The 461,373-nt window shown below is 46.5% G+C and carries 420 protein-coding genes, 3 tRNA genes, 1 other RNA gene, 2 pseudogenes and 1 riboswitch (1 of these 427 running past the window's edge); of the genes and pseudogenes, 84 read left to right on the top strand and 342 right to left on the bottom strand.

Features of this window, described 5'->3' with window-relative positions; all coding sequences use genetic code 11:
• The 103 genes from M1D71_RS10885 to M1D71_RS10375 all read right to left on the bottom strand — a co-directional run.
• Positions 1-902, bottom strand: the 5' portion of a protein-coding gene (locus M1D71_RS10885; RefSeq protein ID WP_458127219.1) for an oxidoreductase. 118 nt of this gene lie to the left of the window's left edge; the window shows 902 of its 1,020 coding nt (coding positions 1-902); it begins with the start codon at positions 900-902; its stop codon lies beyond the left edge, outside the window.
• Positions 903-1,012: 110 nt separating this feature from the next.
• Positions 1,013-1,660 (bottom strand): hypothetical protein, encoded by a 648-nt coding sequence (locus M1D71_RS10880; RefSeq protein WP_458126429.1) that lies wholly within the window; start codon positions 1,658-1,660, stop codon positions 1,013-1,015.
• Positions 1,661-2,025: 365 nt separating this feature from the next.
• Positions 2,026-3,480: a nicotinate phosphoribosyltransferase gene (locus M1D71_RS10875; RefSeq protein ID WP_458126428.1), complete on the bottom strand. Its 1,455-nt coding sequence runs from the start codon at positions 3,478-3,480 to the stop codon at positions 2,026-2,028.
• A 182-nt stretch (positions 3,481-3,662) separates the two neighbouring features.
• Positions 3,663-4,220: a cysteine hydrolase family protein gene (locus M1D71_RS10870; protein ID WP_458126427.1), complete on the bottom strand. Its 558-nt coding sequence runs from the start codon at positions 4,218-4,220 to the stop codon at positions 3,663-3,665.
• Between the two features lie 67 nt (positions 4,221-4,287).
• Complete coding sequence (locus M1D71_RS10865; protein WP_062833857.1) at positions 4,288-5,091, bottom strand: NUDIX hydrolase; 804 nt, start codon at positions 5,089-5,091, stop codon at positions 4,288-4,290.
• Positions 5,092-5,169: 78 nt separating this feature from the next.
• Entirely contained in the window at positions 5,170-5,574 is a 405-nt protein-coding gene (locus M1D71_RS10860; protein ID WP_458126426.1) for a PaaI family thioesterase, read from the bottom strand.
• A gap of 211 nt (positions 5,575-5,785) precedes the next feature.
• Positions 5,786-6,199, bottom strand: coding sequence for a RicAFT regulatory complex protein RicA family protein (locus tag M1D71_RS10855; RefSeq protein WP_458127218.1), 414 nt, complete (start codon positions 6,197-6,199; stop codon positions 5,786-5,788).
• Positions 6,200-6,503: 304 nt separating this feature from the next.
• Positions 6,504-8,060 (bottom strand): tRNA (N6-isopentenyl adenosine(37)-C2)-methylthiotransferase MiaB, encoded by a 1,557-nt coding sequence (gene miaB / locus M1D71_RS10850; protein ID WP_458126425.1) that lies wholly within the window; start codon positions 8,058-8,060, stop codon positions 6,504-6,506.
• 315 nt (positions 8,061-8,375) lie between these two features.
• Positions 8,376-8,948: a phosphate propanoyltransferase gene (gene pduL, locus M1D71_RS10845; RefSeq protein WP_017689107.1), complete on the bottom strand. Its 573-nt coding sequence runs from the start codon at positions 8,946-8,948 to the stop codon at positions 8,376-8,378.
• A 194-nt stretch (positions 8,949-9,142) separates the two neighbouring features.
• On the bottom strand, positions 9,143-10,144 hold the full coding sequence (locus M1D71_RS10840) for a dipeptidase (protein WP_458126424.1): 1,002 nt from the start codon (positions 10,142-10,144) through the stop codon (positions 9,143-9,145).
• Positions 10,145-10,230: 86 nt separating this feature from the next.
• Positions 10,231-10,491 carry a stage V sporulation protein S gene (locus M1D71_RS10835; protein ID WP_007430104.1) on the bottom strand — a complete coding sequence of 87 codons (261 nt, stop codon included), beginning with the start codon at positions 10,489-10,491 and terminating at the stop codon, positions 10,231-10,233.
• Between the two features lie 117 nt (positions 10,492-10,608).
• Positions 10,609-11,403, bottom strand: a complete 795-nt coding sequence (locus tag M1D71_RS10830; RefSeq protein ID WP_062833853.1) for a TIGR00282 family metallophosphoesterase — start codon at positions 11,401-11,403, stop codon at positions 10,609-10,611.
• Positions 11,404-11,565: 162 nt separating this feature from the next.
• A complete protein-coding gene (gene rny, locus M1D71_RS10825; RefSeq protein WP_458126423.1) occupies positions 11,566-13,107 on the bottom strand; it encodes a ribonuclease Y in 1,542 nt (513 codons plus the stop codon).
• Positions 13,108-13,418: 311 nt separating this feature from the next.
• Positions 13,419-14,156, bottom strand: a complete 738-nt coding sequence (locus M1D71_RS10820) for a regulatory protein RecX (RefSeq protein WP_458126422.1) — start codon at positions 14,154-14,156, stop codon at positions 13,419-13,421.
• 285 nt (positions 14,157-14,441) lie between these two features.
• On the bottom strand, positions 14,442-15,506 hold the full coding sequence (gene recA, locus M1D71_RS10815) for a recombinase RecA (protein ID WP_458126421.1): 1,065 nt from the start codon (positions 15,504-15,506) through the stop codon (positions 14,442-14,444).
• 242 nt (positions 15,507-15,748) lie between these two features.
• Positions 15,749-17,005, bottom strand: coding sequence for a competence/damage-inducible protein A (locus tag M1D71_RS10810; RefSeq protein WP_458126420.1), 1,257 nt, complete (start codon positions 17,003-17,005; stop codon positions 15,749-15,751).
• 106 nt (positions 17,006-17,111) lie between these two features.
• Complete coding sequence (gene pgsA, locus M1D71_RS10805; RefSeq protein ID WP_145318782.1) at positions 17,112-17,699, bottom strand: CDP-diacylglycerol--glycerol-3-phosphate 3-phosphatidyltransferase; 588 nt, start codon at positions 17,697-17,699, stop codon at positions 17,112-17,114.
• A gap of 321 nt (positions 17,700-18,020) precedes the next feature.
• Positions 18,021-18,512, bottom strand: coding sequence for a YajQ family cyclic di-GMP-binding protein (locus M1D71_RS10800; RefSeq protein WP_458126419.1), 492 nt, complete (start codon positions 18,510-18,512; stop codon positions 18,021-18,023).
• Between the two features lie 153 nt (positions 18,513-18,665).
• Positions 18,666-18,836, bottom strand: coding sequence for a hypothetical protein (locus M1D71_RS10795; protein ID WP_458127385.1), 171 nt, complete (start codon positions 18,834-18,836; stop codon positions 18,666-18,668).
• A 92-nt stretch (positions 18,837-18,928) separates the two neighbouring features.
• Positions 18,929-19,984: a helix-turn-helix domain-containing protein gene (locus tag M1D71_RS10790; RefSeq protein WP_458126418.1), complete on the bottom strand. Its 1,056-nt coding sequence runs from the start codon at positions 19,982-19,984 to the stop codon at positions 18,929-18,931.
• 66 nt (positions 19,985-20,050) lie between these two features.
• Positions 20,051-20,818, bottom strand: coding sequence for a DUF3388 domain-containing protein (locus M1D71_RS10785; RefSeq protein ID WP_145318788.1), 768 nt, complete (start codon positions 20,816-20,818; stop codon positions 20,051-20,053).
• Between the two features lie 197 nt (positions 20,819-21,015).
• Positions 21,016-21,279, bottom strand: a complete 264-nt coding sequence (locus tag M1D71_RS10780) for a DUF3243 domain-containing protein (RefSeq protein ID WP_145318791.1) — start codon at positions 21,277-21,279, stop codon at positions 21,016-21,018.
• Between the two features lie 120 nt (positions 21,280-21,399).
• Entirely contained in the window at positions 21,400-22,170 is a 771-nt protein-coding gene (gene ymfI / locus M1D71_RS10775; protein ID WP_026081137.1) for an elongation factor P 5-aminopentanone reductase, read from the bottom strand.
• Between the two features lies 1 nt (position 22,171).
• A complete protein-coding gene (gene yfmH / locus M1D71_RS10770; protein ID WP_458126417.1) occupies positions 22,172-23,452 on the bottom strand; it encodes an EF-P 5-aminopentanol modification-associated protein YfmH in 1,281 nt (426 codons plus the stop codon).
• Between the two features lie 3 nt (positions 23,453-23,455).
• The gene (gene yfmF / locus M1D71_RS10765; protein ID WP_074094590.1) at positions 23,456-24,736 is read right to left on the bottom strand and encodes an EF-P 5-aminopentanol modification-associated protein YfmF; all 1,281 of its coding nucleotides are present in this window, start codon (positions 24,734-24,736) and stop codon (positions 23,456-23,458) included.
• A gap of 128 nt (positions 24,737-24,864) precedes the next feature.
• The gene (gene sleB, locus M1D71_RS10760; protein ID WP_458126416.1) at positions 24,865-25,698 is read right to left on the bottom strand and encodes a spore cortex-lytic enzyme; all 834 of its coding nucleotides are present in this window, start codon (positions 25,696-25,698) and stop codon (positions 24,865-24,867) included.
• Positions 25,699-25,889: 191 nt separating this feature from the next.
• Positions 25,890-28,628, bottom strand: coding sequence for a DNA translocase FtsK (locus tag M1D71_RS10755; protein WP_458126415.1), 2,739 nt, complete (start codon positions 28,626-28,628; stop codon positions 25,890-25,892).
• 89 nt (positions 28,629-28,717) lie between these two features.
• Entirely contained in the window at positions 28,718-28,948 is a 231-nt protein-coding gene (locus M1D71_RS10750; RefSeq protein WP_458126414.1) for a YlzJ-like family protein, read from the bottom strand.
• Positions 28,945-29,718 carry a ClpP family protease gene (locus tag M1D71_RS10745; RefSeq protein WP_458126413.1) on the bottom strand — a complete coding sequence of 258 codons (774 nt, stop codon included), beginning with the start codon at positions 29,716-29,718 and terminating at the stop codon, positions 28,945-28,947. The genes M1D71_RS10750 and M1D71_RS10745 overlap by 4 nt, the downstream gene beginning before the upstream one ends.
• A gap of 214 nt (positions 29,719-29,932) precedes the next feature.
• A complete protein-coding gene (locus M1D71_RS10740; RefSeq protein WP_076208870.1) occupies positions 29,933-31,612 on the bottom strand; it encodes a ribonuclease J in 1,680 nt (559 codons plus the stop codon).
• A 474-nt stretch (positions 31,613-32,086) separates the two neighbouring features.
• Positions 32,087-32,965: a 4-hydroxy-tetrahydrodipicolinate synthase gene (gene dapA, locus M1D71_RS10735; protein ID WP_458126412.1), complete on the bottom strand. Its 879-nt coding sequence runs from the start codon at positions 32,963-32,965 to the stop codon at positions 32,087-32,089.
• A gap of 47 nt (positions 32,966-33,012) precedes the next feature.
• A complete protein-coding gene (dapG, locus tag M1D71_RS10730) occupies positions 33,013-34,230 on the bottom strand; it encodes an aspartate kinase (protein WP_458126411.1) in 1,218 nt (405 codons plus the stop codon).
• 381 nt (positions 34,231-34,611) lie between these two features.
• The gene (locus M1D71_RS10725) at positions 34,612-35,208 is read right to left on the bottom strand and encodes a dipicolinate synthase subunit B (RefSeq protein ID WP_458126410.1); all 597 of its coding nucleotides are present in this window, start codon (positions 35,206-35,208) and stop codon (positions 34,612-34,614) included.
• Positions 35,205-36,104, bottom strand: a complete 900-nt coding sequence (dpsA, locus tag M1D71_RS10720; RefSeq protein ID WP_458126409.1) for a dipicolinate synthase subunit DpsA — start codon at positions 36,102-36,104, stop codon at positions 35,205-35,207. The genes M1D71_RS10725 and dpsA overlap by 4 nt, the downstream gene beginning before the upstream one ends.
• 155 nt (positions 36,105-36,259) lie before the next feature.
• Complete coding sequence (gene dut, locus M1D71_RS10715) at positions 36,260-36,706, bottom strand: dUTP diphosphatase (protein WP_186327706.1); 447 nt, start codon at positions 36,704-36,706, stop codon at positions 36,260-36,262.
• Positions 36,666-37,949, bottom strand: a complete 1,284-nt coding sequence (locus M1D71_RS10710; RefSeq protein ID WP_458126408.1) for a M16 family metallopeptidase — start codon at positions 37,947-37,949, stop codon at positions 36,666-36,668. Before M1D71_RS10710 ends, dut begins: the two co-directional genes overlap by 41 nt.
• A gap of 97 nt (positions 37,950-38,046) precedes the next feature.
• Positions 38,047-39,042 (bottom strand): polysaccharide deacetylase family protein, encoded by a 996-nt coding sequence (locus tag M1D71_RS10705; RefSeq protein WP_458126407.1) that lies wholly within the window; start codon positions 39,040-39,042, stop codon positions 38,047-38,049.
• A gap of 163 nt (positions 39,043-39,205) precedes the next feature.
• On the bottom strand, positions 39,206-41,308 hold the full coding sequence (pnp, locus tag M1D71_RS10700; RefSeq protein ID WP_458126406.1) for a polyribonucleotide nucleotidyltransferase: 2,103 nt from the start codon (positions 41,306-41,308) through the stop codon (positions 39,206-39,208).
• A 257-nt stretch (positions 41,309-41,565) separates the two neighbouring features.
• Complete coding sequence (rpsO, locus tag M1D71_RS10695; protein ID WP_056700672.1) at positions 41,566-41,835, bottom strand: 30S ribosomal protein S15; 270 nt, start codon at positions 41,833-41,835, stop codon at positions 41,566-41,568.
• 158 nt (positions 41,836-41,993) lie between these two features.
• Positions 41,994-42,932 (bottom strand): bifunctional riboflavin kinase/FAD synthetase, encoded by a 939-nt coding sequence (locus tag M1D71_RS10690; protein WP_458126405.1) that lies wholly within the window; start codon positions 42,930-42,932, stop codon positions 41,994-41,996.
• A gap of 70 nt (positions 42,933-43,002) precedes the next feature.
• Positions 43,003-43,926, bottom strand: a complete 924-nt coding sequence (gene truB / locus M1D71_RS10685) for a tRNA pseudouridine(55) synthase TruB (protein ID WP_458126404.1) — start codon at positions 43,924-43,926, stop codon at positions 43,003-43,005.
• Entirely contained in the window at positions 43,920-44,897 is a 978-nt protein-coding gene (locus M1D71_RS10680; protein ID WP_458126403.1) for a DHH family phosphoesterase, read from the bottom strand. Before M1D71_RS10680 ends, truB begins: the two co-directional genes overlap by 7 nt.
• Before the next feature lie 19 nt (positions 44,898-44,916).
• Entirely contained in the window at positions 44,917-45,276 is a 360-nt protein-coding gene (gene rbfA / locus M1D71_RS10675) for a 30S ribosome-binding factor RbfA (protein ID WP_458126402.1), read from the bottom strand.
• A gap of 25 nt (positions 45,277-45,301) precedes the next feature.
• Positions 45,302-47,887, bottom strand: a complete 2,586-nt coding sequence (infB, locus tag M1D71_RS10670; RefSeq protein WP_458126401.1) for a translation initiation factor IF-2 — start codon at positions 47,885-47,887, stop codon at positions 45,302-45,304.
• Complete coding sequence (locus M1D71_RS10665; protein WP_017689142.1) at positions 47,880-48,209, bottom strand: L7Ae/L30e/S12e/Gadd45 family ribosomal protein; 330 nt, start codon at positions 48,207-48,209, stop codon at positions 47,880-47,882. The genes infB and M1D71_RS10665 overlap by 8 nt, the downstream gene beginning before the upstream one ends.
• Positions 48,202-48,507 carry an RNase P modulator RnpM gene (gene rnpM, locus M1D71_RS10660; RefSeq protein ID WP_036609307.1) on the bottom strand — a complete coding sequence of 102 codons (306 nt, stop codon included), beginning with the start codon at positions 48,505-48,507 and terminating at the stop codon, positions 48,202-48,204. Before rnpM ends, M1D71_RS10665 begins: the two co-directional genes overlap by 8 nt.
• Positions 48,508-48,532: 25 nt before the next feature.
• Positions 48,533-49,630 carry a transcription termination factor NusA gene (gene nusA, locus M1D71_RS10655; protein ID WP_458126400.1) on the bottom strand — a complete coding sequence of 366 codons (1,098 nt, stop codon included), beginning with the start codon at positions 49,628-49,630 and terminating at the stop codon, positions 48,533-48,535.
• A gap of 123 nt (positions 49,631-49,753) precedes the next feature.
• The gene (gene rimP / locus M1D71_RS10650) at positions 49,754-50,215 is read right to left on the bottom strand and encodes a ribosome maturation factor RimP (protein WP_458126399.1); all 462 of its coding nucleotides are present in this window, start codon (positions 50,213-50,215) and stop codon (positions 49,754-49,756) included.
• A gap of 257 nt (positions 50,216-50,472) precedes the next feature.
• Entirely contained in the window at positions 50,473-54,792 is a 4,320-nt protein-coding gene (locus M1D71_RS10645; protein WP_458126398.1) for a PolC-type DNA polymerase III, read from the bottom strand.
• Between the two features lie 382 nt (positions 54,793-55,174).
• Positions 55,175-56,629, bottom strand: a complete 1,455-nt coding sequence (proS, locus tag M1D71_RS10640; protein WP_458126397.1) for a proline--tRNA ligase — start codon at positions 56,627-56,629, stop codon at positions 55,175-55,177.
• 62 nt (positions 56,630-56,691) lie between these two features.
• The gene (rseP, locus tag M1D71_RS10635) at positions 56,692-57,963 is read right to left on the bottom strand and encodes an RIP metalloprotease RseP (RefSeq protein ID WP_145318845.1); all 1,272 of its coding nucleotides are present in this window, start codon (positions 57,961-57,963) and stop codon (positions 56,692-56,694) included.
• Between the two features lie 113 nt (positions 57,964-58,076).
• Positions 58,077-59,216 (bottom strand): 1-deoxy-D-xylulose-5-phosphate reductoisomerase, encoded by a 1,140-nt coding sequence (locus M1D71_RS10630; RefSeq protein ID WP_458126396.1) that lies wholly within the window; start codon positions 59,214-59,216, stop codon positions 58,077-58,079.
• Between the two features lie 69 nt (positions 59,217-59,285).
• Complete coding sequence (locus M1D71_RS10625; protein WP_458126395.1) at positions 59,286-60,080, bottom strand: phosphatidate cytidylyltransferase; 795 nt, start codon at positions 60,078-60,080, stop codon at positions 59,286-59,288.
• Positions 60,081-60,096: 16 nt separating this feature from the next.
• Entirely contained in the window at positions 60,097-60,864 is a 768-nt protein-coding gene (locus tag M1D71_RS10620; protein ID WP_237175950.1) for an isoprenyl transferase, read from the bottom strand.
• An 89-nt stretch (positions 60,865-60,953) separates the two neighbouring features.
• A complete protein-coding gene (frr, locus tag M1D71_RS10615) occupies positions 60,954-61,508 on the bottom strand; it encodes a ribosome recycling factor (protein ID WP_017689152.1) in 555 nt (184 codons plus the stop codon).
• The gene (gene pyrH, locus M1D71_RS10610; protein ID WP_017689153.1) at positions 61,508-62,236 is read right to left on the bottom strand and encodes a UMP kinase; all 729 of its coding nucleotides are present in this window, start codon (positions 62,234-62,236) and stop codon (positions 61,508-61,510) included. The genes frr and pyrH overlap by 1 nt, the downstream gene beginning before the upstream one ends.
• A gap of 233 nt (positions 62,237-62,469) precedes the next feature.
• Positions 62,470-63,120, bottom strand: a complete 651-nt coding sequence (gene tsf, locus M1D71_RS10605; protein WP_062833819.1) for a translation elongation factor Ts — start codon at positions 63,118-63,120, stop codon at positions 62,470-62,472.
• Between the two features lie 115 nt (positions 63,121-63,235).
• Positions 63,236-63,934, bottom strand: coding sequence for a 30S ribosomal protein S2 (rpsB, locus tag M1D71_RS10600; RefSeq protein ID WP_017689155.1), 699 nt, complete (start codon positions 63,932-63,934; stop codon positions 63,236-63,238).
• Positions 63,935-64,229: 295 nt separating this feature from the next.
• Positions 64,230-64,856: a hypothetical protein gene (locus tag M1D71_RS10595; protein WP_458126394.1), complete on the bottom strand. Its 627-nt coding sequence runs from the start codon at positions 64,854-64,856 to the stop codon at positions 64,230-64,232.
• Positions 64,857-64,859: 3 nt separating this feature from the next.
• Positions 64,860-65,444: a DUF6115 domain-containing protein gene (locus M1D71_RS10590; protein ID WP_458126393.1), complete on the bottom strand. Its 585-nt coding sequence runs from the start codon at positions 65,442-65,444 to the stop codon at positions 64,860-64,862.
• Between the two features lie 63 nt (positions 65,445-65,507).
• Complete coding sequence (locus M1D71_RS10585; protein ID WP_458126392.1) at positions 65,508-65,822, bottom strand: hypothetical protein; 315 nt, start codon at positions 65,820-65,822, stop codon at positions 65,508-65,510.
• Between the two features lie 52 nt (positions 65,823-65,874).
• Positions 65,875-67,284 carry a DUF342 domain-containing protein gene (locus M1D71_RS10580; protein WP_458126391.1) on the bottom strand — a complete coding sequence of 470 codons (1,410 nt, stop codon included), beginning with the start codon at positions 67,282-67,284 and terminating at the stop codon, positions 65,875-65,877.
• Positions 67,285-67,347: 63 nt separating this feature from the next.
• On the bottom strand, positions 67,348-68,136 hold the full coding sequence (locus M1D71_RS10575) for a FliA/WhiG family RNA polymerase sigma factor (RefSeq protein ID WP_145318858.1): 789 nt from the start codon (positions 68,134-68,136) through the stop codon (positions 67,348-67,350).
• 15 nt (positions 68,137-68,151) lie between these two features.
• Entirely contained in the window at positions 68,152-68,595 is a 444-nt protein-coding gene (locus tag M1D71_RS10570) for a hypothetical protein (RefSeq protein WP_336764922.1), read from the bottom strand.
• Positions 68,596-68,599: 4 nt separating this feature from the next.
• Positions 68,600-69,097 (bottom strand): chemotaxis protein CheD, encoded by a 498-nt coding sequence (locus tag M1D71_RS10565; RefSeq protein ID WP_145318862.1) that lies wholly within the window; start codon positions 69,095-69,097, stop codon positions 68,600-68,602.
• Positions 69,090-69,710 (bottom strand): chemotaxis protein CheC, encoded by a 621-nt coding sequence (locus M1D71_RS10560; protein ID WP_458127217.1) that lies wholly within the window; start codon positions 69,708-69,710, stop codon positions 69,090-69,092. Before M1D71_RS10560 ends, M1D71_RS10565 begins: the two co-directional genes overlap by 8 nt.
• A 10-nt stretch (positions 69,711-69,720) precedes the next feature.
• On the bottom strand, positions 69,721-70,182 hold the full coding sequence (locus M1D71_RS10555; RefSeq protein WP_145318865.1) for a chemotaxis protein CheW: 462 nt from the start codon (positions 70,180-70,182) through the stop codon (positions 69,721-69,723).
• 41 nt (positions 70,183-70,223) lie between these two features.
• Positions 70,224-72,296 carry a chemotaxis protein CheW gene (locus tag M1D71_RS10550; RefSeq protein WP_458126390.1) on the bottom strand — a complete coding sequence of 691 codons (2,073 nt, stop codon included), beginning with the start codon at positions 72,294-72,296 and terminating at the stop codon, positions 70,224-70,226.
• Positions 72,297-72,328: 32 nt separating this feature from the next.
• Positions 72,329-73,771 carry a chemotaxis-specific protein-glutamate methyltransferase CheB gene (gene cheB, locus M1D71_RS10545; protein WP_458126389.1) on the bottom strand — a complete coding sequence of 481 codons (1,443 nt, stop codon included), beginning with the start codon at positions 73,769-73,771 and terminating at the stop codon, positions 72,329-72,331.
• A 32-nt stretch (positions 73,772-73,803) separates the two neighbouring features.
• The gene (locus tag M1D71_RS10540; protein ID WP_458126388.1) at positions 73,804-74,691 is read right to left on the bottom strand and encodes a MinD/ParA family protein; all 888 of its coding nucleotides are present in this window, start codon (positions 74,689-74,691) and stop codon (positions 73,804-73,806) included.
• Positions 74,688-76,040, bottom strand: coding sequence for a flagellar biosynthesis protein FlhF (flhF, locus tag M1D71_RS10535; RefSeq protein ID WP_458126387.1), 1,353 nt, complete (start codon positions 76,038-76,040; stop codon positions 74,688-74,690). The genes M1D71_RS10540 and flhF overlap by 4 nt, the downstream gene beginning before the upstream one ends.
• Positions 76,037-78,070: a flagellar biosynthesis protein FlhA gene (flhA, locus tag M1D71_RS10530; RefSeq protein ID WP_458126386.1), complete on the bottom strand. Its 2,034-nt coding sequence runs from the start codon at positions 78,068-78,070 to the stop codon at positions 76,037-76,039. The genes flhF and flhA overlap by 4 nt, the downstream gene beginning before the upstream one ends.
• 25 nt (positions 78,071-78,095) lie before the next feature.
• A complete protein-coding gene (flhB, locus tag M1D71_RS10525) occupies positions 78,096-79,178 on the bottom strand; it encodes a flagellar biosynthesis protein FlhB (protein ID WP_458126385.1) in 1,083 nt (360 codons plus the stop codon).
• Positions 79,179-79,201: 23 nt separating this feature from the next.
• Positions 79,202-79,990, bottom strand: coding sequence for a flagellar biosynthetic protein FliR (fliR, locus tag M1D71_RS10520; RefSeq protein ID WP_458126384.1), 789 nt, complete (start codon positions 79,988-79,990; stop codon positions 79,202-79,204).
• A gap of 10 nt (positions 79,991-80,000) precedes the next feature.
• Positions 80,001-80,270: a flagellar biosynthesis protein FliQ gene (gene fliQ, locus M1D71_RS10515; protein WP_076330675.1), complete on the bottom strand. Its 270-nt coding sequence runs from the start codon at positions 80,268-80,270 to the stop codon at positions 80,001-80,003.
• 25 nt (positions 80,271-80,295) lie between these two features.
• Positions 80,296-81,051, bottom strand: coding sequence for a flagellar type III secretion system pore protein FliP (fliP, locus tag M1D71_RS10510; RefSeq protein ID WP_458126383.1), 756 nt, complete (start codon positions 81,049-81,051; stop codon positions 80,296-80,298).
• On the bottom strand, positions 81,048-81,584 hold the full coding sequence (locus M1D71_RS10505; protein ID WP_458127216.1) for a flagellar biosynthetic protein FliO: 537 nt from the start codon (positions 81,582-81,584) through the stop codon (positions 81,048-81,050). The genes fliP and M1D71_RS10505 overlap by 4 nt, the downstream gene beginning before the upstream one ends.
• Before the next feature lie 11 nt (positions 81,585-81,595).
• The gene (locus tag M1D71_RS10500) at positions 81,596-81,961 is read right to left on the bottom strand and encodes a response regulator (RefSeq protein WP_017689175.1); all 366 of its coding nucleotides are present in this window, start codon (positions 81,959-81,961) and stop codon (positions 81,596-81,598) included.
• Positions 81,962-81,989: 28 nt separating this feature from the next.
• Positions 81,990-83,261: a flagellar motor switch phosphatase FliY gene (fliY, locus tag M1D71_RS10495; RefSeq protein WP_458126382.1), complete on the bottom strand. Its 1,272-nt coding sequence runs from the start codon at positions 83,259-83,261 to the stop codon at positions 81,990-81,992.
• Entirely contained in the window at positions 83,251-84,249 is a 999-nt protein-coding gene (gene fliM / locus M1D71_RS10490; protein ID WP_145318898.1) for a flagellar motor switch protein FliM, read from the bottom strand. Before fliM ends, fliY begins: the two co-directional genes overlap by 11 nt.
• Before the next feature lie 40 nt (positions 84,250-84,289).
• A complete protein-coding gene (locus tag M1D71_RS10485) occupies positions 84,290-84,739 on the bottom strand; it encodes a flagellar basal body-associated FliL family protein (protein WP_458126381.1) in 450 nt (149 codons plus the stop codon).
• The gene (locus M1D71_RS10480) at positions 84,739-84,960 is read right to left on the bottom strand and encodes a flagellar FlbD family protein (protein WP_024630220.1); all 222 of its coding nucleotides are present in this window, start codon (positions 84,958-84,960) and stop codon (positions 84,739-84,741) included. Before M1D71_RS10480 ends, M1D71_RS10485 begins: the two co-directional genes overlap by 1 nt.
• Positions 84,961-85,026: 66 nt before the next feature.
• On the bottom strand, positions 85,027-85,842 hold the full coding sequence (flgG, locus tag M1D71_RS10475) for a flagellar basal body rod protein FlgG (RefSeq protein ID WP_458126380.1): 816 nt from the start codon (positions 85,840-85,842) through the stop codon (positions 85,027-85,029).
• A gap of 81 nt (positions 85,843-85,923) precedes the next feature.
• Positions 85,924-86,253 carry a TIGR02530 family flagellar biosynthesis protein gene (locus M1D71_RS10470; protein ID WP_458127215.1) on the bottom strand — a complete coding sequence of 110 codons (330 nt, stop codon included), beginning with the start codon at positions 86,251-86,253 and terminating at the stop codon, positions 85,924-85,926.
• A 50-nt stretch (positions 86,254-86,303) separates the two neighbouring features.
• Positions 86,304-86,861 carry a flagellar hook capping FlgD N-terminal domain-containing protein gene (locus M1D71_RS10465; protein WP_458126379.1) on the bottom strand — a complete coding sequence of 186 codons (558 nt, stop codon included), beginning with the start codon at positions 86,859-86,861 and terminating at the stop codon, positions 86,304-86,306.
• Between the two features lie 19 nt (positions 86,862-86,880).
• Positions 86,881-88,269, bottom strand: a complete 1,389-nt coding sequence (locus tag M1D71_RS10460; RefSeq protein WP_458126378.1) for a flagellar hook-length control protein FliK — start codon at positions 88,267-88,269, stop codon at positions 86,881-86,883.
• Between the two features lie 38 nt (positions 88,270-88,307).
• Positions 88,308-89,249 carry a MotE family protein gene (locus M1D71_RS10455; protein ID WP_458126377.1) on the bottom strand — a complete coding sequence of 314 codons (942 nt, stop codon included), beginning with the start codon at positions 89,247-89,249 and terminating at the stop codon, positions 88,308-88,310.
• Between the two features lie 43 nt (positions 89,250-89,292).
• Positions 89,293-89,745: a flagellar export protein FliJ gene (gene fliJ, locus M1D71_RS10450; RefSeq protein ID WP_307413693.1), complete on the bottom strand. Its 453-nt coding sequence runs from the start codon at positions 89,743-89,745 to the stop codon at positions 89,293-89,295.
• An 11-nt stretch (positions 89,746-89,756) separates the two neighbouring features.
• Positions 89,757-91,076: a flagellar protein export ATPase FliI gene (gene fliI, locus M1D71_RS10445; protein WP_036609365.1), complete on the bottom strand. Its 1,320-nt coding sequence runs from the start codon at positions 91,074-91,076 to the stop codon at positions 89,757-89,759.
• Entirely contained in the window at positions 91,063-91,926 is an 864-nt protein-coding gene (locus tag M1D71_RS10440; protein ID WP_458126376.1) for a FliH/SctL family protein, read from the bottom strand. Before M1D71_RS10440 ends, fliI begins: the two co-directional genes overlap by 14 nt.
• A complete protein-coding gene (gene fliG / locus M1D71_RS10435) occupies positions 91,919-92,935 on the bottom strand; it encodes a flagellar motor switch protein FliG (RefSeq protein WP_047842476.1) in 1,017 nt (338 codons plus the stop codon). The genes M1D71_RS10440 and fliG overlap by 8 nt, the downstream gene beginning before the upstream one ends.
• Before the next feature lie 11 nt (positions 92,936-92,946).
• Positions 92,947-94,533, bottom strand: coding sequence for a flagellar basal-body MS-ring/collar protein FliF (fliF, locus tag M1D71_RS10430; RefSeq protein ID WP_458126375.1), 1,587 nt, complete (start codon positions 94,531-94,533; stop codon positions 92,947-92,949).
• Between the two features lie 136 nt (positions 94,534-94,669).
• A complete protein-coding gene (gene fliE / locus M1D71_RS10425; protein WP_458126374.1) occupies positions 94,670-94,981 on the bottom strand; it encodes a flagellar hook-basal body complex protein FliE in 312 nt (103 codons plus the stop codon).
• Positions 94,982-95,040: 59 nt separating this feature from the next.
• Positions 95,041-95,490 carry a flagellar basal body rod protein FlgC gene (gene flgC, locus M1D71_RS10420; RefSeq protein ID WP_458126373.1) on the bottom strand — a complete coding sequence of 150 codons (450 nt, stop codon included), beginning with the start codon at positions 95,488-95,490 and terminating at the stop codon, positions 95,041-95,043.
• A 5-nt stretch (positions 95,491-95,495) separates the two neighbouring features.
• The gene (gene flgB, locus M1D71_RS10415; RefSeq protein ID WP_458126372.1) at positions 95,496-95,903 is read right to left on the bottom strand and encodes a flagellar basal body rod protein FlgB; all 408 of its coding nucleotides are present in this window, start codon (positions 95,901-95,903) and stop codon (positions 95,496-95,498) included.
• A gap of 987 nt (positions 95,904-96,890) precedes the next feature.
• Positions 96,891-98,291 (bottom strand): ATP-dependent protease ATPase subunit HslU, encoded by a 1,401-nt coding sequence (gene hslU / locus M1D71_RS10410; protein ID WP_062833787.1) that lies wholly within the window; start codon positions 98,289-98,291, stop codon positions 96,891-96,893.
• Between the two features lie 116 nt (positions 98,292-98,407).
• Entirely contained in the window at positions 98,408-98,950 is a 543-nt protein-coding gene (gene hslV, locus M1D71_RS10405; RefSeq protein ID WP_062326042.1) for an ATP-dependent protease subunit HslV, read from the bottom strand.
• Positions 98,951-98,976: 26 nt separating this feature from the next.
• Positions 98,977-100,314 (bottom strand): FADH(2)-oxidizing methylenetetrahydrofolate--tRNA-(uracil(54)-C(5))-methyltransferase TrmFO, encoded by a 1,338-nt coding sequence (trmFO, locus tag M1D71_RS10400; protein WP_145318937.1) that lies wholly within the window; start codon positions 100,312-100,314, stop codon positions 98,977-98,979.
• A gap of 57 nt (positions 100,315-100,371) precedes the next feature.
• Positions 100,372-102,471 (bottom strand): type I DNA topoisomerase, encoded by a 2,100-nt coding sequence (gene topA / locus M1D71_RS10395; protein WP_458126371.1) that lies wholly within the window; start codon positions 102,469-102,471, stop codon positions 100,372-100,374.
• Between the two features lie 116 nt (positions 102,472-102,587).
• Entirely contained in the window at positions 102,588-103,718 is a 1,131-nt protein-coding gene (dprA, locus tag M1D71_RS10390) for a DNA-processing protein DprA (RefSeq protein ID WP_458126370.1), read from the bottom strand.
• Between the two features lie 244 nt (positions 103,719-103,962).
• Positions 103,963-104,892 (bottom strand): succinate--CoA ligase subunit alpha, encoded by a 930-nt coding sequence (sucD, locus tag M1D71_RS10385; protein ID WP_074094556.1) that lies wholly within the window; start codon positions 104,890-104,892, stop codon positions 103,963-103,965.
• Between the two features lie 63 nt (positions 104,893-104,955).
• Entirely contained in the window at positions 104,956-106,116 is a 1,161-nt protein-coding gene (sucC, locus tag M1D71_RS10380) for an ADP-forming succinate--CoA ligase subunit beta (protein WP_433752748.1), read from the bottom strand.
• A 244-nt stretch (positions 106,117-106,360) separates the two neighbouring features.
• A complete protein-coding gene (locus M1D71_RS10375) occupies positions 106,361-106,816 on the bottom strand; it encodes a MarR family winged helix-turn-helix transcriptional regulator (RefSeq protein ID WP_145318947.1) in 456 nt (151 codons plus the stop codon).
• Between the two features lie 478 nt (positions 106,817-107,294).
• Here M1D71_RS10375 and M1D71_RS10370 point away from each other — a divergent pair, with 478 nt between their 5' ends.
• Entirely contained in the window at positions 107,295-108,902 is a 1,608-nt protein-coding gene (locus M1D71_RS10370; protein WP_458126369.1) for a YifB family Mg chelatase-like AAA ATPase, read from the top strand.
• A gap of 235 nt (positions 108,903-109,137) precedes the next feature.
• On the opposite strand, the gene M1D71_RS10365 is transcribed toward M1D71_RS10370, so the two are convergent.
• From M1D71_RS10365 to rplS, 11 genes are all read right to left on the bottom strand, one after another.
• On the bottom strand, positions 109,138-109,689 hold the full coding sequence (locus M1D71_RS10365) for a nitroreductase family protein (RefSeq protein ID WP_458126368.1): 552 nt from the start codon (positions 109,687-109,689) through the stop codon (positions 109,138-109,140).
• A 291-nt stretch (positions 109,690-109,980) separates the two neighbouring features.
• A complete protein-coding gene (locus tag M1D71_RS10360) occupies positions 109,981-111,201 on the bottom strand; it encodes a carboxypeptidase-like regulatory domain-containing protein (protein ID WP_458126367.1) in 1,221 nt (406 codons plus the stop codon).
• A gap of 842 nt (positions 111,202-112,043) precedes the next feature.
• The gene (locus M1D71_RS10355; protein ID WP_458126366.1) at positions 112,044-113,234 is read right to left on the bottom strand and encodes a carboxypeptidase-like regulatory domain-containing protein; all 1,191 of its coding nucleotides are present in this window, start codon (positions 113,232-113,234) and stop codon (positions 112,044-112,046) included.
• Positions 113,235-113,285: 51 nt separating this feature from the next.
• The gene (locus M1D71_RS10350) at positions 113,286-113,387 is read right to left on the bottom strand and encodes a hypothetical protein (protein WP_458126365.1); all 102 of its coding nucleotides are present in this window, start codon (positions 113,385-113,387) and stop codon (positions 113,286-113,288) included.
• A gap of 341 nt (positions 113,388-113,728) precedes the next feature.
• Positions 113,729-114,127, bottom strand: a complete 399-nt coding sequence (locus tag M1D71_RS10345) for a YraN family protein (protein ID WP_458126364.1) — start codon at positions 114,125-114,127, stop codon at positions 113,729-113,731.
• Entirely contained in the window at positions 114,121-114,432 is a 312-nt protein-coding gene (locus M1D71_RS10340; protein WP_336764998.1) for an EscU/YscU/HrcU family type III secretion system export apparatus switch protein, read from the bottom strand. The genes M1D71_RS10345 and M1D71_RS10340 overlap by 7 nt, the downstream gene beginning before the upstream one ends.
• Complete coding sequence (locus tag M1D71_RS10335; RefSeq protein WP_458126363.1) at positions 114,429-116,486, bottom strand: DNA ligase; 2,058 nt, start codon at positions 116,484-116,486, stop codon at positions 114,429-114,431. The genes M1D71_RS10340 and M1D71_RS10335 overlap by 4 nt, the downstream gene beginning before the upstream one ends.
• A 30-nt stretch (positions 116,487-116,516) precedes the next feature.
• Positions 116,517-117,170, bottom strand: a complete 654-nt coding sequence (locus tag M1D71_RS10330) for a ribonuclease HII (RefSeq protein ID WP_458127214.1) — start codon at positions 117,168-117,170, stop codon at positions 116,517-116,519.
• A gap of 475 nt (positions 117,171-117,645) precedes the next feature.
• Positions 117,646-118,509 carry a ribosome biogenesis GTPase YlqF gene (gene ylqF / locus M1D71_RS10325; protein ID WP_458126362.1) on the bottom strand — a complete coding sequence of 288 codons (864 nt, stop codon included), beginning with the start codon at positions 118,507-118,509 and terminating at the stop codon, positions 117,646-117,648.
• A 30-nt stretch (positions 118,510-118,539) separates the two neighbouring features.
• Positions 118,540-119,160 carry a signal peptidase I gene (gene lepB, locus M1D71_RS10320; protein ID WP_336765000.1) on the bottom strand — a complete coding sequence of 207 codons (621 nt, stop codon included), beginning with the start codon at positions 119,158-119,160 and terminating at the stop codon, positions 118,540-118,542.
• A 357-nt stretch (positions 119,161-119,517) separates the two neighbouring features.
• Positions 119,518-119,859, bottom strand: a complete 342-nt coding sequence (rplS, locus tag M1D71_RS10315) for a 50S ribosomal protein L19 (RefSeq protein ID WP_024630190.1) — start codon at positions 119,857-119,859, stop codon at positions 119,518-119,520.
• Between the two features lie 314 nt (positions 119,860-120,173).
• Between rplS and M1D71_RS10310 the strand changes: the two genes are divergently transcribed.
• A complete protein-coding gene (locus M1D71_RS10310; RefSeq protein WP_458126361.1) occupies positions 120,174-121,139 on the top strand; it encodes a polysaccharide deacetylase family protein in 966 nt (321 codons plus the stop codon).
• Positions 121,140-121,149: 10 nt separating this feature from the next.
• Here the strand turns inward: M1D71_RS10310 and M1D71_RS10305 are convergent, their stop codons facing one another.
• From M1D71_RS10305 to M1D71_RS10205, 21 genes are all read right to left on the bottom strand, one after another.
• Positions 121,150-122,391, bottom strand: a complete 1,242-nt coding sequence (locus tag M1D71_RS10305) for a hypothetical protein (RefSeq protein WP_458126360.1) — start codon at positions 122,389-122,391, stop codon at positions 121,150-121,152.
• Positions 122,392-122,547: 156 nt separating this feature from the next.
• Positions 122,548-122,922, bottom strand: a complete 375-nt coding sequence (locus tag M1D71_RS10300; protein WP_458126359.1) for a VOC family protein — start codon at positions 122,920-122,922, stop codon at positions 122,548-122,550.
• Positions 122,923-123,108: 186 nt separating this feature from the next.
• Entirely contained in the window at positions 123,109-123,876 is a 768-nt protein-coding gene (trmD, locus tag M1D71_RS10295) for a tRNA (guanosine(37)-N1)-methyltransferase TrmD (protein WP_458126358.1), read from the bottom strand.
• A 1-nt stretch (position 123,877) separates the two neighbouring features.
• Positions 123,878-124,390 (bottom strand): ribosome maturation factor RimM, encoded by a 513-nt coding sequence (gene rimM / locus M1D71_RS10290; RefSeq protein ID WP_458126357.1) that lies wholly within the window; start codon positions 124,388-124,390, stop codon positions 123,878-123,880.
• A gap of 265 nt (positions 124,391-124,655) precedes the next feature.
• Positions 124,656-124,886 carry a KH domain-containing protein gene (locus tag M1D71_RS10285; RefSeq protein WP_017689218.1) on the bottom strand — a complete coding sequence of 77 codons (231 nt, stop codon included), beginning with the start codon at positions 124,884-124,886 and terminating at the stop codon, positions 124,656-124,658.
• Between the two features lie 23 nt (positions 124,887-124,909).
• Complete coding sequence (gene rpsP, locus M1D71_RS10280) at positions 124,910-125,182, bottom strand: 30S ribosomal protein S16 (protein ID WP_017689219.1); 273 nt, start codon at positions 125,180-125,182, stop codon at positions 124,910-124,912.
• 53 nt (positions 125,183-125,235) lie between these two features.
• Positions 125,236-126,612 (bottom strand): signal recognition particle protein, encoded by a 1,377-nt coding sequence (gene ffh / locus M1D71_RS10275; RefSeq protein ID WP_062833767.1) that lies wholly within the window; start codon positions 126,610-126,612, stop codon positions 125,236-125,238.
• 63 nt (positions 126,613-126,675) lie between these two features.
• On the bottom strand, positions 126,676-127,026 hold the full coding sequence (locus M1D71_RS10270; RefSeq protein ID WP_458126356.1) for a putative DNA-binding protein: 351 nt from the start codon (positions 127,024-127,026) through the stop codon (positions 126,676-126,678).
• Between the two features lie 260 nt (positions 127,027-127,286).
• On the bottom strand, positions 127,287-127,934 hold the full coding sequence (gene trhA / locus M1D71_RS10265; protein WP_458126355.1) for a PAQR family membrane homeostasis protein TrhA: 648 nt from the start codon (positions 127,932-127,934) through the stop codon (positions 127,287-127,289).
• Positions 127,935-128,080: 146 nt separating this feature from the next.
• Complete coding sequence (ftsY, locus tag M1D71_RS10260) at positions 128,081-129,094, bottom strand: signal recognition particle-docking protein FtsY (RefSeq protein ID WP_458126354.1); 1,014 nt, start codon at positions 129,092-129,094, stop codon at positions 128,081-128,083.
• 107 nt (positions 129,095-129,201) lie between these two features.
• A complete protein-coding gene (gene smc / locus M1D71_RS10255; protein WP_458126353.1) occupies positions 129,202-132,771 on the bottom strand; it encodes a chromosome segregation protein SMC in 3,570 nt (1,189 codons plus the stop codon).
• A 224-nt stretch (positions 132,772-132,995) separates the two neighbouring features.
• Complete coding sequence (rnc, locus tag M1D71_RS10250; protein WP_145318996.1) at positions 132,996-133,694, bottom strand: ribonuclease III; 699 nt, start codon at positions 133,692-133,694, stop codon at positions 132,996-132,998.
• A gap of 13 nt (positions 133,695-133,707) precedes the next feature.
• Positions 133,708-134,946 (bottom strand): beta-ketoacyl-ACP synthase II, encoded by a 1,239-nt coding sequence (gene fabF, locus M1D71_RS10245; RefSeq protein ID WP_145318998.1) that lies wholly within the window; start codon positions 134,944-134,946, stop codon positions 133,708-133,710.
• Positions 134,947-135,126: 180 nt separating this feature from the next.
• Complete coding sequence (gene acpP / locus M1D71_RS10240) at positions 135,127-135,360, bottom strand: acyl carrier protein (RefSeq protein WP_024630176.1); 234 nt, start codon at positions 135,358-135,360, stop codon at positions 135,127-135,129.
• A gap of 152 nt (positions 135,361-135,512) precedes the next feature.
• Positions 135,513-136,262, bottom strand: coding sequence for a 3-oxoacyl-[acyl-carrier-protein] reductase (gene fabG / locus M1D71_RS10235; RefSeq protein ID WP_458126352.1), 750 nt, complete (start codon positions 136,260-136,262; stop codon positions 135,513-135,515).
• A gap of 37 nt (positions 136,263-136,299) precedes the next feature.
• Entirely contained in the window at positions 136,300-137,232 is a 933-nt protein-coding gene (gene fabD, locus M1D71_RS10230; protein ID WP_458126351.1) for an ACP S-malonyltransferase, read from the bottom strand.
• Between the two features lie 25 nt (positions 137,233-137,257).
• Positions 137,258-138,247: a beta-ketoacyl-ACP synthase III gene (locus M1D71_RS10225; RefSeq protein ID WP_458126350.1), complete on the bottom strand. Its 990-nt coding sequence runs from the start codon at positions 138,245-138,247 to the stop codon at positions 137,258-137,260.
• A gap of 8 nt (positions 138,248-138,255) precedes the next feature.
• Complete coding sequence (plsX, locus tag M1D71_RS10220) at positions 138,256-139,251, bottom strand: phosphate acyltransferase PlsX (protein WP_336761209.1); 996 nt, start codon at positions 139,249-139,251, stop codon at positions 138,256-138,258.
• Positions 139,248-139,796 (bottom strand): transcription factor FapR, encoded by a 549-nt coding sequence (gene fapR / locus M1D71_RS10215; protein ID WP_062833760.1) that lies wholly within the window; start codon positions 139,794-139,796, stop codon positions 139,248-139,250. The genes plsX and fapR overlap by 4 nt, the downstream gene beginning before the upstream one ends.
• Positions 139,797-140,168: 372 nt before the next feature.
• Complete coding sequence (rpmF, locus tag M1D71_RS10210; RefSeq protein ID WP_017689233.1) at positions 140,169-140,342, bottom strand: 50S ribosomal protein L32; 174 nt, start codon at positions 140,340-140,342, stop codon at positions 140,169-140,171.
• A gap of 188 nt (positions 140,343-140,530) precedes the next feature.
• Positions 140,531-141,037, bottom strand: a complete 507-nt coding sequence (locus M1D71_RS10205) for a YceD family protein (protein ID WP_145319011.1) — start codon at positions 141,035-141,037, stop codon at positions 140,531-140,533.
• Positions 141,038-141,501: 464 nt separating this feature from the next.
• On the opposite strand from M1D71_RS10205, the gene hmpA reads away from it, so the two are divergent.
• Together hmpA and M1D71_RS10195 are read left to right on the top strand one after the other, a co-directional pair.
• Positions 141,502-142,737, top strand: coding sequence for an NO-inducible flavohemoprotein (gene hmpA, locus M1D71_RS10200; RefSeq protein ID WP_458126349.1), 1,236 nt, complete (start codon positions 141,502-141,504; stop codon positions 142,735-142,737).
• 174 nt (positions 142,738-142,911) lie between these two features.
• Positions 142,912-144,144, top strand: a complete 1,233-nt coding sequence (locus M1D71_RS10195; protein WP_458126348.1) for a nucleotidyltransferase — start codon at positions 142,912-142,914, stop codon at positions 144,142-144,144.
• A gap of 118 nt (positions 144,145-144,262) precedes the next feature.
• Here M1D71_RS10195 and M1D71_RS10190 read toward each other — a convergent pair whose 3' ends face one another.
• Entirely contained in the window at positions 144,263-145,303 is a 1,041-nt protein-coding gene (locus M1D71_RS10190) for a SepM family pheromone-processing serine protease (protein WP_458126347.1), read from the bottom strand.
• 323 nt (positions 145,304-145,626) lie between these two features.
• Here M1D71_RS10190 and M1D71_RS10185 point away from each other — a divergent pair, with 323 nt between their 5' ends.
• Positions 145,627-146,964, top strand: a complete 1,338-nt coding sequence (locus M1D71_RS10185; RefSeq protein WP_458126346.1) for a nucleoside recognition domain-containing protein — start codon at positions 145,627-145,629, stop codon at positions 146,962-146,964.
• On the opposite strand, the gene coaD is transcribed toward M1D71_RS10185, so the two are convergent.
• The 15 genes from coaD to M1D71_RS10110 all read right to left on the bottom strand — a co-directional run bounded on the left by coaD (position 146,942) and on the right by M1D71_RS10110 (position 166,454).
• Positions 146,942-147,448, bottom strand: a complete 507-nt coding sequence (gene coaD / locus M1D71_RS10180) for a pantetheine-phosphate adenylyltransferase (protein ID WP_458127213.1) — start codon at positions 147,446-147,448, stop codon at positions 146,942-146,944. The two genes, M1D71_RS10185 and coaD, sit on opposite strands and share 23 nt — an antisense overlap.
• Before the next feature lies 1 nt (position 147,449).
• A complete protein-coding gene (gene rsmD, locus M1D71_RS10175; protein WP_458126345.1) occupies positions 147,450-148,058 on the bottom strand; it encodes a 16S rRNA (guanine(966)-N(2))-methyltransferase RsmD in 609 nt (202 codons plus the stop codon).
• A 422-nt stretch (positions 148,059-148,480) separates the two neighbouring features.
• On the bottom strand, positions 148,481-148,753 hold the full coding sequence (locus M1D71_RS10170) for a hypothetical protein (protein ID WP_458126344.1): 273 nt from the start codon (positions 148,751-148,753) through the stop codon (positions 148,481-148,483).
• Between the two features lie 117 nt (positions 148,754-148,870).
• Positions 148,871-149,176: a hypothetical protein gene (locus M1D71_RS10165; protein ID WP_458126343.1), complete on the bottom strand. Its 306-nt coding sequence runs from the start codon at positions 149,174-149,176 to the stop codon at positions 148,871-148,873.
• Positions 149,177-149,332: 156 nt separating this feature from the next.
• Positions 149,333-152,380, bottom strand: a complete 3,048-nt coding sequence (locus M1D71_RS10160) for a glycoside hydrolase family 2 TIM barrel-domain containing protein (RefSeq protein ID WP_458126342.1) — start codon at positions 152,378-152,380, stop codon at positions 149,333-149,335.
• A gap of 158 nt (positions 152,381-152,538) precedes the next feature.
• A complete protein-coding gene (locus M1D71_RS10155) occupies positions 152,539-153,369 on the bottom strand; it encodes a carbohydrate ABC transporter permease (RefSeq protein WP_458126341.1) in 831 nt (276 codons plus the stop codon).
• Positions 153,362-154,252, bottom strand: coding sequence for a carbohydrate ABC transporter permease (locus M1D71_RS10150; protein ID WP_062835980.1), 891 nt, complete (start codon positions 154,250-154,252; stop codon positions 153,362-153,364). Before M1D71_RS10150 ends, M1D71_RS10155 begins: the two co-directional genes overlap by 8 nt.
• 141 nt (positions 154,253-154,393) lie before the next feature.
• Positions 154,394-155,677 (bottom strand): extracellular solute-binding protein, encoded by a 1,284-nt coding sequence (locus M1D71_RS10145; protein WP_458127212.1) that lies wholly within the window; start codon positions 155,675-155,677, stop codon positions 154,394-154,396.
• Between the two features lie 351 nt (positions 155,678-156,028).
• A complete protein-coding gene (locus tag M1D71_RS10140; RefSeq protein WP_458126340.1) occupies positions 156,029-157,798 on the bottom strand; it encodes a cache domain-containing sensor histidine kinase in 1,770 nt (589 codons plus the stop codon).
• A gap of 18 nt (positions 157,799-157,816) precedes the next feature.
• A complete protein-coding gene (locus tag M1D71_RS10135) occupies positions 157,817-159,364 on the bottom strand; it encodes a response regulator transcription factor (protein ID WP_458126339.1) in 1,548 nt (515 codons plus the stop codon).
• A gap of 274 nt (positions 159,365-159,638) precedes the next feature.
• Entirely contained in the window at positions 159,639-162,722 is a 3,084-nt protein-coding gene (locus M1D71_RS10130) for a X2-like carbohydrate binding domain-containing protein (RefSeq protein WP_458126338.1), read from the bottom strand.
• Between the two features lie 324 nt (positions 162,723-163,046).
• Positions 163,047-163,928, bottom strand: coding sequence for an SMP-30/gluconolactonase/LRE family protein (locus M1D71_RS10125; protein ID WP_458126337.1), 882 nt, complete (start codon positions 163,926-163,928; stop codon positions 163,047-163,049).
• A gap of 15 nt (positions 163,929-163,943) precedes the next feature.
• Positions 163,944-164,606, bottom strand: coding sequence for an SGNH/GDSL hydrolase family protein (locus tag M1D71_RS10120; protein ID WP_458126336.1), 663 nt, complete (start codon positions 164,604-164,606; stop codon positions 163,944-163,946).
• Positions 164,607-164,690: 84 nt separating this feature from the next.
• Positions 164,691-165,479, bottom strand: a complete 789-nt coding sequence (locus M1D71_RS10115; RefSeq protein WP_145319057.1) for an alpha/beta hydrolase — start codon at positions 165,477-165,479, stop codon at positions 164,691-164,693.
• Between the two features lie 141 nt (positions 165,480-165,620).
• Complete coding sequence (locus M1D71_RS10110) at positions 165,621-166,454, bottom strand: AraC family transcriptional regulator (protein ID WP_458126335.1); 834 nt, start codon at positions 166,452-166,454, stop codon at positions 165,621-165,623.
• A gap of 128 nt (positions 166,455-166,582) precedes the next feature.
• Here M1D71_RS10110 and M1D71_RS10105 point away from each other — a divergent pair, with 128 nt between their 5' ends.
• The 3 genes from M1D71_RS10105 (at position 166,583) to M1D71_RS10095 (ending at position 170,693) form a co-directional block, all read left to right on the top strand.
• On the top strand, positions 166,583-168,610 hold the full coding sequence (locus M1D71_RS10105) for a beta-galactosidase (RefSeq protein WP_458126334.1): 2,028 nt from the start codon (positions 166,583-166,585) through the stop codon (positions 168,608-168,610).
• Between the two features lie 405 nt (positions 168,611-169,015).
• Positions 169,016-169,972 carry a helix-turn-helix transcriptional regulator gene (locus M1D71_RS10100; RefSeq protein ID WP_458126333.1) on the top strand — a complete coding sequence of 319 codons (957 nt, stop codon included), beginning with the start codon at positions 169,016-169,018 and terminating at the stop codon, positions 169,970-169,972.
• Between the two features lie 34 nt (positions 169,973-170,006).
• Positions 170,007-170,693 carry an AlkZ-related protein gene (locus tag M1D71_RS10095; protein ID WP_458126332.1) on the top strand — a complete coding sequence of 229 codons (687 nt, stop codon included), beginning with the start codon at positions 170,007-170,009 and terminating at the stop codon, positions 170,691-170,693.
• 96 nt (positions 170,694-170,789) lie between these two features.
• Here the strand turns inward: M1D71_RS10095 and M1D71_RS10090 are convergent, their stop codons facing one another.
• The gene (locus M1D71_RS10090) at positions 170,790-172,304 is read right to left on the bottom strand and encodes a UxaA family hydrolase (protein ID WP_458126331.1); all 1,515 of its coding nucleotides are present in this window, start codon (positions 172,302-172,304) and stop codon (positions 170,790-170,792) included.
• On the bottom strand, positions 172,301-173,818 hold the full coding sequence (locus M1D71_RS10085) for a tagaturonate reductase (RefSeq protein WP_458126330.1): 1,518 nt from the start codon (positions 173,816-173,818) through the stop codon (positions 172,301-172,303). Before M1D71_RS10085 ends, M1D71_RS10090 begins: the two co-directional genes overlap by 4 nt.
• Before the next feature lie 191 nt (positions 173,819-174,009).
• Here M1D71_RS10085 and M1D71_RS10080 point away from each other — a divergent pair, with 191 nt between their 5' ends.
• The 3 genes from M1D71_RS10080 (at position 174,010) to M1D71_RS10070 (ending at position 177,709) form a co-directional block, all read left to right on the top strand.
• On the top strand, positions 174,010-174,885 hold the full coding sequence (locus M1D71_RS10080; RefSeq protein ID WP_458126329.1) for a helix-turn-helix domain-containing protein: 876 nt from the start codon (positions 174,010-174,012) through the stop codon (positions 174,883-174,885).
• Positions 174,886-175,028: 143 nt separating this feature from the next.
• A complete protein-coding gene (locus M1D71_RS10075; RefSeq protein WP_458126328.1) occupies positions 175,029-177,017 on the top strand; it encodes a GTP-binding protein in 1,989 nt (662 codons plus the stop codon).
• A 14-nt stretch (positions 177,018-177,031) separates the two neighbouring features.
• Complete coding sequence (locus tag M1D71_RS10070) at positions 177,032-177,709, top strand: tetratricopeptide repeat protein (protein ID WP_458126327.1); 678 nt, start codon at positions 177,032-177,034, stop codon at positions 177,707-177,709.
• A gap of 111 nt (positions 177,710-177,820) precedes the next feature.
• Here the strand turns inward: M1D71_RS10070 and M1D71_RS10065 are convergent, their stop codons facing one another.
• From M1D71_RS10065 to rpiA, 14 genes are all read right to left on the bottom strand, one after another.
• Positions 177,821-178,879: a phosphotransferase gene (locus M1D71_RS10065; RefSeq protein ID WP_458126326.1), complete on the bottom strand. Its 1,059-nt coding sequence runs from the start codon at positions 178,877-178,879 to the stop codon at positions 177,821-177,823.
• Positions 178,880-178,987: 108 nt separating this feature from the next.
• The gene (locus M1D71_RS10060; protein WP_458126325.1) at positions 178,988-179,614 is read right to left on the bottom strand and encodes a GDSL-type esterase/lipase family protein; all 627 of its coding nucleotides are present in this window, start codon (positions 179,612-179,614) and stop codon (positions 178,988-178,990) included.
• A 203-nt stretch (positions 179,615-179,817) separates the two neighbouring features.
• Positions 179,818-182,985: an MMPL family transporter gene (locus M1D71_RS10055; RefSeq protein WP_458126324.1), complete on the bottom strand. Its 3,168-nt coding sequence runs from the start codon at positions 182,983-182,985 to the stop codon at positions 179,818-179,820.
• A complete protein-coding gene (locus M1D71_RS10050) occupies positions 182,982-183,440 on the bottom strand; it encodes a MarR family winged helix-turn-helix transcriptional regulator (RefSeq protein ID WP_458126323.1) in 459 nt (152 codons plus the stop codon). The genes M1D71_RS10055 and M1D71_RS10050 overlap by 4 nt, the downstream gene beginning before the upstream one ends.
• A 218-nt stretch (positions 183,441-183,658) precedes the next feature.
• Entirely contained in the window at positions 183,659-184,096 is a 438-nt protein-coding gene (locus M1D71_RS10045) for a GNAT family N-acetyltransferase (RefSeq protein WP_458126322.1), read from the bottom strand.
• A 63-nt stretch (positions 184,097-184,159) separates the two neighbouring features.
• Entirely contained in the window at positions 184,160-185,146 is a 987-nt protein-coding gene (locus M1D71_RS10040) for an N-acetylglucosamine kinase (RefSeq protein ID WP_458126321.1), read from the bottom strand.
• A 68-nt stretch (positions 185,147-185,214) separates the two neighbouring features.
• Positions 185,215-185,928 carry a class I SAM-dependent methyltransferase gene (locus tag M1D71_RS10035; RefSeq protein ID WP_458126320.1) on the bottom strand — a complete coding sequence of 238 codons (714 nt, stop codon included), beginning with the start codon at positions 185,926-185,928 and terminating at the stop codon, positions 185,215-185,217.
• Between the two features lie 129 nt (positions 185,929-186,057).
• Positions 186,058-187,035 carry an alpha/beta hydrolase gene (locus M1D71_RS10030; protein WP_458126319.1) on the bottom strand — a complete coding sequence of 326 codons (978 nt, stop codon included), beginning with the start codon at positions 187,033-187,035 and terminating at the stop codon, positions 186,058-186,060.
• A 37-nt stretch (positions 187,036-187,072) separates the two neighbouring features.
• Positions 187,073-188,047, bottom strand: coding sequence for a response regulator (locus M1D71_RS10025; RefSeq protein ID WP_458126318.1), 975 nt, complete (start codon positions 188,045-188,047; stop codon positions 187,073-187,075).
• The gene (locus tag M1D71_RS10020) at positions 187,972-188,787 is read right to left on the bottom strand and encodes a sensor histidine kinase (RefSeq protein WP_458126317.1); all 816 of its coding nucleotides are present in this window, start codon (positions 188,785-188,787) and stop codon (positions 187,972-187,974) included. The genes M1D71_RS10025 and M1D71_RS10020 overlap by 76 nt, the downstream gene beginning before the upstream one ends.
• Positions 188,788-188,799: 12 nt before the next feature.
• Positions 188,800-189,888: a cobalamin B12-binding domain-containing protein gene (locus tag M1D71_RS10015; RefSeq protein ID WP_458126316.1), complete on the bottom strand. Its 1,089-nt coding sequence runs from the start codon at positions 189,886-189,888 to the stop codon at positions 188,800-188,802.
• A 261-nt stretch (positions 189,889-190,149) separates the two neighbouring features.
• A complete protein-coding gene (locus M1D71_RS10010; RefSeq protein WP_336761151.1) occupies positions 190,150-190,611 on the bottom strand; it encodes a MarR family winged helix-turn-helix transcriptional regulator in 462 nt (153 codons plus the stop codon).
• A gap of 15 nt (positions 190,612-190,626) precedes the next feature.
• Positions 190,627-191,208: a GNAT family N-acetyltransferase gene (locus tag M1D71_RS10005; RefSeq protein WP_458126315.1), complete on the bottom strand. Its 582-nt coding sequence runs from the start codon at positions 191,206-191,208 to the stop codon at positions 190,627-190,629.
• Between the two features lie 44 nt (positions 191,209-191,252).
• Positions 191,253-191,924, bottom strand: a complete 672-nt coding sequence (gene rpiA, locus M1D71_RS10000; RefSeq protein WP_458126314.1) for a ribose-5-phosphate isomerase RpiA — start codon at positions 191,922-191,924, stop codon at positions 191,253-191,255.
• Between the two features lie 508 nt (positions 191,925-192,432).
• Here rpiA and M1D71_RS09995 point away from each other — a divergent pair.
• Positions 192,433-194,175: a methyl-accepting chemotaxis protein gene (locus tag M1D71_RS09995; protein ID WP_458127211.1), complete on the top strand. Its 1,743-nt coding sequence runs from the start codon at positions 192,433-192,435 to the stop codon at positions 194,173-194,175.
• A 79-nt stretch (positions 194,176-194,254) separates the two neighbouring features.
• A complete protein-coding gene (locus tag M1D71_RS09990) occupies positions 194,255-197,929 on the top strand; it encodes a non-ribosomal peptide synthetase family protein (RefSeq protein ID WP_458127210.1) in 3,675 nt (1,224 codons plus the stop codon).
• Positions 197,930-198,052: 123 nt separating this feature from the next.
• Here M1D71_RS09990 and M1D71_RS09985 read toward each other — a convergent pair whose 3' ends face one another.
• Complete coding sequence (locus tag M1D71_RS09985) at positions 198,053-198,673, bottom strand: TraX family protein (RefSeq protein ID WP_458126313.1); 621 nt, start codon at positions 198,671-198,673, stop codon at positions 198,053-198,055.
• Positions 198,674-198,750: 77 nt separating this feature from the next.
• A complete protein-coding gene (locus tag M1D71_RS09980; RefSeq protein WP_458126312.1) occupies positions 198,751-199,251 on the bottom strand; it encodes an N-acetyltransferase family protein in 501 nt (166 codons plus the stop codon).
• A 241-nt stretch (positions 199,252-199,492) separates the two neighbouring features.
• On the opposite strand from M1D71_RS09980, the gene M1D71_RS09975 reads away from it, so the two are divergent.
• From M1D71_RS09975 to M1D71_RS09960, 4 genes are read left to right on the top strand one after another with little or no spacing between them, the layout of a single operon-like run.
• Positions 199,493-200,938 (top strand): spore germination protein, encoded by a 1,446-nt coding sequence (locus M1D71_RS09975; RefSeq protein WP_458126311.1) that lies wholly within the window; start codon positions 199,493-199,495, stop codon positions 200,936-200,938.
• Positions 200,935-202,083 (top strand): Ger(x)C family spore germination protein, encoded by a 1,149-nt coding sequence (locus M1D71_RS09970; RefSeq protein WP_458126310.1) that lies wholly within the window; start codon positions 200,935-200,937, stop codon positions 202,081-202,083. The genes M1D71_RS09975 and M1D71_RS09970 overlap by 4 nt, the downstream gene beginning before the upstream one ends.
• A 47-nt stretch (positions 202,084-202,130) precedes the next feature.
• Positions 202,131-202,337, top strand: coding sequence for a hypothetical protein (locus M1D71_RS09965; RefSeq protein WP_458126309.1), 207 nt, complete (start codon positions 202,131-202,133; stop codon positions 202,335-202,337).
• 15 nt (positions 202,338-202,352) lie between these two features.
• Complete coding sequence (locus tag M1D71_RS09960; RefSeq protein ID WP_458126308.1) at positions 202,353-203,471, top strand: GerAB/ArcD/ProY family transporter; 1,119 nt, start codon at positions 202,353-202,355, stop codon at positions 203,469-203,471.
• Positions 203,472-203,475: 4 nt separating this feature from the next.
• Here M1D71_RS09960 and M1D71_RS09955 read toward each other — a convergent pair whose 3' ends face one another.
• Complete coding sequence (locus tag M1D71_RS09955) at positions 203,476-203,949, bottom strand: RbsD/FucU family protein (protein WP_458126307.1); 474 nt, start codon at positions 203,947-203,949, stop codon at positions 203,476-203,478.
• 257 nt (positions 203,950-204,206) lie between these two features.
• Here M1D71_RS09955 and M1D71_RS09950 point away from each other — a divergent pair, with 257 nt between their 5' ends.
• Positions 204,207-204,629 (top strand): MarR family winged helix-turn-helix transcriptional regulator, encoded by a 423-nt coding sequence (locus M1D71_RS09950; protein WP_458126306.1) that lies wholly within the window; start codon positions 204,207-204,209, stop codon positions 204,627-204,629.
• A gap of 30 nt (positions 204,630-204,659) precedes the next feature.
• Positions 204,660-205,973: an MFS transporter gene (locus tag M1D71_RS09945; RefSeq protein WP_458126305.1), complete on the top strand. Its 1,314-nt coding sequence runs from the start codon at positions 204,660-204,662 to the stop codon at positions 205,971-205,973.
• A gap of 159 nt (positions 205,974-206,132) precedes the next feature.
• Here M1D71_RS09945 and M1D71_RS09940 read toward each other — a convergent pair whose 3' ends face one another.
• From M1D71_RS09940 to yicI, 5 genes are all read right to left on the bottom strand, one after another.
• Positions 206,133-207,434, bottom strand: a complete 1,302-nt coding sequence (locus M1D71_RS09940; protein ID WP_458126304.1) for an MFS transporter — start codon at positions 207,432-207,434, stop codon at positions 206,133-206,135.
• Between the two features lie 155 nt (positions 207,435-207,589).
• Entirely contained in the window at positions 207,590-208,534 is a 945-nt protein-coding gene (locus M1D71_RS09935; protein ID WP_458126303.1) for a glycoside hydrolase family 3 C-terminal domain-containing protein, read from the bottom strand.
• Positions 208,501-208,866 carry a hypothetical protein gene (locus tag M1D71_RS09930; RefSeq protein WP_458126302.1) on the bottom strand — a complete coding sequence of 122 codons (366 nt, stop codon included), beginning with the start codon at positions 208,864-208,866 and terminating at the stop codon, positions 208,501-208,503. Before M1D71_RS09930 ends, M1D71_RS09935 begins: the two co-directional genes overlap by 34 nt.
• A 19-nt stretch (positions 208,867-208,885) precedes the next feature.
• The gene (locus tag M1D71_RS09925) at positions 208,886-209,896 is read right to left on the bottom strand and encodes a phosphotransferase family protein (protein WP_458126301.1); all 1,011 of its coding nucleotides are present in this window, start codon (positions 209,894-209,896) and stop codon (positions 208,886-208,888) included.
• Positions 209,897-209,970: 74 nt separating this feature from the next.
• The gene (yicI, locus tag M1D71_RS09920; RefSeq protein WP_458126300.1) at positions 209,971-212,289 is read right to left on the bottom strand and encodes an alpha-xylosidase; all 2,319 of its coding nucleotides are present in this window, start codon (positions 212,287-212,289) and stop codon (positions 209,971-209,973) included.
• A gap of 172 nt (positions 212,290-212,461) precedes the next feature.
• On the opposite strand from yicI, the gene M1D71_RS09915 reads away from it, so the two are divergent.
• Entirely contained in the window at positions 212,462-213,376 is a 915-nt protein-coding gene (locus M1D71_RS09915) for an AraC family transcriptional regulator (RefSeq protein ID WP_458126299.1), read from the top strand.
• Positions 213,377-213,622: 246 nt separating this feature from the next.
• On the opposite strand, the gene M1D71_RS09910 is transcribed toward M1D71_RS09915, so the two are convergent.
• The 21 genes from M1D71_RS09910 to M1D71_RS09810 form a co-directional block, all read right to left on the bottom strand.
• Positions 213,623-214,543 carry a hypothetical protein gene (locus M1D71_RS09910; RefSeq protein ID WP_458126298.1) on the bottom strand — a complete coding sequence of 307 codons (921 nt, stop codon included), beginning with the start codon at positions 214,541-214,543 and terminating at the stop codon, positions 213,623-213,625.
• Positions 214,544-214,927: 384 nt separating this feature from the next.
• Positions 214,928-216,787 (bottom strand): adenine deaminase, encoded by a 1,860-nt coding sequence (locus tag M1D71_RS09905; protein WP_458126297.1) that lies wholly within the window; start codon positions 216,785-216,787, stop codon positions 214,928-214,930.
• Positions 216,788-217,097: 310 nt separating this feature from the next.
• Positions 217,098-219,473: an RNA polymerase recycling motor HelD gene (gene helD, locus M1D71_RS09900; RefSeq protein WP_458126296.1), complete on the bottom strand. Its 2,376-nt coding sequence runs from the start codon at positions 219,471-219,473 to the stop codon at positions 217,098-217,100.
• A 247-nt stretch (positions 219,474-219,720) separates the two neighbouring features.
• Positions 219,721-220,212, bottom strand: a complete 492-nt coding sequence (locus M1D71_RS09895; RefSeq protein ID WP_458126295.1) for a pyridoxamine 5'-phosphate oxidase family protein — start codon at positions 220,210-220,212, stop codon at positions 219,721-219,723.
• Positions 220,213-220,327: 115 nt separating this feature from the next.
• Positions 220,328-221,395 carry an FUSC family protein gene (locus tag M1D71_RS09890; RefSeq protein WP_264929488.1) on the bottom strand — a complete coding sequence of 356 codons (1,068 nt, stop codon included), beginning with the start codon at positions 221,393-221,395 and terminating at the stop codon, positions 220,328-220,330.
• Positions 221,396-221,766: 371 nt separating this feature from the next.
• The gene (locus M1D71_RS09885) at positions 221,767-222,492 is read right to left on the bottom strand and encodes an HD domain-containing protein (protein ID WP_458126294.1); all 726 of its coding nucleotides are present in this window, start codon (positions 222,490-222,492) and stop codon (positions 221,767-221,769) included.
• 1 nt (position 222,493) lies between these two features.
• Entirely contained in the window at positions 222,494-223,933 is a 1,440-nt protein-coding gene (locus M1D71_RS09880; protein WP_336761119.1) for an NAD-dependent malic enzyme, read from the bottom strand.
• A 189-nt stretch (positions 223,934-224,122) separates the two neighbouring features.
• On the bottom strand, positions 224,123-225,451 hold the full coding sequence (locus M1D71_RS09875; protein WP_458126293.1) for an IS3 family transposase: 1,329 nt from the start codon (positions 225,449-225,451) through the stop codon (positions 224,123-224,125).
• Positions 225,452-225,611: 160 nt separating this feature from the next.
• Positions 225,612-227,684, bottom strand: coding sequence for a beta-galactosidase (locus tag M1D71_RS09870; RefSeq protein WP_458126292.1), 2,073 nt, complete (start codon positions 227,682-227,684; stop codon positions 225,612-225,614).
• 52 nt (positions 227,685-227,736) lie between these two features.
• A complete protein-coding gene (locus M1D71_RS09865) occupies positions 227,737-228,822 on the bottom strand; it encodes a glycoside hydrolase family 53 protein (protein WP_458126291.1) in 1,086 nt (361 codons plus the stop codon).
• A 33-nt stretch (positions 228,823-228,855) separates the two neighbouring features.
• Positions 228,856-229,734 carry a carbohydrate ABC transporter permease gene (locus tag M1D71_RS09860; RefSeq protein WP_440388161.1) on the bottom strand — a complete coding sequence of 293 codons (879 nt, stop codon included), beginning with the start codon at positions 229,732-229,734 and terminating at the stop codon, positions 228,856-228,858.
• A 29-nt stretch (positions 229,735-229,763) separates the two neighbouring features.
• A complete protein-coding gene (locus tag M1D71_RS09855) occupies positions 229,764-230,654 on the bottom strand; it encodes an ABC transporter permease (RefSeq protein ID WP_458126290.1) in 891 nt (296 codons plus the stop codon).
• Between the two features lie 191 nt (positions 230,655-230,845).
• Positions 230,846-232,531: a sugar ABC transporter gene (locus M1D71_RS09850; RefSeq protein WP_458126289.1), complete on the bottom strand. Its 1,686-nt coding sequence runs from the start codon at positions 232,529-232,531 to the stop codon at positions 230,846-230,848.
• Between the two features lie 123 nt (positions 232,532-232,654).
• Positions 232,655-234,283: a response regulator transcription factor gene (locus M1D71_RS09845; RefSeq protein ID WP_458126288.1), complete on the bottom strand. Its 1,629-nt coding sequence runs from the start codon at positions 234,281-234,283 to the stop codon at positions 232,655-232,657.
• Positions 234,284-234,355: 72 nt separating this feature from the next.
• Positions 234,356-236,110, bottom strand: coding sequence for a sensor histidine kinase (locus M1D71_RS09840; RefSeq protein ID WP_458126287.1), 1,755 nt, complete (start codon positions 236,108-236,110; stop codon positions 234,356-234,358).
• A 299-nt stretch (positions 236,111-236,409) separates the two neighbouring features.
• Complete coding sequence (locus tag M1D71_RS09835) at positions 236,410-237,108, bottom strand: hypothetical protein (RefSeq protein WP_458126286.1); 699 nt, start codon at positions 237,106-237,108, stop codon at positions 236,410-236,412.
• Positions 237,109-237,236: 128 nt separating this feature from the next.
• Positions 237,237-238,766, bottom strand: coding sequence for an ABC transporter substrate-binding protein (locus M1D71_RS09830; RefSeq protein WP_458126285.1), 1,530 nt, complete (start codon positions 238,764-238,766; stop codon positions 237,237-237,239).
• A gap of 132 nt (positions 238,767-238,898) precedes the next feature.
• Positions 238,899-239,807 carry a carbohydrate ABC transporter permease gene (locus M1D71_RS09825; protein WP_458126284.1) on the bottom strand — a complete coding sequence of 303 codons (909 nt, stop codon included), beginning with the start codon at positions 239,805-239,807 and terminating at the stop codon, positions 238,899-238,901.
• 17 nt (positions 239,808-239,824) lie between these two features.
• Positions 239,825-240,811 carry an ABC transporter permease gene (locus M1D71_RS09820; RefSeq protein ID WP_458126283.1) on the bottom strand — a complete coding sequence of 329 codons (987 nt, stop codon included), beginning with the start codon at positions 240,809-240,811 and terminating at the stop codon, positions 239,825-239,827.
• A 192-nt stretch (positions 240,812-241,003) separates the two neighbouring features.
• The gene (locus M1D71_RS09815) at positions 241,004-242,617 is read right to left on the bottom strand and encodes a response regulator transcription factor (protein WP_458126282.1); all 1,614 of its coding nucleotides are present in this window, start codon (positions 242,615-242,617) and stop codon (positions 241,004-241,006) included.
• The gene (locus tag M1D71_RS09810; protein WP_458126281.1) at positions 242,592-244,391 is read right to left on the bottom strand and encodes a sensor histidine kinase; all 1,800 of its coding nucleotides are present in this window, start codon (positions 244,389-244,391) and stop codon (positions 242,592-242,594) included. The genes M1D71_RS09815 and M1D71_RS09810 overlap by 26 nt, the downstream gene beginning before the upstream one ends.
• 354 nt (positions 244,392-244,745) lie before the next feature.
• Here M1D71_RS09810 and M1D71_RS09805 point away from each other — a divergent pair, with 354 nt between their 5' ends.
• Complete coding sequence (locus M1D71_RS09805; RefSeq protein WP_458126280.1) at positions 244,746-246,155, top strand: hypothetical protein; 1,410 nt, start codon at positions 244,746-244,748, stop codon at positions 246,153-246,155.
• 236 nt (positions 246,156-246,391) lie between these two features.
• On the opposite strand, the gene M1D71_RS09800 is transcribed toward M1D71_RS09805, so the two are convergent.
• The 5 genes and pseudogenes from M1D71_RS09800 to M1D71_RS09780 form a co-directional block, all read right to left on the bottom strand.
• Positions 246,392-246,991 (bottom strand): DUF4269 domain-containing protein, encoded by a 600-nt coding sequence (locus M1D71_RS09800; RefSeq protein WP_458126279.1) that lies wholly within the window; start codon positions 246,989-246,991, stop codon positions 246,392-246,394.
• A 2-nt stretch (positions 246,992-246,993) separates the two neighbouring features.
• Positions 246,994-247,200, bottom strand: a complete 207-nt coding sequence (locus tag M1D71_RS09795; RefSeq protein WP_026081155.1) for a YwbE family protein — start codon at positions 247,198-247,200, stop codon at positions 246,994-246,996.
• 223 nt (positions 247,201-247,423) lie between these two features.
• A complete protein-coding gene (locus M1D71_RS09790) occupies positions 247,424-248,212 on the bottom strand; it encodes a polysaccharide deacetylase family protein (RefSeq protein ID WP_458126278.1) in 789 nt (262 codons plus the stop codon).
• A gap of 66 nt (positions 248,213-248,278) precedes the next feature.
• Positions 248,279-248,443, bottom strand: a pseudogene (locus tag M1D71_RS09785) (aldo/keto reductase); the annotation flags it as partial.
• 132 nt (positions 248,444-248,575) lie between these two features.
• Positions 248,576-250,600 (bottom strand): Na+/H+ antiporter, encoded by a 2,025-nt coding sequence (locus M1D71_RS09780; protein WP_458126277.1) that lies wholly within the window; start codon positions 250,598-250,600, stop codon positions 248,576-248,578.
• A gap of 423 nt (positions 250,601-251,023) precedes the next feature.
• On the opposite strand from M1D71_RS09780, the gene M1D71_RS09775 reads away from it, so the two are divergent.
• The gene (locus tag M1D71_RS09775; RefSeq protein ID WP_458126276.1) at positions 251,024-251,323 is read left to right on the top strand and encodes a hypothetical protein; all 300 of its coding nucleotides are present in this window, start codon (positions 251,024-251,026) and stop codon (positions 251,321-251,323) included.
• Positions 251,324-251,420: 97 nt separating this feature from the next.
• Here M1D71_RS09775 and M1D71_RS09770 read toward each other — a convergent pair whose 3' ends face one another.
• Positions 251,421-251,903: a MarR family winged helix-turn-helix transcriptional regulator gene (locus M1D71_RS09770; protein WP_458126275.1), complete on the bottom strand. Its 483-nt coding sequence runs from the start codon at positions 251,901-251,903 to the stop codon at positions 251,421-251,423.
• Between the two features lie 270 nt (positions 251,904-252,173).
• On the opposite strand from M1D71_RS09770, the gene M1D71_RS09765 reads away from it, so the two are divergent.
• Positions 252,174-253,289, top strand: a complete 1,116-nt coding sequence (locus tag M1D71_RS09765; protein WP_458126274.1) for an FAD-dependent monooxygenase — start codon at positions 252,174-252,176, stop codon at positions 253,287-253,289.
• A 116-nt stretch (positions 253,290-253,405) separates the two neighbouring features.
• On the opposite strand, the gene M1D71_RS09760 is transcribed toward M1D71_RS09765, so the two are convergent.
• The 8 genes from M1D71_RS09760 to M1D71_RS09725 form a co-directional block, all read right to left on the bottom strand.
• Positions 253,406-253,636 carry a hypothetical protein gene (locus M1D71_RS09760; protein WP_458126273.1) on the bottom strand — a complete coding sequence of 77 codons (231 nt, stop codon included), beginning with the start codon at positions 253,634-253,636 and terminating at the stop codon, positions 253,406-253,408.
• A 203-nt stretch (positions 253,637-253,839) separates the two neighbouring features.
• Entirely contained in the window at positions 253,840-256,416 is a 2,577-nt protein-coding gene (locus M1D71_RS09755) for a beta-mannosidase (RefSeq protein ID WP_458126272.1), read from the bottom strand.
• 90 nt (positions 256,417-256,506) lie between these two features.
• Positions 256,507-258,090, bottom strand: a complete 1,584-nt coding sequence (locus M1D71_RS09750; RefSeq protein WP_458126271.1) for a helix-turn-helix domain-containing protein — start codon at positions 258,088-258,090, stop codon at positions 256,507-256,509.
• On the bottom strand, positions 258,087-259,865 hold the full coding sequence (locus tag M1D71_RS09745; protein WP_458126270.1) for a cache domain-containing sensor histidine kinase: 1,779 nt from the start codon (positions 259,863-259,865) through the stop codon (positions 258,087-258,089). The genes M1D71_RS09750 and M1D71_RS09745 overlap by 4 nt, the downstream gene beginning before the upstream one ends.
• A 30-nt stretch (positions 259,866-259,895) precedes the next feature.
• Positions 259,896-260,771: a carbohydrate ABC transporter permease gene (locus M1D71_RS09740; RefSeq protein ID WP_458126269.1), complete on the bottom strand. Its 876-nt coding sequence runs from the start codon at positions 260,769-260,771 to the stop codon at positions 259,896-259,898.
• Between the two features lie 15 nt (positions 260,772-260,786).
• Positions 260,787-261,668 carry a carbohydrate ABC transporter permease gene (locus M1D71_RS09735; RefSeq protein WP_062833683.1) on the bottom strand — a complete coding sequence of 294 codons (882 nt, stop codon included), beginning with the start codon at positions 261,666-261,668 and terminating at the stop codon, positions 260,787-260,789.
• A 185-nt stretch (positions 261,669-261,853) separates the two neighbouring features.
• Entirely contained in the window at positions 261,854-263,167 is a 1,314-nt protein-coding gene (locus M1D71_RS09730; protein WP_458126268.1) for an extracellular solute-binding protein, read from the bottom strand.
• Between the two features lie 261 nt (positions 263,168-263,428).
• Positions 263,429-265,513: an acyltransferase family protein gene (locus tag M1D71_RS09725; protein WP_458126267.1), complete on the bottom strand. Its 2,085-nt coding sequence runs from the start codon at positions 265,511-265,513 to the stop codon at positions 263,429-263,431.
• A gap of 712 nt (positions 265,514-266,225) precedes the next feature.
• Here M1D71_RS09725 and catA point away from each other — a divergent pair.
• Positions 266,226-266,873, top strand: a complete 648-nt coding sequence (catA, locus tag M1D71_RS09720; protein ID WP_458126266.1) for a type A chloramphenicol O-acetyltransferase — start codon at positions 266,226-266,228, stop codon at positions 266,871-266,873.
• Between the two features lie 82 nt (positions 266,874-266,955).
• On the opposite strand, the gene M1D71_RS09715 is transcribed toward catA, so the two are convergent.
• Positions 266,956-270,699: an LAGLIDADG family homing endonuclease gene (locus tag M1D71_RS09715; RefSeq protein ID WP_458126265.1), complete on the bottom strand. Its 3,744-nt coding sequence runs from the start codon at positions 270,697-270,699 to the stop codon at positions 266,956-266,958.
• 383 nt (positions 270,700-271,082) lie between these two features.
• On the opposite strand from M1D71_RS09715, the gene M1D71_RS09710 reads away from it, so the two are divergent.
• From M1D71_RS09710 to M1D71_RS09700, 3 genes are all read left to right on the top strand, one after another.
• Positions 271,083-272,843, top strand: coding sequence for a DEAD/DEAH box helicase (locus tag M1D71_RS09710; protein WP_458126264.1), 1,761 nt, complete (start codon positions 271,083-271,085; stop codon positions 272,841-272,843).
• A gap of 3 nt (positions 272,844-272,846) precedes the next feature.
• Positions 272,847-274,040, top strand: coding sequence for a YqhG family protein (locus M1D71_RS09705; RefSeq protein WP_458126263.1), 1,194 nt, complete (start codon positions 272,847-272,849; stop codon positions 274,038-274,040).
• 152 nt (positions 274,041-274,192) lie between these two features.
• Positions 274,193-275,200 (top strand): hypothetical protein, encoded by a 1,008-nt coding sequence (locus tag M1D71_RS09700; RefSeq protein WP_458126262.1) that lies wholly within the window; start codon positions 274,193-274,195, stop codon positions 275,198-275,200.
• 73 nt (positions 275,201-275,273) lie between these two features.
• Here the strand turns inward: M1D71_RS09700 and M1D71_RS09695 are convergent, their stop codons facing one another.
• A complete protein-coding gene (locus M1D71_RS09695) occupies positions 275,274-275,501 on the bottom strand; it encodes a YqzE family protein (RefSeq protein WP_458126261.1) in 228 nt (75 codons plus the stop codon).
• A gap of 194 nt (positions 275,502-275,695) precedes the next feature.
• On the opposite strand from M1D71_RS09695, the gene M1D71_RS09690 reads away from it, so the two are divergent.
• Entirely contained in the window at positions 275,696-276,481 is a 786-nt protein-coding gene (locus M1D71_RS09690; protein WP_458126260.1) for an N-acetylmuramoyl-L-alanine amidase, read from the top strand.
• Here the strand turns inward: M1D71_RS09690 and M1D71_RS09685 are convergent.
• From M1D71_RS09685 to pelA, 3 genes are all read right to left on the bottom strand, one after another.
• A complete protein-coding gene (locus tag M1D71_RS09685) occupies positions 276,456-277,334 on the bottom strand; it encodes a divergent polysaccharide deacetylase family protein (protein WP_458126259.1) in 879 nt (292 codons plus the stop codon). The genes M1D71_RS09690 and M1D71_RS09685 overlap by 26 nt on opposite strands.
• Before the next feature lie 200 nt (positions 277,335-277,534).
• Positions 277,535-277,618: transfer RNA gene (locus M1D71_RS09680), tRNA-Leu, on the bottom strand.
• Positions 277,619-277,793: 175 nt separating this feature from the next.
• Positions 277,794-278,756, bottom strand: coding sequence for a pectate lyase (gene pelA, locus M1D71_RS09675; protein WP_458126258.1), 963 nt, complete (start codon positions 278,754-278,756; stop codon positions 277,794-277,796).
• Positions 278,757-279,174: 418 nt separating this feature from the next.
• Positions 279,175-279,306: riboswitch (cyclic di-AMP (ydaO/yuaA leader) on the top strand.
• A gap of 5 nt (positions 279,307-279,311) precedes the next feature.
• Between pelA and M1D71_RS09670 the strand changes: the two genes are divergently transcribed.
• Positions 279,312-279,776 (top strand): C40 family peptidase, encoded by a 465-nt coding sequence (locus M1D71_RS09670; RefSeq protein ID WP_458126257.1) that lies wholly within the window; start codon positions 279,312-279,314, stop codon positions 279,774-279,776.
• A 74-nt stretch (positions 279,777-279,850) separates the two neighbouring features.
• On the opposite strand, the gene M1D71_RS09665 is transcribed toward M1D71_RS09670, so the two are convergent.
• The 4 genes from M1D71_RS09665 to M1D71_RS09650 all read right to left on the bottom strand — a co-directional run bounded on the left by M1D71_RS09665 (position 279,851) and on the right by M1D71_RS09650 (position 281,663).
• Entirely contained in the window at positions 279,851-280,180 is a 330-nt protein-coding gene (locus tag M1D71_RS09665; protein WP_017689352.1) for a carboxymuconolactone decarboxylase family protein, read from the bottom strand.
• 135 nt (positions 280,181-280,315) lie between these two features.
• The gene (locus tag M1D71_RS09660) at positions 280,316-280,534 is read right to left on the bottom strand and encodes a hypothetical protein (RefSeq protein ID WP_458126256.1); all 219 of its coding nucleotides are present in this window, start codon (positions 280,532-280,534) and stop codon (positions 280,316-280,318) included.
• A gap of 120 nt (positions 280,535-280,654) precedes the next feature.
• Complete coding sequence (locus tag M1D71_RS09655) at positions 280,655-280,984, bottom strand: hypothetical protein (RefSeq protein WP_024629266.1); 330 nt, start codon at positions 280,982-280,984, stop codon at positions 280,655-280,657.
• A 97-nt stretch (positions 280,985-281,081) separates the two neighbouring features.
• On the bottom strand, positions 281,082-281,663 hold the full coding sequence (locus tag M1D71_RS09650) for a xanthine phosphoribosyltransferase (protein ID WP_145319258.1): 582 nt from the start codon (positions 281,661-281,663) through the stop codon (positions 281,082-281,084).
• Between the two features lie 205 nt (positions 281,664-281,868).
• Between M1D71_RS09650 and M1D71_RS09645 the strand changes: the two genes are divergently transcribed.
• Complete coding sequence (locus tag M1D71_RS09645) at positions 281,869-282,924, top strand: YkvI family membrane protein (protein WP_458126255.1); 1,056 nt, start codon at positions 281,869-281,871, stop codon at positions 282,922-282,924.
• Between the two features lie 135 nt (positions 282,925-283,059).
• Here M1D71_RS09645 and M1D71_RS09640 read toward each other — a convergent pair whose 3' ends face one another.
• The 6 genes from M1D71_RS09640 to M1D71_RS09615 form a co-directional block, all read right to left on the bottom strand.
• The gene (locus M1D71_RS09640; protein WP_458126254.1) at positions 283,060-284,190 is read right to left on the bottom strand and encodes a glycosyltransferase family 4 protein; all 1,131 of its coding nucleotides are present in this window, start codon (positions 284,188-284,190) and stop codon (positions 283,060-283,062) included.
• A 394-nt stretch (positions 284,191-284,584) separates the two neighbouring features.
• Positions 284,585-285,133 carry a GNAT family N-acetyltransferase gene (locus tag M1D71_RS09635; RefSeq protein ID WP_458127209.1) on the bottom strand — a complete coding sequence of 183 codons (549 nt, stop codon included), beginning with the start codon at positions 285,131-285,133 and terminating at the stop codon, positions 284,585-284,587.
• A 107-nt stretch (positions 285,134-285,240) separates the two neighbouring features.
• Positions 285,241-286,281, bottom strand: coding sequence for a hypothetical protein (locus tag M1D71_RS09630; RefSeq protein ID WP_458126253.1), 1,041 nt, complete (start codon positions 286,279-286,281; stop codon positions 285,241-285,243).
• Positions 286,282-286,387: 106 nt separating this feature from the next.
• Positions 286,388-287,191, bottom strand: coding sequence for a Cof-type HAD-IIB family hydrolase (locus M1D71_RS09625; RefSeq protein WP_458126252.1), 804 nt, complete (start codon positions 287,189-287,191; stop codon positions 286,388-286,390).
• Positions 287,192-287,537: 346 nt separating this feature from the next.
• Complete coding sequence (locus M1D71_RS09620) at positions 287,538-288,284, bottom strand: pseudouridine synthase (RefSeq protein ID WP_458126251.1); 747 nt, start codon at positions 288,282-288,284, stop codon at positions 287,538-287,540.
• Positions 288,281-289,978 carry an RsmB/NOP family class I SAM-dependent RNA methyltransferase gene (locus tag M1D71_RS09615; RefSeq protein WP_458126250.1) on the bottom strand — a complete coding sequence of 566 codons (1,698 nt, stop codon included), beginning with the start codon at positions 289,976-289,978 and terminating at the stop codon, positions 288,281-288,283. Before M1D71_RS09615 ends, M1D71_RS09620 begins: the two co-directional genes overlap by 4 nt.
• A gap of 221 nt (positions 289,979-290,199) precedes the next feature.
• Between M1D71_RS09615 and M1D71_RS09610 the strand changes: the two genes are divergently transcribed.
• Positions 290,200-290,748: a thioredoxin family protein gene (locus M1D71_RS09610; protein WP_458126249.1), complete on the top strand. Its 549-nt coding sequence runs from the start codon at positions 290,200-290,202 to the stop codon at positions 290,746-290,748.
• 216 nt (positions 290,749-290,964) lie between these two features.
• On the opposite strand, the gene M1D71_RS09605 is transcribed toward M1D71_RS09610, so the two are convergent.
• The 3 genes from M1D71_RS09605 to M1D71_RS09595 form a co-directional block, all read right to left on the bottom strand.
• The gene (locus M1D71_RS09605) at positions 290,965-291,447 is read right to left on the bottom strand and encodes a DUF309 domain-containing protein (protein WP_458126248.1); all 483 of its coding nucleotides are present in this window, start codon (positions 291,445-291,447) and stop codon (positions 290,965-290,967) included.
• Complete coding sequence (locus M1D71_RS09600; protein WP_458126247.1) at positions 291,434-292,249, bottom strand: GTP pyrophosphokinase; 816 nt, start codon at positions 292,247-292,249, stop codon at positions 291,434-291,436. Before M1D71_RS09600 ends, M1D71_RS09605 begins: the two co-directional genes overlap by 14 nt.
• A gap of 134 nt (positions 292,250-292,383) precedes the next feature.
• On the bottom strand, positions 292,384-293,481 hold the full coding sequence (locus M1D71_RS09595; protein WP_458126246.1) for a quinone-dependent dihydroorotate dehydrogenase: 1,098 nt from the start codon (positions 293,479-293,481) through the stop codon (positions 292,384-292,386).
• 254 nt (positions 293,482-293,735) lie between these two features.
• Between M1D71_RS09595 and M1D71_RS09590 the strand changes: the two genes are divergently transcribed.
• Positions 293,736-293,873, top strand: a complete 138-nt coding sequence (locus M1D71_RS09590; protein ID WP_017689367.1) for a hypothetical protein — start codon at positions 293,736-293,738, stop codon at positions 293,871-293,873.
• A 42-nt stretch (positions 293,874-293,915) separates the two neighbouring features.
• Here M1D71_RS09590 and M1D71_RS09585 read toward each other — a convergent pair whose 3' ends face one another.
• From M1D71_RS09585 to M1D71_RS09575, 3 genes are all read right to left on the bottom strand, one after another.
• The gene (locus M1D71_RS09585; protein ID WP_458126245.1) at positions 293,916-295,358 is read right to left on the bottom strand and encodes a L,D-transpeptidase family protein; all 1,443 of its coding nucleotides are present in this window, start codon (positions 295,356-295,358) and stop codon (positions 293,916-293,918) included.
• Between the two features lie 182 nt (positions 295,359-295,540).
• Entirely contained in the window at positions 295,541-295,783 is a 243-nt protein-coding gene (locus M1D71_RS09580; protein WP_017689369.1) for a ferredoxin, read from the bottom strand.
• A gap of 117 nt (positions 295,784-295,900) precedes the next feature.
• Positions 295,901-297,202, bottom strand: a complete 1,302-nt coding sequence (locus M1D71_RS09575) for a DNA polymerase IV (protein WP_458127208.1) — start codon at positions 297,200-297,202, stop codon at positions 295,901-295,903.
• Positions 297,203-297,733: 531 nt separating this feature from the next.
• Here M1D71_RS09575 and cimA point away from each other — a divergent pair.
• Positions 297,734-299,353 carry a citramalate synthase gene (gene cimA, locus M1D71_RS09570; protein ID WP_458126244.1) on the top strand — a complete coding sequence of 540 codons (1,620 nt, stop codon included), beginning with the start codon at positions 297,734-297,736 and terminating at the stop codon, positions 299,351-299,353.
• A gap of 123 nt (positions 299,354-299,476) precedes the next feature.
• Here cimA and M1D71_RS09565 read toward each other — a convergent pair whose 3' ends face one another.
• Positions 299,477-300,028 (bottom strand): TlpA family protein disulfide reductase, encoded by a 552-nt coding sequence (locus tag M1D71_RS09565; protein ID WP_458126243.1) that lies wholly within the window; start codon positions 300,026-300,028, stop codon positions 299,477-299,479.
• 225 nt (positions 300,029-300,253) lie between these two features.
• Between M1D71_RS09565 and M1D71_RS09560 the strand changes: the two genes are divergently transcribed.
• Positions 300,254-300,745: a M67 family metallopeptidase gene (locus M1D71_RS09560; protein WP_458126242.1), complete on the top strand. Its 492-nt coding sequence runs from the start codon at positions 300,254-300,256 to the stop codon at positions 300,743-300,745.
• Here M1D71_RS09560 and M1D71_RS09555 read toward each other — a convergent pair.
• From M1D71_RS09555 to M1D71_RS09545, 3 genes are read right to left on the bottom strand one after another with little or no spacing between them, the layout of a single operon-like run.
• Complete coding sequence (locus M1D71_RS09555) at positions 300,731-301,468, bottom strand: exonuclease domain-containing protein (protein WP_458126241.1); 738 nt, start codon at positions 301,466-301,468, stop codon at positions 300,731-300,733. The genes M1D71_RS09560 and M1D71_RS09555 overlap by 15 nt on opposite strands.
• The gene (locus M1D71_RS09550; protein ID WP_458127207.1) at positions 301,465-302,550 is read right to left on the bottom strand and encodes a DUF294 nucleotidyltransferase-like domain-containing protein; all 1,086 of its coding nucleotides are present in this window, start codon (positions 302,548-302,550) and stop codon (positions 301,465-301,467) included. The genes M1D71_RS09555 and M1D71_RS09550 overlap by 4 nt, the downstream gene beginning before the upstream one ends.
• 41 nt (positions 302,551-302,591) lie before the next feature.
• Positions 302,592-303,992 carry an ammonium transporter gene (locus M1D71_RS09545; RefSeq protein WP_062833649.1) on the bottom strand — a complete coding sequence of 467 codons (1,401 nt, stop codon included), beginning with the start codon at positions 303,990-303,992 and terminating at the stop codon, positions 302,592-302,594.
• Between the two features lie 349 nt (positions 303,993-304,341).
• Between M1D71_RS09545 and M1D71_RS09540 the strand changes: the two genes are divergently transcribed.
• Together M1D71_RS09540 and M1D71_RS09535 are read left to right on the top strand one after the other, a co-directional pair.
• On the top strand, positions 304,342-304,770 hold the full coding sequence (locus tag M1D71_RS09540) for a MerR family transcriptional regulator (protein WP_458126240.1): 429 nt from the start codon (positions 304,342-304,344) through the stop codon (positions 304,768-304,770).
• A gap of 28 nt (positions 304,771-304,798) precedes the next feature.
• Entirely contained in the window at positions 304,799-305,479 is a 681-nt protein-coding gene (locus M1D71_RS09535; RefSeq protein WP_076330476.1) for a zinc metallopeptidase, read from the top strand.
• A 36-nt stretch (positions 305,480-305,515) separates the two neighbouring features.
• On the opposite strand, the gene M1D71_RS09530 is transcribed toward M1D71_RS09535, so the two are convergent.
• On the bottom strand, positions 305,516-306,427 hold the full coding sequence (locus M1D71_RS09530; RefSeq protein WP_062833647.1) for a LysR family transcriptional regulator: 912 nt from the start codon (positions 306,425-306,427) through the stop codon (positions 305,516-305,518).
• A 69-nt stretch (positions 306,428-306,496) separates the two neighbouring features.
• Positions 306,497-307,123 (bottom strand): rhomboid family intramembrane serine protease, encoded by a 627-nt coding sequence (locus tag M1D71_RS09525; RefSeq protein ID WP_458126239.1) that lies wholly within the window; start codon positions 307,121-307,123, stop codon positions 306,497-306,499.
• A gap of 148 nt (positions 307,124-307,271) precedes the next feature.
• On the opposite strand from M1D71_RS09525, the gene tpx reads away from it, so the two are divergent.
• Positions 307,272-307,790 carry a thiol peroxidase gene (gene tpx / locus M1D71_RS09520; RefSeq protein ID WP_145319309.1) on the top strand — a complete coding sequence of 173 codons (519 nt, stop codon included), beginning with the start codon at positions 307,272-307,274 and terminating at the stop codon, positions 307,788-307,790.
• Positions 307,791-307,862: 72 nt separating this feature from the next.
• On the opposite strand, the gene M1D71_RS09515 is transcribed toward tpx, so the two are convergent.
• The 4 genes from M1D71_RS09515 to M1D71_RS09500 form a co-directional block, all read right to left on the bottom strand.
• Complete coding sequence (locus M1D71_RS09515) at positions 307,863-308,255, bottom strand: DUF1499 domain-containing protein (RefSeq protein ID WP_017689382.1); 393 nt, start codon at positions 308,253-308,255, stop codon at positions 307,863-307,865.
• A 180-nt stretch (positions 308,256-308,435) separates the two neighbouring features.
• Positions 308,436-308,627: non-coding RNA, 6S RNA (gene ssrS / locus M1D71_RS09510), on the bottom strand.
• A gap of 51 nt (positions 308,628-308,678) precedes the next feature.
• A complete protein-coding gene (locus M1D71_RS09505; RefSeq protein WP_458126238.1) occupies positions 308,679-309,491 on the bottom strand; it encodes a YesL family protein in 813 nt (270 codons plus the stop codon).
• Between the two features lie 208 nt (positions 309,492-309,699).
• Positions 309,700-311,295, bottom strand: coding sequence for a DEAD/DEAH box helicase (locus M1D71_RS09500; protein WP_076209022.1), 1,596 nt, complete (start codon positions 311,293-311,295; stop codon positions 309,700-309,702).
• 305 nt (positions 311,296-311,600) lie between these two features.
• Between M1D71_RS09500 and M1D71_RS09495 the strand changes: the two genes are divergently transcribed.
• From M1D71_RS09495 to M1D71_RS09480, 4 genes are all read left to right on the top strand, one after another.
• Positions 311,601-312,422 carry a YitT family protein gene (locus M1D71_RS09495; RefSeq protein ID WP_458126237.1) on the top strand — a complete coding sequence of 274 codons (822 nt, stop codon included), beginning with the start codon at positions 311,601-311,603 and terminating at the stop codon, positions 312,420-312,422.
• 174 nt (positions 312,423-312,596) lie between these two features.
• On the top strand, positions 312,597-312,785 hold the full coding sequence (locus M1D71_RS09490; protein ID WP_029880762.1) for a hypothetical protein: 189 nt from the start codon (positions 312,597-312,599) through the stop codon (positions 312,783-312,785).
• Positions 312,786-312,947: 162 nt separating this feature from the next.
• Positions 312,948-314,129 (top strand): putative glycoside hydrolase, encoded by a 1,182-nt coding sequence (locus M1D71_RS09485; protein WP_458126236.1) that lies wholly within the window; start codon positions 312,948-312,950, stop codon positions 314,127-314,129.
• 204 nt (positions 314,130-314,333) lie between these two features.
• Positions 314,334-315,686 carry an MATE family efflux transporter gene (locus M1D71_RS09480; protein ID WP_458127206.1) on the top strand — a complete coding sequence of 451 codons (1,353 nt, stop codon included), beginning with the start codon at positions 314,334-314,336 and terminating at the stop codon, positions 315,684-315,686.
• Positions 315,687-315,783: 97 nt separating this feature from the next.
• On the opposite strand, the gene pfkA is transcribed toward M1D71_RS09480, so the two are convergent.
• A complete protein-coding gene (gene pfkA / locus M1D71_RS09475; protein WP_458126235.1) occupies positions 315,784-316,755 on the bottom strand; it encodes a 6-phosphofructokinase in 972 nt (323 codons plus the stop codon).
• Between the two features lie 53 nt (positions 316,756-316,808).
• Positions 316,809-317,888: a tetraprenyl-beta-curcumene synthase family protein gene (locus M1D71_RS09470; protein ID WP_458126234.1), complete on the bottom strand. Its 1,080-nt coding sequence runs from the start codon at positions 317,886-317,888 to the stop codon at positions 316,809-316,811.
• A gap of 179 nt (positions 317,889-318,067) precedes the next feature.
• Between M1D71_RS09470 and M1D71_RS09465 the strand changes: the two genes are divergently transcribed.
• Both M1D71_RS09465 and M1D71_RS09460 read left to right on the top strand, forming a co-directional pair.
• The gene (locus tag M1D71_RS09465) at positions 318,068-319,408 is read left to right on the top strand and encodes a multi antimicrobial extrusion protein MatE (protein ID WP_458126233.1); all 1,341 of its coding nucleotides are present in this window, start codon (positions 318,068-318,070) and stop codon (positions 319,406-319,408) included.
• A 40-nt stretch (positions 319,409-319,448) separates the two neighbouring features.
• Positions 319,449-320,621 carry an MFS transporter gene (locus M1D71_RS09460; protein WP_458126232.1) on the top strand — a complete coding sequence of 391 codons (1,173 nt, stop codon included), beginning with the start codon at positions 319,449-319,451 and terminating at the stop codon, positions 320,619-320,621.
• Between the two features lie 102 nt (positions 320,622-320,723).
• Here M1D71_RS09460 and M1D71_RS09455 read toward each other — a convergent pair whose 3' ends face one another.
• The gene (locus tag M1D71_RS09455) at positions 320,724-320,921 is read right to left on the bottom strand and encodes a cold shock domain-containing protein (RefSeq protein ID WP_017689394.1); all 198 of its coding nucleotides are present in this window, start codon (positions 320,919-320,921) and stop codon (positions 320,724-320,726) included.
• 162 nt (positions 320,922-321,083) lie between these two features.
• Here M1D71_RS09455 and M1D71_RS09450 point away from each other — a divergent pair, with 162 nt between their 5' ends.
• The 5 genes from M1D71_RS09450 to M1D71_RS09430 all read left to right on the top strand — a co-directional run bounded on the left by M1D71_RS09450 (position 321,084) and on the right by M1D71_RS09430 (position 325,180).
• Positions 321,084-321,317 carry a hypothetical protein gene (locus M1D71_RS09450; RefSeq protein WP_458126231.1) on the top strand — a complete coding sequence of 78 codons (234 nt, stop codon included), beginning with the start codon at positions 321,084-321,086 and terminating at the stop codon, positions 321,315-321,317.
• Positions 321,318-321,320: 3 nt separating this feature from the next.
• Positions 321,321-321,506, top strand: coding sequence for a hypothetical protein (locus M1D71_RS09445; RefSeq protein ID WP_036609669.1), 186 nt, complete (start codon positions 321,321-321,323; stop codon positions 321,504-321,506).
• A gap of 214 nt (positions 321,507-321,720) precedes the next feature.
• Positions 321,721-323,511 (top strand): oligoendopeptidase F, encoded by a 1,791-nt coding sequence (gene pepF / locus M1D71_RS09440; protein WP_458126230.1) that lies wholly within the window; start codon positions 321,721-321,723, stop codon positions 323,509-323,511.
• Positions 323,512-323,643: 132 nt separating this feature from the next.
• Positions 323,644-324,024 (top strand): LapA family protein, encoded by a 381-nt coding sequence (locus M1D71_RS09435; RefSeq protein WP_458126229.1) that lies wholly within the window; start codon positions 323,644-323,646, stop codon positions 324,022-324,024.
• Between the two features lie 115 nt (positions 324,025-324,139).
• A complete protein-coding gene (locus tag M1D71_RS09430) occupies positions 324,140-325,180 on the top strand; it encodes a M42 family metallopeptidase (RefSeq protein ID WP_458126228.1) in 1,041 nt (346 codons plus the stop codon).
• Positions 325,181-325,303: 123 nt separating this feature from the next.
• Here M1D71_RS09430 and M1D71_RS09425 read toward each other — a convergent pair whose 3' ends face one another.
• The 9 genes from M1D71_RS09425 to M1D71_RS09385 form a co-directional block, all read right to left on the bottom strand.
• On the bottom strand, positions 325,304-326,242 hold the full coding sequence (locus M1D71_RS09425; RefSeq protein WP_458126227.1) for a hypothetical protein: 939 nt from the start codon (positions 326,240-326,242) through the stop codon (positions 325,304-325,306).
• A 164-nt stretch (positions 326,243-326,406) separates the two neighbouring features.
• A complete protein-coding gene (locus tag M1D71_RS09420) occupies positions 326,407-328,338 on the bottom strand; it encodes an ABC-F family ATP-binding cassette domain-containing protein (RefSeq protein WP_458126226.1) in 1,932 nt (643 codons plus the stop codon).
• A 59-nt stretch (positions 328,339-328,397) separates the two neighbouring features.
• A complete protein-coding gene (locus M1D71_RS09415; RefSeq protein WP_221823344.1) occupies positions 328,398-328,976 on the bottom strand; it encodes a TetR/AcrR family transcriptional regulator in 579 nt (192 codons plus the stop codon).
• Positions 328,977-328,988: 12 nt separating this feature from the next.
• Positions 328,989-329,798, bottom strand: a complete 810-nt coding sequence (locus M1D71_RS09410) for a DUF92 domain-containing protein (protein WP_458126225.1) — start codon at positions 329,796-329,798, stop codon at positions 328,989-328,991.
• Positions 329,799-330,025: 227 nt separating this feature from the next.
• Positions 330,026-330,799, bottom strand: a complete 774-nt coding sequence (locus tag M1D71_RS09405) for an ABC transporter permease (protein WP_145319349.1) — start codon at positions 330,797-330,799, stop codon at positions 330,026-330,028.
• A gap of 17 nt (positions 330,800-330,816) precedes the next feature.
• Complete coding sequence (locus M1D71_RS09400) at positions 330,817-331,593, bottom strand: ABC transporter ATP-binding protein (protein WP_458126224.1); 777 nt, start codon at positions 331,591-331,593, stop codon at positions 330,817-330,819.
• Positions 331,594-331,620: 27 nt separating this feature from the next.
• On the bottom strand, positions 331,621-332,649 hold the full coding sequence (locus M1D71_RS09395) for an ABC transporter substrate-binding protein (protein WP_458126223.1): 1,029 nt from the start codon (positions 332,647-332,649) through the stop codon (positions 331,621-331,623).
• A gap of 39 nt (positions 332,650-332,688) precedes the next feature.
• Positions 332,689-334,137 (bottom strand): aryl-sulfate sulfotransferase, encoded by a 1,449-nt coding sequence (locus M1D71_RS09390; protein WP_458126222.1) that lies wholly within the window; start codon positions 334,135-334,137, stop codon positions 332,689-332,691.
• A gap of 58 nt (positions 334,138-334,195) precedes the next feature.
• Entirely contained in the window at positions 334,196-334,753 is a 558-nt protein-coding gene (locus M1D71_RS09385) for a MarR family winged helix-turn-helix transcriptional regulator (RefSeq protein WP_458126221.1), read from the bottom strand.
• Positions 334,754-335,127: 374 nt separating this feature from the next.
• On the opposite strand from M1D71_RS09385, the gene M1D71_RS09380 reads away from it, so the two are divergent.
• The gene (locus M1D71_RS09380; protein ID WP_458126220.1) at positions 335,128-335,535 is read left to right on the top strand and encodes a hypothetical protein; all 408 of its coding nucleotides are present in this window, start codon (positions 335,128-335,130) and stop codon (positions 335,533-335,535) included.
• Positions 335,536-335,655: 120 nt separating this feature from the next.
• Here the strand turns inward: M1D71_RS09380 and M1D71_RS09375 are convergent, their stop codons facing one another.
• From M1D71_RS09375 to hemE, 6 genes are all read right to left on the bottom strand, one after another.
• Positions 335,656-336,288, bottom strand: coding sequence for a fumarylacetoacetate hydrolase family protein (locus M1D71_RS09375; protein WP_458126219.1), 633 nt, complete (start codon positions 336,286-336,288; stop codon positions 335,656-335,658).
• A gap of 46 nt (positions 336,289-336,334) precedes the next feature.
• A complete protein-coding gene (locus tag M1D71_RS09370) occupies positions 336,335-337,087 on the bottom strand; it encodes a glycerophosphodiester phosphodiesterase (RefSeq protein ID WP_458126218.1) in 753 nt (250 codons plus the stop codon).
• Between the two features lie 25 nt (positions 337,088-337,112).
• Entirely contained in the window at positions 337,113-338,525 is a 1,413-nt protein-coding gene (locus M1D71_RS09365) for a CapA family protein (protein ID WP_458126217.1), read from the bottom strand.
• Positions 338,526-338,710: 185 nt separating this feature from the next.
• Positions 338,711-340,135 carry a protoporphyrinogen oxidase gene (gene hemY, locus M1D71_RS09360; protein WP_458126216.1) on the bottom strand — a complete coding sequence of 475 codons (1,425 nt, stop codon included), beginning with the start codon at positions 340,133-340,135 and terminating at the stop codon, positions 338,711-338,713.
• A complete protein-coding gene (gene hemH, locus M1D71_RS09355; RefSeq protein WP_458126215.1) occupies positions 340,135-341,085 on the bottom strand; it encodes a ferrochelatase in 951 nt (316 codons plus the stop codon). The genes hemY and hemH overlap by 1 nt, the downstream gene beginning before the upstream one ends.
• On the bottom strand, positions 341,078-342,142 hold the full coding sequence (gene hemE, locus M1D71_RS09350) for a uroporphyrinogen decarboxylase (RefSeq protein ID WP_458126214.1): 1,065 nt from the start codon (positions 342,140-342,142) through the stop codon (positions 341,078-341,080). Before hemE ends, hemH begins: the two co-directional genes overlap by 8 nt.
• A gap of 183 nt (positions 342,143-342,325) precedes the next feature.
• On the opposite strand from hemE, the gene M1D71_RS09345 reads away from it, so the two are divergent.
• Positions 342,326-343,558, top strand: coding sequence for an MFS transporter (locus M1D71_RS09345; protein ID WP_458127205.1), 1,233 nt, complete (start codon positions 342,326-342,328; stop codon positions 343,556-343,558).
• 106 nt (positions 343,559-343,664) lie between these two features.
• Here the strand turns inward: M1D71_RS09345 and M1D71_RS09340 are convergent, their stop codons facing one another.
• Positions 343,665-344,858 (bottom strand): cytochrome P450, encoded by a 1,194-nt coding sequence (locus tag M1D71_RS09340; protein ID WP_458126213.1) that lies wholly within the window; start codon positions 344,856-344,858, stop codon positions 343,665-343,667.
• Positions 344,859-345,406: 548 nt separating this feature from the next.
• Here M1D71_RS09340 and M1D71_RS09335 point away from each other — a divergent pair.
• Positions 345,407-346,618: an asparaginase gene (locus M1D71_RS09335; protein ID WP_458126212.1), complete on the top strand. Its 1,212-nt coding sequence runs from the start codon at positions 345,407-345,409 to the stop codon at positions 346,616-346,618.
• Between the two features lie 152 nt (positions 346,619-346,770).
• On the opposite strand, the gene M1D71_RS09330 is transcribed toward M1D71_RS09335, so the two are convergent.
• Positions 346,771-347,628 carry a hypothetical protein gene (locus M1D71_RS09330; RefSeq protein ID WP_458126211.1) on the bottom strand — a complete coding sequence of 286 codons (858 nt, stop codon included), beginning with the start codon at positions 347,626-347,628 and terminating at the stop codon, positions 346,771-346,773.
• 483 nt (positions 347,629-348,111) lie between these two features.
• A complete protein-coding gene (locus tag M1D71_RS09325) occupies positions 348,112-348,744 on the bottom strand; it encodes an O-methyltransferase (RefSeq protein ID WP_458126210.1) in 633 nt (210 codons plus the stop codon).
• A gap of 238 nt (positions 348,745-348,982) precedes the next feature.
• Between M1D71_RS09325 and M1D71_RS09320 the strand changes: the two genes are divergently transcribed.
• The 4 genes from M1D71_RS09320 (at position 348,983) to M1D71_RS09305 (ending at position 353,659) form a co-directional block, all read left to right on the top strand.
• Positions 348,983-350,137 (top strand): THUMP domain-containing class I SAM-dependent RNA methyltransferase, encoded by a 1,155-nt coding sequence (locus tag M1D71_RS09320; RefSeq protein ID WP_458126209.1) that lies wholly within the window; start codon positions 348,983-348,985, stop codon positions 350,135-350,137.
• 216 nt (positions 350,138-350,353) lie between these two features.
• Complete coding sequence (locus M1D71_RS09315) at positions 350,354-352,354, top strand: LTA synthase family protein (protein ID WP_458126208.1); 2,001 nt, start codon at positions 350,354-350,356, stop codon at positions 352,352-352,354.
• A 59-nt stretch (positions 352,355-352,413) separates the two neighbouring features.
• Positions 352,414-352,839 carry a cytidine deaminase gene (locus tag M1D71_RS09310; RefSeq protein ID WP_458126207.1) on the top strand — a complete coding sequence of 142 codons (426 nt, stop codon included), beginning with the start codon at positions 352,414-352,416 and terminating at the stop codon, positions 352,837-352,839.
• A gap of 85 nt (positions 352,840-352,924) precedes the next feature.
• Positions 352,925-353,659, top strand: a complete 735-nt coding sequence (locus M1D71_RS09305; protein ID WP_458126206.1) for a DsbA family oxidoreductase — start codon at positions 352,925-352,927, stop codon at positions 353,657-353,659.
• A 284-nt stretch (positions 353,660-353,943) separates the two neighbouring features.
• Here M1D71_RS09305 and M1D71_RS09300 read toward each other — a convergent pair whose 3' ends face one another.
• Both M1D71_RS09300 and M1D71_RS09295 read right to left on the bottom strand, forming a co-directional pair.
• The gene (locus tag M1D71_RS09300) at positions 353,944-354,774 is read right to left on the bottom strand and encodes an aldo/keto reductase (RefSeq protein ID WP_458126205.1); all 831 of its coding nucleotides are present in this window, start codon (positions 354,772-354,774) and stop codon (positions 353,944-353,946) included.
• A gap of 175 nt (positions 354,775-354,949) precedes the next feature.
• Complete coding sequence (locus M1D71_RS09295; protein ID WP_458126204.1) at positions 354,950-355,231, bottom strand: hypothetical protein; 282 nt, start codon at positions 355,229-355,231, stop codon at positions 354,950-354,952.
• A 149-nt stretch (positions 355,232-355,380) separates the two neighbouring features.
• On the opposite strand from M1D71_RS09295, the gene M1D71_RS09290 reads away from it, so the two are divergent.
• Positions 355,381-355,779: a hypothetical protein gene (locus M1D71_RS09290; protein WP_458126203.1), complete on the top strand. Its 399-nt coding sequence runs from the start codon at positions 355,381-355,383 to the stop codon at positions 355,777-355,779.
• 99 nt (positions 355,780-355,878) lie between these two features.
• Here M1D71_RS09290 and M1D71_RS09285 read toward each other — a convergent pair whose 3' ends face one another.
• The 10 genes from M1D71_RS09285 to M1D71_RS09240 all read right to left on the bottom strand — a co-directional run bounded on the left by M1D71_RS09285 (position 355,879) and on the right by M1D71_RS09240 (position 362,575).
• Positions 355,879-356,100, bottom strand: coding sequence for a YuzB family protein (locus tag M1D71_RS09285; RefSeq protein ID WP_017689421.1), 222 nt, complete (start codon positions 356,098-356,100; stop codon positions 355,879-355,881).
• Positions 356,101-356,121: 21 nt separating this feature from the next.
• Positions 356,122-356,424, bottom strand: a complete 303-nt coding sequence (locus tag M1D71_RS09280; protein ID WP_036609727.1) for a heme biosynthesis protein HemY — start codon at positions 356,422-356,424, stop codon at positions 356,122-356,124.
• A gap of 141 nt (positions 356,425-356,565) precedes the next feature.
• The gene (locus M1D71_RS09275) at positions 356,566-356,823 is read right to left on the bottom strand and encodes a hypothetical protein (RefSeq protein ID WP_017689423.1); all 258 of its coding nucleotides are present in this window, start codon (positions 356,821-356,823) and stop codon (positions 356,566-356,568) included.
• A 194-nt stretch (positions 356,824-357,017) separates the two neighbouring features.
• On the bottom strand, positions 357,018-358,229 hold the full coding sequence (locus M1D71_RS09270; protein ID WP_458126202.1) for a M14 family metallopeptidase: 1,212 nt from the start codon (positions 358,227-358,229) through the stop codon (positions 357,018-357,020).
• 227 nt (positions 358,230-358,456) lie between these two features.
• A complete protein-coding gene (gene racE, locus M1D71_RS09265; protein WP_458127204.1) occupies positions 358,457-359,266 on the bottom strand; it encodes a glutamate racemase in 810 nt (269 codons plus the stop codon).
• 223 nt (positions 359,267-359,489) lie between these two features.
• Positions 359,490-359,867 carry a YtxH domain-containing protein gene (locus M1D71_RS09260; protein ID WP_458126201.1) on the bottom strand — a complete coding sequence of 126 codons (378 nt, stop codon included), beginning with the start codon at positions 359,865-359,867 and terminating at the stop codon, positions 359,490-359,492.
• Between the two features lie 178 nt (positions 359,868-360,045).
• Positions 360,046-360,960 (bottom strand): DUF4261 domain-containing protein, encoded by a 915-nt coding sequence (locus tag M1D71_RS09255; RefSeq protein WP_458126200.1) that lies wholly within the window; start codon positions 360,958-360,960, stop codon positions 360,046-360,048.
• A 10-nt stretch (positions 360,961-360,970) separates the two neighbouring features.
• Positions 360,971-361,432, bottom strand: coding sequence for a DUF86 domain-containing protein (locus tag M1D71_RS09250; protein WP_458126199.1), 462 nt, complete (start codon positions 361,430-361,432; stop codon positions 360,971-360,973).
• 176 nt (positions 361,433-361,608) lie between these two features.
• Positions 361,609-361,896, bottom strand: a complete 288-nt coding sequence (locus tag M1D71_RS09245) for a Dabb family protein (protein WP_458126198.1) — start codon at positions 361,894-361,896, stop codon at positions 361,609-361,611.
• 211 nt (positions 361,897-362,107) lie between these two features.
• Entirely contained in the window at positions 362,108-362,575 is a 468-nt protein-coding gene (locus M1D71_RS09240) for a phage holin family protein (RefSeq protein ID WP_458126197.1), read from the bottom strand.
• Between the two features lie 439 nt (positions 362,576-363,014).
• On the opposite strand from M1D71_RS09240, the gene M1D71_RS09235 reads away from it, so the two are divergent.
• A complete protein-coding gene (locus M1D71_RS09235) occupies positions 363,015-363,611 on the top strand; it encodes a helix-turn-helix domain-containing protein (RefSeq protein ID WP_017689431.1) in 597 nt (198 codons plus the stop codon).
• 228 nt (positions 363,612-363,839) lie between these two features.
• Here M1D71_RS09235 and M1D71_RS09230 read toward each other — a convergent pair whose 3' ends face one another.
• Positions 363,840-364,988 carry a sn-glycerol-1-phosphate dehydrogenase gene (locus M1D71_RS09230; protein ID WP_458126196.1) on the bottom strand — a complete coding sequence of 383 codons (1,149 nt, stop codon included), beginning with the start codon at positions 364,986-364,988 and terminating at the stop codon, positions 363,840-363,842.
• A 159-nt stretch (positions 364,989-365,147) separates the two neighbouring features.
• Between M1D71_RS09230 and M1D71_RS09225 the strand changes: the two genes are divergently transcribed.
• Positions 365,148-365,333 (top strand): hypothetical protein, encoded by a 186-nt coding sequence (locus M1D71_RS09225; protein ID WP_458126195.1) that lies wholly within the window; start codon positions 365,148-365,150, stop codon positions 365,331-365,333.
• A gap of 101 nt (positions 365,334-365,434) precedes the next feature.
• On the opposite strand, the gene M1D71_RS09220 is transcribed toward M1D71_RS09225, so the two are convergent.
• A tRNA-Leu gene (locus M1D71_RS09220) sits at positions 365,435-365,518 on the bottom strand.
• A 225-nt stretch (positions 365,519-365,743) separates the two neighbouring features.
• Here M1D71_RS09220 and M1D71_RS09215 point away from each other — a divergent pair.
• On the top strand, positions 365,744-366,736 hold the full coding sequence (locus tag M1D71_RS09215; RefSeq protein ID WP_458126194.1) for a Gfo/Idh/MocA family protein: 993 nt from the start codon (positions 365,744-365,746) through the stop codon (positions 366,734-366,736).
• A 72-nt stretch (positions 366,737-366,808) separates the two neighbouring features.
• On the opposite strand, the gene M1D71_RS09210 is transcribed toward M1D71_RS09215, so the two are convergent.
• From M1D71_RS09210 to M1D71_RS09190, 5 genes are all read right to left on the bottom strand, one after another.
• Entirely contained in the window at positions 366,809-368,425 is a 1,617-nt protein-coding gene (locus M1D71_RS09210) for a sensor domain-containing diguanylate cyclase (protein WP_458126193.1), read from the bottom strand.
• Between the two features lie 71 nt (positions 368,426-368,496).
• Complete coding sequence (locus M1D71_RS09205; RefSeq protein WP_458126192.1) at positions 368,497-369,240, bottom strand: spermidine synthase; 744 nt, start codon at positions 369,238-369,240, stop codon at positions 368,497-368,499.
• A gap of 164 nt (positions 369,241-369,404) precedes the next feature.
• Positions 369,405-370,307: a LysR family transcriptional regulator gene (locus M1D71_RS09200; protein WP_458126191.1), complete on the bottom strand. Its 903-nt coding sequence runs from the start codon at positions 370,305-370,307 to the stop codon at positions 369,405-369,407.
• A 59-nt stretch (positions 370,308-370,366) separates the two neighbouring features.
• Positions 370,367-371,104, bottom strand: coding sequence for an SDR family oxidoreductase (locus M1D71_RS09195; RefSeq protein WP_458126190.1), 738 nt, complete (start codon positions 371,102-371,104; stop codon positions 370,367-370,369).
• Positions 371,105-371,120: 16 nt separating this feature from the next.
• Positions 371,121-371,402 carry an Atu4866 domain-containing protein gene (locus M1D71_RS09190; protein ID WP_458126189.1) on the bottom strand — a complete coding sequence of 94 codons (282 nt, stop codon included), beginning with the start codon at positions 371,400-371,402 and terminating at the stop codon, positions 371,121-371,123.
• A 161-nt stretch (positions 371,403-371,563) separates the two neighbouring features.
• Between M1D71_RS09190 and M1D71_RS09185 the strand changes: the two genes are divergently transcribed.
• Complete coding sequence (locus M1D71_RS09185; RefSeq protein ID WP_458126188.1) at positions 371,564-372,499, top strand: AraC family transcriptional regulator; 936 nt, start codon at positions 371,564-371,566, stop codon at positions 372,497-372,499.
• A 61-nt stretch (positions 372,500-372,560) separates the two neighbouring features.
• Here the strand turns inward: M1D71_RS09185 and M1D71_RS09180 are convergent, their stop codons facing one another.
• On the bottom strand, positions 372,561-372,998 hold the full coding sequence (locus M1D71_RS09180) for a MerR family transcriptional regulator (protein WP_458126187.1): 438 nt from the start codon (positions 372,996-372,998) through the stop codon (positions 372,561-372,563).
• Positions 372,999-373,167: 169 nt separating this feature from the next.
• Here M1D71_RS09180 and M1D71_RS09175 point away from each other — a divergent pair, with 169 nt between their 5' ends.
• The 3 genes and pseudogenes from M1D71_RS09175 to M1D71_RS09165 all read left to right on the top strand — a co-directional run bounded on the left by M1D71_RS09175 (position 373,168) and on the right by M1D71_RS09165 (position 375,512).
• Positions 373,168-374,037, top strand: coding sequence for an SDR family NAD(P)-dependent oxidoreductase (locus M1D71_RS09175; protein WP_458126186.1), 870 nt, complete (start codon positions 373,168-373,170; stop codon positions 374,035-374,037).
• Between the two features lie 2 nt (positions 374,038-374,039).
• Positions 374,040-374,295 (top strand): annotated as a pseudogene (locus M1D71_RS09170) (cupin domain-containing protein); the annotation flags it as partial.
• Positions 374,296-374,372: 77 nt separating this feature from the next.
• Positions 374,373-375,512 (top strand): zinc-dependent alcohol dehydrogenase, encoded by a 1,140-nt coding sequence (locus M1D71_RS09165; RefSeq protein WP_458126185.1) that lies wholly within the window; start codon positions 374,373-374,375, stop codon positions 375,510-375,512.
• 77 nt (positions 375,513-375,589) lie between these two features.
• Here the strand turns inward: M1D71_RS09165 and M1D71_RS09160 are convergent, their stop codons facing one another.
• From M1D71_RS09160 to M1D71_RS09105, 12 genes are all read right to left on the bottom strand, one after another.
• Positions 375,590-376,378, bottom strand: coding sequence for a class I SAM-dependent methyltransferase (locus M1D71_RS09160; protein ID WP_458126184.1), 789 nt, complete (start codon positions 376,376-376,378; stop codon positions 375,590-375,592).
• A 177-nt stretch (positions 376,379-376,555) separates the two neighbouring features.
• A complete protein-coding gene (locus tag M1D71_RS09155) occupies positions 376,556-378,523 on the bottom strand; it encodes a PTS fructose transporter subunit IIABC (protein ID WP_458126183.1) in 1,968 nt (655 codons plus the stop codon).
• An 84-nt stretch (positions 378,524-378,607) separates the two neighbouring features.
• Positions 378,608-379,519 carry a 1-phosphofructokinase gene (pfkB, locus tag M1D71_RS09150; protein ID WP_458126182.1) on the bottom strand — a complete coding sequence of 304 codons (912 nt, stop codon included), beginning with the start codon at positions 379,517-379,519 and terminating at the stop codon, positions 378,608-378,610.
• A 2-nt stretch (positions 379,520-379,521) separates the two neighbouring features.
• The gene (locus M1D71_RS09145; protein ID WP_458126181.1) at positions 379,522-380,268 is read right to left on the bottom strand and encodes a DeoR/GlpR family DNA-binding transcription regulator; all 747 of its coding nucleotides are present in this window, start codon (positions 380,266-380,268) and stop codon (positions 379,522-379,524) included.
• A 238-nt stretch (positions 380,269-380,506) separates the two neighbouring features.
• Positions 380,507-380,992, bottom strand: coding sequence for a hypothetical protein (locus tag M1D71_RS09140; protein WP_458126180.1), 486 nt, complete (start codon positions 380,990-380,992; stop codon positions 380,507-380,509).
• 136 nt (positions 380,993-381,128) lie between these two features.
• Entirely contained in the window at positions 381,129-382,556 is a 1,428-nt protein-coding gene (locus tag M1D71_RS09135) for an NAD(P)-binding domain-containing protein (RefSeq protein WP_458126179.1), read from the bottom strand.
• A 329-nt stretch (positions 382,557-382,885) separates the two neighbouring features.
• A complete protein-coding gene (locus M1D71_RS09130) occupies positions 382,886-383,125 on the bottom strand; it encodes a DUF896 domain-containing protein (RefSeq protein WP_036670038.1) in 240 nt (79 codons plus the stop codon).
• 235 nt (positions 383,126-383,360) lie between these two features.
• Positions 383,361-384,314, bottom strand: coding sequence for an NAD-dependent epimerase/dehydratase family protein (locus tag M1D71_RS09125; protein WP_458126178.1), 954 nt, complete (start codon positions 384,312-384,314; stop codon positions 383,361-383,363).
• A gap of 118 nt (positions 384,315-384,432) precedes the next feature.
• Positions 384,433-384,954, bottom strand: a complete 522-nt coding sequence (locus M1D71_RS09120; protein ID WP_458126177.1) for a TetR/AcrR family transcriptional regulator — start codon at positions 384,952-384,954, stop codon at positions 384,433-384,435.
• 235 nt (positions 384,955-385,189) lie between these two features.
• A complete protein-coding gene (locus M1D71_RS09115; protein WP_458126176.1) occupies positions 385,190-386,008 on the bottom strand; it encodes a hypothetical protein in 819 nt (272 codons plus the stop codon).
• The gene (locus M1D71_RS09110) at positions 386,009-386,989 is read right to left on the bottom strand and encodes an ABC transporter substrate-binding protein (RefSeq protein WP_458126175.1); all 981 of its coding nucleotides are present in this window, start codon (positions 386,987-386,989) and stop codon (positions 386,009-386,011) included.
• A gap of 108 nt (positions 386,990-387,097) precedes the next feature.
• On the bottom strand, positions 387,098-388,699 hold the full coding sequence (locus tag M1D71_RS09105) for an AraC family transcriptional regulator (protein ID WP_458126174.1): 1,602 nt from the start codon (positions 388,697-388,699) through the stop codon (positions 387,098-387,100).
• A gap of 587 nt (positions 388,700-389,286) precedes the next feature.
• Here M1D71_RS09105 and M1D71_RS09100 point away from each other — a divergent pair.
• The 3 genes from M1D71_RS09100 (at position 389,287) to M1D71_RS09090 (ending at position 390,774) form a co-directional block, all read left to right on the top strand.
• Positions 389,287-389,706, top strand: coding sequence for a MarR family winged helix-turn-helix transcriptional regulator (locus M1D71_RS09100; protein ID WP_458126173.1), 420 nt, complete (start codon positions 389,287-389,289; stop codon positions 389,704-389,706).
• Positions 389,707-389,732: 26 nt separating this feature from the next.
• Positions 389,733-390,383, top strand: coding sequence for a nitroreductase family protein (locus M1D71_RS09095; RefSeq protein WP_458126172.1), 651 nt, complete (start codon positions 389,733-389,735; stop codon positions 390,381-390,383).
• Positions 390,384-390,477: 94 nt separating this feature from the next.
• Entirely contained in the window at positions 390,478-390,774 is a 297-nt protein-coding gene (locus tag M1D71_RS09090; protein ID WP_169478680.1) for a putative quinol monooxygenase, read from the top strand.
• Positions 390,775-390,990: 216 nt separating this feature from the next.
• Here the strand turns inward: M1D71_RS09090 and M1D71_RS09085 are convergent, their stop codons facing one another.
• The 5 genes from M1D71_RS09085 to nrdR form a co-directional block, all read right to left on the bottom strand.
• Positions 390,991-391,911 (bottom strand): NAD(P)-dependent alcohol dehydrogenase, encoded by a 921-nt coding sequence (locus tag M1D71_RS09085; RefSeq protein WP_458126171.1) that lies wholly within the window; start codon positions 391,909-391,911, stop codon positions 390,991-390,993.
• Positions 391,912-392,003: 92 nt separating this feature from the next.
• Positions 392,004-394,691, bottom strand: coding sequence for a LuxR C-terminal-related transcriptional regulator (locus M1D71_RS09080; RefSeq protein ID WP_458126170.1), 2,688 nt, complete (start codon positions 394,689-394,691; stop codon positions 392,004-392,006).
• A 185-nt stretch (positions 394,692-394,876) separates the two neighbouring features.
• The gene (locus M1D71_RS09075) at positions 394,877-396,226 is read right to left on the bottom strand and encodes an FAD-binding oxidoreductase (protein ID WP_458126169.1); all 1,350 of its coding nucleotides are present in this window, start codon (positions 396,224-396,226) and stop codon (positions 394,877-394,879) included.
• Positions 396,227-396,691: 465 nt separating this feature from the next.
• A tRNA-Ala gene (locus M1D71_RS09070) sits at positions 396,692-396,764 on the bottom strand.
• Positions 396,765-396,950: 186 nt separating this feature from the next.
• Positions 396,951-397,418, bottom strand: a complete 468-nt coding sequence (nrdR, locus tag M1D71_RS09065) for a transcriptional regulator NrdR (protein ID WP_062833564.1) — start codon at positions 397,416-397,418, stop codon at positions 396,951-396,953.
• 116 nt (positions 397,419-397,534) lie between these two features.
• On the opposite strand from nrdR, the gene M1D71_RS09060 reads away from it, so the two are divergent.
• Entirely contained in the window at positions 397,535-397,756 is a 222-nt protein-coding gene (locus M1D71_RS09060) for a small, acid-soluble spore protein, alpha/beta type (RefSeq protein WP_458126168.1), read from the top strand.
• Positions 397,757-397,836: 80 nt separating this feature from the next.
• Here the strand turns inward: M1D71_RS09060 and M1D71_RS09055 are convergent, their stop codons facing one another.
• The 12 genes from M1D71_RS09055 to M1D71_RS09000 all read right to left on the bottom strand — a co-directional run bounded on the left by M1D71_RS09055 (position 397,837) and on the right by M1D71_RS09000 (position 411,017).
• Positions 397,837-398,400 carry a lytic transglycosylase domain-containing protein gene (locus M1D71_RS09055; protein ID WP_458126167.1) on the bottom strand — a complete coding sequence of 188 codons (564 nt, stop codon included), beginning with the start codon at positions 398,398-398,400 and terminating at the stop codon, positions 397,837-397,839.
• Positions 398,397-398,993 (bottom strand): dephospho-CoA kinase, encoded by a 597-nt coding sequence (gene coaE, locus M1D71_RS09050; RefSeq protein ID WP_458126166.1) that lies wholly within the window; start codon positions 398,991-398,993, stop codon positions 398,397-398,399. Before coaE ends, M1D71_RS09055 begins: the two co-directional genes overlap by 4 nt.
• Before the next feature lie 9 nt (positions 398,994-399,002).
• A complete protein-coding gene (locus tag M1D71_RS09045; protein WP_458126165.1) occupies positions 399,003-399,776 on the bottom strand; it encodes a manganese efflux pump in 774 nt (257 codons plus the stop codon).
• A gap of 132 nt (positions 399,777-399,908) precedes the next feature.
• On the bottom strand, positions 399,909-400,745 hold the full coding sequence (mutM, locus tag M1D71_RS09040) for a DNA-formamidopyrimidine glycosylase (RefSeq protein ID WP_458126164.1): 837 nt from the start codon (positions 400,743-400,745) through the stop codon (positions 399,909-399,911).
• Between the two features lie 118 nt (positions 400,746-400,863).
• On the bottom strand, positions 400,864-403,518 hold the full coding sequence (gene polA, locus M1D71_RS09035) for a DNA polymerase I (RefSeq protein WP_458126163.1): 2,655 nt from the start codon (positions 403,516-403,518) through the stop codon (positions 400,864-400,866).
• 235 nt (positions 403,519-403,753) lie between these two features.
• Positions 403,754-404,413 (bottom strand): phosphate signaling complex protein PhoU, encoded by a 660-nt coding sequence (gene phoU, locus M1D71_RS09030; RefSeq protein ID WP_145319518.1) that lies wholly within the window; start codon positions 404,411-404,413, stop codon positions 403,754-403,756.
• A gap of 63 nt (positions 404,414-404,476) precedes the next feature.
• The gene (gene pstB, locus M1D71_RS09025) at positions 404,477-405,232 is read right to left on the bottom strand and encodes a phosphate ABC transporter ATP-binding protein PstB (RefSeq protein WP_036609821.1); all 756 of its coding nucleotides are present in this window, start codon (positions 405,230-405,232) and stop codon (positions 404,477-404,479) included.
• A gap of 229 nt (positions 405,233-405,461) precedes the next feature.
• Positions 405,462-406,643, bottom strand: a complete 1,182-nt coding sequence (locus M1D71_RS09020; protein WP_458126162.1) for a methyl-accepting chemotaxis protein — start codon at positions 406,641-406,643, stop codon at positions 405,462-405,464.
• A 152-nt stretch (positions 406,644-406,795) separates the two neighbouring features.
• A complete protein-coding gene (locus tag M1D71_RS09015; protein ID WP_145319524.1) occupies positions 406,796-407,524 on the bottom strand; it encodes a response regulator transcription factor in 729 nt (242 codons plus the stop codon).
• A gap of 116 nt (positions 407,525-407,640) precedes the next feature.
• Positions 407,641-409,464, bottom strand: coding sequence for a two-component system histidine kinase PnpS (gene pnpS / locus M1D71_RS09010; RefSeq protein ID WP_458126161.1), 1,824 nt, complete (start codon positions 409,462-409,464; stop codon positions 407,641-407,643).
• Between the two features lie 43 nt (positions 409,465-409,507).
• On the bottom strand, positions 409,508-409,855 hold the full coding sequence (locus M1D71_RS09005) for a cupin domain-containing protein (protein WP_458126160.1): 348 nt from the start codon (positions 409,853-409,855) through the stop codon (positions 409,508-409,510).
• Between the two features lie 292 nt (positions 409,856-410,147).
• The gene (locus M1D71_RS09000) at positions 410,148-411,017 is read right to left on the bottom strand and encodes an SDR family oxidoreductase (protein ID WP_458126159.1); all 870 of its coding nucleotides are present in this window, start codon (positions 411,015-411,017) and stop codon (positions 410,148-410,150) included.
• Between the two features lie 389 nt (positions 411,018-411,406).
• On the opposite strand from M1D71_RS09000, the gene M1D71_RS08995 reads away from it, so the two are divergent.
• Both M1D71_RS08995 and M1D71_RS08990 read left to right on the top strand, forming a co-directional pair.
• Positions 411,407-412,291, top strand: a complete 885-nt coding sequence (locus M1D71_RS08995; protein ID WP_458126158.1) for a histidine kinase N-terminal 7TM domain-containing protein — start codon at positions 411,407-411,409, stop codon at positions 412,289-412,291.
• Between the two features lie 12 nt (positions 412,292-412,303).
• Positions 412,304-412,966: a GGDEF domain-containing protein gene (locus tag M1D71_RS08990; protein WP_458126157.1), complete on the top strand. Its 663-nt coding sequence runs from the start codon at positions 412,304-412,306 to the stop codon at positions 412,964-412,966.
• A gap of 222 nt (positions 412,967-413,188) precedes the next feature.
• Here M1D71_RS08990 and M1D71_RS08985 read toward each other — a convergent pair whose 3' ends face one another.
• From M1D71_RS08985 to citZ, 4 genes are all read right to left on the bottom strand, one after another.
• Entirely contained in the window at positions 413,189-413,614 is a 426-nt protein-coding gene (locus tag M1D71_RS08985) for a hypothetical protein (protein WP_458126156.1), read from the bottom strand.
• Positions 413,615-413,748: 134 nt separating this feature from the next.
• Entirely contained in the window at positions 413,749-414,690 is a 942-nt protein-coding gene (gene mdh / locus M1D71_RS08980) for a malate dehydrogenase (RefSeq protein ID WP_336760852.1), read from the bottom strand.
• 15 nt (positions 414,691-414,705) lie between these two features.
• Positions 414,706-415,998 (bottom strand): NADP-dependent isocitrate dehydrogenase, encoded by a 1,293-nt coding sequence (gene icd, locus M1D71_RS08975; protein WP_145319541.1) that lies wholly within the window; start codon positions 415,996-415,998, stop codon positions 414,706-414,708.
• Positions 415,999-416,145: 147 nt separating this feature from the next.
• On the bottom strand, positions 416,146-417,258 hold the full coding sequence (gene citZ, locus M1D71_RS08970; protein WP_458126155.1) for a citrate synthase: 1,113 nt from the start codon (positions 417,256-417,258) through the stop codon (positions 416,146-416,148).
• A gap of 528 nt (positions 417,259-417,786) precedes the next feature.
• On the opposite strand from citZ, the gene ytvI reads away from it, so the two are divergent.
• Positions 417,787-418,905, top strand: coding sequence for a sporulation integral membrane protein YtvI (gene ytvI / locus M1D71_RS08965; protein ID WP_458126154.1), 1,119 nt, complete (start codon positions 417,787-417,789; stop codon positions 418,903-418,905).
• A gap of 92 nt (positions 418,906-418,997) precedes the next feature.
• Here ytvI and M1D71_RS08960 read toward each other — a convergent pair whose 3' ends face one another.
• From M1D71_RS08960 to M1D71_RS08925, 8 genes are all read right to left on the bottom strand, one after another.
• A complete protein-coding gene (locus tag M1D71_RS08960) occupies positions 418,998-419,396 on the bottom strand; it encodes an FxsA family protein (RefSeq protein WP_458126153.1) in 399 nt (132 codons plus the stop codon).
• Between the two features lie 7 nt (positions 419,397-419,403).
• Positions 419,404-419,940: an acyl-CoA thioesterase gene (locus M1D71_RS08955; RefSeq protein WP_458126152.1), complete on the bottom strand. Its 537-nt coding sequence runs from the start codon at positions 419,938-419,940 to the stop codon at positions 419,404-419,406.
• Positions 419,941-420,042: 102 nt separating this feature from the next.
• Positions 420,043-421,470: a pyruvate kinase gene (gene pyk, locus M1D71_RS08950; RefSeq protein WP_405131857.1), complete on the bottom strand. Its 1,428-nt coding sequence runs from the start codon at positions 421,468-421,470 to the stop codon at positions 420,043-420,045.
• Between the two features lie 105 nt (positions 421,471-421,575).
• The gene (locus tag M1D71_RS08945) at positions 421,576-422,607 is read right to left on the bottom strand and encodes an acetyl-CoA carboxylase carboxyltransferase subunit alpha (protein ID WP_458126151.1); all 1,032 of its coding nucleotides are present in this window, start codon (positions 422,605-422,607) and stop codon (positions 421,576-421,578) included.
• Positions 422,608-423,501, bottom strand: a complete 894-nt coding sequence (accD, locus tag M1D71_RS08940) for an acetyl-CoA carboxylase, carboxyltransferase subunit beta (RefSeq protein WP_145319560.1) — start codon at positions 423,499-423,501, stop codon at positions 422,608-422,610.
• Positions 423,502-423,907: 406 nt separating this feature from the next.
• Positions 423,908-424,096, bottom strand: coding sequence for a hypothetical protein (locus M1D71_RS08935; protein WP_017689496.1), 189 nt, complete (start codon positions 424,094-424,096; stop codon positions 423,908-423,910).
• A gap of 283 nt (positions 424,097-424,379) precedes the next feature.
• On the bottom strand, positions 424,380-424,871 hold the full coding sequence (locus tag M1D71_RS08930) for a phosphatidylglycerophosphatase A family protein (RefSeq protein ID WP_458126150.1): 492 nt from the start codon (positions 424,869-424,871) through the stop codon (positions 424,380-424,382).
• Positions 424,872-425,055: 184 nt separating this feature from the next.
• Complete coding sequence (locus M1D71_RS08925; protein WP_458126149.1) at positions 425,056-429,093, bottom strand: DNA polymerase III subunit alpha; 4,038 nt, start codon at positions 429,091-429,093, stop codon at positions 425,056-425,058.
• Positions 429,094-429,338: 245 nt separating this feature from the next.
• On the opposite strand from M1D71_RS08925, the gene M1D71_RS08920 reads away from it, so the two are divergent.
• The 3 genes from M1D71_RS08920 to M1D71_RS08910 all read left to right on the top strand — a co-directional run bounded on the left by M1D71_RS08920 (position 429,339) and on the right by M1D71_RS08910 (position 430,614).
• Positions 429,339-429,668: a YtrH family sporulation protein gene (locus tag M1D71_RS08920; protein WP_026081169.1), complete on the top strand. Its 330-nt coding sequence runs from the start codon at positions 429,339-429,341 to the stop codon at positions 429,666-429,668.
• A 21-nt stretch (positions 429,669-429,689) separates the two neighbouring features.
• A complete protein-coding gene (locus tag M1D71_RS08915) occupies positions 429,690-430,178 on the top strand; it encodes a DUF334 domain-containing protein (protein ID WP_145319569.1) in 489 nt (162 codons plus the stop codon).
• 94 nt (positions 430,179-430,272) lie between these two features.
• The gene (locus tag M1D71_RS08910) at positions 430,273-430,614 is read left to right on the top strand and encodes a YtpI family protein (RefSeq protein ID WP_458126148.1); all 342 of its coding nucleotides are present in this window, start codon (positions 430,273-430,275) and stop codon (positions 430,612-430,614) included.
• A gap of 143 nt (positions 430,615-430,757) precedes the next feature.
• On the opposite strand, the gene M1D71_RS08905 is transcribed toward M1D71_RS08910, so the two are convergent.
• From M1D71_RS08905 to M1D71_RS08895, 3 genes are all read right to left on the bottom strand, one after another.
• Positions 430,758-432,092 carry a DRTGG domain-containing protein gene (locus M1D71_RS08905; protein WP_458126147.1) on the bottom strand — a complete coding sequence of 445 codons (1,335 nt, stop codon included), beginning with the start codon at positions 432,090-432,092 and terminating at the stop codon, positions 430,758-430,760.
• A gap of 243 nt (positions 432,093-432,335) precedes the next feature.
• Positions 432,336-432,623 carry a hypothetical protein gene (locus tag M1D71_RS08900; protein WP_458126146.1) on the bottom strand — a complete coding sequence of 96 codons (288 nt, stop codon included), beginning with the start codon at positions 432,621-432,623 and terminating at the stop codon, positions 432,336-432,338.
• Between the two features lie 96 nt (positions 432,624-432,719).
• Positions 432,720-433,067: a YlbF family regulator gene (locus M1D71_RS08895; protein WP_169478704.1), complete on the bottom strand. Its 348-nt coding sequence runs from the start codon at positions 433,065-433,067 to the stop codon at positions 432,720-432,722.
• Between the two features lie 236 nt (positions 433,068-433,303).
• On the opposite strand from M1D71_RS08895, the gene M1D71_RS08890 reads away from it, so the two are divergent.
• The 5 genes from M1D71_RS08890 to M1D71_RS08870 are packed head-to-tail and all read left to right on the top strand — an operon-like array spanning position 433,304 to position 439,649.
• Positions 433,304-434,671, top strand: coding sequence for a YheC/YheD family endospore coat-associated protein (locus M1D71_RS08890; RefSeq protein ID WP_458126145.1), 1,368 nt, complete (start codon positions 433,304-433,306; stop codon positions 434,669-434,671).
• 32 nt (positions 434,672-434,703) lie between these two features.
• On the top strand, positions 434,704-435,894 hold the full coding sequence (locus M1D71_RS08885; protein WP_458126144.1) for a YheC/YheD family endospore coat-associated protein: 1,191 nt from the start codon (positions 434,704-434,706) through the stop codon (positions 435,892-435,894).
• Between the two features lie 60 nt (positions 435,895-435,954).
• Entirely contained in the window at positions 435,955-437,328 is a 1,374-nt protein-coding gene (locus M1D71_RS08880) for a YheC/YheD family endospore coat-associated protein (protein ID WP_458126143.1), read from the top strand.
• Positions 437,328-438,434 (top strand): YheC/YheD family endospore coat-associated protein, encoded by a 1,107-nt coding sequence (locus tag M1D71_RS08875; RefSeq protein WP_458126142.1) that lies wholly within the window; start codon positions 437,328-437,330, stop codon positions 438,432-438,434. Before M1D71_RS08880 ends, M1D71_RS08875 begins: the two co-directional genes overlap by 1 nt.
• A 36-nt stretch (positions 438,435-438,470) precedes the next feature.
• Positions 438,471-439,649, top strand: a complete 1,179-nt coding sequence (locus M1D71_RS08870; protein ID WP_458126141.1) for a YheC/YheD family endospore coat-associated protein — start codon at positions 438,471-438,473, stop codon at positions 439,647-439,649.
• Positions 439,650-439,746: 97 nt separating this feature from the next.
• Here the strand turns inward: M1D71_RS08870 and M1D71_RS08865 are convergent, their stop codons facing one another.
• On the bottom strand, positions 439,747-440,433 hold the full coding sequence (locus tag M1D71_RS08865) for an HAD family hydrolase (protein ID WP_458126140.1): 687 nt from the start codon (positions 440,431-440,433) through the stop codon (positions 439,747-439,749).
• Between the two features lie 323 nt (positions 440,434-440,756).
• Positions 440,757-441,728 carry a Gfo/Idh/MocA family protein gene (locus M1D71_RS08860; RefSeq protein WP_458126139.1) on the bottom strand — a complete coding sequence of 324 codons (972 nt, stop codon included), beginning with the start codon at positions 441,726-441,728 and terminating at the stop codon, positions 440,757-440,759.
• Positions 441,729-442,137: 409 nt separating this feature from the next.
• On the opposite strand from M1D71_RS08860, the gene M1D71_RS08855 reads away from it, so the two are divergent.
• The 4 genes from M1D71_RS08855 to M1D71_RS08840 all read left to right on the top strand — a co-directional run bounded on the left by M1D71_RS08855 (position 442,138) and on the right by M1D71_RS08840 (position 445,734).
• Entirely contained in the window at positions 442,138-443,769 is a 1,632-nt protein-coding gene (locus M1D71_RS08855; protein ID WP_458126138.1) for a thiamine pyrophosphate-binding protein, read from the top strand.
• Positions 443,770-443,781: 12 nt separating this feature from the next.
• Positions 443,782-444,150 (top strand): carboxymuconolactone decarboxylase family protein, encoded by a 369-nt coding sequence (locus tag M1D71_RS08850; protein ID WP_017689521.1) that lies wholly within the window; start codon positions 443,782-443,784, stop codon positions 444,148-444,150.
• Between the two features lie 186 nt (positions 444,151-444,336).
• On the top strand, positions 444,337-444,687 hold the full coding sequence (locus M1D71_RS08845; protein WP_145319603.1) for a hypothetical protein: 351 nt from the start codon (positions 444,337-444,339) through the stop codon (positions 444,685-444,687).
• Between the two features lie 54 nt (positions 444,688-444,741).
• Positions 444,742-445,734: a 3-oxoacyl-[acyl-carrier-protein] synthase III C-terminal domain-containing protein gene (locus M1D71_RS08840; protein WP_458126137.1), complete on the top strand. Its 993-nt coding sequence runs from the start codon at positions 444,742-444,744 to the stop codon at positions 445,732-445,734.
• Positions 445,735-445,897: 163 nt separating this feature from the next.
• Here M1D71_RS08840 and M1D71_RS08835 read toward each other — a convergent pair whose 3' ends face one another.
• From M1D71_RS08835 to M1D71_RS08805, 7 genes are all read right to left on the bottom strand, one after another.
• A complete protein-coding gene (locus M1D71_RS08835) occupies positions 445,898-446,467 on the bottom strand; it encodes a manganese catalase family protein (protein ID WP_145319609.1) in 570 nt (189 codons plus the stop codon).
• A gap of 22 nt (positions 446,468-446,489) precedes the next feature.
• Positions 446,490-446,765, bottom strand: a complete 276-nt coding sequence (locus M1D71_RS08830) for a spore coat protein CotJB (protein ID WP_076209123.1) — start codon at positions 446,763-446,765, stop codon at positions 446,490-446,492.
• On the bottom strand, positions 446,755-446,994 hold the full coding sequence (locus M1D71_RS08825) for a spore coat associated protein CotJA (protein WP_458126136.1): 240 nt from the start codon (positions 446,992-446,994) through the stop codon (positions 446,755-446,757). Before M1D71_RS08825 ends, M1D71_RS08830 begins: the two co-directional genes overlap by 11 nt.
• A 266-nt stretch (positions 446,995-447,260) precedes the next feature.
• Complete coding sequence (locus M1D71_RS08820) at positions 447,261-448,613, bottom strand: hemolysin family protein (protein WP_458126135.1); 1,353 nt, start codon at positions 448,611-448,613, stop codon at positions 447,261-447,263.
• Between the two features lie 46 nt (positions 448,614-448,659).
• Positions 448,660-449,796, bottom strand: a complete 1,137-nt coding sequence (gene yfkAB, locus M1D71_RS08815; RefSeq protein WP_458126134.1) for a radical SAM/CxCxxxxC motif protein YfkAB — start codon at positions 449,794-449,796, stop codon at positions 448,660-448,662.
• A 221-nt stretch (positions 449,797-450,017) separates the two neighbouring features.
• Positions 450,018-451,139, bottom strand: a complete 1,122-nt coding sequence (locus tag M1D71_RS08810) for an HD-GYP domain-containing protein (RefSeq protein WP_458126133.1) — start codon at positions 451,137-451,139, stop codon at positions 450,018-450,020.
• A 67-nt stretch (positions 451,140-451,206) separates the two neighbouring features.
• Positions 451,207-452,640 carry a bifunctional metallophosphatase/5'-nucleotidase gene (locus tag M1D71_RS08805; protein WP_458126132.1) on the bottom strand — a complete coding sequence of 478 codons (1,434 nt, stop codon included), beginning with the start codon at positions 452,638-452,640 and terminating at the stop codon, positions 451,207-451,209.
• A gap of 119 nt (positions 452,641-452,759) precedes the next feature.
• Here M1D71_RS08805 and M1D71_RS08800 point away from each other — a divergent pair, with 119 nt between their 5' ends.
• Both M1D71_RS08800 and M1D71_RS08795 read left to right on the top strand, forming a co-directional pair.
• Entirely contained in the window at positions 452,760-453,506 is a 747-nt protein-coding gene (locus M1D71_RS08800) for a molybdenum cofactor biosynthesis protein (protein WP_458126131.1), read from the top strand.
• Positions 453,507-453,629: 123 nt separating this feature from the next.
• Complete coding sequence (locus M1D71_RS08795; RefSeq protein WP_145319625.1) at positions 453,630-454,679, top strand: HD-GYP domain-containing protein; 1,050 nt, start codon at positions 453,630-453,632, stop codon at positions 454,677-454,679.
• Positions 454,680-454,746: 67 nt separating this feature from the next.
• Here M1D71_RS08795 and M1D71_RS08790 read toward each other — a convergent pair whose 3' ends face one another.
• From M1D71_RS08790 to sufC, 7 genes are all read right to left on the bottom strand, one after another.
• The gene (locus M1D71_RS08790; RefSeq protein WP_222125181.1) at positions 454,747-454,878 is read right to left on the bottom strand and encodes a YjcZ family sporulation protein; all 132 of its coding nucleotides are present in this window, start codon (positions 454,876-454,878) and stop codon (positions 454,747-454,749) included.
• A 156-nt stretch (positions 454,879-455,034) separates the two neighbouring features.
• On the bottom strand, positions 455,035-455,754 hold the full coding sequence (locus M1D71_RS08785) for a M23 family metallopeptidase (RefSeq protein ID WP_458126130.1): 720 nt from the start codon (positions 455,752-455,754) through the stop codon (positions 455,035-455,037).
• A gap of 340 nt (positions 455,755-456,094) precedes the next feature.
• Positions 456,095-457,492, bottom strand: a complete 1,398-nt coding sequence (gene sufB / locus M1D71_RS08780; protein ID WP_036669904.1) for a Fe-S cluster assembly protein SufB — start codon at positions 457,490-457,492, stop codon at positions 456,095-456,097.
• A 20-nt stretch (positions 457,493-457,512) separates the two neighbouring features.
• The gene (sufU, locus tag M1D71_RS08775; RefSeq protein WP_017689537.1) at positions 457,513-457,944 is read right to left on the bottom strand and encodes a Fe-S cluster assembly sulfur transfer protein SufU; all 432 of its coding nucleotides are present in this window, start codon (positions 457,942-457,944) and stop codon (positions 457,513-457,515) included.
• A complete protein-coding gene (locus M1D71_RS08770) occupies positions 457,934-459,154 on the bottom strand; it encodes a cysteine desulfurase (protein WP_458126129.1) in 1,221 nt (406 codons plus the stop codon). Before M1D71_RS08770 ends, sufU begins: the two co-directional genes overlap by 11 nt.
• On the bottom strand, positions 459,151-460,455 hold the full coding sequence (gene sufD, locus M1D71_RS08765; RefSeq protein ID WP_458126128.1) for a Fe-S cluster assembly protein SufD: 1,305 nt from the start codon (positions 460,453-460,455) through the stop codon (positions 459,151-459,153). Before sufD ends, M1D71_RS08770 begins: the two co-directional genes overlap by 4 nt.
• A gap of 25 nt (positions 460,456-460,480) precedes the next feature.
• On the bottom strand, positions 460,481-461,263 hold the full coding sequence (sufC, locus tag M1D71_RS08760; protein WP_017689540.1) for a Fe-S cluster assembly ATPase SufC: 783 nt from the start codon (positions 461,261-461,263) through the stop codon (positions 460,481-460,483).
• Between the last annotated feature and the right edge of the window lie 110 nt (positions 461,264-461,373).

The raw sequence follows: 461,373 nt of genomic DNA, 5'->3' as shown, positions 1-461,373 counted from the left end.
TCCAGCGCACGCTCTGGTTTCCATTCACCGCCGAGCAGTTTCCACAATCGTTCCCGACGTTCCATTGGACAATATACAGAGTCTATACCAATAAGCTGGATGCCACGCAATATAAACGGAAGTACCGTGGATTCAAAAGCTGTGCCTCCAGTTAATCCGGATACCGCAACCGCGCCTCCGTATTGAATCTGTTTCAGTCGCTCCGCGAGTGCCGGGCCTCCTGTCGGATCAACCACTCCCGCCCATAGCTGTTTCCCCATGGCTCCTCTAGCTGGAGCATCGGCTTCTTCGCGAGTAATAACTTCTGAGGCCCCCAAGTTTCGAAGCAATGGCTCTTCCTGCTCCTTCTTACCTGTGCTGGCTGTTACTTCGAAGCCAAGCTTCGCCAGAATCGCAACTGCCATACTGCCAACGCCACCCGTTGCACCCGTAACCAGAACCTTGCCCATCTCCGGTGTAACTCCAGCCTGGAACAGCGCATCTATCGAAAGTGCAGCGGTGAATCCTGCGGTCCCAATCGCCATGGCTTCTTTTTCACTGAGACCCGGTGGCAGAGGTACCAGCCATTCACTGCGTAGACGAGCATACTCGCTGTAACCCCCATAGTGGGATACGCCAGGTTCAAACCCTGTACTGATCACACGATCTCCCGGTGCAAAACGTCCGCTTACCGATTCCTCTACCGTTCCTGCCAGATCGATTCCAGGGACCATTGGGTATTCACGAACTACACCGCCTTTCTCAAGGGTTGCAAGCCCGTCTTTATAATTGACACTCGAATATTGCACCTGTACCGTTACATCTCCATTTGGCAGATCTTCCTTCTTCAGTTGCTCTATAGCTGCTTTTACTCCGCCCTGGTCTTCTTTGCGGACAACATATGCGTTAAAATGATTCTTCATCATTATTCACTCCTTAATAATCTTTAATATTTTTCCATTAAGCACATGAATTATTCGCATCCAGGCTTAACAGCTACCTATTGATTCTTTCCTAATACTCCTGTTCAAGCTCAATGTCTCCTAAGCGTCAACAGATAGATTAGCGGGCCCACAATGGGGATAATCCCTGCCGCAACCCAAGCAGATGAACGTCGACTTGCTACAGCATCCCTGTATATCGCAATCATGGAAAGTAAGGTCAGCAGAACAAAATCAATCGTCATGATATGTACAAATGAAGATTGCTTGAACGCTTCCATATATACATCCGGATGACCTTGCTTCACTGCATAGAATGCTGTCCCCAGCGTCAACAGCAATAGAATTACATGCGTCAGCTTATGGGCTGCTACCCGTCCAATACCCGACTCCCGCTGGCGACCAAAATGCAAGCTTGCGTAGCCCGAAGATCTATACGCGGATGATGACCATGCATAATAGGGAAGCAGGGCAAAAGCACCCAGTCCGAAAGAAAGTACAACAAAAGGCCAAGCGGGTACACGACCACTTCGCTCTTTTGCAGATGTTCTTAACAGCATACAGGCATAAACTGCCGGGAAAATACCTAACCACGAAAATGCAGTAAGTAACCAAGGTTCTTTGCTTTGCAGTGTGATCAGTTCTTTGATTAGAGGGTCACTTCCAGGTGACTGCCCCGGTGCCAACAACAATGCATAGGCTATAAAAGCGACCCAGACCAGTCCTAATATCCATCTCATGTCTGCACCTCCTCTTACTTTCATCCCCTGCGACAATGGTATTGAAACAATACCAGGACACTCCATCGGCATTAAAGGAGCTCCCCTAAAATGTTGAAGCTAATTTAAATTGGTGAAAGATGCAGAATTTGGCGTCTCCTGCGCTTTCCCGAGAAATAATGACTGCATTTCCCCTTTAAATACGTGTTCAAAAAGGATGGAATTTCAGCAAAACTCAACAAGCTAAATTCCAGTATAGCCTGTTACCCAGGCAGTCTGTCCATGAGATTTCTTACATCCCTGGTCCAGATCATCGAATCCATATTAAAAAGGCATAAGCCAGTATTCTTCACTGGTTATGCCTCTCTGTTATGGTTATGTGTGAACTACTCTTCTGTGGATTTCACATGTTCCGCAATGAGCTTTTGCTTCATATTCCAAGCCGCCGGGCTGATATTCACACGGTAGATCTCCGGGTTGAGTTTCCGTTGGTATTCAGGCCAGAAAAGGTCCATCTGTTCCCGATGATACGCACGAATCTCATCCAAATTAGGCAGGTCATACACTTTGCGTCCGTTCACAAAGATCGGCTCCAGCATATTTACCGCTTCGTAGCGGGTAACGGTCTTTTTCAGATAAGGGTGTAGCGGGTTGAACAGCTTGAGCGGTCCGCCTTGTAGCGGCTGCTCTTCCCCTGGGTAGCAGATATAATCTGCAATCGCTTTGCCATGCTTCGGATCAATGATCCGGAACACTTCCTTTTTACCTGGTGTAGACACTTTTTCAGGATTGGCAGATATCTTGATCGTAGGCAGCATAGTACCGTCCACTTCACGCTCCACCAATTTGTATACTCCACCCAAAGATGGCTGGTCAGAAGCGGTAATTAACTGTGTACCGACACCCCATGTATCAATCCGTGCTCCTTGAGCCTTCAGGTTGAAAATCGTATTCTCATCGAGATCATTGGATGCAACAATTTTCACATAATCCAAACCAGCCGCATCCAGCATCTGACGTGCCTGAATCGATAAGTACGCAAGGTCACCACTGTCGAGACGAATGGCATTCATCTTTTTACCCTGGCTCTCCAACTTCTTGGCTGTCTTGATGGCGTGAGGTACCCCACTGTTCAACGTGTCAAAGGTATCAACCAGTAGCGTAACCTGATCAGGCAACACTTTGGCATACACGTCAAACGCCTCCTGCTCGCTCATAAAGCTCTGTACCCAGGAATGGGCATGTGTACCTGCTGTTGGGATCCCGAAGCGCTCTCCGGCCAGCATATTGGACGTTGCATGGAAGCCTGCCACATACGAAGCACGTGCGCCCCAGATGGCGGCATCAGCTTCCTGTGCACGCCGTGTACCAAATTCGAGTAAAGTATCCTGTTGTGCCACCTGTTTGATCCGCGAAGCCTTGGTTGCAATCAACGTCTGATAGTTCATGAAGTTAAGTATCGCCGTCTCCACCAATTGTGTCTCCATAATGGAGCCTTCTACCCGAATGAGCGGTTCGTCAGGGAAAACAATTGCGCCTTCCTTCATGGAATGAATTGTCCCCTGAAATGAAAACTGGAGCAACTCTTCCAGAAAGACCGGATCGTAATTTTCCTCTTGTTTGGATAAAAATTTGATGTCGTCCATCGTGAACCGAAGCTGACTGATATAGTTCACAATCCGTTCCAATCCGGCAAATACCGCATATCCATTGCCAAATGGAAGCTTACGGAAATAGGCTTCAAATACAGCCTTTCGTTTGTGAGTACCATTCACCCAATGGGCGTACATCATATTGATCTGATATTTATCCGTATGTAAAGCCAGGCTAGTTGTCTGCATTTGTCTCATCCTCTCTGACTTCCGCTCGTGCCCGCCGATTTCACCTGTGAGCACGGGTTAACATATGGAGACTTATTCTTCATGATTCTGTTCATCCGTATTAACAAACAAGTCTCCCGTACAAACTCTATACACCATTCACCACATTCATCCGGTTCAGACAGACATGATTGTCGAGTAAATTAAGCCAGGACTGTCTCGCTCGCCTTAACCACCGTAGCACCAAGGCTGGAACGAAAATGTCCAAGTGCCCACTCATGTCCTGCCGGATTGAAGCTTGCAACGGCATCTTCATATACTGTAATATGAAAACCTTTATTGTAAGCATCCACTGCAGTATGCAGTACGCAAATGTCCGTGCATACCCCAATGAGCGCAATATCTGTAATGCCACGTGCACGCAGTCTGAGTTCCAGGTCTGTACCACAAAATGCGCTGTACCTTGTCTTATCCATCCACCGAATATCCGCTTTCCGTTCTTCCATCACTTGGGCAAGACGACCATATAACTGCCTTCCTTCCGTATTCCGGATGTTATGAGGCGGGAAAAGGGCTGTTTCCGGATGATACGGATCATTCTCTTCGTGCAGATCCACAGCCATAATCACTTCATGTTTATGATTACAGTAAGCTTCCGTTACAGCTGCGATCGTCTCTTCGATCTCAACCGCAGGCTGACCTACAGGCAAAGAACCTGTCACAAAATCTTTTGTAAAATCAATGACAATCAGTGCTTTCATCGTCAACACTCCCCTGGCCCAGAATGGTTTGATCCTGATTCAATTCAGATTGACACCCTACACATTATTACGTATAGATTGACAGTCTTGGTACGAGTTCTGTAAAACGATATAGCTGCGCCGGACGCTGTGAATACTGATTGGAACTCACAAGGTTACCCTCTTCATCCCGCACTTCTTCCACAATGCCTTTGCGACTGCGGGTAGATGTAATCTTGCGAATGAAGTTTGGTTCTTCAAAATCCGGTACAACACTTTGAATAACCTGATATAATTCACTTAACGTAAAGTCTCGTGGCAGAAACTGCCTAGCAATCGTCGTTTCCAACATCTGCTGCTGAATACGTCGATATGCATCTTCAATGATTGTCCTGTGATCAAAGGCCAGTTCCAGTTCTTGCAGCGCCTCCTGAATGGTGAACAACCCAACATCCTCAGCATCATCAGCTGCTTGGCGTTGATCCAGCATCCATTCTTCCACAAGCGCGAAAAATGCATGAGAGATAATCCACCCTCTCGGGTCACGACCCGGCTGACTGTATACATTCAAGTACTCCAGATGTCCACCGTCTACACCTGTCTCTTCCATCAGCTCACGCTTTGCTGCACCGTAGATGGATTCATTCTCCTGACAAAATCCACCGGGTAATGCCCATCTACCTGCAAAAGGCCAGCCTTTACGCTTAATCAGCATCACTTTAAGTTCCCGAATGGGAAGTGTCTTGGTCACCGTCTTGCGCTCTCGCTTGGTCAAGGTGAACATAACGATATCCGCAGGAACACCATCGGGTGTACGATATTTTTTGGAACTATAGGCACGTGCTGCTTGTTCATCGCTCTCTGCATTGAAGTGTTCGTAGTTTTCGCTCATGGGCACCACCGACTATTTTCATTTTGATAATTTCATTATGACATAATAATATCTTTTGTCAACAGCGGGATTCCTGTTTTACGTTCTTGGACGTGCTATGCGGAATGTCGCCGTAGCCATGCATCCCAATGTACCCGATGCATCACGTACTTCCGAATGAGTCGTAACACTGCGTCCAGCCTGATGCATTACCGTAGCTGTCACCGTCAACTCTCCTTGTTTCATCGGTGAGAGAAAATGTACGTTCAGATTCGTTGTCACACAGCCGTCTACTTCCATTGCTGCTGTGGCAACCATACCCATCGCCTGATCCATCAGTGAAGTCAATACCCCACCATGAATAATCCCCATGGAATTGGTATGATGTTCGCCAGCCGTCAGCGCGATCTGCACTTCTTTTCCGTCTCCTTTTATATAACGACAGCCGAGAAATCCCCAGAACCGTCCATCTCCGTCTTCCACCATTTTGTCCAAAATGCTCATTATTCATTTCTCCTTTATTGCACTGTACGTATCAAGCTCTTGATGTCATGTGCCTTATTAATTAAAAAAAACGTCGCACCACACAAAATAACCCCACAGTGTGGAGCTTTGCTTGGAAGTATATTCCGAGTACTGGCTATAGCCACCCCATGTTAACGATCATAATGTAATGTCAAATAAGGCGCGGACTGCGTCCGCACCCTTCCGTCATTTAACCGCAATTGGTCGGAGGTGAATCCGTTCCAGCCTCCACGTTCACTTTTTCGGAAACCGTATCTCGGATTACAGAGATTACAAGCTGAAGCAAGTAATTGATATCGCTCTGGCTCTGCTGGAATTCCGTAACCAATGGAATACTGTCCAGTTCGCTTTGCAGATCGTCAATTTCATGTTCAATTTTGCTGACCATCTCAACATTTTTGAAGCTTTCAAAAGCAACGATCTCTTTTTGTTTCTTCTTGATGGTTGCAATCAACTGCTGGATGCGCTCATGATCACGAATTTTGGTTTCAGCCTGTTGAAACTGTCTAACTTCCTCACTCGTTCCGAGCATATCAGCCAATTCTTTGGCTTTTCCCATAATGTCGTCGCGTATGACCAGATTGCGCGTATCGTAGGTAGGCATTCCATAATGATTATACTGCACTTCTTCCTGCGCCACTGAAATCGCTCCATTCTATGAGATGATATAAGATGAGAACCTGGGCTCAAATGAGTTCAAACGTCTGCTCCATGACCGCTGCGGGTACGGATCGTTCTTTTGATCGCTGTTGTCTCTGGATTTTTCTGATTACAATTGTTCAAGGTTAAAATCCGGAGACAAAGGCGAACGCTTCGCTTCTACAGACCGATTCCGTCCCCTCCGCTACTTGCGCGAATGTCCGAACCTGATATTGAACCCCAAAATTCTCATCTTATTGGTGTTTGTATTACTGATTGGCAGCTACCGGCTCAGAGACCAGATTGCCCCGAATATAAAAAGTCATCGGATCGGTGATTTCCACTTGTACGAAAGTACCGATCAATTCTTTGGGTCCTTCAAAATGCACCAGCTTGTTGCTGCGGGTACGTCCTGCCAGAACTTCGGAATTCCGCTTGCTCTCACCTTCAACGAGCACCTCAACGACTTTACCGCGTTGCCCTTCATTGCTCCGGTGGCTATATTCGTTGATGGTTTCATTCAAGCGTTTCAAGCGTTCCTTCTTCACTTCCATCGGTACGTTATCCTCCATCACCGCAGCAGGCGTACCTTCACGCGGGGAATAGATAAAGGTATAGGCAAAATCATACCCTACTTCACGGACAAGGGAAAGTGTATCTTCAAATTGTTCTTCCGTTTCCCCAGGGAAACCAACAATAATGTCCGTTGTCAACACGACTTCCGGAATAGCCGTTTTAATTTTGCCAGCCAGGTTCAGATAGTGTTCCCGGCTATACTTACGGCTCATACGCTTGAGTACTTCTGAACTGCCAGATTGCACTGGAAGATGGATATGCTCCACCAGGTTTCCGCCCTTCGCCAGCACTTCAATCAAGCGATCATCAAAGTCACGTGGGTGACTGGTTGTAAAGCGTACTCGCGGAATATCGATTTGGCGAATGGCATCCATCAAGTCTCCAAAACTGTAGTTCAGGTCGGTGAAGTCCTTGCCGTACGCATTGACATTTTGACCAAGCAGGGTGATTTCCTTGAAGCCCTGTCGTGCCAAATCCCGTACTTCGGCAATGACATCTTCCGGACGACGGCTACGTTCTTTGCCCCGTGTGAACGGAACGATGCAATATGTACAGAACTTGTCGCAGCCATACATAATGTTCACCCAGCCGCGCATACCCTCACGTTTCTTCGGCAGGTTTTCAATGATGTCGCCTTCCTTGGACCACACTTCAACAACCATTTCTTTGCTGAGCAGCGCTTCCTGAATCAGATGTGGCAACCGGTGCACATTATGTGTACCAAAGATCATATCCACAAAGCCATGCTTCTGCATGATTCGGTTGACGACGCCTTCCTCTTGAGACATACACCCGCATACGCCAAGCAATAATCCTGGACGTTCGAGTTTTAGCGTTTTCAGGTGACCAAGCTCACCAAACACCTTATCTTCCGCATTTTCCCGTATGGCACACGTATTGAGCAGGATAACATCAGCCTCTTTGCGATCCTCTGTAGCCTGATATCCCATAGACTCAAGTAGTCCTTTGATGGTCTCCGAGTCATGCTCGTTCATCTGACATCCATACGTATATACAATATAGTGTTTGCCGTTTCCTATGTTTTTCAGTTCATCGGGAACGGCATTTTCGTAAAGCACCTGAACGTCTTCCTTGCCCCGCTGTTTCTCCTGACGATGATTGGGTTCTGATTTGATGTTAATCTCACGGCCCCGGATTCTTATCTTTTTGCTGAATTCATCTTGCGAAATTACTTTGGCATCGGAAAAATCAAAATATTGGGAGTAATCCTTTTTTGAGTCTTTAGCCATTTCCTTCGGTCACTCCTTACAGCCTCAATTAATAAAAAAATCGTTCATTCATCCCTGTTCCACGTGAATTTCTCGCTTGGAACAGTAAAAGAGCATTACAGCAAATTATAGCATGAATTGGGCTGAAGTTCCACATCCAAACAACCTGCCCCTTCGTCTAATCCGAAACATACAAGGCTCAGAAGAATGCTCCGAAAACAAATAAAAACCTGAGCCTTGCCATCAGGGTTGGGATTAACCGACCTTGTTGGCTGTGCTCAGGTTTATATGTTATTCAGCCCGCCTTATTTAGTGGCTGAAGGCTATTTCATGTAATTAGTCGATGATTTCAGCAGTGTCGCCATTACGAGCGCCAGCAGCGTTAGCTTCATCTGTATCAATATGCATGTCCAGTGCGAAAGAATCGGATACACGAGCCAGTACATTTTCCAGTACAAGACCACGATCCCCGCCCAGGCGTACTTTCAGCATTTGTTTGTCCTCGATACCCCATTTAGCAGCATCAGAAGTATGGAAGTGGATGTGACGAGCAGCAACGATAACACCTTTATCAATCGTAACTTCGCCAGCAGGACCTTTAATCGTGATTCCCGGTGTACCTTCAATGCTTCCGGACTCACGTACAGGTGCTTTAACACCAATAGCAAATGAATCTGTCATGGAGATCTCCAGTTGCGTTTCAGGGCGAACAGGTCCAAGGATACGCACTTTATCAAACTGTCCTTTCGAACCAATAACCGCTACGGTTTCGTTAGCAGCGTATTGGCCAGGCTGAGACAGAGGTTTAAATTCAGTCAGTTCATAACCTTTACCAAACAAAATTTCAACGTGCTCTTGGGATACATGAATGTGACGGGCAGATACGCCCACAGGTACTGTTTTACTCATCGTAAATTTCACTCCTTGTTTATCTATGGCCTGTACTCAGGCTCTTAACAATCCAATGGTATTATACCCCTTTTTCGAGTGAAATGAAAACGAACTGGTGAAAATTCATGAAATACACTTATTTCGCCATCATTCCTCTCCTTTATTTGGAAAACCAGTTTTAATTCAACACATTCAACGCACACGCAACTTCACTATTTCACGGAAGTCCCCTTCATCTTCATCTTCGGATTGCTCTCTGGCAAGTGTTCCCCCAGATAACTCGTCGCATTCCCCCATAACCAACCGCGCACCAAATGTTCATCATAATGCTTGAGCAGCACCTCCATCAGTCTTGGGTAATGTCCTGCATTCTCGAGTCCTTGAATATACGTCGAAATTCCATCAAAATCGGACCCCATCATCAGATGATGCTGCCCGCCAAGAGAACAGATCTGCTCGATATGAGGCAGCAGGTCCTCTATACGGACTTCCCCCTCCTGTTTAACAAACCAAGGGACAAACGTCAGTCCGATCCGTCCTTCCCGGGCAATGATGGCCTGAATCTGATCATCTTTCAGATTGCGCACATGGGGACATACGCTATAACTGTTAGAATGAGAGGCGATAAATGGACGCTTGCTTAAGTCAGCCAGTTCCCAGAAACCTTTCTCCGCCAAATGAGACACATCTAACAGCATGCCGACTTCATTACATAGGCGCACCAGTTCTTTTCCCTTCTCCGTAAGTCCCGCTCCGCGCTTCTCCATGATTCCGTCAGCCGCCCAATTGGCGTAGTTCCAGGTAAGTCCAACAATTCGAACACCCATCTGATAACATAACTCCAGATAGAACAGGTTGCCCTCCAGGCCATCCACACCCTCCAGTGTGATTAATCCCCACGGACCCTCTGTTTGCCCCACCTGAGCCACCTGTTCACGCCACAACAACGTCTGTGTGCCGCCAGCACGCTCCCTGCTTCTCTCTACGCGCTTACGATAAATATCTAACTGCCCCATCACATGTTCAAATTTGCCTCTGCCTAGTACTTCGGGCAAATAGATGGCGAACGCCTGCAAACCTACTCTCCCCTCTTTCAAACGTCGCATATTCACATCGAGTTGTGGAGCATCTTCGAATGAAAGTGTCGGCTGCATCAATATTTTGCTCAGTGCGTCACAGTGAAAATCGGCTACACACCAATCAGACATGGACATCGTTAACCCTCCTTCTATAAATTACTACAAAAAAACGCAAAAAAACCTGTCTACATCGTAAACAGGTTCAATGCATAACACATGTATTATCTGGGCTCCACAATCAGCTTAATGGCCGTTCGGTCCTCGCCGTCGATCACAATGTCTGTAAAAGCTGGAATACAAATCAGGTCAACTCCGCTTGGTGCTACAAATCCCCGGGCTATCGCTACCGCTTTAATGGCTTGGTTCAGTGCTCCCGCTCCAATTGCCTGCAGTTCAGCATTTCCACGTTCACGAAGAACCCCTGCAAGAGCGCCGGCTACAGAATTAGGATTGGACTTTGCTGAAACTTTTAATACATCCATGGTAAGTACCTCCCTGGGAATGTTGAAAGTTTGTTTCCACTTACTAGATGTTATTCGCGGGAGGCAAAAAAATTCCTTCTTTTTAGACGGGTTTCCCTGCAAAATGGGACAATACCCCTATTCCATGCGCCACTCGTCTTCCATCAGACGAATTTTTTCGATGCGTGTTGCAGCGCCTGTGGCTTCATCAATCTCCACTAGGACACCATGGAAATGCCATTTGCCATCATCAACAACGAATCGCACGGGTAGCTGGGTGTAGAACTTGCGCAACACGGCCTCACGCTCCATGCCCAATATGCCGTCACGCGGCCCTACCATGCCTGCATCCGTTAAGTAAGCCGTTCCTCCAGGCAAGATCCGGTCATCATTACTCTGTACATGCGTATGTGTGCCTACAACGAGCGAAGCACGTCCATCCAGATGCCATCCCATGGCAATCTTCTCAGAAGTCGCTTCAGCATGCATATCGACCAGAATACATTTGTAATCCTGGCGCAGCTCATCTACAATCTCATCAGCTACACGGAATGGACAATCCAGGGCAGGCAGGAACGTTCTTCCTTGCAGATTGACAATGGCCAGCTCCTTGCCTTCGCCTTTGACAACCGTATATCCTCGTCCTGGTGTTCCTGGTGGAAAGTTAGCTGGTCGAATCATGCGCGGTTCATCATCTATAAAATCAAAAATATCCTTATTGTCCCAAGTATGATTACCAAGTGTAATGCCATGTACACCCCAGTTGAAAAACTCATTCGCGATTGCACCTGTAATGCCGCGACCTGCCGCTGCATTTTCACCATTGACAATCACCACATGTGGCTTATACTTCGATTTCAGGTACGGTAAATTTTCCTTTAATGCCTTACGTCCCACATTGCCTACTATGTCACCAATAAACAAAACTTTCATTGATTACTGCCTCCTCAATCCCTGCAAAGTCCCTTTACTTCAAATGTTGAACCTTGCAGGACTCTATCTCATGCTTTATGATGTGTAATTTCACTAAATACCTTATAACAGGCTATCAACAGGAAAAGTGGCCCACTACTGCGGCCACTTTTCCATAATACTCTATTTTGCGTATTCAACCGCACGGGTTTCCCGGATGACAGTGACTTTGATGTGACCCGGATAGTCGAGTTCATTCTCAATCATCTTCGTGATGTCACGGGCTAGGCGGAAGGCTTCAGCATCATCGATCTTCTCAGGTTGTACCATAACGCGAACTTCGCGTCCGGCCTGAATGGCGTACGATTTCTCGACACCTTCGAAGGATTCTGAAATCTCTTCCAGCTTCTCCAGTCGTTTGATATACGTTTCCAGCGTTTCGCGGCGTGCGCCTGGTCTTGCTGCGGAGAGCGCATCTGCTGCGCCAACCAACATGGCAATGACCGAAGTCGCTTCGCAATCTCCGTGATGGGACGCGATACTGTTGATTACAACCGGATGTTCTTTGTATTTCTTCGCCAGTTCCACGCCAATTTCGACGTGTGATCCTTCCACTTCGTGATCCAGCGCTTTACCGATGTCATGCAATAGACCTGCACGTCTTGCCAAAGTTACGTCTTCTCCGAGTTCGCCAGCCATCAGTCCAGCCAGATAAGCGACTTCCATCGAATGTTTCAAGACGTTCTGACCGTAACTTGTACGGAACTTCAACCGGCCCAGGATTTTGATTAGATCCGGATGCAGACCATGCACGCCCACTTCAAAGGTAGCTTGCTCACCGTATTCACGGATGCGCTCATCCACTTCTTTGCGGGATTTCTCAACCATCTCTTCAATCCGTGCCGGGTGAATACGTCCATCAGCCACCAGTTTCTCCAGGGCAGTACGGGCGATTTCTCGGCGAATCGGGTCAAAGCCCGACAGAATAACAGCTTCTGGCGTATCATCGATAATGAGGTCAATCCCTGTAAGGGTTTCAAGCGCACGGATGTTACGTCCTTCACGACCGATAATCCGGCCTTTCATTTCTTCATTTGGCAGGGTAACAACAGATACCGTTGTTTCCGCTACGTGGTCAGCCGCGCAACGTTGGATGGCGAGCGTAATAATCTCGCGGGACTTTTTGTCCGCTTCTTCCTTCGCTTGTTGTTCAATGTCCTTGATCATTTGAGCCGTCTCATGACGAACTTCCTGTTCTACGTTGGACAGTATGATACTGCGTGCGTCTTCCATAGTGAGGTTGGATATACGTTCCAGTTCCGTCACCTGGTTTTTGTAGATCATTTCGATCTGCTGCTGTGTCTCATCAATTCGTTTCTCTTTGTTAGCCACTTGCTCTTCTTTACGTTCGAGTGATTCCAATTTTTTATCCAGCGACTCTTCTTTTTGCAACAATCGTCTTTCTTGTCGTTGAATTTCGTTCCGACGTTCACGAGTGTCTTTTTCAGCTTCAGCACGAATGCGATGGATTTCATCCTTCGCCTCCAGCACCGTTTCTTTCTTCAGTGCTTCTGCCTCTTTTTTCGCGTTCTCCACGATTTGTACGGCAGCTTGTTCCGCACTAGAGATTTTAGCCTCTGCAAGAGATTTGCGAATAAAATATCCTACTCCGAACCCAATGATTAGCGCGGCCACAACGAGAACGATCATGATTGCAGGTTCCATACTGTTCACCTCCTCGTTGGTTCCTCCAAGGCATTCCTTGGGTTAATTTGCAGTTTTCAAAACCTTACATATGTTTGGGAATAACGAATACTCACGGCGATCCCCCGCCGATTTTCATTTCACATGTACATGTCTCCATGTACTATTCACTGTTTCCAGCGAACCCATAATTAAGAATGGTATAAATCTTAAGAAACCGAAACCGCTTTTTTGGAAGGAAAAAGGGTTGTCCATTTCTTACAGACTCATGTCCATTTTAGTATTTGACGAAAGAAATTGTCAAGAGAATGCAGTATAGAGACTCTAGTCGGCTAATCCCATAACAACGCCTCGTCATCTTCAGGGTCCCCAGCCTCATCTTCTTCCATTAAACAATTCACAACTCGGCGCACCATATCCATTGAAAAACCACGTCTCATTAGGAAGGGAAGCGTTTTATGTTTCTTCTCTTTCACGTCCCCTTTGACCTGATTCCACTTTTTGCGTCCGGCGCTCAGAGCAGTCTCAAATTCCGCATCTGTACTGATACCTTCGAGTGCCTCAACAATGAGATCATTGGCAATTCCCTTTTGACGCAGCTCTTGCCTTATCCACAGTTTTCCCTTCCGCTTGCCCTCCATACGCTGTCTTGTCCATTCCTTCGCAAATAGATCGTCATCCACCAGCTTCTCTCGCTCAAGCCGATCCAGCGCCTCTTCAATCAATGATGCATCAAACTCTTTCTGACGAAGTTTCTGACTTAACTCATGCCGTGTACGAGGTTTATGCTCCAAGAAACGCAGAGACTGTGCGTAGGTCCGCTGTCGCTCGTCAGCTACGATGATTTCTTCCAGATCCTTCTTCATAAACGTGTTGCCCTGCGTCATCCTGTATTTAATCATCACGTCTTCAAGGACCGTAATGGAGTGTATGCCAAAAGTGATGCGGTAACGAGCTTGTCTGCTTTTCGTTCGTTCTACCCGTGTAATGGTAAGTTCTTCGTTGTCCGGAAATTGGGAGAGGCCATCCCCTTCTGCTTCTTCATATAAATCCTCGTCATGTTGATCCATTCAGGTCTCCCCTTTCATAACTCTTTCCATCTGAGCTCTACGCCAAGCGTTCATTCACCGAAGATCGTTAACGCTAATACAAAAAGCCGGGAACTCAGCCCGGCCTTTTCTCTCACAGTCATTGTACTAACAGCCCCTGTCCATTGGGACAGGGGCTGTTAGCACACCGAGAACACTCCCACCACAATTCCTTATCCAAATCGAGCAAAGCTCAATCAGACAGGGTTACGGAGTTCAAAGGGCGGCGCCCTCTGGATCCTCCCTACAAGGGAGGATTTAGGAAGATTACTCGTTGATTTCGAATAATTCTTGTTCTTCTTCTGCTTCTTTTTGTTGATCTTCACTAGTTGGCGCAGGAACTGCAGTAGTCAAGTTACTAGCTACACGAATTTTTTGTTCAATGATTTCAGCAATGTCCTTATGCTCTTTCATGAACTGCTTCGCGTTCTCACGGCCTTGTCCTAAACGCTCACCTTCGTATGAGTACCATGCACCACTCTTGTTAACGATGTCCAGCTCTGTACCAATGTCAATGATACTGCCTTCTCTTGAGATCCCCTCACCGTACATGATATCCACTTCCGCTTGTTTGAACGGAGGTGCGACTTTGTTTTTCACCACTTTAATACGAGTACGGTTACCAATCATGTCATTCCCTGATTTGATACTCTCAATACGACGTACATCCAGACGTACCGTGGAATAAAACTTCAGGGCTCGACCACCAGGTGTTGTTTCCGGGTTACCAAACATAACGCCGACTTTCTCACGAAGCTGGTTAATGAAAATTGCGATTGTTTTGGATTTGCTGATTGCACCAGACAATTTACGTAGAGCTTGAGACATCAAACGCGCCTGTAAACCGACGTGTGAATCACCCATTTCGCCTTCAATCTCTGCTTTTGGAACCAATGCAGCTACAGAGTCAATAACGACGATATCTACTGCACCACTGCGCACAAGAGCTTCTGCAATTTCCAGCCCTTGCTCACCCGTATCTGGCTGAGATAGAAGCAATTCATCAATGTTAACACCCAATTTGCTTGCATATTGAGGATCAAGAGCATGCTCGGCATCGATAAATGCTGCTTGTCCACCAACGCGTTGTACTTCAGCGATCGCATGTAATGCGACAGTTGTTTTACCTGAAGACTCAGGTCCATATATTTCAACAATACGGCCTTTAGGCAAGCCGCCTGTTCCTAATGCAATATCCAAAGCCAAGGAACCACTGGGAATAATTTCCACGTTCATATGAGTGGACTCACCCAGTTTCATGATGGATCCTTTACCAAATTGCTTCTCTATTTGACGGAGCGCCATATCAAGCGCGGCACGACGGTCTGACAATAAGCTCACACCCTTTACTGTTTATAAGATAATGATACCTTGTTTTAACACGTTTGCCAAGCTTTTTTTCGAACATACATTCGTTTTTTTGTGAAGGCCGAGGCGCCTCTTCCTCTAAGAAACTTTCCATTAAACAGAAAAAAGAACCGTAAACAAGGCTGTTACGCCTAATTCTACGGTTCTTCCGTCTTCCTTAATTATACTTGCTTGGAACTCTAAATGCAATCCAAGCTGTTAACTAATCAACCCATCGCCACAAGTTTTTGCCATAAGCGATAGAGAATTGCTTTGGCCGAGCGAATGCGAACAGTCTCGCGATTACCATTGATGCGCAGTTCATGAATCTCGGTTTCTTTTCCACGTTCAGCAAGAGCGATAAAGACAAGTCCAGGTGGCTTGCGTTCCGAATATCCCGGTCCCGCTACACCCGTAACGGCCAGACCAAAATCAGCATCGCCAATCATTCGGATCTGCTCAGCAAGCACTTTTGCGACTTCCGGACTTACCGCCCCTGGCGCCTCTTCACCTTCCAGATAATCATGAGGCACATTCAGCAGCTTTTCTTTAATTTCATTAGAGTAACAAACAATTCCACCCTTAAGCATCGATGCACTTCCAGGTACAGATGTCAGACTTTGCATGACAAGCCCTCCTGTGCAGCTCTCAGCAGCACTAAGCGTCAGACCCATATCAGACATCATGGTTACAATTGTGTACTCTATAGGCACATCCTCGTTCGCGTAGAGATGTTCTGTCAACCGCTCACGAATCCGGACTTCCATCGCATCCAGCTTCAGCATCGCCTCCCCCTCACTTGCGGCCTTTGTGGAGACACGTACTGTAACTTCACCCTCACTCGCATAAGGAGCGATCGTAGGGTCTGTCTGCGCATCAATCAGATCCAGAAGTCGATCTTCCAGAGCAGACTCACCAATACCTGCGAATTTAAGCATTCGGGAATAGATCGGCATTTCTTCTGTAAGTACATGCTGGAACAGCCAAGGCTTGACTTCCTGTTCAAACATTGGAATCAACTCTTTAGGTGGTCCAGGCATCACAACATAATATTTATCATTGTCAGAAATCGCATTTCCTGCAGCTAGACCGGTTTCATTGGCGAGAGGTGTCCCACCATCAATTACGATCGCTTGACGTCGGTTATTCTCTGTCATTTTCACATTACGATCTCTGAAAAAGCTCTCAATCTTGTCCATGGCTATTCGATCTATATGGAGTTTACGGTTAAGAACTGCTGCCAGCGCATCCTTGGTCAGATCATCTTGCGTAGGCCCTATACCCCCGGAAAATAAAATAACGTCTGCGCGGCCCTGTGCAATACGAATGGCTTCACTGAGTCGAGTCAGGTTATCACCAACTACCGTTTGGAAATATACATCGATCCCGATCGCAGCCAATTCACGAGATAGGTATCTGGCATTGGTATTGACGATTTGTCCAAGCAGCAACTCTGTGCCAACTGCAATGATTTCTGCCTTCATTAAGCATCCTCCTGTACACGTGTTGGGTTATCAAAGGGCAATAGGATATTTTCCTATTGCCCCTGACCCAATGCTTCTTTCATGTTACCCAGTTTAACGCCAACTGTTATGCTTTCGTTAAATGAAGCAAATTTTTGTTTTTGATAAAGTAATCGATACCCGACCAGATGGTAATAAGCGCTGCTGCCCATACTGCGATAATATCGACGTGAATACCTGTGTATGAAAACGGGAAATTGTTCAACAGCAACAAGACAATCGCCACAATCTGCACTACAGTCTTCAGCTTGCCCCAGTTACTGGCGGCGACAACTGAACCATCCAGCAACGCAATTTGACGCAAGCCGGTAACTGCAAATTCACGACTAATAATAACGACTGCAATCCAGGAATCCAGCTTGCCCATCTCTACAAGCGAGATCAAAACTGCAGTAACCAACAGCTTGTCTGCAAGTGGATCGAGCAGTTTTCCCAGATTGGTAACCATGTTATTTTTCCGCGCAAGGTACCCGTCAATTCCATCTGTGCTTGCAGCGATGATAAAAATAACAGCAGCAATCAGTTGATTATACGGAAGCGAAAGGCTTCCAAGTTGCAACGGCTCTGGATAAAATGGAAAATCCACGAGCAGGAACACCATCAAAAAAGGGATTAAGCAAATTCGTGCAAGCGTAATCCGGTTGGGTAAATTCACAAGACGCCCTCCCTCATATCCTCCATTACTCCAAACATTCATCTTAATCCCGTTATCATCATCCGGAACATGAAATGTACAATTTCAATGTCAATCCATATTAACATGATCCCACTATGTAGAAACGCAAAAAATAAAGTCAACCGCTCAAAAGCAAAACCGCTTTAAACGTTCCGGTGACTTCCAGAAGTGTACTGCTTTTCACAAAGTCAGCAAACGATGAGGACTGGACTTGATGCATGACTGCCAGCAATGCACACTTAGTATAATATACGCCCCAATACAGTGTCAAAAAACACTTCTGCTACAAAAAAGGCCATATTACTTGAAATTTGTATATTGCAAATCCAGAGGCAGGTTAGCACCGTTTAGCATCTGCATTACCGCTTGCAAATCATTTTTACTCTTACCTGTTACCCGGAGCTGGTCTCCCTGAATCTGACTCTTCACCTTCATCTTGGAGTCCCGAATCAGGATATTAATTTTTTTGGCGATATCCTGGTCAATGCCCTGTTTGAAATTCAAACGCTGGCGGACTGTTCCAGAAGAAGCCGGCTCTACTTTGGCGTAATCAATGTTCTTCAATGGTAGACCACGCTTCGCCATTTTGGATTGCAGCACATCAATGACAGCCTTGAGTTTGGTCTCATCATCAGATACGATCGTTAACGCATCCTTATCCAGTTTCAGACTGCTCTTGCTGCCCTTGAAGTCATAACGAGTGCCAATTTCCTTCTCGGTTTGTGTAACGGCATTTGTCAGTTCTTGCAAGTCCATTTTGGACACGATATCAAATGAATTTTCTGAACTCAAACCAGTCACCCTTTCAGTTAATCGTATGTTCTGTAACATTATAGAGGATACCTTAAGTAAAAGTCTAATTTCAAAGGGTTTTCTTCAAAGAAAAAAGCATTTTTGGCTTCCACCCAGGTGGTTACCAAAAATGCTTGCTGGTCCAGCTTCCAACTAAGAGCGGCTCCGGTTGGGTTGTCTGAACATATCGAGCACACCCAGAAGGACATGCGCAAGTCCAAATCCCAATATTCCGTAACCCCAAGCACTTGGAGTCAGGTAATAACCCAGGAGGCTGACAATAATTCCTAAACCCGTTACGATCCAGCTAACTGTCACAGCCATCCACCTCGCCTTCACCAAAAGTTAATTGCAAGTTAAGACACCGTTATTGTCTCCTGCAGTAAACTCGGTTATTCGCTACCAGTGGTGATCCCTTAATTGGTACCTTCTGTACCGTCCGTTGATCCATTTTCAACGCCTGTGGATGAAGCTGTACTACCACTGTCTTCACCAAGCTTCAGACGGATCCGATTGGTTGCCTTGCCATCCGTTACAACTTGCCCACCAACCTCAATCGTGGTCGCTGCAGCGTAACCGGACTTAATATACATTCCTGCACTATCCAGTTCAAAGGTAAAGCTGTCGCCTTCGGCTGTATTGCCATACTCCAGCTTCTCTCCACTGGAATTCTCGCCCTTGTACACTTCCAGCCAACTATGACCTGTTGCTTTAATCGTAACCGTTACAGGCTGGCCTGCACTCCCGTTAACTTTAAAGTTCGTAATATTTCCTGATTTTCCGTCTTCTGCAACCGTTACAGTAGACGGTGAGTTATCGGCAGGTGGTTCTTCCTCAGTTCCTTCTATCTGTCCATCCGTTTGGCCATCTGTCTGTCCATCCGTTTGACCATCTGTTTGACTGTCGGGCTGTCCTTCAGTGTCTGTACCGCCACCGTTGCCTCCCGCGTCGCCCTCAGCGCCTTTGTCCGTCGCAGGCGGGTTGCCTTCTTGTCCGTTATCGGCTGGTTGATCCGGTTTATCCTCAGGTTGTTGCTGACTGTCTGTAATTTTGACCGAGTCCAGCCCCTGATTATCTTCAGGATCATCCTTGTTCAATACGACGTAAGCATACAACAAAACAACAATCAGAATCGGGAAGGTCCACATCAGTGCGACAGACATCCATCGATTACTACGTTCAACTGGACGGCTGGAACGCTTCTGAATAACCGGTTCCATCGTTGCTTCCGCCTCTTCTGCCGGTACGTCTTTTTTGTGTCCCTCCAGCAGCTCATCAGGGTTCAGTCCCACGGTCTCCGCATAGGTTTTAATGAAAGCACGCACATAGAAGCTGCCCGGAAGCACTTTGTAGTCTCCTGCTTCTATGGCCTCCAGATACCTCTTGCGAATTTTTGTCATTTCCTGTACATCGTCAAGACTCATCCCTTTTTGCAGCCGGGCCTCTCTTAACTGCTGACCCAGTTCAGACATGCCATCTCCCCCTTATGTTTATCTCTTGAGTTGTTGCTAATCTATTCCATGATTCCGTACGGTTCCTTACAATTCGTCGGTGTAGCTAGCCGTAAACGTATCATAAATAATTTCTTCATTCGGATTGTTGCGAAGTTCAATAATAATATCAAAATTATTAAAATCATATTCGGATTCCTGTACAAAAATATCCGGATGTTCAATAACCTTGGTACTAGGCATGGTCATAATATCCTGCAACAAATTGTAATGACGCTCACTGGAGCGAATGGTACTAACAATACCGTCAATAATGAACACATTGTTTGGGTTCAATTCGTCCTCGGAGAGTTGGCTCCTTATGGTCTGACGAAGAAGTGTGGAGGAAACAAATGTCCATCGCTTCATTGCACATACGCTACCCGCAATAATGGACTCCGTTTTGCCAACACGAGGCATTCCACGCAAACCGATGACCTGATTGCCTTCCCTCTTAAATACTTCACCCAAAAAGTCCACAAGTAACCCAAGTTCATCTCGTGTAAAACGAAATGTCTTGCGATCATCCGAGTCACGGTCAATATATCTGCCATGACGTACGGCCAGAATATCCACCAATTTAGGTTGACGCAAAGCCGATACGGTGATGCTGTTTACCTTGGCAAGCATCTCACCAAGCAAACGGATTTTCTCATCGTCATCCGATTCAAGCAGCATGCCTCGGGTTTTGCCTTCCACACCGTTAATGGTCAATATATTCACTTCAAGCATCCCCAGCATAGAGGCTATATCGCCTAACAAACCGGGTCTGTTCTTATGTATTTTATATTCCATATACCATTGTTTAGATTCCATTTCAACACCCCGTAATGCATTATTCCACATTATTCGACAGCAACAGAACGTGTCCGCTGGACAACAATCTGAGACATCTTCTAAAAATGGGTCACGTTAATGATATATAAAATGAAAATGAATTACAAGAACAGCTCTGTAATCCGTTTGTAATCATTAGAGAAAAGCCCCCTTGCGGGAGCTCTTCATCTGTAATCTTATGCGTTTTGTTTGGCCAATTTGACCATCAGGGTCGCAATCGTACGACGCTCATCAGCATCGCCGACATCCCATAATTCTTTCAATGCCCGGTTGGAATGGTTCGCTGGATCGACTTTCTCATCGAGGAAATCGCCGATTTCATACGCAAGTTTGTTGATGGTATCTTCACTCATTCCCATCTTCTCTGCTTGCAGTACGCGGTCACCCAAGAACTTCTTCCATGTGTCAAAACTGGAGAGCACTGTTTTTTCTGTTGACATGATAAATCCTCCTTAGCTGTCGCATGAGATTTAAAATCAACCAGTTGTAATATGTGCTTTCGAGACATTTTATATACGAGCATTTTGAAAATATTAGAGACGGCTGCTTTCCAACAACCTTCACGTTAACCAACCGCCATTTGGACTAATAATCTGCCCATTGATATAACCCGATTCAGGGAGCGCCAGAAAATAAACCAGTGATGAGATTTCATCAGGTTGGGCAAGTCTACCTGCCGGAATCTCCTCTTCCAGCATTTTCAGTTCACTTTGATCGAGATGGTTCAACATGGATGTCTGAACTGCGCCAGGTGCCACAGCATTTACGGTTACTCCGGATGGCGCGAGTTCTTTCGCGAGCGCTTTGGTGAATGCATTCACCCCGCCCTTGGTTGTGGAATACAGCACCTCACAAGAGGCGCCTGACAATCCCCAAATCGACGACACATTAATAATTCGGCCATACCTTTGGGAGATCATGTGAGGCATCATTTCCTGTGTACACATAAATGTACCTTTCAAATTGATTGCCATCACTTCATCCCAGATCTCCTCTGTAACATCAGACAACATTCCATAGTGCGAGATCCCTGCGTTGTTCACAAGGATATCTGGCATGAGATTGTGTGACTCCAGCTTCTCACGCATACGCTCGATCTGTTCACGGCTGCGAAGATCCGCAGACACGGTCATGATCTTGCCACTGCCCTGTTCCATGCATCGTCTGGCCGCTTCATTCGCTGCTTCATGCGATTTCATATAGTGTATAACGACATTCATTCCCACTCTGGCGAAACGTTCTGCGATAGCCGCTCCGATACCACCGCTTGCTCCAGTAACCAGTACAGTCATTTCCCCAATTGCCTTCAATTGTCCTGTTCCCCTCTCCATATCAAGGACTCACGACTAGCGATACAGCCAGTTGATCCCAGCGAATATGCTCTCTCAGTCTGAGATTCACATCTTCCAGTGTAATCGATTCATAAAGTGGGAGCATATTGAAGAAATCACCGCCACGGAATTGCTGACGTGTGAATTCATGTGCAATGTTCTCCGGAGAATTGAGCATACGCAAATATCCGCCTATTTTCTTTTTGCGTGCACGTTCAAAGTCCGTGGATTCAAACCCTTTCTCCACAATAGCATCCACTTCTTCACGTATACGCGCGAGTAGTTGATCCGGGTCTTTCGTATCACCACCTATGGCCGAAAACGCATATTGCGGCGAACTGTTATACTCATATCCAAAGCTATCGGAGATCAGATCCTCGTCATAAAGCTTCTGAAATAACTGTGTGCTTGAGCCGAACAGAAGATCCATCATTAACTGCGTTGTCATATCTCGTCGCAACAATTGTTCTCCAGTGAGTCCAACGTCCGTCTCTTTGAATCCAAACAAACATTTGGGCAGTGAAACAGCCAGCTTCGCTTCCCTTCTGGCTTCGCCTACCTGCTCAGGCTCTTGTTCGAAGAAGCGTTGAATACTCCCCTGGGGCTTGTAATCTTTCTGTTTCTGGTTCGAACGAACCATATCAATGACTTCCTGTGGATCTACACCACCCACGACGAACAAGAGCATATTACTCGGGTGATAGAAGGAGTTATAGCACTCATATAACATCTCTTTCGTAATCGTACGGATGGACTCCACCGTTCCTGCAATATCGATATGCACCGGATGTTTCTGATACATGGCTTCGATTAATCCAAAATAAACACGCCAATCCGGATTATCAGCATACATGTCAATTTCCTGTCCGATGATGCCTTTTTCCTTTTCCACATTTTGATCCGTGAAGTAAGGGTTTTGCACAAAGTCGACTAATGTTTGTATATTTTCCTTCACATGTTCGGTCGCTGAAAACAAATAAACCGTCTGATCAAAGCTCGTAAAAGCGTTAGCTGAGGCACCATGAGATGCAAACGTGGCAAAAATATCACCCGTTGGTTCTTCAAACATTTTATGCTCCAGGAAATGGGCGATCCCATCCGGAATCTTCACTTCTTCCTGCCCTTCAACCTGAAAGTGATTATCCACTGACCCATACTTCGTTGCAAACGTAGCATACGTTTTCTGGAATCCCGGTTTAGGCAAAATATAGACATGCAGTCCGTTATCCATTACTTCGTAATATAGTGTTTCCTGCAAATGCTCATACCGAATGCTCTCCACCGATTATTCCTCCTTCTCGTCCCGCAAGAAATAAATCGTATCCAGACGGAATTGTTCTGCCGCCTCACGAACATCTTCCTTGCTGATATGTTCTACCTGTGCCAACAGTTCTTCAGCCGTTCTCTCTTTGCCTGACAACTGCCGATTGAAGTCATAAGCGATCATCTCAAAGGCGGAATCCTGCATTTCTTTAAGCAGGTTACGAATCATCGCTTTGGTTTGGGACATTTCGAGATCACTGATCGTTCCACTTTTCATTTCTTCCAGCTGTTGTTTGATGATGGTTACGGCCTTTTCATAATTGGGGATTTCAATCCCGGATTGAATCGTTGCAATGCCTTTATGTCCGTCATATCGCGAAGACGCGTAATACGCCAAGCTTTCTTTTTCACGTACATTCACAAATAGCTTGGAATGCGGATATCCGCCAAGAATACCGTTGTACATTAATGCTGCTGCATATTGAGGATCTCCATAGGTGATCGATGTGCGGAGTCCCATATTGAGTTTTCCCTGACTCACATTAAGTCGCTCAACAACGGTTTCCACTTCCTTATCTCCTCGCACTGCTGCCTGTGTCTGGTAATCGGAGGAAGACGTTCGATCTACATTGAAATGACGCTGAACGAGGTTCTCAACCTCCTCCAATGTCGTGTCACCCACCACATACAGATCCATACTCGCCTGTTGCAGCCATTCCTGATAAGATGCAGTTAGTGTGTCGGGTTCAATCCCAGGCAGATCCTTTCGCTCACCCAGTGGATGAAGACGGTATGGTTCGTTCTTGCACATTTCCTCGATACTGCGTTCAGCGGCATAGCGCATTTTATCATTCACGATGGACTCCAGCTTTTTCCGAACCGTCTCTCGCTCTGCTTGTACATAAGACGTCCTGAAATGTCCATTCTCTTGTGCAGGTCGGGTAAGAACCTCTCCAAGGAAGGCAAATGAACGATCCAGTAGCTGCTCATCTCCACCAACAAAGGAATCATTAATGGTATCCATTCGGAACTGTACAATCTGGTAATCTCCGCGTTTATAAACGTCAAAACCAAAACCCGCTCCATACAGATGTTCCAATTGTTCACGAAATTGCGTTGTTTCCGGATAAGACTCCGTGCCGCGCCGGAGAACAAAAGGTGTCAGTGCTACTTTGGTTACCGTATCTTCCCGCAAAGGAACTCCTGCATATAGCGATATCGCGAACGTTTTGAAACGTTTGGTCGGAAGCACATGTATACGAAACTCTCTCTTGCTGCCTCGTTCGAATCCTGATGTATTCAAATGTCAAAACCCCTTTACGGCGTCATTTATCGTGCACTCATCTTGAAGCTTAAACGTAACAACCATTTTAACCCAATCAAAAGGCAAGAAGCAACCGAAGTCACGCCTTCTGGTTGCTTCCAACATCATCACATACAAAAAATATGCTGCCCGATTGTTTTCACCTGTGGGCGGGTCCAGATCCATTTGGATGTTGCTGTCTTCGGATTAAAATAATAGAGGCATCCACCGGATGGATCCCAACCATTCAATGCCTGTTCAACTGCCTTTTTGGCTTGTGCGTTCGGTTCCAGATATATCTGTCCGTCTGCTACAGCCGTAAATGCACCTGGCTGAAAGATTACGCCAGAAGGCGTATTTGGAAAACTTGGTGAATTTACGCGATTCAGAATTACTGCTGCGACTGCGACTTGACCTTCAAACGGTTCCCCCCGGGCCTCGCCATATACTGCGTTAGCCATAATTTTGAGTTCATTCTCCGAGAGACCGAGTGCATTGGCAGACCCCATATTATCTTGCTCTTTGTCTGCTGTGTTGTTGTTGCCGCCTCCCCCATCCCCACCTGCGGAATCCTTGTGCAATGGTGGTTCTGTTGGCGACCATTTGGTTGAAGCGTTATACAGCTTTAGCTTGGTTTCAGCACCAACCACACCGTCTGCTTTCATCCCAAACTCGGATTGAAACCATTTGACGGATTTCAGCGTGCTGCTGCCAAAATTACTATCGATTTTACCATTGTAAAATCCCAGGTACTTCAGACGACCCTGAAGCTCATATACATCCTGACCGTAACTTCCATATTTCACTGTATTGCTGCTAAACGTAGGCAAGGCCTTTTCTTCTACCTGCGGTGTACGCTCGGCGGAACTTTCAGTTGCTGCATTCCCAGGAAGCAAATAACGAATTCCCAATGCGGATATCAGCAAAATAGCAGTGAAAAGCCAAAGATTCATTTTTCGCATCGACTGTGCTCTACCTTTCTCTTGTGGGATTAACAGAATCGCTAAGGTTATTATGACAAGCCTGCTTGCTTCCTATGCACCAAAACATCCGATCTTTGGAGTAGATGGCAAAACTTCAGTTCGATGGGCAAGCAAAAGCCCTCAACCAATTAGGTTGAGGGCTTAAACGATCATTATATCTAGCCTATATACTACGAGCTTATTTTATTTTGTTGATACTGTTCAAGTGAAACCAGTACTTCCCTTGGTTTACTACCCTCGTAAGGACCAATTACACCCCGGGCTTCCATGGAGTCAATCAAACGCGCTGCACGTGTATAACCCACCCGCATACGACGTTGTAGCAGGGATACTGAAGCTTGTTTTGCCTCCAATATAATCTGTACAGCCTGCTCATATAACTCATCCTGTACTTCGTCTGCCGCCTGAACGGAGTCATCCACCTCAGGTACGATGGACTCATCATACTGCGCTTCACCTTGACCACGTACATAATTAACAATATTCTCGACTTCTTCGTCGCTCATGAAGGCACCCTGTACACGCACCGGTTTTGATGCGCCCATTGGCATGAACAGCATGTCTCCACGGCCCAACAGCTTCTCAGCCCCACCCATATCCAGAATCGTCCGTGAATCCACTTGAGAAGATACCCCGAAGGCAATTCGGGATGGAATGTTGGCCTTGATTACCCCGGTAATAACGTCAACGGAAGGACGTTGCGTCGCAATAATCAGATGAATCCCGGCTGCACGAGCCATCTGGGCCAATCGTGCAATTGCATCTTCCACATCTCCGGCTGCAACCATCATGAGATCTGCTAGCTCGTCCACAATGACAACGATATAAGGCAGAACCGCTGCAGGATTATCTTTCATCAGATTATTATAGCCTTCAACGTTCCGCGTACCTGATTTGGAGAACAGTTCATATCTCTTCTCCATCTCGACCACGATCTTTTTGAGAGCAAGTGACGCTCGTTTAGGATCTGTTACTACCGGTGCCATGAGATGGGGAATTCCGTTATATACGTTTAACTCAACCATCTTGGGATCGACCATCAGAAACTTCACTTCATCCGGCTTCGCTTTGTACAATATGCTGGTAATTATTCCGTTAATACATACCGACTTACCGGAACCTGTAGCACCCGCAACCAGCAAATGGGGCATACGAGCCAAGTTACCAATGATCGTCTGTCCGGAGATGTCACGGCCGAATGCAATGGTCACTTTGGATTCTGCATCCTGGAACGTTGCCGTCTCCATCACTTCACGCATTGTTACAACTGACACCTCGCCATTAGGTACTTCGATACCTATAGCGGACTTTCCGGGAATCGGTGCTTCCATCCGGATATCCTTTGCCGCCAGGGCCAACGCGATATCATCAGTCAGACTGACAATCCTGCTAACCTTGACACCAATATCGGGTTGAATTTCGTACCTTGTAACGGCAGGACCCCGAACCACTTCAAGCACTTTGGCGCGAACACCAAAGCTCTCCAGTGTGGCTTCCAGCTTGCGTGCTGTCTGCATATAATCCTTCTGGTCACCCGCCTTGCCGCCATTGTTCGGCTTGGCAAGGAGACGGAATGACGGCAACTTGTAAGGTTTCGGAGGTGGAGGCGGTGGTTTGATTGGTTGTGCGTCCTGCCCCTCAAGAACTGGACTATCTGTTCCCGGCGTTGCATCGCTTGGCACTTCTTCTCCACTCTGAATGTTATCCACAGCATTCGGCACATTCGTTCCCGCATCGGATGCAGACCACTCAGTCTCTACCAGTTCATCCGTTATTTTAATAGCACGCTCGCCATCTTGAGCTGAGTTGGAATCAGTGAGATCATCCGGGAAAGGATATGCATCGTCCAGATCATCTTCGATGCTTGCATCTTCCGTTCTGACATGCTCGAAGAAGTCTCGAATGATCGGTGCAGAGTTAGGTTTAGCTTGTACAGGAACAGATGACGAGACAACGTTGTTCGCTACGTCTCCCGCTTCTTCCTGCCATGCTTCCGAATCGTGATTCTGAACGGCCCGGTATACAATCTGTTCCGCTTCCGCTGAATCCACCTGATTCAATTCACGTTCTGACTTCGCACGTTCGCGATCAGCTCCCCATTTTCCAAACAGTTGGAAAAATATTGGCGCTTTTCGTTTTGGCAGATGCTGTTCCTCTAATTCATCCTCATATTCGTCTTCATCATCATCAACAGGGACAGGTACCACTTTACGAGCGTTCCCTTTCTTCCTGCCACCAGGAGCTGAAGCAGAACGTGCAGAGGGCCTCGACTCCAGCTTCTTGTACATCGTACTCCCCGCATCCCAGATCTTGGTTCGAAATATTCGAATCAGATCCACATAAGAAAGACTCGTAATCAGCATAAAGCTGATCACAAACATTACGATCATGATGAGCCTTGCCCCAAGGCTGCCGAATAGCCACAAGAACAGAGCAAATTGCCCAGCTCCAATATAACCACCGCTGATATCCTTGTTAAGCATGGAGTCCCTCTCACCTGGTGCAGCAGGGGTTAGCAACTCGGTTTGCATATCATTATGTACCTGTGTAATGACAGCACCAGGCTCAAGCGCACCAACCGGAATGAGTTTCTGGTGCATCGCAGAGACGGTACTCATCAAGGTTAAAGCAAAGACCAGCAATACCAGTCCTGTCTTGCGCGTGGTCCAACCACTAGGCCATTTCCGATGAATCATCACCATGAGACCATAATATATACCAACAAGTGGAATCGCAAAATAAAACTTACCAAGCATCAGTCCGAACATCTTGGAAAGCGAACGTCCAACGGTGGCTTCACCCGATAATGCAATAACAGCAAGGGTTATAAGCACAATCCCGTATATCTCATATTTTAAAACGCCACTAAAACCAGCGCCCTTTTTTTTCCTCTTTTTTCTTCTGGCCAAAATCAGGTCACCCCCAGAAGAATATTATACCATACAAATATAATCCGTACATATGTTCTTTTCTGCTCAATTTGTCTGAATTCGTCGTGTTATGCTGACCCCGAGTTACCAGAAAGCGGGATGGTTGAACCCGGCATATTGGCAGGATTGAGATAGGCTTCAAGTGGACAATCCAGCAATCGTACAATAACGGCTTCATTATCATTCACTGGCCTTACCTGCATTAATAATCCATTCATCTTGATCTCTCTCGTATCTTCACTCTCTCTCCACATGCCTGACCATAGTTGTTCAGGGGGCATCACAGTGTATAGTGTCATTGGGTATAACCTCCCGCTTGCAGGGTCTGTCTGTTGTCTCCTATGAGCTGATTTAACCGCGCAATGGCCTGACCAATACCACCAACTGCATCCATTAGTCCATATTTCACTGCATCTGCGCTTCCCACAGCTGTACCAATATCCCGGTTCAACTCACCGGTCTTAAACATCAGTTCCTTGAACATCTCTTCAGATATATTTGAATGTGAAGTGACGAATCGAACAACCCGTTCCTGCATTTTCTCCATGTACTCAAATGTCTGAGGTACACCAATGACAAGGCCGTTCATGCGAATGGGATGGATCGTCATCGTCGCACTTCCAGCAATGAGAGAATACGTCGAAGCTACAGCGATCGGAACTCCAATGCTATGCCCGCCTCCAATGACCACAGTAACCGTAGGTTTGCTCAGAGAAGCAATCATCTCTGCAATAGCCAGACCCGCCTCTACATCTCCACCTACCGTGTTCAGAATGATCAGAATACCTTCAATACGCTGATTCTGTTCTGCAGCGACAAGCTGTGGAATAATATGCTCGTACTTTGTTGTTTTATTTTGTGGTGGCAAAATTAAATGACCTTCCACCTGTCCGATAATGGTCATACAGAAGATATTCGATTCTCCTGCTGGCGACTGTGTCTGCCCAAATTGCTGAATAGTCTCCGTCACGGGAGAGATGTCCTTCTCCCCCCTGATCGGCATTTCCGGTGCTTCAACCTCCGGCTGATTGGATTTTGACGCCTGCTTGTCATTCATACGTTCATTCATTTCGTTAATCCCCTTCTCCAGAAACATTTAATGTATTTCCTTAGTATGGGGAATTTTCCAACCCACTTATACCCGCTACATCAAATTGCTTCACATTGTGGCGATCTCCTTGAAAAACGCAAAAAAGCCCCTTCTCTACGAGGAACCGTCCAATATTACTCGTAGAGAAGGGGCGACTGTGTGCCTGAATATATGTTTTTTTGTTTAGCCTATTTTAAACTTCCATAATGATTGGCAAAATCATCGGTCTGCGACGAGTTTGCTCATACAGGAAGCGTCCCAGTGCATCTTTGACATTCGTTTTGAGTGAAGCCCACTCGTTAACGTTCTCACTCATCAACTTCTGCAATGTGCTGCTTACGATCCGGTTAGCCTCATCCAGTAGGCCTTCCGATTCGCGTACATACACAAATCCGCGGGAGATGATGTCAGGACCGGAAACAATTTTTCCATCCTGTTTGCTCAGTGTTACTACGACAACAAGGATACCATCTTGTGACAACAATTTGCGATCACGAAGTACAATGTTACCCACGTCACCTACACCCAAGCCGTCGATTAACACGTTACCTGCAGTAACTTTACCTGCTCTACGTGCTGCTCCACCTTGAATTTCAATCACTTCACCAATATCCGTGATGAAAATGTTTTCCGGCTCAACACCTACAGATTCCGCAAGAACTGCGTGACGGCGCTGCATACGGAATTCACCGTGAATTGGCAAGAAGAATTTCGGTTTCATCAGGTTGAGCATCAGTTTCAGCTCTTCCTGGCTACCGTGACCAGATACGTGAACGCCACTGTTAGCACCGCTGTAATGCACGTTAGCACCCAGACGGAACAGTTCATCAATCGTACGGCCTACATATTTTTCATTACCTGGAACCGGTGTTGCAGCGATAATCACGGTGTCGCCTGGCAGGATGTCCACTTTACGGTGCGTGGAACGAGCCATGCGTGTCAATGCTGACATTGGCTCGCCTTGGCTTCCTGTGCAAAGAATCACGACACGATCAGCAGCCATCTTGCCTACTTCTTCGGGTTCAATGATCATGCCATCCGGAATCTCAAGGTAACCCAGCTCAGAAGCAATACCGACCACATTAACCATGCTGCGTCCGATAACTGCAACTTTACGTCCAGTTACTTCTGCTGCGTTGATTACCTGTTGGATACGGTGTACGTTGGAAGCAAATGTAGCTACAACAACGCGTTGGCTTGCTTTACGGAAGATATCTTCCAGAACGATACCCACATTTTTCTCCGATGGTGTGAATCCAGGTTTCTCAGCGTTCGTACTATCGGACAAAAGCGCAAGCACGCCATTGGTTCCGATCTGCGCCATACGCTGAAGATCTGCATATTGACCATTGACTGGAGTGTGGTCAAATTTGAAGTCACCTGTATGAACTACTGCACCTTCTGGTGTTTCGACACATACACCAACGGAATCCGGAATACTATGGTTAGTAGCGAAGAACGATGCTTTCAGTACAGATCCAAGTTGGATCTCGGAATCAGCATCAATCAGAATACGTTTTGTTTCACCCAGCAAGTTCGCTTCTTTCAACTTGTTTTCTACAAGTCCAAGCGTAAGTCTTGTTCCGTATACAGGAACATTCAGATGTTTGAGAACATATGGCAGACCACCAATGTGATCCTCATGTCCGTGAGTAAGAATAATTCCTCTTACTTTATCACGGTTCTCAGTCAGGTAAGAAATGTCAGGAATGACAATATCAATACCAAGCATATCTTCTTCAGGGAATTTAAGACCAGCATCTACGACTACAATGTCGTTAGCGTATTGGATGACGTACATATTTTTACCAATCTCGCCTACGCCGCCCAATGCAAAAATCATCAGTTTATCGTTATTATTTTTCTTAGACAAATGAATCTAAACCTCCTATGGTAGTTGGACGTCGTACCTTATTATTTATTGTAAGTTAAGAAAAGTAGTCCATGCATTACATGCCCACCTACCGGGATGAATGCAAAAGAACACCTTTATTCACGATATCTGGAAGAAGTTCTTTGAAGTTATTCCCTTATACCAACAAGTTGGATTGAAATGCCCTCTTAGCCGTTCCTTCCTTTTTCACCGCAAAGCCACACCACGAAACGATGTCGCTTTCAATTTCAAAAAAATACCGCACCCAGTCACTTGACATCATTATACATGATTAAAAACAAAAAAAACAAGTCACTCTCTCGTTAACCTGTAGGTTTCCCCTTAGCAATGAAAAAGAAACCTCACTTTTACGCATCAAAAAAAGAACCGCAACCTCGAATAAGAGGAGCGGTTCTTTTGCTGATTTGATGGATATCCCATAATTAATAAAATAGTTCCAAATACAACTACTGATTACAAATTAAGCAGACCTTTGATATACACCTGCTCCTCTTCCGTTGGAGGAATAAGAGGCAAACGTACAGACCCAACGTTTAAACCACGCAATGTCAGCGCATATTTCACCGCTACTGGGTTCGGTAAGGGTTGTGGACACTCAAACAGACCTTTGAATACCGGGAACAGCTGCTGATGAATCTGAGCAGCTTGAAGAGGCTCCCCTCCGTAGAAGGCATCAATCATTTTCTTCATCTCTGCACCTACGACATGACTCGCCACACTGACGATCCCATGAGCACCAACCGAAATCGCTGGCAAGCCTGAAGCGTCATCACCGGAATAGACTCTGAAATGCTCCGGAGCACTTGCTGCGATCAACGTCACCTGCTCCATAGACGCACATTCCTTCGTAGCGACGATGTTAGGAATCTGCGCAAGACGAAGCGTTGTTGCAGCTGACAGGCTGGTTACTGTACGCCCAGGCACGTTGTAAAGCATAATGGGCAGCTTGGTAGAGCCCGCAATCGCTTCAAAATGTTTGAACAAACCTTCCTGGCTCGGTTTGTTGTAATACGGAACAACCAGCAATATGCCATCCACCCCGGCACGTTCAGCTTCCTGTGTCAAATGGATGGAGTGTGCCGTGTTGTTGCTTCCCGTACCGGCTATAATTTTGCACCGACCGGCCGCATGTTTCACTGCAAATTCGAATAATTGAACTTTCTCAGTATCACTAAGTGTTGGAGACTCCCCTGTTGTTCCAGAAACCACGAGTGTCTCCGACTTTTGATCTACAATCAGATAGTCGATGAGACGTGCCGTTTCCTCCCAATGAATCTCTCCTTGTTCATTGAACGGAGTGACCATTGCTGTAATCAATCTTCCAAAGTCCAATTCGATTCCTCCTTCAAAACAGGTTTGGCTCTTCTAACTTCAGTTAATTACAAATGAAGTTCGAATGAGGCGTGAAGTGCCCTCAGGGCCTGAACCATATCTTCTTTTTTTACGAGTACCCAGATCGTTGTATTCGAATCTGCTGATTGCAGGATCTGGATGTCTGCCAGTGTTAGGGACTCCACGATACGAGCCATAATTCCAGGTACACCATTAATGCCTCCGCCAATGACGGAAACTTTGGCACAACCGGACAGGCTTTGTGGCTTGAGGCCTTCCTCCTGCAATACATGTATGGCTTTCTCGGAATCACTGTCAAAAACCGTATAGACAACACCAGAGGGGGTAACATTAATAAAATCAACGCTGATCGAATTCTCAGCCATGGTTTTGAATACTTTCAATTGCAATCGATCTGCACCACCAGGCACATCCACCGTAATTTGCGTTACATTGCTTACATAGGCAATCCCTGTTACATAACGGTCAACAATGCCTGTCTGCACATCCTGAAATCCTTCCGGATGCGTAACCAGCGTTCCTTCCGTATCTGCAAAAGTAGATCTTACTCGCACTGGAATCTGTGATTGCATGGCAATTTCGACCGCACGTGGATGGATTACCTTGGCGCCGTGGTGGGCCATGTTACAGATCTCTGCATAACTCACAACAGTCAGTGGACGCGCATCCTCAACAATCCGTGGATCTGCGGTGAGTATACCGTTCACATCCGTGTAGATATCTACCATTTCGGCACGTAATGCTGCACCGAGAGCAGTTGCCGACGTATCACTTCCCCCACGACCCAATGTCGTGAAGTCTCCATTCTCCGTCTGGCCTTGGAATCCGGTTACAATAACGACCCGTCCAAGCTGAAGCTGCTCCAACACACGAACAGGACGGACATCCAATATCCGGGCATTCCCGAAATTGTCGTCCGTCACAAAACCTGCTTGTGCACCGGTCAGCACTGTAGTTGGAATGCCTTCATGTTCGAGCAAACTGCTCAAAGTTGTAGCAGATATGATTTCACCACAGCACAGCAGTAAATCCTTTTCGCGTGCGGATAGTGCGTTTCCGTTCTGTGCAGCCCAGTCCAGCAACGTATCAGTCGCATATGGCTCGCCGCGGCGCCCCATCGCAGACACCACGATGACCAGACTCAATCCTGCCTCAAGTTCACGTTTAACGTGACGGAGCACATGCTCTCTCGCCTGAACAGTGGAGAGAGACGTGCCTCCGAATTTCTGTACCATGATACGCATCTTTTATTCCTCCATTTGTGTACGCAAGAAGATTGGACACGGGTCAAATCAACAAATGGATCACCCTAGGGAGCGTTCTGATGCGATAATTTCAGCAATTTATACGGCATTCCATGCCGCTCCTCGTTTTTTTGTAATTGTCTGGGACAATCGCAAATCAAAGGTCGCGGTTGTTATCGAGATCAAGACGCATACATTCACACTAGACCTCTCCCGCTTGCTTAACCTTGATACCGGCAAGCAGGAATGCCCTTATAGACAGGAACGTGGACACAAGTAGCTATTCAAGCCAGCTTATCGTCCCCCATGATTTTCTTTGTCTCTCAAACCCTTTATTCATTTCTCCAAGCGCATAAACGTTGTCACCCAGTCATTATTCCATCAAGCCTGTGAAGAACGCTGCACAATCATCGGCTGTAGCTGTTTGCCCTCAAGCGCACTCCAGCAAGCCTCTGGAATCAATTCCATTTTGGCGACTAACGAGTTTGGTTTTTTCACTGGATCGTCTTGCCCAAATGGCACAAAATACAAATATTTGGCCACGAGAAGTTTGGCGATATTCGCAGCATTCAAGCCCAGACCGTCATTCGTGGAAATAGCGAGCACAAGCGGACGCTGATTACGCATCTGTGCTTTGGCTGCCATTAGCACTGGACTGTCGGTCATTGCATTAGCCAGCTTGCTTGTTGTATTGCCTGTGCATGGAGCAATGACCAGCACATCAAGCAGCTTGGAAGGCCCTAATGGCTCCGCTTCAACAATTGTAGAAATGATATCATTACCTGTTATATCTTTCAACTGTTTATGCCAATTTTGCGCCGTACCGAAGCGTGTATCCGTCGTCAGAACCGAATTCGAAATAATCGGAATGACATTGGCACCTTCAGCCACGAAGCGGCTAATTACCGGCATAACCTCTTCAAACGTACAATGAGAACCCGTAATTGCATAACCTACCGTTTTTCCCTGCCAGTTCATGATTTAACCTCCCGTGCGTTCTGTTCTTCCAAAAGCAAACGGATCAACGCGTCGGCAATAATGCCGCCAGCCGTTTTGGGAGCAACAATGCCGGGGAGGCCAGGTGCAAGTAGCGCTTTGATACCGCGTTTGTCGGCAAACCTGAAATCACAGCCGCCAGGAGCGGATGCGAGGTCAATAATGACAGCCTTTTGCGGCATTCTGGACAGGATTTGTGCTGTGATTATCATAGTCGGTATCGTATTAAAAAGCAAGTCAACTTCCCCGGTTTGAGCGGCCAAATCCGTTGTCATGAAAGGCTTCCAGCCCATTATAGTAGCGCGGGCAGCATCCTCTTCCCGCCTGATTCCTACCCGTACATTTGCTCCAAGTCCCTGCAGTGTTTTGGCCATTGTGAACCCTGTTCGACCGATACCAAGCACGATGCATTCCGAACCGTGGATTGTGAAGTCCGTCTCCCGAATAGCTATGGCGATGGCTCCCTCAGCCGTTGGAATAGAGTTGTAAAGTGCAATATCATCACGATCAAGTACTTCGACAAGTCGCAACCCGTTATCTAGACAAAGTTCACGCAAGAATGGTTTTGCCATACCCGTGAACACAATGCAATGCTCCGGCAATGCTGCGATATGTTCCTTCTTCAAATAGATCGGTGTTTCACTGAACGAAGTACTTACCTTTCCCTGATCATCGCAACCGACGACAGGTAGCACCAGTACATCTGCCGAAGCAAACACTTCGTCCTCCAGTTCCTGGTGTTCGATACCTGGAATGGAACGCTCCAGTTTGTCGAAACCCACCACACTTACCGTTGCATCCAGCTCAGCGCACTTTTGAATGACTTCAAGCTGCCGCGCATCTCCGCCCAGGACTACAATCCGGACTCCGGTCAGCATCGGGACGTCACTCCTTTCACCACATGTATGCCTTATCGTATGCAGAGGCCCACAGGGGGGTGAAAACAATAATGCATTCGACTACCCGCATCTTGAACACAAAAAGAGCCGCCCCTGTCAGGGACGACTCCAAAGAATGGGAACACTCACGCTGTTTATTTCCCGGTATGACCAAATCCGCCTTCGCCACGTACCGTTTCCGAAAGTTCATCTACTTCCGTCAATTCAACTGTAGGCACGGTCTGGAAGACGATCTGTGCGATGCGCTCTCCCCGTACAATCGTGAACGGTTCCTGACCCAGATTAATCAACAGCACTTTAACTTCTCCGCGATAATCCGCATCAATGGTACCCGGTGTGTTGAGGCAGGTAATTCCATGTTTGAAAGCCAGTCCGCTCCGAGGACGGATCTGTGCTTCTAATCCAGCAGGCATTGCCATCGCAAGACCCGTTGGAATCAGTGTACGCTGACCCGGCTGCAGAACAACCTCTTCCTGAAGTGCAGCCACTACATCAAAACCGGATGCCAGTTCCGACATTTTTTGTGGCAATTTAATATCTTCATTGCCCGGCAGTTTCTGTATTTGAACGTAATGCAACAAAATCATCCCTTCTCAATCCAGCGATCGTCTTATCAGAAGCACCAACCATAGCAAGCGCAAACGGCTCGGCGAACATCAGATCGAGTACCGCGTTAATATCGTCCATTGTTACTTGCTCAATTTTGGTGATCATCTCATCCAGCGTATGGTGTCTGCCCAGCATCAGCTCGTTTTTGCCCAGACGATTCATACGACTGCCTGTGCTTTCCAAGCTAAGAATCAGACTGCCCTTCAGTTGCTCTTTCCCTTTACGAAGTTCATCTTCGGACAAGCCGTTTACAGCCAGGTCACGCAGAACCTCTTTGGTCAGGTCAAGCACCTCTTTTGTCTGTTTCGGTGCTGTACCCGCGTATATTGTGAAAAGTCCACTGTCCGCATGAGAGCTATGATAGGAATACACGGAGTACGCAAGACCCCGTTTCTCACGAATTTCCTGGAACAATCTGGAGCTCATGCCTCCACCAATAGCGTTATTCAGAACAACCATAGCGAATTGCAGCGGATCCCCGATTTTACAACCCGGGAACGAGATACAAATATGGTTCTGTTCCGTTTTCTTTTTGTGAAAGAGCTGTCCGCTCTGGAATGCCGGCATTGTGACTGCTTCAGTTACTCCGTTTACATCAAAAGCACCAAAATGTTTCTCCATCAGATCGATTACACTATCATCAATATTACCCGCGATACTAATGACCGTGTTCTCTATTGTGTAATGCTCCTTCATATATGCACGCAGATGGCTGGAATCCATCGCTTTAAGACGTTCTTCCGTACCCAGAATAGGGTAAGCAAGCGGGTGCTCACCATATGCGGCCAAGGCCATCAGATCATGAACCATATCATCTGGCGTATCTTCATACATTGAGATTTCTTCCAGAATGACGTTTTTCTCCTTGATCAACTCACCATCATCCATTTTGGAGCGGAAGAACATATCAGACAACACATCAACCGCAATCGGCAAATGTTCATCCAACACTTTAGCGTAATAACATGTGTATTCTTTGGAAGTGAACGCATTCACATTACCACCGATCGCATCGAATTGCTCCGCAATCGCCTTGGCATCATACCGATCCGTCCCTTTGAACAACATGTGTTCAATAAAATGTGATACTCCGTTACTTGCAGGTTGCTCATTGCGCGAACCTGTCTTGACCCATATTCCGAAAGACACAGAACGACAGGTCGGTATCTGTTCCATCACAATTCTGAGGCCATTGCCCAGCTGAATTTTTTTCATGGTTGGCCCTCCTACATCTCTATAATTGCCTTGATCTCAATCGAAATTGAAATCGACATTTGGTTCCAACTTTTTGATATTAACAAAAAAAACACGTTCACTCAACCGCGGACGCATTTACGCGTTCCGAAGACAACGTCTCACTTACCGTTCCAAGCACGAGACCTTTAGCCCGTATGGACTGAATCATCCCCTTCAAAGCCCCGGAAGAAGAAGCTGTTGGGTGCATTAGAATTAACGTGCCGGCCTCGGTATTTTTTGCAATTTTGGCAACAACGGACTCTGGGCTTGGCTTACGCCAATCCACAGTATCTACAGTCCATAACACAGTTTGCAGTCCCATGGATGAAGCAATATCTACAGTCTTTTGATTAAAGTCACCGGAAGGCGGAGCAAACCAGCGATTTTCCACACCGAGTGATTTATGGAGCAAATCCTGGGTTTTGCTAATTTCTAGCCTGGCCCGTTCTGCGCTCAATCGACTCATGTTAGGGTGAGAATATGCATGATTGGATAACTCATGCCCACGCTTCTGAATCTCCTTGGCCAGCTCAACGTTTTTGCTTAACCAGCTTCCATCCAGAAAAAAAGTCGCCTTCACTTTCTCGGCATCGAGCGTATCCAGCATCGGTATAATATATTCGTTCCCCCAGGCCACATTAATCATAAAAGAAACCATCGGTTTGCTCGCATTCCCCCGATAGATCGGATGTGCACCCAAATCCTTAAGCTGAATTTCCGGTTGAATCTGACGATAGATATACGCTATCTTGGTATTCAACGTTCCACTCAATGCCTTACGGTATGTCGCTTCCACATCAATTTCCATGCCATTATAGCCAGGAATGGCTTTCCATACCCGATCCACTCTGGCATTCACCGGAGCAATTCTCGTTTCAGCCGCTTTATCCCGAATTGCCGACAACAGGGCATCTTCTCCGGTCGCTTCTTTGAACATATCAAACGCATTCTGCGTACCTGGCCCATCACGGATCTCCGTAATGTATGTACGTACACTGCCAACTTGTCCGATCAATATGACCGCAGTCACACCCGCCAGAACAGCCGCCAGTTTTTTGGATTGGTTTCCCACAGCTCCATCCTCCCGCCGTCTTTGTCCCCATCATATGAGGACAAGGGCAAGAATATGAATACAAAGCCATGGTTAACATATTTAAGCGTTAAAAAAAGAGCCAGAAATTCACATTCTGTCTCTTCATTCAATCTATCCATTTATAACCTGCCGCTTCGGTATCCTAGGATTGAGCCGGAGCTTCAGCAGTCAAAACTGCTTTACGGGACAAGTTGATTCGGCCTTGTGGGTCAATTTCCGTTACTTTCACCGTAATGGAATCTCCAATGGCTACAACATCTTCAACTTTGGCAACACGTTCAGTTGACAGTTGTGAGATGTGTACCAGACCTTCTTTGTTCGGAAGTACTTCAACGAATGCACCGAATTTCTCAACGCGTTTTACTTTGCCGACATAAATCTCGCCGACCAATACTTCGCGCACAATACCTTCGATAATCGCTTTGGCTTTATCATTCATCTCCTGGTTGGAAGAAGCGATAAAGACACGTCCATCCTGTTCAATATCAATTTTAACACCGGTTTCTTCGATGATTTTATTAATAATTTTACCACCTGCACCGATAACATCACGGATTTTGTCCGGATTGATATGCATAGTCGTAATTTTAGGCGCATATTGTGATAACTGCTCACGTGGAGTATTCATCACTTCAGTCATTTTGCTCAAGATATGCAAACGACCTTCTTTGGCTTGAGCCAATGCTTCAGACAAAATTTGACGATCAATCCCATCAATTTTGATGTCCATTTGAATTGCAGTTACACCTTCAGGAGTTCCGGCTACTTTGAAGTCCATGTCACCCAGGTGATCTTCCATACCTTGAATATCACTCAGAATGGATACATGATCTCCATCTTTGATCAGACCCATAGCTACACCCGCAACTGGAGCTTTGATTGGTACACCTGCATCCATCATAGCTAGTGTGCTGGCACAGATACTTGCCTGGGAAGTTGAACCGTTGGATTCCAGAACTTCGGATACCAGACGAATCGTGTATGGGAAGTCTGTTTCGGAAGGGATTACTTTGGAAAGCGCACGCTCACCCAGAGCACCATGTCCGATTTCGCGACGGCCTGGAGCACGCAATGGACGAGCTTCACCTACGCTGAATGGCGGGAAGTTATAGTGATGCATGAAACGTTTCGTTTCTTCAAGGCTGATTCCGTCCAAAATCTGAACATCACCCAGTGCACCAAGTGTACATATGCTAAGTGCTTGTGTTTGACCACGTGTGAACAAGCCTGAACCATGCGTACGTGGCAGCAGGGAAGTATCACATTCGATTGGACGAATCTCAGCAAGTCCACGTCCATCCGGACGAACTTTATCATGCGTGATCAGACGACGCACTTCTTCTTTAACGATATCGTGCAGGACTTCCTTCACGTCTTTGAGCAATTCAGGACTTTCAATATATTTCTCTTCAAAGTGAGCAACGGTTTCGTCATTCACTAGATCGATTGCATCTTGACGAGCATGTTTCTCGGCAATTTTAACCGCTTCAACCAGACGAGCGCTTGCGAAATCACGCACACTGCTGTTGACTTCAGCATTAACGGCATGCAGCTTAACAGCCATTTTTTCTTTACCGGCAACTTGCACGAGTTTTTCGATTACGCCAACAATGTTTTTGATCTCGTCATGTCCGAACATGATTGCTTCGAGCATCACTTCTTCCGGTAATTCGTTAGCTTCAGCCTCAACCATCATGATGGCATCCTTGGTTCCTGCAACTACCAGCTCAAGTTCACTGACTTCAAGCTGTGCAATCGTTGGATTAATGATGAACTCACCATTAATACGTCCAACTTTCACGCCACCAATAGGTCCGCTGAATGGAACATCCGAGATGCTCAGTGCAGCTGATGTACCGATCATTGCAGCGATTTGCGGTTCACAGTCTTGATCCACACTCATAACGATATTCAGAACTTGTACATCATTCCGGAAGCCTTCCGGGAACAATGGACGAATTGGACGGTCTGTCAGACGGCTTGAAAGAATTGCTTTCTCACTCGGTCTTCCTTCACGTTTAATAAATCCACCCGGAATTTTACCTACGGCGTACAATCTTTCTTCATAGTTCACCGTTAATGGGAAAAAGTCCAAATCTTTCGGCTCACTTGATGCTGTCACGGTACACAATACAACGGTATCCCCGTATGTCACCTTAACGGCAGCATTAGCCTGCTTGGCCAAACGCCCGGTTTCAAACGTAAGCTTTCTTCCGCCAAGCTGCATTTCAACACGCTGTTCCATGAAATTCCTCCTTTTATTCGTCCTAACTCAATGGATTCTGCATATTCACAGTATTTCCTGCTTGTCCTGCATTCATTAGCTATGTATAACCTTGCAACATGCTAATCTGCACAACAAAAGCTCCTCACGGAGCCCCATCTACAAATATATGGCAACATGTTCATCTACAAAACAACCCGGCTGTAAGTTCCGCTTGTCCTTTTAGACAAAAGAATGACGGATAACAGCCAGGTTGGTTTTGAAAACATGTACGATAATTAACGACGCAATCCGAGTTTTTCGATCAGTGCGCTGTAACGTTTAACATCTTTGTTTTTCACGTAAGCCAAAAGCTTACGACGTTGACCTACCATTTTCAAAAGTCCACGACGTGAGTGGTGGTCTTTCTTATGCGTACGCAAGTGGTCTGTCAAACTTCTGATGTTTTCCGTAAGGATAGCAACTTGCACCTCTGGAGATCCTGTATCGGACTCGTGAGTTTTGTGCTCGTCGATCAGTTGTTGTTTACGTTCTTGAGTCAATGCCATCCTGTTCACCTCCTTCAATATAATCGCCATTAGCCTCGTCACCGCCGGTGAGAGCAAGTAACCAAGCCAAGGTTATTGTTGTCCTAAACGACAACGTAGTACAGTATATCATAATTGCCCAGTCAAAGTAAATGTAAACATGCATTAATTCCTAAACCTTAAGATAACAGGCGACCAGCAGTTAATGCATCTTCCCGAATCTGACTAATCAATGCATCAATGGAGTCAAACTTTCGTTCTGCGCGGATATAGTGAACAAGATCAACCTTTAATTCCTGGTCATATAATTGTCCATCAAAATCCAGCAAGTGTACTTCAAATGTAGGTTTCATCCCACTTTCGTGAAACGTAGGTTTCACACCGAGATTCATCACACCATTCAGTTCTTGTTCACCATGCTGCACCCGAACAGCGTAAACACCCTTCGACGGTGTAACGTAATGATCCGTGAGTTCAAGGTTCGCTGTTGGAAATCCAATGGTTCGTCCACGCTTCTCCCCGTGAATGACAGTTCCTCTGATGCTATAAGGTCGACCAAGCCATTGACTGGCCTCATCCATCTCCCCGCGTTTCAACAGGCCACGAATGAGAGAACTGCTCACTTTTTCACCATTTAACAGGAAGGCAGAGACGGTCTCCACCGTCATTTTCCCTTCTCCCAATGTTCGAAGAAGCTGTTCATCTCCTGCTCCCTTGTGACCAAAACGGAAGTCAAAACCAACCACCGCTGTTCGTGTCTGAAGAGGGATCAACAGATCATGTACGAATTGCTGCGGTGTCAGCTGTGAGAATTCTTCATTGAATTCCACCACATAGAGCACATCAACGCCCATTCCTGCCAAGATGTCTTCTTTATCTCTCAAGGGAGTTAAACTACCCTCGTAATCCCCTTTGCGCATAACTTCCTTCGGATGTGGATGAAAGGTCATGACCGCTGCCTGCATGCCCGTTTCGCGCGCAATGCGGACAGCTGATAAAATGACACTTGCATGTCCGAGATGCAGCCCGTCGAATTGACCGATCGCGAGCACTTGGGGAAGTGTGCTCAGCTCAGTCGAATGTAACGTCTGCGGATAGGTTAGCATTACGGTTTTCACAATCATTCACCTGCATTTCACTTGATAGGCCAAGCTTGATCATCACCATGACTCCAAGCCCGAGACCTCTTTATTCCGGCAAAAAGACTTTAACTGCCTTCACCGTTGGTTTTAGTTCATCCCGTTCAAATATCCCCAGAAACGTACCATCCTGAGCGTACAACCGTAATAAACCAGGTTGCTCTACAGGCGGTTCCAGAAGACGTGCAGCCAGTTTCTGACCTTGGAGTGCTCCTTTGGTCTGTTCTTCTCCAACCTTGTGGGCTGGAATAGAAGCAATTGCCTCGTCAACAGGAATCAGCGCATCTGCCAAAGTTCCATCGGCCATAAGTTGTTCCACTTCTTCAATCCGAAGACAACGATCTGCAGAGATACCCGCTGATATCGTACGCTCCAGTCGAACCATGGTTGATGGATATCCGAGTTGTCGGCCGATGTCTACACACAACGTCCGAATATACGTACCTTTTGAACATAAGGCCCGGAAGGATATATCGATGGTATCGCCCTGAGTCTCAATCCCTGTAAGCTCAAGCTCATAGATTGTGACCTCACGGCTCTTACGCTCTACCGTTTTCCCTTCACGAGCAAGTTCATAGAGACGTTTGCCGTCTACCTTTACCGCAGAATACATGGGTGGCACCTGAGAGATCGTGCCCAGGAACTGCTCAAGTACCTGTTGAACCTGTTCCTCTGTTACTGTTACAGTCGTTTCAGATCGTTCAATAACTTCCCCAGTCATGTCCTCTGTGTCTGTAGACAGACCCAATCTGAGCGTTGCCAAGTATTCCTTCGGGAGCTCCTGCATATACTCCACCACGCGTGTTGCCCTTCCGAGACAGAGCGGCAGAACACCAGTAACCTGTGGGTCCAGTGTGCCTGTATGACCAATGCGTTTCATTTTGAGAATACGACGCATTTTGGCCACGACATCATGAGACGTAAATCCCGCCGGTTTATACACCGGAAGTACACCTTCAAATGGTTTTACCATTGTGAATTCACCTGCTTCAGCACTTTTGCCACAATTTCTTCAAGATTGCCTTCCAGGCGACATCCGGCTGCGAGAACATGCCCGCCTCCACCAAAGGTCTGTGCTAACGCAGCAACATCAATTTTGCCAGCCGAACGAAGAGAAACCTTTACGGCATTCTCATTGATGACTTTGAAAAAGATACCAACTTCCACGCCTTGAATATTGCGCGGATAGTTCACTACTCCTTCGAGATCTTCATTAGCTGCTCCGCAAGCCACCATATCACCTGGTGTAATAACGACCCAGGCAATCTTGCCATCATCTGTCATCTGCAGGCTTGATAGTGCTTGATTCAAAATCCGAACTTGTGGAAGAGTCACCTGCTCCAGCAAGGTCTGGGCGAGATAAGGTCCATCCACGCCATGTTCTAGCAATCTGGAAGCTGTTGTCATTACATTTGGACTGGTATTGGCATAGCGGAACCCACCTGTATCCGTAAGCAATCCGGTATAAACTGCCGTGGCGACATCTTTATCCCATGCCACTTGGAACAGATTAAGAAAATCGAATAAAATTTCAGCCGTTGCAGCAGCATCGGACTTAATGATGTTGACTGTACCATACGCGTCATTCGTAGGGTGATGATCAATATTCAAAATAACAGCATCTTCTTCGAGATAATGACGCGTCAAACCTACTCTGGCAAAGTCTGCACAATCCACACAGATAACAGCTTTATATTTTCGCTGCGGTGGTTGTTCGGTCATGTTCACAATGTTGCCGGCTTCCCACAAAAAATGCATGCGCTGCGGGATTTCACCTTCATTAATCATCGTGAATGTCTTGCCCAGACATGACAGCAGCCAGCCCACCGTTACCGTCGAGCTGACTGCGTCACCGTCCGGCTGTACATGCGACACGACCAGGTAATCATCATGCTCCAGCAGAAATTGCTTTCCGGCCTGGAGCGCCTGTTCATAAGTGTGCATTGCCGTCTCCTCTATTCTGTTACTGGGATTCGTTCTTGTCGGAACCAATATCGCCAAGCAGCTTCTCAATTCGGCTACCATAAGCGATCGATTCGTCGATCTTGAATATCAACTCGGGAACATGACGGAATCGAATACGTTTGCCCAGCTCGGAACGCAAAAATCCATTTGCTTTTACCAGTGCTTTGAGCGAGTTATCTTTTTGTTCCTGTTCACCGAAGACACTCAGATAAACTTTGGCTTGCGACAAGTCCCCTGTCACTTCGACTCCCGTTACGGTAATAAAACCGATACGTGGATCTTTCAGTTCAGACTGGATGAGCAGACTCAATTCTTTCTTGATCTGCTCGCCCACTCTACCTGTACGAATCTTAGCCATTGTTGTTCACCTCATGCTTCCTTGCTTATCGTTGTACTGTCTCCATAATGAAGGCTTCAATAACGTCGCCCTCTTTGAGATCATTATATTTATCCAGCGTGATACCACACTCGTAACCTTGGGCTACTTCTTTGGCATCATCTTTGTAACGTTTCAGGGAATCAAGCTTGCCTTCGTAAAGGACGATGCCATCACGAATCAGGCGTGCTTCTGCGGAACGCGTAATTTTACCCGAGGTAACCATACATCCAGCAATGGTACCCACTTTACTGATCGAGAACGTGCTCCGAACTTCAGCATGACCGATAACTTTTTCTTTGTAGATCGGATCAAGCATCCCTTTCATCGCTTGTTCAATTTCTTCGATAACACTGTAGATTACGCGATGCAGACGAATATCTACTTGCTCTTGATCTGCTGTTGCTTTCGCCTGGTTTTCAGGACGTACGTTGAAACCAATCACAATGGCATTGGATGCTGCAGCCAAAATGATGTCGGACTCAGTGATTGCACCAGCGCCGCTATGAATGATCTTCACGCGTACACCTTCAACTTCGATCTTCGCAAGAGAACCTTTCAATGCTTCAACCGAACCTTGTACGTCACCTTTGATAATTACGTTCAGATCTTTGATCTCGCCATCTTTGATGTGCTGGAACAGATCATCCAATGTTACACGAGTATGCGTACCCAGATCGGATTCACGTTGCGTGATCGCACGTTTGTCAGCGATGGAACGCGCTTTGCGCTCATCTTCGAACACCATGAATGGATCTCCCGCACCTGGAACTTCAGTCAGACCTGTGATTTCTACAGGTGTCGAAGGTCCAGCTTCTTTCAAACGGCGTCCTTTGTCATTAACCATCGCGCGAACACGACCGAAGCAGTTACCTGCTACGAAAGCATCTCCGACTTTCAAAGTACCGTGCTGTACGAGGATACGGGCAACTGGGCCACGTCCTTTATCCAGCTCAGCTTCAATCACAGTACCACGGGCACGTTTGTCCGGGTTCGCTTTGTATTCGTTCACTTCTGCAACGAGCAGAATCATTTCAAGCAGACCTTCCAGACCCATTCTTTGTTTCGCTGACACGTTAACAAAGATGGTATCTCCGCCCCACTCTTCCGGAACGAGTTCATAGTTGGTCAATTCTTGTTTCACTTTATCCGGATCGGCACCCGGTTTGTCAATTTTATTGACTGCAACGATAATTGGAAGTCCAGCAGCTTTGGCATGGTTAATGGCCTCAATGGTTTGTGGCATAACACCGTCATCTGCTGCTACGACAATAATCGTCATATCTGTAACCTGTGCACCACGTGCACGCATTGCTGTAAACGCTTCGTGACCCGGAGTATCCAAGAACGTGATCTTTTTGCTGTTGATTTCGACTTGGTATGCACCGATATGTTGCGTGATACCGCCTGCTTCGCCGCCTGTTACATTTGTGGAACGAATAGCATCCAGCAAAGTAGTTTTACCATGGTCAACATGACCCATGATCGTAACTACTGGTGGACGAGCCTGCAAGTCAGCAGCATCATCATTCTCTTCCAGCGTCTCGAAACGGTCATCTTCAAGCACAATCTTCACTTCAACCTCAACACCGAATTCACCTGAAAGCAGAAGGATCGTTTCGATATCAAGCTCTTGGTTGATTGTTGCCATAACACCCATAGCGATGAGCTTTTTGATAACTTCGGAAGCATCCTTATGGAGCAACTTCGCCGTTTCGCCTACAGTCATATCACCACGAACGATGATTTTTTTAGGTGTGTTATCAATTTTCTCACGTTGTTGGTACTGTTGTTGATTTCTGTTGCGGTTGTTCTTACCACCACGGTTCCCACGGAAGTTACCGCCACGATTGTCATCATAACGACGTCCACCGCCACCGCTGTTCGAACGGTTGCCACTGTTATTGTTGTTGCCAGTTGTGCCACCTGGGCCGCTTCTACGTTGGCCTTGTCCTTGGCTCTGACCTTGGCCACCGCTGCGGTTGCCGCCAGTACCTGTATTACCACCGCTGTTAGGTCCTGAAGGTCTTACTTGACCGCCACCACTGTTAGTCGGACGTTGACCCGATCCTTGCGGACGGGACGCTGTACTGCTTTGTCCACCTTGAGCCGGTCTTGGACGGTTAGTTGATTGTCCTCCTTGGCTTGAGCCTTGGGAAGAGTTCGTTCTGTTGCGGCTGTCTTGGCCGCTGGGTCTTTGGGTGCCATTGTTATTGTTGGAATTTGGTCTATTGTTCATACCTACCTGCTTTTCCTGTTGTATTTTTGTTTGTACGGGACTACCGGATGGGTTACTGCTATTCGGCGTGTTCACTCCGCCGGCCGGCTTGTTGCTGTCCACTGTTTTGTCACTGCGTACTGCCGAAGTAGCAACTTGTTTTGCTTCGTTGCCTTGTTTGGAAGCAGCAGTGGATTTTATATCTTTAAAAAATTGTTCCACCTTACCGACTGATCCATTCTCCATGACACTCATATGATTGTTTACGGGAATTTCCAGCTTTTTAAGAATGGTTATAATTTCTTTACTACTCATATTTAGGGACTTCGCATATTCATAAACTCGCAATTTATCCTTGTTTTCCTGTTTACTCAATATACTCCACCTCCGACATTATACCGACTTGCTTGGAGATCATTTTTGCAAACCCTCGATCCGTTACTGCAAGAACAACACGCGTGTCTTTACCGATACTTGAACCTAAACTATCCCGGTCAAATCCGATTAACAGAGGAACCTTATAAGTTCCACATTTATCGCGAAATTTCTTTTGTGTATTGGCTGAGGCGTCGCCCGCAACAATAACCATCTTAGCTTCGGAAGAACGGATCGCTTTAAGTACAATTTCTTCACCTGTTACAAGTTTACCTGCACGCATAGAGAGTCCCAGATAAGACAGCGTTTTAATATTAGTCATGTTCACGCTCCTGTGCTGCTATGAATTCATCCTCAACCGCGATGAAGTCAGCTGCTAATTGCTCGTAAATTTCAGGTGAGACTTTGCCTTTTAACGCCCGATCCAAAGCCCGGTTTTTGAGTGCGAGCTTAAAACAGGACTCTTTGCCGCATAAATAGGCACCACGTCCGGATTTTTTGCCAGTCAAATCGATCAGCACTTCATCCTCTGGCGTTTTAACGATGCGGATCAGCTGCTTTTTGGGCATCATTTCCTGGCATGCCACACATTTGCGCAGCGGCACTTTTTTTGGTTTCATACGTCAGCGCCCCCCGTACTTTACTTTAGTCGACGGAGACGGAATCCTGATGCATTTCAGAAGAAGAATCTTTTTCTCTGCCGAATTCCTGTTCCGCCTGGCTCTCGCTCTTAATGTCGATTTTCCAGCCGGTTAATTTGGCTGCCAATCTGGCATTTTGGCCTTTGATACCAATTGCGAGCGACAGTTGATAGTCCGGAACGATAACCCGAGCCATCTTTTCTTCCTCAAATACATGAACTTCCAATACTTTGGAAGGACTCAGTGCATTAGCAACATATTCGTCTACCTGATCGGAGAAACGAACGATGTCGATTTTTTCACCGCGCAGCTCACCCACAATGGTCTGCACGCGGATTCCCTTAGGACCTACACAAGATCCAACTGGATCAACTTCCTCGTTGCGGGAATGAACCGCAATCTTGGAGCGGAACCCTGCTTCGCGAGCGACGGAGCGAATCTCAACTACACCGTCGAAGATCTCAGGCACTTCCAGTTCAAAGAGACGTTTCAAGAGGCCCGGATGAGTACGGGACAATATGATTTGCGGCCCTTTCGTCGTATTCTCGACCTTGGTGATATACGCCTTAATACGGTCACCATGAACAAACTTCTCGTTCGGCATCAATTCGGTCAGCGGTAAAGCCGCTTCGATTTTGCCCAGATCGATGTAGATATTGCGCAAATCCTGACGCTGCACCACTCCCGTAACGATATCCTCTTCCTTGTCTACGAAAGCGTTGTAGATCAGGCCGCGTTCGGCTTCACGAATCCGCTGGGTCACCACCTGTTTGGCAGTTTGTGCGGCGATACGTCCGAAATCGCGCGGCGTAACTTCAATCTCCGCAATATCTTCCAGCTGGAAGTGTGGGTTGATTTCTCGTGCAGCAGGCAATGAAATTTCGGTACGTGAATCCAGGACTTCTTCCACGATCAATTTACGGGCATACACCCGGATAACTCCCGTATTACGGTTCATATCAACACGCACATTCTGGGCCGTGTTGAAATTCCGCTTGTAGCTGGAAATTAGTGCAGCCTCGATCGCTTCAAACAGCACATCCTTGCTGATCCCTTTTTCCCGTTCCAATTCATTCATTGCTTCAATAAAATCCATACTCATGAATGTTGATCCCCCTTTCAAACATGGCATCTCATACGTAAAACGGCGAAAGGCTCTGAACTCCTGAGCACCTTGCCGTTATCGTGAGATGTGTCTTTTTCATTAATAAAGTGAACAAGGCACTTAAAACAAAATAGCTAGGCGCGCACTGGCAACCTTATCATAGAAAATGGCATGCTGTTTCTTGCCTGCCTCGATCACGAGTTCCCCGTCATCAAAAGAAAGCAGCTTGCCTTCAAATTCCTTCAATCCGTTCACCGGCTCGTAGGTTGTAACAAAAACATTTTTGCCTACGGCTTTGGTAACATCCTCAGGTTTTTTCAGTGGACGCTCCGCACCGGGAGAAGACACTTCAAGGAAATAGATGGTTGGAATCGGATCGTTCTCATCCAGCTTGGCGCTCAGCTTTTCGCTGATCAAGACGCAATCGTCGATGTCGATGCCACCCTCTTTGTCGACATACACCCGCAAAAACCAGTTGCTGCCTTCTTTGACGTATTCGATGTCAACCAGCTCGAAGCCTTGTTCGTTCAAGTAGGGTTGGATCATTTCTTCCACGGTAGATTTAATGTTCGTTGTGCTCAAAACCAATAACCTCCAACTTAGGTTACACCAGCAAAAAAGCACTGGCAGATTATTAAATACCCAAGATTCTTGTATACCAAAGACTAAAGAGTGGGTTTCCCCACTCTTTAGAAATTCGTACTATCTCGTTCACTTCAAAAATTATAACATAGTCTGGTAATAGTGACAAGTAAGCGATGATTCAGACAGTTTACTTACTAATGAAGGAAAAATTACGCATCCCCCACCAATCACTTGTCCATGATTCAAATCTAATACTAGAACAGGGAAAGCTGGTTGCTCTCTGGTAAACCGCGGAAACACCCCATATTCGACAGGAGTTCAACAATCGTCTTACTCGCTTTCGACTTCTGCTGAAAATCTTCCACCGACAGGAATTCACCATGTTCTCTTGCCGCAGCAATATTACGTGCAGCATTGTCTCCGATTCCTGCCAACGCAGAAAACGGAGGGATTAGTGTTTTCCCGTCAACGATAAACTTCGTAGCTTCCGAACGATATAAGTCAATCGGTTTAAGTGAGAATCCGCGCGCTGCCATTTCCAAACCCATTTCAAGGACAGGTAACATGTTTTTCTCTTTCGGAGGTGCCTGGAAACCTAATTGCTCGATCTCTACAATTTTGCGGTAGATCGCCTCATATCCCTGACACATGAGTTCGATATCAATCTCATCCGCTCGAACGGTAAAGTAAGTTGCGTAATATTCAATGGGATGATACAGCTTGAAGAACGCAGTACGTACTGCCGATATAACATAAGCGGCCGCGTGGGCCTTCGGGAACATGTACTGGATTTTGAGACATGAATCGATGTACCATTGAGGCACTTTACAATTCTTCATCTCATCGATCCATTCCTGAGGCAGACCACGCCCTTTACGAACACTCTCCGTAATTTTAAAGGCCAGACTCGCGTCCATACCTGCCTTATAAATCAGGAACAACATGATGTCATCCCGACAACCAATTACCGTCTTGATGTTACATGTTCCATTCTTTATCAGATCCTGAGCATTCCCAAGCCATACACCTGTACCATGGGACAATCCCGAAATCTGAAGTAAATCGGCAAAAGATGTAGGCTGTGACTCAATAAGCATCTGACGAACGAATTTCGTCCCCATCTCCGGTACGCCAAATGTCGCAACAGGGGAGCGAATCTGTTCAGGTGTAACACCCAAAGCCTCGGTTGAGTTAAACATGCTCATGACTTTTGGATCATTCATCGGAATGCTCGTTGGATCAACACCTGTCAAATCCTGCAACATCCGCATCATAGTCGGATCATCGTGCCCCAGAATATCAAGTTTCAGCAAGTTTTCCTCAAAAGCATGATAATCAAAGTGTGTTGTTTTCCACTCCGCATTAACGTCATCTGCCGGGAACTGAACGGGTGTAACATCTTCGACCTCAATATAATCGGGTACCACGACAATACCGCCAGGGTGCTGTCCAGTGCTCCGTTTTACCCCAGTACACCCAGAAGCCAAACGATTCAATTCGGCTCCGCGCCATTTTTTGTGATGTTCTTCCTCATACTTCTTGGCAAAACCAAATGCTGTTTTCTCAGCCACTGTACCAATGGTCCCCGCACGAAAAACACTTTTTTCACTAAACAGTACTTTCGTATAGTTATGAGCATGAGGCTGGTAATCACCAGAGAAGTTCAAGTCAATATCGGGAACTTTATCTCCTTTAAATCCAAGGAAGGTCTCAAACGGTATATCCTGGCCTTCTCCTTTAAGCGTGCCACCACAATCCGGGCATTCTTTCTCGGGAAGGTCAAATCCACTCCGAACACTACCGTCTAGGAACCACTCACTGTGCTTGCATTCTGAATTCACACAAATATAGTGAGCGGGCAATGGATTAACTTCGGATATACCTAGGAATGTAGCCACGACAGAGGAGCCGACCGATCCCCGCGAACCTACAAGATAACCATCCTGATTCGATTTTTTAACCAACCGTTCCGAGATCAGATAGTTGGCAGAGAAACCATATTTAATAATTGGAATCAGTTCTTTCTCTAATCGTGCCACGATTACTTCAGGCAATTCCTCACCATAGATGGACTTGGCAGTGTCATAGCAGGTATTACGAATTTCATCGTCGGCACCTTCCAGAATCGGAGTAAACAGTTTGTCCGGAAACAGCTTAATTTCTTCAAATCGGTCAGACAATTCCACCGTATTCGTAACCACGACTTCGTAAGCTTTATCTTGGCCCAGGAACTGGAACTCTTCCAGCATTTCCTCCGTCGTTCTGAAATGTGCATCCGGTTTCCGTTGATCTTTCAGTGGACTAAATCCTGTAATGCCGTGAATGGTGATATCCCGATATAGTTTGTCACGAGGTTCTAAATAGTGCACATTGCCTGTCGCTATAACCGGCTTACCCAATTTCGACCCGATATCAATGACTTTACGGATCGCTGTTTTGATTTCTTCGGGTGTAGCCACCAACCCTTTATCCACCAAATGCATATACATTGTAAGTGGTTGGATCTCCAATATGTCATAGAACTCGGCGATCTCTTCCGCTTCTTCGAGCGATTTGTTAAGCACCGCTTCAAAGAACTCACCTTTTTCACAACCCGATATAATAACGAGTCCTTCACGCAAATTAATCAGTTTCGACTTGGGAATGCAAGGTACCCGCTTGAAATGTTCCGTATGAGAGAGAGATACCAGTTTATAGAGATTTTTCTTGCCGACTTCATTCAGTGCATAGATTCCGCAATGGAAAGGTCTTGTATTCGACAAGTCGACACCTACATAATCGTTCAGGCGATCAAGCCTCGTTATTCCTTTCATCTGGGCAGCATCATTTAGTAATCCGATCAGTATACCTGCAAGAGCAACCGTATCATCAATGGCCCGGTGATGACTTTCAAGTCCAACTTTATATTTATCCGCCATCGTATTCAGACGGTGGTTCTTATTTTTTGGAAATAATAATCGTGCCAGTTCCAACGTGTCAAGGACAGGGTTAGGAAGCTCTGGCATTCCAATCTGCTTCAGAGAAGCTTGAATAAAGCCCATATCAAAACGTGCATTATGCGCAACAAGTACACCATCTCCGGCAAACTGTACAAACTCTCGGATAACTGGCTCCAGTTCAGGCGCGTCTTTTACCATGTCATCATTAATATTAGTCAATTGCTGAATATTGTAGGGAATGCGTTCATGCGGATTCACAAAAGTCGCATACCGGTCGATTTCTTTACCATCTTGCATCTTAACAGCAGCGATCTCAATAATTTTGTTCTGTGTAACTGAAAGACCTGTAGTCTCGATATCAAATACGATGTATGTCGCTGTTTGGAGATCCAATGGCTGCGGAGCCATTACGACTGCAACGGAGTCATTCACTACATTGGCCTCAAGGCCGTAGATCATTTTAATCCCATTTTTCTTGGCAGCCTTGGAAGCCTCGGGATATACCTGTACACCACCATGATCACTGACAGCAATCGCCTTATGTCCCCACTCAGCTGCCATTTTCACGTATTTGTCGATCGAAGTTACAGCGTCCATCGTACTCATCGTAGAGTGCAAATGGAACTCCACCCGTTTCTCTGGTGCATTATCCTTGCGAGACGGCGGTGCTTTGACTTCAATCAGATCTGAAGGAATCATGGCGAGTTCAGGAATCTGCATAAACCGGTCATACTCTACACGGCCACGCACTTTCACCCATTTACCGTTAGCCAGCAAACTGAGAATTTTAACATCCTCTTTTGTTTTGGCAAACATCTTCATTTGCATGGAGTCCGTGAAGTCAGTCAGATAGAAGGTAAACAACGTATTTCCGTTTCGCAGTTCTTTGCGATCCAGACCAAACACCGAACCTTGAAGGGTGACCTTTTTCTCTTCATCCTGGATTTCCTGCATGGGCACTGCTGGCTCCTTGATATCGTAACCCATCTGCAAACGCAGATCGCCCTGCTCCTCATCCACCGGGATTTCTGTGTCCACTTCACTCATCATCTTCTCGATGACCTCAAGTTCCTCTACACGTTTTTGGGCCTGGAACTGTTCCATCGCCTCTTTATTGCTTGCCACTTCCCCTACTTGCATCTTGATACGAAGAGGTAGATGAAAGTACTTGTCATAGAATTTCGTAATAGCCTGATCAATCTGTTTCTTACGAGCCAATTCCATCGACGTTGCATCACTCATTGTCAGTTGCAGGAGATCCTCTTCACATTCAAAGGTTGTCCGGTTCATCCAACCATTTACAGATGGAATCTCACGTGTAACCCACTCCAGAAACAGATTCCAATATTCACTGACGATATCACCATTTTGTACCTTGTCCGTATATTTGAAGCCAAATGAGATTTTGGCGATATGATTCATCTTCTCCTGAATATGCAGACAAAATGTGCGATAAATTGGAGCGGGTACCAACGTATCCTTCGCAATCAGGATATTCCACTCCCGATTACTGCGATTGGTCTCTACTTGTTCAATCCATCCATCCAAAAAATAGGGCTCTAACAGACCAGCTGGAAGCTCTGCCTGTTTCATCAACAACTCAAACCGTTTTCTCTTCTCTTCGAATCCGCTCATCGTGTTCCTCCTTGTACCCCCTTAAAGCATGAAAAGCCCCTGCATTCAAAAATGTCACCGATCCGAACTCGCACCGACTCATTTTATCCGACAGAAGCTCTCCATTCATTACTCTTACAGTCCGTACGTGCCGTTATATAAATTGAACAAAAAGATATTTACATTTACCACTCCGATAACAGAACAACCTTCCGATCGCTGTTATCCCCAGATTTTTTGATTCCCTTTTACAAAGGGGAAAATCCGGGGATAAAGGCGCAGCGTATGCTTCCGATGTAGCTTTCTTTCAGAAAGCTTTTAGCTCCGCTTCTTCAGGTTATTTCTGTTCTCTACGTTCTCATGTAAATGTTTAGTTCAATGTATATAGTCAGGTTATCCTGACTTAATACGCTCTTGCAAAAACTACCGTGTGTTTTGCCTGTTCACCACAAGCCAGGCACGTATGCTTTTCTTCCGCAGGCTGGAACGGGATGTTCCGGCTTGTTGCACCTGTGACTTCTCTTACTTTATCTTCGCAAGCTTCTGAACCGCACCATCCAGCCAGTGTAAACCCGCGTTTATTTTCCATTAGTTCTTTCATCTCATCAAGTGTATCCACAGAGTAGAAGTTATCCGACATAAATGTCCGAGCACGTTCCAACATATCTACCTGGATCTGTGTCAACATAGACTGAATTTCTTCTACCAGGTTCGCTTGTTCTACCACTTTCTTCTCACCTGTGATGCGTGATACGAGTACACAAACGCCATTTTCCATATCACGTGGACCAATCTCCAGACGGATCGGAACGCCGCGCATCTCGTATTCATTGAATTTCCAACCTGGGCGAACATCACTGCGATCATCCATTTTCACACGGACTCCAGCTTTTTTCAACTCAGTGAACAACTCATCTGCACGTCCCACAACAGCATCACGCGTTTTCGGAGGTCCAATTGGAATCATGACCACTTGCGTCGGTGCTACTTTAGGAGGAAGTACGAGACCACGGTCATCTCCGTGAACCATAATTAAGGCACCGATCAAACGTGTACTTACCCCCCATGAAGTGGTGTAAGCCAGTTCCAGCACATTGTTTCGGCTAAGATACTGGATTTCAAACGCTTTTGCAAAGTTCGTTCCCATGTAGTGTGATGTACCTGCTTGTACAGCACGTCCATCTTTCATCATGGCTTCGATCGAGTACGTATCCACTGCACCCGCAAACTTCTCGGATTTGGTTTTCTGACCCACAATTACAGGGATAGCCAAATACTCTTCAACTACTTCACGATAAATTTCAAGCATTTTCATCGTTTCTTCGCGCGCTTCTTCTTCAGTCTCATGTGCCGTGTGACCTTCTTGCCACAGGAACTCACTTGTGCGAAGGAAAGGCAACGTTCTTTTTTCCCAACGGACCACGTTAGCCCACTGATTGATCAGTACCGGTAGATCCCGATAAGACTGAATCCACTTGGAATACATGTGACCAATAATCGTTTCAGATGTAGGACGGATCGCCAGACGTTCTTCCAGCTTCTCTCCGCCAGCTTCCGTAACCCATGGTAGTTCAGGGTTAAAGCCTTCCACATGCTCTTTTTCCTTTTGGAAGAAACTCTCAGGGATGAACATCGGGAAATACGCATTGCGATGACCCGTTTCCCGGAAACGACGATCTAACTCATCTTTGATATGCTCCCAGATTTCAAATCCGTCTGGTTTGAACACAATACAACCACGTACGGGTGCATAATCCATGAGATCCGCTTTTTTGATAACATCAATATACCAGCGCGAGAAATCCTCACCCTGTGGTGTAATTTCAGTCACGAATTGTTTATCATTTTCCTTTGACATAAGACTCCAGCGTCCTCCCATAACGACTAGCTCTGAATGCTCAGAGCGTAGTCCAACCGTAATTATCCGTTAATTAAACGTAATATATCATTGTATGTTACTGCCAGCATCAAGACAAACAACATCGCAAATCCGATGAAATGTACCATGCCTTCGCGGTTTGGATCAACAGGTCTGCCTCTCAGCGCTTCAATCCCCAAAAATACAAGACGGCTACCGTCAAGTGCAGGTATTGGCAACAGGTTGAAAATTCCAAGATACAGACTCAAAATAGCTGCCCATCTCGTTAACTGCTCAATTCCTTGTTTTGCAATCTGTCCTGTCACTTCAAATGTACGAACCGGACCACCAATATCGTCCATGTTAAATTGATTGATTAAATGTTTGAAACCTTCAAATATCACTTTGGTTGTATCAACCATTGCTACGCCGGATACTGTAAATGTTTCTACAAATCCAACAGATCGGGTAGGTAACGTAGGAACAATTCCCACTTTCCCGCCCTCTTGTCCTTCTACGGTACGTGGAGTAATCGTAATATTAAACGTTTCACTGCCTCGTCGCAGCGTCCACTCCATCGGCTTGTCTTTGGAATCAGCGATCATTGTCACCATTTTTTGTGAATCCGTACCAATAGCAGTACCGTTGATGGTTTCAATAATATCGCCCTTTTGCAGGTTCGCCTGATCGGCTGCCCCACCTTCAAGCACTTCACCAATTTCAAGATTTTTCGGGTTTTCCACCGGAACTCCTGCCATCTGCGCATATACAGCAAACAGCACAAAGGCCAAGATAAAGTTCATCAGGGGTCCCGCAAAAATAGCCAATGCACGCTGCCCAACGGTTTTGCTGCCGAATTGGCGATCTTTCGGTGCAATCTGTGTTTGTTTGCCACGACTCACCAACATGGCTTGGGGGTGTATGCGATACTCCTGGATCTCACCATCTACATCCAGTTGAAGCTTCAGAGCCCTCTCCATATCAATGGAGATGACTTCACCACGTATTACATTTTTACGGTTATCCAACTGATCCAGATAAATCATTTTCACCTGGTCGTCTGCAGATCTTACCGCAATGGTCTGACCTTCCTGGATCTCTACCAGTTCCGGGTCTTCCCCTGCCATCCGTGCATATCCGCCAAAAGGCAACAAACGCAATGTAAACTGGGTCTCGTTTCTTTTATATGAGAACAATTTGGGACCAAAACCGATCGCAAATTCCCGTACAAGAATACCGGCGCGTTTGGCAAAGTAATAATGCCCCCATTCATGAACCGTCACGATGACAAAGAACATGAGCACCGTTAGAAATACCACTTGTATGGTTTCCAATCCCTATCCATCCTCCTTCACGGCACATACCGCAGTCTGTCCCTCTAGATTATCATTATTCTCTGATGTCGCACAAGAGAATCACTTCTTCCATTTTGTTATGAAAAAAGAGATTACAGACTGGATGCGAGCTTACGGCTCTCCAGATCACATCGGGCGATCTCCTGCAGATCAGGCTCGTCCACATTGTGGTGCGCTTCCAGCACAGAAGCAATAATATCTTCTATTTTAAGGAACGAAATCTCTTTACGCAAGAAACGGGCTACAGCAACCTCGTTGGCTGCATTAAATGCCGTTGTTGCGGTTCCTCCCATTTTACCACACTCATACGCCATTCTTAAACATGGGAAGCGTTCCATATCCATCTCGCGGAAATGTAATTTCCCAGCCTGAGCAAGAGACAGACGCTGTGCTGGTGAAGGCAAACGGTCAGGGTAAGTCAATGCATATTGAATGGGAACTCGCATATCCGGATTTCCCAGTTGAGCAATGATGCTGGTGTCATTAAATTCCACATAGGAATGAATTACACTCTCCGGGTGAAGCAATACATCAATCTGATCATAACGAAGACCAAATAACCAATGTGCTTCAATAACCTCAAGTCCTTTGTTCACCATCGTTGCGGAGTCTATCGTTATTTTGGAGCCCATTGACCAATTGGGATGTTTAAGCGCATCCTCTATCGTCACGTTTTTCAACTGTTCACGGGTAAGATCACGAAATGAACCGCCTGAAGCGGTGAGCGTGATCCCTGTCAAACGTTCTCTGTTTTCACCATTTAAGCATTGGTATATAGCAGAGTGTTCACTATCGATGGGCAGTAAAGAAACGCCTTTCGCAGCAGCTCTTGTAGTAACAATATGCCCGGCCGTAACCAGTGTCTCCTTGTTGGCAAGTCCGATATGTTTACCAGCGTCAATAGCTGCAAGCGTTGACTCAAGTCCAACACTCCCTACCACCGCCGTTACAACCGTATCCGCTTCTGTTCCTGCGGCAACTTCTACCAGTCCTTCTGTGCCGTAAAACAGTTGCGTACCTGCAGGCAGATATGGAGCTACCTTCTCCGCCAGTTCTTTAGAGCCCACCGATACTTTCTTCGGTCGGTAACGTTTGGTTTGCTCGATCAGCAGGTCTGTATTGCCTCCCGCAGCCAATCCCTCCACTTGAAAAAGTTCTGGATGCATGTCTACTACATCAAGTGTCTGAGTTCCAACGGAACCAGTCGACCCGAGAATCGCAATTTTTTTCATGCTGCACCTCATCTTTAATTATCCAATGCTACAGTGAACAATGCTGTTATCTCAGACTCATGTTCTTCTTTAGTAGGGCAATAGCATTAGTATATGTACGAATGGAAAAACAACAATCCAGCTGTCGCACCGATCAAGAATGCCTCCATGCCCCGGGAGAAGACTGCCTGAATCCTTGATATTATATACACGTTTGTAAGCAGACTGGATCAAGTCCCCCATCTGACCTACAACTGCGCAGGCAATTCCGATCACGATTGCTCTCTGCCAAGAAAGCAAACCATCTGACACTAACGCAAAAACAACAGAAGTGATAATTGCTATTACAATGCCACCCAATGCACCCTCTACAGTCTTGTTTGGACTGATGGAAGGCCAGAGTTTGTTTTTACCAATCCATTTCCCTACAAAATAAGCCCCTGCATCACTTGCCCATATGGAGCCAAGCAAGAGGAACGTCCAGAACAATCCATGATGCAGGTGTCTGGATTCTGCAATGTAATAGAAACCGATCCCTATATACAGCACGCCAAGAAATAGCATGGCTACTGTATTCACGGGAACCTTATTCTTAGTGACAACCGAAGCTGTCATTAATACAAGCATTACAATCCAGATGACCTGAAATAAGGATAGCGGTCTTGCTTCCCAAAGCATTTCCCAAGGAAACACAATGGCAAAAACACCGGCATATCCAATCAGGGCCACACCTGAAAAAGGCATCACCCCGGTCATTTTTACAAATTCATAATAACCGATGAGAGCCATAAGCAATACCAAACCATGGTACCAGGGTCCGCCCAGCATGCAAAAACCTAAAAACAACACACCTGCTATGATTCCTGTCGTTAATCGCTGTTTCAACGGCTTCATCCTCCATCTATTTCAAACCGCCGTAACGCCTTGTTCTGCGCTGATATTCGGCTATTGCTTCAAGCAAATGCTTTTTGCCAAATTCGGGCCAGTATATATCCGTAAACCATAATTCACTATATGCAAGTTGCCAGAGCATGAAGTTACTCAATCTCAACTCCCCGCTCGTCCGGATCAGCAGATCCGGATCAGGCATGTCAACCGTCAGCATATGTCTATCAATGAGTTCAGGTGTTATATCCTCTGCCGATAGTTCCCCCGATTTCACCTGCAGAGCGATCTGTTTAACACAATCCGTCATCTCGCGACGACTTCCATAGTTCATTGCAAAGTTCAAAACGAGACCAGTATTATGTTCCGTAAGACGAATGGCTTCCCGCAAGGCATTGATGGTATGAGAAGGTAAATGTTCCTCTTGGCCCATCATGCGAATGCGCACATTTTTTTCTATAAGTTCATCCAGCTCAATGGCCAGAAATTCTTGCGGAAGTCGCATCAGAAAATCCACTTCTTCTTTTGGACGCGTCCAGTTTTCTGTCGAAAAAGCGTACATCGTCAGATATTTGATGCCCAGTTCATCCGCCGCGATGGTCGCACGTTTGACCGCCTTCATGCCATTTTGGTGCCCGGCTATACGCGGGAGTCCCAAACGTTTGGCCCATCGTCCATTGCCGTCCATGATAATGGCGACGTGCTGCGGGATATTGTCCTCGGATATAGTCAGCGTTTCCTGCTTGTCAGCCCCATTCCACCACGACCGAACCCGTTTGATCATTCCTGTTCCTCCAAAATCCCTGAAGTTTCTTTATCTGAAGCTTGGAAAAAGAGACAAAACCCCACCGTATTGGAGGGGCTGCGCTTGTCTTACACTTCCATAATTTCTTTTTCTTTGGCAGCAAGTACCTTATCGACTTCAGCAATAAACTTGTCGGTCGATTTTTGGATATCGTCCTGATGTCTCCGGGATTCATCCTCGGAAATGTCTGACTTCTCCATTTTCTTGATGTCATCATTCGCGTCACGGCGAATGTTACGAATCGCTACTTTACCTTCTTCACCGAACTTCTTCGTCAGCTTCACAAGTTCCGCTCTGCGCTCTTCCGTTAATGCCGGAATAGACAGACGGATCATGCTACCATCATTCGCTGGAGTAAGACCCAGATCCGATTTCATGATGGCACGCTCGATATCACCCATGGAAGATTTGTCCCACGGCTGAATCATCAGTGTACGGGAATCCGGAGTACTGATATTAGCGAGTTGATTCAATGGCGTCATTGCTCCATAATACTCTACCTGAATTCGGTCCAGAAGAGCTGGAGTTGCACGGCCTGCACGTAAAGTAGCCAGGTCACGACGCAATGCTTGAATTGCTTTTTCCATACGCTCTTCGGCATGTTGTTTAACCGCTTGTGGCATTAATCTACACTCCCTTTAACGATTGTTCCGATACGTTCGCCCAGAACAACACGTTTGATGTTACCTTGTTCCGTAATGGCAAATACGATCAACGGGATGTTGTTGTCCTTACAAAGCGAGGATGCCGTCGAATCCATTACACCAAGGTCTTTGTTAAGAATATCCATGTAAGTCAACTGATCAAATTTCACAGCTGTACTGTCCTTAAACGGATCTGCTGAGTATACACCATCGACTTTATTCTTGGCCATCAAGATAACTTCTGCTTCAATCTCCGCTGCGCGTAGTGCTGCTGTTGTATCAGTGGAAAAGAACGGGTTACCTGTACCTGCTGCAAAAATAACGACCCGGCCTTTCTCCAGATGACGAATAGCTCTACGACGAATATAAGGCTCTGCAATTTGCTGCATTGCAATAGATGTCTGTACACGTGTAGGTACTTCAATCTGTTCCAAAGCATCCTGCAGTGCCAGCGAGTTCATTACCGTCGCCAGCATACCCATATAATCAGCAGTTGCACGATCGATGCCGTTCTCGCTACCAGCTATTCCACGCCAGATGTTTCCGCCGCCACATACAATAGCAACCTGTACACCAAGTGCAACAACCTCTTTTACCTGTTGGGCAATCGACGAGATCGTGTCTGCATCAATACCGTAGCCGTTTTGACCGGAAAGTGACTCTCCGCTGACCTTTAAGACAACACGTTTAAATACTGGCTGTTCCAATTATTCACCCTCCACTTTGAATTGAACACGCTCGGTGTTCAACCAACAAAACTTCTCGCGCATGGCCTCCTGCTTAAAAAGAAAGGAACACAGTTGTGTTCCGCTCTTTTAGGAAAAACGTTCAACCGGTAAGGCAATGTTTTCCTGAGATATAAGGGAGTTTACGCTTCGAAGTTTTATCATTCTTATATCTTCGAAAAATCAATCTTGCTTGCCGGTTTAGAAAAAACGTCTTATTTGTTTACTTGGGACATTACTTCTTCTACGAAGTTGTCTACTTTTTTCTCAAGACCTTCACCCAGTTCGTAACGAACGAAACGACGGATGGAGATGTTTTCACCGATTTGGCTGATTTTTTCATTCAGCAATTGGGAAATCGTTTTGTCTGGATCTTTAACGAAAGTTTGTTCCATCAGGCAATATTCTTCGTAGTATTTACCGATACGGCCTTCAACCATTTTTTCAATGATTTTCTCTGGTTTGCCTTCGTTAAGAGCTTGAGCTTTCAAAATTTCTTTTTCCTTTTCCAGCTCTTCTGTAGGAACTTCTTCGCGTGTAACGAATTTAGGATTAGCTGCAGCGATTTGCATAGCTACATCTTTAACGAAATCCTTAAATTGATCCGTTTTACCAACGAAGTCTGTTTCACAGTTAACTTCAACCAGAACGCCAATACGTCCACCAGCGTGGATGTAAGATTCTACAACGCCTTCAGTTGCTGCACGGCCTGCTTTGCTTGCTGCTGCAGAAAGACCTTTCTCACGCAACAATTCAGCTGCTTTCGTTACATCGCCGTTTGCTTCTTCCAGTGCTTTTTTGCAATCGAGCATACCAGCGCCCGTTCTTTCGCGAAGTTCTTTTACTGCACTCGCATTAACTGCCATTATAAATTCCCTCCAAAATTAAGTATTGTACGTACACTCTAAAAAAAGGGCAGTGAGAGGTTATCCACCTGCCAACCACCCTTTTCATTTAGTTTATTGCATATGTTCGAATCTATTAAGCAGAAGTTTCTTCGCCTTGGTTAGCTTCGATTACAGCATCAGCCATTTTACCTGTCAGCAATTTAACAGCGCGGATCGCGTCGTCATTACCCGGGATAACATAATCGATCTCGTCCGGATCGCAGTTAGTATCAACGATACCTACAATTGGGATACCCAATTTGCGAGCTTCCGCAACAGCGATACGCTCTTTGCGTGGATCGATGATGAACAGGGCGCTTGGCAGGCCTTTCATATTTTTAATACCGCCCAAGAATTTCTCAAGACGATCTTTTTCTTTGCGAAGCAAGATTACTTCTTTTTTAGGCAATACAGCGAATGTACCGTCTTCTTCCCAAGCTTCCAATTGTTTCAAACGATCAATACGTTTTTGAATGGTTTGGAAGTTAGTCAGGGTACCGCCGAGCCAGCGTTGGTTAATGTAGAATTGACCAGCACGTTCAGCTTCTTCTTTAACGGAATCTTGAGCTTGTTTCTTAGTACCCACGAAAAGAATTTTACCATTCTCTCCTGCGATTCCTTTAACGAAGTTGTAAGCCTCTTCGACTTTTTTCACCGTCTTTTGCAAGTCGATGATGTAAATTCCGTTTCTTTCAGTGAAGATATAACGATCCATTTTTGGGTTCCAACGACGAGTTTGGTGACCGAAGTGTACCCCAGCTTCGAGAAGCTGCTTCATGGAGATTACTGCCATCTTCACACACCTCCTAATATGGTTTTTATTGTGTCCTCCGCCGGCATCATTTTTCGCCAAGACTCTCCATAAGGAAAGCACCCTCAACAAAATTAGCACATGCGTGTGTTTTAACACCGTTATCTAATATAGCATAATTGACCGCCTGATGCAACAGTCTTTGAAACTAAAATCTCCTTTATACTTTTGTTACTAACGAAGCCATTCAACCGAGTTCTTGTACTTATCACTATTTATTAATAAAGCTTTCAAAAAACACGACTAAATACACAAAAACCGTCCTGTCCGAGCACGCTCAGCTTGACGGTTCTTTCGTAATTTTTGCGATAATGGATTTGAAGCTTTCACCTTTTTCAAGTGCATAGGTACCTACTTGAATTTTAGTGTTGATTCGCTCAGCCTTGCCAGCCTTGATAAACGCTTGAGCATCATCAACGATTCCAGCTGTTTTCAGGTTTGCTGCAACAATCGCCAGACTATTGCCTGAACGTACTTTGAATGAAACTGTCGCGCCTTTTGGATTACTCGGCGTTGAAGGTTCAATGGTCTTCGGCTCCGTTATTTCTTTCTGCTCTTCACCTTCACTTGTAGCAGGCTCTTGTGGCTTTTCAGGTTCGGCAGGTGTTTCTGTAGTGGATGCTGTCGCAGGCGGTGTTGCTGTATCTCCCTGCAGTTCGCTGCTCTCCTGTTTTTTCTTCTCCACCCACTCTGCTTCTGTGTAAAGTTCCTCCTCAGAATCTATCAACTTCATGTCCAAACTTCTCGCGGCCGTTTCAAGTTGTTCTTTGGTCATATTGGCGGTCTTCTCGGGGTCAAGGTTACTATCCGATAATGCATTCTGTCCCACTGTTGCCAGTTGAAGCAAAACTGCACCAACGATCATGCCGCTCCCCAATCCAATCCATAAGGATCGCTTGTCCATGACTCAGCTCTCCTCCCGTTCGGCAAGTTGCAGTATTAATTGTACTTCCCCGCGTTGAATGCCTGTTTGCTTGGAGATGGCATCCATTGACTTACCCTCAGCATGTAAATTAAAAAGTTCTGCATATCGATCTTTAATCGATTCACGTTGAGGATTGGATTCTGTCTTGCTACTCTGAAGGTCTGCTTCTTGGGCCTGCTGGGCCGCTTCTGCTTGCACACTTTTCACGAGCGCTTGTGCTTGCAAACCTTCGGAAGTTGGTACAGGCATATTACCTGGATGTTGAACTGGTGATGCAACGGGTTCGTTCATTTTGCTCTGTTCCAACTGATCCAACCGCTGCTGTAATTCCTGTAGTTGCAATTGCATACGTTGATCGGCTGCTGTCGCTTCTCCTTTCATTTCAGCTACACGCTGAATGAGAGCGTCATTATCATTTTCAATCTCGGTCATGTAATGTTCAAGCGTAGATTCCATCTCTTGCACCAGTTGATGCCCCGGCTCCTGCGCCTTATTTTTCCGGGGCATGATATATGCGTAGGCAATGGCGCAGGCCCCTAATATGACAATAATGATCCATGGTGACAAATTCGGTTCTCTCCTTCTGATTCAACCATCGGTGCGCAAAACTGCATTCCATCAAATCATGTATTACAGAGACAGATCAATGTGTTTTCCTTTATAAGGGTGCTCGGCAGGTTTGATGTTTTCCTGAACTTGAGCCGTTTCCTGTCCATCTGAGCCACTCTGCTGATGTCCATCATTCGTATGACCATCACGCACCGAAGTTTGTGAAGTTTCATCCATTGCTTCACTACGTTGCCTTGCTTCATTTGCTTCTTTCGACGTTTGCTCTGCCAATAGATTCTGATCCGTAATCGGTCTTTGCTGGGCTTCACTTTGATAGCGCCCCGCCTCGCTCGTTCGTGGTACCGCAATCTGCAACTCCACTGCTTTGAAACTCATACGCTCACCTCACGGTTTCGAATGGATTTCTTCATGTGCCTGAATGCTGTACTTAAACGTATGGAACCATCGTAATATCGCCATCGTGATAATAAAATGAAATTCGACTGACTGGATCTTTAATAAATTTCGTGTATCTGCCGATAACTATTTTAGAGCCTCCATAAACCATCTTCAGAATATCAACACGAGCCTTGCTTGTATCTTCAAGTGCCTTTTCAATTTCAAAGATGCGCATTTTCGTTTCTTCACTTACACGAAGAGCAGATTTCTGTGTAGCACTCAGCTTGATTCGCATCGACATCTTATCCGGAGTTAATTGTCCTGCGGCAGCTAGCTGATCCAGCAATGTCAAAGCTTTCTTCGTTTTGTCCAAGGAATCCATCTGCTCTCTGACTTCCTTGCGCAAATCATTAAGTTCGTTACGAAGCCTCGGTAGCACACCAACTTCAATGGCAGTGACAGTGGACGTACTGTTGCCTACAACACGCGCTGAGACGTTCTGACCAGCCTGGATTGAGCCTCCAACGATAAGACCTTTGGTTCCTGCACAGATGACACGATGGCCAGCACGAATATTGGAATGCATAATGCTTTGGGAAACCAGAACATCTTCACCGGCATCCACGTTGCCTTCTTGAATAAACGTACATTTAACATTATGGCCTGCTTGTACCAGTCCTTTGTTGTAACCAATAATGCCACCGGTAATTTCGATTGAGCCACCTGCTTCCAGTTCCGCTCCTTCGACACCTCCGACGACACGAATGTCACCTGCTGCTTTTACTTTAAATCCGGTAAGCACATTGCCGCGTATAACAACAGTTCCTACAAAATCAATGTTGCCTTTGTTGTAGTCAACGTCTCCATTAACTTCATAGACCGGAAATACATTTAGTTTATTACCATCTGTTTTGGTAACCAGCCCATCCAGCGCTGCATACATGGCAGATCCATCCGGGTTAATCACTACGTTTTTCCCAACTTTAAACCGGGCTTCTTTACCAGGACGATAAGGAATTTCCTCACCTGTTACTGCCCTGCCTGGTATGCCATCGACAGGAGCAATTCGCTCTGCAATGATCTGTCCACTACGAACATTGTTTAACCGGGTCACTTCTTTGTAATCGACAGTTCCATCTTCCGATTCAAGAGGTCGTCGTTCATTCGTATCGTCCATCCCTACCAGGATCTTGATGAATCCATCTGTTCCCTGAATGGGAGCGACACCTTCTGCAATCTTGTATTTATCTTTCAAATAGATTTCAGGGTTACTCACCAAAAGTAACAATGCCTCTCGCAATACACCTTGTTTGATGCCCTTGTTCGCCACAAATTGTTCAAGTTCATCAATCGTGCAGGCAAAGCCTTCTTCCTCTTTGGAAAATTCAAGGTAGGCTGTGCATTTGTCGTCCGATAAAACAATGTTTAAACATTGTTCCAAAGCAGTCCGCTGTGTCACCGCAATTCTTCCTCCTTTTAGGCTTTCCACTCCCCAAACTCCAATATATATTACTTTTCTCTTTTAATCCTTACGCATCAACAAATCTTTCTGTTTGTCCAACGTGCCGCGTAGTCGTAATATTGCCTTGGAATGTAACTGGGATATACGAGACGGAGAAAGAGACATGACCTCCGCAATTTCACTAAGAGATAGATCTTCGTAATACAAGAGTGAAACGACTGTTCGCTCTTTTACCGTCAACTTGTCAAGCCCTTGCACCAATGCTTCCTTCAAATAAAACTCATTCACTTTATAATCCGGATTTTTGGCTTTTTCATCTACCATCAAAGACAGACGTGTCTCAGACTCTTCTTCACGAATCGGGTCTTCCAGCGAGCATAGTGACATAACTGCCACTTCCTGAAGCATATGTTGAAAATCTTTGGTCGACACATCCAGATACTGACTCATTTCCTCATCACTAACGGATCTGAGATAGCTTTGTTCCAGCTGCTGGTAGGCGTCCTCAATCCGCTTGGCTTTCTCCCTAACAGAACGCGGAACCCAATCACCTTGACGCAGACCGTCAAGTATGGCTCCGCGAACCCTCCATGATGCATAGGTTTCAAATTGCAAACCACGTTCATAGTCGAACTTCTCCAATGCATCAATCAACCCCATAACTCCATTGCTCTCCAAGTCATCTTTGGGAACATTTTTAGGCAAACCGACAGCCAGGCGACCCGACACATAATTTACAATGTGAAGATACTTTTCAATCAAATTTTTCTTGGCTTCAAGATCTCCATGTTCTTTCCACTTTTCCCACAGATCAGAATGGTTCAAATGTGAAGCTTTACGCTCGTTCAATTGCTTTCACCCTCCTTATTTGTCTGTCAGGTGACGAACGGCCTGCGCCAATTCCTCCGGATCCTTGGTCCGGACAAGTTTAGGCGGATCCAAAGGGGCGAATCCCGTTGGAGCTTTCGTCTCAGATGGCGGAATGTTATCCCCAGAGGAGGCGTTCTGTCCACTCTTGAGCAAGTCATTCAGCTCTTGTCCATCATCTTCGAGTTTGATGTCCACCTGTGAACCTCTTTGATCTTGAGCACTTGGTGAATCATAACCATACCCATTTCCCTCGGCCTGAGGGTTCAATAGCAATCCCAATCCCCAGCGTAAGCCATATGCAAGGACAAACCAGGCTACGAATCCAATCAATCCGCGAATTAAACTGGTCATCAACACATTGCTGCTGAATGCTACAAAAAAAGTAAGAATAAATCCAACGATGCCTGCTCCAAGATTAATGCGGTAGTTTCCTATCATAGTCTTATAGTTCCTTTACACCCATTTGGACACTGCGAATAGTCAAAAGTCCAGTTTCACAATCCATTTCAATCGTTCGTCCATAATTGCCACCCGTATCTTCTGCCAGAAGTGGGATCTTGAGTTTCTGTAGCCACTCTCGACAAGAATCTGCGTTTCTTGGGCCAATCCGCATCGTATCCCCGGCACCAGCAAAGGCAAACATCTGAGAGCCTCCGGCCATTTTAGAAACGATACGTGAGTGAGAAGCGCCTAGTTTTATCATTCTTTCCAAAAGCTCAGGCAACGCCGTATCCGCATATTTGGCTGTGTTCAATTTCCCTTCACGGGCAATCTCTGAAGTAGGAAGCATGACATGCGCCATTCCAGCCAGTTTCAAATGTGGGTCATACATTGTTAATCCCACACAAGAGCCCAAGCCAGTTGTACGGATTACACCAGGAAGATGAGCGATGTTTAAATCCGCCATACCGACTTTAACGACGCTTTTGTCCTCAATCATGGCTCAGTGGCACCCCTAGCGATTCAAATATCTTTGCGAATGATGGTGGATCCGGAATCAGGAAAAACTGACCTTCAACCTGATCTTCACCTTCAAAGAAAGAGGTGTCAATCAACAATGCATCATCACCCATCTCGCCAAATTGCAGCAAGCCGTAGCTCAGAATGGCACCTGCCATGTCAATGGCAAGTCCAGGAACGGTTGGGTACATGGACAACTTCGTGAAATCTGCCAGAGAAGAAAGATATGATCCAGCCAAGATATTTCCAATTTCGGAAAGCGCTGATTGCTCCATATCCGAGAAAGCGAGTCCTTCTTTCAGATCAAACCCAGCAAGTCTATTCAACAACATTTTAGCAGCCTCGGGTGTCATCATAAAGAAAAGATTTCCCGGTGCTTCCCCTTCTACACGAAGAAATACGGTAACAACGATGCGTTCATCTCCGCCCACTTTTTCAGCGACTTCTTCAAAAGGGAGCATTTGTACTGTAGGTACACCCATGTCAATCGGTCTGTTGAGGAGTTGAGACAACGCCGTTGCGGCGTTGCCTGCTCCAATGTTACCGACCTCTTTGAGCACATCCATCTGGAATACCTCAAATCGGTTGAACATCTCCACGGTACTAGCCCTCAACACTTTCCAGCTGTACAATCTCGCTTTTATTTAATACTTCGTTCAAGTTGAGCATGATCAGCAAGCGTGAATCCTCCAATTTGGCTACACCACGCAGGTATCTAGCTTTGACGCCGCCAACCACTTCTGGTGGGCTATCGATGGCACTGCTTTTGATATCAATAACATCATTGGCAGAATCTACGATAAAGCCAACTTGCATGTCATCTACACCAACGATAACAATACGAGTCTGATCCGTGTACTCCGATTCCGGAAGGGAGAAACGACCGCGTAGATCAATGACCGGAATTACAACACCACGTAGATTAATTACTCCTTTTACAAAGGAAAGTGTTTTGGGAACACGGGTAATTGGCATCATGCGCTCGATCGTCTGAACCTTGTCTACCTCAATACCATACTCTTCGGAACCCAATTTAAAGACGATGACTTTCAACTCTTCTTCCACGTAAAAAACCTCCCTATTAAATGTAAGACTTAGCTATATGCTTATTTAATAAATGCATTAGGATCAAGAATCAGGGCTACTTGTCCATCTCCGAGAATGGTTGCTCCAGAGATTCCTTCAATAGCAGGGAGATAGGTTCCCATTGATTTGAGAACAATCTCACTCTGTCCAATAAATTCTTCAACAGCTACGGCTGCAAGACGGTCACCTTTGCGAATCACAACAATTTCGGTTTCCTGCTCATCAGCATCATTGAAATCGGGTACGGAGAAAACTTCGCTCAAGGACAAGTATGGAATAAGTGATTCACGGAACGTGATCATTTTATTGCCATGGATATTACGAACCTGTCCACGCTGTACAATTGCTGTCTCTACAATGGAGGACAATGGAACAGCGTATTTCTCTGAACCGAGTCTTACAAGCATTGCAGCAATAATGGAAAGAGTCAACGGAAGCTGAACAGAGAAATTCGTGCCCTTCCCTGGAGTCGAATGAATCGTTACATTACCGCCAAGCGATGTGATTTTAGATTTTACTACATCCAGACCTACGCCCCGACCAGAGATATCCGAGATAATATCGGCAGTACTAAAACCAGGTGCGAACAACAGCTGATTCACTTCATCATCGCTCATCTTGGCACCTTGTTCTTCGGTTACAACCCCACGTTTGATTGCGGTTTGCAAAAGCTTGTCGCGATAGATGCCTTTACCATCATCTTCAATCTCGATAAATACGTGATTTCCACTATGGAAAGCGCGCAGGTTTACTGTACCCATCTCTGGTTTACCTGCAGCAACACGTTCTGCAATGGATTCCACACCATGGTCAACCGCGTTACGCAGCAAATGCACGAGTGGATCACCAATCTCATCGATTACCGTACGATCGAGTTCCGTTTCAGCACCTGTAATCACAAGATCAATTTTTTTATCAAGTGTCTTAGCCAGATCACGGATCATGCGCGGGAATCGATTAAATACGGTATCTACCGGGACCATCCGCAATTTCAATACAATGTTTTGCAAATCTGTGCTAACTCTGCTTAAATGCGCTACCGTATCAGACAAATCATTATTGCCTGTCTCGCTGGCCAGTTGCTCCAGACGTGAACGGTCAATCAACAATTCACTGAACAGGTTCATCAGTACATCGAGGCGCTCAATATCTACACGAATGGTACGTGAAGGTGCAGCAGCTTGCTTCGGCGCAGCTGCTTTGGCTGGTGCCGACTTGGCTTCTTCTTTGGATGAAACATTTTTATCCGGCGAAGTAACCTCAGCTACAGCGGTTGGAGCGGGTGGTGCTTCAACTGTAGCCGCGACCTGATTGGCCATCTGCTGAAGAGTCTCCTGATCCAGCTGAATAAGCTTCGCACTTTCAATTTCGGAGATACTCATGATGCCTTCTTCCAGTTCGTGCGCCTCTTTAGTTGTTATATAATACAACGAGAAACTGCGCTCAAACTTCTCCTGCTCAATATCCTGAACGGATGGGTAAGCCTTAACGACTTCACCTGAACGCTCGAGCATATCAAAGACCATATACGCCCGAACACCTTTTAACTGACTATGCTCACTAACAAGCACATCGATATAGAATACACGGTGACCTTCGGCAATCGACTGATCAAGCACTGAATATTGGAATTCATCCAGCTCCACAGCCGAAGATATTGAAGCATTAGCTTGCTTGTTTTTATCAGTTGCAGGAGCATCTCCGTTTGTAATCTCACCATTTTCAATTGCCTGAAGTGAGGCTACGATAGAGGACACATCCGCTTTACCTTGTCCACCCGCGGTAATATCCTGAACCATAGTTTCCAAGGCATCCAGACTCTTGAACAGAGTATCAAAAATGTAATCTTGCATCTTCAACTTCTCATTCCGCACAAGGTCCAGCACATTTTCCATTTTGTGTGTCAGTGATGCCAAATCTTCGAAGCCCATTGTTGCCGCCATACCCTTCAGGGTATGAGCTGAACGGAATATAACCTGAACTATTCCCAGATCTTCCGGATTGCCTTCAAGTTGAAGCATGTTTTCGTTAAGGGATTGCAGATGATCATTAGACTCATCAATAAACATGGATAGATATTGGTTCATGTCCATTGTGAGGCACCTCCTCCGTGAGTTACACTCCGTTATTTCACTGCTTGAACAAGTTTAGATGCAATCTCCTGCAGTGGCAGAAGATGACGAACGCATTGCAGCTCTACAGCAGAACGCGGCATACCATATACAACACATGTTTCTTCATTCTCGGCAAAGGTTGATGTAACTCCAGCTTCGTATAATTTCTTCATCATACGAGCTCCATCACTTCCCATTCCTGTCAGCAAAACAAGATGCCTTTGTAAAGATGTAAACGGCAGTAGCGACTCAAACATCGTATCCACCGAAGGTCTATGCCCATTCACTGGTTGATCCTCAGTCAGCTTCAGGATAAACTTCCCGTCTGCTGTTTTGTTAACTTTCACATGGAATCCGCCGGGTGCTATATAGGCAGTCCCTTTCTTCAGGACCATGCCCTCTTCAGCTTCAACCACATGCAGTGGACTGAACGTATTCAATCGTTGAGCCAACGAACGGGTAAAATTGGGCGGCATATGCTGCACAATTATGACTGGTGCTGGCAAATCAGCGGGCAGCTGCTCAAGTAATGTCTTGAGAGCCCTAGGTCCACCCGTAGAACAACCTATCGCTACAAGCTTGTTGAATGATCCTTCCGGGCTCCCAGCACCTTTTGGAACAGCATTAGACTTGGCTAAATCCTTGGTTTTTGCAGAGGCAGAAGTTGCTGCTATTTGATCGGCTGCCATTCGAGCTGCATTAGGTAGTCGAATTTCCTTTGGAGTCTGTAGTGGATTAGCTGACCTCACTGCTTTTTCTACATTCGTCCCCGAATTACGCTCTGCCTTCGGCAAAGGCTCCATTTTATTCTCTACTCGGCCTGGTTTCGAAGGTGATAATGGCGCAATTGGCTTCTTTGATTTGGCCTGAAATTCTTCAGTCTGCTCTCGTACAGCACGTTGAGCTGTCTGGATAGGATCGATCGTTTTTTTCACAGGCTCCGTTCGATCCCTGACTGGCATTTCTTTCTGCACTGGCTGAGTTGGGGGAGCAACTGTTCCTCGCAACATGTCTCTATTTTTCATGGATAAATCACGATCAGCTTTTCGTTTGATCTCATTCATCGCAGCACGCATGCGTTCAACCAAAGCTTTACCGACTTGGGCAATATCCTGATCATGTACGATGGATGGTTTACGAATGAAGTCAAATGCCCCGGCTTCAAGCGCCATAATGGTTTCTTTCATGCCTTGTTCGTTGATACCAGAGAGCATAATCACAGGAACGAAGGATTCCTTCATAATTGATTTTAGTGCGTCCAACCCATTCATTTCGGGCATCTCAACGTCCATTGTGATAATATCGGGTTTCAATTCTAGCGATTTTTGAATCGCTTCTCTACCGTTTGAAGCCGTTGCTGTGACCTTGAATTCCGGATCCGATTGAATTAAATCCGTAACAATTTTACGCATAAAAGCGGAATCATCAACAACCAATACTTGATACACCGCCATGTTATATCACCCCTATTTCCTTTATTCAGAAATCATGTTGTCCGCTTAAGCCACTTTTTCATAAATCCCCTGATTCCTGTCAAGGTTCCGGATTCCGAAGTTGCAGGTACAGCCAAATAACGGAGAGCAAGTTTCTCTATATCTTTGGAGGCTCTGCTATTTGGATAAGCCAGGCTATAGGGCATTTGTCTTTTAACTGCCTTAACTACCTGAGCGTCTTCTGATATATACCCAAGTAGCGGAATATCCGTCTGCAAAAACCGCCTTGCCACTCCTGCTATTTTATCTGCCACCCGTTCCGCTTCCCGTTCGTCTTCAACCCGGTTAACGATCATCCTAAAGGGTGTAGCATTTTCCTGGCCGTGCATAACTTTGACTAAAGCATAAGCATCGGTTATTGAAGTCGGTTCAGGTGTGGTTATAATCAGGCATTCATCGGCAGCACCGATAAATCTCATGTTCTCTCTGGAAAGCCCTGCCCCGGTGTCAAAGATCACATAATCCATTTCCTGAGCGATATCTTCCACTTGACTGGCGAAGAACTCCAGATCACGATCAGACAACGAGAACAACTCTTTCATGCCCGACCCTCCAGCAATGTAAGGCAAGCCGCTAGCACCCAGTTGTATGATCTCCCTTATGGACTTTTGTCGGTATAACAGGTGGTACAGATTATAGGATGAGGACGTACCCATAAGAACATCGATGTTAGCCATTCCAATATCGGCATCAAACACAAGCACTTTTTGCCCCAAAGCCTGTAATGCCAATGCAAAGTTCAGTGTAAAATTGGATTTCCCAACACCTCCCTTACCACTCGCCACAGTGATGATTTTGGAGGACCGAATATCTCGGTCAATGCCTTCCATTTCCAGTGGCGCGGAGACCATACTTCGAAGTGAGGCTGCCTGATCCTTCATTGTATCCATTCTCCCAGCAACTGTTTAGACAATGAACCTGCTTCCGGTTTTAACAAATCGTCTGGAACATTTTGTCCATTTGCCACATATGCAAGCTTGAGCGGAAAACGATGCAACAGGTTAAATAGCGGACCACAGCTTCCGGTCTCATCCATTTTGGTGAAAATCACCTTGTCCAGGCCATATTTACTGAAATGTTCTGTGATCTGAACCATATCAGCACTTTTGGAAGTCATACTCATGACCAGAAAAGTTTCACTATTCTCCACAGGAGCAAGCAAACTTTGCAGTTCCGAGACAAGTAGTTCATTTCTGTAATTTCTACCTGCAGTATCCATAAAGATTAAGTCACAATTCTCTAATCGAGAAATTGCACGCTGTGTATCACCGGGCGATTGTACCACTTCAAGTGGTACATTCAGAATGGATGCATACGTTCTAAGCTGTTCTACTGCCGAGATCCGATACGTATCTGATGTAATAAATCCAACTTTACGCTGTTTTTTGAACATCTGTTCAGCAGCCAATTTCGCAATTGTCGTGGTTTTTCCTACACCGGTTGGTCCAGCTACGTAGACGATTCGAGTGGTAGGAAGAATGCCTTCTTCGATACGTTGTTCCAAAAAGTGCATGACCTCAAGCTTTACCGCTTGTTCTGCTTCCTGTTCATTCAATCCATCCTCAGACAATTTTGCTTGGATCGAATCGAACCAGGATTCCCACACTTCAGGCCAAACATCTTGTTCTGTCAAACGTTCTCTGATTGCGTGCAATGCTTCAGGCACAGGGTCCGTAGAAATACCTTGCTTCGAAAGCTTGGTCACCATCTGTTTAAGATCCTGCAATTCAGTCATTAACTTATCCTGTTGCAGATCTGAGCCCGTTTGCTTCGTGGCAGTTGTTGAACCCGAAAAATCCGCCCCTTGCGGTCGCGGTTTATGATCAGTGCTCGAAGAACCTGAGCCGCCGTCTATGTTTGAACCGATATTGCTCGATTCAAACATAGACGACGCAGCCGCAGATTTTTCCTGAGCATTCTGATCAGCTGTATTCGTTGTAGCCGACTCATCAGAAGCCGCAACAAACGAACGAGCTGTTTGCCGATAGGCCTCAGGTACAAATGCACGAGGTACAGGTGTAAATTGATTTTGCACTGGCTTCGTCGTTTGCTTGTTTTCTTCTTTATCCACTGCAGCTACAACTTCGATCCGTTTTTTGCGGAACATTCCCATCACACCGCCCACCTTAATCTCTTTGGTGGACAGAATGACGGCATCACTTCCCAGGTCTTTGCGAATTTGAAGCATAGCTTCGGGCATGGTCTCAACAACGTATTGTTTTACTCTCATAAGTTCACCACCCCGATACTTTGAATTTCAACATTCGGCTCCAACTCGCTGTAGGAAAGTACAGGAATATCCTGCATTGTACGTTCAATAACCTGACGCAGATACATCCGAATGGTTGGAGAAGTTAATACAACAGGTTGCTGACCCGATTGAATCAAACGGTTCACTTGTTCACTTAGCTTCTGATACACACTCTGTGTTGATACAGGGTCTAGCGCAAGATAGCTGCCTTGATCCGTTTGTTGCACACTTTCAGCAATTTTCTTCTCAAGACCAGGTCCAACCGTGATCACGCGAAGTGTCTCACCTTTTTGTGAGAACTGCTGAGTAATCTGACGTGAGAGGGATTGTCTGACATATTCAGTAAGCACGTCAGGGTCCTTTGTATACGTTCCATAGTCAGCCAGTGTCTCAAAGATGGTTACCATGTCACGGATGGATACTTTCTCACGCAATAATTTCGCGAGCACTTTCTGCACATCACCAATGGAGAGAAGAGAAGGAATAAGTTCATCCACCAGCGCAGAATAGTTTTCTCTGAGATTATCCACAAGCGCTTTGGTCTCTTGTCTTCCAAGTAACTCATGCGCATGCTTCTTAATCAGCTCTGTCAGATGTGTAGCCACAACGGAAGGCGGATCTACGACTGTGTACCCTGCAAGTTCCGCTCTGTCCTTAGTTACTTCATCAATCCACAGTGCCGGAAGACCAAACGCTGGCTCTGTTGTTTCAATCCCCGTCACAGACTCCTCTTCATAACCAGGACTCATGGCAAGGTAATGATTCAACAACAGTTCTCCGCCGCCTACCACATTGCCCTTGATTTTAATAACATACTCATTGGGTCTGAGCTGGATGTTATCCCGAATCCGAATCACCGGAACGACCAAGCCCAGTTCAAGAGCACACTGTCTACGAATCATAATGATCCGATCCAATAAGTCCCCACCCTGCTGGTTATCAGCAAGCGGGATCAAACCATAACCAAATTCAAACTCAATAGGGTCAACCTGAAGCAGGTTAATTACACTTTCAGGACTTCTGACCTCTTCAATCTGCTGTTCTTCTTCCAACTGTTCTTCCGCTTCCTGTTTCAAGTTCAGATTATTCTGCATTCGCCAAGCGGCAAATGCCAAGACACCTGCCAACGGAAGCGTAGTAGTAACATGAATTGGTGTAAAGAAACCCAGCATGGCAATAACGAAAGCTACAATGTAAATGAGGATCGGGTATGTAAACAGTTGCCCCGTAATATCATCTGCCAAGTTTCCTTCTGATGACGCTCTGGTGACGATAAGTCCTGCTGCTGTGGAAATAAGGAGAGCAGGGATTTGGCTTACCAATCCATCTCCAATGGTTAATACAGAGTAAGTTGACATTGCATCTGTAAAAGCCATCCCATGCACAGTCATACCGATAATAAATCCACCAATGAGATTGATTAAGAGAATGATGATACTCGCAATTGCATCGCCTTTGACAAATTTACTTGCTCCGTCCATTGCTCCATAGAAATCGGCCTCGCGTTCTATTTTGGAACGACGCTCACGAGCTTGTTGCTCGTTGATCAGACCCGCATTCAGATCGGCATCAATACTCATTTGTTTACCTGGCATCGCATCGAGGGTGAATCGGGCAGCAACTTCAGCTACACGCTCCGAACCCTTGGTAATAACGATAAACTGAACAACAACGAGGATCAAAAACACGATAAATCCAATCGCAATTTGCCCTCCAGCAATCCAGCTACCAAAGGTAGCAACGACGGCTCCGGCATCGCCTTCACCAAGGATTAGCTTGGTTGTTGAAATGTTCAATGCCAGTCGGAACAGTGTGGTGATCAGCAGCAAAGCAGGAAAAATGGAAAACTGCAATGCTTCTTTGCTGTTCATGGCAACAAGGAGTATCATCAGTGCAATTGATATATTGACGACCAGCAACAAGTCCAACAGCCAGGGCGGGATCGGGAGAATCATCATTAACACAATGCCAATGATACCCGCAAGGACAGCTATATCTTTAATTTTCAATGAATGTACGGCCTCCGATCCCCTTTTATTTCGTTCTGCCCTTTAGTTTATATACATAAGCCAGCACTTCGGCTACCGCTTGAAACAAATCGGCCGGTATGGCGTCACCAATCTCGGCTCTCTGGAACAATGCCCGTGCCAGCGGCTTGTTTTCCATCGTAATAACCCCGTGCTCTTTGGCAATTTCCTTAATACGCAAGGCGACATAGTCCTGACCTTTGGCAATAATCTGCGGAGCCTCCATCTCGGAACCTTCATACTTTAGCGCAATGGCAAAGTGGGTCGGGTTCGTGATGATTACATCCGCATTCGGTACTTCCTGCATCATACGCTGCATAGCCATGCGACGCTGACGTTCCCGAATCTTACCTTTGATCAGCGGATCACCTTCCATTTTCTTATACTCGTCCTTGATATCTTGCTTGGACATGCGGATTTTTTTCTCATGATCGTACTTCTGGTACATGTAATCAAATATAGCAAGTATCATCAGCGCAACAGCAATCTTGACCCCCAGACTCAAAGTAATTGAAGCAGCAAAATGTAAGATAGCATCCAATGAAAAATGAGAAAGTGAAGCAATATCGGATTGATAACTTACAATTGTGCTGTATACAAGGTAGCCAATGATTGACATTTTGAGAACGGATTTCGCAAATTCAACCAATGAACGAAGAGAAAAAATATTTTTAAACCCTTTAATCGGATCCAACTTCTCGAGTTTCGGCTTCAAGCCTTCACCCACAAGTAGAAAACCAACCTGCATATAGTTGACAATTAATGCAACTAAGACTGCTCCTAACAAAATAGGAGCGAGCAACAACATCACTTCAATGCCATAGCGCATCAATAGTGTCATTACATTTTCACCGTTGATGTCCATGCTCAGGCGATTGATGAAAATATCTGTAAAAAGTCTAACTGTACGTACCTTGTAGAATTCACTGAAAACCATCATGATCAAGAATGAGAACAGGAGAATTGAAGCACCCGATAGCTCCATGCTTTTGACAACCTGTCCCTTTTTACGTGTATCCTGTCTCTTTTTCGGGGTAGCTTTCTCCGTCTTCTCCCCTGCAAACAACTGGAGGTCGAGTTGAAGTTTCATCCGAATCATATCCTCCGTTTCACTCACCCCGGCCTTTGTCCAATGGTTCCAAGCAATTTTTCCATGGATCTAAATATCGCCTCGAACAATTGACTGAATACAAAAGCGAAGCTGGGAACCAGTAAAAGCATAATAGCAAGCCCGACGAGTACTTTAAGCGGCATTCCGACTGCAAACACATTAAATTGAGGAGCTGTTTTAGCTAAAAAACCCAATCCTACATCCGTCAAAAATAAAGCTACTACAATCGGAGCAGACATTTGAAAAGCAAGCATAAATGATTGACCTAATGTACGAACTAAAAATTCAGCAAGACTTCCGTCTGCCAACCGTAGGAAAAACACATTGGATAAAGGCACCCAACGGTAACTATAGACAATCGCATCCAGTAAATAATGATGTCCGTTCATCGTTAGAAACAGAAGCATAGCAAATGCATACTTAAAGTTACCTGTAAGTGGAGCTGAAGCACCAGTCATGGGATCATATACATTAGCCATACCAAAACCGATTTGAAGGTCAATAAAGGTTCCTGCAGTCTGTACAGCTGTCATCAACAGATAGGCAACAAATCCTAAAAGCAGGCCAATCAAAATCTCTCTAATGATGAGTAATATATAGCTCAGATCTGTCGGCACGGTCTGGTTTATGCCATATATCATATATACAGTCAATGTGACAAAAGCTGACAGACCAATTTTGATTGAGGTCGGTACATTTCGAGCCGAAAAGACCGGCGCTGTTACAAAAAATGATGTAATTCGACAAAAGATAAGCAGAGCAACAGGTAAACTTTGCAATAATGTCTCCATCTGCTAAAGCCTATCCTATGTATCTGTATAGATTATCGAGGATGTTGTACGTAAAATCGACTAATATATTCAATATCCACGGTCCAAACAAAAGTACCGCCAGAAGTACGGCAACAATCTTGGGCACAAAAGCTAATGTTTGTTCCTGAATTTGAGTTGTCGCTTGAAAAATACTGATTGCAAGTCCTACAACCAGAGCTAGTATAAGCATGGGTGCACTGGCCAGCAATGACGTGTATACCGCTTTCCCGGCCAGACCGATAATAAATTCCGAAGTCACGACCGTCCTCCTTTAACCTTCCGGCTCAAGTGTTAAAACTCAGCAACAGTGACTTGACAACCAGATACCACCCGTCCACAAGGACAAAGAGTAGTATTTTAAAAGGTAATGAGATCATGACCGGCGGAAGCATCATCATACCCATCGCCATGAGTGTACTCGCGACAACAATATCTATAACCAGAAACGGAATGAAAATCATAAACCCCATCTGGAATGCTGTCTTCAACTCACTGATTACATATGCCGGTACCATAACTGTAATTGGAATATCCTGATACGTTTCCGGCTTTTCGGTCTGATTGTACTTCATAAACAGCAACAGATCTTTTTCTCTGGTGTGAGAAAACATAAATTTCTTTATGGGATCCGCTGCTTTTTCAAGTGCTTCGGTTTGGTTAATGTCTCCCTGAAGATAAGGCTGGAGTGCTACCTGATTAATGGAAGACAACGTTGGTGACATGATGAAAAGTGTCATAAAAAGTGCCAAACCGACAAGCACCTGATTGGGTGGCATTTGCTGTGTACCCAAAGAGGTACGTACAAAACCTAGAACAATCACAATCCGAGTAAAACTGGTCATCAGCACCAGCATTGCTGGTGCAATACTAAGCACCGTGATCAACAGGATAATGGACAGTGAACTCGTGCTTGGTGTTCCCCCATCACCGTTTCCGATTTGAATATCGATATTCGGAATGGGCTCGGCAAAAGCAACCGTGACCGATGCCAGACTGATAAGTCCCATCAAACAACAAGCTAACCAAATCTTTTTCTTCATGAATCCCTCGACCGATCTGTAGTATTGTCTTTATCCAGGAGCTTCTCCATCTTCTCTTTGCGGTTAGGGATCTGCCGAAGTTTGGATTCAAACATTTCGTGAAAAGAAGTTGTGTCCTCCAGTTCCATTTCCCGCGGCGGTTCATCTTTACGGAAGCGTTTTGCGAGCTTGGTAATGAGAGGCGAGAGATTCCCTTGTTGAGCAGCAGCATCTCGTTCGAATGATTCAATGATTCTTTGCGCCTCTTCCAGATCGGAAACTTTATCCACCAACTGGATGTCTTCACCTACACCAAGCAGATATACACTTCCACCAATTTCGATAATTTGCAGCGACTTGTTTTGTCCCAGTCCGACCCCGCCCAGAGTACGAATCGTGCCGTGACGGGACCACTGCTGATTCCGTTTGTTTAAAAACCGGATCAGATAGACAATAAGGGCCAGGATGACGGCCAGGACAACAATCACCCATATAAGCTGTAAATAATAATTGGCTCCTACGCCAGTTCCTCCTGGAATATCACCCTGAGCCATCATCATGTCTCTTAAACGCCCAGTGTCTTGCTAATTGCTTCGATAACCCGGTCAGATTGGAAAGGTTTAACGATAAAGTCTTTGGCACCCGCTTGAATGGCGTCGATTACCATCGCTTGTTGACCCATCGCAGAGCACATAATCACTTTTGCGTTAGCATCAATCTTCTTGATCTCTTTCAAAGCTGCAATGCCATCCATCTCAGGCATAGTAATATCCATTGTGATCAGATCCGGGCGAAGCTCTTTAAATTTCTCAATTGCTTGTGAGCCATCCTGTGCCTCACCAACAACCTCATATCCATTTTTGGACAAAATGTCCCGGATCATCATTCTCATAAATGCAGCGTCGTCTACGACTAAAATTCGGTTTGCCATCTTGATTCAAGTCCTCCCTAAATTGTGCTTATTGTAATTTCTGAATTCGGTCCCATTGGCTAACGATATCTATGACACGAACACCAAAGTTTTCGTCAATAACGACAACTTCTCCCTTGGCAATCAGTTTGTTATTCACCAAAATATCGACAGGTTCACCGGCCAACTTATCCAGTTCGACAATTGATCCCTGTGACAGTTCCAATATATCTTTAATTTGCTTCTGGGTCCTTCCTAATTCTACGGTGACTTTAAGGGGAATGTCCATCAATAAATTCAAATTGTTTTCGTCTACCTGACCATACGCTCCATTTTGCAAATTAGCGAATTGAACGGGCTGTACGTTAACATTCCTATTTGGCATTCCACCGTAATGTTGAGGTGTACCATAAGGTTGCTGCGGCGGCATGCCATAAGGTTGCTGTGGCGGCATACCTTGCGGCATCCCCATTGGAGCCTGTCCATATCCGTTGTGTTCCTGAGCAGGCTGTTGTGGAGCCTGTGGAACCTGTTGCTGAACGGGTGGTTGCTCCGCAACCGGTGGTGGCGTTGCTGGTACTACAGCTGGTGCGGGTTCAGGTGTTGATGCCACTGGTACGCTGGCAGTTGACTCCTGAGCACCTCCAATCAGCATATCAACCATGTTTTTGGCAAAATGCACGGGAAGCAACTGCATCAGATTGGAATCAATCAGGTCTCCGATTAACAAACGGAATGAAACTTGAATCAGGGTCTCATCTTCTGGAAGATTACTTACACCCTCGCCACTCTCCAAATTAAGAATATCGATTCCCGGAGGGGAGATATTCACAAAACGATTGAAGATCGTGGACATGGAAGTAGCGGAGGAACCCATCATCTGGTTCATCGCTTCCTGTACGGCACTAATATGGATTTCATTCAGTTCTTCATCAACCGGATTTCCTTCCCCACCCAACATCAGATCAGCGATGACTTGAGCATCTCTCTTCTTGATGACCAACGAGTTAATGCCTTCGAATCCATCCACGTAATTCACATGAACGGCAACATGCGGCTTGGGAAACGCTTCTTCAAACTGCGTTCGACTAATGATGGAAACCTTAGGTGTTGTAATATCTACTTTTAGGCCCAATAGCGTGGATAAAGCTGTTGCCGCGCTACCAAATGTAATGTTACCAATCTCCCCCAAGGCATCCTGTTCCAGCTCAGTCAAATAATCATCAACCGTTTTCTCTGCTGGCTCTGAACTGTTCATCGATTCCGATTGCCTGAGCAAAGCATCGATTTCTTCCTGGGATAAATAATCCTTACTCGTCAAATTCTTCAACTCCTTCGGTGACAATCTCGTCTATTTGCACAGCCACACGGTCCTTGATTGTTCCCGGACTGCCCATGTACTTCAGTTTGTCACCCACTTTAATGGAAAGCCCCTCATCAACTGGTTTGTTCAATGTAATGACATCACCAACAGACAGACCCAAAAATTCGGCAATTGAAATTCTGGATTCTCCCAATTCCGCTACGACGGGTAATTTGGCTTTGTTCACACGCTCTCGTAGAGCTTCATATTCTTCTGGAGCTCTCGTTTTCTTCTCCGAAACAAACCACTGATGAGTTGACAACCGTGACATAATAGGTTCAAGAACGACATGCGGTATACATAGATTGATCATGCCTGTCGTGTCACCAATTTTGGTACTGAGCGAGATCAGAGCAATGGTCTCATTGGGAGATACAATCTGCATAAATTGCGGATTCGTCTCCAGCGCTTCCATCCTCGGGGAAATATCCAGCACGGTCTTCCATGCTTCCTGCAAACTTTCAAATGCACGGCTGAATATCCGCTCCATGATGGTCGTCTCAATCTCCGTCATCGATGCGATCTTGGTCGGAGCACTTCCTGTTCCACCAAGCAGGCGATCCAACATCGCATATCCCACATTGGGATGGACTTCCATCACCATTCGCCCCTGTAGTGGCTCCGCTTCAAAAATGTTCAATATCGTCATCTTAGGAATAGAACGGATAAACTCATCATAAGGCAACTGTTCGACCTGAACGACATTGATTTGAACGAACGTCCGCAGTTGGGCTGAAAAATAAGTGGTGAGAAAGCGTGCAAAGTTTTCGTGAATACGAGTCAAGCTTCGAATATGGTCTTTGGAAAAACGCACTGCCCGCTTAAAATCGTACGATCTAATTTTCTTTTGAGTTTCTTCCTTCTTCAATTCTTCTGCGTCCATTTCACCAGAAGAAAGGGCAGCTAATAGGGCGTCAATCTCATTTTGTGATAATACATCCACCATGTTCTCACCCCCTTACAGGTCTACAGCATGTTCTGTTCATTTACATCGTTGCTATCACAATGGATGAAAAGCTCGTACTACTTAAATTACCTTCTGGTAAAGCTTCATTAATAAGACCGGTTAATTTCTCGTTAAATAGTATCCGGCCCTTCGCTGTAGCCAGTTCCTCAGACTTTGTATCTGCAAGAGTCTGAATGATAATCGGTTTCACTACAATTTCTTTAATTTTCTCAAAATCTTCCTTGGCTTTTACGTCAGACAACTTGAATGAGAAACTGACGACTACAACATGATCTGTATCAGCCAAATTGGTTTTAATCTCTCCAAGCTCTGAGGAAACTTCTACAATCTCATCGGCAGTCATCTTCTTGGGTTCAGAAGCTGCAGCAGTATGTGTGTCATTCTGTCCTTGCATAAATACAAACACAACCACCACAATGAGTGTTATTGCAAGCAACATTGTTGCAAGCCAGGGCATCATCTTTTTCATCAGGATTCCTCCGTTTGCTGCACTTTGATAGTGGCTGCCTGAACCCCGATTTCACGGTTGTAATCTTTAATTTTGGAAATAACTTCATCGGCTTTCTCAAGCACAATCAGTCTCTTTCCAGTTACCAGAGTAATATACGTGTCCGGTGTCTCTTCGACAATTTCAACCATCAGCGCATTTAACCACATGGGAGAACCATTTAACCGCGTAACCGAAATCATGCTAAGCCCCCTCGATCAGTGTGGGAGGAGCAAGCTCCCCCACGTTTTTAATTCACTAATCAGCTATTAACGTTTCAGGTTAACAACTTCCTGAAGCACTTCATCCGACGTTGTAATGATCCGGGAGTTTGCCTGGAATCCACGTTGAGCTACGATCATCTCTGTAAATTCACTAGTCAGATCCACGTTTGACATCTCGAGCTGTCCAGCAATGACGGCACCTGTTCCAAACTCAGTACTATTAGCAGTTACAATATCGAATGCGCCCTCTGCGTTAGCATTGGCTGTTATGCGATACAAGTTACCACCGATTTTTTCGAGACCCTCAGGGTTTGTTACCTTACCTATACCCAATTGAGCACCAGCTTCAGTTGTTCCGTCATCCATCGTCTGATTGATGAAGCCATCCTGTCCGATTGTAAATGATACGACAGCTTCATCAAGTGTGATAGGTTCCCCACCACCATCAACAACGAACAAACCATCCGAAGTAACCAGGTTACGGTTAGCATCCACATGAAAATCTCCTGCACGAGTCAAAAAGGGGACTTCCTGCTCACCACCAAGTGTTACGAGGAAAAATCCATCACCATTAAGACGCAGATCGGTCGGATTATTAGTCGTCATTGGACTACCCGCTAAATGCAAGGTATCGATCGAACCTACAGAAACACCCAGTCCGATCTGCTTCGCATTCACACCACCGTTTTCATCTCCAGGGGCAGTAACACCTGCAGTTGTTTGGCTCATAATATCTTTGAACATAACCCGACTGCCTTTGAAGCCAACCGTGTTTACGTTCGCAATATTGTTACCAATTACATCGAGTTTGGTTTGAAAACCCCGCATCCCGGAAACGCCTGAGTACATTGATTTCAACATTTTTAAAAATCCTCCCAGTCTTCATTTGGTTACCGCATCAGTCGGTCAGCGGCATTCCGGCTCCCGAGAAGGGCCAACCGGTCAAGAAATGATTACGGCACTATCAATCTGAGTGAACACATTATCCTTCATGCTTTCACTATCCATAGCTGTAACCACTGTACGATTTTTGACATTGACGATAAAAGCCATATCCTGCATCAAAATCAGAGACTCTTTGGCTCCTTTGGCAGCAGCTTTGTCCAAAGCAGAACCAATCTGTTCCATCTGCTCCGTTTTGAGTTCAATACCACGCTGTTCCAAACGTTTGGCAGCATGATTGCTCAATTTTAGAAGATTATCTTCCAGCACCTTTGCAAAAGGTTTGTCGGGTGTTGCTGAGGCTTCTCCCGCTTTGGGTCTTTGAAGCATATTTGGCGTAATCGAGCCGGCATATAATTGTCCAACCGTTATGCGATCACTCATACCGTTTTCCCGCTATCTTCCGTATCACCTGTTTCAGGAGCTGATTCAGCTTCCTGGCTCTCGTTCGATTCAGGGGTTACATCCTGAATGTTCTGTACTGGAGTTTGATTCTCTTCTGCCTGTTTTGGATAATTCACCTGAATAATCTCATCCAGCTTAATCTCGTCATTGCCCACTTTCGCGTATTGAACACTATCTCTTACAATGATGGAATCCACAATACCCTGACGAAGAGTTCCGTTGTCCGCTTTATTAGAAGAAAGCCAGCTTACCTCCATGCCAATCATACCGGATACAGCACCAAGTGACTGATTCAACGTTTTAAGTTGAGTCGAAATATTGACCAGTTGTTCCACTGAGCTGAACTGTGCCATTTGGGCTATAAATTCTTTATCCTCCATCGGCTGCATCGGATCTTGGTTCTGTAGTTGGGTAATCAGGATTTTTAGAAACTGATCTTTGCCTAATTCTTTTGTTGCAGCACTTGTTGTAGCTTTATTAGCAGCGGAATAGTTCGGCCAAGTATTATTCGTTGAAACAATTTCAGTAGCCATTTGCTCACCTCATTTCTGTTTAAGCCTCTGCACTAAATGTATCTCTCTGTAATTCGTTTCCTTCTACCTGCTCGCTACGCCAATTACGCAATTCTTCCTGAATGCCTGCGGTAGCTATAGCATCATCCGATTGTTCCTCACGTTCACGTGAACGACGCTGTTGCTGAGAGTTACTTCCCGATTGACGGCCTCCATCTTGATACATCTGTGATCCGATTGAACTGTTCTGCGTAACCTCAAGTCGTTCCACTTGAATCCCCTGAGCTTGAAGTGAAGAACGCAGCTGCATCATTTGTTGTTCAAGCATGTCTTTGGCCATCATATGCTCTGTCATAAACCGTGCAACCAATTGCCCGTTCTGCAAGGTGATTTGTACATCCAATTTACCTAAATGCTCCGGACGAAGTGAGATGGTTGCCTCGGAAAAACCTTTTTGTTGTACAATATCCAGCTTGCTAACAACAAACTGTGTCATTTCTTTGGCAAATTGTGATGTTTGCATTACAGGTTCAGCCGGTTTCCCTGCTGTCGTACCTGATGTACGCAAAGACAGTTCCCCCGCCGTAATGATGGTTGAGTGATCCAGTTCTCCACCTGCGTTTGAAGCAGATGTGGTATCTGTATCGCCTTTTACCTGAATTCCAGCATTTGTAGCTGCTGCAACAAGAACTTGAGGTGCGACCAAATCCTGTTTGGACGATTGAAGTGAAGTAGTTGGAGCGACCTGTACAGCCTGATCCTTAACAACAGTCAATGTATCCAGTATGGATTTCAGTTCAGTCCATCCCTTGTTACTCGTGGTATCCATTCCAGCCTCTTGAAGTTGCGTCTGTAGAGATTGCAGCAAATGCTTGAATTCGGGAGCGTTCTTCGCAACAGTACTTTCTGCCTCATTCATCGCAGCTACTAACTGTGTAAGCATATCTTGCAAAACAAAGCGTACTGCTGCCGGATGCTGCGACAGTTCAATCGCAGGTACTACACTAGCGCTTCCCGCTCCATCCGAAGACTCATCAGAACCTTCTGCCTTAGTGCCTGAAGTATCATTTAATTGTGCATACATCTGTTGAATCAGAGTCTGCAAACTTGCGAGTAAAGCTGGATCATTTTCCAACGCCTCGTCAAGTGAATCCAGGTCCGAAAACAATGAATTCAGAATGTCCGTGATGGAGGTCGCTTCTCCGTCTTCACTTGGAGCAAAGGAAAACACCAGCGGATTAGCAGTTAAACTTCCCGTAGCGCTTGAACTATCCCCTTCTGTGTTACCTCCAGATAACGATTGTGCAAGAGTTTGCAGAAATTCACCACTAGCACCTGTAGCTGAACCTTTCGATTGTGCTCCAGTCGTCTTCCCTGTCCCTGTGGCCTTTGCAGTTGCTGTGGATGTCATTTGATATACGATCGACATTTATTTTCACCTCCTCTCAGATATCACATGAATCAGGTCTACTTGTTGCCCATTAACCTGTTCAGTATTTTTGCAGTTTCAACCGAATCCTCTGAAGACATATTTTCAAGCAATTGAGAGCGTGTTGCATCATCTACCGAGTTCAGGATGGTCAACGTTTTGTCTGGACTCAACTTATATGTTTCCAATAGTAGCTTGGCACCACTTGAAGCAGACATCGAAGCAAACGTTTGGCTAAGCTGGTTTTTATCCAGGTTTTTGCTCGTGGTTGTTGCTGTCGTTGATGTTGCTTCGGTTTCTTTCTTCAATCTGGATTGCAGTGCATCCAGTGCCAGATCTCCGGAAGGTTTGGCATCCTTCATCATCATGGTGACATCGGCTGCTGTTTTCGGGTCCATCTTTTCAAGCACTTTCGTCCGAGCAGATGATTGCATGGCATTCAACAACAGGACCATTTCCTCATTCGTCATATTTTGCAAAATTGGTGCAGCTTTGCTCGGACTCATGTCAGCATACATTTTAGCTAAATCTTTTATTTGCTTTTGATAATCGGATTCCGTTTCCGGCGTTGCCGCTGTAGCCGTCTCAGCAGCTTTCTCTGCATCATCCAACTTCTTCTGAAGGTCTGTTGCTTTCTTCGCCTCAGTTGTTGTCGCTTCCTGTGCTGCCTTAAGTTCTGTTTCTTTTGCCGTAACTTGGGACTTCAGCTTTTCGATTGTCGCTTCAGCACTTTCAACCTGCTGCTCACTCTTCTCCAGCTTATCTTTCTCAGGGTCCAGCACAGGATCAGGTACCCATTCCTTAACTACCGGAATCTTGTTAGCAAATTCAAACAAATTATTACGAATATCTACATTGAAAAGCGTAAGCAATACGCCCAGCAATACTACAGTGAATACAATCGGGATGGAAATCATGAGAAATTTTTCCCATCCGCCTCCCGATTCTTTTTCCATATCGCTATCGTCTTTAACAGCCATCGTTCATTCCTCCTTCACGAGACAACTTCGCGTCCGGCTCACATCAATTCGCGCGCCCGGCTTTGGCAGCGAAGCGTACAGTAGCCATCTCGTCCAGATCGTTCTGTTCCCGGAGGAGCATCTCCTGCTGAAATTTGATCTTGGCCTTGTCTCTCGCTCCAAGCCATACTTTTTCATCAACCATCTTACCGTTCAGAAACGTCTGATTCCGTTGCACATTGACCTGAGCATGTTTAACATCATTGTTTTTACGTGAAATGCACTCGTCAAGATGATGTACATATCGCTGCATCTCCTGCAGACTGTTTACAGACGCTGTATTTTCCGTAGCAGATTGGATAATCCCGACCAGATTATTTCTATCGTTCAGAAGTTGTATCAGATGCTCTTCCTCCGTCTGAAGCTTTCCGATCGCTGTGGATAACATCCACTCTGCCTGTGTTTTTTCATTACTCTTCAGGTCAACAACCTTCTGGAAATGATACCGAAATTTCATCGCTTAACCATTCATCTCCTTGCAAATTCAAGAATCAAACGTTCCTGTACTTCACTTAAGGTGACTTTCTCGTCGACTTTCTGCTTTGTAAAGTTCCATATGCTATCAATCTGGTCTATTGATTCATCAATCGCTGCATTTGAGCCTCGCTGATAAGCTCCAATATTGATCAAATCCTCCGACTCTTTGTACACAGCCATCAAACGCTTCATATTATTAACAGCTTCCAGCTGCTCTTCGGGAGCAATATCCTTCATGACACGACTTATACTGGCTAGTACATCGATTGCCGGAAAATGACCTTTATTCGCAATGGATCGGTTTAACACAATGTGGCCATCCAATATACCCCTCACCGCATCCGCGATCGGTTCGTTCATGTCATCCCCATCAACCAGAACGGTGTAAAAGGCTGTAATCGAACCCGTAGGCCCTGTGCCTGCCCGTTCAAGCAGTTTGGGCAAACTCGCAAATACCGATGGAGTATATCCTCTCATTGCCGGAGGTTCACCGACAGCCAGACCGACTTCCCTTTGAGCCATCGCATATCGAGTAACCGAATCCATCATGAGCATCACGTTCATTCCACGATCTCGGAAGTACTCTGCAATAGTGGTTGCGATAACCGCTCCTTTGATACGAATCAGGGCAGGCTGATCTGACGTTGCAACAATAACTACGGAACGTTCCAATCCTTCTGGCCCCAGATCCCGTTCGATAAAGTCGCGAACCTCACGTCCCCGTTCACCCACAAGCGCGATGACATTGACATCTGCTGCTGTATTGCGAGCAATCATGCCCATCAATGTACTCTTACCAACACCAGAACCGGCAAAAATACCTACACGCTGTCCCTTACCTACGGTCAACAATCCGTCGATAGCTCTTACACCAACACCCATAGTTTCAAGTACACGCGGACGATCCATTGGATTAACTGGTGTATTGGAGGTAGAGTACATCGGCATTCTGGATGGGAGAAGGGAACCGTCCAGCGGCTGCCCAAGTCCGTCCAGCACTTTACCGAGCAATTCGGAGCCTACCTGAACTCCGAGTGGTTTACCAGTACCTACTACATCGCAACCCGGACCGATGGATTGAAGTTCACCCAGTGGCATAAGCAGCACTTTGTTATCTCGAAACCCAACGACTTCGGCCTGTAGAGGCTTGGCCGATTTACCAGGGTAGATGTAACATACGTCACCGATACTTGCATCTGGCCCTTCTGACTCAACCATAAGACCAATGACCTGAGTAACTTTGCCGTTAATGCGAACGGGATCAAATTGCCGCAAATGTTCCATATATCGCTGTGAACTAAGAACCTTCATGTTGATTTCTTCGCTCCTCATCCTCAAGTGCTATGCGGACCAGTTCTTTTTTGATTTCAGCAAGCTGTGTATCAATTCTCGCATCTACACTTCCGAACGAAGAACGGATAACACATCCTTTGTCTTTGACCGTGGAATCAGGCAAAATCTGCAATTCTGCTTGAGAGTCAATGGACAGGGATAATTCTTCGCGAGCTGCCTGTACAAATGCAAATTGATCAGGAGCCACACAAAGTGTGATCAAACCCTGCTCCCGTTTACGTGACAAACTTTGACGAATCAGTTCCAAGGTATGATCCGGTTCAATGGTAAGTTGCTTATCAATGACTTTCTCAGCAATCCCACAAGCGAGATCCACAAGGAACGGCTCCGCTTCCTGAATGATCTGATCTTTTGCTACATAAGCTTCCTGGAGAACTTCCTGGGCTTCATTCATCATCTTTTCGATCTGCATTTGGAGATCCAGTTCTGCTTGTACTTTGCCTTCTTCAAAACCCTGTTGGAAACCTTGTGAACGTAGTGCTTCGATCAGATGTTCATCCTGTTGTCGTTGTTCCTGCCACCAGCTATCGATCTGTTCACGGGCTTCTTGAAGCATGCGCTCTGCTTCTTCCGAAGCTTCACGTACTTGCTTTTCTGCAAACTCCTTGGCATCTTCCAGCATCTCTGCGGTGAGACGTTGTGTTTCTTCGTCCACGCGTGCTTGAAGCGTTTCAGCTTCAGAACCTTCAGCACTCACACCATTTAATTCCGTTTCAGACTCCTCGGCACCCCCATAATGATGATGGTTCTCAAGTCTTTTACGGTCATCAACCGGTACATACTGGAAAGATTTAATCAAATTAGACAATGATATCATCTCCTCCACCGCGTGCGATAATGATTTCACCGGCTTCTTCCAATCTGCGTATCGTTCCTACGATACGTGTCTGAGCTTCCTCAACATCACGCAATCGCACAGGTCCCATGAATTCCATCTCTTCTTTGAATGTCTCGGACATCCGTTTCGACATATTCCGGAACACGGCATCCCGAACTTCTTCGCTTGCCACTTTGAGTGCCAGCTGCAAATCTGCGTTGTCGATATCCCGAATAATGCGCTGAATCGAACGATCATCCACATTGACGATATCTTCGAATACAAACATGCGTTTTTTGATTTCCTCTGCAAGCTCCGGATCCTGAATCTCGAGCGAGTCCAAAATGGTACGCTCTGTCCCGCGATCGACTCCGTTCAAAATCTGAACGATTGATTCAATACCACCCGCATTCGTGTAATCCTGCGTTACGGTAGAAGATAGTTTCTGTTCCAGAACCCGCTCCACTTGAGAGATGACTTCCGGCGAAGTACTATCCATAACAGCCACCCGGCGAGCGACATCTGCCTGTTTCTCTTGTGGCAAGGATGATAGAATCGCTGCTGCCTGTTCGAATTGCAGGTAAGACAGAACCAGGGCAATCGTTTGCGGGCTTTCATTCTGAATAAAGTTCAAAATTTGATTCGGATCTGCTTTGCGCGCAAAGTCAAATGGTCTAACTTGCAGCGTAGCTGTCAAACGATTAATGACTTCAAGTGCTTTGGATGAACCCAGAGCTTTCTCCAGGATTTCTCTGGCGTAATTGATACCGCCCTGAGAGATATATTCCTGCGCAAGACAGATCTGGTGAAACTCGGCCATGATCATGTCCTTCTCAGAAGAATCAACCTTGCGAACGTTGGCAATCTCCAACGTAAGTTGTTCGATCTCCTCGTCACGCAGATGTTTGAAAATCTGAGCCGATACTTCCGGACCTAATGTAATCAACAATATTGCTGCTTTTTGTCTGCCAGTCAAACCTTGACTGCTTGCCTTTGCCAATGCGCTCACCTCTATTCGTCAGCCAGCCATGTGCGCAGCAGATTGACGAATTCGTCTGGCTTTTTCTTGGCCAAACTCTCCAATTGTTTGCGCACCTGACTTTCGTTCGTTACACTGTCCAGCGTAATGGACGGGAACTCTGTTGCTATTGGAAGAGGAATCTCTTCTTCTTCTTCTTCTTCGTTTTGTTTGCGGCGACGGCGTACTAACAAAATAACAACCGCTGCGATCAATGCTGCAATGAGTGCTCCTCCGCCCCACATCATCGTTGAGGAAAGCTGGAAACCCGTATTGTCTGCAGAGGCAGTCTGGAACCCTTGTGACATAACTGAAACTTTCTTTGTCAGATCGGCGTCACTTATTACAGTGCCTGAGTCTGCCAGTGAAGCACGAACAATGTTAACCAAAATGTTCTCAATTGCGTCCTGAACCGGTCCCTGTAATTCTGTTTCTCCATTCGGTGGTTCAACTGCCACGTTAATGGTTAAATCTTTTACAGTATACGGACTAGAAATAATATCCTTGGCGATTCGATTAACATCGTAGTTGACCGTACTTGATGATTCTTCCGAAGTTGAGTTCCCTGCTGCATCAGCAGATGGATAACCCGGAACTTCCTCTTGCCCTGTGCCTGCAACACCACCTGTTGGGTTGCTTGCGCCGGTGTAACTCTTCTGAATCTCCTGCACACTAATTTCGATGCCTTTCATGTTCTCTACATCAACGGGTGTGACTAGATTTTCTTTACGTGTTTCTTTGTCAAAATTAAGCTTGGAGGCTACCAAAACATTGACTTTGTCTTCGCCTACAATCTGAGAAAGAAATTGCTTCACGTTATTACGGACATCGTTTTCGAACTTTTTCTGTAATGCCATGTTCTCTTGAACATCTGAAGACAACCCGCCACTACCACCTCGGGCAGTCGGAATCAGTTCTGCTTCATCCGTGTTTGTTATTGTGATGTTCTCAACAGGCAGATTAGGAATTGCGGTCTTAACCAAATTAAAATATCCATCTACGGCTGCCTGATTTGGGTGATAACCCGGTTTAAACTGGAGTGCTACCGATGCAGATGCTTTATCCTGTTCTTCTAAGCCAGCAAAAATATTATCCTTCGGCATATTGACCAGCACTTTAGCGTCCTGTATCCCTTGCATCCGCTGAAGCAACTGTTCAACTTCCCCGTTTAAAGCATTGTTGTACTTTACATCAAACTCTTTATCCGTCATCCCGATCGGAGATGATGATTCCTCAAATGACTTATATCCCAGTGAACCATTCTGAATAATCCCTTGTGATCCAACATTCACTTTTGCAATGGCAACACTCGTGCTTGGTACGGATATCGTCTTGCCATCTGAACTTAATTTGTATGGAATGCTAGATGAATCGAGATAACTGATAACGCCTGCTGAATCACTTGCATTCAAGTCTGTGAACGCAACCTCATATTCCGTCTTGGACAATTGCATTGTGAGTACAACTGCAGCCAAAATCAGAAACAGGAAGGTGGATAAAAATAATACTTTTTGCTTTTTACTGAAACTATTCCAATACTGGGACCCCTTGTCCCTGTACTGGGCGATTCTCTCATTCACTCTGTCACCCCATCCGAAACTTTGCTTAGTCTGTCCTTACGCAACCCTAGCCGTTCCATAGGTCTACGATCAGAAGCAGCATCGCAGCTGCTTGTTGTAATGATCAGCGCTATTGCCTGAGCGCAAGTAGATTATTCTATAACTGGATTCGCATAATTTCCTGATACGCTTCGACCACTTTGTTTCGGACTTGAGACGTGAGCTGCAGGCTTAACAATGCCTGCTCGGAAGCGATCATCACCTGATCTACGTTCGCTTTTCCCACCAAAAATTGATTCGACATTTCATGCGATTGAGTCTCCTGTGCAGCGACGGATCCTAATGCGTTCTGTAAGTATGTACCGAAGCTCTGAATGGTTTCGGCTGGTGTAGAAGGCTTGCTTTCGATTGCACTCTTCATCTGTAGCGGTTGTACGCCCTGTGTGCTAAACATGTTGTTCTGAATCATTAATGTCCCTCCCCTTCATCTCTCGTTTACATATTTCTTGTTTTTAATTTCAGAGCAGATTATCTTCCAATCTCCAAAGCTTTGGAGATCATTGATTTGGTTGAATTCAATGCTGTTACATTTGCCTCATAGGAACGCGAAGCAGAGATCATGTCGACCATTTCTTTCGCAATGTCCACGTTAGGCATAAATACATATCCTTCTGCGTTGGCATCCGGATGAGAAGGATCGTAGACAGGCTTCAATGGTGACTGATCCTCGCGAATCTCAGTTACTCTGACACCATCTCCCGTACTGCCACCTCGCATTTGATTTTGGAGCATTGTACCAAATGACGTTTTGTTCGGTTCAAGCACAACCATTTTGCGTTTGTAAGGAACAGCTTCACCATTGGATACGCTCGCGCGCGTCGTCTCTGCGTTGGCAATGTTGGAAGATATAACGTCCATCCGCAACCGTTGGGCCGTCAGAGCTGATGCACTGATACTAAAACTATTACTAATGTTCAATTAGGTTATCTCCCTTCCACGCCAATACGCATGATTTTAATTTGTTCGTTCACTTGTTGAATATAAGCGTTGTAACGCAACTGATTCTCCGCCAGAAGACTCATTTCTCTGTCTATATCGACATTGTTTCCGTTGTTATTCATGGACGTTGACTGGTCCATATTAACTACTGGCGTTGGTACAGAAGAGGAAGGACCTATGACAAAATGCCTTGCATCAGTTACTTTACCTCTAAGAACAGGCATTTCTCCATTCATTTGCCCCTGTAACATCTCTTCAAAAGAAACGTCTGAGCGCTTGAAATACGGGGTATCGGCGTTCGCGATGTTGTCAGCAATCGTTCGCTGTCTGATGTTGGACGCATCGAGTGCACCTTGTAATCTTTTAAAGCTAATATCGTTTAAAAGATTCACAATCTCCCTCCTCTCTTTAGAAGTTATGGAAAAAGATTGAATCTTCTTCCTTGAAAATCCTTATGTTTTTTCGACAAAAACATTCGTTTTTACACGGTTTTCTAGGACTTAAGTAGAATTAACTCTGATGTTGTCGTATAACATAAGTTTCTTCGAGTTTGGGATATATTACAATAAGAAAAAAGCCCTATCTTTTCTTAAAGACAGGGCTTTTTGTGTATTTTCTGCAAATTATGAATTTTTTCGTAAATGTTCAGGCCCAAAACAAAAGTATGTTAATACTCTCCTTGATTGTTCTTAAACATTCTTAAAATAAAAAAAACCTTTCTCGTCTCGACAGGACTGTATAATGCCCGTAATTATGTATATTTCAGAAATATTCATCGTTGATAATGTTAGAATTTTTTGCCGTTAGATTAAGGGTTTAGTGGCTATATGATAGGTATACATACGAAGCTGTGTATTAATCAATTGACAAGTTATCTTTCACGAATTAAGATTTCTCACCATTTCCACACAACACTTTCTTAACAATTAAGTAGGGTTTACGTATTTTAATCCCCAGAAAACATTTGGTGACTTCACGCTTTTCTACAAATTATGTTTTTGCGCATTTACGCAACATTTACCAATCTGTCAACTAAACCGATGCCCAGACTTGGAATAAGAAACACTCTTTTAATGGGAATGACTGGATATAAAAATTAGAAATAACTACCACTCCGATAGGTTTTAACACACTTTACATGCGGCACAAGTCCTAGGTTTTGTCGATCCAGATAACAACCCCACAACTTTTATCGGTTATCTCATCTAAATCCTTTAGATAGAAGCAAAAATAAACGATATGTCACCGGTCGGAGAGAGAATCTTTTGCGATTCGTCTAAGGAATGACTATCCTTCGTCGATCTCGTAAGTGTTCTCTACTGTCCAGTGCATATCGTTCATTCATACGACCTTTTAGCGATTACATTGTCAGCCCTATGTTACAGAATATACTGACTCAAATCACGATCAAGTGCAATATCATTCAATTTTTCACGGACATACTCAGGAGTAATTACCATACGTTCCAATGTAAGCTCAGGTGCCTCAAAGGATAAATCCTCCAAAAGCTTTTCGAGAATCGTATGCAATCGACGTGCGCCTATATTTTCTGTATTCTGATTGACGGATTCAGCCAATTTGGCTATTTCACGAATGGCGTCATCCGAGAACTCGATTTCAATATTTTCGGTGCGCAGCAGATCAACGTACTGCTTCGTCAGTGCATTTTGAGGCTCAGTCAGAATGGATACAAACTCTTCCAGCGTAAGACTACTTAGTTCCACACGAATTGGGAAGCGCCCCTGAAGCTCAGGAATCAGATCAGAGGGTTTGGCGACGTGGAATGCGCCAGCTGCCATAAACAGAATATAATCCGTTTTGACAGGACCATACTTCGTCATTACTGTAGAGCCCTCTACGATAGGCAGAATGTCACGTTGCACACCCTCACGGGATACATCAGGACCACTACCGCGCCCTTGACTGGCGACCTTGTCAATTTCATCTATGAAAATGATACCTGTCTGCTCTGCTCGACGAATGGACTCTTGTGTAACATCATCCATATCGATCAATTTGCCTGCTTCTTCCTGGATCAACACTTTGCGCGCTTCTTTGATGGCGAGCTTACGCTTTTTCGTACGACGAGGTAAGAGGCTGCCAAACATCTCCTGCATGTTCATGCCCATCTGATCATTACCTTGTCCAGCAAACATGTCCATCATGTTAGGCGCAGTGTCCTCCACATCAATTTCAATAATGTCATCCTCCAACTTGCCGGACAACAGATCGAACTTGATCTTACGGCGGCGTTCAGCAACCCCAGTATCCGGTTCTGGCTCATCCTGTTCCTGAACGTTGTTGCCATTATTACCAAAGATCATCTCAAAGGGATTCCGCTGATTCTTGGACTTGGACTGTGAGGGAGCCAGAATATGTACAATTCGTTCATTGGCAGCTTCTTCAGCTTTGTCCTTCACTTTTTCAGTCCGCTCCAGTTTTACCATCCGCAGTGATGTTTCAATCAGATCACGCACCATCGATTCAACGTCACGGCCAACATAGCCTACTTCAGTGAATTTGGTTGCTTCCACTTTTACGAATGGTGCTCCTACCAGTTTAGCAAGGCGACGGGCAATTTCCGTTTTACCTACACCGGTAGGTCCAATCATTAGAATATTTTTAGGTACAATATCGTCCTGCGTATGCTCAGGCAAAAGACTACGCCGATAACGATTGCGAAGGGCTACCGCTACCGATTTTTTGGCTTTCTTTTGACCTACAATATACTTGTCAAGCTCTGCAACAATCTGTCTCGGTGTTAACGCTTGAGTATTCATATTGCTTCCCTCCTACCAGTATGCTGAAGTTATTTTACCGTACAAGGACAAAGAATCCCCTAGACGTCCTGGAGCAGATTGCATAATCATGCTCCACTACGGGAGATTTCTTCGGCCTATAACTCTTCTACAATAATATTGTTGTTGGTATACACACAAAGCTCCGAGGCAATCTGAAGCGATTCGCGCGCAATGTCCTTCGCTTCGAGATTCACCGCATGACGTTTCAATGCACGTGCAGCAGATAAGGCAAAGTTGCCACCTGATCCGATAGCGATAACGTCATCATCAGGCTCAATAATTTCGCCGCCACCTGAGATGAGCAGCATGCCTGTTTTGTCCATCACAATCAATAGCGCCTCAAGCTTGCGCAAGATCCGATCCTGACGCCAATCCTTGGCAAGCTCTACAGCAGCACGCTGCAGGTTACCATGGTGCTCCTCCAGCTTGCCTTCGAATTTCTCAAACAAGGTAATGGCATCCGCCACAGAACCGGCAAATCCGGCAACAACCTGTCCACGGTACAATCGTCTTACCTTCTTGGCTGTATTCTTCATCACGACGCTCTGCCCCATGGTCACCTGACCATCTCCAGCAATTGCCGCCTTACCATTATGACGAACAGCACAGATCGTTGTAGCATGAAATGACATATCCATGATATCAGCCTCCTCCCACGAATAATTTATACGCGTTCCGGAACAGTTAGACCTTCTGCCGCAGCAAAACTAGTGATACCATCCAGTGCACGCTGTGCAAGAGCTTCATTTTTTTCCTTTTTGTTACGGATTTTCGTTTCCAGCTTCGGCAACAAACCAAAGTTTGCGTTCATTGGCTGGAAGTGTTTGAAGTCAGCTGTTGTAATATACTGAGCCATACTGCCCAGTGTTGTTTCAACCGGTAATACTACCAGCTCTTGCCCAAGAGCTGCTTTGGCTGCGTTCATACCGGCAATAAGCCCCGATGCAGCAGATTCTACATATCCTTCAACACCCGTCATCTGACCTGCAAAGAACAGGTTTGGACGCTCTTTAAACTGATACGTCGGACGAAGCAGTTTAGGGGAATTAATAAATGTATTACGGTGCATTACGCCATAACGAACGAACTCTGCATTTTCAAGTCCAGGAATAAGGGAAAAGACTCGTTTCTGTTCTCCCCATTTCAGATGCGTCTGGAAGCCAACCAGGTTATACAAGGTTCCCGCTGCGTTGTCCTGTCTAAGCTGTACAACAGCATGTGGCAACTCTCCTGTATGCGGGTTAACCAGACCTACCGGTTTCATAGGACCAAACAGAGCCGTCTGTTTCCCACGTTTCATCATCACTTCGATTGGCATACAGCCTTCAAAGTAGATTTCTTTCTCAAACTCTTTTAATTGAGCAACCTCAGCAGTAATGAGAGCTTCATAAAAGACATCAAACTCTTCTTCTGTCATCGGACAGTTCAGATATGCTGCTTCGCCCTTGTCATAACGGGAGGCCAGATATACCTTGTTCATATCAATTGAATCTTTTTCAATGATCGGTGCTGCTGCATCATAGAAGTAGAAATATTCTTCACCCATTAGTGCCTTGATTTGCTCAGACAATGCCGGTGAAGTCAGCGGACCCGTTGCCACAACAACGATGCCATCTTCCGGCAGGGAAGTCAGTTCTTCATTCACCACTTCGATGAGTGGATGCTGGTGCAACGTAGACGTAATCTCACCTGAGAAGCCATCCCGGTCCACAGCAAGTGCTCCACCTGCTGGAACTGCATGCTTGTCTGCTGCAGACAGTACGAGAGAATTGAGCATCCTCATTTCTTCTTTTAACACACCTACTGCATTCGTCAACCCGTTCGCACGCAACGAGTTGCTACATACCAGTTCAGCAAATTTATCTGTATGATGAGCTGGTGTTTTCACCACAGGTCTCATCTCATATAATTTAACGCGTACGCCGCGACTTGCGATCTGCCAGGCAGCTTCTGTCCCTGCCAGCCCGGCACCAATAACCGTTACTTGTTGTTCATTTGTCAAAATCTTTTACCTCCATAAAACAATTTCATAACTCACTAAAATTGATTCACATATATACTATTCCGCTGATTCGTCATCCGGTTCATCCACCGGCTCCTGATGATCACATGATGTACACTGCAATCGTGCTCCCTTTTTGTTCCGCTTCTCAATCATTAAAGATCCGCAACTAGGACATGGTTTGGCTGAAGGTCTGTCCCATGAGACAAAATCACATTCAGGATATTTGTCACAACCGTAGAAAATACGTCCTTTTTTGCTGCGACGCTCAACAACATGACCTTCCTTACACTTCGGACAAGTTACGCCAATATCCTTGATAATCGGTTTGGTATTCCGGCAATCAGGGAAGCCAGAGCAAGCAAGAAACTTGCCAAAACGTCCGAGTTTATAAACAAGCGGTTTGCCGCACTTCTCACAGATCTCATCCGATACTTCGTCTTCAATCTCGATTTCTTTCATTTCTTCTTCCGCAAACTCAAGGCGTTTCTCAAAAGATTCATAGAATTCTGCGAGTACTTTGACCCAATCCTCCGAACCTTCCTCCACATGGTCAAGATCACCTTCCATGTTCGCGGTAAACTCTACATTCAGGATTTCCGGGAAAAACTCTTCCATCTGTTCGATGACCAGTTCACCCAGCTCGGTCGGCATGAATTTCTTTTCCTCAATTGCAACATATCCGCGCTTCTGAATAGTCTCCAGTGTTGGCGCATATGTACTCGGACGCCCTATACCCAGTTCCTCAAGTGTCTTAACCAGCCTAGCCTCCGTATATCGTGGTGGCGGTTGGGTAAAATGCTGTTTCGGCTCGATCTCCTGCTTATCAAGCACATCTCCACTTTTCAGCGGAGGCAGCAGGCGATCTTCTTCGGTTGTACCATCGTCGTTTCCTTCAACGTACACCTTCATGAAACCTTGGAATCGAACCTTCGAACCTGCTGCACGGAAAATCGTGTCCCCCGCAGCAATATCTACAGAGAGCGTATCCAGGATAGCTGAAGACATTTGGCTCGCTACAAAACGTTCCCATATCAGTTTATACAACCGGAACTGATCGCGACTCATGAATGATTTGATTGAATCAGGATCACGCAGGATTGAAGTCGGACGAATCGCTTCATGCGCATCCTGAGCATTAGTTGCTTTTTTGGAATAGTTTCGTGGTGTCTCGGGTGCAAATGGCTCACCATACTTACCAACGATATATTCTTTGGCTTCCTCTTGTGCAGATGCCGCAATTCGTGTGGAGTCTGTACGCATATACGTGATGAGACCTACTGTGCCTTCTTTTCCAAGGTCTACACCTTCGTACAGTTGTTGTGCGACCGACATCGTCTTGGAAGCTCTGAAATTCAATTTACGTGCTGCTTCCTGTTGCAAAGAACTTGTCGTAAACGGTGCGGAAGGGTTCCGACTCCGTTCCTTCTCTTTGACTTCCTTGATCGTAAAGTCCGCATCTTCGATCTGTTTCAGGATCGCTTGTACTTCGGCTTCACTGCCCAGTTCTGTTTTGGCACCGTTCAGTTTATGAAACTTGGCTTCAAACGGATTGCCGTCTGCTGTCAGTTTCGCGGTAATGCTCCAGTATTCTTCCGGTTCAAAATCATCAATTTCATTTTCACGATCTATAATGATTTTGACAGCCACGGATTGAACCCGGCCTGCCGACAAGCCTTTTTTCACTTTTTTCCATAATAATGGACTAATCTTATATCCAACGAGTCGATCCAGAATACGTCTTGCCTGCTGCGCGTTGACCAAATCCATATTGATTTTCCGCGGCGTTTTGAACGCATCTTTGACCGCCTGTTTTGTAATTTCATTAAATACAACCCGGCAATCTGCCGTATCGTCCAATTCAAGGGCATGGGCCAAATGCCATGCGATAGCCTCGCCTTCGCGATCCGGGTCAGCTGCGAGATACACTTTTTTCACTTTCTTTCGTGCATCCTTCAGTTCTTTCAAAATTGAACCTTTGCCGCGGATCGTAATATATTTCGGATTAAAATCATTCTCCACCTCAACGCCGATCTGACTCTTTGGCAAATCGCGAACATGTCCCATCGAAGCTTTCACGATGAACTTGCTGCCTAAATATTTGCCTATCGTCTTCGCCTTTGAGGGCGACTCCACGATTACGAGTGCATCCGCCATAGGTTCATCCTCCTCTCAGTCATGAAACTGTCATGAAACTGTTTCTGTAAGCTTATGCATAGTTAATAACTTCTGCTAATTATATATTTCCACACACTGCGTAGGTTGAAGCATCGTCATACCCTCGCGTATTTAGTGCCTGGTAATTGGCTAATCTGCTTTTTTATGATTAAAGATAACAGAACTGAATGCAAATGTCCAAAATCCCAACCAAGCAGTTCAACCAGTTGATCCAATGATTGTTCTCCCTGTTCCAACAGATAAATCACGCGTTGTTCATCTGGAGAGAGCTTCACCTCAGTGAATATCCCTCGCCCGGAAGGTTCAGGTGTTTCTGTCGAACGTCCTCTATTGTAAGGAAGTTGTTCTGCATTTGGCAAGTCCAAACGATACTCTTCCAAAATGTCTGCTCCACAAGTCACCAATTTGGCACCTTGACGGATAAGGTTGTGTGCTCCCCGACTCTTCGGCGATGTAATAGGTCCAGGGACGGCAAATACATCCCTGCCTGCTTCAAGAGCAGCATCTGCTGTAATGAGTGAACCACTGCGAATGTCAGCCTCTACGACCAATGTTCCCAACGTTAGGCCGGCAATAATTCGATTCCGTTCCGGAAATAGTCCTTGACGGGCACGCGTACCGGGTGGATATTCCGATAAAAGCAAACCCGTCTCAGCGATTCTCTCGGCAAGGCTAGTATTTTCGGGTGGGTATATATTATCGATCCCTGTTCCGAATACGGCAATGGTTTTTCCTTTGGCACGTAATACTGCCTCATGACATACACTATCAATACCTCGGGCTAGCCCACTTACGATCGTCAGTCCTGCACTGCATAATTGCTCTGCAAGCTTCTCTCCAACTTTGCGCCCATACACGGTCGGCATACGAGTTCCCACCATTGCAATAGACGAGTTGTGTAGCAAACTAACATCCCCGCGAGCATACATTACCCAAGGAGGTTGAACGGTTTCCTTCATTAATATGGGATAATTCTGATCCAGATAAGTAATAACCTTTATCCCCTGATTGTAAACGTGTTCTCTTTTACTCTCTATCCAGTCGATAGTAAAATGACTAGTCAAACGTGCAGCCTGATCTTTGCGCAAGCCTGCTGCGACCCAGTCGCCTTCCCCATAATTCAAGAGATCGGGCAATTCATGTTGTCCCAGAATCAGTTTCGAGATTGTTTTCTTGCCAATACCCTCCATCTCATGCAAACCAAACAAGATCCATCTTTCTTCCATACCATATGCCTCCCAGAGCGGGAAGATATCTTCCCTCATATTGTGTGTTAAGTGACCACGGAATGCAAGCGTTTACGCAGATGAGGAACAATTCCTCTCCCTTTTCACGTTAAAAAAACGCAAAAAAGCAACCCTTCGCCCTGTTTAAGGACAAAAGGTTGCTTACCTTTTCCGTAACCATAATAGTCGGTCTACCAGAAATAGATCATTTCCGAGCCGTTTCTTCTATTATAACGAAAAAGAATTAATGTGTCGTGCACAAATTCAAAATACCACGTTCCTCAAGTACACTCACCAAAGTCGAACCCATCTCAGCAGGCGTTGGTGCAACTTTGATTCCACATGATTCCAGCTTCGCAATTTTCTCTTTGGCTGTACCTTTACCGCCAGAGATAATAGCGCCAGCATGGCCCATCCGTTTGCCTGGAGGCGCTGTAACGCCACCGATAAAGCCAACAACCGGTTTGGTCATGTTCTCACGTACCCAATCTGCAGCATCCTCTTCAGCAGTACCACCGATCTCACCAATCATAATGACCGCATGAGTCTGTGGGTCTTCATTGAACCGCTTCAGGATATCAATGAATTCGGAACCTTTTACAGGGTCTCCCCCGATTCCAACTGCAGAAGATTGTCCAATGCCACGAGTTGTCAGTTGATGAACGGCTTCATACGTTAGTGTACCACTACGCGAAACAACGCCCACATGCCCTGCCATATGGATATAACCAGGCATGATACCAATTTTACATTCGCCTGGTGTAATGACACCTGGACAGTTCGGTCCGATCAGGACGGTATCTTTACCTTCCATGAAGCGGTCAACCTTGATCATGTCTAGAACCGGAATACCTTCTGTAATACAGATTACGAGGTCCAGCTCTGCGTCAACAGCTTCCATAATGGAATCTGCTGCAAATGCCGGAGGAACGTAAATGACGCTCGCTGTTGCGCCTGTAGCTTCCTTCGCTTCCTGCACAGTGTTGAACACCGGCAGGCTGGCTACTGTACCGTCTTCCAGCGTGATATCCACATTGGTTCCGCCTTTACCCGGTGTAACTCCGCCTACCATCTGGGTTCCGTAGTCCAATGCGCCCTTCGTGTGGAACATTCCCGTTGAACCCGTAATGCCTTGCGTAATGACTTTTGTATTTTTATCAATCAAAATACTCACGTTGCTTCACATCCTTACGGTTATTTTTCAGTTCCCGGACAGCTCCGGTACTAAGGAATGAACTTATTTTACGAGGGCAACAATTTTCTGTGCACCATCGGCCATGGAATCGGCAGGAACAATATTCAGGCCAGATTCACCCAGAATACGTTTACCAAGCTCCACGTTAGTTCCTTCAAGACGAACAACCAGCGGTTTGGTCAGACCAAGCTGCTTCGCTGCTTCAACAACACCGTTGGCGATAACATCACAGCGCATAATGCCACCGAAAATGTTAACAAAGATCCCGGCTACTTTAGCATCAGACAAAATGATCTTAAATGCTTCAGTCACCTTCTCCGTTGTTGCACCGCCCCCTACGTCAAGGAAGTTGGCGGGGTCTCCACCGTAGTATTTGATAATGTCCATCGTCGCCATCGCAAGTCCCGCACCATTGACCATACAGCCGATGTTGCCATCAAGTGCTATGTAGCTGAGGTCGTATTTGGAAGCTTCGATTTCTTTTTCATCCTCTTCATCCAGGTCACGCAGTTCCAAAATGTCTTTGTGACGGAACAGGGCGTTGGAGTCAAAGTTCAACTTCGCGTCCAGTGCGATAACGTTTCCATCTCCGGTAACAACGAGAGGATTGATCTCGGCAATGGAGCAATCTTTTTCGACAAAAGCTGTGTACAACGCGAGCATGAACTTAACAGCTTTATTCACCAGTTCGTTAGGAATCTGAATGCTGTAAGCCAGTTTACGCGCCTGGAACACTTGCAACCCAATAGCAGGGTCAATGATTTCTTTGAAAATTTTCTCAGGTGTAGCTTCAGCTACTTCTTCAATCTCAGTACCGCCTTCTTCGGAAGCCATCATAACTACACGGCCTGTGGCACGGTCCACAACAACACCCACATAATACTCTTTGCGGATATCGCATCCTTCTTCAATCAGAAGACGTTTCACTTCTTTACCTTCTGGTCCAGTCTGGTGTGTCACCAATACTTTACCGAGAATTTCGGAAGCATAGGCACGAACTTCTTCCGTGCTCTTCGCCACTTTTACACCGCCGGCTTTACCCCGGCCACCTGCGTGAATTTGCGCTTTAACTACAGTCACCGGACTGCCCAGTGCCTCTGCGGCCGCAACCGCTTCATCGACTGTATAAGCAACCTTTCCATTTGGAACGGTAACTCCATACTGTTTCAGTACTTCTTTTCCTTGATATTCATGGATATTCATTCTCGAATCCTCCTATCAACATGACTGCAACAAGGCGGGTTGGTAGACTAACAAAAGACAAATGTTGACTATTTTCACTTAAACCCAATTCATTGTAACACGTTTTTAAAACGCTTTCCTTAAAAAATTAATGGTTAATAGACAGTATTTTGATATGAGTATGATCCCATATTGTGAATGTTTGGGTATATATGGAAAAAACCTCAGCTAAAAGCCAAGGTTTCTACGATGCAAAGTTACATTATTATTTTTTGGCAGCGTTAGTATTAGTTTCGTGGACTTTTTCCAGTAATCCTTTGAACTGACCCAGCAAAGCTTCAAACTCGGTGCTATTCAAACACGCGTCTCCCTGGATGGATGCAGGTATGGACAATGCCTTATTTCGCAGCTCACGACCGGAGTCGGTTAGTGTAATTAATACTTTTCGTTCATCCTGAGCCGAGCGTTCGCGATTAATATGTCCTGCTGACTGCAAACGTTTGAGAAGTGGTGTCAATGTTCCCGAATCAAGGTATAGCGCCTCCCCGATCTCCTTAACCGTGCATTCTTCACGTTCCCACAATACCATCAGAACCAGATACTGTGAATACGTTACGCCGAGCACCTCCAGATAAGGCTGGTACATCTTCGTAATCTCACGTGAACAAGCATATATGGCAAAGCATAATTGGTTATCCAGCTTCAAACTGTCAGTCTGCATATGTCTTTCTCACCTGCCTATTGTGCATTCTATTCCTTATAACACAGGAACTATAAATCTATATTATCACAAAATAGAAAAAAAACAGAATAATTGAGCACAAATGATTTTACCTTTCTATTTAATTATGTTAAATTAGATTGTATACAATACATTTTGGTACGGATAGACATTACTACTTACTCAGGATGCAATAGCAATAATCAAAAGATCCATTGAATAGATTTACGCTTCACATGTCAAAATCTCTTAACCATAATGCAAGTTTATACGATGCCATTCTCACAAAAGTTACTAACTGATTTCCTTTATTAAAATAAAAATTCAGGGATCATACATAATTTCTACATCGATAATGACAGGTTGACTGCATGATTCCTTTTATATAAAATGCTTATTAGAAGCTGAGGAAGCACCTTAATTCGTAGACTGGCCCGTATTATGCGGAGTCAAGAATCGAGTGAGGTGTTTCTTTGTTATGTACGGGAAATTGCACAGTGCGTGTTTGTATGGAATTGATGGCGTTCTAATCGAGGTGGAAACGGATCTATCCAATGGTCTGCCACAGACGTCTATCATCGGGTTACCGGATTCAGCCATTCGTGAGGCCGTAGAACGTGTTCGTGCTGCTATTAAAAACTGTGGATATCAGTATCCTTTACAGCGGATTACAATCAACCTGGCCCCCGCTGATCTGCGCAAGGAGGGATCTTCCTTTGATCTCGCCATTGCCATTGGATTACTTATGACAAGCGGCCAGCTTGTACTTCCTCCCCATGAACGGACATTAGTGGTTGGCGAACTGGCATTGGACGGTTCGATCAGGTCAGTGCCAGGCATTTTATCCATGGTGGATTTGGCCAAACGACAAGGCTTTACGTCCGTTCTCCTTCCTTTGGATAACGTAGAGGAAGCGTCTCTGATTCGAGGTATTCAGGTATTTGGTGTTCGTCATTTACAGGATATCGCGCCGGAAAATTCAGATCAATCTACTCTGGTTGGAATATCAAATAAAGCCAATGCAGGACCAATTGTGTTAAAAGACTATGCTCACCTCACTGCTTCTATAACAGATAGGTCACAGAGGATGCAAGATAAAAGGCCAGGACAGACTTCGTTATTTACAGATGACTACAGTGATGTTCTCGGGCAGCACCATGTAAAACGCGCGCTTATGATTGCTGCAGCTGGCATGCATAATATATTGCTCGTTGGGCCACCGGGCACGGGTAAAACGATGTTAATCAAACGATTGCCTACCATCCTTCCCCCTTTGTCAGAAGATGAAGCGCTGGAAGTAACCAAAGTATTAAGTGCTGCAGGCAAATTGAAAGAAGCGCCACAAGGCCTGATTGCAGACAGACCTTTTCGCTCCCCGCATCACACGATATCTACCTCTGGTCTGATTGGAGGCGGCGGTATCCCGAAACCGGGTGAAGTGAGTCTTGCTCACCGAGGCATACTCTTTCTGGATGAATTACCTGAGTTCCAGCGCCAAGTGCTGGAGGTATTAAGACAGCCATTAGAGGATCGTACAGTGACGATTAGCCGGGCGCGGGCCGCATTCACCTTCCCCGCCCAGTTCATGCTGGCATGTTCCATGAATCCCTGTCCCTGCGGGTATCTGTCTGCTCATTCAGAGGAGCAGCGCTGCATATGTAGCCCTGCTCGTGTTGCAGCGTATCGAGCCAAAATTTCAGGACCATTACTGGACCGTATCGATCTTCAGGTTGAGGTTCCTCCGCCAGGCGAGTGGCGCAAGTCTGCAGCTTCACCTTCCTCTGCGGAAATGCAGAGAAAAGTCATTCATGCTCATCAAATTCAGGCTGCACGTTATGCTCAAAGTTCGGTTCGTTGGAATAGCCAGCTTTCGGGCAAGCTTTTGCGACGTTCAATCCAACTCCCTCAAGAGGCAGAGCAACTGTTAGAGCAAACACTGCAAACGTTGAACCTGAGCATGCGTGCACATGATCGCATTATCAAGATGGCACAGACGATTGCCGATCTGGATCATGATGGTGAAATCGTGACAGCTCATGTAGCTGAAGCTATACAGTATCGTCAACTGGATCTTAATTTATTTTGAAGCTGGAGGAAGAACAGTCCAGCTTGCCGAAAGGCAGTGAAATACGCACAAACCTGTAGACATCAGATTAAAAGTCGAGAAGGATGTAAGGATATTTCATGCAGATTCTACAGACATACACACCAACATGGCAAAAAAAACGTACAAGCCCTTCTCTTCTGTGAAGAAAGGTACTTGTACGTAGATTTTCCTGAAACATATAGAACTCTTGTGCAGCTGCATTTTACAATATTTATTATTCGAAAAGAGTGAGTTTGTCCTTGGCTGGTGTGCGTTCTTTGGCAGAAGGAATAACATCGGGGTATCCCATATAAATCATGCCTACAATCTTCTCACCCGCCTCTATTCCAAGAGGTTTGCGGAATTTGGGAGCGTACAAGAATGGCTTGGTCACCCAGAACGTCCCTATGTCTTCACTCCACGCTGCAAGCATAAAGTTCTGAACCAACGCACTTACCGCAGCGAAGTCTTCGTCCCATACATTCTGTCTTGGATCTTCCTCCAGAACAACAAGCATAACGGATGGAACCTGCAAAATATTGGCTGAGAATTTGTTGTCTTCTCCCATTTCTGCATCAATAGCCTCGGCCAGTTTCTTCCGCCCATTCCCGCTAAACAACAAAAATCTCCATGGTTCGCGCAATTTATGGTTAGGAGCCCAGACTGCTGTATCCAGCAACTCTATAATCTGCTGTGTAGGAACAGCTTCTTTTTTGAATTTTTTCACCGTGCGACGATTTTGAATCGCATTTCTGACTTCATTCGTTGTTTTCGTAGCTTTACTCATCGGCCGTACCTCCCTAGTTATAAAATCATTTGCAACCGCATTAGTGATTCGTGGCCTAGTACAATGTATTGGTAATAAATCAAAAGACACAACGATTACATTCTTGATTATACACTCTTCTGTTCAGAAGATTCAAAGACAGGATAATTGCTGATAACACTTCAGTCGTATGTATATAGGAAAATCGGAAAAACGACTCCGATACCTGATTCACCAAGGGCGATCACCCAGTCGGAGCCGTCTAATTAAATTAGAATCTTATAAAATACAGAATATCACATCAATGATGAATCAATATGAACCTGCTCCTTCAAATGTACCTTTAACAAAGTCCATTTTATTGTACTTCTCCTGGTTACCTGCAACATCTGTACTAAAGTATTCAACTAACTTGACATCAGGGGCATAAAACTTGACGGGTCCTTCATAGTTATTCCATTTCCCCCCATTGATTCGATATTCTGTTACCTTTATGCCTGACCCGTTTACTTCGTCCGAAGCCTGAAGTATGAATGTAAACCCTTTAATGTATGTCTTTCCATTTAAGGTGTCTGTAATCGGAACTAATCTGTACTTGGTTACTGGTGGGGTTCTGTCGGTATCACTAATAAGTACGATATCATATGAATTTCGATCTCCATGAACCAAATCGACACTCAAGTTATACTTGATATATCCCGTAGCTTCAGCGCTGAGAGTTCTGTTCGTTGTAGATACACGCTTAATAAAATAATTGCCCTGAGCGTCTGTTATTGCCGAACCTCCGACATTAACTTTAGCTCCAATTACTGGATTGCCTGCCTCATCTACAACCTTTCCCCGTACGTGTGCTGCTTCTGTCAAAACAACATCCCATTTTATGGTTTCTCCCGCCCAAAGTTCTAACCGATCTTGTTCATAAATCATATAATCTGCAGAATCTACCTTGATTGCAATGTTTGGATATTCAAAATCAATGCCTGTTACCATATATATGCCTCTTTGATTTGTTTTTACGGGCTTGCCGTACAAAGCGGTTACTGAAACTAACGCGTCAGCCACAGGCTTTCCTTCCTTATCTGTGACTGTGCCCACAATTGTTGATGGTTCATAAATATAAAAATTAATGGTTCTTACTTTGTCCGCTTCTAAAGACTCACTACCTCTATGATTGTATAACAGATAACCTTCTGCCTCTACAGTAAAATCCATTGTGAAATAATCTTTTGAGTTGGGGAGTACCACGTCAATACGATAATTTCCATTTTCATCACTTACTACACTCCCAGACTGTTGTTCAGCACCATCACCATAATGATGTAATTCATACGATATCTTTGCATTTTTCACATTCATTCCTTCACTTATAACTTTTCCTACAAAACCAGAGGGCCGACTCTGGTCACGACTCGATAACTTAAAAGTATCGTTTTCTTTGGCTGCACTGACAGTTCCAGTGTGCATTACACTAAACAAAACAGAAACTAAAAAAAACACTATAAAACGAGCTATCCATGGGGAACGAATAGACATAACTAAAACCTCTCCTCATCCAAATTAGTTAGTAAGATTGTTTAATTCTTTAATTCGTTCTTTTTCTAGCTCACAAGTAATTCAAGCTTCCAAAATTATCCATCCCAAACATATTGCCAAATACCCTGCCCACCATTCATGTTCTGGCTAACATCCAGTACTTCCATCCGAGGACACTCCCAGACTCTTACTGTGTTGTTCGAAGTATTCTGAAGCTCTTCCATACATCCCACCAACCTCTCTTTAATTTTTCTACGTTCTTATTTTATTATAAATGATACAATTTGTATCTTAAATTCTGAAATAGACTGATTTTATTTTGTTGCTATATGATTAGTTTTGTGCTTTCTTTAGTTGAATCAAAAAAAAAGCCGCCGTTCCTGTGTAGAGAGGAACGGCGGCTTTAGATCCGACTGCTTACAAAACAAAATTGGATGCATGAAAAAACACAATTAAACTTGTACTTTGAGAAGAGCTATAGAGTCACACCGAAAAGATACGTTTCGTAACTTTCAATACATTAAAAATTTTAGCGTACACCTTAAAATGCATTAACAATATGATTTACCGAGACAATCTCTCCCGCTTGATCAAGCATCACGGCAATTACATCAAAACGGATCTGAAATTCCTTTATGAAATAAAAAAATAAATTCCAGTTTACCTTCTTGATTATACACCCATCTGATCACGAGATTCAAAGGGGCGGCAGAGGTCATTACCGTTAAGGTCATTACGAATAGAAAAGACGACTCTGAATCTTGATTCACCACGAGGGATCATCAAGCCAGAGCCGTCTTTTATTCTCATGTTATACATTCACATATCATATCAACGAGTAATCAATCATCGTAACTATCCCCTTCAAACGTGCCATTCCCTTCAAATGTGCCATTAACAAAGTCCATTTTATTGTACTTCTCCTGGTTACCTGCAACATCTGTACTATAGTACTCTACCACCTTGACATCAGGGGCATAAAACTTGACGGGCCCTTCATACATCTTCCATGCTCCCCCATTAATTCGATATTGTGTTGTCTTCACACCTGAACCTTTAAGTTCGTCTGTTGCCTGGAGTCTGAATGTAAATCCCTTGATGTATAGCTTCCCATTAACTGTATCTGTTATAGGAACTAATCTGTATTTGGTTACAGGTGGGGTAATGTCCGCATCCGTCTTAAGTACGATATTAAACGTATTATGATCTCCTTGTACGAGAGTAACGCTCAGGCTCGATTTTAAATACCCTGCTGCTTCCCCCGTTATCGTTCTGGCCCCTGTTGGTACGCGCTTTATAAAATAATCGCCTTGAGCATCTGTCGTTGCCGAACCGCCAGCATAAACTTTAGCACCAGTTATCGAATTGCCCGCTTCATCTATTACTTTTCCCCGCACGTGTGCCGCCTCTGCCAAAACAACATCCTTTCTCAAGGTTCCCCCCTCCCGGACACCCAAGCGATCCTGTTCATATAGCATATAATCATCGGCATCTACCCATATTGCAATGTTCGGATTATAGGCGTAATCAATTCCTGTAACCGCATATCGACCTTGCTGATCAGTTTTCACTATACGATCAAAGACACTTGTTACTTTTATACGAGCATCTGGAACAGGTCTGCCTGCCTGATCTTTGACTGTTCCTACAATCGTGGAAGGTTCATAAATATGAAAATCAAGCTGTTTTTGCTCTCCACCCCTTAAACTATAGTAAGTGTGATGTCGATACGGCACATACCCCTCTGCTTCAACTGAAAAGGTAAATACAGTATAGTTCTCAACGGATTCAATAATACGATAATTCCCACTCTCATCTGTCTCCACGCTGTGTTCCTTTTTCCCATAATCAAGCCAATACTTGACTGTGGCGTCCTTGACAGGCAATCCCTGACGATCAATCACTTTACCTGACACACTAACCGCATTGTCAGATTCAGCAGCATAAGAAACTCCAGAATACATGATTCCATACAAAATGAAACATAAAGATAGTGCACTTAGTCGAATCATCCATTTGATACTTGTATGCATCTTCTCACTACACCTCACCATTTATTTTTTTAATGGATCAAATCCCCCTCTTTAACTGACCATAAGTTCAAGCTTCCAGAAATCCCCGTCCCAGACATATTGCCAAATTCCCTGCCCGCCGTTCATGGTCTGGCTGATATCCAGTACTTCCATCCGAGGACACTCCCATACTCTTTTCACTGCGTTGTTCGAAGTAGTATTCTGAAGCTCTTCCATACATCCCACCAACCTCTCTTTTTATTTCAACATTTTTATTTTAATACAAATGATACATTTTGTATCTAATATTTTTTTTGAAATATGATGACATAGATATTAACTTATCCTTTTTGTGTTTGAACTCTATTTTCCCTAAACAAAAAAACCGCATATCCTTTGAACAAAGGAAGTGCGGCTTCAATTACACCTATTTACAAACAAAAAGGATTCTCTGAAACATATAAGATACATTTTGTATCTTTAATTACTCGAAGTTGACAGCCATGATGTAGATCTCAAAAAGCATTGACAATGTGATCCACTGAGACAACATCACCTGTTTGATTAAGCATCACGGCGATTACATCAAAACGGATCTGAAGGTCTGCCTCTCCCGTCATTTGCAAATATACGGATGCGGTTGAACGTACCTGCTGCATTTTACGCATATCGACCGATTCCTGAGGTGTACCGTACTGAGCGGCTCCACTTCTGCTTCTTACTTCTACAAAGACAATCAGGCCCTCGCAGGAAGCAATGATATCAATCTCACCGCTACGGCAACGCCAGTTCTGTCTAATGATCCGATAATCATTCTCTCGTAGCCAACGACAGGCAGCCTCTTCACCTAATCGACCTTTCTGCTGTCGTGTGAGCTTCATTCCAGGTTCCTGGCCCACTCTACGTTCTACCATGACTCATCTTCCCCACGTCCCGAAGCCAGTCGATCTGCACGATAGACATACGTTAGAACCTCTGCCACCAGTTGGTACAGTTCTGCCGGAATCTGTTCATCCAGATCCAACTTGGAGAGCACTTCCACAAGAGCTGCATCCTCCTGAACAGCCACTCCGTTTTCCTTGGCTTTATCCAGAATGGCTTCTGCCACTTTGCCGCGGCCTTTGGCTACAACAACGGGTGCTTCACTCTCTCCAGGGACATATTTTAGGGCAACCGCTTTTTTGGAGAGCAGATCCGGTTGTGACGACTCGTCTTTCATACTTTCAAGTCCACCCCTTTGTATCGTTCAGGACTATAGTCCGAGGCTGACATTTTGCGTTCCGCGCCCGGTTCCTGGCCCACTGGCCACGGCTCCGCCTTGAAGGTGAGCAATTGATACCCCAACTTGTCCAAAGCCTGATGGATGACCTCTCGGCCACTTTCCAGAAGCGGCCCCATCCCTTCGCGATCATTCAAGACACGCAGACTGACAATGTTGTTAACCACATGTACATCAACCAGCGTAGGTCCGAGACTTTTCATGTCGAGATCAAACCAAAGACGGCAATTGGATGCATCCAGCTCCCCGCGTTGACCCCGGCGTGACTGGATCTGAACAGAAGCTGTTTCTTCCCCGTCTGGTCCCGTGATTGGAATAAACCAGTGCATCTGTGCAAACGTAGCACTGCGATCGGTCGTTAACAATAACTGCTGACCTGTCAGATATTGCACCGCTTGTCCGGCGGCATCCTTGAGTGCCGCCGGCGCACCGTCGCTGCTGGCAAGTTGCAGCAGCAAGCCCTTCAGCGTGTCCGCATTCGCCGGACTCGCCACATCTCCCACGCGCGGCTGCGCAGCCGCGCCATGAACGGCCTGCTGCTCGTGCTCCGCACCGAGCAGCTTCAGCACGCGCCCCACCCACGGGTCTCCCTCGTGGGTGACAGGCGCGGTCACTGCCGCAGCTCCCGCAGGTGCTGCGGCACTACCACCAGCCGGCGGCGCATCAGCACCGGCTGGCAACGGCTGCGGCACGCCTCCGGCAGCCGCAGCCGCCTGGCCGCCCTGCGATGCAGGGGCGGCCTGTGCTGCCGCACCAGGCTGTGCCGGTGTGGCAGTGGACGCGCTGCGCAGGGCGGCCAGCAGCGCCAGCAGCTTGGGCGCCAGCTGCGCTGCCGTAGGCGCTGCAGGCGCCGCCTGGCCTGCTGCGGACGGAGTCCCCGCAGCAGCAGGTGTTTCAGCGCGGCCGTCAGTCCGCACGGCCGCGCCTGCCTCAGGCTGGCCTGCATTTACGCGGCCAGCCACAGATTCTGCAGCCGCCCCTGATGTACCCGGGCGGCTCCCGGCTTGCCCCGCGTCAGTTCCGCGCGCGCTCTCTCCAGGTATTCCCGTTCCTGACAGAATACCCGTGCCACCTTTGCCAGCCGTTTCAACATTACTGGCAACTGCCTTTGTTCCGGCTTCAGCATTTACTGTGCCTCCGCCGGTCTGCAGGTTTCCTTTGACCGCAGTACTCGCATCCTCTGCCCCACCATCAGCCATTGAGATAGCTCCTGCCAATGCTGCCTGTCCTTGCTGTCCTGACAAAGCAGGTGTTCCCGCTCCAGGTACCTGACGACCATTGCTTGATGCAATCAATCCTTCTTCCACCTGTGCTCCATTCAGCACGACAGGTACACCAGCCACAATACCCGGTTTCATCGCGGCAGATTGTTCTCCATTCATTACTGGTTTACCTGTTGTTTGTGCCAGCATCGTTTCCAGCTGATCAGCCAACCCGCTTAACAACTGATGCAGAGGGGGGCCAAACACCGTCTGATGTAATCCTTTTACCGTCTCCGCCGTAACCGGAAGACCACGCTGAAAAGCAATTCCTGTCGCCTGCACCCATTCCTCAACTGGCACCTGTGCGGGTTTGGCTGTCATCATATTTTGAACCATAGCCACGTTATCCTTCGTTAGCGGCAATCCGCTACGTTGCATGGCAAGTAACAGTTCCCGGTTCCCTTTCGTATCTGGCAGCCCTACATCCTTAAGCAGGTTGTTCAGCGAAGCTTGTGGCAGCTCATCAAGTGTACCCGCCATAGGTTTCATTACCGTTATGCCATTTTCACCTGGCGGCTGCACTTGAAGCAATGTGGTCTCACCCGGACGGAGTGGAGTTTCCAACTTGGCGCGCACCTGCACACCTTGAATCTGCAGAACCGCATCCCCACCATCATCGGATACACTTACCACGGAACCGCGAACTACCTGACCTTCCTTTAATTCAAGCGGCTTGGCATTGCCGGGCTTACTATCTCCCATTAACCCCTTTATCATGGAACCAATATTCAAATCTCTCCCCCTCCTTCCTTCAACCCCGTGTTAAAACAATGAATGCTGCTCCCCAAGCAGATTGCCCAGAAAACTGCGCCGATGCATCGGGGTTGCTCCCAACGCCATAATCTGCTCCCGATGAACTTTTGTTGCATATCCCTTATGTATCGACAGACCATATTCCGGATATAACGTATCCCATTCCTCCTTACAGAGTCGATCTCGCGTTACCTTCGCAATAATAGAAGCTGCTGCAATCGACTGACTATTGGCATCACCTTTAATAATGGACAGTTGTGGCACATTCACATCGACTTTCTCGGCATCTACCAACATATAATCAGGAACTTCTCCCAATGCTTCAACAGCACGTTTCATCGCGAGTCTCGCAGCCTGCTTGATGTTAAGCCGATCAATCGTCTCTGCATCCGCGTACCCTACACCCACCGCCAGCGCCTTTTCCATAATGACATCATATAATGCATCACGTTTTTTCTCCGTTAATTTCTTGGAGTCATTCACGCCTTCCAGAATAAGATCCTTCGGTAAAATAACCGCCGCTGCAACTACATCCCCAAACAAACAACCTCGTCCTACCTCATCAATGCCAGCAATGCGTTCAAACCCACTGTCCCAATACTCCCGCTCGTAGAGCAACAAGTCTCGAGGTTCACTGGCTTCTTTCTTTTTCTTCGTTCCCATCGGGGTATCCAGCAGATTCAACCCGATCTCTTCATTATGTTCAACCATAACGCTCATCTCCTCTACCCACACTTCTCCAGCATGTGTATCACTTTCAACTTTTTTATAATATAGACGTAGATCCGCAGTCTTTGTTCTGTACAACCGGTGTCTCTCAGCAAATATTTTCCTTGAGGCATACAATAATAAAGATAGTGATGTCTTCATTTATCGGTATTTAATGGTTTAAATTGAATATATCAGACCTTGTCTAATCTAAATTGCACCACCATTCATCATAGCACGATTTTGACGCACCTGATATATAGGTCAGCCAATTCCATTAAGCGTACTGTTCTTCAATCCTCTTCCATTTTTATCGTTTTGAACGCGAAAACGACCGTTCCCGGTAATCCGGTAACGGCCGCTTCTTTCGGCACTTGTTTATAGGAAATGAACAGATGAAGATAGAATCTTCATCGTGTAGAGTCCATTTTTAGTAGGGGGCTTCCATAGAGAAACGTCCCATTTTACCTGCTCGCAGCTCTCGCAGAAATGCCCGCGATGCCTTTTCCAGATCAATGCGCCCACCGCTTACAACACAACCGCGTATACGGCCGACTTGTTCCATAATCGCAATAACACTGTCTGAATCATCTGCATCTTTGGAGAACTCCTGAAGTCCGTATCTCTCTTCCAGGGCGTCCCAGTAGTAACGCATCAAGTAACTGATTCCAAAAAAGGCAATATCCTCAGCATTCAAGATTTCCTCTTTGATCGCACCTGTTACGGCAAGACGGTAACCTACATTCTGATCTTCGAACTTGGGCCAAAGGATACCCGGAGTATCCAATAGCTCCATTTCTTTGCCTACCTTGATCCACTGTTGCCCCTTCGTCACACCAGGACGATCTCCTGTTAACGCAATACTCCGTCCAGCCAGTCGGTTAATCAGCGTGGATTTACCGACATTGGGAATCCCCACAATCAACCCGCGAACCGCACGAGGATTAATCCCTTTGGCAATTTGACGGTCAATTTTTTCTTTAAGAAGAAGCTTCGCCTGTACCGGAATGTCTTTAACATTAGTGCCTGTCGAAGCATCTACAGGAAAAGCAGTAATTCCTTCTTTTTTGAAATATTCAATCCATTCTTGCGTCACTTTGGCATCTGCCAAATCCGATTTGTTCAACAAAATCATCCGGGGTTTACCCAGCAATATTTCGTCAATCATCGGATTACGGCTGGAGACAGGCAGACGGGCATCCAACAGTTCGATGACCACGTCGATGAGCTTTAACTTATCCTGAATCTGGCGTCTGGCTCGAGTCATATGACCTGGAAACCATTGTATCGTCAACTTGTCTTCACCTCATTATTTACTTCGATTTTAATGGTTAATCCACTTAATTTCACCGATCGGCCAGAAAATCACATCTGCACGACCAATAATATCTTTTAACGAAACATAACCAATCATACGGCTGTCGGTACTATTTGGACGATTGTCCCCCATGACAAACACATGACCTGCCGGCACTTTGCCATCAGGGAACTGCTCATTCGGGAAATCCTTCACGTTATATGTTCCACCATTCGCTTCCGCTGCATCAATGGCTCCTTGAATATACGTTTCATCGACTTTCTTGCCGTTAACCATCACGGTATCATCCTGCACCTCAACCGTATCACCTTCTACCGCAATAACACGTTTGATGAAATCCCGACCTTCGGATGGTACGTGGAAGACGATAACTTCACCGCGCTTCGGTTCTCTGATATCATATAGGATTTCGTTGACGATCACACGTTCACCCGTTTCAAAGTTCGGCTGCATGGACGGTCCGTCCACAACAAATGGTTTGAAGAGCAACCACCGAATCAGAATGACGAGAACTAATGCGATGACGATGGCTTTAAGCCATTCAACAATCTCATTTTTAGCTTTTTTGGATCGGCTGTCTTTCTCTTCGGCAGGATTGCCCCGGTCCTGTTGAACTTCTTGTTCCATTCAAGATCTTCCTCTCTTCACAGTACATGTTTATAGCAGTACACACATCCAGCATTCTGTATCGTTCCAATAACTCAATGGATGGATACAAAATATTCACATCAGTTATGTAATCTTACACCAAGCATTACAGTACATTTAATCCACAATTCAAATGCCTTCAAGAGGTTGTTCAAAAAGTCGGTACTGAAACCGGTCTTTTGAACACGCACTTCAATAACTGATTTCACAAGCCTCCCGGACTATTCGCCGCATGTGTTGCCATACCATTTTACTCGGAAGTGTACCTCCGGTTCAACTTTTCCCGGACAAAAACGAAAAGGGCTTGTCTCCAAGCCCTTCCCGGTATCCGTTATATTAACGAATTTCTTTAATTCTCGCTGCTTTACCGCGTAGTTCACGAAGATAATAAAGCTTCGCACGACGCACTTTACCACGGCGAGCCACTTCGATTCTATCGATTTTTGGGGAATGAAGCGGGAAAGCTCTTTCCACACCTACACCGTAAGAAATTTTACGAACTGTAAAAGTCTCACTGATTCCACCACCACGGCGTTTAATCACAACACCTTCGAACAATTGGATACGCTCACGAGTTCCCTCGATTACCTTAACGTGCACTTTCAAAGTGTCACCAGGACGAAAACTCGGAATATCCTTACGAAGTTGTTCTTGTGTAATCGCTTGAACGATATTCATCTATGACTCCCTCCTTCCGTACAGGCGTTCATACTTCTTCCAGAGATCACCTTGTCTCCTTCATTATCCATAGAGGACCGCCGTATTCCACATAACAGATTTATTGTATCACGCAGCATATCAAAACACAAGAGAAATTAAACAAAGTGCCTATTGTTCAATCAGCAATACTAAAACTCATTACGATCTGAACTAACTTAACGCTCTCTTCTACAAGTCAACCTGATACTGGAAAAAATACTGTAACCTCCCGTTAAGAAATATCGTCTATGATATAACGTATTGACCACTTTAAAAGGAGAACCATAAGACTTATGACATATTGGAAAAAAATCACGCTTGTCGTACTCACCATGCTCACATGCTCAATTACACTATATGCATATGCTGTAACTCATCCAACGAATGCCATGTCACACAAAGCCTGTACATCCTGGGATATAGTCAAACGCAAAGCATTCCAGCTGTCACATTCTGACTTTTCTAGCCAATCTGCGCTGGATCGTTCTACATTCAAGGTTGAACAAGGTACAGCTACAGAAGTTCCCGTACTGATGTATCATTACATAGAGCCCAAGCTTAACAATCACGAGACAGGTAATAAATCCATCATTAATCTGGAGGATTTCGAGCAAAATATGAAATACTTGCATGATGCAGGTTACACGACGATTACACTGGATCAGCTTGAGCAATATGTTAACGGGAAGATATCCCTACCACAGAAATCAATTGTAATTACCTTTGATGACGGATACCAGAACAATTATACATTAGCTTACCCCGTGCTTCAGAAATATAATTTTCATGCCTCCCTGTTTGTTATAGGCAGTAAAATTCAGGATAAACCTTCGGCATTTGATCCCGCCATCAACAGTTTCATCTCCAAACCAGAGATGCAGGCGGCAACCGACGTCTTTGAATTTAACAGCCATACCTATAACCTGCATCACAAGGGATTTATGCGCTGTGGGAACAGCGTACCTGTCGGTCTGGACACCAGTCTTCTGGATAATGATATCCAGCAAATGAAGGAAACCGGAATAGACACACCTTATTTGGCCTATCCTTTTGGTTATACCAGTACACAGATGATCTACAAGTTACAGCAACATGGATATCGCATGGCTTTTACCGTAAAGTCCGGATTTGTGCATCCAGGAGATCATCCCATGAAGCTACCTCGTTTGACGGTTACAACAGGTGCTGACCTGGCAGCCTTGCTTCAATCCGAATCCAGTCCGCAGAACGGGCCGCCTGCATCGGAGAATAACCAGTGAATACTGGACTTTAAACTTCCCCGCCCGGATAGAGAGTCAAGCTATACAGCCTTTTGAGCTGTGGCTTGGCTCTTTTTGCATCGGTAAGTGATAATTTCATTGGAGAACTGGAGTAAATTACCGCATCCTGTGCGTCATAGATGATGATCTGTTCTAGCCCAGTTTGGATCAGGTCTGCATGCACCGCATATCCATCTTTCGGGAATTCAGTAACCGTTTTCATATCTCCATCTACCAAAGAAGGCAATACATCTCCACCTCGGCGATAGGCCAAAATATAATCGAGCCCACTCTCATCCCAGTTACTTACAGGCTCTATAATCGTTAACCATCCACGAGTCATACGATTTTCTTTCCATATTTCTCTCCCTGCGTTATCCAGCATGAACATTCCATCCTTACCATTCTCGTCACCCCGAATAATTCGGTCCAACCCTGCGATCTGTAAACCTTCCATTCCAGTACAAAAATAGCCCAGCGCAATATGCTGTGATTCAATCGAATCTTCATAACGCCATTTCTCATTACCGTAGCGGTCCATCATGACCGTGACACTGCCACCGATCACAACCTCCACTTCCCCATCACCATCAACGTCGCCAAACCATATACAGTCGGCATGGTCATCAAGATTCTGACAAGACCATAACAGCGTCCCATCATGATCCAGCATGTCATATCCAGCCATCACTTCATCCTTCCCATCTCCATCGATATCGTATACCCATGGAAAATGCCCAGGATTCCCTTCATGCTTCCATAATAAATTGAAATCATGGTCCAATGCCCATAACGTCTTATAGCGGTCTTTCAGTATAATGTCCATTTTTTGCTGATTACCAGTCAGGTTGGCGAGTATAATGCAGTCATGTGCTTCATCACCTGGCAGTTCATGTGTTTCTTTAATCTCACCGGTCCCGCCATCCAACACGAGAAATTGTTTGTCCATGACACACAATACTTCATTATGGCCGTCACCATCCCAATCTGCGATCTGAGCGGGATAGTCTGAGCCCGGACCTCCTGCGTTCGGATCAGGAGTTCCCACCTGCCATAGTAATGTCCCTTCCAGATCAAACGCAGTCAAGCAGCATACCTGATGCGGGACATACCGATCGTCTATGCCCCCATCTGCTTGCACCAGCAACATCTCAAGTCTGCCGTCCCCATTCAGATCTCCCAAAAGCATTTTGCACCGTTCTCCGGCTTCGGTAATATCAACTCTGGCGATTTCATAAGGCTGATTGCTCATCATCTTCCTCCTCAGCGTATCGTTAACATTTCATTACAGCTGAGTTCAACATAAAGAAAACCCCTGCTTTTTACAACCCTATGCTGAACTCATGCAAAAATATTCAAAGCTGCAAAAAAGTGTCTACATCAATAATAAACAATTTAAACGTATGATTTACAGCCATTCTAGAAACTCAAGACGATTGCCAAACGGATCATTTATATAGAAACGCCTTACACATTCATCTATCCTTGCTTCGTCCTCAACAATATGAATATGGTTATGATTCAGATGATCACGTAAATGATCCAAATGTTGTACATGAAATGCCGGATGAGCTTTTGTAGCGGGAATAAAATCTTTTTGTACACCAATATGAACTTGGTGTCTGCCACACTCAAACCATACACCACCCCGTTTTCTTAGGGCTTCTGGTTTAGGAATCTCCGTCCAGCCCAACACTTTATTGAAAAAATGACGCGCCTCCGCTTCACAACCTTCTGGTGCTGCGAGCTGAATATGATCAAGACCAATAATATTGTAAGTCATTCATACACCACTTTTAGTTTCATTTAGTGAAACTTAGTTTTAAAATATATCTCCATTTTATAGAATAACCCAATGAATATCCAGCTTTCTTTACAAAACACACAAAAAAAGCCAACCTTTGGTATCCAGGTTGGCTTTTTCGAACTCTCTAAAAAGATATATTTACGTGTTCAACGATACATATTCTTACTCTGTACTATTTTCACGGTTTGAGCGTATCTTTTTTAACCAAATTCGCTCTTTGTCCGTCAAGTCCGCCGCTTCCAACATCTCCGGTCTACGCTCTAACGTACGAAGCAAAGACTGCTCTCTGCGCCAAGCCTCAATGTTCAGATGATGTCCTGACAGCAACATATCCGGTACTTTCATGCCCCTAAATTCGGGTGGACGTGTGTAGTGTGGGTATTCCAGAAGTCCAGTACTGAAGGAATCCGTCACGGCACTTGTCTCATTGCCAAGCACTCCGGGGATAAGACGTACGATGCTGTCGATCGCAACCATAGCAGGCAACTCCCCACCAGTGAGTACGTAATCACCAATAGATAGTTCATCCGTCACGAGAAATTCGCGAATTCGCTCATCGTAACCTTCATAATGCCCACATATAAAAATCAGATGATCTTCCTGTACAAGTTCTTCTGCCTTTTTCTGTGTAAACGTCTCACCTTGCGGACACATTAGAATGACACGTGGAGGTTTCATGGTTGCCGCGGCTTCTCCGCGTTGCTCCAGCACATCTTCAACAGCAGCAAAGATCGGATCTGGTTTCAGCACCATGCCTCCGCCTCCGCCGTATGGAGCATCATCGACCGTGTTGTGTTTATTGGTCGCATAATTACGGAAGTTGGTTGCACCGAGGGATACCAGACCCTTCGTTTGGGCTTTTCCCAGAATGCTTGCTCCGAACACACCGTCAAACATTTCCGGGAATAGTGTTAATACATCCACTTTCATGTTACAGCAGCCCTTCCATCAGGTGAATCTTCACTTGCTGCTGTTCGATGTCCACATCAAGCACTACATCATCAATAACCGGAATTAATACTTCTTTGCCTGCTGGCGTTTTAACAACCCACACATCATTGGCACCAGGAGTCAAAATTTCAGAGATGGTTCCGAGCGTTTCACCCTCTTCGGTGATGACCGAACACCCAACGATTTGATGGAAGTAGTATTCACCTTCCTCCAGCTCAGCCAAGTTCTCTTTTAACACTTTGGCCATGCCGCCTTTAAACTTCTCTACCTCATTAATATTGTCATACTCTTTGAGACGAAGAATATACATATTCTTATGCAAACGTGCCGATTCCACGTTAACCATGACGGGATGATTATCAGGTGTAAAGAAAAACAGCTCTGCATTTTTCGCGAAACGCACTTCCGGGAAATCAGTTAAAGGCATGATTCTTACCTCGCCGCGAATTCCATGCGTATTGACGATTTTACCTACATTCATAAACTCTGCCATACGTTCCTCCTACGAAATTAAATCAAACTAAACAGATACTTCGACTCTCGTTCGGTCGTTCCGGCGACGGTTCGTTCTTTCGATCGCTGTTACCCCCTCATTTTTCGAACTTACTACGCTTCTCCAGAATCGATCCCGTCCCCTGCACTGCTCCGAAGTCACTCATACCCAAAAATATTTTAATTCAATATCTAATCCAACCTATTAAGTTCAGCATGCACGAAAAGGGGCTAGGACATGCATCCTAACCCCCTTTCGTATATCTTTAAGATATGATATCAACGGTAACCCGTTTATCCATCTTAACTGCTGCTGATGTGACGACCGTGCGAAGAGATTTTGCGATTCGCCCTTGTTTACCAATTACCTTCCCGACATCGTCAGGATGAACGGTTAACTCATAAACGACAAGCCGGTCTTTCTCAACCGTCCGAACCGTCACATCTTCCGGATGATCGACTAAAGCCTTAGCAATTATGCTTACTAATTCTTCCATAGATGACCCTCCGAATCAGCACTTTATTTAGATAATTTAGACTCGTGGAACTTCTTCATCACGCCCGCTTTGCTAAGCAAGTTGCGGACAGTGTCAGATGCTTGTGCACCGTTTTGAAGCCATGCCAATGCTTTATCTTCATCGATCTTAACAACAGCCGGTTGTTCAACCGGGTTGTAGTAACCGATCTCCTCGATAAAACGACCGTCACGTGGGGAACGGGAATCCGATACCACTACGCGGTAGAAAGGAGCTTTGTGAGCACCCATACGTTTCAGACGAATACGAACTGCCATTTGAAAATTCACCTCCTTCAATGAAATCTGTATATGATTTAGCTTTGCTTAAATCAACGGAAAGGAAACTTCATTCCTTTACCCATACCTTTAAGCTGCTTCATAGCTTTATTTTTACCGCCTTTAGGTCCCATCATATCTGAGAACTGTTTCATCATGCGGCGCATCTCATCAAACTGCTTGATCAGACGATTTACTTCGGCCAGAGATGTTCCGCTACCCGTAGCAATACGCTTCCGGCGACTATGGTTGATCATATCAGGGTTACGTTTCTCTTCCGTCGTCATAGAGTAGACGATCGCTTCGATCCGGCCCATCTGTTTATCATCAACCTTCAGGTCCTTAGCTTGTTTCATCTTGCCCATGCCGGGGATCATATCCATGATCTGGTCGATTGGTCCCAGCTTTTTAACCTGATCCATCTGCTCCAGGAAATCTTCAAACGTGAATTCTGCATTACGCATCTTCCGTTCCATTTCCTTGGCTTTATCGGTATCAATGTTTAATTGTGCTTTCTCAATCAAAGATAACATATCACCCATACCGAGAATCCGTGAAGCCATACGTTCTGGATGGAATGGCTCCAAAGCGTCAAGTTTCTCTCCAAGAGAAGCAAACTTGATTGGACAACCCGTAACTGCTTTGACAGAAAGCGCCGCACCACCACGTGTATCGCCATCCAGCTTAGTCAGGACAACCCCGGTCAGGTTAAGTTGCTGGTTAAAGTGTTCTGCTACGTTAACCGCATCCTGACCTGTCATGCTGTCTACGACAAGCAACACTTCATCCGGATTCACTACGCTGTGAATCTGGCGAAGCTCTTCCATCAGCTCTTCATCGACATGCAGACGTCCAGCCGTATCGATAATGACATAGTCATTACCGTTATCTTTGGCATGCTGAAGACCTTGACGTGCGATCTCCACAGGGCTTGTCTGATCTCCCAGTGTGAATACCGGCGCTTTGATCTGCTCGCCAAGTACTTGCAACTGTTTGATCGCTGCCGGACGATAAATATCGCCTGCAACAAGCAATGGTCTGCTGTTTTGCTTTTGCAGCATTTTAGCCAGTTTACCGGATGTGGTTGTTTTACCAGCACCCTGCAAACCAACCATCATGAGCACCGTTGGCGGTTTGTTCGCTTTAGCCAGTTTCGCCTGGCTTCCACCCATCAAATCCGTGAGTTCCTTGTTAACGATGTCGATGATGACCATTCCTGGCGTGAAGCTCTCCATCACTTCTTTGCCGACAGCCTTCTCTTTCACCTTGGCGATGAATTCCTTGACCACTTTGAAGTTTACATCCGCTTCGAGCAATGCCAGACGTACCTCGCGCATAGCCTCGGCTACATCTTCATCAGACACCTTGCCTTTGCCGCGCAGCTTGCTGAACACATTCTGTAATCGGGTCGTTAATCCTTCAAATGCCATGATCCCACCTCCTTAAGCTTTAATACTGTTTTCAAGACCGATACGTTCCACTCAGCCAACTTTTCATTCACTAAGCTGGGCAACGATATCGTGTATTTGTTTGTTGTTATCAATGGAGACGCCTGCGCGTTCCAATGCATTTTGCAATTCTTCAAGATTGCGATTACGCCGTTCATGCTTTTCCAGCAAGCCCAACTTGCTTTCGTAATTTTCCAGCACTTGTTCGGCACGCTTGATATGCTCGTATACCGCCTGGCGGCTGATCTCAAACTCGGCTGCAATTTCACCAAGTGAAAAATCGTCATGAAAGTAATACTTTAGAAAAGTCTGCTGTTTCTCAGTAAGTAACAATTCATAAAAAGCAAACAGCAAGTTAATCCGGTTTGTCTTCTCAAGCCGGTTTTCTTGACTCACATCGGGGCACTCCCTTCGTCAAGGAAAAACACTTTACACTCTTGCAACGTTCCTAATAATACCTAAAACAAATCAGGTTGTCAAGCAAAAATACTTGTCACAATAAAAACAGCTCTGATGACGTCCCATTTCGATACTAAACAGGCGATTTCTGCCCTTTTTCATCAATAAACCCCCGATCTGTACCTCTACGTTCCACCTCTATGTAGAAGAAAAACGAATGCGTCTCAGCGAGTGGAGATGCATTCGTTTAAGATGATCTAGCGAAGTGGTGTCAGGTACAGCAGTACCATAAAGAAATGAAGAATACTGCCTGCTAGCACAAAGAGATGCCAAATCGCGTGGTGGTATGGAAATCCACGCCACATATAAAAAAGCGTGCCCAATGTATACATTAGTCCGCCAGCAACCAGCAACACGATTCCACCTGTAGGAATGGCAGCCATAAGCGGTTGCCAGGCAATAACGATGAGCCAGCCCATCGCAATATAGAAAATGGTGGACATGAATAGGAACTTTTTCGTGAAAAACGCCTTAAAGATCACGCCGAATAATGCGATTCCCCAGATTATACCGAACAGGGTCCATCCAAGTGTACCGCGAACAGCAATAAACAAAAGCGGAGTATATGATCCCGCTATAAATAAATAAATGGAAGAATGGTCGAAAATCTCAAATAAATCTTTCACTTTTCCATCTTTCCATGCATGCACGAGTGTGGAGCTCGTATAGAGCAGGAGCATGGTGATCCCGTAGATCGTGAAACTGACCACATGTAACGCCGTGCCTTTCATACTTGAAAATACAATCAATATCACCAGTGCAGCTACACTGAGTGCAGCGCCGATTCCATGTGTCACCGCATTGGCGACTTCTTCACGGCGGGAATAGGTATAGGTATTGGCCATTTCAACCGTCCTTTCTAGCCCTTTAGCATTGCCTGCTTTATTCCTCCATTATACACGTATTGCCAGTGACATTACACGTGACACTTATCACGTCTATCACTGGCAATACATGTAACGCTATTAATTCATCCTATTTATTAATGGTTCTAGGAATTAGCTTCCTCTTCTTCAGCACCTTCAGCTGGCTGTTCCTGGATCAATCCGGCGAACAGGGCGTGCACGAATTGCTCCGAGTCAAACGGCTGCAGATCATCAATCTTCTCACCCAGTCCTACGAGCTTCACTGGCAAGTCCAGCTCCTGACGAATCGCAACAACGATTCCCCCTTTGGCTGTACCATCCAGTTTCGTCAGTACCAGACCAGTCACACCGCTTTTCTCACCGAAAAGTTTGGCCTGATTTAAAGCGTTTTGGCCTGTTGTTGCATCCAGTACCATCAGTACTTCATGCGGAGCATCCGGAATTTCACGCTGAATGACACGATAGATCTTGTTAAGCTCGTCCATCAGGTTGGATTTATTTTGCAGACGACCTGCTGTATCACAGAGCAGAACATCCGCGCCCCGTTGCTTCGCTGCCTGCACCGCATCATACATAACGGCCGCTGGATCAGAACCGGATTGCTGCTTGATCACGTCGACACCAGCACGTTGTCCCCATACTTCCAGCTGTTCGATGGCTCCGGCACGGAACGTATCTCCAGCTGCCATAATGACTTTTTTACCTTGTTGTTTAAAGCGATGCGCCAGCTTGCCAATCGTTGTTGTTTTACCCACACCGTTAACGCCCACGAACAAAATAACGGTAATGCCATCCGGATTCATTTTCAGTTCGTTATTCTGTTCACCGCGAAGAAGATCCGTCAGTTTCTCAGACAATACAGGCTGCAGTTCAGCCGCGTCCTCAATTTTACGTTTCTTCACCTCAACACGCAGATCTTCGATCAGCTTCATAACGGTATTGACGCCAACGTCTGCTCCAATCAGAATCTCTTCCAATTCTTCATAGAACTCTTCATCGATTTTTTTGCGGCGGATAACGAGATCCGACACTTTTTCCACAAGCCCTTTACGTGTCTTTTCCAATCCATCCTTGAACTGTTTGGTGACCGACTCCGTTTTGCTTGCAATGCTGTCTCTAAGCTTCTTAAAAAAACTCATAAAGCCCCTCCATCGTGTACATAATCTGAGCGTTTTGCTAAGATGCTCAATCTAAATCAAATTTACATGATTACAATGAGTTCACTGTCTTGCGGGTTGGATTCAGATCAGGCAATTACAGCTTCCTCATCTTCCAGTTTAACCGAAACGAGCTTGGATACTCCGCCCTCTTCCATGGTAACACCGTACAGCACATCTGCTTCTTCCATCGTACCTTTACGATGGGTAACGACGATGAACTGGGTTTGTTCGGAAAACTCACGTAAATACTGGGCAAAACGTACCACGTTGGCCTCGTCCAAAGCTGCCTCAACTTCATCCAGTACGCAGAATGGTACAGGTTTGACATGCAGAATAGCAAATAATAAAGCCATCGCGGTCAAAGCCCGCTCCCCGCCGGATAACAACTGTAGGTTTTGCAGTTTTTTGCCTGGTGGCTGAGCCACAATATCTATTCCCGTGTCGAGCAAGCGCTCCGGGTCCATCAGAACAAGGTCAGCACGCCCCCCGCCAAACAGCTTGGAAAACACAGTACCGAACTCACGGCGGATCGCATCAAACGTGATCTTGAATCGCTTCGCCATCTCGTCTTCCATTTCCCCAATAACCTGATACAACGTTGTTTTAGCCTCCACCAGGTCATTCTTCTGTTCACTCAGGAACTCATAACGCTCATTAACCCGCTGGAACTCCTCAATCGCTCCCAGGTTAACATCACCCAGAGCAGATATGCTGCGCTTCAGCTTCTGTACCTCTGCCTGTGTATGTTCCACATCTTCGGGCACAGGATAACGCTCTTTGGCCAGTTCATAGCCCAGTTCGTATTCATCCGTCAGCTTCCGCAGTATATTTTCCAATTCAACGTCCAGCCGGTTCACGGAAATTTCTGTTTGTCGCATCTGCTCTTCCACAGCTTTCAATTGTGTGCGCTGTTCCTTCGTTTCGCTCTCGGCCAGTTCAAGCTTCTTCGATAACTCAGTTCGGGCAGCACGTTTGAAGTCCAACTCCTGGGAAGCCTCCGTTTTTTTCAGCTTGTACTGGTTCAGATCTTCAATCTGTTTGACACTCTCAGTCTGTGTTTTCTTAAGATCTGCTTCCATTGAAGCCAGCAACGTGCGATTCTGACGAAGATCTTTTACCAGCGACTCCACTTCCCGCTCCAGACGTCGCAATTGTTCCCCATTGGAGAATCGCTCCTGATCGAGCTTGCCTTCCCGTACTTTCAATTCGGTGAGCTGGCTCTGCAATTCTTCCTTCGCGGATTCATTCGCTTTACGAGCAAACTCAGCTGCATGAATGGCACGATGAGTCGCTTTTTCTTCCTCTTCAAGCTGCTCCAGCTTCTTCACAGCAACGATGCGAGCCGTATCCAGCTCTTTAATCTCTTCGGTAAATCCGCTCTTCTCCTGTCCGGCAACAGCAACCTGTTCCAGCACGTGGCGAAGCTCATGCTCTACCTGCTTCATCTCCATCGAAGCCTGTTGTTCCGCATTTCGGGTATCGTCACCAGACTGACGAAGCTCGTCCAGTTTGTCCTGACACTGCTCCAGTTGAACTTTTACATCATCCACACTGCGATGCAGTTTGACGATCTGATTTTCCGTATCCAAAATATCCTGGTCGAGCTGATCCAGCTGCCGTTTCCGACTGAGCAGACTCACATTTTTCTTATGCTGGCTACCACCCGTCATGGAACCACCCGCATTGACCACGTCGCCTTCAAGTGTCACGACCCGGAACCGATACTGACAACGAGCCGCAATTTTATTGGCGACCTCTAACGTTTCGGCAATAATAACGTTCCCGAGCAAACTGCCGATGATCGAAGCGTACTTGGATTCGAATTGTACAAGATCAGCACCGATCCCTACAAAGCCCTCCATGCCTTCGATCATGGAACGTTCAGCTGCCCCAATGGCACGTGGACGAATGACATCCAGAGGCAGGAACGTAGCACGCCCCAATTGACGTTGCTTCAGAAAAGCGATCGCCTGTCTGGAAACTGATTCATTTTCCATGACCACATGCTGCAAGGATGCACCCATCGCTGTCTCTACGGCAAGTTCGATCTTCTCTGGAACTTTGACGAGTTCAGCTACAGCCCCATGAACACCGTTTAATGTGCCTTTGCGTGAAGCCTTGAGAACCTCTTTGACACCCAGCATGAATCCGTCAAAATCATCCTGCATCTCTTTCATCGTATCGCGGCGGGAGACCTGAGCTTCACGCTTCTGTTCCCATTTACGGACTGTGCCCCGACTTTCTTCCAACAGCTTCTGCAGCGACTGGAGTCGTTCGCTTTCCGTAATATAACCACCACGTAGATCACTGATTTCTTTGCCCAAACGAACAACTTTTTTCTCAATGTCCGCTTTGCGACTTTCCAGTGTCTCTTTCTGATCTTCCCATTTGCCCGATTCCTCAGCCGCGCGATTCATCCTGCGCTCCAACGTTTCTTTTTGTTGGTCCACGTAACGAATTTCATTTCGTGTCTGAGCCATCTGATTCATTAGTTCCAGCAAGTTGCCTTTGAGGCTTTCCTCTTGCTGTTGACTAATGCCTCCTGTGACACCGATGAGTTTGGCTTCTTCCTGAGACAGCTGATTTCTCACATCATTCAGTTCATGCTCAAGTTTGCCAAACTTCTCACGCAGTGCAAGCAACTCGGTTTCCCGTTCGCGATGTCTCTCTTCACTGGCGGCAAGCGTTACTTTGAGCTGCTCCTGATTCGTTTGCAGATGATGCGAGCGCTCCTTGAGCAATTCCCCAAGCCCTTCGCTTTTTTCTGTCGCTTCACTGAATTGCAATAAAGCGGCTTGCAGTTGCTCTGTCTCAGTTTCCAGGATACGCAGTGCATTCCGATCATTTTCCAGCTTGGCATCATGCGTAGATACAATCGCTGCGAGTCCAACCTCTTCCTGCTTCAGCGATTGCAGTCGCTCATTCGCCTTGCTCCAGGACGCATGAATCTGTTCGATCTGGTACACATACATCGAGATCTCCTGCGATTTGAGCTGTGAACGAAGTTCCTTATAGTGGATCGCTTTCTCCGATTGTTCCTTTAAGGGACCAATCTGATCTTCCAGCTCAGTCACGAGATCATGAATCCGCAGCAAATTCTGTTCTGTCTCATCCAGTTTGCGCGTAGCATCCCGCTTGCGGGATTTATATTTAACAATACCTGAAGCCTCTTCAAAGATGCCCCTGCGATCCTCTGAACGGGTACTCAGAATCTCTTCGATCCGACCCTGTCCAATAATCGAGTAGGCTTCTTTACCAATGCCGGTATCCATAAACAACTCCGTTATATCCTTCAAACGACAAGATTGTTTGTTGATAAAATATTCACTATCTCCGCTGCGATGTACACGACGAGTCACCGTCACTTCACCAAAATCCAATGCAAGTGCATGATCTTCGTTATCAAGCGTTAACGAAACTTCACCGAAATTGACGGCCTTCCGTGCATCACTGCCTGCAAAGATAATATCTTCCATCTTTCCACCACGTAGCGACTTGGCACTTTGTTCCCCCAAAACCCAGCGAATCCCGTCCGATATATTACTCTTTCCACTTCCGTTCGGACCTACAACAGCCGTAATGCCACGAACGAATTCCATCTCCGTTTTGTCGGCGAATGACTTGAATCCACCCAATTCAATCCGTTTTAAAAACATAGGGTTTCTCGTCACCTCCTATTGCAAATTTCAAGTATTGCATTCAAGCGCCTAAATAAAATGAACTAAAAAAAGGTTCGCTTATTTAGTTAACGATCAGGTCACCTTCTCCTGAACCTCTTTACAAAAAAAAGAGCAAAAAGCAGTCCGGCCGATTACTTCCGCCGGGGCGGACCCGCGGGCTGCTCTTTGCTCTTCGTTTGTCTATGCGCTATCGGTTAAGCTCAGGCTTCCGGAAGCTTCAGTCGATCAAGTGCTGCAGATGCAGCCTGTTGTTCCGCTTCCTTTTTGGAACGCCCTGTACCTCTGCCAAGCCGTTCTTGACCCATATGGACCTCTGAGACAAACTCACGTTCATGGGCAGGTCCCCGTTCCTCAACGATACGGTATTCCAAAGCTCCCATATTGTGATGCTGAGTGAGTTCCTGCAGTTCCGTTTTATAATCGCTCATTTGCAGCTTGCTGCCCAGAACAATTAACGGAAAGACATGCTGGTCGAGAAATGTCCGGACAGGCGCAAGCCCTTGATCCAGATACAATGCACCAATGAAAGATTCAAACACATCCGCCAGCAGAGCCGGCCGTGTCCGTCCTCCAGTCAGTTCCTCACCTTTACCAAGAAGTACATACTGCCCAAAACCCAACGCTTCAGCAAATTTGACGAGGGAAGGCTCACAGACAATGGATGCCCGCAGCTTAGTTAATTCACCTTCCGGACGGTTAGGATACAAATGATACAAGTATTCCGATACAGTCAGTTCCAGCACGGCGTCGCCCAGAAACTCCAGACGCTCGTTGTCCTGATGCTGACTGAACCGGTGTTCGTTTACATAAGAAGCATGGGTAAACGCTTGTTTTAAAAGCTGCCTGTTGTCAAATTTGATTTGAAGTTTGTGTTGTAACTGCTTCAGATCTTCACTCAAACGAACTAGCCCCTTATGCTTCAAATTTTTTGAGAATAATGGTGGCATTGTGACCGCCGAATCCAAATGAATTGGACATGGCAATATTGACTTTGGTTTGACGTGGAACATTTGGTACATAATCCAGATCACATTCTGGATCTTGATTTTCCAGGTTGATCGTTGGAGCCAGTGTCTGATGTGTCAGTGACAATCCGCAGATAACCGCTTCTACACCACCAGCAGCGCCAAGCATGTGGCCCGTCATGGATTTAGTGGAACTCACTGCGAGCTTGTACGCATGGTCACCAAACGCCTTTTTGATCGCGAGCGTTTCAGATCTGTCGCCTACAGGCGTCGAAGTTCCGTGTGCATTGATGTAATCCACTTCTTCAGGCTCAATGCCCGCATTGCGAAGTGCCATCTTCATGCAACGTGCTGCTCCGTCCGGATCTGGTTCTGTCATATGATGTGCATCGCCAGTCAGGCCGTAACCGATCACTTCGCCATAGATACGTGCACCACGTTTTTGAGCATGCTCCAGGGATTCCAGAATCAGAACGCCAGCGCCTTCGCCCATAACAAAACCATCACGTCCCGTATCAAAAGGACGACTTGACTTCGCAGGATCATCATTACGTGTAGACATTGCGCGCATAGCACAGAACCCTGCAAGACCTGTTGGTCTGATTGTTGCTTCCGCACCACCACAGATCATGGCATCTGCATCACCATTGGCAATCAGCTTGAAGGAATCTCCGATGGAGTGTGTACCAGTTGCACAAGCGGTAACAACGTTAATGTTAGGCCCTTTGGCACCAAGAGAAATGGACATTTGGCCTGAAGCCATGTTGGAGATCATCATGGGAATGAAGAATGGGCTTACGCGTTTTGGACCTTTTTGCAGCAATGCATTATGCTGGTCTTCCCAAGTACCCAATCCACCAATACCTGATCCAATGGATACACCGAAGCGCTCTGCATCAATGTTTTCGTTGATTTTGAGACCACTGTCTTCAACAGCTTTGAAACCAGCTGCCACAGCGAACTGAACAAAACGGTCCATTTTACGAGCATCTTTGCGATCCATGTATTCTTCCGGGTTGAAATCCTTGATTTCGGCTGCAATCTGTGTCGTATATTCACTCACATCGAACGCTTCAATCTGAGAGATTCCGGACTTTCCTGCCATTAAACTGCCCCAGAACGTTTCCAAATCTTTTCCGAGCGATGTCATTACACCCATTCCGGTAATTACTACTCTTTGTTTCAAACCGAATCACCTCTATATCGACTGCATTACGCAAGTATTTTGTGGGAATATCCGCAAACAGGCATCTATGCAACCAAGATCGGAAGACCTGGTTGAGTAGGGCTGCTTGCGGAATGAGAAAAACCAATGAATGATGAGAAGTCCCGCCTGTTCGAAAACATGTGCGGGACTAAAATGACTTTAGGTATGAGATTGTATGTAGTTTACAACTTCACCTACGGTCGTGATTTTTTCTGCATCTTCATCAGAGATTTCCAAATCAAATTCATCTTCCAATTCCATGACCAATTCCACTACATCCAAAGAATCAGCACCCAAATCTTCTTTGAAAGATGCTTCAAGTGTAACTTCAGCTTCGTCTGCGCCCAAGCGGTCGACGACGATGCGTTTTACACGCTCCAATACATCGGACATCCGGTTCACCTCCTTCTTTGGTATTATACGAGAATCGCAGGCAAAATGCCATAGAAGACATATGCGGCTCCCGGCCGGGGAACCCAGCCTTTTTCCGGCATTTCGGATCGTCCAGCGCCTGTTCCCCGACTATTGTTCAAGTCCGGGAAGAATTACATGTACATGCCACCATCGACATGCAGCGTCTGCCCTGTCATATAAGATGAAGCCTGTGAAGCCAGGAAAGTGACTACACCAGCAATTTCATCCGGCTGACCCAAACGGGACAACGGAATACCACTTAGCATACCGTCCACCAGCTCCTGAGACAACTCTTTTGTCATATCCGTCTCGATGAAACCTGGTGCAACACAGTTGACTGTGATTCCGCGAGAAGCCAGTTCACGAGCGGATGCCTTTGTTAGACCAATGACTCCTGCCTTGGCAGCAACATAGTTCGCTTGTCCAGCATTGCCAAGCACACCTACAACCGAGGAGATATTGATAATTCTTCCCGACCGTTGTTTCATCATTGGACGTGTAACCGCCTTAAGGCAGTTAAACACACCTTTGAGATTGGTTTCAATAACTTGATCGAATTCTTCTTCTTTCATACGCATGATCAGATTATCACGGGTAATACCGGCATTGTTCACCAGAATGTCAACGTTGCCCCATGCTTCTAGTGTAGCTTTGACCATTTGTTCAGCTTCATCCATCAGGCCCACATTGGCTTGAAGTGTAATTGCCTTGACTCCTTTGGCACGAATCGCTTCCGCCACTTCCTCAGCTGCCGCTTGACTCCCCGCATAATTCACGGCTACGTTCGCTCCAGCCTGAGCCAGTGCCAGTGCAATACTGCGCCCAATACCCCGGGAAGCCCCGGTAACGAGTGCATTTTTACCTTCTAATGGTTTAGACATAATCATTCCTCCTTTCCCCAAATCTAATCCCTGCTAATCACTTCAACGCACTTGCCGTTGCTTCGAGCGTATCAAGACTGTTCACATTGTACAGTTTTACGGTTTTATCTGTTTTTTTAATCAAACCGGTCAATACACTGCCAGATCCAATCTCGATGAACGTATCCACGCCTTGCTCAATAAGCCATGTCACACTGTCTTCCCATAATACAGGAGAATAGACCTGAGCCGTTAACAAATCCTGAACTTGTCCATTCTCTGCAGGTCTTGCAGTCACATTAGCGACTACAGGGACCGCTGCCGGTGAGAACGTAACGGTTTTCAGTTTCTCTCCCAGCTTCTCAGCTGCACCTTTCATCAGTGAAGAGTGGAACGGTCCACTTACTTCAAGTAGAATGGCGCGTTTACCGCCCGCTTCTTTCACTCGTTCCGAAACTGCAGCTACGCCTTCCTTCACACCAGAAATGACGATTTGTCCCGGACAATTAATGTTCGCAAGTTCAACCGCATGACCACTTTCAGATACGTCACGGCAAAGCACCCCCAGCGCTTCCCGATCCGCACCCAATACAGCAGCCATCGCTCCTTGTCCATCCGGTACAGCCTGTTCCATATACTGACCACGTGTCCGTACAATGCTCACTGCATCAGCAAACGAAAGAACGCCCGCCGCCACCAGTGCACTGTATTCTCCCAGACTGTGTCCAGCCGTATAGTCAGGCTGAATTCCTTTTTCCTTGAAAGCTTCAAGCAAAGCAATACTTGCTGTCAACAGAGCCGGTTGTGTATTTGATGTCTGTTTCAACTCGGTCTCCGGTCCTTCAAATATTAAGTTGCTCAGCGAAAAACCCAGCGCTTCATCTGCTGTGCGAAAAATCTCGGTTGCTGCAGGCACGGACTCATACGCGTCCTTGGCCATGCCTACAGCCTGTGATCCCTGTCCGGGAAATACAAATGCTATCTTACCCATCCCATTCATCTCCCAGCTGTCAATTTTACCAAACGAGTACGGATGCACCCCATGTCAGACCACCACCGAACCCAACCATCAGGACGGTATCTCCGGCTTTCATGCGACCTTCCTCTGCTGCTTCTACCAGAGCAAGCGGAATGGAAGCCGCCGATGTGTTTGCATACTTATCCACGTTAACAACAACTTTCTCTTCAGGAAGTTCAAGTCGCTGCATCGCAGATTGAATAATCCGAATATTCGCTTGGTGAGGAACAAACAGATCCACATCCGTGCGCTCCATACCAGCCTTGCGCAATACCTCAATGGTAGCCGTCCCCATGACACGCACCGCAAATTTGAATACTTCACGACCGTTCATGTAGATGTAATGCTTTTTATTTTCAACGGTCTCTGCGGTAGCAGGCAAACGGGAACCGCCGCCTTCCATCTGAAGAAGACCACCGCCAGCACCTTCGGCGCCGAGATCGAATGCTTTGAATCCGCGGCCTTCTGGAACTTCACCAACGACCACTGCGCCTGCTCCATCACCAAAGAGGACACATGTGTTACGGTCTGTATAATCCGTAATACGAGACAAGCAGTCCGCACCAATAACAAGTGCATTGTTGTACATGCCACTTTGGATGAAGCTTGTAGCACTCGCCAAACCGTATACAAATCCGGAACAAGCAGCTGACAAATCGAATGCCGCCGCACCTTTTGCACCCAGTTTGTCCTGCAAGATGCAGGCTGTCGATGGGAACGAAGAATCCGGGGTAATGGTTGCAACGATAATCAGATCAAGATCACTGCCAGTCATGCCTGCAGATTCAAGGGCTTTAATAGCCGCTTCGTATGCCAGATCGGAAGTTGCCTGATCGGGTGCAGCGATATGACGCTCTTTGATTCCTGTACGACTGACGATCCACTCGTCATTGGTATCGACCATTTTCTCCAGGTCACTATTCGTCAAAATTTTCTCAGGCACATATTTCCCTGTACCAATAATCCCTACTGGGCGCAAATTATTCATGTCGTCACTCACTTCCCGCTAATTTCCTTAGATATGCTCTCTACCAGCTGATTCTGCACTGCAATCCGAGCTTGGCGCACAGCATTTTTGATGGCATTGCCATCAGCAGATCCATGACTTTTCACAACCAGTCTGCTCAAACCGAGGAGCGGTGCTCCGCCATGCTCCGTATAGTCCAGCTTCCGTTTCAATCCACGCAGCTCAGGCATCAGTACAGCCGCAGCCAGTTTACTTTTGAGGGAAGAGGAGAATTGTTCCTTAAGCAAGGCGAAAATGGCACCTGCTGTGCCTTCTAGCGATTTCAGCAGTATATTCCCTGCAAAACCGTCACATACAAGCACATCACAAGCACCCGTCAGCACATCACGTGCCTCTACATTACCGACAAACCGAATGGGGAGTTGCTCCAGTAAAGGATACGCATGTTTGGTTAACTCATTTCCCTTACCTGGCTCTGTTCCTACATTGAGCAAGCCCACTCTTGGGGATTCTATGCCCTGTACTTTCTGTCGATACAAACTGCCCATCAGGCCATATTGTGCAAGATGCTCCGGTTTGGCATCCATATTCGCTCCGAGATCAAGCGCAAGTACACCCACATCATCAATCGTTGGAATCATGGGCGCAAGCGCCGGACGTTCAATACCTTCCATGCGACCTACAACAAGCAAACCAGCTGTCATCAATGCTCCAGTATTGCCTGCAGAGATCATCGCATCCGCTTCGCCCTCTTTCAGCATGCGGCCTGCTACCACCATGGAGGCATCCTTCTTGCGACGCACCGCTCGTACCGGCTCATCATCCGAACCAATAACTTCGGAAGCATGCCGGACCGTCAGATTGGCAGGTCTCACACCTGACTGACTCAAAAGAGGTTCCAGCTTGGCTTCATCGCCGATCAGGACGATCTGTGTATCCGCCCATTCCGTGGCTGCGGCAATCGCACCTTCTACCGTTGATGCAGGTGCATTGTCGCCTCCCATGGCATCAATGACGATTTTCATTCCAAATGACCTCCTTCTCCGCTGTCTTCTCCACCTGAATGGTAGATTACAAAGTTGCCTTGAAACACCATTTCCTCACCTACATAAGTGAATACTTCCACTTTGGCTTTGCCCTTTTGACCCGGAATCGATCTCACATAAGCCTTCGCAATACATTTCTCTCCCAAATGAACCGAACGGACAAAACGAATGTCTGCTGATGCAGTCAACGCGATCTCGTCATTAATGATCGCTACAGCCAAAGAGTTAGCCTGTGCAAAGACATAGTGTCCACGTGCAATGCCTGTTCTTGAAAACACATGTTCTTCCTTAATCTCAAACAGGGAAATCCCGCTCTTGTCCAGCTGCAAGTCCACAATATCACCGATGATCTCATGCAGGGGCAGCGAGCGTACCTGATCATACGAGCGCTCTGCCATCAGTTTCATCCGCTCCCGAAGTTCGGGTATTCCAAGTTCCAGCCTGTCAAGACGAATCGTCTGAATACTCACCTTCAATTGGCGCGTAAGTTCCTGATCCGTCACAAACGGGTTTTCTTCTATCATTTTGGTTAACTGCTGTTGCCTCTGTCTCTTCGGTACACGTTCGATGCCTGACACCCCCCGCTGTATCGTTTACGGAACCGTCCCATCCGGCCAGTTCAACCATTCTATCCTGTTGCTTCTATAGTTGCATCCCTGGTCACCAGGGTCGTTCTCAAACAGATCATGGTTCATTTATATGTAACGCCAAATCTTAGAACCTGGTACTAAACTATAGTATATCTCATCCCGTGTCAAAAAGAAAGGCTGGCCTAACAAAAACAATCCACCCATGTGAAGCACGGATTTCATGCCTGCCAACTCACTCTATCGACACCCTCTAATTCAAAAAAAATAGCACCTCATCGAAATGAAGTGCTACTTAATGTCCAACTATTATTGAGAGATGATCTCTCTTGCTTTGTACGTTCCGCACACTTTGCACACGTGGTGACTAAGTTTAAGTTCGCCACATTGTTCACATTTCACCATGCCCGGTACAGCCAATTTAAAGTGAGTGCGACGTTTGTCGCGACGCGTCTTGGACGTTCTCCGTTGAGGTACTGCCATTATTCCCACCTCCTTATCAAAATCAACCTTTGCAGGTAGTTAGTATTTTGCATAATTCGATCTATACGCTTACGGAACAAAATATGGACGAACTGAACCATTTCGATCCAATGTTTTGCTGATTGAAAGTCGCTCTTTTGATTTATGCAAAATACCGCGTTGTTACAATGTTCGATTTTCAATCATGCTCATTTAAAAAAATCCTTGAGCCCTGCAAGCCGCGGATCGATAACCTGGTTATCACAACCGCAGTCACCTTCGTTCAGCTCATGGCCACACTTGGGGCATAACCCTTTGCATGTATCGCTGCATAGCGGTATAAACGGAAGATCCAGCAGAAAAGCTTCCTCGGCATAACCCTTCAGATCAACGCTATCTCCATCCACATAGAGCGTATCATCGTCTTCGTGTAAGTCCTCTGGCTGTTTTCCCTGCTTGAATTGCTCATGAAAATCAATATGAAAATGTTCATTGATCGGCTTGAGACAACGGGAGCACAACATGTCCACTCCTACGGTCAGCTTGCCATGAACATCCACAACGTCACCTTCTCTGAATTCTGCAGATAAATCCGCAGTCAGCGGGGTAACGGCTGTGATATCTTGTCGGTTAGAAACCAGTTCCTTGATATCCCACTGTTCGTTAAACTTCAGCGGACCATCACTGGTAGCCACTTTGCGAAATGGCATTAACATTTCCATCACTCCAAACGAAACCAATTTCATAATTCATGTCAAACGTATCACGACAGTTATACAGGTCAAGCCAGCTTTTGTAAAGCAGTAAATCCTGACTGTATGTATTCTGACGCTTTAGCGTTAAAAGTATTATGAAATTGACTTAACAAACAAAAATCATTATACCGATTTTTCAAGACGTTTGTCAACACTTTTAACTTTACACCCTTTTTAAAAACACTGACCACATAGCCATTTACTCCATCTGGTCTATTATAGACTCACTTCAAGATAAACTACAAGTCGTCATTTTAGTTGTAATTGCTTGCAAACACCGGTCACATTTCGTTAACGTTTAGTGTGATCTATATCACACTGACCTTCTTGGCCCCTATCTATACTTGCTATAAACCGAAGCACGATCAGCTCCATGACCGTTTTATTATTCAACTATTTCATTATCTTATCGGGAGGGAATATGCATGTTAAGCGAACACACAATTACCGTCATTAAATCTACAGTTCCCGTACTTGAAGTTCATGGCGAAGCGATCACACGCCATTTCTACGAAACGATGTTCACAGCTCATCCGGAACTGCTGAATATTTTCAATCATGCAAACCAGAAACAGGGACGTCAGCAAGCCGCCCTCGCCAATATGGTGTACACCGCCGCCCTTCATATCGACAATCTGTCCTCCATCCTGCCTGCCGTCCGGCAAGTTGCACATAAACATCGCAGCCTGGGTATCGTTCCCGAGCAATATGCGATTGTCGGCACCTATCTGTTACAAGCTATCAAAGATGTGCTTGGAGACGCGGCTACCGATGAGATCATCACGGCGTGGGGCGAAGCCTACAATGTCATTGCAGACGCCTTTATCGGGATCGAACAGGACATGTATACGGAAGCGGAGAACCAGACAGGTGGCTGGGAAGGATTCCGGACCTTCAAAGTTGCCAAGAAAGTGCAGGAAAGCGAAGTCATCACGTCCTTTTATCTCGTTCCAGACGATGGTAAGCCTATTGCCAGCTATGAACCAGGACAATACATCAGCATCAAAATTCAGCCAGAGGCACAGTCATTTACCCAGATTCGTCAGTATAGCCTTTCAGAGGCCCCGGGTAAACCATACTATCGCATTTCCGTTAAGCGTGAGCGAGGTGTGTCAGAGCGGCCTGACGGAGTTATCTCGACGTATTTACACGATCACATTGAAGAAGGCAGTCAGGTGGAACTATCCGCTCCTGCTGGCGACTTCACGCTGAATGCAGAGGATAAACGTCCTGTTGTGCTGCTTAGTGGCGGTGTTGGATTAACGCCAATAATCAGCATGTTAAATACGCTGGTTCAGTTGAACGATAACCGTGCAATTACATTTTTGCATGCAAGTCCGAATGGTCAATCTCATGCTTTCCGTGATCATGTGAACAGTCTGGTCGAGCGTAATCAGGGCGTTAAAGCTTATTATTGTTATACACAACCCGAGGATTCTGATCGTACGAGCAATCATTTTCATAAGGAAGGTTATATGGATGCGGCCTGGCTTCGCCAAGTCATTGATGAACTGGATTCCACTTATTATCTGTGTGGGCCGATTTCGTTCATGCGCGCAATGTATACGGAGCTTCTGGCGCTTGGTGTTCCAGCGGACAACATTCATTATGAATTTTTCGGACCCAAAGCTAGTCTTTCCCCCACGCCGGAGAGTGTCTAAGCGTTCTGAATATAAGGCACGGTCTGACATCTGCTGATGTTGGATTTGTGCCTTTTTTCATTAGTCCGACAGACTCCGTGATTTGATCTAATCGAGGTCATCACCTATGATGGAATGAACTATAACAGCAAGCATACATACCCATTATCTCATTTGAGAGGAGTACGTCTAATCATGAGAGCCGTAGGCGTCATTGTTGAATATAACCCCTTGCACAACGGGCATGTCTATCATTTGCAGGAAGCTCGGCGGCTAAGCGGGGCAGACGCCGTTGTTGCGGTCATGAGCGGCCCTTTTCTCCAGCGTGGCGAACCCGCCATCGTGGGTAAAAGGGCGCGCACCGAGATGGCGCTGCACGCAGGCGCCGATCTGGTGCTTGAACTGCCGGTGGCCTACGCGGTCCAACCGGCGGAATGGTTTGCCTTCGGTGCGGTATCGCTGCTGCACCGCACCGGCGTTGTGGACTCGCTCTGCTTCGGCAGCGAGTCCGGCGACCTGGACAGCCTGCAGCGCATTGCGCGCGTGCTGGCTGTGGAGCCCGCAGGGATGCGCGAGGACATCGCGCGCCGCCTGCGGGAAGGCGCCAGCTACCCCGCCGCGTACGCAGGCGCGGCGGCAGCGCTGGCGCCCGGCGGCGTCGATGCTCACGACGCCGCTGCACTGCTGGAGCAGCCCAACAATTCGCTTGGGCTGCACTACCTGATCGCGCTGCAACGACTCGGCAGCGCGATCCAGCCCTTGACGGCGGCGCGTACCGGTGCCGCGTATCATGAGGCGACGCCCGGGCCGGGGGCGATCGCCAGTGCCACAGCCGTCCGCCGCCTGCTGATGGCGGACGGACCCGATGCCGCCGCGCCATACGTGCCGGCGGCAACCCTTGCCATTCTGCATCGCGAATGGCAGGAAGGGCGCGCTCCCATACACTGGGAGCGCTTTGCGCAGCCGCTGTTGCACCTTGCGGCCACCCGCCGTGTCTACGAGCTGGAACGCATCGCCGAAGTCACGGAAGGCCTGGAACACCGGCTGAGCCGTACACTGGCTCAGCTCCCGGAGCCTTCAGTCGAGGCACTCCTGAATGCACTAAAGACCAAACGTTACACACGCACGAAGCTCCAGCGTATGCTCGCCCACCTGCTCCTGAATCACACCAAAGCCGAGTGTTCACCAGAGCAAATGGCTGACGGACCCGGATATCTCCGAGTCCTCGGATTTAATGCTCAAGGGCAGAGCCTGCTTAAACAGATGAAAAAGACTGCTTCGCTGCCTGTTGTGCTAAAACCGTCCACATTCACACACAATCAACTGGAACTGGATATTCAAGCTCAGGTGGCGTATGGGCTCGCTTGCGAGCATGGTGATACACGCAGAATGTTCAGTGATTACTATGAGTCACCTGTGAGGCTGTAAACCACTTTTGACCATAAGTTTTTACAAGAAAAAACCCCTTTGCTGCGCGCCACTCAGGCATATCGCAACAAGGGGATTCTCTTATTAACATCCTTATTTCTCTATCTTTTGATACTCTTCATTCCTTCACAGACAATGTTTTCAGGTAAGCCAGCGCATCATCCACCGTGCTCACAGGCACAAGTTTCATTTTGGTGCCAATCTGTTCAGCCTTGGCTGCCGCTTCATTATAATTATCTTTTGGCACGAAGAAAATCTCCGCCTCTTTCCGGTCAGCGGCTACAATCTTGTGCACTACACCACCAATTGCACCCACCACACCATCCTTGGTAATGGTACCTGTACCCGCAATTCGATGACCCTTGGTCAGATCTCCAGGTGTTAACTGGTTATAGATCTCCAACGTAAACATCAACCCGGCAGATGGACCACCAACCTGCGTATCAGTGAAGGAAATCTGTTTTTCCGGATCTTCAGCTTTCACCTTCTGAACCGCACCAATCATTACGCCGAGTCCCGGGCGGGCTTCACCCGTCTTGCTGTCTTTTACTTGAATCAGTTTCACGTCCCGGCTAATAGTCTCTCCACCACGATCCAGTTGCATTTCGACCGTATCTCCGACCTTTTTATCTTTTAACTGGGCAGAAAGCACCGTATTATCCGGCGTAGCTGTTCCGTCCACTCCCAAAATAATATCTCCCGGAGCAATATCTCCTTCCGGTTTCGGATCTTCGGACAGTCCAAATACAAAGATATGTTCAGGTACAATGGAGTACGCCACACCAGCCTGCTCATAAGCAGCCTCCATTGCGGAGGATTGCGAGTCACTCATGAACCATACTTGTTCGGCGGAATATTCCGCTTCGCTTTTGCCGCGCAGCCGGTCTTCCTTTTTATCCACTTGAGCATTCCGATTGAACAGAGAGGTTCCTAGCAAAAACACATTGGCATAGGTTGCCGATACGGTCGTCATCATGAACACACCGCGTTCTTCCTGGTCTCCGCCTTTAACCGTTACCATGGGTTTTACTTCGTCTGCACTGCCAGGCATATATATGATATACGGTGTTGGCATGTACACGGCAACATAGACGAACAGAGCCACCACGATCACAAAGATCGAAGCTCTGAATCCGCCAGATTTCCGAATCCGATTCATCGCATGAGCCTCCGTTCTTTGTATCTCTATACATGATGAACCTGTATTCCACATTATTCCAGCGATCAAAATACCACCTTTTGAATACTTCCATTCTCCGGTTAAGTTTCACGCTCTTTGTAATGCAAATACTCAGCTCATCTGATTTAATCGTTTATTTCCAAGTCTAACACTCTGGTCCTTGTGCATACAATGGTACAGGCCGGATAGGCCGCTGTATACCATAGCCTGTCCGGTCAAGGCCGAACCGCCCTTCGGGCGCCATTCGGCCGTCCATAATGATTCAGATGCCGAACCGGCGTTATTTGATATGAGGTGAAACGATGACAATACAGAGCGAGGTTAGAGACTCTGGCCCGTTACGAACGATACTTCTAAGTACTGGCGCTTTAGCACTGGTCGTTGCAGTAGTTGCTTCTCCCAAAGAAGCGTTTGATGCCTCAATTCAAGGTCTGGACATATGGTGGAAAATCATCTTTCCTGCCATGCTCCCATTCCTCATGTTATCCCAAATGCTCACTGCGTTTGGCTTCACTCACGCGATAGGTGCCCTACTCGGACCGTTGATGCAACGCTGGTTCAGACTTCCAGGCAGCGCGGGGCTGGCTATTGCTGTTGGCATGTGCGGCGGATTCCCCGCAGGAGCGGATGCGGTATCCCGTTTATTTCAGGATAGACAAATTACCGCCAAGCAGGCGGTTGTCCTTGCAGCAGCAGCTCATTTTGCCAATCCGATGATGATCATCCTGGTCGTTGGTGCTGCTTTTCTTCACCAGCCTGCCGCCGGATATTTCCTCTTAGTGGTTCACTGGATCAGCGGCTGGATCGCTGCCATCCTTGCGGTACGTCTCCTGCCTGCACCGGGTAAACGTAAAAATCCAGATGGCTCAGCAGCCGTCCAGGCAGAAAGCAGCTCTCTTGGTTCTCACCCTGTAATTCCTGCAAGTTCCACCAGTCACTCATCGATCCCTCACCACACTATGTTGAAACGACGCAATAAATGGTCTGAGATGACGCTGGCAGCCAGGGAGGCTCATCGTCGTGATGGAAGAGGATTTGGCAAACTTCTGGGTGACACCGTATCCCAAGCTGTGCAGACTCTGATGATGACCGGAGGTTACATGATCGGTTTCGCCGTATTTATCCGACTACTCTCCCTTTATCTGACTCCCGGGTCTTCTGCTGCACTGTGGCCGGCCTTTTTGGAGATTCATTTGGGTACCTACCATTTGAGCCAAACTTCACTTACACCTGCCCTGCTGATGTCCCTGCTTGCAGCTGTTCTGGGATGGGGCGGTCTATGCTCCCATCTGCAAGTCTCTGCTGTCCTGAAGACAACTGCACCCGACAGCAAATCCATGTTGTACTTTGCCGGAGTTCGTCTGACTCATGGGATCATCGCCTTTTTGATCAGTCTGTTCCTCTGGATGCCGTTCAGCAAATACAGCACACAAGCCTGGACCACATTACAGACGAATGCAGGCCAGGACCTGTCAACACCATTCAGTTGGCTACTCATACATCATCCAGACAACACATATACAATGAACACCATATGGAGCGCTTTTCCTGCTGCATGCATGGTTCTAGTGTTACTTCTTGCAGTCATGATTAGTCTATCGGGTCTTACCTTCTGGTTTAACCGCCGGTTTTCTCGCTGATTTTCTGACGTAGTGCAACTTCCACTTCAGGTGATACAAGATCTGTTACATCTCCATGATAATGAGCGATTTCTTTCACGATGCTGGAACTTAGATACGAATATTTCGGATTCGTCATCATAAATATCGTTTCCGCATCCGGGTTCAACTTGCTGTTGGTCGATGCCAACTGCAACTCATATTCAAAATCAGTTACCGAGCGTATACCGCGGACGATGACCTGAGCTTCCTTTTGCCGGACGTAATTGGCCGTCAGATCGCGGAAACTGTCCACCTCGACATTCGGTAGATGACGGGTTACTTCTGTGATCAAATCCTTGCGTTCCTCCACCGTAAACAGCGGATTTTTGCTCATATTGTTCAACACAGCCACAATGACACGATCAAATTGCTTCGAGGCTCTAGCGATAATATCCAGATGCCCCATCGTTACGGGATCAAAACTCCCAGGATATACGGCGATCCGTTCCTGTCGATGTATCATTTCAGTCATGAGGAGCCTCCTCTTCCGGTGTAATGGATTCTCCATCTTCAACTGCTTCGGGCGCATAATAATAGATGGATACTGCCGTCTCCCCATACAAAGCCTTGCGCGTTTGTTCAAACGGGCCGAATTGCTCAGGGTAAGCATGTTTGGATTCATATTCAAGTACAATGGTTGCTTCGGGTTCCAGAAGTTCCAGTTCGTGCATGGTCAGCATCAACTCGTGCCCATTCTTCATGCGATATGGCGGGTCGAGAAATACCAGATCGAACGTTGTGCCTCGCTTGGCGAGTGCCTTCAATGCACGACCTGCATCATTACGGTATACAGCCGCCTGATCTTCCAGCTTGGTCGCCTTCAGATTCGTGCGGATGACTTCAATACTTTTCGTTTCCAAATCAACAAAAACAGCCTTGTCCATGCCGCGGCTCAGCGCCTCAATACCGAGACCCCCACTGCCTGCAAACAGATCCAATGCTGTGCCGCCCTCAAAATAAGGACCAACCATGCTAAATAACGCTTCCTTCACCTTGTCGGTGGTCGGCCGCGTACCTGTGCCAGGGACAGCCTTCAGCGGTCTGCCTTTCGCACTCCCAGATACCACTCTCACTGACGAGTCACCTTTTCTCTATGTAAGTTTATTGATACGGCTATCGTACCACATTCGAGTTCGGTTTGAAAAATGCTCGGTCTTCATTTGCCTTGGAAAATTGTTGACGAATTGTTGACGCATATGTATAAAAAGAAAACAATCGGGCGATTCTATAATTATCGACATCACAAGTGTCGTAGACAACCGCGGAGAAGACTTACGTTTCCCCATAAGCTCTTCGTCCGGTTTCTCCTCTCCCATGAAAAAGAAGCTCTCGAAAGAGGGCTTCTTTTTGTTGTTTATGTTTTCAATTATTTTGTTAGATATATTTTTCTTCAAATTCACTTATTTCGGCTTCTTCTTCGGTCTGCAACCATCCAATCTCTTTCTGCTTTATCAAAAACAGACTGCAACTCATCCGAAAGATTGGCAAGACCATACTAATTCAGCTCTCGATGTTTCCGATTGGAAAGTCGCAAATTGATTAATGGAATGATAAGTAAAACAACCGGCAAGAGAAGATTCATGGAACCTGTCTTAATCATCATGAAGGTAATAAACAGCACGGCGAGCCAGGTCATAATCTCCATCACTTCATATTTGGTTAACGTAAGCTTGAATGCTTTTCTCGAAATGAAACGAATTAAGAAATATCCGATCAGACTATAGAACAGGATCATTCCCAACATTGCAACCAGAATTATTAGGTACATATCCACCTTAACAATCTCACCCGACCCTTATGTCATTTCCTTAATTTTACCATATAAGCAATAGGGTGTCATTCCAAATTCCACACCAGCGCTTCTTCAAGACTGGCACTTTACGCTTTACTTCTCTTCAACAACAATCGTTGCATTATAGATCACAACACGTTTTCCATTGAGATCGAATAATACTTTATTCCCGTATTCCGTATCTTCAACGTCAATTTTGCCATCGTAGGTCTGAATCAATTCACCGGAATCACTGTACACTTTAACGACCCGCTCCAGGCCGCCCGAGTTATTGGATCTCATCGTTTTGAGTGCACGTTCACCCGAAGCCGTATTGAAATACCAAATGAAACACCCAACAATGATACCCAAGAAGACTAACACCGTCACCCATATACCTGTCTTTGCTTTTCTACTCATCTTGAACCCCCTCTTATGATTCCTATCTCGTACATTACGAGACCAGAACGAGAACGGTTTCATACGTGCAACCCAAGCTGTTCATTAACATAACAAAACAGAGGCCTCCGACAAGCGAAGACCTCTGTTCTTTAATCCAAATATGCTTTTAATTAATTACAGTGCACGAATGACGAATTCGAATGTCAGCTCGCCGTCCGAAGGGATCAGGTATTCCGGATGAACCGGAGCACCCCAGCTGTCATCACCGCCAACACCCATTTGTTTACCCGCTACAGTAACGACCGTATAGTGCACTGGAGGCAGTTCGTACGCATGCTGTGCGTTCTCCAGCTCAAATGCCGTATATGGTGAGACATTCAGCTCAACCGGAGCTGCAGAAGCTTCGATTTTGAAGCCGCGTCCTGCGTTGTCCGTCAATTTCGCCCAACGCACGCCCGTGCGGTTGCCAGACTCCTGTGGTACCAGATATGGCGCCATCGTATCCGCTACTTTGCTGCTGTGGATACCGAGACGTGCGCCGAATGCGCGGTCCACATAGTTTTCTTCGGGTCCCATCGCCAACCATTCCACGTTTTCGAAGTCAGGTGATGTTCTGAAGGAAAGTGCATGAATTGGCAAGTTCGGCAATCCAGCTGTTCCTTTGTACGTATTATGCACATGAACACTTCCATCTGCATGAACGGTATATACGACTTTCACTTGTACATCTTCCGAAATGTTGAGTTTGTAGGTGAACTCGATCCGGTATTGGTCCGGTTTCTGTTCTGCTTTCCACTCTACACAACGTGGCATCAGGCTTGCAGCATACCAGGCACCCAGTTCGAAGCCCATCGCCATACCTTTGTCATTATCCGTCATTGCACGCCAGAAGAGCGGTGCAGGTGGTACGGCAATGGTCTCACGACCAGACAATTTAAGGGAAACCAATGTCCCGAACTGTTTGGAGAACAGCGCATGCGTCTTGCCAGCACGAACACCGATGTTAACGTCACCTTCAATAACCTGTACATCACTTACAAGGTTCAGGTCCGTCTCGGCTGTATCATTCACCTGATCCTGTGTGAAAATAAACTGTCCAAACGCCACTTCTTCGCCTTTGTCAGCCCACAGTGTAGCTTCTTTTAACACAAGTGCAGTGTTCACAGCATACTCGCCGCCTGCCAAAGAGGCTGCATTCAATGGAAGCTTCACAACCGTCTCGCTTTGTGCATCTACGTTGATTTCCAATGTTCCACGTAGAACTTCATGTCCCTCACGATCCAGGCTGTAAACCAGTTCAAGCGCAGATGTATCTGCAAACAGATTACCGTTCACGATCTTAACACCTTCACGATCTGGGAACAGCTTGATGTTCTGGTACAGGAATTTGACCTCCTGCATTTTCGCAGTTACTTTACGATCAGCATGAACGATCCCGTTACCACAGAAGGAATAGTCTGATGGACGATCACCAAAATCTCCGCCATAAGCGAGGAACTCTTTGCCGTAACGATCTTTTTTGTAAATGGATTGGTCGATGTAATCCCAGATGAATCCACCTTGATACATCGGGTATTTGTCTTCCAACTCCGTATATTTGTGCATACCGCCAATGGAGTTACCCATGGCATGCATGTACTCACAGCTGATATAAGGCTTGGTCGGATTTGCATTCAGGAATTCCTCAATGTCCGCCGGTTTGGCATACATGCGAGTCTCCATATCACTTGTCTCATCGAAACGGCGATCATGGAATACACCTTCATAATGCACCAGACGTGTTGGATCAGCCGATTTGAAATATTGGGATACCTTGTAGATGACTTCACCACCATGTGATTCGTTACCACAAGACCAGATCAGAATGGACGGATGGTTTTTGTCCCGTTCCACCATGGATACAGCGCGGTCCATAACGATATCATGCCATTCCGGTTTGTCACCTGGAATAACCCATGAAGGCTCAACGGCGCCAAGTTTCTGCCAAGATCCGTGTGTCTCCAGGTTCATTTCATCAATAACATACAGTCCATATTCATCACACAGCTCATACCAGAGACTTTGGTTTGGATAGTGTGACGTACGTACAGCATTCATATTATTCTGTTTGATCGTACGAACATCCCACAGCATGTCTTCCTTCGTAACCGCACGTCCACGACGCGGGTTGAACTCATGGCGATTCACACCTTTGAATACGATACGTTTACCGTTGATGTGCATTACTTTGTCAATCATTTCGAATGTACGGAAACCAACGGCTTGGGGAACAACCTCAACCAGTGCACCCGCAGCATCATATACACGAATATAGAGACGGTACAAGTATGGAATCTCTGCGCTCCACAGGTTCACTGTACCGATATCTTCACGAAGACTTACTTGTCCATCGTTCACTTTGGATTCAAATGTTTTAACGGAATTGCCTTCACGATCACGAAGTTCAGCCTCTACTCGCGCTCCTGCAACAGCTTTTCCTTCCAGCTTCAGATCCAGTTGCAATGTACCGTTGGTGTATGACTTGTCCAGATCTGTGCGAACATGAACATCACGAACGTGTGCAGCCGGAACAGTGTACAGATATACATCTCTGAAAATGCCTGAGAAACGCCAGAAATCCTGATCTTCCAGCCAGCTTCCTGTGCTGCGTTGATACACCTCAACAGCGAGTTTGTTCTCTCCATCCTGAAGGAATGGCGTCAAGTCAAAGTCAGACGGCGTGAAGCTGTCCTCTCCATATCCTACAAATTGTCCGTTAAGCCATACGTAGAATGCAGACTCTACGCCCTGGAAAGAAATATATACCGGGTTCGACTCCCAACCTGTAGGCAGGTGGAATGTGCGAATGTAACTACCCACGGGATTTTTGTCCTGTGGCAGTGCCGGTGGACGAATGTCATTCAATCCATCCCAAGGATATTGTGTGTTGACATATTGAATCTGTCCGTATCCCTGAAGCTGGATGTGTCCAGGAACTTCAATATCATCCCAGCCTTCACTGGAGAAATCGGATGTATAGAAGAATTCAGAACGGCTGTCCGGACGAATGGCATAATTGAATTTCCAAGTACCATTCAGATCATAACGCATGGACATCGGACCTGAACTTACAGCCTCATCCATCGTTTGGTAATAACGGTGATCGGAATAGGCATGAAGACGGTTCACCTCAAATACACTTACGTCTCCCAACCAGTTGATATCTGCCTTTGTTGCTTTCATCGGCTCTCTCTCCCTTTAAAACGTTATAGTTTGACTTATTCAAGGTTTACTCTGGATTTCCTTTTTGCTTTAGATAAACAAAAAAGACAGAGGTACGCTATAACAGCGCCCTCTCTTCTTTCCTGCACCCGTCATTTGCACGGATTATGCTGTTTTCATTACTTCACGGAACCTACCATACCTGCAACAAAATGTTTCTGCATGATGAAGAAAACGATTGCTGTAGGTAGTGTTGCAATAACGATCGCTGTCATGATTACTCCGTAATCCGGAGAGTAACCAGCACCGAGGTTCGAGATCAACAGTGGAATCGTTTGTTGGTCAGGTGTTTGCAATACAATGAGTGGCCACAAATAGTTGTTCCAGCTACTCATGAAGGTAATAATTGCTGCCGCTGCATATGTTGTTTTCATGGTTGGCATATAGATTTTCAGGAAGATCCCGAGTTCACTCAAACCATCAATACGTCCAGCTTCCAGCAAGTCTTTCGGGAACATTTTGGTGTTCTGACGGAAGAAAAAGATCAGGAACGCTGTTGCGATGGTTGGCAAGATTACTGCTGCCATCGTGTTGATTCCGATTACTGGTGCAACTCCCGAGATTGTTGCGAACATGCGATACAGGGGTACCATGATCGCTGCAAACGGGATCATCATGGATAACAACAGGATATTAAACACGACATCACGGGACTTCGTGCGATATACCTCGAAGCCATAACCTGCCATGGAACCAATAAACAGTGCCAAGAGAGTGGAGATTACAGAGATAATCGCCGAGTTTCCGAGAGCCTGTACCAGATTCGTCGAATCAATCAGTTTGTTGAAGTTATCAATGAAGGCTGAACCCGGCAGCAGTCTACCCTTGGTTACATCTACTGATGCATTTGTTGAACTGACCAGCATCCAGAAGAAAGGGAAAATGGATACAAAGGCGACGATGGATAGGAACACATACGTGAAAATCCGTTTTGCTTTAGCTTTAGCCATTTTTATTATCACCTGCCACTTTAAACTGGATGATGGACAATACAATAATCAAGATTACGATGGAATATGACACTGTTGCTGCATAACCGAAGTCCGGTGAATACTTGAACGAAAGGTTGTAGATGTATTGTGAAATCGACATGGTCGCATTACCTGGACCACCTTTGGTAATATTCATGATCTCATCGAAGATTTGCAATGTACCAATCGTTGATGTGATGGACGTGAAGAGGATAATCGGTTTAAGCAAAGGTACTGTGATTTTGAAGAATTGTGTAAAAGCATTCGCTCCGTCAATTCTTGCAGCTTCATAGATCGATTGATCGATGTTTTGCAGAGATGACAGATAGAAAATCATGTTATATCCAGTCCAACGCCAAGTAACGGCGATTATGATCGTAATTTTAGCCCAGAACGGGTCTGTGATCCATTGAATTGGATCGCCAATAATGTGCAAGCCCATCAGGAATTGATTCACCATTCCATCTGGTGCGAACAAATATTTGAATACAACAGAGTACGCTACCAATGAAGTTACACAAGGCAAGAAAATCGCTGTACGGAAGAAGCTCCGGAAGCGTAGTGTGCTGTCATTCAGCAAAACGGAAATAAACAAACCGAGAATAATCATTACAGGCACTTGAATAATCAAGTAGATAAATGTATTCGATAATGCTGTACGGAACGTTGTATCCACTAACAATCTTTTGTAGTTAGAAAGGCCCGTAAATTCAAGATTGGCTCCTACACCAGACTTGAACGATAAGAGCAGCGCTTGGATCATCGGGTAGAAGTAAAATGCAACAATCCCGACAACAGCCAGCAAAACAAAAGCCCATCCAGTCAAATTATTTTTCTTTTGGAGACTGTCTCCTGTATTCATGGCTTTCACAGTATGGCTCCTCTCTCTCCATGGAACATGGGTAGAACCCACGGAGCCTCTCGCCATATCCGGTTCGACTTGCGCCGGACATGGGAGACGGCTCCGATGTTTCCTAGGGTTCTATAAGTTACCTTGGGTATCTTAGTTTAATTGTGCTTCAGCTTGTTTTTGTGCATCAGCCAGAACGTCATCGATTGATTTACCGTTCAGGAATGCTTGCATTTCTACAACCAGAATATCTTCAATGGCATATGTGTTGATACCATAGTTTACGCTTGGAATTTCTTTCGTCCAATTCGCAAAGTCTGTGAAGATTTTTTGTCCGCCGAAGTACTCGTCTGCTTTGGCATAAGCTTCGCCATCAACTGCCGGTTTGTACGTACCAATTGCGCCGATGTTGTTCAACAGATCTTGATACAATTGTTTGTCAGAACCAAATGTTTTTGCTACAAAATCAGCTGCTTGATCTGCACCAGGAACGTTGTTCATAACATACCAAGAGCTACCACCCAGGTTGGATGCGTGAACAGAGTTTGGTTGACCAGCCATTTTCGGCATTGGAGCTACAGCCCATTGGCCAGATTGGGAAGCTTCTTGACGTACAGATGGTGAGAACCAGTTACCTGTAGGAATTGTTGCTACGCTACCGTTATTGGCGTTGGCAACGAATTGACTCCAGTCAGAGTGCAATTTAACAATGTTGGCATCCATCATCGCTTTGTATGTGATGAAAGCTTCTTTCAGTGCAGCATTAGTAGCAATGTCAGGTGTTTTACCATCTTCTGCGGAATACCATTTACCTGCTGTTTGGATCATCATACGAATCAAACCAAGGTCATTCGGGTCAAGAGAAAGAAGCTCTTTACCTGTTTTAGCTTTTACGTCTTTACCAATTTGGATGTAGTCATCCCAAGTGATGTCTTGCAGGTCAGCTGCTTTGTAGCCAGCTTGCTCCAGCAGATCTGTTCTGTAGTACAAACCAGCAACGCCGGAGTCAAATGGCACCCCATATTGTTTGCCATCAAACGCTGTTGGTCCGAGTTTGTAATCTGCAAAGTCGGAAGCCGTGACGTTGGAAGACAGATCTTTGAACGCATCTGGATATGCATTCAGGAAGCTTTGTGAACGATAGTCTTCAATCAGAACTACGTTTGGAAGACCGCTGGCAGTTCCGGAGTTAAGACCTGTGTTCAGTTTTTGAATAATATCAGCTTGAGCGTATTCAATGATGTTAATTTTCACATCAGGATTTGCTTTTTGATATGCTTCTTTTGCTGTTTCCATTGCAGCAACGTTAAAAGCTTTGTCCCAAGCCCAGACCGTAATTTCGTTTGTTTTTTCATCTCCACCACTAGCGGAATTACCTCCACCACCGGATGAACATGCAGACAACAGCAGTACTGTAACGAGCATCAATACCCACATTTTTTTCAAAACATTCAACTCCCCTTTAACCTCTTTGTGTGTAATTTGTTTGCGTTTTCTGAAAGCGGTTGCTTTCGATGTAATCATCTTATCATTCCCATATCGCCATTCGTTAGTAATAATTTTGTATGGATTTGTCATCTTATTGCCATAATGAAAACCTTTACAGAAACCGCTTGCATTAAATTTGTTTTTTTGTAATTTCTTTTGATTTTGTAATTTCTTGATCTTGAAATAGTACAAATAAGTATTTTGATTTTTCCTCTGACACTTAAAAATCCCCCGTCTCTGTAGAAACACAGAAGCGAGGGATCTCAATTTCGGGTGTATTCAGTTGGATTAGGTTGCAACTCAACTCGTGATCAAAGGCAGTGTTACGGTCACTCTCGTCCCTTCACCGACGTTGCTCATAATCGTGACACCGTAAGGTGAACCATATAATAGCTCAATGCGGTCATGCACGTTGCGAATTCCGATGCCGCTGAATAGTTGACGATTGTTTTTCGGATTAGGCAATGTTTCTCCCATGACGAGTCCTTCAATCCCATCACCATTATCCATGATCTCACAGATGAGCGATTCACCCGCTCTGGAAACCATAACATGAATTGTGCCTGTCTCTTTTTTGATAAATCCATGGAAAAATGCGTTCTCGATAAACGGCTGTATTACCAGCTTCGGTACATGATAATGTGTACAATCCGGAGCGACGTAGAAAGCTGCTTTAATCCGGCCTCCATATCTGACGTGATTAATGAAGACATAATTTTTCAAATTCTCGACTTCTTGTTCAACTGTAACGGTCTGACTCACATCACTAATCGTATTCTGTAGCAATCCGATCAGCGCATTAATGGTCTCCGCTGCCCTGTCCTTGTTACCTTGTTGCACCAAAACTTTGACAGAAGCAAGTGTGTTGTACAAGAAGTGAGGATTAATCTGACTCTGTAAAGCTGCAAGTTCTGCGTTACGTTGTTCATGCTGGGTCTGCACTAACTGATCCACATAATCATGCAGTTCATCAAGCATGTAATTGTAAGCATGTCCCAGCTGCCTGCTCTCGTAGCTTCCGCTCACCGGGATATAGTTGTCCAGATCACTTTTCGTAATATTGGACATCTGCTTCACAAGTCTGCGCAGGGACTTGGTAATCTGGCTGGTGATGAGAAATACCAGAATAAGAGCCCCTACAACGATAGCTGCACAGATCAGGGCAACCGTCTTCATGTCAATGAGTTGACCCATCGCCAGATCCTTATCCACGACATTGACAATGTAAAACCGATAGAACGGTAAATACTCCGATAGAACAACGCTATCCTGATCCATCACACGAGCATTGATGCTTCTCGGAGACGTTTTGTTCATTTCTCGGGCATATGACAGCAAATCCAGCTGAGTTGTCCCGATCCAGTCTTCACGATTCGAAGATACAATCTCACCTTTTTCGTTCATAATGACCACGTCATTGCCTCGACTTGTAAAGCTGGCATAGAACTGCCGGAACGCCTCTTCTCTCATGGTGACATAGAGCGTACCATATAGTCGGCTGCGGGTTCGATCCGTCAGTGCTTTCGTGGCAGAGATCATCTGCTGACTTCCGACCGTTGCATCGTTTTGGTAATCATCAAAGATAAGACGACTCGGCGTCTCAGCGGCTTCCACCGTGATCGGTTCCTCTTTCAATTCATCCACTGACATCTCAAGGTGAGCACGATTGGTGGAATAACTGCGCCCATTGATACCGATAATCGTTATCCCTACTTCGTAGGATTCCGTTATGGATTGAATTCGGTCCATCGTCTCCCGCATATTATAGAAGGATTTGGCCATGGTGAGGGAATCTGCATCTCCTTCAGACAGGAATCCTCGAATCGCTCCACTCTGAGTCACATTATTGGATACGGCAGCAATGGCCTCGTTAAACGATTCAAAATTCGTTTTGATCTGATTAAGTACCTTCGAGTTCGTGATACTGAACGTCTCGGTGAACAGATTGGTTGACATGTGAATGGTCGTCCACAAGATGAGTACAGAGACGAGAACAATACTGACAACCATAACCAGGAACAACTTGGGAAATAATCCGAGACGAGATAATCTGTTCATCCATTTCTTCATGATCTTATCCTTCTGACTTTATGCCCAGAATTTACGCCGGTATCGGCTTGGTGATAGTCCGGTGAATTTTTTGAACACTTTGCAAAAGTAACTATGATCGGAATAGCCTACCATGCTGCTGATCTCCGAGATCGTTACATCATCGGACCGAAGCAATTCCTCGGCTTTTTCAATCCGAATTTTATTCAAGTATTCATTGAATCCTTCTTTTTTATGAGATGAGAAATAGCTGGATAAGTACGATGGATTAAAATGAAAGTGCTTGGCTACTTCAGCAAGCCCGAGTGGCTGGTCAAAGTGCTCATGCATGTAATCCAGCAGCATATTCATATTCGGATCACTTCGTTTTCCACCTGTACCAACCGTGCATTCCTGAACTTCCGTCATGAATTGATCAAGCACAGCCATGACTTCACTCAGACTTGAAGCCCCATCCACATTTTTAAAATACGTATATTTGCTCTCTTCAAGCCCGGCAGACTGAACATCCATATCCGCGAGGGTAATCGTTACATTGAAGATCAGGTTACCAAGAAAAGATTTGATCTCAAATACATCGGCAATATAATCGCGTCCAAGTGTTGTCGCATGGTCCTGCAAATACTCTCTTGCCGCTTCGACCCGGTTACGCTTCACGTGCTGCAAAAACATGTTCACATTGAACTGGTAACCTGCCGGATGCATCGGCGGAAGTTCACCATACACCAGAATTGGCCGATCCTTATAATAGAAGCGATACTCCATTAGCTTGATTAAGCGTTCACGGTATACGATGCCCATCTTTTCAAATGAAGTAAAGCTGTCACTAAGGACCCAACCAGGGTTACCCTGTCCTGCTGCATTTTCATTAGCCAGCTGTCTAATGCGTTCAACCATCCATTCATCTCTCGCAGGATCGACATTAAGAAGCATGATGGGAAGTGCGCCCTCTGCCGGAACCATTGCACATTCCACTTCAGGCAGATCACTGCGGAGCCTGTTTTCGAGCTGTTCCTGATCCAGCTTCAGTGGATTCCCCTCAGCATTCATGGGTTTGTACACAAGCAAACGAAAGGATTCATGCGGAAAGGTGTCTCGAATCATCGGCATATCGCTATCTTCGTCCACAATAAATCCTGACAGCATCTTCTCCATCAGTTGTCCGAGTCTCCAGCCATCGTGCGAGGGCTCAAACTGTAACTCCGGAATTTTACCTGCTGTGCGTTGAAGGACCTGCAATAATTCATTCGTACCCAGCTTGGGTTTTAGGATGTAATCTGCTGCCCCGTGCTGAAGCGTCGAACGTACATACTCAAATTCACTGAAGCTGCTAAGTACAATCACTTCAATCTGTGGATTACTGGCTTTTAGTGTGCGGACAAAAGTCTCGCCATCCATAACAGGCATGACAATGTCGGTAATCACAATATCCGGTTTTAACAGGTCCACCTGCTGTAATCCTTCTTCACCGTTAGATGCTTCACCCACAATGATAAATCCTTCGGCTTCCCAGTTCATATGGTGCTTTATGCCCTGTCTTACCAGAAACTCATCGTCAACAATCAGCACCTTGCACAACCGGTTCATGATCGCGACCCCCTTGTCTAATCTTTCCTCTATATCTGTACAGGTTATACCAACTATTATAGATCGGTTATAAACGCTTTCCAGTGTTAGCGGTTACATTAATTTTAAAAAATAATTGTACATCTTTTTATATCCTAAAACGATCGTATAAGCAATGGTAACTCTCTATAGTTTACACTATAATTCGACAAAATAAGAAGCCCTGAATCGCCTTTAATCGTTTGGCGACTCAGAACTCCCTTTTTCATTCATTTATTGTGTTTGATCGGAGGGCCTAAGGTTCGATTCCCCATTGAAGACTTCCCGCTATATACCCAGTCACTTTGGACCATTCCGCATAGGAAGTCTGGCTACCTGCAAAAGAGTAGTCATCCGTTTGGGTATAGTTGGTCCAGTTGTTCTTGGAGAAACGAGTCTGGATCTCTGTACTTTGCCCTGCACTCAATGTTCCAGCGGAAGATTTGAATCCGATCTCAAGCACGTGGTCAGCACCCGTCCGAACCGGATTGAGTGCACTGAATGTGCCTGTTACATTATCACTTCCGGCAGTCGCCCAGTCAGAGAAGAAGTTCTGAGGCTGATCGCCATTCATGGTGTAATAGTATCTGATTTTCACATCGGACAGATTTAGTGCTGTAGTCCCCGTATTTGTCAGTTTGAATTTGGGATTAATGGAACTGCCCGTCGCTGAAGTGCTGCCATTAAACATCTCAATGCGTATCGTTCCAGCAGGTGCAGCTGTCGTATCTTTGATGAGCAGATTCAAGGTCGCAGCATTACCAGCGCTAAATTGAAAAGTTAGTGCTACGGCGTCATTTGGCAGTGAATCCAAGTAGTTTTTGCTCAATACAACCTCATTACCTGTCAACGTGTAATCTGTACCTGAAACCAGCGTTGTATTCCCGTTACGAATGGATACAAGTGTATTCCCGTTCAGTGTTAACGTGACCGGAATATCAGCCTGATTACCAGCTTTACGATCATATTCGGCTGATACCGGTGTAATCACCGAGTTGGTCACTGGGGTTGTACCCCCGCCATCCCCTCCGCCATTGTTACCTCCCACACGATCAGCATACAGAATTCCGCGACCATTCGTTCCAAGATATACTCTTCCATACAGACGCGGATCACCCGTAATCGTTGTTACACGAGCATACTGATGCTGATCATCGTTGATCCGTACCCAATTGGCTCCGCCGTCATCGGAACGGAAAAATCCACGTGTACCATCGATCTGTGCAACCGTGTATAACGCGACAACGCTCTGTCCAGGAGCAGCTTTACCAAATCCGATACTGTCTGCTTCCTCTACATTGGCAAGCTTCGTGAATGTCGCTCCCGAATCCGTGGAATGCCACAATCCGTAAGGGCCTTCTTCCTCACTACCGCCTGCAAACCAAAGTTCTCCTTCAACCCCCGGAACGGCATCCAGATCTGCATTTCCTTCAATCGGAAGTCCGGTCGCAGGCGATGCCGTGAAGGAAGCACCACCATTTACACTCACATAGACCTTTCCTGCCGAAAATCCATAAAATTTGTTAGGATTAACGCGATCGGATATCACTTTCGCCTGTGCAGGTATCCCCGTACTTGCTGTCCAGGAATTGCCACCCGTTGAATAATGTACACCCTTGTCTGACGTGCTCCACACCAGTCGATTGCCATTCGCAGAGATGGCTACAGTGCCGCCTCCTGTTGTGCCGGCAGGCTCTGCATTGGCTTTATACCACGTTGTACCTCCATCACTGGACAAACCTATGGATTTCGCATTTGGATCAGCAGCATAATCCGCTTTACCTACACGAACCATCGTATTCGGACTTAACTCGGCAAAATCCAGACTTTCTGTGGAAGAATAGTTCGGGCTCGTAAATATGGTAGATGGGGCCTGATCCAGATTGTTATGACGGAATCCGGAGACATCCCCCACCCCGCTTAACAAATGTGCACCACTTGGTGGGCTGATTAGATCCAGTACGGCAATCTCCTCAACACCCTTCGCCATCACTGAAATATTGATTTTTTTATCGTCATCCCAGTCCGTCAGGTTTTTCGTTCCATAGATCGTAGCACCCGTTCCATACATCATGCGATCCGAATCAAACGGATCAATCTCCAGGTCACCGATCATCCAGCCCAGTTTTGGAGATGGTTCGGGTGGGGCAGGAGTGATACCAAAGGTGAGCCATGGCGCTGCCGAAATATCCTGTGTATAACGTAATTTTCGGTTCGGGTATCCGTCAAATTCCCATATGCGCGTCCAATTCGCTCCACCATCAGTGCTGCGAAACAAAGTAGCATCCGGCCACCATGAATTCAATGTAGCAACCATCAAAGTACCGGGATTCTGTGCATCGACTGCCAACCCGCCATATCCAAAATAATTATCCGTGCTGCTGCTTGGAATCGGGCTGATATTGGTCCAGACACCTGTTGAGGTGTTCAGCTTCCACACATCGCCTTTCTCCCCATCGTAAGGACCTACACCATCGCTGTAGGTAATATAAAGACTGCCATCAGCATCCAGCACACCATGATGTGGAATATAACCTGTAGGTTGTCCAGCGACAGCTGACCAAGTCAAGCCACCATTCGTACTGCGATATACGCTTTGCGCTTTATCAGCAACACCCACATAGATCGTCTGGGTTGCCTGCCCTGCAGAACCTGTTGTTTTGTCAAACGTAATCCATGCCAGACCTACGATGTCACTTGTGTATTCATTCGAAGGGTCTTGCACATAGTTCCCCGGATTCGGGAAGCTTGTGACTTCGTTCCATGTCACACCATAATCGGTACTTTTCCAAAGCCCATGACCGCTTCGCGCACCAAAATACAGGATGCTGTTATCATTCGGGTCCACAGTCAGACGCTCTCCCATTGAACGCCCTGGCATATTGCCGCCAACTTTGAACGGGAGTGTTGTCGTCTGCCATGTATCTCCCCGGTCCGTAGAGCGCAAGATGGAGCCATTATTTTTGTCCCACGAATTCGTATACGTCCCAACTGCCATATACACCCGATCGGGATCAACCGGGTCCGTAGCCAGTGCGTCCACACCGTTTTTGTTCCAGTCATCCCAGCCGACAAAATCCGTTAACGGTATCCAGCTCTCGTCAGTCGCATTCCAGCGATAAGCTCCCCCGATATCCGTACGGGCATAGATCAGATCCTTTTCCGACTCGTTGAAAATAATACCCGGTACAAACCCGCCTCCTGCACCAGTCACCACATTTTTCCACTCATAGGCTTCACTCGGTGCCGCTGCTGTAGTCCCAGTAAGTCCTCCCAGCGAAGCCGTTACCACAGCAACCGTCAGGCTCATCATTCGCAATTTCCCCATAAACGTTCTCATATCAACTTATCCTCCTCTTTAACTTCGTTACTGCATTTTGGTCTATCCCCGCTGTCTCATCATGCTGATGATGGCGTGCCAGACGAATCAATGCATCCATTTATACAAGAAGCATCACCCCCTTTCAGTCATGATGTTAAGCGCTTACATAATTGTTCTTATTTCGCGGTTATCTGGATAATACTTTCAATAAATAACATTCGATGGCAATCTCTAAACCCCTCTGTCGAAATTCTGATTTTTGTATAATATTTTCAGTGTTTGATCTTTTTTTACACAACAAAAAAAGATGCTGTCAGAACAGCATCTTTCGACTTTCATATGTTACTTCAGGCTACCATAAGCGTGAGTCTCCTGGCCTTTAACCCCAGGTCTGATGACAAAAAGCGAGCCAGCCTCCGGTGTCTCCTTCAGACGTTCTTCCTTAATGCCAGTACGTGCTGTTGTAATGTACAAATCTTCGAGCTCCGGTCCACCAAAACAGCAGGATGTGACCTGATCTGCCGGCACCTCGATCTGTTGCAACAGTTCTGATGTATCCGGGTTCCAGCGAGTGACTCTTCCTCCGCCCCAATGGGCAACCCACAGCATACCCTCACCATCGACTGTCATCCCATCCGGAAAACCGAATTCCTCCGGTATGTTGATGACGCTTGTCCGATTCTGTATCGTACCTGCTGCGAGATCAAAATCAAACCGGTCAATGGAACGAGTCGGGGTATCAATGTAATACATGATCTGCCGATCCGGACTCCAGCCCAAGCCGTTGGATGTGGATACACCTTGTACCATTGTGCGAACGGGTTGCCCTTGCTCCAAACAGTACAGAGATCCGGCTTTGCTTTCATTATTCAAGCTCATCGTACCTGCCCAGAAGCGGCCTTGTGCATCACATTTGCCATCATTAAAACGATTGGTATCCTTATCTTGTTCAGGGTCCTCAATGGCATGCAGCTCACCCGTGAGCAGGTGATATGTATGGAATCCACTGCGTAAAGCAACCAGAACTTCGTCACCACGATATGGAACAACAGCGCCGACATGTTCACCGACATCATAAGCTTGATCCTGCCCTGTAGCCGGATCATACACATGCACCTTGAAACTTTCAATATCCACCCACAATAATCGATTGTTCTCTGCATCCCAGCTCGGGCCTTCCCCCAGCAATGCCGGGATGTGTACTGCTACGGTTACGTTGCTCATGCCATCACGTCCTTTTTAAGATTTGATGCCGCCTGACCATTCGAACCCGATGGCATCCAGAAATGCTTTGGACAGTACCATATGGCCTGTTGCATCTGGATGTACACGGTCATAAGTCAGCACAGACGTATAGAAATGATCCCAAAATGGAGCAAATGCAGCCTGTGTATCCACATACACTGCATCATACTCACGCGCTACCCTGCGAACTGCTTCTCCGTATATATCCATCGTTGCCCGCATAGGGTCTTCCGGGTTGGCCTCCAGATAGTAAGGAGACATCAATACCAGACCCTTCAGGTTTGGACGAACGGATGCTACCAGTTCACGCAATGTGGATTCATATTCTTCAAGAAACACATGCGAGTCTGTTGACAACGGGTTATCAAACTGACGCCATACATCGTTAATACCGATCATGATCGTCAGCCAATCCGGTTTAAGGTCCAGCACATCACGATCCCAGCGCTGTTTCAGATCACGGATCGTATTTCCACCATTACCCACATTTTGGATACGCAACATCAATTCCGGATAGATAGACCGCAATAGTGCATAGACTTGTGCAACATAACCATGGCCCAGACCTGAACTGCCTTCACCTATAGGATGTTCCCGACCACAATCCGTAATTGAATCTCCGATAAACAAAAGCTTGTCGTTTTTTTGCAATTTCATCGTTATTTTCTCCTTCGCTTCAAAGCGCTAATATACGGATTACTCGATTGGTTAGGACCGTTCACTTGATACCAGCCAGAAAAATTACCAGCCTTGATTCTTGAGCCATGTGAGACAAAGATCCGACCATACCCGAATCGCGTGGTTATCCTCAGCCAATCCCAGACCATGTGAACCTTTCTCAAAAACGTGCAAGTCATAGGGAATCCCATGCTCGCCCAATGCAAGTGCGTAACGCAAGCTATTCTCCACAGGTACTGCCTGGTCATCGCTGGTATGCCAGATGAATGCTTCTGGAGCATCCGCTCTCACCTGTTGTTCCGCACTGAATGCCTTGATCTGCTCGGCAGACGCATTTGATCCAAGCAAATTTTCACGGGAACCGGCATGTCCATAAGACTCCATCGTAATGACCGGATAACACAAAATAACCCGGTCCGGGCGTGAACTTTGGCGTTCAATTAGATCCTCATGATCTGGCTGCCCCTCGTCGTACAGCGTTCCCAGTGTTGCAGTAAGATGTCCGCCTGCAGAGAAACCAAGTACCGCGATCTTGGAAGGATTGATGCCATACTGCTCGGCATGAGCACGAACATAACGTATGGCACGCTGGCCATCTGTAATCGGTGCAGGATGCTGATGAGGTGCTACGCGATATTTCAGGACAAATGCGCTTATTCCCGCACGATTCAACAGTTCGGCTATTGGAGCACCTTCATGATCCGCCAAAAATCCATAGCCACCCCCTGGGCACACAATGACAGCGCTCTCGGAACCGGGCTGAATAAATGGAATCAAATGCGGCATTTCGTCTTCATGGCCCTGGGCTGCATAAGGTGCAGCATGATCCCATAAGGGTATAGTTGTTGTCATCTTCGATCATCCTCTCTAAGTACAACGGACATAGATCCGTTTAATCGTTTTCGAATCTCAGGAATCGATACCATCATAACGGCAATGACCCTACGGCATCAATACCTTCCTGGCATCACTTTTTGTTCAAATAGGTACAGGTTAGTATAAATTCCGGAATTGTTCAGGCGTGACTCCCTCTATCCTGCGAAAGGTTGCTACAAAATGGCTTGCATCTCGAAACCCTACCCTGACTGCTGTTTCCCTGATCGTGGGTCCATGGTCTGCGGTCATGATTTCCTTGGCTTTGCGAATGCGTAGCAGAATGAAATAACTATAAGCGGTCATGCCAAAGGATTGTTTAAACAAGGTGTTCAGATGTCTGGATGAGATCCCCGTGAGGTCAGCCATATGTTGGAGACCAATCTCGGGATTCGCGTAATGCTGTTCCATGAATGCAATGAGCGGAGCGAGCCTTTCCACGGCATGTGAGATCGAAGAACGATTGCCCGTCATGCCATGTTTTTTGAGTAAAATCAGAAATCGGTATATATCCGCTGATGCTTCGAGTCCTGACAAATCCTGATCACTGCTGATCGAATCCAGCACTTCCTGACCGTAATTGTTGAACGCGCTGCCCTGCTCCCACTGATGGAACGCCGCTTCACCCAATCCAAGCGACTCCATGATTGCCGGACACTGTGAACCCCCAAATGTAATGTAAAATGTCTCCCACTCCCCTTGGGACCGCACATATTCATGTGGCTCATTAGGTGGCAGCAAAATACCGGATGCTTCCCCCAGCACTACCGTAGATCCGGCAAACTTGAATTCTCCGGCTCCTTTCACAGTCTGAAGCCAGTGGTAACACGGATACCCTACAGGTCTGGATACCTTCTCCTGATTGCCGTTATAACCAAGGCTCTCAATAAAAAGGGGCAGCGGCTGATCACGTGATGTCATGAAATATCGTTGATGTCGGGGTGAGATAAACACGGGATACCTCCTTCGATACAAGCCCTAATATACTTCCATATTCTTATATAGGCCATTACTTTTATTATATTTTAAAAGTCATATGTATCATATAATATAGGATTATTCTTATACAAGAGGTGAACACATTGATTAGCAGCAAACTACCCAAAATGTTCTACGGGGGCGATTATAACCCGGAACAGTGGGATCACGAAACCCACCTTGAAGACCTGCGCATGTTCCAATTGGCCGGCATTGATATCGCGACAATCAACGTATTTTCATGGGCATTGATTCAGCCTGATGAAGTTACTTATCAATTTGAAGAACTCGACCAGCTGATTAATCGTCTTTATGAGAGTGGCGTCTATATATGCCTTGCAACGAGCACGGCTGCTCATCCGGCATGGATGGCGAAGAAATATCCGGATGTGCTTCGTGTAGATGCCGATGGACGCAAACGCAAATTTGGTGGGCGGCATAATTCCTGTCCCAACAGCCCCACCTATCGTAAATACTCCGAGAAGATTGCGGATAAACTGGCCGAACGATACAAGGATCACCCCGCAGTTCTCGTATGGCATATTTCCAATGAATATGGCGGTGACTGTTACTGTGACAACTGTGAGAAAGCATTCCGCGTATATCTGAAAGAGCGCTACCAGACTCTGGAACAGGTCAACAAAGCATGGAACACTAATTTCTGGGGACATACCTTCTACGATTGGGATGAGATTGTATTACCAAGCAACTTGAGCGAACACTGGGGTAACAATAATTCAACATTCCAGGGAATCTCGCTGGACTACTCCCGATTCAACTCCGACAGCATGTTGGATTGTTACCGCCTGGAATACGATGCGATCAAAAAACATATTCCGGACTCCGTCGTTACAACCAATTTGATGGGATTCTTCAAGCAACTGGACTATTTCAAATGGGCAAAATACATGGATATTGTCTCCTGGGACAGCTATCCCGGTCTCGCTACACCCGTCAGTTTCACAGCAATGGCCCATGATCTAATGCGCGGACTGAAGGATGGTCAACCGTTCATGCTTATGGAACAGACACCAAGTCAGCAGAACTGGCAGCCGTATAATTCATTGAAACGTCCTGGCGTCATGCGTCTATGGAGTTATCAGTCTGTTGCACATGGAGCCGACACCATCATGTTCTTCCAGCTCCGCCGTTCCATCGGTGCCTGTGAGAAATATCATGGTGCAGTTATTGAGCATGCCGGTCACGAGAATACACGTGTATTCCGCGAAGTTGCTGAGCTGGGCAAGGAGTTGCAGATCCTTGGCGACACGACGCTGGACGCTACTGTTGAATCCAAAGTAGCGATTGTGTTCGATTGGGATAACTGGTGGGCCATCGAAAAATCAAGCGGACCTACGGTTGCCCTCAACTATGTAGATCAGATCCATAAATACTATGCAGCGTTCTTCCGTCGTAACATCCAGGTGGATATCGTCAGTGTAGATACGGATATTAGCAAATACGACATCGTTCTTGCACCTGTCCTCTACATGGTTAAACCAGGATTTGCCGCCAAACTGGAGAAGTATGTTGCAGCAGGTGGAACATTCCTGACGACCTTCTTCAGTGGTATTGTCAATGAGAACGATCTCGTGACAACCGGTGGTTACCCGGGAGAACTCCGTAAGTTGCTCGGAATCTGGGTGGAAGAGATTGATGCCCTGCTGCCTGAGCAAAAGAACCGCATTGTCCTCAAAGAAGCCTACGGCGATCTTCAAGGAGAATATGACTGCGGCATGCTGTGTGACCTGCTGCACAGTGAAGGAGCTGAAGTCATCGCGGAGTATGGAGACGACTTTTATAAAGGCATGCCTGTTGTGACACGTAACACCTTTGGTCAAGGTGAAGCCTGGTACGTTGCATCCGACCCTGATGAACGTTTCCTGGATGGTTTGCTGGGACAGCTTGCAGCAGCCAAGAATGTAGAGTCCCTGCTGGAGACACCAGAAGGTGTTGAAGTAAGCGCACGAACCAAAGACGGCAAACCCTACCTGTTCGTCATGAATCATAATGCTTCCACGCAATCCTATAATCTGGGTACAACCAAGGCGCATGATCTGCTTACTGATCGCGAGCTTTCGGGAAGTATTGAGATTGAAGCCCGCGGAGTGCAACTGCTCGAAATGAAATAAGTTATTCGGTATATACCGTGATACAAAGTGTCACATATTCTTTTCTTATATACTTGTTATTGTCTTCATTGAGGACATTGGTATAGATTTCAGACCTTTATCGTCTTCTTTCTGCCAAAAGCTGCTACTTCCCGTATCCGTCTACATCGGATACGGGTTTTTGGCATTATCTGTAGTATTTTTGATAGAAGGAAATATCAGTATGCAAAGCGAATTGGACGAGAAACACATTTTAACGAAGCCCGCCGGAACTTGCTTGTGTGAACCATGCAGCTGATCAATTGCAGAATAAGGATACAGCTGAAATATTGGTGACACTCATGATGTCACTTATAGGCTGTTACAATAGAAATATACTACGACATCACATTCCGGCGGCGCAAAGATCGAAACGGAGTGGCTGACATGAACAGAACAAATCGGCTTGCCGCCATCGTTATGGCATTACAGCATGGTCACGAAACGGCACACTCATTGGGCGAGAAATTTGAAGTTTCCCGTCGCACCATTCTCCGGGATATCCAGTCCCTCTCCGAGATGAATGTACCCATTATTGCCATTTCCGGGCCGGGGGGCGGCTTCAGACTTATGGAGGGTTACGTATTGCCCCCATTACAGTTGGACCCGGTAGAAGCAGCGACGCTCATATTTGCTCTTGAGGGCCTGAGCCGCTATTCGGATACGCCCTTTCATGAGAAACGCTGGACACTAATGAACAAAGTTAAAGCCATCATTCCGGATGATATCATGGCCCGAATGGATCCCATGCTCAAACAACTGAATCATCACATCCCAGACCGCAATTACATCCTGCATCACCTCGACCCGCTGCTAGCCTGCATACCTGAACAAGGATGGCTGATTGTGCTGTATCGCTCCGCATCTCGTCAGAGGTGGTTACATATCTGTCCTACACGGGTCTATGCTTCCTCAGGCTTCTGGTACTGTGAAGCGTATTCCATCGAACACGGTGAACCACGTCTGTTCCGGGTCGACCGAATTATCGATGTCAAGGCGATCGAGCCACAGGAAGCACAGTCGCTAAACGAACAGGCACAGCAACAGCGGAGCAAGCCGCAACCTCCAGAACAGCCGCCCACCTTGGTTAAGGTGCAACTGAGTTATCGGGGAATGATTGAAGCCGAACAGGACGAGCATATTGGTGAAAAGATGACTGAAATTTCCCCGGATCTCTGGGAATTATCATTCCTTTGTCCATCAGGGGAATGGGAGTGGGCCGTACGATTCTTTTACCGATTAGGACGTGAGGCTGAGGTCATCGAACCCCTCAAACTTCGCAACGAGATTCGCCTGCATGCCGAGGAAGTGAGCCGAAAATACCTTGATTCAATCAAGTCGTAGCCTGACTACACACGAAAAGGAGCCTGCTGATATCATGACATATGAACCTGTAGTAACGTACGAAGAAGCAGTACAGCGAATCCAGTCTATTGGACTGCTCCCACTGGCCCCTCTATTTGCCGAATATCCTTCGCTGTCATCGTTAACACCCAAAGAACACTGGCACAAGGATGATGCACTCGATCCCTGGTTATGGCGCTCACGCCTGGCTGAAGAGGGCATTGCTGCATATGGAAAGTTCGTCAAAAAGAAAGCGCTTCTCGTCTCGCGCGAATACTTCCCTTGGGTACACCGACTACTTGCCGATTCCAGAAGCATTGAGGAACAGTATGAAGCGGGTCTACTATCACGAGAAGCATCCAAACTCTATTCTTTGGTTGAAGAACAGGAAGGCATCGATGGACGGGCCTTGCGATCACAGGCCGGTTATGGGGCAAAAGAGGACAAAAAGACATTTGACCGCGGTCTTCTGGACCTTCAGGGCTGTGCAGCCATTGTGATTAGTGGAACCAAAGAAAAAGAAGGTCTGGCAGAAGGTAAAGTCGCTTGGAACAGCTCTGCATATGAGACTGCTGGTCAGTGGATGAAACGTCATGGCATTGAGCCATTTGAAGGCGGCGTCGCAGAAGCTCGTGAACTGCTGGTTGCCCAACTGCAGCAACATGCTTCGCCAGTCGCATTATCAAGCATCGCGAGATCACTTGGCATCCCTGGAATCTAAATAAAGCCAATCCCGGTTGTCACAGATGCAACCGGGACTAGCTGCGTTTCACGTTATGATGCATCCCGGATGATAACGACTCCACCCATACTGGATTTAGAGAATCACGCCATCCTTGAATATGGCAATCTCCCGGAATCCATGCTGCTCACTGAGTGTGTGTGACCGTCCTGAAGCAATATCAATCAGCTGGCTGAACATCTGTACTTTTACCTCATCCATCGTCCGCCCCTCCAACAACTGGCCAGCATTGAAGTCAATCCAGTGTTTTTTGCGATTCGCAAGATCGGATTGGGTCGCAATCTTAACGGTAGGCACCGGGCCTCCAAATGGAGTTCCCCGCCCTGTTGTGAAGAGCACTATATGTGCACCGGCCGCAGATAGTGCGGTAACAGACACCAGATCATTACCGGGTGCTTCCACAATATTGAGACCGGTTTGAGTCACACGTTTGCCATAACGCAGAACGTCGACTACCGAAGAACGTCCTCCCTTTTGCGTACATCCAAGTGACTTTTCCTCCAGTGTCGTGATGCCTCCAGCCTTGTTCCCAGGTGAAGGATTCTCATAAATGTTCTGGCCATGGTTCACAAAATATTGCTTGAAGCCATTAACCAAATCCACCAAATCTTGAAATACCTGCTCATTGGCAGCCCGGTTCATTAAGATCGTCTCTGCACCAAACATCTCAGGAACTTCAGTCAGAATGGCCGTTCCCCCGGCAGCAACCAGCATATCCGCAACGGAACCAACCAGCGGATTAGCTGTAATGCCGGATAACCCGTCAGAGCCGCCACACTTCAAGCCAATTTTGAGTTTGCTGAGCGGAAGCGGCTGACGTTGTTCATGTTCAGCGATCTCCACAAGTTCTTCCATCAGTCGAAGCCCTTCCTCAAGCTCATCATCTGTTTCCTGTGCTTTGAGAAACCGTACTTTGCCTCGGTATTCCGGAGCAATACATTCACGGAACTCATCGACTTGATTGTTCTCACAGCCCAGACCGATAACCAGCACACCTCCTGCATTCGGATGCTCCACCAAGGAAGCCAGTAACTGTTGTGTGTACTTCAGATCATCGCCAAGCTGTGAACACCCGAACGGATGCGGAAAGTGATATACACCATCTACCCGACTTCCAAATTGTGACTGCCCCATACGCGCCAACGCTTCACACACTTTATTGATACACCCGACCGTATTCACAATCCAGATTTCGTTACGTATGCCTGCCTCACCGTTAGGCCGCAAATATCCATCGAATGAACGCAGATGTTCGGGAGGCAGGTCCGTCTGAACCTGAGTTGTCGGTTGGTACTCATATTCAAGCAATCCATGCAGACCTGTCTTCAGATTGTGACTATGAATCCAGCTTCCCTGCTCGATCTGCTCCTTGGCAATACCGATGGAGAAACCATACTTCATCACATCATCACCTGGCGCCAGGGTGTGCACAGCAATCTTATGCCCTTTTGGCACGTCATCCAGCAGTGTAAAGGAAACACCATCCGGCAATGTAATACGCTCTCCTTTGGCATAATCCCGAAGCGCTATAATGACATCATCCTGTGGTTGTATGGCAATCCAGTCATTGATTGTACTTGTTGTGTTCATTTCCCTTCACCTTCCAACAAACCGATTTCACGAACAACTGCTGCACGCAGCCCTTCTCTTGCATCCAGATTTTCGCCCCAGATCAGGGTATCCGACAACACGGCCGCCACTCGGTTGCTCAGTTGCTCCTGATTCCTATGAAGTGAGTCATAACCCTCCCAATGTGTAGCTAAAGCAGCTAGAACATCCGGGTCATCCCGTAACGGTACAGCTTCCCCATTCAGTCGTTGTCCCTTGTAGCCTTCAGGCGTATTTACAGGACGATAAAGACACAATAATCCGGCAAATCCCTGGATTAAACGTTCCGGCCAGCTTCCCTGATTTTGCTCGTAGGCCAAAAGAGTAGGCAACACACGAACTTTGAATTTCCCAATCGTATTTAATGCAATATCCTGCAATTTGTGATCAATATACGGGTTAAGAAAACGTTCGAATACTTCTTCCGCATACTGTTCCAGATGATGATCAGGCATATCCAGAGCAGGTACGATCTCCTGATGTACAGCTTCTCTAATCCATGGGCCAAAATGTGGATCTTCCATCGTTTCTCTCACATATTGCTTGCCTTGCAGAATACCAAGAGAAGACATCAGCGTGTGTGCACCGTTCAGAATCCGAACCTTGCGTACCTGAAAAGGCTTCAGATCTTTCACCCAGTGTACATTGAGGCCCGCCTGCTTGAGTGGCAGTTTTTTGTCCAGTGATTCATCACCCTGAATGGCCCAGAAATGATATGGCTCTGCCGTATTAATCAATTGATCTTCGTACCCCCAGCGATTCGTCAAGGCATCGGCTTCCTCCCGGGTCGGCGCACCTGTGACAATTCGATCTACCAGATTGTTCAGGAAGTCATTATGATTCTCAATCCATGAACGGAAGCCATCCGAATACCCATAATCTTCACTGTGACGGAGGACACAACTGCGCAGCACATCACCATTGCCTTCGAGCAACTCACATGGCAGATGAATCAAACCTCTGGATGGGTCTCCATTAAATTTCAAGTATCTCTGATGCAGGAAAACCGTTAATTTCCCCGGAAATGATTGAACGGGTTCACTCTCGATATAGTCTGCATACGTATATTTCAATCCTGATTCGGTTGTATTGGAGATGACAAACTCAAGTGAAGGCAGTTCCGCCAGGTTCAGAAAAGCCTCCCATTCTTCGTATGGATTGATACACTGTGAGAAAATAGATATCAACTCTGTCCGCTCAACCGGCTTGCCTTGAGACAGTCCACGCGTAATCATCGTATATAAGCCATCCTGATCGCGAATCTGCTCCAGCTTGGCTTTGCCTCCTGGCCGTGGTTGAGTAACAGCTACACTTCCATGGAATTTGCCTTGTCTGGCACTCTCATGGAGCATCCAGTCTGCAAACCCCCGTAAGAAATTACCTTCTCCGATCTGCAAAACTTTCACAGGACGCTCCATAATCTCCTTGCACTTGCGCTGACCATCGCTTCCGAGCAGATTCAGCTTCAACCTGGGACGTTTCGTGCTTGCCGACATGGACACTCACCTCATCGATTATTTGTACACTCTGAATGCCGCCCGACGGCTTGCACCCTTATATTGTAAACGCTTTAAATCCATTGTATCATCAATAAAAGGAAATTAAATTGCTTATATTGCGGTAAATATACTCTCTCATGACTAGGTATAATATCTCGTTGAAGACGCGCGTTTGGAAAGGAGCCTCTATGGAGCGTTCACCTGTTCGTACGACCATTCAAGCAGAATCAGGTATCCCCTTTCGCTTGGTGTATAGTGACACAAAATCACCCCAGAACGAATTGCCGGATCACCTTCACGACTGGCATGAAATTATCTATGTATATCGAGGTCAGGGAAGCATTTTTATTGATACGGGTCTTGAGAATATGCAGGAAGGAGATCTGTTTATCATTCCAGGTAGCACGGTACACCGTGCCTTGCCGGATGCAGGCAACCCGGTCACATCTTCCGCAATATTCTTCAGTCCGGGATTACTGGCATCGACCGCCGGAGGCGCTGCTTCTTCCTTACTGGGCCTGTTTGAACGTTGTCGCAAACTACGGGTATATAAGAGACATCTGAACGAAGAGGAGCAAACCAAGGTGGCCTCGCTTATTGATGACATTCAGGCAGAATTTCAGCTTGGACATCACCTGAGTGCCCATGCGGCCCTGTTAAGACTGCAACTGCTGCTCGTTTTTTTGGAACGTCTGGAAGCCGCGGGACCCGCGAATTCAGGGAAGTCCGCTTCGGGTCCATCATGGCTCTCTTCCACGATCTGTCATATTGATGACAACCTTCGGAATGGCCTCTCCCTGCATGAACTGGCCCAGTATGCCGCGGTATCCCCTGCCCATTTCAGTCGTGCCTTCAAAAGGTACACGGGGATGACTCTGACGGATTACGCATTAGCGCGACGGGTCATTATGGCCAAAGAACATCTGGTGCAAGGGGATGAGACGATGGCCGCCGTAGCGGATGCTTGCGGATTTGACAGTCTGCCCCATTTTTATCGTCAATTCAAAAAATTAACCGGCACTACACCCGCAGCCTACCGCAGAACCATGAACAGTTCTCGTTAAAATAGAAACCTTCTGGAACACAGGTCCATGGCTCTAATCATATATATCCACATATTCTTCCATATGGCAGATGTGGTATGATAATCTGTAATTATTACTTGTCGGAAACATTGCGTTCCGTTGTCAGAGGAGCTTAACATCTTATGTTAAACGAATTAAATCGCAGGAATATTGGCATCTTCGCCCATGTAGATGCGGGGAAAACCACCACAACCGAGCATATGTTATACGAAAGTGGTGTCGTCCGCAGTCCCGGACGTGTGGATGACGGAACAACAGCCACAGACTCGCTGGACATTGAGAAAGAACGGGGCATATCCGTTCAGGCGGCCATGACCTCTCTCATCTGGAAGAATACCAACATTGACCTTATTGATACGCCTGGGCATATTGATTTCAGCTCCGAAGTAGAGCGAACGCTGCGCGTGATGGATGGTGCTATTCTGATTCTTTCAGCAGTGGAGGGAATTCAGTCCCAGAGCGAAGCCATCTGGCATGCCCTTCGTTCACTTCGCATCCCTACCATTATCTATATTAATAAAGTGGATCGGATTGGCGCGTCTGCCTCAGTGGTAATGGAGCAGATTCGTTCCACCCTGTCCCCTTTCGCATGCGAAATCCAAACATGCCATATCCATGAAGATTCATTTCATGGCATCGACTCCCTCTGGAATCCGAATCAAGATGCTCTGTCAGATTGCCCCCCTTCCATTCCAGGTCTGGTCGAGATCCTTGCCGAACTGGACGAAGAGGTCATGGAAGCTTACATTCAGGAGACTCCGTTATCTCAAAAAGATCTGAATGAAGTGTTCCTGCGGCATGTGCATCAGGGTGAGATGTTCCCTGTGTGTTATGGTGCTTCTGGCAAAGGAATCGGCGTCACGGCATTGCTGGATGCGGTCCTTGCATTTCTGCCTCCACCTGCACAGCCTGTGGACTCTCCGGTATCTGGTGTTGTGTTCAAAATTGAACGCGACCGCTCGATGGGACGCACAGCCTATGTCCGCATGTATGGTGGTAGCCTGCACAATCGGGATACCATTCATAATTCGACGCGGGAACTTGAAGAAAAAGTCACTCAGATTCGCCGCATGGACGGACGGAAATGGTCGGATACCGGTTCCGTTCACGCAGGACAGATTGCTGCACTCTACGGACTGAGCGACACGCATGTGGGTGACATTATTGGTAGTCCCGAGGGTGTACCTCCTCTGCCACAGATGGCTGTGCCGTTGTTGACGGTGCAAGTACATGGCAAAGACCCGGCACGTTACCCCGATCTTGTGGCAGCATTGCAGGAGTTGACGGATGAAGATCCCTTGCTCGACCTGCAATGGTTGCCAGAGGAACGAGAATTGCATCTCAAGGTCATGGGCACCATTCAGCTTGAGATTTTATCCAGCTTGTTACTGAGTCGTTTCGGACTGGATGTCGTGTTCGATCCGCCATCCGTTATCTACAAGGAGACACCCCGTGCAGCCGGAGAAGGTTACATTGCCTATACGATGCCAAAGCCCTGCTGGGCCATCCTCCGCTTCAGGATCGAACCTTTGCCTCGTGGAAGCGGTCTGATCTATACCTCGACCGTAAGGGCCGATCACCTGCTGGTACGTTATCAGAACGAAGTCGAACGACGGATACCCGAAGCCTTGTCTCAAGGCATGCTCGGTTGGGAAGTCACCGATTTGCGCATCACACTTGTGGAAGGGGAACATCATGTCTGGCATACCCACCCGCTTGATTTTGTCGTAGCCACACCGATGGGAATCATGGATGGATTGGCGAGAACAGGTACCACCTTGTTGGAACCACTCCTTCAGTTCAGGCTGACGGTCCCGGAGGAATACGGTGGCAAGGCCCTCAGCGACCTGGTACATATGCGGGCAACCTTCGAGGCTCCCGTCATCGGTGGTGGACGTTGTATTATTGAAGGGCTCATGCCTCTGGCAACCTCAATGGATTATCCGGTGAAGCTGCGTTCAGAGACTGGCGGCCGCGGGGTACTCACGACTTCGTTTGCCGGATACCAGGACTGTCCTGCGGATGTGACTCATGCTCGCAAACGGAGAGGGGTTAATCCGCTGGATCAATCGAAGTATATTTTAAGTGTACGAAACGCGATTACATCATAAATGGAGTTGACCTTGTGCTAATTAAATTTCTTATCTTTGGCCTTCTGTGGCGGATTATAGGTAATCCGTTCATTGCCATTCTGATCTTACTCGTTATATTGTATTTCCTGGATCGTCGTTACGTTGGCGTATTCCCAAGCTTCACGAAACCCCTCAAGCGTATGCGTAACATCTCCCGGCTTCGGCAACAACTTGCGATGAGCCCCAATGAAGTATCATCCAAGCTGGAGCTGGCTCGCCTGCTGATTGAGCGCAAACGTTACAGTGAGGCACATGCTTTATTGCTTGAACTGGAACGCCCATACGAACAATCGGCTGAGTATTGGGAGGCACTGGGGACGACTGAGCTGCATTTGGGTAATATCGAAAAAGGCGAACGCCATATTTTGCAAGCCCTTGGTATCAACCCTAGAGTCAAGTACGGACGCCCATATCTAACCCTTGCTGGAGCCTTCAAAGAAACACATCGGGACAAAGCGCTGAATTACGTGCATCAGTTTCAGGAGATTCATTCTTCATCCAGTGAAGCTTATTATCTGCTCGGCTCGGTACATCGTTCACTCGGAAACAATGCAGATGCTAAGCAGGCTTATGAGCAATCCTTAAACGTTTATCGCTCGTTGCCCAAATACAAGAAACGCCAGGAGCGCCGCTGGGCTGTCCGCAGTTGGTTCCGCAAGCGTGGATTGTAATGTCATCCGCTATACGCTGTAATATTCATATATAACTCTTCTAACCAATAAAAGTGCACTGATCTCTGCCCTTGTAGCAGAATTCAGTGCACTTTATTCATTGAAAACCGCTTAATATACCAATATTTCACGCAATCGTTCTTCATTCAGCCGCATCCAATCGATCCGCTGTTTGAGCTTCACAATCTGCTGTACAGCCACTTCCGGTTCATCTGTCATCTCGAACATGCGACTGATGAAATGCATGACCACATCCAGACTACGTAGCAGAATCAATCGCGGTATCGCTAACAGCTCTTCTGGTTCCAAGCTGACGTGTGCCCGAAATCCCTTAATCAAGCCCTCTTGTGCTTGCCACATCCAATCTTCACTCTTGTCCATAGTCAGAAGATCAGACATCGGAACAGCCAATTCCATTACCCGCAGATCCCAAGTGGCAAATTCAAAATCCAATATGGCACAGATTTCACCCTGCTCATCTGCCAACACATTAGAAGCATTCACATCCCCATGAACCAGTTGATGCGGCAGATGTTCCATTCCACGCAGTGCTTCAAACAAATCTGGTAGTGTAACCCTAAGTTGCTTCAGTTCATTCGCACATGCGGCCAATTGCACTGGCGGCGATGTGCATAGCTGTAATAATCGTTCGGGTGAACAGAGCGGATACGCATCCTGAATTCGATAATAAGGCGGGTAAACAGGTTCAAGGGGTATGTCCAGCGTAGCCATAACAGAAGACAGAGCACCTGCTGCTTGACCAAGCCCAAACAATTGAACTGGCGTATGCCAGATCGGATTGACGCCTTCCCGATAATGAAACAGAGTGACGATTTTGGTGTGACCTGTGAGGCTATCTTTGATAGCAAGGAATGTACCTCCCTCACCAGATAACCGTCTTACAGGTGAAGGCGTATCAAGCTTAAAGTTCGAACGTTTGAGGGCCTCCAGCACCTCGTGTTCAAAGGCGATTTTCATCGAATCATTATGTGTTTCATATTGTCTCAGTACGTAACTAGTCCCGTCTACATGGAGCATGTAGGTAGAATTATTCATTCCACCTTTTCCACGCTCACCTTTCCAGTCCGATGTGAAACCATATAAGGCCAACACTTCGGATATACGTTGCTGCTCTGAATGATGGAGGGAACCGGAATCGATGTTTTGCACCAAATATTAACCCCTTTATCTCACAAAATGGAACTGTCATCTATTTATCTTAAAGGAACTCCACTGCTTGGTCTAGTTCTGTTCCAACGTAATCCATGCTTCTCTAGTTCAAGAGAACGGATAATATCTGATCCGATTCAGCTGTTCTGCAATGACACGATATCCTCTTGCATTAGGGTGCACCTTGTCCCAGAATAACAGTTCACGTTCACGACCTTCAAACCTGTCATAGACCTGAGCACACGCATAGTTTCCTGATCCCGCTCCATTCAGAAATGAATTATATTGGCGCACCCAGTACGCAGCTTCCGTCACTTGTGGATACGGGTTGTACAATCCGATGGATCGGACCATATACTCACTGTTACCCTTCAACTGCCGAATGTGCCGCATGATCTGGGATACATTACTGCGGGTTTCTCCGAGCACCTGTGTCATTTTGCTGGCATTCGGAATGCCACCACTTGCTTTAAACGTGCGAATCAGATCATTCCCACCAATGGATAATGTAATAATATCCGCTTCACGCAGCGATTGCCGTACTCGGGGATGCGATGAGATCATCTGTAACATTTCTCCCGAAGTCAGTCCATTGACGCCCATATTTTCCATGGATACAAACGCACGGACATTCATTTCCGCCATTCGTCGATATAAAGGAACAAAGCCGGTGCCCAGCAACGCTCCTGTACCTACCGTTAATGAATCGCCTATAGCCACATATCGATATACCATCCCGTCGCCCCTCTCTGCTGTGATTTCTCTGAACAATAATGAACTGCTCTATATCTTATGATGAGTGGGACGACAAGGCGCGGGATGGTGTCCTTAGGCATCAACCTTTCTTTTGCACAAGGCAGTAGTTTTCTTTTAGAGGTGAAAAAATAGAAAAAAGGCCCTGCCGCATAACGCGGCAGAGCCTAATCCATTGCAAAGTATTACATGCCTATGGTCCGATCCGAATCAGCGGAATCCGCCTGTTCCTTGTTAGGGAATGGCCACCAGTTGGCCCGGCCAAACATCTTCACCATCACTGGAACGAAGAATGGTAAGAACAGCAAAGAGTACAAGATCAGTCCGCTAAGGACGACCGTAGCAATCTGCATCATCGAGAGAACACCGGATGGATACATGGCAGCAAATGTACCGCTCAGAATGACCGCTGCCGAGAGGATAACGGTCCCCATGTTCTTCATCGCGTACAACATGGCATCCTGTACTTTCATGCCTTTGTTCTCATTGAAACGGTCCATCAGGAAGATGCTATAATCCACACCGAGTGCAATCAGCATGACAAATCCGAAGAACGGAGTAACCCAGCTGATGCCTGCGAATCCGAGGATATTAACAAAGATCACTTCCGTTAACGCCATCGATGTGAAATATGCCAGTAATAAGGAAACGATCAGATACAGCGGCATAATGATCGAGCGGAGCAGCACAACCAAAATAATAAATGTGCCTGCCAGCATCAGCATTACAGTCCGTGTATAGTCGTTATTCGAGATCTCCTGCAGATCTGCAAACGTACTGGTAACTCCGCCTATGGCGATGTCTGCTTTTTCAAGCGTACTGCCTTGTACCGCACGATGCACAGCAGCCTCAATGTCAGGGACACGATCAATGGCTTCTGTTCCGTATGGATTTTCGGCGAAAATAACGTCGATAGTCATCGTCTTCCGGTCTTGGGACAGATACGTATCGAATACCTGTGTGAAGTCTTTGTTGCTCAGTGCTTCTTCAGGAACGTACCAGCCTGCCAGATCCGAATCCGGTGAATTTTGCAATTGTGTCAGATAGTCTTGAGCTGAATCCAGTCCCCCGGATACCTGTTTAATACCATCGACACTTTGATTCAAGCCATCCGTTAGTTGTGTCAGTTGACCACTCAGATCTGAGAAGCCTTGCTGAATTTTCTCCTGTCCACCCTGAAGCTGACCAAGTCCGGTCTGAATGGAAGGTATCTCCTTAATGACTTTCCCTTGACCATCAGCGGCCTGTTTCAGACCTCTCTCAAGCTGACTGATTCCCGTTACAATCTGGCCAAGACCATCGGCAAGTGCTTTTTGTCCGGCTGCTGCGGAGGCAAAACCTTCATTGGCCTGATTAATTCCAGCTGCGGCTTCCCCAAGTTTGGTCTTAATCTGACCCAAACCTTGAGCAAGCTGCGCTGTGCCAGAACCCGTTTCACCTATCGTGCCTTTGATACGCTGGTAGTCAGCATCCTGCTGTAATTCAGGATAACGTTCTTCAAGTGCTGTGAAGGATTCGGACAGACTGGTTAGAGCCGTTGAAACCCCGTTCAGCTGCTGCTCCAGCTCACGGGTTCCATCCCCCAGTGCAGCGACACCAGCTCCTGCCTGACGATAGGCTTCAAGTAACTGATTGTTCGCCTGCGCAAGTTGATCTGCGCTCGTTTTGGCTTGCTGGAGCCCTGCTTTCAGATCCCCTGCACCTGCAGAACCATCTCGAATGCCTTTTTCAATCTGCCCAAGTCCCTCACTTAGCTGCGTGATACCCGATTGCAACTGGGTGGTTCCTTTGGTAAGTTCACCCGCTCCATCAGCAGCTTCTTTTAACTGTGGTTCATTTTTACTTAGCTGACTGCTGGCTTCACTCAGACCATCACGGATTTTGTCCAGCCCCGTCTTGCCTTCACCCAGTCCATCAGATAATGTTCCCACTTGCTGTGTAACTTCAAAATCTTTAATCTCATCACCCGTAGGTCGTGTCATACTGCGGACACCAGAGACTCCGGCTACTTTCTCTACTTCCCGGCTAATTTTCTCTGCAACGGCCATATACTTCGCATTATCCATCGCTTCATCGTTCTGAATGACGATCTGACCCGGCAGCGATTCACCCGGACCGAAGCTGTCAGAGATAATGTTGAATGCTTTTACTGAATCATATTTCTCGCCAATCTCATCGAGACTGTTAAACGACAGTTTACCATCGTAGGTTGCCAGAAGAGGCACACAGACAGCTGCAACGATAAGCAGCGCAGCCCATGGACGTTTCAGCGAGAAGCGACCAGCGGCACCATAAATTTTGCTCTCGGCATGCTCAAGTGAACCCTTCGACGGCCAGAATAGCTTCTTGCCCAGCACCGCCATGAAAAATGGTACGATGGTCACCAAGGCCAGCATCATCACAGCAATACCTACAGCTACGGCAACCGCAGAACGGTACAACATAAACTGGGCAAAGCCGATGGCAATGAATCCAACCAGCACGGCAAGAGCCGAGAAGAGTACCGTTTTACCCGCAGTACGATAGGTGGCAATGATGGCATCCCACGTATTCTCATGATGAGCCAGTTCTTCCTTGAACCGACTGATTAACAGGATACAATAATCCGTACCAATCCCGAACATGACGGCGACCATAAAGATCTGTGTAAACGTGGATATCGGGAAGTCAACTCCATCCACGAGGAATGCAACAATCTGTTGCGATACAATGTAACTGATCCCCACCGTCAGCAGTGGTACAAACGGAGCTACAAACGAACGGAAGACCAGGAACAGAATAAGTAAAATAAAGACAACTGTAATATATTCCGATTTCTTGAGCCCCTCTTGGGAACTTTCGATGGTATCCTCGTCAATCAGACCTTTACCGGTTATGTAGTGCTCCACATTGACGGACTTCAATGATTCATTCAGGTCTTCTCGCATTTCCTTGACCGTGCGATCTCCCTGATCGATGGATAGTGACGTTAGAATGGTTTTGCCATCAGCTGAGATCATCTTCTCGGACAACTCAGGCTGAGAAAAAGGTTCCAGAATGGACAGAATGCCCAACTTCTCCTTATCGGCCTCCAAGTTCTTAATGGCCTGCTCTGCCTCTTGTGTTCCCGTGGTACCCAGACCATCCGGGTTATAAAACACAAGCGCGATCTGGCTACCCTGTTGCTCTCCTTTTTGTGCTGCAGCTTCATTCAAAATCGCTGCTGCCTGGGTGGAAGAGTACCCTTCAGGAACCGAAAACTGCCCCTTCTCCCGAATGAGTTCACTCATGTTAGGGGCAGTAAACATCAAAACGGCAGCTACAACAACCCATAGCCCCATTAACCACCATCTTGCTTTCAATATCGCTCTCATTCGTTCTCCTGTCCTCCTTCATGCGTTAGCAAAGCTGCAAGCTTCTCAAAAGATTCAATGAAAATTCGAACCTCTTCCGGTTTAAAATGAACCAGATACGGCTCCAGAATCTGCTGTATTTCCTGTTCTGTTTCCCTGTATACCTGTCGTCCGGTATCCGTCAGTGTCAGATATACAACGCGGCGGTCGCGTTCATCCCCGGCCCGATGGACCAGATCGCGATCCACCAGCTTGTTGATCAAAGCGGTAATGCTGCTCTTACCTATGCACAGAAGCTCTGCCAGATCAGAGGGTGTGCAGGAAGGTTTCTCTTCAATCAGACGAAGTGCGCAAAACTGATCGGTCGTTATGGTCTGCCCCACTTGTTCACGTATCCGCGTATCGAACCGCTTATTGACCAGAAAGGAAGCATCCAAATAGCGGTTCACCAAACTTTTCGCATCCGGTGTATTCATTCTTCATTCTCCTTTCCCGAATCTATATAGTTCGCTTGGCGAACTATTCTCTTGTGAAACTATTCTATAATGAAACAATCTCTTATAGCAATACTTTTTTCCTGGTTTTATGATAAAAAAACAAAAAAACAGGACGTCCGACTCAGCTAATTGCCAAATCCAACATCCTGTAATGATTATGATCCATATACTTCATAAAGTAATAAAATTTCTCTGTGTTACTCTTCCTCTGTATCTTCCTCTTTTTCAAGCACACAACGGAATCGCTCCACACCTGGGTATAATTCACCCAGACTATACACCACGAACCCCGTATTCCGATAAAACTCGACGGCTTCCAGTTCGGTCTCAGCGATCAGTCTATCGGGATTGTATGTTGCCAACAGTTGTGAGATCATACCGCGTCCATAATTTTTGAAGCGGTTTTCAGGCAAAACCGCGATATGATGAATGGTAATCTCACTTGTTCCTGTCTTCTCATATCCAATCAGACCGATCAACTGTCCTTCATCTTCGTAACCGGCCATTTGCAGCTCGTCCTTCTCTACATATTGTTGCAACGCACGGTTCAAGTGATCCGGATCAGGAAAGACCGAATAGGACAACAGTTCCTGCACTTCCGGCTCCTGTATGCGTGATTTCAAATTAATTAACACCTTGATTCCTCCTATACCTTGCTTGTTTCCGTTATCGTATTGTAGTCGTTAGCCTCTAAAAGTTCAAGTCGTGTGCCGATTCAGCTCCGATTGAAGCACAGCCGAGACGTCGTCTGGTACCTTGATCACCGCCAAATGATATGCATCCAACAATGCACCTCCAACTGCTGGCAGATGGCTAGTCATGTATTGAATTGTTTTTCCATTGGGTTGATAGGCAGCATCCAGCCCTTTCTGAACAGCTTCCACCATAAATGGCGAACTCAGACAACTTCCGGTAAGATTCAAGGACACTGTTGGATGTTCAAAACAGGATGCAAGCATCAAGATGCCCACAACGGCCGTGTCAGCAGCCGAGTCACATACCCTAACAGCGAGGGGAATATTGCGAGCAGCAGCTTCAGTCACCATAGACGCCATCTGACCAAATTTCCGGTTGGTCGCCTGTTTATTTTCGGCAAAACCGGCTACCCCCAGCGCAGCGAGCTCTCGGACTGAGGTAACATTCCAATATGCCAACACCTGCTCAATCCAAGCTTGATCCTGCGGCCCATAACGTCCTGCAAGAATGGAATGCACTGTGTCGTAAGCCAAAAAACGTGCTGCTGTCGGCGCATAATGACCGAACTGATCATTGCGGATCCAAGAACCCTGTTCCGTTCTGCCAAGGATTAAAGAGCCCGTCCCTCCAATAGCGACAATGCCTGGCTCACCGTCGAAGGCCGCTGTATGTGCGATGTGCGTATCGTTTACTGCACTGATCCTGCCTGTAATCCCCGTACGAGCGAGTAATGCCTCAGCCCAAACTGTATCTTCAGGCTGATTCAAGCCTGCCATCCCTGCCTGAATGGAGGCGATCTGACTCGGCTTGAGCCCGGCTTGAGTTATCGCTTCGGCGATAGCTTCCAGCACATTTTGCTCAGCATTAGTATCGTGATAGCGGTTGCAACCACTCTTTTGCACATAGGATAAAAGCTTCCCGTTCTGATCGGCGACAGCCACACGCGTATGGCTCCCTCCTCCATCCATCCCTATTACATATGTATTCATCCTTGACTATCTCCCTTCAGACTACACATTAAGAGTGCCGGGTCCATTGTCAGATCCCGGCGGAGAGTTTATTGCTTTTGTACAGCAAAACGAAGCAGTTCACAACGAAACTGTGTCGGTTCATTATACTTTTCCTCTTCAATCGTCTGTGTAACATGTTCTTGAAGTAGAATATTCCAACCTTCGTAGGCATCCTCCAGCAAAGCGATCGCTTCAACGGTCGACAAGTTCAGTTCAATTAATGGTTCAATCTCCTTACCTGTATTGATTTCTTTCTCCTCCACATTGGTGCTCATCGTAATACAATGAATGCCCCCTGTACGAGTTCCGGCCTGTAACCGGTCTATCGCTTCCATGAAGGCTTGCTTGTTCGAGACATGTTCCAGACAAGAACAAGCAGCTATATAATCAAAATAGTTTGGCTCCACAGCATAATGTTCAACATCGGCTTTCACCGCCTGCACGATATGATCAACCTGATATTCTTTCGCATACTTGCGAAGTCCGTTTACTGCCTCATCGAGTAAATCCACACCGATGACTTCACTGTTGGTCTGGGCAAGACGCTGTGCAATCGGTATCGTATGTCTCCCGACTCCGCATCCCAGATCAAGAACACGCAGTTCCTCCTTGTGAGCAAGGAGACGTTCCAGCATATCCATCACCATAGGCATGGGCCTCGACATCCAGGTACCAGAGGCGAATAATTCATTATTCTGATAGAAATTGGAATGATAACCTGCCTCTGCTTTTCGCGCAGCCTCAAATTGTTCGTTTCCCATCAAGATACCCCCATCAATTAGAAAATGATTTTGCATCTTCTACTTAATACCCAGATTGCCACACAAAAATCAATTAAATGCCCAGCCCCTTTATTCATCGGCATGCCTACAAGCACAAGGTCATCGCCTTTACTTGGCCTCTGAACTTACAGGCACGAAGCACGAAGGCGATAGATTCTTTTTCATAAAGGATTCCAGTGCTGCCTCATATCGGATGCGATCCACTTGAAACGCTGTGCCATGGCCCGCCCGGGGAATTGTGAGCAATTCTTTCTCGGTCGGACAAGCTTCGTATAACCTGTACACCATTTCTGTTGGTACGAACGTATCAGCTTCACCGTGGATGAACAGCACAGGCACGTTGACTTTGGCAAGTTGATTCAGCGCGGATGCCTCCCTGAAAGAGTATCCTGCCTTCCATCTGGAGAGCAGACTTGTGACGGGTATGAACGGAAATGCAGGAAGTTTGTATAATTGCTTCAATTGGAACTTCAGTTCTTCTTCCACGGAGGTATACGCGCAATCAGAGACAATCGCTTTAACTTGGCTTGGCAGAGCTTCACCACCTGTCATCAGTACGGTTGCTCCTCCCATGGATATGCCGTGCAATAGGATTTCCCCTTGTGTACCCACCTTTTCCAGCACCCAGTTGGTCCACTGGACATAATCCTTCCGATCTAACCAGCCAAAACCGATGATATGCCCTTCGCTCTGTCCATGACCTCGATCATCTGGCATGAGTACGTTATAGCCGTGCTTTTCAGCATAAAACCTGGCGAATCCAGCCATTTCTCTGCCTCTCCCCGAATAACCATGTGCCAGAATAACCGTCTGATCTGACCCACTATTGGAACCGAGCCATGTACCATACAGTTTTAATCCATCATGCGATTGAATAGATATCTCTTCTGTAGGCTGAGCATCAAGCCACTTCAGATCGGAAGCACTGCTGATGATTTCATTGTCCGGTTCAGGCATCAGATTCGGATTATCCACCAAAAACGTTTTGGGCGTACGTCGAATGGCAGTTTTGAAAAAATAAAGCCCTCCTGCCCATAGAAGAGCAAGAACGATCAGAATCAGTGCCCCAAGTCCGTAGAATAACATGAACGTGACCTACCTTTCCTTCCTAATTACAATGTGTTCAATTCTTACTTACTCGTTGCAGGGCCGCACATGCTTCTTGAAAAGCAGGCAGCAAAGTATCTAGCAACGGTTCTGCTTTACGCGATTGGCCTTCCTTGGAGAACTGCTCTACCTGGGCAAACAAAGTCGATAGATAACGAATCCCCAGACTCAAACTACCTGATTTCAGATCATGGGCTACCCCTGTTGCAGCTGCATGGTCTCCCAAAACAATATGTCTACGCAGCACTTCGATCTTGCCAGGTGTTTCGGTACGATACATGTCCAATAACATACCCAGAAGTGAGCCATCGCCATCGGTGTTTAATTCCGCAATCTCATGCACGATACTCATATTCAGTACCTCTGTCGATTCAGAAGGTTGCTGCCACTTCTGGATCATCGTACTAAGGATCTCCAACGTGAACGGTTTACCGATGAAGTCATTCATTCCGGCTTCCCTACACTTGTCTTTCTCTCCTTGCATAACATTACCTGTCATCGCAATGATTGGGGTGGCATGACGCATTTCATCCATTTCTATCGCGCGAATTTTGCGTGTTGCTTCCAAGCCGTCCATTAATGGCATCATATAATCCATTAGAATCAAACTGTATTTTTTGCTGAGAAAAGCAGCTACTGCTTCCTCCCCATTCAAGACAGCGTCCACTTGGGTGATTCCCAGCTTTTTGAGTTGCAACATAACAAGCTGCCGGTTGATCACGTTATCATCGGCCAACAAGACAGATACGGAAGAAGCTTCATCCCCCACAGCCTGGGCTTGAATCTGCTCAGACAACGGTGGGCCGGACTCGGGAGCGGACGGGTTACCTTGTTTCTTGTTAAGCCCAAGTTCGAACCAGAATGTTGATCCTTCACCCTCTTTGCTGTCTACTCCGATCTGACCTTCCATCAGTGTTACGAGCGATCTGCAGATCGATAATCCAAGACCCGTTCCTTCATACTCGCTCGAACGGCCTCGTTCTGTCTGCATATAGGGTTGAAATAATTGGTTCTGATCTTCTTCCGAGATACCAATCCCTGTGTCTTCACTTCAAATCGGATCATTTGAGTAATCTCATCATTCTTAATAAGGGTAACTCGTATCCGTACCGTACCTTCTGATGTGAATTTGTTTGCATTCTGAATTAGATTGATGAGCACTTGCGTAATTCTCGTTGAATCCCCTTCCAGAAGAGTTGATATTCTGGAATCAAAGTCTACCGATAACTGATTGCCGTTCTTTCTGACTTGAGGTTCAAGCAAACGAACAATATAATGTATCGTTTCTTGCAGATCCACATCCCCCAGTTCAAGTCGCATCTGCCCCGCCTCAAGTTTGGACAAATCCAGAAGATCCTGAATCAGCTTAAGCAGCAGTCTGGCAGCATCCTGTATAACAGAAACAGAATTCTCCTGTTCTTCAGACAAAGGAGACAGCCGCAGCATCTCAGCCATCCCCAATATTCCATTTAATGGCGTACGAAAATCATGACTGATTCCTGCAATAAATGCGCTTTTAGATTCACCTGCATCTACTGCTTTCTGACGTGCGGCTTCAAGACTAATATTGTTCTTCGCAAGCAGACGCTGGAGTGTGACCAGTTCATTATTCATATCCGAGAATTCCGCAAGCGTCCGTTCCTCCTGCTCTCTGCTACGGATCATCTGATCCGATAACTGCTCAATCGTTCTGCGCAGCCTCTGTATCTCTCCGTTCTCATCAGGCACCACATCACCCCTCTCCTAATCCCTAACCATATCATGATGATCACATGAAACTGGCTGAGCCAGTAATTGTTCTGCGACGACAACTGCTTCATTAGCTCCTGAAGCATAACCGTCAGCTCCTATCGTTCTCCACAGCTCCTGATCAATATTAAAGGGATATCCCCCAACCATAATCTTCACATGTGCCGTTGCCGGATGATGACGTATTAGATGGATGAGCTCTTTGGCCAGATGAAGATGATACGTCATCGTAACTGAAATCGCAACAACATCGCCCTGATGGCGCTCTATGGCCTCTACTACACTTCCATTGGGAACATTCGCTCCCAGATAGTACGCATTCCAACCTTCCATCTCGAACACATCTGTGAGCATGCGTAGTCCGATCTCATGTTGTTCACTGCCTACACAGGTGGCAACCAGCTTTTTATCCTGACCGTTATCCATCAACCAGCGTGAGTAGAGACGTGAGATGAATGACTGGGTCGCTGCCGTACAAAAGTGTTCCTGTCCTACACTGATCCGATTGCATTGCCACAATCGCCCTATTTCGTACTGGCTAGGCTGAAAGATATATCGATAAATATCACGAATCGTCGCCCCGGCTTCTAACTGAACTTCAATGATCTCAAAGGCTTCTTTTCGTTTATTATCAAGCAAACACTGCAAGTACGATTGAGCAGCCTCTCCATAAGGCATGGATTCATTAATGTAACCTGCATGTGACTCCGTTTGTGTTGTTCTATATATTCCCATCTCCAGATAATCGAGCAGAAGCGCCTTTGACGGATGGTCAAATTCCTCTTCCAATGTCTCTTTAATCAGATTGAGATTAATCGCCAGGTCTTCTGCCGATACCTTGTAACCCTCAAGTAGAACTTTCAGCCACGCAATATAATGCGTAAAGAGTTGAGGACTCTGTGCGAGCGCACTTTCGGCCAAATAGTTCAAGCTATACTCAGAATCCTGTTTGGTTCGCATTTTTCCATTCTCGCCAAATCTCTCAAGTAAATCGGGCTGTCTGAGATACTGTTTCTCCGTTATTTTATCAGCCAAGTTACTGGCTTGTTGGAGTAAGTGTTCTCCTGCTTCTCGATGACTCATGGACGCATCCCTCCTCTACTCGGGAATGAGATCGACGTTAGCTAACTTGCAGTTTGGGATAGGTTCATCTACGTGATCTTTAATGCTGTTATCCATCCATTCCGCTCTCCATATGTCTGTTCCATTATACATGAACTTTTGATAAGCATGCGTTTGCGCTATCAATGTATAGAATAATTTTCCTATATTATGTAGAACCATGCAAGTTACTCAGCCAGTATCTGCTATACTTTTCGTGCTCCACAAAAAAACTGACCTGCGTTATGAACGCAAGTCAGTTTTCCCTTCTGCAGCCAAGCCCAGCTTCTTCAACATCCGTATCGCATCCACTTTCTCTGAAGGGTCCAGTCCTTCCAAAGCATCAATGATAACCTGGTGATGTTGAGGAAATATCTCTGTGAACAATTGTCTTCCTTCCTCGGTTAATTCAGCGTAAATCACACGCCGATCTTCCTTGGATGGCCGACGAAACAGCAGATTTTTATTTTGTAACTTATCTACAACATACGTAATATTACCACTGGACATCAGTACCTTTTCACCGATCTTTTGCAACGCCTGTGGTCCCTTATGATATAACAAGTCAAGCACGCCAAATTCTGTCGTATTCAGTCCATGACTCTGGATGTCCCGATTGGAACGTGAGGTCACAGAATTGTAGGCCCGTACAAGAACCACAAATAATTGTAAAGATAGTTCCCGGTTGTCCTCCGTGTTCAGCATTTCAATAATCCTCCATCAGTTGTTTACATTTCCGCTCGCATTAGACGAAAGCTTCTGCTCCCACTCCTCGCGAAGCATTCCCATACGAATTGAATCATAGTATTCCCCGCGAACGATACGACACTTCCGCATTCGCCCTTCCACCTGCAACCCGGCTTTTGCAGCCGCACGCATCATTCGTTCATTGCCGGACCATGTGGTCAATCCCACCCGAACCAGAGGTAGATGTTCAAACAAATGACTTGACCACATCACAAGTGACCGCGTACCAATTCCGCTTCCCCATCGGGCAGATCTGTATATCACAATCCCAATTTCCAGCCACATGGATAACTCATCTTCTATATAATAGCTGATCGTACCCACGATTTGTCCGTCAAATTCTATGATACGGATCGACACAGGTTTGGACTCGCTTTGATCAACGTTCATACGTTTGAGCATCCCTTGTTCAAAACTTTCATAGCTTTCGTGTTCGAGAGGATAATAGGGTGCATCCCACTGCTTCCATTCCGGAATGTCATCACTATAAATCAATTCATAGAGTTCGCGCAGATCCTTCTTCTCCACACACCGGAGAACAAGTTCACCATCCACTAGGGGTAGTTCTTTTATACCTATAGGAAGCACCCTCTTTCAAATTAAGAACGATGAAGCTCTTCGATACTACCGTCCGCATGGGCAAGAATGACTGTGCTCGCCATATCCACAAATAGTCCGTTATCAACAACACCCGGTAGCATGTTCAATTGAACAGTAAGGTCCGCAGCATGATCGATCACTTCCATGTGGCAATCCGCGATCAGGTTTCCGTTGTCTGTCAGATAACGCTCCTGTCCATCCATCCGCCATTGTGGGTGACACCCCAGTTTTTCGAGAGCCTGGAAGGTCCACTCTGAAGCAAACGGAACCACCTCAACCGGTAGCGGGAATTTTCCCAACTTTTGTACGGCTTTGCTGCCATCTGCTACAATAATCAATTTGTCACTATTGGCAGCCACGATTTTCTCACGCAAAAGAGCCCCGCCGCCACCTTTGATCAGGTTAAATTCGGGATCTACTTCATCTGCGCCATCAATGGTCAGATCCAGACGTCCAATCTGGTCAAAGGGAACAATGGGGATACCCCATTCCCGGGCGAGCTTGTCCGAAGCTTCCGAAGTGGCCACCGCTTGAATATTCAATCCATCACGTACCCGCTCACCGATTCTGCAGATCGCATAATAAGCTGTTGAACCTGTCCCTAATCCAACCTTCATTCCATCTTCAACATATTCTGCCGCACGCTCTGCTGCTATCTGTTTAAGATTCATCTATAAACCCCCGCCTGCTCATAATTTGAGAAATGCATATGTAGTTATTATAGATAAAACCGCTTCCGATGTATATCCGTGCCTTCTGTTGCATCTTTACCAATCTTTTTTCCAATGTTTGAGGATGTATTTTTACCCACCATGTTATAGAATACAGAATGAAGCTAAAAAATGGGAAATTTTAAAATAAACAGTTCTAAATACCTATATTTCGTCTGATATGTCCATAAATACGTAAAATATTTAAAAATTTTTAACAGAACTATTCAATTTAACGACATTTTATACGACATATTAATTATAGATGTGTTTTAATAATTAGACACCTATGGTTCATACGGTACATAAGTCTCTACGATAGCGACTGTTAAACCAAGACCATTGTCGCATAAATTTCCTTTGGAGGGGATCACGAGATGATCTAGTTCACTGTACCAAGGCAACCTTAAGTTTCTTAATTTAAAGAAGATCAGGAGTGGAATTTGTGAAATCATTAAGTTGGAAAAGTATGTCGTTTTTCTCCAAAAATCTGTTACTCTCATTTACCAATATCATTATCATCGGGGTAGCACTGATTGCAAGCAGTTACTATTTTCAGAAAACAGTTCTTGTTGATCAGCTGCATGGACAGGTGGAACAAATCACCAAGAAATGGGCTGAAGATATCAACCCCACCGAAGTACAAGCTGCTATTGCGGAAGGCAGCTATGATGGAACAACACAAACGAAATTACGAGCGTATTTCGATGAAATGCAAGAATATTATCCTAACATTGCACAAGCCTACCTCTTCGGTGTTGAGCTCGGTGGCGACAACAATAGATTAACGTCACTTGTAGCGATGCCGACCAACCTGAGAGAGGCTTTTCAAAGTGAGAGCGTAAATATCGGTGACATGTATGAGCAGCCCGTCGTTGTAGCCAATGCGCTGAAAGAAATGCTCAATACGGATCGCCCAACGTTTACAACGTTCTATTCCGATGATTTTGGAACCTGGACAACCATTGCTTATCCAATTAAAGATAGCAACGGCAAGATTTTCTCTTATTTCGCCGTTGATGCAGATGCATCAGCCGTACCCGCAGGACTGAACTCATTGCTCAAGAACGGAATCATTATCCTGGTAGCCTTCTTGCTATTATTCCTGATTATCCAATACCTTGTGGTTAAAAACACACTTTCCCCTATCCGTCACTTGATTAAAGGAATTGATGACGTAAGTCGGGGTAATTTGAATGTCAACATTCCAACAGGCAAGGACGATCTGGGACTGGTTAACGAGAAGTTCAACACCATGGTTCGCAAAATCAACGATACGATCGTTAAAGTGCAACTCACATCTCAAGAAGTAAATCAGTCTGCCAAAGAACTATATGAAGTTTCCGAAAGAAACAGCGAGAACGCGGATTCCATTAATAACAATGTTACACAAATCACTTCCAACATTCGTTCACAGGAGCAGGCAACCCGGGATAGTGCACGTGCCATGTCCGAGATGGCTACCGTGATTCAGACGATTGCCAGCAGCTCCGCAAGTGTAGCGGATGAAGCGTATGAAATGGAACGCCGCTCACAACAAGGGAACAGCGTTGTCCGTCAAGTGTCCGAACAAATGAATCTGATTACGGAATCGGTTAAGAATACCGCTTCTGCCATTGAGGTCCTGGAGAGTCGTTCACAGGAAATCGGCGATATTCTCAATATCATCTCTGGAATCTCCAGCCAGACCAACTTGCTTGCCCTCAATGCATCCATCGAAGCAGCACGTGTCGGTGAGGAAGGAAGAGGATTTGCAGTTGTCGCAGGTGAAGTACGTAAACTTGCCGAGCAGTCTGAACAAGCGACCAGTCAGGTTGGCGTATTGATCCAGGAGATTCAGGCTGGAATTAAACAAGCGGTTCGTGCCATGGAGCAAGGTACATCCGAAGTAGATACAGGGCTCAGTGTAGCCGATCAAACGGGACAATTGTTCGAAGATATCCTCGAAGCAGCGAAAAAAGTTTCGAATCAGATTCAGGAAGTTTCAAGCGCTACGGAAGAAATTTCTGCAGGTACTGAAGAAATGACCGCTACAGCAGATGATTTATCTTCAAGCGTAAGCAAGACAGCAGACAGCAGTGAACAAATCTCCTCATCAGTAGATGAGCAAAAAGCATCTTTGATTACATTGGTAGACTCTTCCACACGCCTTACCAGCATGTCAGAGGAACTCCAAGAACTGATCTCTCATTTCAATGTAAGCAAACAATAATTCAAATCCACCAACATTCGGTTTGAACCAAGGAGGAATAACTGAAGTGATTGAAAACCAATCATCATTTTCCCATTCTATGGAGTCTGGCCTGCCGGTTCTTCAGATTCCACTGGATTTTGGGCGACGTCAACAATCATTCTCTTATCAATCTGCTCAATTAACATTACATGCTTCTCTAAGTCGTGAACTTAAACAGAAGTTTGGAGAACAGATGGTGTACCCGGTACTCCTCTCAGCTTATGCAGCCTTGTTATTCCGATTGTCAGCTGAACAGGACCTTGCCATAGGGGTACTTGCTCCCGATCAGGCAGCTTCCTATCTTTCGTTACAGATTCAGGGAAAATTAACTTTTAGCGAACTATGTCATCAGATCTCAGAACAGCTCAAGATTGAATACACGCTGCAAACTGGTGGATACCCTGAAACGTTTTTTATGCTGAATAGCGTTCAGTTGCCGCAAGCTCCTCAAGTCATGAATTGGAACGTTCGAGATGATCAGAGCATGCTCATTCTCGATCTGTTCTATGACAGTTCACTTTTGAAAGAGTCTACTGTACTGAGATATGCAGAATACTATCAGACTCTTCTACTTGCCCTTGTGCGTGACAGTGACAAAGCAATCGGTGCAGTGGATATCCTTTCCGCCTCAGACCGATTGCTGTACCGTGAAATGAATGATACTGCCGTTCTCGAACCAGCGAATCAGACCATTCACGCCTGGTTCGAAGCAACTGCAGCAGCATATCCGGATTCACCGGCGATTACATCGCCATCCGCACGATATACGTACAGAGAATTAAACGAACGAGCCAATCAGGTTGCACGTGTTCTGATATCCAATGGATTGCAAAAAGGGGAATTCGTCAGTATCTTTATGAATCGAAGTCTGGAGACCATCATCTCCCTGCTCGGTATTCTCAAGGCAGGTGGTGCATATGTTCCGATCGACCCTGAGCATCCCCAAGAACGTAACAGCTATATTGTGGAAGATACGGCTTCACCATTCGTTCTGACAACAGAAGCTTCTTATGCCCAAGCATCCAGCCTATTCTCCAGTATAGCTACCGTTCGCCAGATTCTGGCTGTGGATGGTCGTCTAGCCGGGTTTGCAGCAAGCAACCCTAACTTGGATATTCACCCAGACGATCTTGCGTATATCATCTATACGTCAGGATCTACCGGTAAGCCCAAAGGTGCACTGATTGCCCATCGGGGTGTCACTAATCTTGGTAGTGTGGTGCAGCGTGATTGTGACATTCAACCAGGTGATGTATTAACCCAGTTTGCTACATACAGCTTCGATGCATCCGTGTGGGATACGATTGGCGCCTTGTTCTATGGAGCAGAATTATATCTGTTGTCTGCGGAAGAACGTGTATCCGTTGAAGAATTCGCAAGTGCAATTGAACGTACAGGAACAACCATTATTACGATACTGCCTACGATCTTCTTCAATCAGCTTGCAACCTATTTATCAGAAGAAGGTTTCCACAAGCTAGCCAAAGTCAGAATCATCACCGTAGCCGGAGAAGCACTCTATGGCGAACAGGTTCGTGCCTTCCAGCGCAAATTTGGCAACCAGATTGACATTGTGAATGTGTACGGACCTACCGAATGTACGGTAGCCACAGCCACGCATCGCATCAGTGAGCAGGTTCCCGAACATGTGGTGAACATCCCTATCGGTAAACCGATTCATAACTACAAAGTATACATCGTGAATGAAGAACAACAGCTCTGTCCGGTAGGCGTGCCTGGTGAGGTATATATCGCTACTCCTGCACTGGCCAAAGGTTATCTGAATCAGCCAGAACGTACAGAGCAATCATTCATTGAGAATCCGTTTGCGATAGGTGAGAAAATCTACAAGTCTGGCGATATTGCCAAATTGCTGGATACCGGGTTGCTGGAGTATGTCGGTCGTAGTGACTCACAGCTAAAAATTCGTGGTCACCGCATTGAGATCGGGGAGATTGAAGATCACTTTGCCCGACTTGAACAGATCCAGAACGTTGCCGTCATTCCGAAGAAAGAATCGGACGGACAAAATATGCTGGTTGGGTATTTTACATCGAAAGATGGCCGTACCCTTTCTGTTTCGGACATCAAAGCAGAACTGGCGGAGAAACTCCCTTCTTATTTTGTACCGAAGTGGATCTGTCAGCTGGATGAAATGCCGATAGCACCGACTGGGAAAATCAATCGCAAAGCGATGGTATCCCTACCTCATGTGGAACGACACGAAGATCGCCCTGACCTGGTCATGCCCGAGACGGAGACGGAATCCATTATCCTGGATGCGTGGAAAGAAATTCTTCAGCATGACGACTTTGGTGTCGAAGACAGCTTCTTCAATATCGGCGGTGATTCTCTCCGGGTTATTCATGTATTGGTCATTCTGAAGCCGCATTATCCTCAGCTGAAAATTGCCGACTTTTTTGCCGAGAGAACCGTCCGGGCTCTTGCTCGTCGTGTAGAAGTACTGTCTCACAGTGCAGTAGAAGTTACAGATTCAGTGGTGACTGATGGGTTGATCACGCAATTATCCGAACATCCTGTAGAACTGGCATCCCAGTTGGGATATCCGGTCATTCGTGAACCTGAGCATGTGTTACTTACCGGAGCGACTGGATATCTGGGTTCCCATGTACTGCAACAGTTAATTCTGAATTCAAGTACACGAATCTACGCGCTTGTTCGTCGCCCGACCAATGGAATAACTGCGATGGAACGTTTGACTAAAGTGCTGGAAGGATATTTCGGTAAACAACTGACTGATCAACTTGCAACCCGCGTGGAGATTATTGAAGGGGATCTTGAACAACCTCATCTCGGTCTTTCAACTGAACAAACTGCCTATGTTAAGGAACGAATTGACCGTGTCATCCACTGTGCTGCAGATGTACGTCATTTTGGGGATGCAGAGCAGTTCGCCAAAACGAACGTAGCAGGCACGGTCGCTTTGCTGGATCTGATTCGCAGCAAACCTGGGGCTTCCTTCCACCATGTATCCACGATGGGTATTCCGGAGGATCTGGCACTCAGCGGACAGTGGGAATCCTCATTGCAATATGATCGTTTCCCGGCCGACTTGCATGTGGACAACCTGTATTCGGACAGCAAGCTTGAAGCCGAGAAAGTGCTCATGATTGCCGCCGAGGAGGGTGTACCTGTCAGTATCTATCGTGCAGGTAATCTCACTTGCCACTCTGAAACTGGACGCTTCCAGTCCAATATTGATAGCAACGCCTTCTATCGTATGATCAAAGCGATGTTATTGCTCGGCAAAGCTCCTGCCGCAGACTGGATGGTTGATTTCACACCGATCAACTATGCGAGTGAAGCTATTGTTCATCTGGCCTTACGTCAGGATACAGCTGGTCGTGTATTCCACATCTGTAATCCGGAGCCAATCCGTTATGATGAACTGATCCGTTCAGTGAATCGAGCTGGTTATGAAGTCGAAACGCTACCTTTCGCGGATTACACACGTTGGTTGTTCGATGCCAGCATCAGCAAGGAGCCTGAAGCTCTACAGTTGGCCATTGCTCAGCTTGAAGGCGACGGTGCAAAGGATTCAGCTTATGTCTACGCCTGCCCTGTCACAACTGCTTATGTGGAACCTGCCGGAATCTCATGTGCGAAAACAGATGATCGCTTCATCTCCGCCATGTTAGACTACGCCGTTCAGATTGGATATTTCCCAGCTGCAATCCGGCCGCATTATGGCACTTCTACAGCAATGGAGTAAATGAGTACATTCAATCTATCATCAACATTTAATAAAATTGGAATACCAAGGAAGCCACATTCTCGTCATTGACTGACGAAAATGTGGCTTCTTGGCTTCACTTCGCATTGCTGGATCATTCTTTTACACCCATCGGATCATTGCAATGATGGCGAGATGAGCTGGATAGAAATAGCGCCAAACCCAACGTGGCCCCTTCATGCGGAAACCTGCTTGATAATATTGAGCCATGGCAATACCTGCAGTTGCCAGTATACTATACATTTGAACAGAGCTGTTGTGCAGCAGAAGATATAGTGCATTTAACACGACATGTGCTACTACAAGTAGAGGACCCTGGAAATAACGGAATAACAGGACCAATATTAACCCATACATCCCGTAATCCATCTGACTAATTTCCATGAACCAACCTGCTCCAATTACGATCGGAATGCCCAGTAGGCGGGATGGCAGTTTATCGATAGCTAACAGGACCAAAAGAGCTGACCACAACGTCCATACCACATTCAATGAGTAATGATTAAACGCAGCCATGAACGGCACCTGTGATATCATCGCAATCCAGAACAGCCGCCATATGTATTTTTGTACGTCTCGTGTATGTTTATAGCCGATATACACTGCAAAGGCATAGATTGGAAAAGCTATACGACCTATGATCCTCAGTTCTATCATATGTGGAAAAAAGACAGCTCCTATATGATCAATTAACATCGTGATCATAGCAATCCACTGCATCATATCGCGACTTCCCTCCCTCATTCCCGACTTGACGGGTCTGCCCTTCATTTATATAGTGCGTCTTTTTGAGCAACCTCTTATACATTAAGTTCATAATACATGAATTTGGTATCTTGTGCATATCCTTCGGATTCATATAGAACTTGTGCTTGCTTGTTACTTAACTCAGTCGAGAGTGATATACGAAGAACTCCACGCTCAGATGCCAATCGCTTGGCTGCTTGCAGCAGCTTCCTTGCAATGCTTTGCTGACGATAATCCGGATGCACATATAGATCATTAAGCACCCAGATCGGCCCCATCGATACCGAACTGAAACTGGGATAAAGTTGAACGAATCCGGTACAAATTAAGCCATTCAAGAGTAGTAAGTCGTTGCTTCCATTTGCCCCACAATCACTGTTCACATCTGTTTCTGCTACCAAAACTACCGATTCATCACGTTCCATTCGTTCTCTAATATATTGACGTGCTCCCTCAAGGTCAGCATTTTGGTTGTAGAACATTCTGTACTCATTAAATAACCGTCCCACTGCATCCATATCCGCAAGACTTGCCTGTCTGATTCGGTGCTGCAATTCTTTCAACTCCTTAAGAAATGAGATCATCGTTTCATATGTGTGCCTTCTATTTTAAAACAATCCCCTCGCTTTCCCCATTCATCATCTGTATCAAAGTTTGTAGTATCCATGAACATTTCTCTAGATATGTCGAACATTCAGCGTTCGGAGTATATTTCAGTCGAAGCGTTGCACACTATAGTATCGCTTATAGCTTGTAGAGAACCGAACCATTCATTGCTTTAGGAGGAAGGGATCTATGAAAGAAAGCATTCTGATACAGGTTCAATCACGTCTAATCGGCGTGGCAGATATGATCTATCAGCCCCTTCAGATCGGGCCGCTCCATTGCACTTTGCTCTATATTCAATCCATTGTCGACACACAGATCATGCGTGAAGCTATTGTGAAGCCTTTGCTTGAAGAGGCTGCACGGAACGAAGTCGGTCCCGATTTTATTACGCAAGTCGTGAGTGGTACCTTTTTTTCTCTCGAAAACCAGCACAGGGATTCAGCAGAAACGTTGGTAGATGATATCGTAACCGGTAATGCAGCACTCTATATCGAAGGCATGTCCGGCATGATCATTTTTTCAATTCAACATTATCAGAAGCGCTCCGTACCTGAATCAACAAATGAAGTCGTCGTCGTGGGCCCCCAGGAAGCGTTTATCGAGGATATTAATGTAAATATGTCTCTGCTGCGACACAAAATTAAACATCCCGATTTTAAAATGATCAAATTTACCATCGGCAAATATACCAAAACCGAAGTTTTTGTCATTTATATTCAAGGATTATGCAAACCTGATATTTTGGAAAATGTATTAACCAGTCTGGGTGAGATTGATATGGACAGCAGTCTGGGTGTCAGCTATCTATCAGAATTTCTGGAAGATCATCCGCTTTCTCCTTTTCCACAGTATCAATATACCGAACGACCAGATGCCGTTGCAGCTGCTCTCGTAGAAGGACGGATCGGGGTCATGCAGGATGGAACACCCTTCTCGCTGCTCATTCCAGTCACATTTTTCTCTTTGATGCAATCGTCCGAGGACTATTATCAGCGGTTCCATTCAGCTTCATTTATCCGAATTATCCGTTTGCTGTTTGCCATCATTGCTTTCCTGTTGCCTTCCGTATATGTAGCAGTCACTACATTTCATCCCGAGATCATTCCAACGAACCTGCTCATTACAATTGCATCCGCAAGAGAGAACATTCCTTTTCCGGCATTGATTGAAGCCTTCATCATGGAGATTACCTTCGAAGGATTACGTGAAGCCGGAATACGTATTCCCAAGCCGCTCGGACAGACGGTTTCTATTATTGGCGGTATTGTCATTGGACAAGCAGCTGTACAGGCAGGTATTGTCTCTGCTCCTCTGGTTATTGTTGTGTCCATTACAGGGATTGCAGCCTTTATTATTCCGCATTTCGAGTTGGGACTGGCCTTCCGACTGCTCCGCTTTCCTGTTCTGCTGATGGGTGGAACACTGGGTCTGTTCGGTGTCGTCATTTCTATCTATCTGTTGTACTGGTATATGGTCAGCATGCGTTCATTTGGTGTTCCGTACATGCAGCCTTTTGCCCCACTCGTACTACGTGATTTTAAGGATACGTTTATTCGGGTGCCTTGGTTCATGATGAAAAAACGAACCAAAGCCTATGCGACCGATAATGAAAGGAGGCAGGATACACCATGATATTTCGAAGGCCTCCCCTTCAACTTGTGGTCATCATTATTTGTTGTCTGTTATGCACCGGATGCTGGTCCAAAGTCGAGATTAACGAGCGCACCTTCATTACAGCCATGTACGTGGACAAAGCGGATACCCCTGGAGAGATCGAAGTCACGCTTAGCATGCCACTCCCCAATCGTCTTTCTCCAGAAGGTGGTAGTACAGGCAAAGACCCCTATGCAGCTGTTTCGGCAACGGCACCGACAATTGCGGATGCGATAGAGCGAATCCAGACAGACCTGACACGTAAAATATCTTGGGGACATACGCGAGTGATTGTCTTTGGCCAAGCCTATGCACGTGAGGGGATTGAAGACACGATGGAATGGATTGCACGTCAACCCCTTTTCCACCTGAGCAGCTACGTGATGGTTGCGAATGGCAGAGCCAAGGACGTTTCTGATCTGACTCCGGTATTCGAAGAAACTCCAAGTGACGTGCTGCGGGAATTCTCCACCGAGGAAAACCTGCTAAAAACCCAGGTGTTAAGTGTATTTACATCCGATAAAATGAATCAGGGATTTGCCTCATCGATGTTAGGCAGCAAAAAAACCAACATGGTCAGTGAAGAGGGAGAATCCAAAAAGTGGGTCAGTCAAATCGGCGGCTCCATATTCAGACAGATGCGGATGGTTGGAACACTCTCGGCCGATGAAGCGCGCGCTGTTGCCTGGGCAGGACAAAACCTGGATTCGATGACCATTTCCGTTAAATCCAAAAAGCAAAAAGCAAGCATGAAGTTATACCGCATGCAATCGGATATACATGTAAAGCTCCAGAATGGTGAACCACATTTTGTTATCAACCTGACAGGAAGAGCTGAGTTGAATTCGGTCATTCCTGTCCTGAAAGCTGAAGACATTGTTGGGATTAAGGACATCGAACAAGCAGCCAATGAAAAAGTAAGTGCTCATCTTACTCGTGCCATCCAAACCGCAAAACACCAAGGCTCAGATATACTCATGCTTGGATACCGACTCGAATGGAGACACCCGAAGGTATGGAAGAAACTGCGACCCACATGGATCAACTATGTTAAGAACGATCTTCAGTTTACCGTCAACACGAATATCAATATCCAATTTGTCGGTTCGGAGTCAAGCTTCTAGTTATCGGGGATTGCCGTTTTGGTGGACTTAAAAAGGAGGTTACATACGTGTTAGCCGTCTTGGTATTTGCGGGACTCTACTTGCTGGATTGGTCATCTGTAAAAACAAGCAAGAAATCGATCAGGCGGGCTTATTTTATGTTGCTCGCTCTTTTTCTCGTATGGAACACGCTCGCTGTAAGCTGGTCTGCATGGCCTAACCCCAATGATCTGATCCAACTGGTCTTTGGCTGGGCTGATCACATGATTAAATAAGAAAGGAGATTGACGATGAACCATCTGACTGCAGGACAGGCGTACCGCTTCATGTTTGTTTACCTATATTCCGAACCCGTTGCCTTTCTTTTGCAGCGCTTATTCAAAATGAGCGGCTATCAAGGATGGTTATCTACCATTGGCGGCTTTCTGATCAGTCTGGTCTTTCTGCTCTTTACATACCGTTTAGGTTCCATTAATCCCGACAAACCTTGGATCTCCTATGGAGAGGATATCGTAGGCAAAGTTGTGCATCGCTTTTATATTGGGTTAATTGTACTGTTATGTATCTACTTGTTATCCATTGATGTGGAGAATTTTATTATCTTCCTGCAATCGATGTATCTGCCACAGACTCCGATTTGGTTAACATCAACCCTAACTTTGCTGTGCATCTGCCTGACTGCGCGTTCAGGTTTGGTTACCATTGTATTTATGTCGGAAGGTATTTTTCTGGTGCAGCTTTTCACTTCCAGCTTACTTATTCCAGCGGTTGGGGGCGGAGGCAATCCTGGCATACTGCTTGCGATGGCAACTCATCATGATCTGCGTGAAATCCTGATGGGGTCTCTGTCCACCATGCCATGGTTCTCCGAATGGATGATGTTCCTATTCCTCGCACCTGTCGTTGCGTTCAGGCGTCCTATGCTGAAAAGCATGTTATTTGCCGGCATCACCGTTGTTATATTCATCGTTGTGTTCTGGATGTTCACTCTGATGAATTTTGGTCCGTATGTTGCCGCCGGACTACGCTATCCTTTACTTGAAATGGTACGCTTTGCGCGATACGGAGATTTCCTGGATAATCTGGATCCTGTTCTGATCGCAATTTGGTCAACAACGATGTTCACTCGCAGCTCATTTCTGTTGTATGTCGCTTCCGTCTGTCTCTCCAAACTGAGCGGGATCAGGCAGCAAAAATCTGTCGTTTATCTGATTGGGGGAACTGCTGCCGCTATAGTCCTTCAATATGCCAAAGATGCCGCCTCATACGAGCTGGCTATCCGTTCTTACGCTGTACCTCTGTATACCGTACTTATCGAATCCATGCCAATACTCTACGTTATCGTATACTGGATTCGGAATGGCAAAAATAAAAAGACGACCAAAGCATCCGCTGCTCCGTCGCCTTGACTATTCAGTTCGAATTAGTATTCTGGTGCTGCTGACATGAATCAGAATCAGGAAAAATGACGCCTTTCTTCAAAATCAGATTGGCATATTGCGCACGCTCACCAGTTGCAACAATGACATAGGCACGCGAAGCACGTTCATAAAATTCAAATCGTTCTTCATGATCCAAAGCATCCGTGATGCCTTCGTATTCTTCAATTAATCGGCGGTACTCTTCCCATATGATCGGGATCACCGGATCCCCTTTTACAACCTGCATGACCGCAGCTGGACGCTCGGCATAGATATCCAGTGGATATAATTGCAGGATGGCTTCCAGCAGTTCGACGACTCCCAGTGCATCACAACGTACCAGGCGCTTGGCATGACTGGCTGCCGGGAAATTGCCATCTGCCAGAACCAGCTCATCTCCATGCCCCATTTCAGACATGATTTTGAGCAACTCCGGAGGGATTATGGCGGGAATGTTCTTCAGCATATACAGCTCTCCTTGGTCATCTCCAACATCGGTTAGAGTGAATTGATATTCACCAATCTTGAAATACTCTGGACATTCATTTACATAGAAGCGATTTCATTCCCATTCTATCAGGATTATTTGATGTTTGCATAGCGCGGGCTGTGGCTTGTATGTGAATATTTCATTTTGACAAAATTACTTGTTTGCCATATAGTTGTTATGACAACTAATTAATTTGGAACTTTTTATGATGGAAAGAGAGGCTGTACAATTACATGGACTATACACTGGAACAATCAGTCGGATTCATGCTGGGTTTCACGCATCGCAGAGCAGTAGCCTTACTCGCAACGCGGTTCAAACCTTATGATATTACAACAGAGCAATTCTCTGTCTTATTTAATGTTGACCGAGGTGAAGGTGTCAATCAGAAAGAATTGGCCGCGCGTGTCTTCAAAGACCAACCCACCACTGCCCGGATTATTGATCTGGTGGAGAAAAAAGGCTGGGTAGAACGCCGGACCAGCGAACAAGATCGCAGAGCCTACCTGTTATATCTCACCAAGGAAGGCAAAGCATTAATCGATATTCTTGTTCCAATTGAAAGAGAAATGAATAAAGAACTTGCTGAAGGTATACCCGAAGACCAGATGGAAGCATTTAAACATACTCTTTCCCTCATAAATCGCAATCTGTAATGAATTACAACTCAGGGGGAATACGTCATCATGAAAGAACAATCTACACAAGTTAGGCTATGGACTACAGATTTTATTTTGTTAATGTTATGTAACTTTTTGTTATTCTTGCAATTGCACATGATCGTCTCACCGCTTCCGTCCTATGTCCAGGAACGATTTCACGCCAATGCGTTTGTAGTGAGTTTATTTACCTGTCTGTTTGCGCTCAGCGCCATTGCAGCCCGACTCTATTCTGCGAAAGCACTGGAGAAGGGTCTTCGTAATGCCATGATCTACATTGGACTGTCGATAGCCCTGCTCGCAACGCTCGGTTATTATTTTGCTGCAGGTACAGCTGTGCTGTTATTGCTGAGAATGTTGTTTGGTATCGGGTTTGGTATGAGCAGCACTGCTTTTCCAACAATGGCTTCGGACATTGTACCCGTCAAACGAATGGGTGAAGGAATGGGTTACTTTGGGCTATCTACGAGCTTGGCTATGTCCATGGGACCTATCATCGGTGTTACATTACTCCAGGGTGCAGGATTTGTAACCCTGATGTTATGTACTGCTGGTGTTATCGCAGTCATCTATCCACTGAGTTATACGCTGACACGCAAAAAAGCAGCAAGAACCGTTAGCAGTGCGGACCTCAACGCCCAGGCAACAGCAACCGCTTCGGTATCGAGCACGAAACAGAAAACGCCTTTCAACCGCAAGCTGATCCTGCCTAGTGTGCTGAATTGCCTGTTATCCATCACGTATGGCGGGCTTGTCGGATTCATTGTCTTGTACGGTAAGGAAGCCAATCTGGCTAATCCAGCACTTTTCTTCTTGTTCAACGCACTTGCTGTGTTGTTGGTCAGACCATTTGCGGGGCGGATCTATGACAGCAAGGGTCCAAAAGCATTGCTCATCCCAGGAGCCATATTCATTGCTGGAGGACTCATTCTCCTCTCCTACGCAACTTCAATGTCCCTGCTGTTCATTGCAGCCTTTATCTACGGGATTGGGTATGGTTCCATGCAATCATCTCTGCAGACCTGGATGATTCAGGTTGTATCTCCTGCTCAACGGGGAATGGCGAACGGCATGTTTCTGAACTCGTTGGATCTGGGTATTGCGACAGGTGCACTGCTACTTGGTGCGATTGCATCGATAACCAGTTACACCGATATGTATCGTTATTCCGTCATGTTCATGATTCTATTCCTGCTTATCTATCTGATTCAGGGAAAACGAAGTGGAAGCTTCTCCATAGAAGCTCATCCTCTGCTTGTTCATACCCATATACCTGCAAGAAATACAGATCAGCCCAAGGATTTGGAACATCATACGCGAGATACCATAAATAAGGAATAAACCCGTCAATAAATGGACTCGATTACGTTGTTCGTTCCTATGTTCAAGAAAACGCGTGTACACCGAGGAAGCACATGCTTTCTCAGGCGTAAACGCGTTTTTTATGTGTACATCGTGTTCAATTAAAATGAGAATGAATTGTCGGCTAACACCATCCATCTAGAGTGGACTTTTCTTGCGCCGTATAGGTGCATAACCTCGACTCGTCTCAATCCGATCGATGTGCCGTTCATCCTGTTTACGTCCGCTTCCTGAAGTAGGTTCGTCTCCCTTATCCGGTTTGACTGCAAACAATGTGAGCAATCCCCCCACGGCTCCAGATGCCGCAAGCACACCAAAAAGCCAAAAATGTTGTGTGCCAATCAACAGGGACACAATAGGAGGACCAAGCGATACACCGATGAATCGCATGCTGCTGAACAAACCTGTAATTGTACCACGCTGTTTCTTATCCACACCTTCAGTAATAAGAGCATCCAGACATGGTAAGGTTGCTCCTAATCCGGCACTTCCTAATGTGAACAATCCCACCACAACGAAGATATTATCGAAAATCCCAATAACACCCAGCGAAACGGTTACAAGAACAAGTCCTGCGAATCCGAGCCATTTCATGCGAGGCTTACTCTTTCCAATCCACTTTCCTCCAAAAAAGGAAAAAAGACACAGGGATGCCAACGGAATCGCAAGTACGAGACCTTTTACGACCCCTTTCATGGCGAACTCGCTCTCTAACGTCTCGGATAGATAATAAAGCACACCAAAAAGAATAAACATGCAAATTCCACCGATTGCAAACAAGGCGTACAACCATCGTCCTTTTTCTTTCAATACGTCCCGAATGGAAGACACAAATTCCGTAAAGGTGGGCGGCTTTTCTTTTTTCTTGGGTGTCTTCACCAAGAAAATAACCAGAATCACCGAGATTAAACATAATAGAGGAATAGCCATGAATGGTAAAAACCACAACCAAACAGCCAGTGCTGCACCCAGAATCGGACTTAACACTTTACCAAACGTATTCGAGGTTTCAATGATTCCCAGGCTTTTGCTAACCTGATCTTCATCATTGAACATGTCCCCAACCAATGGAATGACAATAGGGAATGCGCCGGCTGCTCCAACCCCCTGCAATAACCTGCCACCCAAAATGGTCCAGTAAGCTACATTTCCATCCAAAATCCATGCAGCCACACCAGCTACAGCACCCCCAACGGCTGCAATAATAAGGCTGGGAATAATGACTGCTTTTCTGCCAAAACGATCAGACAAATACCCTGCGATTGGAATAAGCAGGATGGCAACTACAGCGTAGACTGTAATAAGCATACTGACCTTGAATGCAGATACCTTCAATTCACGTTCAATCTGTGGCAAGATCGGTATAAGCATGGAGTTACCCAAGGTCATAATTAAAGGGATGGAAGCAAGTGCGACGAGGTCCCACTTTTTATCATTCATACCACAACCACCTTTACAGATTCTACACACAACAGCATTATTGTGGTTGTTTTCGAGCGTGATTATTCAGACGTATGGAATGTATCACTAGTCAGCATGAAGAAGCTGTCTTCACGTATTCGTGCAAGACAGCTTCTTCGGTTCAATGCCCACAACTACATCAACATAAAATGACGTAAAGCTGCTCCGCCTTTGAAAACAATATACAGCTCATTCACCTTATTTGGCGCCTCAAGGGGACACTGGACAGTAGTCCACCGAATATCCTTCCCATTCACACTGCCTCCAGGTCCGGGTACTTCACACACACCGAGTAGATCGCCCTCCGGTCCTCCGGAACGAATCTCCAGTCTGCCCCCTTCTCCAAAGGCTGCCACTCTGGCTTGGAATCCTTGCAGTTTCTGAACAGCATTATGGTTGAAAGAGATCCAGGACGATTGATTATCTTGATATAAAGGGTTCTTCCCGAGTAATTGCCCGTACTGCCGAACGCCCTTCCAGACATTCATCCAACAGAACACCTGCACTGGCATCGCCCAAGTGGCTGTCTCCAGGCAATATCGATCCCGCGTAACATCCCACAATGCCAGCTTCTGAACAGGGACTTCGAAACGGATCATAACACTCGTCCCTGCTTTCACATGGATGCGACGGAAAGCAAGCAGTTGCTTCTGAGCGCGTTTCACTCGCGAGGTATGTGCAGTTCCATAGATCTGAACAACTTCATCACTGTCGCGTTCTCCTTTATTGTGTACCTCCACTTCAATCTTCAAATGATCTCGATCGGCCTCTGTAGCACGACTTACATGAATCGCTCCGTACTCGAATTCCGAGTAGGTTAAACCATGACCAAAAGCATATTGAACCGGTCCTTCATGATACATATAGGTCATGCCCCGCTGGATGATGTCATAGTCCATCATGTCAGGAAGCTGGGATTCATCTTCATACCAAGTCATATTCAACCTGCCTGCCGGGGCATAATAACCTAACAGCACATCCGCAAGTGCATTCCCCAATTCCTGACCTGCATGTGTCATATAAACGATGGCTGGGGCAATATCTTTTAACTCCTGCAAGGCAAATGGATAACTGCCCACAATGTCAATCCATGAACTTCAGGATCACGGTGATGGTATGCCCTCGCTTCATCGCCAATGACAGAACCAATCTCCTGCATAAGTCTCGTATTCCAGGTACTCGATAGACCGAGAGGTTGCGGAAATACCGTCGCCTCCCCTTTCCATGCAACCCCATGGGCAGCTTCACCACCGACGTTATAGCCTGGAATACCCAGTCTTGGCACAGCTGCTTCGCGCGTAGGAATCAGACGAATTTTTTCCTCCGTTGTCAATCTTGCAATCAGGTCATCCAAACGTTCCTCAAGTGAAAGTGACGCGTCCCACATCGGGTACTGATGATATTCCTTCATCCTTCATTCCTCCTACAAGTTAGTTGTATTCCAGTTGCTTCCATTGCTCCATTAAGTCCAGTGTACGCTGGCGATACTTCTGACCATCTTCAAGTTGATTGACCTGATGTTCGTGGACATACGCATTAAAATAGGAAGAAAGTATTCGGTAGGCAAGCCTGCGTGCCTGTCCTTCAGCAGATGAGTCCAGAGGACGATCATATCCTTCATGGAAAGCCACCGACTCTGTCGACAATATGGCTTCAAACTCTCTGTCGGCAAACATGGATCGGTCCCCGTCAATGATTGCCGCAATGTTTAGCTCACCTAGTTTCTCGTGGACAAGTACATTGGCTTCCCACAGGTCATTATGAACGAGTACCGGACGGGTCACCTGATCAAATAAGTCTTTATTTTTCATGAATATGGCTGCGATCTCTTCCCCAACACCTGGCATATACTCGGCTTGTACCGCTTTATGTGCCGTTTCTTCTGCAAATGAGTACAGCACCTCAGACCAATGATCCGAGCCTTTAATCGTCCCATCCCCCTGCGGCCAGCCAAACGATGTGCCTTCAATCTGATGCATGATTCCGGTATAAACGCCAAGTTGCTGGTACAATCGTTCTTTATCTGTTTCCGTAATCGATGAATGATCCAACTGCTTGCTTGGGATAAATTCCATAAACATGTACGTTCTCGGAATGATAGATCCGCTGTCATCACAGGCAATAATGTTTGGAGCAGCAATGCCTGCCTTACGATAATATTCATACACGGCCGGTTCAGCCACCATCATCGTACGCTCAAACGAAAAAAGCGGATCAAGGACAGAAATATCCGAATGCTCTGCCCGCTCGGGGGCCAAACGTAAAATTACATCCGTATATGATGCATGCTCAAGTTGAATCCGATAGGTTGTATTAAACAGACCCCCTTGCAGGAGACCAAACCCCTTCACTTTGGTATCGCTTCCATAACTTTTCTCCACCAGATGATGCAGCATCTCTGATGATATCGTGCGGTGTAAATCCGAATTCGTTGTACTCATTTCATTCGATCTCCTATCTTCGTAGACAAACAGACGGCACCTTTCGGTACCGTCCTTTCGTCTACTATATCATGTTACAGTTGAATTGTAAGCGCAGTTGCACCTGTTGCTGCCGCAATGACAACACCATTGGCACCAGACACTTGGGAACCACCTTCAACGCTGGATACACTCTCAATCCCGCGAAGCACGATGTTCCATGGTTTACCTGCGCCTTCAGCACGAACGCCCAGCACTGATCCATTACGTGTAACGTTAACTGTCAGTTCCTGTTCAGCACCTTGGTTCACAACGACAGCTTGGGCCGTTTGACCGTCAGCCAGTTCGAACAAGTGCAAAGACACATCATTCGCAAAGTCATAATCCGGTTTGCTATCCACAGCACCGACAGCGATCAGGCTGTTTGGCTTAACCATCATTGGCAGTGTCTTGAAGTCATGGTTTTCACTGATCCAGCGTCCACCTTGTACTTTAGCTCCAGTCAGATAGTTCGTCCATGTTCCTTCAGGCAGATAGTAACGGACATCGCCTTCCTTGTTGAAGATTGGAGCCACCAGGATTGAATCACCAAACATATATTGAGTATCCAGGTTGTAAGTTGTTGGATCCTCTGGGAAGTCCAGCAGCATAGCGCGCATCATCGGAATACCTCTTACCGTCGACTCTACCGCAGAATTGTACAGATAAGGCATCAGGCTGATTTTGAGTTTGGTAAAGTCACGAACAACGTCCACAGATTCCTCGTCAAACAACCAAGGCACACGATACGAAGTGCTTCCGTGTAGGCGGCTGTGAGAAGATAAAAGTCCGAATTGTACCCAGCGTTTGTAAACGTCAGGGCTTGCCGTGCTTTCAAAACCACTGATATCATGGCTCCAGAATCCGAAACCGGAAAGACCAAGCGACAAGCCGCCCCGAAGGGATTCAGCCATGGATTCATACGTAGAAGAGCAGTCTCCGCCCCAGTGAACCGGGAACTGTTGACCGCCTGCTGTTGCAGAGCGTGCAAACAGGGCAGCTTCGTTTTTGCCAATCTTCTCTTCAAGCAATTCAAATACAGCTTTGTTATAGAGCTGTGTATAGTAGTTGTGCATTTTAACCGGGTCAGAGCCATCGAAGTACACGACATCTGTCGGAATTCTTTCACCGAAGTCGGTCTTGAAGGAATCCACACCTTGATCAAGCAAGACTTCCAGCTTACTCTTATACCAATTCACAGCATCCGGATTCGTGAAATCAACCAGAGCCATACCTGCTTGCCACATATCCCATTGCCATACACTGCCATCCGCTGTTTTTACCAGATAACCGTTCTCCATACCTTCATCGAACAAGTAGGATTTTTCTGCAATATACGGGTTGATCCAAGCACAGATTTTAAGACCCTTGTCTTTCAGACGTGCAAGCATGCCTTCCGGATCCGGGAACATCGCTTCATCCCATACGAAATCAGACCATTGGTATTCCTTCATCCAGAAGCAGTCAAAATGGAATACAGAAAGCGGAAGATCACGTTCAGCCATACCATCTACGAAATGGTTAACCGTTGCTTCATCGTAATCTGTTGTGAATGATGTTGTCAGCCACAGACCAAATGTCCATGCTGGTGGAAGCGCTGGTTTACCTGTTAATTTCGTATAATTATCAAGTACATCCTTAGGATTGTCACCACCGATAATGAAGTACTCCAGCGTCTCTCCTTCTACGCTGAACTGCACTTTAGATACGTTCTCAGATGCAATCTCATACGATACACGTTCAGGATGATTTACAAATACACCATATCCTTTATTGGACAAATAGAACGGAATGTTCTTATATGACTGCTCACTGCTTGTACCGCCGTCCTCATTCCAGGTATCTACGATTTGGCCATTCTTAACAAACGGTGTGAAGCGCTCACCCAGTCCGTAAACATATTCACCAATACCGAGATCAAGCTGCTCGCGGAAGTATGCTTCCTTGCTCGGCCCTGTAATATAACCAGCCGCTCTTTGACCGCTACCTGTAATCCGTTTCCCACCATACAGGAAGTTGACGTCCCATCCGTTCGTTTTGTCGATTTGAACTTCCAGGTTGCCGCTTTTCAAAATAGCACCTTGTTCATTTTTCGAGATGTCCACGTTCGCATCTTGCGTGTTAAGCTCAAATTCAGGCCCTTTTTTCACTCCACCCTTATGGTGATTCAAGGTTACACGAATAACGTTAGGCATAGGTGAGCTGTACGTTGCTTTAAGCAAAGTTCCGTTCAACGTGTCGCCTTTGGTGCGAATATATTTAGTTGCCGCATATACGGTCAAAGAATCCCCTTTTTGCACAATATCACGAATGTCAGTCGGGTTTTGAATGTGGTACCCTTCACGAGTCATCCAGAATCCATCAGTAAATTTCATGTTTTCTTTCCCCCTTTGGTTATACTATAATAATATTGATATTAATAATGAATTTCTTCTGATATTTTGACCAAATATATCACGATTTTGATATTAAGCATCCGATTCTTGAACAACAACACCAAACTATGGAAACGATTACATTAATAATGAAATAAAAGGAGTCGTTGATATGGAACGTGAACGATTACGGGAAGACCGAATACACGGCAATGCCATGTATCCTGTCAGTGTATACCCTGATATTCAACAATTAAATGGCGACAGCATTCTGGATTGCCACTGGCATGATGAGATGGAGTTCACCATGGTGACCGAAGGCTGCGCCGTTTTTCAGATTGATATGAACACTGTTGAGGTGAAGGCCGGAGAGGCAATCTTTATTAATCGAGGCGAGATTCATGCGGGCTATCTGAAGGGTGAAGTTCCCTGCGTATTCTCTTCCATTGTGTTTAATCCGGAGCTGCTCGGCAGCCGTACTTTCGATACGGTACAGGAGAAATTCATCGGTCCACTGATACGTAAAACGGTGATTCCCCCTTTTCATATCCAGGCAGATGAGGATTGGGGGCAAGAAATTCTGGATCACCTGAAACGTATATTTGCGGATCATGCTACCAGAACAGAAACGTGTGAGATGTCAACAAAAGCGTACCTGTACCTCATATTTGCCCGAATGTTCGAACACATGAGATCTGCTCCGCTCAAAGGCACCGTGACTACAGGAAGTCACGACAAGATCGAGCGCCTGAAATCCGTGCTCGGCTATATCCACAAACGTTATCCCGAACCATTGAAGCTGAAAGAACTGGCCGATGAGGCCAATATGAGTGAAGGACACTTCTGCCGTTTCTTCAAACAAATGGTGCAGAAAACCCCCGTTGATTACATTAACTATTACCGTGTTCAACAGGCCTGCGTTCAGCTTGAGAATACGGATCACAAGATTGTTGATATCGCCATGGATGTGGGTTTTGAGCATCTGAGCTACTTCATCACCACCTTTAAAAAGCATAAAGCCACTACGCCTTCACAGTATCGCAAACTGTTCTATGAGAACGTAGCCACAGCTTCCGCCCTGGTCTAGGAAATACGACACTCTGGAAGAGCGGTCAGATAGCGTACTTGAGCATAAAATCGCCCTGTGTCGCTACAATTCAGCAACAAAACTAAAGAAGGTGCTCGCAGCTAACAGGCTGCAAACACCTTCTTTATCTACTTCCCTCGAAAGAAAGAAAGAACGAACGAAATTATCTAATAAGACATGACGTCTCAGTTAAAACCTCATTACCTTCGCTGCTGCTCACCGTGCACTAAGGAGCTTAATAGAGGCTCACTTTCTCATTGTCTTCCATGAAGTGTACTCATGTACGGAGAACCCGTTAAAGGATGCATGTGCTGAAGCCATTTTTTCGACCAACTCCAATTGTGCTTCCATATAAGCAGAACCTTCTTCATAGAAGGTGATGAAGTCACCTTCCTTGCTTTGCTTCGTTTCCACAGCGATGGAGATCGTCTTGCCGAGCAGAGCCGCTTCCGCAAGCTCATCCTTGGCTACACTATAGATTGCAGCAGCTGTATCGCGGTAAGCCATGATGGTGATGGAGTCAAACTTGCGGATCATCCAGCTGCTAACGGCCATCGTTGAACCCGGAATTTTGTAGTTATCCAGCCAGAAAGGCAGATCAGCCGCAACTGGTATCTTCATTCGTGATGCTCGCTCAACAATATACTCGACATTTCCTTGCCACTGCGTAATCACACTGGCCTGATTGATTTTCCACTGTGGATGCACATGTGGCTCAATATCCAGATGAATACCGGCAAACTTTTCATTGGGCAAAGCCTCAGCCTGATACGCTTCGATCCAGTCCAGGAAGGAAGCAATCTGTTCCCGACTTTCCGTCAGTCCCCAGGCTGATCTCCCATCCATGACGTCCACCGCAATGTTCTTCGCTCTGGCCTGGCTGATAAAGCTTTTATAATCCGGAATCTTCACATCCCGGTTCATCTGCAGATAGATCGTATTGATCTTGTTCGTTGTCGCAAAATTCAATACCTCTTGTGGATTGCTTCTGATCTGGGTTGTATCCCACACCCACGTTGCTCTCACTGGCACATCAAGCTTCCCATGAATCGTTTCATAGCTATCAACAGACCCAATGGCAACGGCTTTCGAAGTATAGGCTGTACTTGCACACAGGATCAGACAACTAAGCAATAAGATAAAACGGTAACCCCTTTTGTTTTTCATATTTGTACACTCCCTCTGAAGTTATCAGCTCTAACGTGCAGATCCGGATGAAATTGTGTCGTTTCATATTCATTTTATGAAGCTTATTTCATTACGACGAATTAAGATTGCTTCTATATGCAATATCATCTCTAAGACTTACGACGAAAGAATCATATAACTTTATTTCGGGAATTCACAGTTCTGTATGTATAGTTCTAAAGTCACAATTATCATTGACTTTCTAAATTACCTCTTATTTCATCACGACTTGGTCATTTTTTCCATATCAATACCAAGCCCCAGAAGACCTATAAAGCGTTTTCTTCAGAAAAGCACAAAAAACCGCCCTAAGGCGGCTTTGCAATTATCGTAGGTTAATGATGCTCTACTCGAAATTTCCGTTTATTCATTACCCACTGGAGCTACCGGTGTACCGTCAACCACTTCATCGAAAAGGGACACCAGTTCAATGCCGTCTGCCGAGATCCGGACAAGCCCCTTGTCAGACAATCGCAGTTCTGGAATCACAACCAGCGCTAACAGCGAAAGTGTCATGAACGCATTATTTAACGTACATCCTGCGGACTGTAAGGCTTCACTGACTGCTGCCGATTGGGCTGCAACCACTTCGAAAGATTCGGTTGACATCAAACCTGCAATCCGCAGCGGGAATTCAGTTACACCTGCTGCTGTTACCACAGCTACCCCACCTTGCATGCGAATAACGCGGTTACCGGCTTCAGCCATTAGCGCATCATCATTACCGATAATCAACAGGTTATGACTGTCATGAGCAACTGTCATCGCAATCGCTGCCGGCGATGTGAAGCCGATACCTCCAACCAGCGCCACCGCCCGATTACCGGTTTGTTTGTGACGCTCCAATACCGCGATTTTGCATATCTCCCCTGAAGTTGAAACCACTACCTTGCCATTCTGCACCGCTACAGGCAGGTGTTTCTCCTTCGTATCCACATGGTTCTCTGTCACATGAATGATTTTGGCACCAATAGCCCCCTCTGCAATCGGCGCTACCAGTTCCAGCTCCTCTGGTTGTATATTGGCTTCCAACTTCACCGTGTTCAGTGCTTCCTCGGGATACGTGAAGCTGTCCCAGGCTGCCGTCATTTTCCCGTTCTCGGCCACAACTTGCCCGGCAGCAATCGTCATGCCTACACGTACATCCGCCAGACGGCCATCCAGCAGAATGATGTCCGCTATATTACCCGGTATCACCGCACCAATGTCGCGTGCAACACCGAATCGCTCAGCCGTGTTAATCGTTGCCATCTGGAAAGCCGTGACGGGCTTCACGCCTTGGGAGATCGCTAGACGAACCACAAAGTCCATATGTCCTTCTTTAAGCAGCGACTCAGAGCTTCGATCATCTGTAACCAGCATCATCCGGCGTGTATCCAGTCCAAGCTCGGTGCAGGCTTTGATCGTCTCTGCCACGTCATGCCATGCGGAACCCTGGCGCATCTTTGCATACATCCCGAGACGCAGACGTTCCACCACATCTTCCATGGTCACACATTCATGATCCCCTGTAACCCCACTTGCCGCGTAAGCTGGCAGACGCCAGTCATCTGCTGCCCAGGTAAAATGACCGTCTGCCACTTTGCCAGCACGGAGGGTCGCCTGTATCTCACCGATCATTGTCTCGTTCCCGTATACGACTCCAGGGAAGTTCATGACTTCCCCAAGGCCAATCATGTCCGGGCCCCACGAAAGGGCTTCAGCGACCTCTTCAGGTCCTATGTAAGCACCCGTCGTCTCCAGTCCGGGGTGAGTTGAAGGCACACAGGAAGCAACCTGCATATAAGCAGCCATCGGTGTGGTCCGCGCTTCATCCAGCATCAGTCTCAGACCTTTGAGTCCGAGTATGTTCGAGATCTCATGCGGGTCAAAGAAACCCCCGGTTGTGCCTGAAGGCAGCACCGCTCTCGCAAATTCGGTTACTTTCATCTGTGTACTTTCGATATGGCAGTGCCCATCGAGCAGACCAGGAGCGATATATTTGCCGTTTGCTTCAATAATCCGGGTGTGTTCTCCGATAGTGTGGCTTACATCTTTACCGACATAAGCGATTCGAGCTCCCTGCACGGCTATGGACATTTCAGGTAAAATTTCACCCGATATCACATTCACCAGCGTACCTCCCCGAATGACCAACGTCGCCGGCAAATCTCCCCGTGCTGTAGCAACCAGATCCGGTACACAATCGGCCATAAGCGGCCGTTCAAAAGATGGTTTGTTCATGTTGCTGCCTCCTTCATTAATAAACGATCCAAAAAAATATATTGTTTCGATTATATGAGTCCCGACCTCATGTGTAAAGAAAAATCACATCCATTGTGCCTGATTACAAATTACGAAGTCATATTTATCGATGAAATCCAATCCTTACGAACTCACGTCAGGAATTATTCAATATGTTCCCCTGTATCTGGGCTACAACATCCTTCCCCTTGGTATGCCGATTATTTCCTGTTATATGTATCATACACAGAAAGACTCCCGTTCCAATGAACGGAAGTCTTCTGACTACCTATAAACAGTGAGTATTAGGTCAGTCTACTTGAGCAGCAGACACCTTGCCAAGATCATACCATTCTTCCGACTGGGAGGTAATGAACGGGCTCGGTGTACCCACACAATAGACATGCAGCAGATGCATCGCTCGCGTACAAGCCGTGTAGAACAATTTGCGTTCATGCTCCTGTGCATACTGCTCTGCAGAACCATCATAGATTAGAACAGCGTCAAATTCTACGCCTTTGGCCAGATAAGCTGGAATGACATGAACACCCTGCTCAAAAGCCAGTGTCGTTTTCTTGATTAACTTCGGTGCTGTTGGCAGTTGCTTGCTCAATGCAGCATGTACTTCTTTGCTCTCTTCCGCAGTCTTGCAGATGACTGCAACCGATTCATACCCCTCCTTAATCAAGTGCTTGAGGTCAGTCGTAATGACATTCATATGACGCTCTGAATCAGAAGAAACGATAACTTTTGGCTTCTCGCCACTACGATTAAATGGAATGATCTCTTCCCCGCCAGGTACCATGCCGCGGGTAAATTCTACGATCTCCCGGGTAGATCGGTAGCTCCTGGTCAGCTCAATGACTTCCGTATTGTCTGGTCCGTACAGGTTAGTTAATGGTCCTGTTCCACTTAGCACTGAAGAGTGGGCATAGATGGCCTGGTTAAAGTCTCCGAGTGCTGTGATCTTCGCCCGTGGGAACAATCTTTTCATAAAGGCCAGCTGAAACGCAGAATAGTCCTGGGCCTCATCAATAATGACATGACGAATATTGGAGTTAATATGGAATCCAAGCATAAGCTCGCGCAGATACAAGTATGGCGTAATATCTTCATATGCCAACTCCTGAAGCTTCAATCTGCGTAAAGTCATCTTACAGATTTCTTCCCATTGGGCAGGTAGCGCTTCTTCACCCAGCAGTCGCACCATCTGAGCCTGATCGTTGAACAGATGCGCATATAATTGTCGTATATCGACAAATCGTAATGACTTGATCCATTTTCTCAGCGGTTTGAGTCGGTCACTGACCACCATACGTGCCAGAATTTCTCTTTCCTGCTCAAAGTCATTAAACGTATGGGTCTTTCCTTTTTGCTTGCGCTTCAAGCGCTGATAGGCACGTTGCAGATCCTCCGGCTCCATCAGATCAAGCTGCTGATCGACCCAAGGCGCATCCAGTTCACCTTTACCAAAGGCAGACAGTTCTTTCAGCATCCAGTCCCGCAGCATCTCCAGTCGACTCACCAGCTTGACGGATGACTCAAAACTGTAGAACTTCTCAGCCATAGCCTCTGACGTGACAATCGCTCGGCCCTGGAAGCGAACCGGCTTGAATTTCATACCACCTGACAGCATGCTTTCCTTATAACGCGTAATGACCCTCAGAAAAGATTCAGATGACTTGAATTTAATGCTGGACATGCGAATATCGTAATCAGGATCTTCCGTGCCCGTTAACACATATTCGAGCTGAATGAACGGATCTTCCAGTTGATATTCCCGACCCAAACGGCGTTCCAGATACTCCTGGAAGGTCGTTTGCAACATGTTTTCCTCCCCAAGCTCAGGCAGTACCGTGGAGACATAACTGTTGAACATTGGATTCGGCGAAAAAAGAACCATCTGATCCGCTTGCAGATGCTCGCGGTATTTATAGAGAAGATAAGCTACCCGCTGGAGCGCCGCGGATGTTTTGCCACTGCCTGCTGCGCCTTGCACAATGAGCATGCGTGTCCGGTCATTGCGGATAATTCGATTCTGCTCCTTCTGGATGGTCGCTACAATACTCTTCATCTGTGCATCCGAAGTTCGACTGAGCACGGCCTGCAACAACTCATCGCCAATCGTTACCCCTGTGTCAAACATGAAGCGGATACGTCCGTCCCGAATGACGAACTGCCGCTTCATCTCTATATCCCCGCTGATCTCCCCGCTTGGTGTATGATACGTGATTGGACCCGGCGCTCCGTCATAATACAGATTGGAGATTGGCGCACGCCAGTCATAGACCAAAAAGGATTCCTCCTTCTCATCCAGCAACGATGCAATGCCCAAGTAAATGCGTTCTGCATTTGGATATCCATCTTCTTTGAAATCAATCCGGCCAAAATACGGTGAATGATGCAGTCGTTTCATTTTGTCCAACGCAGCCGCTGTATTCAGATGGCTGCGCTCCCGATCGGACAGGACCTGTGACTGCTGCCGCATGCTGGTAGAAGTCTCCCCGACATCATCCGCTTCACTGAAGTTCATCGTGACTTCGTCCCAGAAGTCTTTTCTCATACCGACCACTTCGTCACGGAAGGAACCAACTTCATCTTCCAGCGTTGTGATCTTGCGTTCAATCTGATCGGTCACGGTGTTGACCCGTTGTTGTTCCTCATTCCATTGCTGATCTGTACTCATATGTTAATAGCCCCTCTTTCCCCGGATTGTGTCCTCAAAATCCCATTTGACAAGCCCGAAAAGGCAATGGTATAATTATTAGAAAGTAAACATTTTGGTTTTATGTTAATTAGTTCTAATTTTCTGAAAACCATTTTTTATTCTACCAGTGACAGCGTCCCGATGCAAGCGGAGGCGTTTTTTGTTGTTTTCTTCTTCATTATTATTACCCAATCACTGGGTCCTCAACGGATCAAGCTACCAATCCCTACTTACGTAATTCTTCAATCGTCTCTTGCCAGCGTGTTATCGCTCCAAGTTCATCTTTTAATTGAAAAGTTATTCCTGAAGTAATCTCCGCATACGGCGCATGATCCACACGTACATCAAGTACTTGAGCTTCAAAGCGATCTCTCGGATGAATGGCCTCCTTCATCTCAGGCAGAAGTTTTACTTCTATACGGATATGCAACAATCGTTGTCCTTGAACCGCAATCAAGGTAGCCTTGCCTGTTTTGCTCATGTTCATACTGGTCTGTGTACCCTGCCATAAAGCCAGTCTAAGCTGATGCGGATTGATCGCAATCACTTCCCCCATACTGATCATCGCCTGATGCGGCCACTGATCCTCAGATACGGTCAGGAGTTGCAATGCTTCATGCTGTTTATGCTCCAGATTAGTCCCATTCAACCATTCCATTAATTCAGCATCCAATTGATCTATGATCATATCTCTATCCCTCAGTTCGTTAAATTTCATTCCATATTCCTTCAGGCCATTCAGCCGTATGTATGACAAACAACCCGGACACGGTTGTCCGGGCAATGTTGTCATTCCATTGTATATGATCGCGAAGCAGGTGTGCAATTTGTTCTTAAGGCCACTTAAGCCAGTTCAAGATTTTGTCCTGTGATTCTTTGTCTTCACTGGAGCTATGCACATGTTCGGCAAGTCGATTCAGACGTTCCAGCTGATATCCGTAGTCATAGATCGCAGCAGCCACGATGGATAATCGTAACATCCCGTCCTTGTCGATATCAAACTCAGTGATCGCCTGCTCCATGAAACGATCATTATCTAATACAAACTGCGCGGCCTCTTCTCCATTCGGTTTCAGTTTATCCTCGAACTTGAGAAGTGCGTGCTCATGGAACTTGATAACCAGTTCCAAATGGGAGTCAAAAAACTGGTCCATGGCTGGTGTCCGCGGTGCCTGAAAATAGTGGCGTTCCACCGAATCCAGCACCTCGTATCCTTTTTGCAGACTCAGCAGCATCTGTTTATAGACCACCATCTGCCGGGTTTCGCTGAATTTCGAACGCTTCATCTTCTTCTGTTCCTCTTCGAACAAGTTATACTTATCGGACAGAGATTTAATGGAGCCGCCCAGATTGTTTTTCTCCTCCCGGAATACAACTTCCTTAATCTCATCCGAGATAGAAGTTCGCAATAGTAACGACATACCGCTGAAAACACTCTGAATTTGCTTGACGAACTGAACCTTTGGTTTGGGAGGGAATACTGTGATGTTAATGAGAAATGCCGATACAATACCCACCAAAGTCAGCAGAAACCGATTGAGTGCAAAGTGCCAGTCACCCGAAGCTTCCATAATCGATACGACCGTGACCAGTGTCAGTCCAACCGTCTCACCCATATTCAATTTAAGACAGATCATGATGACAAGTACAATAATTAATCCAACAGCAATTGGCTCATTGGACAACACCATGCCCCCCACCAGGGCCACAATGGCTCCGAGTGTGGTCGTTTGCAGCTGATCCAGGAAGTACTTCCAGGAACGATAGATGGAAGGCTGCATGGCAAATATAGCCGCGATTGCGGCAGGCACGGGAGATTGCGGGTTCAAGAACAGGCTGCTAAGGTACAAGGCAAGCGTAACCGCGATCCCCGTCTTAAGTACACGTGCACCAAATGACATGGTGAGCCCCCCTCCTTACCGAACCTGAATTTTTACATTTGATGATCATCTTCATTATTACCCCATATTTCTTTTTTTGCCTGAATTCTTTCAGGAGAACGATTTATTGTACCATGGAAGATCTTCCGTTGCCATGTCATAAGTCAGAAAGTGACCATTCATAGCGAGAGAGCGCAACCAAAAGCTATGCAAACCTTATTTTATTCCATTTCATAAATCACTAAAAATAGAGTATTGATTCATTTATGTATGTTAATACACATTATTAACCCAAAAAGAAGCAAATCTTCAAAATGGATGTTCGCCACTTCAAAGATTCGCCTCTGTTACTTATTATACCTCTGTGGAATCAGCCTGCTGATCATGCCTGCCTACCGATCCGTACCCTCCCACTCTCTTTTGAACTGCTCCACGAACTGCACCATATAATCATGACGCTGCTCCGCCAGCTCCTTGCCATAGGACGTATTCATCAGATCCTTGAGCTTGAACAATTTTTCGTAAAAGTGGTTTATCGTTGTGCTGCGCCCATTGCGATATTCCTCACGGGTCATCTGCTCCCGTGGGGGAAGGGACGGATCGTACATCTCGCGCCCTCTCGCTCCTGAAAAGGCAAAGGTGCGCGCGATCCCAATCGCACCCAGTGCATCCAGACGATCCGCATCTTGTACAACTTGTGCTTCAAGCGAACTGACCGCAGGACGCTGGCCCCCTGCATACGAGATGGTGCTAATAATACCCACAACCGCTTCACGTGTATCCGAATCCAGCGGCTGAGTATCCAGCCAGTCATTCAGTTTCGCCATCCCGGCTTCCATGCTTTCATTCAACTTCTCATCCGGCACATCATGTAATAAGGCAGCCAGTTCACAGATGAATGGATCTGCCCCCATTTGGTGAGCGAGTTCCACTGCAAGTGCAGTGACCCGTTCGATGTGCGGCCAGTCATGACCATCCGTATGCTTGGATGAGTCCCCTAGAACAAAAGATCGAGCAGCTCGCAGAACAGCCTCCCCTTCGGTTGTTCCGTCCACATTTTGCATGTGTCCTGATCCTTGCACGCTCGCGCTGGATGGTTGAAGAGGGTTCTCTTGCATCCTACGATTCCCCGCCTTCACGGGCCTGTTCACGCGGTATACGCCGCGCCACTCCTGTCTTAACAGCTGCTTCAATCACGCGATTGCGCATCGATTTGACGACTTTATCATTGAACACACTCGGAATAATGTAATAGCGTGTACGCTCTTCGTCCGTAATGGCCGAAGCAATGGCTTGAGCGGCCGCCAATTTCATTTCTTCATTAATTTCAGTAGCACGGCAATCCAGAACTGCTCTGAACATGCCCGGGAAACATAACACGTTGTTGATCTGATTCGGATAATCGGATCGCCCTGTCGCCATAACGGCCACAATGTCTTCCACCAAGGCAGGCATAATCTCAGGTACAGGGTTAGCCATCGCAAATACAATTGGGTCTTCGGCCATGGTCTGCACGTCTTCACGAGTTAACAGATTGCCTCGTGACAAGCCAATGAACACATCGGCTCCACGAATGACTTCACGCAGCGAACCCGTTTCCAGTTCCGGGTTGGTACGGGCTGCATAGTCACTCCAGACTTCATTCTCATAGGTTTGTGTCCGTACAATCGCCCCCTCACGATCAACACCAATAAGTCGACTGGCACCAGCAGACAATAATATGTTGCTGCAAGCTACACCTGCTGCTCCAATACCGCAAACCACGATCTTCACATCACGAATGGACTTGCCTACCAGTTTGAGCGCATTGATCAGACCGGCATACAACACAACCGCTGTACCATGCTGATCATCATGAAATACTGGAATATCAAGTTCCTCGTTCAGACGACGTTCAATCTCGAAACAACGTGGTGATGAAATATCCTCGAGATTAATACCGCCAAAACCAGGTGATATCGCTTTCACAGTACGAATGATTTCCTCGGTATCCTGTGTGTCCAGACAGATGGGGAAGGCGTCCACGCCTGCAAACTGTTTGAATAACATCGCTTTACCTTCCATGACCGGCATCGCTGCGCGGGGACCAATGTTGCCCAGTCCAAGCACCGCACTGCCATCGGATACCACGGCTACTGTGTTCCGCTTAATTGTCAGCGAGAATGCTTTCCCCGGTTCTTCCGCAATCGCTGAACATACCCGGGCTACATCCGGAGTGTACACACGCGACAGGTCTTCCCGATTCTGAATCGGGGTCTTTGGAGTCACTTCGATCTTGCCGCCCAAATGCAGCAGGAACGTGCGATCCGATACGTTAATGATGGATACACCTTTGAGTTGGCGAACACCTTCTATAATTTTGCTGTTATCCTGTGCATCTGTTACCGCGACGGTCAAATCGCGCACACTGACATCCTGATTGGTCGAAATGACGTCAATGGCAATGATGTCTCCACCAGCTTCCGAGATGGCCGAAGCCACTTCACCAAACTTGATATCTTTAGTTGTCATTTCCAGCCGAATAATAATGCTGTTGCCGTCCAGATTTCTCTGATTCATTTCAATTCCTCCCAGACTGTAAGTCTTGAGTTACAAGTTACCTGTTTGTCTTCGCTGCGCGGACACGTTTATCCTTTATCTTGTCCAGAAAAAGTCGTTCAACAGCAATTACATAAAATAAAAAAGACACCCTGAACACCTTTAACTAATCTGGACCCTCTGTCAAGGACACTTTGAAAAAAAAGAGGATTAGGCCACACTTAAAAGGTGATTCCTGTACTGTACAGGAGTCATCTTTTTTAGTCCCCATTGATATCGGTGATAATTGTAATAACGAATATAGCGGTTAATTTCTTGTTGCAATTCGGCCAATGTTGTACAATTGCGACTGCTAACATGATCTTTCATATGACCGAAGAAGGACTCCTGTGGAGCATTGTCCCAGCAGTTACCTCTCCGTGACATTGATTGTCCAAGACCATTTTGCTTCAACAATGTTTGGTAGATTGGGCTCGTGTAGTGGCTTCCTTGGTCAGAATGAATGAAGGCCTCTTTATGGAGTTTCAAGCGTTTTTGTCTTTTTAGTGATGTAATGGTGTTTGTAGCTAACGATAGATGTAGAGACTCCGAGAGGTTATGAGCAAGCAGTTCCCCTGTGGAGGCATCCAGAATGGTTGAAAAATAAGCCGTCTGCGAATTGCCGTACGAAAGATAAGTAATGTCGGTAAGCAACACGAGGCCTGGGATGCCTTTCTTGAAGTCCCTCTGCAACGTATTGGGTAACGTACGGTGTTCTTGTGTAGCTTTAGCCATACGCCGATAGGGATTAGCTTTTCGATGTGGACATACGAGGTTGAGTTTTTTCATAAGCCTCCGAATACGCTTCAGGTTGTAACAAGTTTTATATTCGTTCTCCAACGTCATCTTAATCGATCTGGAGCCCTTTTTGTAGCCTCTTCGGTTGAATGCTTTCTTAATGAGTATACCTGCTTGCTCATCCATCTGTACACGCTTCTGGCGACTGTCTGTGGAGCTCAAATAGTTGTAATACCCTGAACGAGACACGTTTAACAGTTGACAAAAATACCGTGTCATTCGCCCGAAGCCTTGTTGAACCATCTCTTGAATCAGTTTAAAACATTCACTCTGGTTTAGGTTTTCGCTGTTTGCTAACAGCCCCCTTTCGTTCCTGTCTGACTTTTTTACGTATTCAAGCTGAGCCTCCAGAAGCTTAATCTTTGCTTCTTGTCTGGTAATGATCTCGTCAGAGGACAAGTCTCGTTTTGAAGGACGTAGCACGGCTTCTTTACGGGAGTCCGCAAGCCCAATAATTCCATCTTTCTCATACGCTTTCTTCCAGCGATCTGCACACTGTTCGATGCGCTTCATCCCGAGGACCTCCACATGAAACCCACTTGATTCGAAGATCTCTCTTGGTGTTCTCCCTAACAAGTACTGATCGATGAACAAACGCTTGAATTCATCTGCGTAGGTTAGTGATTTTTCACTGACACGTATGACATACGGATGGTTAGATAACTGTTCTTGCTCAACTTGACTAAAGTATTTTTTACTCATATGCTCGCCTCCACTGTTCATTTCAGTATACAAAAAGGTACCCATACACTAAACACTTCTTTTTCAAAGTGTCCAGTGTATGGGTACCAGATTAAACAGGCGCTCAGGGCAATCTTTTCTTAATCCTAACTCCGTTTATTCGTAACGTATTGAATGGATATTATTTCCGGGTAACCGCTCTACGCAGGACACGAATGTCATATGGTTGCAAGCTGAGACTGGCTTCCACAGCATCACCACTGAGCAGATCCGTATAGGACTGTCCATCTAATTCAACCCACTTCTCATCTGGTGTGTAGTTCTGTACAAACACATAATCAGCCGTACCATCTGTACGCGTATGTGCCGTAGTTCCGGCAGGAAGCTCCGTTTCAAGTCCACGTTCAATGTTCAGGTCAGCAATTAGCTGAGCATAGAAATCATCATAGAATGGCGCTTTCAAACGTGTCGCCACGTAATATGCTTTTCCTGAACCCAACTGATTAACCGTCAATGCCGGACGTCCGGCATAAAAGTCAGAACGGTACGTAGCCAGTGACTTCGCGCCTTCCAGATGGATCAGATCACACAGTTCAATGGCATCATACGCTGTATTGAGCTGAAGCTCATTGCCCTTCTCAGGAATGATTCCGTTCAGATCACGATCATGTAGTCCGTCAATTTCTTCGGACCAGATGCCAAGCGTCTTGCGCAGTGGGCCTGGGAACCCACCCAGGAAGCACAGATCATTTTCGTCGACAATACCGGACCAGTAGGTCGCTACAAACGTACCGCCTTGCTCCACAAACTTCTCGATGCGTTCGCCGACACCTTCACGCACCAGATAGAGCATTGGAGCGATCAGCAACTTGTACTTGGACAGATCTGCATCCATATCGATGACGTCTACAGAGACTCCCTTTTTCCAAAATGCTTCGTAATGCTCTTCCACCGTCTGCTCATACTTCACACCGATATTGCGCGGACCCTGGGAATCATTAACGGCCCAGCGGTTTTCCCAATCGAATATGATCGCAACTTCTGCCGGAACCGCTGTTCCTACAATGGCTTTCATGCCTTCAAGAGCTGTACCTACGTCCGTCACATCCTGGAACACTCGAGTGTGTTCCGTTCCAACATGGTCTACCACCGCACCATGAAGCTTCTCACTGGACCCCCGGCTCTTTCTCCACTGGAAGTACTGCACACTATCGGAACCGTGTGCCACAGCCTGGAGAGAAGAGAGCAGATGCATGCCAGGTTTTTTCAGCTTGCTAACCTCTTGCCAGTTGGTTGAACTTGGCGTGCTTTCCATCAGCAGAAACGGCTGCCCACCTTTGATGGAACGAACGATGTCATGCATCATTGCGATCCGGGATGCCTGTTTCGCGTCGTCATCTGCATCGTGCCAAGTCGGATAACTGTCCCATGACAGGAAATCCAGAATATCAGCGAACTTCCAATAGTTCAGACCGCCATAGAATTCCATCAGGTTCGTTGTGACTGGCAGATCCGGATTCTGAGCTTTCAATGGTTTCGTTTCGTGCACGATGAAATCAGCTGTCTGATCCGTAACGAAACGACGCCAATCCAGATTCATTGCATGTACTTGTGTCTCACCGTGCGGAGCTGGTGACTCGACTTGACTCCAGTCCGTAACGGTGTGACTCCAGAATGTGGTCCACCACGAGTGATTCAGTTCATCAAGTGTCTTATACTTTTTCTGAACCCAGCCACGGAAAGCTTCCTGACAGTAATCACAATGACAGTCTCCACCGAACTCGTTGGAGATGTGCCAGCCGATTATAGCTGGATGATCCGAATAACGTTCTGCCAGTTTCGTATTGATCGCAGTAACCTTCTCACGGTATACCGGGGAAGTATAACAATGGTTGTGACGGAAACCGTGGAGATTACGGACACGTTTCTCAGAGACACGGAGTACTTCCGGGTACTTGGCGGACATCCACGCTGGTCTCGCACCACTTGGTGTAGCCAGGAACGCATAGATGCCATTAGCTGCAAAACGATCCAACACCTGATCCAGCCATTCAAACGTATATACGCCTTCTTCCGGCTCAAGCGATACCCAAGAGAAGATACCAATGGACATCACGTTACACTTGGCAAGCTTCATCAAGCGAATATCTTCTTCCAGAATTTCAGGATAGCGGAGCCACTGCTCCGGGTTATAGTCTGCGCCATGCAACATGTGCGGGGCTTTGGAACTTACAGGTGGATATTTGTATGTCATAAGGACAACTCCCTTGCTTATTAAAATTCATATTGGGTATTGTTACGCACGATTACACGTATGTCTCTGCATCTGATTCTTCTACAGCAGGAAGCGCTGTAAACGATTCCAACTTACGACCTTTAAAATCAAACATCGTGAGGTTACCCCAGTTATTCGGATGTCCGACGGACCATTCTTCCTTACTTGGTATCCAGGCAGGTTCCCAATAATAGAATCCATGACCCAAACCACCAGGAACATCACGGATAATCTGCAACAGATCCTTCAGATAGTTGGTCTGCCCCTCTACACTTGCAGGGTATCCTGGCAACAACAATTCTTCCTGATTCAAAATCCATTCCATACCTTCCGGCTGTTCCAGCGTCCACGGATAAGCGGTTTCAACCACATTGACGGGTTTGCCATAACGCTCAGCCAGATCATGCAGATTGTCACGCAAGGCATCGAGTGTGCCATGCCACCAAGGATAATACGAGAGCCCAATGATATCGAACTCCACACCCAGTGCTTTGAAGCGATCATAAAACTTGCGGCTCTCGGCGTTATCTCCACCACGATCAATATGTATCATAATCTGAATATCCGCGTCAACGGATTTGACCGCCGCAATTCCGTACTTCACAAGGCCTGCAAAACGCTCCCACTGTTCATCCGTGTCATGTTCTTCTCCACCGACACGTCCTTCATTCCATAACATGCCTGGTGTAATCTCGTTTCCGACCTGCACCATGTCTGGAAGAGCACCATGTTCCTTCAACGTTCTCAGAACATCGGCGGTATACGTACAAACCGCACGTTGAAGTTCCTCATACGAGAGATTCTCCCACGCCTTTGGTTTCCACTGATTGGCTGGATCGGCCCACCGATCAGAATAATGGAAATCAAGCAAAAACTGCAGGCCCTGTTCCTTGATCCGTTTGGCTACCGCCACCGTCCGCTCCAGATTGCAGAACCCACCTACAGGATCATTCCAGATCCGCAGCCGAATCGCGTTAGCATCATTGAGCTTCAGGATGGACAGCAAGTCTTGATCCTTGCCGTCCGCATCACTGTATGTCCCACCATGCTGTTCGATCTCATCCATAAATGATACATCCATTCCCAGAACGAATGTCTTTTCTCCCAAGTTACTCACTGTATCAGCCTCCATTTAATTAGTGATACAGGCTCAGCCTTTAACTGAGCCCAACGTCATACCTTTGACAAAGAAACGTTGCAGGAAAGGATATACGATCAAGATTGGTGCACTTCCGATGAAGATCTGGGCGGCTCTTACCGTCGTTTGAGATAGAGATTCCATTTCTTTTGGATTCATGCTCATGCTACTCATGTCACGTCCAATAATGACTGTTTGCATAAAGGTAGCCAGTGGATAATCCTTGGCATTATTCATATAGAGCAATCCATCAAACCAGGAATTCCAGTGAAACACCATGCTGAACAACGCAATGGTTGCAATCGACGGCAAGGAGATCGGCAGGAAGATACTGAACAGCGTTCTGAAATGGTTGGCTCCATCCATCAGCGCAGCTTCCTCCAGCTCTTTTGGAATACCGCGGAAGAAGTTTAGCATCAGGATAACAAGGAATGTATTCACTGCCCCTGGGAGTACCAGTACCCAGAAAGAGTCCATCAACCCGATCTTCTGGATAACCATATAGAATGGAACCAATCCTCCATTGAAAATCATGCTGAATACGAAAATCCAGGAGTAGATCGTTCTGCCTTTGAACTCACTATTTTCTTTGGACAACGGATACGCTGCCAGGAATGTAATCAGCAAGGTGATGGCTGTACCAATCACTGTCCGTAGAAGTGAAATCCAGAGTGAGTTCAAGAAGATCGGATTATTCATCGTCTTTTTGTAGGCCTCAAGTGAAAAACCTACAGGCCAGAGATTGACCAGATTGGCATCGGCAGCAGCCTTGGTACTAAAGGATACAGCCAGTACGTGAACCATCGGTATGATACACATGATGGCGACCAGAATCAGAAAGCAGGTATTAACTATATTAAACACGCGATATGGCAATGATTTATGATACATCGTGGTCCCTTCTTTCTCTGTTCATTCGATTAGAATATGCGGTATCCAGCGTATTTTTTGGCTAAGCTGTAAGATACGAGAATCAAGATCATACTAATGACTGATTTGAACAATCCGATCGCTGTTGCGAAGCCCATCTCACCATTTTGCATCGCAGAACGATATACGAATGTATCAATGATGTCACCCGTTTGATATACGAGCGGGTTGTACAGGTTGAAAATCTGGTCAAATCCGGCATTCAGTACGTTACCTAGTGCCAGTGTTCCTACAACCATCAGCATCGGCACAAGCGATGGAATCGTAATGTGCAGTGTCTGTTTCCAACGTCCTGCTCCGTCAATTTCAGCTGCTTCGTACAACGCTGGATTAATTCCGGCAAGTGCAGCCAGAAAGACAATCATGTTATAGCCAAATTCCTTCCACACATCTGTCAGAATGACCGTAGAACGGAAGTAACTGTTATCTCCGAGGAAGAAGTAAGGTCCCAGTCCGAAGGTCCCCAGAACCCGGTTCACCAACCCTCCGGTTGACAGAAGATCTATCAAAATCCCGCCCAGAATGACCCAGGACAAGAAGTGAGGTAAATAGACAAGTGTCTGAATGGTGCGTTGTATCGCCATCTTGCGAATCTCATTCAACAGAATGGCAAAAACAAATGGGACAAATAAGTTAAAAATCAGTTTAAGTACAGCAATAATCAATGTGTTCCAGATGACCTGTAAGCTGTCTTCACGTTCAAACAAATATCTAAAGTTGTCCAGCCCGACCCATTCAGAGCCGCTAATCCCAAGCCATGGCTTGTAATTCTGAAATGCCATAATAATCCCGCCCATAGGCACATAACTGAAGATAATCAGAAAGATAATGGCTGGCAACAGCATAACGTGGAATGGCCAAGTGCGTTTCAAAGTTCTCATGATTGCTCCCCCTGTATTTCTTCCTACTCAAGTACTCCCTGAGTGGCTTATAATGCGATTATATCAACCTTTTACGGGGTCCAAACAGCACATAAAAGCAATATAAATGGCACAAAATCAACCACTTTGCTTCAGCTTGAATAAACCAAAAAAAAGCGCCCAGACGACGATCGTCTGAGCGCTGCTTAAAACTATTTTTTCACACTGTCATACCACTCGTTGACCTCTTGTGTGATCTGATCACCGCCACCGGATTTCCACGTTTGAACAAAGGTATCAAATGCATCAATCGGGTTTTTACCATAGATAATTTCGTTAAATGCCTGATTCTCGATTTTGTTCAGATAGTCCAACTTGGATTTCATTGTTGCTGTTGTTGGACCTGTGAACATGTTTTTGAAGGAAATTTCTTCTTGACTCAGTAACACTTTCGCTGCTGCGGGTGTTTCTGGCCCATAGTTTACGGCTACATCTTTTTCCAGCTTGCTTTCAGGCTCTTTGCCATCAGCTAGACTAAGCAGGGCTTTCATCTGTGCATCAGGGATACGCGCACCATCACGAACTAACAGATAACGCACAACATTGACATATCCACCATCAATTTCATCTGGTTTTTTCTGTTTTCCATTTGCGTCCAATTGGTAGTCATATCCATCAAATAAACCGTTGTCATAAGGACTGCCTGGTGCTGGATCAGCATAATTGTCGAACAGGTAGTTCTGATACGTAAAGAAGGCTTCCGGGTGTTCCATATCTGCCTTGATCAACGTAACACCATTTACAAATTGTGTTCCATGACGCATCGCCTTACCTTCAGGGCCAGTTGGAATCTCAATTGGTTTCCATACTGCACTAGGTGCGTTCTTCACCGTGTCAGTTAATGGCCATCCGCTCATCCAGTAAGGACCCGGGATAATACCTGCTGTCCCTGCAACTGCAGGTTCTGCTGTTTTGTTCTCATCCCATAGAGCAGCTTCCTGTGGAATGTAACCTTTGGTCAACCATTCACTTAATTTACCCAGTCCTTCTTTCATGCCTGGATTAATGGAGCCATACTCCAGCTTACCATCTGCTCCCACATTCCATTGGAACGGCAATGTTCCGTATGCGCCGAAGATCCAGGATGGGTCTCCCATCCATGTATTCATGGATGTTTTGAAACCAATGCTGAGCGGGATGACCTTATCCGGAGACAATCCATCCGGGTTTTGGTTTTTGAATGCATCCATTACGGTTTCAAGCTCATCAATCGTTTTTGGAGCTTCCAGCTTCAGCTTATCCAGCCAGTCCTGGCGAATCCAGAGCAAGTAATCATTGTTGTATGCATAGTCCAGAACAGGAATACCCATTCTTTTGCCATCACGACTATATTGGTTCCATACGTTAGGATCTTGCTCCATTGCTTTTTTCCATGTGTCTGAAGCATATTTGTCGAATAGTGGACCAACTTCCTGATACATGCCGGAATCAATCAGATCCTGAGCAAGCAAGTTGTCACCCACTGTTACAATATCAGGCATATCTTGACCAGAAGACATCGCCAGACGAAGTTTGGTTGCGAATGCACCATTTGTATCCGTTACAGACCATAGTGAATTGATATTAATACCGAATTGATCCTTGGCCCACTTGGTTGCCACGTTATTTTCCATGGATTCGCCATTTTTAAACTTCAGCTCAGGATCGATTCCCCATGCCGTTGTAATGGTTACTTCCGGATCATACTTTTCTTTGTATTCGTTTTGAGTTCCAGATGTACTTGGTGTTGCACTATCTCCGCCCCCACTGCCTCCTGAACATCCTGCAAGAACGACAGTTAGACACAGCGTTGTAGCGAGAAGCGTCAAGAATCTCTTTTTCGTTGATTGCGCTCTCATGTTGTTCCCCCTTAAATCGTTTTGGTTACCCTTTCATTATAGGCTGACCAGGCCTTTGAGCCTATGATACGAAATCAAGATTTCTGCACCTTTGCCAACCTATATTCTGGAATGTTGTTGTAATTATGCCTGATCCCGAAATTCATTGGGTGTCATGCCATAATGCTTTTTGAACATTTTGCTGAAATATTGCGGATTTTGATAACCGAGCTCACTCGTAATCTCGTATATTTTTTTGTTGCTATTCTTGAGCAGATACAGAGCACGCTCCATACGCATACGAATCATGTAATCGCCAAGTCCTTCCCCCGTCTCTGCCTTGTATATCTTCGATAGATATACGGGGTGCAGATATACCTTGTCTGCAATCATTTTCACCGACAGATCCTGTCCTGTATCTCTTGTCACGAGTTCCTGAACCTGCTTGATCACATGTCTGCGGCTCTGCACACCTTCCTGATCCGACAATTCCTCCTGCAGTTTTGACAGCATCTCAGTGGCCCAGCGCCGCACCTTCTCGGGTGATTGAATCAACTGATGAGCAAGGAGCAGATCGAATCCCGCATGATCAATCTCATGCACCAAGTGCCCCTGCTTATGGGCAATATACATGAATGCATTCGTTACAGATAGATACATCTCATACACATGTTCCCTGGACAACCGTACCTGTTCTGCCGCGTCAAAAACCATGTTCAGCTTGCGTGCTGCCGCTTCCCATTGCTTGGTCTCAAGTAATTGCGGAAGTACAGGTGGTTTGTACAGCTCTTCAAGCGCCTGCGCGGCATCATTCTCCGGGCGTTTACTAAGTGCCTTATCCAGGTCCATATATATAATCTTGTGTTCTTCCGGCCCAGAAAGAACAAGTGAGCCCAGACTTTTTCGATAAGCTGCGGTCAACTCATTAAAGGGAAATGATGGTGTAACCACCATCGACAGATCTCCCTGCAAATACCGAATGACATGCTCACGGAAGGTTTCAGCGGATACTCTCAACGTATCCAAATTCATCTGCGAGGCTTCGACCTGTCCCTGATTTTGCAGAAACATAACCAGACACTCATGCGGCCCACGACCAAACCACACGTTAAATTGCTCTCCGAGCACTTCTTCTGCAATATTACCTACCGCAAAATCCATCAAATCCAGCGATTGCTGGTCCATCGACGAGAAGCGTCCTGTGAGGCGAATCAGCATCATCACAGCGGATTGTTCCGGGTTAATGTGAATCTCGTATTGTTCCAGTTGTTCACGAAGTGCCCGCGCCGTGATCTCACGCCCCAGCAGCAGATCATGCATGAGATTTTCCCGTAAAATTTTATAGTCAGACTTCCGACTGTATAAGAGCCGGTGATATTTATCGAATTCATCCCATTGATCTCGAAGAGATGTAATGGCTGCTGAGACCGATCCCATGAACTCATCATCGTTTACGGGTTTGAGGATATAATCAGCGGCCTGTAATTGTATGGCTTTCTTGGCGTAATCAAAATCACTGTGACCGGTTAGCAAAATACAGCGAATATGAGACCAGCGTTTGCTTACCTCTGCAATGAGATCCAATCCCGACATGCCAGGCATTCGAATATCAGTGACTACGATGTCTACTGCATTTTCCTCCATAATCTCCAACGCTTCCTTACCGGATGCGGCACGTAGCACGGTCGTTACCCCAAGTTCTCCCCAGGGTATAGTCAATTCCAGACTTTCTGTTACGTACGTTTCATCATCTACCAGCAGTATATCTATCAAGCAAGTCACTCCCTATCTCGTTCATTCTGCAATTCATTCCATTATTCATCATGCTCTAGACATTTCCGAGGCTCATCCTTCGTTCTCCAATAGTAGCTCCTGCTCGGCTGGCCACGACAGCGTAACGCGTAATCCGCCAAGTTCCGATTCAGTTATATCGATCCCTGCCTGATCCCCATATCGGAGTTGAAGTCTCTGATTCACATTCCACAGGCCACAGCCCATCTCCTGATCCATCGTTCCTCTAAGCTTGTTCAGGAGCGCCTCACGTGCCTTTTGTGTCATGCCTTGTCCATCATCTTCTACCACAAGAACCATGACATCGCCACGTTTCTCCCCGGTTACTCTGATTTCTCCGGCTTCCGCATCCGCTTCAATCCCGTGAATCACGGCATTCTCCACCAGTGGCTGCACAATCAACGGCGGCACTTCCTGTCTCAGCATCTCATCGGACAGATCAAGCTTGTAATGAATGCGATCCATACGCATCCGTTGGATCTCCAGATAACAGCTGACGAATTCAATTTCCTCTGTCAACGGTACCAAATCCCGTTCCTGCCTTGTCGTATACCGATAATATCGCGAGAGATTATGTGACATCGCTACAACAGCGTCCATGCGCTTCAGCTTCGCCATGCTCGTAATGAAGGAGAAACAATTATAGAAGAAGTGCGGGTTAATCTGCGATTGCAGCTGCTTCAACCGGGCTTCACGCACATGAATCTGTTCCAGATAGACGTGTTCAAACAACTGCTGGATCTGCTCCACCATCAAGTTGAAACGTTCGGACAGGAAACTGAATTCATTGCGGCCCTTCGGCTTAATCCTCACCGAATAATCTTCCTGCTTCAATCGCTGGAAGCCTCGAATGAGTTGTTTCACAGGCACCTGCACCTGAACATATAACAAGTACGCCACACCAAAACTCATCAATAACAAACAAATCATGGATGAATAGAACAGCATATTCGATTGATGAATGGGCTTCAAAATATCGGATAAAGGCATATAGTCTACCAGATACCAGCCTGTCGTACTGGATTTGACCGTGTTAACCATGTAAGGCTCATTCCCAATTACAACGGTTCGATTATCGACGTCCTGTAGATTATGGATGGACAGTTCTTCCATCAGCTGGTTCGTTAGGGAACGATCTGAAGTCCGGTTATAGATGACCCCCGATTCTTCACGGAAATAGAAAGGGTCGTGCCTGCCATCGTCCTTGAATTTGTCGAGCATGTCTCGAATATTGTCACTATCAAACTCCAGTTTAATAATCGTTTCCGCATTATCCGCCGGGTCTTTAATACCATATGGAGATACTGTAATCCAGCTAAACATGAACCGATCATCTTCCCCATCCTGGATTTTGCGTACATCCCAGCCGGAAATTATATTCTCCCTTAGCGTTTGCTTATCGTAAGAACGTGCGTCCCTTTCGGAAACTACTCTGCCTAGCGAAGGAGAGTACAGATATAACTTTGTGGCCCAATTGGATGAACTTTCCTGAATACTTAGTTTATTTTGAATACGCTTAACCAAATTAATGGCATCGAGGTCAAAATATTTACTGTCCGCATAGATTCGCCGAAAGCTGGCAATATCAGGATCATGTATGAGCAGATTCGGCCATGAGGACAACAGCTCAATGTGTGTGTTCACCTGATTTTGGAAAAATTCAAGCTGGTTGCTATTCGATCGATTCAACTCATCTCTGAGAACGACAGTCGTTTTGTGATTGGAGTACCAGTACAGGAGCACAACTGGAACTAGCATAATCAGAATTAGAATGACCATTTTGGAAAACAGGTTTGTCCGATATGACATCTTTTCATCTCACCTTGTCTTAATTTGTCGTGACATTAATTGTAATGATGTAAGCGGTAAAGACAAACTATTTTTTTTGAGACAAACCGATTCATTATCTAAGCGTAAGCGTTACCAATTGTAGGGGGAAGGCGATAAAACCAATATTTCTGCACTAATTGCAACTTCCATGCACAAAAAAGAGCCAGCATTTAGCCAGCCCCTGTCTGATCCGTATATGTTTTTGTCTTTCTAATGATAATCAAATCTTATTCTACTTCTGTTTATGTAATCATTCTTTTTTTCTATTCAAATATCAACTAATGAATATTGTAATCAAACACCGTGTTCGCTCCCTCCACGCCTACATCGAGCACAATATCAATAAGTTTTCCACTGACGTGCAGAGGAGATTCCGCTTTCCCGTAGAACTCCAACGTGCCCACAAACGTTCCGTGGCGTTCAAGCTCAATGTGTGCTGGCCTTAATTGGACAGACTTCAAAGCCTCAAGTAATGGGTCGTCCTTAAGCTTGTAACTGCGGCCGAGATCAGGCAATAACACGGCTGCTACGGACTCTCTGCCGTAATTTTTGAGTTTCAGATCGCAGGTTGCTCGGGTCTCGCCCGTCATAAGAACGTTAAATGTACAAGAACTTTTGTTTTGAACATAGGATATGCCGTCAATACCACTTGCTCCCCACTTGGCTACATACATGAATTTATCCGTCATGGACGAATAACTAAGAACGATAGCCAGAACTACGATCCATAACCCTTTTCCAAGACCGGGGGACCATTTTACAATTTCTTTGCGTGTAAGATAGAAGCCACAGGCGAAGAACCCCATTCCCAGAAAAATTGTGATATGTACACCACTTAAATAAGATGTAGTATACGGTGATATACCTATTGCTGACAGCATTGTATCTCCAACAGAAAAACCAAGATGGTGGTTAAATGTAAAGATGATAGCAAATAGCAATAAAGCCACGGAGAACACAAGTCTGGCTCTCGACACACGAACACCCCCAATCAACCACCTGATTATATCATATTTTTCCTAATTATGATTAACAATCCATATCAAAATAAGAACAAAAAAAGAACGCCTTCGGTTGTTTACCGAAAACGTCCTCAATCTTTTAATTATCTCTCAGACAGGAATGCATCGAGCTGTTCCTGTTTGGCAGCAATAATTTTATCAATGCCCGCTGCTTTCAGTTTCTCCAGATATTTCGGGATCATCTCATTCGGATCAACGGCACCCGATGTCATACCCGGCTTGAACTGTTTGTTCACGTTGTTGACCGCAGCAATTTCATTTTTGACAGATTGGCTATTGAACGTAAAGCCCAATGCTGGTGACTTGACACCTTTGGCGTTAAACTCCTTGAACTTTTCCCATTTCTGCGGATCTTCATTATCCCAGAGGAAGTTCAGGAACTGGTTACCCAGCTGCCATTGTGCACCTGGATTGTAGGTACGACTGTTGGCATCAACACCTTCAGGGAGAGCAATGATATTATCCTGTCCGTCTTTTTTCACATAATGTGTACCTTCAATTCCGAAATTCAACAGGTTGTTAATTTCCTTGTCGGAATGTAACAGGTTAATGACCTGCATGGCTTTCTCCGGTTGCTCCGAAGAGCGGGAGATCGCGAGCATCGCTCCAGATGCATCACCGGTCGTAATTGTCGGCTGTGTCATCTCAATCTGAGTCAGCGGGAAACCCACGTACCCCTCTTCTTCTTTATCCTTGCCTGGCTTCATGCCATCCGTCCAGAGAAACGCTTTTCCAGCCTTCGCCTGGTCTTTCGGGAACACATTGGATGTAGCAGCATCACTGTTGATATATCCCGCTTGATACCACTTGCGAGCGAGTTCAGCCGCTTCCTTGAATTCAGGAGTCTCCACTTCGTTCAGAACCGTTGTTCCGCCTGCTGTTTTGGAGATTACTCCAGGTACGGAAGCATCACCGAGATAATCCCAATCCAGATTCTCCAACAGACCGTTACCATTGGTATTAGACATATAGAACGGTGTGATGGCCGGCTCGTTTTCCTTAATGGTTTTGAGCAGAGGCTCCAGATCAGCCCATGTCTTAACTGCTGTCAGGTCCAGGTTATACTTGTCGGCCAGATCTTTGCGTACCAGCACGCCACGTGTGGCAGCGAGTTCCTTATTCGTAGGAACACCATAGTTCACGCCGTCTACCTGGGAACCTTCCAGAAAGGCAGGGTCCAGGTTTTTCTTGATATCTTGACCATGTGCATCAAGCAGATCATTCAGTGGCAAGAATGCGCCTTTGGCTACATTCACCGTGTAGTTCTGCCAAGCTGCTGTGAAGATAATGTCTGATTTTTCACCCGAAGAGATCATGAGATTCAGCTTGTTATCCCACTGTCCCCAGTCAATCGCATTGATCTTGAGCGTGGCCCCAATCTTCGGTTCCATCTTCTTGTTAATCTCAGCTTCCACCAGAGCAACATCCTTCTGAGGTGTCCCCGGGTAGAATAGCGTCACTTCGTAGGGTTTACCCCCACCCTCACTTACTCCTCCGCCTTCTGCTCCAGGTGTTGCTGTTCCACCTTTGTCTGATGAGCAAGCTGCCAGCACCAGGCTCAGCGTCATCACCGTTGCCATCATGCGTGACCATACCTTTAATGATCTAACCAATTGAACCCCTCCTGTCATGTGTTGAACCGTACAGCCAATTGCCCCAATTCACAATAAAACCCATAGCAACTTCTATATATGCCCTTTCAGTCCATCTTCATTTCCCATGCCCACTCCGCTAACCGGCCAGAGTTATCCCTTCACAGCGCCAACCGTAAGACCTTTAATGAAATATCGCTGGAAGAATGGATATGCCAGTACAATTGGACCAATACCGACCACAGCCATCGCCATTTGCAGTGTTTTGTTCGGCAGATTCAGCAATCCACCCTGTGACGAAATCTGTGAAGAGACATTAGAGTTGGTTGTTAAATATTGAATATCGAGCAGCGTCCGGTACATAAGATACTGAAGGCTGATCGTCCGGTTATCCGATATAAAAATCATGCTAAGGTACCAGTCATTCCAGTAATTCAGTGTACTGAACAACGCCACGGTTGCCATTACCGGAAGGGAGAGCGGGAGCACGATACGTGTAAACGTTCTCAACTCTCCTGCACCATCAATCCGGGCCGATTCCAGAATGGATACCGGAATGGAGTTCGCGAAGAATGTACGCATGACCAGTACAAAGAATGGGGATAGCAGTAGCGGCATGATGAGTGCCAGTAAGGAGTTTTTCAGATCCAATACGTTGACATAGACCAGGTACCAAGGTACCAGACCCCCATTGAACAACATCGTGAAGAAGATGAAAAAGGCGAACCACCCACGATAAGGCAAATCTCTCCGTGAGAGCGGATACGCATACAGTGCAGTCAATGCTACACTTGTAATGGTACCTACAACGGTAACGATAAAGGATATACCGTATGAATGAAGGATTTGGTCCATATCCCTGAACAGGAACTCATAGGCCGTTAGGCTGAACTTCTCTGGAATAAGCTTATACCCATTCGCAATAACTGTTGTCTCGTCCGAGAATGAGATGGCGAAGACAAGCAGGATCGGCACGATACAGGCAATGGCGTAGAATAGAAACATCGCATGAATAACAGATGCGGAACGCTTCGATACGGCTAGTGGATCACGTGATTTCACAGCTGACTTGCCTCCTCTCAAAATAATGCATTATCTTTGTCCATACGCCTAACGATGGTATTGGATACAAGAACCAGTACGAATCCGACAATCGCCTGATACAGACCCGCTGCGGATGACATTCCGATGTCTCCACCGATAAGGAACGTTCGATATACATAGGTATCCAGTACATTCGTTACAGGGAACAGCGCTCCTGATTCCAGTGGAACCTGGTAGAACAGACTGAAGTCTGCATAGAATATACGGCCTATTTGTAATAACGTCATAATGACGATCAACGGAACGAGAAAAGGAACCGTGATGAAGCGTATCTGGTGCCATTTGGTTGCTCCATCGAGCACAGCAGCTTCATAATATTCTTCGTCGATACCCACGACAGCTGCCAGATAGATGACCGCATAATATCCGATATTCTTCCATGTGTTCACCAGTGGCAAGATATAAGGCCAATATTTCGGCTCGGAATACCAGTCGATCGGCTGACCGCCAAACATCTGTAGAATGGTTGAGTTCATGAAGCCTGAATCCTTACCCAGGAAAGCAAGTACCAGGTAACTGACCACAATCATGGACAGGAAATACGGCAATAGCATAAGCGATTGATACAACTTGGACATCGCCTTGTTCTTCACTTCATTAAGCAGAATAGCAAGCCCGACACCTACAAAGAGATTGAGTGCAATAAACACGGTGTTGTACGCAAGTGTATTCCGGGTAATTTCCCATGCATCACTGGTGGAGAACAAATATTTAAAATTGTCCCATCCACTCCATGGACTCCCCCAGATACCATCAGCATAGTTTACATTTTTGAATGCGATCAGAACGCCGAACATCGGCATATAGTTATTCACCAGCAGAAACAGGACCCCTGGCAAGAACATGAGATACAGCACCTTGAATTTGCCAAGATTGTGCCACACAGACTTGCGTTTAGGAAATGTTCCTCCCGATATTTCCGATATCCGTACTCCCTTACCCGCCTGGGGTTGTGTCTTCATAACTTGTTCTCCCTCACTCCTCTTGAATTCTTCCTCAGGATGAAGCTCCGTTGCGGCTCCTGTGGTTCAAGTATACGGCGGGGCGAGTAAGACCTCTATCTGCTGTGGTGACCTGTTGACTTATCAAATTATGACTTTAGTGACAAAAAAAACAAAAACAAAAACAAAAGACGCAGCATGCTGCGTCCTAAGCTATACTGTGCGTGACTGTTTGCGGAACTCCTGCGGCGTAATACCTGTGCACTTTTTGAACATTTTGGTAAAATGCGAGTAATTGTAGTACCCCACTTTGCCAGCGATATCCGTCACCTTGACGGTGGACTGGGACAGCAATGTCTTCGCTTTGGCTACTCTGCCTTGCAGGATAAACTCGGACAAGGACATCCCCTTCTCCTTCCGAAACAAACGGGACAGGTAGGCTGGATTGAATCCGGCAAAAGCTGCAAGTTCCTCTCGCATGAGTTCTTCGCCAATATGAGTTTCAATATAAACGCACAACTGATCCACAATGGTCATGGGGCTGTGATCGTCCGGGTACAACACCGGGATAACACGATCAATCAGATCAGATGTCCACTGCTTCAACTGCGGCAACGACCTTGTCACCACACTTTCTTCCGGCTCCCGTTCACCTGGATACAGGGTGCGTATGGACACATTTTTCTGATGAAGCAACGGATAGACCACATGCAGCATCGCATGATAGTAGAGACGCAGCATTTCAGGAGACAACCCCTCCTGCGCAGCGAGTAACTCGAAAATCTCATCCACACGTTCGCGCAAATCCCCAACTTTACCCGTCTCAAACAGTATGGATAATTCTGAAAACCACGGAATAGGCAAAAAGCGATCTTCCTGATCTCTCCCCTGCTCATTATAGACAAAGACTTCTTCAAGCTCCTTAATATTGCGCCGCTCCATGTCCATCAGTTCATTCAACATGCCCTGTAGTTCAGTCACAGCAACCGGAGCTCCAACGTAACAGGACAGACGACAATAGAAATACGTGCCACATTCCCGAATATACCCCTGACAACGTTGTGCCACTTCGCTCGCACTTGGTACGATGCCGTCTTGCTCGTAAGCAAGCACAATGTTTAATCCACTATGATCCTGAAACACCTCACCCGGCTTGTCGCCCAGCAACACTTCTCTCGCTGCATTACGAAGGGCATACTCCAATACCTCTTCGTCACGCAAATCAAATTCTCGCACCCATTCCTCTACCGAAATCACAATAGGTAGTACACGAGCCTGCGGATCAATCTCGGCACCATACAATTCTGCAAGCTCCTGCAGTCGTTGCTTGGTTAACGTGATACGTTGAGAGATGGCATCCTTCCAGAAACGTTCTGTAAGGAGTGGTTTGTGGGTTTTCCACCGTTTGTATACGGTCTCATAAACTTCGTTGGTACGGGTACGCTGCTCTCCATCCTTGATCTTCTCTACCGCTTGGGTTACTACCTTAATCAATTGATCCGCCGGAGCCGGCTTCAATACATAATCAAAGCTGTTGAGCTTAATTGCGGTCTGAGCATAATCAAACAAAGCATGGCCTGTCAGGAAAATGGTCAACATGCCTGGATCATGCTTCAATACCCAGCTCTGCAGGTCAAGCCCTGTTTCACCAGGCATCTCAATATCACAGATCATGATATCGATAGCACTTGCCTTCAGGACCTTTCTTGCTTCCTCAGCATCACAAGCACTGAACACCTGATCAATGCCAGCTGCGCGCCAGTCAACGCCTTCCACCATCGCTTGTAATGCATACACTTCATCATCCACGATCAACAGGTTCCGCATGGGCTCCCCCTTCTTCCTCTTCGGTCTGAGCGGGTAAATCAATGATAACTGCAGCGCCGTTATCCGCCTCATTTCTGAACTGCAAACTGGCTTGGTCACCATATTTCACTAACAGCCGGTGAGCTACGTTCCATATCCCGATATGCTGTCCACCCGGGTCTTCAGCGTATTGTCCCTGCTGCAGACGCTCCAGCAGTTCCTCATCAAATCCGACACCATTATCCACAATCATAAGCTGAAGCACCTTCTCATCGACTTGACCCGATAACTTCTTCCCATGGCACGCCACGATCCGAATGACAAAGGCTTGAGTCCGGCGCTGAAATCCGTGAATAATGGCATTTTCCACAAAGGGCTGAATCGTTAATGGCGGAATCACATACTGTCCCAGATCCGGTTCGATATCCAGTTCAAAATCCAATCGGCTTGGAAACCTCAGCTTTTGAATCTCTAAGTAATGACGAATGTGCTCCAGCTCTTCATCCAGACGAATAACACGTTTGCCTGCACGCAGGCTGAATCTGAAATAATCTGCCAGATGTCCAGCCATCTGCTGCACCAGCTCATGCTTTTGCAAGGAAGCCAGACTATGAATTATATTGAGTGAATTCAGGTAAAAGTGAGGATTGATTTGCATCTGCAGTTGTTTGAACTCCGCCTCTCGGGTCCGCAATTGTTCCTCATACACATCAATCTTCAGATGCCGAATCTCACTGGTCATCTGATTGAAACTTCGTGTCATAAATTCAAGTTCCGAGGAAGAGGGCGGCTCCAGCTTCACATCGAGATCTCCGCGACTCACCCTTCTCATGCCTCGGATCAGTGAGTTCATCGGGCGGAATAACAGATGACGCAGAAAGATCAGTGCAGTAACGAGAATTACTGCCGCACCAATGGGAAGCAGACGAATGATCTGCTGGAAGAACGGGAGGTTACGCATCATGTCTTCCTCAGGCAGCAGCACGATATAATTCATCGCAGACATGGCCGAGGCCATCCCCAACATCAAATATTGACGTGCTTCTCCCTTGTTCACAACTTCAGAGATAACCTGATACGGATTCTTCAGACCGGGAAGATGAGCTGCAGCAAGCTGAATCTGTGCAGCATTCAATGTGGAATCCGATAATGCCCCACCGTCTGTTCCAACAATGACTGCGCCTGCCCTGTCACCGGATTCTGTGAACTGCTGTGTGTGATTCAGTGCATTCATATCAACAAGCGCACCCGCATAGAACTGCTGATTGATTCGCACCGTTTTCACCAGCGCATTCCACGTCCCCCCACGCACGATACTCCATTCGGGCTTTTGGATATCCCCTTCCAATTGCTGCATCTGGACCGGCATACTCTCCTGCACAACCGACTTCTTGACATCATAATTGCCCGAAGTGGCGAGCAGCAGATCATCATTCACAGCATCATATAGAAAAAAGGAATCAATCAGATTATAGAAACCAATATCTGTCATGAATTTATTCATAATGCGTTGCTTCGCAATGATATAATCGCCACTGCCGTATTCCAGAAAAAACAGAGAGATAATATCCGGGTCCCGCTCGCCCAGACTGTATAGATACCGATTTGTCTCCTGCAATATACGTTCATTCTGCTCCACACTCTTGGCGAGATGATTCATATTGGTGAGAGATACCTTGTCACGTACGACTTTCATGGCGTAAACGTTGTTGTAATAGAGCAGCATGAATAATGGCAGCATGATCAGTGTAAGACCCACAATAAATTTAAAACGAAGTGAACGGATCACATTCATGGATTAAGGATTCCCGCCCTTTTCATTTAACATAGCGTACTTTTTTCTAATTTCTTCCTTATGATGGCATGTTTAGTTTATTGTAGTCACCCCTGCTTGCCATTGTCTATGCGGTCTAGTGACCTGCATCCATCACTTCTGGTGACTTCCATCCGCTCCAAATTCGGATAACTTACATACTTCTGTTGTAATAAATTCTCCAGTTGTAAAAAAAATCCTTCATTTATAGTTCAGAAGCCTCTCCCTAAAATAAATGCTGCGGCAAGCCCTGGACTCCACGAACGCCCGATCTTGACATGCATACGATATATCACTCCTCGGGTATATCACCGGGGATGTAGGGAGGCCTGTTCGATGAATATTCAACTTACTGCGTTACACTATGTCTATCTGGCATTTATTATCTTAATCATCGCCGTAATGATCCGGCGCAGGGACACCACCATCATCTGTGTCGCGGGTATTATGACCATTGGACTTCTGGCAACGGAAACCTTAAGCGGGTCTGTCTCTGGAATCTTCAGCAGTTTCATCTATGCTACAAAAGAATTACTCAGCACGATCTTCATCATCTCTATAATTGTGGCGATGAGCCGTGTTCTGATCAGAACGGGCATTAATGAGGTTATGGTGACACCTGTCACCCGGTTTATCCGTTCTCCTCAGGTCGCATATTGGGGAATTGGATTGATTATGATGATTGTATCGCTCTTTTTCTGGCCGTCTCCGGCTGTAGCTCTGGTTGGTGCTGTACTCCTTCCAGTAGCGGTGCGTGTGGGGCTCCCTCCAATTGGGGCTGCCATTGCCATGAACCTGTTCGGACATGGAATTGCACTGTCGGGAGATTATATCATTCAGGGGGCTCCCAAACTTACGGCTGATGCGGCTGGTATACCCGTTACTTCCGTCATGGCGGCCAGCATTCCTCTGGTCATTGTCATGGGAACGGTATCTACACTTACAGCCTTCTGGATGCTGCGCAAAGAGATGAAATCAGGCACAGTGGGCACGGAACCTTTATCCTCATCAGAGGCTGTGTCTACCTCTCCACCCACCAATCTGCCTATTCAACGTCAAGCCATGTCACCCCGTCTGCAAAAAGCATTCGCTCTGCTTATCCCTTTGTTATTTGCAGTTGATGTGATTCTGATGTTTGTATTGAAACTGCAAGGTGGTGACGCAACGGCTCTGATTGGCGGGACCGCTGTGGTTATACTGATCGCTGTTACCCTTGCCGCCCACCGTCACGCCGGACCGGAGGAAACGACCAACTATTTAATAGAAGGATTTCAGTTCGGTTTCAAAGTATTCGGCCCGGTTATTCCGATAGCCGCGTTCTTTTATCTGGGGGATGCTGCGATTACGGAGTTGTTCCACAATCCTCTTCCTGAAGGTTCACACGGGATTGTGAATGATCTCGGGGTTGCACTTGCTGGACTGGTGCCACTAAATGATACGGTGGGAGCCATTACGATGACGGTGACCGGAGCGGTCACGGGGATGGATGGTTCAGGATTCTCGGGGATTTCCCTGGTTGGCTCGATTGCGTCCATGTTCGCAGGTGCGGCAGATTCAGCTCCTGTGCTGACAGCACTCGGTCAGGTTGCAGCCATATGGGTAGGTGGCGGAACCTTGATTCCATGGGCATTGATTCCTGCTGCTGCGATCTGCGGAGTCAGTCCTTTTGAACTGGCAAGACGCAACCTGAAGCCTGTACTGCTGGGACTCGCGGTAACGACGATTGTAGCCATTTTTTTGATCTGACAAATGACAGAAGAACCTTCCAATCGCTGTTATTCCCAGATTTTTCGATTCCCTTTCTCAAGGGAAAATCCGGTAATAGCGTATGCTTCCGATGCAGCTTTCTTTCAGAAAGCTTTTAGGCGAAGTGTATGCTTTCGAAGTAGCTTTCTTGCAGAAAGCTTGTAGCTTCGCTTTTTCAGGTTTTTTCTGTCCTCTCCGTTATCGTGTAAATGATTAGTTCATCTCAAATAGACATTTTATAAAGACGTGCGTGAACGTACCCAGTTCCAGAGATCTTCACGCTTCATCTCTGCTAATTGCAGCATGTCCACATATGGATCTCCCTGTAGCCCAAGTACAGAAGCGAAGGCAGGCTCCGTCTTCCACCCGGCCCGTTTCAGTCTGCGAATCTCACGGTGTCCGGCGTCTCCCCACAGTTGTAACAATTTCCACTCCACGAGCATATGTAGGTATGCATTCTGTCTATTGATCGGCACGGATTGGGCAAAAATCTCCACAGGCCAATGTCCCACCTGCAGATTACAAGTCACATAAGGACGTTGGTCTGGAAGATCCCCACCACGAACACATTGAAACTCAGCAACGGCTCCGATCCGATTGTGTATCTCGGCTTCAAAAGCATCCAGATCCTCTGCATAACACAGCAGATCCAGATCGCTGCCCGGAATATCAATATCAATGGGTACCGTTCCCGCCGGATATGGGTGGTAGTCAGCTAATATATCGATCAGTCCACTGCTCTGTAACACGCGGTATGCATCCTGTTGACGTTCATTACCCGTAGCCAGATGTTCTATAACCTCTGCGGTAGTACTCATCTCTCCGCCTTGGACCACAGTTAGTTCGAGCCTCCTGTAATGACCTGTTTCACACGTCCCACTTGGCCGCTCGTCAGTCTTACTTTGATTCCATGTGGATGTGTAGGTGACTTAGTTAATAGATCCTTCACAATGCCACGTGTCAGCTTACCTGTAGCCTGATCCTGCTTCAGCACAATGTCCACTTCCAGACCTGGCTTAATATTTACACGTTGTTGTCCATTCATTATGTTCACTCTCCTCTATGTCGAAATTCATACCATGTATACGATTTAACCCTTAATCACAAAGCTCAAAGCTCCATCTATTGTAGACGTTTTGGTTTCAAAACAAAAGGGATACGGGCAACAACCTCATACTTTCTGGTTCCATGTTTTATATAAGACCAGGATAAAGAACCGCAGGTCTCTTCATACTGAGACCTGCGGCTTTTAATTGGATTGCCATGTTTTAGGGCTGTACGTGCTTCAAAATAGACGAAGGCGTAGTTCCGTCCTTCGTAGCTTCGCGCGCCTTTACAGCAAGCAGCTCGGACACTGTTACGAACCGATATCCCTGCTTTTGCAGCTTCGGCAGGATCGTTTTGAGTGCTGCTACCGTATGGGACTTGCCTTCTACCTTATCGTGAAAAAGTACAATATCCCCATTACGTACGTTGTTCAGCACCTTGTTAACGATGGCCAATACACCTGGAGAAGCCCAGTCTCGTGTATCCTGATGCCAGGACCAGAGTACAATGGTATACCCTTTTTGTTTGGCAGCCTGAATGACCATGTCATTGTAATAGCCGCCTGGTGGTCTGAACAACAAGGGACGCTCCGCGCCCGCTTCAATAATGGTACTTTCCGCTGCGTTCATATCTTTCATGTACTTGTCCGCAGCTGTTGATCGAACTGCATACGTATGAGCATACGTATGATTGGCAATTTCATGCCCTTCGAGCTGTTCCTGCCTAATCAGTTCAGGAAATTTCTCTGCCCATTTGCCAAGTACAAAAAAGGTTCCTTTGGCTTGATATTGCTGAAGCAACGCCAAAATCTGCGGGGTCTGAATCGGATCCGGTCCATCATCAAAGGTCAGGGCGATGAGTTTATCCTGTGTGGGAACCTCCCACACGATCTCTCCTCGTTCCTCATAATACTGACGGTTCTTCTGAACAGGCTTCGCATAGGCAGAACTGCTACCCAGCAAGATAATTAGCGTGAACAATCCGATCAATCGGGCTGCCTTCAGGTTCATGTTGTGTCCTCACTTTGTCTTCATATGTAAACTCCCTGTTAGCATTTCCCGATTCACCCGAACTAATTAACGAAAGATCTGGTCCACAACGGCAATTTCCTCAACGGTTAGCTCTACATTCAATGTCAATGCATCAATGGAAGGCTGAGTCAGGTACCAGGCCAGAACCAGATGAGCGACCTCAACATCCTTGGATTGTGCGATACTGCGCAACTGCTCCACTTTATCCAGAATTTTGAATGAACGGTTGCAGGCGGTTCAACGCTTTATCTACAGCTGTTTTCAGGAAAGCAGGTGAATCATCCATGACGATCTTCACTGATCGAATAAGTACAATTTGGTCGTGACGTCTTTCTTGCCACATTAGGTATTTTTCAACGCGGTCGCTTCCACGTCGTTGATAAACCGGCGCAGCTTGGCAGCCACATCACGGGTGATTTCGCCGTTTTCATACAGTTGCTGAACCGTATTGCGCTGTTCCTGAATGGCCACCATCTGCAACTCCAGTTTTTCCTGATTAAACGGATCTTCCGTTTTACCCTGGTTCCAGGTGCGCAATTTCGCAATAACTCGCTCATACTTGGCAATGACCGACAGTGTAACGACTCGATTACCATCATTCATATGGGAACGAATGGCCTTAATTGCTGCTTCTGAGGTGCGCAGCTTCACCTGACGGAACAGTTCTGCATTTTCAAGCATGAAGGGTTGACTCGGCTTCGGGGAACGATTGGTGAAGAGATGTCCTAACACACGCCCGATCTCGCTGATCGAAGTCATGAACTGAGTGTTTGTGCGATTCGCCAGCATCATTTCCTTGCGATCGAGCCAGCTGTCACATTTGAATGCAGCATCGGAAGCAATTGCATTTTCGTCCAGCATCGCTTCAATTTCTTTACGCTCCGCACGGGTGGCAATCAGATTGATGGCCGTTTCTTGTTTTTGAATGTCTTTACGTTTACCTGCGGTAAGCTGACCTGCGGCCTGCCTGATGTATTTGGACAGATCTGAGACGACCGCCAGTGCTGCGGCTCTGTTCTCATCGTTCATTTCGGATTTGACGGCTCGTATTGCCGCGTTCAGCATAATATCATGTGCTTTCCGTTCTGACTTCTGCGGTGTTTCTTCTGTGGATTTACCATCATCCTTGGCCAGAACGGGAAGAAACACGCTCGCGGCAATTAGGGAGAAGAGAATCACTCCTGCCGCCAGGAAAATGATCAGATCCCTTTCAGGGAAAGGCGATCCATCCTGAAGCACGTAGGGAATGGAGAAGGCACCTGCCAGCGTCACAGCCCCCCGCACCCCAGAGAGGGAAATGATCGTAATATCCTTGAACCGCGGTCTGCCAATGGGAGATTTGGTCCGCAGCAATTCATTGCCCTGCCAAAACAGATAGACCCACAGAAAGCGCAGAATCAGCAGAAGCAGGGAGATTAGCCCCACATACCCCAAGACTTGCAAGTTATTAATTGAAACATTCTCAAAAATGGTACTCAGCACATCCGGGACCTGTACACCCAGAATCACGAACACCAGACCATTTAGTATAAATATAATGACTGACCATGTGCTTGCAGATACCACCTGCATTTTCAACTGAACCGATTCAGCGCGGTCACGCTCAATGGCGTGAATGATCCCACCTGCAACGACCGCCAAAATGCCCGACACCCCAATCTCTTCACTCACCAGATAGATGATAAATGGAGTCAGGATTTGCAGCAGCATATGAATCGTCACATCTTCCATGCCCAGTCTACGAATCCACACCCCAAGCCTGATTAACAGAAACGATAACAATGCACCGACGAGAAGTCCGCCAATTGCAATCAGAATAAAACTGAAGGTTGCCTGCGCCAGGGAAAATACACCTGTAACCGTGGCTGCAATGGCGAATTTGAAGGCCACCAGGCCGGATGCATCATTCATCAATGCTTCACCCTCAAGAAGCCTATGTATGCCTTTCGGAAGATGTACCCGGCCTGCCATGGCGCCAACGGCCACTGCATCTGTCGGGGACAATATGGCTGCAAGAGCAAAAGCAGCAGGTAACGGGATCGAAGGAATCAACCAATGAATGGCATACCCCGCCACGACTACTGTCACGAATACAAGTCCTAGTGCAAGCAAAAGTATCGGTGCACGCAGATTCCATAATTCATTCCTTGGTGTTCGCTTACCATCGTTGTATAACAAAGGTGCGATGAAGAGCACAAAAAACAATTCCGGGTTCAAGGGCAGGTGAACACCTGCGGGAAGCAAAGCTATGGCTACACCAAGCACGATTTGAATAAGCGGAATGGGAATAAAGGGTACAAACCGGTTTAAAATATTGGATAAACCGATCAGGACCAGTAACACAAGTACGGCAATAAATATCTCCATGATGACATCCCTTTCCGCTATAGAAGTGGTGAAACCTTTGTTGTATAGGTTTATTTTAACATAATCCAGACTTTGTTATAAAAATGTTGTCATATTCATATACCCATTCAACTGGTCTCAGACCAGTCTATATAAGTTGGAACTATTCATTTACACGTTAACGGAGAGGACAAAGCGTTCGCCTAAAAGCTTTCTGAAAGAAAGCTGCATCGGAAGCATACGCTATCCCCGGATTTTCCCCTTTGGAAAAGGGAATCAAAAAATCTGGGGATAACAGCGATTGGAAGGTTATTCTGTCATCGTAGTGTCAGTGTAAATAATCTTTAGTTCAACTTATATAGATTGAAGATTTCTGATGGATTCTGTATATAAGATGTTACAATATGCTTAGGACAATACCCGGTTGGAAAGGAACTTGCATCTATGGCATTTGGAATTAAACGACAGGAGCTTGCTGCGTGGAAGGAACAAGTAGCTCGTGGTGAGATTGCCTACCTCACTCATTTCTGGATCGACAATCGATTTCCCGGTATCACCAGCGTCACCAAAGTCGGCTGCGCAGATCTGGAGCGTCTGGACCGCTGGTGTAACGATCATGGACTGGACCCGCGATACATTCATCGGCGGCAGCCATTTCCCCACTTCGACCTAATGGGCAGCAAGCAAAAGGAGATCTTGATCCAGGAAGGTATGACCGATCATGTGGTTCGCTTTCATATGTAAACCAACTCAAAAACGCCAGTCTTCAAGGTTCATCCCCCCGCAACTAGGGACGAACTCATGAGGACTGACGTCTTTAAGTGATCAAGTCATATATGGACTACCGATGAATCTGCTCAAATGACTTCATGTTCTCCAACAGTTTCAACTCAATTTTCTTCAGCATACCGAACATCTGCTGTTGCTCTTCCTCGGAAAGTGCTTGCAACAATTCCCACGTCATTCGGCCGCGATTCGCATTAAGTGTCTTGGCAAGCTGTGTTCCCTCATCTGTTAAGGACAGCCACACAATTCTTCGATCTTCTTCACTGCGCACACGCTGGATCAACCCTTCTGTTTCCAGTTGATTCAGTACAATGGTGGTTGCGCCGGAAGACAAACTGAGTTGTCTGGCCACATCAACCGCCATGCAGCGTTTTTCGCGTAAAATCATGCTCAATATATGACTTTTTGTCGGATTCAGTTTGCAGTTGGTTTCGGTCTTCTGCTGCTGATCCAATACTTTATTTTTATATCTGAAGAAGGCCTCCAACAATTGATCTACATTTGCCAATTGAGAGTTTCGCTCCGTATCCGGGCTCATAAACGTTCCTCCTGCCTTTCATCATAACCTGCCTTTTATTGTAACATATTTACACTATTTTGTTTGTGAAATATACGCTTGTATTGGACACCCTTTATTTGACGGAAAGACCTGTGTTTTATTATGGCATACATCTATTGCTTTCTTGCGATGGGTTTGATTATAATAATCTATATCTTTGAGTTACTTTTAGTTACTTAATGATTTTAATAAATTTGTTGTTATAAAGTAAATGAAGCGTCATCATTATAATTCAAGGGACTTATGCACATGAATCAGAATATTCAATCTCAACTTAAAACAGATGTTTGCATCGTCGGTGCGGGTCCTGGCGGTGCTTTGCTTTCTTATCTACTGAATCAAAAAGAAATCTCCACGATTCTCATCGAGCGGCAACCCCACCTGCACAAGTCGTTTCGCGGAGAGCTGCTCAATGTGGACGGCGAAGCGATTTTGAATAAATATGGCCTCTATTCGCTCATTCAGGAAAGAGGAGCCCTGCTCTTGGAACAGATTCAGTATTGGGAAGATGGGCAGATTATTCATACCGTTTCGCCAGGAAATGGAGAATCTCATGTTGGTATTCATGTACCTCAAGATCATCTCCTGGAAGCCATCGTATCGCATGCTCGGCAGCCCAATTCTAATGAACAAGTGCTGTTTAATACCATCATGACTGGCTTTCTACGAGACAAAAACGGCCAGACCGTTGGTATTAACATTCGCCAGAACGGCGTTCCTGCTTCCATCGAATCATCTGTTATTGTCGGTGCAGATGGCAGATACTCTGCTGTACGCAAACATTCCGGCTTGACCCCCGAGATTCGCAAGCACGGGTATGACCTGTTATGGGCACGTATTCCGGCACCTTCAGGATGGGAACCGGCTGTTCGGATGGCAAGCATGGATGGACAACAGCTCGCATTGTTCTCACAATTCGGCGGTTATGTTCAGATTGGCTGGAACATCCCTGAGGGGGCATATGCCAAGTTGCGCGAGCAACCGATTGCTCCTTTTGTAGATAAACTTGTATCTGCCTTTCCTTGTCTGGCTGATTCTGTGGCTGCCCACATTCAGAGCTGGAGTGATTTTGTTCTATTATCTGTCGAAAGCAGCTATTGTCAATCATGGACAAAGGACAATGTTGTGCTCATCGGTGATGCCGCCCATACCATGACACCAACTGGTGCGTTTGGACTTAATGCGGCGCTGGAAGATGCGGACGCACTCTCGGATCTGCTTATTCGGATGGCCGCAGATCAATTCCAATCCACTGAACTGCTTCAGGAACTTCAGACGATTCGCGGAGCAAAGGTACAGCAGCAACTTGCACGGCAAGTAGCGATGGAGTCCTCTTTCCAGCAGCGCTATGAATCCTTTCTCTAAACCCAGTTAATTCTGGTATCTGCCAAAATGCCCAAAACAGCCGATCACTTCCTCATGGAGAAGAATCGGCTGTTCTACTTTATTGGTTATCTATTTTATGTAATCCGTATCCTTATTCATCTTCGTTTGCGTGGAGCAAATGAGTCTTCTCGGGATGCCCCTTCTTGTTCAGTATCAACGTCCTTCGGATAGGACGACATGCCTTCTTTTTCATATATCGCTTTCTCCAGATTACTTAGGCGGCGCAGTACTTGTTTGCTTTTACGAACAATATATACAATACCAATAATCAGCAGGATCAACATCAAAGTGAATATAATCACCTCGGGGAAAAAGACAAATGACATGAATCCACCTCCTTTTGAAAACGATTTCTTTCTATCATTCTAACCCGAATGTCCCAAGATGTGAACCCTGACTGGAAGTTATCGTTGATGAAATAGGGGAAAAAGTCTGCTCCGGCGACATTGTCTCACCTAGTCCAAAAGCAAAAAAAAGGCGGCATCCCTGATCAGGAGTACCACCTCGATTAAGAATCGAAGTCTTTATCTCATCCTTCTCTGCCGTTCATTGCACTGACCCGAAGTTCAGTCAGAGGCAGAGACGACTGCTCCGGATGACGAAGTCTTACCGTCCGGCTCTCACCGGGGAGCAGATCGAAATAGTTATCACTGAATCGGACACGTCCAAGGGGAAGCTCCAGCTTCACCAATCGTGCAATTGCACCACTGGCCGTAACCGTTACAGACTGCTCCTCTTCGTTCACATGCACGCTCAATTGAGACTTCGGCAATGTCACATTCTTCGGATCACGCAAGAAGTATCGATTGCTCGGTGCCGCAAACCCTTCGGATACCAACTCAACCATGACTTCCTCCGCACGTCTACCCTGTAGCACCTCTACTTCATTTAATTCGGCAATACACAGCGAGGATTGGGATATCACTTCAACAGCATGTGTGCTGGAATAGATCTTCCCTCCATGCAATTCATAGACATTGAGTCGAAGCTCGCCTTTCAAGACGTCCTGAGTATCATTCACGACCCACAACGCAAGTGGCTCACCCGATTCATGCTCCAATGACAACAGGACAGGATGAAAGAATATTTTCCCGTAATAAAAGGATGCCTTCGGCAGCAGTTCATAGTCGATCATGGACCAGCTTGTTCCTGGCCAACTATCGTTCAATTGCCACACAAGCGCTCCGCTGTTACGGTGATTGATGCGCCGGAAATGTTCAATTCCATATCGCAACCCTTCTGCTTGAGTGAGCATGGAGTAGTTCATATACTCTTCTATATCTTGCGGAATGCCTGTATAACCCTCCATTAGCAGAATACCTTTTTGATGATTGGTATCCTTGTTACGGTAGGCCATCTCCGGACCGCCCCAGTAAAACTGACCTGCGGGCATATTTTTCTCCAGCGTGTAGCGATTGGCCGAGGCGTGCATACCGAATTCACTGCTGAACAGCGCATGATCCTTTTTATAATTTTTGAACGTTACACCTTCAATACTGTAGTCCAGCAGCGGTGGCTCTCCGTGTTTCCTTGGATAGACAGAGCCGTGCCATACCTGCCAGTTGTGGCGATCCCCCACATCCGGGTCATTCGCATCCTGACCATTGCTGTCCCCGAACGGCGAAGAAGGCCAGTACGGACGAGACAGATCCAAGCGCTCCAGCACTTCAGGGATCAGCTCATGATAGATCAGTTCGCCGTAGAACGGACTGGTAATATCTCCACTTGCCGACTTCATATCATAGAGCCAATCTATTTCATTATTGCCACACCAGAGGGCAAGCGAGGCACGATTGCGTAGGCGCAGTACATTGTTTTCTACCTCTTGCCGTACGTTGTCCATGAAATCACGATTGAAATCCGGGAACAATGCATTCGCGAATGCAAAATCCTGCCACACCAACACCCCTTGCCGATCACACTCATCGTAGAAGACATCTTTCTCATATATACCACCGGCCCAGACGCGCAGCATGTTCATATGCCCTTCCACCGACAGCTCGACAAGCTCACGATATCGGGAGTTCGGGATGGCGCCGATCAGATGATCAGCCGGAATCCAGTTGGCTCCCTTGGCGTAGATCTTGACTCCGTTCAGGATAAAAGCAAATGCATCCTCCCCCCGTTCATTGTGAAGAGCCAGTTCAATCGTTCGTATCCCATAAGGTTCGCTATAACGATCCACCTCAACGCCATCTGCGTACAATGTAACCTCCAGTGTGTACAGATAAGGGTCACCCAGATCATGAGTCCACCATAACTGAGGTGAGGTAACGTTCAATGTGATATTTGCTTTACCACCTTCTACAGGCAGTTCAGTGGCATCTGCTACCTCGTTTCCGCTTCGATCCAGCAGACGAACATGACAGGACATAACCACAGCTTGCTCCCGTTTCTGCCTGTTACGGAAAGACAAGACGGACTTCACATCCGCCTTGACATGCAAGACAGCCAGCTCTGTACTCACTGATTCCGTTCGAGCATACACACTTTCTAGCTTGGCAATGGTTCGTTTTTCCAGCCGCACTGCACCCCAGATGCCTACCGTAACCATGCGTGGACCCCAATCCCAGCCAAAGTTCATTGCCGCCTTGCGTAACCACGGCCGTTCCTTCGTATACGAGGACCAGTCGAAGGTTTCTTTGTCCCGGTGATGCAGGTGAAGCGGGTCGAACTTGACAGCAATCGCATTCCAGCCGTTACGCACCAGAGATGTGACATTAAACGTATGTGACATGAGCATATTGGCCGTTTTTCCAACTTCATGGCCGTTGACGTAGACCGTTGCAAACGTATCCAATCCTTCGAACACCAGTTCAAAATGCTCCTCCGTCTCTGCATCTCTCACGAGATTGAAGGTTGTACGGTACCACCATTCCTTTTGCTCAATCCAGCGACTTTTGGCATCATTATGTCCGTAATAGGGTGGATCAATGATACTACGCTCAACCAGTGCAGCGTGTACATCTCCGGGTACTTCAGCCCCAATCCAGAAGCGATCATCCAGTGCAGCAGCTGCCACATCCATTGCCCGCTTCTCCCCAACTTCAAAATGCTGTATCTTCCATTGTCCTGATAAATCCTGATTTGAACTAAGGTTCTTCATTATTACGCCCTCGCTCCCCAAGACCCCTGAGTTATGCCGCATCGAAAACGTTTGCAGAAATACAAAACATGCTTCGTAATCTGCTCGCTTCTAACTTCCGGAGGGCTTGAATGACATTGCCTCCTCGCGATATTCACTCGGGGTCTTGCCCGTATGTTTTTTGAACAACCTGCTAAAATATTTCACGTCTTCATAGCCACTGATGGCAGCGACTTCACTGACCTTCGCTGGAGACACCGCCAGCATATCCATTGCTCTTCGTATACGCGTGTCGATGACAAAATCACCGAAAGTCACACCCATTTCTTTTTTAAACAACTCACTGAGGTGGCCCGGATGCAAATGAACATGTCCAGCTACCTGCTGCAGATTAATATCCTGAGCCAATGAAGACTCAATATAACCTATCGCTTTTTGCACATGTGCAGCCTGCCCCTGACCCATGCGACTATGATAGGCATGCATCACACCATACAGATGATGGAACAGCATATCCCCAAGTTCCACAGCATCTGCATCCGGTTCCGGCAACCAGGGTTCCAGCCTTGCGGATTCTTCACGTCCTATAGCTCGCATCGTACGAGTCAGCCAGCGATGACCTGCAATAACGGCAGATTGAAGACAGGCACCGAACGATTCTGGTGTGACTTCCGGTTCTGCTATCAGATTGGCCACAAGTTCTCGTGTCCATGTCGTTAACGTGACCGAATCATTATCCAGCAGCAATGTGCCGAGTACGGTCTCCTCTTCTTGCGTAAGTACGGTTTTGCCACCTTGACGGTCCTGAATGTGCTTATAATGCCATATTTTATAATCAATCAAACTCCGATATCGGAATGCCGCTGAAGCGGTTCTATAGCTCTCGTGCAGATCTGCAGATCTATGAACTGGCAGACCTATTGCTGCACGCAAGGTGCACTTCAATAATTGTTTCACCCGACATAATGCACTCTCCAGCCTGAATGCATATTCCTGTTCCACCAGCGGCCATGAGACAACACAGACAATTAGCTGCTTCTCTACATGCGCAATGGCTCCTGGCAGCAGATCCTCCAGTGTGTTTTGCACCGCAAATCGTAATAGTGCATCCGAGGAACGATCCCAGCCCTCTGCTCGAAGAACCATGACTTGTCTGAGAATCTGTTCATCATTCAAACCATCGACCGCTTCCTTCTGTACACCAGACTGCAAGAACGATGGACAAGGACCAGAAGAGATATCACCATCAATAATCCATCCGGCAAACAACCGCTCCCGATTCTCCCGCATGAGTTGTCCTTCTCTGGACTTCTCTGCCCAACGTTCTGTTATTCGCTGTTTGGCCTGTAACACGGTCTTGATAATCTCTTCCGGCTTGCTTGTTTTGAGCAAATAATCGGTAACACCTTGGCGAATCGCCTGCTGTGCATAAGAAAAGTCATCGTATCCGGATAAAATAATAACCTCCAGCTCAGGTAGCAATCGCAGTCCCTCTTCTGCCAGTTCCAGACCCGATCTGCCTGTCATCCGAATATCCGTCATCAGAATATGTGGACGTTCCTCCGCCATGCGCATTAACGCCTCCTCTGCCGAGGCAGCAGGTTGAAGTAATTCAATCCCAAGTTCATGCCAAGCGATCACACTGGCAAGTCCTGTACGAATAATGACTTCATCATCAACAATTAATAGTCTCATGGCGCTCCCTCCAGGATTGGAATGGAAAACGAAATGCGGGTACCACCACCGACCCTGCTATCCACTTCGAGCTGTGCTTCCGGTCCATAATGAAGCAGCAGTCTCTCGTTCACATTACAGAGCCCATAACCGCCTTGGGTTAGTTGCTTTTCCGTCTGTTTTCCCGTCTGAACAATGCTTATCCTTAATTGCTCCAGCTTGCTCGGCTCCATGCCGACACCATCATCCAGCACCAACACATTCATCTGTTCATTCTCTGGATCCTTGCGAATCATAATGGTGATGGTTCCTATGGCCGCTTTGGGCTGAATCCCGTGAATCATGGCATTCTCGACAAGCGGTTGCAGGAGCAACTTCAGCATCATAAGCTGCTCTAATGCCGGATCTACGATATAATGCAAGATAAATTGATCCGGGAAACGAATCGACTGCACACGCACATAATGACGAATATGAGCAATCTCCTGTTCCACAGGGCAGTAATCCTGACCATTGTTCAAGCTGATACGCAGAAAATCACTCAAGCCCTCCACCATATCCGCGATCCTCTTCTCTTCAGACATTAAGGCAATCCAGTGAATCGAAGAGAGCGTGTTATAGAGAAAGTGCGGGTTAATCTGCGCCTGAAGCACTCGAAGATCCGCTTCTTTTTTGCGGGCTTCACCACGAATAACCTCTTCCTTCAACAACTGAATATGTGCACCGAGCAGATTGTAACTCTCCCCAAGCCTGCCGATCTCGTCATCACTTTCAGACCGAAACAAAGGAAGCGGGCGTTCGGGATCAATTCGAGACAGATGCCGGGTAAGTACACGAAGCGGCCTCGTCACACGCTGCACGGTAAACCAGACCAATCCAGCACTAATCGCAGCAGACATCGCAACGGCACACCCGGTTAGAATAAGGATATACCGATTCTCCGACTTGTACTGGTCATAAGGAACCGTTCCAACCAACGTCCAACCGGTCAGTTCTTCCGGATAATAGAGCAATGTCCGTTTATCCTCACCACTGCCATATGTGGTTGTTCCGTTACCGCCACCCTGAATTAACGTTGTGACTCCTGGTTCGACCTGCTCCAGCTTAAGTCCAAGCCGGGATTTGTCCATGGAAGACAAGATCTCTCCCGAACTGCCGATGAGTTCCAGTCTGCCTTGCCCTCTGCCTAATCCCAGAGCAGCCCATCCCTGGGATATGGCCTTCTCATCCAGACTGATTGCCAGCCAGCCGATGGGTCGATAATCATGAATACTGCGGATCGGTCGAACCAATGTGATCACATTTTGTATACCCGCATAATTCTGAACTGGGTATACCCCCGTCCATTTTTTTACCGCTTCTCCGCTCGGTACAGGAGGATAAGATAAGCTTGAATTGTTGGATTCATACCAGGTAGCCGTAGACAATGTGGCATCGAAGCGGCTTGGATATATGGCGATATTCGCAATATATTTTTTGGAAGCCGCCAGATTGGTCATCCTGCCCAGGATATCCACCCGGTCTAGCTCATGATCTTCATTGTGGCTAAGATACTGCTGGATGTCCCGTTCTCCAATCAGGAAAATGGACAGGTTCTCGGCATCCTGCAGCATATAACGAAGATTTGCTTCGACCTGTTTCAGCGTATCCATGCCGGACAGCTTTGTTTTTTGCTCTGTGATGCGGGAAGAGATCAGAAAGGCGAACAGGCCCAAGGCCAGCAAAGGCACAATCATTGAAGCCGTCACAACGACGGATAGCTTCCTTTGTAACGAAGATGTGAGCCAGCGTGCCAAACGTTTCTCCTCCTCTGGATGCGCTTTCGCTTAGCCTTTGACAGCTCCTGCTGTCATGCCTTTCATAACCTGTTCCTGGAATATAAGATACAGAATAATGGTTGGAATGACCGACAGGGTCATGGCAGCAAGCGTTAATCCGTAATCCGTCTGATATCCATCCGCAAAGTTCGCAATCGCCAGCGGTAACGTTTTCAATCCGGTTTTGTTGATGAACACAAGCGCAAATGAAAAGTCATTCCACGCATGCAGGAAACTCAGGATCGTCACCGTGGACAACGCAGGGACGGACATCGGCAGCATAATTCGGGTAAACAGTCCCCACAGACCTGTTCCATCAATAAAAGCCGCCTCTTCAATGTCACGTGGAACACTTGTCAGATAAGCTGTAAGCACGAAAATAGCCGTAGGCAATGCAAAGGCCGTGTACGGTAAGATTAATGCCCAGTACGTATTCAGGAATGACATTTGTTTCATCAGAATGAATAAAGGGACAAGTGTACTATGAATCGGAATGAGCATGCCTACGACAAAGAAGGTCATGATTAACCCTTTCCAGCGAAACTGGAAGCGGGCCAGGATGAATGAAGCCAGCGCTGCAATAAACAGCGTCAGAATTAATGATCCGACCGATACAATGAGTGAATTGCCAAAAGCGGTCCCCAGCTTGGAGCTTTCCCATGCATTGCTGAAATTGGCTACGTTCCAGTTTTCCGGCAGACCGAAAGGCCTGCTATAGAAATCTTCATTCGTTTTGAACGCACTAATTACGAGCCAGTAGAACGGATACAATGTTAAAATACCATAGACCGTCAGCAGCGTCCAAACAATTCCGCTGCGAAGACGTCGAATCGGATGACCCGAGCCACTTCGTGGTGATGGCATGGATACAGGTGTCACGCGCATTATAGCTCCCCCTCTCTAATGGTTCTCTTTTCGTTTGCGACTGGTTACCCACTGGCTTGTTCCGATCAGAAGTAACGAGATCAGTACGATGGTCGTCGAGATGGCACTTCCGAAGCCATAACGGTATGTGGTAAAAGTGGAATTGTACATATACGTAGCGAGTAGTTCTGTGGCATGTGCCGGACCACCCTTGGTCATGATGTAGACCAGATCGAATGATTTGAGGCTACCCGAAATACATAGAATGATGGCAACCTGAACTGTTCCCCAGATCATGGGCAAAGAGACCGATACCAGCTTCCGGATTCCTGAAGCACCGTCTATTTTGGCAGCATCGTGAATCTCGCCGGGAATATTTTGCAGCGCCGAGATGAATATAATCAGATACAACCCGACAAAGCTCCACAGTAGCGGCGGTACCAATGAGAAAATTGCAATCTTGTCATCGGACAGCCATTGCAGCTTCCAACTCTCCAGCCCCAGTGCATCCAGTAGAAAGTTCAATATCCCGATCTGTGGATGATAGATATACTGCCAAATCATTCCGATAACAACAGTGGATAACACCATCGGCAGAAATACCGCTGAACGGAGAAACCGCTGCAATGGATTGCTTTTGTGTAATATGACCGCCAACATCAGCGCTAACGGAATTTGTCCAAATACAGATGCCAGCACGAAGATAACGTTGTTTTTCAGTGCCCGCCAAAATACAGGATCATGCCAGATCTCAATGTAATTATCCACACCAATATATTTGGATGCCCCAATGCCAGACCAGTTAAAGAAACCATAGTACGCTGACCACACGACCGGTACAAATACAAACAATGCATAAATGATGACTGCCGGGGCCAGCCCCAGCATAATAAAACGCCGACTTCGCAGTGCGTTCATCTGTTCACTTCCCCTCCTTGAATGCCTTTCCCAACTTGCAACTGACTATCTCAGCCATACTTAAAACCCCTCCCCTGCCGGGAAGGGGTTCTAACGGATAACCAGCTAGTATGTGATGTGATGAGTTCATTGGTTCTTCATCGTCAAGCTGTACGATCGCAATCGCTGTCTAGTTTGAAGAATCGTTACTGACTAACGGCATTGGCTTGAGCCGCCTGAATCTTAGCTGCAATGTCTTCGGCCTTGCCGCCCATAAGCAATTCTTGCAACGCATTATTAATAACCTCAACCGTTGCCGATCCCAACTTGGAATCGTATACTGGCGTGATCTTCACTTCCTGCATCAGATCATATAATTCAACGAACAATGGATGCGCCTTGGTTTTGTCCAGATCAATTTTGTAACTCACCAATGTACTGCTATCCAATGTGGCCTTCTGACCGTCAGGTCCTGCCAGTGCGTAGAACAATTCCATCGCTGCCTCTTTTTGGGCACCGCTCAGCTTCTTACTTACACCCAACCCGGTTCCCACAACACCGGATGTTGTTCTTGGTTCACCCTGACCTCCGTCCACTGGAGGAAGAATTGTAATATGCGTGTTGTTCAATACCTCTTCAGGTGCATTGTTCACCAGATTTGCCAAGGCCCATCCACCGTTCATGACCATCGCTGCCTTACCTTGGAAATATAGCTGCATCATCTGCGTCTCATCGATACTGTTGAATCCATCCTGGAATGCTTTGGTGTTGCCTAGCTCCTGCATCTTGTTCAGGGCTTCAATAAATTGTGGATCGGTAAAGCTTGCACCCTCTTGTGCTGCCGCTTTCAGGAACCAGTCTGTACCGGTAATCCGGTCAGCCAGTGTACTGAATATCGTTGATTGAGCTACCCAGTTGGCCTTGTTGCCAAGTGCCATGGGAATGACTTTATTTTGATTAAAAGTAGCAATTGCCTGTTCCAATTCCGCCCACGTCTCAGGCACTTTCACGTTGTACTGTTTGAAAAGAGCCTCATTGTAATAAATGAAGGAACTTGGCGCCAGATTCATGGGCACGGAGTAGATATTTCCGTCCACGGTGTATCCATCCAGTGCATTCGGGATAAAGTTGTCTTTCCACTCCGGCTTCGCGTCCAGCTCTGCATTAATGGGCTGTAACAGGTCACCTTTCACAAATTCCTTGGTCATGGCATCCGGCCACATCACGAATAGGTCTGGCATCTCGTTGGCAGCTGCCACCGTGCGAAGCCGGGTTTTGAGACCATCTGTTGGCAAGCCTTCATCCACAACTTCAATATCTGGATGCGCCGCACGGAAATCTTCAATAATTTGGCGCATCGCAACCGCCTTCGCATCCTGTCCGGTCCAGTTGTGCCAGAGTGTGACGGTTACTTTGTCATTGCCGCTGCCTCCTTCTGAAGTGTCCCCGCTAGCACAGCCAGCAAGAATAATGGAGAACATCGCTATTGCCAGGAAACCCGAAAGCCATTTTTTCAACATCTCTATATTCCCCCTCGGCGATTTGAATACACTTATTGTAAATGGTAACGCTATCATACCGTAAGGTGACGATCCACGGATGCAGGGGTGAAAAATATCGGTTACCCTCTTCCGAGCCGTACTTTGCTGAACCATTGTTAACAACATATAAAAAGAGCTCTCATTATGAGAGCTCTTTCTTGTACCCGCCACTGGTAGCTTAACCCAAGCTATATATTAGGAATGAATAAGTGCTAAATCTTATTACATATGGATTGAGTATTATTTGATACTGTTTTTCACCAGTTCTGCAAAAGCTTCCGATCCTTCCGTAGTGAGATGAACACCATCTTTTTCAAAATATTCATCATGTCCTTCACTTGCACTATTCCAGTCAATCAACGAGACATTGCTATAGCTGGATGCTGCCTCATTCAATGCCCTGTTAACCGTTCGTTCCCATGGGCGAGGTACACGCACAGTAACCAGATATACCTGATCCTCATCCTTTAGGTAATCAAGCACAGCATTCAAGTTTTTGGAGTTAAATGAACCATTCGTCCCAAGCTCCAGCACCACTTTGCTGCCCATTTGGTTGTTTCGCTTCAAGCCTTCCAATACATCGGCTGCTTGCCACATCTGACGGCCGACATGTCCGTCCACGTACACTCCTGATATACTTTGTTCCAGATACGGTTTGGCATCCAAAATTACCGAATCTCCAATGATGGAATAATGAATCTTACCATCTTGGGCAGGAGGCGCTGTTTCTTCATTTTCCTGAGATGCATCAGGTGTATCATCCGTAACATCGGATGATTTCGCTTCAGCGTCGCCCGCAGCATCATTCTCGGAGGTCACGGAGTCATCAGCCGGCTTATCTTCAGACTGATCATCCTTGCGAGTATCCACTGAAGTATCCTGATCGCCTGGTATGGAGTCTGGGGCAGATTCTCCTGTCGACTTCTCATTTTTATCCGGCTCATGCTTGGGGCCAGGTTCCGGTTGATGACGATGAGAATCGTTCGTTTGACCAGAGCCTGACGTTGCTGTTGTAGCTGGCACAACATCCTGTCCCTGTTCCTCCGCTACGGAATTCTCTCCATTCAATATATTGGACATCGACACTGCATGGGAGTCCGAATTTGCTGCATGCGAGACCATCATCTGAGATACCGTATAGGTTAGAAGCAGAATCGTCATCAATAGACCCGCCCGCTTCCACCATACGTTTCGTATGCTGATTGATGCTCGTCCTCTTCCCCATAACCGGGACCAAGAATCACGGAATCCATTGTACCGAATCGGATTTTCAATATATTTAAGGGACAATGAAGCGAGTACAACCGTTGCAGCAACCTGTAAAATAATTCGCACAGGATGCGCTCCTCCCGTATCCACCGCGGGACTGGTTAGTATAATAACGGGATAATGCCACAGATATAATCCATAGGATCGCTCTCCGATCCAGCGTAGTGGCTTCGCTCCAATGATGCGGGCCAGGGAAGACGAGGGATGCGCTAGCACCGCTACCAGCAACGTCGTTGCAATGGCCTGAAGCACCATTCCTCCTTGATACAGAAACGGATCATATTCACTGCTATTCAGCATCATATAGATCAACCATGCAAGTGCAGCGAGTCCTGACACGTCGAGCACAAGTCGGTTCATGCCAGGCAGAGAGTTCGACAGCTTGCGACTAGGCCACACCACAGCAAGAGCAGCACCTGCTAACAGGGCAAATGCCCGCGTGTCTGTTCCATAATATACACGGCTCGGGTCCAGATCGGGATTATACATGATCGCCATTGCCCCAGCAGACAATTCAGCTGCAACGACAATGAACACGACCAGCCATCCCTTTCTCTTAAACACTACGATTGCTGCGATCAGCAGAAGAGGCCATATGAGATAAAATTGCTCTTCCACAGCCAGCGACCAGAAATGTCCAAACGGTGATGGCGGGCCAAAACTTTCGAAATAGGAAACGTTGTGAAAGATATACCACCAATTACTTATGTATAATACGCCCGATACGATATCGCCACGAAGCGCAGCAAGTCGGGATGGATCTGTGCAGACCAGCCAGATCATCACTACAGCTGTCATGGTCAACATGCCTGGAAGCAGCCGTCTTACCCGCCTTACCCAGAAATCACCGAGTGATATCCGTCCATGTTCCTGCCACTGTGACACGAGAATATCTGTAATTAAGTATCCTGAGAGAACAAAGAACATACCTACACCGAGCAGTCCGCCCGGAATAAAATCCAAATTCAGATGATATGCGATTACCGCAAGTACAGCGATGGCTCGCAAGCCATCCAGTCCGTTCATATGTCGCTTGTTATTAGATAATTGTGACATGCATGCCCCTCCTTGTTACTGTGAGTCAACAACATCGGTGTTTGGGGCAAAAAGGAACTCCTGATCGTTCTGGTTGTCATTAACATACGTATTGCACCTTCCATCTTTCATCTACAACATAAGAAAAGCTTCTGATCGAAGCACGATCCGATGATGCTACATTCTTGGGTTATTTTATTTTTAATGAAGACATACTGCCTTAAGTTCTAATCATTACGATATTCTTTATATTCATCGCGGGTTCACGTTTAGCATTATACGCCCAAAATAAGCCTCATCATTTACAGGAATAGTTACTAACCATTAAACCGATGTAACCTTTCCTGCCAGCTCATACAGCTGTAAAATCATACTCTAGTTTTGTCGTTAAATATAGTACTTTTCATCGAGTGGCTAAAATTACCTGACCCGCTTGCGCAAACCGGCATACCCACGCACACGTCCATTGAAACAATTGAATTCGTAGCAAAAGGCTGCCGACTTGCACAGCAGCCACTATCCATTATAAACCTATGTCATACCGGATTGAAAGTTTTGCTCATAATTGCTTCTTCTTGCCTAGGACCATAGAGGTGGAACAATGAGTCTCATGTTATAATGAGATGATCAATGTCTAAAAATACGATACTGGGAATGTGATAGGATATGGTTAAATCAGTGAAATACACCTCCTAGATGAAGGAATCATTCAAATTTAGGAGGTTATAATGATATGTTTAATTCAATTGTGTTAGATCAGTGGGACCGAAAACCATACTTCGAGCATTATTTGCATCAGGTCAGATGTACCTACAGTGTAACTGCCAATCTGGATATCACTCTATTGATTGCTGAACTTAAGCTTAAGGGCATGAAGTCCTATCCAGCTCTTATTCATATGATCTCTACGGTCGTCAATGCACACAGGGAATTCCGAACCTGTTTTGATGCTGAGGGAAGATTGGGCTACTGGGACGAGATGTCTCCGAGCTATACCATATTTCACGAGGATGACAAGAGTTTCTCAACGATGTGGACAGCGTTCCATGAAGATTTCAAAACGTTCCATAGTCGTTATCACGCAGATATGGATCAATACAAAAACAATAAACAGTTTGCCGCCAAACCCAATGAACCACAGAATACGTTTCCGGTTTCCAGTATTCCCTGGGTGAACTTTACAGGATTTAATCTGAACATCTACAATGAGGGAACCTACCTGTTGCCCATTTTCACAATGGGGAAATATGTTCAACAAGAAGATAAAATCTATCTTCCCTTATCCGTTCAGCTACATCACGCCGTGTGTGACGGCTATCACTCTGGCGTTCTATTTAACGAATTGCAAGTACTTGCAGATCGCTGCCATGAATGGTGTTAGTTAACTAAATGACGAAAAGGCATTCCTGACTTCATGATGGAGTCACGGAATGCCTTTTCTCTTTCATTTTTTCAAATACGATTTAATTGCACTTACTGTACCCACAGTTACTGCATGTTTTGCATCCTTCCACATTCATCAGAGATGCCGAGCCGCATGAAGGACATAAATCTCTCGATTCGCTAAAAGTTTTCTGATCCTCCACTTTTGGATATGCGCTCTCCATTTGGTTCTGTTCTTCTAATGTTCCAGTTTCGTTCTCCTGCACATTGCTCTGTATATGACTTTCCAATGCTTTGGCAACCGCATCTGCAATGGACTCCACACGATTGGCTCCAAATCCAATTGCTCCCGAACCGCCGATTCCCTTAAGATGTTTAATCAGAAGTTGAACCTTGTGGCCATGATCTCCGTATCGCAGGAACAGGGAGCATACCCGACCGAGTGCCTCAGCCATGGCGAACACATCCGATCCCGCTTTGCCCACGTTCAAAAAGATCTCACCTGGTGTTCCCTCCAGATCATTGATTGTGATGTAGGCCATACCGAATGGCGTATTGATTTTGTATGTCGCACCTCGCAGTACCTGCGGACGGCTTCTATATTGTTTGTCGAGCACTGTAGCAGAGGAATGGCTTTCTTCAGGCGTTCCAACACCTGCCTGCACTTCCGCATTATTCGTCAATTCACTAACCGATACATCAGGAGGTGTCTCCAAGATAGTATTTGATGCGGAGTCTACATGTTCGGACTTGGCACTTTCCTTTTTCGAAGTGGACAACACCTGCACATCCCTGCTACCATCGCGGTATATCGTTACTCCCTTGCAGCCCAGGTCGAAGGCCAGTTCGTACAGCTCAGCCGTATCCTCCACCGTAAAATCTGCCGGACAATTGGCCGTCTTCGAGATCGAACTATCGACCCATTGCTGAATTGCAGCCTGCACCCGGATGTGATTCTCAGCTGACAGATCCATCGCAGTCACATAATAGTCCGGCAAAGCTTCACCCGGATGCTCATCAAGCCAATCTTGTGCAATCGGTACGAACTGTTCATCATAACCCAGACGGCTTTGACGGAAATACTTGAAGGCGAAATACGGCTCAATGCCTGTCGAGGTGCCCACCATCGTACCTGTACTTCCCGTCGGCGCCTGTGTAATGAGTGTGACATTTCGAATACCCTGTTTACGAATGGCTTCTCCCACTTCAGGGTAGGTCGCAACCATGTTTTTCATGAATCCACTCTGTAAATAAGGTTCAGCTTCAAAAGCCGGGAAAGCCCCCTTCTCTGCTGCAATCTCTGCCGATGCCAGATAGGCCTCTTTTGCCATGAATCCATACAGTTTATCCAGAAATTCAAGGGATTCCGGGCTGCCATATCGAATACGTAGCTTGATCATGAGCTCTGCCAGTCCCATCGTGCCAAGTCCAACTCGGCGTTCACGTTGTTGATTCAGTCTGTTTTCCTCAAAATGATAAGGTGTTGCATCGATGACATTGTCCAAAAACCTCGCCGAGATGCGAGTGGTTTCCGCCAGTTCGTCCCATGCCACATCATGATTCGTTTCATCGTAGAATTTGGACAGATTGATCGCTGACAGATTACATACACCCCAGCCAGGCAAGCCCTGTTCTCCGCAGTTATGAGCAACAACTCCACCAGCGATCAGGGAGTGAGTCACAGGCTCAGTTATGTCATATACAGTAACTTTCTCTCCCTTTTCTATTGTTTTTACTTTCGACATAAACTTTTCCGATTTTCTAGAAGGTCTGGCGATTCGTTCTAAAGCATGCTGTTTTCTTGTTACATATTTAAACCCAATCTTCTCTTTAAACGAGAGTAAGTTGTTCCCTGACACGACCAATTCATAGAAGCCATTACTTGAATATGTTCTGTGATTTCCATCTTTTGTTATATATTTAAACATGGCTTGTGATGACTTTGGACGTGCGTAAATAGAGCTGTTGATTCCATAGTTCAGCAAAAGTAGCTGAACGCCTTGTAATAATTTCTTGGAAGATGAAGTCAATCTTGCAGTACGATGCATCTCATCTCTTTCGTATACAGTACCATCAGCACTAAATAAAGCCTGTAAAAAAGCCGTAATGGTTTTTTTAGATGAAGTAAATATCATTTCTGGAACTTCCTTCTCAGGTCCCTTAACTGCCTTCACACCTAATCTTACAATTTCTTCACTCAGCTTTTTGCGCCACCAATACACTTCTTTTGTTCCATTCGTTCTTTGATATACTTTTGCTCTTACGCCTGATATCTTTTCTCCAGCATCAATCAACCGTGGAATAACTTCCTCATCCTCTGCACCAAAAACCATACCAACCTCACCACGCTTAGAGACCCAGCCATCTCCAGTTAACCATCCCAGGAAAAGTCCCCATTCCTCTCCTAGCTGATCTTCCTTGGCAAAAGCTCCTTCGGCTGATTGGATATAAATATAGTCTTCCGAGGTCAAGTCTTTAGCTTGTTTCCAACCAGAATTAGTATATAACTGATGATCGGATGTCACGCTAATTTCCAATCCATTTTGTAGGTGAACTGTCAACGTCTCTTTTATTCCGGTTGGATAAACGCGTGCTGTTCTCATATGCAATCCTGGAATTTCATATGATCTGCCACCTACAATCTTTGCCTGCTCAACAAGACGATGATCTGTTCCAACTAGAAATGATTTGCCTGCTGTCTGATTATATAGGTCTTCTATTGTTATAAGGCCGTATTCAGTTGTAATTCTGGTCTTTGGATGAAAACACGGATTAGTACAAATGATCGGATTGAAGTACCAGCTATTGGACATCTGGTTATAATACTCCATGAATACAACACCGGGCTCTGCCGACTTCCATGCTGATTCAATAATGGTATGCCAGATTTCACGCGCCTTCAGCGTACGATAGTGCACCACCGAATGACCTGCGGCTTTCCACTGCTGCATATCCCCATTCCACTCAGTGTCATAGTCCGGATCGTTCGTATCGGGGAAAACCAGATCCCAATCTCCGTCCTGCTTGACAGCCTCCATAAATGCGTTGCTCACACATACAGAGAGATTGGCATTCGTCACCTGCCCCATGGTTTGTTTTACGGTAATAAAATCAAGCACATCCGGATGCCAGTCATTCATCATCAGCATGAGTGCACCCCTGCGACTTCCGCCCTGTTCAATCAATCCGGTCGTATAACTGAACAAGCCACCCCAGGATACAGAACCGCTGGATGATCCATTAACACCTTTGACCACCGCCTGGCGAGGACGTAAAGAGGACAGATTAATACCTACACCTCCCCCGCGTGCCATAATTTCGGTCATCTCGGTCAGGGTTCTCATGATGCCACCTCGACTATCCTGCGGAGACGGAATGACATAACAATTGAAGAGAGTCAGCTCATCGCTTGCACCCGCACCCGCAGCAATGCGGCCACCGGGCACTAATTTCCAGTCTTCCAACACGGAGCGGAACTTGGACTCCCACGTTGCCTGCTGATCCGCTGTGGATTCGATAGAAGCCATTGCTTTGGCAAGACGGTCCCACATCTCTTCCGGTGTTTTTTCTATATTGAGTGTCAATTTCTCTACGTTCGTCTCGATGATCTCTCCACTTCGAGTCCTTACTTGTACAAGCTGACCCTGACGTTCTATAATTTCGCCCACTTCCTTGGTTGGGAACTTGGGATCATCCTTCGTTAATACCAATACAACATCCCCGACCTTGGCATGATTCGAGTCTGCGTCCTTCCAAGCGTATCGGTCCAGAAATATTTTTTCGCTAAGTCCTTCTAATTTGTAAGATCGTTGGCTCGTTTTCATCGTCACGTTCAACCTCCCGGAATAACAGCTACATGGTTCACTATACGAATAAAATATGATTGAATACTACATATAGTGATATAATTTAAGTATAATACACCATATATTGATTTTCCATGCGACTTTTATCACAGACCTGCTTTACAGACTCCCCTGCTCGGACAAGCTTCTTCACACACCCTCATACGCACGCATACGACATCTGTGAATTTTTCGGGACAGAAAAAAACTGGGGATAACAGCGATTGGAAGGTTGTTCTGTCATCGTAGTGTCCATGTAAATAAACTGTAGTTCAACTTATACAGTTATGAACTGCCTCTCATTCGTCCATACTATTACCTACGAATAGAACGTCATCACGTATGGCAGGGGAGGAAGCACCATGAACCGGAAAAACCCGCACCGCACGAATCAACCTGTAGCCGAACTGCCCGTTCCGTTGGAATTCGATCGGAGCTGGATTAGTCAATTGGAATCACGACTGGATAAAGGAGGTCCTTGGGGGGATTACAGACTCTTCCAACTTGGCATTCAGGCCGAAGAAACCAACCTGATTCCCAATTTTGACGAGATCCAATGTTTGAAGCATCTACAAGGCCTTACTCCACTCCCTCACCAGATGGACACTGCACGCAGAGTATTATTTGAAATGTCAGGCCGGGCCATTCTCGCCGACGAGGTGGGGCTTGGCAAAACCATTGAAGCCGGTCTCATTCTGAAAGAATATATGGTTCGAGGTCTCGTATCCAAGGTGCTTATTCTCGTGCCTGCCTCACTTGTGTTGCAATGGGTACGAGAGTTGAATTCAAAATTTGGCATCCCTGCTATTGCCCAGAAAAAGGCTTATTCCTGGCAGAATGAAGTGGTTGTTGCTTCCATGGATACAGCCAAACGTGACCCGCATAAAGATATGCTGCTGAATACCGATTACGACATGATCATTATTGATGAGGCCCATAAGCTCAAAAACAAGAAAACAACCAACTATCAATTCATGTTGAAATTGCGCAAAAAGTATTGTCTACTGCTTACAGCTACACCTGTGCAGAACGATATGAGTGAGCTGTTCAATCTGATCAACTTGCTGAAGCCCGGTCAACTGGGTCGGCAGGGTGATTTTGCAGCCAACTTTGTCGTCGACAAACGTGTTCCGAAAAATCAGGAACAGCTCAAAAACGAACTATCCAAAGTCATGATCCGAAATCGACGCGGCGAAGGCCCCGTTCAATTTACCAAACGGAACGTCTCTAACGTGAATCTGCAACTATCGCCCGAAGAACAGGCGTTATACGATGGCGTGACTTCCTTTGTTAAGGACCAATACCAGGAAGCTGGCGGCAACCTGAGCAGCATGCTCTCCCTTGTCACATTGCAACGTGAAGTGTGCAGCAGTCGGGATGCTGTATTCGTAACACTCGTTAATCTGTCGAAGAAACTTCCGCTGGACTCTCCCCTTCGGGACAAGATATGGGAACTCGTGGCCCATATTAAAGCGATCAAGGAGAATACCAAAGCCGAGAAAACGATGGAACTGGTGCGGAACATGAATGAAAAAGTAATTATCTTCACCGAGTACCGGGCAACGCAGGAGTATCTGCTGAACTATTTCCGCAACAACGGGCTTACGGCTGTCCCCTATCGGGGTGGCATGAATCGGGGCAAAAAAGACTGGATGATGGATCTCTTCCGCGGGCGTGTGCAGGCCATGATTGCAACCGAAGCGGGTGGCGAGGGCATTAATCTGCAATTTTGTCACCATATGATTAACTTCGACCTGCCCTGGAACCCTATGCGGGTGGAGCAGCGGATTGGTCGGGTACATCGGCTGGGACAGCAGAATGACGTGAACATTTTCAACCTGTCCACAACCGGAACCATCGAGGAACACATTCTGAATCTGCTGCATGAGAAGATTAATATGTTCGAGATGGTGATCGGCGGACTGGATGTCATTCTGGAACGACTGGAGAAGAAAGAATCTATTGAGAAAAGTTTGTACAAAATCATGCTGGAATCACAAAATGAAGAAGATATTCGTCGCAAAATGGATTCTCTTGGACAATCGCTGAACTCCATTCAGCGTGAGGTTGCAGATGAAGTGCCTCCCTTGTCCAGCTTGGATCTTCGTAAAGGAGGTAGCTGACCGATGACCATGTCTCCCCATGAAGTGCAAGCTTATGTTCTCACCTACCTGGAAGCACTCGATTGTCAGATCATGGAGCGATCTCCTGCCCATGTGACGGTCAAACTCTCGCCTGAGGCGGACAAAGCGTTGACGAACCGGCCCTATTATTGGGGGTTTGTGGAGCGAACTGGCGCGCCCGCTGAGACGATGTCTTTTACATTTATATTCGATCCCGACAGCTATCAACAAGCCATGGAAGCCGCAGAAGCCAAAGCTGCACAGGCTGCACCTCAGGTTGCACCTGATTCTGCCGGAACCAATGGTATCACTAACGGGAGTCCCCAAGGTGAGCCACCGAAAGAAACCATTCTGGGCCGATACTTCGGCATTACTCCATCCATGCCACTGCTGGGACCCGGACGAATATTGCGTGAGGATGTCGTGTACGGAAGCCGCAGATTACAACAGATTTTTGGCGCAGCCCGTGAAGGCGGTGCCTTCGTGAACCTGTTTGAACAGGCAGCCAAAAGGCAATTACGTGCTACAACACCAGCCGTATATGAGCCTTGGCTCGGTGTCTGTTTCAAGGTGGAATTTGCCTGTGACTTGAAACGGGAGGAACTGCATTTTCTTGGCATCTCCCTTCGTTCGGGTGAAATTATAGAGAAGTTCGGGACCAAGCTGAATCGACGCGATCTCAGTCCGAGACTCGCGGAGAACATGCATGTGCAGGCAGCTAAAGTTTCGTTATCCGATGCCGGAGCTGCTTTGGAATCTCATCTGACGAACCGCTTGCTGGAACTTGATTATAGCTGGGCAGAGAAAGCCCAAGAGCGACTTGATCTGGAGCTGGACGTGTTGGACACATACTATGAAGCTGTACTTCGGGAGGATACGCCTGAGGTAGAATCAACGGACAACTTGGCATCAGGCACGGAGAATGTCCAATCTAATCGCACGTCACCTGTACCATTGAAGCCACTTATTGGTATAACTAACGCTGAACCCATTGGAGCCGATGTAGAACTGGCGGCAGAGGCCACAGTACAGGTCGAATCCGAGACAGATGCCGAGGAAGAGAAAGCAAAACAGGCGGTAATGGACCGCGAGGCCATGAAACTGCAATACGAGACACGCCGAACGGAGATGATCTGGCAATATGAGCCTAAAGTGAAAGTAACTGCCATTAGTAGCGGCATGTTTCACTTGAGATAGACGAAGACACTACTTTTCCTGCAAATGCTGGCAAAAGTAGTGTTTATTCATGATCAGCCGCCCGACAGGTTGCAGCATTCTTTGCATAGCCTGTCCCCTAGAATGAAATTAGAACCGATTAGGTAACGGATACTTGGAAAGAAGGTGTTTAATTGAAACAATTCCTTCATTTAAGGTGGAATAGTGTTCGAAGAACAACATGCATGACCTTGGGCTTGCTCAGTTGTGTTGCCCTGTTCTCCTTCTCGTCGATTGCAAATGCAGAAGATAAGGCACTCTCTTCACCAACGCTTGCACGATCAACAGAGTATAGTTCTGAAACTCATACAGCTCAGAATAATAAGTTAGCTCCCGTTGCAGTACAGCAGTTTGCACAGCAACAAGCAGCTGCACTCGGCACAGCTAACGCCGAATCCAATTGGAAGAACGCCGATCTGGACTTCTACCCTCTTGGCCCTGGCACACATAGCTGGCTCGTACAAGCTGCATTTGAAGGAAAACACATCGGATATATGATTATTACAGCCACAGAACAGGGACAGATGAAGCTTAGTGAATATGGTCAAGGAGAACAGTCACCGTACAACAGTGAACTTCTTGGACAAGCATTGAATAGACAACTTGTGAATCTTGATGCGTTACTTGCTAGCGGGGGAGAGCTTCATGCTCGTTATGCTCTTCCTCTGCTGGCGTACTGGAAATTGGATCGACCTAATCAACCTGCACTTTATATTGATGCTACGAACGGAGATTTACTACCATCGGAGTTCTTGAGTCGACTGGAGGCTAACTCCAACCAGATCTCAGGCAACATAACTGATTTATCCACTACTTCACCTTTATCAGTTGATCCCCTTCATCTGCGACCAGCCTTCAATCCGGCGGACAATCTGTTGTGGATAACATCCAAGCCAGTTGCTGCCAATCGGGCAAAAGATGTGATAAAACACGGGGAGAATCAAGAGATTGTCTTCTCAGCGGATAATCGTAACGTCGTATACGGCGGACCTCTCCCGGTTAGCGGTTATCAACTATGGCATACAGATCAGGAAGAAGAGTCCATTCTGTATGTAGCGCTAGGCGGAAAACCATCTATTCAACGCTTTGTCCCATTAAGCACATTGCAACAAGATGGTCAATTTTACATTGCGAAGCCTTGACCACAACAAATAAGACGCCTTCCCATGTTTTAAAAGGGATTGCGTCTTTTGGTTTTATATTAGCGGTATTAGGTTAACGGTAGTCACCCTTGCCCGAAGAACTTTGTTTATGAGACTCTGTGTCCAAATTTTTTTCCTTTTTTCCTACCCACAGGGATACAGCGAATGGAATCATACCGAACCATTTTATTGACCAAGGCTCTTTCTTTTTGGCGCGACTTTTCCGCTCATCCTTCGGTGTATCGATATAATGAACTACTCGCTGCGTAATGTATTTTACCAATTCATCACTTTTGGCCATAACCTCTGCCCCCTTTGCTCCTGCACATTCGCGGAGCTTACGATAGTTCTAGTGTGTGCAAGATGTGCCGTAGTTAAACATTTTTTTTGAAAGGCGTATGAAAACCCTCAGAATGCACAGTCTAATGCCAAAGGTATCCATACAGTCATTAATCTGCATCCCGATACCTATTTCATGAAGGAGTGTGTATTCCCATGTATAAGCTGCTGACCGCTTCGTTAGCCCTGCTGTTCAGCTTCCAGTTCCTCCCCATCCTGCCACAGATCGCTCATGGAAAAGCAGCCTATCTTGATTTTTCCATATCTCAAAGTTCAGATCATTCCACTCCGTCTCAGAACAGTCCATCCATGCTGCCATTGACCGATGGAGATGCTTATCGCTCAAGTCATCATGCCTTTGCGGCACCTGTCATCCTGCTCGACGTGGGCCATGGCGGTGTTGACGGTGGTACATCAGCCCAAGGTGTGCTGGAGAAAGATATTAACCTCGCCATTAGCCAAAAGGTGTATCTCCTGCTTCGTAGCAAAGGTTACGCCGTCATCATTAACCGACTTGGTGATTATGCACTTAGTGATGAGAACCGCTGGCTGAACAGCCGCTCCCGTCATACCAGAGATCTTGCCCAACGTAAAAGCCTCAGCGAAGAAGTGAGTACTGATATCGTAGTCAGCATCCATGCGAACTGGAGTCCAAGATCCGCTACACACGGTCCAGTGGTACTGCACCAGAAGGAGGGCAGGAGCTATCTGCTGGCCCAATCCATTCAGGATGCGATGAACGAGTTGTGCGGTACTGAGCGTGGAGTTGTGTGGGGCAGGCCCTTCTATATGTTGAATTACGTGAAGCAACCTGCTGTCATCGTCGAAACCGGCTTTTTGAGCAATGCCGAAGATCGAGCCAGAATGAGTGATCCAACGGAGCAAAAACGAATCGCCCAATCCATCGCTAATGGCATTATTTATTACCTGTCGGTAGTGTAGGGGCAGCATGCCAGTTCCACACTTCGCGCACCAGATCACCGATACCTACAAACTCAATCTGACCCTGAAAACGAGAGATCGATTCACGAACCACAGCCGATGTGTTCAACCCCGTATGGCCGACATGACCAATGACGACACATATCTTCTTGTCAATCGCACGTTGAGCTGCCAGATCCATTTGCTTGCGAATGTGCTGCTTTGAGTTTTGATCATCCAGGAAAATGTCATTACCTACAGGTGGCATATTTTTGGATATCGCGAGTTCACCCACTACGGAGCGAAAATTCGTACGGCTGTCCACAAAGAAGAGGCCTCGTTCCTTGCATACGTCGAGCACAATCGACATGATGCGTTTATCGGAAGTGATTTTGGAGCCCATATGATTGTTCATTCCAATCGCGTGGGGCACATCATCTATCGCTTTCTCTACGCGTTCGCGGACTTCTTCATCCGTAAGATTGGATGTGATTGCACCCGGGCCCAGCCACTCAGGTTTTCCTTTCTTGGGTTCCATGGGCATGTGCACAATCACATCCATTCCCTTCTCATGTGCTGCAATCGCATCTTTCTTCGTTGTTGGCAGAAAAGGCATTACGGCTACCGTCAGTTTGACTGGCATCGCCAGAATCTCATCCGTTCCCTTCATGTCGTTACCTACATCATCGATGATAATTGCCATTCGCTTCAGCGTACCCTTTGAATTGATGTCGGTCATCGCTGCTGTGGCCAAGTCCGCGCGGCTCAGTGAACAAACCAAAACAAAAATTCCAAGAATCCCTATAACCATCATTCTGAACATAATGATTCTGGATTCCCGATTGGATTTCAATCCTTTTCTCACCGTTCTCAAAATTAAACCCCTCCTTTTATCCGTGTCCTCATTGTTTCATAATGTAGGCATGAATATGTACGTGGAAGGTAAATGATACAGCGGTAAAAAATTGATTTACACTAATCCACCAGAATACGTTGAGGCATTACTGTGAAATCAAGGCATTAAAAAAGGCCTGTATATTGCTCCAAGAGCAACATACAAGCCTTTTCTTCTGATGCGGTCGAGAGGACTCGAACCTCCACGGGGGTTAGCCCACACGGACCTGAACCGTGCGCGTCTGCCAATTCCGCCACGACCGCATATTATATCTCCGTAAGAAATCTCGGCGACAAGAAATAATATATCATGTGTAATCTATCATGTCAACACTGAAAATAATAACAAGTAAAGCCCGAGTCAGACGTCCATGTCTGATTCGGGCTTTACTTACAGTTACAAGGAGTTAACGCTATGAAACCTGAGGCTCGTCACTCATTACAGCTTGGAAGGCCAGTTGCCATACCATGCATAACCGCCTCTTCTTTCTTTATCAATATCACTTAATTTGTATCTAACTACCCCGTCGCGACCAATAAAGATCGGTTTATCCGTTCCCACTTCGTAGAAGCGAGCCCAGATCGGTGCAGCTTTGGAATCAGCGATAATTTTGCTGTCTCCGTTCGCTCTTTCATACTTGTAACCCGTAATCTTCACTTTGTTAAACCACGCCTCGGCTCCTTTAATGGATGCCGTAATTTTGGCGTTAGCAGGTCTGGTTTTCAGGAATTTAACAATCGTTACACTCTCTGCAGCCGTCAGCGATGGTACTTCATAGATTCTTGCGCTTGCCGGTTTAAGGGAACTGGAATCATGTTGTTGTCCCCATGCTGTCAGCTTACCGCCTGAAACGACCTGTGTATTCAGAATCGCTTCTACACCTTTAGCAACTGAGTTCTTACTGCGATTGGCAAGGGCACTGTCGATAAACGAGAAGTCACCTTTACGCGTTGCTACTTCATCCAGCATGTACATGACGTTAATCATGGCATCATCATTATAAGTGATGTGTTTGTGATATCCGGAGCTTTGGTACACTTGCGGCCATCCACCGTTTGAATACTGCATATTAATCAAAAAATTGATTCCTTTAATTGCAGCCGCTGAGTAGCGCGGATCATTCGTCTTTTTGAATTCCTTCGCCAATCTTCTAATCTCTGAGTATGTAGCCTTGTTGTCAATCGTGGACTTCGCCCATTCTCCACTGGTTTGTTTATAATCCTTTCTCCAACCTCCATCTGGCAGCTGGTTCTTCAAAACATCGGAAATACTTGCTGTTGTACCTGATGCATCGGCAGCAGATACCGTTGCTACAGGGAGAAAAGCCATTCCAACGGCTGAGAATACCATGGTACATGCTAGAACAAAAGTAACTATTTTTTTTGCTTTCAAAGATAACACTCTCCTAAGTTCGTTTTAATAAATCTCCCACTTCTACCTAACTTAAGATTCGAACCCCAAACCTCCTTTATTTGAATTCATCGCACAATAAAATCAAATTCCATCCAATATGTGGATTGGATAAAACGATAATATGCAAAAAATCGATTTTTGTCAATATATGCAACTTAATCAATATAATCTCTTTAATTCTACATAACGGAATAGTTCTTTTAACTCATGACAAACTTATTTATTTGTCCAAAATCACCTTCAACGAATCAATAGTGACGTTTTTGTCATGAATGATACCCAAACTTGATCCCCTCTTTCATATAAAAACCGTAATTCCGATAACATTGGGGTAAAATGAAGGGTTTTAAATGGGTTTGACAATTACGCATTTATGCAATATAGTTTCAAATAGTTACAAAAACTTAATTATTAATTGCCGAGTTTCATGTTTGAAAACGGGGGAACCAATTTGGGTGAATTATTCTTATACATAGGAAATATAGGGAACCTTCTACCGAACCCTTAGCTAACTCCGTAGGCATCGAAGGGAGAACATTTATTTTGAAAAAACTGATTATCTCCATTTTTGGAGCAGCTGTACTATTTACATCCGGAGCAACAAGCACAGAGGCAAGCAGTATTAACTCCGTAGTGAACAACATGACAGGCATACCTTACAAGTGGGGTGGCACAACGCTGGCTGGCTTTGACTGTTCCGGGTTTATGAGATATCTTTTCAACAAATACAGCATTGTATTGCCACGTACTTCGCAGCAGCAAGCCAAAGCAGGTACTCCGGTATCCAAAAGTAACATTCGCACAGGTGATCTGGTGTTCTTCAATACGATGGGCAAAGGCATTTCACATACAGGTGTATATATCGGCGGCGGACAATTCGCTCATGCTTCCAGCAGTAAAGGTGTAAGCATCACCAAGTTGTCCAATCCTTATTTTAATGATCGTTACGTAACAGCACGTCGGGTAACTGGACAGTTTATGTATGATAAAATGTTAGGGAAAATGTAATTCACACACAAAAAGGCACCGGATTTTAAACCGATGCCTTTTTGTGTACTTAAAAATGTGCATTGTATTGCTAACTAATGCAACGCCTTCTGCACTCGCATTGCGCCTTGAGACAGAGCATGTCCGCCACCGACAGCTCCAGCCACCGCAACGGTCTCCATGATCTCCTGATCTGTAGCACCCTTCGCACGAGCTTCTTCCACATGATAGAAGGTACATACCTCATTGTTAGCAAATAGTCCAATTCCGAGCGCAATGAGCTGTTTCGTCTTCGCATCAATCACGCCAGGCTGAAAACATTCTCCGGTAAACTCATGATACGACTTCACCACACCTGGCAGCACGTCGCTTAATGCTCCAATCTGATCCTTGTAGGCATGAACTTTATCATTCATCAATGTCATTTGCAGCACATCCTCTCGGCTATAGTTACAGATTTCCTCACTGTACCTATCTTCTCACCCGAGTGAGTCATTTATGCCAAGAAATCATGGTAATTGCAAACAATTAAACGTTCATGTTCTAGCCAAATTATACGGTTACTCACTAAGTAAACTTTGGCGCGGCTCGCTGAACAACTGATATCGGTAATTGCGATCCAGCTTAACAACACGTCGATTCCGACGACGGATAAGTACCTGCTCACCATCCCAGGCAACCACAATCCCGGTTACATCGTTAGTTTCCAGCTCGTCCCTCACTACTCTTACTTTCTCACCTGACAGACGCAGAGCGTCCAGTTCTGTATCACTGATCATGTTCATGGCTCCTATATTCCAAATTTATTTACAAAAAGAGACCTAAAATGAAATGTCATTTAGGTCTCACGTGACTGTATTGGACTGTCATGTCATTCGAAATTATGTCCCGACTGAAAGTTACCGCTGCGCGTGCTCTTTGCTGTCGTTCTTCTCGAACCAAAAATCAAGCACTTTGGCGGACATCACACGTTCTTCAAGGTACTCCACTTGATGCGGTGTAAATTGTTCTTTCCAAGAGAAGGACAACTCTTCGCACAAGCCTACAATCGTCAGTAATTCTGACCAGGCAACATAGCGTTTGTACCAGAAAAATTGAGGATGTTCAATCATATAGGGATAAAGGTCATCGAATTCCGTATGTTTACAATCCAGGGCACGTTCAAAATGAACTTTCGATTCCGCCAGCTTATCAATAAAAAATTGTTCTGTTGCCGGTTGGTTCCCCATGGTGTTGCCTCCTCTCCCTAACATAACCCCATTATAAATGAAATCCGCGGTCATGCAAAGGCATAGTTCTAAAAATAGGCCCTATTCCTTTAAAATGTCACATTTCGTTATCGTCAAATTGTACCGTTCCATCGTTCAGGGAACGAATGCGTACCAAGGCTTCCACCGGAATTCCCTGTTCACGAATCGTGCGGGCCCCCGCCTGAAAACATTTCTCGACCACAACGCCGAATCCGACGAGTTCCGCACCGGAACGTTCAATAATTTTGATCACTCCACGAGCGGCATCTCCATTAGCAATGATATCATCAATGAACAAAATGCGGTCATTCTCATGAATGAACTCGCGGGAAACCATTATGTCCGTTACGATTCCTTTGGTAAAGGACGGTACGCGTTCACAGTAAGCATCAGGATCAGCCAGAAGCGTTTTTTTACGACGAGCGAATACGAGCGGTACCCCAAGTTCATGGGCTGCGGCAAAAGCAACCGGAATTCCTGAGGACTCTACCGTGATTACCCGAGTCACTCCACTTTCACGAAAACGGGCAGCAAACTCCCGTCCCATCTCCATTGTTAGTGCAGGATCAATCTGGTGGTTCAACAGACCATCCAGCTTCAACACCTGGTCCGAGATGACAACACCTTCTTGTAAAATTCGTTGTTTCAATACTTCCATGATTTGACCTCCCAAGCCTATCCTATGAGGTAAAAGTATCATATATCTATCTATAAGTTCAAGCGAAATTGCCAGGGTGCTGTCCTTAAGGTACTATTCAAGCCAGAGCTTGCTATCCATTTGTCATGACTTTCGTGGGTCAAGCATACCTTGTACCATGGCACCCGCATGTCCAAACTATTTAGGGGCCTGAGAGGGGAAACACATGAAACAGGCATTTCGGGTGCTGCAGATCGCATTTACATACATTGGAACGGTGGTCGGAGCCGGCTTTGCAACAGGGCAGGAAATTTTGCAGTTTTTTACCCAGTATGGCAAATGGGCCACCATCACCATAGGCTTATCCACCATGCTCTTTGTCTGGTTAGGTACCAAAATGATGCTCATTGCTCACGATACCGGTTCCCGCTCTTATGAGGATTTGAACAAACATTTATTTGGCCACAAAGCGGGCAAATGGATCACATGGGTGACCCTTCTCATTCTCATCGGCGTGAACAGTGTCATGCTTGCCGGAGCAGGTTCCGTTTTTGTTGAACATCTGGGTTTGCATTATCAGACCGGTCTGATCGTCACACTTGTAGGTTCATATCTGCTTCTCGGTCGTGGCATTCAGGCTATTCTTCAGATGAATAGCATCGTCGTGCCCATGATGCTCCTGTTATCTCTGCTCATGATAACTAGCACCCTGCATCATCCAGGTGCATCCCGATTCATAACGCTGACGACAGACTCAAGCCCTTTTCAGGTGTGGCTGTCTCCACTGCTGTATACTTCGTTTAATCTGGTGTTGGCCCAGGCCGTTCTAGTACCCTTGGGTAACCAGATTCGCAGTCGGAATGTCCTCAAATGGGGCGGAGTACTCGGCGGAATTGGTGTAGGTTTCATGTTGATGGCAGCTCACTTCGCCATGTCAGCGCAGATGCCAGGCATCATTCAATTCGAAATTCCGATGGGCAGCATAGCCTTTCATCTTGGATGGGCAGTGCAATCTGTATATGTATCCCTTATTTTCATGGAAATATTTAGTACATTTGTAGCAGACATCTATGGAATGACTCTGCAACTCAGACAACACATACGAGTGCATCCCCGTTTCATTACATTAACCATTATGCTGTTATGTTACTCACTCAGTCAGTTTGGATTCAGTTCCCTGCTATCTATCCTTTACCCTATCTTTGGAAGTATGGCAGTGATCTGGGCTGCCAAATTAGTGCTAAACCGTTGGGGCACCTTTCGTGAGCGAAACAATACATAAACTTCACAGTCATATATATCATTATGTTGATAAATATCCAATTGCTTGATGACCCTAGGTCACTCGCGTACTCTCCTTGAGGATAACAAAAGCCGCTGTTTCGCACAGCGGCTTGCACTTCTTTGCTCTCTTTTTCTAGGCTTGACTGGGAAACTGCAAGTACATTTTTTTCAGCTCATTCACCGACCTGCCGAGAGAGTAATGTGTTTTAGCTTTTTCACACGCCGAACGGGCAAGTTCATAACGGTAAGCCGGGTCCAGCATTACCTTTTCGAGCGCTTCAGCCAGCGCAGAAGGATCTTCTGCGGGTACAAGCAACCCATTGCTACCATTCTCGATCTGTTCGGGTATACCACCTACATCCGTGCCGACAAGAGCCAGGCAACTCAGAGCCGCTTCTGCAAAGACAGAACCAAATGCTTCTGCCCGTGAAGGCAATACAAAAATATCGAAGAATGGCATGAATTCCTCAGGGTGAAGTGTATAACCATAGAAAATGGTCTCATTATAAATGCCCAACCGCTGCGCTAATTCTTCCAGGTCAGGACGAATCGGCCCGTCTCCAATAATATGTAACACATAATCATGACCTCGGCCCTTCAGTTCTGCACAAGCCTTGAAAAGAATATCCAATCCTTTCGCTGGAACAAGCCGACATACCGTGACCAGCTGTGGTATTGCATTATCATGGGGAATTGGCTTAAACCGCTTCTCATCGAATCCATTGGGGATCACTCCAATGACATCAGGGTCCTTCACGTAGGGGGCCAGATAACGACGGAACGAATCCGAGACCGTTAAGAGGCGTTCTGCCTGATGCTCCAGCTCACCGTATATCGCAAGCAGAAATCGATGCTCTGGCCCATCCGTTTCAATACGTCCATTCAGAATTAATTCGCGTTCATAACTGGAGTGAATCGTCTGGATGAGGGGTGTATCCGGGAAAACCGTTTTCATTGCAAGTCCCGCAATCGGGTGGTGAGCATGAATCAGATCATAGGGCTTCTGAATACGCAGTTTGGTCCACCATAGGTAATCACGATAGGTTTGAATATATTTTTGGACAACAGGACTGTCCTGATATTCGGTCCAATCGAATGTTTCGAACTGAACCTCCTCTCTGCCCTTGTTGCGAATACGTTTCGGCAACGAGAACAGATCCATTTCCCACCTCGGGGTTGTAAATCTCTCCTGCATATACGGAATCATAGAGGATACACCTCCGGGCTGCTCCGGAGGAAAGAAAAGCGCCTGCAGCAATTTCACCGTTAGTTTCCCCCTTTCTAGCTTACGTTCTTTCAATGCATATACATTCATGATATATCAGAACATATGTTCAGTAAAGATGAAAAATGAGAATCCCTCTCAATTATTCATCCTTGAATGGATGCACATCTTCTTTCTTGTCTGCGTATTGCTCTACTGTCCATTATGACATAGGGGAGCCAGAACATCTATATTACATTAGACGCCGCAAGCCTCCAGTGAAGATGACTTGTTTGCACTGCTCTTCTTATTCAGGTTAAACTGACCCAGCTAGTTGTTCACCAAGTCGTATATACAACATATTCACGAACTGTGCCCCTCAGAAGTAAAAGCCAACGATCCTTCAATCAATTTCTGATGGTTGTCACAACGCGTTCGTTAGATAGCCCAATTTTCAGCTGAGCAGCTCCACGGGCTTCTCATATGTACTGTAACCATCTGTCTCTCCCAAAAAGGTATACCCATTTCGCGCATAAAAAGCATTCAACGTCACATTGCTCGCTCCGCAGTCCAACCGAACCGTATGTTTGCCCTCAAACTGAATGCCACTGCTGGACCATTGCAATATCGACCGCCCCAGACCGCTCTGAGCATATTTTCGTCGAATTGCCAAACGATGCAGATAGATTGCGCCATCCTCGGCGTGAGCTTTGGTACCCCAGAGATGAATATCCCATGGGCTTGGCTGAACCATAAGGATAACCATTCCCGCTACGTCCGCACCTTTTTTGAAAACAAAAACATCCCCACGCCGAATTGCCCCTGCCGTATCATGTGAATCTTCACCTTTAAGCAAAGCGTTCCATTGGGAAGAACCTTGGCTTTGTAACCATTCGGCTGTCTCCACCAGCAGCGACATCACATCCTCCGTATCTTCCGGCTTCGCCTGAACCGCTTGAAAACCATCGTTAATTAATTCGCTGCTGATTCTGAATGAGTGCATCATTGGTATCCTCCGCTTCCTGATCTCTATTAAACTAATGGTACTATACCGGGAAATGAATTTTTCGTCAAAATGAGAACAAAAAAAAGGTAAAAGGCAGCTGCCTTTTACCCGTCTATTCTGGCTTCATCAATAATCTGGTTTCGATATAACATCGTCAGGTGCAGAGTATCAAACTCCATTTCCTTGTCCAACTCCTGCATTAGCACTTCGACCAGACTCTTTCGCTGCATGCTGGTTCCAGGAACCTCGTATTCAATGTATCCCGTCAGATCAGAATGAGAAGTGTCTATGGTTGCTGTACCCACAGGCAATCCACCTCGCTCCTGAAGAAACAGCTCATATACCCTGAACTCCCGATCCTTACGCTTCAGCATGACATAACAAGTTTCTTCGGCAACTTCCAACTCATCCAAATCCGATTCATCGTTATCCTCATACTCCTCGGAAAAATCGCGATGTATCCACTCTAGTGTCTCAAGTTCGTTGCCCTGATGCCACATGCGGATTGTAATCGTATCAATGATGTCCTCATCCAGCTCCCTGACCAGCAACTCTGCCGCGGCTTCCAATTGATTCTCATCAGGCTCATCGTACCAGTGTATTTCGCCTTGTGCATCAGCACCATATTGTTTTAAGGAAGCTTCCGCAAGTCCCTGTCCATCGACATCATTAAATAGATATGTTGAGATGCTGCGTCCTGCGCTTATCATTTCCATCTCCAGGACATGATCCCGATCTTCATATGTAAACGATTCGGCTTGTGCACCAGGAATGACCTTCGTTTCAACACTGTCTTTATCGTCATCGCTCTCTTCATCATAAATGATATCTTCGGATGACCAAAACGACTCTGACTCAGGCATGTGCAGAACCGAATGTAATGAGCCACAACTGACCAGCACTTCATAATATGCAGCTTCCAACGCGTCCGCGAGGGATCGGACATAGGCATGCACTTTTTCCACAATACGTTCTTCTACATCATCTGGAAGAGACTCCTCATCGATCTGAAGACTACCGGATAAGCGATCCCCTTCTCTGTATACCACAAAAAGTGACCCGGCATATTGTCCATTGACCATTACATCCTGTACTTCACCACCTGATGTACGCAGGTCTGCAACCAACTCCACCTCATGTTTCATAACCTGTCCTCCATTCTTAACGTTATTCTCTTAGGATGCCCCTGAGGACGGTAGATTATGAGGCAGACATTCATTTCAGAACTAAGATCAGAACTAGACAGAACGGTTAGACGGATAACACATATTTTTGGATTGCGTGTGCCACTCCCTGCTCATTATTGGAGAGTGTCACCTCGTCTGCGGCAGCTTTCACCTCATCCGGTGAGTTATCCATGGCAATGCCTTTGCCTGCAAAGGTCAGCATCGTAATATCATTGAAGTAGTTACCGATCGCCATGATCTCCGAAGGCAAGATTCCCTTCGATTCGGCAAGCCTTTTGAGCGCAGCGCCTTTGGACGCTTCGGGATGCATCAAGTCAATAAAAAAGTCACCACTCCGTGTCATATAATAAGGCAGATTCCAGGTAGACCACTCCTGCAGTACAGCATCCATCTGTTCAATAGGACCAAATGCAGTGAATTTGGCCAGCGGCTCTGTCATGTCAACCCACTTGGGTAGCTTCATAGGCTCTGCCATGAAGTTGTAGTACATCTCACGCACTTGCAACCCCAAACCTTCCGGTTGATCGACATACAGGCCAAAAGCCGTATTGATGTCAAAATGCACTCCATTGGTCCGGCAGTAGGTGATGATGCGCTCAAGCCCCTGTCCATCTAATGCAAAATGATGAACCACTTCACGCGTATCCACCTGTGCTGTTACGGCGCCATTATGTGTAATGACATATCCATCCAGTCCCATCTGTTCCATAAAAGGAATCGTGTTGGCCGGACCTCTACCCGAACACAGAACGATCTCCGCTCCCTGACGGAAAGCTTGGATCAAGGTCTCTTGAGTCCATTCAGTAAGTTCATGATGATCATTGAGCAGTGTTCCATCTACATCAAGTGCAATTAATTTAATGGTCATTTTTGGTTTCATCCTCATCTGTTTAGTAGTCGCACCCACCCAAACCCTCCCTTCCGAGGGAGGGCCCCAGAGGGCTCTGCCCTCTGGACTCCCGTCTTGCTCACCGGCGGGAGGTCGGGTCTTGCTATGTGACGGTTGCCGTAGGAACGCTTGTTGCCGGGCACACCGCTGGTCAGCGGCGGTCCCTCCCAAGCTTAACCGGGACCATTACGGGCAGGGCTTTGCTTTCTGCCCGGCTCCCTGCTCCGCTTCGCGAAGGGCGGGAGCTTTCTCGCCTGCGGCGCCTAGTTTCGGGGCTTCGCTCCCCTTCACGACTCCCTGCTCCGCTTCGCGAAGGACGGGAGCTTTACTTCCGCAGAAGGTTCAACTCTTCTGCGGTTAGTTCACGATAGCTTCCGATAGCAAGATCGGAAGCCAGTTCCAGGTCACCCATGGCTACGCGTTTCAGATAAATCACACGTTTGCCTACCGCCTGAAACATGCGTTTTACCTGATGAAATTTCCCTTCGTGAATAACAAGCGAGATCAACGATACCGTGCCTTCTTCCGTCTCTTCCTGACCAAGGATTGTCAGCTCGGCAGGTAATGTCTCGTATCCATCATCCAGCTGAATCCCGGCTTTGAAACGTTGCACATCCTCTTCATCCACATTCCCCAGTACACGGGCTTCATAGGTTTTGGGTACATGCTTGCGTGGAGATAACAGATCATGCGCAAGTGGACCATCATTGGTAAGAATGAGTAGTCCTTCCGTATCCTTATCCAGTCGTCCAACAGGAAACGGATTGAAGACCCGATCCTCTTTCTGGAGCAAGTCCAGCACCGTCTTATCTCTGTTATCCTCCGTAGCAGACACGACACCTGGAGGTTTATGCAGCATCAGATAGATCATCTCCCGATACATAATCCGCTCTCCATCAGCTTCAATGACGTTAACCTCCGGATTCACCTGCACACCGCTGTCCTTCACCGCTTTGCCATCTACATGGATTCTGCCTTGCTTCACCATCTTTTTGAGTTCACTCCGTGTTCCCACACCCATATGACTCAATATCTTATCCAGACGCAACGTTTGTTTGCCTTTTCCACTCATACCGATGTCCACCTCCAGCCTGCCGGATATTCATTCTTCAGTACACCATCCAACCATTTTCCCCAGCCAGCAGCATAACCATCTACACATACAAGAACGTACCCTTTGGCAACCGTATCCGCCTTGAGCACCACTCGTTCTTCTTCAATATTCAACGTTTCCCCCTTGAGGTACCTCACGGCTTCGCCATCAGCGGATGACAGACTCACACTTCGCCGTGCCTCCGATGCATTCAGAGCACACGCAAGCGGGTGCGACGGAACAAATCGACCATTCTTGATCGTGCCCATAAACCAGCCTGGACGAATGACTTTCAGTCCCTCCAACCGGGCTGCCCCCACTGGCGATTGATACACACGATCTCCGTAACATACCGTTTCTCCGACGAGCTCAACCTCCAGTTGTTCTTTCATAAACTGAGTGTAGATCTCAACCGGGTCAATACTCGCCTGATCCGCTCCGCGTCCCTTACCCCGGTCCGACTTTCGACCACCGTGATCTTTGCCTTTCTTGCCATGCCTACCCGGATTCTTACCGTCACCGGTCTGTCTGTCATGGGACGCTCTGGATTCGATTCGCATCAAACGCTCTTTTTTACGATCAGCCTTGGTCATAGCAATTGAAGAAGCAGCAATAGAGTGACCCTGGTTCCCCTCTGCTTCAATCCTGGACACATCCGCGACCTGTCCACACTCCATTGCTCCTTCTTTAACTACTCCCGGTTGATCTTTTACTGATCCTTGACCTGCACGATGCTGCAATACAGCGACATAATGCCCTTCCCCTTCCAAAAGGTGAGGCCACAATCTTGTGGTACCACGCGTTTGATCCAGCACAGCTTTCGTCTCTTCTGCCTTCTCAGGCATCATCTGACGCACCCATTCTGGACGTCCTGGAGCGAATCCTGTCTCTTCTGGAATGTCCACTATAACGAAATCACGGTTTACATTCAGGAACTCTGCAATCATCGCTTCATTTTCCTCCGGCGCAAAGGTACATGTGGAATATACGATTGTTCCTCCCGGGGCCAGCAATCGTGCCGCAGTTTCGAGAATATCGCGCTGCATTATCACACATTTATCCACCGAATGATGTTCCCACGATTTCACCATGTCTTCATCTTTGCGGAACATACCTTCACCTGAACAAGGTGCATCAATTAATACTTTGTCAAAATAATGAGGAAACGCATTCGCGATCCGCTCGGGCGACTCATTCAGTACAACGGCATTTCGCACCCCGTACAATTCCACATTCTTGGCCAACGCTTTGGTACGTTCAGCATGGATATCGTTCGTGACAAGTACACCCTTGCCTTGCAGCTTTGCTGCAATTTGTGTCGTCTTTCCTCCCGGAGCTGCACACAGATCAAGCACACGATCTCCAGGTTCCACTTGCAATAATTCAACGGGAGCCATAGCACTTGGTTCCTGTATATAGTACAGGCCAGCATGATAATAGGGATGCAGACCTGGTTTAACACCATGAGGTACATAGAACCCGGTCTCACACCACGGAATAGCTCTTAGATCAAACGGAGCAATCTCATCGAATTGTTCCATCGATATTTTCAATGTATTCACTCTCAGTCCCGCATGCGGAGACTGCTCATAAGATTTCATAAATTGTTCAAACTCATCGCCAAGCAAACTTTTCATTCGCTCGGCAAATATCAAAGGTAGCTTTACACCCATATTCCCACTCATCCTGTCTTGGTAAGATTGCATTATCGTTTTATATTATCATATCCAGACTGTGCTTTCCTATCATATCGTTTCTATTCCACTACAGCGTGTAATGTAGTATAATGGCAAGTAGATTGATTTCTGAGCAAAAATTCGGGTGTTTATGCATATTATCCCAACCTCTATTTTTGCCAAAACTATTTTTCGATATGATCGATGGGGGATGTCCAATGAAATCCAAGAAGAAAAAGAAAAGTGCTGCGATCCTTATTTTCCTGGGTATTTTAATCATTATGATTGCAGCATTGGTTGTCGTAGACCAGCAATCCAAGAAACAGATGGATACGGTAGAGAATGCTTATGGCATCGCTGCCTCCAAGCTTAATCCAGCTACAAGGGAGCTGCTTAGCGATCCCAACTATCAACAAATTATTGTGCCCGCTGATCTCAAAGCAAAAATCGATAACAAAGATAGCTTCTTTGTTTACTTCTTCGCTTCCGACTGCTCACACTGCCGTGCCACTACACCACAGTTGATGCCGCTGGTTGACAGTGAAGGCATCGAGCTTCCGCAGTTTAATCTGCGCGAATTCGAAGCTGGATGGACGGATTACAACATCGAATTCACGCCTACACTCGTATACTATGAGGCTGGTGTCGAGAAGGACCGTATGGTTGGCGGACTGCAAGAGAATGGCAGTGACCAAGGCTATACGCTGGACGATTACAAACAATTTTTCCAAAAATATAAAGGCAGTGCCACTCCTTCGGCAAGCTAACGGATAGTTCAATATCGACACTAACCGCAGTAAGATACTGGTGTCACCCGATATTACTCCCATAAAGGACAGGTATACCATCTGCAATGATCTGAATATGACGCAATATTCAAAAAACACCCCGATCTTTCCCTTTACAGGAATCATCGGGGTGTTTCATATACATAGTAATTCATGTCCAAGGAATGCTCATTTTGACGCTAACGTTAATTATGTTCAACTTTTGCCCTGATCCATCGCCTTCATCTTCTCTTCGTAAATTCGTCCTCTAGTGGGACTCCGGCGCTGTGGAATATTAGGCTTCAGCTCAAGCGATCTCCTAAGTATCTCCTGTTCCAGTGCCTCATCAACAATCCGTATGGACAAATCCCTGTAAGTCACAGACTGAGCGTCGGATTCAGACAGTTCCTTCACGAGTTTCTTTACTTCCTGTACCAAAACCCCAAGATCAATGCCCAGAGTTGTATCAGGATAAGGTTCCAGAAGATCAACTGAACTCTGTAACATCATTATGCCTCCGCGGAGATTGCCATTCCTGAAGTGGTACAAACCAACAGCAATCTGCAACAATCCCTTATAGAGAGAATCGCGGTCCCGTTCAAGCCACAATTCTTCCAGCACCTCATGGCACTCGAAATAATCCTGATCCCGATTGAAGTAAATTAAGTAGTCAATGTACAGTGACTCATAGATGCTCATCCGGATTTTCGCCCTTTCTGGCGTTGTTCAGAAGTTCTTTCACGTCATCCAGCAAGTCTTTGAGTCCTTCCATGTCATGTTGTTCCCAGCAATCGTTAAAGCGCTTCTGTGCCTCAATCGCTTCACTGACAAGATGGTAGAAGTATAATTGATGAATAATATTCAATGTTCTTGACACGATATTGGAATCATCCTCAAAGGCCTTCTGTGCCTCCAGGATCTGCAAACGAATCGCTGACATCTCGTTATCCAGTACAAAAGCGGCCTCAGCCGTCTTTTTCAGCCTGGCGCGCATGTCATCCGGTAAACCCTCCCGAAACTTGTAACTCAGAGAATGTTCAATGGTAGCCCAGAAATTCATGGCAAGCGTTCGAATCTGTATCTCTGCCAATACTTTCTTTTGTCCCAGAGCCGTCTGAACGGGATACTCAATAATCATATGGAAGCTGCGATAGCCGCTCTCTTTGAAATTCGTAATATAATCTTTCTCAATTAAAACCGTGAGATCCTTGCGGCCCCGAATGTACTCGGCAACCCGACGGATATCATCCACGAACTGGCACATGATGCGGATACCTGCAATATCCTCAATCCCTGTTTCCACGTCATCAAGCGACACATTCAGTCGTCTGGATTTCTCCAAAATACTGGATATTTTTTTGACACGACCGGTAACAAATTCAATCGGGGCATACTCTTCCCGTTTCTTCAGCTCCGCCCGCATTGTCTTAAACTTGACTTTCAATTCCTCTACCGCTTGTTCATAAGGAAGTAAAAATGTACCCCAGTCTCTACCGTCCATGCTTATGCCTCCTGTCTCTATAGCGTCCCCTGTTCTATTCCATTATACATGATGTTTGGTGGGGGGAAGAGTCCCGAACCATTTTACGCTCTTCCATGCTTCTATGTTTTCATTCCGGGGATGCACAATCCTTCTCAACGGTGCTCCGCACCAACTGCTTCAGAGATATGACGATAACCGTCCTTGCGCAGTAACTCACGTAGTCCGGCATGAATACGCCGATTCACCTCAGGTCCTTCATAGATCAATGCTGTATATATTTCGACCAGACTTGCTCCAGCTTTAATTTTCTCGTATGCATCCTCACTTGTGAAAATGCCACCTGAACCGATAATCGGAAGTTTCCCTTCGGTCTGACGATAGATCTGGCGAATAATTTCCGTTGAACGCTCACGCAGAGGTTTACCGCTCAGACCCCCAGTTTCCTTCGCATGTTGGTGAGAAAGTCCTGTGCGGCTGATCGTTGTGTTCGTTGCAATAATGCCTGCAACGCCACTATCTGCAATCGTGCGAACCATATATTCAAGCTCCTGATCGTTCACATCCGGTGCGATTTTCACCAGTACCGATTTGATCGCCCCACCCGCTCGTGCATGCTGCACGTTCATCTCGTTCATGACCGCAGCGAGCAGTTCCTTCAATTCATTCCCATGTTGCAGATTACGCAAATCCGGTGTATTTGGTGAACTAATATTGACCACGAATAGATCCGCATAATCGTATAGCGCCTGAATGCACTTCGAATAGTCCAGGTGAGCTTCCTCATTAGACGTTGCCTTATTCTTGCCGATGTTAACCGCCACTGGAATGCGACGATCCTGAAGACGTGCCAACTCGCCTGCCATAGCTTTCGCACCGAGATTGTTGAAGCCCATCCGGTTCACCAAAGCCTCATCTGGAGGCAAGCGGAACAGCCGTGGCTGATCGTTACCTGGCTGTGCAAGTGGCGTCACGGTACCCACTTCCATGAATCCAAATCCAATGGAAGAAAAGCCCGTTACAGCCTGTCCGTTTTTGTCCAGGCCCGCAGCCAGCCCCACAGGTGTAGGGAAATGACAACCGAACATGTCAACAGCCAGATCCGACGTTTCACGAACACCATACATCACACGCAGTCCGGAAGGAACTGGACGGATGCTGCCCATGCCACTAAGGCCGCCAATAATCAGATGATGGGCCTGTTCAGGGTCCATTTTGAATAACAAAGGTTTAGCAAGACTTCTGTATAACAAATCACTCACTCCGTTCTGGTCCGGTACGCCAAAGAGCCGTTTGCCGTCTTTTCATATGTAAAAAAACACTCTACACTCAAGTCTATCCGTTTCTTATTAAAAAGGAAAGTAGTTTGCGCATAGACAGCACAAATCGAATAATACAAAATGCTCACAAGAAATCCACCCGCCTACTGGAAATGGCGAGTTGAATTCTTTACAATGAGAGCATGGTTACTCTACACCAGTCCTATTCCAATAAGGAGGAATAACTCATGGCTCCCAAACGTAAACCACCTGCGCTACAGCAAAAGAAAGAAGAAGTGAATCGCAAAGCCATTGCATGGACAGCAGCCAGTGTAGGCGGCTTGATCATCATCATTGGAGCTCTTATCATTATTGCCAACATGTAGATGATTCAGGCTAATTGCATCTGATTCTACATATCAAGCAGGTCAGTTCAGCCAGTGATACGTTTTGTTCGGATTATTTTGTTTCGGAACAAGTGTATGTTGATAACGCTGTTTCGCTTCTGGAACAAGCGTTAGATCTGGCAGCACATCTTCTCCGATGCGTACTGGAGTGCCTTGCGGAGCAAGGGCGAATAACTCTTCTACATCTCCTGTGCGCATTCTCACACATCCAAGGGACTCATCCAGTCCGATACTGTCCGGCTCGTTGGTCCCATGGATGGCATAATTCGTATCCGAGAGCTGCATGCCCCTGCTTCCGAACTCACCGTTCGAGTGACCATTTGGATTGACCACTTTATCTGTAATAACAAATGCTCCCTCCGGTGTTCGATTACCACCAAGTCCCACGTCATACATACGAACTATGGTGTTCCCACTGATCAAAGCAAGTTTATGTTTATCCTTATCAATGACAATCTCAAGCGGTTCCTGCAAAAAAGGCTTACCCCCAAGCGTATCCGCAAAAGCGGCATTTTTGCCTTGAGGGGAATTTGAAGTTGTCGGACCGCTCTCTTTCCCACTCGGATCGCCCTCTCCTTCCTGTGCCTTTCCTTGATGCACGGCTAACAGCTTTGGAAACATCTCTGTCATACCCGGTGCAGTCTCTCCCAAAATATTATTCGGAAATGGCTGGGCCAATTGCGTTACGCTCTTGGGCCAGGCGCCCTTTTGTTTGCGATAGGCAACGATTGAGCTCGATAATGATGCAGCGGCTTCTTGCTTGGCGGTCCACGCCAAGGCCATCTTTTTGATTTTCGGCATCACTTCAGGAGGTTCACAGTTACACTGCTCGGCATCATAACTCTGTGCAGTTAATTTCCCGCTTGTATTGGTCTGCACAATGTATTTCACAGGCATATTTCGCTTCCATAAAGACCAATCATCCGAAGCTTGCATCCCCAGTACAGCCGAAGTCTCTACTTTCGGACCAGACCCCGACCAGGCAGCTGCGAGCGCAGCCTCGCCATGGTTGCCTCCACCAAATGCTGCAGCAGTGAACACATTACTTGGCGGAATGGCTGCAGTCCCATCTTGCTGATCCGCTGCTACAGGGTCAGGCATGTCATCCGTGGATTCCAGTGCAGATGACAGTGTATCGACTGCTTCACGACTGAAACCCGGAGCATCCGCAGGTGGCAGACCTGCCAGAACAAGCAGCATTAACAACGTAAGCCACATTTTGCGTCTACGTAGTTTTTTCTCCTTTTGCTCAGACATCTCCACCAATTTCTCCTGATAGTCCACCCAGATGTCAGCAGGAGCTTTACTACGTTCAAATGCTTCGTAAACCTCGCCCGCTTGCTGAAAACAATAGTTGGCTTTAGCCTCCTGCCCTTCGCCCAAGTACTCCTTTCCAAGTAGATACCAGGCCATTTTATTGTCGGGATGTTTCTTGACATATGTTCTTAGATGAGTATTTTGCATCCGATCCTCCACTATTTCGCCTTTTTCCGTATAACATTATATATCGGCATAACCAGTCGATGAATCCATAGGACTTCAGTACCCGGTGGGAAAAGGGTTTTCGACAATAATCGGAGACAAAAAAAGCACCTTCCCTTGTCGTAAAGACAAAAGAAAGTGCTCTGTGTTCATGTGAGAAATACTTAGCCCTCTTTATTGAAAGGCTCGTCCGCTACTTTGATGGAATCTGTAGGGCAGCCGTCGCATGCATCCTGCATATCGTCAAACAAGTCGTCTGGAATAGCTTTAACACCATGGTTAGCATCGCCGTCAAAGATAACTTCTGCCAAACCTTCATCATCGTAATCGTAGATGTCAGGAGCCGTTGCTCCACAAGCACCACATGCGATGCATGTGTCTTTTTCAACCCAAGTATATTTACTCATTTACATTCTCTCCTCCTAAAATTCGAAACGTACAGTGTTTTTATCTAGAAACATATTAAACCAAAGCAAGAATAATTACAAATCATTTTGCAACCACAAGTCTCTATTATCCCCTATTCAATCAAGACTTTGCAAATTATCTTTTTGCAGGGAAGTCCCCCGCACTTTATGATTGCGAAGCAGCACGGAAGGATCGTCCCCAAGCATACCTGCGGTCACAACGGCATTCTCACCAAACTTATCGCGTAACTGATCCATAATTCGAATCAGATTGTCCTTCTTGGGCTTCTTCTCATATTCGAACAAGTCCATCTGTACAGCGGATTCTTCTCTTGGAATCAAATTTTGAAGCGTCACACCCAGCATGCGTACAGGTTTGCCACTACCCCAATGCTTCTCAAATAGTTTACAGGCTTCACGATAGATGACCGTTGCATCCTCCGTAGGAACTTCCATTAGACGTGATCGGGTGATCGTTTTCATATCTGGTGTCCGAATGGTAATCTGAATACCCTGGCTGAGCATTTCGTGCTTGCGCAATCTTCTGGCTACCTGGTCACTTATATTGAGGAAAACACGATGTATATCGTTCATATCCGCTACATCCGCTGGTAAAGTGGTCGTATGTCCAATGGATTTATTGGCTTCCCGTTCAGCGTGAACCGCGGAATGGTTAATGCCGTTTGCAGAATTTTTGAGCCATGCTCCATTGACTCCGAATAGTTCGGTCAACATGTTCTCATCCGATTTAGCCAATTGACCAATCGTCTCGATGCCCAGTTTTTTCAGCTTCTCAGCCGTCTTTTTACCAATGCCAAACATCTCGTTACATGGCCTGTGCCAGAGAATCCGGGGTACATCCCTCATACGCAAAATGGAGATACCATTTGGTTTTTTCAGATCTGAAGCCATTTTCGCCAATAGTTTGTTGGGTGCAATGCCAATGGAACAAGGCAGCCCCAATTCATCCTTGATTCTACGCTGAATGCTCTCCGCAATCTCCATCGGATTCCCGAATTGCCTTGAGCCTGTAATATCAAGATAACACTCATCAATGGACGTCGCCTCAAGTTGAGGCGTATAACTATACGCAATTTGCATGAATTCTCTTGAATATTTGCGATAGAGATGAAAATCAGGACGAATCACGATGAGATCAGGGCACTTTTTCATCGCTTGGTGCACAACCATACCTGTTGAGATGCCCCGGTTACGAGCGGCATATGAGCAGGTTACGATTACACCCTTGCGCAGTTCACTGCTACCCGCAACGGCCGTTGCTTTTCCTTTATATAGATCCGGTTCCTCGGCTTCATGTACAGAGCAGTAGAATGCATTCATATCCACATGCAGAATCACCCGTCCGGCTGTAGGGTAATATTGATCCACATTCGCTGGAGGATTGCCGTCTGAAGACATCATGAACTCCCGCCCTTTCATGCACACTATTTAATGAAACGAATTTCTTTCTTCTATAGTATATCAAAACCACTATGTAAATTCAGTCACGTGATTTTATTTTCTGTGAGATCTGATCAGAGACCGAATAATCAGCCAACCTACACTTACAACAAGAATCAAAGTGATCAGGGTAATAATCGTATTTTCCCATAAAAAAGTCAAAATCAACCCTCCTTTTCTTCCATTTATTTCAATTAAGCCTTAATAATAGATTATAACACACATTCGAATTATGAATGACTTCCCCTTTTTCGCTCTAAAATCCGATAATTGTTACATGAAACTGCGATTTCTATGTAGCATTTGGCTATAATGGTGCTATAATAATTAATTATACAAATTGACGACTTTAGGACAAATCAGCGCATCGAGTTTAACACAGTGTAGCGTTGCTGAATCGAAGGATTCGTCCACTAACGTACTTAACAGCTTTTCTTAACTAACAATCCAAACTTTTAAAAAAGCGCTTTATCTCAAAGGAGGATCTTCATGTCAAAGGCCATTTCCATCTTCGATACGACTTTACGTGACGGCACACAAGGGGAGGGTGTCAGCTTATCGGCAGACGACAAACTCAAAATTGCCAAGAAGCTTGATGACCTGGGTGTCCATTATATTGAAGGCGGAATTCCCGGCAGCAACACCAAGGACATTGAGTTTTTCAAAAGAGTCAAGGAATTGAACCTGAACGCAAAGGTTGTTGCTTTTGGTAGCACACGCCGTAAAGGCAGCATCGCTAGTGAAGACGCCAACCTGAAGCGCATGATCGAATCTGGTGCACAGGCTGCTACCTTGGTCGGTAAATCATGGGACTTCCATGTGCATACCGCTTTGCAGACTACACTGGAAGAGAATTTGTCCATGATCTATGATTCCATTGCCTATCTGAAACAGAATGGTATGGAAGTGATCTTCGATGCAGAGCACTTCTTTGACGGATTCAAACATAACCCGGAGTATGCTCAAGCGGTTTTGACCAAGGCTCACGAGGCCGGAGCGGACTGGCTCGTCATGTGTGATACGAACGGTGGAACCATGCCGAACGAGGTACACGAGATCGTGTCTGCACTGCACAGAAGCCTGCCTCATGCACATCTCGGTATCCATACACATAATGATTGCGAACTAGCTGTTGCCAATACACTAAGCGCTGTACAAGCAGGAGCCCGTCAGGTTCAAGGAACGATGAACGGTTATGGAGAGCGTTGCGGTAACGCAAATCTTGCGTCCATCATTCCGAACTTGCAGCTCAAGCTTGGCTATGAATGTGTTACGGAAGATTCCATGAGACAACTTACGAACGTGGCCAGATATGTCAGCGAGATTGCCAATGTAAATATGCCGATTAATCAGCCATATGTCGGTAATGCTGCTTTTGCTCACAAAGGCGGTATTCACGTCTCTGCGATCCTGCGGGATTCACGCACCTACGAACATATTGTGCCTGAACTCGTCGGTAACAAACAGCGTGTGCTGGTCTCGGAGCTTGCTGGACAGAGTAACATTGTGTCCAAAGCACAGGAATTGGGTCTTGAGTTCGATCCAAACAGTGCCAATTCACGTCAGATTATTGAGAAAATCAAAGACTTGGAGCATCAGGGTTACCAGTTCGAAGGCGCAGATGCCTCGCTCGAATTGTTGATTCGTGAAGCAAACGGTGACATGAAAGAATTGTTCACTTTTGAATCATTCAAAATGCTTGTGGAGAAAACGGCGGGGAAATCCGTTGTTTCTGAAGCCTTTGTCAAGCTTAACGTGGCTGGAACAAGTGTCTATACCGCTGCTGAAGGAAACGGTCCGGTCAACGCACTCGATAACGCGCTTCGGAAAGCGTTGGTCCAATACTTCCCTTCACTTGCCAACATGCACCTCTCAGACTACAAAGTACGTGTACTGGATGAGAAGGATGCCACAGCTGCCAAAGTTCGTGTATTGATCGAATCCAAGAACACCCAAAACACATGGAACACCGTTGGTGTATCCGAGAACGTGATTGAAGCAAGTTGGGAAGCTCTTGTGCACAGTTTCCGCTATGCGTTGCTTCAGGAAAAATTGCAAGATGAGCCAGGCATACTTCCTATTCCTGCTCACGGGTTAAGCAACCACTAAAGTGCATGTTCAAAGAAAGTGGAATTTTTTGAACAACCTCTTAACGCTTATTTCCCGGAAAATAAAAAGGAAGCCTTCGTACCCATGATTCATGGATGCAGAGGCTTCCTTTTTTAGTGAACATTAATTTGCTACAAGCTCTTTAATCTTACGTTCCAACTCTTTTTCGGGCAAAATTCCCAAGATAATCTCCTGTATAACTCCTCTGGAGTCAATCAGAACATTCGTCGGAAAAGCCACCCCATTGTATTGGGCATACACTGTCCCCTTCTCGTCCAAGGGGATAGGGAACGTCAGTTGGTACTCATCCACAAAAGCTTTGGCATCTTTGAGTTTATCGTAAGATGTTACATTAACCCCATACAGATCAAGCTTATCCTTGTATTTCGCCGCCATTTTATTCAGCTCGGGAGCTTCCTGTTTACACGGCTCACACCAGGATGCCCAGAAACTGACGAACGTGGCCTTATCTTTCTCGCCCCCGACACTGTACGTCTTCCCATCCATTGCTGTCAGAGAAAAAGCAGGCGCCAGAAGACCCGCACGCGGTCCCGTCTCTGTAGGCATTGGTTCTTCCTGCTTAAATACGGCAGCAATACCGTCACCCGCATTCTGGGCCAGTGCAATACCAACCAGCAAGACAACACCAAGGAGTATGTATATGTTTCGTTTCATAACCCGCCACCCTTTTATATAATTAGCATATTGAAACTGAAACCGTAATTTTTGTGCATGCTAAATGTTAATCACTCTAAATAACAGTTCACCAGAACATGATTCCAAATGTTCTCTTTAATATTGTACCCTTTTCCTTTAAAATTTTACAATCCGGATCACACAAAATAAAATGAAAAAGGACTCCTGCCTAAGCAGGAGCCAAAGAGAGAGGGGTGAATACAAATGGCAGCACTTCACGGGCAGCAAAACGTCTTCTACATCCCTTCTTCCGTAGAACAAGAGATGTCAAAGCACATGTTCCTTTCGCTGCCGCAAGAAGCCTGCGGGGTTATGCTGGGTGAAACCGCAGCGGGCGGCATACGAATCAGTCGGTTTCAGCCCATTCGTAACGTAGCACCTGACCCGCTGCACCATTTTGCACTGGACGATGCCGAATGGATTCGGTGCATATTCTCCGAACCCAAGCTCATTGGCATCTTCCATTCTCATCCGCATACAAAGCCTGTTCCTTCCTTAGAGGACATGCAAGCTCTTCCGGCCTTCGCCGGTTTGCTTCAGATGTACCTCATCGGCTCACCTGACCTTGCAACCGGATTGAGATCTCACATGCAACTGAACGGTTATCAGATTGAATCCTCGAAGGTACAACACAACCAGTCTCAAGAGATTGTTCCTTCGTACAATTTGCTTCCCGTTCCATTATGCGTGACTTAACTGGGTATACAGATCACCCAAAGTTTCCACATTTATACGAGTCATGTCCTCCAGATAGCAAGACCATAACTGTGCAGTCATTTTTGAATCTTCCAACGCATGATGACGTCCATAGATCGGAATACCTCTGGATTCCAGTAATTCATCCAGACCATACCCCGGCCTGCTTGGTTCAAGCCAGCGGGCCAACATCATCGTATCGATTAGACGATGCGTCAGCCTTACTTTTGAAGTCCGCCAAAGAGCTGCATTCAGAAAGGCTCGGTCATGCGCACTCGCGTGTGCAATCAGAACATTTCCGCCTACAAAAGACATGAAATCATGCAATCCCTCCAGCAACGTTGGTGCATCCAGCGTCATCTGCTGTGTAATACCTGTAAGTTCAGTAATATGTTCCGGAACCGCAGTCTTGGACTGCACCACCGTATAGAACTGTTCTCCTTCCAGCACTACACCACCATGTATACGAACTGCACCAAATGAGATAATCTCATCCCCATGCTGAGGAGAGAAGCCCGTCGTTTCCAGATCAAATACAACGGCATCCAGCTCATTCAAGGGAGTATGCAGCACCTCGGGTCTGCGCTGCTCCCTCATCATGGAACGGATAAACGCCATGTGTTGCGCCGTAGGGGCTCCCATGATGGAAGCGATGGCGGAAGGAACCCCTCCCTGACGCAGCGAATTCCAGAATCCTGTATTGCCCCTTACCGGCTCTCTCATGGACGTCTCCTTTCTGCAAAACGCAACTGTCTTTGCAAAGCACGATGTACTCGTCGGACCAACCCAAGCGTATCCCTGAGCTCATAATGTATCTGCTTCTGTTTCATCTGTTTCTCATCCAGGAATCCACTGCTCTGCTGCAAGCCCTGCTGGATGGCAACCGGCGTACTTCTCCGAAGCTTCAGAGCGGCTGTGAAGGCCCGCTGACAGGCATCCAGTACTGTAAACGGAACAGCTTCAAGCGAAGTCAGTCTCTCCATTCTTTTTAACGTAGATGACTCCTTGATCCCATGTTGCAAAGCCAAATAACGGGCACTGTTCACCAGCGGAATGTACAAACCATACTTGACATCAAATCCGCCTGCATGTTCACCGAATCGCTCTGTAACCACTCGTCCAAGTACATTTAATGTAGCTTTATGTTTAACCGTATTGCGAAGAACTGCATCCGAAAGTTCAGGAACCAGTCTAAATTGGTCATAAAAACTCGTGATCCATTCCTCTGCCAGACTACGCTCCCCTGCAACAAAACGCATGTCTGAAGCGATGATCAGATTACGAACTGGCTCCCAATTCAGATCCGAGCTCCAATCTGCTAATTGTTGCTTCCATGATTCCAGCGTTTTTCTCCAAAGTGGCTCCGAGCACATCACTTTGCCTTCACACTTGGCATAACCAACTTCTTCCAATATATCCGTTATTCGCTGTCCAAGCTCGGCAAAATACGCCTCTTTGCCTTCATGCGGAGTATCGCTAATAATCATGCCATTATCCTGATCGCTCCACAACGTTGCTTCTTCCCTGCCGGAACTGCCATATACGATAAAGGCATAGGGGACGGGAGGTTGGCCGAAGCCTTCCTCAACCATCCCCTGAATGCATAACTCTACTGCTTTCCGTGCAATCCGGTCATGCAGTTCATTTACCGTTTGGTACCACTCGATCGGCGACAAGGAAGCGGACAACAATTCCTGGAGCTCGTTCTGTAATATCACACGTGCCTGGCGCAGTCCTTGAGAAGACATCGCGCCATCGATTCCCTCATGAGACCAGGAATAGTTTGTATACGAGATGGGTTCCATCATGTCCAGCCTCCTTGAAGCATGTTTCAGCATTATTCACCTCAGGAGCTGAACGTACCACCATTGGATTTAGAATCTACATTTTTCATTTGTTCAGGGTATCCGTAAGTACCGTGCTCACTGATATCCAGACCCATTGTTTCTTCTTCTTCAGTAACACGGATGCCCATGATCGCTTTCATTCCGCCCAGAATAATGAAGGACATTACCAGTACGAAGGCAAAGGCACCTGCCAGACCGAGAAGCTGTACGCCCAATTGGTGGAATCCACCGCCATAGAACAGACCCGCTTGACCTACACCCGCATGTTCAGCCAGTTCTGGTGTAGCGAACAAACCTGTGGAAATTGCTCCCCACATACCAGCAACACCGTGTACGGAGAAAGCGTAGATTGGATCGTCAATTCCTTTACGATCGAAGTACTGTGCTGTGAAGAATGTGATAACACCAGCCAAAGCACCGATAACCAGAGCTGCCCAAGGTTCAACGAAGGCACAAGCACCTGTAATTGCAACGAGCGCCGCAAGCACACCGTTCAACATGCTAGGAATATCGGACTTGCCAAGAACTGCCCATGAAATCAACAGTGCAGCAACACCACCAGCTGCAGCAGCTACGTTAGTAGTCAATGCAACATAACCAAAGAATCCATCGTCCAAAGCAGTTAAAGTACTACCTGGGTTGAATCCGAACCAACCAATCCAGAGGATAATTACCCCGAGTACGGAATACACTTGGTTGTGACCTGGAATGATGTTAGGTTTGCCGTCTTTGTTGTATTTACCAATACGTGGTTTCAACAAGATGGTAGCTACCAGTGCTGCAGTCGCACCAGTCAAGTGAACAACTGTCGATCCTGCAAAATCTTGCATTCCCAGCTCAGCCAACCAGCCGCCGCCCCATACCCAGTGAGCAACAACCGGATACATTATAATGGTATAAAGTGTACCGAATACAATATATACGCTCATTTTTGCACGTTCAGCCATACCACCGCAGGCAATGGCCAGAGATACCGCCGCAAAAGCGAGGTGGAATACGAATTTAACAGTCAGAGGAACATCGGAGAAAGCCAATGATTCGAAGGAAGCAGCCATTTTGTCACCGCTCAGGAAGAATCCTGTTGTTCCAAAGAAGCTGTTACCATTACCGAAACCAAGACCGAAGCCCAAAGCCCAGAAGGCAATAACTGAAATTCCCAATGTCAGGATGGTCTTACCCGCAATGTGTCCTGCATTCTTCATTCGTGTTGAACCCGCTTCAAGTAAAGCAAATCCCCCTTGCATCAAGAACACTAGCACTACAGCCAGAAACGTAAAGGCTGAGTTCAATCCACTTTGAAGTTCAATGTTAGTTGGCCCCTCCGCAGCTGCGAATGCACTGACCGGAAAAGCGAACAAAGTAAGCATTACTAACACCGAAACTAACCATTTCTTTCTCATGTACCCCACTCCCTCTTATGTTAAGTTTCTTCACATATCGTGAAACTCTTAATGTCATTATAAGCAGAAGAGAGGAAAGTTGACAAGAGTATTTTCATCAAAACTGAAAAATATTTCTGGGAATAAAGTCATACGTCTTTTTCTTGCACTTAAGTACATATTCACATTCTATGAGCACATAGATATAGAAATGAAACACGTCGATTACCAAAGCATAACGTTTGACTGTACGGTTAAAGATCATGTATCATACTTATTAGTAAGAAAAATTGGGCGTAGTATATACATTCGTTGGAAACTACAATTCCCTACATTTGAACTTGCAAGCGAGGTGAATATCATTGGGGATATGAAACTTTTTCGGATTGGCGAACTTGCCAAGACCGCTGGTGTTAGTGAACGGACGATTGATTATTACACGAAGCTTGGACTGATCTTTCCCGAAGAACGTACACAAAAAAATTATCGTCTCTATAGTAATGAAACTTTAACCAGGCTTGAACGTATTGTACAGATGAAACAAGAGAAGTATAGTCTCGACGAGATTAAGCAATCTCTTGAGAAGTGGCGTCTGGTTAGCACGGAAGAACAAGTTGCCAGCAAATTGACAACATTGGAGCTTCATGTGCAACAACTTGAGCGAGAGGTTAACGAACTCAAACCGCTACTTGGGGAGATGAAACCTGTACAAGCACGCAAGATGATGGCAGGACTACTCACCAAAAGTGCCGGGACAATGGAGGCACTGAAAATCTTGCTTGAGAACACCATGATGTAGCTTATTATTAGAAAGCGGAGGAATGAAAATGAGTTTTAATAACGGTATGTTCGTATTGATCATTATCGCCTTTTTGCTCTCTTTATGGGCGCAATTTCGCGTTAAAGGTACTTTCAGACGTTGGTCGGAGGTACCGAACCAGAATGGAATCACCGGCTACGATGCCGCTCGCCAGATGCTCGACGCTAACGGTCTGCATGATGTTCCAATTGAGCCTGTACGCGGCACACTCTCTGATCACTATGATCCGATCAATCGGGTTGTACGCTTATCGGAACCAGTATATTACGAAAACTCAATCTCAGCTGTTTCGGTAGCGTGTCACGAAGTTGGCCACGCCATTCAGCATAAAGAAAGTTATCCCATGCTGGCACTGCGTCACCGGATCTTCCCAATTGTGAACTTTGCATCCGGATTGGCTCCGTTCCTGTTGATTGCAGGATTCCTCTTCAATGCAATGAACCTTGTAGGTATCGGTATCATCTTCTTCTCCGTAACTGTTGCGTTCCAACTCATAACATTACCGGTTGAGTTCAACGCCAGCAATCGCGCAAGAGAGATTATGGTATCCGAAGGTTACATCCGTAATGAAGAAGAAAAAGGTGTTGCTAAAGTTCTGAATGCCGCAGCCTTGACTTACGTCGCTGCAGCGCTGATCTCACTGCTTGAACTGATTCGTTACATCGGAATCTTCAACAGCCGCGATTAATTGTAAAACTAATCATACAAAAACAATACCCCACCGTTAATCGGATGGGGTATTGTTTTGTTGTAAACCGAAGTAATGAAGCAAAAATGAACGAAAGGACTGGGCAACCAGCGGCAGTTTGTCATCCGCGCGGTGAATTAACCCGATGGTGCGTGTTACTTTGGGATGAGAGATGGCCACATGTGCCGGTTGCAACGGGTTGGTCTGGAATAACGCCATCTCAGGCAACAGACTGACCCCCATGCCCGCAGCGACCAACCCCCGGATGGTATCGGTCTCTTCACCTTCAAAAGCGATCTTGGGTGTAAAGCCAGCTTCCAGACAGGCATGCCACACAATAGGACGAAGAGAATATCCTTTACTGAACAACACGAACTTGTCATCCTTGAGTTGTTCGAGCGCAATCGTCTCCTCACCAGCTAACGGATGATTCGGAGGAAGGATGGCATGTAACTCTTCCGTGAGTACAATATCGCCATCCACTTGATCGTGTTTCTCCGGAAAAGGAGAAATGAATGCCAAATCCACCTCTCCTGATAACACATCACGAATGAGTGTAGGAAACATCCCCTGTTTGAATCTAAATTTCACGTTGGGGTAGCGTTGACGGAAAGCAGCCACAACGGAAGGAATGAGATGAATCCCCAGGCTATGCGGAAATCCAATTCGAATCTCCCCATGCTCCGGGTCAAGAAACTCATGAACTTCCCCCACTGCCTTGTCCAGATCTTTCAATATGCCTTCAATTCGTTTACAAAAAAGCTGTCCCACTGCAGTCAACTGCAGGTTTCGTCCCTTTTGCATAAAAAGGTCCACGCCCAGTTCTTCTTCCAACTGATGAATCTGACGACTCACCGCTGACTGTGCCACATGCAACTCTTCAGCTGCTTGTGTTACATGTTCCTTCTGTGCCACTTTCAAAAAGTAATGCAACTGTCTTAATTCCACTCGCCTGATCGCTCCAATCTGTTATACCCTACTTATCCTTGATTGCATTCCATCTTGAGAACGTTCTGACTACCGTTTTAAGCTGCGGGGTTTCCACAATCTGATTAACAGTCCATAAATAAAGAATCCACCCAACAATCCGCCGAGATGAGCCATCCAGTTGATACCCGACATGGCGAAGGAGAATACAATCCCGAACACCAGCAAAGTGTACATCGTTTTGCGCGAAGCCTCATCCATCATGGTGCGCTGGAACAGGGCTACATACAGGAAGGCACCGTAGACGGCATATATCGCTCCTGAAGCACCCACCGAGATGGTAATGCTGCCAACCGAGTTATACCACGCAACAGCAAGAATATTACCCAACACGCCACCGCCCAGGTACAATACACCATATCTTACCGACCCGAGCAACCGTTCCATCGGTGGTGCAAATACGATTAACGCAAAGCTGTTAAACAATAAATGACTGAAGCCCGCATGCAGGAAGATGGATGTAATGTAGCGCCACCACTCCGAAGCGAACAGTTCATAATTCGTAAGTGCCCCGAATTTCAGCAGCACCATATTGTTCGTTGAACCACCATTTACCGTTAACACAATAAACATCACTACATTGGCAATTAAAAAAATCGACGTCAAAGGGAAATACTTCAAATAACCTTTCCAGTTCTCATAGCGAATAAATATCATAAATTTCTTCTTTCACTCCACCCTGTTCAGATCGGAATTACATCTCTGATCCATCGTAATGGTACATGTCCGAATTGGACAATGCCTTTCATAAAAGATTATAATGGATTTTGGCACGGATCACCAATTTATAAGGAGGAACATTATTATGGCACAAGAACGTACAGGCGCAGCCACTTTTAAAGGTAACCCTATTACATTGATCGGACCCGAACTGAAGGTGGGCGATCAAGCACCCGATTTCACACTTAGCAAGAACCTGGTTGAAGATGCATCCTTGAAAGACTTCGCAGGCAAAATCAAATTAATCAGCGTTGTTCCTTCCCTGGATACTGGCGTATGCGATGCGCAAACTCGTCGTTTCAATGTTGAAGCCGGAGAGCTCGGAGACAATGTTGTTGTCTTGACAGTAAGCGTTGACCTTCCGTTCGCTCAAGCACGTTGGTGCGGAGCAGCCGGTGTTGACCGCGTAGTAACATTGTCAGATTACAAAACACGTTCTTTCGGTGAAGACTACGGCGTTCTGATCAAAGAATTCCAGTTGGATATGCGCTCCATTTTTGTTTTGGATGCCGAAGACCGGATTACATATGTGGAGTATCTGCCTGAAATGACAGACTCCCCTAACTTCGAACAAGCGATTGCTGCTGTCAAAGCATTGCTGTAGAAGTCATCACACGTTCAGAACAAAAGCGAGGAAGGTTAACCTTCACTCGCTTTTTGTAATTCATCATCTATTTCAATCATTTGCTTTATACTTGCTTAGCTTCTTATCCAGTACAGAGAATAAGTTCATGATCGTGCGATAGTTAGAGCCCAAGTCTCCAAGGGAACCACGGGAAGCTGAATACATATCCACTGCACTACGAACAGGACTTACCGAGATAATGGAAACTGTAATATCCATCGTCCGTCCAAAGGTAGTCCGCTTCTCCAGTATAACTTCTCCAACAGAAGGCACTTCGTGCAGCACTTTATAACCCGGTATCTTTTTGAGTGTCGAAGAAACCTCTTCCCAGGCTCTGTCTTTGGACAAGTTATAATACCGTGTTTTTAATTTGGGATCCTTGGCTCGATCGCTGGTCCCCTCCATGCTGCGGATGATACCGACGAGCGTTCTCTTTAAGGTCAAGACCCTTCCTCCTTTGAATGTAACCGTTCCATTTATGTATCTTAGTGTAACATTGTTCAAGTAGTAACAAAAGGGTAAGCATCATATTTATCGCAAAACCAATCAAATACTCACTACAACATAAAAACACCCTGAAATTCCTTCAAAAGAGGAAAAGTCAGGGTGCTGTACATGAAAAATTAGGAACCCGCCTATGCCGTCCGGCTACATTGTCTTATGAACCTGCTTGGCAGGTGGGTGACCGCAAAAATGCTTTTTGAAGTCCCCATGTCGTATAGACAGGGCTTTTCAGCAACATTCTGTGTTGATCTCCCGAAGACGTCATCATTGGTTCAAAACAACGAATAACCGAAACGTACATCGCAGGATGTACAATTATTATATCCCTAACTGTGTAAAAAGTAAATGGCGATCCATGATGTTTTATTTTTGCAGTGTAATGTTTTTGTCGTCTGATGGTTCAGATGCTTCACCGTTCTCTGCTGATTTCTCAGCCAGCGCAGCAGCTTCCTCCTCTTCCTTCTTCAACTGCATCTTCTCCATCTGCTCCTGCATTTTGTTGAAGGTTGCATAGAAGTTAAAGAAAGCAAACCAGGCGATGATACTGATGATGAAGAAGATGAACAAGACCGGATAACGGAAACCAATGTAGAACAGCAATCCGCTTCCCAGCAATGTGGAGAATACACGGAAAGGTCTGATCAGCGTAAGCAATACCGCGTTTTTGATAATGAGTCCGATGGACATATGATAGTGTACAACCATTGAGAAAAAGTTAAAGAGCGATACAAATAACAAGAGAAGCAGTACTAGCATGATGATTCCCACGAGCTGCATATTACGGAACTGCGTCATGTACACCGTATAATCCAGATACATAATCGCGAACAGCAGTGTGTAAAAAATGCCCCCAATCAAACTTTGCTTGTAGTTTTCCTTGTAACCTACAAAGAAAGTACGGAAGATCGGTACATCCGTATCGCCCATATTCCATTTACGAACAACCGTAAACAGCGCCGAAGTCGCCGGGAACAGTGTAAGCGGTGCCACAATGGCTATAGCCCAGTTCATTTGCAATGATTCGTTTGCGAGGTTCTGCTGCATTACGAGCAGTTTCATAATCAAGAAAAACAAGAACGGAGACGAACAAATAGCCCACAACAGATTGGTTGCGGCCAGTCTCGTGATCCACTCTGTAAGCCGGTAGATCCCACCCATAGCTCCTTTAAATTCCAAACATTTCTCCTCCTCCGCAGCCTTGCGTATTACCTGAAGTCTAATATTAATATACCTTATTATAGATAGGAAAAGCCAGTACTTCCCGAAAAGAGATCAGCATTGTCCTTACTAGCGCGTTTGGCAGTGAACAAAAATTGGCGCAGTAATTTTGAAAATAAAAAAATGGAGCAGTCGCCCGCTCCATTTTCCAGTTCACACGTTTATATTACTCGAAAGAAGAATCTTTCGCTGGACGACGTCCTTCGTTGCTGCTTGGACGCGGTTTGCGGTCACGGTTGTAACCACCTTCTCTGCTTCCACCGCCAGTGCTGCTGCCGCTGTTACGATCACGGTTGTAGCCACCACGTCCGCCACCACTGCTGTTGCGATCGCGGTTGTAACCACCACCACTGCCGCCGCTACCACTTGTGCGGTTACCGCTGTAACCCGATGGTTTACGTCCGCCAGAGCGAACATCCGGTTTACGACGTTTCGCACGGATCGGATCTTCAGGAGTCAGATCAACTTGAGCATCTTTTTTGTCACCTGTCAGGAGCTTCAGTGCAGCCGACAACAGTTGAACAGAATCATATTGCTCAAGCATTTGAATCGCAATACCTTTGTATTCATTCAGTTCGCCTGATTGTACGATTTCCAGCAAGCGCTCTGCTGTCAAACGTTGTTTGCCTTCAACCGCTTCTGCCATTGTTGGCAGTGGTTTACGTGGAATACGGTGACGTGTTACACGCTCGATGAAGTGCAAGTGGTCGATCTCACGCGGTGTAACGAAGGACCAAGCAGCACCCTCTTTACCCGCACGACCTGTACGACCGATACGGTGAACATAGCTCTCCGGATCTTGCGGAAGGTCAAAGTTCACTACGTGAGTTACGCCAGATACGTCGAGACCACGTGCAGCCACGTCTGTTGCAACGAGTACGTCAATGCTGCCGTCACGGAACTTACGCATTACCGCATCACGTTGATTCTGGGACAAGTCACCATGAAGACCGTCTGCAGAATATCCACGTTTTTGCAAAGCTTCAGCCAATTCGTCAACACGACGTTTTGTACGTCCGAATACGATCGCCAGTTCAGGAGATTCCATATCCAACAAACGGCTCAACGCTTCGAATTTTTGACGCTCAGGTACTTCAATATAGGATTGGTCAATCAATGGTGCACTAACATGTTTCGGAATCACAGAAATGTGCTCAGGATTGTTCAAGAATTGTTGTGCCAATTTTTGAATGTTAGGAGGCATTGTTGCTGAGAACAGCATTGTTTGGCGCTCGTCTGGAACTTGTTTCAGGATGGATTGAATATCCTCCATGAAACCCATGTCGAGCATTTCATCTGCTTCATCCAACACAACAGTTTGTACATCATCAAGTTTGATTGTTTTGCGGTTGATGTGGTCAAGGAGACGTCCAGGTGTACCAATGATGATCTGTGGTTTTCTTTTCAGTGCACGGATTTGACGAACGATATCTTGTCCGCCGTAGATTGGCAGGGAGCGCAGACCTTTGAAGCGAGTGAGTTTTTCGATCTCTTCAGCAACTTGAATTGCAAGTTCACGTGTAGGTGCCATAATGAGGGCGCGGATTTTTTCGTCACTTTTAGAGATTTTGCTGATCAACGGAATACCGAATGCAGCTGTTTTGCCCGTACCTGTTTGAGCTTGACCAATCAAGTCTCTGCCTTCGAGTGCCAAAGGAATCGCTTTGGATTGGATCGGTGTTGCTTCTTCAAACCCGAGCTCAGTGATGGCTTGCAGCACCAGTGGTTCAAGATTGAAATCTGTGAAATTTAAATTTGTCAAAATTATTCATGCTCCTTTTATATGGTGGACATGGTGGACAATCCACTTTGTTGTCTGTATTCTTAAGTAGCGTTAATATTTATAGGGTGTCCCAACTGGCCGAATTATTTTCATGAATGATTATAATTCGATGAATGTGTCCCCAACATAAGACTAAAACTACATACATGTGTTTGAAACATTTCAAATTTTTATTGTTCCATTTAGGAAAAGTTTCCTACTCAAGAATATCCACAAATTATTATATCACAAAACAATTCAAGATTACCAGCAATCTGGTTTTAAATATAAATGAGGTGATTAAATTGCCCAAAATAATTTGGCACTCTTTAGTGATCATTTTGGGTGCTGCAGCTATTGCCTGCGGCTTTAACTGGTTTTTGGTTCCCCATCAGCTTTTAAGCGGCGGGGTATCCGGTATTTCAATGCTTCTGGGTTATTTTACGACTTTGAATCTTAGTATAATGTATTTTGTTCTCAACATTCCCCTGCTTATTGCAGGTTGGTTTATTCTTGGACGACGCTTCATTACATTAAGTATTCTCTCGGTAGCAGCCACTTCCTGGTTCATTGCGCTTCTGCCGGTTTTTGCTGTGGCTACAGATCCTTTGTTAAGCTCAGTATTCGGTGGTGTCCTTATTGGGCTTGGCACTGGTGTCTCCTTCAGAGTCGGCGGCTCCACAGGGGGGCTGGACATTGTCGGTTCCATTTTCACGCGTAAGCGGGATTTCCCAATTGGTACGGTGATGGCCGGCATGAACGGTTCGATCATTATGCTCGCCGGGTACCTGAGTGATAACTGGAATACAGCCCTGGCCTCCATGGTATCCATCTATATTACAGGCAAAGTGCTTGACCTGATCCACATCAGTCATGTCAAAGTAACCCTGTACATTATTACAAACGAAACCGAATCCATGTTGAAGAAGTTGCTCGTTCGGCCTCGCGGAGTTACAAAGATCAAGACTCAAGGGGCTTACACGGATATTGAAAAGGACATGTTAATGACCGTTACCACCCGTTACGAGCTGGTTGAAATCAAACGTATTATCAAGGAGACCGATCCAAACGCTTTTGTTAACATCGTGGAAACGGTTGGAGTTATGGGCTCATTCCGCAGAAGTTGAGTCACCTGTACGGTTAACAATTCATAACATTGTGGTATAATAACGGTGTACGGCTCCTAAATATGTTGTATAGCAGGTTCAACCCTTCAATTTCACAGACCATAAGCTTTCCCGAATCGCGCCGAATGACTTACCATTTTGGAATTCGAGTAGGAAAGGGTGATTAATGTGGATATGGAAACGGTAAAACTGTTTGAGATTGTCAACAGATGGTGCCCGGAAATGCTCCCTTTCTTGAAACCGAATGAACTCGACTCGCTGATTGTCCTCCGGGATGGGCTGGGCATCCTGGAACAGGGAGATGCAATGGAAATCATTCAGTACAGTATTTGTGAGCATCAAAATGAGATTTACATTCAATAATTTTTTTTAGATTGATCACGCCGCTTCTTGCAGGGGATTTCCTCCGCAGGAAGCGGTTTTCGTTTTTTTCCATGTGTTTCATCACTTGATTAATATGGTTAAAAGCCCGGAGGCTTTAATGTATAATTCATACATGGAATGCACATAAGGGAGTGGAAATGAATGAACATGTTTTGGGCTTTACTGGCTATGGCCTTTGGAAGCTTTGGTGGTACCCCGGCAGTGGCAGATCAGGGAAATCCTCAGTTTCAATCGTTAACCAACAGTTTTAACACCGCAATTATCCAATCTCAAAAAGAACAGGTTGTTATTGATGCCGATAATCCACCTGCTAAAATTGACCCACAACCTGATGCCCCCGTGGTCAAAGGTATCTATGTAACGGCCTACAGTGCCGGCGGCGCACGCATGAAAGAATTACTTGATCTGACAGACAATACGGAACTGAATGCCATGGTCATTGATATCAAAGACGATCTCGGATACATAACTTATCCCACAGAAAACAAAGCACTGCAGAAAATGGGCAAGTCCCAGCCTTTTATTCGGGATATCGATGCCTTGATGAAACGATTGCAAAAACACGACGTCTACCCGATCGCACGTGTCGTTGTATTTAAAGACACGATTCTTGCGAAGAAGAATCCGGAGCTTTCCTTCCGCAACAAGGATGGATCGGTTTGGTCCAATGGCAAAGGCGACAGCTTCGTGAATCCCTACAGCAAGGAAGTATGGGACTATAATATTGAGATTGCCAAGGAAGCGGCCAAACTTGGATTCAAAGAGATTCAATTTGACTACGTTCGTTTCCCGGAAGGCTTCGAAACTCGTGCCAATGTGCTGAAATATACCAAATCTGAAAAGTCCCGTGTCGATGTTGTCGCTGAATTCGTGCAATATGCACGCAAGGAACTGGCACCTTTAGGTGTGCGTGTCTCGGTTGATATTTTCGGTTATGCAGCTTCCGTACCTGCGGCTGAAGGCATTGGACAGGATTTTGTTAAAATATCCGAAAATGTGGATGTCATCTCACCGATGGTATACCCTAGTCACTATTCAACTGGCTGGTATGGGGTGAAGGACCCTGACAAAGATCCTTACACGACCATCAAGGGCTCGATGGTAGACACGCATAAGAAACTGGACTCCACTAAGGAGCTTAAACCTGTCATTCGCCCGTGGATCCAGGATTTCACAGCAAGTTGGCTGGGCAGTGGACATTATATCAAGTATGGCAAGAAACAAGTGGAAGACCAGATCAGAGCGATGAAGGACATGGATGTGCATGAATATCTGCTCTGGAATGCCTCCAACCGATATACGTCAGGTGTACAATATAAGTAATCCGCACTCTTGCATATTTTGTATTCATCCAACCTCGTTCCGCTTGAAGCGGAGCGAGGTTTTTTGGGTGCTCATTTTTCTCGGTGTGCCTCCCCTCTGGTTCTGTCCCTATTCAAAACACACAAAATCCACTACAATGTATAGCTGTCCATATATGACACTTGGATGACATCTCTTAAGAATAGCGAGGCACTGCCAGTGAACATGAACACAACAAGCTCTTCACAGAAAGTGAAGCAATTCCTGATTATATTTTTGCCCATCTTCACCACTCAAATCGCCCTCTCTGCCATGTCGTTCTTCGACACAAATATGTCAGGCAAGTTTTCACCAGCCGACCTTGCAGGAGTCGCGATCGGTACAAGTCTGTGGATGCCAGTTCAAACTGGACTAAGCGGGATTCTGATCGGTATAACACCTGTCGTTTCCCATCTGCTAGGTTCCAAACGTAATGACCAGATCGGATATAACGTCATACAGGCATTGTATCTCGGGATTGCGGTCAGCCTCGTCGTTATCGGAGCCGGGGCGTTATTACTAGGCCCTATACTGAACGCTATGCCACTGGAACCCCGGGTTGCCCAAGTCGCCTTCTATTTTTTGTGCGCACTCGCTTTTGGCATTATCCCGCTCTTCGGATATACGGTGCTGCGCAGCTTCATGGATGCACTTGGCCAGACACGGACTACCATGTTCATTACGTTGGTTTCCCTCCCCATTAACATCTTACTGAATTATCTGCTGATATTCGGCCGCTGGGGTTTTCCCCAATTGGGCGGTGTCGGTGCCGGTGTCGCTACAGCATGTACATACTGGCTGATCTTTCTCATTAGTCTCTTTTTTGTCCACAGGGTCGAACCTTTCGCCCAATATGGCATTTTCCGTCAGTGGACCCGTGTATCCTTGGCCAAGTGGAAAGAGTTACTCAAAATCGGGGTACCCATCGGATTCGCGACTTTTTTCGAAACATCCATCTTTGCCGCTGTGACTTTAATGATGAGCCGTTTTGACACTACAACGATTGCCGCCCATCAGGCGGCGCTGAATTTCGCTTCTACGCTCTACATGTTGCCTGTGAGCATATGTATGGCTCTTACCATCCTTGTGGGCTTTGAGGCAGGTGCAGGACGTCTGAAAGACGCTAAACAATACAGCCTGCTTGGAATTGGTGGCGCCATCGGGCTCTCACTGCTTACAGCCATCGTGTTAATTGTGTTTGGAGAACAGATTGCAGGCGTATATTCTAACGATCGGGAGGTCATTGCACTTACGCAGCATTTCCTCATCTATGCCATCTTCTTTCAGATCTCGGATGCAATTGCCACACCAACCCAAGGAGCACTGCGTGGCTACAAAGATGTTAATCCGGCACTGATCATTACGTTCGTAGCCTATTGGATCATCGGTTTGCCTGTAGGTTATCTCACAGCTACGTATACTTCACTCGGCGCCTTTGGATATTGGATCGGACTTATTGCCGGCCTTGCTGTAGGAGCAACAGCGCTTCTCTGGAGACTCTTCCTGGTACAAAAACAAGCTGCACTCGGTAAGGCGTAGTATCGATATAACACACACTTACTTTGGAAAATAATAAAAAGAGCACAATCCTCGTCAATGCGGGATTGTGCTCTTTGTTTATAAAATCGAAATCGAATTATTGGGACAAACGTTGTGCAAGCTCGTACGTTTCCATATCGAAATCTTTTTTCGTGTTAACCACTTTATCAATATCCGTCAGGGTAAGTTCACCCTTAATAAAGCCACAACCTTTGTCTGTCTCGCCTGCAATCAGGCTACGAACCGCGAAGTCGCCCAGACGACTTGCCAGGTTACGGTCGAAAGGTGTCGGCGTACCCCCACGCTGAATGTGACCCAGAACGGTTACACGCGGCTCATACGTCGGGCAACGTTCCATCAGTTCTTTCGCTACATCCTCACCCTTGCCCACGCCTTCAGCAACAATGATAATGCTGTGACGTTTGCCGTGTGCAAAGTTAGCTTTCATACGGTCTGCCACTTCGTCCATGTCAAACGGAACTTCCGGCACAAGAATTGTTTCAGCACCTGAAGCAAGTCCGGCATGCAGAGCGATATCCCCACAGTGACGACCCATAACTTCAACGATGGAAGAGCGTTCATGTGAAGACATCGTGTCACGCAATTTGTTCACCGCATCCACCACTACGCTTACAGCCGTATCAAATCCGATGGTATAGTCAGTGAATGAAATGTCGTTATCAATGGTTCCTGGCAGACCCATAGTATTAATGCCGAGCTTGCTCAGTTTGTTCGCTCCGTTGTAGGAACCATCCCCACCGATAACAACCAGACCGTCAATGCCACGCGCACGCAGAATGTCCGCACCTTTTTGCTGACCTTCAGCGGTGTAGAACTCCTTGCATCGTGCCGATTGAAGAACCGTTCCCCCACGTTGAATAATATCCCCTACACTGCGCAAATCCATTGGGAAAATATCATTATTCAAAAGACCCTGGTATCCACGTTGGACTCCGTATACTTCGAGACCGTGGAACAGTCCACTGCGAACAACCGAACGAACAGCCGCGTTCATCCCCTGTGAATCACCACCGCTCGTTAATACTGCGATTTTCTTTACTGCTGTCATGATGTTTCTTCCTCCTCTAGTTTCACTTCAGGCTCCGCAACAATACACCTGACTTACATAGTCTTCCTTACCCAGCGGCTGAAAATGAAGAAAAATATTCTAGTCATCGGACTATTCTTCATCAGACGTTTGGACACTACGCGAACTTCCTGCTGTTCGCTGACTTTGGGATCAGACAGGTAAATGGCAATCAGTCCTTCGATGATCATCCGGTGAAAGGAGCTTCCCGGGATCTTCTGCACATCACTGCGTGCCATTTCCACAATAAAAGCAATTCGGTCCAGCATTGTCTCTACATTCTCATAATAGTTGCAGAAGTTGAGATCTCCCCCGATGCGGTCCTCATCCTGATCAATTAAATAATCGAGCATAATGTGCAATGCGCATACATGTGGGAAATAGGCCGTGTGGATCGAGGCCGCTTGCTCTTCAGTCAACTGATCGTCACTCGCAGCCAGAAACAGCATGAAAACGCCCAGTGTAGAGCCAGTTGCAGCAGCAAATTCGTTCCAACGAAACTGAGGTGTGCGATGACGATGCTCCGACCACCATTCGAGCAGTGCCGTTTCTCTCAGTTCCGGCTTGATATGCTTATATACCTGCAGGTCCGTGTATAGGCCTGCCAGATCCTGAATTTGGGGCTTGGCGGACGCATAGCCTGGTAACTGACGGGTCAGTTCCTGACATGTGGTCACCAGATTCCGCAGATATCCACCGTCATCCTGCTCCTCACGGAGGGCATAATAGTTGACGGGAGTTGCTTCGGGATCTACCGCATCAAGCATAGATTGATGGAGAAGACGAAAGTCATTCGGGTCCATCGAGGTGCTGCGGTCACACAGATTGTCCAAATAATCACTAATAGTTTGATATGAAACGATCAGAGGAATCAGAATGTGCCTGTTGGGCAAATCAGCTAAAGCGTAGACGGTTCCACCTTCACAGTGAAACTGCTTATCCCTCAGACTGGCAAGTGCTTGCGTACGCAATTCCTCATTCGGAATCACCTCAGCTTGTGCACGCCATCCACTCAGTGCCTTCCGTGTTTCCGGAATGGTGTATTTGTACACCCCTCTCATCAATGCCAGCGGTCCACGCGGATATTGATGACGTTTTCGATTTGATTGGCTCAAAATAAATGTGCCTCCACTTGGTTGAATACGTATTAGAGCGATTTTTAACCATTCCTATTATAATATGATCCCCTTAATTGTACAAATGATCTACCGCATATTCCGCACAAAAAATCGCATCCGCAGCCAAAGCTTTGTGATATACTAGGCGTATTTCATCCATTAAAGGAGTCGTTGACATGTCGTCAAGTGAATCACTTTCGTGGAGACGGTTATTTTCTTTTTTTGTGCCACTTGGCATTTCCGCCTCTCTCGTCACCATCTCTCACGTCATCATAAACAGCACGTTAGCACGTTCCGCTCATCCCGAGACGGTCATCGCCAGCTATGCCATCGCCGGTAGCTTGCTGACCCTGACGGAACGCCCCTCCACCCTGCTGCGGCAAACCTGTTCCGCACTGGTTCGCGATCGCCTTTCTTTTCAGGCCCTCACGTTTGTGACCAAAATATTTCTTGCCTGTGTGCTTCTCATCGGTTTTCTCATCGTTTATTCTCCCGTGGGTACCGGGGTATTCAAATACCTGTTTGGTGTAAGTCCAGATCTGCTGAACAAAGTCATCGACGTATATGAAATTCTCATGTATGTGAGTATATTTTCAGTGATCCGCAACATCTATCAGGGAATCATCATTACGAATAACCGAACCAAGTGGTTAACCATCGGTATGGTATTCCGTTTAGCCGGCATGTATGGACTATCCCTGTATTTCATATATACAGACAGCATTGACAGTGGACGTGTAGGCGCTATCATTTTTGCTGCGGGCATGATGATTGAAGCGCTGGTCAGCTTTTTGGAAGGAAATAGCATCAAGCGCAAGATGCCAGCCAAACTTGAACATCATCCCGTCGAGAGCAAGGGAGACGTATTTCGCTTTTATAAGCCGCTGCTGTTATCCAGCTTTGTAGCGCTGTTTATAGGACCGGTCATTAACATCGTACTTGGCAAAACGACCGGGATCGCACTAGCCATTTCTTCCTTTGCCATAGCAAGCAGTCTGATGCAGTTGATGCTAAGCTTCTTTACATACATCCATCAGATCGTGCTTAATTTTTACCTTGTAGACGCCAAACTGGTACGAAAATTTGCGCTTGTCACCGGATTTATTCCGTTTGCGATGACGGTGTCGATTGCCTATACCCCCTTGGGACCATGGGTATTCGAGAATGTCATGAGCGTTCAGGGCGAACTGTTGGAACAAAGTTTATGGACACTGCGTGCGTTCGTCTTATTTCCGCTGATCTTCCCTTTTCTGGATTTTAGCAATGGTATCATTTTGCTTCGCGGTCAGACGAAAACGATGTTTCGTTCGCAAACCGCGAATGCAATCTGCACGGTAATCGTGCTGCTTATACTTGTTAGTATTTTCCCTGCGTGGAACGGCATGATCGGAGCTGTAGCCCAATCCCTTGGTCTGCTCGCCGAACTTATCATAGTCTGGCTCGTCATCCGGCGCACGCAGCAAGAACCTACGATGTCCGTGCCGAAAGCCGGTAAATCACCATCCCTGAAAGGGTAATAAATTCACTGAACTGTTATCAAGATTGGAGTATCTCATCATGAAATTAAGTAACAACGCCCGCCCGGATCAGAACTGGCTGCGGGCTCTCATGTTCACCATCTTCGGTTCCACCGTTCTGGTGGTATCCTACTTCCAACTTTACTTTAGTCATCTGGGCTTTAGCCGGGCGGAGATCGGTTACCTTTACGGGATCGGCCCCCTCATCTCCGTGTTCTCCAATATGTTCTGGAGCATGGCCAGCGACCGCTACCAGACGGTACGCAAAGTGATGATCATTCTGCTTGGTGGTCAATTGATCACAGGTATCATGCTCGCCAATGCAACGACTTTCGGTCAGGTATTTGTACTCGTGACCCTGTTTTACTTTTTCTATTATCCGGTCTATCCGCTCTCTGATACGATGGCCATTACAACGGCCAGCAAGTACGGCCGAAACTTCACTTCCATTCGAGTCTTCGGATCGATCGGGTATGCCTTCTTCGCTTTAAGTATCGGGTATTTCCTCGGATCTTTTGGTCCAGGATGGACGATCTGGCTTTGCGTCGGTCTTGCTGCCACTACATTATTGATCAGTTTTCAATTAAAAGATCAGCCTTCGGGGAGTAGTAGCAAAATGGATCTATCGGGGCTATGGGCTATTTTGAAACGCAGAGATGTACTCACCTTTTTTGGTTGTGTATTTTTGCTTGCCATGGGACATCGGATGAACGAAGCGTTTCTTACCATCACGCTGAAGGAGCTGGGTGCCAGTGAGGGGCTAATTGGCTGGTCTTTGCTGATTTCTTCTGTAAGTGAAATTCCCATATTCCTGCTGCTTAGCAAGTATGGAAACCGTTATAAAGAACTGCCGCTAATTGCTTTTGCTGCACTGATGTATACGGTTCGTTTGCTTCTCATGTCCATATCCGATACACCTGCAGCAGTCGTTGCAATTCAGACGATGCATAGCGTTACCTTCGGTATTTTCTACGTTACGGCGGTCCGCTATATCATTCGACTTGTTCCAGACAGTTACAGAGCTACTGGTATGGCTTTATTCACCATCGTGTGGTCCAGTGCTTCAGGGCTGCTTAGTGGAACGTTGGGCGGACTGCTTCTGGAACATGCAGGCAGACAAACCTTCTATCTCACCGCGATGGCTTTTTCCCTTGCTGCCCTGATCGGTTTCGGTTTGAAGTTATGGTCCCCGATATTACACCGGGAAATATAAGAATCAAAAAAGCACAGCCACCCTTGAAGGGGACTGTGCTTGGGTTCTTGTATTCAGCTATAAATTTATCATGTATAAGAAATCCGTTGACCGGAACAATTCTTACAGTTTGTTTACGTTAGCTGCTTGAGGACCACGGTTTCCATCAGTGATTTCGAATTCTACCGCTTGACCTTCTTCCAATGTTTTGAAGCCGTCTCCTTGAATTGCGGAGAAATGTACGAATACGTCCTCGCCGCCTTCAACTGAAATAAAGCCATAGCCTTTTTCTGCGTTAAACCATTTAACTGTACCTTTCAAATGAAAAACCTCCTAAAAATATCGCCATCTATGGCGAATACCCTTATTATACTGTATGGGCTTCCATTTTGCAATTTATCTTTCCATAAATGTCGAAAAAATTTGCTTTGAATCGTAGGGTACGGTATCATTTTACCAAAACCGTTAGTTTGGAGACTACCTATGATAAAAAAACATGAAATATACAAAACAGACAAGTGGAATATGATGACCGTAGAAGTTCAAGGCAAATATCTCGTACTGCGAGAAATTTCGGAAGAGTGGGGCGAAGAATGCCATACTTTCCTTAGCCGTCCTGCATTAATGCACTGGGCTGAACGCCGTTTCCCAAAAGCAGATTTTGAGAACCGTGAGGAAGAATGGCGACAATTGATGGCTGCCTTCAAAGGGGTCTAACCCATGCAGCTTGACTCAAGCAATGTCGTCATCTTTATCATCCTTGCCTTCTCCCTTGGAATTGTGCTTATTCTGGGGCGCAATTCCATCCCGGATCGATTGAGACGGGGAATGGCCCTTATTGCCACCCTGCTCATTTGTTTCGCCTTTTTCCTGATCGTTTATTTCCTGTATAACATGGGAGCGTAATCACAAGGGACACTGATTCTCAAATATTTCAAAGTGCCTAAGGTCATACTATACGAGATTATTCGTATCGTAAGGAGGAAGGCCGTTGAAATATCAGAAATCGCTATCTGTTATCCTGGTACTTAGTCTGATTCCTTCGTCCCTCTCCGCACAGGCGAGCGCGACGAAGGCAGCTTTGTCCATACATTCATCAGATGATCAAAGGAGGATTTCCATGAGTCAATTATTGAAACGTTCCGAGGTGCCAGCCGAGCATAGCTGGAAACTGGAAGATTTATTTGTCGATCAGAAAGCCTGGGATCAAGAATATGAAGAAGTATCGTCTTTGACCAAGAAGGCCTCCGAATTTCAAGGCAAACTGGGTCAACCTGATGTACTCAAATCTTGCTTCGAATTCGAAGATGAGATCAGCCTCAAAATAGAACGCCTCTTTGTGTACGCACGTATGCATCAAGATGAAGACACAGCTAATCCTACATATCAAAACCTGTCCCAAAAAGCCCAGAAATTAGGCGTACGGGTTGGTGAAGCACTTTCTTTTGTTACACCGGAGATTCTCTCCCTGCCAGATGACCAGTTGGACGCATTCATTGCTAACGAGAAACTCTCTGCTTATACATTTACGCTGGAAGAGATGAAGCGGGAAAAAGCGCATGTTCTTAGCCAAACGGAAGAAGCTCTGCTTGCACAAGTTGGCAACCTTTCACAAGCACCACAGACGATCTTTAGCATGCTGAATAACGCTGATCTCAAGTTCCCTCGAATCAAGGATGAACACGGGAACGAAGTCGAGCTGACACATGGCAGCTACATTCAGTTCCTGGAGAACCCTAATCGTGAAGTTCGCGAACGTGCCTTCAAAGCCGTATACGAAACCTATGCCAAACAGAAGAACACAATTGCGGCTGCACTGAATGCTAATGTAACCAAAAATATGTTCTATGCTAATGTTCGTAAATATCCTTCCGTGATGGAAATGTCTCTCTATGGAGATAACATCCCAACGGATGTGTATACGAATCTGGTTGATACCATTCACGAGAGCCTTCCGTTGTTGCATCGTTATATGGACCTCCGCAAAAAGTTGCTTGGTGTGGATCAATTGCACATGTACGATCTGTTCGCTCCACTCGTAGATGAGTACAAAATGGATATTACTTATGAAGAAGCCAAACAAACCGTCAAAGAAGGCCTGAAGCCTCTCGGCAAAGACTATGCGGACGCATTGCAAACAGGATATGATAACCGCTGGATCGATATATATGAGAACGAAAATAAACGTTCAGGTGCATACGCCTGGGGCGCTTACGGCACTCACCCATATGTCTTGTTGAATCACAAAGATAACCTGAACAGTATGTTCACACTGGCACATGAAATGGGTCACGCTCTGCATTCACATTATTCGGATACAACACTTCCTTATCGTGATGCACAGTACACCATCTTCCTGGCTGAGGTTGCATCCACAACCAATGAAGCGTTGCTGATGGATTATCTGCTTAACAAATCAACAGATCCAAAGGAAAAATTGTATCTGTTGACCTATTATGCCGATCAATTCCGTACTACCGTATTCCGTCAAACCATGTTTGCTGAATTCGAGAAAATTATTCATGAGCGTGCAGAACAAGGTGACGCATTAACACCACAATTGTTATCCGAGATCTATTATGATCTGAACGTGAAATATCACGGAGAAGGCATGGCTGTCGACAAAGATATTGAGATGGAATGGGCTCGTATTCCCCACTTCTACAACAGCTTCTACGTTTACAAATATGCTACAGGCTTCTCTGCAGCGACAAGCTTCTCCAAGCAAATCCTGGAAGAAGGCCAACCGGCTGTTGACCGTTATCTTGGTTTCCTGAAGAGCGGTGGCAGTGATTACTCCATCAACATCCTGAAAAAAGCCGGTGTGGATATGTCTACACCACAGCCAATTCGTGAAGCTATGAGTGTGTTCAAGGAATTGATTGAACAGATGGAGCAACTAACCAAATAAAGTTGTCTTTCCATGTGATCTGCATCCCTTGCCCGTTTGGGCAGGGGATTTTATCATCATTGCAAGATGCAATATACCCGAATAGGGGTAATGCATATCTAGTTCTCAATTGTTCAACAAGGAGGCAACACCATGAAAATGCAATGGGCACTCATAGCAGGTCTTGTTTTTGCACTGCTCACGGGAATCTTTGCGGTTATTAATGTGGATTCCGTACAAGTCAACCTGTTATTTAACACGGTACAAATCCCGCTGATCTTGCTGATTCTCGGTTGTACCCTGATCGGTGGCATTATTGTAGGTTCATATGGCATCTTTCGCCAATACAGACTGCAACGCGAGAACAAGCAATTGAAATTGCGTGTATCTGAATTGGAAAGTTCCGCGACAAGCAAATCTACGTTGGATTCTTTCAAAACGATGGATTCGCTTGACTCAAATGAACCTGACAGCCTATTGGAGAATGATTCGATCCAGAGTCAGCGCAAAGGAAATCCTACGGGAACACTGTAACCAATCAGAAACAGCTTGCTGGCGAGTCAGGAATGGTAGTATCACATTCTCTCCCCCAGACAGGCTGTATTTTGTTTTTTAACACCATACCCACGATCCAAGGAGGAATTACATAATGAGTTTTACAATTGATGAATCATACGTTCTGTCTTTTCTGAAAAAATTGCTGGATACACCAAGCCCAAGTGGTTACACACATCACATTATCGAGATGATCCGCAAGGAAGCAACAGCACTGGGCATCGCTTGTGAGCTGAACAACAAGGGCGGTGCAATGCTTACATTGCCAGGGCAAGATTCGTCCAAGACGATTGCATTAAGCGCTCACGTGGATACGCTAGGGGCCATGGTACGCTCGATTACATCCTATGGCACATTGAAGCTGACTTCTGTGGGTGGATTTTCCATGCAAAGTATCGAAAACGAATATTGCAGCATCCATACTCGGGATGGAAAGACATACACAGGCACTATTCTCTCCCTTCATCCATCTGTACACGTTTATCCGGATGCACGCACCTTTGAACGGACCGAGAGCCATATGGAAGTTCGAATCGATGAAGTCGTCTCCTCCAAGGAAGATGTGTTGAAACTTGGAATCTCTTTGGGCGATTTTATCTCCTTCGATGCTCGCGCAGTCATCACGCCGAGTGGTTATATCAAATCACGTCATCTGGACGACAAAGCCAGCGTGGCTGCCCTCTTCGGTATCCTTGAGTCTGCACATCGCGAAGGCTGGAAACCATTACATAACGTCTCTCTGCTCATCTCGAATTATGAAGAAGTTGGACATGGCGCATCGTATATCCCTGCGGAAATCAGTGAAATGATCGCTGTAGACATGGGAGCCATGGGTGATGATCTCAGTTGCAAAGAAACCGACATATCCATATGTGCCAAAGACTCTTCTGGCCCGTATGACTATGATATGACTAGCCGTCTCATTGAACTTGCTAAACAAAATGGGTTGGATTACGTCGTCGACATTTATCCCCATTACGGCTCAGATGGCAGTGCAGCACTACGCGGAGGAAACAATATCCGAGCAGCTTTGATCGGTCCGGGGGTTCATGCATCTCATTCCATGGAGCGTACGCATAAAGACGCTGTCCTGAATACAGCAAGATTGCTTGCAGCCTACATTATAACCAAGTAAAGCAGCATCATTTATCTACGAAATCATCATGGAGACACGCATTGTCTTCCATAACAACAAAGGACACTTCCAAAGCACAGCAATTCGATGTGCGCTCGGAAGTGTCCTTTGCTTTCAAATTTCTCAATCTGCTTGTTCCACATATGCATGATATTGACGATCCAAAATCTCTAACTCTGTCTGATGGTCATGCATTTCAGTTCTCAACACATGCATAGTCTTTCGAACCGCGCTCAGTCCATCTTTCACCTGACGTTCAGCTTTGCGAATTTTGTCCTGAACCATCCAGTCCACGAAGAGGTTATCGAAGAAATAGTCTGCGAACGAAAGCAGACCTCCCAGATGCAGATCCGCGTGTACTGCCATCTCTACATCCTCCAACTCTTTCTGGAAACGTCGTAGACGCTTTCCTGCATCCATAATGGCGACCTGAGCGTCATCCATTCGTCCTCGCTTGATATGTGTGGAGATGACCCCACCGCCCATCATGTCATACACACCCCAATTACCTGCCGAAGCCAAAGCCTTCTCCGCACGTTCAAGAGCATCAACCAGATACTCTCCCTCCCGGAAAGCCTCATCCAGTTCCTGAAGCTCGCTCGCAAGATGCTCCCGATTCTCAGCCATATGCTGTAATTCTGCATCCTGGTCCAGCAGACGACCTTCCTTCTTCCCCCATAAAGCGTTATAGTCGCTCTGCCAGTAATGATATTGCCGTTGGCCCTCCAACTCCTGCTCCATATGGATTCGTTGCTCCTGTACATCTTGTAGCATACGACAAGCGGTGTCGTACGCAGCCTTGCTTTCCATTAGTTCGAACTCTTCCTTCTCCAGACGTTCTGTCTTCTTGCCAATCAGTTGATAGAAAAATGCTGACAATGTCATACTGTTCAGTCGATCAACATCCTTCTGTTCCTTCTGGAGATGCTCCAAACGACGTTTTACCTTTGCTTCCCATTCGGTTTCCTCCGTCTGAAGCTTCTCCAAGCGCTTGGTCCATTTCTCGTAAATTCTCCCCTTTTCCTTGAGCACTGCCAACTGTTCATTGATTTCTTTATACATAAGTGTGGTGTTCTCCCCCTTCTATGGAATTCTTTACTTATACAACGTAATGAATATGCAGAACGTTTCACATTTGGGCATCAGTTTTCAGACAAAAAAATCGCCCTCTCCTCCTAATACGACTTAAAGTCACTATGGAAGAAAGGGCGATCTTTAATTATAAATCAAGACTTGCTCTGCTCAATTTGCTCTGCAAGTTCATTCAGAACGGTCCAGCGTTCCATCAATTCGTCCAGATGGCGCTCAGCCTCAGCTTGCTCTGCCATCAACTCTTGCAGACGGGCAGAATCACTAAATGACTCTTCCATCTCTTTGTTAATCCGGACGAGATTGGCTTCAGCCTTCTCAATATTTTCATCAATCTGGTCGTATTCACGTTGCTCTTTGAAGCTGAATTTCAACTTCGGTTTAGCGGCTGAGACAGCAGGAGTCGTTTTCTCCGATAACTGTTTCACCTTCGCTGCTCCCGTGTCACTCTCTAGGGTAGTCCCAGGCGCATTTTTCAGCATCCATTCCGCATACTCACTGTAGTCGCCGACGTGTACACGTACAGCACCGTTACCCTCAAAAGACAGCACTTTATCCACAGTACGATCAAGGAAATAACGATCATGGGATACGACAAAGACAACACCCGGAAAATCATCCAGATAGTCTTCAAGTACAGCGAGGGTCTGGATATCCAGATCATTTGTCGGCTCATCCAGCAGCAATACATTCGGAGCAGCCATCAGAACACGCAGCAGATACAGACGACGCTTCTCTCCACCAGACAGGCGGGAGATTGGCGTCCACTGGGATGCCGGGGTAAACAGGAACCGCTCCAGCATCTGGGATGCCGTAATCAGGGAGCCATCGGCCGTTTTCACATTCTCGGCCACTTCCTTGATGTACTCAATCACACGAAGTGATTCATCCATCTCTTGATGTTCCTGTGTGAAGTAGCCCAGATTGACAGTAGGGCCGACGTCAACCACTCCAGCATCGGGTTCCAACTTGCCAGATATCATCTGTAACAGCGTGGACTTACCACTACCATTGGGTCCGACAATGCCTACCCGATCTCCAGGTACGGCAATATAACTCAGATCTTCGATCAGTATGCGACCACCGACGGATTTGGAAAGATGCTCGATCTCCAGTATCTTTTTACCCAAACGAGTGGAACCGACCGATACTTCCAATGAGCCTGAACGCTGAATTCCTTGTTGGGCTTTGAGTTGTTCGAAGCGATCAATTCTCGCTTTTTGCTTCGTCGTCCGTGCCTTGGCACCGCGACGAATCCACGCAAGCTCCGTCCGAAGCAGGTTCTTACGCTTCTGTTCGGAAGAAGCTTCACGTTCTTCCCGCTCCGCCTTCAGTTCCAGGAAACGTGTATAGTTGGCTTCATATCGGAACAAACGACCATGATCCAATTCGAGCATGACATTCGCCACACGATCCAGGAAATACCGATCATGCGTAATCATAAGCAGTGCGCCGCGGCGCTTCTGCAAGTACTGCTCGAGCCACACTACCGAGTCATTATCAATATGGTTCGTCGGCTCATCCAGAATAAGCAGTTCGCAAGGATGAATCAGGGCAGCCGCTAGCGCTACCCTTTTGCGTTGTCCACCAGACAATGTGCCCATCAGTGCATCGAATTGACGAATACCCAATTTGGACAAAATGCTCTTCGCTTCACTCTCCATCTGCCAGAGCTGAAGCTGCTCCATTTGCTGATTCAAACGTAATAGTCGCTCTTGCAACGCTGAATCAGATGACTGGAGCTCCAGTAGCTCCATTGTTTCCGTATATTCACGCACGGTTTTCATTTCCATGCTGTCACCTTCGAATACTTGTTGCAGTACCGTATTATCCGGATTGAAGTCCGGATTTTGCGCCAGGAACTGAATGCGTACATCATTACCGATCGAGATCTGTCCCGCATCTGCAGGTTCCATACCAGAAATCACACGCAAAAATGTGGATTTCCCGGTCCCATTTACCCCAACGACACCAATCTTGTCCTGATCAGCCATACCAAATGAAGCATCCTTGAACAATATTTTCTCGCCATAACTTTTTTCAATTTGTTCTACCGTCATTATGTTCATTGCGCGTACCCACTTCTCTGTAAAATAGAATTCAATATTACTCGTACCCACACATGCACTTACGTTTTCAAAAAGGACCGACACCCGTCCAGAAACAACGCTGCTGAGAAGGCAATTCGTTTGTTCAGATCCTCTTCGTTGAACTCTGGATTAAGCATAATATCCATCTTCAGACGATCCAGAATCCCAATGTACGATTTGGCTAATAAGACCGGCTCAGGCACACTTGCACTCTCCAGCACCTCGCACACCATGCTCATATATTGATTCATGAATTCTTTCATAAATTGCATCAGATCCGGATCATTATTGGGTGCCATAAAAAAGAGCTTGGTATGATTGCGACGCTCATAATAATACGTAAGGTGGGTCTTGGCTATTGCGCCAAGTTTATCACCTGTGTTCTCATGCGAGTTCAAAGCATATTCAAGACGACTGATAAAACTGTTACAGTCCCGCTTGGATACTGCTACAAATAATTGTTCCTTGCTTTTAAAATATAAATAAATGGTGCCTTTTGCGATGCCGGCTTCGTCTGCAATATCAGACATTTTGGTCTCATAAAAACCTTTCGAACCAAAAATACCATAGGCTGCATCCAAAATAGCCTCCGATTTGTCTCCGTGTACAGTGTTCAAATGTACTCCCTCCTACAACGCCAAAATGTTACCCAATCCTATTGCCACACATCCGCCAATGACCGAGCTAAGCACGTTCACCAGGTCGTTACTCATCCATGACCAGCCACGAGCCCGAACCGTTGGATGCCCGCAATGTTCATGCACCTCAACTTCACGACCGCACACGGTACAACGATACATCATCTGCACCGTTGCGCCCAGATAGGAATCGGCAAAAGCACCTGCCAATCCGCCTACAAGGCCGACAAAAGTCCAACTAAGCAGACCAAGTCCTTCTACCCCGGCGATCCAGGAAAAGAAAAATGCTCCCGCACCAATCAGAGCCCCGCCTACAGCTGCAGCCAGGGTACCGAGAAGTGAAACGCCTCCTGAGGCACCTGGAGTAAGTACCTTCCACGTGAGAACAGAGCGCGGCGGCTTGCGACTGAGACTCCCGAGTTCGGTTGCCCATGTATCCGATGTAACGGTAGCCATAACGCCAATGAAAGCATATATCCATGCCGGATGAGGAAATATCCAGTATCCCAGACATAGAAACATACCCATCCCACCATTAGCCATCACTTGTCCGGCATCCCGATTTCCTGACTTGGCATAGGATTTCTCCAGCTCCTGCTTCCGATCTTTACGAAACCTAGAGAGCAACGTTGAAGTGATGAAAAACAACAATAACGTGCCAAACCAGAACAGGTTACCCGCTCCGTAATATATCGTTCCCATCAGAATTGCTGCCAGGCAGCCTGACAGGGTTAGCGACTTTTTCGCATAGGCAGCACCTGCCACCATAGAAGCGCATACGGCGCCAATAATCCAATCCATAATGTCTCCTGCATGTGACGCATACAAAGCCCACATGACGTTTATTGTATTTTTGAAACTCAATTATACCACGGTTTGATGTCAATGCCGAAACTCCTGAGGCCAGCACGCAAAAAACCTGTTTCGGCCTCGTTTAGAAGTGCCAAAACAGGTTGTTGATAAAACGTTAAAACAAGATAAATCCCCTTTTGCATAACGTCTGTTATCCAGTGTTCCTATCTTCTCATTCAGACCCGCTTCGCTCCGCCAATGACCCCATATCGGTAGAGTACTCTGCGACCAAACCAGTTGAACAATCGATCCGTCAGGAATCCCATAAAACCGAGGGAAATCAGTCCGACAAAGATCCAATCCGTCCGGAAAAAGAGTCTGGAATTCCAGATCAAGTAACCGACTCCCTCATTCGAGGCAATCATCTCAGCACCGATTATGGCCATATAAGAAGTTCCCATCGCCAGTCGCACACCCGTGAAGATATACGGGGTTGTCGCCGGAACAATCACATGCAGCAGAATCTGCCGTTCATTGGCTCCCATACTGCGGGCCGAACGGATTTTGTCTTCTTCAACGGAGAGTACACCTGTCAGTGTATTCAGCACAACAATGAAGAAGGTTGCGTACATGATGAGCGCGATCTTGGATTGCTCTCCAATTCCGAACCACACCAGAAATAAGGTAATAAAGGCAATCGGCGGGATAAAGCGTATAAAGTTAAGGAATGGTTCGGCGAACAGCCGGATGATATGCACCTTGCCAATAATCAGTCCTACCGGAATAGCAATGATACTTCCGAGTACCCAGCCCGCCAGTACACGAGTGAAACTGATTCCGATATACTGCATCAACGTACCGTCAGCAATCAGTTCGCGTGCTCCCAGGATCGTGTGCCACGGACCAGGGATTACATCAGGCCCATAGATGAGGGCACCAAGCTGCCAGATTAAGATGACCGTTACCCATAAAAGCGGGATAGACACCCATTTTTTCTCTAACCATTTCATCCTACATATCACCTCAGTTATTCTTCAAAATGGCCTTGAATTCGGTCATACAGGGTATTGAACTCAGACGAGGCGATGTTCCTAGGGTAAGGTAAAGTGTTGTGGTAAATATCCGTTATATTCGAAGAGGGACCTACGGACATAATGCCTATACGCTCACCAAGCAATAACGCCTCCTGAATATCGTGGGTGACAAAGATAACAGTCTTATGTGTTTCTTTCCAAATATTCACCAGTTCCTTCTGCATGGTTCGTCTCGTCATCGCGTCCAGCGCACCGAATGGCTCATCCATCAGCAAAATCGCCGAGTCATTCGCAAGTACCCGAGCCAATTGGACCCGCTGCTTCATGCCACCCGAGAGTTCTTTCGGAAATTTCCCCTCATGAGCACTCAGTCCAACAAGATGGATGTAACGATCAGAGATCTCACGCCGTTGTGTCTTAGGCACCTTGGACATTCGAAGCCCGAATTCAACATTCTCCCTCACCGTTAGCCATGGAAAGAGCGAAGAATCCGCCTGCTGGAATACCATTGCCCGATCCCTGCCCGGCCTGTCGATCTCCTTGTTGTCTACCCTGAGCTGTCCACCCGACTTGGAGATAAAACCCGCGATCATGTTCAGCAGCGTTGACTTCCCGCATCCACTGGGTCCAAGCAGGACAAAGAACTCTCCTCCCTTGATGACCAGATCGACATCCTTAATGATATAATGCACATCCCCATTGGTCGGGGCATGATATGTTTTTCGAAGCTGTTCAATATGAATGGTATGCTGAGTTGCAGGTAAAGACATAACGGTCACCTCCCATTTGAATATGAATTATTTACGGTATGTCACTTTTTCCGGCAGAGCCTGTTGGAGAGAAGTCAGATTGAGTTTGGTGTCGAGATCAAAATCCTGTTCAATGATTCCGGTGTCCACCATATATTGTTTCTGACCTGCCAAACTATCATAAGCGGCCTGCGTAAATCCAACGTCCCATGGATTGATCGGAAGGTCTTTCAACGTGGCATCTTTAGGTTGTTTGGTCTCTTTATACATCAGATCCGCAACCTCTTCAGGATGCGCTTGAGCATACGTGGACGCCTCATCAAGCGCCGCAAGAAAATCACTTATCTTTTCGGGGTTTGCCTGGATGAATTCATTACTCGATACCAGTCCCATACCAAGGCGTATAGGCGTCTGGGACATATCCGTCAGCTGATGTACCCCTTCGAGTGCATCGAATTTATCGGTTAACGCGGAACCTATGACCCAAGTTGCATCAAGGTCTCCCTGTTTCAGTGCGATGTAGGACTCATCAAAAGCCCCCTGACCAATTTGCGTCACATCCCTCAGGGCTAATCCCTGATCTTTCAAATACTCATCCCATAGATACGGAATGAATGTGCCTCGAATGAAGCTCACTTTCTTGCCCTTCAAATCTGCTCCACTCTGAATATCCTCCCTTGCATACAGCTTCCAGGCGGCTGCCGCTTCATCCGTAGCCTGACCTGCGGAAGCGATGACCGAATATTCCCCTTTAGCCAGCGCATTTAATACAGGGAAGTCTGCTCCGTACGCAATATCTACCTGTTTGATAAATAGTGCATTTACACCTTCAGCCGGTGAGCCAAACGTAATACTCTCTGCATCAATGCCCCGTTTTTCAAAGAAACCTTTCGCAATGGCTACCCTGAACGTTGGGTTGGTACTTGTATCGGCAATTCGAATTTTTACATTATCGGCATTTTTGCCGGTAGCGTCTTTTGCTCCAGATCCTGCTGCATTTGAACTGCATCCGGATAAAATGAGTGCCGTAGCCAGAAATAATATCAATACGCCGGTAATTATGGATGGTTTTCTCACAATATACACCCCATTCGATCTAGTCATGATTCTTGATGCTTAACCGCCTGACTTGCCTTCATCCGACGTTGCCACACAGGCTGCACCCTCCACAAATGGAAGAGTTGTCTCCACGCTCACGATGGATGCAGAACCTTTAGGTGCTGCTCCCGGCACCCTGTAGTTGGAGACATCAATTGCTTCAATGGCAACTTCCTGTGGCTTCTCCAACTGCGGAACCCACTGATAAGGAACGCGATACGAGCGATAGACCATATTGGTATTGCGCCCATCGGTGTAAGGGGAGACATACTCCCAGACCAACTCATGCTCCGCTGTGACTTCGAACAATCTGCCATTGGAACCTTCGGTTATCAGGGTGTTGCCGTTAGGTAAACGCTGGGCAGAACTGATGTATGGGCTATAAAATTTATAGGAATCCGTTGGGACGGAAAATCCAGCTTCTGCCGATGTATACTGCCAGACAATCTCCAGGGTGACCGGGTTAATCTCCAGCACACGCGAGTGATCCCGAATTGCATGTTTCAATCCAAATGGGGAAGCCGGATTCGGAAGGCCGTAACCTGCCCAGCCGCCATTGTCGAATACGAGCAAGTTCCCTTCTCCCGGGAGACCTTGGGGAATGATATGTGCATGGTGCTGCCCGATAATCGTGCCGATGTGCTTCGCTTCATGTGAAGTATAGTCTGGCCCTAGTCTCCACACGATCTTTCCGCTCTGTCTGTCTGTAATGGCGATAATGTTGGCCTCTCTGGCATCCCAGATAATATTGTCGGGGTGGAACCGTTCGTCTCCATCTTCATAGAAGCGGTTGGGTCCAACGTAAGAAGCAGAATTAATATGTAACCAGTCACCGACACCACCGCCCAGATGACCGAAAGAACGTGTATTCGGATCACGGAACAGGACATTTCGAGCAGCTTCATCAAAACCTAATTCTTCAAAGTGCTCGTTAGGCAGCCACTCCCAGAGTACCTTCCCCTCCCAATCTACTTCGATAATGGCATCATCAAGCAAGGGCTTATCTGAAATTTGCGGGTTACTCACATTTTTGTGTGCCAGAATAAGCGTTTTGCCACTCTTCGTCTTCGGCGCAAGGCCAGGTGCATAGTAACCTACCGGATTACCCTCACGCTGATAATCATGATGCTGGCGAGCATACCATAGTGGCTCATACCCCGGATCTTCGATATGTTCGTAGCTATTGTATTTCCATACAATATTGCCGTCCCAATCCACTTGGACCAGATCGACATTGTCCTGAATACCGAACTTTGGATCTCTCCGACCCGTGCTGCCCAGCACGTAGCCGCCAGGCAATATTTTGGCCGGAAACCCTAACAGTCCTTTCCACAGGTGAACCTCCTTGCCATTCATATCGATCAACACTACGCCTTCCTCGCCTGCCTGATAGACGGTATAACCGCCCCAAGCCTTATCCGGATTGAATAGCGTTGCTCCAGTTGGATATATTGTCGAGTGTCCCATTGATCATCTCTCCCTTAGAATGTTTATAGAATGTCGAATATCGCTACTTGATTCAACCTCAATAACTGAGATAGTTCCCCTTCCCGGTATTGTCCCGCTGCTTCTGCTCAAGGTCACTTGTAGAGGACTGATCATGTTCCTGTATCCCGTTGTTCTCCGCCAATTCCAGCACCATGTCCGAGAACCCCTCCAGATTCAATACCACTCGCTCATAGAATTGACTTAGTTGCTTCAGTTCCTCCGTCGTAAAACCCTCAAACAGAAGCGTGATACATCGGACACCGATGTTGCTGTTTCTCGCATACATCTCCCGCCCGCTGGATGTGATGTCCAGTAAAACCGTCCGGCGATCGTCTTCCTTTCGCCTGCGGACGGTGAGTCCCTTTTTCTCCAGCTTATCGGTTAGAGCTGTAATGGCACCTGATGTGAAGTCCAATTGTTCTGCCAGATCTCCAAGCCGCTGTTCTCCCTCGCGAATGATTTTGTGCAGGATAAGCATACCCGGCAGGCTAATGCCTTCTACAGAGATGCGATCCCGCTCTTTGACGAATCGTCTGACCATTTTGCGAAATAACCAATCCGTCCGCTCCAACGCTTCCCAATCTCCATCGCTCATTCCCTATCCTCCTTGTTCGTCTGAAACCTCAACAGCACACGAAAAAAGGCCCCCGTGGACATTCCATAGTGGAGTAGTCCCGGGAGCCTTTGGTGGTCCAATCAGCTCAGTTCCGTTTTCAGTTTAATTTATTTCGCTGTTCATTTAATGAGTATTAAAATAATTGAGATCATCATATAACCAACTAACCCAACCTGTCAAGTGTGAATTGTATTACTAATTCTACGTTCACCTTTATTCCCCGCTGATTTGAAATTACTTATCCTGTTTTAAGTTTCAATTCAGGTTTCCCGTTTACACTATTCTCAGATCGAAACATCAACGACAAGCTACGATTCAGTTCGTACTCAACTACAGAAATGAGGATTATCCATATGAACATGAAAAGAGTCATTATTATAGGCACAATGATTGTCACTATGTCCTTCGCCGAAACAGCATGGGGCCAATCTGCCATCTCCCCTATACCTACTGCTAAATGGTCCATCGTTGACCTGGATACTCGTGAGGGAAGCGGCGACGAGCTGCTCAGCGCTCTGAATCAGCCTTCAGAAGCGGATTTGTACGAGGAATTGTATAGCGGCAAATCACTGAGGACGATCACGGAAGAAAACAACGGAAACTTAAATGAGGTCATTGCTATACAGGTTAGGCAGCTCAAGGAACAGTTGGATGAACGGCTCGCAAGTGGAAGTATCAGCTCGGAGCAACATGCTGCACAACAAGCTGAACTGGAAGAGTTGGTCCCACAGAGTACGAATACAGCATACAATTTAGCGTAATTAGCGCCGTATCCGTACGATAGAAATTTTGAAGAACTTTCTGATCTCACGACAAAAAGGAGCGTATGCACGCCCCTTTCTTGTACCCTATCCATCTCAAGCAGGTGTGATGTGTAATCCTTATTGTGCTGCCCCAATCGTGCATGCACCCAAGGATTCGCCGTCCCATGCCAGTTCGAGCACATCTCCTGCTTGTGTTGGTCCAACACCTTCGGGTGTTCCTGTAAAAATGACATCGCCCGGCCCCAGGCCGTAATGGTGACCTACATAATCCACAATATCCTGTAAACTGAAGATCATGTTACGAATATTGCCACGCTGGACTTCCTCACCATTTTTGGTCAATGTAAAGTCTTTCTCGAGCAATGCTACCGCACCTGGAAATGCCTGAAATGCAGTAATCGGAGCGGAATTTTTGAACCCCTTTGCCGCTGTCCAAGGGTGGCCCTTTTTCTTAATCACGGTCTGAACATCACGTAACGTAAAATCAATACCAAATGCATATGCATCCACCAGCTCATCTACCGCCATACCTGGCTCATAACTCCGGCCGATTTGCACCACCAGTTCAGCTTCATAGTGAACTTCACCCTTGGTAGCAGGCAATTCAAGTGTGGCACCATTCAGGGGTACGACTGCGTGAGAAGGTTTCATAAAAATCATCGGCTCATCTGGAACCGCGTTGCCCAATTCTTCCGCGTGAAGTTTATAATTGCGTCCTACACAGTATACATTGCGAATGTTAGTCAACATGGATATATAACCACCTTTATTGGATTCATTAGTACATATATGAAAGTTACGGTCTGAAGAATCGGCTGCTCGTCTCCTGAAATGCATGTTCCCATACGTCAGGCCGGTTTGTACACAACATGAGCTCTGGATCTACAGCCGCCAGTCTCTTCATAATGGTCTTGTCATCCACTGTCCAAGCCATCACACGAATGCCTGCACTCCGCATCTCGTTCATTAAAGATTTGTCTACATTGGTATATCCAATCGAGAGGAACGTACAATTCATTTGCCGCAGTGCGGTTAACAGATCACCCGGTCGCGCATCAATAATTAGCCCCGTCTGAATCTCCGGTGCAAGTTTTTTCACTTCAATCAGAGCGGCTGGTTCAAATGAAGTGATCACTACATCATTCTGCATATGTCGTTTTCTTACTTCATATATCACCGCTGCCGGTAAACCAGGGTACATATCTCCCTGCGTTTTCAATTCGATGTTCAAACGCACTTTGCCGCACGAGCGATCTAACAATTCACTTAGAGCCGGAATCCGTTCGCCTTTGTAAGACTTATTTTTCCATGCTCCGGCATCCAGTCGTTGCAGATCAGCCCAATCGGTTTCCCGAACCAGGCCCTTGCCATTCGTCGTGCGATCCACTGTAAAATCATGAATGATCACTGGTACACCATCACGTGATAACTGCACATCCAGCTCCATCCACTGAACTTCAGGCCGTTCCATAGCCATCAAGAATGCAGCCATCGTATTCTCTGGTGCAATGGAAGAAAATCCACGGTGCGCTACACAAAGGTTGTTCATTTGATGTCCTCCTCAACAATGGTTCTCAATTTGGCGAAGCCACTCCATTCGCATCATATCGAATGCCTGGGGATAGCTGTGCCATCTGCTGCAGCAGAAGTTTGTTCGCCTCATCAATCATCGGGATGGCCTGACCAAGGCCCGCCTCATAAGGGATGACTTTCATGCTGCAAGCAGCTTCGCGACTACAGCGTGCCTGAAACACAGCCGTTTTCCACGTTTCTTCAGTTGTGGATCTGGAGAAAGTAAAATTCCCCGTACTGTATGCAATCCACTTCCCTTTATAGTACTCCAACCCTTGTAGCACATGGGGATGTCCACCTATGACCAGATCCGCACCAGCATCTACAAACTCATGAGCCAATCGGGTCTGGTCACTATTCGGAGTACTTACCCGTTCCTCTCCCCAGTGTGCAACCACAATGACCAGATCCGCCTTCTTACGGGCCTCCTCGATCGCTTTGACTGCTCCTGTGGAATCATAGGCTTCAGCCACGCCAGCCCGATTACCCTCAGCCTTCCAACTTGCTTCCGGTACAACTCGGGAGAACCCAAGCAATGCGATCTTCATGCCTTTGCGTTCCAGATAAGCTGGTGCATAGGCCTCATCTCTGTTCATGCCAGCCCCGGTGTGGGCTATGCCATACTCCTTGAGATAGGTTAGCGTATCCACCAAGCCCTCTACACCTTGATCCAGGATATGATTGTTAGCCAAATTCACAGCATCAAAACCAGCAGAGGCCATTGCCGCCAATGCTTTGGGCGAAGATTTATATACATATGTTTTGTCAGCTGCACCAGTCCCCCCCAGAGTTATGGGTGTCTCCAGGTTACCGATGGTAAGATCATCGTCTTTGAATAATCTGCCGAGCTTGGCAAAGGGATAATCATAACCATTCCTATCCAACAGTTCAGCAACTTTGCCCGAGAATTGAATATCGCCAACAAAGTTAATCGTAACATCCTCCGCTGAATTGGAGGGTTTCGACGTCTCAGATTCCTTATCCACACCTGCATTTCCCTTGGTACTGGATGGTGTTGAAGCCGCCGCAGGTTTTTTCGTTCCGGACTCCGTCTTGCTACTATTGGTGTTGCCTGAAGTGTCAGGTGTCGCTATTCCGGATGTTTTTTCTGCATCCTCTGTTGTCTCTTCATCCGCAGCTCCGGTTTCTTCTTCCGAAGTCTCATCGGAGTCCATGTCCGATGTACTTAATTGATCGCCGCCTTTGGCATCTTCTCCAATGGAAGGCTGATCCTGGTCGACAATTTCTTGTTGCACCGGCTGGTCTGCCTGTTGCTGACGTGAATGGATGACATAAAAAATGCCGACTAGACCAATTGCCATGATCAATACAATATTAACTGTCCAGATGACTGTATTGCGGGTACGTTTACCTTTTTTCTTCTGTACACTTCGCTCTGATCTTGGGGGATACATAAGCAACTCCTCTTCTTCTTCACAGCCATACATACCATTATATCAGGCATATTCTGGATTTCCATCATTCCTTGGAACTGTATCGATTGGAAGGATATGAACTCGGTTAACTTTCAGATCTTCATGCAAAAAAAGCTGTCTCTCCTGTAGATAATTCTACGTTTGAGACAGCTCTCTTGCTGCACTTATTCTACCACAAACTCTTTTGTAGCCTGGACAGACATTTCCTTCGCTTGTCTGATGCAATCAGGCAAGCCTACGCCCTCATACCCTGCACCTGCAATGTACACACCCGGTAATTTACTGCCTAACTCCTCACGAAGAGCGGCAATATGTTGGAGGTGTCCCACGGGATACTGTGGCATTGATTTGCGAAGCCTTGTAATCTCGGAGAAGATCGGTACCGCTTCGATGCCCATGGTCTCCCTCAGATCCTTGAGAACCAGATCGGTCAGCGCTTCATCCGGAAGCTCTACGTTTTGTTCGTCACCAGAGCGACCAACATAACAACGGAGCAAGACTTTATCGTCCGGGCTGGTATGCAGCCATTTCGTCGATGTCCACGTGCAAGCCGTAATATTCCGGCCCTCTTTTCGCGGAACGAGGAAACCTGACCCATCGAATACATGCTCCACCTCTTTTTTCTCAAAAGCGAGCACCACATTAGCTACAGACACGTAGTTAATTGCGTCCAGAGCCGCTGTATCCACGTGTGGCTTCAGCAGCTCCGACGCGACATACGTCGGCACGGTAACCACTACATCATCGGCATCAAGAGTCTCGCCATTCCCCAGTTCAACACGGTATCTGGTCTGCGCCCCATCAAGACGTTGCAGCGACATCACCGCGGTGTTCAGGCGTTGATCAACATCCTGCAACTCATGGACGAGGGCATGAACAAGACTTTGAAGTCCCTGACGGAAATTCAAAAAGGCGCTTCGTTTTGTTCCGGAATGCGTCTCGGCCGGTTTACGGCCAGTCATCATGCCCCGGATCAAGCTGCCGTAATCGCGCTCAACTTCTCCGAACTGCGGGAAGGTAGCTTGGAGGCTCAATCGCCGCATATCACCCGCATAGATTCCCGCGAGCAGCGGTTCCGTCAAGTTCTCCAGTACTTCTGCTCCAAGACGTCGCTCAATCATATACCCGAGCGATTCATCCTCTGTTGTGCGACGCGGCGGGATGACAAAGTCCATCAACGCCCGCAGTTTGCCTGCCGGAGAGACCAGACCACTTCTCAGAAATGGTCTTAGTTCTGTCGGAATACCGAGAACAAGTCCTGCTGGCATGGGATGAAGCTTGCCACGCTGCATGATATACGTTTTCTTTGATTCGGGATTCTGGCTTACCAGCTCATGATCGATCTCCAATTCTTTGGCCAGGTCAATCATTGCTGTTTTGCGAGCCAGGAAAGAATCGGGCCCTTTTTCAATCACAAATCCATCCCGGTGCAGCGTCTCAATCATGCCTCCCATGGACGAGCTTTTCTCGACCAATGTAATCACAGGTTCAACTCCTGCTTCCCGGTAATGCTTGCGGATATAAAATGCCGCGCTGAGGCCGGTGAGGCCACCGCCGACGACAATAACGCGGCGTTTCTTGTCATCCATTACTCATCCGACCCTTGCTGCCATTGGCTTATAATAACGTCGCTTAACGTCTCCATATATAGAGGATCGCTATTGAGAGAATCAATACGCATCAGGCGCATATCGATCTCTTTGGCAATCGATTTGGCCTCGATATCGAGATCATAGAGCACTTCGAGATGATCCGAAACGAACCCGATTGGTGCCACAAGTACATCCTCTACTTGCTCACGGGAAAGTTCCTGTAACGTATCGAGGATATCTGGTCCAAGCCATGGTTCAGCTGTTCTTCCGGCACTTTGCCAAGTAAATTGCCAATTGGTAATGCCTACACGTGAGGCAATCACTTCCGAAGTTTCCAGCAATTGTTGCGGGTATGGATCACCCAACTCCACAATACGTGCTGGCAAGCTGTGGGCACTAAACAACACTTTCACATCTCCGCGTTTAGCTCCGGCTTCCTCGAACGCATCCAACTTGGCACTGACACGCGTGGACAAGGCCTGAATTAACTTCGGATGCAGATGATAGCTCTCGATAAAGGACATCTGAACGCCCAGTTCTCCTGCTTTTTCCCGCGCCCGCTTGATATAACTGCCTACACTCATCGTTGAGAAATGCGGAGCCAGCACAATACCAATTGCTGTCTGAATCCCATCCTTCGCCATCTGTTCCACGCCATCCTCAATAAACGGATAAGCATGCTTCAGTCCTTGATAACAACGGAATTCCACGTCACTCCCACGCTCATCGCGGTTTAATGTCTCCTGAAGAGCCTTAACCTGGTTGTCCGTGTTCTCCCGAAGTGGAAACACACCGCCAACAATGGCTTCATATCGATCCGTCAGTTCCTTCAATTGCTCCGGTTCAGGCGGACGCCCTCTGCGGATATGTGTGTAATACGCTTCAACACTTTCCATATTTTCTGGTGTGCCATATGACATCACCAGTACACCTACAGTTTTAGTCATTAGTTATCGTCACCCCAGTCTTCAATGCTTCCGCAGAATATTCATGAATATATGCGGTCAGTTCTCTGAGCTTATCAAGAGATGCTTCAGGAAATAGTCCGTGACCCAGGTTGAATATATACCCCGGCTCCTTGATTCCTTCGTCGATAATCACTTTGGCTTGTTCCTTGATCAGTTCCATCGGTGCTGTCAGCACATAAGGGTCCAAATTACCCTGGACTGCAAATTTACCGCCAAGTCGTTGGCGACCTTCCGTAATCGATACTCTCCAGTCCAATCCAATCACATTGGCTTGCAGATTATGCAGCGTTGGCAACAATTCGCCCGAAGCGACACCAGGGAAATAGATTTTCGGTACATTCAAATCCGATAATTCGGTAAAGATACGGGTAATCGTAGGCAACACATATGTTCTGAAGTCTTTGGGAGAAAGTGCTCCAACCCAGCTGTCAAACAACTGGAATGCCTTACCGCCATTCGCAATATGCGCACGGATATATGTAATTACCATATCACCAAGCTTCTGCATCAGCTTGTGCCACACTTCAGGCTCGCTGTACATCATCGTTTTGGTGCGGATGTAACCTTTCGAAGGTTGTCCTTCGATCAGATAGCTCGCAATTGTGAAAGGTGCGCCCGCAAACGTAATCAGAGGCACGTCAAGCTCCTTATCCAGAATTCGAATGGTCTCCAGAATATGTGACAGATCTCCTTCTACGTCAATGGGACGCAAACGATCCACATCTGCAGCGGACCGAATAGGATTATCGATAACGGGACCAATATTTTTTACAATGTCAAAATCAATACCCAGTGAGGCAACCGGATTCATAATATCGGAATACAAAATAGCCGCATCTACACCAAGCTTGCGTACGGGCATGAGTGTAACTTCAGCCGCCAGCTCGGGTTGTTGGCAGATTTCTAGCAAGGAGTACTTTTCTTTAATCTTGCGATATTCAGGATCGTAACGTCCAGCCTGACGCATGTACCATACCGGAACACGGTCGACCTGTTGCTTGAAACTTGCCCGAATCAGTCGATCATTATAGCTCATGTAAGAAGCCTCCAATAGTTTTTGGACTCATAATTACCATTATGCCCTTTTTAAACAGCCGTAACAACCACATGCAGATGCGTTCTACGTGACAATACTATGACATTCCTTACACCCCTCCTCCATATGACAATTATGTTATAATGAAAGAATGGTGTTTTTTTGAGAATTACAGAAATATCTATGAAAGGAAGTGAAAGCACTTTGAAAACGTGGAAAGTAAACCTCATTGTGCTTTGGTTCGGACAATTTTTGGTCAATTCGGGCATGACCATGATTACCCCATTTTTGTCCCTGTATCTCGCAAGAGATCTTGGCGTTGTTGGCGAACATGAAATTGGCATTTGGGCCGGATTTATATTTGCAGCCAATTTCCTCACCTCATTTTTGTTCCAACCGCTCTGGGGCAAATTATCTGACAAGTATGGTCGAAAAGTTATGCTGCTGCGCTCGGGATTCGGGATGGCCATCGTGATCGCCCTTATGGGTCTGGCACAGAATCCCTGGCAGCTTCTCTTATTGCGTTTGCTTAACGGTACAATCTCCGGCTTCAATCCTGCAGCTGTTGCGTTGATATCGGGCACTACACCGAAAGACCGCATGGGCTTCGCCATGGGAATCAGTCAGTCCGGGCAGGTTGCTGGCACGATCCTCGGTCCGCTCATTGGTGGCTTGCTGGCTGATGCGGTAGGCTTCCGCCCCATTTTCTATATCACAGGTGGGCTGATCTTCGTCGCCTCCATGCTCGCCATGTTTCTGGTAAGAGAGAAATTCGATCGGAAAGAGGCAGCCAAACTACCGGAACAATCCGTATTGTCCGGTCTGAAGGAGTTGAACAAGTCCCCGCAACTGCCTGCGCTGTTTGCAGTGACGTTTCTGCTGCAGTTTGCCATGATTAGCCCCATGTCACTCTTGCCACTGTATGTGCAGAAACTGCATGCTTCGGATGTCAACGTGGCGTTCTGGGCTGGGATGGTGGGTGCAGTTACGGGAATATCCAATATGGCGATGTCGCCGGTTCTCGGAAAGCTTAGTGACCGGATTGGTCCGCACAAGGTACTTACCTTCTCTCTCATCGGAACAGGACTCATGCTTATCCCCCAAGCATTTGTTCAGACGGTGTGGCAGCTCATTCTAGTCCGGTTCGTGATGGGTGTGTTCATGGGTGGCCTGCTTCCAAGCGTCAATGCCCTGATTCGTTCCTACACATCAGATAGCATGATTAGCCGTGCATTCAGTTTTAATACGAGTACTTTGGCGCTGGGCAACATGCTGGGGGCGATCATCGGAGGCTTTATGGCAGGATTCATCGGAATTGAAGGTCTCTTTATCGTCTCTGGTGGACTGCTACTGCTCAATATGGTTTGGGTCAGATTCAAATTGTACAACAAACCGGTATTGCCCCGGGAATCCTGATTTCCCGTCCATATATCAACCAATCCATATCAACGTTCTTCAGAAAAAGCCGCCTCCAGCGCCTAATTGGCATGGGAGCGGCTTTCGTCCATTCATCTACCATTATTCAAGCATTAAATTGTATCGGATAATGCTTCACACCAAATACAAAAGCACTTTGTATCGGCTGCAGGACCGTTCCCGGCACAAGCTGAATGCACTCCATGTGCTGAAGCAACGTATGCAGAACTACCCTTGCCTCTAGACGAGCGAGTGGTGCACCCAAACAAAAATGAATCCCAAATCCAAATCCCATATGTCTGTTCGGCTTGCGATCAGCTATGAAATCTTCCGGACGCTCGAATTGGACACCGTCCCAATTAGCTGATCCAACCCATGAAATCACCTGATCTCCCGCTTGTATCATCTGTCCATTTAACTCTACGGTTTCCTTGGCGACCCGCCCAATCGCAACAATTGGCGGATAATATCGCAGTGTCTCTTCAACCGCAGAAGTAATCCGTTCAGGATGTTCGCGTAGCTCCTGTTGTAGTTCGGGTTGTTCAGACAGTATACGTATCGCATTGGTAATTAGGTTGGTTGTTGTTTCATTCCCTGCAGCTAACAAGAGAATACAGAAGCCTACCACTTCCTCTGCAGTCAACTTCTGACCATCAATCTCCGCAGCAAGCAGTAACGAAATCAGATCATCCTGTGGCTGCAACCGACGCTCTTCCATGATGCCAGTGAAATAGATATGCAGTTCCTGTATATTTCTTTTTTTCTCCTCCAACAACTCCTGAAAAGCCTGCTCACTATCATCACGCGCACCCTTCACCAATACATCAGACCAGTCCTTGAACTTTTGGCGATCCGTTGCAGGGACTCCGATCAGTTCAGCAATTACAATGACAGGCAATGGCATGGCAAGGTCATCAACAAGTTCCATATGTCCTTCTGACAGGTGTGGAGCAATTAACTCATCTGTGATTTCCTGAATACGCGGAGCCAATGCTTCAATTGCCTTGGGTGTAAACGCCTGATTCACCAGATCACGCAGCTGTTTGTGCTTGGGCGGGTCTGTCGTCAACATGCTCGTATTGGCACGATCACGTGCAGAAGAGAACAGTTTCGGGTTTTTCAATACGTACTTCACATCTTCATAACCGAAAACATCCCAGCATTCTCGATGCTCATCATATCGGACTGGAGTGTTGTCACGAAGCTCTGCGTACACCTGGAAGGGAGACAGCCGCTGTTCCAAAGTCTCCAGTTCCCGAATCGGAATGTAATTTGCATACTTTCTGGGTGCCTGTTTCATCGTTTCTCCTCCAATCAATATTATATATTTATTTACATATGTTGTTCACCCCTATTATAAACATAACTTCATAACGAAACCAATCTATGGAACGTAATTGAGACCCATTACCTACTAAGCGCTACCAACTTCCTCTCGTGCTATATGTAAATAGAACTAAAGGATATTTACTCTTGGTATTCCGATGACAGAATAACCTTCTGATCATTGGTATCCACCAGCTTAAATCTGTATTCAACATTCCTTTTTTAAAAGCTTCGTTTATCAGGAAAAAGCCTCAGTATGTAATATTAACTAACATATAACCAGCTGTTTAATATCTAAAATTATTAAATCTATCAAGTCCTCTCGCTCTATCAGAGCGAATATTCTTCCATTACCCCTTATAAATAATCATTTTTCTCCCGACATCTATAAATGTAACCGATTACTCTACCAATATCTATCATTGTCATATTATTTAACATGAAATACAATCATTTTGAAATGGTATACCTATTCTTCTCAACAAACTTAACATCACACTTACTTGAAGGAGAGTGCTATTCATGAGTAAAACATCCAATCTTCGTCCCTGGGCCGTATGGAGTACCGCAGCTTTAACAGCATTAACGATCTCGTTGTCCCCTATCGGAACCTTTGCTGCTCACGCTGCTAAGGTAGAGGTGAAAGGCACAACAGGTACTGTCCAGACAGCACCGACTACTCCGGCTCGCAATACCTCCATCCCTGCCGTACCGGACTCCTCCAAGCAATCGGCACTTCCCAATGTATTGGTGATCGGAACTGGCGGAACGATTGCCGGTCAATCCGAGGATGCGACAAGCTTCCAGAACTACAAGGCAGGTACGCTTCCCATTGGAGAGATGGTAGACGCTTTGCCGGATAAGCAGAAGATTGCTGATGTTAGCACACTCCAATTCGGAAATTCAGGTTCAGGCTCCTATAGCATGGCTGATCTCTATGACTTATCGCAGACGGTAGACAAAGCTCTTGCATTGTATGACAGTGTCGTGGTTACCACGGGTACAGATACAATGGAGGAAATCGCCTATTTCCTCGACATGACGGTTCAGAGTGACAAACCGGTCGTAATCACAGGTTCCATGCGTCCATGGACTGTCATCGGCTCTGACGCTCAAGCCAACCTTTATAACGCAATCAAACTTGCAGGTAGTGGTCGTACCACTTCATTCGGAACTGTACTGATGCTGAATGACACCATTCAGCTCGCACGCGGTGTAAGCAAAACAAATGATTATCGGACAGATACGTTTGAAACACCGATGCTCGGTGCCGTAGGATATATTGATGAAGAAAACATTCGAATTTACCGCGCTCCTGCACGCGCCTTGAAACCTGAAGGCACAGCGAAGCCCGTATTCGATCTGAGTAAAATCACAAAGGCAGACCTCGCTAAAGTAGAAATTGCTATCTCGTATCAAGAAGCTGGAGGCGGAGCCATCGAAGGGTTCGTCAGCAACGGTGCGCAAGGCATCGTAACCTCCGGTACAGGAGCTGGCGGTATCTCCAGAGCTATGGGACAAGCCCGTACCAAAGCCATTGAAGAAGGTGTAATCTTCGTAACTACCACTCGGACGGGTTCAGGAAGTGTATATGGCGGCGGCAAAGGTATTATTGCCGGCGACAATCTGAGTCCACAACAAGCTCGTGTATTATTGATGCTGGGATTATCCTTCAGTGATGATTTTGACACCATCAAAAAATGGTTCGAAACGTACGGAACACCGGAAGTATGAGAAGCACTCATCCTTTATAAATCTGGACAAAAATAAGAGACGATACTCCCCTTACATTCAAGGTGTGTCGTCTCTTTCTTTGTGTGTTTTCAGACTTTGTGTATTACTTTTCCACATCGCGGTGGGCTATTAATCCATGTACACTTCTATTTTTAAATGGAGCCACCTCCAGTATACACATTACCATTAACTGTACTACCAATTTTAACCTCTACAGTAGTATCAGTAAGTGTAAGCCCAAACCATCTAAAGCCAAGAGTCGATTCTGTTCTGAGTCTACTATACACTTCCGCATATTTATACCCTTCAAGATCCACTGCTCTTGAAATTCCCATCCCTCTATCAGTTAACTCCAATGTCGATCCCCAGAATTTACGTTCGTAACCACCATCTTTAGTAGCAACCTCTACCTTTGATCCATCATATCTAAAGCTTCCCGATGCCCATAGATCAAACATTTTTAGACCTAAAGCATTATAAGCTGAACCGGTCGTCCTTTCGTTAGCGGTGTAACTCCACGCAGCTGCTCTAATGGCACTATTAGGGTCAATTTCAGAATGTAAAATAAAAATTCCTGATTTATCAACATACACATCAGTTTTTGTAGTTTCTGTTGAGAAACTTAAAACTTCCTCGTTTTCTTTTTGTTGAGAAATAAACTCATTTAAACTGAATGTTCCCTCTTTATTTAACTGATTCTTTTGTGATTCATCAGGAAATACATCTTCTAGAGAAATCGAGTCATTATTAGCCCATTCTAAAGGTGCGGGATTGTTCTCATAATAACTCTCAATAACGTCTTGAATTTCAATCAGAGTTACATTCTCATTAGAAATTTTTAAGTTCTTCAACTCATTCGCTATTTCAGAACTACTCTTAGTTATATAGGCCCGAGCTTCTTCAATGTTTTTTAAATTTTCTTTTCCTACTAATGAATCTGCTGAGACTGTAACAGCCCCTCCTACTAAAAGTGAAAATGACATTAAAAGCGCAGTGAATTGTTTCTTCATAAAAAATTCCCTCCTTAGTATTATAATCAATCCTTATATTAATTCTCTGATTAATTTCAAATTCCTTCTTATTTAGTAAAATAATACCTAAAAAGATAAAAAATCAAAATAACTAGTATCGCAACAAGTACAATATAAACTGGCAGTATTAAAAATGGCGTGTATACGTTAAGAAAATGAAATACGAAACCCGAGATCAGAAGCAAAGAAAGAAAAATGAATAAAGGTCTCAATTCAACACCTCCATATATAGAAATTTATAACTTCTTATATACAATATTACCATAAAATTACCTGAAAGTTAGTTATGATACCTTCTTCGATAAAAAATCAATTCATTTTTAGATAAAACCTCAATAAAAACTCATTCTCAACGATCAATATTTTTCACACTAAAAAAACTCCGTACAGAAAACACGATCACCCTCACAAGCATAAGAGCGCGAGATCGTGTTCCATCGGAGTTTTATCGTTAGGAATTTTTCACTTCACCCAAGCAAGTACGAGCCCATCGTAGTCCGGCAACATGGTCGTTACCAGACGCGGGTCACTTGCCATCTGTTCATTGAAGCGACGAACAGCAAGCACGGCTGGACCCTGCTTGTCCGGATTCAGCGTACGACCACGCAGGAAACAGTTATCACCCACAATGACCGCACCTGGCCGAGCCAGCTTAATGGCATAGTCGAGATATACCGGATAATTTTCTTTGTCAGCGTCAATAAAGAAGAAATCGAATGTGCGACCTTCCTGTTCCAATTGCTCCAGGCTGTCTGCCGCCGGGCCAATCCGATACTCGACCTTTTCACCAAAACCGCCTTCTTCCAGATGACCACGCGCCAATGCCGCATATTCCTCTTTCAGTTCCAGCGACGTCAGGGTTCCAGCTTCACTCAACCCACGCGCAATGCAGACCCCACTGTAACCGCCCAGCACGCCGATTTCGAGCGCAGCTTCCGCTTTGGATGTCTTGGCTAGAAACGTGAGCAAACGCCCATACGCCGCCGCAACGGAAACTTCCGGCATGCCGTTCGAACGGATGGCCTCTTTCACTTTCAACAAAAGATCATCCTCTTGAAATAATTGATTTACATATTCATCAGGGGTCAGATTCACCACTAAAATCCTCCTTGGACACTTGGACTGCTTTCCATATGGATGCCAATGTTCTATAATAAATGTTTGTTATCAACACAGGCGGTCGACTGGTGCATTGCCTCAAAGAGGACTGCATAGTTCACCGCATTTCTCATTGTAAGTTTTTTCACGGAAAGCGGCAAGGCCGCACCGTTACTATACAGCCAGAGAGAAGGATATTCCTTCTCCGGCTTGAAATGGAGTTGAAATGAATCACATGGCTCAATTGCAATTGATTGCGACCTCGGCGATGGGACTCGAGGCTGTTGTTGCCCGGGAACTGAAGCAACTGGGGTATGAGGATGTTACGATCGACAATGGACGGGTTTTCTTCACTGGGGATTATATTGATATTTGCCGGTGTAATCTGTGGCTGAGAAGTTCGGATCGTGTATTGGTCAAAATGGGTGAATTCCCTGCTACAACATTCGACGAATTATTTGAAGGCACCAAAGCACTTCCTTGGGAAGAGTGGATTCCAGCAGACGGCGAATTCCCTGTAGAGGGTCGCTCCCAAAAATCTCAGTTGAGCAGCGTACCTGCATCACAAGGGATCGTGAAGAAAGCAATCGTAGAGAAACTGAAGCTGACTTATGACACGGAGTGGTTCCCAGAGGATGGGTCTCGTTATGTGATTGAGGTCATTCTGCTGAACGATCGCGCCCTGCTTACTTTAGATACGACGGGCCCAGGTCTGCACAAACGGGGGTATCGTAAACTCGTAACCGAAGCGCCACTCAAAGAAACGCTTGCTGCAGCTCTTATTCAGCTCAGTCGCTGGAATGTATCCCGCCCATTTTATGATCCATGCTGTGGATCAGGCACAATGCTGATTGAAGCCGCTATGATCGGCTGGAACATTGCACCAGGACTTCGTCGTACCTTCAACTCCGAGAACTGGGCTGTTATTCCTGAAGAATTATGGGAACAAGCGCGCGAAGAAGCATTCGATGCTGTGCGTGACGATATACCATTACAGATTTCGGGTAGCGATATCGATCCGGAAGCCATCGAAGTAGCTCAGGCAGCAATCAAGAGTGCCGGCTTCGCCAAAGACATTGAAGTCAGCGTCCTGCCCGCTCATCGTGCAAGACCACAGGGTGATTATGGTGTCATCATTACCAACCCTCCATATGGTGAACGATTGAGTGAAGAAAAAGAAGTTCAAAAGCTGCTCCGTTCATTAGGACGCAGTTATCTCGAAATGCCAACATGGTCCTTTTTCGCAATCACATCGACCAAAACTTTTGAAGAATACTTCGGCCATAAGGCAGACAAGCGTCGCAAATTGTTCAATGGACGAATTGAAACGCAATACTATCAGTATTTGGGACCACTGCCCCCACGCAATAAAGCACCACAATCTTCATAAGTATTGCAAAATACAGAGTGCTCCTGCCATCCATGGCTTGGGCACTTTTTTTGTGCGCTATTCTGATCATATGAATTCACCGTCATCGGTGTTCGCTTCGGGCAGGAATTGATCCTGCCTGAAGCATAGTTGAAAACAAATGAGGCCACGCTATAATGGATGGAGCCCTATTTTACATTCCGATTACAAAACAACGAAAGCAAGGGGGACATACATATGGTTGTCACTCGGCCTACGCGCAGTTCCGTGCCACGCGGGCTTCTAAATCATCCACTAACGTTATATCTTATTTTTCTTGTGCTCATGCTGCTCAAACTCATGTGGCTCCATCACAATCTTCACGCCTATAACATTACGATGGGACTGCTGGATAAAGTCATTGCCATCGGATCTTTACTGCTCATCTCCTTCTGGACCTGGTGGTTGCCTCGCAGGGGCATGATCGTATCTCTCGCTCTGCTGAACCTGCTGCTTACAGCACTAATCTACGCCGATATGGTGTATTATCGTTATTTCCAGGATTTCTTGACCATCCCGGTATTGTTACAGGCCAGACAAGTTGACGCATTGGGTGACAGCATCGCTACACTGATCTACACAAGCGATCTCTGGTTCTTTGCCGATTGGCTTGTCGTCATTCCGTTCGCAGCTATCGTACTGTTCGGCAGACGTTACCGTTCGAAGCACTCCAGTGCACCCATTCATGGCTACGGGAGTTACACGTACAACGATCGCAAAGCTCGGATGCGCCGCCGTCTCACTGCTGGCAGCATCGCCCTTGTGCTGGGGCTGGGACTCGCCGTGGGTCCGATTTATTTTTACAGCAAAACATGGGCTAAGGGCCTGTTCGATAACAACTGGTGGAATGTATCCATGTACAATGTGACCGGACTGCTCGCTTTTCACGGTTATGATCTGTACAACTACGCCAAAGACCATATCGGCTCCGGGCCGCAGGCTGAACCCGCTGATATTGAACAAGCAAAGGCATTCTTCGCCGAAAGGCAGCAAGATACCCCACAGAATGATGCCTTGTTTGGCAAATATAAGGACAGCAACGTCATCATTGTCCAGGGTGAGGCTTTTATGAATTTCATGATCGGCCAGAGCATTGGAGGTCAGGAGATCACACCCCATTTTAATGAACTGATGAAGGAGAGTCAGTATTATAGTCACTTTTACCACCAGACAGGTCAGGGTAGAACGTCAGATGCCGATTTTGCAGCAAACATTTCACTGCATCCGCTTCCGGTGGGATCCGCGTTTGTACGATATGCAGACCATACGTATGATTCCCTCCCTTCCATTCTGAAGGATAACGGGTACAGCACCAACGTATTTCACGCTTATGAGAGTGGCTTCTGGAATCGGTATACGATGTATCAGAACATGAAGTATGACAAGTTTTATAGTAAAAACGATTTTGCACAGGATGACCCGCTTGGCTGGTCCCTGTCTGATGAATCCTTTTTCCGCCAATCCGTTGAGAAAATGAGCAGTGAGGTGACCGAACCGTTCTACTCCTTTCTAATCACCCTTACCAGTCACCATCCGTATGCCTTGCCAAAAGAGAAGCAGCAACTGGATGTAGGCGAGTTCCAAGGAACGATGTTCGGTGACTATCTACAATCTGTTCATTACGTGGATTCGGCACTGGGCAAGATGGTCGAAGATCTGAAAAATCGGGGATTATGGGAAAAAACCATCTTTATGTTCTACGGAGATCACGACAACTCGATTAAGGAACAATCACAATACGAGCAATTCCTGGGACGTTCATTAAACGAACTCGATATGGCACAGATCATGAACGAGGTACCTCTACTCGTGCATTTACCGGACGGAGCAGCTGCCGGAACCATCGACGAGCCTTCAGGACAACTGGACATCGCACCTTCCGTACTGCATGTGCTAGGCTTATCCGACCAATCCTATTATCATATGGGCAACGACGTATATGACGGGTCTGCACGTATAGTTGTGTTGCGTAATGGTGCATTCTCGGATGGTTCTGTATTCTATATTCCATCGGATGATTATATCTACGAGAGCGGCGCTTGTTATGACTTGTCCACACGTGACAAAACAGATATCAATGCTTGCCGCTCCGCCCACGATGAAGCAACCAAGCGATTACACGTCTCCGACACGGTGATTACCTATGATTTGATTCAGCGCTTTCGAGAGAAAGACAGTTCAGCGGCAACATCCAAATAACCGAGATGACAATACACGGAATAAAATGAATTACATTAAAGAAGGGGAACTTACATTACATGACTTCACGCACAGAAACATTCAATATTGAACAGCAACTGTTCGATGCAGCCGCAAACTTCGTGCAACAGCGTTATCCCCAAGGATGGGGCGGTGCTGGTGCCGTCTATACTGAAGCTGGTTCCCTGCTAATTAGCGTGGCACCAGAGGTTATCAACGACGCAACGCACCTGTGCATGGAAACAGGGGCTTATCTGGAGGCCCACAAATTAAATGAACGCGTCACCCACTCCCTCTGTATTGCTCGTGATGACGAGCATTCGGACTTCAAGGTCCTTACACCTTGCGGTGTATGCCAGGAACGATTGTTTTATTGGGGTGAAGAAGTCAAGGCTGCCGTATACGATCCTGCTGGTCAGTTGATTTTTAAAAGATTGGATGAGATTCAACCTTACCATTGGTCCAAGGCATATCGGGATAAATAGCAATCTCCTTGCGAATTATAGAAAGTGGCTTTATAATTGTAACTATATTAGTTTCAACTATATGGATGATGGAGGTTTTAACAATATGAATATCGAGATATGGTCTGATTTTCTGTGCCCATTCTGTTATATCGGCAAACGCCGTCTGGAAAATGTATTGGAACAGTTTCCACATCGTGATGAAGTGAAGCTGCAATTCAAAAGCTTCGAGCTTGATCCGAACGCTGCATTGAACCCAGGCAAAACCAATACGGAATACCTGGCTTCCAAATATAATATTAGCGTAGAGCAGGCCCAAGGCATGAATGCTCAGATGAATGCCAATGCTCGCACAGCAGGACTGGAATACAATATCGATGCCATGATCCCTACCAATTCTTTCTCAGCTCACCGATTGACGCACTGGGCGGATACACAAGGCAAAGCCCTTGAACTGAGCGAGCGGATATTCCAAGCTGTGTTCATCGAAGGTAAACACTCCGGCGACCCTGAAGTGTTAGCTCAACTGGCAGAGGAAGTAGGCCTGGATCGTGATACAGCTGTAACAGTGCTGTCCAGCGATCAATTTACCGACAATGTCCGCGCTGACCAAGCCGAAGGCGAGCAACTGGGCATCCGTGGTGTACCGTTCTTCGTATTCGACCGCAAGTTCGCCGTATCGGGCGCTCAGCCGGACGAGGTGTTCCTGGACGCGATTCAGAAAGCATGGGATGAGCGCTCCCCTTTCACTATGGTTGAATCCAATACAACAGATGCTGACGGCAGCGGTGTCTGCACAGATGACGGCTGCGAAGTGCCACCATCCGATTCGAATAAATAACACAAAAGCAGCAGGATCAGGGGAATTCCCGATCCTGCTGCTTTTTTATATACTACACACAACTCTAGCTCATTGTATATATTTGTGTTTGATGAACAGTTACTGTGGAGGGGACGGAATCGATTCTGAAGAAGCGAAGCGTTCGCCTTTGTCTCCAAATTTTAACCTCTTAAACGAGGAATCAAAAAATTTGGAGACAACAGTGATCGGAAGAACGATCCGTAACCGGAACAACCACAAGCAGATCATTAAATACTCACTTCAAATTGGAATGAATGATCCACTCAATCCCAAAACAGTTGATCGGGATGTGGTCCAGTCCGCTTATCCGAATCCAGCGCATCAATCAGTTTCAACTCATCTGGTGTTAATTCAAAGTCAAAGATGTCCGCATTTTCACGAATACGCTCCGGGGTAACCGACTTCGGAATCGTCACAATCTGATTCTGAATGTCCCAACGCAGAATAATCTGTGCCGGTGTTTTCCCATATTTCTGTGCCAGTGCCTTAAGCGTCGACTCCTGGTTCAGCTTGCCTTTCATAATCGGGCTCCAAGCTTCCAGTTGAATCCCCTGCTCACCACAGAAATCCTGCAATTCCTGTTGAATCAGACCCGGATGCAATTCTACCTGATTCACCGCAGGTACCGTACCGCCTTCATTTATGATATCGCGCAGATGGTGAACTTGAAAGTTACTCACACCAATTGCACGGATGCTTCCTTCGCTATATAGACGTTCGAACGCTCTCCACGTCTCCTTGTACTGGTCTCTGCCAGGCCAGTGAATTAAATAAAGATCAATCACATTCAGTCCAAGTGCCTTCTGACTGGCTTCAAATGCTCTCAACGTTGAATCAAAACCCTGATCCTCATTCCAGAGCTTAGTTGTCACAAACAGTTCGTTACGGGCAACGCCACTGCTTGCGATCGCTTGTCCCACTTCTTCCTCATTGCCATAGATGGACGCGGTATCAATACTGCGATATCCAACCTCCAAAGCCGTCTCGACCGCCTGTTGCACTTCCTTGCCTTTTGCTTTATATGTTCCAAATCCCAGCCATGGCATCGTTACTCCGTTGTTCAGAATCGTACAATCTGTTATGTGTTTTGTCATTCTGTACCTCCCGTATGGAATTTTGCCTGCTCTTGTTCTATTAACCTTCTCACAGAATTTTAAGCGGCCATTCGACATACTTGTCGAAGAAGACCCATGGATTGGGAGTCATTGCAAAAGACATGAAAAACCCGCTAAGCATTGCTGCCTGCGGGTTCTGGTGTGAACAGGAACGTTATTGATTCCCTTGACCGTGCTGACTCTGGATTGAATTCAATCTTCTCTTCTCCTCGATGAACATCTCTTCTGCGAGCTCAACGCCTTGTCCTCCGAGCGAAAGCTCTGCTTGATGCATCGCCTGCTGCGTATGTGCCAAACGTCGTTCCGCCTGTGCAATGGTCTGTGCCGTCGGATGAGACATCGCCTGAGATACAGCATAATGAAGCTTGTTCACCGCATTTTGCGCCTGAGATACATTGGTATCAGCCTGCAAACTGGAATCATAACGCTTCGGCATGAGTATTCCTCCTTGGGATTATCATGTTCCTGTTACCCCTTTAGGATGGATAACACAAGCCTTCCTTATTCCTCTGTTGTGTTTTATTGTAACTTTAACCCGTCTTGCTGCGTTTATGAAGTACTTATCCCCGATCAGGAGGAATTTACTTGAAAAAATTATTACTCACTCTCTGTATGTTGCCCTTGCTCATTTGGATAGAAGGCTGCGCTCCTGCAACATACGAGATAACAGGTTATACGGGATCATACATTAACCCAGACATTCCAGTTCCAAGCAACGCTAAGCTTATTGAAGGCATAGCTTATTCCGATCATCCCACTCTTAAAGAAGGTGTTAAGTATGAGCTGAAACATATTGGGGGTGAGCAAGGACTCTACCCGCCAATGGATTATTTTCAGAAGTTAGCGGATACAGGTTGGGTAGAATTGGAGGAAGAACGACTTGGAAATGTACATTTCCTGAAAAAGGATACTACCGTCATTGCCATTGAAATTCAAGAAGATTCCTTCCAAATTACTGAAATGGTCAAAGGTGCTATGGAGTAACACATCCTTTCACGCTACCCAAACGCAAAAAAGGAGAGGCACGCAGCCCCTCCTTTCCGGTCTGTGGACAGTTTTCCCCACTTACCTTGTTATATCCTGTTACTTGACGAACTTTGCGACTTTGGCGAGCACTTCTTCTTCTGTCGGAGCACTAATGTACCGACCGTTAATAAAGACAAACGCACGTTTCGCGCAAGGACCGCAATAGGATTTGCACCCAATCTTGATCTCCGTGTCTGGAGCCATTTTTTGCAACTTGGGCACAATCGATTTTAGTCGGACATGATTACACTTTTCGCATACGCGGATATCGTTAGCCATGAGTTCCCCTTCTTCGCGCCCTTAGTGGTCGCCGTGATTGCCTTGGGACGGATTCGTAATGACGAATCCCTCTTCCGGGAAGTAGAGATAGTCAATTTTAACACCGTTCAACAGAGGCTGATCATTCGCGAGAATGACATCAATCTCTTTATCGGTAGATACAACCGTATCATTTTCTTTTGGTGTGTCGATATCAAGACCGTAGTGAGCATGGTCACCATGTGCATGTGTGATGACAACGCGCAGTTTTTTTCCTTCGTTCTCCGGCTTGTCCAATTCAAGCTTCAATACTTTAGCCGCATTACGCGTAATTTTGCAGTTCATTCTCTTCATCTCCTATATTGTAATTGCTGGGTTCAACAATTTCAGCATTCTTAAACTACAGCATCTATTGTAAAGAAAGTTACCGCTCTTCGCAATAACATTGATGCGAATTCAATGTTAAACCTATCCATTTGATCACAATCAAGAAGGTGCGCCCTCCTGAAGCACGGGATATTTGCGTTCTGCACGGCTTACAAACCAGTTCATCAGAATCAAAGTGACCCCGATATCATCTATGGGCATAAACGGCATTACGTCCGGAAGTACCCAGTACAACAGCGCTGGAATAATAAACAACAGCTTTTCTCCCAAAGGAATCTGCGGAGCCCGGAGCAACCGGGGGAGCCTTTTGAAAACTTGTGTCCATCGTTTGAACGACAGCAGTCTTCTCCACTTCATTCGAATCCCTCCGTAACATTATATATGTCGCCATAACGACACGCACATCATTACCCCTTCAAGAACCATTCAGAACGAATAATGTAACCTGTGAATTAAAAAATAAAAAAACGGAACGTCGCTCACAGCGTCCGTTCCTGTTATACGAATAATCCATCGTTAAGTTTCACAGCTTCATAATCAGGTACCTTGCCTCATTGTCCATTGGATAACAGTTCAGCCAGCAACATTCCCACTTCTATACAGATATCATCAAACTGTTCTACCGGAAGCGGATTAACACCCAATCCAACTTCAACCGTGAAGCCTGGTCTACCGAAATCTTGAATAAACCAGTCTTTGTATCCGGCATCACTTCCGCCGAGCTTCACGGCTTTGTAGCCCGAAGCTTTGGCAAGTCTGCGCGACAGCGGCGCACTCTCTCTCGGTTCCAGATCACGATAGTTCCAATAGATCTCCTGACCCTGACTATGCAGGGATACGACCGCAGCGAATGCATGCTGCTGCGTCCATTGTGCTAAAGCCTGTGCCTCCGGTTCTGTCAAAGGCGCTGTTCCTGCATAATCCCGGGGACCAGGCGAGGTCACGCCCCTTCTCGCTGCTTCTTCATCCCAATGGGCCGGAAATTGATCATTCAGATCCACCCCTCTGATGTTGGCCTTCCAGTGGGTGAAATGTGATCTGCCGGCATTCCAGGCTAACAATTGCTGTGCATGCGGGTGTTGATTGACCACACCTTCCTGAACCAGTTCTACACCGTCCGGATTAACCATCGGCACTACCCAGAGTGTCGTCTCTTGCATCCAGCGTTCTGTCTGGAATTGATGCCATGCCTTATGTGTACTATACGCCTGGGCATATTCTTCGACAAACTTCATCAGAACTGCTGTTGTCAGCCACTCATTGGCATGAACGGAAGCGTTAACATGAATATGTCTCTGCCCTTGCCCGATGCGCAAATAACGCAGTGACTTCCCCATGACACTTGTTCCAATCGAGCCCGTCTCAACAAACGGGTAAAGCTTCTCCATCTGGTCTATATCCCTGATTAATTCTCGATAACCATACTCTCCCTGAATCTTGACAATAGTTTTTCCATTGGAAGCCGGAATATGAATACAGCGACCAACCCAGTCAGCTATATTGGCAATTTCAGGATTGGCCCGACGCAAGTCCTCTTCATCCAGACCAAAGCGCCCTGCAATCTCCCCTACGCTCTCCCCGAGTGGCACAGCATACCTGCGACCTGTCCCAGGGACAATACGCAGCATCTGACCTGCAAGCAGGTAAGGCTGGGAGGCAGCTTCCGGATTCAGAGCAGCAAGTAACTCTTTGGTCATATGGTGTGCTGACGCAATTCGCGGCATCGTATCTCCCCGCTGAACAATGATCCACTGCAGTTCCATGTTGTTCTCCTTTCCACAGGAGAAGGCAGCCTCCTGTCGGGTTCTCCCAATTTCATGTCTATAACATATATATGCAGCCCCGGTTGTCCGTCATGTGACATCAATCATGTTCATCACCTGTCGATGCAGAAATATGACAAAAAATCCCGGAACTTCACAGTTCCGGGATATCGTACAGGCTATATACTTTAATTATAAGTCCTATTCATACATACTTTTGCATATACCTATGGTAATTGCGTAACCTGCCAGACTACAGGGGTCTTGGAGATCTGCTCTCCCAACCATCGACGGGTGATATTCTGGAACATGCGCGGGTCGCCAGTGCAGAAAAATTGATGCACCGGGGTCTCATCCCCGCTGGCCAGTTTTCGTTTATCATATAAAATCGTACTGATTTCCCGTGCCGTTTCATCTGCCGAACTGATTAGCTTCACTTCCTGTCCCATAACCTCCTGAATGGTGTCCATAAGGAAAGGATAGTGCGTACAACCCAGAATAAGACAATCAATCGGCTGTTGCTTGATCTCACCCAATGATTGCTCCACCGTAAGTGTCGTGTGCTCGGAACGAAATTCACCTTGCTCCACCAACGGCACGAGCGCCGGACAAGCCTGACTGACCACATCGATATAGGGGGACAACTGCTTGAGCGCCAATGTATAAGCCCCACTCCCAATGGTACCCACAGTACCGATCACTCCAATGCGTCCTGTACGTGTCGCTGTGATTGCCGCCCGCGCTCCCGGATGTATAACACCAATGACAGGCACATTCACCTTGGCACGGATATACTCCAGCGCAGCTGCTGTCGCTGTGTTACAGGCGATAACGATAACCTTCGGATTGAATTGGATCAAGAAATCAACGATTTGTTCCGTAAATTGTTTCACTTGTTCGGACGAACGGGGTCCGTACGGTGTTCGGGCAGTATCCCCAAAATAAATGATCTTTTCCCGCGGGAGCTGACGCATCACTTCCTTGGCGACGGTCAATCCTCCCACACCGGAGTCTAATATAGCGATTGCTTGCTGCACGAACACACCGCTTCCTTCTTCATTGAATTGGTTCTGATAATAATTGTTCCACAAAGCTTTCTTCCTACCGTATGAACATTCCGGCAAAAAGGTACCTACATCTTACCCGATTTTATAACAGGGTTCAAATAAAATCCCGCGTGCTGTGTCATCACCGTGTGGACACACAACAAAGCAGGCTCTCCTCTAAACCCGAGGAAAGCCTGCTTATCCCAAGCTTTGCTTAGTTGTCGTCCTTGGACTCATCCGCAGAAAGCTTCGCTACAATGTCGATTCCGGACTCATCTGCTGCTTTGTCCGTATCGGGTTCTGTGATGACTGCCGATATGCGAATTTCCTTGCCATCAGCGCAGTTACGCCAAGATTGAATATCCTGAATCACAACATCTGCGGTCTCTTTGACCTTGGATACGATCTGTGAACTTTGTTCTCCAACCTTGCCAGCGAGTTCCTGACCTTTCTCCGATACCTGACGAGCACCTTCCGTAATGTCCTGACGAAGTTCGCGTCCTGATTTCGGAGCCAGCAGCAACGCTGTTACAGAACCTACTACGGAGCCGATAAGAGCTCCCCACAACAAACTTTTGTTAGAATCCTTCACGTCACATCTCTCCTTTTACTTTCATTTAAGTACCGGATCAGAAGCAACGGCCTGTCGCTCACCCATCCGGGCGAATGCCTACTCTGTTGATGCATTATAAGCAGCACAGGCTTGACTTGACACTCCAGATATCAAAAAATAATCTGAACGTTCTCTTTTCACCTTCATCTTCGCTTAATCAGGTCTGACGAGCAGGCTCCAGAACAGCCGCCGCATGCTCATCTCCCGGGTCCAAATCAATGACATATCGCCCTGGTGCGATCAGTGCCGCCTGATGCTCACAACGCCAGCGACGTCCGCCGGAAGAACCCAACGTCTGTCCATCCTGCAGAACATCCCCCTGATCAAATATGTAATACGCCGCACCTAATAAAGTCTGGGCGACCGTATCCGGATCAAGACCGACGAAGTGACACTGTACATCAGGCACCCCCAGTGCCGACAACCCTACTGTATCCATAACCAACTCGCGCCGTTCTTCCGTACCTCCAGCCTGATACATCCGAACGTTCATGGCCGCATAGAGATGTTCCTCACGTTCCTGAGCTTGCGTATATGCTTCCGGTTCAACCAGCTTATCACTGCCGTACCAATACAACGCATCACAAGTCAAGCTTTCCATGATTGCCAGTACAGTCTTCTGGAACAGCTCCAGACGCTGTTTGCGAGGCATGGCTGCGGTGAACATGTCATGTAATCGGATGGAGTACCGCGCAGCTTCTACAACTTGTCCTGCTTCAGGCCAGTGCCATGCTTGCTGCAAAGCCCCGCCAAAACGTGCACGATCCACAATCTCATTGACAGGAAGCATGCAGGTCTGGGCAGGGATATCCCCTTCCTGAAAGGATACCTTGTGGTCCAGATGATAGAAGACCAGCATCTCATGCACTTGCTCTCCATCCCCTTGTTTCACATCCAGCCGGACTTGTCCTGTGTGACGAATCAGAGCTTCCTGCAATCGCAGGCGATCCACCTCCGGACGTTCCCGGAACAAAAGTTCAACCATATATACCGGATGGAATCCAGAAGGTATTTCATTTGTATCTTTGCTTTCAGTATTTCCTTCATTGAATTCTTTTGATTCATTCGTCATGCGATTTCCCTCATTCCTTACGCTGTCCCTCGGCTTGTGCCGCATTAAAAGGACCCAGTTCTTTTTCCACGTAGTCGCTAACCTGGATGGCAAAATGTTCAAGTACGCCTGGCAACGCTACGCTAAGCGGATGGAGCTCAGACCGCTCCCAACTATAATAATCCTGCACCAACGGCTTACGTAACGTAACAAGCTGACGCAATATCTCGTAGGTATCATTGTCAAAAACCTTTTCTTCATAATTAATCTGAATAATATCATCATAGCTGCTCGCATCTCTCATGATGAAGCCATCTATCAGATAACTTCCCACATCGGTAACAATCTCGATCGCCAGGTGAAGACAACGTTCCTGCACCATCCCCAGCATGAGACTGCCATCCCAGGCCTGGGCTGCCTGGCGAAGCCCTTCGGCTACCTCCGGTACAGCAGCTAGCCGGCGGGCAATCTGTTCTCTGTTCACATAATACATTCGTTCACTTCCCGTTCAGTGAGTTATCGGTTCCGTTTCCCTCTTCGCTTAAGCCAGAATATCATCACAGGACAAGCGATTAGAAACACAACAAAAATATATAGAAATTCCATAACGTCTCTTAAATCGCTCATGCAGAGTCCCCTTTAATTCAAAGTCGTGTGAATAATGACAGATCAGATTTCATAGTCCACTGCGATGGACTGTTCTCTGACTTCGTTCATGTACTTGATCACTTCCTGATGAAGCGGGTGAACCTGATACGCCTGAAGGTCCTCCAGTGAAGCAAATTCTGCTGTGAGTGAAATGTCGAATGATCTGTCCGAGCGAAGCACATCGATGCCTATTTCAAGTGAAATCAGAACATCAATTTTGCCCTCCAGATTGCGAAGCACCTGGGCAGCGGCTTCAATACTTTCTGCTGAACGATCTTTCATTTTGAACAGGACAATATGTTTAATCATCTGAGCAAGCACCTCGTTCGGTATAATAGTAGAAATGAATGAATTTTCGTGTATTCAAAATATATCATACCGTTCTTTATTACGAAAGGATACTTGGAAACGTTCTCTTGAGAAGAAAAACTAATCCGAACCGTTTCCTTTCGTTTCGGATTTCTCTTGAGATCCATCATCCGTCTGTTTTGCGGTTTCCTTCTGCGAAGTTTGTCCTGTTTCAGCCTGCTGGTTCATACCGATTCGGGCTTTGCTGCGGTTGGGGCCATTCCCGATCCGCCAGATACTCCTGATCTTCCTGTTTCTTCAATACTGCTATAGCCTGTCTGAGCTTTCCAGGCAACGGAAGTCCGATTTTCGCATAATTTTCGGTAATCGAGATCAATTCATTGACCAGATAGAAATAAATAGCACCGCCTTTGATAATATCGGTTCCCATGAGCAGGTCAATTCGGTGGGCAAGCAAGACAACGGTCAACATCAGCCCTTTGCGAGCAAGCCCCCAGAATCCAACGTTACTATTCAATCCGGTTCCCGTCCTCACAGCCGCCGCCAAACCTGTTATATAATCCACAGCCATCGCAACCGCGAGCAGGCTCAGCAGTTGATCCCATCCGCCAAAAGCAAACGTAACAATCGCTCCCGAGACAGCAGCAAAGGTATTCACAGATAGATTCACGTTCCTCACCCTCTCCCTTACACTTGAGTACCCTACAATATATGTAAAAGTAAGAGATTTGACAGGTCACATGTCATGCTGAACTTGCGGATTTATCATTTCAGATTTGTGCACATCCTTTATTCAAGCCGATGAAGAAAAGAGCATGTTTTTGGGGAAATCAGGGAAATAAACCGCATCATATCAACAAAATTAGATAAAAGTTCTTAAGACCTATAAGCAGTTAATTAGAACTATATTATTTTTATTCCCGTTCAATTTAACCCGTCATTTTTAGTGAAACATTGTAATCTAGGAATATACTAGGATGTCAATTGCGTATGGTCTAGTTCGTAGTTCCCTCTTTATCGTGAATTGACGCATTGACGCATTTGTAACCGGTAAACCCGGCACTTGAAAGTACCCCGTTGTTTATTGTAGTATTTGGTTAAAAAAAATCGGAGGAAATATGCCTAATCAACCAGAACAACATTCCATCCAGGCGTGGTCTCTGATCAACCGTAAATACTTGGGAAAAGGCGTCCGTGTTAAACGATTCCGAAAACCGACACGCTGTCAAATCCGCAATCGTGTTCTTCTTGCCGTGCTGATGGCCAATGATATCAAGCTGTCCCAGCTCGCAGAGGACCTCTCCATCTCTTCACGCAGTGTCAGTGCGTGGGTGTATGAAGGACGGATACCCGGCAGTACCAATTTGGACAAGACATGCCAATTACTCGGTTACCCGCGCCACATTCTCTTTAATGAAGAAGTTGTGCGTAATAGCCCTGTGATATGTCAACCCGAGTCATCTCGCTTCATGAAGCGTACGGTGACCCGTTCTCCGGTTAGTAACCGTATTCTGACAGGCTTGTGTATGGTCCATGATTTGTCGGTGACAGATGTCAGCCACTGGATCGGGGTTCATCCCGGCACTTTCCGCAAATGGCTGCATCAGGGAACGCTGCCTTCTGCTGCGTTTCAGGAACAAGCGGAGCAATTTTTCCGCATCCCGAAAACTATTTTGTTCGCAGATGTTATCTTGAAAGATCGTCGCAACAACTAAATAAGCGAACAGCCAAAAGGCTCTGCTCTCCCCTAGGGAGGCCAGAGCCTTTTTTAACGTAAAACGTATGCCTTCTCTCCCGGACTTGAAGCAGTCTTCTGGCTATTCCATCGGAAATGTCAGATAATCTCCCCTTCTTCGCCTTTTGCTTCCAAAGAGAGCCATCACAGCCCTCTACAAGCTAAGTTTACGCATTTCATCATAACCGATCTCTCTAAAAGGCTATCCTTACCTCGTGTTCAACACTTCATTGATATATTTCAATCCGGTATATCGAGGACGAAGCGTATGCGCTGTGGCGAATGCATGCTCTACCATTTCCGGGGTTACACCCAGTTGTTCAATAGTTACCGGTCCGCCTACTTGTTCCAACCAAGCGGTGAGCTGAGCAGCCTCAGGCAAATGGTCATATATGCCGAACACCGGTTCACCCGATGTCTGTGCGAGTTCTTTATATTTTACAGTAAGCAATGCACAAGCTACGCCAACTTTGGCACCATGCAGAACCGGTCTCTCTCCCGCTTGCATCAGGTCCATCTCCCAGATATGAGACAGGTGGTGTTCTCCTCCAGACGCCGGACGGGAGTGGTCAATGATCAGCATGGAGATGCCGGATACAATTAACGCGTCCATTAATACAGCCACCCCTTCCGCTCGTCCCTCCGCAATAGCTTGTACATGATCTATACAGGTGTTCAGCGCTTCTTCTGTCATCCGATAAGCGACCGGACAGAACGGTTCTCCGCCCAGTTCACGAGATACAACCCAGTCTGCAAGCGAAGTATATTTACCAAGCATATCTCCGAATCCGGCAGCATTCATCACTTGGGGGGCTTGATCCAGAATATCCAGATCGGCAAAGATAGCCTCAGGCGGCACAGCCTGAAATGTCTGTTTGACTCCGCTTACAATTAAGGGTGCACCTGCAGAGGTAAACCCATCTACCGAAGCCGCTGTCGGTATGGACAGAAATGGCTTGTTCATTTTGGAACAGACAAATCGCACCAGATCATGGATGGTACCAGAACCCACGGCGATGACTGCCTCACTAGTCAGATTCACACCCAACATGACTTGTACAATAGCGGCTTCGTCGGCAACGATATCACCCGTGTGATTCTCCGGTAGAGCGATCTCATCCACCTGAATGCCCGCTTCCCGAATACTGCTCAGTACATCAGACCCAGCGGCCCGAAACGTATGACGATCATAAACAACCGTCACTTGATGGTACCCTCGCTCAGACAAATAACCCGGCAACCTCTGAATGGCCCCAGCTTCCAGATGAATCAGCATATCCACCATTCGATGTTGATGTCCACAAGCACACTGCTGCGCTTCCTCATTCCATGCTGCAATTCGTTCGTTCATATTCATTCGCTCTTACCCTCCCATATGAGATCTCATGCATAATTAACGGGTTAAAACCACAAAATGAAAAAAGGAAATAAAATGTGATGTTTTTCCTGATCACACTTTACTTCCTATACCCAACATTTGCAAATCCATATCTCACATTTCCAAGTAGGTGAATCGATGAAATTAACGAAAGAATTAGGGGTTTCGCTCGGATTTCTCGCCGGAACCACCTTTGGTAGCGGTATCGCTTTTTTGTTTCGTCTCCAGTCCGTTGAAGTTATTGCCAGTGTTACGCTGTTCGGTATCGCAGGAGCCATTGCGGGAATCATCATGGCAGTCATTTTGCGACAGCGGCAGCATTAGAATGCCAACGCATCATGGCGAATTCACACTAATTCTACAAAAAAATAAAGAAAGGTTCATGAATTGCTCTGGAGCAACTCATGAACCTTTCTTTTGTTTGATGCGGTCGAGAGGACTCGAACCTCCACGGGGGTTAGCCCACACGGACCTGAACCGTGCGCGTCTGCCAATTCCGCCACGACCGCATAATATGTATCTCCTCATCCATCGATGAAAAGCGCTCCGGTGAAGCAATTCCTTGTTTTACCGTAATTCAGAGTATACATGGTCCAAAATTAAATTGCAACTTCTTTTTTTATTTCATTCATGAAAAGGACATATGTCCTTTTTTATCAAATTCAAACATCCTATCGTAGCATTAGGCACATAAACCAACCATGCAACTGAAAAAAATGAAGGAGAGATCCACTTTGAAAACAGCCAATCTTTGTTTTATCGGTGCCGGATTTCATGCATCCACGAATATATATCCTTCTGTTGTTGAGGCTGGAGGGCAGATCCAGGCCATTGCCACTCGCAGTATCGTACGCTCTGAAGCAGCTCTGCTGCGATTTGGCAGCAACGGAAAAGCGTATGACAACGCTCAGCTTATGTTACAGCAGGAAACCTGTGATGGAGTCGTTGTCGTCGCCCAGCCTGTAGATCAGACCACTCTTGTCCTTGAATGTATTCGGGCTGGCAAAAATGTATACGTGGATAAGCCGCTCGGATGGAACGCAGCCGAAGCCGCCTCTGTAGCAGAAGCTGCCGAACAGGCTGGCGTTGTCGTCATGGTCGGTTTCATGAAACGTTATGCTCCCATATATATGAAACTCAAGGAACTCATTGATGGCGGTTCGCTAGGTAAGGTGCGTTCATTTCAGATGAAGTTCGCGGTAGACAGTACGCCATTTTGCAAGGATGAGGAACAATTCATGAAGCTCGCTGCCATTCATATGGTCGATCTGATGCGTTTCCTGTTCGGAGAAGCCGTACGGGTTACAGGCACAACTGTGAGGGATAAGGAACATATCAACCAGAGCATCTCCCTTGTATTTGAGAATAACGTCGTGGGCAGTGCCTATTTCACCGGCATGAGTGCGTGGTCACGAGAAAGCGAAAATGTACTCGTGACCTTTGATAACGGATTTGCGTCTGCTGAAGAGATCAACACACTCACTGTTCATTCATCCCGAAGCTCAACCAGCCTTCCCTGGAAATCTCTTGAGGAACAAGATAGCGTATATACTCCTTCCGGATCTCCCATGTCTGGAGCTTATCGTGACCTTTATCTGCGCGGGTTCGTTGGTGAAATGGCTCATTTTATTGAATGCTGCCAAAATCAGGCTGTCCCACATTCCAGTGCCAAGGATAATATTAGAACGATGGCACTATGCGACGCTATTCTATCGTCACTGGGGTGACGTATATACGTTCATTTTTCAAGATAAAAGACAAAAGAAGCTGTCCCTTGTTCTTAGGGGTCAGCTTCTTTACTATTTGATAACGGTCTGGATGGTGATCGTGCGGTTACGTCCCTCTTCCTTCGCTTGATACAGAGCATTGTCCGCCAAGTGGAACAATTCCGTTGCCGTTGTGGAATGCAATGGATATTCAGCAATTCCAGCAGAGATGGTGACGGAACGATCGATAGGCAATATACTTTCTTCGACCGTTATTCGGATACGTTCAGCAATCTCAAAGGCGACATTGGATTCAGAATTTCTTAACAACACAACAAACTCCTCTCCTCCAAAACGAGCGCAGACATCTTCTGGTCGAACGGTCAATTGAATGATGTTGGCAATATGTTTCAGTACTTCATCCCCTGCATGATGCCCGAATGTATCGTTAATGGATTTGAACCGGTCAATATCCAGCACAATAATGGTGAATGGTGCTTCTTCCTGAATCCAGTCCTGAATGACCTCTTCGAATGTTCTGCGATTGTTCATGCCTGTTAAGACATCTGTTCTGGCGTCATAGGCAAGCTGGTTCGTCTGTTTCCTAAAGTTCGCCATCGCTCCAACAACCGTTCGTGTGAGAAGATCAGCCTCCCTGTTCCAGTGAGGCTTCATTACCGGCAACTCCACTTGCCCCTTATCAACCTGGTTCACCAAATCAGCGAGCAGTACAAATGGGCTGGCCAGCTTGCGTGCAACCCGAACCACAATAAGGGTCAGAATCAGGAACGGCACTGAAGTATACAGCAACAACATACGGATATGATGATTCAGCTGATCGTAGACCGTTTGAGTTGGAGATACGATCACCACTCCCCAGTCTGTTGATGGAACTTTGTAATAACCCGCAAGTGAATCCACACCTGCCAGGTTTTTGTATTGCTCTTTCCCCGTCTCGTTTTTTAGCAGCTTTTGTACCACTTCATTTTTACTGACATTTTCACCAATTCGGTTGGTGTTTGGGTGAAATAACAAAGTGCCCTTCTTATCCACAATAAAAAAGTAGGAACCATTACTTGTCTTGAGCTGACTGCCAAAAGACAGACTCAATATATTATTTTCCTGTAAAAAGATATTTCCACCGATTGTTCCTTGGTACTCCCCTGCCGAATCAAAGATCGGTTCACTTACAAATACAATTCTGCGTTTGGTTCTGGGTGTCTGGTACGCTTCGGAGATATACGAAGCCCTCAATTTAACCGCTTCTTTTGCTGCATTGGAACTAACATGGTGACCTACGCTAGCCTGTGAGTAAGGTGAGGTAGACCTGACTACTCCCGCTTTATCTACCAAAGAAACGGAATTGAAGAAGTTACTGCTATTGCGAACCAGATCAAGAGTGGAGTTCAATTTGTCCGCATCGGTGTAATCCATCTCCGGGAAATACTTGGCTGCATATTTCAAACTCTCCTGCATGGAATAAAATACTGAATCCAGTGTTTGGCTCATTTGCACAGCGCTTGCGTAATTTAGCGACAGGGTGTTATCAATGAGTGATTGTTTCTGAGATGTATAAGATGAGATGACCATGATGGTCAATGTCATTAAAACTGAAATGGTGACCAACCCGCCAAGCAAGGCCGTAAGGCTAATTTTCTTGATATTCTTTACTTTTTTTCGTAATCTGGATATCCTGTTTGGTGCAATCATTTATTACTTCCCCCGGATTTTCATGAAAAAGCATATTCCCTCTATCTTATACGAAAGTTGTTAAGATCGGATCAACCAGAATCAACAATGATATATCCCTCTTCTGGCTCCTGTTCAACAAAGCCCGCCATGTGACGAAGCTGAAAATCAATCGGATGATGACTGCCCATCAAAATACGATTTTGGACCTCATCTGCCGTTTCTGCAGGCAATGCGAATGCACGTGTATAGGCAAACTGTCCCTGAAGTGTGGTATAGATCGCATTGACAAGCCGATCATTGCCCGCACGTCCGAACACATTAAGGATCACAGCTCCATCCGAGTCCAACTTGTCCTTGACCATGGCAAAAAAATCACTGGATATAAACTGCTCAGGCGTGCCCGTCGCCGTAAACGCATCAATAATAATGTAATCATATGTCCCAGCGGGTTCATGCCCTAATAATTCACGACCATCCCCAATGAGGACAGGGCTCCCATCATATCCAAAAAAGGTTCGGCTCAACTCAGCGACCTCTGCGTCCAACTCAGCCACCTTTACCTGACGATCGGACAAGTAGGTAGGCAACGTGCCAATACCATGTCCCACCACAAACACCTTATCAAATGCAGGGTCATTTCGTTCCATTAGATGTACGATCGCTCGGGGATACTCCAACACCATCCGTGCAGGCTCATCCAGATCCATGGCTCCCTGCACAGCTGCGTTGGAGAATTCCAATACACGAAACCTTCCCTTTTCTCCATAAAGCCTTTTCGTATCATATACCGTCAGCTCATGCTGTTCACTTTTATTCCGATACAGAACTCTCACGAACCGTTCTCCCTTCGTACGCTTACACTTATTCGACATATATCTTCATTCTATTACACGGGATGACAACATACCACCCTATACTTGAATGATCGTAGTAGATCAAGAAAAAGACTGTTTCCGATCATACGGAAACAGCCTTTTTTATGAACCTTTCAACATTATTAAGAGCCTATAGCCTCATGCAGAGCCTGGACATATTCCACGCCCAGATTGGAGAGAGAAGTACTCTTGTGACTTATCCAGCCTACATTAATGGATTCCTCACATTCCAGCGGAACAGGAATGATCTCGTTTCCGTTCAGATCGGCGCTAAGCACTCCTGTAGAGATGGTATAACCATTTAAACCAATCAACAGATTAAACAACGTTGCGCGGTCATTGACCTGGATGCTTTTCGGATGAGATAACGTACTCAGGATTTCTTCGGAAAAATGAAAGGAATTGTATTCTCCCTGGTCAAAAGACAGGTACGGGTAATCCTGTAATTGTTCGATTGCAACCGATTCCTGCTTCGCCAGTGGGTTCTTCACACTGATAAAAATATGTGGCTTGGCCATGAACAGGCTTGTAAAAACCAGACCCGCATCTTTTAACAATTTGTTAATTACTTTAGCATTGAACTCATTCAAATACAGGATGCCAATTTCACTACGCAGGCTTTTCACGTCCTGAATAATCTCATAGGTCTTCGTCTCCCGGAGGGCCAACTCGTATTCATCCTGACCATACTTCTGTACCAGACGAACAAAGGCATTCACTGCAAACGCATAATGCTGCGTCGATACGGAGAAATGCTGCGGCGACGGTTTCGCGTTCAGATACCGGTTCTCCAGCAGTTCGGCTTGCTCCACCACCTGCCGTGCATAACTCAGGAACTCCACGCCTTCTTTGGACAGCGATATACCCTTATTGGTACGTTCAAAAATGGTAATGCGTAGCTCCTGCTCCAGATCCCGAATGGCGTTCGACAGACTAGGCTGGGAGATAAACAGCCGTTTGGCTGCTTCATTCATCGAGCCACGTGTGGCAACTTCAATCACATATTTTAATTGCTGTAGGGTCAAGGTTGAATTCCTCTTTTCGATATCATTGTACCTATTATATACCAAAAGAGACTCTGAACTTAAGCTAAACTCGCTGTAGGTCTCACTACAATCTCATTCACGTCGACCTCTGCAGGCTGGTTGATGGCGTATAGGATACTTTGCGCAATTGCCGAGGCAGGAATGGAGATGTTGCGATACTCTTTCATCAAATCCCTCGCTTCTTCATCGGAGATCGTATCCGCCAGTTCCGATTCGGTCACACCAGGAGAAACGAGTGTTACCCGGATATCTCCACCCACTTCCTGGCGAAGACCCTCCGAAATTGCACGGACTGCATATTTCGTTGCACAGTACACCGCGGCTGTTGGTGATACAACATAGGCACCGATCGAGGCGATATTGATAAATTGGCCGAAACCTTGCTGTTTCATGATGGGAAGACCAGCAGCAATACCGTGAAGCACCCCACGAATATTGACATCAATCATGCGGTTCCATTCGTCAATCTTTAGTGCTCCGAGAGGGGATAGCGGCATAACACCAGCATTATTAATAATAACGTCAACATGTCCGTACCGAGTACGAGCCTTATCGACAATCGCCTGCATCTCTTCCAATCGAGTCACATCAAGTGGTTGATATTCAACCGAACCGCCCTCCAAACGAATCGATGAGGCCAATTCCTCCAAGCGCTCCACACGTCTCGCTCCAATAATTACATGTGCACCATGCTGTGCAAGCAAACGAGCAACTGCTTCCCCAATTCCGCTACTTGCACCAGTAATAACAACGACTTTCCCTTTTACATTGGACATATTAATCCACTCCTTCTCATTGGTTATTGGCATTCTCTCGATACAAAACCATGCCAGCATGGTACAAAATATCTTCTCTAAAGTCTCCGTCTGCTGTAAAACCCGTATCATCCACGTATTCAATATGTTCTCCCTGTATGACATAGCATCCCTTATACGCACTTTGTCGATTGCCCCTCGATTCGTCATATCGACCATTAGGAAGAAGTTCATGCCGGATGTATCCATCCTTCGTGACCCACATTCCTACATACGGATGTTTTTGTTCTTCTTTGCTTCCCATGTGCTCAGGTCCCATCGCTCCAGCCCCCCTTCCATGATTCAAAAGTTTCTCTTGTTCATCTTCATTATGAAGGGGATTAGTGACTGCCCGATAGAAAAATCCAACAGCATTCTTGCCTATATCTCCGGGAAATTCTAAAATAATAGCAATAGCTTTTCACAGGAGGGCTGCACTTCATGCTTTTAAAAACAACGAAAATGGATCATGAAATTATAGAGCAACAGCAAAAGTTGGCTTCTCTAATCGGGCGTTTCACCCCTATTGATGGGATCCATGCGACGGCAATTCCTTCGCTTGCCTTAATCCGCGCCTCAGAGATCTCACAACCCATATTTTCTGTTCATCAGCCTGCCCTTTGTATTGTCGCCCAAGGGTCCAAATTAGTTATACTGGGACGGGAGAGCTATACCTACGACCTATCTCAATATTTAGTATCTTCCGTAAACTTGCCTATCTCAGGGCAGGTTGTGCAAGCAACCAATGAAAATCCCTATCTATGCATGCGACTGGATTTTGATCCAGGGCAGATCTTCGATCTGATTCGTGATACCCCTTGCGCACCACCCAAACCAGACAACTTAACAAGCCGTGGGTTGTTTGTTAGTTCAACCAAGCTCCCACTACTTGAAGTCGTATTCCGATTGGTTGGATTGCTAGACACACCCAAGGACATTCCTGTCCTTGCTCCACTCTTCATCCGTGAGATTCTATATCGCATTATTCAGGATGAACATGGACATTCTGTTATGCAGTTTGCGGTTCAAAATAGTCATGCACAGCACATCGCTGAAGTCATCGAAGTCATCCAGTCCGAATACGCTAAACCACTTCGAATTGAACAGCTCGCTGCAATGGTCAACATGAGTTCCTCCTCCTTGCATCATCATTTCAAAGCCATCACTGCCATGAGTCCATTGCAATTCCAGAAACAGATCCGGCTCCAGGAAGCCCGGCGAATGATGCTTTCTGGTTCAACCGATGCCGCCGATGCCGCGTTCCAAGTCGGCTATGAGAGCCCTTCCCAATTCAGCCGGGAGTATGCTCGAATGTATGGTCTTCCCCCAAAAAGCGATATCAAACGCCTTCGCCATACACTCGAAATTGAACATTAAAAAAAGAAAGACCCACGCCATTATGACGTGGGTTTTCGAATTCCAATGGAAAGCATGACCATCAGGAGAATATATTCTTTTTTTGAAATACAGACATTTGGTTCTCACCGGTAATAGGGCATTCATCAGGAAACATACTTCGTTTATGCAACTTCTCGTCGATAAAATCCACTACCTGTTGTAACGAAGCAATCTGCGCTTCAACTTTCTTCCGATGATTCACCAGCATCTCCCGTTCCTCCGGGAAATCTGCCAGATCCGAATCCATGGACATCTGCAGATAAGGCTTCATTTCCTCCAGAGACATCCCTGTTTTTTTCAGGCAAGTGATCAACTTCATCGTTTGAATATCCTCCGGGCGGTATACCCGATGACGATTGACCTTGCGTTCAGCTCGGGGAAGAAGTCCAATTTTCTCATAATAACGAATCGTATCTTCCGATAATCCAGCCTGTTCTGACGTTTCTTTAATGGAGAACAATTCATTTTCGCTCATCATATGGGCCTCCTCCACATTCATTTCTCTCTATATTACAACTTGGAGTCAGCTCCAAGTCAAGCATGATCCGCTCTTCCATCTACCCCCTTGACTTGGAGTCGACTCCAAGTTGTAGAATGAGCGCAGCATACAGATTCGTTCTGTAATCCCATTCTTTCTGGAGGTATATATGAATATACAAAATCAACTTCGCACCGCTCTTATCACAGGCTCAACGTCAGGAATCGGGCTAGAACTGACCCGCAAGTTACTGGCCGAACATTGGCAGGTCATTGGTCTTAATCGTTCCACTTTCCCTACTGACGATACCGATATTCAGAACGCATTACGATCAGGCCAGCTCCGGTTGGTTCAGGCTAACCTGACCAACTACGACAGTCTGAGAACGGCACTGGATCAGATTAAATCCGATACCGATTCGATTGATGTCTTATTTAACAATGCAGGAGGTAGCGCTGCTGAACTTCGTTTTTCTGATCAGGGACATGAAATGCACTTTGAACTTCAGACTGTGGTCCCTTACATCATCTACATGGATTTAGTTGATCTATTGCTCAAAGGACAAATGAAAACAGTCGTTAATACCTCTACCACTGCTTTCAATATGGTCAAACAATTCGATCTGAACACTCTGGAACGTCCGACTGAATTCAAAAAGCTGTTTGGGCCCTATGCCATTTCGAAGCTCGGCCTCTCTCTATGGACACGCGAGGTTGCCAAGTCTGCCAAAGCGGATGGCATACAACTGCTAAGTGTAGATCCCGGTGGAAATAATACGCTAAGAGGCAATAAAACATCCGGCTTGCCCTTCTATATCAAACCCATTATGAAATGGTTCTTTCCCCATCCGAGCCATGGCGCGTCCCTGCTCTACAATGGGGCCTTCTCATCAACCAGACATGAATCCGGTACGTTTCTGGTTAAAAATAAAGCGACAGCCCTTCGTTTCACAGAGCAAGGCCCTGCCGTTCTACATCGAGTTAATGAGATATATGAGCAGCGTTTCCTTATAAATCAGTCTGGAAATCCCGTGGCGTGAACATGAGTCTGACGCCTGGAGGTGTACGGGAATTGCACTGGCATCCCAATGCAGATGAATGGCCATACTATCTGACAGGACAAGGAAGAATGACCGTCTTCGGAGGCAATGGCATTGCTCACACATTTAATTATCGGGCTGGAGATGTGGGATATGTACCCGCGGCATTGGGACACTATATATAGAATACCGGTACAGACACATTATGGTTTTTGGAGATATTCCGGAGTTGATCGCTTTGAGGATGTGTCATTGAATGTAGTATGCACCTCTATCATTTGTACCGAAATAGGGTAATTGTCAGAGAATCCCACTATACAAGGAGGAATATGAAGATGAGAGCCGTTACGTTTCAGGGAATCAAGGATATTCAAGTCAAAGAGGTTGAGGATCCCAAACTGCAACAGAAGGATGACATTATCGTTCGTATTACTTCAACGGCCATATGTGGATCCGATTTGCACATTTATCAGGGAGCCTTGCCTGCTGCCAAAGATTACGTTATCGGTCATGAACCGATGGGCATTGTAGAAGAAGTGGGTCCGGAAGTGACACGTGTGAAGAAGGGGGACCGTGTAGTCCTGCCTTTTAATATCTCTTGTGGTGAATGCTTCTATTGTAATCATGACATGGAGAGCCAATGCGATAATTCCAACGGTAACCCGGATATTCATACAGGTGGTTATTTCGGATTCACCGAACGCTACGGAAACCACCCCGGAGGTCAGGCAGAATTATTGCGTGTCCCCTACGGGAACTTCACACCGTTTGTGATTCCGGAATCCTGCGAATTGGAAGATGAAGCTTTATTGTTCCTGTCCGATGTTCTCCCAACCGCTTACTGGAGTGTCGAGAATGCAGGAGTCAAACCGGGAGATACAGTTACTGTACTCGGTAGTGGACCCATTGGGCTGATGACGCAGAAGTTCGCCTGGATGAAAGGTGCCAAACGCGTTATTGCTGTGGATCGACTACCCTATCGGCTGGAGAAAGCCAAACGCTTAAATGATGCAGAGATCTTTAATTTTGAGGATTACGACGATATGGGCGAGCACATTCGTGAGATTACAAAAGGCGGGACCGACGTTGTTATCGACTGTGTGGGTATGGATGGCAAAAAGAACATGCTGGAAGAAATCGGGCAGAAGCTAAAACTTCACGGCGGCACCCTAAGCGCGATCGAAATCGGCATGAAAGCTATCCGCAAATTCGGCACCCTTCAATTGACGGGTGTGTATGGTTCATCCTACAACATGTTTCCGTTAGGCAATCTGTTTGAACGTAATATTAATCTCAGAATGGGACAAGCCCCTATTATACATTATATGCCTGAGTTGTTCCGCAAGATCACTGCTGGTGAATTTGATCCAACCGAGATCATCTCCCATCGAATTTCGCTGGAGAATGCAAGCGATGCGTACCGCATTTTCAACGATCATGAAGATGAATGCACCAAGGTTATACTCAAACCCTGAGCCGATATTTCGGTTTTAAATATGCAAAATAAAACAAGCAGATATACCTATTCAAGGTACGTCTGCCTGTTTTATTTTTATCCATAAGTCGGCTTAATGGCTTGAATATACACACTTTCTCCTTGGAAGCTAACGAGGTTACCTTGCCCGGTCTCTTCAAAGTTAAAAAATGTTCTGATGATAGATGGTGCACTCAACATACTCGCTTCAAGTTCCCTTCTCTCTTGACTCGGCAGTGCTGCACGGTTACACCATTCTTCAAACTTAAAGCGTTTCTGGAAGGAAACCATTGTTTCCATTCGGAATCCGGCATACTCCAGCAAGTGAATCCATTCCGTCTTGCGCCATGCCCGAACATGGCTTGCATCTCTATACTTCTCCACTTCATTGTAAAACTGGTCATTCTCATCGCGTTCAGGAGCCACGTTGTCAATCAATAACAACCTTCCACCAGGCTTCAAGACGCGTAGTGCCTCAGAGACAAAGGAAGAAACGTCTGGAAAATGGTGTGCAGCGATTCGGCAGGTGACAAGGTCAAAGAAATCATCGTCGAAAGACAGCTTCTCTGCATCCCCGGCTACAAAATCTACATTACGATGCCCATTTCCCCGAATAAACCGTTCAGCTACCTGGAGCATTTCCTCCGTCAGATCCAAGGCTGTCACCTGCTGCACAAGTGGAGCCAGAGCATTAGCTACATGGCCTCCCCCAGTGGCGATATCCAGCACCCTCATATCCGGAGTGGCTTGAGATGAAGCCACGAGCAGCGCGAGATCCTCACCTTTGGCATGTCCAGCACTTGTAACGTATTTCTCCGCATTTTTTGCAAACTGCTTCTGTACCTGACTCTTGATTACATCAGCCATTCCAATTCCTCCTACATTTGTTTCATTAGACGAAACCTAGTTTCATAACATAATTATTTTTATTTTACCACAGATAAATATAAAAGCATCCCCCAAGTGAATTCCACTCAGGGGATGCTTCTTATATTTTAATCATCATAACAATGACATGTTAACCTCTAGTACTAATCCTTATGGTTACTTCACGAGCGTTGGCGACTTCTTCCACAGTCCCAGGATCAGACCGGAGATCACAGCACCAATCGCAACAGCGAGCAGGAATAACAGTGCGTGGTTCGCCAGTGCTGCAACGAAGATCCCGCCATGCGGAGCAGGTACATTAATGCTCCACAGTTGTGTCAGTCCGCCGGCAACAGCGGAACCCAGAATACATGAAGTCAATACACGTAATGGATCAGCCGCAGCAAATGGAATTGCACCTTCTGTGATGAAAGAGAATCCAAGTACATAGTTAGTCAGGCCAGACTTGCGTTCTTGCTCCGTGAATTTGGATTTGAAGAACGTGGTTGCAAGTGCAATGGCCAGAGGAGGTACCATACCGCCTGCCATAACCGCTGCCATCCATGCACCGTCTGTGTTACCACTGGATGTGAATACGCCAATGGCGAACGTGTAAGCCGCTTTGTTGAAAGGTCCACCCATATCGATGGACATCATGCCGCCAAGCAGCACGCCCAGCAATACCGCATTACCTGTACCCAGATTACCAAGTGCGTCTACAAGCCAAGTATTCAGGGAACCAAAGATTGGATCAAACACATAGAAACTGATTGCACCCACGATCAGCAAGCCGAATACCGGATACAGCAAGATTGGTTTTAAGCCATCTAGCGCTTTCGGCAAACCTTTGAACAACTTACGGAGTCCAATGACTACATAACCAGCCAGGAAACCGGCAGCCAAACCGCCAAGGAAACCAGCGTTCGAGTTAACTGCCATCAATCCACCGACCATACCAGGCATCAGGGCCGGGCGATCACCAATACTCATCGCGATAAATCCGGCAAGTACCGGAATCAGGAAGTGGAACGCACCTGTTCCGCCACCGATGGTTTGAAGCAGTTGTACAATCGGATTTTCAGGACTAGCAATCTGTTCGAACAAGAAGGAGATTGCTAGCAGGATACCGCCACCTACAACGAATGGCAGCATATGCGAGATACCATTCATCAGATCTTTATAGATTTTGCTACCTACACTAACCTTGCCAGTGCTTGCGCCCTCTTCCTTGGCATTTCCGCCCTGACTGCGATAGATCGGTGCATCGCCGTTAACGGCCTTGCGAATCAGTTCTTCGGATTTTCGGATTCCATCGCTCACCGGTCTTTGCAATACCGGTTTACCATCGAAACGTGCCATCTCCACATTTTTATCTGCGGCAACGATAACCCCTTTGGCGCGGGCAATCTCGTCAGCAGTGAGAACATTCTGTGCGCCTTCAGAGCCATTTGTCTCTACGCGAATATTAATGCCCATTTCCTGAGCTTTCTTTTTGAGTGCATCTTCAGCCATAAATGTATGAGCTATACCTGTCGGACAGGCTGTAACCGCAACAACAAAATCCTCCGAATTCGCATTACCTACAATCACACCAGAGGTATTCTGTTGCTTAGTAGTAGTAGAAGCGGATACGGCATTTGCAGCTTTTTCAGCCTTTGCTTTCTCTTTGGCGGCTTCCTTCTCTGCTGCTTCCGCCTGTTTGGCATCAAACAATGCACTGACTTCTGCAGGTGTGTCTGTGCTCATCAGTTGTGAGATGAAATCGCTATCAATCAACAACCTGGAAAGAGCTGCAAGCGTACGCAGATGGGTATTACCTGCGCCTTCTGGAGCCGCAATCATGAAGAACACATGAGCTGGCTGATCATCCAACGCTTCAAAATCAAGTCCTTTTCTACTCTTGGCAAATACAACCGTTGGTTCATTCACCGCTGTAGTTTTGGCGTGAGGCATCGCAATTCCGCCACCAATACCTGTGCTGGATTCAGCTTCTCTTTTATAGATCATTTCCTTGAACAGGATCGGATCATTAATACGTCCGCTTCTATTAAGGCTTGCAATTAATTCATCAATAGCCTCGTCTTTGGTTGTGGCTTGCAGGTCCATGATCATCGTTTCCTGGATCATCAAGTCTGTTATTCTCATCTTGGTACACTCCCTTAAGTTCTATCGGCCTGCGATGTGCAGGCCGCACTACATTACAATGAATACATTTATATGCCCGTTTGACTAGATCGCCGTAATGGTTACTTGATTACGCAGTTCATCAATTCGTTCACGTGTTGCCAGGTCATCGGAGAACGCAGTCGCGCTTCCGGATGCAACCCCTGTCCGGAAAGCTTCCAGCAGGTCCCCGTTCAGGACATAGGTACCTACGAATCCGCCAATCATGGAGTCTCCGGCACCCACTGAGTTTTTCACGCTACCTTTTGGCACATTCGCATGGTGAACTTCCGCTTTGGTAATGAATAATGCACCTTCGCCTGCCATGGAGATCAACACATGTTTAGCACCGGCTTCGAGCAACTTACGCCCGTATAACACCAGTTCCTCGCGAGTCTCGATGGTTACACCGAACAGTTCAGCCAACTCATGATGATTCGGCTTCACCAGCAATGGTTCATGTACAAGTGCTTCCATTAGCGCAGGTCCAGTCGTATCAATTACGAATTCGGCACCCGTTTGCTTGCATACTTTAATGAGACGATCATAGAAATCCGATCCAAGAGAAGGTGGCACACTTCCAGACAGAATGACAATATCTCCTTTTTGCAATGAAGATAATTTGCGTAGCAACTGATCTGCCTCTTCTGCGCTTATTGCAGGTCCAAGACCATTAATTTCGGTCTCTTCTCCATGCTTCAGCTTAATGTTAATGCGGGTATCATCTGCAATCGTAACAAAGTCAGTTCGGATGTTATCTTCATGCAACTTGTCATTAATGAAACGTCCCGTGAATCCACCAAGGAAACCAATAGCCGTGTTATCTGCCCCAAGTTGATTCAGGATGCGAGAGACATTAATGCCTTTGCCACCAGGGAGCTTCAAATCCCGATTCATTCGATTCAGTCCGCCAAGCTTCAGCTCATCCACTTCCACGATGTAATCAATGGACGGGTTAAGTGTTATCGTATATATCATCGTTATCCCTCAATTATTTTAGTTTTCTGGGCGATTCCAGGCCGCCAGTGTTCTGGCATATGCTCGGTAATCAAATCGGCCTCCTCCAAATCAAACAATTTGGCAAAAGTAATTTCCCCTATTTTGCTGGAATCAGCCAGCACATAAGATTTTCCCGACAATTGATGTGCACGCCTTTTAATCAAGGCTTCCTCGGGATCAGGTGTTGTATACCCCATCTCAGGGTCCACTCCATTGCTTCCAAGAAAACATTTATCAAAACGGAAATTATCCATGTTCTGTAATGCAATACTGCCAATGACTGCTTTGGTATGAATTTTCATCATACCTCCAAGCAAGTAGCTGCGAATGCGCTTGCTGACCAATGCTTCAACATGTGAAAGCCCGTTGGTAACAACCGTTACGTCCTTGGCTTCAATAAAGGGAATCATGGCTAACGTTGTCGTACCTGCATCCAGATAGATGCATTCGCCATTTTCGATCTCCTGTGCAGCCAAACGGGCAATCGTCGTTTTTTGTTGAATGTTTTTGAACGTTTTTTCTTCCATGCCCGGTTCCAGCGTTTTTTCATTCACCAGTGCGGCACCGCCGTGGATGCGCTTGAGCATCTGACGACTCTCCAAATCAATCAAATCTCGTCTAATCGTTGATTCAGAAGCACCTAAAATATCAACAAGCTCTTGCAATTTCACAATTCCCTGTAAATGTAAGCGCTCTATAATTGCAGCATATCGTTCTTCAGTCAGCATCTTCATTCCTCCAACTGCTTCTATAGTATCATAAATCCCTCAAAAAACAACCACTTTCATTCAAAATAATTTAAAAACCTTCAAAAACCGCATCTTTCGACTTACGCAACTCATACTCTTCCGCACCATCATAAAGATGTCATTCCGTGCTCATCGTATCCATTAAAAATCCTGCAGCATCCGGCGCTTCAAGCGCGGCATTGCAGGATTTAACTATTCATAGGATTTTCATGCGCGTTTATGACTCTACAACCATTGCATCCGGTTTGGGTTTAAGCCATTTGCCTTCTTCATTAATAAAAGCCCCCTTGAAGCGGCCCATCTCCAATTGTTCAATCAACCTCTCCTCATCCATGACCAGAATCTCAGCCAATTGGCCCAAACTATAATAATCAGCGGGATTGTAATCGAGCAGCACAGGAACAGACGTATCATATAGTTCTTTGATCAGATTCTCAAAGGAATGCCGACCGAGATTCTCCATGTCTCTATAAAACTGCAAATGTTGGGACACCATATTACGGAAAGATTTATTCTCCAGATGCATCCACAACGTATTGCAGGCCTGAACACTCATATGATTTTGTTCCACATCGTAAAATTGAACTTCTTCAATCTTCATGTATCTCTCTTGAAATGCAACGATTTTAATCAAAGGTACATTTCGTTTACGCGACGCTTTCTTCAAATGAGCCCTAAATTGCTCATAGTTCATTTCATTCATCTATTATCCCTGCCTTTAACATGTTCCAACCGACATTTTACAACAAATTAGAGGCAAGTGTAACCTTCATCCCGTGAAAAATAAAAAAACGTGCAGCATCAGATGCCACACGCTCACTAACTTATGGAGTATTCGTTTAGCCGAGGGCACCACTTTTCACCCATGTAGCCGTAAATTCCTCTTCTTCATACGCATAGAATTGTTGCAGAATAACCTCACGATCATCGAGGAACAACTGATCCGCTATGGCAGAGACCAGTTTGGGCACCGCACTCTTGGTTCCCGATATTGCCGATGCCGACAGACCACAACTGGCAAGTGCAGAGTAGTTGAATACAAACAGTCCGTGCAGCGTTTTCTCACCCTGCTCACTCCTGCTCGTCATCGCAAACCCGGAACTCAGGTATGGATGTGCATCCAGTAATGCATTGCGATGCTCTGGCGGAGCCTGATAACAGTCCTCCCAACGCGCGATAAGTGGCTCCACAAGCCTCAGTTCAGGACGTAGTGCCGGATCACTGAGCAGACCCGTGCTAATAATCAGAAAATCAAACGTAAATGTTCCCTGTGGGGTATGCACAATCGCTCCCTGATCCGATGCTTCTACACTCAGCCAAGGCGAGTTCAAATGTAATTCGAATCCAGGCCAGGCTGCCGCACGATTAAACGTATCGTTGGTTGGTGGTTGATTGAATTTGAAGAAATGAGAGATCACTTCATATTTATCAGCAACCGGAAGAGCGTGGTATCGCTCGATCATACCGGATTGTTCCATCTGACGAATGGGATTAACACTAGGCAGCTGTTCCCGCCGTACAAATACATGAGCTTCCGCCACACCTGTGGCAAGGGCATAGCTCGCGTTGTCAAAAGCAGAAGCACCACCACCAAGCACCGCAATTCTTTTACCTTTTAAACGATCAAACTCAATCGCTTCAGACGTATGGGCATACAATTCCCGAGGTAATCTGTCAGCAATCATGGAAGGTACATGCCACTCTCCTCCACCTTGTATTCCGGTAGCAAGGACGACTTTGCGAGCAAGTAGGACATCCTTCTGAGTTCCTGCCTTGTTCACATGAAGTCGATGTATTCCGTTCTCCATAGGCTCAACAACCGTCAATTCTACCTCATTAAGAATAGGCAGATTCAATACTTCCCGATACCAGCGCAAATAATTCATCCAGTCTCCACGCGGGATCTTGTCTACCTCTTCCCAACCTTCGGGCCCCACCTGTGCTTCCCACCATGAGCGAAAGGTTAACGAAGGAATCCCCAGATCGATGGAAGTCAGATGCTTGGGTGTGCGCAAAGTAACCATACGCGCATAAGTCTCCCAAGGCCCTTCAAGGCCTGAGGTATTCTCGTCAATCACGACAATATTAGAGATCCGTTCACGAAGAAGTCCAAATGCCGCCCCTAATCCACTCTGACCTCCACCCACAATGACAACATCATAGACATGACCATCCGTATGTTCTCTTGGGCGCACCCAGTTTGAGCCACCAAATGACAAATAAGATAGATCTTTCTTCACACGTTCATTCAAATCTTCCAGGCTCATGATTCATCAACCCTTTCAAGGACACATATGAACTTTTTTTTAATTGTTGATGTTAGTTTTTTGTTAGTTATATGAAGAAGATTCTGTTTTTCACTTGTAATCATGACATATATTAGCGTTATTATATGAGTTATCGGGGATGATTTGAAGTTCGCGGTAGCTTTATTGTCATCAAAACTAAAAATATCTAACATGCTTGTTAATTCGTACGAAACCCTAACTGGACGGTACCCTCTTCTTTTGATGTTGCTTCTTCTAGATCGATGCTTTACAGAAAATAAAAAAGACAGACCAAGATGTAACTTTTGGTCTGTCTTTTTAATGGAATGCTATTGGCCGGCCTGTTCACGGCGCTGCAATTTTTCATTAGTTAATTTCTCAGGGGTCACATCATGACCCAGTGGGTCCACAACGGATACTGCCAGCATGGTTGTCAGTACCTGACCTCGAATAGCCTGCAAATATTGTTTTCTAAGCTCATGCTGCTCGCTCTGTTCTGCTTTTGTCAAACCGACGCTGCTGCGTTGTTTTCGACTTAATTCGTTAATGCGTCCCAAAATAGGAATCATGAAATCCACCTCACTTATTAGTTCAATTTCTGAAAGATATTTCGAATATCTTCAAACTAACTTATTACAACTTTACGAATTTGTCCATAGGCGCAACTCCGTTAAGAAGTTTTTTAGGTAATCTCATGCACAGACCACACAATACCATTCGTAGCACCACCCCATATTCAATATGCCTATGCCCCCCATAGTTAGTGATCAATCAATTACAATTAATTCAAAAAATATATTCCCTCTATTCCCCTTGCAGCTCTTTAATCGTCAAAGCAATTCCTTCTTCAAAAGAGGTTGCCACAACCGGGCCAATACGTTCCTCATACTTCTGTCTGCTCAAAACCAGCGGTTCCTCGGTCAGATATAACATTTCTACAATTTCTTTCATAACGGGTACACCCAGTCCGATCAACGACAATCCCACTTTTCCTAACGCCATCACAGGTTTGCTTCTCCCCGCAACCTTCTGTGCCATACGCACGATGTCATGACCCGAGATGATCCCCGATCCAGGAATGTTCCAGTTCTGTCCATACGTCGTATCTCTGCTTGCCAGCTCCACCACCATGACCGCAGCATCCGGTAAATAGATATACTCTCTCGGTACCTTCATATTTCCGATAAAAAAAGCCATCTTTCCTTTCGCTATCGCTTCAAGTGTTGAACCCAGATAGGAAGCCTGATTAGCTGTTGGGCCATAATAATCCGGCAAACGTACGATCATCACCTGAGCTCTGCTCCATCTTATGCTGAATAACATCTGTTCATAGGCAAGTCGTGTCTTGCCTTTGCGGGTATGTGGCTGTTTCGGATGTTCTTCCGTTACCTCCTTCATTTGTCTTCTGCCATAGGGGTAGATTCCGTCTATTACAACCACGTTCAGACCCAGGTGTTCTGCCGCCGCCATCACGGATTCGCCGAGCGGAATCAGCCTGCTCTCCATCTCGTTATAAGGGACATTCGCACAATGAAATATGACATCGGTACCCTGGGAAGCAGCCACAATATCATCCGACCGAAATGCATCTCCCACTACGTTTTGCAGGTGATCTGGAGTTCCCAACTTTACCGCAAGTTGCTCCAGTTTTTGACGGGAGCGCCCAAATGCGATCGTAGAAATCCCTCGTCTAATCAATTCCTCCGTGATCGCTGCACCTGTTCCACCTGTGGCTCCAATTACAATAGCTTTTTTCATCGTATATCGACCTCTTCCATCCATTTAGTTATTGATCAATTACTTATCTGAAAACAATATAAACCATATTTAGTGATTGATCAATAACTAAAATTCAAAAGGGAATTTTCCTCCCTCTCTATCGCTCCTTCAGCTCCGGCATATCCAGTGCAGTAGAGATATTACACAACATCCCGATCGCCAGGAATATCATTGTTCTTTTCAGTGGTTCAGCAATTCCTGCAACTGTGAAAGCTTCCAGTACCATGGTTCTTACATCACTAAGGCCTTTTTGCATGGCCTGACGAATAACTTCTTCCCGGATCGTTTGCGCCTGCATCTGAAGCAAGATTTCATTCTTGTGAGATTCCAGAATCTTATCGTAGGCTTCAATGAGATCATTCTCCAACTGATCTGGTGTCGCCTTCTCCACTACACTTCGAAACGATTCAATCACCCGAGTCCACGAGACCTCAAGTGCAGTTAATAATAGCGCTTCTTTGGTTTTGAAAAAACGAAATATATACGGTTGTGAGATCTGTGCCTTCTCAGCCACTTGGGCTGTCGTTGCACGATAATAGCCAATTTCCGCGAAGACCTCAATCGCTGCAGAGATAATATCATTTCGCCGGTTAACCGACGCTGCTGTATCCTTAGCCATGATAATCCGTCCTCCAATAGTTAGTGATTAATTGATCAATAGCTTGAAGTATAACGAATACTATCTCTCAATGCAAAGGTATCAGGACCCGTCCAAAGCCAACAAACCCGCAGACGCTGGCTCAAGCCGCTGCAGGTTGTGTAACTTGTCGATCACAGGTTTCTATCCACTGGAAACCGAAGAAAACATGGATTGCCTGAAACAGATTCGTACCATGTAGTACAAAAGTGTCAGTTCACTGCTGGAGAAGTTTGCGCATTCGGGATTCCGAATCCAGCTTCGGACAACTGTTACAATATGCATGTGCGTGACTGCTGCTCCCAACCTGATAAGCCAAACAACAATATCGGCGTATCAAGAACGGCGGTCCCTGCCACGCGGAATGTTCGAAGCGCTGTAGCTCATTCGCAAATGTACATGCACATGCATTATCGTTTTGCCGATCCAGCCATAAGGTTTGATCTGCTTGAATCTTTGCAAGCCGTTCATCTGTCTTCCATATGCTCTGATCATTGATCATACGTGCATACAATTGTTGCACATTATGCGCAACCAGAGACCACATGACCTTATCGCTCGCTCCTGTAGCTACGGCTACCGCTCGCAGGACAGGTTCCAGATGTAACAGCACTCTCTTCTTGAGCAAGCCGCTCTCTGACCTGCGCTGAACAGGATCTTCACCCTCCAGAGAGGTTCTCTCCAGCCGAGTCTCATATCGCATGCCACCTGCTCCATTCAACTCAAACCTCACATCATCGTATGCAACGCTAAGTATAGTATCGTATAGACTGAATGCTGAGATCACGGACATAACGAATACGGAGTAACGCTTGGCAAAAAGTGTACCGACGGCCGCACTTCCTTTGCCGCCCAGTTGAAGCCCTTGCTGCATAGCCTGTTCACGCAATATCGAGTTTCGTTTCTCTTCATTCAGCAGATCCTTCACATGGAAAGTATACTTGGAATCATCGCAATTCGCTCGGATCGTCGTCACAAAAAAATGCTGTAATGCTTCCGACATCTCTGAATAGTCATGCTCTGGATATCCTGCCATCTATTGAATCATGTCTTCAACTTCGTTGATAATCTCGCTTCGCCCAATCGCTCCCCAGCCCTTAAACAACCAAAACGAGTCTGTCGTATAGACCTGATCTGCCCCAACAGCCGGTACTCCCTTCCAGAGTGAGCTTGCGTTGATGCTGTTTAAATACTCATCGGCATTCGGGTCAATCTCCAGAACTACGAAATCAGCATCCACATCTGCAATTTTCTCCATGGACAGGTCCTCGCGTTGTTCGGCAGGTGTCACAGCCGTTGGCACAAATCCAAGATCATGATACAAAAGTGTGTTGGTTGGATGTCCTTTTGCCGCGTAAATTTGCAAGGTCTTCTCTCTTACACGCAAATAAGCCAGCTTTTTTTGATCCAGTTGTTCGATCTTCGCTTTTAGTTGCTTCGCCTGCTGCTCTACCTCGGCTATCTTTTCTTTCGCCAGATCCACTTTGTTGTACATCCCGGCAATGTTCAACAGATCCTGTGTCCAATACGTTGTATCATCAGCATAATCCAGCCATTCGGTACCAAGTACAATCGTAGGAGCGATTTTCTCCAACTGATCATACGTACTCTCGGCAGTTCGACTCTCAATAACGATGACATCCGGATCAATCTGAAGGATAGCCTCCAGGTTAGGACTATCTGCCGACCCTACCGTTGGAACACCGGCAAGCTGATCTGCAAGGTAAGACAGATAATCTCCTCCGTAACGAACTTCTACATTAACGCCTGCTGGTTTCTCACCAATCGTCAACATGTGATCGATGTAAGCAGCAGATAATACCACCATACGCTCTATCTTTTGCGGTACAACCGCTGTTCCTTTAAGATGCTCAATCGTTTGCGTACCACTCTCTTCCACAGGTGTATCCTGTTGCGGAGGCATTGCTTCCGTTACATCTGAGGCCTTGCCACATGCCGCCAAAACGAGCACAAGCAGGGCCAACAGTAACATAGTTGCTGCTCTCTGTCTTACCATTTGTAGTAAATCCCCTCTACTATTTAATAATAATAATCATTATCACTATAGTAGGGAAAAGCAAACAGGCTTACCATGGATTTTTCCACTCTCTTCTCTTGCACAATATCACCGTAAGGTAACCCCAAGTTGCTCTGCCACATATCGCATGGCCCACATGCGTCCAGTTGGACCCAGCGTTTTGAAGAAAATATCTCCTGCATCATATACGTGGCCTTCTTGAACAGCCTTTAATGCCAACCATTCACTGGATTGCTGCAATTGCCTTAGTTGAGCGCGTGCCTCTTCCGTTGGATCGACCATTACAAACACATGATCCGCGTCGTATAACTGCAAATCACGAACTTCACCCTCCACAGCCCACTGTTGTTCCGGAAAATCACGTGGCAAATGAAATCCAAGATCATCATACAGCAGGGCCCCTGTCTGGTTATTCAATCCATACATACGGTAGAAATGAGAAGTCACCCGGATGAACATGGCACTCTGCTTCCCCCACCTCGATTGAATGCGCCCTCGAAGAACCCGGCTCAGTTCAGCATGCTGTTCAATCCACTGTACAGCCTGTTCGGTACGCCCCATAATGTCCGCCATATACAGAAGCCTCTCGCCAAATTGGTTGGTATGCTCCAGCATGGCGGTAGGCGCGATACGATGCAGGGAGTCATTCGGCTCCAAACGATCACTTGTAATGATCAGGTCCGGTTGGACTCGCCTCAAACCATCATAATTCTGATTGAAGCTATCCAGGATAAGTCCCTGATGACTGTGCGCTTGAAGTACAGGTATGGCAACATGACGAGCCACCCTCTGACCATAGGATAATGCGGACACAGGTCTCAAACCGAGCGTTATCACATAATCGTCCAACCCGTAATACAAGGTGGCAATGCGATTTACTTTATTTTTCATATACAACGTTGGGGCGATTCCTTCGTTTTTCTTGAAGACTCTGCTGAAATAGTGCTCGTCCCTATAACCCACTCGCTCCGCAATTTCCTTGATTTTATCTGAAGAAAATAACAGCTGCTTGGCCTTCGCCATTCGTAGTTTCAGGATATATTCAATCGGGGTCATATTTAATTGCCGTTTGAATGTTCTTATAAAATGATTCACACTAAGCCCTGCCATGCGGGCCATCTGATCCATTCGAATGTCTTCCATATACTGATGCGTCATATATTCAAGTGCCAGATCCATCCCTGCTACAGGGGGAGTTGCTTCTTTCACGTGCATCATTAACTGAATTAACAACTGATGTAAAAGATGTTTCCTGCGCGTCTTTTCCAGACTCGTGAAAGAATGCTTTCCACTCACCAGGGTATCCATCATCTCCTGAATATCACGTGTTTTGGAAGGAGCATTAAGCTTGCCCGTCACAGGAACATCAAACGGCTCGGTATGCCAAGCATTGCGACTCCGGGTAAGCGCCACACATGAAAATAAAATGATCTGATATCGGACAGGTGCTTCCATATCCGTCTGAAATTCCACTTGCATTCCTGGCTTCAACAAAAACCAATCGTCTTGAGACACGGTATGTACTACGTCATTCATAGACAAAGATCCCTTGCCTGCGATAACCCTGCAAATGGCGAACCGCTTCCAGACCCTTCGCTGAACAGCCCCCGGATTGCTGGAGTAATGGCAGACGTGGACTGCAGAGAAATGTAGTTGTTCCAGTCGTTTGATCCAATCATTTTCCTCCATGCTGACGTCCCCTCCCTGCTCTGATCAGATTCTCTGATGAACTGATTACACTCTATTTTTTAGCTCACAATAGTAAATTCTTTATACTATCCAACTGCAACTCCAGTGAATCCATGTAACTTTGACAAAAACATGATTCCACAACCTGATGTGATCATTCAAATTCATATCCGCTGTACTTTCCCTCCCGCCATACTACATCGACATACCTTCTTGGTTGCTGTTATGAACTGCCTGTTATTTTCGCTCATTATGTACATTTCATATCATTATAAATTAGGTTGATAATAATTCTCAATAACATAAATAATCAATATTAACTTATCCATTTGGACACCCTATACGGACTGCAATGTATACGTAGCGGGATAATAGCGCCAGCATCAGCACCTTTTCTAACCGTTGCAAAATCATAAAAGGCATGATATATTAATTGAGCCATCAATGATTGAGGCATCAAATATTGATACATCAATGATCGAGAGCATCCAAATAATCATTAGGCAATGGCATTGTATACTGCAATTTTAATTATTGGTTAACATACGCCGTTGTTCATGATTCAGATTCACCCGGGAGGTCTAGTCATGACACGTATTGTTTCCAAAGAAGAACAGATCATCAACCTGCTGAACGTGTTGGGCAACAAAATCAGTCCAAAGTTCGAACGCTGTACTGGCATCAGTTCTTCACGATTTGAGATTCTGCATGAGCTCGATCAGGTCGATGAGATTAACCAGTCTATGCTTCAGAAAATGATCAACATAGATAGTGCTGCCATTACACGTCACCTGAAGCAACTTGAGGTGGACCTAATGGTTACAAGACGTAAGAACCCCGAAGATAATCGGGTCACTTTTGTTCGTCTGACGGACCACGGTCGGAAGCAGATTGAAGGCTACAAAGCTGAGAAGACCAATTTTATCAATCAGATTTTGCAGGATTTCAGTGTAGACGAGGTTCAAGCGCTCGCTGAATACCTGGAACGTATGCAGAACAATTTCTAACCCATATATAGAGGAGAGATCCATACATGAGTACAATTCAAAGCAAATTCCAAAAGACCAATGATTTTAACGAAATTACTTACGGTCGCCGTTCTGTTAAGCTTTACGACCCTAAAGTGAAAATCAGCCGTGAAGAAATGACTGAAATTCTGGCAGAGGCTTCCCGTGCACCATCTTCGATCAATTTGCAGCCTTGGCGTTTTCTGGTTGTAGATACGGCAGAAGGCAAAGAAAAACTTGCTCCTCTTGCAAGATTCAATCAAAATCAGGTTTTGACTTCCTCCGCCGTCATTGGCGTATTCATTGACATGAACAACGCTGAACATATGGAAGAAATTTTTGGTAAAGCTGTAGAACTCGGTTATATGCCACAAGAAGTCAAAGATATGCAACTATCAAAAGTATTGCCTTATTATGAAAATATGCCTGCTTCCGCTATTCGCGAAGTTAATATGATCGACGCTGGACTTGCTTCCATGCAATTAATGCTTGTAGCACGTGCGCACGGTTATGATACTAACCCAATCGGTGGTTACGAAAAAGATCAAATTGCCGAAGCATTTGGCATGGACAAAGAGCGTTATCAAGCGGTTATGTTGATCTCGATCGGTAAATCGGCCAAAGAAGGTCACCCTTCTTACCGTCTGCCTGTAGAAACCATCACTACTTGGGCATAATATCAGGGACTGTTTCCCTGTAAGTCACGATTATATTGGTACATTAGTATATATTTCTAACACATCCCAAACACAAATCTGGAGGTTAAATATTATGATTATCATTCACGCTCATCTGCAAGTTAAACCGGACCAAGAGCAAGCATTCCTCGCTGCAACCAAAGAACTGATCGCTGCAACACGTCAAGAAGAAGGTAACATTAGCTATGACCTGGCAAAAAGCACAGAACGCGAACAACAATACACAATGATCGAGCTGTGGAAAGATGAAGCTGCTACAGCTTCCCACAACACAAGCGCACATTTCCAAGCTTTTGTTCAACAAGCAGCAGCATTCATGGCCGCTCCAATGAACGTTGAAGTATTTGCTGGAGAACAAGTTAAAGCTTAATAGCTGGCTGACATGCGAACTGGCATGTGAAGAAGCCGCTCTTGGTCCCATGACCGAGAGCGGCTTCTTCATTCCCTTTCACCAATCGGTTAACCTCATGTATCTCAAAATGACTGCTTGCTATAGGTTGGCTAATTGTTCAGCATCGATCATGGCGTGTACCTGTCTATCAGATTCGTTAGGCCCCGTTTCAACTCAATGAGGCCGCACTGCCAATTAGTTCTCATGTTTGACCGCAATAACAACATTACCCCTTTTTCGCCCCGTTTCCACATAACGATAAGCTTCCGGAATTTGCTCCAAGGGATAACGTCTGTCAATCACTGCTTGGATCTCACCAGCCTCTATCAATTCTTTAAGAAGTATCAGATCCTCTGCAGTGACCTTTGCGATGCCTTGCCCATCAACAGTGACATACGTGCCGTTAGGTGCCAATAGGTGCTGACATTGACCTTTGGAGACTTTGCCGACTGCATCCAATATCAGATCATACCGCTGACTTGTTTCTGTAAAGTCTTCTTTCATATAATCTATAACATGCTCGGCCCCAAGTGACTTCGCGAACTCCACATTCGTTGTACTGCATACCCCCGTTACTTCTGCTCCAAAATATTTGGCAAGCTGCACAGCAGCAGTTCCTACTGCTCCCGAAGCTCCATAGACAAGCACTTTATATCCACGTTTAATTTTCCCTTTACGCAGGAAATGCAAGGCCGTGGTTCCACCGAACGGAATAGCTGCTGCTTCCTCATACGTTGCATTGACCGGTTTCAGAGCGACTGGAGCCGCTTCGGATAAACATATATATTGAGCATGAGCACCGAAACGCATTCCATTCAGGGCATATACCTGATCACCTAATTTAAATCGCTTCACTTCCTTACCCATCGCTGTAACTTCTCCTGCCAACTCTACACCCAGAATCGAATTTCGGGGTTTGCGGATTCCCAGAAATAGACGCATGGGTATCCAGTACAGGAATGGGCTATTGAAACTGCGAACTCTACAGTCACCGGATGTAACGGTCGTCGCATAGATCTTGATTTGAATCTCATGATCCCTGGGTGATGGCTTCGCTACGTCTTTAAGCTGCAACACATCTGGTGATCCATACTTTGTACATATGATAGCTCTCATATCTTCCCCCACATGTTCATGTTTGCCATCAGTATATCGGGAAAGTGGGTTCGGACCCTAGATACTAAAGTATCGTTTCGAGGATACATCACTTACAGGAGGTTCCATTCACGTGCTTTTGCCACTGCTTCGGTTCGCCGGTTCACCTGCAATTTATCAAAAATAATCCGGTTATGTCCTTTCACGGTAGGAAGCGCGATATGAAGTATCTCACTAATCTCCCGATTGGATCTCCCCTGTGCAATGAGATGTAATACTTCGAGCTCTCTCACGCTTAACGGATCAATCCGCAGTTCGGAAACACACGGATGTACATCAGCCTCTCCCGAGAACATTACTATTCTATTGTCCTCAGCTTCAAATGCAGCCAGTAATTGAAGCAGATATAAACGTGAGTCACCACGTGCTGTCATCCTTTTCAAAAGACTGTGCACGACAACACCTTCGTCTACAAATACACGAATGAAGCCTGCTGGCTCTGCCATCGTCATTGCCTCAATCAAGAGCTCGGTAGCTTTTGTTCTATTTCCATGTTCCTCATGGATAACCGCCAGTAGGATTGTTGCCTTGAGCTGTTCATCCTTGAAGCCTTTGGTTATGGCCAAGCGAAGACAGGATTCCATAATACCAAATGCCTCTTTAGTAGCGCTCTGTCTCAACAATACCCTGGACTGACTAAGCGCATGATTTCTGTCCCATGATAATCGCGTTGCTTCTTTCAGATTGTCCTGACGAAGGAGCGCCAGTACATATGCAGCAGTAATACCAGGGATCTCCTTTGTAAAATTCAACCGTTGCGCCGTATCGTTGATTCTACTTAACATTTTGGCTGCTTTATGAAGATCCCCCTTCGCAAGAGTCACACGGGCGAGCCATAACTCACTTGCAACAACTCTATCCGATTGTACAAATTGCTGTGCCAACTGCACACTCTGTTGACCATGCAACATTGCCACATCCAGGGTATTCCATTCATAATGGACTCGCGCCAGACCCAAATGTGCTTCACATGCAATGGGTAGTGGTGGCTTACCTGCCATATGCAGTACCTTCTGATAGGATTCAGATGCCAGGTGTAGCTGATTGTTGGTTTCCTGAACATTCCCCAAGCCTAGTGTCGCCATCATCGTGATGATATGATGTCCGATCTTGGTACTGTTCGCTAATGATTCCAGATAGGACAATTCGGCTTCCACTCGTTTTCCCTGAAGCTGGTATGCATATCCTAATGTCCATGCTGTTGCTGCACGAATAGGCAGATTATGTGGATGCAAATAATGCAGTGCGCGAAGTGACTCCGCAATAATCGTATCGGCATCGTGCCGGCTGACAGCCAGCGTGGCTCGAATGGAAGCGATATGTCCGATGAGATCAGAATCGATCTGCTCTGGTTCCATATTTTGTAACGCTTGTTCAGCAGACTGCAACTTGGGTTCCACGTCTGCCATATGTCCTGACACTAACAACGCAGCAGCATACATCACCCATAGGGAGGGTATTGTATCCATTTCTGCTGAGGATAGAGAACTCAACCATTGAAGCGCAGGAACAACACCTCCGCGAAAAAGAAGTGGCATACCGTTACCTTCCAACAGATCCGATGCCCGATGAGTATCTGCCGCAGCTACAGCATGATTGAAAGCCTCCAGCTCCATTTGATGCTTCTCATACCAGATGCTCGCTCGCTTATGTATCTCAGTAACAGACAGATCGGTCTCAGCTGTGCCAGCGTAATTCGAAGTCTGTTGTATTCTTTTACGCAATAAATCTGCAAACAGATGATGATAACGATACCATCGTCTCTCATTGTCCAGGGGCACGATGAAAAGATTGGCTTGCTCCAGCCATTCCAACATATCCTGTCCGGTAAAATCAATGGATGGATGTCCCTTTGGTTCACCTATATCAAAGACCGCATCACACAATGAACCGCATAATCGATCCAACATGCACGTTTTCAACAGAAAGTTCTGTACCTGTTCGGTTTGTCCTTGTAATATTTCTTCCATTAGATAGTCCAATACAAAATGATCCCTGCCACTGAACGTTTCCATAAAGTGATTCGGGTCAGAAGAACCCTGCATCGATAAGGCGGCTAACTGCAGCCCAGCAACCCAGCCTTCTGTTCGTTCTTCAAGGAGAGTGATGTGTTCTTTTGAAAGTTTCAATCTCATGACCCGATCCAAAAACTCACTGCTTTCGGCAGCAGTAAAACGCAAATCACTACCACGTAATTCAATCAATTCCCCCTTAGCCCGCAATCGAGCCAAGGGTAACTTGGGTTGCTGACGCGTAGTCATGACGATATGCATATGCGGGGGCATGTGCTTCAGTAAGTAGACAAGTGCTTGATGAATCACTTCTGAAGTCATTAGATGATAATCATCCAGAACAAGTACAAAATGATCAGTTGTGTCAGAAACTTCATTAAGAAGGTGTGTAATAATAATCTCGATGGGTGACGGCTCGGAAGATTGAACAAATCCCATGATCCCTTCAGCAAGTTTGGGGACAATCGTCTGTAAAGAAGCACATAGATATGTCAAAAAACGTGAAGGATCGTTATCCGCTTCTTCCAGCGAGAGCCAAGCTGTATCTATTGAAGAAGTCCTGGCCCATTGATTGACTAGTAGTGTTTTGCCTGATCCTGCAGGAGCAGAGACCAGTATGAGTTTAGCGCGCATCCCCTCGTTCAAACGGAAATACAGGCGGGGACGATCGACTACATGGGAGCGCTGAACTGGAATGGTTAATTTCGTAGATAAGATCGGTGCATACATGAGCCAAACCTCCATTCAAGGGTCACGAACAGCAACTGTATTGTTTCATATCTGGTTTTGGCATCTATACTACCATAAAAATCAAAAAGACACGCCATAAAAGACATGTCTTTATTATTAGTAGTTCAGAGATGAATTTAACTTCTGATTAGCACAGCTGCTAGTAAAAATGAATGGCTTTACCTTTACGCTCTCCGAGCCGGCGTGATGCTTTGCGGATTGTTAAACACATTTTTCGGATCATACTTGGCTTTGACTCTGCGCAGTCTGGCATAGTTGGCTCCATAGTACACTAAACCGGAATTTTTGATCCCTTGATCCGGAACGTTAATATAGGAACCCACAATGTATGGTTGCAATTTTTTACGCGTGTTCCGAGTAAGTGCGATATTTTTAGCGGCATGGGATGGTTTGACCCACGTACTGTTCCATTCCACATAGAACTTCTCTTTACGCCAGAAGAACGCGGTTGATCTAGGTGATTTGCGACTTACCGCTCCGCCCCAGTTGAGGAAATAGAACCCGCCTGGTCCCTCTTCCAAGTTCTCCAAGAATGCTCGCATCGATTTAATGGCTTTGTCGGGGAATGGCTGTCGTCCAAAACCGGACGAGAACTGATTACTATACCGTTGAGTCTCGATCGGATCAGGAAGTAATAAGAACTTCACGACTTCTGTGTAAGGTAACAAGCGAACAATGGAGCTCGTCGGTGTGCCAACACTCGTAATCGGCTGCAATAGATGGAGAGCCTCTGTTTTTGAACCTAAGAACAGTCCCTCCATGACGACATTGCCGCCCTTTTTCGGTCCGATGGACAATTCGCTACCCAATCTTGTATTCACAGAGGGAGCCCACTTCTGCCATACTTTGAGCACCTTTTCGAATTGAGACCATGGCCAGGTAATCTTATATACAGTCGCCTTCGCTGGAGCACAACGCACTTTGAATTTGTAGTGGGTATATACTCCGAAATTACCACCGCCGCCTCCCCGCGAGGCCCAAAAGAGATCCGCATTGCGATTTTTATTGGCCCGAATCACTTTTCCGTTCGCATCCACCATCTCCACCTCAAGCAGGTTATCACTGATGAGACCGATGGTACGCTGGAGAGGCCCAATTCCCCCACCTAACGTTATTCCACCGATTCCTACAGAGGGGCTGTCACCAAAAGGAGCTATGAATCCTTGCTTGGCGAGGGTATTTGCAATTCTCCCTACTCGGTTACCCGTCCCCACAACAACGGTTCCATTTTTTTTATCAAGCTTGATGGAATTCAGATCACTTACATCAATGACAATTCCGCCATTCACTTGTGAAAGATTGACTTCAAGCGCATGTCTTCCACTCCGCGGCCTGATCGGTACATTGTTTTCACGAGCCCATTTGATGGCATTAGAGACGTCTTTCGTCTTTTGGGCAAATACAAAGACTTTAGGATATTTATCGGTATGCGGGTCCCAGTTCTTGCGCGCCGCTTCATATCCCGGATCTCCTTTATAAATAACCCGTCCGGTAAGCTTTGTTGATGATTTCACACGTCCCACTCCCTATTGAACAAATGTTCTACAGTATTTCAACACAAGGCACTTTATACTGTATGAAGGACATTCGCGGAAGGAATGGGCGAATTCAATGATTTTTTGTAGCAAGTTGTTATGAAATAGTATTCACAAATTACTAATATCCTTCAGAACGCAAAAAAAGAATCGCCTCAGGTCATACAGACTTAAGAAAAATTCTTTTTGAGGTGGGATGAAGAATTAAACTTCACGGGCATTAGATCAAATTATAGGATTGGTAGCCATTTTAATCATTGGAGGCATCCATTTTAATAAGCTTGCGTGGCTCTTGTTCTTTTTCACCATACCAGACCAATATATCACCTATATGTTAGTTTTGTCCGCGATAAAATAAAGCGTTTACACAGGATCAATCATAGGCTCGTAGTTACCAAAATATAAAAATAACACCATCACATAACGTGATGGTGTTTTTGAGTATGGAGCCTAGGGGGATCGAACCCCTGACCTCATCGCTGCCAGCGATGCGCTCTCCCAGCTGAGCTAAGGCCCCAGGATATGAAATGGATAACTTGTCCAGCACTGCTGCGTTCCACAGGCGACTCCTATATCATATAAAATCCAGCTTTCGCTGTCAATCACTTTTTCATGATCCAAAGTGATTGGAGAAGAACAACCGATTTCACTGGCACACTACGGACTGGAACCCCAGACTGCTCTTCTCCCTTTACCCACTTCACTAATCCTCCAAATTGTCTTTGGACAACAGGGATTTCAGTTCTTTCATGAACATATTGATATCTTTGAACTGGCGATACACGGAAGCGAAGCGCACATATGCTACTTCATCAACTGGAAACAGCTGCTCCATCAATAGCTCACCAATCTGGCGACTCTCGACCTCAGCATCGGCTGTATTACGCAGAGACTTCTCTACCTCAGATACCATCATCTCCAGCGTCTCAACAGAGACCGGACGTTTCTCACAGGCACGAATAAGCCCGCGGAGAATCTTGTCCCGGCTGAACTCTTCCCGGCTGCCATCTTTCTTAATGACGATCAATGGTGTTTCCTCAATCATCTCAAACGTTGTAAATCTTCTGGCGCATTGCTCACATTCACGACGGCGACGAATCGATTTTGATTCATTGGCCGGCCTTGAATCAAGGACTTTGGTGCCCAGAAAAGCACAATAAGGACATTTCAAATCAGATCACTTCCCATGTTTTACTTTTTACCACATATTCCCTGTACTGATTTCGTAATGAAAAATGCATTGCCGACACATAATACTTTTACCAACCCGCGAGGAGGTGAACAGCAATGGCACAAAGCAATGGTAACTCCAACAACCTGGTAGTAACTAGAGCTTCCGCAGCACTCGAGCAAATGAAATTTGAAGTTGCTCAAGAACTCGGAATCAGCATCCCACAAGACGGATACCAAGGTAATATGACTTCTTACGAGAACGGTTCGATCGGTGGATTCATCACGAAGCGTCTGGTAACAATTGCAGAACAGCAATTGGCAGGTCAATACCAATAATATCTGCATCGTAATACGCTACAGAGGAGCATGGAGCGGCCGGTGAACAACCGGCCTGCTCTGTGCTTTTACTTATATACTCAGAACGTATTATAGATCTTTACATACTGATTATAATAGTAAATGACCCTTTGTACATAGTGACGCGTCTCACCAAAAGGAATATCTTTCACCGTATCGAATGAGCCATCCCATACACCATCTCTAAGCCAACTGTTCACTTTGCCTGGACCCGCGTTATAGGCGGCGATCATCACCGCTTCGTTGCCATCGAATTGATCAGACAGATTCCGCAGATACCATGTGCCTAACTGAATATTTCGTTCAGGCTCGTGCTTCAATTCCTCCAGCGAAGTGTCGGGAATTTTGGCTTTTTCCAGTATCCAGTTGGCTGTGTCCGGCATCAGTTGCATGAGTCCAATGGCTCCTCGTTTGGATTCCTTGCTTGTCTTGAAATTGGTCTCCACCTTGATTATCGAAGCAATCAGAAACGGATCAACCTCATAGCTCTGGGATTGGGCACGAATCTCTTCCTTATAATGAATCGGATAGAACCATGCCATCCAGTTTGTATTCAGAAATAGCACCAATACAAAGGACACAAACATCAACAGCAGTACACGTTTCTTCCTCAATATTTTCATAGCAAGCCCTTAGGCTGTAGATATGAGTCAATTTGCTGCTCCGTCTCTGACCATAAGCCGCTGTTATCAATAACAACGTCTGCAAGTTGCTTTTTGCGCTCAATATCCATCTGTACATCCATTCGAGCCTCAGCCTGTTCCGCAGTCATTCCATCCCGACTCATCAAGCGATCTCGTTGCACGAGTCTTGGAACATATACAACCATGACTTCCTCGAAACCATCTTCCAGACCCGATTCGTACAACAAAGGAATATCAGATACCACAAGTTTATCCGGATATTGCACCGCGTATGCGGCAGCCCGTTCACGCATCTCTCTACGAATTGCCGGGTGTGTGATGGCCTCCAATGCCTTTCGTTCCTCTGGTTGTTGAAAAACAATGCTTCCAAGCTTTTTCCGATCCAGTGTTCCATCTTCGTTCAGTATGGCTTGTCCGAACCGCTTAACAGCGGCGGCCAACACGGGATGCCCGGGCATCATAACTTCCCGGGCAATAACGTCTGCATCGATGAGCAACGCTCCCTTACTGGCGAGATAGGCGGAAACACTGCTTTTGCCTGTCGCGATCCCGCCGGTTAAGCCTATATTCATCGTTTCACCTCATAACAGCTTCATTATTCCCATAATCATTAACAATAGTGCTGGCAGTATAGACAGTCTTCGCATCCAGCGCAGAGCTGAGAATCGCAGTCCAACTTTCATCCCAAGTAACAGAAACGCTCCACTAAACAGCGCAATAATGAGTGCCGTCCACAGTGTAGGGAATCCCAGAAGTGCTGCTCCCAATCCTGCCCCAAACGCATCCAGAGACAGGGCAATACCAAGCCACATCGCTTCCTGGGCAGATATACTCCCCGAGTTATCCATATCCGCCTTGGAAGGACTCCGAAGGATCTGAATGACGACCCCCAGCTTACGAAGCTCCAATGTAAAAACCATACGTTCCAGCGATCCACCTGAAGCCGACTGCTCCAGATCCAGCGCAAGCACCTGATTCCTGCCTTTTGAATCCGTCAGCGTCTTTTGTGCTTCTCCAACACCAATTGCCGTTGTTGCTGTTCCCTCACCCGATCTAGTGTCTGTTTCCAGCTGTTCCTTGCCTTGCTTTCGAATAAGTTGCAACAGTGACCATGCACCAATACCTATCAATATAACGGCTCCCACAATCGAAGCGATATCCGGTGACACCACATGGGACAACAGCACTCCTACTTGCATCGACAAAGCAATAACCAATCCCGAACAGATCGAAATAACAGCAATAGATAACAGGGGAATCTTAGTCCTCCGTAACCCATATGTAATCCCGACTCCAAAACCATCTAAACTAAGCGCCAAAGCAAGCGCCAGCAATGAAATAAAATGATGCAGCACCCCGGACTCCTCCTCTGTGCGGTACTCGTGCCAACTGAAGATGCCAGTATGGGTATACGCCCGCTTATTTCTGCCATATCAGTATATGGAGGGAGGAATCCAAGGGTGCTATGATTTCATCATTTCGTTCGTTCAGTTCATGTTCAGCGGCTGACAGTTCGGACAAAAATGCGTACCACGGCCACCAACCACCGTTTTTTCGATTAACGTACCACATGTTGCACAAGGTTCCGATTTGCGTCCATAGATTTTCAATTGATGCTGGAACATCCCCATCTCACCTTGTCCGTTTACGTAGGATTTGATGGAAGATCCGCCTGCATTCACTGCATCTTGCAATGTAGCCACAATCGCTTCATGGAGCACCGTTAACTGAGCTGCGGTCAGTGTCTTGGCGATCGTCTCGGGATGGATGCCTGCGCGAAATAGAGCCTCGTCCACATAAATATTCCCGATGCCAACCACATATGCCTGATTTAACAATACAGCCTTGATTTTGGTTGTTCGTTTGCCCACCGCTTCTCGGAACGCAGCTAACGTAAAGGCCGGATCAAGCGGCTCCAGTCCCAGCTTCAGCAAAGGTTTGGATACCAGTTCCTCACCTGCATTGAACAGGTGCATTGTACCGAACTGGCGCACATCCTTATAACGTAATTCCGTACCATCATTAAAGTGGAAGATCACATGTGTATGCTTCTCCACATCTTCATGCTGCTCGTACACACCGTACCTTCCTTCCATCCGCAGATGGGAGACAAGCACCAGCCCGTCCAGCAAAATACGCAAAAACTTGCCTCGACGCTCCACCCCAATTACGGTATGTCCCGCGAGTTCCAGTGCAAATGCATCTATGTCGTCCGGCCGCTGAATAATCCGCGGCAAGCTAACGGTAACATGATCAATGGTCTTGCCTACAATAAGCTGATTCAATGTTCTTCTGACTGTTTCAACTTCCGGTAATTCCGGCATGATGTTCTCACCTCCCCTATATTATAACGGAAGATGGCGCTCAGCGGGACCCCTTTTCTTATATCGCTAACACCGAAGGTCTATTGTAAAATACCGGAAACACCGCGCAGAGCTTAATTTATTTCGCTTCGTACCAGTTATCCCCAAAGCTGACTTCGGCTTTCAGCGGAACTGACAGTTCCAATGCTTTTTCCATGACAGAAGGCACTAATTCTTTCATCAGTTCCAATTCATCGGCAGGTACTTCGAATACAAGTTCATCGTGCACCTGAAGCAACATGCGACTCTTCAACTTGCGTTCCCGTAGCGCTTCATCCATCTGTACCATGGCAAGCTTGATGATATCCGCGGCTGTTCCCTGAATAGGTGTATTCATCGCCGTACGTTCTGCGAAGGAACGCAGATTGAAGTTGCTGGCATTAATCTCTGGCAGGTAGCGACGTCGCTCCAACAACGTTTTGACGTAACCATCCTGGCGAGCTTCCTTCACAATGTCATCCATATATCGGCGCACACCCTGGAAGACTTCAAAATACTGATCAATAAACTGCGCAGCCTCTTTACGTGTGATATGCAGGTTCTGTGATAAGCCATAATCACTTATTCCATAAACGATACCAAAGTTAACTGCCTTGGCGGAACGGCGCATATCCCCATCCACATCTTCAGGCTTCACGCCAAATACATCCGAAGCGGTCTTCGTATGAATATCCATATCGTTGACAAATGCTTCCTTCAAGCGCTCATCGTCCGAGATGTGTGCCAGTACACGCAGTTCAATCTGGGAATAGTCTGCCGCCAAAATGGACCATCCTGGCTCGGAAGGAACAAATACCTTCCGGATTTTGCGACCTTCCTCCATCCGGATCGGAATGTTCTGCAAGTTCGGGAATTGACTGCTAAGTCGTCCCGTTGCAGCAATGGTCTGGCGATAATACGTATGCACCTTGCCATCCCGATCGGAAATCTCTTTGAGCAATCCTTCCACATAAGTGGATTGCAGCTTGGCAAGCTGACGATATTGCAGAATATGCTTGACCACATCGTTATAAGGGGCCAATTTCTCCAATACTTCCGCATCTGTGGAATAACCCGTTTTGGTCTTTTTCACGACAGGCAAGCCCAGTCTATCAAATAAAATCTCACCCAGTTGCTTCGGCGAATTCAGATTGAATTCCGTTCCTGACAGCTTGTAGATCTCAGCCATCAACCTGCTGATATGTTCTTCGAACTCACTGCCCAAAGCCTGCAGATCGGCTGTATTGGCCTTGATACCTTGTTTCTCCATGTCTGCCAATATGCGTGACAACGGCATCTCCAGTTCATGGAACAGCGAATTCATCTCATCGGTTTCCAGCACCTGCTCCTGAAGTGGAATGATGGCTGCTACTGCAGCAGCTTTGCGGCACAGGAAATCGCCCAAGATCTCCACTTCCGGCACCTTATACTTGGCGCCTTTGCCCATGACCGTGTTATCCTCCACGAGCGATGGCAGACCGTACTTGGTCGTGAGTCCACTTATCGTCTGGTTGGATTCCGTTGGATCAAGCAAATACGCCGCCAGCTGTACATCGAATGACGCACCAGCGAATTCAATGCCATGCGCATGAAGGGCCAGATCTACACGATGAAGATCATACCCGCGCTTCGGCTGGTCTGAATTACCAAGCCATTCCCGCACTGGAGCCGCAGCCTCGGAATGAAGCAATTCTGGAGATATGAATGTATATGTTCCAGCGGAACCTACAGCTAGTCCAATCAGTTTCGCTTGGTGCGGGTTATCCCCATGTGTCTCCACGTGGAGTACATCAATGGAATCCAGGGAACTGAACAGCTCACTAATCGTGTCCTCTGTTGCAATGGAGGATTCCACCTCGGCAGCAGGTACAGCTTCCTGTTCAGAACCGATAGTGCCACTAAACGACAGGCGTTCGAGCAAAGATTTGAACTCCAGCTTAGCTAGTGCAGGGCCGGCATGTTCTTCTTTTAATCCGGCGAATTGCATATCCTCCCACGTCTGCTCGAGTGGAACTTCCCGGTGAATCGTCGCCAGTTGTTTGCTCATCCGGGCATCTTCGGCGTGTGTCTCAATCTTTTCTTTCATCTTGCCCTTCAGTTCACTTGTGCCGTTCAGCACATCCTCTACCGACCCGAACTGGTGCAGAAGCTTCAACGCTGTTTTCTCTCCGACTCCGGGAATGCCCGGAATATTATCGGATGTATCGCCCATCAGACCCTTTAGATCAATAATTTGAAGCGGCGTCAGACCATAGCGCTCCTTAATCTGAGCAGGGTCATACAACTCAATCTCCGTTACCCCTTTACGCGTCAGTCCGATATGTACATGTTCAGAAGCGAGCTGCAGCATATCTTTGTCACCCGATACAACGAGCACCTGTCTGCCCGCTTCATCTGCGCGTTTGGTTAGCGTTCCGATAATGTCATCCGCTTCGAATCCAGCCAGCTCAAACTGGGCAATGCCAAGCCCCTTGAGCAGTTCCTTCAGCAATGGGAATTGTTCTGACAATTCTGGTGGTGTTTTCTCCCGACCGCCCTTGTATTCCTGATACCCTTCGTGGCGGAACGTGATTTTGCCTGCATCAAAAGCGACCATGACATGTGTAGGTTTATGCTCCTCAAGCAGTCTCAGCAGCATTGTGGTGAAGCCATATACCGCATTCGTATGCAAACCTTTTGAGTTGGTCAGAGGCGGCATCGCAAAGAACGCCCTGTAAATAATGCTATTTCCATCTATGAGAATAAACTTGTCCATTCCAGCACCTCGCGTATCATATGGTCAACATCTTCAAATTACATCTACTCCCATGATACCATACCCGCCTGTCACATCAAAAAGAATAGCCATCTTTTTCACTTAGTTTCACCCGTAAAAAAGAACCTTCTCCATAGGTAACCTGTGCACAGGCTACTCAAGAGAAAGTTCTTCATTTCGGTATTATTGCTTTTGTTGCAAACACTGATTCCCCAATTCCAAAACAATGCTCTTCCTATTGATTCAGATCCGGACGTTTACCTGTTACCAGGTACACCGTGCTCTCACCAATATTGGTCGCATGATCGCCAATCCGTTCAATGTAACGTCCAACCATCATCAGCAGCATGGCCTGAGAAGCCTGATTCGGGTGCTCAGTCATCAACGTGTAGAGATCACTGATCATGTGACTGTACAATTGATCGACCTGATCGTCTGTTTGAGCCATTTTATAGGCCAAGTCTGTGTTTTCTTTCAGGAAAGATTCGATGGATTCATCGATCATGGATTTCACGATTTCTGCCATTTGCGGAATATCTACAAGAGGTTTAATCAGCTCCTGCCCATCCATCCGCAGTGTCACCTTCGCCACATCGAGTGCGAGATCTCCCATACGCTCCAGATCACTGGAGATTTTGAATGCAACGATAATACGTCTGAGATCCTTCGCCACCGGCTGTTGTGTGATGATCAGTTTGGAGCCAAGTTCCATAATCTTGTCTTCAAGGGCATTCAGATTCGCATCATTCTTGATGATCACCTGAGCTTTCTCCGCGTTCATCGTCTGTAAACTCTCAATGGCACCATCCAGTGCCGCTCCAACATGTTCACCCATTTGCTTGAGCAAGGTACGCAGCTCTTCAAGCTCCTGATCAAATTCTTTTCTGCGAATCATAGATTTCATGTCCTCCTTATCCATCATCTCCGGGTATGCCGGGATCATTCCAATTCAGCTCGCTTAACCGAACCTTCCGGAGATATAATCCTCGGTTCGGGAATCTTGCGGTGTGGAGAATAACGTCTCCGTATCAGCTGCCTCCACCACTTCACCATTCAGGAAAAATACCGTGCGTCCAGATACCCGTGCTGCCTGATGCATATTGTGGGTAACCATAACGATCGTGTACTTGTGATGCAATTCCTTGACCAGTTCCTCAATCTTCAATGTGGAGATCGGGTCAAGTGCTGACGTCGCTTCATCCATCAGCAGAACGTCAGGCTGTACAGCCAGCGCCCGTGCAATACAGAGACGTTGTTGTTGTCCACCAGACAGACTAAGTGCCGACTTCTTCAATACATCCTTCACTTCATCCCACAGTGCAGCATGAACCAAACTCTGCTCCACTAACTGATCCAATTCAGCCTTTTGAGTTACCCCATGCAAGCGCGGTCCATAAGCCACGTTATCATAGATGGATTTCGGAAAAGGATTCGGTTGCTGAAACACCATGCCGACCCGTTTACGCAGTGTCTCCACTTCAATCTCATTACTGTAAATATCGGAGCCATTCAGCATAACCTGTCCTTCCACACGAACACCCGGAATCATGTCATTCATCCGGTTTAATGTGCGAAGCAATGTCGATTTACCACAACCTGACGGACCGATGAACGCAGTAACGGTTTTTTCCGGCAGATCCATGGATATATTTTTAAGCGCGTGATGCGTATCATAGTATAAATTAAGATTTTCAATGTGAATGAGGTCCTTCATGGATGTTCACTTCTCCTTCGCTGCAGGGACACTGAAACTCCCTTTACGTTGAGACCGATGCAGGATATTCTTTCATCGCTACTCGGCCATCTTTATTATCCTACCCTTTCATTGTAAAAACAGTATCACTTTCATGTTAACGGAATGTAAAAAAGACATCCTTAACCTTCATGATCTGCTTCATCGATCAATCTGATTCCTGATGTCTGCCTTTTGAGTTGCATGTAATTCACTCGCTATCCGAAACCATCTCATCCAGCTTCATTCGAATATGCTCTGCGACTTCTCCAGCTTCCCCGCCTTCCATGGCAATCTCCTCTGCTATACGGGAGAGGTCTCTCACCGCACTGTTCAGTTGCCGGAACGTTGCTCCTCCAGCGGTGACATGCACCGAACTGTCGTCAATCTCCGCTCCGCTTGCCTTAACCAGTTCTACGGTCTGAAGGGTCAGTCCACCAATGTTCTCAAGCAAAGAAGACATGTTCCCTGCAACTTCGCGGGTCTGTTTCGCGAGCGCTCGGATCTCGCCTGCAACAATCTGAAAGCCTCGTCCATATTCACCTGCATGGGCTGCTTCTATGGATGCATTTAGGGCAAGGAGACCACTTTGATCTGCCAGCGACCGGATGGATTGTGCCATACCCGATCCTGTTTTGACCGAATTCAGCATGTGATCTGCATGTTGCCCTTGACTCTCCATGTGCTGATGTACCCGGTTATAGGAAGCATCGACGTCCTTCAGACTCTCTTCTCCATGCTTGGACAATGCCATGATCTCACGGGCTTCATGTACCGTCTGGTTAGCTGCATGCACCAGCTTGGTGACTGCATCGTTGATTCTGGATATCTCCTGCCTGCTCTCGGATACCGTACGTACGCGCTCTGCCGAAGAAGCCTGTTGCAGCCTGCGGGAGAGAGACATCACATCACGTATCGTTAACACGCCGAGCAGTCTGTCTTGTTCCGTAACCAGCAGACAGTCGTAGAAATGCTGTTCATTCCGTCCGAGGGCGATATCAATAATCGTTGTGGCATCCATATGAATATCCGCAATAACCGGAGAAGCATTGGCTACTTGTATGACCGGCTTACGGTAAAATAGATCTGCGGCAAACCGACCATTTAACATCCGATATAACGTCTCTCGCATTAATAACCCAGTCGGTTTCATCTGCTCATCGCACAGTACAATACATGGGTGTTCCTGATCCTGATTCATCATCGTCGCAGCTTCTCCACAGGTTGTATGGACCCCGGCGACAGGAACCTGACGATAATAGTCATGGAGATGGATTTCATGTTTTTCAGCAAAAGCCGTTACTTCCTTTTTTTCCATTTCGGGTGATTTTGATTCTTCATTATGTAAAATAACATGAGGCTGGTTCGGTTTCACTTCGAGCAACATGGGCATAAATGCGCAATCTCCTTTACGTATTAGCTCCGTCTTGAGATGGAATATATAGGTACAAAGTATCACTCAGATAAGTCCATGCTACTCCCTCTACGTAAAGAAAAATCTTCCTTTATGTTAAATGAACGTAAAATAAAACTCCCCGATCATTGCTAGCTTGAATGATGGGGAGTTTTTCTTTTGACAACCAATTTATAACCTACACCACGAATCGAATCAATGTGAACCGATTCCGGATCCAGCTCCAGCTTTTTGCGTAATGAACTGACATGAACATCCACGGTTCGTTGGCCTCCGATATAATCGAATCCCCACACAGCGTTCATCAGATCATCCCTTGTCAGCACCACACCCGGCTTTTTGGCCAAGTATAGAAGTACTTCGAACTCTTTCGGACGCAGGCTGATGGATTGTCCACCCAAAGTCACTTCATACTTCAGAGGATAGATCTCCAGCTCTCCCAGAATAATGCGTGAGCCATCCTTGTCCTCAGGCTGTGGTAAATCTTCACCATTGGAATAACGTCTTAATACCGCATCCACTCTGGCTAATAACTCAGATACGCCAAATGGTTTGGTAATATAATCATCGGCACCCGATTTCAGCCCCTGCACAACCTCGGCTTCACCGTTCTTGGCCGTCAGAATGATAACGGGCGTAGTGACACCTTGAATTCTTAGCTTGTTCAGAATGTCCAGACCATTCATGCCCGGAAGCATCAGATCCAGCAAAATGAGATCAAATTCCTGAGACAAGGCCCGGTCATATCCTGCAGATCCGTGATCCTCGGCTGTAACGTCATAACCTTCCTGTGTCAGGTTATACGTGAGTAATCTCGATAATGTAGGTTCGTCTTCAATAACTAGCAAACGCTGTGCCATGATACCCCTTCTCTCTTCATAGGTTGTCTGTTGCCACAACACTTTTTCTATCATAGCACTAATTTGTTAACGGTGTGTAAAACAATACCTACTTTTTACATTTTGCGCCCAAACACCTAGATCACTTCATCCTGAATTAATGGAAGGATCACACGGAACGTTGTCCCCATGCCCAGCTCACTTTCTACAGACAATTTGCCATGATGCAATTCCACCAGATGCTTAACGATGGAAAGTCCAAGCCCTGTGCCCCCGGAATTACGGGATCTGCCTTTGTCCACGCGATAGAACCGTTCGAAGATTCGCGGCAAATCTTTTTTCGGTATGCCAATGCCCGTATCCGACACAGCAAACACGACTTCATCATCGTTCTGATCCATATTCACCTGCAACTTCACACGTCCACCCTCAGGGGTGTAGTTGATTCCGTTGGACAACAAATTGATAAAGATCTGCTTCATTTTATCTTCATCTGCTTCAATGTACAGTTCCTCGGGAACATTCATTTCCAGACGAATCTGCTTTTTCTCAGCAACTTTGGATAGGGTACCCAGCACCATTTCGAAGAAAGAGTGCACATGAACAGGTGAGCATTGCAGCGGTGCCCGTTTGGATTCAATTTTGGATAACTCCAGAATATCCCCAATTAGGCGATTAAGTCGATCGCCTTCATCATAGATGATTTGCAAGAATGAGCGCTCTGTCTCTTTATCCTGAACCCCCCCACTGAGCAACGTTTCGGCAAAGCCTTTGACTGCAGCAACAGGTGTTTTGAGCTCATGAGAGACATTCGCAACGAACTCACTGCGCATTGATTCCAGTCGCCGGATTGCTGTCACGTCCTGCAAAAGGAACAACATGCCTCGGTATCCGCCATCATCTTCGGACATTGGTACGCCGTCAATACGGATCAATTTTTCTTCCGGGTTGAACACGCTCACTTCTTCATGCATCCGATCACGAAGTGCAACACTCTCTTCAATGGTACGGGTCAACTCGTAGTGTCTCTTCAATTCAATATAAGGCTTACCCGTAACTTTTCCAGCCTGAATGCCCAGCATACGCTCCGCTTCCCGATTGACCAGTGCAATGGATTGCGCTGCATCGATCATGACAATGCCTCCGGTCATATTCGCCAAGACACTCTGTAGCAGTGCCTCATTGTCACGAATCGTCTTCAACTGAGACTGCAAACTGTCTGCCATTCCGTTTATCGCGAGCCCAAGCTGTCCGATCTCATCCCTGCGCGTTACATCAACTCTCGCATCGTATTCCAGCTTGGTAATTCGATGAGCTACTTTCGTAATATGCTCAATCGGAGAGGTTAATCCCCTTGCAACCCGGTAACTGACAAACGCGACAATCAGGAACAACAGTCCCAGTGCAGCAAACATGATTATCCAGCCACGCTGAAGACCCTGATCCACAGCCTGCAGACTCATGGAAAGACGGATGTAGCCATCAAATTTGCCGCTCGGTATTTCAATCATGTCACTTTGATCCGAATTCACAGGTAGTGCCACATAGAGCATGTCTTGGCCCAATGTTTCACTGTAACGTATGGACTGCCCGTATCCATCTCCAACGGCACCCTTAATCTCCTCCCGGTTCAAGTGATTATCCATGGAGGCCGGATCACTCTCTGAATCTCCAATGACCGTGCCATCTTTATTGATGAAGGTTACACGGGAATCCGTCAGGCGATCCAATTCCAGAGCCCGATCTGAATAATACTTTCGTGTTTCTTGCGAGGTTGGATCACTTGCATCATGAAATGGAAATGTTGCTTTGAGCAAATTAATCTCGCGCACCATGGTTTGCTCCAGTGCGGTAGTATGTGTAGTTTTAAACACTCTGCCCATCGTATATCCAGCCACAATGACGGATACACCGATCAGCACCATCATAATGATGGCAAGGCGAATTCGGAACGGTCTCATCTATCTCTTCCTTTATGATCAAATTAATATTTAATGACTTGCTCTACAATGAATCCAGTTCAACTCGGTCCCCGCGGGTGCCAGGCTGTGAAATAACCAGGAATTCGGTATCTGAATCGCTCCGATTCATCATCTGATGAGGCTCTCCCGGGGGAATCTCTATACCTTCATGGGTTTCCAGCACGAACTCTTCTCCATGTAGTTCCATACAGGCAACACCGCTGAGGATAAAAAAGAACTGACGGCTTATCGAATGATAATGTCGTATTTCAGCCGTTCCTGCCGGCATCCGCTCATGAATGATGCTCAGTGTTTCATTTTGAACGAGATGCCAACCATCGCACTGTCCACCCCATATATAATGTGCTGCATTCTGTTTGCTCATTTTCATATGCATGAACCCCCTGAAGTAGACTTGTTCGGTCTATCATATCACAGATCATTAGTCTTCCATTCTTTTCAATCTGTTTTGCAACAAACGGTTCTACTTCGACTTCAGACAGGGCTAATGGTAAAATATCATAGTTGTATCAACGGAGATGCAGACTTTTGTAAACAGGTGCTAAACTGTATCCTTGCTCACATACTCCCTCACATAAAAAAAGACGTACCGCTCAGCAATGCTGAAAGCGATCCGCCTCTCTATTATTCATCCTATTCTGAACCCGAACTTTCTTAACGAATTACCCGTTCACCACTTCGCCACCATTCACATGCATCACCTGTCCACTTACATAAGAGGAATCATCTGAAGCAAGGTATACATAAGCGGGAGCCAGTTCATCCGGTTGTCCCGGCCGCTTCATTGGCTGCGTTGCGCCGAACTCGCTTACTTTCTTCTCATCAAATGTGGATGGAATGAGCGGTGTCCAGATCGGCCCTGGGGCAACGGCGTTGACTCGGATGCCCTTCTCAATCACATTCATCGACAGAGAACGTGTGAACGAAGTGATTGCTCCTTTGGTAGATGAATAGTCAAGCAAGGTCGGGCTGCCGCGATAGGCCGTAATGGATGTCGTGTTAATAATCGTACTACCACTCTTCAGATGGGGCAGTGCAGCCTGCGTCACATAGAACATGCCAAAAATATTGGTACGGAATGTACGTTCCAGCTGTTCTGGTGTAATATCCTCCAGATTCTGCTGTGGGTGCTGTTCTGCCGCATTATTCACGACAATGTCCAGTTTGCCCAGTTCATCTACCGTCTGCTGAACCGACTTCTTGGCAAAGGCATCGTCACCAATGTCCCCGGCAATCAAGATGCACTTGCGTCCTTCTTGTTCTACCTGACGCTTCGTCTCTTTGGCATCTTCGTGCTCGCTCAGATATACAATCGCGACATCCGCGCCTTCCTTGGCGTACGTCACAGCTACAGCACGTCCGATCCCGCTGTCCCCGCCTGTAATGAGCGCCACCTTACCCGTTAGTTTACCTGCCGCCTTATATTCAGGCTTCTCAAATTCCGGTCTGGGATGCATCTCCGATTCGATTCCGGGGCGTTGATCCTGGTGCTGTGCTGGCATTGTTTTTTGATTTTGTGGTGTAGTTGACATCTAACATTCTCCTCTCAAAATGTGAACATATTTGGATTACAGAAGACATGGACATAACTGCATACTTCCTTGTCTTTCGTTCTCTGAAAAAAGTCTCATTCTGTAGGATGGCAGTAACAGTCCAGATTATTCTTCTGCGATCAACAGCAACTTAAGCCTCAGCGTGCTGTCCCTAATCTTATTTACCACGATCTTTGGATATCAAACAACCTATTTGCGTCATTACTTCTTTTGCCGAAAATTCGAAATTTATTCGAAATTAGACTGTTTCATGATACAAAGTGTATTCCTATGCTGCTTGGGCTGATGTACAATGTACAGTATACAGATGTGCTTAGATTTTCATTATTACTGGCTTAATCATTCTAACCAGACATGGAGACCTGACAATGGAATCGCATATTAATTCATATATAACACTCGTAACCACTTCAGCCGTACTGAATGTGTTTTTGTGTTTGTATACCTATTTCAGAAGATCCGAGATTCCCAGTGCCAAAATATTCATTCTCTACACAGCAGCACTCTCCATATACACTTTTGGTTACGCGATTGAGCTGGCCAGCAACACGCTGGAGCAAATGAAGTTTTGGACCACCGTGGAGTATATAGGCCTGCCTTTCTCCGCCTCTCTCGGCCTTATCCTGATGATAAGATATACAGGGAAAACGTTATCCAAAAAGGTAACTGCCTCACTGTTTGTAATCCCTTCCATTACGCTATGTATGGTAGCAACCAATGACTTCCATCATCTCTTTTATAAAAAAGTATGGCTAAGAGAAAATAGTACCGTACCTCTAATGGATATCGCAGTAGGACAATGGTATGTCGTGCACGCTGCCTTCACTTTCTCCTGTCTGTTGTGTGCCTGTTTTATTCTGATTGGACAATGGAGACACACCAAGAAGATGTATCGTCGTCAATTACTTACACTGATTACTTCACAGATTATTCCGATGGTCGCCGCTTTCCTGTATTTGCTTGGTCTGACGCCCGGCGGGATGGACCCCGTGCCAGTGCTCATGTGTATTACCTCTGCCATGTATATCTGGGCTATTCTATCCTCACGTCTACTGGCCATCGTACCGATCGCCAAAGACAGTATCTTCGAGAGCATGCGTGAAGGTGTTATTGTACTGGATAGTTCCAATCGCCTGGTCGATTACAACAGATCTCTGCGTGACATGTTGCCGGAGCTTAATCTGACGATGATCGGTCAACCCTTGGATGACATATGGCTTCATCTTGCAGGAGAGACTTTTCCCGTCGAATAGGGCAGGGAAGGATTGCAAACCGATCTGTACTGGCAGTTAAACGGAGAAACCGTCTGTTATCAGGTTAGGACATCTTACGTGTATAACAAGGATGCACAGACTGTGGGCAGCCTCATTATGCTTATTGATATAACGGAACAACGTTTCTTGCAAGAACAGTTGAAGCAACTGGCTTATTTCGATGGTCTGACCAAAATATATAACCGCACACAATTTTTGCATAAGGGGCGGGAAATTTTGAGTGATGCTCAGCTTAATCTGCAACCTGTCTCCTTTATTTTATTTGATATTGATCACTTTAAACGCATCAACGATACCTACGGACATGATGTTGGAGATCAGGCCATCATTCATGTGGTCTCCGTATGTAATCGATATTTGAACCCTGCAATGTTGTTCGCCCGTTATGGAGGAGAAGAGTTCGTCATCGCTCTTCCGAATACATCGCTTCAAGAAGCTGAGAAACTGGCAGAGAAACTGAGAGTTGCCTTGTTGAATGAACCGCTCGATGTTCAGGGTCTCCCTATTACGCTGACCTCAAGCTTTGGTATTGCCCAGTACAATGGCGGGGTGGATTCCCTGGAGTCGTTGCTGCGCGACGCTGACACTGCCTTGTATGAGTCCAAGCGCAATGGTCGAAATGCAGTTCGTACACATGCTTTGAGTACAGTCTAGCCATAGCTGGCCTTGTCTGATGCGATGTAAGAGGATAATTGCCAGTTTCTCATCGCAACAACAAAAATAGACAGCCCAAGAGGCTGTCTATTTTTCATTCGTTATAACATAATAATACCCTTTTACGTATACTGATTCAGCTTGTCCATATGACATCCCAAACGCTTCATCTACGGTTTAGAATACATCATCGGAGAGTTGGTTAAACCGTCCACAACGTACTTAGATTACCTGATTATTCACCATCAGATACACCATGATCAGCAAGAACACAGCCAGAAGTGTACTGAACATACGGATCTTGCTTTGTTCCGCTCCCACATCACGCTTGTTTTTCACACCTTCTGCAGCGAGTCGCAGCGGTTTACCCATAATTCCTCCAATAGCGGCAATAGCCAGCAACAGGACGACAACAACAGCCATCCACAGATGAGAATACTCACCTTTCGTCATCAAGTAACCACCTGTAAGAAGTTGAATCACAAGTCCATACTGCGCGATTTTGTTCAGAGAACGAAGCGATGCAAATGCTCCCTCTTGAGCTGCAGCATTCAAGGTACGAATTTTACCGACCACGAATGGCAAAATCAGATAGAACCCCATCGCCAGTGCTCCAACAATATGGAGCAGATACATAATCATTGTCAAAATTTTCATCCTCCTCAACTTTTTCGGTGTGCTATACATCACATCCCATTATACTGGGGAACTTATCCAAAGAAAAGAAAACCTCCGGCTCTCCGGAGGTTTTCTTTCTATTTCTGTTCAAAAAGTGATCAAACTTATAAGTTTACTACCGAAATGACGTTGCGTACCGAATCAGCCGATTTGTCCAATCCTGCTTTTTCTTCCGCTGTCAGTTCAAGCTCGAATATTTTCTCAATGCCGTTACCACCCAGAATGGTTGGTACACCAAGGAACAGATCATTGTAGCCATATTCACCTTCAAGATAAGCGATCACTGGAATGATGCGTTTCTTGTCCTTCAAAATCGCTTCGGTCATCTGAACGAGTGAAGCCGCTGGTGCATAATAGGCACTGCCGTTACCCAGCAGGTTCACAATCTCGCCACCGCCAACACGTGTGCGTTGAACAATGGACTCGATGCGGTCTGCCGGAATCAGCGTGTCAATCGGAATACCACCCACGCTCGAATAACGAACGAGTGGCACCATGTCGTCTCCGTGGCCGCCAAGAACGAATCCACGAACATCTTCAACAGATACATTCAGCTCTTGCGCAATAAAGGTACAATAACGTGCTGTATCAAGAACACCTGACTGACCGATAACACGGTTTTTAGGAAAACCGAGGGTCTGATAAGCAGCATACGTCATCGCATCCACCGGGTTACTTAGAATAATGACGATGGAATCAGGGCAATATTTTTTCACATTTTCACAAACGGACTTCACGATACCCGCATTCGTGTTGACCAGATCATCGCGGCTCATACCCGGTTTGCGGGCAATGCCAGCCGTGATGATTACAATCTCAGAACCTGCAGCATCTTCATAGTTGGAAGTACCGACGATATGGCTGTCAAATCCTTGAACAGGACTTGCCTCCAGCATATCGAGTGCTTTCCCCTTCGTCGGGTTCTCCAGTTGAGGAATATCAACCAGTACAACATCCCCGAGTTCTTTTTGGGCAAGCATCAATGCGGTCGTAGCTCCGGTAAACCCGGCACCGACTACTGTGATTTTTTTGCGCTGAATAGTCACGATTCACATCTCCCCTTACAGGTTTTTAATGATTTGATCAGCGAATTCAGAACATTTCACTTCAGTAGCGCCGTCCATCAGACGTGCAAAGTCATACGTTACTGTTTTATTGTTAATGGATGTTTCCATACCTTTGTAGATCAGGTTAGCTGCTTCCTGCCATCCCAAGTGCTCAAGCAACATTACACCGGACAGAATAACGGAACCAGGGTTCACGACATCTTTGTCCGCGTATTTAGGTGCAGTACCATGAGTCGCTTCGAAGATAGCATGTCCTGTTACGTAGTTGATGTTCGCTCCAGGAGCAATACCAATTCCGCCAACTTGCGCAGCAAGTGCATCAGACAGATAGTCACCGTTCAGGTTCAGGGTTGCGATTACATCAAACTCACCTGGACGAGTCAATACTTGTTGCAGAGCGATATCGGCAATCGCATCTTTTACGATGATTTTACCAGCATCTTCAGCGGCTTTTTGTGCTGCATTCGCTGCATCTGTACCTTCGTTTTCTTTGATGATGTCGTATTGTGCCCAAGTGAATACTTTGTCAGCGAACTCTTCTTCAGCCACTTCGTATCCCCAGTTTTTGAAGGCACCTTCAGTAAATTTCATGATATTACCTTTGTGTACCAATGTAACACTCTTACGGTTATGATCAATTGCGTACTGCACTGCTGCACGTACCAAACGTTTGGAACCTTCGGAAGAAACCGGTTTAATACCAATACCGGAAGTCTCAGGGAAACGGATTTTGTTTGCACCCATCTCTTGTTGCAGGAACTGGATTACTTTTTTCACTTCTTCAGAACCTTCAGCATACTCGATTCCTGCATAGATATCTTCCGTATTTTCACGGAAAATGACCATATCTACCAACTCAGGACGTTTTACTGGAGAAGGTACACCGTCAAAATAACGTACCGGACGCAAGCATGTGTACAGGTCAAGCTCTTGGCGCAGCGCTACGTTCAGGGAACGGATACCGCCACCGATTGGCGTAGTCAATGGTCCTTTGATCGCTACGATATACTCACGAATGGCTTCAAGTGTATCATTCGGCAACCACTCACCGTATGTATCGAATGCTTTTTGTCCAGCAAACACTTCATACCATGCGATTTTTTTGTTGCCATCATATGCTTTTTCAACAGCTGCATCCAATACACGCTTGGAAGCTTTCCAGATATCACGGCCTGTACCGTCACCTTCGATAAATGGAATGATCGGGTTATTAGGTACTTGAAGTGTACCGTTATCAATTTGAATTTTTTCGCCTTCAGTTGGGTGAGCAAATTTTTCTAATTTCATAGTTAAAATTCCTCCTAGGTTTTGTATATGCAGTATTTATCATACCACTAGTCTTGTTGAAGGAAGGGTCCTGAAAGTCCAAGCTAGTATGGCTTCTACTTTCCAACCCTTCACCTCGTCTATATTATTATACTGGTTTTGCGGCTATTAGCGAAGTTCAACAGAAACGTATTTCTGATCTGTAGGACCGGTGTACTCCGCACGCGGACGAATGATGCGGTTGTCCGCAAGCTGTTCCAGAATATGCGCAGTCCATCCAGATACTCGGCTGATCGCAAAGATCGGCGTAAACAATTCCTGTTCGATCTCCAGTTGGGTATACACAGAAGCAGAATAGAAGTCTACGTTTGGCTTCAGTCCTTTTTGTCCTGTTACCAGTTCCTCGATCTTCACAGACATATCATACAGACGTGTATCATTGTTCATTTCGCCCAGTTCTCTGGACATCTTCTGCAGATGTTTGGCACGTGGATCACCGTTTTTGTATACGCGATGTCCAAAGCCCATGATCTTTTCACGGTTGTTCAGTTTTTCTTGAATAGCCGCTTCCAGACGATCAGGCGTACCGATCTCATTCAACATTTTCATAACGGCTTCATTAGCACCGCCATGCAGTGGTCCCTTCAGTGCGCCAATGGCGGAAGTTACACCGGAATAGATATCGGACAGCGTAGCAACCGTTACGCGGGCTGCAAATGTCGAAGCGTTCAACTCGTGATCCGCATGCAGGACGAGCGCTTGGTCCAGTGCTTTGACTGCGGTCTCGGACGGTTCTTCACCAGTCATCATATATAAAAAGTTCTCTGCGATGGAAGCGCCTTCTTTTGGAGCCACAGGTTCTTTGCCCTGACGAATACGGGCGATGGCTGCCACAATCGTTGGCAACTGTGCTTGCAACTTAACTGCTTTGTTCTCATTCGCTTCCGTTGTCATCTCATCAGCTTGCTCGTCGTACAGTGCAAGTGCAGAGACCGCAGAACGAAGTGCTGCCATGGTACTGATGTTTTTCGGATACAATTGGATTTGTGCAATCAATTCGCTCGGAATCGGCGCGTAATCGCTCAGGCTTTTACGAAGGGATTTCAGTTCATCCGTTGTTGGCAATTTACCAAACCACAACAAATAGGCAACTTCTTCAAAGCTAGCATGTTCAGCCAAATCGTCGATATCGTAACCACGGTATGTGAGCACACCGTCTACAATAGAACTGATCGAAGAGGTTGTTGCAACGATGCCTTCCAGACCTTTGGTAGCTGTCATATACATCTCTCCTTTAATAAGCGAAATCAAGAACCATTCCAGAGTGTCATATAAGTGCCAAAATGCACCTATCCTCTTTTTGTAAACATTTTCATTTTGGAATTACCAAATAATACAAAATACTATTTTCCTATCTGTCAATCGCTATTTACTTATAACATCATACTGGATTTTGTCGTTTATGTGAACACGATGAGAGTTCATTCGCACATCAAACTTCTTTATCAGACCGATAAAGCATTTTTGAAAGCCTTTACAAAAACAAGGTTGACATTTAATGTTTTTTAACCAATCTTGTCTTCTGAGGAACTTTCTATTGCTATATTCTGTAGGACTGAGGCATACTCTAGGCAAAAGAAAGATTCCGGGTAGAGGCACTTCAAAAAGTCCCCTTTGAACGCGCACTGTTCGCATCCGGCGTTTCAAAACCTTGTAAATGCTCTATATTAATTAAGATAGCCATCTATTCTAATACGGCTTCATGAATCATACATAGGTCGGCTTAATTGAAATAAGGAGAGTTGATGCTTGGATAGAATCATATTGAAACGCCTGCTCCGCGGCTTATGGGTTATTATTGCGACCTTTCTAATCGCCGTTGCCATATATTTGCTGTTCCCGCTCTTATACCCTTTTGTGATCGCCTGGATTATCGCCTATGCCATGAATCCATTGGTGCAATTGCTTCAGCATAGAGCACGATTCCCCCGGTGGCTGGCTGTGACTCTCTCATTGATCCTTTATTTTGGAGCCATAGCGGTAGTGCTGTCTGCGGCTGTTACCCGGATGGTGAAAGAAGTCATTTCACTCACGACGAGCTTCGATCTTCATGTTGATGAGATCAAGGACACGTTTGTGCGCTGGACTCAGAATGACACGATTCAGAGCTTGATTGAGCAAATCAATGAGTTTTACAAGGAAAATCCCAATTATCAGGAAACCATCAACAGCAATATTAGCAAAACGACCGAAACGGTAGGGACAGCCGTGACAGATCTGGTCACCGGATTTTTCAACATGGTCCTGAGTTTGCTGACTTCCCTGCCTAACATGGGTGCGGTATTAATCGTTGTGCTGTTGTCTACGTTCTTCATTAGTAAAAGTTGGACCCGGCACAGTATCACAGTCTCCGGTTGGGTTCCGTCTTCCATCCGTAAGCCGATATCCGACATATGGACTGACCTCAAGAAGGCGCTGTTCGGGTATGCAAGAGCACAATTAATCATGATCTCGATTACTGCCCTATTCGTCATGATTGGACTGCTTATACTGCAAGTCAATTCAGCCTTCACGATCGCTCTGTTTATCGGTCTGGTCGATCTACTTCCTTATCTGGGTGTTGGCCTTGTCATGGTGCCTTGGGCAGCATACCTGTTTATGAATGGAGATCTGTATCTTGGCATTGGCATTAGTGTTATCTATCTGATCTTACTGATTGCCCGTCAGATTATTGAACCGAAGGTACTTGCCAGTAGCGTAGGACTCGACCCGCTCGCCACGCTCGTTGGCATGTTCGTGGGGCTGAAACTGTTTGGCGTGCTCGGCTTGATTATTGGTCCAGTCAGTCTGGTGATCCTTGATGCGTTCAATCGCGCTAACGTATTGCGAGATCTCAGAACGTATATCATTAACGGACGTGTCCGATGAGGCTGATCTGCAGGAGCATACAGGTATAATAGAAAAGGCTCCGTTCAACAGAACTATCTGCTGAGCGGAGCCTTTTGCATAGTGCAGGTGTCTCATTTCGGACGACGATAAAACGTGATGTTGCCATTTCTCATTTTTTTCTCCAGCCATCCCAGGAAGAACAGACGGTAAACCTGGCGTGTTAATGGAAACACCAGTGTGAATCCAATCAGGTCGGTTACAAAGCCTGGAATCAAGAGCAAAAAACCACCGACAAAAATAAAAAGACCATCGACCATTTTTCGTCCAGGTACCTTGCCGCGATCCATCTCGGATTTGGCGTCTACAAGTACTTTTCGCCCTTCAAACTGCAACATGGCTATACCAATCAAGGACGTGAGAATCATGAGAAGCAATGTCTTTCCGGCTCCAATCCAGTCACTCATCAGAATGAAACCAAATAATTCAATCACCGGAATGATTAATAGTAGAGCCCACATCCATTTTCGCATTGACGAATTACCCCTTTCCCGAAAGCCACACCATTTCAAGCGCTCTGTATAGCTCAGAAGCTGCTTTATCCAGCCGGACCGGCTTCCAGTTCCCATTCACCCATACATGCTGGGTAGAACCTGTAACCAACCGTTCACCGGGGAGTGATTCATCAGCTGTCCATACCCGTTCTCCAACCGCCATATGTTCATCAAGGTCCTCAGACATGCGCCTTACGTCATACTCATAGTTCAGTCGCAGACCACTAAATGCAGCAATACGGGTGAAAATGATAATCTCATCATCATATCGGGCAGGTTTGTGATACTTCACATCCAGTCCGGTTACGGGAAGCAGTAACCCCTGTTCCTCCATTTTACGATATGTATACCCCATTTGGCGAATCATCTCAGTTCGACCGATTTCAAACCAATTTAAATAGTTCGCGTGATAGACCACGCCCATCTGGTCACTTTCTTGATAGCGTACACGAAGACGTGCCGCATACCAGCTACCCTTGCTCTGTTCTCGCACGTTATTGGCCTCCTTCGCTCTACCATTCATACGTGTTACATCACTGTAAAGCGTCATTAAGATGGAAAAAAAGCAACGGGACAATAACGCCCCATTGCTTCTTTCCTGTTGCTTCTCCATCTAAAAACGCAATTAAGCGTTGTTAGGGATTTGGCTTACTTTGATCAGGTTGGTAGAACCGGAACGACCCAAAGGTACACCAGCTGTGATCACAACCAGGTCTCCTTCTTTAACCAGTCCGGATTTTACGCCGCCTTCAATTGCGTTTTCGAACAATGCATCTGTGGAATCAACCAGTCTTCCTTTGACAGGAGTTACACCCCAAGCCAGGGCCAGACGACGGGAAGTTCTGTCTTCCGTTGTCACAGCGATGATTGGAGATTCTGGACGATATTTGGAGATCATGCGTGCAGTGTGTCCGGATTCAGTCGAAGTAATGATCGCTTTCGCGTTCAAATCTTGAGCTGAAAGGGCAACCGATTGGCTGATCGCTTCTGTTACTGTTGTTTGTTGAGCCACACGTTGCTTCAGATACAGCTCTTGGTAAGGCAGAGCAGATTCTGCTTTTTCAGCAATACGGGACATTGTCAGAACGGATTCAACTGGGTATTTACCCGCAGCTGTCTCACCGGACAACATGATTGCGTCCGTACCGTCGAAGATCGCATTCGCCACGTCACTTGCTTCCGCACGTGTTGGACGCGGGTTACGTTGCATGGAATCCAGCATTTGTGTAGCTGTGATAACCGGTTTACCTGCAACATTACATTTTTGGATCATGCGTTTTTGTACCAACGGTACTTCTTCCGCAGGAATCTCAACACCCAGGTCTCCACGAGCAACCATTAGGCCGTCAGACACTTCAAGGATTTCATCGAGGTTGTCGACACCTTGTTGGTTTTCGATTTTGGAGATAATTTGGATATGTCCAGCATTGTGTTTTTCAAGCAGTTCACGAATCTCAAGAACGTCACTCGCTTTACGGACAAAAGAAGCCGCGATGAAATCGACACCTTGTTCAATACCGAATACGATATCGTTAGCATCTTTTTCAGTGATACCCGGCAGAGAAATGGCAACGCCCGGAACGTTAACACCTTTTTTGCTTTTGATCGAACCACCGTTAACGATACGGCATTTGATCTCGGTGCCTTGCACTTCCACCACAGTCAGTCCGATCAGACCGTCGTCGATCAGAATTGTAGATCCCGGTTCAACATCATTCGGAAGATCTGTATACGTAATGGAAAGACGTTCTTTGGTGCCCAGAATTTCTTCTGTTGTCAAAGTGATGTACTCGTCTTGAACCAATTCAATCGGCTCAACTTCGAGTTTACCTGTCCGAATTTCCGGTCCTTTGGTGTCCAGCAGGATCGCTACTGTTTTGTTCAACTCTTCGCATGCTTGGCGAATCGCAATGATCCGTCCGCCGTGCTCATCGAAATCACCGTGGGAGAAGTTCAGACGGGCCACATTCATACCGGCCATAATCAATTTTTTGGTGTTCTCCAGAGATTCACTGGATGGACCAATCGTACATACAATTTTCGTTTTGCGCATTTTGGGTTTCCTCCGATTTTAAAGGTATATCTCTTTATCTATTTTTCTTTTTCCAACTATTAAATTTACTATACTTTTGCTCATTTGTATAGGAAATTCGTCACACTATTCAGCATTTCCCGACAAATTACTCGCCACATCGACTTCTACCCGCTCTTCAGGGACTTCAACAGGCGCTTGAGGCTCAAATGTGACCGATCCAATTTTACGGAATTTCTCATAACGATCCTGCCTCAACTGCTCTCCGCTCCAACCTTTCATCTCATCGAGATGACGAACCAGAGCTTCACTGATGAACGCAGCAGACGCTTCATAATCCCGATGAGCACCACCGCGTGGCTCAGGGATGATATCTTCAATGACTTCCATCTCCAGCAGGTCTTTGGCTGTTATTTTCATCGCTTCAGCCGCCTGATCTGCCTTGGATGCATCCTTCCAGAGAATCGAAGCAGCACCATTTGGAGAGATCGCAGAATAGATCGCATGTTCCAGCATCAACACACGATTACCCACAGCCATAGCGAGGGCACCGCCGCTACCTCCTTCGCCGATGACCACAACAATAACAGGAACCGAAAACTTCGCCATTTCCATCAGGTTGCGGGCAATAGCTTCCGATTGACCTCTCTCTTCTGCAGTATTACCCGGATACGCCCCTTTAGTATCAATAAACGTAATAATAGGCCGACCAAATTTGTTCGCTTGTTTCATCAGACGTAGCCCTTTTCGGAAACCTTCCGGATGAGCGCTCCCGAAAAAGCGGGCGATATTGTCCTTCGTATCTTTCCCCCGCTGTTGTCCGATAACCGTTACCGTTTTTCCATTTAACTTGGCAAGCCCGCCAACAACCGCAAGATCGTCTCCGAACATGCGGTCGCCATGCAGCTCAATAAAGTCCGTAAATATTAACTGGATCAGATCCAATGCAGTTGGGCGCTGCTGATGACGCGCCAGATGCATCTTCTGAGCTGCCGTTATGCCTGTGTAGATCTCTTCTTCAAGTCTATGATAACGTTCTTCCAGGCGGGCAATCTCGTCCGTGAAGTCGATGCCTTTCTCCTGTCCAAACTGTACAAGTTCATCAATCTTTTTGCGCATCTCAACCAGAGGCGCTTCATATGGCAACTCACCCGCCATTTAGACCCCTCCTTTTTCACTATGCATATCCAGAAGCTTGCCAAGAGTGGCCCGCAGTTCTTTGCGGTGGACAACCATGTCCAGCTGGCCGTGTTGCATATTAAATTCAGCCGTTTGGAAATCATCAGGTAACTTCTGACGGATGGTCTGCTCAATAACGATTCTGCCGGCAAAACCAAATACAGCGCCAGGTTCGGCAATATTAATATCGCCCAGACTCGCGAAACTTGCCGAGACTCCACCTGTCGTCGGATCCGTAATGACCGAGATAAACAGACCGCCCTGCTCATCCAAACGGGATAAAGCTGCGCTTGTTTTGGCCATTTGCATGAGACTGAGAATACTCTCCTGCATCCGGGCACCACCTGATGTGGAGAAAATGATCAATGGCAAGCGTTTCTCTGTTGCATGTTCAATGGCACGAGTAATTTTCTCCCCTACAACCGAACCCATACTCCCTGAGAAGAAATCAAAACTCATGACAGCCACAACCACAGGCAGGCCATCAATCGTACCTTCCCCTGTAATTACGGCTTCCTTCAGGCCCGATTTCAGGCGCTGTTGTTCCAGTTTGTTGCTGTATCCGGGAAAGCCAAGTGGATCAACCGATATCATATCAGCGTCAAACTCAACAAATCCTTGATCATCAAGTACCATGGCAATACGATCCATCGCGTTAAGACGCATATGGTAACCGCAGGCAGGACATACTTTCAGATTTTTCTCCAATTCCTTGCTATATTGAATGGTGCCGCATTTGCTGCACTTGTTCATAAGCCCTTCAGGTATTTCACGTTTTGGGCGTTCTAGGACTTCCTGGCCTTCACCTGGAAGTGCACGCTCGGAAGGTATGGTAGCGTACTTCCGTTTCTTCTGGAATATATCTTTGAACACAACTACACCTCTCCAGCCGTTGATTTGATGGCCGCAACCTGCAGTTCGCTGCTTGAGGCAGCTTCACCCGCGCGCTACGGTAAACCGCTTACGACCCACACGCTGCCATGAGCCCTTGTCCAGCATTCACAACAAAAAAATCCGCCGGTACAGGGCAAGGATCAGCGGCTTCTGTCAGCACGATTGATGTTACCTGCAATAACCGAAAGATTGTTGCGCCGATGTTTGAATCTATCTTGGTAGGGTCTCCGGGAGCAATCAGGTCGGTCCTTGTCCTAACAAAAAAAGAAGGAAGGACAGCAGCATACAATACATGCAAGTCGATTCCTCTCTCCGCTTACGCGATTAGTCCCTTATGTACCGATGGTACTTCTTCATCTGCCAAGGCACGTCGATGTCGAACAAATCAGGAATGCAGAATGGAATTCAGCACTTCCTGGACCTCTTCCAATTCCCCAGAAGGGACGCGAATCTCAAATTGCTGTTTGGATAAACTGATGGGACGGGTCTGTACCAGAAAACCTTCTTCCGAAAGCTTGGTCTTGATCTTGTCCGCAACCTTTGCTGTCGGTGCAATGTAAATCACCGTCCACATGCCTTGTCCGCCCCCTAAGCTAATGTTCAGAGCCCGTATATTGGACTAATGATAACATACCTCACTTTTTTTCTGCAAGAAAGGGTTCGGGACCTTTGGGGAGAATTTGGGATCATGAGGGACATTTGTCCCCCACGGACAACTCATATGGTTGACGAAATCTTCTTGTTCATCCCTCAACCACAAGCAGCATCAAGCCTACCAGGGCAGCCTCAGCCGCCCTTGATGACTTCATATGAGCCATTGGAGTGACACGAGCATGTAAGCATGGAAATGCAGGGGGTTACAGGTCGGAGGGGTATTTTTTGGCTTTAATATTTTTGTGAGCAATCCGGGCAGAAGCTGCAGCCGCCACCCCTGCGACCAGATCATCCAAAAAGACATGAATGGCGGATGCATGTTCGTTCAAATCATGAATAACACCTGTTTTTTCTTTATCCAGATAACCAAAGCTGGTTAAACCGATCATACCATACACATGAGTAATGCCGAGGGCCAGAGTCTCGTCCACTCCATACAAAGATTCATCCGCTTCCATAATAGCCTGTAACGGTTGAGGCAAAAGTTTTTTCTCCGCAAGTTCGTCGAGCGCAATACCTGTATAGAGCGTATATTGCACCTCCCGTTTCTGCAGAACGGATTTCACGCTGGTTACACAGTCGTCCAAGGTCAGTTCCGGGTGGTACCCTTTTTGAAGACGGTATACTATTGCTGCGATGGCATCAATTCGTACACCTCGCCGGGCCAGCATGGCTTCTACGATTTCATATGACATATCTCGACCTCCCGCATCAATCCCCCGAGGACCGCGAGGTCCTTCGGTGTTCTCAAGTGTATGCAGCAAACTGCTAAAATGTTCATAAAATATGCGGATGATTGAAACCGTTAAAATAATCAAAAAGAACCTGTTCAGCAGTTCGCCGAACAGGTTCTTAGCAGTCTCAAGGGACACTCAAGCTTTATTTAATCTTGACCGTGCCTTCACCCAGCATCTTCTCCATATCGGAGAACAAGGTTGGTGATGGCTTAATCCGATAGGCATCACTCAAGGCAAGTAACTTCTGTTGCTGCTCGTAGAAGAGCACCGTCGCCACAGGTCCGGGATGCTCCTGAAGCAGCTGCTTCAGTCGTGCCAGAAGTTCAGGCTTCTCTGCATGCGGCGCAATTTTCACGAACACCCGCTGCTCCACCGCCCGCGGTCCGCGGCCCTGCTCCGGGCTGCCAGCCGTCTCTGCGGCACCATCGGCCCGGGACGCTGCCGCCGTGGCTGCGCCCGTACCCGCCGCACCGCTGCGCGTGGCTGCCGGGCCTTGGCTTCGGCTGCCATGCGCAGCCGAAGCCCCCACGCCTGCGCTGCTCTGCTGCGCTTCGGCTCCTGCGCCCGCTGGCCCTCGCGGCGAAGCCGCCTGCGCCGGGCGCGAAGAGCTGCCGCTGCCGGGCTTACCGCGCCGGTCACGGCTGCGCAGCTGCTGCTCCAGTGCCGCCGGTGACAGCGGCGCCACATCCTCAGCCAGCAGCTTAAACCCTTCGTCCTGCTGCTGCACTTTGGCACGCACGACGAGCAGTTCACCTTTCCCGACATACTGCTGGCTACGCCGCCATACCTCGGGAAAGAGAACCACTTCGCAGCGTTCAATCTGGTCTTCCAGCTCCATGAACGCCATGGCTTTGCCCTGTTTCGTCGTAATCGACTTCACAGACACAACCATTCCCGCGGCCACCGTCATCGTGTCGTCAGCCGCCTCGGTCAACTCCATGATCCGGTCAGCCCCACTCGATTCCAGCACATCTTCATAGTCATCCAGCGGATGACCGGAAAGATACAAGCCTAACAACTCACGCTCTAGCTCCAGTTGCTGCCCTGAGGAATAAGGAGGAATTTCCGGGTATTCGATCTCCCAGTTCGGCGTCTCAACAAAGTCGAACAATTGAATCTGCAGATCCTCGCGTTCCTTGCGCCATTTCAGCGCCGCCTCTACAGTCTCATCCAGCATCGCGAGCAATTGGGCCCGGTGTCCAGGCAAAGTGTCAAATGCTCCTGCCTGGATCAGCGATTCAATCACACGTTTGTTACATACGCGCAGATCGACGCGACGACAAAAATCGAGCAAACTGTCGAATGGTCTCTCCTGTCTTACGATCATGATGCTTTCCATCGCCTGGGTACCGACATTTTTCACAGCAGCCAGACCGAAACGTATTGCACCGGATAATTTTGCCTCATCCGGGTTCTTATCAGACACAGCGACTGTCTTCGCCGCAGTGGACAATTCACCATGCTCCGCGTGCGAAGAAGACGCCCCTTGTCCCTGGTCATCACCATTTCCCGTTGAAGCAATCGCCACCAATCCCGGTCCCTTCCGGTTGTCGGATGCCTCAGGCATGGATGTCGATGCTTGCCACTCATATCCGCCAGCTTCCTCATCTGATCCCGGCCCCGGGTCATCTGGCAAAGGTGCTTCACCATATTCGGCCTGTCCCGAATAACCATCTTCCTCATGGTCGGAAGGTTCCCCGAAGGAACTCCCGTTGCCGGTGGCCTCAAAGACAGGCGTAAACAGAATACCGCTCTCATTCACATCCGGTGGAAGTACCTCCATATTCATACGACGACATTCCACCACGTACTCGGCCACTTTACGATGACTGCCCATTACGGCTGTTAACATGGATGCCATAAAATGAACAGGATAGTGTGCCTTCAGATAAGCCGTCTGGAACGCGAGTACACCGTATGCCGCAGCATGGGCACGCGGGAAGCCATAGTTGGCAAACTTGACGATCATATCATAGACCAGGTCTGCCTCTTCTTCGCTATACCCTTGTTTTAGACTGCCCTGTACAAAGTGTCCACGCTCCAGATCCAGTACTTCCCGTTTCTTCTTGGAGACCGCTCTGCGAAGCAAATCCGCTTCACCCAGCGAGAAACCCGCCATCCGTGAAGCAATCTGCATGATCTGCTCCTGATATACAATGATGCCATACGTATCTTTCAGGATAGGCTCCAGATCCACATGAGGGTAATCGACTTCGATCTGTCCATGCTTGCCCTGAATGTATTTGGATATGAACTCCATCGGACCCGGACGATACAATGCCAACACGGAGATCACATCTTCAAATACGCTGGGCCTCAATTCTTTCAGCACACGGCGCACCCCGGCAGATTCCAGTTGGAATATGCCCATCGTGTCACCTCGCCCAAGCATCTCATACGTTAACGCATCATCATCCGGGATGAGACGGAAATCCGGAATTTCTCCATGTTCCCCAATCCAGCGTACACAACGCTCAATGATCGAGAGGGTACGCAGACCAAGGAAATCCATCTTAAGCAAGCCAATCGACTCCAGGTTTTCCATGGAATACTGGGTTAACGCTGTCCCTTCACTGCCCTCCTGTAGCGGTACCGCATCGGTCAGTGGATCACGTGAGATAACCACTCCCGCCGCATGCGTCGAAGCATGACGTGGCATGCCCTCGACCTTCATGGCCATATCCAGCAGCTCACGAGTCTTTGGCTTGGTTTCATACAGCGCCTTCAGTTCAGGTGTAGCCTCCATGGCCCGTTCTATGTTAATGCCGAGCTGCGCTGGAATCAGCTTCGCAGCCTTGTCCACTTCTCCATAAGGCACATTTAGTGCCCGCCCGACATCCCGTACGGCTGCCCTGGCAGCCATCGTTCCAAACGTGATAATCTGGGCGACATGGGCTTTGCCATATTTATGCGCTACATAATCAATGACCTCATCCCGCCGCTCATCACTGAAATCAATATCAATATCCGGCATGGAGATCCGCTCGGGATTCAAAAACCGCTCAAAGAGCAGGTTATATTTCATTGGATCAACATCGGTGATGTGTAACGTGTACGCTACCAGACTACCTGCTGAGGAGCCCCGGCCTGGTCCAGTAACAATCCCTTGCTTATGCGCATAGGCGATAAAATCCCAGACAATCAGGAAATAATCCGAGAATCCCATGCTGTCTATTACACCCAGTTCATACGCCAATCGTTGTTCGAGTTCGGATCGAAGCTCCACGTCTGTCCAACGTGTGGACTGCGCATAACGCTCCTCCATTCCTTCTTCGCACAGTTGACGCAGGTACGCGGAAGGGCTGAGTCCATCGGGAAGTGGTCTGTATTCAGGCAAAATCGATTTGCCGAATTCCAGCTCCAATTCACAAGACTCCGCAATGCGGAGGGTGTTGGCCAGAGCTTCGGGCACATGAGGAAACAAACGAGCCATCTCTTCTTCACTTTTCAGATAGAGCTGATTGGTTCCAATCCGAAGCCGAGTCTCGTCATCTACGGTCTTGCCTGTTCCGATACAGATCAATACATCCTGAAGCTCCGCGTCCTCTTCGGACAGGTAATGCGCATCATTGGTGGCTACAAGCGGAATCTCAAGCTCGGCAGCCAGACGAATAAGCTGAGGATTTACCCTTTTTTGCTCCGAAAGCCCGTGATCCTGAAGTTCCAGATAGAAGTCTGCACCAAAGATATTTTTGTAGCGTAACGCCGCACGTCTCGCCTCTTCTTCTCGTCCATGCAGCAAATGTTGTGGAACTTCACCACCAAGACACGCACTTAGACAGATAATGCCCTCGTGATGGGCAGCCAGACTTTCCATATCTACACGTGGTTTGTAATGAAAACCTTCGAGATGTCCAATCGAGCACAATTTCATCAGATTACGGTAACCCGTCATATTTTTGGCCAGCAAAATTAAATGATGAATCGGCTGGTCCTTGCGGCTTCCCCGCTCTTTGCGGGACCCTGCAGTCATGTATGCCTCGCAACCTATAATCGGCTTGATGCCTCGTTCAACGCAGGCTTTATAGAAAGGAATCGCACCATACATCACGCCATGGTCGGTCAGCGCCAGTGTTGTCATTCCGAGATCTGCAGCTTTGTCCACGAGATCCGGAATACGCGCAGCGCCGTCCAGCAAACTGTATTCGCTGTGAACGTGCAAATGCACAAAAGAACTCATGTTTTTTTCTTCCTTTCGCCGCGGATAATAGCAACATCGATCTTCTGATCCGTCTGCTGCCTTATCTTTCTCATGTATATGAATTCGATAAATAAAAAAATGGATTCCCCTATTAAAAGGGACTTTATTATTCTATTTTATCATAACGCTCGGGGGCACGCCCATACAATAGAAGTACAAGCCGCTCCCCCTGTTACAGACCAACGACAGGAGGTGTGCTGCTGGGTCTGAAAGGGGTGTTGCCAATGAGCACATTTTTGTCCAAAGCCATTCTTGATTTCTTTATTGCGTTTGGGATCGTGCTGGGCGGCGCGATGATCGGAGGTATTGGAGCAGTGATCTCTCTTCAGCCTCCGACACAGACGATGCTCGATATTTCCGGGAAAATAAAGATATGGGCACTCGCAGCTGCTGTCGGCGGCACCATCGATCCCATGCGTGTCATCGAGAGCAATTTCCTGGATGGGAACCTGTCTCCAGCGGTCAAACAAATTCTGTATCTAATCTCTGCTTTTATGGGTGCGCATATGGGAACCGAATTGGTGAAATGGGTGTGCGGCGGAGGCCGGAGCTAACATGAGACAGGAACAGCGTTCATGAGAATTCCGCCATTCTCCCGTTACCGCCCGCTGATGCGAATGACCGCTGTATTTGTTCTGGGAATGATCGCTGGATGTGTCGTCTACAATGGTGTATTTCACCTGAGTTACAATGCGTTGTGGCTGAACAATCAGGAGCTGCAGCTTCAGCTGCATCAGAATGAGGAGGATATCAAAACGCTGAAAAAATACAGTAAACGCCAAACCGTTATCAAGGAAATCAAGGTCCGTGCAGAAGAATCCGATAAGGGCCCGGACGAGGCTTCTCTGAAAGTGATGTTACAGAAGCTCGGGGACGAACTTGAGGTACTTCGGGGCAGAGATGTATTCAACATCGACGAGTATAGCAAAATGACGCGAATCATGCTGAATCAGAAAGTATATACGGTCCGGGAAAAAGAGTATACCGTTCAGGTTAAAACGATGCTGGTTATGGAAGGCGTGCTGCAAGTATGGGTACAGATTCGCCTGCACGTTCCTGCATAATGATGGGATAATAGCAAAAAAACTGCCCTTGTCCCCATCACTGCATGGTACAATAAGGGCAGTAAAAGCTTTCCAGAAAAGGAGCTGCGTCTTGGTGTTCATCGATGTACTCAAATATGCTCTGATCGCTATCTTTGCTGTTGCCATGGTCTTTGCCGCACTGAACAGCATTCGTTCACGCAGAACCTCGGATGCCGCCAGCGCTGGTCTTTACCGCTCTTGGACGAATATCTGGATGGGAGGCATGCTTATTATCCTTGCCCTGATCCTGATGTTTGTCTTCACGGGTTCTACCGTATCTGTCATTGTGGAAGCGCTATTTCTAATTATGGGGGCATACAATGTATTCGCTGGAATACGCAACCGCAGTTATTATGCCCGGCTTCAACAACGTTCGCAGAATGAAACGAGCAAAACCTCAGGACAATCTGCATGATTCACTAGAACCTTATCGTTGTGTAAAAAAAGAGAGTACTTCCCTACACCAGACGAAGACTGAACACGCACTTAAGCGGAATCAGCAGATCTTCTCGGGTTAGGGGGTACTCTCTTGCACTATGCCTGGGGTAATTCCCCTTGTTAGGCATGGTCAATGGATTGCAATGTCATGACCGCTTTACATACCACACTGCCTTCGCGGGTAACCACAATGTCCATCTTGCACGTTCGACGGCTGGTTTCCAGAATAACCGGTCGAACCAGAATCTGATCTTCAATCTGCACCGGTCGCACAAAATAAGTCGTCACATTATCCACCACATGGTCGTTCCCTGTAACATCCCAGGCTGCCCGCCGGCCAGCCTGGGTCATCACATTCAAGAGGACACCTTCCGAAATCGTGCCCAGGTCCGTCGCCATCTGTGGGATGATGAATCCGTGAAATAACAGTTCGTTCTGTTCTCCGCGTTCCTCGGCAAACCCATTCCAGATCAGATGATCAAACGTCTCTCCCAGTTGGGGCTGCTTCTGGGCATCTCTCATGGCCTGCAGCACTTCCTTGCGTGTGACGGACGCAATCAGTTTGCGGTTACGATCCACGATGGGCAGAAAGTCGATGCCTTCCCACGTCATGATCTGGGCAGCAGAAGCGAGAGAGGTCTGCAGTGAGGCCGTAATCGGGCGGCGTATCACGCATTTCTCAATACTCTGATCTGACGTAAGCTCACTGACATCCTTAAGACTTACGATTCCGATGACCCGGTTCCATTCATCCACGACCGGGAAGCGGTGTTCACCCGTCTCCGACACCAGCATATGAAAATCTGCGGCTGAACTGGTGACCTTCAACACCTGCAGGCGTGGTTTCTGACCGATAATATCTTCAACAAGCATAATTTTTTTCTTAATCAACCGGTCGAAGATCGCACGGTTAATCATTGAAGCCACCGTGAATGTATCATGTCTGGATGAAATAATCGGTAGCCCAAGCTCATCAGCCATGATTCTCACTTCACGACTTGTCCCGAAGCCACCTGTAATCAACACGCCAGCTCCCTGTTCGAGGGCAAGCGAGTGAGCATCTTCCCGGTTACCCACAATCAGTAAACTTCCAGCATCAATATAACGGGCCATGGCCTGTTCTTTCATCGCACCGATCACATACTTGTGCAGTGGTTTGGCAAGGCCATCGTTTCCACCTAGTACATGGCCCTCCACAATGGTCACGACATCAGCAAAGGTCAACTGTTCCGACATGCCCCGAGGTCTCTTCTCGATCCGCACGGTTCCAATTCGTTCCTTGGTCACCACCAGCCCGAAGTTCTCTGCCTCTTTCACCGCACGATAAGCTGTCCCTTCACTTACACCCAGCTCTCGCGCAAGTCCACGTACCGATATTTTACTGCCAACTTTAAGTTGTTCAATATGTTGAAGTAACTGTTCATGCTTCGTTACGTTCTCTTCCTGTCCGTCCATCTGTACCACCCCCGAAGATGCATCTGTACTATACTGTACCTATTATAACACGCCGTTAGAAAAATAACCCCATCTCCTATCCCATTCTTATCGGGAAATGGGCCGCTTGGATTCAATCTTCCGATTTATCCCTGATCCTTGTATGTACCAAAAAGACCGGCCCCTTATTGCAAGGGAATCCGGTCTTGTTCCAGAGACAGAACCAACTCTGTTGGTCCTGGCATACGGATTGAATTCTATCCTTTATACAGACTTGCTCCGCTCCTGCTTGTCCATCAGTTTCATTTCCCACTGCCGCAGCTTCGCCCGACGAACGGCTTCCAGCGCACGCTTCTTCTCCTCATCCACACCGAGAATAAAATGCAGATGTGCGCCAACGATTAATAAAGAGAACAGCACCCATACGATGCCAAAAATATTAACCCAGTCCATTCCTCCAGCAAAGGAAATCCGCGGCAGTGCAATAACCAGCATCGACAACGCGATAAGCAGATAGATCACATGTTTTGCTTTTTTCAACCTCTTCACCATTCACAGCTCCTTCGTTCTTGATCGACTCTATATGTCTAGTCTATGAACGATAAGGAGGTAATATGAAAGGTTCAGTAAGAAAAGCAAGACAAGCGTTTATGCTTCTGCGCCACCATACAGATGACCCAGGCTGTCTGCGATAATTTTGTTCACGTCTTCAATGATCACACTGAGACGACGCTCGGCATCAAACAAACGACGGATGTTCAGATTTAAGCTCAGTACTTCAAACAATTTTTCCATTTTCTCCATCTCATCCGGAGCCGGCATATCCCCGCTCATCATACGTTGTTGCAATTCCATTTGTTGATCACGGAAGTTATCCAGCATTGCTTTTGCATCCGGATCAGTTTCAATCAGCTTCATCGCGGAAGTAATCTCTTCCACCTCGCTGCTTTCTCTCAGTGCTTTGGCCAAATCATTGGCTTTGTCATAAATGTTCACTATTATTCCTCCTCAGATTGGTTTGTTCATCCGTGTTAATACACGCTTTTCTCCGCTGTCAAACAAGGACGATCTGAAACAGGCCATCGATAACCTGCTTCGAATCAAATGCATTTAATCCATATAGGTCAATCACCAAGGGTTATATGTCCTCATATGATGAAGCACATGCCATGTTCAGATGCCGTTCAACTTCGAGATTAGACATCAAGTTGCCGCCCGGAAGGAGATCCGTGATGTCCACTAAAAAAGTAACGATTCAGGTTACCGGCTCGGGCATCCTGCAGGACGACGTCATCATGCTGGGCGAAGGGGTACTCAAGGCGCTCAAAATCCCTTCAGGAAGGCCGCTTCAGCTGCAATTTGGCTCTTTCCGCCGAGAAGTCACTGTCATTCCGGTACCAAGGTATGACGGCCTGCGCATCAATCAGACGGTTGCCAGCAAGACCGGTCTAGTTCCACGTTCGGTCCTGAGGGTATCCTATCGTTCAACCAGCCGTACGCTTCGCCTTGGACCCTACATCAGTGTTCTGGTTAGCCAGGATTATCCCGATCAGCCCGATCGGCCCTTTGGCTCCATCACGATGTTCTGTCAAGAACTGGTGAACGCCTGCCGTAAGCAGGGCGCCTATGTATCCTTTTTCACACCGGAGGATATTGGAGCGGTAACGGGTTATATGAAAGGCTGGGTGTATGATGACGGCTGGAAAAAGACTGTTCTGCCTGTAGCAGACGTCGTCAATAACCGGCTAACGTCCCGCAAGCTTGAGAACAAACCTAGCGTACAGCATTTTATGAAAGAAGTAAAATCGCTCTACGGCACGCAAACCTTCAACGAAAAGTTTCTGGACAAAAACGAAGTATTTGATGCACTCAAGTCCATTTCAACGCTTAAACGAGTTCTTCCCGAGTCGCATTTGCTCAAGACATCCACCATGCTCAAGACGATGTGCAATCGACATCCGGTTGTGTTTCTCAAGCCAGTACGTGGTTCATTGGGCAAAGGCATCATCCGGGTCTCACGTCAGACGGACGGAAGTTTCCTGACTCTGGCGACTGGTGTCGGGGGTACCCGGAAACAAACGTATGCTTCTCTGGATAAACTGTATGCCAGTATGTCTGGGAAAATGAAAACAACGCGTTACCAGATCCAGCAAGGGCTGACTCTCATTGATCACAGTGGCAGACCCGTGGATTTCCGTGCGCTCGTGCAAAAAAACCGCACGGGAAAATGGAGTGTAACCTCCATCGTAGCCCGGATTGCTGGTGGGAGTCACTACGTATCCAATCTGGCACGCGGTGGAAGTCTCAGCACCGTCAAGGAAGCTGTTGCCAAAACACAGTTGTCCGGATCTGCCAAAGCTTCCGCATATGCAGGATTGCACACCGCAGCACTGGATATCGCAAAAGGGATCGAGAGTGCCATCCCTGCCCACTTTGGAGAACTTGGTATTGATCTGGCCCTGGACTCCACTGGACGCGTATGGCTGCTCGAAGTCAACTCGAAACCTTCCAAGAATGATAATACACCACTGAGTGAGAGCAAGATTCGTCCTTCCGTCAAAGCCATGCTTGAATACTCTACATTCTTGGCCGGGTTTTGAAAAGTTCTCCCATTGAAGAGAGGTGCAGCGTAATGTTTCCATCATCTCAGACCAAGACACTGGCCATTCTGGTACGTGCAACCGAAGGCTCGCCTCCCTTTACGGATGAACTTTTCTGCCGTCGTCTCAGTGTGGGAAGTATGCGATATGCCCTTCAGGTTATTGTGATCCCGATATCGGTTGATGCAGACCATCCCCCTCTTCAATGGGGATATGCCTATCACCAAGGGAAGTGGAAGGCGGTCCCTATTCCTGCACTCGACCTTATCATGGATCGTTGTCTTCGCCCCCTCCCCAGGAGCGTCAGACAACAGATTGAGAAACGGGTATCCGCCAATGGTTCGTATAAACACCGTTATTGGTCCGCTTCCCTGCCAGGAAAATGGGAGGTACATCGGGTGCTGTCCCGGAATGCTGAATTGCGGGCACGCCTTGCGCCCACAACCCGGATCGGATTGCATATCCCCTGGGAAACATGGCTGGAACGCTGGCCCATGGGACTGTTCTTCAAACCTCTTTCAGGGACGCATGGCAAGAATACCTTTCGCCTGTCTCACGGCGCGATTCCATCAACCTGGATCGTGGAGGGTCGCAACGCGAACAATGAGCACTTTTATCTTACATTTAATCATACCCAGGCCGTATCTTCCTGGCTGGAATTACAGCAAGCTGAGCGCAAGATGATCGTACAGCCGTATCTGGAGCTTAGCCATCAAGGAAGAGCGTTCGACATAAGGGCTCTTATGCAAAAGAACGGGCAAGGTCGCTGGACGCTTACCGGATGTATGGTGCGAGAGGGACCCGAGGGTTCGCTTACGTCCAATCTTCACGGAGGAGGTAGAGCCTACCCTGCCCACGCATATCTGCTCCAGCGATATGGAACAGTTCGCACGGAAGCTCTGCTGAAGAACATCCGGCAGACTGCCGCTCTTATCCCCAACCTGCTGGAGAACCGTTTCGGCAGACTAGCCGAATTGGGACTTGATTTCGGAGCAGATGCAGAGGGCAAACTCTGGCTGATCGAAGTCAACTCCAAACCAGGCCGTGCCTCATTCGCAGAAGCGGGCGACCAACGCATGCACGTCCTGACTTATACCCGGCCGCTTGCCTATGCCCGTTATCTGTTACAACAACATGTTCTCACGGACGTCATTCGTCCAATGAAAATGCCGAATACATCCAGCAAAGCTGGCCTGAAACCCATCCCGATTCACGGCGGCTGAGGCCCGCAGCGCCCGCTTGCCATGGAGCACAAGGATCTTTTCAGGATAGGAGGATAAATCATGAGTTTGACCTTTTGCAACCTGCATTTCACCAAGCAACCGGATAAAGTGGTTTATGTATCCAACGCTTTAATGAAGAGCCTCAACCTGTCCGGCAAAAAAACGGTGCACCTTCGCTTCGGGCGTGACCGGGTGCCTGCAACGATCAAACCAATCAAAAAAGCAGGTAAACATCTCTATCTCGCTACAGGCATACGCAATCTGATGAACGTTCCCAAACGGGGCAGCATTTATCTCCGGAACTTGCAAAATGATGAGGTCCAGTTAGGTCCACTGATCGGTGTGCTTTCTGATGGACCTTCAACAATCTCCAACCCCTTCGGGTCCCGTACAGGTTTTATTAAACAGTTACTCCGTGAAGGTAGCCGTAAATCCTACATTTACGCCTTTACTCCTCGGGATATCAATTGGCAGAACGAGACCGTATCCGGTTTTTTCCTGAATGATAACGGAAGCTTCACACGCAAAACAGTACCTCTGCCTGATGTTGTCTACAACCGATTGCCGAGCAGGCGCTCAGACTTCTCACCAGCGATCAACCAGCTGCGGGAACGATTCATCCGCCGGAAAATTCCGTTCTTCAACTGGAGCTTCTTCAACAAGTCTGATATCTATACTTTGCTGGAAAACGAGCCAACAGCAGGACGGTACATTCCTGAATCGATTACCAATCCGTCGGTGGAACAGATGAAAGAAATGCTGGAACGCCATCAGTTTGTCTACTATAAGCCTACTGCCGGAAGTCTGGGGAACGGGATCTATCGCCTGACCTATTCGCCCAAACGTGGATATTTCGCACGTTATCGTAAAAAAGGCGGCAACGCACTCCTGCGCTTCGGATCTTTCAATAGTCTGATGCGTATGCTTCAGGGAAGACATGGTAGACAACTTCGCGGATATGTCGTTCAGCAGGGAATACGGTTGATTGAGATTGATGAATGTCCAATTGATTTTCGTTTTCACATGCACAAAAATGGTAACAATCAATGGGTTGTTGTCGGGATTGGCGCCAAGAAAGCAGGGCGTGGCAGCGTCACAACACACATCAAAAATGGTGGCTCCCTAATGACTCCTGAGCAGGCGCTCAGTCGCAACTTCGGCGATCGTGCGGGAGAAGTTCTTCAACATGCCAAGTCCGTCGCTATTACACTGGCCCAGGCGATTGAAACTCAGCACCAGCATCTGATTGGTGAGATTGGCTTTGATCTGGGCATTGATCAGGAGGAACATGTATGGATGTTCGAAGCGAACGCCAAACCCGGGCGCTCCATTTTCCGTCACCCTTCACTCCGGGTGGAGGGAAAATCGTCGGTGGAGCACATTTTGGAACACTGCCTGTATTTGAGCAAGTTCCGGAAGAAGGAAGGCATTTGATGAGCCTTCATGATGATTTCAAACCTGTCATTGCTGTTTTGACCATGCATGATAATCAGCGGATATTCAGGGGGAATCTTCAAAATTTTCAGGATATTGTGCAGACTGGCGAGAGTATGGGATATGTGGTCTACGTTGTAACTGTGCGGGATCTGGATGTAAGTGGTCCCACCGTAAAAGGATATACGTACAACAAGGGGAGTGGAAAGTGGGTTTCACAGCCTTTCCCCCTTCCCCATGTGCTTTACAATCGTATTCCTAACCGGGAAGACGAAAGAAAGCCTTCCGTTCAACGCAAAATTGACGAATGCATGCAATCGGGAATCGAACTGTATAACCCATTCTTTTTCAATAAATGGAATCTGTTCGAATGGCTCAAGAAATCCAAATCGACTCAACAATTAATCCCCCATACCCGGCGAATGCGCAGCGCTTCTTCTCTGGGTGCCGTTCTGCGGACACATCCCTATCTGTACCTTAAACCCGAGAGCGGCAAAGCTGGCAAAGGAATCATGATGCTTAAATTCCAGGAAAAAGAGCGCCTTCCCTATCGGCTGAAAATACAGACTACACGGAAAAGCACGACTTATAAGACCGCTACACTCGCCAAGTTATGGGCACGAATTCGCAAAGAAACCGGACATACGCCCTATATCATGCAACAAGGCATTGAACTGGCCTCCTCTCGTAAACGTCCCTTCGATCTGCGTGTTCTTGTACAAAAGAACAGCAAGGGTCAGTGGAGCGTAACCGGTGTAGGTGCCAGACTTGCTGGCTCCCGCAGCATTACAACTCATGTGCCGCGCGGTGGTAGCGTAGAGGATCCGGAGAAGCTGCTGACTGAGCTTTTTGGAGAAGAAATGACAACCACCCTGATGAAACGTGTGAAATCCACTTCATTGATGATCGCAAGACAGGTGGAACGAGGATCGGGTTACACGCTCGGAGAAATGTCCATGGACCTGGGCATTGATGACCTGGGGGAAATCTGGTTCTTTGAAGCCAATGCGAAGCCCATGAAGTTCGATGAACCACAGATCAGACGGCGGTCACTGGAACGCATATTTCATTACAGCGCCTATCTTGCCCGTCAGTCCAAACGATGATAGACAGGAATACTTGCAAAAAGAAGGTGATTGTTTGTGTCCTCACCTGTTCTGGGCATCATGACGTTGTACTTGAATGAACATCGCGCTCTTGAAGAACGAAGCATCTATCGCAGAATGATTCTTGAGGGGCGCAAGCGGGGACTCGATATCTATGTGTTCACACCTGCCGACGTACACCCGGGGGGCAAACAGATTGAAGCGATGGTTTTTCATGAGGGAAAAGGCTGGTCACGGGAATGGCGATCATTCCCGGATCTGATCTTTGATCGCTGCCGGATTCAACGCAACCGCAGATTCCAGCAACTTCTTGTGTTTCGTGAAAAGTATGGGCATCTGCTCTTTCTGAACAGGCCGCTGCGCAATAAATGGACCATTCATCAGACCCTTTCGGAAAAAGCCAACTTTCGTGAACATCTGCCAGAAACGGTGTTATTTCAGGATATGTCTGATGTGAACCGGATGCTTAAAGCGTCTTCTCTCGTCTACCTGAAACCAATTAACGGAACTGGCGGACGTGGTATTCTGCGTGTTGAACGCAGCAGTAGCGAGGCCAATACGGTGCTTGTACAGGGACGGGATCAGAAGCGTCGTATTATCACGCCACGCAAAGTCCATTTATCACGTCTCGGGGCACTGCTCCAGCACTGGAATATGAAAGACAAATATCTTGTGCAGAAGGGCATTCAACTTCAGCTTCCGAATGGACGTGTGCATGATTACCGCATGCTCGTTCAGAAGAACGGTGAAGGACAATGGGAGCTTACCGGATGTGCAGGACGCATGGGTGCAGAGAAAAGTGTAACTTCCAATCTGCATGGCGGCGGTCAGGCTGTAGCCATGCATCGACTCATGAAACAATGGATTGCTGATGAGGAGCTCCGCGCAGAAATTAACACAACTGCAGAGAAATTCGGCATAGATGTCGCTTCGTTTCTGGAAGATACGTATGGGGACTTATGCGAGTTGGCACTGGATTTGGCAATTGACAAAAGCGGACGGATTTACTTGCTCGAAGTTAATCCCAAGCCTGCACGTGAAGTATTCGCTCGCATTGGTGAGCGGGATATCTATTATAAGGCCATTACTCAGCCGCTGGACTATGCCTTATGGGTGTACCGCAACCAGGCCAGTCGCCCGGTCAAAAAAATTAGAACCACCCGGCTTGCAAGCAACAGAACATCTGCATTGAAGAAGGCACGCAAAAAAAGATGATCTGTTGATCACGAATAAAAAGAGCGCCCAACCCTCTGACACATCTCGGGGTTGGGCGCTCTCGTATGATTGCTGACATTCTTAATCGTTGACTGGCTTATTCTGCTTCATCATACAGACGTAGCAATTCTGTAAAATCAGAGATCAGCGCATCCGAGCCTGCCAGCTCTTCATCACGACCAAATCCTGCATAGGCACAGCCGATGACCGTCTGACCGTTCATTTTACCAGCTTCCACATCAGAGGAGCGATCTCCTACCATCCAGGCGTCCTGAATTCGATGCTTCTCCAGCAGGATCTGCACCAGATTGATCTTCGAGGGAGTCTTGTATTGGCCTGCACTATATACGCCTTCAAAGAAAGGCATAATCTCGTGTGCAAACGCAACACCCTTGACATAGTCCTCCAGCCCATTACTTGCAACAAACAGCCGCACTCCTTGGTCTTTCAATGCTTGCAGCGTTTCTTTCACCCCTGGATATAATTGGGAGCTGCCTTGATCAAGCCCCTCAATCTCCAGTTGAAGCAGCAGTTCGTCTGCACGACGATGTGCCGCTTCCGAAGCCTCAGGCATAACGACTTTCCATATATCTTCGAGCAACATGCCCAAGCTTCCGAGCATCCGTTCCTCTGGTGGAGTTTCTCCTTCAAAATGCCCTTCGGCACGCAATGTATCAAATAATTGCTGGTAGGCTGGCAACAACAAGGTTTCTGTCTGGAACAGCGTACCATCCATGTCAAAAATCATCGCTTCCGGTTTGAGCAATACTGTCTCTTTGGTCATGTCCAATGTTCCTTTCGGATTGGGATATATATATGTACTTAGAATCGTTCTCTTTCCATGATAAACATAACGTTTGAACGTGTAAACCAACGATTGTAAAACATCGACACATTCAAGCAGTTGAATGAAATGTCTGATTCGCTTGATCAGCTGGTTAAGCGATTCAAGCTTGCGTAACCCGACTCAACTTACTGATGGAGCATCTTTATATTTATATCCTGTGCGCATATATCAAAGGAAAGAAGCATCGCGGACAGGCTCACATGAGCCTCTTCGATGCTTCTTGGTGTTAAGGAGAGCTGATTCAATTAGAGTTCCTTTTCTTATCCTGATTGTTCCGTATTCCGCAAAGCTTCAAGCACAAGCTGAGCCTGATACCCATCGTTAAAGTCATATATCTTAGCTGGTTTGCCTTGTATTCGGGCAATGACATGTTTAAGTACAGGCAGTTCACTGGCGGATTCAAGCACTTCCACTGGAGATAGTGGCTGCCCCACCAGGCCAGTCTTCAATTCTTCCCAATTTTCCAGGGCAATCGTGCCTTTCGTGCCGTACACCACCATGGATACACGTTCTTCCCCCGCAAATTGAGAGATGCCGTTTAGCTGAATTCGGGTTCCGTCTTCCAGCTTCAAAGCAGCCTGTACTTCAAGTTCACAATCTCCATTCTCAGGGTATTGAACCTGAGTGCTCACTACCCGGATGGCACCAAACACCTTTTGAATCATATGAATCCAGTGAATCCCCACTTCAAGGATAAATCCACCCTGTTCCCGGCTCGTAATCCATGCATTCTGTTGCCATGATCGTGGCCACTGCGGAAATTGCAGAATCAGATCTATTTTGCGAATCGCACCCACAGTACCCTGCTCGATCATCTCTTGCAACTTCAGCACTGAAGGTTCATGCGGCATAGAGAAATGGATGGCATGAACGACACCCGCCTGTTGCGCTGCATCCAGCATCTCTTTGGCTTCTACTACACTATTGGCAAGCGGTTTCTCGCAGAATACATGAATTTTGCGCTCCAGCGCTTCCATGACAACCGGATAATGAAATTTCGGTGGAACTGCAATATACAGCAGATCAATCTGATGTTCGTCCATGAGTTGCTTGTAATCCGTATACGTCCTAATCCCAGCATGGGAAGCTGCAAAAGCCGCCAAACTTTCCTCATTCGCATCACACACTGCAACAATCTCAATCTTCGTGTCCATCTTCGTATTCTCGACTTGATGAACCATATGTAATCCCATTTTACCCAGCCCAATCAGAGCCATCTTAATCACTGTCATTCCATTCACCCCAATCCATTCCAGTATAGCAGAAAGCAAAGTATTGCCAACGCTATACACGAATGCGAAAAAGAGATGTCCCTCTTGCTGCCATGTCATTTTCCAGACTGAAAACCACCATTTCCAGACATTATTTTACATAATTTGTATCTCAACTTTGAATGGGTAATTTGTTGCAGGAGTATATAACCATTTACTTTTGCTTTAACCAGCAACACTTTAAGCGCTACCAACTTAAGAATTGGGAGATTTGACTTATAAAATAGGTTGACAAAAAACCACAAAAAAAGATACTCTTCCTAATAACAAGAATATATTTCCTCTTACAACCTCAGATAATGACTTGCATTCAACAAATGGAATATGCGTATGGTTCAAATAACCTATTTCATAAAGCGAGGTGTCCCGCATGAGAACAGTTGCGGACTATTTGGCAGAAAGTCTACGAAATCTAGGTGTTACTCATGTCTTTGGTATTATTGGAAAATCCATCTGTCCTGCTGTCCTGAAGATGGTGGATTACGGATTAAAATTCATTCCAGGCCGTCATGAGTCCAGCTCAGGCTTTGCCGCAGCCGGTTATGCATTACAGACAGGCAAGCTTGGCGTTGCCTTTGCCACATCTGGACCGGGCGGAACCAATCTACTGACTGCTGCAGCTCATGCAAAGGCCAACAATCTGCCCGTTCTATTTATTACGGGTCACCAATCCATCCAGGAACTGGGGCTACCTCAGTGCCAGGATTCCTCCTCCTATCTGGCTGATCTGGCCGAGATGTTCCGGCCTGCCACGTTATTTAGTAAACTCGTTGAGCGCGGAGATCACTTCGGCACCCTACTGAATCATGCCTTATCCATTGCACTTGGCCCGAATAAAGGCCCTGTTCACCTCTGTCTTCCTTTTGACGTACAGACTGAATTGTTATTGCAGTGCCGGATTCTCATTCCCGAACCGGAACCTCTTATTAGTGTATCGAACCTGAATCGTATTCTTCCTCTAATTCAACAATCCAGCCATCCCTTAATTATCGCAGGTAAAGGTGTAAGTCGTGCCAGCGCCCATGATCAACTGCTTCATTTGGCTGAAACATTCAACATTCCCGTCATTACCACTCCTGGTGGAAAAGGAGCGATTGCGTGGGACCACCCCTTGTATCATGGCCCCTGTGGTGTTGGAGGTTTTCCGCATGCAGACGACATGCTGAATCAAAGTGATCTCTATATCGTACTCGGTTCACGTCTGAGTGATATGACCATCTGCAACCTGAAGCCTGAGAACCACCCGGCACACCTCATTCAATTTGATGCCGATCCTACGTTTGTAGGTAAGATTCTGAGCGCTCAAACCTTACATATCACGGGGGATTTGAAAGACAACATGCAATATTTGCTGGGCACATTAGAAGACCTCCCTACTCCTGTGAGAACCACGCCACTCATTGATTACACTGTCCCTCTACCAGATTTGCCCCAACTATCTCTGGCTTCTGTGCTGGACGGAATGAGTGATCTGCTTCCATACGATCATAAGCTGTTTGTCGATGATGGCAGCCATGGATTTCATGCGGTACAGCGATATAAAGTCAAAAAACCTGGCAGCTTTGTATTTGACGCATACTTTGCATGCATGGGTAATGCCATAGGTATGGCCATTGGTGCCAAAGCCGCTTCTCCTGAGGAAACTATCGTATGCATCACCGGGGACGGATGTTTCATGATGCTGGGGACAGAGATTAATACCGCAGTATGCAACAATCTTGCCGTGATCTTCATTGTCGTCAATAACAAACAACTGGACATGGCTCTCAAAGGTATGAAAAAAACAACAGGCAGGATCGATGGTACCTTATTTGAAGTTCCTATGGATGCAGCCAAATTCGCCGAATCTCTGGGAGCTGTCGCTTTCCGGGCAGAGACACATGAAGAATTCTCATCTGCGCTGAGCACAGCTCAAACGTTGAATCAGGTGACTGTAATTGAGCTTCTGACCGATCGAGATGAAATTCCACCTACGGCTCACCGCACCGTAACTTTGAATTAGGAGGAGCATATCATGAGCGAACATGTAGCTCAGGGACTGGACCGTTTTGCTAAACTTTCTGGTGAGTACGGCGCAAGAGCCCTCGCACCAATCAAGGAGCATTTTCCCGAATTATCCGAATTTATTATGGGGACTGCATATGGGGATATTTTTCAACGCACCACCATTACGGATCAATGGAAGGAAGTCGCCATCATATCTTCATTGATCACCCAAGGACAGTATGAACAATTAGGAGTGCATTACACGATGGCTCTGAGTGTCGGGGTAACTGTAGATCAGCTCAAGGGGATATTGCTGCATTTGGCTCCGTGTGTGGGTGCTCCGCGCATCATTAGTGCATTTAATATTTTGCTTGCCACTTTAGATGAAATACAGTAATTCACTTTTCTACATTTTTATACATGATTCGACTTTTTTATTGATCTTTTTACATTCCTACCTTTATAATATGGTTAAATTATCCTTCGAACCAGCTCGCATCTTAGAAGCTTTCAGCAGAGGCCCAATGGGCTGTGTATCCACTAGCGGGATAGCCTTAACTCATTTAAAGGAGAGAGATCAAGCATGGGAAATTTCATACTCAAGACTGACGTTCCGAACAAGGTGTTAAACATTGAACTGGAGGGTTCTTTCTCTCAAGAAGACGGTTTGCGTTCCATCTCGGCCTATCAGGATACGATCGCTCCTATTAATACCAAGGAGTATCACCTGAACATCGATTGCAAAAAGTTAAATGTTACTGCCCCGGAGATTGTGCCTCTTCTGGAAGGATGCCTTCAGATGTTCAAAAAAGATGAATACAAAAAAGTCGTGTTGACCCTCGAGAATAACGCGATTCTAAAAATGCAGTTGTCCCGGCTCGGCCGGTCAGTCGGTCTGGACAATCTCGAAATCATCTCTACCGTTACCACTTAATAAACCAGGCGGACAAGCTGTGAATTCACCCTTCCGCTCAAGAGGAGAATGAAGATGTCCGGAATTCGTATTGTAGATATCGATATCTATCATCCAGCAACCAAGGTGCACAATGACTTTTATATTGAACATTTTGACGCAAGAGGTGTAGATATTCGTGGATTGTTAAAGGCACTTGGTCGTGATACACGTTATAAAATTGACAACGATGACGAAAACTCACTAAGCATGGCCTTTGAGGCAGCCAGTAACCTACTGGAAAAAACCGGACTCACCGGTGCAGATCTTGATCTGATTGCTTATGCAAGCCAAACGCCAGAATACATCTTTCCTACGAATTCCTTGATGATCCATCGCCTGATTAACGGAGCCTCACATACGATCTGCATTGACAGCAACGCTAACTGTGCAGGCATGACCGCCGCTTTCGAACAGGTTAGCCGGCAGATGCTAGGCAATCCTCGAATTCGTCGTGCATTAATCATCGGCTCGGATTACGTGGCTCCTCACGCCAGTCCGGATGATCCCGTATACTTCGCCAACTTCGGTGATGCAGCAGCAGCGGTTATTGTAGAGCGGGATGAACATGCTGTCGGTTTCATCGATTCAATCTATCAGACGGATACGTGTGTGTATAATAATTCGCTCTTTCCTGCAGAAGGCCTGGCGAAACTGGGCAAAACGGGTGTAGATGCAGGTGCTTTTCATGTGAAATTCATACCATTCGATGATTCCATCTGCGTGGATGCCGCTTCGGAGTCCATTCGTACCCTGTTAACACGCAACGAGATTGCACCAGACGAGATCAAAGCAGCCTGCTTCTCTCAACTATCCATTAGTAATATTCGGGCTGTATCCGAGAATGTCGGCATCGCTGATGATATTGCCGTCTACATTGGAGATGAATTCGGATATACCTCAACCAGCAGTCCATTCATCGCATTACATCGGGCGATTACAAGCGGTCAGATTCAGCGTGGTGACAAAGTGTTGTTCTGGACCGTTGGAGCCGGGTGGCAAAATGTTGCCATGGTGGTTGAATACTAGGCTAGCCTTAATCAACAGAATAATAACCAGTGACGATCCCTTTTATTTCAATCCAAGAAAGGGTCGTCTTTTTATTTGAACGCAATTCTTATTTAACCACGTTAACTCAAAGCAAAAAGCAGTCCTCCCCGGACTGCCACACTTCTGCTTTTATACCAAACGTTCAAAAAATCTTCTTTGTCTCCCGATCGTCCTTCAGGATCTCAACTGCCTCCCGGAAACGCAAGGAATGCACGATCTCCCGTTCCCTCAGAAATTTCAGGCTGTCCTGCAGATCCACGTCATCTGTCATGTCGATCAACCATTGGTATGTAGCCCGGGCCTTCTCTTCCGCTGCAATGTCCTCGTACAGATCCGCAATCGGATCACCCTTGGCTTGAATATATGTGGCGGTAAACGGTACACCAGCTGCGTTACTGTAAAAAAGGGCCTTATCATGATTAACGTAGTGAGCAGCCAGCCCGGCTTGCTCCAGCTGTTCCACTGTAGCATCTTTGGTGAGCTTATAGATCATGGTTGCAATCATCTCTAAATGAGCAAATTCTTCTGTGCCGATATCATTCAACAGACCAATAATTTTGTCTGGAATAGTATATCGTTGATTCAGATAGCGTAAGGCTGCCGCCAATTCTCCATCTGCTCCGCCATACTGTTCCATCAGTAATTTGGCCATGTAAGGGTCACATTTACTCACGCGAACGGGATATTGCAGTTTTTTCTCGTAGACCCACATTCCACGACTCCTCCTTTAACTTTTATACCTGCCAAGGCCATGGTGTCTGGGACCACTCCCACGGATATTTCGAGAAGGCATGACCAAAATTCATCAGCGGTCCATACAGCTGTTGAAACTCATGAGCTACCCGCATTCGCTCCTGGCTGAACTTGTTGTACTGCTCAATGCTTTGGAAGTCACCCGGATGGGTATCCAGATACAGATTCAGTTCCACTAACACAAAGTCCAGCGCCTGAAGTTCTTCCAGCAACTCGTAGTATTTTGCATCACAGGCTTTCGGTGCTTCAGGTTCCATCTGTCTCCACCTTCCTCTCCTTTGATTTCTTGGATGTGTAAGGGCTATATAATGCAGGCCATAATGTTCCCAGTCTCAGCGCTTCTGCCGGACTGTATTGCGGCCACCCCATGGGCTGGAAAGGTATAAACAACTGCGGTGGAACAAGATACGTGCGGATTTCCATCGGTTTACAAGGATCAAACGGCCCCACAAAAGGAGCATAGGCTCGAAGCTGTGGATCCTTCACTCGACATGCCTCCTTCAACGATATTTACAAACATCCCCCATACAATTCAAACCATTGCTTCCCGTCTCTATATGCATATGTTTCAGTTCTACAGGTTAATCCCCATTATCTAAAACTTCGTAAAGGAATTTCTCATGCCTTCTTCCTCTCGACCAAAAAAAGACCCTTGGAAGCACCTCTTACGGCACTTCCAAAGGTCTGTATTTCGTAAAATGAGTAACATGTTCACACTTGCAAGTCCTACTCATCATCAAACTACAACAAATCTATTCTGCTGGTTTTTCTTCCGATTTCATGTCTTGAGGAACTGATTGCTTGTACACTCGAACCCGGGTAATTCGCAAACGAGTGGATTCTTCCACTTCAAAGACGTATCCATTCAGTTCCCGAGTTTTGCCCTTGGCCGGACTACCTCCAAGCTCTTTAAACAGCCACCCACCAATGGTATCCACTTCCTCATCCTCAATGATGGCTCCAGTCCACTTATGAACCTCTTCAATAAGAGAACGACCATCAATGGAAAATGAATCACCACTGCGTTCCATATGCGGACGCTCATCCTCAAATTCGTCATACAAATCTCCAACGATCTCTTCCAGAATCTCTTCGGCAGTCAGCAGTCCCGCCGTGCCACCATATTCATCAACCACCAGCGTCATCTGAGAATGTTTCTTCTGCATTAGACGCAACACATGGCTGATTTCCATCGATTCAGGCACGTTCAAGATTGGACGGACAAGTGAAGCCAGATCATGTTGTTGCTCCGGTTTAGCCAGCAACAGATCGGTGATGTGGATAAATCCGATAATCTCATCCTTGTCTTCTACTGCCACAGGATACCGGGAATGTTTGGTTGCATTAATAATCTCCAGGTTCTCTTCCAAAGACATATGCGTATACAGACAATCCATGTCTGTACGTGGCAACATCACTTCACGTGCCAGCATATCGGAGAAATCAAAGATATTGTCCATCAATTTAATCTCATCTTTATCGATAACACCACTCTTGGCACTCTGCTTCATAAGAATACGAAGTTCATCTTCCGAGTGAGCTTCCCCTTCACTGGCAGGTTCGATACCCGCCAGACGTAGCAAAGCATTAGCTGATACATTCAGTACCCAGATGAACGGGAAGAAGATTTTGTAGAACAACAGCAAGGGTGCAGATAAGAACAAAGCCACTCCGTCTGTTTTTTGAATTGCCAATGATTTAGGCGCAAGCTCACCCAGCACTATATGCAGAAACGTAATGATGCAGAAACCGATAATGACGGACACGGTCGATATAAGCCCTGTATCTCCTACACCGAGCTTAAACATGAGAGGCTCAACGAGCAATTCAGAGATGGCTGGTTCTCCCAGCCACCCGAGTCCAAGCGATGTCAATGTAATCCCGAACTGAGTTGCCGATAGATAGGAATCCAGTTTACTATTCACCTTCAGCGCATAACCAGCCATACGATTTCCTTCACTCTGCAATTGAGTTAAGCGTGTTTGCCTTACTTTCACAAGGGAAAATTCCGCTGCAACAAATACGCCATTCAAAAATACGAGCAAAAAGACACAGACCAGATTAAATACCAGCTGTCCAAGATGAAATTCGGTATGAATATCCAAGTTGAAACTCCCCTTTTCTATCTATTTCAGGAATACACCTGGAATATCAACGTGTGATTGCCTTTCTCGATTTGAAATCCACACCTTTGTAGTACATATCTGCCACCAGCAGGTTTGGCCCGCAACAGGATGCGATATCGCAATGGCAGTTAACCGTCTGATTCAACGGATGTTCTGCTGACCACTCATGGAACACATCATCCAGCTTACGATCTCGAATATTGCCAAATGCAGGGATGTCCGCAAAATCGGTCACATACACATTACCCGTAAACATGTTGACATTAACACGGTTGCGTCCGTCCGGATCATTGCGTACCGTCACATTGGGCTCGCTGTATAGTCGGTTGATGAGTTCCCGATCCTGCTCTGCTGCATTACACGCGAAGAATGGCAGTGTACCGAAGAGCATCCACATATCCTTGTCACGCACATCAAGCAAACGATGAATCGCTGCTCTCATATGGTCCAGAGATAACACGGGCAACGACGAAGCAAAGTTCGAGTTATACATCGGATGCACTTCATGACGGACACAGCCCATCTCACGAATCAATTGGTGAATACCATCCAGTTTGTCGTGCGTACGGAAGTTAATCATGGTCTCCGCAGAGATAAACATGCCTGCTTCACTTAATTTGCGCGAATTTTCAATCATTTTCTCATACATCTTCACCGCTACTTCACGTTTCACAGGTCGGCCACTGTTCGCAAATCCAACTTGATGGAAATCATCTGCATTCAGATAGTTGAATGAGATATGCATAACGTCCAGATACGGTAAAAGTTGCTCATACCGGCTAATATCCAGCGTTAAGTTGGAATTGATCTGGGAACGGATGCCACGTTCCTTGGCATATTTAAGCAGTGGGATAATCATCTCATCCACTGTTTTCTGGCTAAAGCTTGGCTCGCCACCCGTCAGACTAATCGTCTGCAGGTGCTCGACTTCATCCAATCGTTTCAGCATCAGCGGCAGCGGAAGAGCTGGCGCTTCGCGCATCGTAAGCATATCCCCCACGGCACAGTGCTCACATCTCATGTTGCACAGATGTGTCACCGTCATTTCTACACTGGTCAGCACATGGCGTCCATATGTACGCAGAGAGCCGATCGGATCCCACGGATCATTCGTCGGCGATAAAGGCATCGGTTGTACCGATCCTGAGTTTAGCATGGTCATTGTTCTTCACCTTATTCCTTTTATTAACCTAAAAAGTTTTATTTACATCATACCTTGTGTTTCTCTTTTTGGAGTTATCTTTTATCATAGCACAATTTTGAATGCTCCGGCATACGTAGACCCTGTCCATTACATAACAAAAAACGCTCAAGCAACTCTGGGCCGAATCACGAAATGGCCCCGATATTACAACATGAGCGCTAATCATCTTCCAAGCTTGTTCAGCTTTCCAACCGTTCATTTTGGGCGGATAAAGGTGCATCCTCCACACCTTCCACACCTGTGATCATGACAGACAGTGCTGTCGACAGGTTAATTTCGTAAGGCGAAGATAACGTCTGACCATCCGCATCCTTGAGGACTCGGATAAGGGGACGCTGAGGAACTCGGGGATGGATTGCTGCGACCACCCCAACTTCTCCTGTACTAAGCGTGACGGAAAGACCCACGGGGTAGATCGCTACACAATCCCTGAATCTCTCCAGCATCCGCTGTTCGTAAAGCGTGCCCGAACCCGTATATAGCACCTCTACCGCCTGATGCGGCAGCAAGGCTTGCTTGTATACCCGATTCGTTGTCATGGCATCATATGAATCAGCAAGCGCAATCCATTTGGCATATTCATGAATCTCTTTGTCCTTCAGGCCAAAGGGATATCCACTGCCATCAATTCGTTCATGATGCTGCAATGCACAATGAGCAGATAGAAGTGGTATACCTGGTTCGTCTTTGAGAATACGATGTCCATATGTAGTGTGCTGCTGAATGATTTTAAATTCCTCGTCACTCAACCTGGAGGGCTTCTGGAGTATTTCCGATGCAATCTGTGTTTTGCCAATGTCATGCAACAAGGCACCCAGACCAATCTCCATTAATTGCTGGCGTGTGTAACCCGCAGCCACACCAAGAACCAGGGTGTACACACATACATTCAGAGAATGACTATACAGGTCAAAATCACTGGAGTTCATATCCATCAGCATTATCATGGCTTCCTTTTGACTGCCGATGTCTTCCAGAATGGTATTCATCACACCACTAAGCGCTTTACCGAAATGAGGAATCCGGTTCTTCGTTTTCAGTCCTGACATACTCTGGAATTGCTGTTTGATCTCTACCAGCGCTTTCCTCCTGGTCTCTTCCTGCAACATATCCGGAACAATGATATCTTCGGTCGCGGCATCTCTGATATAAACATAACCAACCCCAAGATCTTTGAGACGCCCAATCAGTCGGCTTGTTAGCTCTACATCTTCACTAAGTAATACCAGGCCCTCTTCACTATAAATACGTTTCCCCAGCTTCATGCCAGGCTGCAATAAGTTTATATGTACTAAACGCACAGCCTATCCTCTCCCGCTCCGTAGATGTAATTACCACTAGCCGCCTCTTCAGCAGAAGGCAAGTCCTTTATTTAGTTTCACGCCAGCGGGCTCGCAGGCTGTCGTCCAGCGCCCCTGGTCGTTTTAATTCCAGTTCCAGCAAATCGCGTATGAATTCCGGAAGATGATAGAGCGTGTTGGTTCCATGAGCCAAAGAAGGATACCCTACGTTAAATGTAAACATGTCCAGCGTTCCAACGACATACTCGCCTTGATCGTCCATCGGCTCCCCATGGATGGAAATAGATTGGATTTTCTCATAAGCTGGCGCAGCTGGATTGTATTGAACTTCCATTCCATCCATACATAACGTACCAAGAATTTGACCACGAAAACCAAATCCTACAATGGGTTTACCTGAGAACTCATCCAACAAGGACTGCTCAAGCGCTTCACGAATATGACTTCCACTCAAGCATATTGTACAAGCATTTATAGGAGATGGACATAGGGAATGCAACATTCCTTTTGTAATATTGCCTTGTGGAAGGTCTCCAAGAAGCTGACCCGCATTCACCAGTGACAACTGAGCTCCTGTGAATTGACGAACAGCTTGTGCCAGCAATGAGGCAAAAGGAGATTCCCGGTCATATTGGATGGGCAATAACCGGTCCGTGATCACTGCTGTCTGGTCCAGTGCCCTTTCGGCTTCTGTACGATTCGTGGCGATTGCCAGCGTGACCTGATCATCCAGTAGTATACTCTCGGTACTAACACATCCGCTACTTACCAGTTGGAGAGGTTCTCCCAAACTTGTTCGTTCCAGAACCACTTTCCCAAGCCATTGGCCAAATTTACCAGCTGCGCCCAGCACGGTCTGACCAATGACTAATGGTTCTTCCAGAACATGATGGGTATGCCCACCGAGAATAACATCAATTCCAGCAATCTGTTCCGCCAGTCTCCGATCTGTGGAAAGTCCCAGATGCGAGAGAATAATCACCACATCCACTTCAGAGCGTAATGCTTCAACCTGAACTCTTAGTGTTTCCAACGGGTCCAGAACATCCCAACCCAGCAGTTCGTAGAACGTGGTGAATGGCGCAGTAGCCCCCAGCAGACCAATGCGAAATGAACCTTTCTCCACGATGAGGGAAGGTTTCATCCACACAGGCGGAAGACCTGTGGCTTGTTCAACGACATTGCCACATATCACAGGACACAGAAGTCCAGCGTAGGACTGTGCGAGCTGATCAGGCGTAAAGGTCAGTCCTTCGTTATTCCCGATGGTTATGGCATCGTAGCCGGTCAGATTGATCACATCGACGTTAGCCACGCCTAAAGTTCCTTCTGTCTCCACAGCCATCCGGTCCATGTGATCGCCGATATCCAGTACAAGGATGTCTCCACCTTGTTCACGTACCTCATTGATCATAGCGGCGATGGTGCTCATGGAGCCGAAGTGACTATGGATGTCATTGGTGTGCAAAATCGTCAATGTTTGCTTCTCCCTGGTGCTCATCACACCGCCTCCTCCGCTCTTCAATAAACGTTCACTCTTCTAATGGATAAGCATAACATTTTCCACCTCGTTATGATATATTTAAAGGGTTTAGAGATCAAAAAGAGGTGAGTCATATCATGAAATTGACAATTCAACTATTTGCAGGCATTGCAGAACGTTTAAATACATCCCTCCTCGAGTTTGAGTACATTGGAGACGCTCCGACTGCTGCTGATGTAAAAGAAAAACTGAGCCTGGCCTACCCCGAGGCAGCATCTCAGATAAGAACATCCTTTCTCGCAGTTAACCAGCAGTATGCTCCTGCCGATACTATACTCCGGTCAGAAGATGAACTGGCGTTAATCCCTCCTGTCTCTGGTGGTGATGGTACGGATATGCCCGATGAGAAGCATCCTTCTCCCTCTCCTGAGCATCGTACTGAAGACGGGTTATTTCTGATTACCGAGTCCGCCTTGTCTGTGGAAGCTACGACGGCGCTAGTCATTACCGCGAATCACGGCGCTGCCCTTACTTTTGTGGGTACAACTCGTGAAATGACCGGTGAACAGCGAACCGTTCATCTGGAATACGAGGCCTATGTACCGATGGCCCTTTCTCAGATGGCAGCCATTGGAACGGAAATCTCCGATCGATGGCCTGGTGTACTGTGTGCGATCAGTCATCGCATCGGTAAAGTGGATGTGGCAGAGATTAGTGTAGTCATTGCCGTTTCCTCGCCTCACCGCAATGACTGTTACGATGCAAGCCGCTACGCCATTGAAAGACTCAAACAGACGGTCCCGATCTGGAAAAAGGAAATCTGGGAAGATGGCTCTGAATGGAAGGGACATCAACTAGGACCCTGGAACCCTATGGAGAACTAACCATGAGTCATTACACCTTTTTGATAGAGTGGGTTAATAGTAAATAAGTCGTTGTCAACCCATTTTTTTCTTGTTATTATAAAGATATGTGTCGATATTAGTCGAGGAAAAGGTGGTTTATACGTGAGAGTGCATGTTACTGATCTTAAACCTGGCGACCTGTTAAAAAATGATGTTTACAACAGTTCGGGTCTCCACATGCTGATGAAAGGTTCCACCCTCAGTGAAGATGACCTGTCCAAGCTGCTGCAACATGGAATCGATTACGCAGATGTAGAACATACAACATCCGACCTACACTCTGATGCACAAACCATACCTTCCGATCAAACCCGTCTGTTAACTAATCTGTTTAACGATACGATCAAAGGTACTGAATCTCTATTTCAACAAGCGATGGAGAAGGGTTTTATTGATGAGACACAGGTCGATGAGATTTTGATTACCCTAACGGGACAGCTGGAAAAACAGAAAGATGTTGTCTCCTTGTTACTTATGCTGGACGGGGATAGCGATTATACTTACAACCATTCATTGCAAGTCGGAATGCTCGCTTTTTATATCGCCGGCTGGATGGGCTACAACCCCGAGGAATGTCTAACGGTAGCGAAAGCAGGATATCTCCATGATATCGGCAAGTCCAAGATTCCTTCTGAAATGTTACATAAACCTGGTAAACTGACGACGGAAGAGTTCGATGAAATGAAGAAACACACATTCTATGGGTACGATATTATTAAAGAATCGACGCAAGATGAAATTCTCGCCACCGTTGCCCTTCAGCATCATGAGCGCGAGGATGGAAGTGGTTATCCTCATGGACTACGTCGCGATGAGATCCACCCATATGCCCGTATAACCGCTGTAGCTGACGTCTACAGCGCTATGACGACGAATCGGGTGTACCAGACCAAACAGGAGCTTATCTCTGTTCTGTGCGAACTGTACAGCCTAAGCTTCGGTCAGCTAAATGGTGAAGCAACACAAGAACTGATCAAGCACATGCTGCCGAATTTTATTGGTAAACGAGTGCTACTCACGACGGGTCAGACCGGTCTCATTGTCATGAATAATCCTGCAGATTATTTCCGGCCACTCGTTCAGACCTCTACGGCCTTTATTGATTTAGCGAAAGAAAGAGATATTGCTATTGTTGAAATCTATGTACAATAAGCATAAGTATAAAAAGGGAAGCCGTAATCGGCTTCCCTTTTGTCTATCGTGATTCGTTCGTGTTGGATTAAACGTAGAATGCTTTTGTGATGATAACCAACAGAATGAACAGTACCAAGATTGCACCAGTCGATGTGAATGGATTGTATCCACCTACGCCGCCTACGTTGCCTCCACAGCCATATCCTACTTCGCTCATGTGATTGCCTCCTCTTCATCAGGTATACCCTAACATATGACGCTCCGCTCCAGATGAACCGGGCGAAACGGCAACATTCGATAAATGGTTGTCTGTCAGGTCTCGCATCCTGCCTAAAGATTCGAGCTCATCCTAATCCCTCTTCATCGTAGTGTTCTATATATCAGGATCGGAATGAACCTGGATACCGTTTTCCTTGCGGTACATGATGACAAGTAATCGCCAAAATTCATAACTGCCTGTATCGTTCATAATAAACGGTCGATAATAGTCTAGCGCTTGCTGTGCCCACGCAGGACAATCCATATTGGAACGTTGCTTCTGTTGCTGAATCCAGTCTCCCTGAATCTCCAGCGTTTTCTGTATGGCTTCAAACATTCTCTTCTGCTCCGTGGTCATCGGCTGGGCCTCCTGTTCCTGGGACGCAGTTTCGTATTCAGACTGTAGGTATGTTCCCGGTTCTGTCACACCATCTTCACTGGCAGTATATCCGTAAGAAGGCGCGCTTGTTTTACGGATCTCATAATGTACATGCGGACCAGTACTCTGACCTGTGCTCCCCTGATTACCGATAAGCTGGCCTCGCTTCACCTGCTGTCCAACGCTTACAGCAATACGTGAAAGGTGTGCATAACAATGCAAATAACCTCGATGATCTTGAAGTGCTACTGTAAGCCCGTAACCGCCGAATCCGGAGCCTGTAACTCCCTCGGAAGCAAAACGTACCCTACCCTCCATAAAGGCATAGACAGGGCCATTCCAGGGTTCTGTCACGAGATCAATTCCGCGATGAAACGTCTGACCACCATGAATGGGATGAATTCGATAGCCGAATGAACTTGTAATTCGATATCCCTCGAAAGGGTTAACGCTCATACACTCACATCCTTTTCTATCATTAAATGCTTAAATCTATGAAATGGCTTGTGCTATTAGTCTTATTTTATCCCACAAAAATACCGCTCAGAATATCATTGGAGCCACTATCTGGTCTCTCTCAATGTATATTCCAAGCGGTGCAATACACTACTATAAATATAATAGCTATGTAATTGAATAACGCCAAGTTCATCAATATACTAAGAAATTCAAAAAAAAGGTCGACGGAATATCCCTCGACCTTTCTTCAATGATTTTGTGATTCCGTGAAAAGGATTTGAAGCTTAATAGCAGCAACATCGTTCCGCTTCACGGCTTCGAATAGCGCTGCATTGGATTAACCAATAGAGCCTTCCATTTCGAATTTGATCAATCTATTCATCTCAACGGCATATTCCATTGGCAATTCCTTCGTGAATGGCTCAATGAAGCCCATGATAATCATCTGTGTTGCTTCTGCATCAGTCAGACCACGGCTCATCAGGTAGAAGAGCTGATCCTCAGACACTTTGGATACTGTAGCTTCATGCTCCAGCATGATATTATCATTCATGATTTCATTGTAAGGAATCGTATCCGATGTGGACTCATTATCGAGAATGAGTGTATCACACTTGATATTCGATTTTGCACCCTCCGCTTGACGTCCAAAGGAAGCCAAACCACGATACGTTACTTTACCGCCATGTTTACTGATGGACTTGGACACGATTGTAGATGTTGTATCCGGAGCCAAGTGGATCATTTTCGCACCTGCATCCTGATGCTGGTTTTTACCAGCTACAGCGATGGAGAGCACGGAACCTTTCGCTCCACGGCCTTTCAGTACAACTGCTGGATATTTCATCGTCAGTTTGGAACCGATGTTACCATCGACCCATTCCATCGTTGCATTTTCTTCTGCAACCGCACGTTTCGTAACGAGGTTGTAGATGTTTGGTGCCCAGTTTTGGATCGTTGTGTAACGAACACGAGCATTTTTCTTACAGATGATCTCAACGACCGCACTGTGCAGTGAGTTCGTGCTGTAGATTGGAGCTGTACATCCCTCTACATAGTGAACGAAGCTGTCTTCGTCGGCAATGATGAGTGTACGCTCGAATTGTCCCATATTCTCGGAGTTGATCCGGAAGTAGGCTTGCAGAGGCACCTCACATTTAACGCCCTTCGGCACGTAGATGAAGCTTCCTCCGGACCATACCGCACTATTCAATGCAGCAAATTTGTTATCTGCTGGCGGAATAACCGTTGCAAAATATTCACGCAGGATTTCCGGATGCTCTCTGAGAGCCGTATCCGTATCCATGAAGATTACACCTTGGTCTTCCAATTCCTTTTGCATGTTGTGGTATACAACCTCGGACTCATACTGAGCCGATACACCTGCAAGGAACTTCTGCTCTGCTTCAGGGATACCCAGTTTATCAAAGGTTTCCTTGATTTCGGAAGGAACTTCCTCCCATGTTTTACCTTGCTTCTCCGAAGCACGAACGTAGTATTGAATTTCATTGAAATCCAATCCGTCGAGATCTCCGCCCCATTTCGGCATTGGCATCTTTTCGAATTGTTTCAAGGATTTCAAACGGAATTCCAACATCCATTCCGGTTCATTCTTAATCTTGGAAATCTCGGTAACCACTTCTGCAGTCAGACCTTTACCGGTTTGAAAGATGGATTTGTGCTCGTCGCGAAAACCATATTTGTACTCTTCCATTTCTGGTGCTTTTTTAGCCATCTTGCTCTACCTCCCTATCGTTATTGTACTTTGTTCTCTTCGTCAATCCCTTTGCGTAATGCATTCCAGGCCAGAGTGGCACATTTGATGCGTGCAGGGAACTTGTTCACACCGGATAGGGCTTCGAGATCTTCATAATCGTCGAAATCGACTTCTTCACCTTTCATCAGTGAGGAAAAACGGTTAGCGATATCGAGTGCCTGTTCCATTGTTTTGCCTTTGACAGCCTCCGTCATCATCGATGCCGAGGACATGCTGATGGAGCAGCCTTCACCCGTATATTTGGCTTCCTGAACGATTCCGTCTTTCAGCAAAATTTGCAGTGAAATCCGGTCGCCGCACGTTGGATTGTTCAAATTCACCGTGACAGCGTCATTATCAAATGTTCCGCGGTTACGCGGGTTTTTGTAGTGGTCCATTATAACACGCCGGTACAGATCATCAAGTTGCATCGCCAAAATACTCCTTTGTCTGGATTAAGGCGCTGACAAGCCGATCTACATCTTGTTCGTTATTGTATAGATAGAAACTGGCACGAGCTGTTGAGCTAACCTCAAGCCAGCGCATAAGCGGTTGACAGCAATGGTGTCCGGCACGAATGGCTACGCCACTCGCATCCAGCACAGTTGCCACATCATGCGGATGAACATCACCCAGGTTAAAGGTAACGACACCCACATGCCGCTTGGCTGGGCCATAGATGGTTAACCCGTCAATTTCGGCCAGACGTTCCGTTGCATAAGCTGCCAGCACACTTTCATGATGTGCAATCTCATCCATACCAATCTGCTCCAGAAAATCAATGGCAGCTCCCAACCCTACCGCACCTGCGATAATTGGGGTTCCGCCTTCGAACTTCCACGGAAGCTCTTTCCAGTTGGATTCGTACAGACCCACATCATCAATCATTTCACCGCCGAACTCAATGGGTTCCATGGACTCCAGCAGCGCCTTTTTGCCGTAGAGTGCACCGATTCCGGTTGGTCCGCACATTTTATGACCAGATAATGCATAGAAATCACAGTCCAGATCCTGAACGTCTACCTTCATGTGAGGTGTGCTTTGTGCGCCATCAACAACGATGACAGCACCATTGCGATGTGCAATTTCAGCAATTTGTTTCACTGGGTGGATTATGCCCATAACATTGGATACATAAGCGATTGCTACAATTTTAGTATTGTTTGTAATCGTCTTCTCGACATCAGCCAATTCAATATGACCGTCAGGCTGAAGCGGGATGTATTTCAATGTTGCTCCTGTCTCCTTGGCAACCTGCTGCCAAGGAATCAGATTACTATGGTGCTCCATTTGCGTGATAACAATTTCATCGCCTTCTTTGCAATTGGCGCGGGCATAAGATGAAGCCACCAGATTCAGGGCTGTCGTTGTCCCGCGGGTAAAGATAATCTCCTCTGTACGACGGGCATTGATAAACTTGGCTACCTTCTCACGAGCGCCTTCGTAGGCGTCTGTTGCACGGCTTCCAAGGGTATGAACACCGCGGTGTACGTTAGAGTTCTCATACTCATAATAATGTTTGACTGCTTCAATCACAGCATGAGGCTTCTGTGAAGTTGCAGCACTATCTAAATATACGAGCGGGTGTCCGTTAATTTCCTGGTGGAGGATCGGGAACTGCTCGCGAATGGACGGGTTCATTGTCCGAGTTTCCGTTCAATGAGAGACTGCAATTGGGTACGCAGTGCTTCCAAAGGAATATCCGCCACCACCGGAGCCAAGAAGCCATAAATGATCAGGCGTTCTGCATCCGTACGGTTAATTCCGCGCGACATCAAGTAATGAATCTGCTCGGCATTGACTTGACCAACAGAAGCCGCGTGACCTGCTGTTACATCGTCCTCGTCAATAAGAAGGATCGGGTTGGCGTCTCCACGTGCTTTAGGGCTCAGCATCAACACTTTCTCTGTCTGCTGTCCATCGGCTTTGGTCGCGCCTTTTTCAATCTTCGTGATTCCGTTGATGATTGCAGAAGCTTCTTCACGCATCACTGCACGTGTAATCATCTGACTTGGTGTATTCTTGCCGAAGTGACGAGCTTCTGTGGTGTAGTTGATTTTCTGCGAACCCGAACCCACAGCGATGACTTTGGAATCAGAACTTGATCCATTGCCTTTGAGCACGGTCATCGTGTTGCTCGCTGTATCGCCGTTATTCATTTCCCCAACGATCCACTCGATTGAAGCATCATTCTCCAAGACTGCACGACGGAATGACACATCAGTCACATTCACACTTAATTGATGAACCGATGCGAAACGTACTTTAGCACCGGATTTTGCGAACACTTCCACAACACCATTATGGAAGATAGGTCCGGACAATTCGCCAGACACATAGTTATCCACATAAGTTACAGAGCTGTTTGCTTCAGCAACCACGAGCACATGAGGTGCAAACGTTGCAGATGCATCATCCGTAAGCAGAACTGCTTGCAGCGGTACTTCAATTTCGACATTCTTCGGAACATACAGGAAAACCCCACCGTTCCAAAGTGCTGCATGCAATGCAGCGAGGGAATGCTCATCTGCTTTCACTGCTGTGTTCAAATACGTTTTTACCAGGTCACCGTGTTCGCGAACCGCTGTAGCCAGATCCGTGAAGATAACTCCTTTTGCCGCCAGATCAGCAGACAACTTAGAGTACACTGTTCCGGAATTACGCTGGATAACCAGACTACCCTCAGCTTGATCTTTAACCAGATCTTTGATGGAAGCAGGTACTTCTTCTAAAGAAGAAATGGCTTCACTTGTTTTATATGTTCCGTACTCGCTGACATTCCAGCGTTCGATTTTTTGTTTTTCCAGTTTCGGAAGCGCAAGCCCGCTCGCAAGCGTTAAAGCTTCGAGCCGCTGTTCGGTCAACCAGCCGGGTTCATTGTTGCTTTCCGACAAGGCGCGAAGCGCTTCAGATTCAACCGGAAGAATTGTTTGTGTAGTCATTGATTAATCCTCCTCCGTTTTGTCTTTACGCTTCTTGGCCTACAGTTTCGTCTGTAATTCCCAGCTCTGCCTTTACCCAGTCATACCCTTCCGCTTCCAGACGGTGAGCCAATTCAGGTCCGCCGGATTTCACGATACGACCTTGCATCATTACGTGAACATAGTCAGGCGTAATGTAGTTCAACAGACGTTGGTAGTGAGTGATGATCAGGAAGCCACGATCTTCGCTCTTCATAGCGTTCACACCGTCAGCCACGATTTTCAGAGCATCGATGTCCAGACCGGAGTCAATTTCATCAAGTACTACAATTTTCGGATCAAGCAGCATCATTTGCAGAATCTCGTTACGTTTTTTCTCACCACCGGAGAAACCTTCATTCAAGTAACGATGAGCGAACTCAGGGTTCATGTCGAGTTCTTTCATTTTACCTTCCATTTGACGAATGAACTTGATCAGGGAGATCTCGTTACCTTCGCCGCGACGTGCGTTGATCGCACTACGCAAGAAGTCGGAGTTCGTAACACCTGCAATTTCACTTGGGTATTGCATAGCCAGGAATAGACCTGCGCGTGCGCGCTCATCTACAGCCATGTCCAATACATCTTCACCATCAAGTGTAATTGTACCGTCAGTCACTTCATATTTAGGGTGGCCCATCAATGCTGAAGCCAGAGTTGATTTACCTGTTCCGTTCGGCCCCATGATTGCGTGGATTTCTCCACCTTTCATTTCCAGGTTAATGCCTTTCAGGATTTCCTTACCTTCGATCGTCGCTTTCAGACCTTCAATGACGAAATTCGTAGCCATGTGTATTGTTTCCCTCCATTGATTAATTTAATGTTTGCTGTCGAAAACGAAAAAGCGCCTATTATATCTGAACAGGGCTTCCCCTGAATTTCTCCTGTACTTGATTCTGT

Source organism: Paenibacillus sp. Z3-2 (assembly GCF_054161325.1).
The sequence above is the reverse complement of the archived record's forward strand: the minus strand, read 5'-3'. Positions and strand labels throughout refer to the sequence as shown.

Bases quoted from the DNA above. Each gene is read 5' to 3' on its own strand.
- M1D71_RS10880 (WP_458126429.1), bottom strand. From the start codon at position 1,660: ATGAGATGGATATTAGGACTGGTCTGGGTCGCTTTTATAGCCTATGCA.
- M1D71_RS10875 (WP_458126428.1), bottom strand. From the start codon at position 3,480: ATGCAGACAACTAGCCTGGCTTTACATACGGATAAATATCAGATCAAT.
- M1D71_RS10870 (WP_458126427.1), bottom strand. From the start codon at position 4,220: ATGAAAGCACTGATTGTCATTGATTTTACAAAAGATTTTGTGACAGGT.
- M1D71_RS10865 (WP_062833857.1), bottom strand. From the start codon at position 5,091: ATGAGCGAAAACTACGAACACTTCAATGCAGAGAGCGATGAACAAGCA.
- M1D71_RS10860 (WP_458126426.1), bottom strand. From the start codon at position 5,574: ATGAGCATTTTGGACAAAATGGTGGAAGACGGAGATGGACGGTTCTGG.
- M1D71_RS10855 (WP_458127218.1), bottom strand. From the start codon at position 6,199: ATGCCTACCTACGATACGCGCAATCTGGTCATACGCGACGACATTATG.
- miaB (WP_458126425.1), bottom strand. From the start codon at position 8,060: ATGGCTAAAGACTCAAAAAAGGATTACTCCCAATATTTTGATTTTTCC.
- pduL (WP_017689107.1), bottom strand. From the start codon at position 8,948: ATGAGTAAAACAGTACCTGTGGGCGTATCTGCCCGTCACATTCATGTA.
- M1D71_RS10840 (WP_458126424.1), bottom strand. From the start codon at position 10,144: ATGTCCATGTCTGATTGGTGTGTAGCCGATTTTCACTGTGACGCACTG.
- M1D71_RS10835 (WP_007430104.1), bottom strand. From the start codon at position 10,491: ATGGATGTATTAAAAGTTTCAGCAAAGTCCAATCCTAATTCTGTAGCC.
- M1D71_RS10830 (WP_062833853.1), bottom strand. From the start codon at position 11,403: ATGAAAGTTTTGTTTATTGGTGACATAGTAGGCAATGTGGGACGTAAG.
- rny (WP_458126423.1), bottom strand. From the start codon at position 13,107: ATGGAACCTGCAATCATGATCGTTCTCGTTGTGGCCGCGCTAATCATT.
- M1D71_RS10820 (WP_458126422.1), bottom strand. From the start codon at position 14,156: ATGGATCAACATGACGAGGATTTATATGAAGAAGCAGAAGGGGATGGC.
- M1D71_RS10810 (WP_458126420.1), bottom strand. From the start codon at position 17,005: ATGAAGGCAGAAATCATTGCAGTTGGCACAGAGTTGCTGCTTGGACAA.
- M1D71_RS10795 (WP_458127385.1), bottom strand. From the start codon at position 18,836: ATGGCTGTGACAGTTAGCTGGATCGTAACGGGTTTAGGAATTATTGTC.
- M1D71_RS10790 (WP_458126418.1), bottom strand. From the start codon at position 19,984: ATGTCTGAACTGGGTCAGCAGTTAAGAGAGGCCCGGCTGCAAAAAGGG.
- M1D71_RS10785 (WP_145318788.1), bottom strand. From the start codon at position 20,818: ATGGAATCTAAACAATGGTATATGGAATATAAAATACATAAGAACAGA.
- M1D71_RS10780 (WP_145318791.1), bottom strand. From the start codon at position 21,279: ATGTCAACAGAAAAAACAGTGCTCTCCAGTTTTGACACATGGAAGAAG.
- ymfI (WP_026081137.1), bottom strand. From the start codon at position 22,170: ATGGAGAGGGGAACAGGACAATTGAAGGCAATTGGGGAAATGACTGTA.
- sleB (WP_458126416.1), bottom strand. From the start codon at position 25,698: ATGCGAAAAATGAATCTTTGGCTTTTCACTGCTATTTTGCTGATATCC.
- M1D71_RS10750 (WP_458126414.1), bottom strand. From the start codon at position 28,948: ATGACACTATACACTGTGATGCCCCCTGAACAACTATGGTCAGGCATG.
- M1D71_RS10745 (WP_458126413.1), bottom strand. From the start codon at position 29,718: ATGAATGAACGTATGAATGACAAGCAGGCGTCAAAATCCAATCAGCCG.
- dapG (WP_458126411.1), bottom strand. From the start codon at position 34,230: ATGCGTATCATGGTACAGAAATTCGGAGGCACGTCTCTCTCCACTGTT.
- M1D71_RS10725 (WP_458126410.1), bottom strand. From the start codon at position 35,208: ATGAACTGGCAGGGAAAAACGGTAGGTTATGCAATTACGGGTTCTCAT.
- dpsA (WP_458126409.1), bottom strand. From the start codon at position 36,104: ATGCTGACCGGAGTCCGGATTGTAGTCCTGGGCGGAGATGCGCGGCAG.
- M1D71_RS10710 (WP_458126408.1), bottom strand. From the start codon at position 37,949: ATGAAAAAAATTCAGCTGGGCAATGGCCTCAGAATTGTGATGGAACAG.
- pnp (WP_458126406.1), bottom strand. From the start codon at position 41,308: ATGGAACAGCGTGTTGAAATGCAGCTTGGCGGAAGAAAGCTTACGTTT.
- rpsO (WP_056700672.1), bottom strand. From the start codon at position 41,835: ATGGCATTGACTCAAGAACGTAAACAACAACTGATCGACGAGCACAAA.
- truB (WP_458126404.1), bottom strand. From the start codon at position 43,926: ATGGTAAAACCATTTGAAGGTGTACTTCCGGTGTATAAACCGGCGGGA.
- M1D71_RS10680 (WP_458126403.1), bottom strand. From the start codon at position 44,897: ATGCACACTTATGAACAGGCGCTCCAGGCCGGAAAGCAATTTCTGCTG.
- rbfA (WP_458126402.1), bottom strand. From the start codon at position 45,276: ATGGCTAAGATTCGTACAGGTAGAGTGGGCGAGCAGATCAAGAAAGAA.
- M1D71_RS10665 (WP_017689142.1), bottom strand. From the start codon at position 48,209: ATGACTAATATTAAAACGCTGTCTTATCTGGGACTCTCTATGCGTGCA.
- rnpM (WP_036609307.1), bottom strand. From the start codon at position 48,507: ATGAAACCAAAAAAAGTGCCGCTGCGCAAATGTGTGGCATGCCAGGAA.
- nusA (WP_458126400.1), bottom strand. From the start codon at position 49,630: ATGAGTATGGATTTTATTGAAGCAATGAATGAATTGGAACGGGAAAAA.
- M1D71_RS10645 (WP_458126398.1), bottom strand. From the start codon at position 54,792: ATGAGCGGATTCGAAGAGAAGAGAAAACGGTTTGAGTTGTTGATGAAA.
- proS (WP_458126397.1), bottom strand. From the start codon at position 56,629: ATGTCAAAGGAAAATGATAAACAATTCGTGACTGAAATTACACCACAG.
- M1D71_RS10630 (WP_458126396.1), bottom strand. From the start codon at position 59,216: ATGAAAAAAATTGCGATTCTCGGGTCGACTGGTTCCGTTGGAACTCAG.
- M1D71_RS10620 (WP_237175950.1), bottom strand. From the start codon at position 60,864: ATGATCAAACGGGTTCGGTCGTGGTGGAATGGGGCTGACAAGCAGGAA.
- frr (WP_017689152.1), bottom strand. From the start codon at position 61,508: ATGCCACAAGCGGTTAAACAACATGCCGAAGAGCGTATGGAAAAAGCA.
- tsf (WP_062833819.1), bottom strand. From the start codon at position 63,120: ATGGCAGTTAATGCGAGTGCAGTAAAAGAACTTCGCGAAAGAACGGGC.
- rpsB (WP_017689155.1), bottom strand. From the start codon at position 63,934: ATGGCAGTAATCTCCATGAAGCAGCTTCTCGAAGCTGGGGTACACTTC.
- M1D71_RS10595 (WP_458126394.1), bottom strand. From the start codon at position 64,856: ATGGACAAGCGATCCTTATGGATTGGATTGGGGAGCGGCATGATCGTT.
- M1D71_RS10585 (WP_458126392.1), bottom strand. From the start codon at position 65,822: ATGAGTTTCAAAGCAGTGGAGTTGCAGATTGCGGTACCACGAACGAGC.
- M1D71_RS10570 (WP_336764922.1), bottom strand. From the start codon at position 68,595: ATGATAGGAAACTACCGCATTAATCTTGGAGCAGGCATCGTTGGATTT.
- M1D71_RS10565 (WP_145318862.1), bottom strand. From the start codon at position 69,097: ATGATTGAGGACAAAAGCGTCGTTAAAGTCGGTATGGCGGATTTAAAC.
- M1D71_RS10560 (WP_458127217.1), bottom strand. From the start codon at position 69,710: ATGTTCAACCGATTTGAGGTATTCCAGATGGATGTGCTCAAAGAGGTC.
- M1D71_RS10550 (WP_458126390.1), bottom strand. From the start codon at position 72,296: ATGGACATGAACCAATATCTATCCATGTTTATTGATGAGTCTAATGAT.
- cheB (WP_458126389.1), bottom strand. From the start codon at position 73,771: ATGGCGGTGTATCAAGTATTGGTTGTTGATGATTCCGCTTTTATGCGT.
- M1D71_RS10540 (WP_458126388.1), bottom strand. From the start codon at position 74,691: ATGAAGGATCAGGCAGCCTCACTTCGAAGTATGGTCTCCGCGCCACTG.
- flhF (WP_458126387.1), bottom strand. From the start codon at position 76,040: ATGAGAGTAAAACAATACGTTGTTGAGACCATGCCCGAAGCTATGCTT.
- flhB (WP_458126385.1), bottom strand. From the start codon at position 79,178: ATGAAACTTCAACTCGACCTCCAGTTGTTTGCAGGGGAGAAGACGGAG.
- fliR (WP_458126384.1), bottom strand. From the start codon at position 79,990: ATGGAGACATTATTGCAAAGTTTACCTGTTGCTCTGCTTATCTTTTGT.
- fliP (WP_458126383.1), bottom strand. From the start codon at position 81,051: ATGAAGAAAAAGATTTGGTTAGCTTGTTGTTTGATGGGACTTATCAGT.
- M1D71_RS10505 (WP_458127216.1), bottom strand. From the start codon at position 81,584: ATGGCTCAGGGTGATATTCCAGGAGGAACTGGCGTAGGAGCCAATTAT.
- M1D71_RS10500 (WP_017689175.1), bottom strand. From the start codon at position 81,961: ATGGCAAACCGAATTTTAGTCGTAGACGACGCTGCATTTATGAGAATG.
- fliM (WP_145318898.1), bottom strand. From the start codon at position 84,249: ATGGTGGATGTATTATCACAAAATGAGATTGACGCCCTATTAGCTGCC.
- M1D71_RS10485 (WP_458126381.1), bottom strand. From the start codon at position 84,739: ATGAAAAAGATGATGCCCTGGCTTGCAACAATGTTGCTTGCAATAACA.
- M1D71_RS10480 (WP_024630220.1), bottom strand. From the start codon at position 84,960: ATGATTTCGGTTACGCGGTTAAATGGTTCTCCCATGTGGTTAAATGCG.
- flgG (WP_458126380.1), bottom strand. From the start codon at position 85,842: ATGTTGAAATCAATGTACTCAGGCGTTTCCGGGATGCGGGGTTTTCAA.
- M1D71_RS10470 (WP_458127215.1), bottom strand. From the start codon at position 86,253: ATGCTTCAAAGACCCAAAGCGGGAGAAGCCTCAGCAACACCCGACAAA.
- M1D71_RS10465 (WP_458126379.1), bottom strand. From the start codon at position 86,861: ATGGCTACTGAAATTGTTTCAACGAATAATACTTGGCCGAACTATTCC.
- M1D71_RS10460 (WP_458126378.1), bottom strand. From the start codon at position 88,269: ATGTCGATCGTATATCAAATGACATCCACAGCAACTGCAAAGGCCACA.
- M1D71_RS10455 (WP_458126377.1), bottom strand. From the start codon at position 89,249: ATGGCTGTTAAAGACGATAGCGATATGGAAAAAGAATCGGGAGGCGGA.
- fliJ (WP_307413693.1), bottom strand. From the start codon at position 89,745: ATGAAATTTCGGTATCATTTCCAGAAGGTTGTTGACCTGAAGAGTAAT.
- fliI (WP_036609365.1), bottom strand. From the start codon at position 91,076: ATGAAGGTTCTTAGTTCACAGCGATATATGGAACATTTGCGGCAATTT.
- fliE (WP_458126374.1), bottom strand. From the start codon at position 94,981: ATGATTCAGAACAACATGTTTAGCACACAGGGCGTACAACCGCTACAG.
- hslU (WP_062833787.1), bottom strand. From the start codon at position 98,291: ATGAATACTCAAGCGTTAACACCGAGACAGATTGTTGCAGAGCTTGAC.
- hslV (WP_062326042.1), bottom strand. From the start codon at position 98,950: ATGGATATGTCATTTCATGCTACAACGATCTGTGCTGTTCGTCATAAT.
- topA (WP_458126371.1), bottom strand. From the start codon at position 102,471: ATGGCGGATGCACTCGTAATCGTGGAGTCGCCCTCAAAGGCGAAGACG.
- dprA (WP_458126370.1), bottom strand. From the start codon at position 103,718: ATGGAAGAAAGATGGATCTTGTTTGGTTTGCATGAGATGGAGGGTATT.
- sucC (WP_433752748.1), bottom strand. From the start codon at position 106,116: ATGAATATCCATGAATATCAAGGAAAAGAAGTACTGAAACAGTATGGA.
- M1D71_RS10375 (WP_145318947.1), bottom strand. From the start codon at position 106,816: ATGCAGACTGACAGTTTGAAGCTGGATAACCAATTATGCTTTGCCATA.
- M1D71_RS10370 (WP_458126369.1), top strand. From the start codon at position 107,295: ATGTACGGGAAATTGCACAGTGCGTGTTTGTATGGAATTGATGGCGTT.
- M1D71_RS10365 (WP_458126368.1), bottom strand. From the start codon at position 109,689: ATGAGTAAAGCTACGAAAACAACGAATGAAGTCAGAAATGCGATTCAA.
- M1D71_RS10360 (WP_458126367.1), bottom strand. From the start codon at position 111,201: ATGTCTATTCGTTCCCCATGGATAGCTCGTTTTATAGTGTTTTTTTTA.
- M1D71_RS10355 (WP_458126366.1), bottom strand. From the start codon at position 113,234: ATGCATACAAGTATCAAATGGATGATTCGACTAAGTGCACTATCTTTA.
- M1D71_RS10350 (WP_458126365.1), bottom strand. From the start codon at position 113,387: ATGGAAGTACTGGATATCAGCCAGACCATGAACGGCGGGCAGGGAATT.
- M1D71_RS10345 (WP_458126364.1), bottom strand. From the start codon at position 114,127: ATGGTAGAACGTAGAGTGGGCCAGGAACCTGGAATGAAGCTCACACGA.
- M1D71_RS10340 (WP_336764998.1), bottom strand. From the start codon at position 114,432: ATGAAAGACGAGTCGTCACAACCGGATCTGCTCTCCAAAAAAGCGGTT.
- M1D71_RS10330 (WP_458127214.1), bottom strand. From the start codon at position 117,170: ATGGGAACGAAGAAAAAGAAAGAAGCCAGTGAACCTCGAGACTTGTTG.
- lepB (WP_336765000.1), bottom strand. From the start codon at position 119,160: ATGGAACAAGAAGTTCAACAGGACCGGGGCAATCCTGCCGAAGAGAAA.
- rplS (WP_024630190.1), bottom strand. From the start codon at position 119,859: ATGAATATCGTTCAAGCGATTACACAAGAACAACTTCGTAAGGATATT.
- M1D71_RS10310 (WP_458126361.1), top strand. From the start codon at position 120,174: ATGACATATTGGAAAAAAATCACGCTTGTCGTACTCACCATGCTCACA.
- M1D71_RS10305 (WP_458126360.1), bottom strand. From the start codon at position 122,391: ATGAGCAATCAGCCTTATGAAATCGCCAGAGTTGATATTACCGAAGCC.
- M1D71_RS10300 (WP_458126359.1), bottom strand. From the start codon at position 122,922: ATGACTTACAATATTATTGGTCTTGATCATATTCAGCTCGCAGCACCA.
- trmD (WP_458126358.1), bottom strand. From the start codon at position 123,876: ATGAAAGTGGATGTATTAACACTATTCCCGGAAATGTTTGACGGTGTG.
- rimM (WP_458126357.1), bottom strand. From the start codon at position 124,390: ATGGCAGAGTTTATGAATGTAGGTAAAATCGTCAATACGCATGGAATT.
- M1D71_RS10285 (WP_017689218.1), bottom strand. From the start codon at position 124,886: ATGGAAGAATTAGTAAGCATAATTGCTAAGGCTTTAGTCGATCATCCG.
- rpsP (WP_017689219.1), bottom strand. From the start codon at position 125,182: ATGGCAGTTCGTATTCGTCTGAAACGTATGGGTGCTCACAAAGCTCCT.
- ffh (WP_062833767.1), bottom strand. From the start codon at position 126,612: ATGGCATTTGAAGGATTAACGACCCGATTACAGAATGTGTTCAGCAAG.
- trhA (WP_458126355.1), bottom strand. From the start codon at position 127,934: ATGGCCAATACCTATACCTATTCCCGCCGTGAAGAAGTCGCCAATGCG.
- ftsY (WP_458126354.1), bottom strand. From the start codon at position 129,094: ATGAGTTTTTTTAAGAAGCTTAGAGACAGCATTGCAAGCAAAACGGAG.
- smc (WP_458126353.1), bottom strand. From the start codon at position 132,771: ATGTTTTTAAAACGGATTGAATTGGGTGGATTCAAGTCATTCGCCGAC.
- acpP (WP_024630176.1), bottom strand. From the start codon at position 135,360: ATGTCCGATGTATTGGAGCGTGTAAAACGCATCGTCGTCGACCGCTTG.
- fabG (WP_458126352.1), bottom strand. From the start codon at position 136,262: ATGTCTAAACCATTAGAAGGTAAAAATGCACTCGTTACCGGGGCTTCC.
- fabD (WP_458126351.1), bottom strand. From the start codon at position 137,232: ATGGGTAAGATAGCATTTGTATTTCCCGGACAGGGATCACAGGCTGTA.
- M1D71_RS10225 (WP_458126350.1), bottom strand. From the start codon at position 138,247: ATGAATAATTTGCGCCCAGTAGGGATTATTGGTACAGGGAAATATGTG.
- plsX (WP_336761209.1), bottom strand. From the start codon at position 139,251: ATGAAAATCGTCATTGATGCCATGGGAGGCGACAATGCACCTGCATCA.
- fapR (WP_062833760.1), bottom strand. From the start codon at position 139,796: ATGATAGAAGAAAACCCGTTTGTGACGGATCAGGAACTTACGCGCCAA.
- rpmF (WP_017689233.1), bottom strand. From the start codon at position 140,342: ATGGCAGTACCTCAACGGAGAACGTCCAAGACGCGTCGCGACAAACGT.
- M1D71_RS10205 (WP_145319011.1), bottom strand. From the start codon at position 141,037: ATGTTAATGCCATTTCGCAAAGTGGCTACCAGTGATGGTCCGCTGAAG.
- hmpA (WP_458126349.1), top strand. From the start codon at position 141,502: ATGTTAAGCGAACACACAATTACCGTCATTAAATCTACAGTTCCCGTA.
- M1D71_RS10195 (WP_458126348.1), top strand. From the start codon at position 142,912: ATGAGAGCCGTAGGCGTCATTGTTGAATATAACCCCTTGCACAACGGG.
- M1D71_RS10190 (WP_458126347.1), bottom strand. From the start codon at position 145,303: ATGAATCGGATTCGGAAATCTGGCGGATTCAGAGCTTCGATCTTTGTG.
- M1D71_RS10185 (WP_458126346.1), top strand. From the start codon at position 145,627: ATGACAATACAGAGCGAGGTTAGAGACTCTGGCCCGTTACGAACGATA.
- coaD (WP_458127213.1), bottom strand. From the start codon at position 147,448: ATGATACATCGACAGGAACGGATCGCCGTATATCCTGGGAGTTTTGAT.
- M1D71_RS10170 (WP_458126344.1), bottom strand. From the start codon at position 148,753: ATGTACCTAATAATTCTGGTTGCAATGTTGGGAATGATCCTGTTCTAT.
- M1D71_RS10165 (WP_458126343.1), bottom strand. From the start codon at position 149,176: ATGAGTAGAAAAGCAAAGACAGGTATATGGGTGACGGTGTTAGTCTTC.
- M1D71_RS10160 (WP_458126342.1), bottom strand. From the start codon at position 152,380: ATGAAAGCAACAAAGGCAGATATCAACTGGTTGGGAGACGTAAGTGTA.
- M1D71_RS10155 (WP_458126341.1), bottom strand. From the start codon at position 153,369: ATGGCTAAAGCTAAAGCAAAACGGATTTTCACGTATGTGTTCCTATCC.
- M1D71_RS10150 (WP_062835980.1), bottom strand. From the start codon at position 154,252: ATGAATACAGGAGACAGTCTCCAAAAGAAAAATAATTTGACTGGATGG.
- M1D71_RS10145 (WP_458127212.1), bottom strand. From the start codon at position 155,677: ATGTGGGTATTGATGCTCGTTACAGTACTGCTGTTGTCTGCATGTTCA.
- M1D71_RS10140 (WP_458126340.1), bottom strand. From the start codon at position 157,798: ATGAAGAAATGGATGAACAGATTATCTCGTCTCGGATTATTTCCCAAG.
- M1D71_RS10135 (WP_458126339.1), bottom strand. From the start codon at position 159,364: ATGAACCGGTTGTGCAAGGTGCTGATTGTTGACGATGAGTTTCTGGTA.
- M1D71_RS10130 (WP_458126338.1), bottom strand. From the start codon at position 162,722: ATGAGAACGTTTATGGGGAAATTGCGAATGATGAGCCTGACGGTTGCT.
- M1D71_RS10125 (WP_458126337.1), bottom strand. From the start codon at position 163,928: ATGAGCAACGTAACCGTAGCAGTACACATCCCGGCATTGCTGGGGGAA.
- M1D71_RS10120 (WP_458126336.1), bottom strand. From the start codon at position 164,606: ATGAAATTGCAAAAAAACGACAAGCTTTTGTTTATCGGAGATTCAATT.
- M1D71_RS10115 (WP_145319057.1), bottom strand. From the start codon at position 165,479: ATGACAACAACTATACCCTTATGGGATCATGCTGCACCTTATGCAGCC.
- M1D71_RS10100 (WP_458126333.1), top strand. From the start codon at position 169,016: ATGAACAGAACAAATCGGCTTGCCGCCATCGTTATGGCATTACAGCAT.
- M1D71_RS10095 (WP_458126332.1), top strand. From the start codon at position 170,007: ATGACATATGAACCTGTAGTAACGTACGAAGAAGCAGTACAGCGAATC.
- M1D71_RS10090 (WP_458126331.1), bottom strand. From the start codon at position 172,304: ATGAACACAACAAGTACAATCAATGACTGGATTGCCATACAACCACAG.
- M1D71_RS10085 (WP_458126330.1), bottom strand. From the start codon at position 173,818: ATGTCGGCAAGCACGAAACGTCCCAGGTTGAAGCTGAATCTGCTCGGA.
- M1D71_RS10080 (WP_458126329.1), top strand. From the start codon at position 174,010: ATGGAGCGTTCACCTGTTCGTACGACCATTCAAGCAGAATCAGGTATC.
- M1D71_RS10075 (WP_458126328.1), top strand. From the start codon at position 175,029: ATGTTAAACGAATTAAATCGCAGGAATATTGGCATCTTCGCCCATGTA.
- M1D71_RS10060 (WP_458126325.1), bottom strand. From the start codon at position 179,614: ATGGTATATCGATATGTGGCTATAGGCGATTCATTAACGGTAGGTACA.
- M1D71_RS10055 (WP_458126324.1), bottom strand. From the start codon at position 182,985: ATGAGAGCGATATTGAAAGCAAGATGGTGGTTAATGGGGCTATGGGTT.
- M1D71_RS10050 (WP_458126323.1), bottom strand. From the start codon at position 183,440: ATGAATACACCGGATGCGAAAAGTTTGGTGAACCGCTATTTGGATGCT.
- M1D71_RS10040 (WP_458126321.1), bottom strand. From the start codon at position 185,146: ATGAATACATATGTAATAGGGATGGATGGAGGAGGGAGCCATACGCGT.
- M1D71_RS10035 (WP_458126320.1), bottom strand. From the start codon at position 185,928: ATGGGAAACGAACAATTTGAGGCTGCGCGAAAAGCAGAGGCAGGTTAT.
- M1D71_RS10030 (WP_458126319.1), bottom strand. From the start codon at position 187,035: ATGTTATTCTACGGACTTGGGGCACTGATTCTGATCGTTCTTGCTCTT.
- M1D71_RS10025 (WP_458126318.1), bottom strand. From the start codon at position 188,047: ATGCAGACAGAACGAGGCCGTTCGAGCGAGTATGAAGGAACGGGTCTT.
- M1D71_RS10015 (WP_458126316.1), bottom strand. From the start codon at position 189,888: ATGAGTCATCGAGAAGCAGGAGAACACTTACTCCAACAAGCCAGTAAC.
- M1D71_RS10010 (WP_336761151.1), bottom strand. From the start codon at position 190,611: ATGCTGAACACGGAGGACAACCGGGAACTATCTTTACAATTATTTGTG.
- rpiA (WP_458126314.1), bottom strand. From the start codon at position 191,924: ATGAATCTTAAACAGATAGCAGCAGAGCGTGCGGCAGAATATGTTGAA.
- M1D71_RS09995 (WP_458127211.1), top strand. From the start codon at position 192,433: ATGTCGTTTTTCTCCAAAAATCTGTTACTCTCATTTACCAATATCATT.
- M1D71_RS09990 (WP_458127210.1), top strand. From the start codon at position 194,255: ATGGAGTCTGGCCTGCCGGTTCTTCAGATTCCACTGGATTTTGGGCGA.
- M1D71_RS09985 (WP_458126313.1), bottom strand. From the start codon at position 198,673: ATGATGCAGTGGATTGCTATGATCACGATGTTAATTGATCATATAGGA.
- M1D71_RS09975 (WP_458126311.1), top strand. From the start codon at position 199,493: ATGAAAGAAAGCATTCTGATACAGGTTCAATCACGTCTAATCGGCGTG.
- M1D71_RS09970 (WP_458126310.1), top strand. From the start codon at position 200,935: ATGATATTTCGAAGGCCTCCCCTTCAACTTGTGGTCATCATTATTTGT.
- M1D71_RS09960 (WP_458126308.1), top strand. From the start codon at position 202,353: ATGAACCATCTGACTGCAGGACAGGCGTACCGCTTCATGTTTGTTTAC.
- M1D71_RS09955 (WP_458126307.1), bottom strand. From the start codon at position 203,949: ATGCTGAAGAACATTCCCGCCATAATCCCTCCGGAGTTGCTCAAAATC.
- M1D71_RS09950 (WP_458126306.1), top strand. From the start codon at position 204,207: ATGGACTATACACTGGAACAATCAGTCGGATTCATGCTGGGTTTCACG.
- M1D71_RS09945 (WP_458126305.1), top strand. From the start codon at position 204,660: ATGAAAGAACAATCTACACAAGTTAGGCTATGGACTACAGATTTTATT.
- M1D71_RS09940 (WP_458126304.1), bottom strand. From the start codon at position 207,434: ATGAATGATAAAAAGTGGGACCTCGTCGCACTTGCTTCCATCCCTTTA.
- M1D71_RS09930 (WP_458126302.1), bottom strand. From the start codon at position 208,866: ATGAAGGAATATCATCAGTACCCGATGTGGGACGCGTCACTTTCACTT.
- M1D71_RS09925 (WP_458126301.1), bottom strand. From the start codon at position 209,896: ATGAGTACAACGAATTCGGATTTACACCGCACGATATCATCAGAGATG.
- yicI (WP_458126300.1), bottom strand. From the start codon at position 212,289: ATGAAATTTACTGATGGATTCTGGATGACTCGTGAAGGGTACCACATT.
- M1D71_RS09915 (WP_458126299.1), top strand. From the start codon at position 212,462: ATGGAACGTGAACGATTACGGGAAGACCGAATACACGGCAATGCCATG.
- M1D71_RS09910 (WP_458126298.1), bottom strand. From the start codon at position 214,543: ATGAAAAACAAAAGGGGTTACCGTTTTATCTTATTGCTTAGTTGTCTG.
- M1D71_RS09905 (WP_458126297.1), bottom strand. From the start codon at position 216,787: ATGAACAAACCATCTTTTGAACGGCCGCTTATGGCCGATTGTGTACCG.
- helD (WP_458126296.1), bottom strand. From the start codon at position 219,473: ATGAGTACAGATCAGCAATGGAATGAGGAACAACAACGGGTCAACACC.
- M1D71_RS09895 (WP_458126295.1), bottom strand. From the start codon at position 220,212: ATGAAATTTAACGAACTGAGGGATAGAGATATGATCATAGATCAATTG.
- M1D71_RS09890 (WP_264929488.1), bottom strand. From the start codon at position 221,395: ATGTCATTTGGTGCACGTGTACTTAAGACGGGGATCGCGGTTACGCTT.
- M1D71_RS09885 (WP_458126294.1), bottom strand. From the start codon at position 222,492: ATGCAAGAGAACCCTCTTCAACCATCCAGCGCGAGCGTGCAAGGATCA.
- M1D71_RS09880 (WP_336761119.1), bottom strand. From the start codon at position 223,933: ATGAATCAGAGAAATCTGGACGGCAACAGCATTATTATTCGGCTGGAA.
- M1D71_RS09875 (WP_458126293.1), bottom strand. From the start codon at position 225,451: ATGAGTAAAAAATACTTTAGTCAAGTTGAGCAAGAACAGTTATCTAAC.
- M1D71_RS09870 (WP_458126292.1), bottom strand. From the start codon at position 227,684: ATGACATACAAATATCCACCTGTAAGTTCCAAAGCCCCGCACATGTTG.
- M1D71_RS09860 (WP_440388161.1), bottom strand. From the start codon at position 229,734: ATGTATCATAAATCATTGCCATATCGCGTGTTTAATATAGTTAATACC.
- M1D71_RS09855 (WP_458126290.1), bottom strand. From the start codon at position 230,654: ATGAGAACTTTGAAACGCACTTGGCCATTCCACGTTATGCTGTTGCCA.
- M1D71_RS09850 (WP_458126289.1), bottom strand. From the start codon at position 232,531: ATGAGAGCGCAATCAACGAAAAAGAGATTCTTGACGCTTCTCGCTACA.
- M1D71_RS09840 (WP_458126287.1), bottom strand. From the start codon at position 236,110: ATGTCATATCGGACAAACCTGTTTTCCAAAATGGTCATTCTAATTCTG.
- M1D71_RS09820 (WP_458126283.1), bottom strand. From the start codon at position 240,811: ATGAAGACACAACCCCAGGCGGGTAAGGGAGTACGGATATCGGAAATA.
- M1D71_RS09815 (WP_458126282.1), bottom strand. From the start codon at position 242,617: ATGCGGAACCTGTTGATCGTGGATGATGAAGTGTATGCATTACAAGCG.
- M1D71_RS09810 (WP_458126281.1), bottom strand. From the start codon at position 244,391: ATGAATGTGATCCGTTCACTTCGTTTTAAATTTATTGTGGGTCTTACA.
- M1D71_RS09805 (WP_458126280.1), top strand. From the start codon at position 244,746: ATGAATATTCAACTTACTGCGTTACACTATGTCTATCTGGCATTTATT.
- M1D71_RS09795 (WP_026081155.1), bottom strand. From the start codon at position 247,200: ATGAATGGACAACAACGTGTAAATATTAAGCCAGGTCTGGAAGTGGAC.
- M1D71_RS09790 (WP_458126278.1), bottom strand. From the start codon at position 248,212: ATGAACCTGAAGGCAGCCCGATTGATCGGATTGTTCACGCTAATTATC.
- M1D71_RS09780 (WP_458126277.1), bottom strand. From the start codon at position 250,600: ATGGAGATATTTATTGCCGTACTTGTGTTACTGGTCCTGATCGGTTTA.
- M1D71_RS09775 (WP_458126276.1), top strand. From the start codon at position 251,024: ATGGCATTTGGAATTAAACGACAGGAGCTTGCTGCGTGGAAGGAACAA.
- M1D71_RS09770 (WP_458126275.1), bottom strand. From the start codon at position 251,903: ATGAGCCCGGATACGGAGCGAAACTCTCAATTGGCAAATGTAGATCAA.
- M1D71_RS09765 (WP_458126274.1), top strand. From the start codon at position 252,174: ATGAATCAGAATATTCAATCTCAACTTAAAACAGATGTTTGCATCGTC.
- M1D71_RS09760 (WP_458126273.1), bottom strand. From the start codon at position 253,636: ATGTCATTTGTCTTTTTCCCCGAGGTGATTATATTCACTTTGATGTTG.
- M1D71_RS09755 (WP_458126272.1), bottom strand. From the start codon at position 256,416: ATGAAGAACCTTAGTTCAAATCAGGATTTATCAGGACAATGGAAGATA.
- M1D71_RS09750 (WP_458126271.1), bottom strand. From the start codon at position 258,090: ATGAGACTATTAATTGTTGATGATGAAGTCATTATTCGTACAGGACTT.
- M1D71_RS09740 (WP_458126269.1), bottom strand. From the start codon at position 260,771: ATGCGCGTGACACCTGTATCCATGCCATCACCACGAAGTGGCTCGGGT.
- M1D71_RS09735 (WP_062833683.1), bottom strand. From the start codon at position 261,668: ATGAACGCACTGCGAAGTCGGCGTTTTATTATGCTGGGGCTGGCCCCG.
- M1D71_RS09730 (WP_458126268.1), bottom strand. From the start codon at position 263,167: ATGTTGAAAAAATGGCTTTCGGGTTTCCTGGCAATAGCGATGTTCTCC.
- M1D71_RS09725 (WP_458126267.1), bottom strand. From the start codon at position 265,513: ATGTCACAATTATCTAATAACAAGCGACATATGAACGGACTGGATGGC.
- catA (WP_458126266.1), top strand. From the start codon at position 266,226: ATGTTTAATTCAATTGTGTTAGATCAGTGGGACCGAAAACCATACTTC.
- M1D71_RS09715 (WP_458126265.1), bottom strand. From the start codon at position 270,699: ATGAAAACGAGCCAACGATCTTACAAATTAGAAGGACTTAGCGAAAAA.
- M1D71_RS09710 (WP_458126264.1), top strand. From the start codon at position 271,083: ATGAACCGGAAAAACCCGCACCGCACGAATCAACCTGTAGCCGAACTG.
- M1D71_RS09705 (WP_458126263.1), top strand. From the start codon at position 272,847: ATGACCATGTCTCCCCATGAAGTGCAAGCTTATGTTCTCACCTACCTG.
- M1D71_RS09695 (WP_458126261.1), bottom strand. From the start codon at position 275,501: ATGGCCAAAAGTGATGAATTGGTAAAATACATTACGCAGCGAGTAGTT.
- M1D71_RS09690 (WP_458126260.1), top strand. From the start codon at position 275,696: ATGTATAAGCTGCTGACCGCTTCGTTAGCCCTGCTGTTCAGCTTCCAG.
- M1D71_RS09665 (WP_017689352.1), bottom strand. From the start codon at position 280,180: ATGACATTGATGAATGATAAAGTTCATGCCTACAAGGATCAGATTGGA.
- M1D71_RS09660 (WP_458126256.1), bottom strand. From the start codon at position 280,534: ATGATCAGTGATACAGAACTGGACGCTCTGCGTCTGTCAGGTGAGAAA.
- M1D71_RS09655 (WP_024629266.1), bottom strand. From the start codon at position 280,984: ATGGGGAACCAACCGGCAACAGAACAATTTTTTATTGATAAGCTGGCG.
- M1D71_RS09650 (WP_145319258.1), bottom strand. From the start codon at position 281,663: ATGGAAGTATTGAAACAACGAATTTTACAAGAAGGTGTTGTCATCTCG.
- M1D71_RS09645 (WP_458126255.1), top strand. From the start codon at position 281,869: ATGAAACAGGCATTTCGGGTGCTGCAGATCGCATTTACATACATTGGA.
- M1D71_RS09635 (WP_458127209.1), bottom strand. From the start codon at position 285,133: ATGCACTCATTCAGAATCAGCAGCGAATTAATTAACGATGGTTTTCAA.
- M1D71_RS09630 (WP_458126253.1), bottom strand. From the start codon at position 286,281: ATGAAACATGAGGTGGAGTTGGTTGCAGACCTGCGTACATCAGGTGGT.
- M1D71_RS09625 (WP_458126252.1), bottom strand. From the start codon at position 287,191: ATGACCATTAAATTAATTGCACTTGATGTAGATGGAACACTGCTCAAT.
- M1D71_RS09620 (WP_458126251.1), bottom strand. From the start codon at position 288,284: ATGAGTGGAAAAGGCAAACAAACGTTGCGTCTGGATAAGATATTGAGT.
- M1D71_RS09615 (WP_458126250.1), bottom strand. From the start codon at position 289,978: ATGGGTGTAAAGCTACCTTTGATATTTGCCGAGCGAATGAAAAGTTTG.
- M1D71_RS09610 (WP_458126249.1), top strand. From the start codon at position 290,200: ATGAAATCCAAGAAGAAAAAGAAAAGTGCTGCGATCCTTATTTTCCTG.
- M1D71_RS09605 (WP_458126248.1), bottom strand. From the start codon at position 291,447: ATGAGCATCTATGAGTCACTGTACATTGACTACTTAATTTACTTCAAT.
- M1D71_RS09600 (WP_458126247.1), bottom strand. From the start codon at position 292,249: ATGGACGGTAGAGACTGGGGTACATTTTTACTTCCTTATGAACAAGCG.
- M1D71_RS09590 (WP_017689367.1), top strand. From the start codon at position 293,736: ATGGCTCCCAAACGTAAACCACCTGCGCTACAGCAAAAGAAAGAAGAA.
- M1D71_RS09585 (WP_458126245.1), bottom strand. From the start codon at position 295,358: ATGCAAAATACTCATCTAAGAACATATGTCAAGAAACATCCCGACAAT.
- M1D71_RS09580 (WP_017689369.1), bottom strand. From the start codon at position 295,783: ATGAGTAAATATACTTGGGTTGAAAAAGACACATGCATCGCATGTGGT.
- M1D71_RS09575 (WP_458127208.1), bottom strand. From the start codon at position 297,202: ATGTCTTCAGACGGCAATCCTCCAGCGAATGTGGATCAATATTACCCT.
- cimA (WP_458126244.1), top strand. From the start codon at position 297,734: ATGTCAAAGGCCATTTCCATCTTCGATACGACTTTACGTGACGGCACA.
- M1D71_RS09565 (WP_458126243.1), bottom strand. From the start codon at position 300,028: ATGAAACGAAACATATACATACTCCTTGGTGTTGTCTTGCTGGTTGGT.
- M1D71_RS09560 (WP_458126242.1), top strand. From the start codon at position 300,254: ATGGCAGCACTTCACGGGCAGCAAAACGTCTTCTACATCCCTTCTTCC.
- M1D71_RS09555 (WP_458126241.1), bottom strand. From the start codon at position 301,468: ATGAGAGAGCCGGTAAGGGGCAATACAGGATTCTGGAATTCGCTGCGT.
- M1D71_RS09550 (WP_458127207.1), bottom strand. From the start codon at position 302,550: ATGGAACCCATCTCGTATACAAACTATTCCTGGTCTCATGAGGGAATC.
- M1D71_RS09545 (WP_062833649.1), bottom strand. From the start codon at position 303,992: ATGAGAAAGAAATGGTTAGTTTCGGTGTTAGTAATGCTTACTTTGTTC.
- M1D71_RS09540 (WP_458126240.1), top strand. From the start codon at position 304,342: ATGAAACTTTTTCGGATTGGCGAACTTGCCAAGACCGCTGGTGTTAGT.
- M1D71_RS09535 (WP_076330476.1), top strand. From the start codon at position 304,799: ATGAGTTTTAATAACGGTATGTTCGTATTGATCATTATCGCCTTTTTG.
- M1D71_RS09525 (WP_458126239.1), bottom strand. From the start codon at position 307,123: ATGATATTTATTCGCTATGAGAACTGGAAAGGTTATTTGAAGTATTTC.
- tpx (WP_145319309.1), top strand. From the start codon at position 307,272: ATGGCACAAGAACGTACAGGCGCAGCCACTTTTAAAGGTAACCCTATT.
- M1D71_RS09490 (WP_029880762.1), top strand. From the start codon at position 312,597: ATGGAAACGGTAAAACTGTTTGAGATTGTCAACAGATGGTGCCCGGAA.
- M1D71_RS09485 (WP_458126236.1), top strand. From the start codon at position 312,948: ATGAACATGTTTTGGGCTTTACTGGCTATGGCCTTTGGAAGCTTTGGT.
- M1D71_RS09480 (WP_458127206.1), top strand. From the start codon at position 314,334: ATGAACACAACAAGCTCTTCACAGAAAGTGAAGCAATTCCTGATTATA.
- pfkA (WP_458126235.1), bottom strand. From the start codon at position 316,755: ATGACAGCAGTAAAGAAAATCGCAGTATTAACGAGCGGTGGTGATTCA.
- M1D71_RS09465 (WP_458126233.1), top strand. From the start codon at position 318,068: ATGTCGTCAAGTGAATCACTTTCGTGGAGACGGTTATTTTCTTTTTTT.
- M1D71_RS09460 (WP_458126232.1), top strand. From the start codon at position 319,449: ATGAAATTAAGTAACAACGCCCGCCCGGATCAGAACTGGCTGCGGGCT.
- M1D71_RS09450 (WP_458126231.1), top strand. From the start codon at position 321,084: ATGATAAAAAAACATGAAATATACAAAACAGACAAGTGGAATATGATG.
- M1D71_RS09445 (WP_036609669.1), top strand. From the start codon at position 321,321: ATGCAGCTTGACTCAAGCAATGTCGTCATCTTTATCATCCTTGCCTTC.
- pepF (WP_458126230.1), top strand. From the start codon at position 321,721: ATGAGTCAATTATTGAAACGTTCCGAGGTGCCAGCCGAGCATAGCTGG.
- M1D71_RS09435 (WP_458126229.1), top strand. From the start codon at position 323,644: ATGAAAATGCAATGGGCACTCATAGCAGGTCTTGTTTTTGCACTGCTC.
- M1D71_RS09430 (WP_458126228.1), top strand. From the start codon at position 324,140: ATGAGTTTTACAATTGATGAATCATACGTTCTGTCTTTTCTGAAAAAA.
- M1D71_RS09425 (WP_458126227.1), bottom strand. From the start codon at position 326,242: ATGTATAAAGAAATCAATGAACAGTTGGCAGTGCTCAAGGAAAAGGGG.
- M1D71_RS09420 (WP_458126226.1), bottom strand. From the start codon at position 328,338: ATGAACATAATGACGGTAGAACAAATTGAAAAAAGTTATGGCGAGAAA.
- M1D71_RS09410 (WP_458126225.1), bottom strand. From the start codon at position 329,798: ATGGATTGGATTATTGGCGCCGTATGCGCTTCTATGGTGGCAGGTGCT.
- M1D71_RS09405 (WP_145319349.1), bottom strand. From the start codon at position 330,799: ATGAAATGGTTAGAGAAAAAATGGGTGTCTATCCCGCTTTTATGGGTA.
- M1D71_RS09400 (WP_458126224.1), bottom strand. From the start codon at position 331,593: ATGTCTTTACCTGCAACTCAGCATACCATTCATATTGAACAGCTTCGA.
- M1D71_RS09390 (WP_458126222.1), bottom strand. From the start codon at position 334,137: ATGGGACACTCGACAATATATCCAACTGGAGCAACGCTATTCAATCCG.
- M1D71_RS09385 (WP_458126221.1), bottom strand. From the start codon at position 334,753: ATGAGCGATGGAGATTGGGAAGCGTTGGAGCGGACGGATTGGTTATTT.
- M1D71_RS09380 (WP_458126220.1), top strand. From the start codon at position 335,128: ATGAACATGAAAAGAGTCATTATTATAGGCACAATGATTGTCACTATG.
- M1D71_RS09375 (WP_458126219.1), bottom strand. From the start codon at position 336,288: ATGTTGACTAACATTCGCAATGTATACTGTGTAGGACGCAATTATAAA.
- M1D71_RS09370 (WP_458126218.1), bottom strand. From the start codon at position 337,087: ATGAACAACCTTTGTGTAGCGCACCGTGGATTTTCTTCCATTGCACCA.
- M1D71_RS09365 (WP_458126217.1), bottom strand. From the start codon at position 338,525: ATGTATCCCCCAAGATCAGAGCGAAGTGTACAGAAGAAAAAAGGTAAA.
- hemY (WP_458126216.1), bottom strand. From the start codon at position 340,135: ATGGATGACAAGAAACGCCGCGTTATTGTCGTCGGCGGTGGCCTCACC.
- hemH (WP_458126215.1), bottom strand. From the start codon at position 341,085: ATGACTAAAACTGTAGGTGTACTGGTGATGTCATATGGCACACCAGAA.
- hemE (WP_458126214.1), bottom strand. From the start codon at position 342,142: ATGAGCTATAATGATCGACTGATTCGGGCAAGTTTCAAGCAACAGGTC.
- M1D71_RS09345 (WP_458127205.1), top strand. From the start codon at position 342,326: ATGAAAGGAAGTGAAAGCACTTTGAAAACGTGGAAAGTAAACCTCATT.
- M1D71_RS09340 (WP_458126213.1), bottom strand. From the start codon at position 344,858: ATGAAACAGGCACCCAGAAAGTATGCAAATTACATTCCGATTCGGGAA.
- M1D71_RS09335 (WP_458126212.1), top strand. From the start codon at position 345,407: ATGAGTAAAACATCCAATCTTCGTCCCTGGGCCGTATGGAGTACCGCA.
- M1D71_RS09330 (WP_458126211.1), bottom strand. From the start codon at position 347,628: ATGAAGAAACAATTCACTGCGCTTTTAATGTCATTTTCACTTTTAGTA.
- M1D71_RS09320 (WP_458126209.1), top strand. From the start codon at position 348,983: ATGGCTCAATTGCAATTGATTGCGACCTCGGCGATGGGACTCGAGGCT.
- M1D71_RS09315 (WP_458126208.1), top strand. From the start codon at position 350,354: ATGGTTGTCACTCGGCCTACGCGCAGTTCCGTGCCACGCGGGCTTCTA.
- M1D71_RS09310 (WP_458126207.1), top strand. From the start codon at position 352,414: ATGACTTCACGCACAGAAACATTCAATATTGAACAGCAACTGTTCGAT.
- M1D71_RS09305 (WP_458126206.1), top strand. From the start codon at position 352,925: ATGAATATCGAGATATGGTCTGATTTTCTGTGCCCATTCTGTTATATC.
- M1D71_RS09300 (WP_458126205.1), bottom strand. From the start codon at position 354,774: ATGACAAAACACATAACAGATTGTACGATTCTGAACAACGGAGTAACG.
- M1D71_RS09295 (WP_458126204.1), bottom strand. From the start codon at position 355,231: ATGCCGAAGCGTTATGATTCCAGTTTGCAGGCTGATACCAATGTATCT.
- M1D71_RS09285 (WP_017689421.1), bottom strand. From the start codon at position 356,100: ATGGCTAACGATATCCGCGTATGCGAAAAGTGTAATCATGTCCGACTA.
- M1D71_RS09280 (WP_036609727.1), bottom strand. From the start codon at position 356,424: ATGAACTGCAAAATTACGCGTAATGCGGCTAAAGTATTGAAGCTTGAA.
- M1D71_RS09275 (WP_017689423.1), bottom strand. From the start codon at position 356,823: ATGAAGTGGAGAAGACTGCTGTCGTTCAAACGATGGACACAAGTTTTC.
- M1D71_RS09270 (WP_458126202.1), bottom strand. From the start codon at position 358,229: ATGGAACTGCAGTGGATCATTGTTCAGCGGGGAGATACGATGCCGCGA.
- M1D71_RS09255 (WP_458126200.1), bottom strand. From the start codon at position 360,960: ATGACGAATGAATCAAAAGAATTCAATGAAGGAAATACTGAAAGCAAA.
- M1D71_RS09250 (WP_458126199.1), bottom strand. From the start codon at position 361,432: ATGTATTATGTGAACAGAGAACAGATTGCCCGCCGGCTAGCTGCTGTA.
- M1D71_RS09245 (WP_458126198.1), bottom strand. From the start codon at position 361,896: ATGATTAAACATATTGTCCTGTTCAAAATGAAAGATCGTTCAGCAGAA.
- M1D71_RS09235 (WP_017689431.1), top strand. From the start codon at position 363,015: ATGCCTAATCAACCAGAACAACATTCCATCCAGGCGTGGTCTCTGATC.
- M1D71_RS09230 (WP_458126196.1), bottom strand. From the start codon at position 364,988: ATGAATATGAACGAACGAATTGCAGCATGGAATGAGGAAGCGCAGCAG.
- M1D71_RS09225 (WP_458126195.1), top strand. From the start codon at position 365,148: ATGAAATTAACGAAAGAATTAGGGGTTTCGCTCGGATTTCTCGCCGGA.
- M1D71_RS09210 (WP_458126193.1), bottom strand. From the start codon at position 368,425: ATGATTGCACCAAACAGGATATCCAGATTACGAAAAAAAGTAAAGAAT.
- M1D71_RS09195 (WP_458126190.1), bottom strand. From the start codon at position 371,104: ATGTCCAATGTAAAAGGGAAAGTCGTTGTTATTACTGGTGCAAGTAGC.
- M1D71_RS09190 (WP_458126189.1), bottom strand. From the start codon at position 371,402: ATGGGACCTGAGCACATGGGAAGCAAAGAAGAACAAAAACATCCGTAT.
- M1D71_RS09185 (WP_458126188.1), top strand. From the start codon at position 371,564: ATGCTTTTAAAAACAACGAAAATGGATCATGAAATTATAGAGCAACAG.
- M1D71_RS09180 (WP_458126187.1), bottom strand. From the start codon at position 372,998: ATGATGAGCGAAAATGAATTGTTCTCCATTAAAGAAACGTCAGAACAG.
- M1D71_RS09175 (WP_458126186.1), top strand. From the start codon at position 373,168: ATGAATATACAAAATCAACTTCGCACCGCTCTTATCACAGGCTCAACG.
- M1D71_RS09165 (WP_458126185.1), top strand. From the start codon at position 374,373: ATGAGAGCCGTTACGTTTCAGGGAATCAAGGATATTCAAGTCAAAGAG.
- M1D71_RS09160 (WP_458126184.1), bottom strand. From the start codon at position 376,378: ATGGCTGATGTAATCAAGAGTCAGGTACAGAAGCAGTTTGCAAAAAAT.
- M1D71_RS09155 (WP_458126183.1), bottom strand. From the start codon at position 378,523: ATGAGAATAACAGACTTGATGATCCAGGAAACGATGATCATGGACCTG.
- pfkB (WP_458126182.1), bottom strand. From the start codon at position 379,519: ATGATATATACGATAACACTTAACCCGTCCATTGATTACATCGTGGAA.
- M1D71_RS09145 (WP_458126181.1), bottom strand. From the start codon at position 380,268: ATGCTGACTGAAGAACGATATGCTGCAATTATAGAGCGCTTACATTTA.
- M1D71_RS09140 (WP_458126180.1), bottom strand. From the start codon at position 380,992: ATGAATGAAATGAACTATGAGCAATTTAGGGCTCATTTGAAGAAAGCG.
- M1D71_RS09135 (WP_458126179.1), bottom strand. From the start codon at position 382,556: ATGAGCCTGGAAGATTTGAATGAACGTGTGAAGAAAGATCTATCTTAT.
- M1D71_RS09130 (WP_036670038.1), bottom strand. From the start codon at position 383,125: ATGATTCCTATTTTGGGACGCATTAACGAATTAAGTCGAAAACAACGC.
- M1D71_RS09125 (WP_458126178.1), bottom strand. From the start codon at position 384,314: ATGAAAAAAGCTATTGTAATTGGAGCCACAGGTGGAACAGGTGCAGCG.
- M1D71_RS09120 (WP_458126177.1), bottom strand. From the start codon at position 384,954: ATGGCTAAGGATACAGCAGCGTCGGTTAACCGGCGAAATGATATTATC.
- M1D71_RS09115 (WP_458126176.1), bottom strand. From the start codon at position 386,008: ATGGCAGGATATCCAGAGCATGACTATTCAGAGATGTCGGAAGCATTA.
- M1D71_RS09110 (WP_458126175.1), bottom strand. From the start codon at position 386,989: ATGGTAAGACAGAGAGCAGCAACTATGTTACTGTTGGCCCTGCTTGTG.
- M1D71_RS09105 (WP_458126174.1), bottom strand. From the start codon at position 388,699: ATGGAGGAAAATGATTGGATCAAACGACTGGAACAACTACATTTCTCT.
- M1D71_RS09100 (WP_458126173.1), top strand. From the start codon at position 389,287: ATGACACGTATTGTTTCCAAAGAAGAACAGATCATCAACCTGCTGAAC.
- M1D71_RS09095 (WP_458126172.1), top strand. From the start codon at position 389,733: ATGAGTACAATTCAAAGCAAATTCCAAAAGACCAATGATTTTAACGAA.
- M1D71_RS09090 (WP_169478680.1), top strand. From the start codon at position 390,478: ATGATTATCATTCACGCTCATCTGCAAGTTAAACCGGACCAAGAGCAA.
- M1D71_RS09085 (WP_458126171.1), bottom strand. From the start codon at position 391,911: ATGAGAGCTATCATATGTACAAAGTATGGATCACCAGATGTGTTGCAG.
- M1D71_RS09080 (WP_458126170.1), bottom strand. From the start codon at position 394,691: ATGTATGCACCGATCTTATCTACGAAATTAACCATTCCAGTTCAGCGC.
- M1D71_RS09060 (WP_458126168.1), top strand. From the start codon at position 397,535: ATGGCACAAAGCAATGGTAACTCCAACAACCTGGTAGTAACTAGAGCT.
- M1D71_RS09055 (WP_458126167.1), bottom strand. From the start codon at position 398,400: ATGAAAATATTGAGGAAGAAACGTGTACTGCTGTTGATGTTTGTGTCC.
- coaE (WP_458126166.1), bottom strand. From the start codon at position 398,993: ATGAATATAGGCTTAACCGGCGGGATCGCGACAGGCAAAAGCAGTGTT.
- mutM (WP_458126164.1), bottom strand. From the start codon at position 400,745: ATGCCGGAATTACCGGAAGTTGAAACAGTCAGAAGAACATTGAATCAG.
- polA (WP_458126163.1), bottom strand. From the start codon at position 403,518: ATGGACAAGTTTATTCTCATAGATGGAAATAGCATTATTTACAGGGCG.
- phoU (WP_145319518.1), bottom strand. From the start codon at position 404,413: ATGATTCGCAGAAAAGAATTTGATCAGGAGCTTGAAGAGCTGCGTACC.
- pstB (WP_036609821.1), bottom strand. From the start codon at position 405,232: ATGAAGGACCTCATTCACATTGAAAATCTTAATTTATACTATGATACG.
- M1D71_RS09020 (WP_458126162.1), bottom strand. From the start codon at position 406,643: ATGCCCATGTTGCTCGAAGTGAAACCGAACCAGCCTCATGTTATTTTA.
- M1D71_RS09015 (WP_145319524.1), bottom strand. From the start codon at position 407,524: ATGGCACAGCGTTTGCTAGTTATTGAAGACGAACCTACATTATCGAGA.
- pnpS (WP_458126161.1), bottom strand. From the start codon at position 409,464: ATGAGACCGTTCCGAATTCGCCTTGCCATCATTATGATGGTGCTGATC.
- M1D71_RS09005 (WP_458126160.1), bottom strand. From the start codon at position 409,855: ATGAAAATGAGCAAACAGAATGCAGCACATTATATATGGGGTGGACAG.
- M1D71_RS09000 (WP_458126159.1), bottom strand. From the start codon at position 411,017: ATGTCAACTACACCACAAAATCAAAAAACAATGCCAGCACAGCACCAG.
- M1D71_RS08995 (WP_458126158.1), top strand. From the start codon at position 411,407: ATGGAATCGCATATTAATTCATATATAACACTCGTAACCACTTCAGCC.
- icd (WP_145319541.1), bottom strand. From the start codon at position 415,998: ATGAAATTAGAAAAATTTGCTCACCCAACTGAAGGCGAAAAAATTCAA.
- citZ (WP_458126155.1), bottom strand. From the start codon at position 417,258: ATGACAGCTACCAAAGGTCTGGAAGGCATCGTTGCAACAACCTCTTCG.
- M1D71_RS08960 (WP_458126153.1), bottom strand. From the start codon at position 419,396: ATGCGAAAATGGATGTGGGCTCTACTATTAATCATTCCGGTGATTGAA.
- M1D71_RS08955 (WP_458126152.1), bottom strand. From the start codon at position 419,940: ATGAATGGTAGAGCGAAGGAGGCCAATAACGTGCGAGAACAGAGCAAG.
- pyk (WP_405131857.1), bottom strand. From the start codon at position 421,470: ATGCGCAAAACGAAAATTGTATGTACGATTGGTCCATCCAGTGAATCT.
- M1D71_RS08945 (WP_458126151.1), bottom strand. From the start codon at position 422,607: ATGGCGGGTGAGTTGCCATATGAAGCGCCTCTGGTTGAGATGCGCAAA.
- M1D71_RS08935 (WP_017689496.1), bottom strand. From the start codon at position 424,096: ATGTGGACGGTGATTTACATTGCACCGACAGCAAAGGTTGCGGACAAG.
- M1D71_RS08930 (WP_458126150.1), bottom strand. From the start codon at position 424,871: ATGTCATATGAAATCGTAGAAGCCATGCTGGCCCGGCGAGGTGTACGA.
- M1D71_RS08925 (WP_458126149.1), bottom strand. From the start codon at position 429,093: ATGAGTTCTTTTGTGCATTTGCACGTTCACAGCGAATACAGTTTGCTG.
- M1D71_RS08920 (WP_026081169.1), top strand. From the start codon at position 429,339: ATGAGCACATTTTTGTCCAAAGCCATTCTTGATTTCTTTATTGCGTTT.
- M1D71_RS08915 (WP_145319569.1), top strand. From the start codon at position 429,690: ATGAGAATTCCGCCATTCTCCCGTTACCGCCCGCTGATGCGAATGACC.
- M1D71_RS08905 (WP_458126147.1), bottom strand. From the start codon at position 432,092: ATGGACGGACAGGAAGAGAACGTAACGAAGCATGAACAGTTACTTCAA.
- M1D71_RS08900 (WP_458126146.1), bottom strand. From the start codon at position 432,623: ATGGTGAAGAGGTTGAAAAAAGCAAAACATGTGATCTATCTGCTTATC.
- M1D71_RS08890 (WP_458126145.1), top strand. From the start codon at position 433,304: ATGTCCACTAAAAAAGTAACGATTCAGGTTACCGGCTCGGGCATCCTG.
- M1D71_RS08885 (WP_458126144.1), top strand. From the start codon at position 434,704: ATGTTTCCATCATCTCAGACCAAGACACTGGCCATTCTGGTACGTGCA.
- M1D71_RS08880 (WP_458126143.1), top strand. From the start codon at position 435,955: ATGAGTTTGACCTTTTGCAACCTGCATTTCACCAAGCAACCGGATAAA.
- M1D71_RS08875 (WP_458126142.1), top strand. From the start codon at position 437,328: ATGAGCCTTCATGATGATTTCAAACCTGTCATTGCTGTTTTGACCATG.
- M1D71_RS08865 (WP_458126140.1), bottom strand. From the start codon at position 440,433: ATGACCAAAGAGACAGTATTGCTCAAACCGGAAGCGATGATTTTTGAC.
- M1D71_RS08860 (WP_458126139.1), bottom strand. From the start codon at position 441,728: ATGACAGTGATTAAGATGGCTCTGATTGGGCTGGGTAAAATGGGATTA.
- M1D71_RS08855 (WP_458126138.1), top strand. From the start codon at position 442,138: ATGAGAACAGTTGCGGACTATTTGGCAGAAAGTCTACGAAATCTAGGT.
- M1D71_RS08850 (WP_017689521.1), top strand. From the start codon at position 443,782: ATGAGCGAACATGTAGCTCAGGGACTGGACCGTTTTGCTAAACTTTCT.
- M1D71_RS08845 (WP_145319603.1), top strand. From the start codon at position 444,337: ATGGGAAATTTCATACTCAAGACTGACGTTCCGAACAAGGTGTTAAAC.
- M1D71_RS08840 (WP_458126137.1), top strand. From the start codon at position 444,742: ATGTCCGGAATTCGTATTGTAGATATCGATATCTATCATCCAGCAACC.
- M1D71_RS08835 (WP_145319609.1), bottom strand. From the start codon at position 446,467: ATGTGGGTCTACGAGAAAAAACTGCAATATCCCGTTCGCGTGAGTAAA.
- M1D71_RS08830 (WP_076209123.1), bottom strand. From the start codon at position 446,765: ATGGAACCTGAAGCACCGAAAGCCTGTGATGCAAAATACTACGAGTTG.
- yfkAB (WP_458126134.1), bottom strand. From the start codon at position 449,796: ATGACCATGCTAAACTCAGGATCGGTACAACCGATGCCTTTATCGCCG.
- M1D71_RS08805 (WP_458126132.1), bottom strand. From the start codon at position 452,640: ATGAGCACCAGGGAGAAGCAAACATTGACGATTTTGCACACCAATGAC.
- M1D71_RS08800 (WP_458126131.1), top strand. From the start codon at position 452,760: ATGAAATTGACAATTCAACTATTTGCAGGCATTGCAGAACGTTTAAAT.
- M1D71_RS08790 (WP_222125181.1), bottom strand. From the start codon at position 454,878: ATGAGCGAAGTAGGATATGGCTGTGGAGGCAACGTAGGCGGCGTAGGT.
- M1D71_RS08785 (WP_458126130.1), bottom strand. From the start codon at position 455,754: ATGAGCGTTAACCCTTTCGAGGGATATCGAATTACAAGTTCATTCGGC.
- sufB (WP_036669904.1), bottom strand. From the start codon at position 457,492: ATGGCTAAAAAAGCACCAGAAATGGAAGAGTACAAATATGGTTTTCGC.
- sufU (WP_017689537.1), bottom strand. From the start codon at position 457,944: ATGCAACTTGATGATCTGTACCGGCGTGTTATAATGGACCACTACAAA.
- M1D71_RS08770 (WP_458126129.1), bottom strand. From the start codon at position 459,154: ATGAACCCGTCCATTCGCGAGCAGTTCCCGATCCTCCACCAGGAAATT.
- sufD (WP_458126128.1), bottom strand. From the start codon at position 460,455: ATGACTACACAAACAATTCTTCCGGTTGAATCTGAAGCGCTTCGCGCC.
- sufC (WP_017689540.1), bottom strand. From the start codon at position 461,263: ATGGCTACGAATTTCGTCATTGAAGGTCTGAAAGCGACGATCGAAGGT.